This window comes from Pseudomonas sp. D1-1, assembly GCF_051132225.1.
Taxonomy (GTDB): domain Bacteria; phylum Pseudomonadota; class Gammaproteobacteria; order Pseudomonadales; family Pseudomonadaceae; genus Aquipseudomonas.
Genome location: NZ_CP071676.1, coordinates 4,722,246 through 5,175,822, shown reverse-complemented (window position 1 = coordinate 5,175,822; position 453,577 = coordinate 4,722,246). Strand labels below are relative to the sequence as shown.

412 protein-coding genes, 9 tRNA genes, 3 rRNA genes, 4 pseudogenes and 1 riboswitch (1 of these 429 running past the window's edge) are annotated in these 453,577 nt (G+C 61.1%); of the genes and pseudogenes, 232 read left to right on the top strand and 196 right to left on the bottom strand.

From position 1 onward, the window contains the following. Positions 1–78 precede the first annotated feature (78 nt). From J3P86_RS23340 to J3P86_RS23330, 3 genes are all read right to left on the bottom strand, one after another. On the bottom strand, positions 79–303 hold the full coding sequence (locus J3P86_RS23340; protein ID WP_434698963.1) for a hypothetical protein: 225 nt from the start codon (positions 301–303) through the stop codon (positions 79–81). 103 nt (positions 304–406) lie between these two features. Beyond that, positions 407–559, bottom strand: a complete 153-nt coding sequence (locus J3P86_RS23335; RefSeq protein ID WP_434700675.1) for a hypothetical protein — start codon at positions 557–559, stop codon at positions 407–409. A gap of 600 nt (positions 560–1,159) precedes the next feature. Further along, positions 1,160–6,010 (bottom strand): RHS repeat-associated core domain-containing protein, encoded by a 4,851-nt coding sequence (locus J3P86_RS23330; RefSeq protein ID WP_434698962.1) that lies wholly within the window; start codon positions 6,008–6,010, stop codon positions 1,160–1,162. A 507-nt stretch (positions 6,011–6,517) separates the two neighbouring features. On the opposite strand from J3P86_RS23330, the gene J3P86_RS23325 reads away from it, so the two are divergent. After that, complete coding sequence (locus tag J3P86_RS23325; protein ID WP_434627913.1) at positions 6,518–6,877, top strand: DUF6124 family protein; 360 nt, start codon at positions 6,518–6,520, stop codon at positions 6,875–6,877. A 176-nt stretch (positions 6,878–7,053) separates the two neighbouring features. Here the strand turns inward: J3P86_RS23325 and J3P86_RS23320 are convergent. From J3P86_RS23320 to exaC, 10 genes and pseudogenes are all read right to left on the bottom strand, one after another. Continuing rightward, positions 7,054–7,915, bottom strand: a pseudogene (locus J3P86_RS23320) (PDDEXK nuclease domain-containing protein). 598 nt (positions 7,916–8,513) lie between these two features. After that, positions 8,514–9,245, bottom strand: coding sequence for a LexA family transcriptional regulator (locus tag J3P86_RS23315; protein ID WP_434601930.1), 732 nt, complete (start codon positions 9,243–9,245; stop codon positions 8,514–8,516). A 205-nt stretch (positions 9,246–9,450) separates the two neighbouring features. After that, positions 9,451–9,978: an inorganic diphosphatase gene (ppa, locus tag J3P86_RS23310; RefSeq protein ID WP_024780093.1), complete on the bottom strand. Its 528-nt coding sequence runs from the start codon at positions 9,976–9,978 to the stop codon at positions 9,451–9,453. Between the two features lie 111 nt (positions 9,979–10,089). Then, on the bottom strand, positions 10,090–10,902 hold the full coding sequence (locus tag J3P86_RS23305; protein ID WP_434698961.1) for a zinc-dependent peptidase: 813 nt from the start codon (positions 10,900–10,902) through the stop codon (positions 10,090–10,092). A 6-nt stretch (positions 10,903–10,908) separates the two neighbouring features. Further along, positions 10,909–11,565 (bottom strand): DedA family protein, encoded by a 657-nt coding sequence (locus J3P86_RS23300; protein ID WP_305498554.1) that lies wholly within the window; start codon positions 11,563–11,565, stop codon positions 10,909–10,911. Between the two features lie 443 nt (positions 11,566–12,008). Then, the gene (locus J3P86_RS23295; RefSeq protein ID WP_186641436.1) at positions 12,009–12,470 is read right to left on the bottom strand and encodes a GNAT family N-acetyltransferase; all 462 of its coding nucleotides are present in this window, start codon (positions 12,468–12,470) and stop codon (positions 12,009–12,011) included. A gap of 106 nt (positions 12,471–12,576) precedes the next feature. After that, positions 12,577–13,401: an ethanolamine ammonia-lyase subunit EutC gene (eutC, locus tag J3P86_RS23290; protein ID WP_434696705.1), complete on the bottom strand. Its 825-nt coding sequence runs from the start codon at positions 13,399–13,401 to the stop codon at positions 12,577–12,579. 24 nt (positions 13,402–13,425) lie between these two features. After that, on the bottom strand, positions 13,426–14,820 hold the full coding sequence (locus J3P86_RS23285; RefSeq protein WP_434627924.1) for an ethanolamine ammonia-lyase subunit EutB: 1,395 nt from the start codon (positions 14,818–14,820) through the stop codon (positions 13,426–13,428). 57 nt (positions 14,821–14,877) lie between these two features. After that, entirely contained in the window at positions 14,878–16,326 is a 1,449-nt protein-coding gene (eat, locus tag J3P86_RS23280; protein ID WP_434698960.1) for an ethanolamine permease, read from the bottom strand. Between the two features lie 238 nt (positions 16,327–16,564). Then, a complete protein-coding gene (exaC, locus tag J3P86_RS23275; protein WP_305498559.1) occupies positions 16,565–18,085 on the bottom strand; it encodes an acetaldehyde dehydrogenase ExaC in 1,521 nt (506 codons plus the stop codon). Between the two features lie 470 nt (positions 18,086–18,555). Between exaC and J3P86_RS23270 the strand changes: the two genes are divergently transcribed. The 4 genes from J3P86_RS23270 to J3P86_RS23255 all read left to right on the top strand — a co-directional run bounded on the left by J3P86_RS23270 (position 18,556) and on the right by J3P86_RS23255 (position 22,962). Next, positions 18,556–20,460: a sigma-54-dependent Fis family transcriptional regulator gene (locus tag J3P86_RS23270; protein WP_434698959.1), complete on the top strand. Its 1,905-nt coding sequence runs from the start codon at positions 18,556–18,558 to the stop codon at positions 20,458–20,460. Between the two features lie 231 nt (positions 20,461–20,691). Further along, entirely contained in the window at positions 20,692–22,041 is a 1,350-nt protein-coding gene (gene mpl / locus J3P86_RS23265) for a UDP-N-acetylmuramate:L-alanyl-gamma-D-glutamyl-meso-diaminopimelate ligase (protein ID WP_434655415.1), read from the top strand. Next, positions 22,038–22,685 (top strand): flavin prenyltransferase UbiX, encoded by a 648-nt coding sequence (gene ubiX, locus J3P86_RS23260; RefSeq protein WP_305498563.1) that lies wholly within the window; start codon positions 22,038–22,040, stop codon positions 22,683–22,685. The genes mpl and ubiX overlap by 4 nt, the downstream gene beginning before the upstream one ends. Continuing rightward, positions 22,678–22,962 (top strand): YceK/YidQ family lipoprotein, encoded by a 285-nt coding sequence (locus J3P86_RS23255; RefSeq protein WP_434571586.1) that lies wholly within the window; start codon positions 22,678–22,680, stop codon positions 22,960–22,962. The genes ubiX and J3P86_RS23255 overlap by 8 nt, the downstream gene beginning before the upstream one ends. A gap of 208 nt (positions 22,963–23,170) precedes the next feature. Here J3P86_RS23255 and J3P86_RS23250 read toward each other — a convergent pair whose 3' ends face one another. The 3 genes from J3P86_RS23250 to J3P86_RS23240 all read right to left on the bottom strand — a co-directional run bounded on the left by J3P86_RS23250 (position 23,171) and on the right by J3P86_RS23240 (position 26,107). Beyond that, positions 23,171–23,812: an oxidoreductase gene (locus tag J3P86_RS23250; protein ID WP_305498565.1), complete on the bottom strand. Its 642-nt coding sequence runs from the start codon at positions 23,810–23,812 to the stop codon at positions 23,171–23,173. 27 nt (positions 23,813–23,839) lie between these two features. Next, entirely contained in the window at positions 23,840–25,558 is a 1,719-nt protein-coding gene (locus tag J3P86_RS23245) for a C13 family peptidase (RefSeq protein ID WP_434698958.1), read from the bottom strand. Positions 25,559–25,651: 93 nt separating this feature from the next. Further along, positions 25,652–26,107: a MaoC family dehydratase gene (locus tag J3P86_RS23240; RefSeq protein ID WP_305498567.1), complete on the bottom strand. Its 456-nt coding sequence runs from the start codon at positions 26,105–26,107 to the stop codon at positions 25,652–25,654. 189 nt (positions 26,108–26,296) lie between these two features. Between J3P86_RS23240 and J3P86_RS23235 the strand changes: the two genes are divergently transcribed. From J3P86_RS23235 to J3P86_RS23225, 3 genes are read left to right on the top strand one after another with little or no spacing between them, the layout of a single operon-like run. Next, positions 26,297–26,662 carry a CidA/LrgA family protein gene (locus J3P86_RS23235; RefSeq protein WP_434672891.1) on the top strand — a complete coding sequence of 122 codons (366 nt, stop codon included), beginning with the start codon at positions 26,297–26,299 and terminating at the stop codon, positions 26,660–26,662. Further along, positions 26,659–27,375 carry an LrgB family protein gene (locus tag J3P86_RS23230; RefSeq protein ID WP_305498569.1) on the top strand — a complete coding sequence of 239 codons (717 nt, stop codon included), beginning with the start codon at positions 26,659–26,661 and terminating at the stop codon, positions 27,373–27,375. Before J3P86_RS23235 ends, J3P86_RS23230 begins: the two co-directional genes overlap by 4 nt. Before the next feature lie 10 nt (positions 27,376–27,385). Then, positions 27,386–27,976: an LON peptidase substrate-binding domain-containing protein gene (locus J3P86_RS23225; protein ID WP_434571597.1), complete on the top strand. Its 591-nt coding sequence runs from the start codon at positions 27,386–27,388 to the stop codon at positions 27,974–27,976. 142 nt (positions 27,977–28,118) lie between these two features. Here the strand turns inward: J3P86_RS23225 and J3P86_RS23220 are convergent, their stop codons facing one another. After that, a complete protein-coding gene (locus J3P86_RS23220) occupies positions 28,119–29,435 on the bottom strand; it encodes a bifunctional DedA family/phosphatase PAP2 family protein (protein WP_434698957.1) in 1,317 nt (438 codons plus the stop codon). Positions 29,436–29,713: 278 nt separating this feature from the next. After that, complete coding sequence (locus J3P86_RS23215; protein ID WP_370871057.1) at positions 29,714–30,394, bottom strand: DNA-3-methyladenine glycosylase; 681 nt, start codon at positions 30,392–30,394, stop codon at positions 29,714–29,716. A gap of 198 nt (positions 30,395–30,592) precedes the next feature. On the opposite strand from J3P86_RS23215, the gene J3P86_RS23210 reads away from it, so the two are divergent. The 13 genes from J3P86_RS23210 (at position 30,593) to J3P86_RS23150 (ending at position 44,170) form a co-directional block, all read left to right on the top strand. After that, a complete protein-coding gene (locus tag J3P86_RS23210; RefSeq protein ID WP_434698956.1) occupies positions 30,593–31,864 on the top strand; it encodes a glutamate-5-semialdehyde dehydrogenase in 1,272 nt (423 codons plus the stop codon). 28 nt (positions 31,865–31,892) lie between these two features. Beyond that, complete coding sequence (gene nadD, locus J3P86_RS23205; RefSeq protein WP_434574088.1) at positions 31,893–32,564, top strand: nicotinate-nucleotide adenylyltransferase; 672 nt, start codon at positions 31,893–31,895, stop codon at positions 32,562–32,564. A gap of 72 nt (positions 32,565–32,636) precedes the next feature. Further along, positions 32,637–33,131 carry a ribosome silencing factor gene (gene rsfS / locus J3P86_RS23200; RefSeq protein WP_434571605.1) on the top strand — a complete coding sequence of 165 codons (495 nt, stop codon included), beginning with the start codon at positions 32,637–32,639 and terminating at the stop codon, positions 33,129–33,131. 9 nt (positions 33,132–33,140) lie between these two features. Continuing rightward, complete coding sequence (gene rlmH / locus J3P86_RS23195; protein ID WP_003185785.1) at positions 33,141–33,608, top strand: 23S rRNA (pseudouridine(1915)-N(3))-methyltransferase RlmH; 468 nt, start codon at positions 33,141–33,143, stop codon at positions 33,606–33,608. Between the two features lie 10 nt (positions 33,609–33,618). Next, positions 33,619–35,514, top strand: coding sequence for a penicillin-binding protein 2 (gene mrdA / locus J3P86_RS23190; protein ID WP_434698955.1), 1,896 nt, complete (start codon positions 33,619–33,621; stop codon positions 35,512–35,514). A gap of 31 nt (positions 35,515–35,545) precedes the next feature. Further along, entirely contained in the window at positions 35,546–36,649 is a 1,104-nt protein-coding gene (gene rodA, locus J3P86_RS23185) for a rod shape-determining protein RodA (protein WP_305501174.1), read from the top strand. Positions 36,650–36,666: 17 nt separating this feature from the next. Then, positions 36,667–37,677 (top strand): lytic murein transglycosylase B, encoded by a 1,011-nt coding sequence (mltB, locus tag J3P86_RS23180; RefSeq protein ID WP_434627960.1) that lies wholly within the window; start codon positions 36,667–36,669, stop codon positions 37,675–37,677. Next, positions 37,677–38,702 carry a septal ring lytic transglycosylase RlpA family protein gene (locus J3P86_RS23175; RefSeq protein ID WP_434698954.1) on the top strand — a complete coding sequence of 342 codons (1,026 nt, stop codon included), beginning with the start codon at positions 37,677–37,679 and terminating at the stop codon, positions 38,700–38,702. The genes mltB and J3P86_RS23175 overlap by 1 nt, the downstream gene beginning before the upstream one ends. A 310-nt stretch (positions 38,703–39,012) precedes the next feature. After that, positions 39,013–40,170 carry a D-alanyl-D-alanine carboxypeptidase family protein gene (locus J3P86_RS23170; protein ID WP_434571608.1) on the top strand — a complete coding sequence of 386 codons (1,158 nt, stop codon included), beginning with the start codon at positions 39,013–39,015 and terminating at the stop codon, positions 40,168–40,170. Between the two features lie 82 nt (positions 40,171–40,252). Then, the gene (locus J3P86_RS23165) at positions 40,253–40,528 is read left to right on the top strand and encodes a DUF493 domain-containing protein (protein WP_434627963.1); all 276 of its coding nucleotides are present in this window, start codon (positions 40,253–40,255) and stop codon (positions 40,526–40,528) included. Then, on the top strand, positions 40,528–41,175 hold the full coding sequence (gene lipB, locus J3P86_RS23160; protein ID WP_305498585.1) for a lipoyl(octanoyl) transferase LipB: 648 nt from the start codon (positions 40,528–40,530) through the stop codon (positions 41,173–41,175). Before J3P86_RS23165 ends, lipB begins: the two co-directional genes overlap by 1 nt. Position 41,176: 1 nt before the next feature. Next, positions 41,177–42,199, top strand: a complete 1,023-nt coding sequence (gene lipA, locus J3P86_RS23155) for a lipoyl synthase (protein ID WP_014340371.1) — start codon at positions 41,177–41,179, stop codon at positions 42,197–42,199. 1,032 nt (positions 42,200–43,231) lie between these two features. Continuing rightward, the gene (locus J3P86_RS23150) at positions 43,232–44,170 is read left to right on the top strand and encodes a S66 peptidase family protein (RefSeq protein WP_434627972.1); all 939 of its coding nucleotides are present in this window, start codon (positions 43,232–43,234) and stop codon (positions 44,168–44,170) included. A 112-nt stretch (positions 44,171–44,282) separates the two neighbouring features. Here J3P86_RS23150 and J3P86_RS23145 read toward each other — a convergent pair whose 3' ends face one another. The 5 genes from J3P86_RS23145 to leuS all read right to left on the bottom strand — a co-directional run bounded on the left by J3P86_RS23145 (position 44,283) and on the right by leuS (position 50,369). Beyond that, on the bottom strand, positions 44,283–45,605 hold the full coding sequence (locus J3P86_RS23145; RefSeq protein ID WP_434698953.1) for a lytic murein transglycosylase: 1,323 nt from the start codon (positions 45,603–45,605) through the stop codon (positions 44,283–44,285). A 72-nt stretch (positions 45,606–45,677) separates the two neighbouring features. After that, positions 45,678–45,842: an alternative ribosome rescue factor ArfA gene (gene arfA / locus J3P86_RS23140; protein WP_030140368.1), complete on the bottom strand. Its 165-nt coding sequence runs from the start codon at positions 45,840–45,842 to the stop codon at positions 45,678–45,680. 147 nt (positions 45,843–45,989) lie between these two features. Continuing rightward, the gene (gene holA, locus J3P86_RS23135; protein ID WP_434571617.1) at positions 45,990–47,027 is read right to left on the bottom strand and encodes a DNA polymerase III subunit delta; all 1,038 of its coding nucleotides are present in this window, start codon (positions 47,025–47,027) and stop codon (positions 45,990–45,992) included. 39 nt (positions 47,028–47,066) lie between these two features. Then, positions 47,067–47,672 (bottom strand): LPS assembly lipoprotein LptE, encoded by a 606-nt coding sequence (gene lptE / locus J3P86_RS23130; RefSeq protein ID WP_434627978.1) that lies wholly within the window; start codon positions 47,670–47,672, stop codon positions 47,067–47,069. Between the two features lie 90 nt (positions 47,673–47,762). After that, positions 47,763–50,369 (bottom strand): leucine--tRNA ligase, encoded by a 2,607-nt coding sequence (gene leuS, locus J3P86_RS23125; protein WP_434698952.1) that lies wholly within the window; start codon positions 50,367–50,369, stop codon positions 47,763–47,765. Positions 50,370–50,662: 293 nt separating this feature from the next. Between leuS and J3P86_RS23120 the strand changes: the two genes are divergently transcribed. Both J3P86_RS23120 and J3P86_RS23115 read left to right on the top strand, forming a co-directional pair. Further along, on the top strand, positions 50,663–50,983 hold the full coding sequence (locus J3P86_RS23120) for a hypothetical protein (RefSeq protein ID WP_434571622.1): 321 nt from the start codon (positions 50,663–50,665) through the stop codon (positions 50,981–50,983). A 103-nt stretch (positions 50,984–51,086) separates the two neighbouring features. Then, a complete protein-coding gene (locus J3P86_RS23115; RefSeq protein WP_434698951.1) occupies positions 51,087–51,848 on the top strand; it encodes a YdcF family protein in 762 nt (253 codons plus the stop codon). Positions 51,849–52,017: 169 nt separating this feature from the next. On the opposite strand, the gene lnt is transcribed toward J3P86_RS23115, so the two are convergent. From lnt to miaB, 5 genes are all read right to left on the bottom strand, one after another. After that, complete coding sequence (gene lnt / locus J3P86_RS23110; protein WP_434698950.1) at positions 52,018–53,541, bottom strand: apolipoprotein N-acyltransferase; 1,524 nt, start codon at positions 53,539–53,541, stop codon at positions 52,018–52,020. A 27-nt stretch (positions 53,542–53,568) separates the two neighbouring features. Further along, positions 53,569–54,408: an HlyC/CorC family transporter gene (locus J3P86_RS23105; RefSeq protein ID WP_186610826.1), complete on the bottom strand. Its 840-nt coding sequence runs from the start codon at positions 54,406–54,408 to the stop codon at positions 53,569–53,571. A 40-nt stretch (positions 54,409–54,448) separates the two neighbouring features. After that, complete coding sequence (gene ybeY / locus J3P86_RS23100; protein ID WP_434571627.1) at positions 54,449–54,907, bottom strand: rRNA maturation RNase YbeY; 459 nt, start codon at positions 54,905–54,907, stop codon at positions 54,449–54,451. Continuing rightward, complete coding sequence (locus J3P86_RS23095) at positions 54,900–55,907, bottom strand: PhoH family protein (RefSeq protein WP_434627991.1); 1,008 nt, start codon at positions 55,905–55,907, stop codon at positions 54,900–54,902. Before J3P86_RS23095 ends, ybeY begins: the two co-directional genes overlap by 8 nt. A gap of 215 nt (positions 55,908–56,122) precedes the next feature. Beyond that, the gene (gene miaB / locus J3P86_RS23090) at positions 56,123–57,451 is read right to left on the bottom strand and encodes a tRNA (N6-isopentenyl adenosine(37)-C2)-methylthiotransferase MiaB (protein ID WP_434672882.1); all 1,329 of its coding nucleotides are present in this window, start codon (positions 57,449–57,451) and stop codon (positions 56,123–56,125) included. A 133-nt stretch (positions 57,452–57,584) separates the two neighbouring features. Between miaB and J3P86_RS23085 the strand changes: the two genes are divergently transcribed. Then, complete coding sequence (locus J3P86_RS23085) at positions 57,585–57,914, top strand: DUF1820 family protein (protein ID WP_003185742.1); 330 nt, start codon at positions 57,585–57,587, stop codon at positions 57,912–57,914. A gap of 141 nt (positions 57,915–58,055) precedes the next feature. Here J3P86_RS23085 and J3P86_RS23080 read toward each other — a convergent pair whose 3' ends face one another. From J3P86_RS23080 to J3P86_RS23065, 4 genes are all read right to left on the bottom strand, one after another. Continuing rightward, positions 58,056–58,610, bottom strand: coding sequence for a tetratricopeptide repeat protein (locus tag J3P86_RS23080; protein ID WP_305498608.1), 555 nt, complete (start codon positions 58,608–58,610; stop codon positions 58,056–58,058). A 219-nt stretch (positions 58,611–58,829) separates the two neighbouring features. Then, complete coding sequence (gene hemL, locus J3P86_RS23075) at positions 58,830–60,113, bottom strand: glutamate-1-semialdehyde 2,1-aminomutase (RefSeq protein ID WP_434571634.1); 1,284 nt, start codon at positions 60,111–60,113, stop codon at positions 58,830–58,832. A 27-nt stretch (positions 60,114–60,140) separates the two neighbouring features. Further along, entirely contained in the window at positions 60,141–60,767 is a 627-nt protein-coding gene (thiE, locus tag J3P86_RS23070; protein WP_434571635.1) for a thiamine phosphate synthase, read from the bottom strand. Between the two features lie 15 nt (positions 60,768–60,782). After that, a complete protein-coding gene (locus J3P86_RS23065) occupies positions 60,783–61,580 on the bottom strand; it encodes a hydroxymethylpyrimidine/phosphomethylpyrimidine kinase (RefSeq protein ID WP_434698949.1) in 798 nt (265 codons plus the stop codon). A gap of 406 nt (positions 61,581–61,986) precedes the next feature. Here J3P86_RS23065 and J3P86_RS23060 point away from each other — a divergent pair, with 406 nt between their 5' ends. The 4 genes from J3P86_RS23060 to J3P86_RS23045 all read left to right on the top strand — a co-directional run bounded on the left by J3P86_RS23060 (position 61,987) and on the right by J3P86_RS23045 (position 68,871). Continuing rightward, the gene (locus J3P86_RS23060) at positions 61,987–64,371 is read left to right on the top strand and encodes a hybrid sensor histidine kinase/response regulator (RefSeq protein ID WP_434628006.1); all 2,385 of its coding nucleotides are present in this window, start codon (positions 61,987–61,989) and stop codon (positions 64,369–64,371) included. Between the two features lie 73 nt (positions 64,372–64,444). Beyond that, positions 64,445–66,094 carry an acyl-CoA dehydrogenase family protein gene (locus tag J3P86_RS23055; RefSeq protein WP_434698948.1) on the top strand — a complete coding sequence of 550 codons (1,650 nt, stop codon included), beginning with the start codon at positions 64,445–64,447 and terminating at the stop codon, positions 66,092–66,094. A gap of 565 nt (positions 66,095–66,659) precedes the next feature. After that, positions 66,660–68,159 (top strand): AMP nucleosidase, encoded by a 1,500-nt coding sequence (gene amn / locus J3P86_RS23050; protein WP_305501175.1) that lies wholly within the window; start codon positions 66,660–66,662, stop codon positions 68,157–68,159. 145 nt (positions 68,160–68,304) lie between these two features. Then, a complete protein-coding gene (locus tag J3P86_RS23045) occupies positions 68,305–68,871 on the top strand; it encodes a pseudouridine synthase (RefSeq protein WP_434631154.1) in 567 nt (188 codons plus the stop codon). Here J3P86_RS23045 and J3P86_RS23040 read toward each other — a convergent pair. Both J3P86_RS23040 and J3P86_RS23035 read right to left on the bottom strand, forming a co-directional pair. Beyond that, positions 68,866–69,075: a DUF2788 domain-containing protein gene (locus J3P86_RS23040; RefSeq protein WP_305498615.1), complete on the bottom strand. Its 210-nt coding sequence runs from the start codon at positions 69,073–69,075 to the stop codon at positions 68,866–68,868. The two genes, J3P86_RS23045 and J3P86_RS23040, sit on opposite strands and share 6 nt — an antisense overlap. A gap of 214 nt (positions 69,076–69,289) precedes the next feature. Continuing rightward, a complete protein-coding gene (locus tag J3P86_RS23035; protein ID WP_305498616.1) occupies positions 69,290–69,769 on the bottom strand; it encodes an Lrp/AsnC family transcriptional regulator in 480 nt (159 codons plus the stop codon). Positions 69,770–70,182: 413 nt separating this feature from the next. Between J3P86_RS23035 and J3P86_RS23030 the strand changes: the two genes are divergently transcribed. Continuing rightward, positions 70,183–71,163: a DUF6515 family protein gene (locus tag J3P86_RS23030; protein WP_434571643.1), complete on the top strand. Its 981-nt coding sequence runs from the start codon at positions 70,183–70,185 to the stop codon at positions 71,161–71,163. 145 nt (positions 71,164–71,308) lie between these two features. Here J3P86_RS23030 and J3P86_RS23025 read toward each other — a convergent pair whose 3' ends face one another. Together J3P86_RS23025 and J3P86_RS23020 are read right to left on the bottom strand one after the other, a co-directional pair. After that, positions 71,309–72,202, bottom strand: a complete 894-nt coding sequence (locus tag J3P86_RS23025) for a cation diffusion facilitator family transporter (protein WP_434698947.1) — start codon at positions 72,200–72,202, stop codon at positions 71,309–71,311. Between the two features lie 27 nt (positions 72,203–72,229). After that, on the bottom strand, positions 72,230–72,649 hold the full coding sequence (locus J3P86_RS23020) for a polyribonucleotide nucleotidyltransferase (protein WP_434698946.1): 420 nt from the start codon (positions 72,647–72,649) through the stop codon (positions 72,230–72,232). A 95-nt stretch (positions 72,650–72,744) separates the two neighbouring features. Between J3P86_RS23020 and hrpB the strand changes: the two genes are divergently transcribed. Then, complete coding sequence (hrpB, locus tag J3P86_RS23015) at positions 72,745–75,261, top strand: ATP-dependent helicase HrpB (RefSeq protein ID WP_434698945.1); 2,517 nt, start codon at positions 72,745–72,747, stop codon at positions 75,259–75,261. A 130-nt stretch (positions 75,262–75,391) separates the two neighbouring features. Here the strand turns inward: hrpB and J3P86_RS23010 are convergent, their stop codons facing one another. Together J3P86_RS23010 and J3P86_RS23005 are read right to left on the bottom strand one after the other, a co-directional pair. Next, positions 75,392–76,471, bottom strand: a complete 1,080-nt coding sequence (locus J3P86_RS23010) for an endonuclease/exonuclease/phosphatase family protein (RefSeq protein ID WP_434698944.1) — start codon at positions 76,469–76,471, stop codon at positions 75,392–75,394. Beyond that, positions 76,468–77,127 (bottom strand): YciC family protein, encoded by a 660-nt coding sequence (locus tag J3P86_RS23005; protein ID WP_434571649.1) that lies wholly within the window; start codon positions 77,125–77,127, stop codon positions 76,468–76,470. Before J3P86_RS23005 ends, J3P86_RS23010 begins: the two co-directional genes overlap by 4 nt. A gap of 176 nt (positions 77,128–77,303) precedes the next feature. On the opposite strand from J3P86_RS23005, the gene J3P86_RS23000 reads away from it, so the two are divergent. The 5 genes from J3P86_RS23000 (at position 77,304) to J3P86_RS22980 (ending at position 81,989) form a co-directional block, all read left to right on the top strand. Beyond that, entirely contained in the window at positions 77,304–78,074 is a 771-nt protein-coding gene (locus tag J3P86_RS23000) for a DUF2076 domain-containing protein (protein ID WP_434628024.1), read from the top strand. Between the two features lie 128 nt (positions 78,075–78,202). Further along, a complete protein-coding gene (locus J3P86_RS22995) occupies positions 78,203–78,682 on the top strand; it encodes an NYN domain-containing protein (protein WP_030140338.1) in 480 nt (159 codons plus the stop codon). Positions 78,683–78,703: 21 nt separating this feature from the next. After that, entirely contained in the window at positions 78,704–79,315 is a 612-nt protein-coding gene (locus J3P86_RS22990; protein ID WP_434571652.1) for a 3'-5' exonuclease, read from the top strand. A gap of 375 nt (positions 79,316–79,690) precedes the next feature. Next, on the top strand, positions 79,691–80,593 hold the full coding sequence (gene yedA, locus J3P86_RS22985; RefSeq protein ID WP_434628027.1) for a drug/metabolite exporter YedA: 903 nt from the start codon (positions 79,691–79,693) through the stop codon (positions 80,591–80,593). A gap of 58 nt (positions 80,594–80,651) precedes the next feature. Beyond that, a complete protein-coding gene (locus J3P86_RS22980; RefSeq protein ID WP_434571654.1) occupies positions 80,652–81,989 on the top strand; it encodes a DEAD/DEAH box helicase in 1,338 nt (445 codons plus the stop codon). Positions 81,990–82,124: 135 nt separating this feature from the next. Here the strand turns inward: J3P86_RS22980 and J3P86_RS22975 are convergent, their stop codons facing one another. After that, a complete protein-coding gene (locus J3P86_RS22975; protein ID WP_434698943.1) occupies positions 82,125–83,366 on the bottom strand; it encodes a TIGR03862 family flavoprotein in 1,242 nt (413 codons plus the stop codon). A 281-nt stretch (positions 83,367–83,647) separates the two neighbouring features. Further along, complete coding sequence (locus J3P86_RS22970) at positions 83,648–84,568, bottom strand: histone deacetylase family protein (protein WP_434571656.1); 921 nt, start codon at positions 84,566–84,568, stop codon at positions 83,648–83,650. 72 nt (positions 84,569–84,640) lie between these two features. Here J3P86_RS22970 and J3P86_RS22965 point away from each other — a divergent pair, with 72 nt between their 5' ends. The 3 genes from J3P86_RS22965 (at position 84,641) to J3P86_RS22955 (ending at position 86,774) form a co-directional block, all read left to right on the top strand. Next, positions 84,641–85,210 (top strand): GNAT family N-acetyltransferase, encoded by a 570-nt coding sequence (locus J3P86_RS22965; protein WP_434571658.1) that lies wholly within the window; start codon positions 84,641–84,643, stop codon positions 85,208–85,210. A 104-nt stretch (positions 85,211–85,314) separates the two neighbouring features. Then, positions 85,315–86,184: an acyl-CoA thioesterase II gene (gene tesB / locus J3P86_RS22960; RefSeq protein WP_072411434.1), complete on the top strand. Its 870-nt coding sequence runs from the start codon at positions 85,315–85,317 to the stop codon at positions 86,182–86,184. Continuing rightward, positions 86,181–86,774: an HAD family hydrolase gene (locus J3P86_RS22955; protein WP_434698942.1), complete on the top strand. Its 594-nt coding sequence runs from the start codon at positions 86,181–86,183 to the stop codon at positions 86,772–86,774. Before tesB ends, J3P86_RS22955 begins: the two co-directional genes overlap by 4 nt. A gap of 123 nt (positions 86,775–86,897) precedes the next feature. Here the strand turns inward: J3P86_RS22955 and J3P86_RS22950 are convergent, their stop codons facing one another. Continuing rightward, positions 86,898–87,845: an alpha/beta hydrolase gene (locus tag J3P86_RS22950; RefSeq protein WP_434698941.1), complete on the bottom strand. Its 948-nt coding sequence runs from the start codon at positions 87,843–87,845 to the stop codon at positions 86,898–86,900. Beyond that, the gene (gene ypfJ, locus J3P86_RS22945; protein ID WP_434628042.1) at positions 87,846–88,733 is read right to left on the bottom strand and encodes a KPN_02809 family neutral zinc metallopeptidase; all 888 of its coding nucleotides are present in this window, start codon (positions 88,731–88,733) and stop codon (positions 87,846–87,848) included. Positions 88,734–88,980: 247 nt separating this feature from the next. On the opposite strand from ypfJ, the gene J3P86_RS22940 reads away from it, so the two are divergent. Continuing rightward, the gene (locus J3P86_RS22940) at positions 88,981–89,859 is read left to right on the top strand and encodes a DMT family transporter (protein WP_434571664.1); all 879 of its coding nucleotides are present in this window, start codon (positions 88,981–88,983) and stop codon (positions 89,857–89,859) included. A 154-nt stretch (positions 89,860–90,013) separates the two neighbouring features. Here J3P86_RS22940 and J3P86_RS22935 read toward each other — a convergent pair whose 3' ends face one another. After that, positions 90,014–91,351, bottom strand: coding sequence for an MFS transporter (locus J3P86_RS22935; protein WP_434628046.1), 1,338 nt, complete (start codon positions 91,349–91,351; stop codon positions 90,014–90,016). Between the two features lie 269 nt (positions 91,352–91,620). Here J3P86_RS22935 and quiC point away from each other — a divergent pair, with 269 nt between their 5' ends. Together quiC and J3P86_RS22925 are read left to right on the top strand one after the other, a co-directional pair. Beyond that, positions 91,621–93,519, top strand: a complete 1,899-nt coding sequence (quiC, locus tag J3P86_RS22930; RefSeq protein WP_434698940.1) for a 3-dehydroshikimate dehydratase QuiC — start codon at positions 91,621–91,623, stop codon at positions 93,517–93,519. Between the two features lie 102 nt (positions 93,520–93,621). Next, entirely contained in the window at positions 93,622–94,299 is a 678-nt protein-coding gene (locus tag J3P86_RS22925; RefSeq protein WP_320389482.1) for a TetR/AcrR family transcriptional regulator, read from the top strand. A gap of 144 nt (positions 94,300–94,443) precedes the next feature. On the opposite strand, the gene J3P86_RS22920 is transcribed toward J3P86_RS22925, so the two are convergent. From J3P86_RS22920 to J3P86_RS22905, 4 genes are all read right to left on the bottom strand, one after another. After that, complete coding sequence (locus J3P86_RS22920) at positions 94,444–95,295, bottom strand: shikimate dehydrogenase (protein WP_434698939.1); 852 nt, start codon at positions 95,293–95,295, stop codon at positions 94,444–94,446. Between the two features lie 5 nt (positions 95,296–95,300). Further along, complete coding sequence (gene aroQ / locus J3P86_RS22915) at positions 95,301–95,741, bottom strand: type II 3-dehydroquinate dehydratase (protein WP_434628055.1); 441 nt, start codon at positions 95,739–95,741, stop codon at positions 95,301–95,303. A 290-nt stretch (positions 95,742–96,031) separates the two neighbouring features. Beyond that, entirely contained in the window at positions 96,032–97,111 is a 1,080-nt protein-coding gene (trmA, locus tag J3P86_RS22910) for a tRNA (uridine(54)-C5)-methyltransferase TrmA (RefSeq protein WP_434698938.1), read from the bottom strand. After that, positions 97,108–98,403 carry an NCS2 family permease gene (locus tag J3P86_RS22905; RefSeq protein ID WP_305498657.1) on the bottom strand — a complete coding sequence of 432 codons (1,296 nt, stop codon included), beginning with the start codon at positions 98,401–98,403 and terminating at the stop codon, positions 97,108–97,110. Before J3P86_RS22905 ends, trmA begins: the two co-directional genes overlap by 4 nt. A gap of 218 nt (positions 98,404–98,621) precedes the next feature. Between J3P86_RS22905 and J3P86_RS22900 the strand changes: the two genes are divergently transcribed. The 5 genes from J3P86_RS22900 to J3P86_RS22880 all read left to right on the top strand — a co-directional run bounded on the left by J3P86_RS22900 (position 98,622) and on the right by J3P86_RS22880 (position 103,596). Further along, positions 98,622–99,059, top strand: a complete 438-nt coding sequence (locus J3P86_RS22900) for a DUF4879 domain-containing protein (protein WP_434698937.1) — start codon at positions 98,622–98,624, stop codon at positions 99,057–99,059. A gap of 80 nt (positions 99,060–99,139) precedes the next feature. Next, positions 99,140–99,706, top strand: coding sequence for a DJ-1 family glyoxalase III (locus J3P86_RS22895; protein ID WP_434698936.1), 567 nt, complete (start codon positions 99,140–99,142; stop codon positions 99,704–99,706). A 178-nt stretch (positions 99,707–99,884) separates the two neighbouring features. Continuing rightward, a complete protein-coding gene (locus J3P86_RS22890; RefSeq protein WP_434571674.1) occupies positions 99,885–100,409 on the top strand; it encodes a (2Fe-2S)-binding protein in 525 nt (174 codons plus the stop codon). Next, the gene (locus J3P86_RS22885) at positions 100,406–101,398 is read left to right on the top strand and encodes an FAD binding domain-containing protein (protein ID WP_434698935.1); all 993 of its coding nucleotides are present in this window, start codon (positions 100,406–100,408) and stop codon (positions 101,396–101,398) included. Before J3P86_RS22890 ends, J3P86_RS22885 begins: the two co-directional genes overlap by 4 nt. After that, positions 101,395–103,596 (top strand): xanthine dehydrogenase family protein molybdopterin-binding subunit, encoded by a 2,202-nt coding sequence (locus J3P86_RS22880; protein WP_434698934.1) that lies wholly within the window; start codon positions 101,395–101,397, stop codon positions 103,594–103,596. The genes J3P86_RS22885 and J3P86_RS22880 overlap by 4 nt, the downstream gene beginning before the upstream one ends. A 165-nt stretch (positions 103,597–103,761) precedes the next feature. On the opposite strand, the gene J3P86_RS22875 is transcribed toward J3P86_RS22880, so the two are convergent. The 3 genes from J3P86_RS22875 to J3P86_RS22865 form a co-directional block, all read right to left on the bottom strand. Beyond that, the gene (locus J3P86_RS22875) at positions 103,762–104,571 is read right to left on the bottom strand and encodes a hypothetical protein (RefSeq protein ID WP_434698933.1); all 810 of its coding nucleotides are present in this window, start codon (positions 104,569–104,571) and stop codon (positions 103,762–103,764) included. 80 nt (positions 104,572–104,651) lie between these two features. Further along, entirely contained in the window at positions 104,652–105,098 is a 447-nt protein-coding gene (locus J3P86_RS22870) for a hypothetical protein (protein WP_434698932.1), read from the bottom strand. A 258-nt stretch (positions 105,099–105,356) separates the two neighbouring features. Next, on the bottom strand, positions 105,357–106,595 hold the full coding sequence (locus J3P86_RS22865; RefSeq protein ID WP_305498671.1) for an MFS transporter: 1,239 nt from the start codon (positions 106,593–106,595) through the stop codon (positions 105,357–105,359). A gap of 497 nt (positions 106,596–107,092) precedes the next feature. Here J3P86_RS22865 and J3P86_RS22860 point away from each other — a divergent pair, with 497 nt between their 5' ends. From J3P86_RS22860 to J3P86_RS22850, 3 genes are read left to right on the top strand one after another with little or no spacing between them, the layout of a single operon-like run. Further along, positions 107,093–108,532, top strand: a complete 1,440-nt coding sequence (locus J3P86_RS22860; protein ID WP_434698931.1) for a cytochrome ubiquinol oxidase subunit I — start codon at positions 107,093–107,095, stop codon at positions 108,530–108,532. Positions 108,533–108,535: 3 nt separating this feature from the next. Further along, entirely contained in the window at positions 108,536–109,543 is a 1,008-nt protein-coding gene (cydB, locus tag J3P86_RS22855) for a cytochrome d ubiquinol oxidase subunit II (protein WP_434571683.1), read from the top strand. Positions 109,544–109,564: 21 nt separating this feature from the next. Beyond that, on the top strand, positions 109,565–109,729 hold the full coding sequence (locus tag J3P86_RS22850; protein ID WP_434605841.1) for a DUF2474 domain-containing protein: 165 nt from the start codon (positions 109,565–109,567) through the stop codon (positions 109,727–109,729). A 23-nt stretch (positions 109,730–109,752) separates the two neighbouring features. Here the strand turns inward: J3P86_RS22850 and J3P86_RS22845 are convergent, their stop codons facing one another. Beyond that, positions 109,753–110,877, bottom strand: coding sequence for a methyltransferase (locus J3P86_RS22845; protein ID WP_434698929.1), 1,125 nt, complete (start codon positions 110,875–110,877; stop codon positions 109,753–109,755). Between the two features lie 181 nt (positions 110,878–111,058). After that, positions 111,059–111,772, bottom strand: a complete 714-nt coding sequence (locus tag J3P86_RS22840; protein ID WP_434698927.1) for an autoinducer binding domain-containing protein — start codon at positions 111,770–111,772, stop codon at positions 111,059–111,061. 285 nt (positions 111,773–112,057) lie between these two features. On the opposite strand from J3P86_RS22840, the gene J3P86_RS22835 reads away from it, so the two are divergent. Next, a complete protein-coding gene (locus tag J3P86_RS22835) occupies positions 112,058–112,834 on the top strand; it encodes a ferredoxin--NADP reductase (protein ID WP_434628102.1) in 777 nt (258 codons plus the stop codon). 44 nt (positions 112,835–112,878) lie between these two features. Here the strand turns inward: J3P86_RS22835 and mscL are convergent, their stop codons facing one another. Next, the gene (gene mscL / locus J3P86_RS22830) at positions 112,879–113,292 is read right to left on the bottom strand and encodes a large-conductance mechanosensitive channel protein MscL (protein ID WP_434571690.1); all 414 of its coding nucleotides are present in this window, start codon (positions 113,290–113,292) and stop codon (positions 112,879–112,881) included. 283 nt (positions 113,293–113,575) lie between these two features. Here mscL and katB point away from each other — a divergent pair, with 283 nt between their 5' ends. From katB to radA, 3 genes are all read left to right on the top strand, one after another. Next, entirely contained in the window at positions 113,576–115,117 is a 1,542-nt protein-coding gene (katB, locus tag J3P86_RS22825; RefSeq protein ID WP_434628105.1) for a catalase KatB, read from the top strand. A 109-nt stretch (positions 115,118–115,226) separates the two neighbouring features. Beyond that, complete coding sequence (locus tag J3P86_RS22820; RefSeq protein ID WP_434698925.1) at positions 115,227–115,775, top strand: ankyrin repeat domain-containing protein; 549 nt, start codon at positions 115,227–115,229, stop codon at positions 115,773–115,775. Positions 115,776–115,817: 42 nt separating this feature from the next. After that, entirely contained in the window at positions 115,818–117,185 is a 1,368-nt protein-coding gene (radA, locus tag J3P86_RS22815; protein WP_030140305.1) for a DNA repair protein RadA, read from the top strand. A gap of 64 nt (positions 117,186–117,249) precedes the next feature. Here radA and J3P86_RS22810 read toward each other — a convergent pair whose 3' ends face one another. Continuing rightward, positions 117,250–117,606, bottom strand: a complete 357-nt coding sequence (locus J3P86_RS22810) for a PilZ domain-containing protein (RefSeq protein WP_434628111.1) — start codon at positions 117,604–117,606, stop codon at positions 117,250–117,252. Positions 117,607–117,765: 159 nt separating this feature from the next. Here J3P86_RS22810 and J3P86_RS22805 point away from each other — a divergent pair, with 159 nt between their 5' ends. From J3P86_RS22805 to yjiA, 3 genes are all read left to right on the top strand, one after another. Next, complete coding sequence (locus tag J3P86_RS22805) at positions 117,766–119,832, top strand: carbon starvation CstA family protein (protein ID WP_434571699.1); 2,067 nt, start codon at positions 117,766–117,768, stop codon at positions 119,830–119,832. 15 nt (positions 119,833–119,847) lie between these two features. Beyond that, the gene (locus J3P86_RS22800) at positions 119,848–120,045 is read left to right on the top strand and encodes a YbdD/YjiX family protein (RefSeq protein WP_003201656.1); all 198 of its coding nucleotides are present in this window, start codon (positions 119,848–119,850) and stop codon (positions 120,043–120,045) included. A 340-nt stretch (positions 120,046–120,385) separates the two neighbouring features. Then, a complete protein-coding gene (yjiA, locus tag J3P86_RS22795) occupies positions 120,386–121,354 on the top strand; it encodes a GTPase (protein WP_434628115.1) in 969 nt (322 codons plus the stop codon). Positions 121,355–121,433: 79 nt separating this feature from the next. On the opposite strand, the gene glyA is transcribed toward yjiA, so the two are convergent. Further along, on the bottom strand, positions 121,434–122,687 hold the full coding sequence (gene glyA, locus J3P86_RS22790; protein ID WP_434628118.1) for a serine hydroxymethyltransferase: 1,254 nt from the start codon (positions 122,685–122,687) through the stop codon (positions 121,434–121,436). A gap of 220 nt (positions 122,688–122,907) precedes the next feature. Beyond that, the gene (locus tag J3P86_RS22785; RefSeq protein ID WP_434696755.1) at positions 122,908–126,756 is read right to left on the bottom strand and encodes a bifunctional diguanylate cyclase/phosphodiesterase; all 3,849 of its coding nucleotides are present in this window, start codon (positions 126,754–126,756) and stop codon (positions 122,908–122,910) included. 271 nt (positions 126,757–127,027) lie between these two features. On the opposite strand from J3P86_RS22785, the gene ettA reads away from it, so the two are divergent. After that, positions 127,028–128,692 carry an energy-dependent translational throttle protein EttA gene (gene ettA, locus J3P86_RS22780; RefSeq protein ID WP_434698923.1) on the top strand — a complete coding sequence of 555 codons (1,665 nt, stop codon included), beginning with the start codon at positions 127,028–127,030 and terminating at the stop codon, positions 128,690–128,692. A gap of 257 nt (positions 128,693–128,949) precedes the next feature. On the opposite strand, the gene J3P86_RS22775 is transcribed toward ettA, so the two are convergent. The 4 genes from J3P86_RS22775 to J3P86_RS22760 form a co-directional block, all read right to left on the bottom strand. Next, a complete protein-coding gene (locus J3P86_RS22775) occupies positions 128,950–129,441 on the bottom strand; it encodes a GreA/GreB family elongation factor (RefSeq protein ID WP_434628128.1) in 492 nt (163 codons plus the stop codon). A gap of 71 nt (positions 129,442–129,512) precedes the next feature. Continuing rightward, positions 129,513–129,869: a hypothetical protein gene (locus J3P86_RS22770; protein ID WP_434655546.1), complete on the bottom strand. Its 357-nt coding sequence runs from the start codon at positions 129,867–129,869 to the stop codon at positions 129,513–129,515. A gap of 89 nt (positions 129,870–129,958) precedes the next feature. Then, positions 129,959–131,812: an Lnb N-terminal periplasmic domain-containing protein gene (locus J3P86_RS22765; RefSeq protein ID WP_434571710.1), complete on the bottom strand. Its 1,854-nt coding sequence runs from the start codon at positions 131,810–131,812 to the stop codon at positions 129,959–129,961. Between the two features lie 90 nt (positions 131,813–131,902). Next, positions 131,903–132,391 (bottom strand): DUF3015 domain-containing protein, encoded by a 489-nt coding sequence (locus tag J3P86_RS22760; protein ID WP_030140293.1) that lies wholly within the window; start codon positions 132,389–132,391, stop codon positions 131,903–131,905. A 274-nt stretch (positions 132,392–132,665) separates the two neighbouring features. On the opposite strand from J3P86_RS22760, the gene J3P86_RS22755 reads away from it, so the two are divergent. The 4 genes from J3P86_RS22755 (at position 132,666) to J3P86_RS22740 (ending at position 137,102) form a co-directional block, all read left to right on the top strand. Beyond that, positions 132,666–135,104: a Lon protease family protein gene (locus J3P86_RS22755; RefSeq protein ID WP_434628136.1), complete on the top strand. Its 2,439-nt coding sequence runs from the start codon at positions 132,666–132,668 to the stop codon at positions 135,102–135,104. Between the two features lie 311 nt (positions 135,105–135,415). Next, on the top strand, positions 135,416–135,757 hold the full coding sequence (locus tag J3P86_RS22750; RefSeq protein ID WP_434628139.1) for a hypothetical protein: 342 nt from the start codon (positions 135,416–135,418) through the stop codon (positions 135,755–135,757). A 118-nt stretch (positions 135,758–135,875) separates the two neighbouring features. Then, positions 135,876–136,364: a TIGR00645 family protein gene (locus J3P86_RS22745; protein WP_047230159.1), complete on the top strand. Its 489-nt coding sequence runs from the start codon at positions 135,876–135,878 to the stop codon at positions 136,362–136,364. A gap of 120 nt (positions 136,365–136,484) precedes the next feature. Next, positions 136,485–137,102, top strand: a complete 618-nt coding sequence (locus tag J3P86_RS22740; protein ID WP_434628142.1) for an FKBP-type peptidyl-prolyl cis-trans isomerase — start codon at positions 136,485–136,487, stop codon at positions 137,100–137,102. A 114-nt stretch (positions 137,103–137,216) separates the two neighbouring features. Here the strand turns inward: J3P86_RS22740 and J3P86_RS22735 are convergent, their stop codons facing one another. From J3P86_RS22735 to J3P86_RS22725, 3 genes are all read right to left on the bottom strand, one after another. Next, the gene (locus J3P86_RS22735; protein WP_003205743.1) at positions 137,217–137,474 is read right to left on the bottom strand and encodes a PA4570 family protein; all 258 of its coding nucleotides are present in this window, start codon (positions 137,472–137,474) and stop codon (positions 137,217–137,219) included. Positions 137,475–137,666: 192 nt separating this feature from the next. After that, complete coding sequence (locus J3P86_RS22730) at positions 137,667–138,008, bottom strand: zinc ribbon domain-containing protein YjdM (protein ID WP_030140290.1); 342 nt, start codon at positions 138,006–138,008, stop codon at positions 137,667–137,669. A 238-nt stretch (positions 138,009–138,246) separates the two neighbouring features. Continuing rightward, positions 138,247–139,215, bottom strand: coding sequence for a polyprenyl synthetase family protein (locus tag J3P86_RS22725; protein ID WP_305498703.1), 969 nt, complete (start codon positions 139,213–139,215; stop codon positions 138,247–138,249). A 239-nt stretch (positions 139,216–139,454) separates the two neighbouring features. On the opposite strand from J3P86_RS22725, the gene rplU reads away from it, so the two are divergent. The 5 genes from rplU to J3P86_RS22700 all read left to right on the top strand — a co-directional run bounded on the left by rplU (position 139,455) and on the right by J3P86_RS22700 (position 143,377). Then, positions 139,455–139,769, top strand: a complete 315-nt coding sequence (rplU, locus tag J3P86_RS22720) for a 50S ribosomal protein L21 (protein ID WP_003176051.1) — start codon at positions 139,455–139,457, stop codon at positions 139,767–139,769. A 35-nt stretch (positions 139,770–139,804) separates the two neighbouring features. Next, a complete protein-coding gene (rpmA, locus tag J3P86_RS22715) occupies positions 139,805–140,062 on the top strand; it encodes a 50S ribosomal protein L27 (RefSeq protein WP_003205738.1) in 258 nt (85 codons plus the stop codon). A 190-nt stretch (positions 140,063–140,252) separates the two neighbouring features. Beyond that, on the top strand, positions 140,253–141,476 hold the full coding sequence (gene cgtA, locus J3P86_RS22710; RefSeq protein WP_434698921.1) for an Obg family GTPase CgtA: 1,224 nt from the start codon (positions 140,253–140,255) through the stop codon (positions 141,474–141,476). 308 nt (positions 141,477–141,784) lie between these two features. Beyond that, entirely contained in the window at positions 141,785–142,903 is a 1,119-nt protein-coding gene (gene proB / locus J3P86_RS22705; RefSeq protein ID WP_434698919.1) for a glutamate 5-kinase, read from the top strand. A 9-nt stretch (positions 142,904–142,912) separates the two neighbouring features. Beyond that, positions 142,913–143,377: a CreA family protein gene (locus J3P86_RS22700; protein WP_305498707.1), complete on the top strand. Its 465-nt coding sequence runs from the start codon at positions 142,913–142,915 to the stop codon at positions 143,375–143,377. 184 nt (positions 143,378–143,561) lie between these two features. On the opposite strand, the gene rpsT is transcribed toward J3P86_RS22700, so the two are convergent. Beyond that, the gene (gene rpsT, locus J3P86_RS22695; RefSeq protein WP_020798646.1) at positions 143,562–143,840 is read right to left on the bottom strand and encodes a 30S ribosomal protein S20; all 279 of its coding nucleotides are present in this window, start codon (positions 143,838–143,840) and stop codon (positions 143,562–143,564) included. Positions 143,841–144,094: 254 nt separating this feature from the next. Between rpsT and murJ the strand changes: the two genes are divergently transcribed. The 6 genes from murJ to ispH all read left to right on the top strand — a co-directional run bounded on the left by murJ (position 144,095) and on the right by ispH (position 151,576). Continuing rightward, positions 144,095–145,633: a murein biosynthesis integral membrane protein MurJ gene (gene murJ, locus J3P86_RS22690; RefSeq protein ID WP_434698917.1), complete on the top strand. Its 1,539-nt coding sequence runs from the start codon at positions 144,095–144,097 to the stop codon at positions 145,631–145,633. A gap of 129 nt (positions 145,634–145,762) precedes the next feature. Further along, entirely contained in the window at positions 145,763–146,701 is a 939-nt protein-coding gene (gene ribF / locus J3P86_RS22685; protein ID WP_039593898.1) for a bifunctional riboflavin kinase/FAD synthetase, read from the top strand. 13 nt (positions 146,702–146,714) lie between these two features. Next, on the top strand, positions 146,715–149,546 hold the full coding sequence (gene ileS, locus J3P86_RS22680) for an isoleucine--tRNA ligase (protein ID WP_434698915.1): 2,832 nt from the start codon (positions 146,715–146,717) through the stop codon (positions 149,544–149,546). Continuing rightward, entirely contained in the window at positions 149,539–150,063 is a 525-nt protein-coding gene (gene lspA / locus J3P86_RS22675; protein ID WP_434601878.1) for a signal peptidase II, read from the top strand. Before ileS ends, lspA begins: the two co-directional genes overlap by 8 nt. After that, a complete protein-coding gene (fkpB, locus tag J3P86_RS22670) occupies positions 150,056–150,493 on the top strand; it encodes an FKBP-type peptidyl-prolyl cis-trans isomerase (protein WP_434571725.1) in 438 nt (145 codons plus the stop codon). Before lspA ends, fkpB begins: the two co-directional genes overlap by 8 nt. 135 nt (positions 150,494–150,628) lie before the next feature. Continuing rightward, positions 150,629–151,576 carry a 4-hydroxy-3-methylbut-2-enyl diphosphate reductase gene (ispH, locus tag J3P86_RS22665; protein WP_434698914.1) on the top strand — a complete coding sequence of 316 codons (948 nt, stop codon included), beginning with the start codon at positions 150,629–150,631 and terminating at the stop codon, positions 151,574–151,576. Here the strand turns inward: ispH and J3P86_RS22660 are convergent. Next, complete coding sequence (locus tag J3P86_RS22660; RefSeq protein WP_434698912.1) at positions 151,530–152,069, bottom strand: GspH/FimT family pseudopilin; 540 nt, start codon at positions 152,067–152,069, stop codon at positions 151,530–151,532. The genes ispH and J3P86_RS22660 overlap by 47 nt on opposite strands. A 126-nt stretch (positions 152,070–152,195) precedes the next feature. On the opposite strand from J3P86_RS22660, the gene J3P86_RS22655 reads away from it, so the two are divergent. Genes J3P86_RS22655 through thiO form a run of 7 tightly spaced genes read left to right on the top strand, consistent with a single transcriptional unit; the run spans position 152,196 to position 158,992 of the window. Continuing rightward, positions 152,196–152,678: a GspH/FimT family pseudopilin gene (locus tag J3P86_RS22655; RefSeq protein ID WP_434698910.1), complete on the top strand. Its 483-nt coding sequence runs from the start codon at positions 152,196–152,198 to the stop codon at positions 152,676–152,678. Next, a complete protein-coding gene (pilV, locus tag J3P86_RS22650) occupies positions 152,675–153,136 on the top strand; it encodes a type IV pilus modification protein PilV (protein WP_305498723.1) in 462 nt (153 codons plus the stop codon). Before J3P86_RS22655 ends, pilV begins: the two co-directional genes overlap by 4 nt. Continuing rightward, a complete protein-coding gene (locus J3P86_RS22645) occupies positions 153,133–153,846 on the top strand; it encodes a PilW family protein (RefSeq protein WP_434698909.1) in 714 nt (237 codons plus the stop codon). The genes pilV and J3P86_RS22645 overlap by 4 nt, the downstream gene beginning before the upstream one ends. An 11-nt stretch (positions 153,847–153,857) precedes the next feature. Continuing rightward, positions 153,858–154,334, top strand: coding sequence for a pilus assembly PilX family protein (locus tag J3P86_RS22640; protein WP_434571733.1), 477 nt, complete (start codon positions 153,858–153,860; stop codon positions 154,332–154,334). Next, complete coding sequence (locus J3P86_RS22635; RefSeq protein WP_434698908.1) at positions 154,321–157,428, top strand: pilus assembly protein; 3,108 nt, start codon at positions 154,321–154,323, stop codon at positions 157,426–157,428. Before J3P86_RS22640 ends, J3P86_RS22635 begins: the two co-directional genes overlap by 14 nt. Before the next feature lie 8 nt (positions 157,429–157,436). Further along, positions 157,437–157,838, top strand: coding sequence for a type IV pilin protein (locus tag J3P86_RS22630; RefSeq protein WP_434628172.1), 402 nt, complete (start codon positions 157,437–157,439; stop codon positions 157,836–157,838). Between the two features lie 53 nt (positions 157,839–157,891). After that, positions 157,892–158,992 carry a glycine oxidase ThiO gene (thiO, locus tag J3P86_RS22625; protein ID WP_434628174.1) on the top strand — a complete coding sequence of 367 codons (1,101 nt, stop codon included), beginning with the start codon at positions 157,892–157,894 and terminating at the stop codon, positions 158,990–158,992. Between the two features lie 194 nt (positions 158,993–159,186). On the opposite strand, the gene J3P86_RS22620 is transcribed toward thiO, so the two are convergent. From J3P86_RS22620 to J3P86_RS22605, 4 genes are all read right to left on the bottom strand, one after another. Further along, a complete protein-coding gene (locus J3P86_RS22620) occupies positions 159,187–160,533 on the bottom strand; it encodes a sigma-54-dependent transcriptional regulator (RefSeq protein WP_434698907.1) in 1,347 nt (448 codons plus the stop codon). Further along, positions 160,530–162,119: a two-component system sensor histidine kinase NtrB gene (locus J3P86_RS22615; RefSeq protein WP_434698905.1), complete on the bottom strand. Its 1,590-nt coding sequence runs from the start codon at positions 162,117–162,119 to the stop codon at positions 160,530–160,532. The genes J3P86_RS22620 and J3P86_RS22615 overlap by 4 nt, the downstream gene beginning before the upstream one ends. Beyond that, positions 162,109–162,342 (bottom strand): PP0621 family protein, encoded by a 234-nt coding sequence (locus tag J3P86_RS22610; protein WP_434601868.1) that lies wholly within the window; start codon positions 162,340–162,342, stop codon positions 162,109–162,111. Before J3P86_RS22610 ends, J3P86_RS22615 begins: the two co-directional genes overlap by 11 nt. Before the next feature lie 124 nt (positions 162,343–162,466). Next, positions 162,467–163,483, bottom strand: a complete 1,017-nt coding sequence (locus J3P86_RS22605) for an outer membrane protein assembly factor BamD (protein WP_305498735.1) — start codon at positions 163,481–163,483, stop codon at positions 162,467–162,469. Between the two features lie 150 nt (positions 163,484–163,633). Here J3P86_RS22605 and rluD point away from each other — a divergent pair, with 150 nt between their 5' ends. The 8 genes from rluD (at position 163,634) to J3P86_RS22565 (ending at position 170,522) form a co-directional block, all read left to right on the top strand. Continuing rightward, the gene (rluD, locus tag J3P86_RS22600; protein ID WP_434571746.1) at positions 163,634–164,596 is read left to right on the top strand and encodes a 23S rRNA pseudouridine(1911/1915/1917) synthase RluD; all 963 of its coding nucleotides are present in this window, start codon (positions 163,634–163,636) and stop codon (positions 164,594–164,596) included. Next, entirely contained in the window at positions 164,593–165,318 is a 726-nt protein-coding gene (gene pgeF / locus J3P86_RS22595; protein WP_434698904.1) for a peptidoglycan editing factor PgeF, read from the top strand. The genes rluD and pgeF overlap by 4 nt, the downstream gene beginning before the upstream one ends. A 131-nt stretch (positions 165,319–165,449) precedes the next feature. Then, complete coding sequence (gene clpB / locus J3P86_RS22590) at positions 165,450–168,014, top strand: ATP-dependent chaperone ClpB (protein ID WP_181290028.1); 2,565 nt, start codon at positions 165,450–165,452, stop codon at positions 168,012–168,014. A gap of 315 nt (positions 168,015–168,329) precedes the next feature. Further along, positions 168,330–168,405: transfer RNA gene (locus tag J3P86_RS22585), tRNA-Asn, on the top strand. 7 nt (positions 168,406–168,412) lie between these two features. Beyond that, positions 168,413–168,489: transfer RNA gene (locus tag J3P86_RS22580), tRNA-Pro, on the top strand. Between the two features lie 5 nt (positions 168,490–168,494). Continuing rightward, positions 168,495–168,570, top strand: a tRNA-Lys gene (locus J3P86_RS22575). 94 nt (positions 168,571–168,664) lie between these two features. Then, positions 168,665–168,741, top strand: a tRNA-Pro gene (locus J3P86_RS22570). 155 nt (positions 168,742–168,896) lie between these two features. Beyond that, on the top strand, positions 168,897–170,522 hold the full coding sequence (locus J3P86_RS22565) for a methyl-accepting chemotaxis protein (RefSeq protein ID WP_434628188.1): 1,626 nt from the start codon (positions 168,897–168,899) through the stop codon (positions 170,520–170,522). 138 nt (positions 170,523–170,660) lie between these two features. Here J3P86_RS22565 and J3P86_RS22560 read toward each other — a convergent pair whose 3' ends face one another. From J3P86_RS22560 to J3P86_RS22545, 4 genes are read right to left on the bottom strand one after another with little or no spacing between them, the layout of a single operon-like run. Further along, positions 170,661–171,959, bottom strand: coding sequence for an NAD(P)/FAD-dependent oxidoreductase (locus J3P86_RS22560; protein ID WP_434698903.1), 1,299 nt, complete (start codon positions 171,957–171,959; stop codon positions 170,661–170,663). Positions 171,960–172,019: 60 nt separating this feature from the next. Beyond that, the gene (locus J3P86_RS22555) at positions 172,020–172,193 is read right to left on the bottom strand and encodes a DUF3094 family protein (RefSeq protein ID WP_076386361.1); all 174 of its coding nucleotides are present in this window, start codon (positions 172,191–172,193) and stop codon (positions 172,020–172,022) included. A 52-nt stretch (positions 172,194–172,245) separates the two neighbouring features. After that, positions 172,246–172,773, bottom strand: coding sequence for an MOSC domain-containing protein (locus tag J3P86_RS22550; RefSeq protein WP_434698902.1), 528 nt, complete (start codon positions 172,771–172,773; stop codon positions 172,246–172,248). After that, a complete protein-coding gene (locus J3P86_RS22545) occupies positions 172,770–173,396 on the bottom strand; it encodes a DUF1780 domain-containing protein (protein WP_030140261.1) in 627 nt (208 codons plus the stop codon). Before J3P86_RS22545 ends, J3P86_RS22550 begins: the two co-directional genes overlap by 4 nt. A 143-nt stretch (positions 173,397–173,539) precedes the next feature. Between J3P86_RS22545 and J3P86_RS22540 the strand changes: the two genes are divergently transcribed. After that, the gene (locus J3P86_RS22540; protein ID WP_434698901.1) at positions 173,540–174,226 is read left to right on the top strand and encodes an energy-coupling factor ABC transporter permease; all 687 of its coding nucleotides are present in this window, start codon (positions 173,540–173,542) and stop codon (positions 174,224–174,226) included. 46 nt (positions 174,227–174,272) lie between these two features. Here the strand turns inward: J3P86_RS22540 and yacG are convergent, their stop codons facing one another. Genes yacG through pilB form a run of 5 tightly spaced genes read right to left on the bottom strand, consistent with a single transcriptional unit; the run spans position 174,273 to position 178,890 of the window. After that, positions 174,273–174,479 (bottom strand): DNA gyrase inhibitor YacG, encoded by a 207-nt coding sequence (yacG, locus tag J3P86_RS22535; protein ID WP_434628201.1) that lies wholly within the window; start codon positions 174,477–174,479, stop codon positions 174,273–174,275. Beyond that, the gene (coaE, locus tag J3P86_RS22530; protein WP_434698900.1) at positions 174,476–175,099 is read right to left on the bottom strand and encodes a dephospho-CoA kinase; all 624 of its coding nucleotides are present in this window, start codon (positions 175,097–175,099) and stop codon (positions 174,476–174,478) included. Before coaE ends, yacG begins: the two co-directional genes overlap by 4 nt. Beyond that, positions 175,099–175,968, bottom strand: a complete 870-nt coding sequence (locus tag J3P86_RS22525; protein ID WP_434696774.1) for a prepilin peptidase — start codon at positions 175,966–175,968, stop codon at positions 175,099–175,101. Before J3P86_RS22525 ends, coaE begins: the two co-directional genes overlap by 1 nt. Before the next feature lies 1 nt (position 175,969). Further along, positions 175,970–177,187 carry a type II secretion system F family protein gene (locus J3P86_RS22520; protein ID WP_434655612.1) on the bottom strand — a complete coding sequence of 406 codons (1,218 nt, stop codon included), beginning with the start codon at positions 177,185–177,187 and terminating at the stop codon, positions 175,970–175,972. Positions 177,188–177,189: 2 nt separating this feature from the next. Then, positions 177,190–178,890: a type IV-A pilus assembly ATPase PilB gene (gene pilB, locus J3P86_RS22515; RefSeq protein WP_434628213.1), complete on the bottom strand. Its 1,701-nt coding sequence runs from the start codon at positions 178,888–178,890 to the stop codon at positions 177,190–177,192. 226 nt (positions 178,891–179,116) lie between these two features. Between pilB and J3P86_RS22510 the strand changes: the two genes are divergently transcribed. Both J3P86_RS22510 and J3P86_RS22505 read left to right on the top strand, forming a co-directional pair. Continuing rightward, positions 179,117–179,539, top strand: coding sequence for a pilin (locus tag J3P86_RS22510; protein WP_434628216.1), 423 nt, complete (start codon positions 179,117–179,119; stop codon positions 179,537–179,539). A 344-nt stretch (positions 179,540–179,883) separates the two neighbouring features. Continuing rightward, entirely contained in the window at positions 179,884–180,237 is a 354-nt protein-coding gene (locus J3P86_RS22505; protein WP_434628219.1) for a BON domain-containing protein, read from the top strand. A 318-nt stretch (positions 180,238–180,555) separates the two neighbouring features. On the opposite strand, the gene J3P86_RS22500 is transcribed toward J3P86_RS22505, so the two are convergent. The 15 genes from J3P86_RS22500 to dksA all read right to left on the bottom strand — a co-directional run bounded on the left by J3P86_RS22500 (position 180,556) and on the right by dksA (position 200,708). After that, positions 180,556–180,852: a DUF2845 domain-containing protein gene (locus J3P86_RS22500; RefSeq protein WP_434631157.1), complete on the bottom strand. Its 297-nt coding sequence runs from the start codon at positions 180,850–180,852 to the stop codon at positions 180,556–180,558. A gap of 2 nt (positions 180,853–180,854) precedes the next feature. Further along, entirely contained in the window at positions 180,855–183,788 is a 2,934-nt protein-coding gene (locus tag J3P86_RS22495; protein WP_434698899.1) for a DUF748 domain-containing protein, read from the bottom strand. Between the two features lie 116 nt (positions 183,789–183,904). Next, complete coding sequence (locus J3P86_RS22490) at positions 183,905–184,921, bottom strand: class I SAM-dependent rRNA methyltransferase (RefSeq protein WP_434698897.1); 1,017 nt, start codon at positions 184,919–184,921, stop codon at positions 183,905–183,907. A gap of 250 nt (positions 184,922–185,171) precedes the next feature. Further along, positions 185,172–187,109, bottom strand: coding sequence for an acetate--CoA ligase (gene acs / locus J3P86_RS22485; protein ID WP_434698895.1), 1,938 nt, complete (start codon positions 187,107–187,109; stop codon positions 185,172–185,174). Positions 187,110–187,314: 205 nt separating this feature from the next. Next, positions 187,315–188,979 (bottom strand): glucose-6-phosphate isomerase, encoded by a 1,665-nt coding sequence (pgi, locus tag J3P86_RS22480; protein WP_305498770.1) that lies wholly within the window; start codon positions 188,977–188,979, stop codon positions 187,315–187,317. A gap of 343 nt (positions 188,980–189,322) precedes the next feature. Then, a complete protein-coding gene (panD, locus tag J3P86_RS22475; RefSeq protein WP_003228271.1) occupies positions 189,323–189,703 on the bottom strand; it encodes an aspartate 1-decarboxylase in 381 nt (126 codons plus the stop codon). A gap of 214 nt (positions 189,704–189,917) precedes the next feature. Then, positions 189,918–190,778: a pantoate--beta-alanine ligase gene (gene panC, locus J3P86_RS22470; protein ID WP_434698894.1), complete on the bottom strand. Its 861-nt coding sequence runs from the start codon at positions 190,776–190,778 to the stop codon at positions 189,918–189,920. Continuing rightward, a complete protein-coding gene (panB, locus tag J3P86_RS22465) occupies positions 190,775–191,575 on the bottom strand; it encodes a 3-methyl-2-oxobutanoate hydroxymethyltransferase (RefSeq protein WP_434628235.1) in 801 nt (266 codons plus the stop codon). The genes panC and panB overlap by 4 nt, the downstream gene beginning before the upstream one ends. Before the next feature lie 327 nt (positions 191,576–191,902). Beyond that, positions 191,903–192,388 carry a 2-amino-4-hydroxy-6-hydroxymethyldihydropteridine diphosphokinase gene (folK, locus tag J3P86_RS22460; protein ID WP_434628238.1) on the bottom strand — a complete coding sequence of 162 codons (486 nt, stop codon included), beginning with the start codon at positions 192,386–192,388 and terminating at the stop codon, positions 191,903–191,905. A 3-nt stretch (positions 192,389–192,391) separates the two neighbouring features. After that, positions 192,392–193,789, bottom strand: a complete 1,398-nt coding sequence (locus tag J3P86_RS22455) for a polynucleotide adenylyltransferase PcnB (RefSeq protein WP_434601856.1) — start codon at positions 193,787–193,789, stop codon at positions 192,392–192,394. 714 nt (positions 193,790–194,503) lie between these two features. Then, positions 194,504–195,940, bottom strand: a complete 1,437-nt coding sequence (locus tag J3P86_RS22450) for a sigma-54-dependent transcriptional regulator (RefSeq protein ID WP_434628241.1) — start codon at positions 195,938–195,940, stop codon at positions 194,504–194,506. A 22-nt stretch (positions 195,941–195,962) separates the two neighbouring features. After that, positions 195,963–198,917 carry a sensor histidine kinase gene (locus tag J3P86_RS22445; RefSeq protein ID WP_434628244.1) on the bottom strand — a complete coding sequence of 985 codons (2,955 nt, stop codon included), beginning with the start codon at positions 198,915–198,917 and terminating at the stop codon, positions 195,963–195,965. Further along, positions 198,901–199,077, bottom strand: coding sequence for a hypothetical protein (locus tag J3P86_RS22440; RefSeq protein ID WP_003176118.1), 177 nt, complete (start codon positions 199,075–199,077; stop codon positions 198,901–198,903). The genes J3P86_RS22445 and J3P86_RS22440 overlap by 17 nt, the downstream gene beginning before the upstream one ends. Positions 199,078–199,155: 78 nt before the next feature. Beyond that, a complete protein-coding gene (gene gluQRS, locus J3P86_RS22435) occupies positions 199,156–200,037 on the bottom strand; it encodes a tRNA glutamyl-Q(34) synthetase GluQRS (protein ID WP_434698892.1) in 882 nt (293 codons plus the stop codon). Between the two features lie 227 nt (positions 200,038–200,264). Beyond that, a complete protein-coding gene (dksA, locus tag J3P86_RS22430; RefSeq protein WP_434628250.1) occupies positions 200,265–200,708 on the bottom strand; it encodes an RNA polymerase-binding protein DksA in 444 nt (147 codons plus the stop codon). Between the two features lie 337 nt (positions 200,709–201,045). On the opposite strand from dksA, the gene J3P86_RS22425 reads away from it, so the two are divergent. Further along, complete coding sequence (locus tag J3P86_RS22425; RefSeq protein WP_434628253.1) at positions 201,046–202,218, top strand: pyridoxal phosphate-dependent aminotransferase; 1,173 nt, start codon at positions 201,046–201,048, stop codon at positions 202,216–202,218. Further along, the gene (gene sfsA / locus J3P86_RS22420) at positions 202,218–202,976 is read left to right on the top strand and encodes a DNA/RNA nuclease SfsA (protein WP_434698891.1); all 759 of its coding nucleotides are present in this window, start codon (positions 202,218–202,220) and stop codon (positions 202,974–202,976) included. The genes J3P86_RS22425 and sfsA overlap by 1 nt, the downstream gene beginning before the upstream one ends. Here sfsA and J3P86_RS22415 read toward each other — a convergent pair. Continuing rightward, positions 202,932–203,249 carry a Rieske (2Fe-2S) protein gene (locus J3P86_RS22415; protein WP_434628259.1) on the bottom strand — a complete coding sequence of 106 codons (318 nt, stop codon included), beginning with the start codon at positions 203,247–203,249 and terminating at the stop codon, positions 202,932–202,934. The genes sfsA and J3P86_RS22415 overlap by 45 nt on opposite strands. Positions 203,250–203,496: 247 nt before the next feature. Between J3P86_RS22415 and J3P86_RS22410 the strand changes: the two genes are divergently transcribed. From J3P86_RS22410 to J3P86_RS22395, 4 genes are read left to right on the top strand one after another with little or no spacing between them, the layout of a single operon-like run. Beyond that, positions 203,497–204,366, top strand: a complete 870-nt coding sequence (locus tag J3P86_RS22410; RefSeq protein ID WP_434628261.1) for a heme/hemin ABC transporter substrate-binding protein — start codon at positions 203,497–203,499, stop codon at positions 204,364–204,366. Between the two features lie 50 nt (positions 204,367–204,416). Continuing rightward, positions 204,417–205,400 carry a FecCD family ABC transporter permease gene (locus J3P86_RS22405; protein WP_434631159.1) on the top strand — a complete coding sequence of 328 codons (984 nt, stop codon included), beginning with the start codon at positions 204,417–204,419 and terminating at the stop codon, positions 205,398–205,400. Continuing rightward, positions 205,400–206,167, top strand: a complete 768-nt coding sequence (locus tag J3P86_RS22400) for a heme ABC transporter ATP-binding protein (RefSeq protein ID WP_434628264.1) — start codon at positions 205,400–205,402, stop codon at positions 206,165–206,167. Before J3P86_RS22405 ends, J3P86_RS22400 begins: the two co-directional genes overlap by 1 nt. Positions 206,168–206,188: 21 nt before the next feature. Next, positions 206,189–207,037 (top strand): ChaN family lipoprotein, encoded by an 849-nt coding sequence (locus tag J3P86_RS22395; RefSeq protein ID WP_434628267.1) that lies wholly within the window; start codon positions 206,189–206,191, stop codon positions 207,035–207,037. A gap of 220 nt (positions 207,038–207,257) precedes the next feature. Here J3P86_RS22395 and J3P86_RS22390 read toward each other — a convergent pair whose 3' ends face one another. From J3P86_RS22390 to J3P86_RS22380, 3 genes are all read right to left on the bottom strand, one after another. After that, a complete protein-coding gene (locus J3P86_RS22390; RefSeq protein ID WP_039593847.1) occupies positions 207,258–207,530 on the bottom strand; it encodes a TfoX/Sxy family protein in 273 nt (90 codons plus the stop codon). Positions 207,531–207,742: 212 nt separating this feature from the next. After that, positions 207,743–208,084: a pentapeptide repeat-containing protein gene (locus J3P86_RS22385; protein ID WP_434628270.1), complete on the bottom strand. Its 342-nt coding sequence runs from the start codon at positions 208,082–208,084 to the stop codon at positions 207,743–207,745. A gap of 90 nt (positions 208,085–208,174) precedes the next feature. Further along, positions 208,175–209,731, bottom strand: coding sequence for an AAA family ATPase (locus J3P86_RS22380; protein ID WP_434628272.1), 1,557 nt, complete (start codon positions 209,729–209,731; stop codon positions 208,175–208,177). Between the two features lie 116 nt (positions 209,732–209,847). Here J3P86_RS22380 and mrcB point away from each other — a divergent pair, with 116 nt between their 5' ends. The 3 genes from mrcB to J3P86_RS22365 are packed head-to-tail and all read left to right on the top strand — an operon-like array spanning position 209,848 to position 213,234. After that, positions 209,848–212,166 (top strand): penicillin-binding protein 1B, encoded by a 2,319-nt coding sequence (gene mrcB, locus J3P86_RS22375; protein ID WP_434698889.1) that lies wholly within the window; start codon positions 209,848–209,850, stop codon positions 212,164–212,166. 16 nt (positions 212,167–212,182) lie between these two features. Next, the gene (locus J3P86_RS22370) at positions 212,183–212,905 is read left to right on the top strand and encodes a tetratricopeptide repeat protein (RefSeq protein WP_434571804.1); all 723 of its coding nucleotides are present in this window, start codon (positions 212,183–212,185) and stop codon (positions 212,903–212,905) included. Then, complete coding sequence (locus tag J3P86_RS22365; RefSeq protein ID WP_434628275.1) at positions 212,905–213,234, top strand: YqcC family protein; 330 nt, start codon at positions 212,905–212,907, stop codon at positions 213,232–213,234. The genes J3P86_RS22370 and J3P86_RS22365 overlap by 1 nt, the downstream gene beginning before the upstream one ends. A 6-nt stretch (positions 213,235–213,240) precedes the next feature. On the opposite strand, the gene J3P86_RS22360 is transcribed toward J3P86_RS22365, so the two are convergent. Further along, positions 213,241–213,663 (bottom strand): DUF4124 domain-containing protein, encoded by a 423-nt coding sequence (locus tag J3P86_RS22360; protein ID WP_434628278.1) that lies wholly within the window; start codon positions 213,661–213,663, stop codon positions 213,241–213,243. A gap of 400 nt (positions 213,664–214,063) precedes the next feature. Here J3P86_RS22360 and J3P86_RS22355 point away from each other — a divergent pair, with 400 nt between their 5' ends. The 14 genes from J3P86_RS22355 to J3P86_RS22290 all read left to right on the top strand — a co-directional run bounded on the left by J3P86_RS22355 (position 214,064) and on the right by J3P86_RS22290 (position 229,514). Further along, positions 214,064–215,788 (top strand): acetolactate synthase 3 large subunit, encoded by a 1,725-nt coding sequence (locus J3P86_RS22355; RefSeq protein ID WP_305498794.1) that lies wholly within the window; start codon positions 214,064–214,066, stop codon positions 215,786–215,788. Between the two features lie 2 nt (positions 215,789–215,790). After that, complete coding sequence (gene ilvN, locus J3P86_RS22350; protein ID WP_003176102.1) at positions 215,791–216,282, top strand: acetolactate synthase small subunit; 492 nt, start codon at positions 215,791–215,793, stop codon at positions 216,280–216,282. 45 nt (positions 216,283–216,327) lie between these two features. Continuing rightward, entirely contained in the window at positions 216,328–217,344 is a 1,017-nt protein-coding gene (gene ilvC / locus J3P86_RS22345) for a ketol-acid reductoisomerase (protein WP_003185459.1), read from the top strand. 143 nt (positions 217,345–217,487) lie between these two features. Continuing rightward, positions 217,488–218,333 (top strand): CDP-diacylglycerol--serine O-phosphatidyltransferase, encoded by an 846-nt coding sequence (pssA, locus tag J3P86_RS22340; RefSeq protein WP_434628281.1) that lies wholly within the window; start codon positions 217,488–217,490, stop codon positions 218,331–218,333. 75 nt (positions 218,334–218,408) lie between these two features. Continuing rightward, a complete protein-coding gene (gene msrP / locus J3P86_RS22335) occupies positions 218,409–219,422 on the top strand; it encodes a protein-methionine-sulfoxide reductase catalytic subunit MsrP (protein WP_434628284.1) in 1,014 nt (337 codons plus the stop codon). Further along, positions 219,422–220,042, top strand: coding sequence for a protein-methionine-sulfoxide reductase heme-binding subunit MsrQ (msrQ, locus tag J3P86_RS22330; protein WP_434628287.1), 621 nt, complete (start codon positions 219,422–219,424; stop codon positions 220,040–220,042). Before msrP ends, msrQ begins: the two co-directional genes overlap by 1 nt. A 552-nt stretch (positions 220,043–220,594) precedes the next feature. After that, positions 220,595–222,132: ribosomal RNA gene (locus J3P86_RS22325) — 16S ribosomal RNA — on the top strand. Between the two features lie 65 nt (positions 222,133–222,197). Continuing rightward, a tRNA-Ile gene (locus J3P86_RS22320) sits at positions 222,198–222,274 on the top strand. 27 nt (positions 222,275–222,301) lie between these two features. After that, positions 222,302–222,377, top strand: a tRNA-Ala gene (locus tag J3P86_RS22315). A 251-nt stretch (positions 222,378–222,628) separates the two neighbouring features. Continuing rightward, a 23S ribosomal RNA gene (locus J3P86_RS22310) occupies positions 222,629–225,520 on the top strand. Positions 225,521–225,684: 164 nt separating this feature from the next. Next, positions 225,685–225,800 (top strand): 5S ribosomal RNA (gene rrf, locus J3P86_RS22305). Together the 16S, 23S and 5S rRNA genes with 2 tRNA genes alongside form the textbook arrangement of a ribosomal RNA operon. 148 nt (positions 225,801–225,948) lie before the next feature. Beyond that, positions 225,949–226,608 (top strand): paraquat-inducible protein A, encoded by a 660-nt coding sequence (locus J3P86_RS22300; RefSeq protein WP_434571812.1) that lies wholly within the window; start codon positions 225,949–225,951, stop codon positions 226,606–226,608. Further along, positions 226,595–227,218 (top strand): paraquat-inducible protein A, encoded by a 624-nt coding sequence (locus tag J3P86_RS22295; RefSeq protein ID WP_434571814.1) that lies wholly within the window; start codon positions 226,595–226,597, stop codon positions 227,216–227,218. Before J3P86_RS22300 ends, J3P86_RS22295 begins: the two co-directional genes overlap by 14 nt. Further along, positions 227,211–229,514 carry an MlaD family protein gene (locus J3P86_RS22290; RefSeq protein ID WP_434628291.1) on the top strand — a complete coding sequence of 768 codons (2,304 nt, stop codon included), beginning with the start codon at positions 227,211–227,213 and terminating at the stop codon, positions 229,512–229,514. The genes J3P86_RS22295 and J3P86_RS22290 overlap by 8 nt, the downstream gene beginning before the upstream one ends. A 195-nt stretch (positions 229,515–229,709) precedes the next feature. Here J3P86_RS22290 and mksF read toward each other — a convergent pair whose 3' ends face one another. Genes mksF through mksB form a run of 3 tightly spaced genes read right to left on the bottom strand, consistent with a single transcriptional unit; the run spans position 229,710 to position 234,518 of the window. Further along, entirely contained in the window at positions 229,710–232,550 is a 2,841-nt protein-coding gene (gene mksF, locus J3P86_RS22285) for an Mks condensin complex protein MksF (protein ID WP_434628294.1), read from the bottom strand. Next, entirely contained in the window at positions 232,547–233,248 is a 702-nt protein-coding gene (gene mksE, locus J3P86_RS22280) for an Mks condensin complex protein MksE (RefSeq protein WP_434558641.1), read from the bottom strand. Before mksE ends, mksF begins: the two co-directional genes overlap by 4 nt. Continuing rightward, positions 233,238–234,518 (bottom strand): Mks condensin complex protein MksB, encoded by a 1,281-nt coding sequence (gene mksB / locus J3P86_RS22275; protein ID WP_305498806.1) that lies wholly within the window; start codon positions 234,516–234,518, stop codon positions 233,238–233,240. Before mksB ends, mksE begins: the two co-directional genes overlap by 11 nt. 181 nt (positions 234,519–234,699) lie before the next feature. Between mksB and J3P86_RS22270 the strand changes: the two genes are divergently transcribed. Beyond that, positions 234,700–235,485, top strand: coding sequence for an energy transducer TonB (locus tag J3P86_RS22270; protein WP_434628299.1), 786 nt, complete (start codon positions 234,700–234,702; stop codon positions 235,483–235,485). Next, the gene (rimI, locus tag J3P86_RS22265; RefSeq protein WP_003205585.1) at positions 235,478–235,930 is read left to right on the top strand and encodes a ribosomal protein S18-alanine N-acetyltransferase; all 453 of its coding nucleotides are present in this window, start codon (positions 235,478–235,480) and stop codon (positions 235,928–235,930) included. The genes J3P86_RS22270 and rimI overlap by 8 nt, the downstream gene beginning before the upstream one ends. A 257-nt stretch (positions 235,931–236,187) precedes the next feature. Here the strand turns inward: rimI and J3P86_RS22260 are convergent, their stop codons facing one another. Beyond that, complete coding sequence (locus J3P86_RS22260; protein ID WP_434628302.1) at positions 236,188–236,592, bottom strand: serine kinase/phosphatase; 405 nt, start codon at positions 236,590–236,592, stop codon at positions 236,188–236,190. Positions 236,593–236,725: 133 nt separating this feature from the next. Here J3P86_RS22260 and can point away from each other — a divergent pair, with 133 nt between their 5' ends. Beyond that, positions 236,726–237,370 (top strand): carbonate dehydratase, encoded by a 645-nt coding sequence (gene can, locus J3P86_RS22255; protein WP_305498811.1) that lies wholly within the window; start codon positions 236,726–236,728, stop codon positions 237,368–237,370. Positions 237,371–237,462: 92 nt separating this feature from the next. Here the strand turns inward: can and J3P86_RS22250 are convergent, their stop codons facing one another. Both J3P86_RS22250 and J3P86_RS22245 read right to left on the bottom strand, forming a co-directional pair. Continuing rightward, positions 237,463–238,623 (bottom strand): hypothetical protein, encoded by a 1,161-nt coding sequence (locus J3P86_RS22250; RefSeq protein ID WP_434628304.1) that lies wholly within the window; start codon positions 238,621–238,623, stop codon positions 237,463–237,465. Positions 238,624–238,734: 111 nt separating this feature from the next. Then, positions 238,735–240,153, bottom strand: a complete 1,419-nt coding sequence (locus J3P86_RS22245) for a short-chain fatty acid transporter (RefSeq protein ID WP_434601839.1) — start codon at positions 240,151–240,153, stop codon at positions 238,735–238,737. Between the two features lie 173 nt (positions 240,154–240,326). Between J3P86_RS22245 and J3P86_RS22240 the strand changes: the two are divergent. Both J3P86_RS22240 and J3P86_RS22235 read left to right on the top strand, forming a co-directional pair. Further along, positions 240,327–241,100 (top strand): annotated as a pseudogene (locus J3P86_RS22240) (PAS domain-containing protein); the annotation flags it as partial. Between the two features lie 156 nt (positions 241,101–241,256). After that, on the top strand, positions 241,257–241,688 hold the full coding sequence (locus tag J3P86_RS22235) for a methyl-accepting chemotaxis protein (RefSeq protein ID WP_434605209.1): 432 nt from the start codon (positions 241,257–241,259) through the stop codon (positions 241,686–241,688). 160 nt (positions 241,689–241,848) lie between these two features. Here the strand turns inward: J3P86_RS22235 and ggt are convergent, their stop codons facing one another. Together ggt and J3P86_RS22225 are read right to left on the bottom strand one after the other, a co-directional pair. Beyond that, the gene (ggt, locus tag J3P86_RS22230; protein ID WP_434698888.1) at positions 241,849–243,705 is read right to left on the bottom strand and encodes a gamma-glutamyltransferase; all 1,857 of its coding nucleotides are present in this window, start codon (positions 243,703–243,705) and stop codon (positions 241,849–241,851) included. A gap of 112 nt (positions 243,706–243,817) precedes the next feature. After that, the gene (locus tag J3P86_RS22225; RefSeq protein ID WP_305498821.1) at positions 243,818–244,618 is read right to left on the bottom strand and encodes a helix-turn-helix transcriptional regulator; all 801 of its coding nucleotides are present in this window, start codon (positions 244,616–244,618) and stop codon (positions 243,818–243,820) included. 124 nt (positions 244,619–244,742) lie between these two features. Between J3P86_RS22225 and J3P86_RS22220 the strand changes: the two genes are divergently transcribed. Next, on the top strand, positions 244,743–245,564 hold the full coding sequence (locus J3P86_RS22220) for a carbon-nitrogen hydrolase family protein (protein ID WP_434698886.1): 822 nt from the start codon (positions 244,743–244,745) through the stop codon (positions 245,562–245,564). A 222-nt stretch (positions 245,565–245,786) separates the two neighbouring features. After that, positions 245,787–247,112: an APC family permease gene (locus J3P86_RS22215; RefSeq protein WP_434698885.1), complete on the top strand. Its 1,326-nt coding sequence runs from the start codon at positions 245,787–245,789 to the stop codon at positions 247,110–247,112. A 705-nt stretch (positions 247,113–247,817) separates the two neighbouring features. Here the strand turns inward: J3P86_RS22215 and J3P86_RS22210 are convergent. The 4 genes from J3P86_RS22210 to J3P86_RS22195 all read right to left on the bottom strand — a co-directional run bounded on the left by J3P86_RS22210 (position 247,818) and on the right by J3P86_RS22195 (position 250,938). Next, a complete protein-coding gene (locus tag J3P86_RS22210; protein WP_434698884.1) occupies positions 247,818–248,516 on the bottom strand; it encodes an HIRAN domain-containing protein in 699 nt (232 codons plus the stop codon). Beyond that, a complete protein-coding gene (locus J3P86_RS22205) occupies positions 248,503–249,468 on the bottom strand; it encodes a hypothetical protein (RefSeq protein ID WP_434698882.1) in 966 nt (321 codons plus the stop codon). Before J3P86_RS22205 ends, J3P86_RS22210 begins: the two co-directional genes overlap by 14 nt. Before the next feature lie 267 nt (positions 249,469–249,735). Beyond that, on the bottom strand, positions 249,736–249,936 hold the full coding sequence (locus J3P86_RS22200) for a hypothetical protein (RefSeq protein WP_434698881.1): 201 nt from the start codon (positions 249,934–249,936) through the stop codon (positions 249,736–249,738). Positions 249,937–250,713: 777 nt separating this feature from the next. Then, positions 250,714–250,938 carry a hypothetical protein gene (locus tag J3P86_RS22195; protein WP_434698880.1) on the bottom strand — a complete coding sequence of 75 codons (225 nt, stop codon included), beginning with the start codon at positions 250,936–250,938 and terminating at the stop codon, positions 250,714–250,716. Positions 250,939–251,692: 754 nt separating this feature from the next. Here J3P86_RS22195 and J3P86_RS22190 point away from each other — a divergent pair. Both J3P86_RS22190 and J3P86_RS22185 read left to right on the top strand, forming a co-directional pair. Next, entirely contained in the window at positions 251,693–252,667 is a 975-nt protein-coding gene (locus J3P86_RS22190; protein WP_434698878.1) for a hypothetical protein, read from the top strand. Between the two features lie 571 nt (positions 252,668–253,238). Continuing rightward, positions 253,239–253,457, top strand: coding sequence for a hypothetical protein (locus J3P86_RS22185; RefSeq protein ID WP_434698877.1), 219 nt, complete (start codon positions 253,239–253,241; stop codon positions 253,455–253,457). Positions 253,458–253,530: 73 nt separating this feature from the next. On the opposite strand, the gene J3P86_RS22180 is transcribed toward J3P86_RS22185, so the two are convergent. The 22 genes from J3P86_RS22180 to J3P86_RS22075 all read right to left on the bottom strand — a co-directional run bounded on the left by J3P86_RS22180 (position 253,531) and on the right by J3P86_RS22075 (position 267,742). Further along, positions 253,531–253,830: a hypothetical protein gene (locus J3P86_RS22180; RefSeq protein ID WP_434698876.1), complete on the bottom strand. Its 300-nt coding sequence runs from the start codon at positions 253,828–253,830 to the stop codon at positions 253,531–253,533. Positions 253,831–253,953: 123 nt separating this feature from the next. Beyond that, on the bottom strand, positions 253,954–254,388 hold the full coding sequence (locus tag J3P86_RS22175; RefSeq protein WP_434698875.1) for a hypothetical protein: 435 nt from the start codon (positions 254,386–254,388) through the stop codon (positions 253,954–253,956). Between the two features lie 44 nt (positions 254,389–254,432). Beyond that, positions 254,433–255,017, bottom strand: coding sequence for a tail assembly protein (locus J3P86_RS22170; RefSeq protein ID WP_434698874.1), 585 nt, complete (start codon positions 255,015–255,017; stop codon positions 254,433–254,435). A 3-nt stretch (positions 255,018–255,020) separates the two neighbouring features. After that, entirely contained in the window at positions 255,021–255,371 is a 351-nt protein-coding gene (locus J3P86_RS22165; protein ID WP_434698873.1) for a hypothetical protein, read from the bottom strand. 110 nt (positions 255,372–255,481) lie between these two features. Beyond that, positions 255,482–256,087 (bottom strand): hypothetical protein, encoded by a 606-nt coding sequence (locus tag J3P86_RS22160; protein WP_434698872.1) that lies wholly within the window; start codon positions 256,085–256,087, stop codon positions 255,482–255,484. Then, positions 256,084–256,395: a hypothetical protein gene (locus tag J3P86_RS22155; protein ID WP_434698871.1), complete on the bottom strand. Its 312-nt coding sequence runs from the start codon at positions 256,393–256,395 to the stop codon at positions 256,084–256,086. The genes J3P86_RS22160 and J3P86_RS22155 overlap by 4 nt, the downstream gene beginning before the upstream one ends. A gap of 336 nt (positions 256,396–256,731) precedes the next feature. Continuing rightward, entirely contained in the window at positions 256,732–258,534 is a 1,803-nt protein-coding gene (locus tag J3P86_RS22150; protein WP_434698869.1) for a DUF927 domain-containing protein, read from the bottom strand. Then, positions 258,521–259,402 (bottom strand): toprim domain-containing protein, encoded by an 882-nt coding sequence (locus tag J3P86_RS22145; RefSeq protein WP_434698866.1) that lies wholly within the window; start codon positions 259,400–259,402, stop codon positions 258,521–258,523. The genes J3P86_RS22150 and J3P86_RS22145 overlap by 14 nt, the downstream gene beginning before the upstream one ends. Further along, positions 259,399–259,623, bottom strand: a complete 225-nt coding sequence (locus J3P86_RS22140; protein WP_434698865.1) for a hypothetical protein — start codon at positions 259,621–259,623, stop codon at positions 259,399–259,401. The genes J3P86_RS22145 and J3P86_RS22140 overlap by 4 nt, the downstream gene beginning before the upstream one ends. Beyond that, the gene (locus J3P86_RS22135) at positions 259,616–259,903 is read right to left on the bottom strand and encodes a hypothetical protein (RefSeq protein ID WP_434698863.1); all 288 of its coding nucleotides are present in this window, start codon (positions 259,901–259,903) and stop codon (positions 259,616–259,618) included. Before J3P86_RS22135 ends, J3P86_RS22140 begins: the two co-directional genes overlap by 8 nt. 4 nt (positions 259,904–259,907) lie before the next feature. Next, positions 259,908–260,198, bottom strand: a complete 291-nt coding sequence (locus J3P86_RS22130) for a hypothetical protein (protein WP_434698861.1) — start codon at positions 260,196–260,198, stop codon at positions 259,908–259,910. After that, positions 260,195–260,410: a hypothetical protein gene (locus J3P86_RS22125; protein ID WP_434698859.1), complete on the bottom strand. Its 216-nt coding sequence runs from the start codon at positions 260,408–260,410 to the stop codon at positions 260,195–260,197. Before J3P86_RS22125 ends, J3P86_RS22130 begins: the two co-directional genes overlap by 4 nt. Next, positions 260,407–260,667, bottom strand: a complete 261-nt coding sequence (locus J3P86_RS22120; RefSeq protein ID WP_434698857.1) for a hypothetical protein — start codon at positions 260,665–260,667, stop codon at positions 260,407–260,409. The genes J3P86_RS22125 and J3P86_RS22120 overlap by 4 nt, the downstream gene beginning before the upstream one ends. Beyond that, positions 260,664–260,978, bottom strand: a complete 315-nt coding sequence (locus J3P86_RS22115) for a hypothetical protein (RefSeq protein WP_434698856.1) — start codon at positions 260,976–260,978, stop codon at positions 260,664–260,666. The genes J3P86_RS22120 and J3P86_RS22115 overlap by 4 nt, the downstream gene beginning before the upstream one ends. Positions 260,979–261,129: 151 nt before the next feature. Continuing rightward, a complete protein-coding gene (locus J3P86_RS22110) occupies positions 261,130–261,681 on the bottom strand; it encodes a hypothetical protein (protein WP_434698854.1) in 552 nt (183 codons plus the stop codon). Next, complete coding sequence (locus J3P86_RS22105; RefSeq protein WP_434698853.1) at positions 261,678–262,358, bottom strand: KilA-N domain-containing protein; 681 nt, start codon at positions 262,356–262,358, stop codon at positions 261,678–261,680. Before J3P86_RS22105 ends, J3P86_RS22110 begins: the two co-directional genes overlap by 4 nt. After that, positions 262,355–262,654, bottom strand: coding sequence for a helix-turn-helix domain-containing protein (locus J3P86_RS22100; RefSeq protein ID WP_434698851.1), 300 nt, complete (start codon positions 262,652–262,654; stop codon positions 262,355–262,357). Before J3P86_RS22100 ends, J3P86_RS22105 begins: the two co-directional genes overlap by 4 nt. Further along, positions 262,654–262,923, bottom strand: a complete 270-nt coding sequence (locus J3P86_RS22095; protein ID WP_377706667.1) for a helix-turn-helix transcriptional regulator — start codon at positions 262,921–262,923, stop codon at positions 262,654–262,656. Before J3P86_RS22095 ends, J3P86_RS22100 begins: the two co-directional genes overlap by 1 nt. Positions 262,924–263,093: 170 nt before the next feature. Further along, positions 263,094–263,963, bottom strand: a complete 870-nt coding sequence (locus tag J3P86_RS22090; RefSeq protein ID WP_434698850.1) for a hypothetical protein — start codon at positions 263,961–263,963, stop codon at positions 263,094–263,096. Between the two features lie 129 nt (positions 263,964–264,092). Beyond that, positions 264,093–265,334 (bottom strand): tyrosine-type recombinase/integrase, encoded by a 1,242-nt coding sequence (locus J3P86_RS22085; RefSeq protein ID WP_434698849.1) that lies wholly within the window; start codon positions 265,332–265,334, stop codon positions 264,093–264,095. Positions 265,335–265,504: 170 nt separating this feature from the next. Further along, positions 265,505–265,581 (bottom strand) — tRNA-Met (locus J3P86_RS22080). Positions 265,582–265,684: 103 nt separating this feature from the next. Continuing rightward, positions 265,685–267,742 (bottom strand): methyl-accepting chemotaxis protein, encoded by a 2,058-nt coding sequence (locus J3P86_RS22075; RefSeq protein ID WP_434698848.1) that lies wholly within the window; start codon positions 267,740–267,742, stop codon positions 265,685–265,687. Positions 267,743–268,076: 334 nt separating this feature from the next. On the opposite strand from J3P86_RS22075, the gene J3P86_RS22070 reads away from it, so the two are divergent. From J3P86_RS22070 to J3P86_RS22055, 4 genes are all read left to right on the top strand, one after another. Next, positions 268,077–269,294: an MFS transporter gene (locus J3P86_RS22070; RefSeq protein ID WP_434698847.1), complete on the top strand. Its 1,218-nt coding sequence runs from the start codon at positions 268,077–268,079 to the stop codon at positions 269,292–269,294. A 163-nt stretch (positions 269,295–269,457) separates the two neighbouring features. Further along, a complete protein-coding gene (locus J3P86_RS22065; protein WP_434628319.1) occupies positions 269,458–269,901 on the top strand; it encodes a DUF3592 domain-containing protein in 444 nt (147 codons plus the stop codon). 4 nt (positions 269,902–269,905) lie between these two features. Then, positions 269,906–270,493 carry a hypothetical protein gene (locus J3P86_RS22060; RefSeq protein ID WP_434628322.1) on the top strand — a complete coding sequence of 196 codons (588 nt, stop codon included), beginning with the start codon at positions 269,906–269,908 and terminating at the stop codon, positions 270,491–270,493. 368 nt (positions 270,494–270,861) lie between these two features. After that, the gene (locus J3P86_RS22055) at positions 270,862–272,937 is read left to right on the top strand and encodes a calcium-binding protein (RefSeq protein WP_434698846.1); all 2,076 of its coding nucleotides are present in this window, start codon (positions 270,862–270,864) and stop codon (positions 272,935–272,937) included. A gap of 53 nt (positions 272,938–272,990) precedes the next feature. Here J3P86_RS22055 and ychF read toward each other — a convergent pair whose 3' ends face one another. The 8 genes from ychF to J3P86_RS22015 all read right to left on the bottom strand — a co-directional run bounded on the left by ychF (position 272,991) and on the right by J3P86_RS22015 (position 279,907). Further along, positions 272,991–274,091, bottom strand: coding sequence for a redox-regulated ATPase YchF (ychF, locus tag J3P86_RS22050; protein ID WP_060740647.1), 1,101 nt, complete (start codon positions 274,089–274,091; stop codon positions 272,991–272,993). A 22-nt stretch (positions 274,092–274,113) separates the two neighbouring features. Further along, on the bottom strand, positions 274,114–274,698 hold the full coding sequence (pth, locus tag J3P86_RS22045) for an aminoacyl-tRNA hydrolase (protein ID WP_047735973.1): 585 nt from the start codon (positions 274,696–274,698) through the stop codon (positions 274,114–274,116). A 164-nt stretch (positions 274,699–274,862) separates the two neighbouring features. Then, the gene (locus tag J3P86_RS22040) at positions 274,863–275,465 is read right to left on the bottom strand and encodes a 50S ribosomal protein L25/general stress protein Ctc (protein WP_186612429.1); all 603 of its coding nucleotides are present in this window, start codon (positions 275,463–275,465) and stop codon (positions 274,863–274,865) included. A 142-nt stretch (positions 275,466–275,607) separates the two neighbouring features. After that, positions 275,608–276,549 carry a ribose-phosphate pyrophosphokinase gene (locus J3P86_RS22035; RefSeq protein WP_003171603.1) on the bottom strand — a complete coding sequence of 314 codons (942 nt, stop codon included), beginning with the start codon at positions 276,547–276,549 and terminating at the stop codon, positions 275,608–275,610. A gap of 47 nt (positions 276,550–276,596) precedes the next feature. Then, positions 276,597–276,671, bottom strand: a tRNA-Gln gene (locus J3P86_RS22030). Between the two features lie 37 nt (positions 276,672–276,708). Further along, positions 276,709–277,560: a 4-(cytidine 5'-diphospho)-2-C-methyl-D-erythritol kinase gene (gene ispE / locus J3P86_RS22025; RefSeq protein WP_434698845.1), complete on the bottom strand. Its 852-nt coding sequence runs from the start codon at positions 277,558–277,560 to the stop codon at positions 276,709–276,711. A 1-nt stretch (position 277,561) separates the two neighbouring features. Further along, positions 277,562–278,179, bottom strand: a complete 618-nt coding sequence (lolB, locus tag J3P86_RS22020; RefSeq protein ID WP_434558626.1) for a lipoprotein insertase outer membrane protein LolB — start codon at positions 278,177–278,179, stop codon at positions 277,562–277,564. A gap of 3 nt (positions 278,180–278,182) precedes the next feature. Beyond that, positions 278,183–279,907: a tetratricopeptide repeat protein gene (locus tag J3P86_RS22015; protein WP_434628330.1), complete on the bottom strand. Its 1,725-nt coding sequence runs from the start codon at positions 279,905–279,907 to the stop codon at positions 278,183–278,185. A gap of 181 nt (positions 279,908–280,088) precedes the next feature. Here J3P86_RS22015 and hemA point away from each other — a divergent pair, with 181 nt between their 5' ends. From hemA to J3P86_RS21985, 6 genes are all read left to right on the top strand, one after another. Next, positions 280,089–281,375: a glutamyl-tRNA reductase gene (gene hemA / locus J3P86_RS22010; RefSeq protein WP_434571844.1), complete on the top strand. Its 1,287-nt coding sequence runs from the start codon at positions 280,089–280,091 to the stop codon at positions 281,373–281,375. Further along, positions 281,375–282,457, top strand: a complete 1,083-nt coding sequence (gene prfA / locus J3P86_RS22005) for a peptide chain release factor 1 (RefSeq protein WP_434628333.1) — start codon at positions 281,375–281,377, stop codon at positions 282,455–282,457. Before hemA ends, prfA begins: the two co-directional genes overlap by 1 nt. A 14-nt stretch (positions 282,458–282,471) precedes the next feature. Then, positions 282,472–283,302 carry a peptide chain release factor N(5)-glutamine methyltransferase gene (gene prmC / locus J3P86_RS22000; protein WP_434628336.1) on the top strand — a complete coding sequence of 277 codons (831 nt, stop codon included), beginning with the start codon at positions 282,472–282,474 and terminating at the stop codon, positions 283,300–283,302. Then, a complete protein-coding gene (locus J3P86_RS21995; RefSeq protein WP_434628339.1) occupies positions 283,296–284,051 on the top strand; it encodes a molybdopterin-synthase adenylyltransferase MoeB in 756 nt (251 codons plus the stop codon). Before prmC ends, J3P86_RS21995 begins: the two co-directional genes overlap by 7 nt. After that, a complete protein-coding gene (gene murI / locus J3P86_RS21990) occupies positions 284,044–284,835 on the top strand; it encodes a glutamate racemase (protein WP_434698843.1) in 792 nt (263 codons plus the stop codon). Before J3P86_RS21995 ends, murI begins: the two co-directional genes overlap by 8 nt. Positions 284,836–284,946: 111 nt before the next feature. Next, a complete protein-coding gene (locus J3P86_RS21985) occupies positions 284,947–285,465 on the top strand; it encodes an acyloxyacyl hydrolase (protein ID WP_434571851.1) in 519 nt (172 codons plus the stop codon). Positions 285,466–285,574: 109 nt separating this feature from the next. On the opposite strand, the gene J3P86_RS21980 is transcribed toward J3P86_RS21985, so the two are convergent. From J3P86_RS21980 to J3P86_RS21955, 6 genes are all read right to left on the bottom strand, one after another. After that, on the bottom strand, positions 285,575–285,880 hold the full coding sequence (locus J3P86_RS21980; protein WP_434655708.1) for a YkgJ family cysteine cluster protein: 306 nt from the start codon (positions 285,878–285,880) through the stop codon (positions 285,575–285,577). Between the two features lie 28 nt (positions 285,881–285,908). Then, complete coding sequence (locus J3P86_RS21975; RefSeq protein ID WP_434628348.1) at positions 285,909–286,673, bottom strand: SDR family NAD(P)-dependent oxidoreductase; 765 nt, start codon at positions 286,671–286,673, stop codon at positions 285,909–285,911. Positions 286,674–286,784: 111 nt separating this feature from the next. Further along, positions 286,785–288,218 (bottom strand): deoxyribodipyrimidine photo-lyase, encoded by a 1,434-nt coding sequence (phrB, locus tag J3P86_RS21970; RefSeq protein WP_434698842.1) that lies wholly within the window; start codon positions 288,216–288,218, stop codon positions 286,785–286,787. A gap of 12 nt (positions 288,219–288,230) precedes the next feature. Then, positions 288,231–289,169 carry a MerR family transcriptional regulator gene (locus tag J3P86_RS21965; RefSeq protein ID WP_434698841.1) on the bottom strand — a complete coding sequence of 313 codons (939 nt, stop codon included), beginning with the start codon at positions 289,167–289,169 and terminating at the stop codon, positions 288,231–288,233. After that, entirely contained in the window at positions 289,169–290,149 is a 981-nt protein-coding gene (locus J3P86_RS21960) for a YbgA family protein (RefSeq protein WP_434698840.1), read from the bottom strand. Before J3P86_RS21960 ends, J3P86_RS21965 begins: the two co-directional genes overlap by 1 nt. 172 nt (positions 290,150–290,321) lie before the next feature. After that, positions 290,322–291,308, bottom strand: coding sequence for an NAD(P)/FAD-dependent oxidoreductase (locus J3P86_RS21955; RefSeq protein ID WP_434698838.1), 987 nt, complete (start codon positions 291,306–291,308; stop codon positions 290,322–290,324). 196 nt (positions 291,309–291,504) lie between these two features. Between J3P86_RS21955 and J3P86_RS21950 the strand changes: the two genes are divergently transcribed. Continuing rightward, positions 291,505–292,404, top strand: coding sequence for a TIGR01777 family oxidoreductase (locus tag J3P86_RS21950; protein WP_434698837.1), 900 nt, complete (start codon positions 291,505–291,507; stop codon positions 292,402–292,404). A gap of 13 nt (positions 292,405–292,417) precedes the next feature. Continuing rightward, complete coding sequence (hemH, locus tag J3P86_RS21945) at positions 292,418–293,443, top strand: ferrochelatase (RefSeq protein WP_434672795.1); 1,026 nt, start codon at positions 292,418–292,420, stop codon at positions 293,441–293,443. Between the two features lie 126 nt (positions 293,444–293,569). Here hemH and J3P86_RS21940 read toward each other — a convergent pair whose 3' ends face one another. Both J3P86_RS21940 and upp read right to left on the bottom strand, forming a co-directional pair. Further along, entirely contained in the window at positions 293,570–294,844 is a 1,275-nt protein-coding gene (locus J3P86_RS21940) for a uracil-xanthine permease family protein (RefSeq protein ID WP_434628366.1), read from the bottom strand. A gap of 2 nt (positions 294,845–294,846) precedes the next feature. Continuing rightward, positions 294,847–295,485 carry a uracil phosphoribosyltransferase gene (gene upp, locus J3P86_RS21935; RefSeq protein WP_434571869.1) on the bottom strand — a complete coding sequence of 213 codons (639 nt, stop codon included), beginning with the start codon at positions 295,483–295,485 and terminating at the stop codon, positions 294,847–294,849. 163 nt (positions 295,486–295,648) lie between these two features. On the opposite strand from upp, the gene J3P86_RS21930 reads away from it, so the two are divergent. Further along, positions 295,649–296,206 carry a hypoxanthine-guanine phosphoribosyltransferase gene (locus tag J3P86_RS21930; protein ID WP_434696809.1) on the top strand — a complete coding sequence of 186 codons (558 nt, stop codon included), beginning with the start codon at positions 295,649–295,651 and terminating at the stop codon, positions 296,204–296,206. Positions 296,207–296,214: 8 nt separating this feature from the next. On the opposite strand, the gene dauA is transcribed toward J3P86_RS21930, so the two are convergent. Beyond that, positions 296,215–297,954, bottom strand: coding sequence for a C4-dicarboxylic acid transporter DauA (gene dauA / locus J3P86_RS21925; RefSeq protein WP_434698836.1), 1,740 nt, complete (start codon positions 297,952–297,954; stop codon positions 296,215–296,217). A gap of 296 nt (positions 297,955–298,250) precedes the next feature. Here dauA and J3P86_RS21920 point away from each other — a divergent pair, with 296 nt between their 5' ends. Together J3P86_RS21920 and J3P86_RS21915 are read left to right on the top strand one after the other, a co-directional pair. After that, positions 298,251–298,736 (top strand): hypothetical protein, encoded by a 486-nt coding sequence (locus J3P86_RS21920; RefSeq protein ID WP_434628374.1) that lies wholly within the window; start codon positions 298,251–298,253, stop codon positions 298,734–298,736. A gap of 61 nt (positions 298,737–298,797) precedes the next feature. Further along, entirely contained in the window at positions 298,798–299,085 is a 288-nt protein-coding gene (locus J3P86_RS21915; protein ID WP_434628377.1) for a PA4642 family protein, read from the top strand. A 112-nt stretch (positions 299,086–299,197) separates the two neighbouring features. Here J3P86_RS21915 and mqo read toward each other — a convergent pair whose 3' ends face one another. Both mqo and J3P86_RS21905 read right to left on the bottom strand, forming a co-directional pair. Then, on the bottom strand, positions 299,198–300,706 hold the full coding sequence (mqo, locus tag J3P86_RS21910) for a malate dehydrogenase (quinone) (protein WP_434628379.1): 1,509 nt from the start codon (positions 300,704–300,706) through the stop codon (positions 299,198–299,200). Positions 300,707–301,439: 733 nt separating this feature from the next. Further along, complete coding sequence (locus J3P86_RS21905; RefSeq protein ID WP_434628382.1) at positions 301,440–301,673, bottom strand: hypothetical protein; 234 nt, start codon at positions 301,671–301,673, stop codon at positions 301,440–301,442. 206 nt (positions 301,674–301,879) lie between these two features. On the opposite strand from J3P86_RS21905, the gene J3P86_RS21900 reads away from it, so the two are divergent. Next, on the top strand, positions 301,880–302,464 hold the full coding sequence (locus J3P86_RS21900) for a YajG family lipoprotein (protein ID WP_434698835.1): 585 nt from the start codon (positions 301,880–301,882) through the stop codon (positions 302,462–302,464). 128 nt (positions 302,465–302,592) lie between these two features. Here J3P86_RS21900 and J3P86_RS21895 read toward each other — a convergent pair whose 3' ends face one another. Beyond that, complete coding sequence (locus J3P86_RS21895; protein WP_047229420.1) at positions 302,593–302,799, bottom strand: hypothetical protein; 207 nt, start codon at positions 302,797–302,799, stop codon at positions 302,593–302,595. A gap of 221 nt (positions 302,800–303,020) precedes the next feature. On the opposite strand from J3P86_RS21895, the gene J3P86_RS21890 reads away from it, so the two are divergent. Then, the gene (locus J3P86_RS21890; protein ID WP_434571881.1) at positions 303,021–303,302 is read left to right on the top strand and encodes a hypothetical protein; all 282 of its coding nucleotides are present in this window, start codon (positions 303,021–303,023) and stop codon (positions 303,300–303,302) included. 181 nt (positions 303,303–303,483) lie between these two features. Here J3P86_RS21890 and J3P86_RS21885 read toward each other — a convergent pair whose 3' ends face one another. Then, entirely contained in the window at positions 303,484–304,650 is a 1,167-nt protein-coding gene (locus J3P86_RS21885; protein ID WP_434628385.1) for a 1-acyl-sn-glycerol-3-phosphate acyltransferase, read from the bottom strand. Between the two features lie 139 nt (positions 304,651–304,789). Between J3P86_RS21885 and J3P86_RS21880 the strand changes: the two genes are divergently transcribed. Genes J3P86_RS21880 through J3P86_RS21870 form a run of 3 tightly spaced genes read left to right on the top strand, consistent with a single transcriptional unit; the run spans position 304,790 to position 305,903 of the window. Next, entirely contained in the window at positions 304,790–304,972 is a 183-nt protein-coding gene (locus J3P86_RS21880; protein WP_186634586.1) for a CPXCG motif-containing cysteine-rich protein, read from the top strand. A 10-nt stretch (positions 304,973–304,982) separates the two neighbouring features. Next, positions 304,983–305,243: a putative signal transducing protein gene (locus tag J3P86_RS21875; protein WP_305498888.1), complete on the top strand. Its 261-nt coding sequence runs from the start codon at positions 304,983–304,985 to the stop codon at positions 305,241–305,243. A 36-nt stretch (positions 305,244–305,279) separates the two neighbouring features. After that, entirely contained in the window at positions 305,280–305,903 is a 624-nt protein-coding gene (locus tag J3P86_RS21870) for an SOS response-associated peptidase (RefSeq protein WP_305498889.1), read from the top strand. Positions 305,904–306,078: 175 nt separating this feature from the next. Here the strand turns inward: J3P86_RS21870 and J3P86_RS21865 are convergent, their stop codons facing one another. Both J3P86_RS21865 and J3P86_RS21860 read right to left on the bottom strand, forming a co-directional pair. Further along, positions 306,079–306,783, bottom strand: a complete 705-nt coding sequence (locus J3P86_RS21865) for a methyl-accepting chemotaxis protein (RefSeq protein ID WP_434700674.1) — start codon at positions 306,781–306,783, stop codon at positions 306,079–306,081. A gap of 201 nt (positions 306,784–306,984) precedes the next feature. Further along, a pseudogene (locus J3P86_RS21860) lies at positions 306,985–307,041 on the bottom strand (hypothetical protein); the annotation flags it as partial. Between the two features lie 1,393 nt (positions 307,042–308,434). Between J3P86_RS21860 and J3P86_RS21855 the strand changes: the two are divergent. Further along, a complete protein-coding gene (locus J3P86_RS21855; RefSeq protein WP_434571884.1) occupies positions 308,435–309,250 on the top strand; it encodes a M48 family metallopeptidase in 816 nt (271 codons plus the stop codon). A 114-nt stretch (positions 309,251–309,364) separates the two neighbouring features. Here the strand turns inward: J3P86_RS21855 and J3P86_RS21850 are convergent, their stop codons facing one another. The 3 genes from J3P86_RS21850 to J3P86_RS21840 all read right to left on the bottom strand — a co-directional run bounded on the left by J3P86_RS21850 (position 309,365) and on the right by J3P86_RS21840 (position 312,210). Then, positions 309,365–309,949 carry a TMEM165/GDT1 family protein gene (locus J3P86_RS21850; protein WP_305498893.1) on the bottom strand — a complete coding sequence of 195 codons (585 nt, stop codon included), beginning with the start codon at positions 309,947–309,949 and terminating at the stop codon, positions 309,365–309,367. Between the two features lie 90 nt (positions 309,950–310,039). After that, positions 310,040–310,162, bottom strand: a riboswitch (yybP-ykoY riboswitch). A gap of 50 nt (positions 310,163–310,212) precedes the next feature. Then, on the bottom strand, positions 310,213–311,211 hold the full coding sequence (locus J3P86_RS21845; RefSeq protein WP_434571887.1) for a methyltransferase: 999 nt from the start codon (positions 311,209–311,211) through the stop codon (positions 310,213–310,215). Between the two features lie 33 nt (positions 311,212–311,244). Then, on the bottom strand, positions 311,245–312,210 hold the full coding sequence (locus J3P86_RS21840) for a 2-hydroxyacid dehydrogenase (RefSeq protein WP_434628394.1): 966 nt from the start codon (positions 312,208–312,210) through the stop codon (positions 311,245–311,247). A gap of 128 nt (positions 312,211–312,338) precedes the next feature. Between J3P86_RS21840 and J3P86_RS21835 the strand changes: the two genes are divergently transcribed. From J3P86_RS21835 to J3P86_RS21810, 6 genes are all read left to right on the top strand, one after another. Continuing rightward, complete coding sequence (locus tag J3P86_RS21835; RefSeq protein ID WP_434698833.1) at positions 312,339–312,968, top strand: LysE family translocator; 630 nt, start codon at positions 312,339–312,341, stop codon at positions 312,966–312,968. A gap of 145 nt (positions 312,969–313,113) precedes the next feature. Beyond that, positions 313,114–314,796: a fatty acid--CoA ligase gene (locus J3P86_RS21830; protein ID WP_434571892.1), complete on the top strand. Its 1,683-nt coding sequence runs from the start codon at positions 313,114–313,116 to the stop codon at positions 314,794–314,796. A gap of 288 nt (positions 314,797–315,084) precedes the next feature. After that, positions 315,085–316,941, top strand: a complete 1,857-nt coding sequence (locus J3P86_RS21825; RefSeq protein ID WP_434628401.1) for a DUF1302 domain-containing protein — start codon at positions 315,085–315,087, stop codon at positions 316,939–316,941. A 25-nt stretch (positions 316,942–316,966) separates the two neighbouring features. After that, positions 316,967–318,331, top strand: coding sequence for a DUF1329 domain-containing protein (locus J3P86_RS21820; RefSeq protein WP_434571896.1), 1,365 nt, complete (start codon positions 316,967–316,969; stop codon positions 318,329–318,331). A 211-nt stretch (positions 318,332–318,542) separates the two neighbouring features. Further along, positions 318,543–321,278: a LuxR C-terminal-related transcriptional regulator gene (locus J3P86_RS21815; RefSeq protein ID WP_434698832.1), complete on the top strand. Its 2,736-nt coding sequence runs from the start codon at positions 318,543–318,545 to the stop codon at positions 321,276–321,278. A gap of 164 nt (positions 321,279–321,442) precedes the next feature. Next, positions 321,443–321,943 carry a methylated-DNA--[protein]-cysteine S-methyltransferase gene (locus J3P86_RS21810; protein WP_434698831.1) on the top strand — a complete coding sequence of 167 codons (501 nt, stop codon included), beginning with the start codon at positions 321,443–321,445 and terminating at the stop codon, positions 321,941–321,943. 54 nt (positions 321,944–321,997) lie between these two features. Here J3P86_RS21810 and J3P86_RS21805 read toward each other — a convergent pair whose 3' ends face one another. From J3P86_RS21805 to J3P86_RS21785, 5 genes are all read right to left on the bottom strand, one after another. After that, the gene (locus J3P86_RS21805) at positions 321,998–323,905 is read right to left on the bottom strand and encodes an alkaline phosphatase D family protein (protein ID WP_434698830.1); all 1,908 of its coding nucleotides are present in this window, start codon (positions 323,903–323,905) and stop codon (positions 321,998–322,000) included. Positions 323,906–324,036: 131 nt separating this feature from the next. Further along, complete coding sequence (gene dctM, locus J3P86_RS21800) at positions 324,037–325,320, bottom strand: C4-dicarboxylate TRAP transporter large permease protein DctM (RefSeq protein ID WP_434698829.1); 1,284 nt, start codon at positions 325,318–325,320, stop codon at positions 324,037–324,039. Beyond that, positions 325,317–325,949, bottom strand: coding sequence for a TRAP transporter small permease (locus tag J3P86_RS21795; RefSeq protein ID WP_305498904.1), 633 nt, complete (start codon positions 325,947–325,949; stop codon positions 325,317–325,319). The genes dctM and J3P86_RS21795 overlap by 4 nt, the downstream gene beginning before the upstream one ends. A gap of 66 nt (positions 325,950–326,015) precedes the next feature. Then, positions 326,016–327,011, bottom strand: coding sequence for a C4-dicarboxylate TRAP substrate-binding protein DctP (gene dctP / locus J3P86_RS21790; RefSeq protein ID WP_434571906.1), 996 nt, complete (start codon positions 327,009–327,011; stop codon positions 326,016–326,018). 125 nt (positions 327,012–327,136) lie between these two features. Beyond that, entirely contained in the window at positions 327,137–328,132 is a 996-nt protein-coding gene (locus J3P86_RS21785) for a TRAP transporter substrate-binding protein (protein WP_434628417.1), read from the bottom strand. A 198-nt stretch (positions 328,133–328,330) separates the two neighbouring features. On the opposite strand from J3P86_RS21785, the gene J3P86_RS21780 reads away from it, so the two are divergent. Continuing rightward, on the top strand, positions 328,331–328,702 hold the full coding sequence (locus tag J3P86_RS21780; protein ID WP_434628420.1) for a PH domain-containing protein: 372 nt from the start codon (positions 328,331–328,333) through the stop codon (positions 328,700–328,702). A gap of 42 nt (positions 328,703–328,744) precedes the next feature. Here J3P86_RS21780 and J3P86_RS21775 read toward each other — a convergent pair whose 3' ends face one another. Beyond that, positions 328,745–329,161 carry a VOC family protein gene (locus J3P86_RS21775; RefSeq protein WP_434628423.1) on the bottom strand — a complete coding sequence of 139 codons (417 nt, stop codon included), beginning with the start codon at positions 329,159–329,161 and terminating at the stop codon, positions 328,745–328,747. A 249-nt stretch (positions 329,162–329,410) separates the two neighbouring features. Between J3P86_RS21775 and J3P86_RS21770 the strand changes: the two genes are divergently transcribed. The 7 genes from J3P86_RS21770 (at position 329,411) to J3P86_RS21740 (ending at position 336,719) form a co-directional block, all read left to right on the top strand. Beyond that, a complete protein-coding gene (locus J3P86_RS21770; protein ID WP_434698828.1) occupies positions 329,411–330,565 on the top strand; it encodes a mandelate racemase family protein in 1,155 nt (384 codons plus the stop codon). A 69-nt stretch (positions 330,566–330,634) separates the two neighbouring features. Then, positions 330,635–332,257 (top strand): ABC transporter substrate-binding protein, encoded by a 1,623-nt coding sequence (locus J3P86_RS21765; protein ID WP_434696829.1) that lies wholly within the window; start codon positions 330,635–330,637, stop codon positions 332,255–332,257. Between the two features lie 35 nt (positions 332,258–332,292). Continuing rightward, on the top strand, positions 332,293–333,330 hold the full coding sequence (locus J3P86_RS21760) for an ABC transporter permease (RefSeq protein ID WP_434698827.1): 1,038 nt from the start codon (positions 332,293–332,295) through the stop codon (positions 333,328–333,330). Beyond that, the gene (locus tag J3P86_RS21755) at positions 333,330–334,238 is read left to right on the top strand and encodes an ABC transporter permease (RefSeq protein ID WP_434698826.1); all 909 of its coding nucleotides are present in this window, start codon (positions 333,330–333,332) and stop codon (positions 334,236–334,238) included. The genes J3P86_RS21760 and J3P86_RS21755 overlap by 1 nt, the downstream gene beginning before the upstream one ends. Before the next feature lie 10 nt (positions 334,239–334,248). Beyond that, on the top strand, positions 334,249–335,088 hold the full coding sequence (locus tag J3P86_RS21750; protein ID WP_434628434.1) for an ABC transporter ATP-binding protein: 840 nt from the start codon (positions 334,249–334,251) through the stop codon (positions 335,086–335,088). Between the two features lie 10 nt (positions 335,089–335,098). Next, on the top strand, positions 335,099–335,866 hold the full coding sequence (locus J3P86_RS21745) for an ABC transporter ATP-binding protein (protein WP_434698825.1): 768 nt from the start codon (positions 335,099–335,101) through the stop codon (positions 335,864–335,866). A gap of 130 nt (positions 335,867–335,996) precedes the next feature. Then, positions 335,997–336,719: an oligogalacturonate-specific porin KdgM family protein gene (locus J3P86_RS21740; RefSeq protein ID WP_434696830.1), complete on the top strand. Its 723-nt coding sequence runs from the start codon at positions 335,997–335,999 to the stop codon at positions 336,717–336,719. 258 nt (positions 336,720–336,977) lie between these two features. Here the strand turns inward: J3P86_RS21740 and J3P86_RS21735 are convergent, their stop codons facing one another. Next, positions 336,978–337,721 carry a FadR/GntR family transcriptional regulator gene (locus J3P86_RS21735; protein ID WP_434571929.1) on the bottom strand — a complete coding sequence of 248 codons (744 nt, stop codon included), beginning with the start codon at positions 337,719–337,721 and terminating at the stop codon, positions 336,978–336,980. Positions 337,722–337,817: 96 nt separating this feature from the next. Between J3P86_RS21735 and J3P86_RS21730 the strand changes: the two genes are divergently transcribed. Further along, entirely contained in the window at positions 337,818–338,531 is a 714-nt protein-coding gene (locus J3P86_RS21730) for a FadR/GntR family transcriptional regulator (protein ID WP_434698824.1), read from the top strand. Positions 338,532–338,599: 68 nt separating this feature from the next. Here J3P86_RS21730 and J3P86_RS21725 read toward each other — a convergent pair whose 3' ends face one another. Both J3P86_RS21725 and aceE read right to left on the bottom strand, forming a co-directional pair. Next, a complete protein-coding gene (locus J3P86_RS21725; protein ID WP_434698823.1) occupies positions 338,600–339,649 on the bottom strand; it encodes a hypothetical protein in 1,050 nt (349 codons plus the stop codon). A gap of 286 nt (positions 339,650–339,935) precedes the next feature. Continuing rightward, positions 339,936–342,605 carry a pyruvate dehydrogenase (acetyl-transferring), homodimeric type gene (gene aceE, locus J3P86_RS21720; RefSeq protein ID WP_434698822.1) on the bottom strand — a complete coding sequence of 890 codons (2,670 nt, stop codon included), beginning with the start codon at positions 342,603–342,605 and terminating at the stop codon, positions 339,936–339,938. Positions 342,606–342,779: 174 nt separating this feature from the next. Between aceE and J3P86_RS21715 the strand changes: the two genes are divergently transcribed. After that, positions 342,780–343,232, top strand: coding sequence for a MarR family winged helix-turn-helix transcriptional regulator (locus tag J3P86_RS21715; RefSeq protein ID WP_434628450.1), 453 nt, complete (start codon positions 342,780–342,782; stop codon positions 343,230–343,232). 35 nt (positions 343,233–343,267) lie between these two features. Further along, positions 343,268–343,987, top strand: coding sequence for a hypothetical protein (locus J3P86_RS21710; RefSeq protein WP_434698821.1), 720 nt, complete (start codon positions 343,268–343,270; stop codon positions 343,985–343,987). 185 nt (positions 343,988–344,172) lie between these two features. Here the strand turns inward: J3P86_RS21710 and J3P86_RS21705 are convergent, their stop codons facing one another. Beyond that, a complete protein-coding gene (locus J3P86_RS21705; protein WP_434698820.1) occupies positions 344,173–345,675 on the bottom strand; it encodes a hypothetical protein in 1,503 nt (500 codons plus the stop codon). Between the two features lie 207 nt (positions 345,676–345,882). Next, positions 345,883–346,287, bottom strand: coding sequence for a DUF488 domain-containing protein (locus J3P86_RS21700; protein WP_434698819.1), 405 nt, complete (start codon positions 346,285–346,287; stop codon positions 345,883–345,885). Positions 346,288–346,588: 301 nt separating this feature from the next. On the opposite strand from J3P86_RS21700, the gene J3P86_RS21695 reads away from it, so the two are divergent. From J3P86_RS21695 to J3P86_RS21675, 5 genes are all read left to right on the top strand, one after another. Then, positions 346,589–354,223, top strand: coding sequence for a filamentous hemagglutinin N-terminal domain-containing protein (locus J3P86_RS21695; protein ID WP_434698818.1), 7,635 nt, complete (start codon positions 346,589–346,591; stop codon positions 354,221–354,223). Positions 354,224–354,320: 97 nt separating this feature from the next. Further along, positions 354,321–355,985 carry a ShlB/FhaC/HecB family hemolysin secretion/activation protein gene (locus J3P86_RS21690; RefSeq protein ID WP_434698817.1) on the top strand — a complete coding sequence of 555 codons (1,665 nt, stop codon included), beginning with the start codon at positions 354,321–354,323 and terminating at the stop codon, positions 355,983–355,985. A gap of 1,101 nt (positions 355,986–357,086) precedes the next feature. Beyond that, entirely contained in the window at positions 357,087–357,923 is an 837-nt protein-coding gene (locus J3P86_RS21685; protein ID WP_434698816.1) for a response regulator transcription factor, read from the top strand. A gap of 35 nt (positions 357,924–357,958) precedes the next feature. Beyond that, on the top strand, positions 357,959–360,310 hold the full coding sequence (locus tag J3P86_RS21680; protein WP_434698815.1) for a 7TM-DISM domain-containing protein: 2,352 nt from the start codon (positions 357,959–357,961) through the stop codon (positions 360,308–360,310). Position 360,311: 1 nt separating this feature from the next. Further along, entirely contained in the window at positions 360,312–362,663 is a 2,352-nt protein-coding gene (locus J3P86_RS21675) for a TonB-dependent receptor (protein ID WP_434698814.1), read from the top strand. Here J3P86_RS21675 and J3P86_RS21670 read toward each other — a convergent pair. The 6 genes from J3P86_RS21670 to J3P86_RS21645 all read right to left on the bottom strand — a co-directional run bounded on the left by J3P86_RS21670 (position 362,647) and on the right by J3P86_RS21645 (position 367,413). After that, on the bottom strand, positions 362,647–363,732 hold the full coding sequence (locus J3P86_RS21670; protein WP_434698813.1) for a diguanylate cyclase domain-containing protein: 1,086 nt from the start codon (positions 363,730–363,732) through the stop codon (positions 362,647–362,649). The two genes, J3P86_RS21675 and J3P86_RS21670, sit on opposite strands and share 17 nt — an antisense overlap. Positions 363,733–364,262: 530 nt before the next feature. Beyond that, the gene (locus tag J3P86_RS21665; RefSeq protein ID WP_434628479.1) at positions 364,263–364,544 is read right to left on the bottom strand and encodes a Rho-binding antiterminator; all 282 of its coding nucleotides are present in this window, start codon (positions 364,542–364,544) and stop codon (positions 364,263–364,265) included. Positions 364,545–365,074: 530 nt separating this feature from the next. Beyond that, complete coding sequence (locus tag J3P86_RS21660; RefSeq protein ID WP_434698812.1) at positions 365,075–365,368, bottom strand: Rho-binding antiterminator; 294 nt, start codon at positions 365,366–365,368, stop codon at positions 365,075–365,077. Between the two features lies 1 nt (position 365,369). Next, a complete protein-coding gene (locus tag J3P86_RS21655; RefSeq protein WP_434698811.1) occupies positions 365,370–365,630 on the bottom strand; it encodes a DUF2024 family protein in 261 nt (86 codons plus the stop codon). A 93-nt stretch (positions 365,631–365,723) separates the two neighbouring features. Beyond that, complete coding sequence (locus J3P86_RS21650; protein ID WP_434698809.1) at positions 365,724–366,611, bottom strand: dihydrodipicolinate synthase family protein; 888 nt, start codon at positions 366,609–366,611, stop codon at positions 365,724–365,726. A gap of 19 nt (positions 366,612–366,630) precedes the next feature. Then, positions 366,631–367,413 carry an aldolase gene (locus J3P86_RS21645; RefSeq protein WP_434655851.1) on the bottom strand — a complete coding sequence of 261 codons (783 nt, stop codon included), beginning with the start codon at positions 367,411–367,413 and terminating at the stop codon, positions 366,631–366,633. Positions 367,414–367,541: 128 nt separating this feature from the next. Here J3P86_RS21645 and J3P86_RS21640 point away from each other — a divergent pair, with 128 nt between their 5' ends. After that, positions 367,542–368,093, top strand: coding sequence for a helix-turn-helix domain-containing protein (locus J3P86_RS21640; protein ID WP_434655853.1), 552 nt, complete (start codon positions 367,542–367,544; stop codon positions 368,091–368,093). 50 nt (positions 368,094–368,143) lie between these two features. Here J3P86_RS21640 and J3P86_RS21635 read toward each other — a convergent pair whose 3' ends face one another. Continuing rightward, positions 368,144–368,677: a carboxymuconolactone decarboxylase family protein gene (locus tag J3P86_RS21635; RefSeq protein WP_434655855.1), complete on the bottom strand. Its 534-nt coding sequence runs from the start codon at positions 368,675–368,677 to the stop codon at positions 368,144–368,146. 48 nt (positions 368,678–368,725) lie between these two features. Next, entirely contained in the window at positions 368,726–369,361 is a 636-nt protein-coding gene (locus J3P86_RS21630) for a hypothetical protein (RefSeq protein ID WP_434698808.1), read from the bottom strand. A gap of 216 nt (positions 369,362–369,577) precedes the next feature. Between J3P86_RS21630 and J3P86_RS21625 the strand changes: the two genes are divergently transcribed. The 9 genes and pseudogenes from J3P86_RS21625 to J3P86_RS21585 all read left to right on the top strand — a co-directional run bounded on the left by J3P86_RS21625 (position 369,578) and on the right by J3P86_RS21585 (position 377,025). Further along, positions 369,578–370,462, top strand: coding sequence for an AraC family transcriptional regulator (locus J3P86_RS21625; protein ID WP_434698807.1), 885 nt, complete (start codon positions 369,578–369,580; stop codon positions 370,460–370,462). A gap of 359 nt (positions 370,463–370,821) precedes the next feature. Continuing rightward, entirely contained in the window at positions 370,822–371,181 is a 360-nt protein-coding gene (locus tag J3P86_RS21620) for a DUF6124 family protein (protein WP_434698806.1), read from the top strand. 278 nt (positions 371,182–371,459) lie between these two features. Further along, positions 371,460–371,693, top strand: a complete 234-nt coding sequence (locus tag J3P86_RS21615; RefSeq protein ID WP_434698805.1) for a hypothetical protein — start codon at positions 371,460–371,462, stop codon at positions 371,691–371,693. 152 nt (positions 371,694–371,845) lie between these two features. After that, positions 371,846–372,541 carry a hypothetical protein gene (locus tag J3P86_RS21610; protein ID WP_434672761.1) on the top strand — a complete coding sequence of 232 codons (696 nt, stop codon included), beginning with the start codon at positions 371,846–371,848 and terminating at the stop codon, positions 372,539–372,541. Positions 372,542–372,945: 404 nt separating this feature from the next. Next, positions 372,946–373,305, top strand: coding sequence for a DUF6124 family protein (locus J3P86_RS21605; protein WP_434698804.1), 360 nt, complete (start codon positions 372,946–372,948; stop codon positions 373,303–373,305). A 229-nt stretch (positions 373,306–373,534) separates the two neighbouring features. Further along, positions 373,535–374,266 carry a DUF1353 domain-containing protein gene (locus J3P86_RS21600; RefSeq protein ID WP_434698803.1) on the top strand — a complete coding sequence of 244 codons (732 nt, stop codon included), beginning with the start codon at positions 373,535–373,537 and terminating at the stop codon, positions 374,264–374,266. A gap of 918 nt (positions 374,267–375,184) precedes the next feature. Beyond that, positions 375,185–375,890 (top strand): annotated as a pseudogene (gene tnpC, locus J3P86_RS21595) (IS66 family transposase); the annotation flags it as partial. Between the two features lie 172 nt (positions 375,891–376,062). Continuing rightward, positions 376,063–376,464 (top strand): GFA family protein, encoded by a 402-nt coding sequence (locus tag J3P86_RS21590; protein WP_434628515.1) that lies wholly within the window; start codon positions 376,063–376,065, stop codon positions 376,462–376,464. A gap of 123 nt (positions 376,465–376,587) precedes the next feature. Further along, complete coding sequence (locus J3P86_RS21585) at positions 376,588–377,025, top strand: GNAT family N-acetyltransferase (RefSeq protein ID WP_434698802.1); 438 nt, start codon at positions 376,588–376,590, stop codon at positions 377,023–377,025. A gap of 271 nt (positions 377,026–377,296) precedes the next feature. On the opposite strand, the gene J3P86_RS21580 is transcribed toward J3P86_RS21585, so the two are convergent. From J3P86_RS21580 to J3P86_RS21570, 3 genes are all read right to left on the bottom strand, one after another. Next, positions 377,297–377,566 carry a hypothetical protein gene (locus tag J3P86_RS21580; RefSeq protein WP_434698801.1) on the bottom strand — a complete coding sequence of 90 codons (270 nt, stop codon included), beginning with the start codon at positions 377,564–377,566 and terminating at the stop codon, positions 377,297–377,299. A 41-nt stretch (positions 377,567–377,607) separates the two neighbouring features. Beyond that, positions 377,608–377,937, bottom strand: coding sequence for a hypothetical protein (locus J3P86_RS21575; protein WP_434698800.1), 330 nt, complete (start codon positions 377,935–377,937; stop codon positions 377,608–377,610). 345 nt (positions 377,938–378,282) lie between these two features. After that, positions 378,283–378,367 (bottom strand) — tRNA-Leu (locus J3P86_RS21570). A gap of 108 nt (positions 378,368–378,475) precedes the next feature. On the opposite strand from J3P86_RS21570, the gene queA reads away from it, so the two are divergent. From queA to J3P86_RS21540, 6 genes are all read left to right on the top strand, one after another. After that, on the top strand, positions 378,476–379,525 hold the full coding sequence (gene queA / locus J3P86_RS21565) for a tRNA preQ1(34) S-adenosylmethionine ribosyltransferase-isomerase QueA (RefSeq protein WP_434698799.1): 1,050 nt from the start codon (positions 378,476–378,478) through the stop codon (positions 379,523–379,525). 14 nt (positions 379,526–379,539) lie between these two features. Further along, complete coding sequence (gene tgt, locus J3P86_RS21560) at positions 379,540–380,655, top strand: tRNA guanosine(34) transglycosylase Tgt (RefSeq protein ID WP_305501181.1); 1,116 nt, start codon at positions 379,540–379,542, stop codon at positions 380,653–380,655. A 43-nt stretch (positions 380,656–380,698) separates the two neighbouring features. Next, positions 380,699–381,037, top strand: coding sequence for a preprotein translocase subunit YajC (yajC, locus tag J3P86_RS21555; protein WP_305498975.1), 339 nt, complete (start codon positions 380,699–380,701; stop codon positions 381,035–381,037). 63 nt (positions 381,038–381,100) lie between these two features. Beyond that, complete coding sequence (gene secD, locus J3P86_RS21550; protein WP_434698798.1) at positions 381,101–382,969, top strand: protein translocase subunit SecD; 1,869 nt, start codon at positions 381,101–381,103, stop codon at positions 382,967–382,969. A gap of 9 nt (positions 382,970–382,978) precedes the next feature. Then, positions 382,979–383,893 carry a protein translocase subunit SecF gene (secF, locus tag J3P86_RS21545; RefSeq protein WP_434571964.1) on the top strand — a complete coding sequence of 305 codons (915 nt, stop codon included), beginning with the start codon at positions 382,979–382,981 and terminating at the stop codon, positions 383,891–383,893. Between the two features lie 117 nt (positions 383,894–384,010). Beyond that, a complete protein-coding gene (locus J3P86_RS21540) occupies positions 384,011–384,559 on the top strand; it encodes a glycine zipper 2TM domain-containing protein (protein WP_018607449.1) in 549 nt (182 codons plus the stop codon). Between the two features lie 448 nt (positions 384,560–385,007). Here J3P86_RS21540 and suhB read toward each other — a convergent pair whose 3' ends face one another. Beyond that, entirely contained in the window at positions 385,008–385,826 is an 819-nt protein-coding gene (suhB, locus tag J3P86_RS21535) for a type III secretion system regulator SuhB (protein ID WP_003185165.1), read from the bottom strand. 144 nt (positions 385,827–385,970) lie between these two features. On the opposite strand from suhB, the gene trmJ reads away from it, so the two are divergent. From trmJ to J3P86_RS21425, 22 genes are all read left to right on the top strand, one after another. Then, positions 385,971–386,741 (top strand): tRNA (cytosine(32)/uridine(32)-2'-O)-methyltransferase TrmJ, encoded by a 771-nt coding sequence (gene trmJ / locus J3P86_RS21530; protein WP_434696866.1) that lies wholly within the window; start codon positions 385,971–385,973, stop codon positions 386,739–386,741. 1 nt (position 386,742) lies between these two features. Next, positions 386,743–387,519 carry a serine O-acetyltransferase gene (gene cysE, locus J3P86_RS21525; RefSeq protein WP_434571967.1) on the top strand — a complete coding sequence of 259 codons (777 nt, stop codon included), beginning with the start codon at positions 386,743–386,745 and terminating at the stop codon, positions 387,517–387,519. A gap of 239 nt (positions 387,520–387,758) precedes the next feature. Next, complete coding sequence (gene iscR, locus J3P86_RS21520; RefSeq protein ID WP_030139599.1) at positions 387,759–388,250, top strand: Fe-S cluster assembly transcriptional regulator IscR; 492 nt, start codon at positions 387,759–387,761, stop codon at positions 388,248–388,250. A 50-nt stretch (positions 388,251–388,300) separates the two neighbouring features. Next, on the top strand, positions 388,301–389,515 hold the full coding sequence (locus tag J3P86_RS21515) for an IscS subfamily cysteine desulfurase (RefSeq protein WP_434571968.1): 1,215 nt from the start codon (positions 388,301–388,303) through the stop codon (positions 389,513–389,515). A 43-nt stretch (positions 389,516–389,558) separates the two neighbouring features. Beyond that, entirely contained in the window at positions 389,559–389,945 is a 387-nt protein-coding gene (gene iscU / locus J3P86_RS21510; protein WP_003185157.1) for a Fe-S cluster assembly scaffold IscU, read from the top strand. A 24-nt stretch (positions 389,946–389,969) separates the two neighbouring features. Further along, the gene (gene iscA / locus J3P86_RS21505) at positions 389,970–390,293 is read left to right on the top strand and encodes an iron-sulfur cluster assembly protein IscA (RefSeq protein ID WP_003185155.1); all 324 of its coding nucleotides are present in this window, start codon (positions 389,970–389,972) and stop codon (positions 390,291–390,293) included. A gap of 8 nt (positions 390,294–390,301) precedes the next feature. Further along, complete coding sequence (gene hscB / locus J3P86_RS21500; protein WP_305498984.1) at positions 390,302–390,823, top strand: co-chaperone HscB; 522 nt, start codon at positions 390,302–390,304, stop codon at positions 390,821–390,823. Positions 390,824–390,873: 50 nt separating this feature from the next. Beyond that, positions 390,874–392,736, top strand: coding sequence for a Fe-S protein assembly chaperone HscA (gene hscA, locus J3P86_RS21495; RefSeq protein ID WP_434698797.1), 1,863 nt, complete (start codon positions 390,874–390,876; stop codon positions 392,734–392,736). Positions 392,737–392,739: 3 nt separating this feature from the next. Then, positions 392,740–393,081, top strand: coding sequence for an ISC system 2Fe-2S type ferredoxin (gene fdx, locus J3P86_RS21490; RefSeq protein WP_434571971.1), 342 nt, complete (start codon positions 392,740–392,742; stop codon positions 393,079–393,081). Between the two features lie 13 nt (positions 393,082–393,094). Next, positions 393,095–393,295, top strand: coding sequence for a Fe-S cluster assembly protein IscX (iscX, locus tag J3P86_RS21485; RefSeq protein ID WP_047296339.1), 201 nt, complete (start codon positions 393,095–393,097; stop codon positions 393,293–393,295). 87 nt (positions 393,296–393,382) lie between these two features. Continuing rightward, positions 393,383–393,808 (top strand): nucleoside-diphosphate kinase, encoded by a 426-nt coding sequence (gene ndk / locus J3P86_RS21480; RefSeq protein ID WP_042727994.1) that lies wholly within the window; start codon positions 393,383–393,385, stop codon positions 393,806–393,808. A gap of 28 nt (positions 393,809–393,836) precedes the next feature. Beyond that, positions 393,837–394,985, top strand: coding sequence for a 23S rRNA (adenine(2503)-C(2))-methyltransferase RlmN (rlmN, locus tag J3P86_RS21475; RefSeq protein WP_053118626.1), 1,149 nt, complete (start codon positions 393,837–393,839; stop codon positions 394,983–394,985). A 12-nt stretch (positions 394,986–394,997) separates the two neighbouring features. After that, positions 394,998–395,756, top strand: coding sequence for a type IV pilus biogenesis/stability protein PilW (pilW, locus tag J3P86_RS21470; RefSeq protein ID WP_305498992.1), 759 nt, complete (start codon positions 394,998–395,000; stop codon positions 395,754–395,756). Then, positions 395,756–396,787 (top strand): RodZ domain-containing protein, encoded by a 1,032-nt coding sequence (locus J3P86_RS21465; RefSeq protein ID WP_434628545.1) that lies wholly within the window; start codon positions 395,756–395,758, stop codon positions 396,785–396,787. The genes pilW and J3P86_RS21465 overlap by 1 nt, the downstream gene beginning before the upstream one ends. A 3-nt stretch (positions 396,788–396,790) precedes the next feature. Then, positions 396,791–397,900, top strand: coding sequence for a flavodoxin-dependent (E)-4-hydroxy-3-methylbut-2-enyl-diphosphate synthase (gene ispG, locus J3P86_RS21460; RefSeq protein WP_305498996.1), 1,110 nt, complete (start codon positions 396,791–396,793; stop codon positions 397,898–397,900). Positions 397,901–397,922: 22 nt separating this feature from the next. Further along, positions 397,923–399,212 (top strand): histidine--tRNA ligase, encoded by a 1,290-nt coding sequence (gene hisS / locus J3P86_RS21455; RefSeq protein ID WP_305498998.1) that lies wholly within the window; start codon positions 397,923–397,925, stop codon positions 399,210–399,212. 40 nt (positions 399,213–399,252) lie between these two features. Then, positions 399,253–399,894: a YfgM family protein gene (locus J3P86_RS21450; protein WP_434571975.1), complete on the top strand. Its 642-nt coding sequence runs from the start codon at positions 399,253–399,255 to the stop codon at positions 399,892–399,894. Continuing rightward, positions 399,887–401,038 (top strand): outer membrane protein assembly factor BamB, encoded by a 1,152-nt coding sequence (bamB, locus tag J3P86_RS21445; protein ID WP_434571977.1) that lies wholly within the window; start codon positions 399,887–399,889, stop codon positions 401,036–401,038. Before J3P86_RS21450 ends, bamB begins: the two co-directional genes overlap by 8 nt. Before the next feature lie 200 nt (positions 401,039–401,238). Next, positions 401,239–402,711 (top strand): ribosome biogenesis GTPase Der, encoded by a 1,473-nt coding sequence (gene der, locus J3P86_RS21440; protein WP_434571979.1) that lies wholly within the window; start codon positions 401,239–401,241, stop codon positions 402,709–402,711. Between the two features lie 280 nt (positions 402,712–402,991). Next, positions 402,992–404,140 carry a pyridoxal phosphate-dependent aminotransferase gene (locus tag J3P86_RS21435; protein WP_434698796.1) on the top strand — a complete coding sequence of 383 codons (1,149 nt, stop codon included), beginning with the start codon at positions 402,992–402,994 and terminating at the stop codon, positions 404,138–404,140. Further along, a complete protein-coding gene (locus J3P86_RS21430; protein ID WP_434628556.1) occupies positions 404,128–404,922 on the top strand; it encodes an amidohydrolase in 795 nt (264 codons plus the stop codon). The genes J3P86_RS21435 and J3P86_RS21430 overlap by 13 nt, the downstream gene beginning before the upstream one ends. Positions 404,923–404,986: 64 nt before the next feature. Then, positions 404,987–405,409, top strand: coding sequence for a hypothetical protein (locus tag J3P86_RS21425; RefSeq protein ID WP_434698795.1), 423 nt, complete (start codon positions 404,987–404,989; stop codon positions 405,407–405,409). A 182-nt stretch (positions 405,410–405,591) separates the two neighbouring features. On the opposite strand, the gene leuA is transcribed toward J3P86_RS21425, so the two are convergent. From leuA to xseA, 3 genes are all read right to left on the bottom strand, one after another. Beyond that, positions 405,592–407,271, bottom strand: a complete 1,680-nt coding sequence (gene leuA / locus J3P86_RS21420; protein WP_305499003.1) for a 2-isopropylmalate synthase — start codon at positions 407,269–407,271, stop codon at positions 405,592–405,594. A gap of 446 nt (positions 407,272–407,717) precedes the next feature. Beyond that, positions 407,718–408,539 carry a peptidoglycan DD-metalloendopeptidase family protein gene (locus tag J3P86_RS21415; RefSeq protein ID WP_434698794.1) on the bottom strand — a complete coding sequence of 274 codons (822 nt, stop codon included), beginning with the start codon at positions 408,537–408,539 and terminating at the stop codon, positions 407,718–407,720. 3 nt (positions 408,540–408,542) lie between these two features. Then, the gene (gene xseA, locus J3P86_RS21410) at positions 408,543–409,922 is read right to left on the bottom strand and encodes an exodeoxyribonuclease VII large subunit (protein ID WP_434698793.1); all 1,380 of its coding nucleotides are present in this window, start codon (positions 409,920–409,922) and stop codon (positions 408,543–408,545) included. A gap of 207 nt (positions 409,923–410,129) precedes the next feature. Here xseA and J3P86_RS21405 point away from each other — a divergent pair, with 207 nt between their 5' ends. From J3P86_RS21405 to J3P86_RS21350, 12 genes are all read left to right on the top strand, one after another. Beyond that, a complete protein-coding gene (locus J3P86_RS21405) occupies positions 410,130–411,017 on the top strand; it encodes an MBL fold metallo-hydrolase (protein ID WP_434628565.1) in 888 nt (295 codons plus the stop codon). Between the two features lie 163 nt (positions 411,018–411,180). Next, entirely contained in the window at positions 411,181–411,423 is a 243-nt protein-coding gene (locus J3P86_RS21400) for a YdcH family protein (protein WP_434601768.1), read from the top strand. 13 nt (positions 411,424–411,436) lie between these two features. Further along, complete coding sequence (gene cyoA / locus J3P86_RS21395) at positions 411,437–412,369, top strand: ubiquinol oxidase subunit II (protein ID WP_434628568.1); 933 nt, start codon at positions 411,437–411,439, stop codon at positions 412,367–412,369. Between the two features lie 3 nt (positions 412,370–412,372). Beyond that, entirely contained in the window at positions 412,373–414,346 is a 1,974-nt protein-coding gene (gene cyoB, locus J3P86_RS21390; RefSeq protein ID WP_434698792.1) for a cytochrome o ubiquinol oxidase subunit I, read from the top strand. Between the two features lie 3 nt (positions 414,347–414,349). Beyond that, positions 414,350–414,964 (top strand): cytochrome o ubiquinol oxidase subunit III, encoded by a 615-nt coding sequence (gene cyoC / locus J3P86_RS21385; RefSeq protein WP_434571996.1) that lies wholly within the window; start codon positions 414,350–414,352, stop codon positions 414,962–414,964. Further along, a complete protein-coding gene (cyoD, locus tag J3P86_RS21380) occupies positions 414,965–415,294 on the top strand; it encodes a cytochrome o ubiquinol oxidase subunit IV (RefSeq protein WP_434628574.1) in 330 nt (109 codons plus the stop codon). A gap of 130 nt (positions 415,295–415,424) precedes the next feature. Further along, positions 415,425–416,192 (top strand): sulfite exporter TauE/SafE family protein, encoded by a 768-nt coding sequence (locus tag J3P86_RS21375; RefSeq protein WP_434698791.1) that lies wholly within the window; start codon positions 415,425–415,427, stop codon positions 416,190–416,192. Between the two features lie 69 nt (positions 416,193–416,261). Further along, positions 416,262–416,810 carry a sugar ABC transporter ATPase gene (locus tag J3P86_RS21370; protein WP_305499014.1) on the top strand — a complete coding sequence of 183 codons (549 nt, stop codon included), beginning with the start codon at positions 416,262–416,264 and terminating at the stop codon, positions 416,808–416,810. Between the two features lie 241 nt (positions 416,811–417,051). Further along, on the top strand, positions 417,052–418,521 hold the full coding sequence (gene guaB / locus J3P86_RS21365; RefSeq protein WP_305499015.1) for an IMP dehydrogenase: 1,470 nt from the start codon (positions 417,052–417,054) through the stop codon (positions 418,519–418,521). Between the two features lie 79 nt (positions 418,522–418,600). Then, positions 418,601–420,178: a glutamine-hydrolyzing GMP synthase gene (gene guaA, locus J3P86_RS21360; RefSeq protein ID WP_434698790.1), complete on the top strand. Its 1,578-nt coding sequence runs from the start codon at positions 418,601–418,603 to the stop codon at positions 420,176–420,178. 252 nt (positions 420,179–420,430) lie between these two features. Further along, positions 420,431–422,044, top strand: a complete 1,614-nt coding sequence (locus tag J3P86_RS21355; protein WP_434698789.1) for a Fic family protein — start codon at positions 420,431–420,433, stop codon at positions 422,042–422,044. Positions 422,045–422,665: 621 nt separating this feature from the next. After that, positions 422,666–422,737, top strand: coding sequence for a hypothetical protein (locus J3P86_RS21350; RefSeq protein WP_434700673.1), 72 nt, complete (start codon positions 422,666–422,668; stop codon positions 422,735–422,737). A gap of 54 nt (positions 422,738–422,791) precedes the next feature. Here the strand turns inward: J3P86_RS21350 and J3P86_RS21345 are convergent, their stop codons facing one another. Next, positions 422,792–423,526, bottom strand: a complete 735-nt coding sequence (locus J3P86_RS21345) for a hypothetical protein (protein WP_434601760.1) — start codon at positions 423,524–423,526, stop codon at positions 422,792–422,794. A gap of 240 nt (positions 423,527–423,766) precedes the next feature. On the opposite strand from J3P86_RS21345, the gene J3P86_RS21340 reads away from it, so the two are divergent. After that, positions 423,767–425,143, top strand: coding sequence for a multicopper oxidase family protein (locus J3P86_RS21340; protein WP_434698788.1), 1,377 nt, complete (start codon positions 423,767–423,769; stop codon positions 425,141–425,143). Continuing rightward, entirely contained in the window at positions 425,143–425,640 is a 498-nt protein-coding gene (tadA, locus tag J3P86_RS21335; RefSeq protein ID WP_434698787.1) for a tRNA adenosine(34) deaminase TadA, read from the top strand. Before J3P86_RS21340 ends, tadA begins: the two co-directional genes overlap by 1 nt. A gap of 129 nt (positions 425,641–425,769) precedes the next feature. Here the strand turns inward: tadA and cmoB are convergent, their stop codons facing one another. The 7 genes from cmoB to J3P86_RS21300 form a co-directional block, all read right to left on the bottom strand. Beyond that, positions 425,770–426,726, bottom strand: a complete 957-nt coding sequence (cmoB, locus tag J3P86_RS21330; RefSeq protein ID WP_434628594.1) for a tRNA 5-methoxyuridine(34)/uridine 5-oxyacetic acid(34) synthase CmoB — start codon at positions 426,724–426,726, stop codon at positions 425,770–425,772. Beyond that, a complete protein-coding gene (gene cmoA / locus J3P86_RS21325) occupies positions 426,723–427,466 on the bottom strand; it encodes a carboxy-S-adenosyl-L-methionine synthase CmoA (RefSeq protein ID WP_305499021.1) in 744 nt (247 codons plus the stop codon). Before cmoA ends, cmoB begins: the two co-directional genes overlap by 4 nt. Before the next feature lie 220 nt (positions 427,467–427,686). Beyond that, entirely contained in the window at positions 427,687–428,079 is a 393-nt protein-coding gene (locus tag J3P86_RS21320) for a protease inhibitor I42 family protein (protein WP_434572015.1), read from the bottom strand. A gap of 207 nt (positions 428,080–428,286) precedes the next feature. Next, positions 428,287–430,701, bottom strand: coding sequence for an endopeptidase La (gene lon, locus J3P86_RS21315; RefSeq protein ID WP_434601755.1), 2,415 nt, complete (start codon positions 430,699–430,701; stop codon positions 428,287–428,289). A gap of 148 nt (positions 430,702–430,849) precedes the next feature. Further along, entirely contained in the window at positions 430,850–432,163 is a 1,314-nt protein-coding gene (locus J3P86_RS21310) for an MFS transporter (RefSeq protein WP_434572018.1), read from the bottom strand. Positions 432,164–432,591: 428 nt separating this feature from the next. Beyond that, positions 432,592–433,830, bottom strand: a complete 1,239-nt coding sequence (locus tag J3P86_RS21305) for an HlyC/CorC family transporter (RefSeq protein ID WP_434698785.1) — start codon at positions 433,828–433,830, stop codon at positions 432,592–432,594. Positions 433,831–433,842: 12 nt separating this feature from the next. After that, positions 433,843–434,655 carry a cytochrome C assembly family protein gene (locus J3P86_RS21300; RefSeq protein ID WP_305499026.1) on the bottom strand — a complete coding sequence of 271 codons (813 nt, stop codon included), beginning with the start codon at positions 434,653–434,655 and terminating at the stop codon, positions 433,843–433,845. A 206-nt stretch (positions 434,656–434,861) separates the two neighbouring features. On the opposite strand from J3P86_RS21300, the gene ffh reads away from it, so the two are divergent. From ffh to J3P86_RS21245, 11 genes are all read left to right on the top strand, one after another. After that, the gene (ffh, locus tag J3P86_RS21295; protein WP_434698784.1) at positions 434,862–436,238 is read left to right on the top strand and encodes a signal recognition particle protein; all 1,377 of its coding nucleotides are present in this window, start codon (positions 434,862–434,864) and stop codon (positions 436,236–436,238) included. 250 nt (positions 436,239–436,488) lie between these two features. Next, positions 436,489–436,740: a 30S ribosomal protein S16 gene (rpsP, locus tag J3P86_RS21290; RefSeq protein WP_003185073.1), complete on the top strand. Its 252-nt coding sequence runs from the start codon at positions 436,489–436,491 to the stop codon at positions 436,738–436,740. Positions 436,741–436,745: 5 nt separating this feature from the next. Continuing rightward, the gene (rimM, locus tag J3P86_RS21285) at positions 436,746–437,282 is read left to right on the top strand and encodes a ribosome maturation factor RimM (protein ID WP_058544503.1); all 537 of its coding nucleotides are present in this window, start codon (positions 436,746–436,748) and stop codon (positions 437,280–437,282) included. Further along, entirely contained in the window at positions 437,264–438,037 is a 774-nt protein-coding gene (gene trmD / locus J3P86_RS21280; protein ID WP_434572025.1) for a tRNA (guanosine(37)-N1)-methyltransferase TrmD, read from the top strand. Before rimM ends, trmD begins: the two co-directional genes overlap by 19 nt. A gap of 45 nt (positions 438,038–438,082) precedes the next feature. Then, positions 438,083–438,433 (top strand): 50S ribosomal protein L19, encoded by a 351-nt coding sequence (rplS, locus tag J3P86_RS21275; protein WP_305499028.1) that lies wholly within the window; start codon positions 438,083–438,085, stop codon positions 438,431–438,433. 130 nt (positions 438,434–438,563) lie between these two features. Next, positions 438,564–439,460 carry a site-specific tyrosine recombinase XerD gene (gene xerD, locus J3P86_RS21270; RefSeq protein ID WP_434628607.1) on the top strand — a complete coding sequence of 299 codons (897 nt, stop codon included), beginning with the start codon at positions 438,564–438,566 and terminating at the stop codon, positions 439,458–439,460. 157 nt (positions 439,461–439,617) lie between these two features. Continuing rightward, positions 439,618–440,349, top strand: coding sequence for a DsbC family protein (locus J3P86_RS21265; protein WP_305499030.1), 732 nt, complete (start codon positions 439,618–439,620; stop codon positions 440,347–440,349). Positions 440,350–440,480: 131 nt separating this feature from the next. Beyond that, entirely contained in the window at positions 440,481–441,785 is a 1,305-nt protein-coding gene (locus J3P86_RS21260) for a homoserine dehydrogenase (protein ID WP_305499031.1), read from the top strand. A gap of 102 nt (positions 441,786–441,887) precedes the next feature. Next, on the top strand, positions 441,888–443,297 hold the full coding sequence (gene thrC, locus J3P86_RS21255; RefSeq protein ID WP_305499032.1) for a threonine synthase: 1,410 nt from the start codon (positions 441,888–441,890) through the stop codon (positions 443,295–443,297). Positions 443,298–443,416: 119 nt separating this feature from the next. Continuing rightward, positions 443,417–444,787: a transporter substrate-binding domain-containing protein gene (locus tag J3P86_RS21250; RefSeq protein ID WP_434700672.1), complete on the top strand. Its 1,371-nt coding sequence runs from the start codon at positions 443,417–443,419 to the stop codon at positions 444,785–444,787. A 165-nt stretch (positions 444,788–444,952) separates the two neighbouring features. Continuing rightward, positions 444,953–445,240, top strand: coding sequence for a DUF3509 domain-containing protein (locus tag J3P86_RS21245; protein WP_305499033.1), 288 nt, complete (start codon positions 444,953–444,955; stop codon positions 445,238–445,240). A 323-nt stretch (positions 445,241–445,563) separates the two neighbouring features. Here J3P86_RS21245 and J3P86_RS21240 read toward each other — a convergent pair whose 3' ends face one another. After that, the gene (locus J3P86_RS21240) at positions 445,564–446,763 is read right to left on the bottom strand and encodes a CaiB/BaiF CoA transferase family protein (protein WP_434628615.1); all 1,200 of its coding nucleotides are present in this window, start codon (positions 446,761–446,763) and stop codon (positions 445,564–445,566) included. 147 nt (positions 446,764–446,910) lie between these two features. On the opposite strand from J3P86_RS21240, the gene J3P86_RS21235 reads away from it, so the two are divergent. The 3 genes from J3P86_RS21235 (at position 446,911) to J3P86_RS21225 (ending at position 450,776) form a co-directional block, all read left to right on the top strand. Next, positions 446,911–447,453: a YaeQ family protein gene (locus J3P86_RS21235; protein WP_047227511.1), complete on the top strand. Its 543-nt coding sequence runs from the start codon at positions 446,911–446,913 to the stop codon at positions 447,451–447,453. Positions 447,454–447,596: 143 nt separating this feature from the next. Beyond that, positions 447,597–449,306 carry a single-stranded-DNA-specific exonuclease RecJ gene (gene recJ / locus J3P86_RS21230; RefSeq protein ID WP_434601749.1) on the top strand — a complete coding sequence of 570 codons (1,710 nt, stop codon included), beginning with the start codon at positions 447,597–447,599 and terminating at the stop codon, positions 449,304–449,306. A 363-nt stretch (positions 449,307–449,669) separates the two neighbouring features. Next, complete coding sequence (locus tag J3P86_RS21225) at positions 449,670–450,776, top strand: NADH:flavin oxidoreductase/NADH oxidase (RefSeq protein ID WP_434628620.1); 1,107 nt, start codon at positions 449,670–449,672, stop codon at positions 450,774–450,776. A gap of 194 nt (positions 450,777–450,970) precedes the next feature. On the opposite strand, the gene J3P86_RS21220 is transcribed toward J3P86_RS21225, so the two are convergent. After that, positions 450,971–452,596: a glucan biosynthesis protein D gene (locus tag J3P86_RS21220; RefSeq protein WP_434698783.1), complete on the bottom strand. Its 1,626-nt coding sequence runs from the start codon at positions 452,594–452,596 to the stop codon at positions 450,971–450,973. Positions 452,597–452,893: 297 nt separating this feature from the next. On the opposite strand from J3P86_RS21220, the gene J3P86_RS21215 reads away from it, so the two are divergent. Continuing rightward, positions 452,894–453,079, top strand: a complete 186-nt coding sequence (locus tag J3P86_RS21215) for a hypothetical protein (RefSeq protein ID WP_434628624.1) — start codon at positions 452,894–452,896, stop codon at positions 453,077–453,079. Positions 453,080–453,116: 37 nt separating this feature from the next. On the opposite strand, the gene J3P86_RS21210 is transcribed toward J3P86_RS21215, so the two are convergent. Both J3P86_RS21210 and J3P86_RS21205 read right to left on the bottom strand, forming a co-directional pair. Further along, a complete protein-coding gene (locus J3P86_RS21210; RefSeq protein WP_434628626.1) occupies positions 453,117–453,413 on the bottom strand; it encodes a type II toxin-antitoxin system RelE/ParE family toxin in 297 nt (98 codons plus the stop codon). After that, positions 453,376–453,577 carry the 3' portion of a CopG family ribbon-helix-helix protein gene (locus tag J3P86_RS21205; RefSeq protein WP_434628628.1) on the bottom strand. Its footprint extends 62 nt past the window's final position, so only the last 202 of its 264 coding nucleotides appear in the window; its start codon lies beyond the right edge, outside the window — the gene reads right to left on this strand; the stop codon is at positions 453,376–453,378. The genes J3P86_RS21210 and J3P86_RS21205 overlap by 38 nt, the downstream gene beginning before the upstream one ends.

Below are 453,577 nucleotides of genomic sequence, written 5' to 3'. Positions count from 1 at the left end.
AGTTGAGTCTGATCTTCGCTATTGCTAGCTTCTTTGAAATTAAGCTGCCAGTGGATTGAGAAACGTTTGTCAGTGATCTCAAAAAAAATCCGCGGCAACGGGGGCTGGGTATTTCTCGCAGTTATCGCGGCATATATATAGCCAAGGGCAGTTGTCCCAGAATTCTATGCCGTAGACGACATATTCTTTGCCTTTTTCCAAATTCAGTTCGCCATCGGCGCGAATGTAGCGTTTCAGGCGAGTGAGTGTTTTCGGCGAGAGGGCGCCGTCGTATAGGTTGTTGAGCGTGCATTTGGCTTTCATGTGGAACTATCAAGCTGATTGATCGTAATATCCAGTCTACTAGTGATATGAAGTAGCCAGTGCTCGCCGGTGTCCCATTCGTTCCAGTAACAGTAATAGCAGCTTAGCTCCTTAAAAGATATTCTCGCAAATTTGGCTCGTCTTTCTGATAGCTAAGCAATAAGTTTATTTCCTGCTGGACCAGTCTCAGGGTGTCAATATTAGAGTCAGCAAAAAAGGCGTTGATGATGTCTTCCGCGCTTTTATGTTCTGTCATCCAGTCTTGATAGAAGTAGGCTCCAAAGAAATCATGTAATTCTTCAAGTTTGTTTTTCACCCTTCTGAAAATTCTCTTCGTAATAATGCTGTGAGTTCTGGAAGTTATCAACATATTCGATGCCGCTAGAGCCGACTCGAAGAGGCCGCTGCGCACCGCCGATTTGCTATAGGCGTCATTGCATCAAGGTGTGTTATCAGTCCTTCGCCTGCCGTATGGACTCTGCCCAAAGAAAAAAATGGTCTTTCTGTAGTTGCGGGTCATTAATTATATCTTGATCCTCATAATCAAATATGTTGACGACGTCTGTAAGTGAGACGTGCTTGCCTAACGTATGTTCGTAAGCCGCTATGCCGGACGACATTTGTGAGGACATGCTTGATGGGCGCACGGTCCGTTTTGCACCTTTGCAAAGAAATTTTATATCGGAATGCTTTTTTATGATGTCGCCTAGGCAGTCATATATGTCCGCTCCAGAGTAGGTTTCTGGGTCGTTGTTCTTTAGTGTAAGTGTTATGCATCGCATTTCTCTGTCTATGTCCAGCAATGCCTCTTCCCTTTGATTGTTTCTAATAATGGGGATGACTTTTCTATTTTTCATTATTTGCTTCTATTGGGGTTGGGTAGAGAGTGTCCTACATAGGAGCCATCAGCTTTCAGCGGGGTAACTCCTATAATGTCCTCGGGTTTTATTCGATCAGGGATAGCGATTTCTTTCTCATAACTGTAGAGAACATCATTTGGGTGAAGCTCTTTGTTTATATCGTGCCCATGTATTTTTTTTAATGTGTAAAGATATCCCTTAGTGGTTTTGTAGTCCGTTCCAAAGTAGATCCCGACATCTCTGTCAGTTGTGGTACTTACGAAGTTGCTTGGTGGGTTTTTGTTATCCGCGACGTGAAGAGGTAAATCAGTACTCTTGCCCCGGCTCAAAAAACCTTCTGAAAAAATCACGTTTGGCCCCCTCAAGTCTCCTCGATAAAGATATGTCGGTTTTGGTGGGGGTACTTCACCTTCATCCACTCCAACCTTAGCCGTCGGATTTTGCTCGCCAACGGCCGGCTTTTTACACCCAGCACCCCCCGGGCAGTCCACCAACCCCAACGGATCCACCCACCCCGTCGGGTTCAGGGTGTACCGGTACCCATTGAGCCCACCCGCCAGCTTGCTCGGGTCAGGCGTGAGATACCGCCCCGTGTCCGGATTGTAGTAGCGATGCCGGTTGTAGTGCAGGCCGCTTTCCAGGTCGTGGTATTGGCCTTGGAAGCGCAACGGCTGGGTCAGTGGCTTGCCGGCGCCGTGGGCCAGCTTGGTGAGTTTGCCGTAGCCGGTGTAGCGCGCCGCCCAGACGACTTCGCCCTGGTGACTGGTCAGTTCCTGCGGTGTGCCGAGGTGGTCGTTGTGGTAGTAGAACGGCGTGGCGTTTTTTGGGCCTTGGCCTTCGAGCAGGGCGAGGGGGCGGAAGGTGCCGGGCTCGTAGACGTAGCTTTGGTAATGATGGTCGCTGCTTTCGGCGATGAGCTGGTCGCCTTGCCAGATGAATTCGGTGGTCTGGCCGTCCACGGTCTTTTCGATGCGTCGGCCGAAGGCGTCGTAGCGGTAGGACGTTTCGTTGCCTTCCGGGGTGGTGAGGCCGATAAGGCGGTGCTGGCTGTCGTAGCGGTATTCGGTGATCAGGCACTGGGTTTTACCGCGGCGCTCGCGGACCAGGTTGCCGTAGGCGTCGTAGTCGTAGTGGCGATCGCCCTCCATCAGCAGGCGGTTGCCCTTGAGGGTGGTCGGGCCGGGGCGGTCGTGCAGCAGCAGGTTGCCGGCCGGGTCGTGGGAAAAGTGCTCGGGGGGCTGGCTGTGGGCGTAGTCGATGCGCAGCAGGCGATCTTGCGGGTCGTAGTGGTAGGCGCGTCGGTTTCGGTTGTCGGACAGCGTGGCGAGGTTGCCGTTGGCGCTGTAGGAATAGTCGCGCCAGAACAATTGCTTCTGCTGGGTCTGCCATACGGTCTGGGCCTTGAGGCGGCCCTGTTCGTCGTAGTTGTAGTCGCTGAGCAGCAGGCCTTGCTGGCGCTGGCGTTCGCGGGTGCCGGTGAAGCGGTGTTCGGTCAGGCACTGGCCGTTGAGGTCGATGGCTAGCAGCGCGCCGCCATAGAGGTGGCGGTAATTGAGGGTGCTGCGGTCGGGCAGGCGGCAGTAGGTCAGCCGGCCGGCCTCGTCGTAGCGATAGTGCAGGGTGGCCCAGCCCTGGTGTTCGGCGACGAGGCGGTCCTGGTTGTCGTATTCGTAGGCCAGCGGCCAGTGGCCGTCGTCGACGCTGACCAGCCGGCCGAGGGCGTCGTAGCGGTACTCGACCGGTTTGCCGTCGGGCAAGGTCTTGCGCAACAGGCGGCCAGCGCTGTCGCGCTGATAAGCGGTGAGCCGCTGGCTGCCATCGGCACCGAACTCGGTCTTTTCCAGCAGGTGGCCGTTGAGGTCGTAGGCGTAGCCGGTGCGCTGGCCGTCGAAGCCGGTTTCCTGTCGGATCAATCCGTTGGGCGTGTAGGCCAACTGATATTTTTCGCCGGCCTCGTTCTCGATTTCGGTGAGCAGCAGCCGCGCCGAGTCGTAGCGATACTTCAGTTCGCTGCCATCGGGATTGAGCCGCCGGCTGATCAGGTGCAGATCGTCGGCGTATTCGTAGCGGGTGATGCGCCCCAGTTCGTCGCGTTCGGCGGTGACCTTGCCGTAGGCGTTGTAGCTCCAGGCGCGGGTGGCGCCGGTGGGCAGGGTGGTTTGCAGCAAGCGGCCGACGGCATCCCACTGGTAGTGGGTAATCGCGCCATGTTCGTCCTTGCGGGTCAGCAGCCGCCCCAACGTGTCGTAGGAAAAACTCCGCTGGCTGTCGTCGGGCAGGGTTTCTTCAGTCAGCTGGCCCTGGCTATTGCGGACAAAATGATGGGTGCCGCCGTCCGGATAGCGGATCGAGAGCAGTTGCCCCTGGGCGTCATAGGCGTATCGGGTGCTGTGACGATCCGGGTCGATGGCCTCGACCACATCGCCCTGGGCATTACGCCGGTAGGTCCACACGGCTTTGCCGCGCTGTCGGGCGTGCAGGAAACCGTTGCGGTATTCGTAGGACGTCGGCTCGCCTTCAGGCGGAATCAGCGCCACCAGCCGTCCGGCTTCGTCGTAGCGGTATTCGGTGACCGCGCCCAGCGGATCCTGCTCGGCGGTCAGCCGACCCTGCTCGTCATAGGCCTTGAGCTGTTCGCCACCAGCGGGATCGACCTGGCGCACCAGCCGCGCCCGGTCGTCGTGGACGTACACTTCCTGGCTGCCATCCTGATGCCGGACCGTGACGCTGCCGTCTTCGCCCCAGGCGTAGCGGCTGTCTATCTGCGCGAACGACGCCCAGTGCCGCACGCAGCGCGCCGCCGGGCCGAGGCCTTGCCATTCCCAGTAGAAACTCGCGCCGCCGGCCAGTTGCCGCTGGAGGATGACGTGCTGGTCGTCGTAGTCGTAGCGCTCGCTTTCGCCAGCGGCATTGGTCGCCTCGATGAGTCGGAAACGGCCGTCGTAGCGGTAGGTCACCAGCGTCTGTTCGGTGCGCCAGGCATCGTCCGGATGCTGTTTCGGGTCAAAACTCTGATAGTCGATGGCGACCAGGTGGCGATGCTCGTAGCGCAACCGCAGCCCGCGCCGGGCGCCGTTGTCCAGGCGGCTGATGTCGCCGTAGATGTTGCGCTGGACGGTCAGGCGGTTGTCGTACCGATCGCTCAGCGCTGTCAGATGCCCGTCGCGAAAGTGCAGGAAAGGGGCGTCTTCGCCGGGCTGGGCGATGATCAGTTCGTCCGGCTCGCAGCTCAGGTAGATCGCCGCGCGGGCCAGGCTGTTGTGGATCGCCGGGCGTTGCAGGTTGGGGCGAGGGAAGGTGGTGCGGCGGTTTTCCTGATCGATCCAGGTCACCTGTTCGCCCTCGATCACCAGGCGATGGGCCAGGCCATGGCTCCAGCCACGGCCGAGGCCGACGTCCAGCTCGGCGGCGCTGGTGCGGTAGAGGCGGGTGAAGACGAAGGGCAAGCGCCCGTCGAGGGTGCCGTCCTCCAGGGTCAGCAGTTCCTCGCCGGTGACCATCGACACCGGGCAGCCGTCGGTGCGGGTCTGGGCGGCGCTGTCGGCGGGGTCGCCGTTGGGGTTTTTCGATGGGGTCGGGGCGTCGTCGTGGGGTTCGTACTTGCTCAGTCGTGAAGCAGGCTGGGATTTTTCCCGCACGATCGGGACCGGACGTCTGACCGACAGCGGCACCGACCCCGTGGTGATCTGCAACGGCGTGACGGGCGCCGGCCCCACCGACGGCCCTCGGCCACCGATCACCAGCGGTTTCAGTACATCGGCGTGTTTGTCGAGGCTGCCGCCGCCGAGTTGGCCCAATCGCTGGCTGGATGCCTGCAACCACTCGCGGGCGCGTTCCGAGCGGACATGGCGCAACACTTTGCCGGTCAGGCGCAGACCCAGACCCAGGCCGCCGGTAAAACGCGCCAACAAAAAGTTGATCAGAATGGCGGCGCGTATTTCGCCCATGACTTCAGCCATGTACTGCGGCGGCAACATCCGCAGCCAACTGGTGAAGGCCGCCGTGTAGACCAAGAGCAACGGCTCGTCGCTCAAGATCATCAAGGCTTTCGCTATCGCCTCTGCCGGGGCTTTCAGCAGCTGCTCAAGCTCGACCTCGGTGAGGTACTCCAGCAATTTTTCGCTGTTGGCCCGCAGGTCCGCCAACAGATCGAAGACCTGCTTGATATCGTCCCATAGCCCATGCAGCGCGTGTTCAAAACCGCGCAACTGAGCCTGCTGCAATACGTCGACACGCTTTAGAAAAGCGCTTTCGGAAAACGCCTTCCACAGCGGTTGAAACTCGTTCCACTCGGCTTTCAGCCAACCTTCGAGCTCGACGATCAGCTGCTGGTAGGACGCGTACAGCGCCTTGACGTGAACGGTCGTCAGATCAGGAAAAAAGGTAATGCGGTACCGCCGGCCGCGGTCGCATTCAGGTATTTCCAAGATGCCGCTGGGGCCGATGTCGTGACGCACCGCCTCGCCAAACCTTTCCCTCCCCGGCTCGCCCCCCAGGATGGGCTCCAGCATCACCGGCGTGTTGCCGATCGGCACGAAACGCGAGGCCTGGAACATATGCACCAGCGTCAACGGGCCCTGTGCCGGACACCGCGCCACCAGAGAACTGACCTGCTTGCCGCCGGCTCTTGCAGGCGCCAGCGCGACCTCGTCGCCCACCTTGAACGCCTGCTTGATGTCCAGCGACCGGCCGGCCCAGAAATCTTCCGCCCAGGTGTCGTAGTCGCTCAGGCACTGGCGGAAATCCTTCAGCACCCGTTCGACATCGGGTTGGTCCGAGTCCATGGCCGCCATTACCAGCGAGCCAATGACGTTGCCCTGGGCAAGGATTTTCTCGTAGAAGGGCATGCAGGCATCTCGCGGCGCAGGGTAGACGCGAGACTTTGCCGGGGGCGGCAAAGGAAATAAGTCAGGAAAAGAAGCAGGGCGTGTAGGGCGTTTCTTTAATTGCCACTACGTTGTCGGGGGCAAGCCGAAGCGCTGAAATGGAGGCGACTCAGCCTAGGGTGTTTATCCGGCTCGTGGGATCTGGAAAGGGGCTGACGCTGTCTTGCGCCGTTGCCTACAACTACGCCAGAATCGGCCGGCTTGTGCGGCTTGGGGTTGGTCGGTAGCTTGGGTCCTGTCACTGCTCATCAGTGATCGGGTTTCGCAGCCCGGACTCTATAGACGCACAATGTCACCTTCGAAAGCAGATAGCCCATGTCTGTACTTTCGTCAGAGGTGGCTGTGCGTGGGAGACCCTCGGGTCTGCCGGTCCCTAGAGTCCCGGTCTGCGAACCCGCGTACAGCTGCCACCCATAATTCGTTTCGCAGCGAACGGTGGCAGCTCCAACCGACTCTAGGAGCTTTTCCATGGCCAAAATTACACCGAACCCCCCAGCTATAGATGGACATGAGCCTCGCGCTCAGTCTGCTCGCAACAAAAAAGTCGATGATGCTACCAACCGGGCTTTCGATTCCGATCTCAAGCCTACCCCTGAAAACGAAACGTCTAACAAGCCCGACGCCTTGTTTACCGTCGCGCCTGATGTGGACATGGAGTGCCTGCTCGCGAACCTGAGCGAAAGCCTGGCTTCTGCCAATGCGATGATCAATGATCTGGCATTCGATCTGGAAGGCTCGCGACGGCATGTCGCGTTGGGGATCTTGCAGTTGATTGAGCTAAGTGAGTTGTTGGCGAACCGGGCTTTGGATATTGTTGAGATGAGGTAGGGCGGGGGGTTGGCTGCCCGCCAGGCGTAAAAAAGGTCTTGCTTGGCAAGGCCTTTTTACATCCGAATACCACGAAACGACGAGCGCTCAGAGCGTGAAACAACCTGTTGAGCTGAATGACCTGCCGTTGACGGTTGAGGCCTGGAGGGGTTGAGGGATTGAAGGGAGCAACTTCATTACGAATCGTCTTCCATGGACTTGCCGCTTGCCAGCTCTCGCTCGATCTGTTCAATGCTAGGCAGGCTGGTTTGTAGTTCCGCGGGCAGAGACTCCACCAATTGGTATTCAGCTACACCGATGGGACGTGCGCTATCACGCAGCGCATATTCAGCCACTACCTTATTCTTGCTTTTGCACAGCAGAAGACCAATGGTCGGGCCGTCCTGAGGGTGTTTGAGCTGGGCATCCACTGCGGTGAGGTAAAAACTTAGCTGCCCCAGATGTTCGGGTTTGAACTTGCCTGCCTTGAGTTCGATCACCACGTAGCAGCGTAGCTTGAGGTGATAGAACAACAGGTCGATGAAGAACTCGCCGCCTACATCCAGCAACACCTGTTGACCGACGAAGGCAAAGCCTGCGCCTAGTTCCAGCAGGAAATCGGTGACATGTTTGACCCCAGTTGTGCTTGATGGCTTCGGCGGCATACCAGCAGCGCGTTTCAGGGTTTGGCAGTTTGTCCAGCAGCGCCAATTGGTGGTACCAAGGCAATTGTGCAAGCACCCCTTGCACAAACACTGCGTCAGGCCACGCCTCAGCAAAGGCACGCATGTACTTGAGGTTACGTGGGGAGAAGCCTTTCATATCGGGAAAGGCTGTACGCAAGTCTCGAGACAACCGGTCGATTACCTTGGCTCCCCAACCCTGTTGTGTTTGCCGGATCAAAATATCCTGACCGATCTGCCAATAGAGCAAAACCAGTTCGCGATTCACTGCCAATGAGGCGCGCTGCTGCGCATTGTGAATACGGCTCTTGAGGTCAGCCAGCCAGTCGCCATAACCTTCCGGGGGCATGCTTAGGCTAACAGGGTGTTCGCTCATGCTTTTCTCTCATGGTTCAGGGGGCGACAGGCAGAAATCATAAGCGTCATGCAGATGAAGACGTTCGTTGTCCAGTCAGTGGCGGGCTATAAGGTCTAATCATTTTGTTGGCAGTGACGATCGAAGACTAAGCTGCGCATTTATGAGGCGCAAGCGGGTTGCGTCCTTTCGGAAATTTCACTCAGTAAAAAATGAAAATGCTTACTTTGGGTCTTTATTACTCATCGACAGAGAAAGTGTCAGCATCGCGAACACTGTGTATGAATTTCCACCAGACATTAAAAAGCCGGCTTATGGCCGGCTTCTCGTTGACTGATTCAGTTCGTTTTTGACAAACCTTACCAGCCTTCAAAACGTACATCCGGCTCTTGCGGCCGGCTGTGGGACTTGGTCAGAAAGTGATCTGCCTTGTCAGTGCGAGGCGTGGGCTCGCAAATGTGGGGCGCAGGATACGCGGGTTTGCTTCGGAATCCCAGTGGTAAGTGGTGTGGAATCATTGGGTTAGCGGAATGCAGGTAAAAAGCAGGGGCTGCTGCGCAGCCCAGCGGGAGCAAGCTCCTTCGCCACGGGGGAGCTGTGTTGGTAGGAGCCGCATGAATCAATCGAACACCTGCGGTCGTTTTTTCGAGAGGGTGGACCACCAGAAGACCCAGCCGATCACGCGGATGTGCTGGGCTTCGATCTGTTCGGCGCTGAAGACTTCGTCGGGGTAGGCGGCGCTGTTCTGGCTGCGCAGGCGCAGTCGGTTGCCGGGGATGCGGTGCAGGTATTTGATGCGGAGCATGCCGTCGTGTTCGAGGGCGTAGATCTGGCCGTCGACGACTTGGGTCAGGCCGCGGTCGATGGCGACTGTGGAACCGTCTTCGATGCGTTCGGCCATGCTGTCGCCGACCATGGTGATGCAAATGACGTCGTTGGGGTTGATGTCGAGGGATTCGAGGTGGCTGCGGGGCAGACGGATGGACTGGTCGGGGTCTTCGATGATGTGCGTTGTGGTTTCGCCGGGGGCGATGGGCGCTTCCTTGTGGAAGGGCAGTTCGATGTCGAGGGTTTCCGGCACGCTGTAGACGCCCTGGGTTTCCGCGGCGTCGTAGGTGATGCCCGGGCCGAGCCCCAACGGGGTTTGCGGGCCTTCACCGCTGGCGAGCCATTCAGGGCTGACGGTCAGCATGCGGGCAATGTTGTGGATGCGCCCCGGCGGGATGCCGCGGTTGAACCAGTTGTTTACGTGCTGCGACTTCACGCCGTAAAGCCTGGCGAAGTCGACAGATCGGATGTTGGCTTCTTTGAGAAGGGCTCTGAAGCGATCGCCGCTGGATATGATTTTCATAAACGGAAAGTTTAGGACCGACTGTGTTTTCAGCAATAAACATGTCGTTCCGATTTATAAGATGATCTTTCCGTTTGCCTGAATGTAACTAGGCAAGTTAAACATAAATAAACAATTGGGTGGCCATGTTAATACTTTCACGTATTAAGCGGCATTAAGGCATAAAAAAACCCCGGTGCATACCGGGGTTCTTTTACTTGCAGTTTCAGCCCTTGTAGGCGGCAACCGACTTGGTGATCGCTTCGCGGGCGGCGTCGGCGCCGGCCCAGCCTTCGATCTTGACCCACTTGCCTTTTTCGAGGTCTTTGTAGTTCTCGAAGAAGTGTTCGATCTGCTGGATCAGCAGGGCTGGCAGGTCGGTGTATTCCTTCACGTCGACATACAGTTGCGACAGTTTGTCGTGTGGTACTGCGATGACTTTGGCATCGCCGCCGCCGTCGTCGGTCATGTTCAGGATGCCGACAGGACGGGCGCGGATGACCGAGCCTGGCGCAACCGGGTAAGGGGTCACGACCAGTACGTCGAGGGGGTCGCCGTCGTCGGCCAGGGTGTTGGGGATGTAACCGTAGTTGGCCGGGTAGAACATCGGGGTGGCCATGAAACGGTCAACGAACAGGCAATCGCTGTCTTTGTCGATTTCGTATTTGATCGGGGCGTGGTTGGCCGGGATTTCGATTGCGACGTAGATGTCGTTCGGCAGGTCTTTGCCAGCCGGAATCTTGCTGTAGCTCATTGGGCGGTGCCCCCGTTAGTTGACCAGATGACTGGTCGGATTGACCAAAAAGTGGCGGCGATTATAGGCATATTCGGCCGCTGATGCCACGTTACCAGGGTCTTAGAGACCTTAGTATGACGCCTGATAGACCGGATCTTCGGCCTGAAGTTGCCGCAGCCGGGCCAACGGGTCCTGGCGGTAGAACGCCTTGAGCTGTTCGTACACCTTTGGGTAGGCCTGATGCAGCAGGTCCGGGGCGCTGAAGAAGTACTCGCTGGTGACGGCGAAGAACTCCGCCGGGTTTTCCGCCGCGTAGGGATCGATGACGGTTTCTGCGTCGGGGTTCAGGTCCAGTTGGCGGTTGAGGTCGTCGAAGGCCTCTTGCATGGCTTGCGCCCAGTCGCTGACGCGCATGTCGGCGTGCAGCGGCGGCAGGCCGTTGGCGTCGCCGTTGAGCATGTCGAGTTTGTGCGCCAGTTCGTGGATCACCAGGTTGTAGCCTTCCCAGCCGCCGCTCGCCATCACGCCGTCCCAGGCCAGGATGATCGGGCCCTGGGGCCAGGCTTCGCCGCTGTGTTCGCCGTCCCACTCGTGTTCGATGCCGCTGGCGTCGCGGTAGCGCTGGGGGCTGAGGAAGTCGTCCGGGTAGAGAACGATTTCGTGGAAGCCCTGGTACCAGTTCAACTCGCCGAGGTGCATCAGCGGCAGTTGCGCCTGGGCGGCAAGCAACAGGCGTTGTTCCTGGTGCAGTTCGACGCCCGGCAGGGCGGTGAGGTGTTTGTCGTGCAGGAACAGCACGCTGGCGTCACGCAGCCATCGGTCTTCCTCGGCACTGATACCGTCGAGAAAGCTCAGTTGATGGCGCACCCGCTGCCAGGTTTCGTCGGCAACGGGGTGTTTGGCCAGGGTGCGGCGGCGACGCCAGGTGCTGAGAGACCACATGGCCGATCAGCGCGTCTCGGCTTTCGAGCCGCGCTGGCTCATTTTGCTGCGTACCAGGCCGATGATCATCGGCAGCAGCGACAGCAGGATGATCCCCACTACCAGCAGCGACAGGTTCTGCTTGATGAAGGGCACGTTGCCGAAGAAGTAGCCGAGGGTCACCAGGCCACCGACCCAGAGCACAGTGCCGAGGACGCTGAAGCCGAAGAAACGCGGGTAGGGCATTCTGCCGACGCCGGCGACGAAGGGCGCGAAGGTGCGGATGATCGGCAGGAAGCGCGCCAGGGTCACGGTCTTGCCGCCGTGTTTGTCGTAGAAGTCGTGGGTCTGTTGCAAGTAGTCGCGGCGGAAGATTTTCGAGTTCGGGTTGCTGAACAGCTTCTCGCCGGCGGTGCGACCAATGAGGTAGTTGGTGCTGTCGCCGAGGATCGCCGCGAGCATCAACAGCCCTCCTAGCAGCAGCGGGTCCATGGCGCCACCGGCTGCCACCGCGCCGGCGATGAACAACAGGGAATCGCCTGGCAGGAACGGCATCACCACCAGGCCGGTTTCACAGAAGATCACCAGGAACAGGATGGCGTAGATCCACGTCCCGTAGTTGGTCACCAGCATGTCGAGGTAGACGTCGAGATGCAGAATGAGGTCGAGTGGGTTGAAGTCCATGAATGACACCTTGGTGGCGGCCCGGCTCTGCGGGCTGGTGGGGCTGGCTTGGAGTAAGACTACAGCGTGTGCAGCTTTTTCTTACAAGCCGGGAAGATCGGAATTATACGGGGTGGAGGGTGATGAGCGGGGGGAGTTTGTAGCTGGGGATTTCGAGACTGGCGAACAGCTTGTGACGAGATTGAGTACCTGTGGCGAGGGGATTTATCCCCGCTGGGTTGCGCAGCAGCCCTAAAACCTGAGCACGCGGTCACCAGGTTAACCGAGTTGCCTGCTGTCGGGACCGCTTCGCGCTCCAGCGGGGATAAATCCCCTCGCCACAGGACGGGCGTGCTGTGTCAGTTGGATTGGGGCTGCTGCGCAGCCCAGCGGGAGCAAGCTCCCTCGCCACGGGGGGCTGAGTCAGGCCTCAGGCCAGGGTTGTTGCGGGCAGCCCAGAGGGATCAAAGCCCTTCGCTGATCGGCAACACGTAGTTCTTGAACTCGGTGTCTTCCTTGAAGCCGATCGATTCGTAGGTTTTCTGCGCCACGTCGTTGTTGCTGCTGGTGGAGACGCGCATGCGCACGGCGTTGGTTTCCTTGGCCATTTTTTTTGCGGTGCGGATCAGGTTGTCGGCGACGAGCTGGCGGCGGGCGTCTTCGGCGACGTAGATGTCGTTGAGGATCCATACGCGCTTGAGCGACAGCGACGAGTAGCTTGGGTAGAGCTGGCAGAACCCCAGCAACCGGCTGTCGTCGTCATCCGGCAGGGCCAGGTAGATCACCGATTCCTTGCGGCGCAGGCGTTTTTCCAGGAACGCCCGGGACGAGTCCGGATAGGGCAGCGAGCCATAGAACTCCCGGTATTTGACGAACAATGGGGTCAGCAGGTCCAGGTGTTCCAGCGTCGCTTGGATAATCCGCATGGTAGGTCTCGTCTGCAAGGGTCGACATGGCGTCCGACAACAACGGCGGACTACCGTGCCAAGATGCTGCCTGAAAGCGGATCAAAAACGCAATTGGCTAAACGGATCAGCTTGGGGGCGGCGCCAGTAGGAAATTACCTTTCATATCGGCACCGTTTTCCGCCTCTAGAGTGTGAACCTGGGCTTCGTCCTTCAGATTGACCCCCGAAAGCTGCCGGCGACAGGCCTCGCGCATCAGGTAGATCAGGCGATGCGCCGCCATGCCGTAGCTCAGGCCTTCGAGGCGGACATTGGAGATGCAGTTGCGATAGGCGTCGTTCAGGCCAACTTTGGGGGCGTAGGTGAAATAAAGTCCCAGGCTATCGGGGGAGCTGAGGCCGGGGCGTTCGCCGATCAGGATCACCGACATCTTCGCGCCGAGCCGTTCGGCCACTTCATCAGCCACGGCCACCCGGCCTTGTTCCACCAAAACGATTGGCGACACAGACCAGCCTTCAGCGGTGATCTGTTCTTCCAGTCGCGCCAGGAACGGCAGCGTATGGCGATGCACCGCCAGCGCCGACAGGCCGTCAGCCACCACGATAGCCAAATCCACGCCGCCCGGGTGGGCCGCCGCGTAGTCCTGCAGGATCTGTACGGAAGCATCGTCGAGCCGTCGGCCCAGGTCCGGACGCTGCAGATAGCTGTTTCGATCTGCCGCCGCGCTGTGAAGCAGCAGGCTTTCGTGGCCGCGCTCCGTGAGTTGTGCACGGATGCCCTGGTGATCGAACGCCAGGTGCACGGCGTCGCGGGCCTGGGCGTGGGCGAACTGGAAATCCAGTTGCGCCGAGGTCGGCAGGCTGGTGCCGGTGCGGCCCAGGGCGATGCGTGCCGGGGTCAGGTTGCGCAGATTCAGCCAGGGGTTTTGTGGATCGACAGGTTTTTTATCCATGGGCAACTCACTCATAAATGCAGCTCATCCCAAATGCGCCAAGGCGTGACGAAACGCCGGCGGCAGGTTGTCACCGAACCGCACCCGACCATCGGCCTGGGTGAAGATGCCCATGTTCGCCAGCCATTGCTCGAATTCCGGCGCCGGTTTCAGGCCCAGGGTCTGGCGGGCGTAGAGGGCGTCGTGGAACGAGGTGGTCTGGTAGTTGAGCATGATGTCGTCGGAGCCGGGGATGCCCATGATGAAGTTGATCCCGGCCACGCCCAGCAGGGTCAGCAGGGTGTCCATGTCGTCCTGGTCGGCTTCGGCGTGGTTGGTGTAGCAGATGTCACAACCCATCGGCACGCCCAGGAGCTTGCCGCAGAAATGGTCTTCGAGGCCGGCGCGGATGATCTGTTTGCCGTTGTACAGGTATTCCGGGCCGATGAAGCCGACCACCGTGTTCACCAGGAACGGGTTGAAATGGCGCGCCACGGCGTAGGCTCGGGTCTCGCAGGTCTGTTGATCGACACCGTGGTGGGCGTTGGCCGACAGCGCGCTGCCCTGGCCGGTTTCGAAATACATCAGGTTGTTGCCGAGGGTGCCACGCTTCAGGCTGAGCCCGGCGTCGTAGCCTTCTTTTAACAGGCTCAGGCTGATGCCGAAACTGGCGTTGGCCGCTTCGGTGCCGGCGATGGACTGGAACACCAGATCCAGCGGCACGCCGCGGTTTGCCGCCTCGATGGAGGTGGTGACGTGGGTCAGCACGCAGCCTTGGGTCGGGATGTCGTAGCGCTGGATGATGGCGTCGAGCATTTCCAGCATCGCGCAGATCGAGGCCGTGCTGTCGGTGGCCGGGTTGATGCCGATCATGGCGTCGCCATTGCCGAAGAGCAGGCCGTCGAGGATGCTTGCGGCGATGCCGGCGGGTTCGTCGGTCGGATGGTTCGGTTGCAGGCGAGTGGACAGGCGCCCGCGCAGGCCAAGGGTGCCGCGGAACTTGGTGACCACGCGGATTTTCTGTGCAACCAGTACCAGGTCCTGCACGCGCATGATCTTCGAGACGGCGGCGACCATTTCCGGCGTCAGCCCGGGAGCCAGCGCCCGCAGGCTGTGTTCGTCGGCGGCGTCGCTAAGGAGCCAGTCGCGAAAGCCGCCGACCGTGAGGTGGCTGACGGCGGCGAAGGCTTGTTTGTCATGGGTGTCGACGATCAGCCGGGTGACCTCGTCGGCCTCGTAGGGAATCAGCATTTCCTGCAGGAAATGACTAAGTGGCAAGTCGGCCAAGGCCATTTGCGCGGCCACCCTCTCGCCATCGTTGAGCGCGGCGATCTCGGCCAGGAAATCCCCGGAACGCGCCGGGCTGGCCTTGGCCATCAGGTCTTTGAGGCTGTCGAAGCGGTAGGTCTGGGCGCCGACCGTGTGTGCAAAGCTGGCCATACAGGTTCTCCGTGACGGCGCCGCTGGGCGGCGCCGTGGTTTTCGGCACGTTACGGCTTAGTGCAGGGCTTCTTCGGCTTTTTGAATGGCCGCGAATTCCTCTTCGGGCGTGCCTGCTACCAAGTGATGCCGACTGTAGAAAGCAAAGTAAGCAATTAACACTCCATAGATGATCGCGGCGCCGATCACCACTCGTGGGTCCACCAGGAAGCCCGCCACTACGGCGATGCAAGCCAATACCAGCGCCACGCCCGAGGTGAAGATCCCGCCCGGCGTGCGGTACGGCCGGTCCATTTTGGGGCGGCGGATGCGCAGGGTGATGTGCGCGGCCATCATCAGCACGTAGGAAATGGTCGCGCCGAACACCGCCACCAGAATCAGCAGGTCGCCCTGGCCAGTCAGGGACAGGCCGAAACCGATGATGCCGGGAATCACCAGCGCCAACACCGGTGCCTTGCTTTTATTGGTTTCCGAGAGTTTGCGCGGCAGGTAGCCGGCGCGGGACAAGGCGAAGATCTGCCGCGAGTAGGCGTAAATGATCGAGAAGAAACTGGCGATCAGACCGGCCAGGCCGACGAGGTTGACGAAGCTGCCCATCCAGGTCGAGCCGCCATAGGCCTTGGCCAGGGCTTCCACCAGTGGGTTGCCGGACGCCATCAGCGCGTTGGAGCCTGCGCCGCCGGGGCCGATCACCAGGATCAGCAGGGCGAACGCCACCAGCACCAGCATGGCGCCAATCAGGCCACGTGGCAGGTCGCGCTTGGGGTTCTTGGTTTCTTCAGCGGCCAGTGGCACGCCCTCGACGGCGAGGAAAAACCAGATCGCGTAAGGAATCGCCGCCCAGACGCCGACGTAGCCGAAGGGCAAGAACGGGCTGGCGCCCTTGGCCTCGGTGACCGGGATGTCCAGCAGGTTGGCGACGTTGAAGTGCGGCACCATCGCCACCAGAAAAACCCCCAGCGCCAAGGCGGCGACAGCAGTGATGATGAACATCAGCTTGAGGGCTTCGCCGACCCCGAATATGTGGATGGCGATGAAGATGATGTAGAACGCCAGGTAGATCATCCAGCCGCCAATCCCGAACAGCGATTGGCAATAAGCACCGATGAACACGGCAATCGCCGCCGGGGCGATGGCGTATTCGATGAGAATCGCCGTGCCGGTGAGAAATCCGCCCCAAGGCCCGAATGCGCTGCGGGCAAAGCCGTAGCCGCCGCCAGCGGTGGGGATCATCGAGGACAGTTCGGCGAGGGAAAAACACATGCACAGGTACATCGCGGCCATCAGCAGCGTGGCGAGGAACATCCCGCCCCAACCGCCCTGGGCCAGGCCGAAGTTCCAGCCGGCGTAGTCGCCGGAGATGACATACGCCACCCCCAGCCCCACCAGCAGGACCCAGCCTGCCGCGCCTTTTTTCAGCTCGCGTTGTTGGAAATATTCGGAGCCGACTTTTTCAAAGTCGACCGAGGACGTTGCCGGTTGCGGGTTTGCATGATCGCTTGGCATAAGGGTTTACCTGTTTTTATTGTTTTTTGGCCCTGTTGGAGCGGGGCTGCTCTTGGAACCGGTGTGTTGCATGCAGCATGGATGCAAGCTGGACCGCCGACTTCGCGAGCAGGCTCGCTCCCACAGTGGATCTATGCCAACCCAAAAAAGAGTTATCCACAGATCCCTGTGGGAGCGAGCCTGCTCGCGAAAGCAATCCAGAGGGCGAAGCAGGAAAGCCTGTCTCGCCCTCTCTGGCTTAGAAGAACCCCAACGGATTGATGTCGTAGCTCACCAGCAGGTTCTTGGTTTGCTGGTAATGGTCGAGCATCATCTTGTGCGTCTCACGCCCCACGCCGGACTTCTTGTAGCCGCCAAACGCGGCATGCGCCGGGTACAGGTGGTAGCAGTTGGTCCAGACGCGACCCGCCTTGATCGCCCGGCCCATGCGGTAGGCGCGGTTGATGTCGCGGGTCCAGAGGCCGGCGCCGAGGCCGAACTCGGTGTCGTTGGCGATCGCCAGGGCTTCGGCTTCGTCCTTGAAGGTGGTGATGCTCACCACCGGGCCGAAGATTTCTTCCTGGAACACGCGCATCTTGTTGGTGCCCTTGAGCAGGGTCGGCTGGATGTAATAACCACTGGCCAGGTTGCCTTCGAGTTTTTCCACCTTGCCGCCGGTCAGCAGCTCGGCGCCTTCGCCCCGGGCGATTTCCAGGTAAGACAGGATCTTGTCGAATTGCTGCTCGGACGCCTGGGCGCCGACCATGGTGTCGGTGTCCAGCGGGTCGCCGCGCTTGATCTGCTGGATTTTCTTCATCACCACTTGCATGAATTCGTCGTAGATCGACTCTTGCACCAGCGCCCGGGATGGGCAGGTGCAGACTTCACCCTGGTTGAAGAACGCCAGCACCAGGCCCTCGGCGGCTTTTTCGATGAAGCTCGGCTCGGCCTGCATGATGTCTTCGAAGAAGATGTTCGGCGACTTGCCGCCCAGTTCCACGGTGGACGGGATGATGTTTTCGGCGGCGCATTTCATGATGTGCGAGCCGACCGGTGTCGAGCCGGTGAAGGCAATCTTGGCGATGCGTTTGCTGGTGGCGAGGGCTTCGCCGGCTTCCTTGCCGAAACCTTGCACAACGTTCAGCACGCCCGGCGGCAGCAGGTCGCCGATCAGCTCCATGAGCACGCAGATGCCCAGCGGGGTCTGTTCGGCGGGCTTGAGCACCACGCAGTTGCCGGCGGCCAGGGCTGGCGCGAGCTTCCAGGCGGCCATCAACAGCGGGAAGTTCCACGGGATGATCTGCCCGACCACGCCCAGCGGTTCATGGATGTGATAGGCCACGGTGTTGCCGTCGATCTCGGCGGCGGCGCCTTCCTGGGCCCGCAGGCAACCGGCGAAGTAGCGGAAGTGGTCGGCGGCCAGGGGGATGTCGGCGTTGAGGGTTTCACGCACGGCCTTGCCGTTGTCCCAGGATTCGGTGATCGCCAGGGTTTCGAGGTTCTGTTCGATGCGGTCGGCGATTTTCAGCAGGATCAGCGAACGCGCCTGGACCGACGTGGCGCCCCAGGCATCAGCGGCCGCGTGGGCAGCGTCGAGGGCTTTGTCGATGTCTTCGGCGGTGGAACGCGGAAATTCTGCAATGGGCTGGCCATTGACCGGGGAAGTGTTGGTGAAGTACTGACCTTTGACAGGCGCGACGAACTCGCCGCCGATGTAGTTACCGTATTTGGCCTTGAACGAAACGATAGCGCCTTCAGTACCGGGGTGAGCGTAACGCATGATGAGTTCTCCTTGGCTTTTGTGCTTATTAGGGAGCCGCGCAAAAAACGCGCTGGTACTCAAGCCTAGAGCAAAGGTCGGGCCATTGCCTTGTGGGGCCCGGAAATCAAGACTTTGGGAGGAGCTGGTCGGACAAACGGAGGGGCTGTGTCACGGTTGCGATACGGCGGGTGTGACAGTTTGTGCCATCGGCGAGACAGTCTGTGACTGGCAGGTCGCGCCAGCATTGCAAAGGTGGTTGGGCTGGAGGATGCTGGCGTTGAAGCCAAGTCTATGGACGGACCGCTTTTCGTGGCGAGGGAGCTTGCTCCCGCTGGACCGCGAAGCAGTCCCCCCAAAGCCAACTCGGTCAGCCTGATGCACCGCGTGCTCAGGTTTTGGGTCTGCTGCGCAGCCCAGCGGGAGCAAACTCCCTCGCCACGGGTAAGGTGTTGGCAGGTCCAAAGGGTCCTTCGGGAGAACAATAAGAAATGCACAGCAACCATTTGAGTCGCCATGCCCGGCAAGTCCTCACGGTCACCCAGGGCAAGGCCCATTTGCAGGGGCCTGGCAGCGATCCGTCGATTGCCCGTTCCTGGCTGCGCTGCCTCGAGGACTATCACCTCGACCCGGCGCAGAACCTGGCGCCGACCGTGCTCGAGCATGGCCGGTTGCTGGAAAGTCGCGAGCGCCTGCAGCAGGTTCTGCATATCGCCGGTACCGAGATGACCAGCTTGCACCAGCAATTGTCCGGCGCCGGCCATGCGGTGCTGTTGACCGATGCCCGGGGCGTGATCCTCAATTGCGTCACCGCCCCCAGCGAACGGAAGATTTTCGAACGGGCCGGCCTCTGGCTCGGCGCCGACTGGAGCGAAGCCTGTGAAGGCACCAACGGGATCGGTACCTGCCTGGTGGAACGCCAGGCCCTGACCATCCACCAGGAAGAACATTTTCGCGGCCGCCACACCGGCCTGACCTGCTCGGCGAGCCCGGTGTTCGACCCTCATGGCGAGCTGCTGGCGGTGCTCGACGTGTCTTCGGCGCGGCCGGACGTATCGCGCCAGAGCCAGTTTCACACCATGGCCCTGGTCAATCTCTCGGCGAAGATGATCGAGAGCTGTTATTTCCTTCGTTGTTTCGATAATCAATGGCTGCTGCGCTTTCATCTGCAGGCCGAGTCCGTGGGGTTGTTCAGCGAAGGGCTTATGGCGTTCGACGGCGAAGGACGCATCTGTGCAGTCAACCAGAGCGCGCTGAACCTGCTCGGGCACTTTCGCGGTGGCTTGCTCGGCCAGCGGGTCGAGGACTTCTTCGACTGTTCGCTGGATGAGTTACTGGGCCGGGCCAGCGCCCAGGCCAGTGCCAGTTGGCCGCTGCGCACCCGTGACGGTCGGCACTTGTACGCGGTCCTGCGTGGGCAAGCTCGTAGCGTGCCGGCTGCGGTCGCGCCTGCGCTCAAGGCTGTCGAACCCGCCCGTCTGCCGGGCATCTGCCTGGGGGACGCGGCGTTGCAGGAACATTTTCGCAAGGCTTTGCGGGTGTTCGAGCGCGATGTGCCGCTGCTGATCCAGGGCGAAACCGGTTCCGGCAAGGAGGCGTTTGCCAAGGCCGTGCACCACGCCAGCCAGCGCGCCGGGAAAAACTTCGTCGCGCTCAATTGCGCCGCGATTCCGGAAAGCCTGATCGAGAGCGAGTTGTTTGGTTATCGCGGCGGCAGTTTCACCGGCGCGCGCAAGGAAGGCATGCGCGGCAAGCTGCAACAGGCCGACGGCGGCACGCTGTTTCTCGATGAAATCGGTGATATGCCCCTGGCCTTGCAGACCCGTTTGCTACGGGTGCTGGAGGATCGTCAGGTAGTACCCATCGGCGGCGAACCCGAGGCGGTGAACGTGCGCATCATCAGCGCCACTCACCGGCAATTACTCGACCGCGTGGCCGACGGCAGTTTTCGCGAGGATTTGTACTACCGCCTCAACGGCCTGGAAATCCCGCTTCCGGCATTGCGCGAGCGCAGCGACAAATCCCAGTTGCTGGATTTCCTTCTGGCCGAGGAGAGCGGCGCCGAGACCGTGTCCATCGACGAACCGGCGCGCCAGGCGCTGCTGGCGTTCGACTGGCCGGGCAACGTGCGGCAGTTGCGCAATGTGCTGCGGACTCTTGCGGCGTTGTGCGACGGCGGGCGGATTGGGCTGGAGGATCTGCCGGCGATGATTCGCCAGCGCCCGGTTGCGGTGACCGAAACCCCGACCGAGCATCCGTTGGAAGATGCCGAGCGCCTGGCGTTGCTCGATGCGCTGGAACGTCAGCGTTGGCACATGACCCACACCGCCGAGCAATTAGGCATCAGCCGCAATACCCTTTACCGAAAGCTGCGCAAACACGCGATTGCCCGCTGAACCGCGTTCATCTTGGAGAAATGCGGTCAACTGTGGGAGCGAGCTTGCTCGCGATGACGGCAGCACATTCAACATTGTTGGAGGCTGATAGACCGCTATCGTCGGATCGCCGCCCGGAGCAAGCTCGCTCCCACAGGGGATTTGTGGTGTTCAGGTGGCGTGAAGTTTAAACACAAGGTGCGATTTCCCCCTCCCTACGCTAACCTGCGGCCATGTTTTACGAGGTCGACTATGCACATCCATATTCTCGGTATTTGCGGCACTTTCATGGGTTCGATGGCGGTCCTGGCCAAGGAGCTGGGCCATCATGTGACCGGTTCCGACGCCAACGTTTACCCGCCGATGAGCACCCAGCTGGAGGCTCAGGGCATTGAGCTGACCCAAGGTTACGACCCGGCGCAACTGGACCCGGCGCCGGACCTGGTGGTCATCGGCAACGCCATGTCCCGTGGCAACCCGGCGGTGGAATACGTGCTCAACAAAGGCTTGCCGTACGTGTCGGGGCCGCAGTGGCTGGCCGATCATGTGCTGCAGGGCCGTTGGGTCCTGGCCGTCGCCGGTACTCACGGCAAGACCACCACCAGCAGTATGCTCGCCTGGGTGCTGGAGCACGCGGGCATGAGCCCGGGTTTCCTGATCGGTGGCGTGCCGCAGAATTTTTCGGTGTCGGCGCGCCTCGGTGGCACGCCATTCTTCGTGATCGAGGCCGATGAATACGACAGCGCGTTTTTCGATAAACGCTCGAAATTCGTCCACTACCGTCCGCGCACGGCGATCCTCAACAATCTTGAGTTCGACCACGCTGACATCTTCCCTGATCTGCCGGCCATCGAGCGCCAATTCCACCATTTGGTGCGGACCATCCCAAGTGAAGGCCTGGTCATCCATCCGACCACCGAGCCGGCCTTGCAGCGGGTCATTGAAATGGGCTGCTGGACCCCGGTGCAGACCACCGGTGCGGGCGGTCAGTGGCAGGTCAAGCTACTCAAGGATGACGGTTCGGCGTTCGAAGTCATGTTCGAAGGACAGTCCCAAGGCGTGGTCGAATGGGACATGACCGGCCAGCACAACGTCGCCAACGCCTTGGCGACGCTGGCGGCGGCCCGGCACGTCGGGGTGGTGCCGCCCATGGGCATCGCCGCGTTGAGTGCGTTCAAGAGTGTGAAACGGCGGATGGAGAAAGTTGCCGAGGTGAACGGCATCACCATTTATGACGACTTCGCCCACCATCCGACCGCTATTGCCACCACCCTCGACGGTCTGCGCAAGCGCATCGGCGATGCGCCGCTGATTGCGATCATCGAGCCGCGCTCCAATTCCATGAAACTCGGCGCTCACCGCGACGGCCTGCCGGAAAGCGTGGTCGATGCCGACCAGGTGATCTGGTACGCGCCGGCCAACCTCGGCTGGGACCTCGGCGCCACGGCTGCGCTGTGCACGGTGCCGTCGATTGTCAGCGATTCCCTGGAGGGCATCATCGAGCGCGTGAAGAGCCAGGCCCAGCCCGGCACCCATGTGGTGATCATGAGCAACGGCGGCTTCGGCGGCCTGCACGGCAAACTCGCCGAGGCACTGAAATGAATACTCGCTTGGAGAGCAACGGTCCCGAACGCATCACGCTGGCAATGACCGGCGCTTCCGGCGCCCAGTACGGCTTGCGCCTGCTCGATTGCCTGGTGCGTGAGGATCGCGAGGTGCACTTCCTTATCTCCAAGGCCGCGCAGTTGGTGATGGCCACCGAGACCGACGTGACGTTGCCACCCAAGACGCAGATGATGCAGGCCTTTCTCACCGAGTATACCGGTGCGGCGGCAGGGCAGATTCGTGTGTATGGCAAGGAAGACTGGATGTCACCGGTGGCTTCGGGCTCCGGCGCGCCGGCGGCGATGGTCGTGGTGCCGTGTTCCACCGGTACGCTGTCGGCGATCGCCACCGGGGCCTGCAACAACCTGATCGAGCGGGCGGCGGACGTCACGCTCAAAGAGCGCCGCCAGTTGATCCTGGTGCCGCGGGAAGCGCCGTATTCGAGCATTCACCTGGAGCACATGCTCAAGCTGTCGAACATGGGCGTGACCATCCTGCCGGCCTCGCCGGGCTTCTACCATCAGCCGCAGACCATCGACGACCTGATCGATTTTGTGGTCGCGCGGATCCTCAACTTGCTGAACCTGCCGCAAGACATGCTGCCACGTTGGGGCGAGCATCATCCGGGCAGCGATGAATAAGCTGCTGGCGGTGTTGCTGGTCCTGCAGCTGACTGGCTGTGCCACCGCGCGCACCCTTGACGCCGCCAAGCCGGGAGCGCCGGTGGTGTATGCGGGGACGCGGCTGGACATGTACGCCCTTAACGGTGGCTGCTGCGCCAAGGACCGTTTTGGCGCCGAGGCGCCGAGCTATCCGGGTCTCGATTTGCCGGGGAGTGCGCTGCTGGATACGTTGTTGTTGCCGTTGTCGTTGCTGACGGTGATTGGCGTGGGGTTTCAAGCGACCGGTGGGATGTAGCACCCACCGTGGCTTGAGAAAATCTAACTGTGCTGAGGGATTTATCTGTGGCGAGGGGATTTATCCCCGCTGGACTGCGAAGCAGTCCCAAGAGGTAGGGGTATTCCCCTGGCAACTGCATGACATTTTCGGTTGCCCGGGGGCCGCTCCGCGGCCCAGCGGGGATAAATCCCCTCGCCACACTGATCGCGCTGCCCCTGGCGTCAGATCATTTGCCCAGCTTGCGCAACTCATCCGACTCCACTACCCGCACCCCATCCTGCTCCTCCAGCGCAAGTCGCCACATGGCCCGGGCCAGTTGGCAGGCTTCGATGCCGTGGTATTTGCCGGGGATCAGCTTGGACAACGGGCCGGCCAGTTGCTCGGCCAGGCGTGGTTCAACCCGGTCGCCCAACAGCAACGAAGGTCGGCAGATGGTCAGTTGCGGCCAATCCTGTGCGCGGAGCGCAGCTTCCATTTCACCCTTGACCCGGTTGTAGAAAATCGACGATTTCGGGTCGGCCCCGAGGGCGCTGATCACCACCAGGTGCCGTGCGCCCAATTCCCGCGCGCGTTTGGCGAAGGCCACCACCAGGTCCAGGTCCACCGCGCGAAAGGCCGATTCGGAGCCGGCTTTCTTGATGGTCGTGCCGAGGCAGCAGAAGGCGATGTCGACCTGGCCGCCAAGCCGTGGCAGCAGTTCGGCCGGTTCCCCAACCGGGTTTTCCAGATGCGGGTGTTCGGCCAATGGCCGGCGGGAAGGCGCCAGTACCCGCGTGATGGTCGGCTCGTTCAGCAGCCGGTCCAGTAGATGTTCCCCGGTCAATCCGGTCGCGCCGGCGAGCAAAACATGCTGAGGCGTCAAGTACATAGTGTTTCCCCCTTGATACGGTTCAGCTTAGTTGCTCTTTTTAGCCTCGTCGTTCAACGCAGCACTTTGCAATGCTTTTCGCGCCTGTTGCTTGCGCAACAGCTGCCAATGAGAAAGCACGGTCCGGGGCGCCCACATCTGTGGTTCGGACGCTTCGAAATTGTCCGCCTGCTCCCGTTCGGCAACGATGCCCTTGGCCCGCTTGAAGGCTTGTTCCAGATCGTCGGTCTGGTTCAGCGCCTGGGCGAACAAGGCATCGCCGAAATAGGTGAAGTTGGCCTCCTCGGAGCAGCCGAAAGACACTCGGTCGGCCCGGGAGGCGGTCATGATCAGGGTCCGTTCGTCCTTGAGCGCGGGGATGAAACCGCCGGAATAACAGGCCGAGATCACAATGATCTTGTCGCGATTCTTCAGCGGCGCCAGCACCGCGGCCAACTCGTCGGCGGGCAGGTCGGCCAGCTCCATGCGCGGCTGGTCGAGTACCAGTTCATGTTCGCTGCTGCCGTGGCTGGTCAGGTAGATGAACACCAGGTCTTCCGGGCCGCTGCGTTCGGCCAGCGTGGCAGCGGCACGGCGCAGGTTTTCGCGAGTGGCCATGGGCCGGTCGCCGAGGTGATCGCGATGGTTCACCAGGCGAATCTGGCCGAATGCGCCAAAACGGCTGGCGAGCATGTTGGCGACATAGTCGGACTCACGCAGGAACACGCTTTGCTTGCCATCGCCGCCCAGGGTCAGACTGTACAGTTCCACCGCCGACGTCGAGGCCGGGATGTTGGCGAGGGCCTCGTCCAGCAGGCGACCCTGGGCCAGCAGGCCGAGTTCGAGCACATCGGGCAACAGCTTGCCGTCGGCGTCACGGATTCGTTGGCCGTTGGCCCAGGTGCCGCTCTGTACGGTGCCGTCGGTCAGCACCAGCGTGCCGCGCCCGTGGTAGCTGTCGCCTTCGAACTGGCCGATGTAGAAGCTGCCGTCGGGCAGGTTCAGGCGACCTTCGCCGGTGAAGCGCCAGTCATTGAAGCGCCCGCGGTAGTGGCTGCCATCGGCTCCGATCAGTTCACCCTTGCCGGTCAGCGCACCGTCCTTGAACTGGCCAATCCAGACATCGCCATCGGCGTTTTCGTAGCGACCGCGGCCGTTGAGCTGGTTATTCCTGAAGCCGCCGATGTAGACGTCGCCTTCGGCGCTGTTGAACGTGCCCTTGCCCTGGAGCTGGCCGTCGACGAAATGGCCGGTGAACTGGTTGCCGCTGGCGTCGAAGCGCTGGCCTTCGCCGTTGGGCTTGCCGTTGACGAACGGGCCTTGGTACTGGCTGCCGTCGTCGAGTTCCAGGCGGCCGAGACCGGAGTAGCGGTCGGCCTTGAACTCGCCCCGGTAGGTCACGCCGTTTTCCTTGAGCGTGCCTTCACCGTCCCGCCGGCCCAACTTGAAACCGCCGGTGTAGCTGCTGGTCGGTGTGGTCAGGCTGCCCTGGCCGTGGAACAGGCCATGCTGGAACTGGCCGCGATAGACCTCGCCATTGCTGCCATGCCATTCCCCGGTGCCGTGCCACTGGCCCTTGTCGAACTGCCCGGCGTACCAGCTGCCGTTGGGATAGTCGATGCGTCCCTGGCCCTGCAACAGCCCGTCTACCAGATCGCCGCGATAGCGTCCGCCGTCGGGCAGGCGTGCGTCTGGGGGCAGCGGTGATTCGCCGTTTCCGCAGGCGGTGAGCAGGAGGGTCAGGGTCAGGGGTACAAGTGCGCGCATAACGGGATCCAGGTAATCAGGCGACGAGTATGCCGCAGCTATGCGCGTTGAAGCGATGCGAAACTGCATGAGCGGTTTCGCGATCGCAAGGGCCTATACGAAGCAGAGTGACAGCGGCTCGGCGATATAGGCTGGTTTTTCCGAGCCTTCGATTTCCAGGGTGGCGGTGGCCTTGAGCAGCCATTGGCCAGGTTTTTTCTCGGTAACGTCCACCAGGTCGACCTTGAGCCGGACCTTGGAATCGACTTTCACTGGCTGGATGAAGCGCACGCTGTCCAGCCCGTAGTTGATCACCATCTTCACCCCCTCAGGAAGGAGCAGGATGTCTTCCATCAGCTTGGGCATCAGCGACAGCGACAGGAACCCGTGGGCGATCGTGCTGCCGAACGGGGTCTGCGCGGCCTTGACCGGATCGACGTGGATGAACTGGAAGTCGCCGGTGGCTTCGGCGAACAGGTTGATGCGCTCCTGGTCGATGGTCAGCCAGTCGGAGTATCCAAGTTCCTTGCCGACATAATCCTTGAGCTCTGCAACGGGAACGTAGGGCATTGAGACTCTCCTGGGGTCATCTGTTCTATTTTTTCTGGAACGGGGATCTGTGTCCCCGCAAACCACTGTAGATCAACATGACCGGCGGGGCCGGTCATCGACCATGCTTTTTACGAATGCCGACCCATAGCGCGGGCGTGTTTATAATGCGCGCGCATGCTTGAACACGTGTTACAGGGGAGAGAACGGATGTTGCTACGGGGCCTGACCTGGCTGGTGCTGTTCCAATTGCTGGGCACCGCCATCAATCATTTGTTCCTGCCGATCCTGCCGGGGCCGATCATTGGGCTGCTGTTGTTGCTGGGCTATCTGATCGTCCGTGGCGAAGTCAGCGAGCCGTTGAACCTTGCCGCCGGCAGCCTGCTGCGTTATCTGCCGTTGCTGCTGGTGCCGCCGGCGGTGGGCGTGATGGTCTATGCCCGGGCGATCGCTGCCGACTTCTGGGCCATCGTTGGCGCGCTGGTGTTGTCGCTGGTGCTCTCCGTGGCGCTGACGGGCGTGCTGATGCAACGTTTGGCCCGGCGCCATATCGTCGAGCCGGAGGATGCCCGATGATGTTCGATTGGCAGGGGGCCTGGACGTCGGTGATTCACCATCCACTGTTCGGCATCGGCATTACCCTGGGCGCCTACCAGTTGGTGTTGGCGGCGTATGAAAAGACCCGTTGGGTGTTCCTGCAGCCGGTATTGATGTCGATGGTGCTGTTGATCGTCGTGCTGGTCGGCTGCGGCATCAGCTACGCGGAATATCGCAAAAGCACCGAAATCCTCAGCATTTTGCTGGGCCCCGCGACCGTGGCGTTGGCGGTGCCGTTGTACCTGAACCTGCGGCGAATCCGCCAATTGTTCTGGCCGATTTTTACTACGCTGGTGATAGGCGGGGTGTTTGCCACCGGCTCAGCGGTGGTGCTGGGCTGGGCTTTTGGCGCCGAACACATGATTCTGATGACCATGGCGCCCAAGTCGGTCACCTCGCCGATCGCCATGTTGGTGGCCGAGCAGATCGGTGGCGTGGCGGCGATGGCGGCGGTGTTCGTGCTGATCACCGGGGTGCTTGGCGCGATCCTCGGCCCGAGCATTCTGACCCGGCTCGGTGTCCATAGCCCTGAGGCCCGGGGCATAGCCTTGGGGCTGACTGCCCATGCGGTGGGTACGTCGGTGGCCTTGCAGGAAAGCGAGGAGTCCGGTGCCTTCGCGGCGCTGGCGATGAGTCTGATGGGCGTGGCCACGGCGGTGCTGCTGCCGCTGGTGGTGTCGATGACGGTCTAAGGAACAGGTTATGAGCTTGCCGCTTTTCCCATTGAACACCGTGCTGTTTCCCGGTTGCATCCTCGACCTGCAGATTTTCGAGGCACGTTACCTCGATATGATCGGGCGCTGCATGAAAAAAGGCGAAGGCTTCGGGGTGGTCTGCATCCTTGACGGCGAAGAGGTCGGTATCGCGCCCGACGGTTATGCCCGGGTGGGCTGCGAGGCGCTGATTACCGACTTCTCCCAGCAGGACAACGGCCTGCTGGGCATTCGTGTGCAGGGCGGCCGGCGCTTCATCGTGCATGCCAGCAGTGTCCAGCCGGATCAACTGACTGTCGCTGAAATCGAGTGGCTGGAAGACGAGCCGGAGCAACCGCTGCAGGACGAGGATGCCGACCTGGTGGCGCTGCTCAGGGCCCTGGCGGAACACCCGATGGTCGAGGCGCTGAACATGGGCACCGAGGCTACCGGTCAGCAGTCATTGGCCAATCAACTGGCCTATCTGCTGCCATTCAACGAACTGGACAAGATCGACCTGCTGCAGCTCGACGACCCGCAGCAGCGCCTGGATGCGATCCAGGCCTTGCTGGATGAGTTGCAGGGTGAGCTGTTTGCCTGACCTCATTTCTACCGAACACCGCTGGACCCTGTGGGAGCGAGCTTGCTCGCGATAGCGGTGGATCAGCTTGCATTAATATCGAATGTGCAGCCGTCATCGCGAGCAAGCTCGCTCCCACAGGATGGCTTACAGTGTCTCGGCATCAATAGGCATACCGCAACATCGCATGCGGAAGATGCCGCAGGGCGAAGAAGCTGAACGCCGCCGCCAGCGCCGGCAGGACCAGCCACCAGACTTTCGGCGACATGGCGCGCAGCGGTTCCTGGCGCTGGCTTAGCCAGAGGACAGCGGCGCAGACCGTGGCGGCGAGCACGGCACCGGCGACAATGTCGCTCGGCCAGTGGGCGCCCAGGTACACCCGCGACAAGGCAATCGCCAGCGCAGGTAACGAGCCGAGCAGCAGCCAGGTCAGGCGCAGGCGCGGTGGTTGGCCGCGGCCGGCCAGTATCGCCAGGCTCAGGAACAGGGCGAAAGCGCCGGAGGCGTGGCCGCTGGGCATGCTGTAGCTGGTCAAGGGTTCGCTGAGGATCTCAGGGCGCACGCGGGCGAAAAACAGTTTCAATCCAGTGTTGGCCAGGGCCGTGAGCAGCATCGTGCCGCCGGCAAAGATTGCCTGCCGCCATTGTCGTGCAAACAGCAGCAACACGGTCACCAGGCTGCAGACGATCAACATGTAGCGGAATTCACCGATCAGCGTGAACGTCACGGCAATCTCGTCCAGGGTCGCGCTGCGATGCTCCTGCACCAGGGTCATCAGGCCCTGGTCGAAGGCTGTGAGGTAACGAAAGCCGACAAACAGGCCGATCAGGATCGCCAGACCGACACTTGCGATGATCGCTGAGGCATGGCGATGACGCCGCAGGCTGCTGTTGACACTCAGCCCGAGCATCACGGCGATGCTGCCGATGACCACGCCGGCCTGCGGCCAGAAACCTTCGGGCAACGGCAGGCGGAACGCCGCGCCGGTGGCCCAGCCCGGCAGCAGGTAGGCTATGGTCCAGCCCGCCGCGGCGAGCACGCTGACGGCGGCGAAGCGTGGGAACGGCATGTCGCACATCCCGGCTACCATCGGCAGCATCGGCCTCAACGGTCCGATAAACCGCCCCACCAGCAGGCTGGCGATTCCATAGCGCTGGAAGTAGCTCTCGGCCGCGCTCATCCATTCCGGATGTTGCCGCAGCCCCGGCAGGCGCCGGATGTTCTGGTGGAAATGCCGGCCGAGGAAATAGGACACCAGGTCCCCCAGCAGCCCTCCCAGAAGGCCCAGCAACAACGTCTCGCCCAGGGACAAAGCGCCGCTGCCGGCCAGCACCGCGATCGCAAATAGCAAAACAGTGCCCGGCACGATCAACCCGGCGATGGCCAGGCATTCAATACAAGCAACGACAAACACCGCCACCGCCAGCCATTGCGGGTTGACGGTCAGCCAGCCGGTAATGCTATCGAGCCAAGGGCCCATAAGGACAACTCCATTTATTGTTCAAACCGCATGTTTTTACTGTGGGAGCGAGCCTGCTCGCGAAAGCGGTGTGTCAGCCAGCCTTCACTTCACAAACCTGACGCCATCGCGAGCAAGCTCGCTCCCACAGGGTAATTCCGGGTGTAGCAAAATCCGCGTCCACTGAAGATCCGGTGTGGGAGCGAGCTTGCTCGCGATGGCGGAGTATCAGTCAACATCAATGGTGCAGGAGTGTCCTCTTCGCGAGCAGGCTCGCTCCCACAGGGCAAATTGTCGATTCAAGAAAGCAGAAAATAATCCCGCCCCTCGACCTGCCCCCGTCGCAACGGGTTGCGGGTGCACCATGGCGCATAGGCGGCGTCGACGAAGCGGTAAAGCAGGTGCTCATCTCGTCCCAGCGGGATGCCCAGGCGAGTGGTCTGGATCACATTGACCGTCGGCACACCCACATCCTCCACCAGCAGCCGTTCAGGGTCGAAGCGTCTGGCGTCCCAGTCCGGCACTTTCAGGCCCAGCGCCTTGCACAGCAAGGTCTGTCCGGCACAAAGTTTTTGCGGTGTACGTGGCCGGCCTTGCGCATCGGGGTTGTTCAACAGCATCTGCGCCAGGCTTGCCGGGCCGCTGATGGCGTCCACCCAGGGATACGCCGATTTGATCAATACGGCATTGCCCGGGCCTTGGGCGCTGAAATTCAGCGAATCGCCGCCCCGCGCGTAGTACATATAGATGTGGCCGCCATCCAGAAACAAAGCCTTACGCTTTTCCGTGTAGCCCAACGAGGCGTGGCTGCCCTTTTCGGCGAAGTAATACGCTTCGGTCTCGATGATCCTCGCGCTCAGCCACAGGTCGCCAACCTTGTGGCGAATCACCTTGCCCAGCAGATCCTTGGCAAGCTCCTGGGCGTCGCGGTCAAAAAAAGCGTGTGGCAAAGCAGTGGGCATCGGAGGCGAATCGGTCATGGTCATGGACGGAACAGGGCCAAAAGTAGCGAGATGATAACAATGGAAAGCTTAATTACCGCTGAACATTCACGGAAACACTAGCGATTCATGCCGGTTTTGCTTCTCCGCCGGTCACCGCTGTCAGTCCATGCTGTTAGTCGCGGGTTACGACAGCTATAATCTGCCGCTTTCCTCTTTGCCAAGACCACACAGACCATGACTGAGTCCGTTCTTGACTACATGACCCGCCTGGGTCGCGCCGCCCGCGAAGCGTCGCGCATCATCGGTCGTGCCAGCACCGCGCAGAAAAATCGCGCCCTGCAGGCCGCCGCCAATGCGCTGGACGCTGCGCGCGCCGAGCTGTCCGCCGCCAACGAGCTGGACCTGGCCGCCGGCCGGGCCAATGGGCTCGAGCCGGCCATGCTTGAGCGCCTGGCGCTGACTCCGGCACGCATCGACGGCATGATCGTCGGTCTGCGTCAGGTGGCGGCTCTGCCGGACCCGGTCGGGGCGATTCGCGACATGAGCTATCGGCCATCGGGTATCCAGGTCGGCAAGATGCGCGTGCCGCTGGGTGTGGTCGGGATCATCTACGAGTCGCGGCCGAACGTGACCATCGACGCCGCGAGCCTGTGCCTGAAGTCGGGTAACGCGACCATCCTGCGCGGCGGTTCCGAGGCGATCCATTCGAACCGTGCGATTGCCGCCTGCATCCAGCGCGGGCTGGCCGAAGCCAACCTGCCGGCGGCGGTCGTGCAAGTGGTGGAGACCACCGACCGCGCCGCGGTCGGCGCGTTGATCACCATGCCCGAGTTCGTCGACGTTATCGTCCCGCGTGGCGGCAAGGGCCTGATCGAACGGGTCAGCCGCGACGCCCGCGTACCGGTGATCAAGCACCTGGACGGCATCTGTCATGTCTACGTCAGCGCCCACGCCGAATTGCCCAAGGCCCAGCGCATCGCTTTCAATGCCAAGACCTACCGTTATGGCATCTGCGGCGCGATGGAAACCCTGCTGGTGGACCAGACCGTTGCTGGGGATTTCCTGCCGTCGATGGCGGCCCAGTTCCGCGAAAAAGGCGTCGAGCTGCGTGGCTGCGAGCGCACCCGGGCGATCATCGAGGCCGCAGTCGCCACGCCAGAGGACTGGGACACCGAATACCTCGCGCCAATCCTGTCGATCCGCGTGGTGGACGGGCTGGACCAGGCCATCGAGCACATCAATCGCCACGGATCCCACCACACCGATTCCATCGTCAGCGAGCACCAGGGCGAAACCCGGCGCTTCGTGGCTGAAGTGGATTCGGCGTCGGTGATGATCAACACCCCGACCTGTTTTGCCGACGGCTTCGAATACGGATTGGGTGCCGAGATCGGCATTTCTACTGATAAGCTGCACGCCCGGGGCCCGGTGGGCCTGGAAGGCCTGACCTGCGAGAAGTACATCGTGGTCGGCGACGGCCAGTTGCGCGGACAGGAGCCAGCCTGACTTGGGCGACCTCGACCCACTGGCCTCCATGACTACGCCCGCTGTGACGGCGACCGCGCCAAAGCGCATCGGTATCCTGGGCGGTACGTTCGACCCGGTGCACATCGGCCATTTGCGCGGTGCGCTGGAAGTCGCCGATGCCCTGGCCCTCGATGAGCTGCGCCTGACGCCCAGCGCTCGGCCACCTCATCGGGATACACCGCAGGTGTCGGCGCAGGATCGCCTGGCGATGGTCGAGTGCGCGGTGGCCGGTGTGGCGCCGTTGGTGGTGGACGCCCGCGAATTGCAGCGGGACAAACCGTCCTACACCATTGATACCCTGGAGCTGATGCGCGCCGAGTTGGCCGCCGATGCCCAGGTTTTCCTGCTTCTGGGCTGGGACGCATTTTGCGGCCTGCCCACTTGGCACCGCTGGGAAGAGTTGCTCCAGCATTGCCACATCCTGGTGCTGCAACGCCCGGATGCCGACAGCGAACCGCCGGATGCCTTGCGCAACCTGCTGGCGGCGCGCTCGGTGAGCGACCCGCTGGCCCTCAAGGGGCCGAGCGGACAGATTGCATTCGTCTGGCAGACGCCGCTCGCGGTATCCGCCACCCAGATCCGTCAACTGCTGGCCAGCGGTAAGTCGGTACGTTTCCTGGTGCCCGACGCGGTCCTGGCCTACATCGATGCGCACGGTCTGTACCGTGCGTCGAACTGAACAAGGCGTGCTCCGCCGACACGAATCAACGTGTACCGAAGCGCCCGAACATACGAGCAAAACGAGTTTTATATGACTGACAAAGACCTGAACAAAGTAAAGCGCAAGGGCACTTTCAAGAGCGCCCCGCTGCCGGTAGAAGCGCCAACCGGCGTGGCGCTGGTCGGTGAAGAACTGGTCAAGGTGGCCGTGGCGGCCCTGGAAGACGTCAAGGCCCAGGACATCCAGGTGATCGACGTTCGCGAAAAGCAGAGCATCACCGACTACATGATCATCGCCACCGGTACCTCGAACCGCCAGATCGGCGCGATGCTCGACAAGGTCCGCGAAGCGGTGAAGGCCCAGGGCGTCAAGCCGTTGGGCGAAGAAGGCAAGGGCGACAGCGACTGGGTCCTGCTGGACATGGACGACGTCATCGTGCACATGATGACCGCCTCGGCGCGCCAGTTCTATGACCTGGAGCGCCTGTGGGCCGGTGCCGAGCAGAGCCGTTCGGCCAGCGCCGCGCACCACAGCCCGGAAAACACCCATGAGCACTTCACCAAGCTCAACAAAGACCAGCAATAAGGGATCGCTGTGCGACTGCGCCTGATCGCCGTCGGTTCTCGCATGCCCAAGTGGGTGGAAGAAGGCTGGCATGAATATGCCAAGCGTCTTCCGTCCGAGCTGGCTTTGGAACTGGTGGAAATTCCGCTCAATACCCGCGGCAAGAACGCCGACGTGGCGCGCTTTATCCGCCAGGAAGGTGAAGCCATGCTGGCCAAGGTCGGGCCGAACGAGCGCATCGTCACACTCGAAGTTCATGGCAAACCCTGGAGTACCGAGCAACTGGCGGTGGAGCTCGATCGCTGGCGGCTGGATTCGCGCACGGTCAATTTCATGGTCGGCGGTCCGGAAGGGCTGGCGCCGGAAGTCTGCGCCCGGGCCGATCAACGCTGGTCGTTGTCGCCCCTGACGTTGCCGCACCCGCTGGTGCGGATCCTGATCGGTGAACAGTTGTATCGTGCCTGGACAGTCCTGTCCGGGCACCCTTATCACAAGTAATCCTGCCCCCATGCCTCAGCCGATCCGCATCAAGGACCACGAAAAAGACGCCCGCCTGGTGCGGGGCCGCGTCGTGTTCGGCGCCATTACGGTGGTCACGCTGATCGGCGTGCTGATCGCGCGGCTGTATTTCCTCCAGGTGATCCAGTACGAGTACCACTCGACCCTGTCGGAAAGTAACCGCGTCCACGTGCAGCCGATCCCGCCGACCCGCGGGCTGATTTTCGACCGCAATGGCGTGGTGGTGGCCGATAACCGGCCGAGCTTCAGCCTGAGCATGACACGCGAGCGGTCCGGTGACTGGCAGAAAGTCCTCGACGTGATCGTCGAAGTGCTGCAACTGACCCCCGAGGACCGGGCGATCTTCGAGAAGCGCATGCGCCAGGGCCGGCGCCCCTTCGAGCCGGTGCCGATCATGTTCGAGCTGACCGAAGAACAGATCGCCCTGATCGCGGTTAACCAGTTCCGCCTGCCGGGCGTCGAGGTGGTGGCGCAGCTGGTGCGGCATTATCCCCAGGGGCCGCACTTCGCCCACTCGGTCGGCTACATGGGGCGGATCAACGAAAAAGAGCTCAAGACCCTCGATCCGGTCAACTACAGCGGCACCCACCATATCGGCAAGACCGGCATCGAGCGCTTCTACGAGGCCGAGCTGCACGGCCAGGTCGGCTACGAGGAGGTCGAGACCAACGCTCGCGGCCGCGTACTGCGCGTGCTCAAGCGTACCGACCCGATTCCAGGCAAGGACATCGTCCTGAGCCTCGACATCAAGTTGCAGGAAGCCGCCGAAGCGGCGCTGGGTGGACGACGTGGCGCGGTGGTTGCGCTGGACCCGAACACCGGCGAAGTCCTGGCGATGGTCAGCCAGCCGAGTTTCGACCCGAACCTGTTCGTCACCGGCATCAGCTTCAAGGCCTACGCCGAGCTGCGCGATTCCATCGACCGGCCGTTGTTCAACCGCGTGCTGCGTGGCCTTTATCCGCCGGGTTCGACCATCAAGCCGGCCGTGGCGATTGCCGGGCTGGATGCCGGAGTGGTGACCGCGTCGAGCCGGGTCTATGACCCGGGTTATTACCAATTGCCCAACTACGACCACAAGTACCGTAACTGGAACCGCACCGGTGACGGCTACGTGGACCTGGAAGCGGCGATCATGCGGTCCAACGACACCTACTTCTATGACTTGGCCCACAAGCTGGGGATTGATCGGCTGTCGTCCTACATGAACAAGTTCGGCCTTGGTCAGAAAGTCTCCCTGGACATGTTCGAAGAGTCTCCGGGCCTGATGCCGTCCCGGGAATGGAAGCGGGCGACTCGCCGCCAGGCCTGGTTCCCCGGCGAAACCCTGATCCTGGGGATCGGCCAGGGCTACATGCAGGCCACGCCGCTGCAACTGGCCCAGGCCACGGCGCTGGTGGCGAGCAAAGGCAAATGGTATCGGCCGCACCTGGCGAAGACCATCGAAGGCCAGAAACCGGTGGACCCGGACCCGATGCCGGACATCATCCTGCGCAACCCGTCGGACTGGCAGAAGGTCAACAACGGCATGCAGCAGGTCATGCACGGCGCCCGGGGTACCGCGCGCAAGGCGGCCATCGGCGCGCAATACCGCATTGCCGGCAAGAGCGGTACCGCCCAGGTGGTAGCGATCAAGCAGGGCGAGAAGTACGACCGCTCCAAGGTCCAGGAACGCCATCGCGACCACGCCTTGTTCGTTGGCTTCGCGCCCGCCGAGAACTCGAAGATCGTCGTGTCGGTGATGGTCGAGAACGGTGAATCCGGCTCCGGCGTCGCCGCGCCGGTGGTGCGCCAGATCATGGACGCCTGGCTGCTGGATGAGCACGGCCAGCTCAAGCCCGAATTCGCAAGCCCCATCAGCGCGGAGGCTACGGCCCGTGAAGAATAATTTCGACCGTATCCTCTCCAGCGAAGATGTGATGCGCCGTCGCGCCACCTTGCTGCAGCGCATGCACATCGACGGTCCGTTGCTGATCCTGTTGCTGACGCTGGCCGCCGGCAGCCTGTTCGTGCTGTATTCGGCCAGTGGCAAGAGCTGGGACCTGCTGGCCAAGCAGGCCACCTCGTTCGGCATCGGCCTGGTGTCGATGATCGTCATCGCCCAGCTCGAACCACGGTTCATGGCGCGCTGGGTGCCGCTGGCCTACGTGGTCGGCGTGGGTTTGCTGGTAGTGGTCGACATCATGGGCCACAACGCCATGGGCGCCACCCGCTGGATCAACATCCCCGGGGTGATCCGCTTCCAGCCTTCGGAATTTCTCAAGATCATCATGCCCGCGACCATTGCCTGGTACTTGTCCAAGCGGTCCTTGCCGCCGCAGCTCAAGCATGTGTGTATCAGTCTGTTGCTGATCGGCATTCCGTTCATTCTCATCGTCCGCCAGCCGGACCTCGGCACCTCGCTGCTGATCCTCGCCGGGGGTGCGTTCGTGCTGTTCATGGGCGGGTTGCGCTGGCGCTGGATCCTCAGCGTGATCGCCGCCGCCGTGCCGGTGTCGGTGGCCATGTGGTATTTCGTGATGCACGACTACCAGAAGCAGCGGGTACTGACTTTCCTCGACCCGGAAAGCGATCCGCTGGGCACCGGCTGGAACATTATCCAGTCCAAGGCCGCCATCGGTTCCGGCGGGGTGTTCGGCAAAGGCTGGCTGATGGGCACCCAGTCGCACCTGGACTTTTTGCCGGAAAGCCACACCGACTTCATCATCGCCGTGATGGGCGAGGAGTTCGGCCTGGTGGGCATTTGCGTGCTGTTGCTGATCTATCTGCTGTTGATCGGGCGCGGGTTGGTGATCACCGCCCAGGCCCAGACGCTGTTCGGCAAGTTGCTGGCGGGCAGCCTGACCATGACGTTTTTTGTTTATGTTTTCGTCAACATCGGTATGGTCAGTGGCCTGCTGCCGGTGGTGGGGGTGCCGTTGCCGTTCATTAGCTACGGAGGAACTTCGCTGGTGACGCTACTGTCAGCGTTTGGGGTTTTGATGTCGATCCATACGCATCGCAAGTGGATCGCGCAGGTTTGAATAAGGTGAAGAGTTCAATGCAAGCAATGCGTGGCTGGTCGACGCGATATGCGCCGTGGGTCGGCCTGGTCGGCTTCCTGGGCTGTGCGCCGCAGGCCCTGGCCGGCGAATACGAAGGCTCGCCGCAGGTGGCCGAATTCGTCGGTGAGATGACTCGCGACTACGGTTTTGCCGGCGAACAGCTGATGGGGGTGTTTCGCGAGGCCGAGCGCAAGCAGTCGATCCTCGACGCGATTTCCCGGCCCGCCGAGCGGGTCAAGCAGTGGAGCGAGTACCGGCCGATGTTCATCACCGAGGCGCGTATCGCCCGGGGTGTGGACTTCTGGCGCCAGCACGAAGCCGCCCTGGCCCGCGCCGAGCAGGAATATGGCGTACCGGCCCAGGTCATCGTATCGATTATCGGCGTCGAGACCTTCTTCGGCCGCAACACCGGGAATTTCCGGGTGATCGACGCCTTGTCGACCCTGGGCTTCGATTACCCGCCGCGCGCCGAGTTCTTCCGCAAGGAACTACGCGAATTCCTCCTGCTGGCCCGTGAAGAGCAGGTCGATCCGCTGACCCTCAAGGGCTCCTACGCCGGGGCCATGGGCTTGCCACAATTTATGCCCAGCAGTTTCCGCGCCTATGCGGTGGACTTCGACGGCGACGGCCACATCAATATCTGGACCAACCCGACCGATGCCATCGGCAGTGTTGCCAGTTATTTCAAACGGCATGGCTGGGAGGCCGGCGAGCCTGTGGTCAGCCTTGCGGACGTGCTTGGCGACCAGGTGGACCAAGGCCTGACCACGGGCATCGAGCCGACAAAAACCGTCGGGGAGTTGCGAGCGCTGGGCTGGTCGAGTCATGATGCGCTGCGTGACGACATGCCGGTCACCGCGATGCGCCTGGAAGGCGAGCAGGGCCCCGAATACTGGATGGGCCTGAAGAATTTCTACGCGATTACGCGTTATAACCGCAGCGTGATGTACGCCATGGCCGTATATCAACTGTCTGAAGAGCTGGTCAAAGCACGGGGCGTCAAATAATGCGGGCAATGCCTACCTATCAACCCCTGAAAGCCAGGCCCCTCAAGCTGGTGGCATTGGCGGCGCTGTCTTTGCTGGTCGTGAGCTGTTCGACCAGTCGCGCACCGACCCAGAAAAGTCCCAACGTCGTGCGGGCCACACCGGGCCTGGACATCAACCGGGCCCACAAGGATGGCGCGCCGTGGTGGGATGTCGATGTCTCGCGCATTCCCGACGCGACACCGACCCTGCACACCGGCCCCTACAAGGCCAACCCGTATACGGTGCTGGGCAAGACCTATTTCCCGATGGCCGAATCCAAGCGCTATGTCGCCTCGGGCACGGCTTCCTGGTATGGCACCAAGTTCCACGGCCAGAACACCGCCAATGGCGAGGTCTACGACCTGTATGGCATGAGCGCCGCGCACAAGACCCTGCCGCTGCCCAGTTATGTGCGGGTGACCAACCTGGACAACAACAAGAGCGTGATCCTGCGGGTCAACGACCGTGGGCCGTTCTATTCCGACCGCATCATCGACTTGTCGTATGCAGCGGCGAAAAAGCTCGGTTACGCTGAAACCGGCACCGCCCGGGTCAAGGTCGAAGGCATCGATCCGCAGGAATGGTGGGCCCAGCGTGGCCGTCCGGCGCCTTTGATGCTCAACGAACCAAAAGTGGCGCAAAATGCCGCGCCGACCGTGACGGCCTCCACCGGCACGGTCGAGCAATGGACGCCGCCGCCGCAGCAACACGCCGCGGCCGTGGTGCCGGTGCAGATCGATGCAAAAAAAAACGCTTCTGCAACAGCCTCTGGCCAGTATCTGCAAGTGGGCGCGTTCGCCAACCCGGACGCTGCAGAACTGTTGAGGTCGAAGCTGAGCTCGATGGTCAGCGCGCCGGTGTTCATCAGCTCGATCGTGCGCAACCAGCAGACCCTGCATCGAGTGCGCCTGGGGCCGATCGGTTCTCCGGGTGAGGTCCAGCAGGTACAGAATAGCGTGCGCCTGGCCAATCTCGGTTCGCCGAGCCTGGTCACGTCCGAATGATTGATTGAGGGCCCGCTCGTGGTTTGGGCGGGTCAGGTTGTTGGCTCCACGAATAACAAAAGCCCGGCAGGGGTGTGAGTGAGCAACTTAAATACGCGGCAGCTCGAGGGTTTGTATGAGAAGTCGCCGAGCGGCGATCAGGCAAGGCGAAAACAGGCGAGGAAGCGGAGTTGACTGGTTGTCAATGAGCATTCCGAGCCTGTTTTCAACGCAGCATGATCGTCGCGCAGGCACTTTTCATACAAAGCCTAGAAAGCTGCCTGTTTAGTTTTTGCCTACGGGCAGTCCCATTAGCGATTTCGAGAGACGGATGAACATCACCACCTTTGCCAAACGCCTTTGCCTGCTAGTCCCGCTGCTTCTCTCTCCGGCCGCGTTCGCGGTCGAGATGATGCCTTCGCCTCCGCAACTGGCGGCCAAAGCCTATGTCCTCATGGATGCCAGCAGCGGCAATGTGCTGGTAGAGAACAATGGTGACCAGCGCCTGCCACCGGCCAGCCTGACCAAGCTGATGACCGCGTACATCGCCACGCTGGAGATCCGTCGCGGCCAGATCGGTGAGAACGATCCGGTGACCGTCAGCGAAAACGCCTGGCGCACCGGCGGTTCGCGGATGTTCATCAAGGTCGGTTCGCAAGTGACTGTCAGCGACCTGCTGCACGGCATCATCATCCAGTCCGGCAACGACGCCAGCGTCGCCCTGGCCGAGCACATCGCCGGCAGCGAAGACGCGTTCGCCGACATGATGAACAAGACGGTCGCCGACCTGGGCATGACCAACAGCCATTTCATGAACCCGACCGGCCTGCCGAACCCCGAGCATTATTCCTCGGCTCACGACATGGCGATCCTGGCCCGGGCAATCATCCACGAAGACCCTGCGCATTACGCGATCTACTCCCAGAAGGAATTCTTCTGGAACGGCATCAAGCAGCCTAACCGCAACCTGTTGCTGTGGCGCGACAAGACCGTCGATGGCCTGAAGACCGGCCACACCGAGGAGGCTGGCTACTGCATGGTGTCTTCGGCGGTTCGTGACGGCATGCGCCTGATCGCCGTGGTGTTCGGCACCAACAGCGAAGTGGCCCGCGCCGCCGAGACCCAGAAGCTGCTGACCTACGGTTTCCGCTTCTTCGAAACCCAGACCTTCTACCAGAAGGGCACCGAACTGGCCCAGGCCCAGGTGTGGAAAGGCACCAGCAACCAGGTGAAAGCCGGCCTGGCGCAGGACCTGACCATGACCTTGCCTAAAGGCCAGCTCAAGAAGCTTGCCGCCAGCATGACCATGAACCCTCAGCTGACCGCGCCTATCGCCAAGGGTGACGTGATCGGCAAGGTCGAAGTCAAACTGGACGACAAGGTGGTGCACAGCGCCGACCTGATCGCGCTGGACGCGGTCGAGGAAGGTGGTATTTTCCGCCGCATGTGGGATAGCATCCGTCTATTCTTCTACGGCTTGTTCAACTGATTTCGAGTGTTGACCTGCATGGCCCCGTTCCTTTCCGGTGCGGGGCCATGTTCGTTATCACGGCTTGCGAGGCCGTTACGCCATGACAGACTCCGAAGTAAAAGCGCCAAAGATCGAATTTCCCTGCGCGGATTATCCGATCAAGGTAATCGGCGATACCGGTGTGGGCTTCAAGGACAAGATCATCGCGATCCTTGAAAAACACGCCACCGTTGACCACAACACCCTGGCCGAGCGCCAGAGTACCAACGGCAAATACACGACCATCCAGTTGCACATCATTGCCACCGGCCAGGAACAGCTCTACGACATCAACAGCGAGCTGCGAGCGACCGGTTTCGTGCATATGGTGTTGTGATGCCGGGCACGCTGGGCTTTCGCGAGCTGGGCAGCATGGCTTACGAGCCGGTCTGGCACGCCATGCAGCGCTTCACGAACGAACGTGGCACCAGCGCCGACGACGAAGTCTGGCTGGTGGAACACCCGCCGGTGTTCACCCAGGGCCAGGCCGGCAAGGCCGAGCACTTGCTGCTGCCGGGCGATATCCCGGTGGTGAAGGTCGACCGGGGCGGGCAGGTGACTTACCATGGCCCCGGCCAACTGGTTGCCTACCTGTTGCTGGATGTGCGCAAGCTGGGGTTCGGCGTGCGCGAGCTGGTCACCCGCATGGAGACGTGCCTGATCGAGCTGCTCGCCAGCTACGGTGTGACCGCGGCTGCCAAGCCGGATGCACCGGGCGTCTACGTCGACGGGGCGAAGATCGCCTCGCTCGGCTTGCGCATCCGCCATGGCTGTTCGTTCCATGGCCTGGCGTTGAACGTGGACATGAATCTTGAACCGTTTAGACGGATTAATCCCTGTGGCTATGCAGGGCTGGCAATGACCCAGCTGCGCGATCACACAGGATCGATTGAATTTGCCGAGGTAAGTGCCCGGCTGCGCGCGCAGCTCGTCAAACACCTCGACTATGCTGAGCAGACGACCCTCACGGGCGGAATCGACTGATATGACTACTGATGCAGTGCAAACCATGATCCCGACGCTGGACGTCACCGAACGTCCGGCCCCGCGTGCCAAGGTAGAGGCCGGCGTCAAGCTGCGCGGCGCCGAGAAGGTTGCACGCATTCCGGTCAAGATCATCCCGACCACCGAACTGCCGAAGAAACCCGACTGGATCCGCGTGCGCATCCCGGTCTCTCCGGAAGTCGACCGGATCAAGGCCCTGCTGCGCAAGCACAAGCTGCACAGCGTCTGCGAAGAAGCCTCCTGCCCGAACCTGGGCGAGTGCTTCTCCGGCGGCACCGCGACGTTCATGATCATGGGCGACATCTGCACCCGTCGTTGCCCGTTCTGCGACGTCGGCCATGGCCGTCCGAAGCCATTGGATACCAACGAGCCGGAAAGCCTGGCCATCGCCATCGCCGACCTGAAGCTGAAATACGTGGTCATCACCTCGGTGGACCGTGACGACCTGCGTGACGGCGGTGCCCAGCACTTCGCCGACTGCATCCGCGAGATTCGCAAGCTGTCGCCGAACGTGCAGCTGGAAACCCTGGTGCCTGATTACCGTGGCCGCATGGACATTGCCCTGGAAATCACCGCCGCCGAGCCGCCGGATGTGTTCAACCACAACCTGGAAACCGTGCCACGCCTGTACAAGGCTGCGCGTCCTGGTTCGGACTACCAGTGGTCGTTGACCCTGCTGCAGCGTTTCAAGCAGATGATGCCGCATATTCCGACCAAGTCTGGCTTGATGCTGGGCCTGGGTGAGACTGATGAGGAAGTCATCGAGGTCATGAAGCGCATGCGTGAGCACGACATCGACATGCTGACCCTGGGCCAATACCTGCAGCCCTCCCGTAGCCATTTGCCGGTGCAGCGTTTTGTGCATCCGGATACCTTTGCCTGGTTTGCGGAGGAGGGGTACAAGATGGGCTTCAAGAACGTTGCTTCGGGGCCGTTGGTGCGGTCTTCTTATCATGCGGATGAGCAGGCTAAGTTGGTCAAGGCTGAGCTTTTGGGTTCCTGAGTTTTTTGGGGGTATATCCGTTTTTTGCGTAATGGCGGCTGACGGTTCCGCTCTTACAGCGGGTCACTTTTATAAAGCGCAAAAGTAACCAAAACGCTTTTGCCCCACCACTCGGTGCCTCGCCTAGGCTCGGCATGCCTGAACGCAGGCATTGCTCCGTGGGCCGCCGCGAAGGGCCATCCCTGGCCCAGCGCGGCTACCTCGGCATCCATGCCGAGGTGCCCACTACGCAACACCTCCGTTCAGCCAGCGTGGTTAACGGGGCGCCGAAATCAACGTCCACCGCGAGGCGGCCTTAGGGCCGACCTGGTTTGTCGGGATTGCGTTTCTTCTGTGGGAGCGAGCCTGCTCGCGAAGGCAGTGTGCCAGCCAATGAAGATGTTGGATGTGACGGCCCCTTCGCGGGCAAGCCCGCTCCCACAAGGGGCTGCGTTGTACGCAAATTTTGTGGTTGCTGAAGATCAATTGTGGGAGCGGGCTTGCTCGCGAAAGCGGATTGTCAGTCGATGAAAATGTTGGATGTGCTGGCCTCTTCGCGAGCAGGCTCGCTCCCACAGTGATTCTCTGTACGTCGTGAAATCTGCGTCAGCCGAAGATCGAATGTGGGAGCGAGCTTGCTCGCGATGGCGGTGGTTCAGCTAAATAGTTACTGGCACATGTCTCGCTCTTGCTCTTGCTCTTGCTCTTGCTCTTGCTCTTGCTCTTGCTCTTGCTCTTGCTCTTGCTCTGCTTTTGACTCTGATCTCAGCGCCCCGTTAAACCACGCTGGCCGAACGCAGGCATTGCGTAGTGGGCATCCCGGCATGGATGCCGGGATAGCCGCGCTGGGCCATGGATGGCCCTTCGCGGCGGGCCCACGGAGCAATGCCGGAGTGAGGGCACACCGAGCCTAGGCGAGGTGCCGAGTGGTGGGGCAAAGCGCTTTTGGTTACTTTTGGCGCTTTACCAAAAGTGACCCGCTGTAAGAGCGGAACCCTAAGCAGCCATTACCGCAGAAACGGATATTCACACGATCAAAAAACCGGAAAACCCATGGCCCACACCCTAATCCCACACCACCCCGTCCCGGCCCTCCTTCAAGAAGGCCTGATCGGAGTGATCGCCCCCGCCGGCCCAGCCCCATTGGACACCGAAAAAGCCATCCAATGGATGCGCGCCAGGGGCCATGATCTGCGAATTTTCCCCGGCGTCTACGAAAAAGACGGCTACCTGGCCGGCAGCGACGATACACGACTGAACGACCTGCACGCCGCCTTCGCCGACCCAGAGGTAAACGCGATCATCTGCCTGCGCGGAGGCTACGGCACCCCCCGCCTGCTCGATCGCATCGACTTCGAGCTTATTAAACGAAACCCCAAGCCCTTCGTCGGCTACAGCGACATCACCGCCCTGCATCTGGCAATCAGCCGTTACGCCGGCTTCGTGACCTTTCACGGACCGTTGCTCAACGCCGACCTGCTGGGCGATAAGGAGCCCCCGACCGTCACGTCCTTTTTCAGCCTGCTGCGCGGCCAATTGAAAGCGGGCGACGTACTGAGCCATCCCGCAGCCTATCCATTGACTACCGTGGAACCCGGCATTGCCCAAGGGCGCCTGTTGGGCGGCAATCTGTCGATGATCGCCGCAACCATGGGCACGCCCTACGAAATTGATGCCGAAGGCGTGATCCTGCTGGTCGAGGACGTCAATGAGCCGCTATATCGCATCGACCGTCTGCTGACCCAATTGCGGCTGGCAGGCACCCTGGCGAAGCTGCGAGGCGTGCTATTGGGGGATGTCGCCGGTGTGGATGGCGAGGCGCTGAACCGCTTGTTCAAGCAGACCTTCGAACCACTGCGTATTCCGGTGTTGTCCGGCTGGCGCAGCGGGCATTGTGATCCGAACCTGACGTTGCCGATGGGCGCGCTGGTGACGCTGGATGCGGGGGAGAAGAGGTTGGTGCTGGAGCAGGATGTGGTGGTCAGCCGCTAATTTTCTGTTGCCTGATAGTCAGTCATCGCGAGCAGGCTCGCTCCCACAGGGAATACATGAGCACCTGTGGGAGCGAGCCTGCTCGCGAAAGCGTCAGCCGCCGTACGGCAATTCAGCGACTACGCAACGCCTCCAGCAACTTGTGCGTCGGATACCCATCCGCCGGCCAGCCAAACGACTGCTGGGCGCCGCGGATCGCCTTGCGGGTGTTGGCGCCGATAATGCCGTCGGGCGTGCCCGCATCGTAGTTGTGCTTGCCCAGCAGGGTCTGCAGTTCGATACGTTCGCTGCGGCTCAGGGGAAGGTCTTCCTTTGGCCACTGGCCGTAGACCAGGCCTGCGCCGGCGAAGCGCTGTGACAACAGCCCAACCGCCAAGGCGTAGGACGATGAGTTGTTGTACTTGAGGATGGCTCGGAAGTTGTCGAATATCAGGAATGCCGGGCCGCGATGGCCTGCCGGCAGGAGAAGGGAAGCCGAGAGCTGTTTCTCATCCGGGGCAATCGGCAAACCGCCATATTCGGAAACGCCCAGGCGCTCCCATTCGGAGACGGCTTTGCGAATCGTGCCATCGGCCAGGGTGTAGTCGAAGCCTTCACCGAGCGAGACCTCGAATCCCCATGGTTGGCCGCGCTGCCAGCCGGAGCTTTGCAGGTAGTGCGCGGTCGAGGCCAGGGCGTCGGTGGCGCTGCCCCAGATATCACGACGCCCATCGCCATCGAAATCGACTGCATGGGTGTTGTAGGTGGTTGGAATGAACTGGGTCTGGCCCATGGCGCCGGCCCAGGAGCCGAGCATCTTTTCCGGGGTGATATCGCCCTGTTGCAGAATTTGCAGCGCGGCAATCAGTTGTGCGTGGGCAAAGCCCGGACGCCGTCCTTCGTAGGCGAGGGTGGCCAGGGAGTTGATCACTGACTTGGTCCCCTGGAACTGGCCGAAATTGCTCTCCATGCCCCACACCGCTACCAGCGCCTGGCGATCAACGCCGTAGCGCTGTTCGATGCTTTGCAGGATGTCGGCGTGCTGCTGGAGCAAGGCCTGGCCTTTGCGCACCCGCAAAGGTGACAAGGCGCCATCGAGGTATTCCCATACCGGCCGGCTGAATTCAGGTTGGCTGCGATCCGCCTTGATCACGCTCATGTCCGGGCTGACGCCGATGAAGGCACGGTCGAACAGGTCGGCCCGGATCCCGGCGGCCAGTGCTTCCTTGCGAAACCCGGCTTGCCATTCGGCGAAGGTCTGGGTCGGCGCAATATCCAGGTTCTCCCCGGTCGGCACTACGGGCGGCACGATGGCCGGTGCGGTCACGGCAGGCAGGGTCTTGAGCGGTTGGGCATCGGCGGCGGTGGGTTTTTCAGCGCAGGCGACCAATAACGCAACGCTTGCGGCAGCTATCAATTGGCGCAGTGGCCAACGACGGGAAAGGCGGAGGGGCATGCACGGGTCCAGATAAACGAATCAAGTGCTGACCTTAACATGGGCAGGGGCTGTAGAGCTTGTTCGAGTGTTTCAGGCTGCCAGAAAGCAAGAAGCCTCCCAGTTGTCAGACTGGAAGGCTTCGCGGCGGTAGCTGCCTTTGCCCTTGGCGGGTCGTTCCTGGCGGCTGCGGAACAGGGGCTGGGCGACGATGGACTTGGCCTTGTTGGGGCCATGCCTGGATGGCTTTTTGCTCATGACGGATCTCTCTTGGGGATGGTTTTTCGCGAGGCAATCATGGGACAGAGCTGGGTTTTTGTCCAGTCCCTGGACCGTGCTGGTTATGTCGTCTGGATGGAGAGATTTTGTCGCGAGGGAGCAAGCCCCCTCGCCACAGGTACCGGTTTATTCAGCGGGTAATGACAGCCGTTGGCCGGCCATCAACAGCGACAACCGGCTCAGGCTCATCCACGGCGAGCCTGCGGCCTGGCCCTTGATCTGTGCGTCGATGCGCTGGGCTTCGAGCAGCAATTGCGCCCAGCGTGATGCCGAGTAACGTTGCAGCGCCTTGCTCATCAACGGTTTGCGTTTGTCCCATACCGGCGGCCGGGCCTGGCTGAAGGCTTTGTCCAGCGGCACGCCCTGACTGTATTGCAACGACAGGTTCGCGAGCAGGCGCAACTCCCGGGCCAGCGCCCAGAGAATCACCGGCGGTTCGACGCCTTCGCCCCGCAGGCCTTCAAGCATGCGCAAGGCGTGGGCGGCTTCACCGTTGAGGATCGCGTCGGTCAGCCCGAAGACATCGAAGCGTGCGCTGTCGGCCACGGCCGCCTGGACCGTTTCCACTGTGATCTGGCCACCCTCGGCCATCAGCTTGAGTTTTTCGATTTCCTGGGCGGCGGCCAACAGGTTGCCTTCGACCCGGGCGGCAATCAGCTCAACCGCGTCCTGGCTGGCCGACAGGCCGGCCTGGGACAGGCGCTGGCGGATCCAGCTGGGCAACTGACTGACATCCACCGGCCAGATCTGCACGAACTGAGTCTGCTGGCCTTCGACCAGCGCCTTGCCCCACTTGGTTTTCTGCGCGCTGCCGTCGAGTTTCGGCAGGCTGATCAGCAGTACCGTGTCCTCGGCGGGCCGCGAGCAGTATTCGATCAGCGCGGCGGCGCCCTTGTCACCGGGTTTACCGGAGGGCAAGCGTAGTTCCAGCAGGCGTTTCTCGGCGAACAGCGACATGCTTGCCCCGGCCTGCAGTAACGTACCCCAATCGAAGCTGGCGTCGGCGGCGAACACCTGGCGTTCGTCGAAACCTTGCTGGCGGGCGGCAGAGCGGATGGCGTCGGCGGCTTCCTGGCACAGCAGCGGGTCATCGCCGCTGATGATATAGACGGGCGCGAGCGCGCCTTGCAGGTGTTTGCCGAGTTGAGCGGGAGCGAGTTTCATAGGCGCAGGCGAGCGGGGCGCCGGAGCGCCCCGCAAGGCTTATTGAGCCGGGATCTGCAACGGCGACTGTTGCGGGGTTTCCGCCTCAGCCTTGCGTGCCGCTTCCAGCGCTTCGGCTTCGGCCTTGGCGCGAGCGTCGGCGGTCTGTTGCAACTGGTCCAGTTGAGCGGGGCTCAGCTGTTGCAGGCGCAGCATCATGCGCTGGACCAGTTCACGACGCATTTCGCCGCGTACTTCGACGGACTCCTGATCGGAACCGGTGATGTTGTTGCCGTCGTGCAGGTAGACCTTCTGCACCTGCAGCTTGTCATCCAGCAGCGACAGACCATTCTGGCCGCGGATTTCGTAGTTCAACACGTTGGTCAGCTCGTACTCGGCCGAACGACCGGCGCCGGCATAGCTGAGGCTGCGCTGGCTTTGCTGTTCGCTTGCCAATACCAGCTTGTACGGTGCGCCGCTGTAGACTTTCACACCGCTGTTTTCCAGGGTCTGACGCAGCATTTTCACGGTATCGCCATAAGCGTCCCGCGCGCTGAGGTCCAGTTCCTTGATGGCCAGCTCGGTGGTGCCAGTGCCGCGCAGCTGGAAGCCGCAGGCGCTCAGCAGGACCGCCAGGCCCATAACCAGCAGATTACGTTTGATCATCTTGTTGCTCCCCTTGAAACCCATGGGCCGACTGTGCGGCCCCGCAGGTCATATTCGGCGTCCGGCCGGTGGCCTGGACGCCCGATCCAATTAGCTTGCGACGATATTGACCAGTTTGCCGGGCACGACGATCACTTTGCGGATCGTCAGGCCATCGACGAAGCGCAGTACGTTTTCGTTGGCGCGTGCGGCGGCTTCGACTTCTTCGCGAGTGGCGGCGGCCGGCATGTCGATCTGGCCGCGCAGCTTGCCGTTGACCTGGATGACCAGGGTCAGGCTGTCTTGTACCAGCGCTGTTTCGTCCACCACCGGCCAACCGGCGTCGATCACCGGGTCGGCGTGACCCAGTTGATTCCACAGTTCATGGCTGATGTGCGGGGTGATTGGCGCGAGCAGCAGCGTCACCGCTTCCAGGCCTTCATGAACCAGCGCGCGATCCTGTTCGGTGTCTTGCGCGGCTTTTTCCAGCACATTCATCAGCGTCATTACTTGGGCGATGGCCGTGTTGAATTTGTGGTTCTGGCCGACGTCATGGCTGGCCTGCTTGATCGCCAGGTGAATCGAGCGACGAATGGCTTTCTGCTCGTCGTTCAGGCCGGCGAGGTCCAGCTTGCCTGGCAGACCCTGGCTGACGTGAGCCTGGGCCAGGCGCCAGACGCGCTTGAGGAAGCGGTGCGAGCCTTCGACGCCGGAGTCGGACCATTCGGCGCTCATGTCGGGTGGCGACGCGAACATCATGAACAGGCGGCAGGTGTCCGCGCCGAACTGATCAATCATCGACTGTGGGTCGACGCCGTTGTTCTTCGACTTGGCCATCTTCTCGGTGCCGCCGATTTCCACCGGCAGGCCATCGGCGATCAGCTTGGCGCTGATGACCTTGGCTTTGCTGTCGCGTTCGAGCTCGACGTCGCTCGGGTTGAACCAGGTATAGGCACCATTGGCTTCGCGACGATAGTAAGTCTCGGCGATCACCATGCCTTGGGTCAGCAGGTTCTTGAACGGCTCGTTGGAGCTCACCAGGCCTTCGTCGCGCATCAGCTTGTGGAAGAAGCGCGCGTAGAGCAGGTGCAGGATGGCGTGTTCGATGCCGCCGATGTACTGGTCCACCGGCAACCAGTGGTCGGCCGCGGATTTTTCCACCAGGCCGCCTTCATAATGCGGCGAGGCGTAGCGGGCGTAATACCACGAGGACTCGACGAAGGTGTCCATGGTGTCGGTTTCACGCTTGGCCGGTGCGCCGCATTTCGGGCAACTGCATTCGTAGAACTCGGGCATGCGCGCCAGGGGCGAGCCGGCGCCGTCGGGTACGACGTCTTCCGGCAGGACCACTGGCAACTGGTCTTCCGGTACCGGTACATCGCCGCAGGTGTCGCAATGCACGATCGGGATCGGGCAGCCCCAGTAGCGCTGGCGGCTGATGCCCCAGTCACGCAGGCGGAACTGGGTGCGCGAGGCACCAAGGTTCTTCTTGATCAGGGCGACTTCGATGGCGTCGAACGCACCGGCGAAATCCAGGCCGTTGAACTCGCCGGAATTGATCAGCTCACCGTGCTCGCCATAGGCATCCTGCCATGGCGCCGGGGTCTGGTCACCGGCGCTGGTGCGCACGACCGGTTTGACTGGCAGGTTGTACTTGTGGGCGAACTCGAAGTCGCGTTCGTCGTGAGCCGGCACGGCCATCACGGCGCCGTCGCCATAGTGCATCAGCACGTAGTTGGCGACCCACACCGGAAGTTTCTCGCCGGTGAGCGGGTGTTCGACGAACAGCGAGGTCGGCAGGCCTTTCTTTTCCTGGGTGGCGACATCGGCTTCGGCGACGCTGCCGCCCTTGCATTCGGCGATGAACGCCTGCAGCTCGGGGTTGTTCTGCGCTGCGAGGGTCGCCAGCGGATGTTCGGCGGCCACGGCTACGTAGGTGGCGCCCATCAGGGTATCCGGACGGGTGGTGAAGACTTTCAGGGTGCCGGCCTCGCCAATGGAGGCGACGTCGTACGGGAACTGCACTTCCATGCCCCGGGACTTGCCGATCCAGTTGCGCTGCATGGTCTTGACCTGCTCGGGCCAGCCGGTCAGCTCGTCGAGACTCTCCAGGAGTTCATCCGCGTACGCGGTGATCTTGAAGTAGTACATCGGGATCTCGCGCTTTTCGATCAGCGCGCCGGAGCGCCAGCCGCGACCGTCGATGACCTGCTCGTTGGCCAGTACGGTCTGGTCCACCGGGTCCCAGTTCACGGTGCCGTTCTTGCGGTAGATCACGCCTTTTTCGAAGAGGCGGGTGAACAGCCACTGCTCCCAGCGGTAGTACTCGGGCTTGCAGGTGGTGACCTCGCGGGACCAGTCCACCGCAAGGCCCAGGCTGCGCAGCTGGGTCTTCATGTAGGCGATGTTTTCGTAGGTCCACTTGGCAGGGGCCACGTTGTTTTTCATCGCGGCGTTTTCCGCCGGCATGCCGAAGGCGTCCCAACCCATCGGTTGCAGGACATTCTTGCCCTGCATGCGTTGGTAGCGGGAGATCACGTCGCCGATGGTGTAGTTGCGCACGTGCCCCATGTGCAGCTTGCCGCTGGGGTAAGGGAACATCGACAGGCAGTAGTACGTCTCCTTGCCTGGCTGTTCACTGACTTCAAAGGACTTTTGCTCATCCCAGAACGACTGGGCGGCGGCTTCGATTTCACGGGGCTGGTAGTGTTCGTGCATGGCTACTTTTGTACTGAATGGGGTGGCCCAATCCTCTTCGTGGCCATGCTGGACGCAGACGACGCCGAATGCGGCGTTTTCGATGCCCAGCCAAGCTGGAAGTGGAGTTACAGGAAGCGCCGTAGCATACATGACCGCGCTCTGCCGAGGGAAACCTTGATTGCGTGTCCAGGCGTTGCCGACCATTGCCGACGGCCGGCGTTCAGGGCCGTTGGTCGCGGCGTCCTGCCGGTTTGCCCAGCGAAGCTAAGCTTCTCAATGGGGAGTGAGTCTTATCTTCAATGAGGTGAGGGATGGTTGAATCACAACGAAAAGTCGCTACACCTGAGCTGTACGAAAAACTGATCGATCGTCTCGGGGTGGCCCTGGACGCGGCAAGAACCGCCGGTCGCTTGCGTGATGAACGCCCGGCAGAGCTGGAACTACGCGGCTTGAGCCCCGCAGAGTTCGAAGTCGTCAAGGCTTACCTTGAGCAGGTCGGGCACCAGGCCTCCTCCAGTGGTGTCCAGGCAAACAAGCGTCTCGATGCGCCCCGTCCGGCCAAGGTTGTCTGGCTCAAGGACCGGACGCCCGACAAGGATGCTGTAAAGGTCCGCTCGCTGCAGTTCAAGTGAAGCCGGATCCACGCGTGTCGCTTTTTTTTGATTCGGCTTTTTTCGAATCTGTTGTCGCATTGCGTCAACCCACCTAGGCTTCGGGCATCTTTGGAGATGCCCGATGCCGTTTCGTTATTTCATCAAACAACTTCTATTGCCGCCCGGCATTCTTTTACTGCTGCTGGCGCTTGCCTGGTGGTGGCGCGACTCCCGGCCGCGCCTGGCTCGCCTGTGTTTTGCGGCGGGCCTGGGTGGTTTCTGGCTGATGAGCCTGCCGGTGGTAGTGCAGTGGAGCGCCGGGGCATTGGAGCGTGAGCCGCCACTGCCGCGCAGTGAATGGGCGACCCTGGCTCAGCGTGCCGACGCCATCGTGGTGCTGGGGTCCGGTCGTGAGCGTGGCGACCTGGCCTGGGGCACTGACCAGCCCACCGGTATCGGTCTGGAGCGCCAGCGCTATGCGGCGCGCCTGGCGAAGGCGTCCGGCCTGCCTGTGCTGACTACTGGTGGCTTGCACTATGGCACTCCGCCCAGCGAAGCGAAGCTGATGGCCGACGCGATGCGCGATGATCACGGGGTGACCGTACGCTGGCTGGAAGAGCGCAGCCGCACGACTTGGGAAAATGCCCAGATGAGCGCGCAGATTCTGTTGCCTGAAGGCGTCAAGCGCGTGGTCGTTGTGACCCAGGCCTGGCATATGCCGCGCGCGGTCTGGAGCTTCCAGCGTGCGGGCTTCGAGGTGGTACCGGCGCCGATGGGGTTTCTCGGCCAGGATAACGCCCGGCCATTGGGCGGCTGGATGCCGGAATTCAAGTCGATCTGGCAGTCGGGACAGTTGATGAATGAAGCGGTGGGGTTGGTGGGGTATTGGTTGTTCTACCGCTGACTTATCAAGGTGAACGCTATTGTGGCGAGGGAGCTTGCTCCCGCTGGCCTGCGAAGCAGGCCCCAGCAGTGCTCCAGGTAAACCGCACTGTCCGGTTTTGCGACTGCTGCGCAGCCGAGCGGGAGCAAGCTCCCTCGCCACAGAGATATCCAGCCCTACAAGAGGTGTGTCAAACGGTCTTGGCCATCCGTCCGGCCATCAACGCCCAGCCCAGCAGCAACACGCACAGGATGATCAACGGCCACGAACGCCATTGCAGGTAGGGCGTCAGGTCGTGCATCGGCACCACTTCGCCGTAGAGGATGCCGCGCTCGAATTGCGGGATGCTGACGGTGATCTGGCCGAAGGGGTTGATCAGGCCGGTCACGCCGTTGTTGGTGGCACGAATCATCCAGCGGCCGGCTTCCAGCGCGCGCATCTGCGCCATTTGCAGGTGCTGCAAGGGGCCGATCGAGGTGCCGAACCAGGTGTCGTTGCTGATGGTCAGCAGCAGGTCGCTGCGCGCCGAAAGGCTGGCGGCGAATTCCGGGTAGACCACTTCGTAACAAATGAATGGAGCGATCTGGTAACCCTTGGCTTGCAGCAGTGGCTGGTCGGCCGGGCCCCGGGCGAAATCCGACATGGGCAAGTCGAAGAATGCGATCAGCCCGCGCAGCAGGTCCTGCAACGGCACGTACTCGCCGAAGGGCACGAGTTTCTGCTTGAGGTAGGTGCCATCGCCTTCTCCGGTCACGGTGATGCCGTTGAAGTAGCGTCTCTCGTGGCGCACCAGTTGGCGAATCGGCACGCCGGTGATCAGCGCCGAATGCCGCTCGGCGGCGAAGCTGCCCATCATGTCCAGGTAACCCTGGGCAGACTCCTTGAGCACCGGCACCGCGGTTTCCGGCCAGACCAGCAGGTCGACGCGCTTGGAACTGAGGCTCATGTCGCGGTACAGCGCCAACTGCGCGTTGAGCTGTTCGGGGTCCCACTTCATGCTTTGTTCGATATTGCCCTGGATCGCCGCCACGCTCAGCGGGTCGCCCGAAGGACTGGTCCAGGCGTGGCCCTTGAGCGTCATGCCGGCGACCCACGGACCGACCAGCAGCACCAGGCCCGCAGCGATGAAGCCCTTGCGCCCGGCGCGCAGCAGCCGGGGCACGTTGTACAGCAGCGCGGCGGTCAGGGCGAGGGTGAAGGATATCAGCCACATCCCGCCCAGCGGCGCGAGCCCCGCCAGCGGGCCATCGAGCTGGCTATAGCCGGAATAAAGCCACGGGAAACCGGTCAGGAACCAGCCGCGGAAAGCTTCCTGGCCCAACCACAGCGCGGCGAAGGCCAGTGCGTCGGCCAGGGGCGCCTCGTTGCGCCGCAGCCAGCGCGCCCACAGCCAGGCGGGCAGGGCGAAAAACCAGGCGATGGAGGCGATGAACAACAGCATCAACAGACCGGCGAGCAGCACCGAGGCGCCGCCGAAGTTGTGAATGCTGACGTAGATCCAGCTGGTGCCGGCGCCAAACAGGCCGAAACCGAAACACCAACCACGGCCCAGGGCCTGGCGGGGCGAGAGTTCGCGCAAGCCGGCGTAGAACAACCCGACCGCGAGCAATGCCAGCGGCCAGATGTCGAAGGGTGCCAACGCCAGGGTGGTGATCGCGCCGGCCGCCACGGCCAGCAGGTTACCGGGCCAGCCGGGGCGGGTTATCCAGCGCATGTGTTTCCTTAGCGGGTCTCGCAGGGGTTAACGGGCAATGGGTGACAGGCGCAGCAGATGGATCCGGCGACTGTCGGCATTGAGGATGCGGAAGCGCCAGGAGCCGATCTCGGTGGTTTCGTTACGCTTGGGCAGGTGGCCGAAAGCGCTCATGACCAAGCCGCCGACGGTATCGAACTCATCGTCGGAAAACTCGCTGTCGAAGAACTCGTTGAAGTTCTCGATGGGCGTCAGGGCCTTGATCAGGAAGTCACCGCTGGGCAGTGGCTTGATGTAGCTGTCTTCCTCGACATCGTGTTCGTCCTCGATGTCGCCGACGATCTGCTCAAGCACGTCTTCGATGGTAACCAGTCCGGCCACGCCACCGTATTCGTCGATGACGATGGCCATATGATTGTGATTGGCGCGGAACTCGCGCAGCAGCACGTTAAGGCGCTTGGACTCGGGCACGAAGGTGGCCGGACGCAGCAAGTCCTTGATGTTGAAGCTGTCGCCGTTCTCCTGGAGGATCAGCGGCAGCAGGTCCTTGGCCAGCAGCACGCCCATGACGTCGTCATGGCTCTCGCCGACGACCGGGTAGCGCGAGTGAGCGGAATCGACCACGGCCGGAAGGAATTCGCGGGGAGTCTGGGTCGCCTTGATGCTGACCATCTGCGAGCGCGGGACCATGATGTCCCGCACTTGCAGGTCAGCGACCTGGATGGCGCCTTCGACGATGGCCAGCGCTTCGCTGTCCAACAGTTTGTTCTGGTGTGCATCGCGCAGCAGCTCCAGCAGCTCCTGGCGGTTTTTCGGCTCATGGGCAAAAGCCTGGGTGAGCTTGCCCAGCCATGACTTCTGCCCGTTGGTCGATCGATCTTCGCTCATAGCGATTACTCTGAATCCTTTGTCGTTACAGGTTGATGTATCAGTGTTCGTCGCCGGCATAAGGGTCGGGATGACCCAGCTCGGCAAGCAACGTTCGTTCCAGTGCTTCCATTTCCTCGGCTTCGTCATCTTCCATATGGTCGTAACCGAGCAAATGCAAGCAGCCGTGAATCACCAGGTGAGCCCAGTGGGCCTCAGGGGTCTTGTGTTGTTCCGCCGCTTCACGCTCCACCACGGGGACGCAAATCACCAGGTCGCCCAATAGCGGGATATCGAGCAGCTCGTCGGGCACGTCGGCGGGGAAGGACAGCACGTTGGTGGCGTAGTCCTTCTGCCGCCAGGTGTGGTTCAACTCGCGACCTTCGGCTTCGTCCACCAGGCGGATGGTCAGTTCCGAGTCGGCGCTACGCTGACGCAGGGCCAGTTCGCACCATTGACGGAACTGGGCCTCGCCGGGGGCTGCATGTTCGCTGGCCAGTTGCAGGTCGAGTTCAAGCATCGTGGCTGTTGCCCTTGGCGGCGGGCGCGTCTTCCTGGCGATTCTCGAAGCGTTCATAGGCTTCGACGATGCGCTGCACCAGCGGATGGCGCACGACGTCCTTGGGCATGAAATGCGTGAAGCTGATGCCCGGAACATCCTTGAGCACCTGGATCACATGGTTCAGCCCGGACTTGGTGCCACGGGGCAGGTCGACCTGGGTGATGTCCCCGGTGATGACGGCGGTGGAGCCGAAGCCGATCCGGGTCAGGAACATCTTCATCTGTTCGACGGTGGTGTTCTGGCTTTCGTCGAGGATGATGAAGCTGTTGTTCAGGGTGCGGCCACGCATGTAGGCCAGTGGCGCAACCTCGATGACCTGGCGTTCGATCAGCTTGGCGACGTATTCGAAACCGAGCATTTCGTACAGCGCATCGTAGAGCGGGCGCAGGTACGGGTCGATTTTCTGGGAAAGGTCGCCGGGCAGGAAGCCGAGCTTTTCCCCGGCTTCGACCGCCGGGCGCACCAGCAGGATGCGTCGCACCTGTTCGCGCTCCAGCGCATCGACCGCACAGGCCACGGCCAGGTACGTCTTGCCGGTGCCGGCCGGGCCGATACCGAAATTGATATCGTTGGCGAGGATTTCCTTCACGTAGCGCTGCTGATTCAGGCCGCGCGGGCGAATCATGCCTTTTTTCGTGCGTAGGGCCACCGCAGGTTCCGCAGGGGCTGGGTTGTCGAGTTCCTCGACAGCCGATTCCTGCAGGAACAGATGGACCAGATCCGGCGACAGCTCGCTTGCCTTGGTTTCCCGATAGAGGCGGCGCAGCAGGTTTTCCGCGGAGGAGGTGTGCTTGGGTTCGCCGATCAGTTCGAACTGGTTTCCGCGGTTGCGGATCTCGATGGCCAGGCGCTGTTCGATCAAGCGCAGATGCTCGTCGAATTGCCCGCACAGATTGGCGAAGCGGCGAGCCTCGAAGGGCTCGAGAATGAAACGATGTGGTTCGATGGGTGCGTTCAAGGTCGTTTTTAGCCGCCCAGGGGCAATTAAGATGAAATCAAGGATAACGCCAGTAGGCTGGGTGCGAAAGCTCTTAAGCGGCGCAATCTGACAACAGGCTCGCCACGACCAGTGTGGGAGCGAGCCTGCTCGCGAAAGCGCTGTCACATCCAACCTCGATATTGACCGTAATAGCGCATTCGCGAGCAGGCTCGCTCCCACATGGAGTGGTGTTGTTACTGGACCAGCGAACCGCGCAGGGAGTGCGGTTGCGCGGCGTCGATGTGCACGTCGGCGAACTGGCCGATCAATGCCGGAGTGTCGCAGCGGAAGTTGACGATACGGTTATTCTCGGTGCGCCCCTGCAATTCGCCCGGGTCTTTTTTCGAGTAATCGGTCACCAGGATCCGCTGGATGGAGCCGACCATTTGTCGGCTGATCTCGAAACCTTGCTGGTTAAGGCGGTGCTGCAAGGCATTGAGTCGCTCCTTCTTCACTTCCTCGGGCGTCTCGTCCACCAGGTCCGCCGCTGGCGTGCCGGGGCGCTGGCTGTAGACAAAGGAATAGGAGAAATCGAAGCCCACATCCTCGATCAGCTTCATGGTCTGTTGGAAATCCTTCTCGGTTTCGCCGGGGAAACCGACGATGAAATCCGAACTGATGCAGATCCCCGGGACCGCCGCGCGCAACTTGCGCAGCTTGGATTTGTATTCGAGCGCCGTGTGGTTGCGCTTCATGGCCGCGAGGATCCGGTCGGAACCCGATTGCACCGGCAGGTGCAGGTGCTTGACCAGTTCGGGGACCTCGGCGTGGGCCTGGATCAGGCTGTCGGAAAACTCCAGCGGGTGTGAGGTGGTGTAACGGATGCGGTCAATGCCGTCCACCGCCGCCACGACGCGGATCAGTTCGGCAAGGTCCGCCAGGCGACCGTCATGGGTCAGCCCTCGGTAGCCGTTGACGTTCTGCCCCAGCAGGGTCACTTCGCGCACGCCGTTTTCCGCCAGGTGGATGATCTCGGCAATCACGTCGTCGAAGGGGCGGCTGACTTCTTCGCCGCGGGTATACGGCACCACGCAGAAGGTGCAGTACTTGCTGCAGCCTTCCATCACCGATACGTAGGCACTTGGGCCGTCGATACGCGGTTCGGGCAGGTGATCGAATTTTTCGATTTCCGGGAACGAGACGTCTACTTGCGGCAGCTTGGTAATGCGTGCGGCGTCGATCATCTCCGGCAGGCGGTGCAGGGTCTGTGGGCCAAAGACCACGTCCACGTAGGGCGCGCGGTCACGAATGGCCGCGCCTTCCTGGCTGGCGACACAGCCGCCAACGGCAATGACCATATCCGGGTTGGCCAGCTTCAGTTCGCGCCAGCGGCCCAACTGGGAATACACCCGGTCCTGGGCGCGTTCGCGGATCGAGCAGGTGTTGAGCAGGATCACGTCCGCGTCTTCCGCGCGAGCGGTGACTTCCAGGGCCTGGTGTTCACCCAGCAGATCGACCATGCGCGAGCTGTCGTACTCGTTCATCTGGCAACCGTGGGTTTCGATGTAAAGCTTCTTGGCCATGGACGGGTTCATCACGTGATTCAAAGAACCGCGCATTATAGAGAAATAGTGGCCTGTGTGGCTAATTCGCGCGAGCAGTGGCTATGCTATAGTTCGCGCCCTCATTTTTACCCGCCGATGTGTTTCGCCAGCCATGACCAAACGTGAAGCTCCAATCTACAAGGTGATTTTCCTCAACCAGGGCCAGGTGTTCGAAATGTACGCCAAACAGATCTATCAGAGTGATCTGTGGGGCTTCCTGGAGGTCGAGGAATTCGTCTTTGGCGAGCGCACGCAAGTGGTCGTCGACCCGAGCGAAGAAAAGCTCAAGGCGCAGTTCGAAGGCGTGGTGCGCAGCTTCGTGCCGATGCACTCGATCGTGCGCATCGACGAGGTCGAGCGCCTGGGCACGCCGAAAATCAGCGAAGCCCGTGGCGCGGTCGGCAATGTCATGCCGTTTCCGATGCCGATGCCTGAGAAGTAAGGCTCAACACCGAGTTGCTCCCAATCGCGAGCAGGCTCGCTCCCACAATGGATTGCTGGTGTACACAAATTTTGTGTCTACAGGGATCCAACTGTGGGAGCGAGCCTGCTCGCGATGAGGCCATCCAGGCTGAAGCAATAATCAGGGCAGCGGCGAGAACGGCGTACGCCCGTCGGCGTTCTGCAATTCCATCAGGTATTTGCGAAAGATCTGGCCCAGCACCTGGGTCGCCACTTCCAGCTCGTCGCGGGGCATCTGCTCGGCGACTTCATCGGCGGTGTCCAGTGCCTCCTCGGCGCCGTTGACCGCCGCCATCTTCAATACGATGTAAGCCTGGACGTTGTTGGCCGGCACACCTTCGCCATGGAAGAACATGCCGCCAAGCTTGAATTGCGCCTGGGCGTGGCCTTGCAGCGAGGCTTTTTCGAAATAGTCGAGGGCTTGCTTGAGGTCGCGGGGCGCGGCCTTGCCGTCATAGTAGAACTCGCCCAGCTCATATTGCGCTTGGGCATCGCCCTCGTCGGCGGCTTTTCGACAGGCGTCGAGTGCCGGTGCCAGATCTTGTGGCTGGGTGTTGAGCGTGCAACGGCCCATCGCCGGGATCAACAACGAGTTGCCGCCTGCCTGTGCGTTGGCGAGCAGGGGCTGAAGGAGCAACAGGCAGCCCAAGGCAAGGGTGCGGCCGGTGCGGTTCATGGGAATCGACTTACCTCTGAGGGGCGCGTGGACCCTCCGGGGGATCCAATAAGCGCGCATTATGAAATAAGCAGGGCCATCCTTACAAAGTCTTTACTCGTTTTTCTGCTGCGAGGGAACGATAGCGGCCACTTGTTGGGCAAATACCTGGAAAAAGGTATCCCGGGGCAATGGCCAATCACTGACGCTGGTGTCAGCCAGCGTCAGTCGTCCACACGTTTACTTCAGTGCAGCAAAGGCCCGCTCGGCCGCGTCGAGGGTGATCTTCAACTCCGCCTCGCCATGGGCGATGGAGGTGAAGCCGGCTTCGAACGCGCTTGGCGCCAGGTATACGCCACCCTCGAGCATCAGGTGGAAGAAGCGCTTGAAGCGGTCGGCGTCGCTGGCCATCACGTCGTCGAAGGTCACGATGTCATCGGCGCCACTGAAGTACAGGCCGAACATGCCGCCGGCCTGGGTGGTCACGAACGGGATGCCCGCCGCATCGGCGCGTACTTGCAAGCCGTCGAGCAGGCGAGTGGTGAAGTCGCTCAGCTCGGCGTGGAAACCCGGACGGCTGATCAGGCGCAGGGTGGTCAGGCCGGCAGCCATGGCCAGCGGATTGCCCGACAAGGTACCGGCCTGGTAGACCGGCCCCAGCGGGGCGATGCATTCCATGATCGCGCGCTTGCCGCCGAAGCAGCCTACCGGCATGCCGCCGCCGATGATCTTGCCGAAGGTGCTCAGGTCCGGCGTTACGCCGTAATGAGCCTGGGCACCGCCGAGGGCGACGCGGAAGCCGGTCATCACTTCGTCGAAAATCAGTACCACGCCGTGCTGGTCGCACAGGCTGCGCAGGCCTTCGAGGAAACCCGGCGCTGGCGGCACGCAGTTCATGTTGCCGGCCACCGGCTCGACGATGATGCAGGCCACTTCCTGGCCGACTTCCCCGAGCATTTTCTCGACTTCTTCGAGGTCGTTGAACGGCAGGGTCAGCGTGTGTTTGGCAAATGCCGCCGGTACGCCCGCCGAGCTGGGCACGCCTTGGGTCAGCGCACCGGAGCCGGCCTTGACCAGCAGGCTGTCGGAGTGACCGTGGTAGCAGCCTTCGAATTTGATGATGCTGTCGCGCCCGGTGTAGCCGCGCGCCAGGCGGATCGCGCTCATGGTCGCCTCGGTGCCGGAACTGACCATGCGCACCATTTCCATCGATGGCACGATGGAGCAGACCAGATCGGCCATTTCGGTTTCCATCGCGGTCGGCGCGCCATAGGACAAGCCGTGCTCCAATTGCTTGCGCACCGCGTCCAACACGTCCGGATGGCTGTGGCCGAGGATCATCGGGCCCCACGAACCCACGTAGTCGACGTAGCGCTTGTCGTCTTCGTCGGTGACATACGCGCCCTCGGCGTGCTTGAAGAACAGCGGGGTGCCGCCGACGCTCTTGAACGCACGAACGGGTGAATTCACGCCGCCGGGGATGTGTTTCTGAGCGTTGGCAAACAGGGTTTCGGAACGGGACATGGTAGGGCTCTCGAAATCGGGAAATGACTATTTGGTTTGCAGCAGGTCGTTGAAGGCGCGGGCGCGGCGCGTCACCTCAGCCGTGCTGTCGGCGCCGAACAGGCCATGGACCACCGCGAGCAGGTCGACGCCATGGGCCACCAGCGGGGCGGCGTTTTCCAGAGTGATGCCGCCGATGGCGCACACCGGTATATGCAGTTTGATACGGGTCTGTTCGAGCAGTTCAAGGTTTGCGGCGGGCGCCCCGGGCTTGGTATTGGAATTGAAGAAGCGCCCGAACGCGACGTAGCTGGCGCCTTCCCGGACGGCCTGTTCGGCCAGTTCCAGGCTGGCGTGGCAAGTGGCGCCGACGATTGCCTTGTGCCCCAGCAACGCCCGCACCGGCGCCAGCGGGCCATCGGTCTGGCCCAGGTGGACGCCGACGCCGAGGCGTGCGGCCAGTTCGGCGTCATCGTTGATAATCAGTTGGGTCTTGTAGCGCTCGCACAGGTTGCGCAGCGCCTCGGCCTCGCGCAGGCGCCGGGCCTCGTCGCTGCTTTTGTCGCGGTATTGCAGCAGGGTCACGCCACCTTCCAGCGCGGCTTCCACGTAGGCGAGGAACTTGCCGGCCAGCAACTGGCTGTCGGTGACGGCATAAAGGCCACGTAATTTCATTCCACGGCTCCTTTGCTACGAGCAGAAATCCAGCGGCAGGCGACGCGGTACGAACTGGCCTTTGCCCAATTGTTCGGCATCGCGCAGGGTGCGCCAGGTGTAATCCAGCGCGGTCTTCACCGCGCTGGCGAGCTGTTCACCCAGGGCCAGCCGGCCGGCCAGGGCGCTGGCCAGGGTGCAGCCGGAACCGTGATAGCTGCCGGGCAAGCGCTGGCAGGTGAAGGTCTCGCGGTGTCCGTCGCGGCTGTACAGGCGATTGTGGACTTCATGTTCATCGCCGTGACCGCCGGTAATCAGCAGGTGCTTGACGAAGGGCAGCAGTTTTTCGGCGCATTCATCGGCGCTGCCTTCCGGCAGTTCGGCGAGAATGCGTGCTTCAGGAAGGTTGGGCGTGGCGATGATTGCCAGCGGCAGCAGGCGCTCGCGCATGGCGTAGCCGACTTCATCCTTGCCCAGCCGTCCGCCACCACCGGCGCGCAGCACCGGGTCGCAGACCATCGGCAGGTGTGGATGCGCCTGGAGCAGCTCGACCACTGTGTCGACCATTTCCAGCGAACCTAGCATCCCCAGCTTGACCGCCGCGACGGGCGAATCGTTGAGCACGGCATTGGCCTGGGCCATTACCCACTCGCGATCGAGTACGCGGAAATCGCTGACATTGACCGTGTCTTGCACGGTCAACGCGGTAACGGCCGGGGCGGCATGACAACCCTGGGCGAGCAGGGCTTCGATATCTGCCTGCAAGCCGGCGCCACCACTGGGGTCGTGGCCGGAGAGACAGAGGACAACGGGGCGGGAGTTGTAGATATTCATGGTGCGCGAGCTTATCACCAAACCCCATTTATCGGTGATCGGGCTCTGAGGGATTTACGCGACGTTTCCTGCTGGCGACTGCTTTTGTGGCGAGGGAGCTTGCTCCCGCTGGGGCGCGAAGCGGCCCCGAGATCTTGCGGTCGCTACGCAACCGAGCGGGAGCAAGCTCCCTCGCCACGAATGGCCCTCCAGTACCAACCTGACCAAAGCAACAGCTCTATCTCAACGCTTGGCGCTGAGACGCCCGTGCTAGAGCCTTTTGTCGGAAAAATTTCAATGGTGCAAATTGGCCATCAACGGCTATGCTACGGATGGATCCAACCAATAACAGGTAATGCCGGTTTTACGTCTACTCAGGGAATGGGGGGCTTCCTGACTCAACCGGACAGGCCACGCTGGGGCTTTAATGCGCTATTTGCTGATGTTGCTGCTGTGCTTGTCCCCCTTGGCAAGCGCCCTTGAATTCGATGAATCTACCCGAAGCCTGCCCTTGGGCCATGCCTTGCAGGTGTTCGAGGATGCCAGCGGCACGGCCACGCTCGAGGACGTCCTGGCCCAGGCCGCGGTTGGGCGCTTCAAACCCCACGACCAAGCCACGCTGAACGCAGGGTATTCGCGCTCGGCGTTCTGGCTGAAGATCGACTTGCACTACCGCCCGGGCAATCCCGGCGCCCAGCGCACCTGGCTGCTGGAGCTGGCGTATCCGCCGCTGGACCGCCTGGACCTGTATCTGGCCGATGCGCAAGGTGCCTATCGCCTGGTTCGCCAGACCGGCGATGCCTTGCCGTTCGCCAGTCGCGAGGTCCGCCAGAACAACTACCTGTTCAGCCTGGATTTCCAACCCGATCAACGCCAGACCGTGTATCTGCGCCTGCAAAGCCAGGGCTCGATCCAGGCTCCGTTGACGCTCTGGTCGAGCACCGCCTACCTGGAACAGCAGCCGGTGCGCCTGTATGTGCTGGGCATCATCTATGGCGTACTGCTGGGGATGCTGGTCTACAACCTGTTCATCTACCTGAGCGTGCGCGACACCAGTTACCTCTATTACATCTTCTATATCGCCTCGTTCGGCCTCTATCAATTGTCGGTCAACGGCGCGGCGGTTGAGTATTTCTGGCCGGACAACCCTTGGTGGGCCAACGCGGCGACGCCATTTTTCATTGGTTGCGCGGGGGTGTTTGGCAGTCAGTTCGCCCGCAGTTTCCTGCAAACCGCCCAGCACAGCCGCTGGCTCGACCGATTGCTGCTCGCGCTGATTGCCTACGGCGCGGTGGTGGTGGGCCTGTCGTTGATGACCAGCTATGCGCTGGCGCTGCGCCTGGCGACGGCGCTGGCCCTGGTGTTCACCGTGGTGATTTTCGCCGCCGGCTTGTTCGCCTGGTGGCGGGGGCTGCGGGTGGCGCGTTACTTCATTATTGCCTGGTCGGCGTTTCTGCTGGGGGGCGTCGTCAATACGATGATGGTGTTGGGTTACCTGCCGAACATCTTCCTGACCATGTATGCCAGCCAGATCGGCTCTGCCATCGAGGTGGCGCTGTTGTCCCTGGCCCTGGCGGACCGCATCAACGCCATGCGCGAACAGCAGGCGCAGACGCTGTTCGACGCCGGGCAGAAACTCGAAGTGCTGAACCAGCAGTTGGCCCAAGGCAACAAGCTCAAGGACGAATTTCTCGCCACGTTGACCCATGAGTTGCGCACGCCGATGAATGGTGTGATCGGTTGCCTGGAACTGATGGAAACCGTCGAGATGGACGAGGAACTCAGCCAGTATCAGCAGACCGCAGCCGGTTCGGCGCGGGACATGATGCGCATGGTCAACGGCATGCTCACCCTCACCGAGTTGCAGGCCGGCAAGCTCAAGGTGTATCCGGCGCCGTTCAGCCTGCGCAGCGTGATAGAGGCCCTGCAGGTGCAGTTCGGCGCCAACGCGGCGGCCAAGGGCCTGGATTTCAAGGTCGACGTAGCGCCTGGCCTGGCGGACCGCTTGCTAGGTGACAGCGGTAAATTGGCCCAGTGCCTGGAATGCCTGCTGGACAATGCCATCAAGTTCACCCGCGTCGGTGGCATCGCGCTGCGGGTCAGTGGCCGGACGTCGGAGCTCGATCGCCTGGTGCTGTCTTTTGCCGTGATCGATACCGGCATCGGCTTTACCGATCTGGGGGAGGCGACCCTGTACCAGCGTTTCTTCCAGCTCGACGGCTCGATGACCCGCGAATACGGCGGCCTCGGCGTCGGCCTGGCGATTTGTCGGCAACTGGTCGAATTGCTCGGCGGACGCCTGACCCATACCTCGGAGCCGGGGCGCGGTAGCCGCTTCCAGCTGGACGTGGAATTTGACATCGCATTGCCTGTGGCCGTCCCGGCAACGTTTCCTGGCGGCGCACGCCGGGCTGCGCGCTTGCCCCAGGAGTGCACGGTGCTGCTGGCCGACGACAACAACATCGACCAACTGGTGATGCGCGGCATGTTGCTCAAGCTTGGCTACCGAGTACGCACCGCCGACAGTGGCCGCGCGGCGCTGGAGCTGCTGCAGGGCGACAGTTTTGACGCGGTGCTGCTCGATTGTCAGTCGACACCATCGGATGGGGTGTCGGTCTGCTGTCAGATCCGCGCGATGTCAGGTTGCGAGGACTTACCCGTGCTGGTGGTCAGCCCGAACGTGGACCAGGCGCATTGCCCTGCGGGTAGCCTGATCGATTACCTGAGCAAACCGGTGAAATTCGAAGCACTGCAGGCGATTCTGCAACGACGGGTACTTTGTCCGAAGCAGGGTGAAAGCGCCGGCATTTAGGCGGATATGCCACTTTGATCGGCCAGGAGGCGGTGCTTAACTGACCTCTGCTGGCCGACCAAGGAGCCCCGTCATGAACCTGCACCAGTTCGCCGAAACCCACGACGTCACCAATCAGCCTCCGTCCCTGGATGGCGCCAACCTGTACCGTATCGACCTGCCGCTGCAAGAGTGGTCGCGGCGTTTCGGCGCAGGGTGGGCACAGGCGCGGATTGACGCCTATGGTGCCCTGGCCGGCGGGCCGTTGATGGAGGCGGGGTTCCTGGCCAACCAGAACAAGCCGATATTTTCCAGCCACGACCGTTACGGCCATCGTATCGACCTGGTGGAATTTCATCCTGCCTATCACGAGCTGATGCGCACCGCCATCGAACATGGCCTGCCCAGCCTGCCGTGGGCCCATCCGCAACCTGGCGCGCATGTCGCCCGCGCCTCGATGACGTACCTGCACAGCCAGGCCGAAGCCGGCACCGGTTGTCCGTTGACCATGACCTTTGCCAGTGTGCCGGCCCTGCGCCTGCAACCGGACCTGGCCGAGCGCTGGGTGCCGAAAGTAATCGCCACCGAATACGATCCACGTAACGTCGGCATGGCCCACAAGGCCGGGGTCACTCTCGGTATGGCGATGACCGAGAAGCAGGGCGGCACCGATGTGCGCGCCAACACCACCAAGGCGTATCCGGTAGGCGCCAGTGGCCCGGGCCAGGCCTATGAGCTGGTGGGTCACAAGTGGTTCTGTTCGGCGCCGATGTGCGATGCCTTCCTGACCCTGGCCCAGACCGACAAGGGCCTGACCTGCTTTTTGCTGCCGCGCCACCGCCCGGACGACACCCGCAACCAGTTCTACATCCAGCGTTTGAAAAACAAACTCGGCAATTGCTCCAACGCCTCCAGCGAGGTGGAGTTCCGTGGTGCGCTGGCCTGGATGGTCGGCGAAGAGGGCCGAGGCGTGCCGACGATCATCGAAATGGTCGCCATGACCCGCTTCGATTGCATGGTCGGCTCCAGCGCCCTTATGCGCCAGGCCCTGACCCAGGCCAGTCACCATTGCGCGCACCGCAAGGTCGGCGGCAAGTTGTTGAGTGAGCAGCCCCTGATGCAGAACGTACTCGCCGACCTGGCCCTGGAAAGCGAAGCTGCGTTGGCGCTGAGCTTGCGCATGGGCCGGGCGCTGGATCATCTGAACGATGAGCATGAAGCCAAATTCGCCCGGCTGGTGACGGCAGTAGGCAAATACTGGATCTGCAAACGCGCCCCGGCAATGATCAACGAGGCGGCCGAATGCATGGGCGGTGCCGGCTATGTCGAGGACAGCATCCTGCCGCGCCTGTACCGCGAGGCACCGGTCAATTCGACCTGGGAAGGCTCCGGCAATGTGCAGTGCCTTGACGTCTTGCGCGCTCTGTCCAAAGAGCCGGGCGTGTTGGAAGTGCTGTTCGACGAACTGGGCGACGGCCATGGGGACAATCGCCTGGCGGCCCATATCGACCGGTTGCACGCAGCGTTCAAGGACACCGATGACATCCAGTATCGTGCCCGGCAATTGACCGAAGACATCGCCGTCGGCCTGCAAGCCAGGCTGTTGCTGGAAGCGGGGAACAGCGATGTCAGCGATGCCTTCATCGCCAGCCGGCTGGGTTCCACTGGCCGGGTCTACGGCGCGTTGCCCCGCGGCCTGAATGTCGAAGCCATCGTCGCCCGCTCGACCCCGCACGGCTTCTAAACAACCCATACCCCTGTGGGAGCGAGCCTGCTCGCGAAGGCGTCGGTACATTCAGCATCGATGTTGCCTGGCACACCGCTTTCGCGAGCAGGCTCGCTCCCACAGTGGACCTGTGCTGCACGCAACATCTGAGTAAACATCAAACCCTGTGGGAGCGGGCTTGCCCGCGAAGGCGTCGGTACATTCAGCATCGATGTTGCCTGGCACACCGCTTTCGCGAGCAGGCTCGCTCCCACAGTGGACCTGTGCTGCACGCAACATCTGAGTAAACATCAAACCCTGTGGGAGCGGGCTTGCCCGCGAAGGCGTCGGTACATTCAGCATCGATGTTGCCTGGCACACCGCTATCGCGAGCAGGCTCGCTCCCACAGTGGAACTGTGCTGCACGCAACATCTGAGTAAACATCAAACCCTGTGGGAGCGGGCTTGCCCGCGAAGGCGTCGGTACATTCAGCATCGATGTTGCCTGAGACACCGCTATCGCGAGCAAGCCCGCTCCCACAAAAGGCTCCGCGCAAGGACAACTAATACGCCACTGTTCCCGTCGGCCTACGATGCAGGCAAGATGAAGGCCTGCAAGTCAGAACACAGGAAGCTGATCGTGACCGAAGCGTTTATTGTCGTTCAAACCGCCGAGCAAGCCGTGGACCGGCTGGCGGCCCTGCACGAGCGTGCGACCACTGCGCTGAACCAGGCGCTCAAGCGTTATCTCAAGGACCGCATCGAGCCGGATGCCGAGCAACGCGCATTGTTCCGCTATCCGGCCCTGCGCCTGACCTACCATTGCCATGGCGAAGTCCCGCAGACCACCCGCGCCTACGCCAAGGTCCAGCTGCCGGGCACCTACAGCGTCACCGTCACCCACCCGGCGGCATTTCGAAAATACCTGCTCGAACAGCTTGTCCCGCTGATGCACGACTTCACCGTCACCGTCGAGGTGGGCGTCAGTGAGCAGAACATTCCGTACCCGTATGTGGTGGAGCAGGGCGATGAACTGGCCGGTTCCGGTGTGACGGCGGCAGTGCTGGCGCGGGTGTTCCCCAGCACCGACCTGTCGGCCGCCACCGATGGCATCGCCGATGGCCTCTACGATTGGGAAAACACCGACCCGCTGCCCCTGGCACTGTTCGACGCCGCGCGGGTGGATTTCTCCCTGCGCCGGCTCGTGCATTACACCGGCAGCGATTGGCGCCATGTGCAGCCGTGGATTCTTCTGACCAACTATCACCGCTATGTCGACCAATTCATCGTCCACGGGCTGGAGCAGTTGCGCAGCGATCCGCGTTTCGTGCGCATGGTGCTGCCGGGCAACGTGATCATCGACAAGAACATGGATCACGGTGAAGCCTCGGCCATCGCCGCTGGCGTGGTCTGGCATCGCTACCAGATGCCGGCCTATCACTTGCAAGCCAGCGACGGCCACGGCGTGACCCTGGTGAACATCGGCGTTGGTCCGTCCAATGCCAAGAACATCACCGATCACCTGGCCGTGCTGCGTCCGCATTGCTGGCTGATGATCGGCCACTGCGGCGGCCTGCGTCAGTCCCAGACAATCGGCGATTACGTCCTGGCGCACGCCTATATGCGCCGCGATGGCATCCTCGACCGCGTGGTGCCGCCGAATATCCCAATCCCGGCCCTGGCCGAAGTGCAGCTGGCACTGCAGCAGGCGGCGGCGAACATCACCGGCGAAAAAGGCGACGAGCTGAAAAAACGCCTGCGCACCGGCACCGTGCTGACTTACGACGACCGCAACTGGGAATTGCGCTGGGCCCAGGAGCGTCCGTTGATCAACCTGTCCCGCGCCGTGGCGGTGGACATGGAAAGCGGCACCATCGCTGCCCAGGGTTACCGCTTGCGGGTGCCATACGGCACGTTGCTGTGCGTCTCGGACAAGCCGCTGCACAGCGAGATCAAACTGCCGGGTTCGGCCAACGCGTTTTATGAGCGGGCGGTCAACCAGCACCTCAAGATCGGGATCGCGGCGCTGGACCTGCTGCGCAACGAACTCAACTCGTTGCACTCGCGCAAACTGCGCAGCTTCGACGAGCCGCCGTTCCGCTGATACCGTCCTGAACGGTGGTTATTTAACGGTCGGGCCACTAGCATGTCGGCCTCGACCGTTGGATATTGTTGCCGCCATGCCCCGTCCTCCACGCCCCGCTTCCCGCCGCCCTGGCGCGAAGCCTCCCGCTTCCACCCCGCGCCGTGTGGCCAAGGCGCCGCCGGCCGAAGCGAAACTGATCCTGTTCAACAAGCCTTTTGACGTGCTGACGCAATTCAGCGACGGCGAAGGGCGCGCCACGCTCAAGGATTTCATCGACGTACCGGGCATCTACCCGGCCGGTCGGCTGGACCGCGACAGCGAAGGATTGCTGTTGCTGACCAATGACGGCCAGTTGCAGGCGCGCATCGCCGATCCCAAGCACAAGCTGGCCAAGACGTACTGGGTACAAGTCGAGGGTGAGCCGAGCGACGAGCAACTGCAGCGTTTGCGTGATGGGGTCGAGTTGAACGACGGTATGACGCTGCCGGCCGAGACCCGTCAGCTGGACGAACCGCAATTATGGCCGCGCAATCCACCGGTGCGCTTTCGCAAAAGCGTGCCGACGAGTTGGCTGGAACTGGTGATACGTGAAGGGCGCAACCGCCAGGTGCGGCGCATGACCGCCGCGGTGGGTCTGCCGACCCTACGCCTGGTGCGGGTCAGGATCGGTGACTGGACGATCGAAGGGCTCGATCAGGGCCAATGGAAAGAGGTACCGGCGCGTTTATAACGAGCCGGATTCGATCAGACCGATGACCACGCTCTTGATGATGAACGCCGCCACGCCCAGGCCGAGCACGAAAAACAGGATGAACGAGCCGAAACGCCCGGCCTTGGATTTCTTCGCCAGGTCCCAGACGATGAACCCCATGAAAATGATCAGGATGCTGACCAGTCCGGTCATCATCCACTCTTCGAAAACAGCAGGATCCATCGGCGCACTCCGGCGTGGGCGGGGTTGAAAAGGCAGGGGCGAGTATACGGCATGGCGGCGGGGCGCAGGATCGGGCTGCGGCGGTGTGTCGCAGCCGTGCAGCGCCCGGGCTGCCGCTTTCGCGAGCAGGCTCGCTCCCACAGGGGGATCAGCTGTTTCGCAAATGTGCGTCCACCTGGTCAATGTGGGAGCGAGCCTGCTCGCGATGACGCTCTCAGCTGCGCAGGTGAGTCAGCGGCAGCTCGGTACTGTTGAGCACCTGGTTCAGCACAAAACTCGAACGCACGCTGGTGACGCCTTCGATCCGGGTCAGGTGGCCCAGCAGCAGCTTCTGGTAATGATCCATATCCGGCACCACCACCTTCAGTTGGTAATCCGCGTCGATGCCGGTCACCAGGCTGCATTCAAGCACTTGCGGCAGGTTGCGGATCGCGGCTTCGAAGGTCTCGAAGCGGTCGGGGGTGTGGCGGTCCATGCCAATCAGCACATAGGCCGTCAGGCTCAGGCCGAGCATCTTGCGATCGAGCAGGGCAACCTGGCGGGTGATGTAGCCATCGTCTTCCAATTGCTTGACCCGCCGCGAGCAGGGGGAGGGCGACAGGCCGATGCGCTCGGCCAATTCCTGGTTCGAGATGCGCGCGTCGCGCTGCAATTCCGCCAGGATGCTCAGGTCGTAACGGTCGAGTTTGCTCATTGAGCGGGCCTTTATTCGGTTAATTGCGGAAGATTATCCATCCAAGGGTAAAAATTGCGCAAGTAGTGTTTATTCAAGCAATCTTAGCAATCATCTGCCGGCGCCTCGGGCCTATGCTTACCACCAAGATCACTGCTCGGACAAACAGTCCAGTGCAGCCCGCCCAATCAGGCCGGCTGCGGTCGCAGTACCCATCGGTACTGGCAGACCCCCGAGCTGCACACTGTCCAGAAGACGGCGTGAGGTGAGCCGATGCCACAAGCGTCGCGCACGGACTAGATTCTCAAGGGGAGGCCGACGGGCCTCCCTTTTTTATGCCTGCGAAATAAACCTCGCGCCTGATAACCTGTCGCAGAACCGGCCTGGGCTTTTCCAGTCTTATTTTCAGGCCCCGAACCGCTGTGAGGAATTTCATGAAGTCGCGCATCTGGCGTTTGGCAGGTGTTGGTCTGTTGTGGGCAAGTGTCAGTGCGCAGGGAATGGCGGATGATCAGCAGAACCGTGGCGGCCCAAACGGTAATGGCCCGGGTTATTCAGGCCAGCCCCGGCCGCAAAGCAACGAGATCATTCGTGGCGATAACAGCCGACAGTTCGAGGTCCAGCCGCAATCTCCAGGTGGGCAACACTACGAGCGTCCACCGCAGGACCCCAACGTACACAACCGCCCGCCGCAACAGCAACCGGGCAACAATCTGCCGATCCAGGGCCGGCCCGACAGCGTGACCCAGACCCAGGAGCCGCGACCGGGCTACTACCGCGACATTCCACGGCGCAACGACGGCTATCCGAACGGCGGGCCGCGTCCAGGCCACGACAACCGGCCCGATCAGCACTGGCCCGGTCGGCCGGACGGCCATGGCAACGGTTGGGGGCAGGGGCCGCAATATCGGCCAGGGTATGTGATCGATCGTTTCCCGGATCGTAATTACCGTGTGCCTTATCGCGGCCAGGATTATTTCTACTCGGGTGGCTACTGGTATCGTCCGCAAGGGCCGCGTTATGTCGTAGTGCAGCCGCCTCGGGGCATTCGTACCCGCTATCTGCCCGATTATGCCCGTGAGGTCTGGATCGGCAGCTCGCTGTTTTTCCTCGCCGCCGGTGCCTATTACATTTATGAAGCCAACACCCGGGACTACGTCGTGGTCGAGGCGCCGGTCGCCAATCCGCAGCCGCAGCCCCAGGGCAACAGCTTCGACGTGGTGGCTTATCCGGCCAACGGCCAGTCGCCCGAGCAGGTCAACCAGGACGGCTACGATTGCTATCGCTGGGCGGTGCAGCAGAGTGGTTTCGACCCGCGCACCTATACCTACCCACCGGCGCCGGAAGTGGTGCAAACCTACCGCCGGGCCCAGGGCGATTGCTTGAGCAGTCGTGGGTATCAGGTGACGTACTGATTACTCGAAATAGAAAAAACAGCTCCCTGTGGCGAGGGAGCTTGCTCCCGCTGGGCTGCGCAGCGGCCCTAAGATCTTGCGGTCGCTGCGCAACCGAGCGGGAGCAAGCTCCCTCGCCACAGGTTGTGTGTTCAAATCTTGAGTATCAAGCGTTGGCGCGCTTCACCACTTCTGTCGGATCGGCATGCACCAGCACCTCGGCCTTCGGATAAGCGCGATGGATCGCATCGGCGGCCTGGTCGCTGATGCCGTGGGCCACTGACAGGGTCAGTTCTCCCGGCAGTTCCAGGTGCAACTGCACGAACCAGTGGTTGCCGGAGATTCGTGTGCGCAGGTCATGGGCGCCGACCACGCCGGGCACCGCGCAGGCCAGTTCGAGCATGTGCTGGCTGACGTCTGGCGGCAGTTCTTCATCCATCAGCACGGCGAAACTTTCCCGGGCAATCTGCACTGCGCTCCAGAGGATGTACGCGGCGATGCCCAGGCCGAACCAGGCGTCGAGCTGGTACCAGCCGAACCCGGCCAGGACCAGGGCCACCAGAATGCTACCGTTGAGCAACAGGTCCGAGCGGTAGTGCAGCGAGTCGGCGCGCACGGCGTTGGAGCCGGTGGCGCGCACGACCCGATGCTGCAACGCCAGCAGCGCCAGGGTCAGTGCCAGGGAAAACACGATCACGCCGACGCTGAGCCAGGGCGCCTCGACCGGCAGCGGCTGCTTGAGTCGTTCGTATGCCTGCAATGCGATCAGCACCGCGCTGCCGCCAATAAAGAGTGCCTGGGCCATGCCGGCCAGTGATTCAGCCTTGCCGTGCCCGTAGCGATGATCGTCATCAGCCGGTCGCAGGGCGTAATGCACCGCCAGCAGATTGAGCAACGAGGTGACGCCGTCCAGCGCCGAGTCGGTCAGGCCGGCAAGCATGCTTACCGAGCCGCTGAGCCACCAGGCCAGCGCCTTGGCAACGATCAGAATGCACGCCACGGCCACCGATGCGCGGGTGGCCAGGCGTAGCAGGCGAGCATGTTCGGCGCTGGTGGTCATGGCGCGGTCTTCCTTGGGCTGCGCCTCTTACGCGGCGGGTACGAGACCGAGCGTGGCCAGTTGTTGCACGTTGCCCTTGTGCTGGATCAGGCGCGGGTCGTTCAGCGGGAAGCTGCGGCCCAGCTCGCGCTCCAGGATGGCTTGCAGCTTCTGGTTATTGACCGTGCCGTCGGCGTTGATGGCCGGCTTGAGTTTCTCCGGTTCGATCTGCACGCTTCTGCCCGGCTCGAAATAGATCGCGCCGGTGGCAAAATCCACGGCAAAGGCGATCAGGCCGGGGATGATGTAGAACAGCAGGCCGACGGCGTCGAGCGCGGCGATGGCCGGGTCGATCTTGCCCTCGATCTGGCCGCGACGGTCGGGGTAGAAGATCGAGCCACAGGCGCTGATCTGGGTCAGCAGGCTGGCGACCAGCACGCCGCCGATCACGCGAAAGGGAATACGCATAACAATCTCCTGAGCAGGTAAGGGCGTTGCTGGTTGGAGTCCAGACCACGCTAAACAGTTCGCCGTTATACTCGGCCCTCTGTTTTGGAGCCAGCATGATTTCTTTGCCGATTGATGAAGTTTTACCGGCCCTGCGCCAAGCCTTGGCGTCGCGCCACGAAGCGGTGCTCGAAGCGCCCCCCGGTGCTGGTAAGACGACCCGTGTTCCCTTGGCCCTCTTGAACGAGCCGTGGCTGGCCGGGCAGACCATTCTGATGCTCGAACCCCGGCGCCTGGCGGCACGGGCGGCGGCCGAGCGCCTGGCCAGCGAGCTGGGGGAAAAGGTCGGCGAAACCGTGGGCTACCGGATTCGCCTCGACAGCAAGGTCGGGCCGAAAACCCGCATCGAAGTGGTCACTGAAGGCATCCTCACCCGTCGCTTACAGGATGACCCGGCACTGGATGGCGTGGGGCTGTTGATTTTCGATGAATTCCACGAGCGCAGCCTCGACGCCGACCTTGCCTTGGCCTTGAGCCTCAATGGCCGTGAGCTGTTTCGCGAAGACCAACCGCTGAAAATCCTGCTGATGTCCGCGACCCTGGAAGGCGAACGCCTGGCCGGGTTGCTGGACGATGCGCCGATCCTGCGCAGCGAAGGACGCATGTTCCCGGTGGCGGTGCGCTGGGGCCGGCCATTCCAGCCCGGCGAATTCATCGAACCGCGACTGGTGCAGACCCTTCTCGAAGCGCTGCACGACGAAACCGGCAGCGTGCTGGTGTTCCTGCCGGGGCAGGCGGAGATTCGCCGCGTTCATCAACAATTGGCCGAAGCCTTGGGCGAGGGCGGCAACGTGTTGCTCTGTCCACTGCATGGCGAACTGGACCTGGCCGCCCAACGCGCCGCCATCGATCCGGCACCGCCCGGCCAGCGCAAAGTGGTGCTCGCCACCAACATCGCCGAGACCAGCCTGACCATCAACGGTGTGCGGGTGGTGGTCGATGCCGGGCTCGCCCGCGTACCGCGCTTCGACCCGGGCAGTGGCATGACCCGCCTCGACACCCAGCGTATCTCCCGCGCCAGCGCCACCCAACGGGCCGGCCGGGCCGGGCGACTGGAGCCGGGGGTGTGTTACCGGCTGTGGTCCGAAGACCAGCATGAACAGCTGGCGGCCTACGGCAGCGCCGAGATTCTCTCGGCGGACCTGGCCGGTCTGGCGTTGCAGTTGGGCCGCTGGGGCGTGACGCCGCAGCAGTTGACGTGGCTCGACGTCCCGCCGACCGCCGCGTATGCCCAGGCGCGGGATTTATTGCAGCGCCTGGGTGCGCTGGACGGTGGACAACTGACTCGGCACGGCCAGGCCATGGCCGAGCTGCCGGCCCATCCGCGCATCGCGCACTTGCTGCTGCGGGGCCAGGCGCTGGGGCTGGCGGACATGGCCTGCAATGTCGCGGCGCTGTTGGGCGAACGTGACATTCTTCGAGGCGCCGGCGCGGATTTGCACAGTCGCCTGGCGTTACTGTCCGGCGAGGAACGAGCGGCACGCGGCGCTCAGGGCGGTGTGCAGCGGGCGCGGCAATTGGCCCGGCAATATCGTGGCTACTTGCGCGGCAAGGCCGAGGAAGCTGTCGCCGATCCCGAGCATCCGCGTTGGCTCGGCGTGCTGTTGGCGCTGGCCTATCCGGATCGCGTCGCGCAACAGCGGCGACCCGGCGGCGCGGAATATCGCCTGGCGAATGGGCGCGCGGCGCTGTTTGCCGAGGCCGATAGCTTGATGAAGCAACCGTGGTTGGTGATTGCCGAACTGGGCAGTCGCCAAGGCCAGCGGGAAGAACGGATCTATCTGGCGACGGATTTCGATCCGGTGCTGTTCGATTCGGTGCTGGCAGAGCAAGTACGTACCGAAGACCAACTGGATTGGGACGAGCGCGAAGGCGTGCTGCGGGCCGAGCGCCAGCGCAAGGTCGGTGAACTGGTGCTCAGCCGCGAGCCATTGACCGGCCTGGATGAATCTGCCCGCAGCCGGGCGCTGGTCAACCTGGCACGGCGCAAGGGGTTGGAATTGTTGCCGTGGACGCCGGAGCTGCGTCAGTGGCAGGCGCGGGTGGCGCTGTTGCGTCGGCTCGACCTGGATACCAAGGGCGACAGCGAGTGGCCGGACGTCAGCGATGCGGCGTTGCTGCTCAGTCTTGAAGACTGGTTGATGCCATATCTGGGCCGGGTGTCGCGCCTTAGTCATTTTGCCAACCTGGACCTGTCGAGCATCGTCCGTAACCTGTTGCCCTGGCCTCTGCCGCAAAGGCTGGACGAACTCGCGCCGCAGCACGTGAGCGTGCCTTCCGGTTCATCGATTCGCCTGGATTACAGCGAACACCCACCTATTCTGGCGGTGCGCTTGCAGGAGCTTTTCGGCCTGGCCGACACCCCGCGTATCGCCGGTGGTCGGCAGGTGGTCAAGCTGCACCTGCTATCGCCCGCGCGCCGACCAGTGCAAGTGACCCAGGACCTGGCGAACTTCTGGCGTAGTACTTACGCCGAGGTGAAGAAGGATCTCAAGGGACGGTATCCCAAGCACTACTGGCCGGACGACCCGCTGGTGGCGGAGGCGACGGCGCGGGCCAAGCCGCGTAAGTGAGGCCCAACACAAACCTCCTGTGGGAGCGAGCCTGCTCGCGAAGAGGTCGCACATTCAGCATCTCCGTCGACCGTGACACCGTCTTCGCGAGCAGGCTCGCTCCCACAGGAGTGCGGCGCGTTTGTCTGGATCAAGGGGTGGCCGGCAACAGAAACCGCGCGATCACCGGCAAATGATCGGAAATGCGCAACGTATCGTCCTGCCGGACCTGGGCTTCGACCCGTTTGAGGCGGGGGCTGTAGAACAGGTAATCGACGGTCCGATCGGGGCCGTTGAGGCCGGGATCGTTGGGGTAATGGGTCAGCCAGTTTGCGCGGTCGATGCCGCTGGCCTCGTTGTTGGTGGGGATCATCGGGTATTTGTCCCACAGCAGATGCAATTCGCTGTCGGCGGAGTAGGGCGAGCGTTGCTCGGTGGGCAGGCGTCGGTATTGGCCCAGGGGTAACAGGTTGAAGTCTCCCCCGGTCAGCCAGGGAGTGCCGGCGGATTCAAGCTTGTCCAAGGCCTTGGCTATCGCGCTGACTTGCGCGCGCGCAGTGTCGTCCGGCTGGGTGGCCCGCTCCAGATGTGTATTGAGTACCGCCAGTTGGCCGCCGCCGCTCAGGGGCAGGTAACTCACAAGCAAGGCATTTTTCGGCTGGAACTGGCGGGTGATGAAGTTCGCCTCGGCCACGGGCAATTGCACCCGCTCGGCGTGGTCGATGCGATAGCGGCTCAGCGTCGCCAACTGGCGACCAACGCTGCCGAAGATATGTGGGCTGGGAATGAAATCGGCTTTCCAGTCAAAAGCGCTGGTGCCGCAGGGATAGAGGTCGGCCAGCCGTTCCTGCAAGAGCTTGAGCTGGTTCTGGTAGTCGCTGGCCTTGGCGCCGTTGTCGAGTTCCTGCAATAGCACCACGTCCGGCTGTTCGTCGCGAATGACCCGTGCCACTTCGTCGAGGCTGAAGGCCATGTCTTCCGGGGTCGGGCTTTCATCGTCGCCCTCGGCCAGGTCGTGCCAGAACACGTAGCGCTTGCCAGCCAGGAACTGGACGTTCCAGGTCATCACCTTCAGGGCTTGGCCGGGCACCAGCGGTGGGGCCTTCGCGGAGCAGCTGACGGGCATCGCTTCCCGGGCCTGTGGGCGCCAGGTCGGGCCATAGATGGAAAAGGCCGCAATGCCGACGAGCAACAACAGGCCCAGCAAGGTGTATCGCAGCAGACGGGTCATGGCTCGGGTTTTTCTGCAATCAACATGAACATTCGGAACAGCACCACGGTGGTGAACAGTTGCAAGAAACTGTGAACGCTGTCGATCAGCAAACTGATGAAGGGGTTCTGCGGCGGCGGATACACCGAGACGCTGGCGCCCTTGAGCAGCCACAACGGGACCATTACGGCGAGGATGCATAACAGGATTCGCCAGAAATTGCCTCGACTCAGGCGCGCGCTTTCCTTCATGGCCGCCAAGGGCGCCATGCCCCGCAAAACCAACAGGTATTCACCGAAGGCGAGGACGACCATCAGCCACAGCCCCGGCAGGAAGTACAAGGAAATGCCGATCAGGATCAGCAACGTGTTAAGGGCGGTCAGCAAGGCGAAGCGCGGCCACTGGAGGAGGGCTGCCGCGAGCAGGTCACGGGCACGCGGGGCTTCGCCGCGACTGCGGGCATCGAGAAACAGGATCAACGCCGCGGTATACAGCGGGTACACGAGGAGACCGACGATCACGCTGTAGCCGGAGAAACCGTCGGCGCCGATGGCGCTGTCCACCCCTTGTTGCAGGACCGCCTCAAGTATTACCAGCGGCAGGCACAGCTGGGCGATCCGGCCCAGGTTGCGCTTGAAAAAATACAAGGAGTCACGCAGTACTTCTAACGGATTCATGAGTCGGTATCGCAGTTCGAAAAAGCGGTCCGACACTTTAACCGATCAAGCGACCGCACAAGCAAACGTAAACATCAGGTAAAGACCATTGAAAGCTTCCTGCGCAGCCCCATTACTGAATCGCACCGGTCTTTGCGACCGGCCTGGTTTTAATCCGGCAATCTGATGAGGTCGCCATGAACAGCGAAGAACAAACCCTGATCGATGGACTGTTTTCCCGGCTGCAACAGGCCGAAAAGGATTCAGCCCCGCGCGACGCCCAGGCAGAGGCGCGGATCAAGGAACACTTGGCCAACCAGCCTGCCGCGGGCTATTTCATGGCCCAGGCGATCCTGGTGCAAGAGGCGGCGATCAAGCGCCTGGACGAGCAGAACAGACAGCTCGCCCAACAGGTCGAGCAATTGCAGGGCGAATTGCAGCAGGCCCGCAGCCAGACTTCGGCGCCAAGCGGCGGCGGTGGTTTCCTTTCGAGTATCTTCGGTGGCAGCAACCGCGATTCACGGCCAGCAAGCGCACCGGCATCCAGCGGTGGCGGCTGGCGCGAACCTGCGCGGCCTTCCTTCAACGCACCGGCCCAGCCAGGCTTTGGCGCTGCGCCCGGCAACTATGCCGCGCCGCAACAGCAGGCCCCAGCGGCGGGCAGCTTTCTCGGTGGCGCCTTGAAAACCGCGGCGGGCGTGGCCGGTGGTGTGATGCTCGCCCAGGGCATCAGTAGCCTGTTCCACAGCAATCAACCCGAGGAGATCGTCGAGGTCCTCAAGGAAGAGCCGGCCCAGCCGGTCAATGACACCGCCAACAACGGTGACAGCGGTTGGGGCGATGATCAGCGCGTGGCCGACAGCGATAGCGACGGCAACAATAGCTATGGCAACGACCAGGGCGGTTTCAGCGACGCCGACTACAGCGACGATTCGTCCTTGTTCGGCGACGACGACTCTTTCGTCTGATCCGCCGTTCGTCCGGGGCGCCCTGGCGCCTCGGGCCGATTATTCGCGGAACGCTCCTCGAGACTGGCATACTGGGCGACTTTTCGGCCCGGGTGGCCTGCGCGCGTGTGCATTCAAGAGGAAACGCGGTGAAAAAAATCGCAGTGTTCGCCGATGTCCAGAACCTCTACTACACCGTGCGCCAAGCCTATGGCTGCCATTTCAACTACGCGGCGCTGTGGGCTGATGTGAGCAAGCAGGGGCAGATCGTCGAGGCCTATGCCTACGCGATCGATCGCGGTGACAGCAAGCAACAGCAGTTCCAGCAGATCCTGCGCAACCTGGGGTTCACCGTGAAACTCAAGCCCTATATCCAGCGCAGCGACGGCTCGGCCAAGGGCGACTGGGACGTGGGCATCACCCTGGACATCATGGACGCCGCCGACCATGTCGACGAGGTGGTCCTGGCCTCCGGTGATGGCGATTTCGACATGTTGCTCGAACGCATCATCAGCAAACACGGCGTGCAGGCTGTGGCCTATGGAGTACCTGGGCTGACCGCCAACTCGCTGATCCGCGCCGCCAGCCGCTACGTGCCGATCGAAGGCGCGTTGCTGCTCAAGAATTGATTTTCAAGGAGCCCCACCGGTTTGGAACGCATCGCAGTCATCGACTTTGAAACCACCGGCATCACCCCGAGCAGCGGTTGCCGGGCCACCGAAATCGCCGTGGTGATCCTTGAGCAAGGCCGGATAGTCGACCGTTACCAGAGCCTGATGAACGCCGGCGTGCGCGTGCCGGCCTTCATCGAGCAACTGACCGGTATCAGCAATGCCATGCTGCGCAGCGCACCGCCAGCGGAAAAGGTCATGAACGAGGTCAACGAGTTCGTCGGCATCACGCCGCTGCTGGCTCACAATGCCGCGTTCGACCAGAAGTTCTGGGACTTCGAACTGGGACGAATCAAGCGCACCCGCCTGCAGAATTTTGCCTGTTCACTGCTGTTGGCCCGACGCCTGATGCCAGCGGCGCCGAACCACAAGCTCGGCACGCTCAACGCTTTCGCCGGCCTGCCCCACACCGGCCAGGCTCACCGGGCCATGGCCGACGCCGAAATGGCCGCCAACCTCACCGCGCACCTGGCCTCGGAGCTGCGGCAAAAGCATGGGTTGCGGGAGCTGTCCCATGATCTGCTGTGCAGCTTGCAGAAGGTGCCGGCAGCGAAGATCAACGAGCATCTCAAGCGCCATCGCGGGTTCTGAACACTGCACAACTCTCCTGTGGGAGCGAGCCTGCTCGCGAAAGCAGTGTGTCAGCCACCACAGATGTTGGCAGGGCGGACGCCTTCGCGAGCAAGCTCGCTCCCACAGGGTTCGATGGCTACTCAGATGATGCGTACAGCACAAGCTCCATTGTGGGAGCGAGCTTGCTCGCGAAGGCGGTGTGTCAGTCGGCATCGATGTTGGCTGGTCTGTAGCTTTCGCGAGCAGGCTCGCTCCCACAGGGTGGGTTGTGTTGATCTGAGATCTGCCGTGTCTTGAAAAGTGTATGGCTCGGATAAACAGATTTTGTAACTTAATTTCTGTCGATTGCCTTTTTAGAATGACAGGTTTCATCGTCCTGACTTCGAGCTGAACATGCCTGGCCCACGCCGTTTTCCGTTGCCATTGATCGCTGCCTTCTTCGCCTTGTACGTCATCTGGGGATCGACCTATCTGGTGATTCGCATCGGCGTCGAGCATTGGCCGCCCTTGCTGCTGGCCGGGATTCGTTTTGTGATCGCCGGGTCGTTGATGTACGGCTTCTTGCGCTGGAAGGGCGCGCCGGCGCCGACCTGGGCGCAATGGAAGGCCGGGGCGCTCATTGGCGTGTTGCTGCTGACCTTCGGCAATGGTGCGGTGAGTATCGCCGAGCATACAGGCGTAGCTTCGGGCGTGGCGGCGCTGGCCGTGGCGACGGTGCCGTTGTTCACCTTGCTCTGCGGGTATTTCTGGGGTGCACGCAATACCCGTCTCGAGTGGGCGGGGATTGTGTTGGGGTTGATCGGCATTGCCATGCTCAACCTGGGTTCCAACCTGCAGTCGAGCCCGTTGGGGGCGGCTTTGCTGGTGTTCGCCGCCGCCTCGTGGGCCTTCGGTTCGGTGTTGAGTAAACATGTGCAACTACCCGCAGGCGCCATGGCCAGCGCCGTGGAGATGCTGGTGGCCGGCGTGGTGCTGTTGATCGGCAGCTTCGCCAGTGGCGAGCGCCTGGAAAGCATGCCGCCGCTGGAAGGCTGGTTCGCGCTGGTCTATCTGATCGGTTTCGGTTCGATCATCGCCTTCAACGCCTACATGTACTTGCTCAAGCATGTGCGTCCGGCCGCAGCCACCAGCTACGCCTATGTCAACCCGGCGGTAGCGGTGTTGCTGGGGATCGTCTTCGCCGGGGAAACCATCGGTATCGAAGAGGCCTTGGCGATGCTGGTGATTATCAGCGCCGTGGTCCTGATCGGGTTGCCGCAGTGGCGCAAGCCCAAGCCCCCACCGGCCGAATCATGATTTAGGGTAAACTGCCGCGCATTGCACACCTTGCGCTGATTTTTCCTACGGTATCTCCATGACTTTCGCCACTCTTGGCCTGATCGAACCCCTGCTGCGCGCCCTCGAGACGCTCGGCTACCAGACGCCGACCCCGGTCCAGGCCCAAGCCATGCCGGCGGTGCTCGCCGGTCGCGACCTGATGGCAGCAGCCCAGACCGGCACCGGCAAGACCGCCGGTTTCGCCGTGCCGCTGTTGCAGTTGTTGACCACCGAAGGACCGAAAGTTGCCGCCAACTCGGTGCGCGCGCTGATCCTGGTACCGACCCGCGAGCTGGCCGAGCAGGTCCATGAAAGCGTGCGCCAGTACGCGCAGAACCTGCCGCTGAGCACCTACGCGGTGTACGGCGGTGTCAGCATCAACCCGCAAATGATGAAGCTGCGCAAAGGCGTCGATCTGTTGGTGGCCACGCCGGGCCGCTTGCTCGACCTGTTCCGCCAGAACGCGCTGAAGTTCAACCAGTTGCAGACCCTGGTGCTGGACGAGGCCGACCGCATGCTCGACCTGGGCTTCTCCGAAGAACTGGCGAACATCTACAAGGCCCTGCCGAAGAAGCGCCAGACCTTGCTGTTCTCGGCGACCTTCTCCGATGCGATCCGCCTGCTGGCCGGGCAGATGCTCAACGACCCGCTGAGCATCGAAGTGAGCCCGCGCAACGTGGCCGCCAACACCGTCAAGCAATGGGTGGTGACGGTGGACAAGAAGCGCAAGCCGGAACTGTTCATCCACCTGATGCGCAAGCACAAGTGGAAGCAGGTGCTGGTATTTGCCAAGACCCGCAACGGCGTCGATGCACTGGTGGAAAAACTCCAGGGCCTGGGCGTCAACGCCGATGGCATCCACGGCGACAAACCCCAGGCGACCCGCCAGCGTGCGCTGGATCGTTTCAAGGCCAGCGAAGTGCAGATCCTGGTGGCCACCGACGTCGCGGCCCGTGGCTTGGACATCGAGGACTTGCCGCTGGTGGTGAACTTCGATTTGCCGATCGTCGCCGAGGACTACATCCACCGTATCGGTCGTACGGGCCGTGCGGGTGCCACCGGGCAGGCGATTTCCCTGGTCTGCGCCGATGAAGTGAATCTGCTGTCGGCCATCGAAACCCTGACCCGCCAGGCATTGCCCCGGCAGATGGAACATGATTTCGAACCTGAGCATCGCGTGCCGGAAACCGATGCCAGCGGCCAGGTGATCAAGAAACCGAAAAAACCAAAAAAGCCGAAAGCTTCCGGTGGTGGCGGCAAGCGCAACCTTGGCAAGTGGGTGGACAGTGGCGACTCGGGGCCGGTGGAGCCTTCGGTGAAACCTGTGCGAAAAGTGCCGGTGTTCAATACCGGACCGCGCAAGCGTAAGCCTTGATGATTTGCTGCGTCGGATAGATTGCTTTCGCGAGCAGGCTCGCTCCCACGAGGGCTTCGTGGTGTTCACCGCTCTGGTGTCCAGCGCCCGATCCCTGTGGGAGCGAGCCTGCTCGCGAAGGCGACAACAAAGATTTCAAGCCTGGCGCTGCAGCCACTCCACCATCCCCAACCCCGCCGCACGACCGCTGGCAAAGCATGCCGTAAGCAAGTACCCGCCGGTCGGCGCTTCCCAATCGAGCATCTCTCCCGCGCAGAAAACGCCGGGCATTTGCTTGAGCATCAGTCGCTCATCGAGTGCCTCGAAGGTCACGCCGCCGGCACTGCTGATGGCTTCGTCCAGCGGACGGGTTTTCACCAGCGTGACCGGCAACGCCTTGATCGCCTGGGCCAGCCGCGCCATGTCGGCAAAACAATCGGCTGAAGTCAGTTCCCGTAACAACGCCGCCTTCACCCCGTCGAGCCCCAACTGGCTGTGCAGATGCTTAGCCATCGAGCGAGAACCGCGAGGCTTGCTTAATGCCAGGAGAATCTTGTCCACAGGCCGGCCCGGCAGCAGGTCCAGATGAATGGTCGCGCTGCCGTGTTGGTTGATAGCCTCACGAATCCGCGCCGACAGCGCATAGATCAGGCTGCCCTCGATGCCGGTGACGGTGATGACGCATTCGCCGAGGCGTGGCACGTCATCGTCGAGGCCGATGGCAATGTTCTTCAGTGGGGTGCCGGCAAATTTGGCGATCAGCAGATCGCTCCAGCCCGGCACATCGAACCCGCAGTTGCTTGGCTGCAAGGGCGCGAGGACCACGCCGCGCTGTTCCAGCGGCAACATCCAGGCACCGTCGGAGCCCAGGCGTGACCAACTGCCGCCTCCCAGCGCCAATAAGGTCGCGTCGGGCTGTAGGGCCTTTTCCCCGTCCGGGCTGGCAATGCGCAGGCTGCCGTCGGCATTCCAGCCAAGCCAGCGGTGGCGCGTATGAATCACCACGCCGGCATCGCGCAGGCGCTTGAGCCAGGCGCGCAGCAGCGGGGCGGCCTTCATATCGGTAGGAAATACCCGCCCGGAGCTGCCGACAAAGGTGTCGATGCCCAGGCCATGAATCCATTCGCACAACTCATCGGCGCCGAATGCCCGCAGCAGCGGGGCGATATTCGGCGCGCGTTCGCCGTAGCGGGAGAGGAACGCCGGGAAAGCTTCCGAGTGAGTGATATTCATGCCGCCGACACCGGCCAGCAGAAATTTCCTGCCCACCGATGGCATGCCGTCGTACAGGTCGACCTGGAAGCCGGCCTTGCTCAACACCTCGGCCGCCATTAGGCCGGCCGGGCCGCCGCCGATAATGGCGATGTTTGGGGTGGAAGGCTTGGTGGTCGAGGTCATGATCGGGCTGTGGGGGCAAGAGTAGGCGGGGCATTCTACCAGCTCGAATCCCTGTGGGAGCGAGCCTGCTCGCGAATGCGGTGTGTCAGTTACATGACTATCAACTGGCGCACCGTATTCGCGAGCGGGCTCGCTCCCACAGGGGGGATACAGGATGCGTGGAAAGTCTGGTTAAAAAACAGCCAAGCTCTTGCGAGCTATAGACGGCATAGGTTGCAGGCCCTTTCGCTCAGGTTATCCACAGGCCGCTCCACAGGCATTGTGGGTAACGCACCCAGGCTTCAATGACAACCTGATGACGTCCAGACCTTCTGTGCGCTGTGGTGCAGGATTCCGTGCCGGCGGGCCAGGGCCTTGCGGTCCTTGCTGTAGCCGCCGCCGATCACGCCGACCACCGGAATGTCCCGGCCCAGGCAATGGCGCATGACGCTCTCGTCCCGGGCGGCGAGGCCTTCGTCGGTCAGCTTCAGGTAACCGAGGGCATCGTCCTTGTGCACATCGACGCCGGCGTCATAGAGCACCAGATCGGGCTGATAGAGCGGCAGCAGGTAATTGAGCGCGTCATCGACGACTTTCAGGTAGGCGGCGTCCTCCATGCCCATCGGTAGGGGAATATCCCAGTCGCTTTGCGCCTTGCGTGCAGGAAAATTCTTTTCGCAGTGCAAGGAAACTGTCACGGCGTCGGGAGTGTCATGGAGTATTCGAGCCGTACCGTCGCCCTGGTGCACGTCGCAGTCGAAAATCAGCACTCGCGAGACCTGACCGCTGGCGAGGAAATAGCGGCTGATCACCGCCAGGTCATTGAAGATGCAAAATCCGGCCGGGTGGTCGTAGTGGGCGTGGTGGGTACCGCCGGCCAGGTGACAGGCCAGCCCGTGTTCGAGGGCCTGCTCGGCGGCCAGCAGTGATCCGCCGACGGCGCGTACCGTTCGGCGAGCCAAGGCTTCGCTCCAGGGCAGGCCGAGGCGCCGTTGGTCTTCGCGGGACAACTCGCCGCCCATGTAGCGTTCGATATAGGCGCGATCATGGGCCAAGGCGAGGATGTCCGGCGGGCATAGGGCCGGACGCAGCAGGTCCGCGTCCCGGGCCAGGCCGCTGTCCACCAGGTGATCGCGCAGCAGGCGGAACTTGTCCATGGGGAAACGGTGCTCCGCAGGGAATTCGGGGCTGTAGTCTTCGTGGTAGATCAGCGGTAGCGGCATGGTGTTTTCAGTGGCGGGTGAGTGACGGATCCTACCAGCGATGTAGACTCTGGGCATGGAAAGGGAGTGAAGATGGAGCCGATACTGGAAGTGGAAAGCGCACGGCTGATTCTGCGGCAGTGGCGCGATGAAGATCTGCCGGCGTTTGCGGCGATGTCTGCCGATCCGCAAGTGATGCGTTATTTTCCGGCCCCCCTGAGTCGTCTGGAAAGCGCTGCGTTGATCGGCCGGGTGCGCGGGCATTTTGCCGAGCATGGTTTTGGTTTGTGGGCATTGGAGCGCAAGGACACCGGTGCCTTCATCGGTTTTACCGGGCTGGGCGTGGTCGGGTTCGATGCGCATTTCACCCCGGCGGTGGAAATCGGCTGGCGCCTGGCGCGCGAACACTGGGGGCTGGGGTATGCCAGCGAAGCCGCGTGGACCGCGTTGCGTTGCGCCTTCGACCGCCTGGGCCTGGATGAAGTGGTGGCGTTTACCGCTGTGGATAACTTGCCTTCGCAGAAGGTCATGCAGGCCATCGGCATGCAGCACGATCCGGACGATGATTTCGAACACCCAAAGCTCGCGGTCGGTCATCCATTGCGTCACCATGTGCTCTATCGCATCAATCGTGAGCAATGGTTGCAGACCCTTCACGGTTAACCGACACGGACGTTTACAATGCCCGCCAAAATGGCCCGGGCCAATTATCGATCCGCCGCCGCAGCACAGCCTGCGCGGTTTTGTGCTGTGTGAGGAAAATCTGAATGAGCCACGTGTTGGAAGATCTGGTCGACCTGCTGACCCTGGAACCGATCGAAGAGAACCTGTTTCGCGGTCGCAGCCAGGACCTGGGCTTTCGCCAGCTGTTCGGCGGCCAGGTGCTGGGCCAGTCGCTGTCGGCGGCCAGCCAGACCGTGGAAGAGGCGCGCCATGTGCATTCGATGCATGGCTACTTCCTGCGTCCGGGCGATGCGGCGTTGCCGGTGGTCTACCAGGTGGATCGCGTGCGTGATGGCGGCAGCTTCAGCACCCGACGGGTCACGGCGATCCAGAAGGGCAACCCGATCTTCACCTGCAGCGCGTCGTTCCAGTACGACGAACAGGGCTTCGAGCACCAGAGCACCATGCCGCAGGTCGTCGGGCCGGAAAACCTGCCCTCGGAGCTGGAACTGACCCAGCAGCGCGCGCACCTGTTGCCTGAGCACATGCGCGAAAAACTGCTGTGCCCCAAGCCGATCGAGGTGCGCCCGGTCACCGAAAAGGACCCGTACAACCCGCAACCGGCCGATCCGGTCAAGTACGTGTGGTTTCGTGCCGATGGCGCCTTGGCTGACTCCCCGGCCCTGCATAAATACCTGCTGGCCTACGCGTCGGATTTCGGCCTGCTGACCACCTCGTTGCTGCCTCATGGCAAATCGGTCTGGCACAAGGACATGCAGGTCGCCAGCCTCGACCACGCGTTGTGGTTCCATGCCGACCTGCGCGCCGATGACTGGTTGCTCTACGCCATGGACAGCCCCTGGGCCGGCAATTCCCGTGGTTTCTCCCGTGGCAGTGTGTTCAATCGCGCCGGGCAACTGGTGGCCTCGGTGACCCAGGAAGGCCTGATTCGCCATCGCAAGGACTGGGCATGAGCCTGGCCGATGTGCGGCACTGGGTGTTCGACATGGACGGCACGCTGACCGTCGCCGTGCACGATTTCGCCGCGATCCGCGTGGCCCTGGCGATTCCGGCCGAAGACGACATCCTCACGCATCTGGCGGGATTGCCCGCTGAAGAAGCCGCGGCCAAACATGCCTGGTTGCTGGAACACGAGCGGGACCTGGCGCTGGGCTCCAGGCCCGCGCCGGGGGCGGTGGAGCTGGTCCGCGAGTTGGCCGGGCGTGGTTATCGCCTGGGCATCCTGACGCGCAATGCCCGCGAGCTCGCCCACGTGACGCTTGACGCGATCGGCCTGGCCGATTGTTTTGCCGTGGAGGACGTTCTCGGCCGTGATGAAGCGCCGCCCAAACCTCATCCCGGTGGCCTGTTGAAACTGGCCGAGGCCTGGAACGTGGCGCCCGAGACCATGGTGATGGTGGGCGACTACCGCTTTGACCTCGACTGCGGCCGCGCGGCGGGCGCGCGGACGGTGCTGGTGAATCTGCCGGACAATCCCTGGCCTGAGTTGACGGACTGGCATGCGCGTGATTGCGCCGAGTTGCGGCGGATGCTTTCGGCTTGATTCGGGTGGTGCCTGACTTGCCGCTTTCGCGAGCAGGCTCGCTCCCACAGCGATTCAGGACCAGCGCAGATCCCCTGTGGGAGCGAGCCTGCTCGCGAACGGGTTTCCCGGTCGACACAACGCTCACTGCCCAAACAACACCTTCAACCCCTCCGGCGAATTGAACATCCCATCCCCATCATGCCCAACCCCGGGCACTTCAATCAGTCGCTGATTCAACCCTTGCGGGTGACGCCGGGTCAGGTAGTCAAAGAAGAAATGCCCCCGTAGCAGCCGATACGCCCCTTGTGTCTGCGCTTCACAACCTTTATCCAGCGCCGGATGTTCCGGGTCGATGTCCTGTTGCCCCAGCAGATAGACGATGTCGCGCCTGATGTAGCGATCCTCGAGCTGGGCGGGCGTTTGCCCTGTAGCGTAGGCGGGCAGGTTTTCCAGGCCGTATTTCCAGCGATTGAAGCCTGGGCAACTGACCGGGTCGAACGCCATGGGCCGCTGTGCGTCCAGGTAGACATAGGACGAAGGGTTGGCGATCACGAACCGTGGGCTGATGCGATAAGTACCATGGGCAAGCAGGGCATAGCGCTGCACCACTTGGGCGCCGCCGGAGTGGCCGGCGATGATGATGTCTTTCACTGCGGGAAACTGCTGGCGGTCGCTGACCCGCGCAACGATGTCGTCCAGCACCTGGAATGAACTGAGCGGTTTCGGTCCCGTGGACAGGCCTCCCGCCATCCAGTCGTTGCCCTGCCAGCGCAGGATTTCGGCAGGCAACTGATGGCGCGCTACGTCATGTTCGTTGAGAAATTGTGGGGCAATGATCAACGTCGTCGCCGACTGACCGGCCTGTGCCGCGGCTTTTTCAGCGCTGTGCAAGTAAGTATCGGCATTGCGTAGCCGACCATGGAGGATGATCAGCACCCGCTCGATCGAGGCCGGTGGCGGGCTGACACCGACGGCCATGGCGCCGCCCCTGATCTGCAAGCGTCCCTCGGCGATCACCTTGACGCCGTGTTCCTCGGCCTGGGCTACGGCGCAGCACAGCACCAGCCCGATCAATGCCCGCCACTTCATCTACAGGGTTTTCGCCGCGAAGGTGTCGCACTGGCTGACCTGGCCTTGAGAAAAACCGGTCTTGAACCAGCGCACCCGTTGTGCCGAGGTGCCGTGAGTAAACGAGTCCGGCACCACGCGGCCCTGGCCTTGTTGCTGCAGGCGATCGTCGCCAATGGCATTGGCGGCGGTCAAGGCCTCTTCGATATCGCCCGGTTCAAGCCAGTTCAGGCGTTTTTGCGCGTGGTTGGCCCAGACGCCCGCCAGGCAGTCGGCCTGCAATTCCTGACGCACCAGCAAACCACCGTCGCCTTCCATTTGCCGGCCTTGCTGGCGCGCTTCCTGGATTTTCGCCGACACGCCGAGCAGCGTCTGCACGTGGTGGCCCACTTCATGGGCGATGACGTAGGCTTGGGCAAAGTCTCCGGCGGCGGAAAAGCGCTGGGACATTTCCTTGAAGAAACTCATGTCCAGGTAAACCTGCCGGTCCGCCGGACAGTAGAAGGGGCCGGTCGCCGAGGAAGCCAGGCCGCACGCCGAGTTGACCCGACCGCTGAACAGCACCAGCTTCGGTTGCTGGTACTGGCGCCCGGCCTGTTGGAAAACCTGGCCCCAGGTGTCTTCGGTATCGCCCAGGATGGAGCGCACGAATTCAGCCTGTTCGTCGTTGGCCGGTGGTGCCTGGCGCGTTTGCGAAGAGGCGGGCGCGGAAGCCTGGTCCATCTGCCCGGTCAGTTGCCCGAGAATCTGCATGGGGTCCTGGCCGGTGATCCAGCCGATGCCGACGATCAGGATAATGGCCGTCAGGCTCAAGCCCTTGCCGCCACCAAAACGCATCCCGCCGCCGCCCCCACCGTCACCGCGGGCGTCCACCACGTTGTCACTGCGGCGACCTTTTTTCCATAGCATGTGGGGAATCCTCTGGATGACGTGCGAAGAATGGCAGCTGTGGCGAAGAGTCTAGCTTTCAGGAGCGCAAGGTGCGCGCATGCTTGAGCTTTCAGGCAACTGACAGGGATTTTGGTTCATCGGTGCGCCGGTCCTGCCCGAGAGTGGAATTTTCATTACACTTCGGATCAGAACTATCGGAATCCTCGCTGGCCCAACAAGTGCATCAAGGATCACGGCCTTTCATCAAGCAACGCAGGTTTCCCTCATGACCGTCAGCACTCCGCTCTCCGGCGTCAACCAGGCTTTCAAGGGCATCGTGCTTATTCTGGTCGCAACGTTCCTGTTCTCCAGTCACGACGCATTGTCCAAATATCTCTCGGGTTTTTATCCGATCATCATGGTGGTCTGGGCCCGTTACGTGGTGCACACGTTGTTGATGGCGGGCATTTTCCTGCCGCGCTCGGGGCTGCGGGTGCTGCGGACCAAGCGTCCGTTGTGGCAACTGGCCCGGGCGTTGTGCCTGTTGGGCACCAGTCTGTTTTTCACCACGGCGCTGATGTACATCCCCTTGGCCGAGGCGACCGCGGTCAACTTCCTCGCCCCCGTGCTGGTCACCGCGCTGTCAGTGCCGTTGCTGGGCGAACACGTGACGCGCGGTCAGTGGATCGCGGTGATCTTCGGTTTCATCGGGGTGCTGATCATCGTTCACCCCGGTGGTGATCTGTTCACGCCGGCGGTGCTGTTGCCGTTCTGTTCGGCGCTGTTTTTCTGCTTCTACCAATTGCTCACGCGCAAGCTCAGCGAGATCGACAGCCCGACCACCAGCAACTTTTTCGCAGGACTTTGCAATACCCTGGTGATGAGCGCGCTGGTGCCGTTTTTTTGGCAAGTGCCCAGCGTGACCCACGGCTTGATGATGCTCGCATTGGGTGCCTGCGGGATGACCGCGCACCTGATGCTGACCCAGGCCTTCCGCTTCGCCGCCCCGGCGTTGCTGGCGCCATTCGGGTATTGCCAGATTATTTTCGCCGGGCTGCTCGGCTGGCTGTTGTTCAGCCATACGCCGACGCTGACCACGGTAGTGGGTATCGTCCTGATCTGCTTGAGTGGATTGGCAGCGGCGTGGCAGCAGCGGCGCAAGTAAAGCTCAAGCCTTTTATGGCTGGCACAGGCTTTTGTGGCGAGGGAGCTCGCTCCCGCTGGGCTGCGAAGCGGCCCTCGCTTTTTTGCGATTGCTGCGCAATCGAGCGGGAGCAAGCTCCCTCGCCACGGGTAAATCGCTGTCCGTTAGTTCACGGTCAGTTTTCCAGGGTCGGAACCTTGCGCGGCGCCATGAAGTACATCCAGATCAGCGCAATGAAATACATCGCCGGAATCAGGGTGAACAGCACCGTGTAGTTGTTATTGGTGACGGTCAGGATGTGCCCCACCAACTGGGTCATGAACATCCCGCCGACGGCGGCGCACATGCCGCCGAAGCCGAACACCGTGCTCATCATGTGCTTGGGCGTGTAATCCATCACCAGGCTCCAGATATTTGCCGTCCAGGCCTGGTGCGCGCCGATGGCCAGGGAGATGGCAAACACCGCCACCCACAGGCTGCTGGAGCCGGCGGCCATGATCACCCCAACGATGCAGCAGGCGAACAGCAGCATGGAGACCAGTCGCGCCTTGATCGGGTTGACCCCGCGACCGATCAGGAACGAGGACAGGATCCCGCCGCCGACGCTGCCGAAGTCGGCGGTCAGGTAGATGATGATCAGCGGGATGCCCATCTGGGTCACGTTGATGCCCAGGTTGTATTGCTGGTTGAGAAACGGCGGCAGCCAGTAGAGGTAGAACCAGAACACCGGCGCGGTAATCGAGTAGGCCAGGGCGAAGGCCCAGGTGCCGCGCATGCGCAGGATACGGGAGAACGGTACGCGGACCTGGTCCGGTTCTTCCTGGGCCTGGATGTAGTCCAGTTCCGACTGTTTGACGCTGGGGTGATCTTCCGGGTTGAAATATTTCAGGCCCCAGAACAGCAACCAGATCCCGCCCAGCGCGGCCATGCACAGGAACGCGGCCTGCCAGCCCCACACGTGCAGGATCAGCGGCAGCAGCATCGGCGTGAACATCGCGCCAACGTTGGTGCCGGCATTGAAGATGCCGGTGGCCACGGCCCGTTCGCCGGCCGGGAACCACAGCCGCGTGGTCTTGACGCAGGCCGGGTAATTGGCGGCTTCGGTCAGGCCGAGGATGAAGCGGCAGACCATGAAGCCCACCGCCGAAGTGGCCAGGCCATGGGCGCCGGTTGCCAGGCTCCAGAGCAGCACGGCGCAGAAGAACACGCGCTTGACGCCGATCCGGTCGATCAGGCGACCTTGCAGCAGGAAGCCGACCGCATAACCGACCTGGAACCAGAAGTTGATATTGGCGTAGTCCATCGCCGTCCAGCTCATCTCCTTGGCCAGGATCGGCTGCATGACCCCAAGGGCGGCGCGGTCGATGTAGTTCAGGGTGGTGGCGAAAAACACCAGGGCAAGCATGCCCCAACGGGTCTTGCCCACGGCCATGGCGCCACGGATCTTGTCGCCGATGCCGTCTTGGGCGGCACTCAGGCCGGGGGCCAGGCGGGAACTCTGGGAAGGAATCATAGGTGCACCCGTTCTTGAAATTCTTATGGTGTGGTCTGGGTCTGCATTGAGGCTCGCGCCGCAACCCGGCGTCAATGTGGGGTCGATGGTGCGCAGTGGACAAAAAATCGTCAATTCGCTGATCGGGCATTGTGTTCGATAATCGCCCAAAAAACTAACCGGATGGTACATATTAAATTGCCCAAAAAAACCGACCGCTCAATAATCGGCTGACTCTTTCAAAAGCGGCGCACCTTGTGTAGCCGATGCCTGTCCCGGGAGCCGAAGTCATGCAGCGTTCCATTGCCACTGTTTCCTTGAGCGGTACCCTGCCGGAAAAACTCGAAGCGATTGCCGCCGCTGGTTTCGACGGCGTGGAAATTTTCGAGAACGACCTCCTGTATTACGACGGCAGCCCTCGGGAAATCAGGCAAATGTGCGCCGACCTGGGTATCGCCATCACTTTGTTCCAGCCATTTCGGGATTTCGAAGGCTGCCGCCGGGATCGTCTGGCGCGCAACCTTGACCGCGCCGAGCGCAAATTCGACCTGATGCAAGAGCTGGGCACCGATCTGGTGCTGGTGTGCAGCAATGCCTCGGCCGACAGCGTCGGCGACGAGCAGGTCCTGATTGATGACCTCAGGCTGCTGGCCGAGCGCGCCGGTGCGCGGGGCCTGCGCATCGGCTATGAGGCGTTGGCCTGGGGCCGCCACGTGAATACTTATCAACAGGTCTGGAACATCGTGCGCCAGGCCGATCACCCCAGCTTGGGCGTGCTGCTCGACAGCTTCCACACCTTGTCCCTCAAGGGCGACCCGAGCGCCATCGCCGAGATTCCCGGGGACAAGATTTTTTTCGTGCAGATGGCCGACGCACCGATCCTGGCGATGGACGTCCTGGAGTGGAGCCGGCATTTCCGCTGTTTCCCGGGCCAGGGCGAATTCGACCTGCCGGGTTTCCTCGCGCCGATCATCCAGAGCGGTTACACCGGGCCGCTGTCGCTGGAGATCTTCAACGACGGGTTTCGCGCCGCGCCGCCCAGGGCCAACGCCGCCGACGGTTTGCGTTCGCTGCTGTACCTGGAAGAGAAAACCCGTGAGCGCCTGGCCGCGCAAGCGCCTGCGCAGAACAGCGATATCCTCTTCGCGACAGCGCCGGCCAGCGAATACAACGGCGTTGAATTCCTGGAGTTCGCCGTGGATGACAACCTCGGCGCCAAGCTCTCCCACTGGCTGGAGCGGCTGGGGTTCGTCAAGGCCGGCCAGCATCGCTCCAAGAACGTCAGCCTGTTGCGCCAGGGCGATATCAACCTGATCCTCAATTGCGAGCCGTATTCCTTCGCCCACAGCTTTTTTGAAGCCCATGGCCCATCGTTGTGCGCCACCGCCGTGCGGGTCAAGGACAGCGCCAGCGCTCTCAAGCGGGCGGTGGCCTACAAGGGCCAGCCTTATCGTGGCCTGGTCGGGCCCAACGAGCTGGAGCTGGCGGCGGTGCGAGCGCCGGACGGCAGCCTGATCTACCTGGTGGACCAGGACGCCGATGTCTATGGCACCGATTTCAACTTGCAACCCGGTGCGGTCATCGGCGCCGGGCTCAAGCGCATCGACCACATGGCGATGGCGCTGCCGGCCGACAGCCTCGACAGTTGGGTGCTGTTCTACAAGAGCCTGCTGGATTTCGAAGCTGACGATGAAGTGGTGTTGCCCGACCCCTATGGCCTGGTGAAAAGCCGTGCGTTGCGCAGCCGTTGCAGTTCGATTCGTTTGCCGCTGAACATTTCCGAGAACCGCAACACCGCGATCTCACATGCACTGTCGAGTTATCGCGGTTCCGGCGTGCACCATATCGCCTTTGACTGCGACGATATCTTCGCCCAGGTCAGCCGTGCCAAGGAGGCCGGGGTGCCGTTGCTGGACATTCCGCTCAACTACTACGATGACCTGGCGGCACGTTTCGATTTCGATGATGAGTTTCTCAGCGAGCTGGCCTATTTCAACGTGTTGTACGACCGTGACGCTCAGGGCGGCGAGTTGTTTCACGTCTATACCGAACCGTTCGAAGGGCGCTTTTTCTTCGAAATCATCCAGCGCAAGAACGGTTATGCCGGCTACGGCGCGGCCAACGTCGCGGTGCGGCTGGCGGCCATGGCCAAGTCTCGTAGCGGTGGCTTGCGGCACGCCAAGTTGTAGGGAAATCGTAAGCGCGGCGGTAAAGGGCAACGCCGTGGCTTCCTTCACTGTGCGGTGCGGCCCATAATCGCCAACCTGTGCAGTGATGGCCGTGAGCCCGTAATGACTATGAATCCAGAGCTTTCCGCAGCCCTCGACGAACCTGTCGCCGCGCCGCGCAAGAGTCGCAAGAACAACCCGGAAAAGACCCGGGAAAACATTCTTCAGGAAGCTATCGTCGAGTTCGTCCAGCAGGGCCTGGCCGGCGCGCGGGTCGACGCCATCGCCGAGCGCATCCACACCTCCAAGCGGATGATCTATTACTACTTCGGCAGCAAGGAGCAGCTGTACGTCGAGGTGCTGGAAAAACTCTACGGCGATATCCGCACCACCGAAAGCCGCCTGCACCTGGCGGAGCTGGCGCCGGTCGACGCGATCCGGCGCCTGGTGGAGTTCACCTTCGACCACCATGACCGCAACGTCGATTTCGTGCGTATCGTCTGCATCGAGAACATCCACAACGCCGAATACGTGAAGCAATCCGGCGCGATCAAGGCGATGACCAACACCATCCTCGATTCCCTTGGCGTGATATTGCGCCGAGGCGCCGAGGAGGGCGTATTTCGCGCCGGCCTCGAGCCGCTGGATGTGCATCTGCTGATCAGTTCGTTCTGCTTCTATCGGGTGTCCAACCGCCAGACGTTCGGTGAGATCTTTCAGATCGATCTGTCGGACGAAGCGGTCAAGCAGCGCCATCGGCAGATGGTCTGTGAATCGGTATTGCGGTACTTGCAGGCCTGACACCGAACCTTATGTGGACGCGAGCCTGTGTGGGAGCGAGCTTGCTCGCGATAGCGGCCGATCAGCCAGCACCAGTGGTGACTGGAACACCGCCATCGCGAGCAAGCTCGCTCCCACAAGGTAAGCAGGGATTGTGATCAGGCTTCAGTGATCCATACGCTGAAAATGCGCCAGCATCCGCCCCGCATCGGGCGCCACGCCGCTGAACAGTTCGAACGCCTTCACCGCCTGGAACACCGCCATGGTGCCGCCATCCAGCGTGCGGCAGCCGAGGGCGCGGGCGTTGCGCAGCAGTTCGGTTTCCAACGGGAAATAGACGATTTCCGCGACCCACAGATCGCCTCGCAACAGCTCCACCGGTACCGGCATCCCCGGCAGTTTCGCCATGCCCATGGGCGTGGTGTTCACCAGCCCGTCGGCCTCGGCCATGGCGGTGGGCAGGTCATGCCCGGCGCGAGCACGGCTGGCGCCGAACTGTTGGTTCAGGTTATTCGCCAGCGCCTCGGCACGGCTGGTCTCGACATCAAAGATGCTCAGCGTCTCCACGCCTTCGGCGAGTAGCGCGTGGGCAACGGCAGCCCCGGCACCCCCTGCGCCCATCTGGACGACATGGCGACGGGAAACATCGCCCAAGCCTCGACGAAAGCCTTCGGCGAACCCGAGGCAGTCGGTGTTGTGGCCGATGCGTTTGCCATTCTTGAGCACCACGGTATTTACCGCACCGATGCCGCGCGCTTCGGGCGACAACTCGTCCAGCAGCGGGATGACCGCCTGTTTACAGGGAAACGTGATATTCAACCCGGTAAAACTCATGCGTTCGGCAGCCACCAGCAAATCGCCCAGGGCGCCGCTGTCGAGTTTCAGCGCATCCAGATCAATCAGCCGATACAGGTAACGCATGCCTTGGGCATCGCCTTCGTGTTCGTGGAGCGCCGGCGTGCGAGAGGCCTGGATGCCCGCGCCGATCAGGCCGGCCAGTACAGTGACGTTGGACATATTCATCAACCCTTCAACCGCTGACTGAAATGTTCCAGGGCCAGGCGATAACCATGGCTGCCGAACCCGCACATCACGCCGATGGCGACTGACGAGACAAAGGAGTGGTGGCGAAAGGTTTCGCGGGCGTGGACGTTGGACAGGTGGACTTCGATCACCGGGACTTCACTGGCCACCAGCGCGTCGCGGATCGCAACCGAAGTGTGGGTCCAGGCCGCCGGGTTGATGATGATCCCGGCACACCGGCCACGGGCGCTGTGGATCCAGTCGAGCAATTCGCCTTCCTGGTTGGTCTGGCGGAACTCCACGGCCAGGCCGAACTCCTCGGCGGCGCAGCCGCACAGCGCGGAAATATCAGCCAGGGTTTCGTGGCCATAGGTGGCCGGCTCGCGGGTGCCGAGCAGGTTCAGGTTCGGGCCGTTGAGCACCAGAACGATCGGAGGCATCGCAATTTCTCCACATTTTTATTGTTGGTGTGGGCTGTAGTTCAGCCTGTGGGGATAAATTGTACTAGATGGTTAATTTGGTCAAATAAAGCAGCGGTCATCGGACAATAACTGTTCGATGATCGGACGTTGCCTTGCTCGGGAGGTAGTAAAAGTAATGTGGCGAGGGGATTTATCCCCGCTGGGCTGCGTAGCAGCCCCCAGAACAGTTTGCGAGCGCTACGCACTCGAGCGGGGATAAATCCCCTCGCCACAAATAGCCCCTTTTACATAAGGGTTGTTGCGATGACTCAACGCCGAGTCAGCAACACGCCGGATTCCATGTGATGAGTCCACGGAAACTGATCGAACAACGCGCAGCGCGTGATGCGGTGGGTGTCGCTCAACTGCGCGATGTTCGCGGCGAGGGTTTCCGGGTTGCAGGAGATGTAGAGGATGTTGTCGAAGCGTCGGGTCAGTTCGCAGGTGTCCGGGTCCATGCCGGCGCGAGGTGGGTCGACGAAGACGCTGCCGAATTCGTAGCTTTTCAGGTCGATACCCTGCAAGCGGCGGAATGGGCGGACTTCGTTCAAGGCTTCGGTCAGTTCCTCGGCGGACAGCCGTACCAACGTGACGTTATCCACAGCGTTTTCGCTGAGGTTGCTCAGCGCTGCGTTGACCGATGTCTTGCTGATTTCAGTGGCGAGCACGTTGCGCGCGCGGGTGGCCAGGGGCAACGTGAAGTTGCCGTTGCCGCAGTAAAGCTCCAGAAGATCGTCGCTGCGATCGCCCAAGGCTTCATAAGCCCAGTTGAGCATCTTCTGGTTTACCGTGCCGTTGGGCTGGGTGAAGGCACCTTCGGGCTGGCGATAGCTGAAGGCACGGCCGCCCACCTCAAGTTTTTCCACCACATAATCGTGGCCGATCACTTCCCGTTTGCCTTTGGAGCGCCCGATGATACTGACGCCCAGGTCGGTCGCGAGCTTCGACGCCGCGGCGTGCCAGTGTTCATCCAGCGGGCGGTGATAACACAGGGTGATCATCGCGTCGCCGGCCAGGGTGGTCAGGAATTCCACCTGGAACAGCTTGTGGCTCAAGGGCGCGCTGGCCTGCCAGGCGGCCTTGAGCTGCGGCATCAACTGGTTGATGCGCAAGCTGGCGATGGGGAACTCTTCGATCAGGATCGGCGTGCGCTTGTCGTCCTGGGAGAACATCGCATAGTGGCGTTCGCCGGCTTCGCGCCACAGGCGGAATTCGGCGCGCAGGCGGAAGTTCTGCAAGGGCGAGTCGAATACCTCGGGCTCGGGTGCATTGAACGGAGCCAGCAAGTCACGCAAGCGCGTGACCTTGTCCTGCAACTGGGCGGCGTAGGCCTGGGAATCAAAAGTCATGCGTTGAACCAACCCAACTTGATAACGAACAGGATCGACAGGATGACCAGCGCCGGGTTCAGCTCACGGCCACGGCCGGACACCAGTTTGATGGCGGTCCAGGCGATGAAGCCGAAGGCGATGCCATTGGCGATGGAGTAGGTGAACGGCATTGCCAGCGCCGTGATCACCACCGGGGCGGCGACGGTGATGTCGTCCCAGTCGATCTCGGCCAGGCCGGAGGTCATCAACACGGCCACAAACAACAGGGCCGGCGCGGTGGCGAAGGCCGGGACGCTGGCGGCCAGTGGCGAGAAGAACAGCGCCAGCAGGAACAGGATCGCCACGACGATGGCGGTCAGGCCGGTGCGTCCGCCGGCGCTGACGCCTGCCGCCGACTCGATGTAGCTGGTGGTCGTCGAGGTGCCCAGCAGCGAACCGGCCATGGCGGCGGTGCTGTCGGCGATCAGCGCGCGGCCCATCTTCGGCATGTGGCCATCCTTGCCCATCAGCCCGGCGCGCTTGGCGACGCCGATCAGGGTGCCGGAGTTGTCGAACAGGTCGACGAAGAGAAAGGCGAAGATCACGCTCACCAGACCGATGTCCAGGGCGCCCTTGATGTCCAGTTGCAAAAACGTCGGGGCGAGGGAGGGCGGCGCGGAAATGATCCCGCCAAACGGCGTGAAGCCCATTACGATCGAGACAACGGTGACCGCCAGGATGCCGATCAGCACGGCGCCGCGCACTTTCAGTGCTTCCAGGGCGACGATGAGGACGAAGCCCAGGGTCGCCAGGATTGGTGCCGGTTGCTTCAGGTCGCCGAGACCGACCATGGTCGCCGGGTTTTTCACTACGATGCCAGCGTTGTTCAAGGCGATCAGCGCCAGGAACAGGCCGATACCGGCGGCGATGGCCGAGCGCAGTGGCAGCGGGATGCTGTTGATGATCCATTCGCGAATACGAAAGATCGACAGCAGGAAAAACAATACGGCGGAGACGAACACCGCACCCAGCGCCACTTGCCAGGTATGGCCCATGTGCAAGACCACGGTGTAGGTGAAGAAGGCATTCAGGCCCATGCCCGGTGCAAGGGCGATCGGGTAGTTGGCGATCAGGCCCATGACCGTCGAACCAATGGCCGCCGCCAGGCAGGTGGCGACGAATACGGCACCCTTGTCCATGCCGGTTTCGCCGAGAATGCTCGGGTTGACGAACAGAATGTAGGCCATGGCCAGGAAGGTCGTGACGCCCGCCAGGATCTCGGTCCGCACGTTGGTGTTGTGTGCCTTGAGTTGAAACAGCCTTTCCAGCATGTCTGCTCCCCGTGGCGCGCGCGGCGCCGTGAATGTATCGACCTCAACAGCAAAGCACACTGCGCCAGGGGCGCCCGGGATTTTCTGCGGGTCGGAAAAAGCCGCGCATCATAGCAGCGCGGCGATGAGGCTGCGATCCTCGGTGTGCGTCGCAAAGTGTGCAGACGCAAAAGTTGGGCCATACTGCGCGCGATTCCGGGGAGGTCGGTATGTATCGCATGAAAAAATTCGCATGGGCCTGCGCGTTGAACCTGGCGCTGCTCGGACCGGCGGCGCACGCCGCCTCAGCGCCGCCGCTGAGCGAGGTCAAGGTGCTCAAGGTCGAATCGCCGACCTGTGGGTTTGAGAATATCGCGGCGGGGCAGACGCAGACCCGTTGCGATCATAGCGGGCCGAATATCAAGGTCTACGTGCTGGAGGTCGGTTATGGCCGCCAACCTCATGTCACGCTGGACGGCTTCGAAGTCGACGGCACCCGCTCGCCAGGGTGTGCGTTCAGCAATGGCAATCTCAACGACTGTTCGACAAGCACCAAGGTGGTCGGCTACCTGTATATCTTCGATCTGAAGGGCAAGCAGGAAGGCACTTTCAGCTTCAGCAATGTGTCAATCAACGCGCCGGGGAACCGGATGGCGACCGAGCTCTACATCAAATGACCACATCACGGGCTGTCTTCACCTGACACGGCTCGGCAAAGCTGGCTAGTCTTGAGAGAGTCACCCAGCGGAGAGCGCCCATGATTCCTGGAACCAAGATCCCCCGAGCCCTGATTGCCGTGGCTGAAGGCGTCGACGATTTGCAGACGGTGACGCTGATCGATGTGTTGCGTCGTGCGCAGCTCGAAGTGGTGGTGGCGAGTATCGAGGGCCGACGCATGCTCACCTGTGCACGCGGCACGCGCCTGACCGCCGACGGCATGCTGGTGGACATGCTGGTCCAGGATTTCGACCTGATCGTCCTGCCGGGCGGCATCATTGGCGCGCAGCATCTGGCCGCCCACCAGCCGTTGCAGCAGTTGGTCAGGGACCAGGCCGCCGCCGGGCGATCTTTTGCCGCCATCGCCGAAGCGCCGGCGCTGGTACTCCAGGCGTTCGGCGTGCTACGCCAGCGCCGCATGACGTGCCTGCCCGCCGTGAGCCAGCAGCTGTCCGGATGCAGCTTCGTCGACCAGCCGGTGGTGGTGGATGGCAATTGCATCACCGCCCAAGGCTCGGCCGCCGCCCTGATATTTGCCCTGACGCTGGTGGAGCAACTCGCCGGCAAGGGTGTGAGGAGCGTGGTGGCGGCGGAGTTGCTGGCCTGATCTTTCCTTTAATCGAGAGTAGCCCTGTGGCGAGGGAGCTTGCTCCCGCTCGGCTGCGCAGCGGCCGCTGGCGTTTCGTCGCCCAATTGCCTTGAACGCTCACCCCACCTCGAAGTCGTACCCCTTATGACGGCGGTTTCCCAAAACGCCGCGAGTACGACCAACCGTGAGGTGTTCCATGAGCGCGACCTTGTCCGAAGCGACGCAGGCGTCCTTCGTCCGTCATCCGATACGTCTGACACTCAATGGCGCCGTGCGTGAGTTGCAGGTGCTGCCCTGGACCACGCTGCTGGACCTGCTGCGCGAGCAACTGGACCTGGTAGGCAGCAAGAAAGGCTGTGATCACGGCCAATGCGGCGCCTGCACGGTGTTGCGTGATGGCAAGCGTATCAACGCCTGCCTGACCCTGGCGGTGATGTGCGACGGCGCCGAGTTGACCACCGTCGAGGGCTTGGCCAATGGCGATGAGCTGCACCCCATGCAACGGGCGTTCATCAAGCATGACGCGTTCCAGTGCGGCTACTGCACGCCGGGGCAGATCTGTTCGGCGGTGGGGCTGGCCAACGAGGGCCGGGCGCAGACCAGCGCCGAAATCAGCGAACTGATGAGCGGCAACCTCTGCCGATGCGGCGCCTACAACAATATTCGCGACGCCATCGAGGAAGCGCTTCCGCTCTGCCAGCCAACGGAGGGCGAGCGATGAATCCCTTTAGCTACAGCAAGCCCGACACCGTGCAGGCGGCCGTCGAGTTGTCCAGTGCGAACTCGCGCTTCATCGCCGGCGGCACCAACCTGCTGGACCTGATGAAGGAAAACCTCAGCCGCCCCCAGCACTTGATCGATATCACCGGTCTGCCTTTGACGGACCTCAGCGAGACCCCGTCGGGCGGGGTGATGATTGGCGCATTGGTGAGCAATGCCGATCTGGCCTGGCATCCGTGGGTTCAGCGGCGCTATCCGCTGCTCGCCCAAGCCATCCTGGCGGGCGCCTCGCCGCAGTTGCGCAATATGGCCAGCACCGGTGGCAACCTGTTGCAACGCACGCGCTGCTATTACTTTTATGACGCCTCCGTGCCGTGCAACAAGCGGCGCCCAGGCAGCGGTTGCCCGGCCCGAAGCGGCCTGAACCGGATCCACGCGATTTTCGGCGCCAGTGATCAGTGCGTGGCGACTCATCCGTCGGACATGTGCGTGGCCCTGGCGGCGCTTGAGGCGGTTGTTCATGTGCTGGGACGGGGCGGCGCGCGGACCATCGAGTTCGCGGATTTTCACCGTCTGCCCGGTGACGCACCGGATCGGGACAACCAATTGGCCGATGACGAGCTGATCACCTACATCGAGTTGCCCCCAGCGGGTTTTGCTGAACATAGCCACTACCTGAAGATCCGTGACCGGGCCTCCTACGCCTTTGCGCTGGTTTCGGTGGCGGCGGCGCTGGAGCTTGATGGGCCGGTGATTCGCCAGGCTCGGCTGGCCCTCGGCGGTGTAGCCCACAAACCGTGGCGCGACAAGGCCGTGGAAAACTGGCTGGTCGGCCAGGCCGTCAGCCGCGAAACCTTTACGGCGGCTGCCGATGCGTTAATGCAGAACGCCGAGCCGCTGGAGCACAACGGCTTCAAAGTCAAACTGGCACGCCGGGCAATTATCCGCGCCTTGAGCGATGCCGCGCTGGTGGGGGGAACCACCCGATGAATGCATTGAGCAAAACCATAGGCAAGCCGCTTGACCGGACCGATGGCCTGCTCAAGGTCACTGGTCGGGCCCGATACGCCGGGGAGTATCCCGAAGATGGCCTGCTGCACGGCAGCGTCGTCTCCAGCGGTATCGCCCGTGGCCGGGTCGTGCGCATCGATGCTTCCCGAGCCCTGGCGCTGCCGGGCGTCGTCGCGGTGATCGACCATACCAACCGCCCGAAGATCGCCAGTTACGACGAGCCCTACCAGGATGCCGATGCCGCGGAGGGTTCGCCGTTCCGGCCGTTGTTCAACGACCAGGTCCTCTACAGCGGCCAGCCGCTCGCCCTGGTGGTTGCGGAAAATCTCGAGTTGGCGCGTTATGCCGGCTCGCTCGTTGAAATCGACTACGAGACCCAGGACCATCAGACCGATCTGACGATCCTGCAAAACGAAGCGCATCCGGCGCCCGCCGAATTACCCAAGCCCCGTGGGAATTTTCAGGGCGAGTACGCCAGCTCGGCACTCAGCGTGGATGTGTCCTACAGCACGCCGATCGAACATCACAACCCGATGGAGCCCCACGCCTCGACCGTTCTGTACCAACCCGACGGCAGCTTGCACATTCACGACAAGACCCAGGGCACGCAGAATTGCCAGGCCTATGTGCAAGAGGTGTTCGGGCTGGAAAAAGAACAGGTGCGGGTGTTTGCCGCCTACGTTGGCGGTGCTTTCGGTTCCGGGCTGCGCCCGCAGTACCAATTGCCGCTGGCAGTAATGGCCGCGCTGACGCTCAAGCGCTCGGTGCGGGTCAGCCTGACCCGTCAGCAAATGTTTACCTTCGGCTACCGGCCCCGGACCTTCCAGTGTGTGCAACTGGGAGCTGCGGCCAACGGACGTTTGCTCGCGGTGGCCCATAGCGCCGTCGGCCAGACGTCGCGCTTCGAGGACTTCACCGAGCATGTGGTGGAGTGGAGCGGCATGCTCTATCACTGCGATAACGTCGAATTGAGCTACAAGCTGGTGCCCCTGGACGTCTACACGCCGCTGGACATGCGTGCCCCCGGCGCCGCCCTTGGACTGATCGGTCTGGAGTGCGCCATGGACGAGTTGGCCTGCGCCCTGGCCATCGACCCGGTCCAGCTGCGCTTGATCAACTATGCCGAACGTAACGAGAACGAAGGCAAGCCGTATTCGAGCAAGGAGTTGCGCGAATGTTACGCCCAGGGTGCCGACCGTTTCGGTTGGAGCAAGCGCAATCCGGAGCCGCGCAGCATGCGCGCAGGGCGGCAACTGGTAGGTTGGGGCATGGCCGGCGGTGTCTGGGAGGCCATGCAGCAGAAGGCCAGCGCCCGAGCGTCGCTGGATCCCAGCGGCAAGCTGACCGTGAGCAGCGCGACCACTGACATCGGCACCGGCACCTATACCGTCATGACCCAGATTGCCGCCGAGACGTCCGGCGTTCCCCTGGAAAATGTCACCTTTGTGCTTGGCGATTCGTCGCTGCCGACCGCACCGCTGCAGGGCGGTTCGTTTACCGTCTCGTCCGTCGGCACCGCAGTGCAGCAAGCCTGTGAGGCGCTGCGGGAAAAACTGCTCGCAGTGGCTCGGCAAACTTGCCCGGCCTTCAGCGGCGCAACCCTTGAGCAAGTGACGTTTGTCGACGGTGAACTGCGCATGGGGGAGGCCAGTGTCACCCTGGCGCAGCTGGCTCGGAACAGCGGCGAGACGCCGTTGCAGGCACAAGTCACGGCCCAGCCGGATGAGAAACGCCAGGCCTATGCCACTGCTACGCACTCGGCGGTGTTCGTCGAGGTGCTGGTCGACGAAGACCTGGGCACGGTGAAGGTCAACCGCGTGGTCAGCGCCATCGCGGCCGGGCGGGTAATCAACCCGAAAACCGCCCGCAGCCAGATTCTCGGTGGCGTGGTCTGGGGCGTTGGCATGGCCTTGCATGAAGAGACCCTGACCGACCACGCCCTGGGCCGGCACATGAACCACAACCTGGCCGAATACCACGTGCCGGTCAACGCCGACATCGGTGACATCGACGTGGTGTTCGTCGATGAACAGGACGACATCGTCAATGCGCTGGGGTCCAAGGGCGTCGGTGAAATCGGCATCGTGGGCGTGGCGGCGGCGGTGGCTAATGCCATTTACCATGCGACCGGCAAGCGGGTGCGGGACTTTCCAGTCACGCTGGACAAGTTGCTCTGAGGGAGTGGTGAATAACAGTGAGCCTGTGGGACTTCGGTTCCACAGGCTGGAGAGCAGTGGTTCAAACGCCTGCTGAGTTCAAAGCAGAGCCTCCGGTTGTCCTGCGTCCCGCTCGGGTAGAGGGGGCTCGTCGAACAGCGGGTTGTCGCTCTCGGATAATCTGTTTCAAGGCTCCTTTATATCGGTGTTGACCGCTACTTTCTCCTCGGTGGAGGCGGTGGGCTTGCCGGCCAGTGAGGTATCGCCCTTGAACAGTTCGTTCCAGAAGCTTTCACTATCGATATCAGGTACTTCGGTGCTGAGGTCCATTGCTATATCAAGTAGCAGCCTGGCTTCGTAATCGGCTGGATACTGCGATTGTTCAATGGCGGGCAAGCCACGGTAATGCTCGAGCACGTTCTTGTAGAAATCGGTCATTTTTCCTGTGTTGCTGTATTCCATCGTCCCCTTGGCGATGACTACCTGCCGCCATGCCTGTTCCTGTTGGGCTACTTCATGTTGCGCAGAGCGCCGCTCATTGACGGTAAAAGCGCCGCTGTCATCATAAATGATCAAATTCAGCTGATCTCTTGGCATCCCGGAGAAAGGATTTTTGCCGCGGCCGTCTGTGACGACTCCATTGATGTACTCAGTGGCCTGTTTAGCTCGTGCCAAGAGTTCGGGGTCATCGGTCTGGGGAACTTCCGCGTCATATCTGGCTTTGGTTGCTATATAATCCCCGCCTATTTTTTCCTTGATACTCCAGGCCAGATCGGAAAGCTCTTTTCGGCTTAAGCTGGCATCACGTGCCTCTGCGCGGGAAGCGGCCTCGCTCAATTGACGTGAGAGCGCAGAAACTGTGCTGTTGTCATCTCCTCCGGTATTTACAGGGTCTTGAACGATATCTTGGTTATTACTAACGGTGGCTCTGGTTCCGGTTGCTTTATTCAGGGTAGGAGTGCTGTGGGTCATGAGGCTGATGTCGGAAAGTACCATGCTGATCACCTATTCCTGGCGAGGTGTTTGGACATTCATTGGCTGAGTCAGGGCTGAAAAGATTCCGGACTTGGAAGTTCTTATTTCATGGTGATTTGCACTGCCCATTCATAAGTCCGGTAGTCTCTGGACTGGACAGTGATAGTGCAGATAGCGCCGCCACCCGGAGTAGCAGATTCCTTCCACTTTGGAATCTTGGAGCCTCCTGGGCCTGCAGTCGCGACGAAAGTGGTTGAATAAACACATTCCTTGCTGCCTATCTTGTAGCGTAAAGCTGCATAGTTGGCATGTGGGGATATCAAGCTTTGCACCTTGTAGAAATTTGGTTTGTTTGGTTCTACCAGTGATGTCGGAGTGGGTTTTGAATTGTTTCTGGTAGTTGTTTCGTTGCTGTTGGTCACGGTATAGACGGCGTTCTGTGCGCCAAGATTTGTGAAAGTGATATTCACAGCTGGTCCGGCTATAGCCGAACTCATGATCGTCGTTGTTAAAATGAAAACAGTTATTTTCCAGTGTGATGCGGTCATGCTTATATGTCCTGTATTGATTTTTATACAGCGTTGCTGGTATTGCTTCGCGGAAGGGGGCATGGTGGAGCGCTAATTGGACTTTTGCAATGGCACTAAGGCTGCTTATGTTAATAAAGGAAAGGTGCGTAAGAAATTTTACTTCGGCGCGTAGTAAGTAAGTTATTTATATGAACAAACCAGATTAGCCCTTAAGACTCTTCCCACAGGCCATGACCCACAGGCAAAAAAGCTCAGCGATTCCCGAAGCAATACGTCTCAGGCTTTCGTTTCTGCAACCGGTTCGTGCATGCGGTCGCGGTTGGCCAGGGTCGGGAACAGTTTGATCCAGGCCCCGGTCACCAGCAGCGTGCCGACGCCGCCCATGACCACCGCTGGCACCGTGCCGAACCAGTGGGCGGTCAGGCCGGATTCGAATTCGCCCAGCTGGTTCGAGGCGCCGATGAACAGGCCGTTCACGGCGCTGACCCGGCCACGCATTTCGTCCGGCGTTTCCAATTGCACGAAAGAGGCGCGGATGACCATGCTGATCATGTCCGCCGCGCCCAGCACCACCAGTACCGCCAAGGAAAACCAGAACGAAGTGGAGAGGCCGAAGGCGATCGTGGCGACGCCGAACACGCCCACCGCCGTGAACATCACCCGGCCAACCTTGCGCTCGACGGCAAACCGCGCCAGCCACAACGACATCAGCAAGGCACCGACCGCCGGTGCCGAGCGCAACAGGCCCAGGCCCCAGGGGCCGGTGAGCAGGATGTCCTTGGCGAATACCGGCAGCAGCGCCGTTGCGCCCCCCAGCAATACCGCGAACAGGTCCAGGGAAATCGCCCCGAGAATATCCTGCCGGCTGCGGATGAAGCGGATACCCGCCAGCAGCGAATCCAGGGTCGCCTTGCCTTTGTTCAACGGCGTCTGCCGCGCGGGCAGGTTGAGCATCAGGCCGCAGGCGATGAGGTAGAGCAGCACGGTTGGCCCGTAGACCCAGACGCTGCCGAAGGCGTACAGCAAACCGCCCAGCGCGGGTGCGACGATGGTCGCCGATTGCTGTGCCGACTGCGCAGCGGCCACGGCGCGGGGAAACAGCGCGGAAGGCACGATGCTCGGCAGCAGCGCCTGGGTCGTCGGCATTTCGAAGGAGCGGGCCGCGCCCAGCAGGAACGCCAGGATGAAGATCATCTCGCGCGTAACATTATCGGTGGCGCTGCCGATCACCAGCGCCACGGCAATCGTCGCCTGCAGGGATTGGCAGATGGCCGCGACCTTGCGCCGGTCATACCGATCGGCCACATGCCCGGTGTGCAGCATGAACAGCACCCGCGGTGCGAACTCGACCAGCCCTACGAGACCCAGGTCCAAGACGTTGCCGGTCAGTTGATAGAGGTTCCAGCCAATGGCCACGGTGAGCATCTGGAAGCCGCTCGCCGTGAAGATCCGGGCCAGCCAGAAGGCGATGAAAGGTCGGTGGTGACGGAGCAGCAAGGGCGCTTGGCTGGGCATCTATGACGGGTCCGGTGACGTGAAGAGCGAGATTATCACCGAGCTGTAACTGGAAGTTGCGGCGGCTGGAAAAATAGTTAGCCAGACATCAATTCAAATTGATGCGGGCTATTGTGGCGAGGGAGCTTGCTCCCGCTCGGTTGCGCAGCGACCGCAAAATCTCGGTGCCGCTGCGCAGCCCAGCGGTAGCAAGCTCCCTCGCAACGGGGACAGCATGTGTTTGGAAGCGATGCCGTGGGGCAGCTTTGCGGCCCTGAGACAACCTGTCACGCGACAAAAGACCACGCCATCCATCGGCAAATATGGGTCTACTCTTTGAACATTGCTTGACCCAGATCAATGCCTGCAAAGGCGTTGCGCTGGGGCCACCCGGCCAGAATCCTGCGTTGTGACGGTTCTAAAAAAAGAACGATTTGAAAAGCATCACACTCCATATCCCCAGGGAGCTGTGATGCAAGCCCCGCCCGCAGCCGGTTTTACCTGACAGAGGAAGACTTATGTTCGGTTTGGAGGCGCTCGATCTCGCCCGAATCCAGTTCGCATTCACCATCTCGTTCCACATCCTGTTCCCGGCCATCACCATTGGCCTGGCGAGTTACCTGGCGGTGCTCGAAGGGCTGTGGCTGAAGACGCGTGACGACACCTACCGCGACCTGTACCACTTCTGGTCGAAGATATTTGCCGTCAACTTCGGCATGGGCGTGGTGTCCGGGCTGGTCATGGCCTATCAGTTCGGCACCAACTGGAGCCGCTTTTCGGACTTTGCCGGTGCGGTCACCGGGCCGTTGCTGACCTATGAGGTGCTCACCGCATTCTTCCTCGAGGCGGGTTTCCTCGGGGTCATGTTGTTCGGCTGGAACCGCGTCGGCAGGGGACTGCACTTCTTCTCCACGGCCATGGTGGCGATCGGCACCCTGATCTCGACTTTCTGGATTCTTTCCTCCAACAGCTGGATGCAGACTCCGCAGGGCTACGAAATCATCGATGGCCGGGTCATCCCGGTGGACTGGCTGGCGGTGGTGTTCAATCCCTCGTTCCCTTACCGCCTGTTGCACATGTCGGTTGCGGCATTTGTTGCCACGGCGTTCTTCGTCGGGTCGTCGGCGGCCTGGCATTTGCTCCGTGGTCGCGACAATCCGGCCATTCGCCGGATGCTGTCCATGGCGATGTGGATGGCCCTGCTGGTGGCGCCGGTGCAAGCGGTCATCGGCGACTTCCACGGGCTCAACACGCTCAAGCACCAGCCGGCAAAAATCGCCGCGATCGAGGGGCACTGGGAAAACGTCGGCGACGAGCCCACGCCCCTGATTCTGTTCGGTTGGCCGGACATGGAAGCCGAGGAAACCAGATTTGCCGTGGAGATCCCTTATCTGGGCAGCCTGATCCTGACGCACTCGCTGACCGATCAAGTGCCGGCCCTGAAGGAGTTTCCGCCGGAGGACCGGCCGAATTCGACCATCGTGTTCTGGTCGTTCCGGGTCATGGTGGGCCTGGGGCTGCTGATGATTTTCACCGGCCTGTGCAGCCTCTGGCTGCGGCGTGGTGAACGGCTCTACCAATCCCGGCCGTTTTTGCACCTGGTGCTGTGGATGGGACCGTCGGGCTTGATTGCGATTCTCGCGGGCTGGTTCACCACTGAAATCGGCCGCCAACCCTGGGTGGTCTACGGCCTGATGCGCACGGCGGATGCCTCGTCCGGCCACAGCTTTGCGCAAATGAGCTTCACCCTGATCATGTTCGTGGTGGTGTATTTCGCGCTGTTCGGTGCGGGCCTGAGCTACATGCTGCGCCTGGTGCGCAAGGGCCCAGTGGCTCACGAAGCCGAGCCGAGCGATGGCGGTCCGGGCCAGAAACGCACCCCGGCCCGTCCATTGTCGGCCGCCAACGAAGGCGACGACGAAGTGGACCACAACGACAGCTCGCACAAGGGGAATTGAGTCATGGGTATTGATCTTCCGCTGATCTGGGCCGTGGTCATCATCTTCGGCATCATGATGTACGTGATCATGGACGGCTTCGACCTGGGGATCGGCATTCTTTTCCCCTTCGTCAAGGGCGAACGCGACCGCGACGTGATGATGAATACCGTCGCGCCAGTCTGGGACGGTAACGAAACCTGGCTGGTGCTGGGCGGCGCCGGGCTGTTCGGGGCGTTTCCACTGGCCTATTCGGTGGTGCTCTCGGCGCTGTACCTGCCGCTGATCCTGATGCTCGTCGGCCTGATCTTCCGGGGCGTGGCATTCGAGTTCCGCTTCAAGGCCAAGGCCGAGAAGCGGCATTTGTGGGACAAGGCGTTCATCGGTGGTTCGCTGACGGCGACCTTTTTCCAGGGCGTGGCGCTGGGGGCATTCATCGACGGTTTCGAGGTGGTCAATCGCCAGTTTGCCGGTGGCTCCCTGGATTGGTTCACGCCATTTACGGTGTTCTGCGGCCTGGCGTTGATCGCCGCCTACGCTTTGCTCGGCTGTACCTGGCTGATCATGAAGACCGAAGGCAAGCTGCAAGAGCAGATGCACGACCTGGCCAGACCACTGGCATTCGTGGTGCTCGCCGTGATCGGCATCGTCAGCATCTGGACGCCGCTGGCTCACGCCGACATCGCGGCACGCTGGTTCACCCTGCCGAACCTGTTCTGGTTCCTGCCGGTGCCGATCCTGGTGCTCGTCACCATGTACGGCTTGTTCCGCGCCGTGGCCCGCAACGCCAACTACACGCCGTTCATCCTGACGCTGGTGTTGATCTTTCTTGGCTACAGTGGCCTCGGCATCAGCTTGTGGCCAAACATCGTGCCGCCATCCATTTCGATCTGGGACGCCGCGTCACCGCCTCAGAGCCAGGGCTTCATGCTGGTCGGCACGCTGTTCATCATTCCGTTGATCCTGGTGTACACCTTCTGGAGCTACTACGTGTTCCGCGGCAAGGTCACCCATGACGATGGCTACCATTGACCGACCTGCGAGGTGCCGAGAATGGCCAAGCCTGACTTGAAAGACATCGAAGCCGCTGAGAAAAAACCGTTGTGGCAGCGGCTCGGCTGGCTGGTGGCGATCTGGGCCGGGAGTGTGCTGGCGCTGTTCATCGTCGCCAGCCTGATGCGGATGTTCATGAACGCCGCCGGGCTGACGACTCATTGAGCGGACCGCACTGAATGCCAGGGCTACTTGCGGGCCTTGAGAATCACGAATTTTGGCGTGGCGGCGACCTGCTCGACTCCCCGGAACAACCGAGCCAGCTTGCTGTGGTAGCCCAGGTGCCGGTTGCCGACGATGTACAGCGCGCCGCCAACCACCAATGCCTCGCGGGCTTGCTGGAACATCCGCCAGGCGAGGAAATCGCCGACCACTTGCTGCTGATGGAAGGGTGGATTGCACAGCACCACATCCAAAGATTGCGGCGCTTGTCCGGCGAGTCCATCGCCGGCCCGCAGGGTCACCTCACGCTCGCCCAGGGCCGCTCGCCAGTTTTCAGCGGCCGATTGGACCGCCATATATGACTCATCCACCAACGTGTACTGGGCCTGCGGGTTGTGCAGGGCGCTGGTGATAGCCAGTACACCGTTGCCGCACCCCAGGTCCGCCACCCGCGCCGTGCCGAGGTTTTTTGGCAGGTGTGGCAAAAAGGCGCGCGTGCCGATATCCAGCCCTTCGCGACAGAATACGTTGGCGTGATTGAGTAACTCGATTTTCGGCTCATCCAGCCAATAGCGAGTGGGGTAGGGAGAGGCGGTGGTGGTCCTGGTTTGTGGCGTGGCAATCAACAGGCGGGCCTTCTTCACCGCCAACGAGGCCTGTACCGGGCCGATATAGCGCTCCAGCAGATCGCCAGCGGCCCGTGGCAGATGCTTGACCATCGCGGCGGCTATGACCTGAGCGCCTGGAGCCAGTTGCTCTTGCAGCCGGATCAATTGCTCTTCCAGCAGGGCCAGGGTCTTGGGTACTTTGATCAGGACACGGTCGAACGGCCCTGTCAGCGGTTCGCTGGCGGGCACGATCGGTACCGCATCGAAGGGCAAACCGTTGCGCGCCAGGTTTTTCTCCAATGCCTGTAGGGCAAGGAACGAGTCGCCGCTACTGGTGACCTTCACCTTGCCGGCCAAGCTCGCCGCCAGGGCCCCGAAGCCGTCATTGAGTACCAGAACCCGGATATCCACTCCCGGCTGCTGTTCGGCCAGGTACGCAAGCAGATATTCATCGGCTGCGTCGAATGCCTGCAGTGGTTCGTTCTGCTGTTCGGGTTGGCGGATCAGGTCAAGTTGGGCGAAGGGACTGTCTAGCAAGGGCATGGCGGGAACTCTGGCAAATCAACGAATGTCCCGCTGCCTGGGGGCAGGTGTCTCAGCGGGACCGCCTGAATGAACTGCGTTGCGTGCCTGGCACGTCATCATTCAAGTGGGACCGTAAATGGTACGTTTTTTTGCCGGGTAATACTCGTGGGTTTTTCAGCGGGCTGTTCTGCCTTGCTGATCAGATCACATGGATATGGGCCGCCTTGGCAACCGCCGAGATTTTGTTGGCCACGTTCAGTTTCCGCATGCAGCTGTTGACATGGAAATTCACGGTGCGCTCGGAAAGACAGAGGATCCTGCCGACTTCCGATGCCGTCTTGCCTTCGGCGGACCACCTCAATACTTCAATTTCCCTTGGCGACAAATGGACTGTCTGTGACGAAGGCTCGGCGTCGGACATTCGCCGGCCTGCCAGCGCATGCAACCGTTGGCTGGCGAAAATGGCATAGCCCAGGTTGCCATAATGCTCCTCGGGGTCGATGGGGCGTTGCATCCTGGCGAGACTGAACAGACTGTAATAGGTGCCCCGTTCCTCATGGACGGCTTGTGTCCAGCCATGGCTTAGCCCTTGGTGTTCAAGTGCTTGCCATAATTCGGGGACCTCGCAAAAAATATCTTCGCTCCAGAGAATTGGCAGCGATGATTGATTGCAGTGTGCCAGTATCGGGTCGTTCGCCGCATAACCGTTTTGTTTGTATAGCCTGTTCCATCCATAAGGGTAGTTGTTGATATTGATCCGATGCCTGTGTCTGTCCGCAAAAGTCGGGTAGGCGGCGAAGGCGCAGTATTCAAATCCTTGATAATTAAAGAAATTTTGTACGAGGCGATAGGCTTTTTGCAGGTCCTGCTCGCACGACAATTTCCTTAGTTGTAAATCCTTCCATGCATCCATGGCGTTCTCCTGGGTATCGTCCAGTGATGTGGATCCAATTGATGCTGCGAAAATTAGTGTAGGGTATTTCCTACGCTTCAGGCATTTTTTTATCGGCGTTAGTTGCTATTGAATTGACGATTTTCTATTACGGTTTTCGATACGTTAATTTGTTTTTGTATAACTTTGATGAAGGAATCCGCTGGGAAGATGTGTGATGTACGACCTAAGTATCATTACTGATCGTAAGTGGTTAACGTGCTTGGTTTACGGGACAATACGGTCCTCGTCCCATTGGAGAGGCTCATGACCGACAGCGCAGAAAAGTTTACCCGCCAAACCCTGATCGATGTGCAGCCCCTGACGCCTCACCTGTTTACCCTGCGTACCACCCGGGATCGCGGCTTTCGTTTCCGCGCCGGTCAGTTTGCCCGGCTGGGGGTGGTCAAGGCGGACGGCACGGCCGTCTGGCGGGCTTATTCCATGGTTTCTTCGCCGTTCGACGAGTTTCTCGAGTTTTTTTCCATCGTCGTGCCGGACGGTGAATTCACCAGCGAGCTCAGCCGCTTGAAGCCGGGTGACAGCTTGTTGGTCGAGCGCCAGGCCTTTGGTTACCTGACGCTGGACCGTTTCGTTGACGGTCGCGATTTGTGGCTGTTGTCCACCGGGACAGGGGTCGCCCCGTTTCTTTCTATCCTGCAGGACTTCGAGGTCTGGGAAAAATTCGAGCGGATCATCCTCGTTTACAGCGTCCGCGAGTCACCGGAATTGGCCTACCAGGCCTTGATCGACGCGTTGCCCCGGCGAGACTACCTCGTCGAATACGCCCATAAGTTTCGCTTCATTGCGACGGTTACCCGTGAACAACACCCTGGCGCCCTCAACGGACGCATCACCACACTGATCGAAAATGGCGAGCTGGAACAGGCCGCCGGTGTCGCGCTGACGCCAGAGCATTCGCGGGTCATGTTGTGCGGCAACCCGCAGATGATTGACGACACGCGCAAGTTGCTCAAGGCCAGGGGCTTGCAACTGAGCCTCACGCGGCGGCCCGGCCAGGTGGCGGTGGAAAATTACTGGTGAAAAAAATGGCGTCCGTGGGACGCCATTTTTGGGCCGGCGAATCCTCAAGGCCTCTCGTTCTGAGCCTTGAGCAGGTCGCGGATCTCGCTGAGCAATTGTTCTTCCTTGGTAGGAACAGGCGGCGCGCTCGGAGCGACGGCCTCCTCGCGCTTCAGGCGGTTGATGGCTTTGACGCCCATGAAAATGGCGAAAGCCACGATGATGAAATCCACTGTCGTCTGGATGAATTTGCCATAGGCGAGCACCACCGCTGGCGTATTTCCTTCGGCCGCCTTGAGCGTGATCGCCAGGTCACTGAAATCCACTCCGCCGATCAGCAGGCCGAGCGGCGGCATGACCACGTCGCCAACGAATGACGAAACGATTTTGCCAAAAGCAGCACCAATGATGATCCCAACGGCCATGTCGACGACATTGCCTTTGACCGCGAAGGCCTTGAACTCGCTTAGCACGCCCATGAGTTGTTCCTTGTGACAGATGAGGTTTATAGCCGCAGTGTAAGTCAGCTAAACGGGTCTTGCCTGACATGCATGCTTACAAAGCTTGCCAGTTATCGACCCAGGGCCTCGCAAAAAGTTTACAAAGTGCCACCAATCGCGCGTGATACGCGGTTCAGGGCCGATTCCCCATATTGTTTTTTCTATCAGGTCGGTACGGCATTTCTATTTAGGTTTCGGTTTGTCGAGCACTAGCCTCTGAAAGGCGCACATGGATGCGCTCTATAAATCAGAGGAAACTCACATGAACACTTCCCTTGGCCTTGGTGCTTTTTCCAACCGCCATACCCTTGTTGTGCTGACCGCCAGCCTGTTTTCCCTGTCCGTCAATGCCGCCACCCTGACCCGGGATAATGGCGCGGCAGTGGGCGACAACCAGAACTCCCAGACCGCCGGCCCCAACGGCCCGACCCTGCTGCAGGATGTGCAACTGATCCAGAAGCTCCAGCGTTTTGACCGTGAACGGATCCCCGAGCGTGTGGTGCATGCCCGTGGTACCGGTGCGCATGGCGAGTTTACGGTATCCAATGACCTGAGCGACCTGACCAAGGCCAAGGTATTCGCCGCCGGACAGGTCACGCCGGTGTTCGTCCGTTTTTCCGCCGTGGTGCATGGCAATCATTCGCCTGAGACGCTGCGTGATCCTCGAGGCTTCGCCACCAAGTTCTACACGGCCGATGGTAACTGGGACCTGGTCGGGAATAATTTCCCGACGTTCTTCATCCGTGATGCAATCAAGTTTCCCGACATGGTCCATGCGTTCAAGCCCGACCCGCGGACCAACCTGGACGATGATTCGCGTCGTTTCGATTTCTTTTCCCACGTACCGGAAGCCACCCGCACGCTGACCGAGCTGTATTCCAACTCCGGCACCCCGGCCAGTTATCGCGAAATGGACGGCAATGGCGTGCACGCTTACAAACTGATCAACGCCAAGGGCGATATCAGTTACGTGAAGTTTCATTGGAAAAGTTTGCAGGGGCTGAAAAACCTCGATCCAAAAGAAGTAGTGAAAGTGCAAGGGCAGGATTACAGCCATATGACGAATGATTTGGTCAGTCATATCAACAAGGGTGACTTTCCAAAGTGGGATCTGTACGTTCAGGTGCTCAAGCCGCAAGAGTTGTCGAAGTTCGATTTCGATCCGCTGGACGCCACCAAGATCTGGCCGGATGTGCCTGAGCGAAAAGTTGGGCAGATGGTGTTGAATCGTAATCCGGCGAATGTTTTCCAGGAAACCGAACAAGTCGCGATGGCCCCGGCCAATCTGGTCCCGGGTATCGAGCCTTCCGAGGATCGCCTGTTGCAGGGTCGGGTCTTCTCTTATGCCGATACGCAAATGTACCGGGTCGGGCCGAACGCGTTGCAGTTGCCCATCAACGCGCCCAAGGTCGCGGTAAACAATGGCAACCAGGACGGTGCGATGAATTTCGGCAGCACCAGCACTGGCGTGAACTACCAGCCGAGTCGCTTGATGCCGCGCGAAGAGCAACCTGCGGCGCGCTATAGCCAGGCAGCGCTGACCGGCAGCACCCAGCAAGCGAAAATCCAGCGCGAGCAGAACTTCAAGCAGGCGGGTGATCTGTACCGCTCGTTCAATCAGAAGGAGCGCAATGACTTGATCGAAAGCTTCGGTGGGTCATTGGCAACGACTGATGATGAGAGCAAGCACATCATCCTGTCGTATCTCTACAAGGCTGACCCCGAATACGGCACCGGCGTGGCTCGTGTCGCCAAAGGCGACCTGGCGCGGGTCAAGGCGCTGGCCGAGAAGCTGAGCGACTGATCGACCTGTAGGGAGCAAGTTTGCTCGCGATGCGGTGCCCAGGCAGGCCGCGTTGCCTGGATCGCGAGCAGGCTCGCTCCCACAGGCCTGCGTCATAAGGAGAAGCCTGATGCGAAATGTTCTTCTATCGGTACTCGTGGCCTGGTCGGTGGGCGTGTTGGCCGAGCAACCTGTACCCGCCGATCCGGCTGCGGTGCGGGAGCAACTGCAAGACTATTATTTCGACGCTGCACGCCGGGGCGATGTGCCGATGCTCGATACCTTCATCAAGGCCGGTTATTCGCTCGACACCCGGGATGAAAAGGGCTACACGGCGCTGATCCTGGCGGCTTATCACGGCCACGCGCCCGCGGTAGAGCGGCTGCTGGCCGCTGGCGCCGATGCTTGCGCCCAGGACAAACGCGGCAATACTGCGTTGATGGGCGCCATCTTCAAGGGTGAAGTCCAGATCGCCCGCCGTTTGTTGTCCACCGAGTGCAGTCCGGACCAACGCAACGGTGCCGGACAGACCGCTGCGATGTATGCGGGCCTGTTCAAGCGTGACGAATTGCTCGATGCCTTGAAGGCCAGGGGCGCCGACCTGGAGGCCAGGGATCCGCTGGGCAATAGCGCGGCGGATCTGGCGAAGGGTGAAATCAGAATGCCGGCCCCGCAGTAAAGCCTGGCTAGGCTATCATCGCGGTTTTTACCCGGAGTTCAGATGGCCAAGGCAAAGCGCATGTACGGCTGCACCGAGTGCGGCTCGACCTTTCCCAAATGGGCTGGCCAATGCAGTGAGTGCGGGGCCTGGAATACCCTGACCGAAACCATGGTGGAAAGCGGCGGGGCGGCGGCACCCACCGGGCGCACGGGTTGGGCTGGGCAACAAGCCCAGATCAAGACCCTGGCCGAGGTCAGCGTCGAAGAAATCCCGCGCTTTTCCACGGCGTCTGGCGAACTGGATCGCGTGCTGGGCGGCGGTCTGGTGGATGGTTCGGTGGTACTGATCGGCGGAGATCCGGGCATCGGCAAATCCACCATCCTGCTGCAAACCCTGTGCAATCTCGCCACTCGCATGCCGGCGCTGTATGTCACTGGCGAAGAATCCCAGCAACAGGTCGCAATGCGCGCACGACGGCTGGGGTTGCCCCAGGATCAGTTGCGCGTCATGACCGAGACTTGCATCGAAACCATCATCGCCACGGCGCGCCTGGAAAAACCCAAGGTGATGGTGATCGACTCGATCCAGACGATTTTCACCGAACAGCTGCAATCGGCACCGGGTGGCGTGTCCCAGGTGCGCGAAAGCGCGGCGTTGCTGGTGCGTTATGCCAAGCAGAGCGGCACGGCGATCTTCCTGGTCGGCCACGTCACCAAGGAGGGCGCGTTGGCGGGCCCTCGGGTGCTGGAACACATGGTCGATACGGTGTTGTATTTTGAAGGCGAATCGGACGGTCGCCTGCGTTTGTTGCGAGCGGTGAAGAACCGTTTTGGCGCCGTCAACGAATTGGGCGTGTTCGGCATGACTGACCGGGGCCTGAAGGAAGTCTCCAACCCATCGGCGATTTTTCTCACGCGTGCCCAGGAAGAAGTCCCGGGTAGCGTGGTCATGGCGACGTGGGAAGGCACTCGGCCGATGCTGGTGGAAGTCCAGGCGCTGGTGGATGACAGCCACCTGGCGAACCCGCGCCGGGTCACCCTGGGCCTGGATCAGAACCGGCTCGCCATGCTGTTGGCTGTCTTGCACCGACACGGCGGCATTCCTACCCACGATCAGGATGTGTTCCTCAACGTGGTGGGCGGGGTGAAGGTATTGGAGACCGCCTCCGACCTGGCGTTGATGGCGGCCGTGATGTCCAGTCTGCGCAATCGGCCGCTGCCGCACGATTTGCTGGTGTTTGGTGAGGTCGGGCTTTCGGGTGAAGTGCGGCCGGTGCCCAGCGGGCAGGAGCGGCTCAAGGAAGCGGCCAAACATGGTTTCAAGCGCGCCATCGTGCCCAAGGGGAACGCGCCGAAGGAAGCGCCGGCGGGGTTGCAGATCATTGCGGTGACGCGGTTGGAGCAGGCGTTGGATGCTTTGTTTGAATAGCGGCTTGTGCAGGCCTTTTGTGGCCAGGGAGCAAGCTCCCTCGCCACAGGGGAGCTCGGTGCCGTCAGATATGGATCAGCGCCGCCAGTTCCCGCTCCAGCTCGTCATGGTCGGCCAGATTCAGTTCTACCAGCCGACGTAGATGCGCAACGGAATCCAGGTCGATGTGTTCACAGACAAAGCCCAAGTGACCATGGTCGTCGTGAGTCAGCCGGACTTCCATCTTGACCTCGGCCTCAGAGCTCAAATGAATATCAGCCATGAAGGACTTTTCGGGGTCACCAATCCAGGGTTCGGGCTTTTCGATCAGCAGCCCCTTGAGGGATAGATCCAGCAGCTTTACCGGCCAGATGAACGGCCCTTGGCTCAGTTCGGTCTCGGCATGGAACTCAATTCGTACGAAGCGGCGACGTTCGCTCATTTACGCAATCCCTCTGGAGATTTACTGACTATAGACCCTGCTGGCGCAGCATCGTGCCCGTTTGGCCATTGGCAGACGAATGTCGGGTATGGCCTTTACGCCGGTAAGCGCTAAACTCGGGTGGCTGTCTTTCTTGTCCACCCTGGCTGGAATAAAAAAATGAAAAACAATAATAGCCTGCTACGCCATCTGCCCTGGCTACTGCTGGCCGTCGTAGGCGCGTGCGCCCTTGGCGTCGTGGCCCTGCGCCGCGGAGAGCCGATCAACGCCCTCTGGATCGTCGTCGCGGCTGTGGCCATCTACCTGGTCGCCTACCGCTACTACAGCCTCTTCATCGCCAACAACGTGATGCAACTCGATGCGCGCCGGGCCACGCCCGCCGTGCTCAACAACGATGGCCTGGACTACGTCCCGACCAACAAACACATCCTTTTCGGCCACCACTTCGCGGCCATTGCCGGCGCGGGGCCGCTGGTCGGGCCGGTGCTGGCGGCGCAGATGGGCTATCTGCCCGGCACGCTCTGGCTGATCGCCGGCGTGGTGCTGGCCGGTGCGGTGCAGGACTTCATGGTCCTGTTCCTGTCGACCCGCCGCAACGGTCGCTCGCTGGGCGACATGGTGCGCGAGGAAATGGGCCGCATCCCCGGCACCATCGCGCTGTTCGGCTGCTTCCTGATCATGATCATCATCCTCGCGGTGCTGGCGCTGATCGTGGTCAAGGCCCTGGCCGAGAGCCCGTGGGGCATCTTCACGGTGATGGCGACCATCCCGATCGCGATGTTCATGGGCATCTACATGCGCTACATCCGCCCGGGCCGCATCGGTGAAATCTCGCTCATCGGCGTGCTGTTGCTGCTCGGTTCGATCTGGCTGGGCGGGCAGATCGCCGCCGACCCGGTCTGGGCCAAGGCCTTCACCTTCACCGGGATCCAGATCACCTGGATGCTGATCGGCTACGGCTTTGTCGCCGCGGTGCTGCCGGTGTGGCTGATCCTGGCGCCACGGGACTACCTGTCGACCTTCCTCAAGATCGGCACCATTATCGCCCTGGCGATCGGCATCCTGGTGACCATGCCCGAGCTGAAAATGCCGGCGCTGACCCAGTTCACCGACGGCACCGGACCGGTGTGGAAGGGCGGTCTGTTCCCGTTCCTGTTCATCACCATCGCCTGCGGCGCGGTCTCGGGTTTCCACGCGCTGATCTCCTCAGGCACCACGCCCAAGCTGCTGGATAACGAAACCAACGCCCGCTACATCGGTTACGGCGGCATGCTGATGGAGTCGTTCGTGGCGATCATGGCGATGGTCGCGGCCTCGGTGATCGAGCCGGGCGTGTACTTCGCCATGAACAGCCCGGCGGCGATCGTCGGCACCGACGTGGTGGCCGTGGCCCAGACCGTCAGCAGTTGGGGTTTTGCAATCACCCCCGACGCGCTGCAAGCGGTGGCCAAGGACATCGGCGAGACCACCATCCTGGCCCGTGCCGGCGGTGCGCCGACCCTGGCGGTGGGTATCGCGCAGATCCTCCACTCGGTGCTGCCGGGTGAGAACACCATGGCGTTCTGGTACCACTTCGCGATCCTGTTCGAAGCGCTGTTCATCCTCACCGCGGTAGACGCCGGCACCCGTGCCGGGCGGTTCATGCTGCAAGACCTGCTCGGCTCGTTCGTCCCGGCCCTCAAGCGCACCGAATCGTGGACCGCGAACCTGATCGCCACCGCCGGCTGCGTCGCGCTGTGGGGCTACCTGCTGTATCAGGGCGTGATCGATCCGCTGGGCGGCATCAACACCTTGTGGCCGCTGTTCGGCATCTCCAACCAGATGCTGGCCGGTATCGCGCTGATGCTCGCCACCGTGGTGCTGATCAAGATGAAGCGCCAGCGCTACGTCTGGGTCACGCTGCTGCCGGCCAGCTGGCTGCTGATCTGCACCACCACCGCGGGCCTGATCAAGCTGTTCGACGCCAACCCGGCGATCGGCTTCCTGGCCCTGGCGCGCAAATACAACGATGCCCTGGCCGCCGGCCAGATCCTGGCCCCAGCCAAGAGCATCGAGCAGATGCAGCACGTGGTGTTCAACGCCTACACCAACGCAACGCTGACGGTGTTGTTCCTGTTCGTGGTCTTCAGCATCCTGTTCTACGCGCTCAAGGTCGGCATCGCCGCCTGGGGCACGAAAGAACGCACGGACAAGGAAGCGCCATTCCAGGCGCTGCCGGACGCTTGATAGGGGATTGCAACGATGTTCAATGACTTGAGTCGCCTCGGTAAATACCTCGGTCAGGCCGCCCGCCTGATGGTCGGCATGCCCGACTACGACAACTACGTCGAGCACATGCAAACCAAGCACCCCGACAAGCCGCTGATGGACTACGAGGCGTTCTTCCGAGAACGCCAGGAAGCCCGTTACGGTGGCAAGGGTGGCCCCAAATGCTGTTGAACTGAAGTAATCCCCTGTGGGAGCGAGCCTGCTCGCGAAAGCGGAGTGTCAGTCGATGAAGATGTCGACTGACCTGACGCCTTCGCGAGCAAGCTCGCTCCCACAGTTGTTTTGGGTTGGACCCAGGATTTGCATGCGCCACAGATGCCCTTGTGGGAGCGAGCCTGCTCGCGAAAGCGGAGTGTCAGTCGATGAAGATGTCGACTGAGCGGACGCCTTCGCGAGCAGGCTCGCTCCCACAGTTGTTTTTGGGGCAGACTCAGGATTCGCATGCGCTACAAAGGCTCGCTCCCACAGGAGTTTGCTTGCCTTACTCTAATTTCGAAACAGGAGATCCAGTGTGTCCTCTCCCATCCCGGTCACGATCCTCAGCGGCTTTCTCGGTGCTGGCAAGACCACGTTGTTGCGTCATCTGCTCAAGGCCGAGCACGGCCTGAAAATCGCCGTGATCGAGAACGAATTCAGCGATGCCGGCATCGATACCCAGTTACTGGGCGACGATCCGGTGCAAGTCATGACCCTGGCCAATGGCTGCGTGTGCTGCACCATCCACACCGACCTGACCAAGGCCCTGTACCTGTTGCTCGAGCGGCTGGACAGCGGTGAGATCGCCTTCGACCGCCTGGTGATCGAATGCACCGGCCTGGCCGATCCAGCCCCAGTGGCCCAGACCTTCTTCATCGATGAAGACCTGCGCGAACGCTACATTCTTGACGGCATCCTGACCCTGGTGGACGCCGCCCACGCCGAGGTCCACCTGACCCAGGCCATCGCTCAGGCACAGGTCGGGTTTGCCGATAGGCTGCTCCTTAGCAAGACCGACCTGGTGGATGCAGCCCATGCCGAGGCGCTTGCCGAGCGCCTTACCCGGATTAACCGACGGGCGCCGATCCGAGTGGTCGAGCACGGCAAGATTGATCTGGCCGAGTTACTCGACATTCGCGGCTTCAATCTCAACGCGGACCTGGGCGGCGGGCTCAGCCTTCGCCCGGTCGCCAAGGCCACCACGGCCGATCGCATCAGCAGCCTCGTGCTGCGCACCGACAAGCCGCTGGATATCGACAAGCTCAGTGCGTTCATGAACCAGCTGCTGGAAGAACACGGCAAGCAATTGCTGCGCTATAAAGGTGTGCTGAACATTGCCGGCGAACCCCGCCGACTGGTATTCCAGGGCGTACTCAAGCTGTACGGTTTCGATTGGGACACCGAATGGGCCGAGGGTGAAGCTCGGGAAAGCGTGATCGTATTTATTGCTGACGAATTGCCTGAAGAGAAGATCCGCGAAGGGTTCGACGCCGCGCTCCTCTGACCATCCGCGCCTGCGCCTGGGTTTTCATACCGCCAAAAAAAACCGGCCGCAGGGGCCGGTTTTTTTGTTGCTACTGCTGTTAAGCGCCGTACACCGGCAGCTTCTTGCAGATGGCCTTGACCTTCTCGCGAACGGCATCGATCACCGCTTCGTTGTTCAGGTCCGCCAGGATGTCGCAGATCCAGCCGGCCAGTTCCTTGCACTCGGCTTCCTTGAAGCCGCGAGTGGTCACGGCCGGGGTGCCGAAGCGCAGGCCCGAGGTGACGAATGGGGAGCGTGGGTCGTTCGGCACCGAGTTCTTGTTCACGGTGATGAACGCCTTGCCCAATGCGGCGTCAGCGTCTTTGCCGGAGATGTCCTGCTTGATCAACGACAGCAGGAACAGGTGGTTTTCAGTACCGCCGGAGACCACGTCGAAGCCGCGTTCGATGAACACGCCGGCCATGGCCTTGGCATTCTTCACCACTTGCTGCTGGTAGGCCTTGAACTCAGGTTGCAGAGCTTCCTTGAAGCAGATCGCCTTGGCCGCGATCACGTGCTCCAGCGGGCCACCCTGGGCGCCTGGGAATACGGCCGAGTTCAGCTTCTTCTCGATGTCGGTGTTGGCGCGTGCCAGGATCAGGCCGCCACGTGGGCCACGCAGGGTCTTGTGGGTCGTGGTGGTGACCACGTCGGCGAACGGCACCGGGTTCGGGTAGACGCCAGCGGCGACCAGGCCCGCAACGTGAGCCATGTCGACGAACAGGTAGGCACCGACCTTATCGGCGATTTCGCGGAAGCGCGGGAAGTCGAGGATCTGCGAGTAGGCGGAGAAGCCGGCCACGATCATTTTCGGCTTGTGCTCGACCGCCAGGCGCTCGACTTCGTCGTAGTCGATCAGGCCGTTGCCATCGATGCCGTACTGGATGGCGTTATACAGTTTGCCCGAGGACGAGACGCTGGCGCCGTGGGTCAGGTGACCGCCGTGGGCCAGGCTCATGCCCAGGATGGTGTCGCCGGCCGACAGCAGCGCCAGGTAGACGGCGGCGTTGGCTTGCGAGCCTGCGTGCGGCTGGACGTTGGCGTAATCGGCGCCGAACAGTTGCTTGGCGCGGTCGATGGCCAGTTGCTCGACCACATCGACGTACTCGCAACCGCCGTAGTAGCGCTTGCCCGGGTAGCCTTCGGCGTACTTGTTGGTCAGTACCGAGCCTTGAGCTTCCATCACCGCGGGGCTGGTGTAGTTTTCCGAAGCGATCAGCTCAATGTGCTCTTCCTGGCGCTGAGCTTCTTGCTCCATGGCGGCAAAGAGATCGGCGTCGTACTTGGCAATAGTCAAATCACGGCTGAACATGGCGGTCCTCAAGGATCGGGGCAGAAAAGGGGGGCATTCTAACCCAACCGGTTTTGGAAGGCATATGAAAGGACGTCATGTCCTGGACGAATGGGTTTCATGCGCCCCAAGTGGTGTCCTGGCCGGGCCTTTCGCGAGCAGGCTCGCTCCCACACTTGAAATGCATTCCTCTGTGGGAGCGAGCCCGCTCGCGAAGGGGCCCGCCCAGACGATGTAAATCTCAGTCGAGCATGAACAGCGCATCATTGCTGAACTGCGCTTCAAACCGGTTGGCCGGCATCGGGCGGCCGAACAGGTAGCCCTGGACTTCGTCGCAGCCATGTTCACGGAGGAAATCCAGTTGCTCATGGGTCTCGACACCCTCGGCGATGACCGCCAGGTTGAGACTATGGGCCATGGCGATGATTGCCCGGGCGATCTGTGCATCCTGCTCGCCGGACGGCAGGCCGTCGACGAAAGTACGGTCGATCTTCAGCACGTCGATGGGGAATTGCTTGAGGTAGTTGAGCGATGAATAACCAGTGCCGAAGTCATCGACCGCGATGCTCAGGCCCAGATTCTTCAAGCCGGCCAGGATCTGCATCGCCTCGCTGACTTCGCGCATCAGAATGCTCTCCGTCAGCTCCAGTTCCAGGCAAGCCGGCGGCAGGCCGGTGCTGCGCAGGATATTGGCGATTCGCGTGCCGAGTTGGCCGTCGGAGAACTGCCGGGCGGAAATGTTGACCGAGACCTTCGGCACCCGGACCTTGGCCTGGTGCCAGGTCTTGAGCTGGCGACAGGCCTCGCTGATGACCCAGTCGCCGACGTCCACCACCAGCCCGAGTTCTTCGAGCACCGGGATGAAGTCCCCTGGCGGCACCAGCCCGCGTCGCGGATGGCGCCAGCGCAGCAAGGCCTCGGTCCCGGTCAGGCGCTTGCCGTCGCCGCTGAACTGTGGCTGGTAATACAGGACGAACTCGTTCTGTTCCAGCGCATGGCGCAGGTCGCTTTCCAGCTCCAGGCGCTCCAGGGCGCTGGCGTTCATGTCGGCCTGGTAGAACTGGAAGTTGTTCTTGCCGCGCTCTTTGGCGTGGTACATGGCGGTGTCGGCGTTTTTCATCAGTTGGCTCAGCTCGTTGCCGTCCTGTGGGCTCAGGGCGATACCGATACTGGCGGTGACGAAGAACTCCCGGCCTTCGAGCACAAACGGCCGGACCAGGCTGGCAAGGATCTGCTCGGCCACGGTAATCGCCCGGTTGAGCGCCATTTCGCGGCTTGCGCGCGGTTGCAGCAACAGGGTGAACTCGTCGCCGCCCATGCGCGCCACCGTGTCGTCATCGGCCACGCAGCCGAGCAGTCGCGTGGCCATTTCCTTGAGCATCCGGTCGCCGGCGGCGTGGCCGAGGGAATCGTTGATCGGCTTGAAGCGGTCCAGGTCGAGGAACATCAGCACCACCCAGCTCTTCTGCCGTTCCGCCGATTGCAGCGCGGTATGCAGGCGGTCCTGGAACAGCGTGCGGTTGGGCAGGTGGGTCAGGGCGTCGTAGTAAGCCAGGCGATGGATGCGCTGCTCGCTGGCCTTGCGCTCGCTGATGTCGCTGAAGAAGCACACATAACTGGCGAGGTCGCCTTCGTCGTCGAGCACCGCGGTAATGCCGACCCAGGCCGGATAGTGCTCGCCGTTGCGGCGCTTGAGCCAGACTTCGCCTTCCCAGGTGCTGTGCTGTTGCAGCTGCTTGAGCACGTAGCGCAAGTGGGCTTCCTGCTGCTCATCTACGGTCAGCATGTTGGGCAACTGGTCCAGCACCTGCGACACCGCATAACCGCTGACCCGGCTGAAGGCTTCGTTGGCTTGGACAATGTAGCCGGCCGGGTCGGTGATCAGAATCGCCGAGGTCGAATGCTCGAACACCGTCGCGGCCATGCGCAGGTCTTTTTCGGCGCGACGCTGCTGGCTGATGTCGCGGCCGACGCCCAATACCCCCTCGAACGCGCCGTTGTCGTCCCACACCAGCACCAGCCGCAGCTCGATGGGGATCTTGCGCCCGTCGGCACGCAGGCAGTCGAACAGGAACAGTTGGGTCTGCAGCTGGTTGCGCAGCTCGGCCAACTGGTCGGGCTGGTCGAGGGCCTTGCTGACCCGGTCCATCAGGCTGTAGATGCCGGTCAGTTGTTGCGGATTGGCGATGGTCGACTGCCAGCCATGCTGGAAGATCCAGTCGGCGGTGTAGCCCAGCACTGCCTGGACCGACGGGCTGACATAGTTGAGCGAGAGTTTGCTGTCGGTGGAGAAAATCACGTCGCTGATGCTTTCGGCGAGCATCCGGTAGCGCTGCTCGCTGTCGCGCAACGATTCGCTGGCCTCGATCTGCTCGGTGATGTCCTTGGCCACGCCGATGATCCGCGTGACCTGATTATGGCGGTCCCGGGCCAGAGCCTGTTCGCGGACCTCGAAACGTCGCCATTTGCCGTTGCGATGGCGAAAGCGTAACTGGCATTGCAGCAGTTGCGTGTAACCGCCGCGGCGCTGTTCCTGGCGCAGGTGGTGGTAATGATCGGCATCGTCGCTGTGAAGCAGGATTTCCCAGAAATACTCGCCCATCTGGTGCAATTCAGTACGGTCGTAGCCGAGCGTCTGGCCCAGGTGGTGGTTGCTGAAGATCATCCGCTGGCTGATGACGTCCTGTACGTAAAGATGATCCGGGACGGTGCGCACCACGTCGGACCAGAAGCCTTCGCGCTCAAGCAGCGACAGTTCGATGAGCTTGCGGCTGGTGATATCGCTGATGCTCAGGATGACGGCGTTATAGTCATCCTGCGTTTCCGGCAGGCGCAACACCAGCCACAAATGCTGGTCACGACCATGGGCGTCCTGGAGCCTGATTTCCAGTTCCAGTTGTTTGTGCTGGTCGAGCAGCGCTTCGAGCAGTTTCGAGCCAACCGGGTTGTTGTCTTTTGCCGCGTTGCCCACCAGCAGTTGCCAGGCCTGTTCGCAGGAGTCGACATTGAGCAGCTTCAAGGCCATCTGGTTGACTTCGGTGACGTGCACTTGCTGCTGTAACTGCTCGAGCTGCTGGGAGACCTGCAGCCAGGCGCGCAACTGCTCGCCATCATGCAGGCCGGCCCTGGCAAAAAAGGCCTTGAGCCCGGACAGGTCAAGTACACAGAGGGCTACGCCGGTGCCCTCGAAAATGTCCTGGTAGCGGCGGCGCCCCTCATGCAACTGACGCTGGCGGCGACGCATGTTCAGCAGCGCGATCACCGGCAGCAGCGAAAACGCCAGGCCCAGCAGGCATTTGCCGATGAACGCGGGCAGCAATTGTTCGAGCACCTGGCTGCGATCGAACAACCCGCGCAGCTGCCAGTCACTGCTGCTCAGGGGCACGGTCAACACGGTGTTGCTCAGGTCTTGCTCGGTCAATCGGGTCGGGTTGAGCGCGGGCGGGGCCTCGTCACGGCTGACGATTTGCTGGTTGAGCCGGTTCTCCACCAGCCACAGCGGGCGCAGCCCGGTATCGGCCTGTTTGGTCAATGTCGCAAAAAAACTCGGGGTCAGGCGCAACGCCCAATAACCGCGAGTACTGCCGCTGGCCTGATGCAATAGCAGGTGCACCACGGAACCGTCCTCGGCATTGCTGAAATAATGCGCCTGGGCATGACTGCGCCGTACCAGTTCGGCCAGGTAGCCGGCATCCTCGCTGGTAGCGTCGCTGTCGCTGAGCACCCGGCCGGAAGGGCTCAGCAGTGCCAGGCTGCGTAATTCGGGCAACGATTGCTGGAGTTTGCGCAGCAGCGCCTGTTGTTCGTCGGCGCTTTGCGGTTGTTCGACGATCGGTAGCAGATTGAGTGCAATCTGCGCATTCAACGCCATGTTCAGGCTGACTTGCGCGGCCAGGTCGGCGGTGTAGTCGATGGTGTATTGGCGCTGTTGCTGCTGGGTTTCGCGCAGTTGGTCGAGCAATTGCCAGAAAAGCAGGCCCAGCAGCAACAGCACCAGCGAGGCCAGCGCGCCCTTCAATGTCCCGCGCAGGGGCACGCCAGGCACAGCAGGGGCGGCGCGCGGGGACGGGGACGGAGTGACGTTGGACAAGCTGTAATCCTGCAGTTTGCTGGACTGGCGCGACGTGCACTATAAGCCGGACGCCCGAAGGGCGGCTAGCATGCCTTGACTTGTGGCAAAGTGCCAGCCCTGGGCGGCTGGACCTTGACCGGCGGTTGAGGTAGCTTTGCCGGTCAAACAAGAGCGCTCCGGCTCCAGATTCCCAGGCTCAATCGGCCCGCAGGCATTGATCAACATCAAGTGCCCGCGCCGCGCATGGCCTGGCTCGTTCTTTTCACCTGTCACTGACGCTAGGTTCACCATGGCTCAATACGTCTTCACCATGCATCGGCTGAGCAAAGTTGTTCCGCCGAAGCGGGAAATCCTGAAAAACATTTCGCTGTCATTTTTCCCCGGCGCCAAGATCGGCGTGCTGGGCCTCAACGGTTCGGGTAAGTCCACGCTGCTGAAAATCATGGCTGGCGTCGACAACGAATTCGACGGCGAAGCCTGTCCGATGCCTGACCTGAACATCGGCTACCTGCCGCAGGAGCCTCAGCTGGATCCGACCAAGACCGTTCGCGAAGTGGTCGAGGAAGCGGTCAGCGTGATCAAGGACGCCCAGGCGCGCCTGGACGAGGTCTACGCCGCCTACGCCGATCCGGACGCCGATTTCGACAAGCTGGCCGCCGAGCAGGCCAAGCTCGAAGCGATCCTGCAGGCCAGCGATGGCCACAACCTGGACCGTCAGCTGGAAGTCGCCGCCGATGCACTGCGCCTGCCAGCCTGGGACGCCAAGGTCGAGCACCTGTCCGGCGGTGAAAAGCGCCGCGTGGCGCTGTGCCGCTTGCTGCTGTCCGCCCCGGACATGCTGCTGCTCGACGAACCGACCAACCACCTGGACGCCGATTCCGTCGCCTGGCTCGAACACTTCCTGCACGATTTCCCTGGCACCGTGGTTGCGATCACGCACGACCGGTACTTCCTGGACAACGTTGCCGGCTGGATCCTGGAGCTCGACCGTGGCGCAGGCATTCCATACGAAGGCAACTATTCGGGCTGGCTGGAGGCCAAATCCGATCGTCTGGCCCAGGAGTCCAAGCAGCAATCGGCGCATGAAAAAGCCATGAAGGAAGAACTGGAGTGGGTGCGCAAAGGCGCCAAGGCTCGTCAGTCCAAATCCAAGGCGCGTCTGCAACGCTTCGAGGAAATGCAGTCCCAGGAATTCCAGAAGCGCAGCGAAACCAACGAGATCTACATCCCGGCCGGCCCACGCCTGGGTGACAAGGTCATCGAGTTCAAGAACGTCACCAAGGGCTACGGCGACCGCGTGTTGATCGACAACCTGTCGTTCTCCATGCCCAAGGGCGCCATCGTCGGCGTGATCGGTGGTAACGGCGCCGGTAAATCCACGCTGTTCCGCATGCTGATGGGCAAGGAAACGCCGGATTCGGGCACCATCGAAATCGGTGAAACCGTGCAGCTGGCCTGCGTCGACCAGAGCCGCGACGACCTGGACGGCAGCAAGACGGTGTTCCAGCAGATTTCCGACGGCTCCGACCAGATCCGCATCGGCAGCTACGAAATCCCGTCGCGTACCTACGTGGGGCGCTTCAACTTCAAGGGTGGCGATCAGCAGAAATTCGTCAAGGATCTGTCCGGTGGTGAGCGTGGTCGCTTGCACCTGGCGCTGACCTTGAAGGAGGGTGGCAACGTCCTGCTGCTCGACGAACCGTCCAACGACCTCGACGTCGAAACCCTGCGTTCCCTGGAAGAGGCCCTGCTGGACTTCCCGGGCGCGGCCATTGTGATCTCCCACGACCGGTGGTTCCTTGACCGCGTCGCGACGCACATCCTGGCGTACGAAGACGACTCGCAAGCGGTGTTCTTCGAAGGCAACTACACCGAGTACGAAGCCGATCGCAAGAAGCGCCTCGGCGAAGCCGCTGCCCAGCCGCATCGTGTACGGCACAAGAAGCTGGCTTGATTCGCCCGGCTAAGCAGTAACCCTGTGGGAGCGAGCCCGCTCGCGAAGGCGTCAGATCAGTTGAAAGATAATTGACTGACCCACCGCCATCGCGAGCCGGCTCGCTCCCACATTGGTTTTGGGTGGCCGCAAGATACCTGGCTGACATCGAACCCTGTGGGAGCGAGCCCGCTCGCGAAGGCGTCAGATCAGTTGAACGATAATGACTGACCCACCGCCATCGCGAGCAAGCTCGCTCCCACATGAGGCCAGCAACATCACCCGAGCTCTATTTCCAGCACCTCGATCGCCACATCCCCCACCGGCCGCTTCCACACCACCTCATCCCCGATCTTCGCCCCCAGCAAGGCCCGCCCCAGCGGCGAACCCCAATTGATCAATCCATTGGCGGCATCGGCCTGGTCTTCACCCACCAGTTGCACTCGTTGCGCCTGGTCGTGCTCATCGGCGAATGTCACCCAATGTCCGATTCGCACCTGATCACATTTGCTCAAGGTGACGACTTGCGCGCTCTGCAGCCGCTGATTGAAATACCGCAGGTCCCGTTCGAGGTCGGCGATACGCTGCTTGTCCGCCTGCTCGCCCTGGGCTGTCTGTTGGCTGTGCAGTGCTTGCAACTCGGCGACACGCGCCTGTAGCTGGGCAAGCCCGGCGGGTGTGACGTAGTTGGGTTGCGTGCTGACCTGACGCTCGACCGGTTGATCGGCCTGGGCGGCGGCGTTGTCTTCGTTGACGAAGGCGCGACTCATGATGATCTCCTTGTAGTGGAGTTTGGGCCATGGTCGCAGGGTTTTGGTTTCGACGAATGTCTGTACGCGACTCACGGCGAGCGATAAGCCCGGGCGGCGTCCCGATCTTTCTCCTGTTGCCAGGCCCGTTCGCGGTCGTCCCAATGGCGCTCGCGGTAGGCGTCACGCTCTTGGCTCTCGCGCATGGCCTGGCACTGCCGAAAGCCATCGCTCCAGCCTTCGGCGTAGTGGGCGTCCTTGAGATAACGCGGCACGTCTTTCCGGAATTGGCCAGTGATTGCGCCGGCGGCTTGCCGGCCACTGCTGCAACCGTCATCGAAGCCATCGGCGAAGGCCGGTGGATAACCTCGGGCGATCAGATCCTCGTGGGTGGTTTCGCAGCCACCGAGCAACATCAACACACCCAGTACCACTGCCGCGCGCCTCATGTCTGCCTGCCTGCCGGATCCACTTGTAAGGCAAGTCTAGAAGCGGATTCGTCAGAAAGGCGTGAAAGCGCGGTGATCATTCCGTTCGTTCAGTAGTGGTACCACTTCACTTCGAGCATCACCTCGGTTTCCGGCGAAGCCAATTGGCTGAATTCGCGCTGGGCGCTCAGGCGCAGACCGAGGTTGCGCGACAATTCCCACTGCTGATTCAGGCTCAGGCTACGGCGCACTTCGCCGTTGACGAAGTAATCGCCCTTTGCTTCGAGGCTCAGGTTGCCCAGTGGGTTTTTCCACAGCACGCCGCTGTTGAAGCCGGCGGCCGGGGCGATGAACTGGGCGAAGTCGTTATTGTGCTCGACCCGCACCGTGCCCAGGGCAAAGCCCAGCACATCCTCACCCAAGGCCCAGGTACCACCGGCGCCGCCGTTGACGTGGCTGACCAGGGTTTCATCGTCGTGTTTGCCAGGCACCCGCTCCAGGCCACCGGTAACCTGCCAGGACAGCGGCTGCAGCAACTCATTGCGCGGGGTCAGCGAGCGAATGGTCGCCAGGTCCAGTTGTTGTAGCTGCCAATCGTTGCCTTCGTACTGGCGCAGCTTCAATTGCAGGATCTCGATCTGTGCGCCGAGCGGGAAACTCTCGGCGTTGTCGTTGAGGTCGTGATAGGCCATGCGCAGGCCGTATTCACCGAACGCACGATCGCCTCGCGTACCCAGGCCAGCCTGCCAGGTGCGCGACTCATGACCATCCTCGGGCAGGCCGGGTTGCGGGATGTCCAGTTCCGGCGCGGGATTGCGGTTGATCGCCCGCAGCAGTTCGAAGCTGCGCTGGGCCCGCTGTGGGTCACGTTCCTGGCCGTTGGCGCGATAGCGCTCCAGGCGATAGGCGGCATCGATGATCAGGGCCTGGCGTTGACGCGGCAGCGCCTTGAATGCCGGCGCTTGCAGTTGCTGCTGGTCGGCGCTGACTTTCTGTACCCATTGCTGCTCGTCGTCGCTGAGCGGCTCGGCGCGGCTGAGCAGCTCTCGCTCGCGGGACGGCCGGTACTGGATGCTTTCCACCAGTCCGGCTTCTTTCACCGCCTTGACAGTGTCGGTGGGGATCGCCGTCAGCGGGAACTGCTCGGTCAGGCGCAGGCTCGGACGCGCCACCTGCAGCAGTTCGAGAAGGCGATAGGAGCAGTTTTCATCGAAGAAGAAATAGTCGAACTGGATCTGCTTGAGTTCCCACACATGCTCGACCATGCGTTCGGTTTCCGCCTGGCTCAGGTTGAGACGGTATTCCCACAGGTCGCGGTTCTCCAGGCTACGGTACTCGGAGAGTTTTTCCTGGTACGGCACCAGGGCGAACAGTCCTGGGTAGCCGCCCATCAAGCCCTTCCAGGCGTAGAGCAGGCTGTTGTCGGAGCCCTCGATGTAGGCGCCGAAGTTGATTGCGTAGCTGAGCAGGGCGGTCTTGTCGCTTTGCACGTCGGCCTGGTCGATGCGTAGCAAGGTATGGCCGAACATCGAGGAAGGGCTGTTCAGGTACGCGGCGGGGAAAATCATCACCGCGCTGTGGGGCGATACGTCCTTGAACCACTGAGTGAATTCGCTGCAATTGACCGCCGGCAGGTCCGTCAGGTTGAGCTGCGCCTTGAGCCAGCGCGTTCGCGCCGGGTACACGCACTGGGCATGTTGCTGGCCGGCACTGGCCGGGCCGTACAAGGCTTGCAGCGTGGCGGTCAGCTCACGGTCGGGATGTTCATTGCCGTCGGGTGCGAGGAAAAACTTGCGATCGCTGACATAGCTGCGCCAGCCACCGAGCTTGGCCGTTTCGTAGTGACCCAGGGAAATCCAGAAGCGGTCATTGGCCAGTTGCTGCAAACGTTGAGGATCGACATGAGGCGCGGCGGACAGCGGGGCGCACACACAGAGCGCCAGCCAGGCAAGGCGTTTGAGCATAGTCGGCTACTTGGAAAGTCGAAAAATAAAGACCGAAGGGGCCCCAAAAAGAAAAAACCCGCTCCCCGAAAGGAGCGAGTGATATCGAGCTTAAGCTTGAGTAGCGTACTTGGCCAGGCGAGGGTCGTTTTTCAGCACGGCCAGGGTGTTGGTATGCACGTCTTCGGCGGTCACGTCAGCCTTGCTGAAGATCTGCTGGAAGTGCTCGTGGGTCACAGCGGAGAAGTGCGCGCGGTCTTCCGGCGCCACGCCCAGTACCACGGCGTAGGTGGTCAGTGCTTCACCCTGACCCTTGGCCATGTCTTCGGACAGCTCGTTCATCATGCCATTCATGGCCAGCCAGGACTTGCCACCGTAGGTCAGTGCCGCGTTGGTCGAGCAGCCGTTGGTGCCGGAGGTCATGCCGAAGGTGGCGTTGCCGGAGGTGCCGTTGGTGGTGGATGCGAGGAAATGCGCCGGGGTGCCACGCTGGCCTTCGAACAGCATGTTGCCCCAACCGCAATCCGGGCCGCCCGGGGCCTGAGCCATGGCGTTGATGGATACAGCGGTGAAGAGAGTACCGAGAAGAATCCGTTTCATAGCTATGTTCTCTTTATGTGCATACCAATGGACAGGGTCTGGCCCCTACAGCAGCCAGTGGGCCGGTTATTGTTCCAGCCGCGCAGTTTGGAGTTTAGGCACGTTCCGAGGGTTCCGTGACATTTTGCAAAAACATTATTTGAAATCACCTGTTTACGGGCTTCTGCCGGTGGTGGGGCCGTCGACTATGCTTCGGCCTGAGGCGCTCCTTGCCAGTCAGGCATGGGCAGCGCCAGAATGCCGCTATCTGCCCCGCCTGATGTAAGGAAGCCCGATGCCTGATCCTGTTGCTGCCAGCTTGCGTCTAGCGCCCGAAGCGCTGACCCGTCCGTTTTCCGCTGAACAGTTCAGCTTCTCTACCACCAATGATCTGGAGCCCTTTCGCGGTGTGCTTGGCCAGGAACGCGCGGTCGAAGCCTTGCAGTTCGGTGTGGCGATGCCACGCCCCGGTTACAACGTCTTTGTCATGGGCGAGCCCGGCACCGGTCGGTTCTCGTTCGTCAAACGCTACCTCAAGGCCGAGGGCAAGCGCATGCAGACCCCGGCGGACTGGGTCTATGTCAATAACTTCGACGAGCCTCGCGAGCCGCGTGCCCTGGAATTGCCGTCGGGCACGGCCGGGGCATTCATCGCCGACATCAATGGCCTGATCGACAATCTGCTGGCGACTTTTCCGGCGGTGTTCGAGCATCCGTCCTACCAACAGAAAAAAAGCGCGATCGACCGCGCCTTCAATCAGCGCTACGACCGCGCCCTCGATGTGATCGAGCGCCTGGCTTTGGAAAAGGATGTCGCGCTGTACCGTGACAGCAGCAACATCGCCTTTACGCCGATGAGCGAAGGCAAGGCCCTGGATGAAGCGGAGTTCGCCCAGTTGCCAGAGGCCGATCGCGAGCGCTTCCATGAGGACATTTCCAATCTGGAGGAGCGTCTGAACGAAGAGCTCGCCAGCCTGCCGCAGTGGAAACGCGAATCCAACAACCAACTGCGCCAGCTCAACGAAGAAACCATCACCCTGGCCTTGCAGCCGTTGCTCGCGCCGCTCTCGGAAAAATACGCCGAGAATGCCGCCGTCTGCGGCTACCTGCAGGCCATGCAGGTCTACCTGCTCAAGACCGTGGTCGAGCAATTGGTCGACGACAGCAAGACCGACGCCGTCGCCCGCAAATTGCTCGAGGAGCAATACGCGCCGAGCCTGGTGGTGGGGCATCCGGCGAGCGGTGGCGCGCCGGTGGTGTTCGAACCGCACCCGACCTACGACAACCTGTTCGGGCGCATCGAGTACAGCACCGATCAGGGCGCGCTCTACACCACGTATCGGCAGTTGCGCCCGGGTGCCTTGCACCGGGCCAACGGCGGGTTCCTGATTCTTGAGGCGGAAAAGATGCTCGGCGAGCCGTTCGTGTGGGATGCGCTCAAGCGCGCCCTGCAATCGCGCAAGCTGAAGATGGAGTCGCCGTTGGGTGAGCTGGGGCGGCTGGCGACGGTCACCCTGACGCCGCAACATATTCCGTTGCAGGTCAAGGTGGTGATCATCGGCGCCCGCCAGCTGTACTACGCGTTGCAGGACCTGGATTCGGACTTCCAGGAAATGTTTCGCGTGCTGGTGGACTTCGACGAAGACATCCCGATGGGCGACGAGAGCCTGGAGCAGTTTGCCCAGTTGCTCAAGACCCGAACCTCGGAGGAGGGCATGGCCCCGCTTACCGCCGATGCGGTGGCGCGCCTGGCCACTTACAGCGCGCGCCTGGCGGAGCATCAGGGGCGCCTGTCGGCGCGGATCGGTGATCTGTTCCAATTGGTCAGCGAAGCGGACTTCATCCGGCAGTTGGCCGGCGATGACATGACCGATGCCGGCCACATCGAGCGCGCCCTCAAGGCCAAGGCGACTCGCACCGGACGGGTTTCGGCGCGGATCCTCGACGACATGCTGGCCGGGATCATCCTGATCGATACCGACGGCGCGGCCGTGGGCAAGTGCAACGGGCTGACCGTGCTGGAAGTGGGGGATTCGGCGTTTGGCGTGCCGGCGCGGATTTCCGCCACGGTGTACCCGGGCGGCAGCGGTATCGTCGACATCGAGCGTGAGGTCAACCTCGGCCAGCCGATCCACTCCAAGGGTGTGATGATCCTCACCGGGTACCTGGGCAGCCGTTATGCCCAGGAATTCCCCCTGGCGATTTCGGCCAGCATCGCCCTGGAGCAATCCTACGGTTATGTGGACGGTGACAGCGCCTCCCTGGGCGAGGCTTGCACGTTGATCTCGGCCCTGTCGAAGACGCCGTTGAAGCAGTGCTTCGCCATCACCGGTTCGATCAACCAGTTCGGCGAAGTGCAGGCGGTCGGTGGGGTCAACGAGAAGATCGAAGGGTTCTTCCGCCTCTGCGAAGCCCGCGGGCTGACGGGAGAGCAGGGTGCGATCATCCCGCAGGCCAACGTTGCGACCCTGATGCTCGACGAGAAGGTGCTGGCCGCGGTGCGAGCGGGGCAGTTCCACGTCTATGCCGTGCGCCAGGCCGACGAGGCATTGAGCCTGCTGGTGGGCGAACCTGCCGGTGAGCCGGATGAAAACGGCGAGTTCCCGGAGGGCAGCGTCAACGCTCGCGTGGTGGAGCGGCTACGGGTGATCGCGGAAATGATCAGCGAAGACGACATCAAGGAAGCGGAAAAGGAAATGGCCCAGCAGGCCCTGGCGGAGGCGAAGCCTGCGTAACGCTTTCCTGACCGCCGCAAGACCCTGTGGGAGCGAGCTTGCTCGCGATAGCGGAGTTTCAGTCACAGTTTTTTGACTGTCAAACCGCTATCGCGACCAAGCTCGCTCCCACATTGTTTCGTGGGTTATTTCGACTGTGCGTCACCAGTTTGGCGTCAATATTCACACTATGACCGCTCGGCGCATTCTGGTCTCGAAATCCCTTGCGGCCGGAACTTTTCTCCTATCCTCAGTTCAAGGATAACGAGAGCCATCATTGGATCGAAACAGCCTTCCCGGGCTGAATACCGGATCTACCGAGGGGCGCCGCCATGTCGCGCAACCTTTGTCTTACTCGCCACTGCCTGGGTCTGGTGACCCGTATCGAATGCGCCGTTCGTCCGCTCGCTGGCAACACCGGCATGTGGACTGTACTGTTCGCCGCCGGAATGGCCGGCGAGCAACCTACCGCGATCAAGGCCCAAGGGCCGTTCCCTGGCCCGACTGCCGCTGAAACCCTCCTCGACACCATCGTCCAGAACCTGACATTGCACGGTTATGAGCTGGCTGATGATCCGCAGATCTGGTCGCTGCACATGCAGGCACAGCTACGGGAAATCAACGGAGGCCGTTGTCGCAACGTCGGCGGCGTCGAATATCGCCCGCTGCATTGAGCCTTCAGCGCGGTAAAGTCTTGACACAAGCGTCGGGCCCCAGGAAGGGGGCGGCGTTTGTGGGGCGGGTCGTGGCTGATATACTCGCCGCGATTTTTCAGCCCAGGTGTGAGACTCAATGGAACGCTTTATCGAAAATGCAATGTATGCCTCCCGTTGGCTACTGGCGCCGATCTACTTCGGGTTGTCCCTGGGCTTGCTGGCCCTGGCACTGAAATTCTTCCAGGAAGTCTTTCATATCATTCCCAACGTATTTGCCATGGCCGAGTCCGAGCTGATCCTGGTGCTGTTGTCGCTGATCGACATGGCGCTGGTAGGCGGCCTGCTGGTGATGGTGATGATTTCCGGCTACGAGAACTTCGTCTCGCAACTGGACATCGACTCCGACAAGGAAAAGCTCAACTGGCTGGGCACCATGGATTCCTCGTCGCTGAAGATGAAAGTCGCGGCGTCGATCGTTGCCATTTCGTCCATCCACTTGCTGCGTATTTTCATGGACGCCAAGAACGTCGATCCCGAGCACCTGATGTGGTACGTGATCATCCACATGACCTTCGTGGTCTCGGCATTCGCCATGGGCTATCTGGACAAACTGACCAAGCATTGAGGTTCGTCACGGGCGGCGGCATCTGTGCTAGTCTGCTCGCCCTTTTGGTTCCGGGCGCTCCGGGAGGCGCTGTGTCACGCACGGCACGTTCCCGAGCCGTCCGCACAGCGGAGCAGCAGCATGTCCGAAGTTAACCTGTCCACCGACGAAACCCGCGTCAGCTACGGCATCGGCCGTCAGTTGGGCGACCAACTGCGCGACAACCCGCCGCCGGGCGTCAGCCTGGACGCGATCCTCGCCGGCCTGACCGACGCTTTCGCCGGCAAGCCGAGCCGCGTGGGCCAGGACGAGATGTCCGCAAGCTTCAAGGTGATCCGCGAAATCATGCAGGCCGAAGCCGCCGCCAAGGCTGAAGCCGCTGCTGGCGAAGGCCGTGCATTCCTGGTCGAAAACGCCAAGCGCGAAGGCATCACCACCCTGGCGTCCGGCCTGCAGTTCGAAGTGCTGACCCAGGGCGAAGGCGCCAAGCCGACTCGCGAAGACCAGGTGCGTACCCACTACCATGGCACCCTGATCGACGGCACTGTGTTCGACAGCTCCTACGATCGTGGCCAGCCAGCCGAATTCCCGGTAGGTGGCGTGATCCCGGGCTGGACCGAAGCGCTGCAACTGATGAACGCCGGCAGCAAATGGCGCCTGTACGTGCCGAGCGAACTGGCCTACGGCGCCCAGGGCGTTGGCAGCATTCCACCGCACAGCGTGCTGGTGTTTGACGTCGAGCTGTTGGACGTTCTGTAAGGCAATTGCCTTTTGGGGGAGCGAGCCTGTTCGCGAAGCGGTGTGTCATCGAACATTGATATCGACTGACCTACCGTCTTCGCGAGCAGGCTCGCTCCCACAGGGTTTGCTGCTTCATCCATGGAACCTGCCACTGAAATCACCCGTCGGGCGCAACGCCCGGGCGTAGCAGAACAGGAACAGGTTACGCACCAGCTCCTTGAGCACCAGCGGCTCACTGGAATTGAGGCTGTTGAGGTCCAGGTCGCCTTGGTCCTGCAGCTCGTTCAAGGCTTCTTCTTCGAGCACCGCACAGACTTCGCCGGTTTCCCGATGCAGGATTCTGAGGTAGGGATGTGGGCGGTCCAGCCAGGCATCGATCAAATAAGTCATGGTTCTCATCTCCTTGATGGGGTTCGATGAGAATAATTCTTATTCGCTAAATAGCAAGTCTCTATTGGCGCAACGCGGGTTTTTCTGACGATGGGTTGGGATGGCTCAGGTCATCCGCAACTGGCGGGCCTGGCGAAACGATGGGGGCGAAGCAGCATCCCGCGCGTGACGCGGGATGCACGTGTGACAGGTTCAGACCTTTCTGACGAACTCGGATTTGAGCTTCATCGGGCCGATGCCGTCGATCTTGCAGTCGATGTCGTGGTCGCCATCGCACAGGCGGATATTCTTCACCTTGGTGCCGACCTTGACCACCAGCGAAGTGCCCTTGACCTTGAGGTCCTTGATCACGGTGATGGTATCGCCGTCCTGCAGGACGTTGCCGACCGAATCTTTTTTCACCGTATCGTCGGACGGCGCTTCAGCTTCGCCGCTGGCGGACCATTCGTGGGCACACTCCGGGCAGACCAGTTGAGTACCGTCTTCGTAGGTGTATTCGGAATTGCATTTCGGGCAGGGAGGCAACGTGCTCACTAAGGTTCCTTGGGTATCAGGAGATCAAAAGGGCGCACATTGTATAGGGTTTTGTTGCGAAAGAGGGATGGTACTGCGTTCGGAGAACCTGTGGCGAGGGGATTTATCCCCGCTGGGCTGCGCAGCAGCCCCAAGAGAGCTCAAACCAATCTACCTGGAACACCGGAATATAGCTTTTAGGGCTGCTTCGCAGCCCAGCGGGGATAAATCCCCTCGCCACAAAAAAGCTCCTTGGGTGTCAGTGCGTACGCGCCACCGCAAATTCGCTCAGTTCCACCAGCGCGTCGCGGTATTCGCTGGCCGGCAGGGCGTCGAGGCACTTGATCGCACGGGCAACGTAGTCCCGGGCCAGGGTTGCGGTGTAGTCCAGCGAACCGGAAGCTTCAACCGCCGCACGGATGCTTTCCAGATCCTCAATCCCGCCTTTCTGGATCGCCTGGCGGACCAGCGCGGCCTGTTCCGGCGTGCCTTCGCGCATGGTGTAGATCAGCGGCAGGGTTGGCTTGCCTTCGGCCAGGTCGTCACCGACATTCTTGCCCAGGGTGTCGGCGTCGCCCTTGTAGTCCAGCAGGTCGTCTACCAGTTGGAACGCCACGCCCAAGTGATCGCCGAAGGTGCGCAGGGCTTCGCTCTGCTCGGCGGTGGCGCCGGCCAGGGCGGCGGCGCTGTGAGTCGAGGCTTCGAAGAGCATCGCGGTCTTGCCGCGGATGACTTCCATGTAGGTTTCTTCGGTGGTGCTGGCGTCGCGGACCTTGGACAACTGCAACACTTCGCCTTCGGCGATGATGCGCGTGGCCTGGGACAGAATCTTCATCACCGGCATCGAGCCCAGTTCGACCATCATTTCGAACGAGCGCGAATACAGGAAGTCGCCCACCAGCACGCTTGGGGCGTTGCCCCACATCGCGTTGGCGGTCGAGCGGCCACGGCGCATGCCGGACATGTCGACCACGTCGTCATGCAGCAGCGTCGCGGTGTGCAAAAATTCGATGGTGGCGGCCAGCAGGCGCATGTCGTCGCCTTCGCGACCCAGGGCCTTGCCGCACAAAAGCACCAATAGAGGACGCAGGCGCTTGCCCCCGGCCGAAGTGATGTAGTCGCCGATTTTCGATACCAGCGGCACTCGGGAAGTCAGCTGCTTCTTGATGATACCGTCGACGGCGCTAAAATCGTCCGCCACAGCGCGGTAGAAAGCTTGGGGTTGCATCAGCGACAGGCGCTCCAGAAGGGTTGCGCGGCATGCTAGGACCCACGTCCGCAGGTGTCAAGGCGCGATAGACGGCCACTTGCAAGGCTCTGCCGGCTTGCGTACAATCGCGCACCCTGAACTTCCTGGGCAGCACCTGCCTTACGCAATTGCATCCGGGCCTTCCAGCCCATGCAGCCATGCCAGCCAATACCTCTTCTTATAAAGCGCTGGGTGAGCAGGATTATCGGAGAAATACCATGTCGTACGCAGTAATTGTTACTGGTGGCAAGCAATACAAGGTCGCCCCAGGTGAATACCTGAAGATCGAAAAACTGGAAATCGCTACCGGCGAATCCGTGACTTTTGATCGCGTTCTGTTGGTCGCCAATGGCGACGACGTGAATATCGGCGCTCCAGTCGTTGCTGGCGCTACCGTTGTGGCTGAAGTGATCTCCCAAGGTCGTCACGATAAAGTCCGCATCATCAAGTTCCGTCGTCGTAAGCACCACATGAAGCGTATGGGCCACCGCCAGTGGTACACCGAGATCAAAATCACCGGTATTCAGGCTTAATTCCAGCCTAATTCCTCACTAGGAGAATTGAACTCATGGCACACAAAAAAGCTGGTGGTAGTACCCGTAACGGTCGCGACTCAGAAGCCAAACGCCTTGGCGTGAAGATGTATGGCGGCCAGGCTATCAAAGCGGGCAACATCATCGTGCGTCAGCGCGGCACCCAATTCCACGCTGGCTACGGCGTTGGCATGGGCAAGGATCACACCCTCTTCGCTAAAGTCGAAGGCGTGATCAAGTTCGAAGTAAAAGGCGCCTTCGGTCGTCGTTACGTAAGCGTTATCGCAGCTTAATTGCGAGACCGCTGGAAAAGCCCTGTCTTGCGACGGGGCTTTTTCGTTTGTGGGGTGAGTCTCTTGCAAAACTGTTTGTATGGGCTGTCGGCGCTGCGGTTGGGGCGTGTTTTCAGGTCGCTGCGCTCATTTTTGCAAGAGTCTTATGTCTTGTTTTTTTGGCTCGTCCGTACGGCGAGAGGCGTGTGTCATGAAGTTTGTTGATGAAGTATCGATTCGAGTAAAGGCTGGCGACGGCGGCAATGGTTGCATGAGTTTCCGTCGGGAAAAATTCATTGAAAACGGTGGTCCGAACGGTGGTGACGGGGGCGATGGCGGCTCGATCTACATGCTCGCCGATGAAAACCTCAACACCTTGGTGGATTACCGTTACACCCGGCATTTCGATGCCGAGCGTGGTTCCAACGGCGGCAGCACCGACTGCACCGGCAAGAAGGGCGAAGACCTGATCCTGCGTGTGCCGGTCGGTACCACAGTAATCGACTCCGCCACCCAGGAGGTCATCGGCGACCTGACCAAGGCTGGTCAGCGCCTGCTGGTGGCTCATGGCGGCTGGCACGGTCTGGGTAACACCCGCTTCAAATCCAGTACCAACCGCGCGCCGCGCCAGACTACGCCGGGCAAGCCAGGCGAGCAGCGTGACCTGAAGCTGGAAATGAAAGTGCTGGCCGACGTCGGTCTGCTGGGCCTGCCGAACGCAGGTAAGAGTACGTTCATTCGCTCGGTGTCGGCGGCCAAGCCGAAAGTCGCCGATTACCCGTTCACCACCCTGGTGCCGAACCTGGGCGTGGTCAGTGTCGATCGCTGGAAAAGCTTCGTGATCGCCGACATTCCGGGGTTGATCGAAGGTGCCTCCGAAGGTGCTGGCCTGGGGATTCGTTTCCTCAAGCATTTGTCCCGCACCCGTCTGTTGCTGCACCTCGTCGACATGGCGCCGCTGGATGAAACCGATGCCGCCGATGCCGCCGAGGTTATCGTCAACGAGCTGACCAAATTCAGCCCGGCCCTGGCCGAGCGCGACCGTTGGCTGGTGCTCAACAAGTGCGACCAGATCCTCGAAGAAGAGCACGAAGAGCGGGTCAAGGAAATCGTTGATCGCCTGGAGTGGGAAGGTCCGGTCTACATGATCTCGGCCATTGCCAAAGAAGGCACCGAGCGCCTTTGCCACGACATCATGCGTTACCTGGAAGATCGTGCTGATCGCCTGGCCAATGATCCGGCCTACAAGGAAGAACTGGCCGAGCTCGACCAGCGCATCGAAGACGAGGCGCGCGCCCAGTTGCAGGCGCTGGATGACCAGCGTGCCCTGCGCCGCAGCGGCGTCAAGTCGGTCCATGACATCGGTGATGACGATTGGGACGAAGAGGATGTGGATGACGAAGACGGTCCGGAAATCATCTACGTTCGCGACTGATCTGGTGCTGATGCAGGCCGCTTGAGATCAGAACCTGTGGGAGCGAGCCTGCTCGCGAAGGCGGTGTGTCAGTTAGCATCCATGCTGCTCACCCTATGCCATCGCGAGCAGGCTCGCTCCCACAAGGTTTCTCGGGTGTCTGGCATGGGGAGCAGGTTCAAGTGTTTCGGCGCGGTGTTATCATCGCAGTCGGCCGGTTTTCAAGGCGCCGCTCATTCGAGCGGCGTTTTGGTATCTGAAAAACGCAAATACGAATAATCCCATGAGTGGCGCTGGGTCGCGCTGTTCGCTGGCAAAGGTTGAAGAAAATGCGGAGCAAGGTGACGGGTGCGCAACGCTGGGTCGTGAAGATCGGCAGCGCACTGCTGACGGCGGATGGCAAGGGCCTGGATCGCCAGGCGATGGCGGTGTGGGTCGAGCAGATGGTGGCCCTGCATGAGGCGGGCGTCGAGCTGGTACTGGTCTCCTCGGGTGCCGTGGCGGCCGGCATGAGCCGTTTGGGCTGGACGTCGCGACCCAGCGCGATGCACGAACTGCAGGCCGCTGCCGCCATTGGCCAGATGGGCCTGGTGCAGGCGTGGGAGTCGAGCTTTGCCGAGCATGATCGCCACACGGCGCAGATCCTGCTGACCCACGACGACCTGTCGGACCGCAAGCGTTATCTCAATGCCCGTAGTACGCTGCGAGCGTTGGTGGAGCTGAAAGTCATCCCGGTGATCAACGAGAACGACACGGTGGTCACCGACGAAATCCGTTTCGGCGACAACGACACGCTCGCGGCGCTGGTAGCCAACCTCGTGGAAGCCGACCTGCTGGTGATTCTCACGGATCGCGACGGCATGTTCGACGCCGATCCGCGCAATAACCCTGATGCCAGGCTGATCTACGAAGCCCGAGCCGACGATCCCGCGCTGGATGCGGTGGCGGGTGGCACTGGCGGAGCCCTGGGGCGCGGCGGCATGCAGACCAAGCTGCGTGCGGCGCGTCTGGCGGCGCGCTCTGGCGCCCATACCATCATCGTTGGCGGTCGGTTGGAGCGGGTGCTGGATCGCCTCAAGGCCGGGGAGCGCATCGGTACGCTGCTGTCGCCTGAGCGCGGCATGCTGGCGGCGCGCAAACAGTGGCTGGCCGGGCATCTGCAAACCCGGGGCACGCTGGTGCTGGACGCCGGTGCCGTGTCGGCGCTGTCCCAAGGTAATAAAAGCCTGCTGCCGGTAGGCGTGAAGCTGGTCCAGGGCAGCTTCCGCCGCGGCGAAATGGTCGTTTGCGTAGCGCCGGATGGTCGAGAGATTGCCCGGGGCCTGGCCAACTACAGCGCGCTGGAAGCACAGAAAATCATCGGCCAATCGTCTGATGCGATTGTTGGTCTGCTGGGTTACATGGCTGAGCCTGAGCTGGTTCACCGTGACAACCTGATCCTCGTCTAAGGAAAAATCATGGGTTTGGCAAAAGGATTGATCGGCTTGCTGGTGGCGCTGCCGCTATTGGCCTCTGCCGAGGAAATCGGGCAGGTGTCCACGGTGTTCAAGTTTGTCGGGCCAAACGACCGGATCGTGGTCGAGGCGTTCGATGATCCCAGGGTCGATGGCGTGACCTGCTATCTGTCGCGGGCCAAGACCGGCGGCGTAAAAGGTGGCCTGGGGCTGGCCGAAGATCGCGCCGAGGCGTCCATCGCCTGCCGCCAGGTCGGGCCGATCAGCTTCAAGGGCGAGCTCAAGGATGGCGAGGAGGTCTTCAGGGAGCGCACCTCGCTGGTCTTCAAGACCATGCAGGTGGTGCGTTTTCTCGACAAGAAGCGCAATACGTTGGTGTACCTGGTCTACAGCGACCGTGTGATCGAGGGTAGCCCGCAGAATGCGGTGACGGCGATTCCGATCCTGCCTTGGGCCAAGGCTCAATAACCACGCAAAAACCACTGTGGGAGCGAGCCTGCTCGCGAATGCGGTCTGCCAGTGACATTGATGCTGTCTGGCACACCGTATTCGCGAGCAGGCTCGCTCCCACATTTCTTGCTTGTGGTGCGCCTGACAAATCCCAGGCAATAAAAAACCGACCCTGGGGTCGGTTTTTTAACGAGCGCGTCGCTTAGGCAGCAGCAGCAACGTTCAAGGCCTTTACGTGGCCATTCAGGCGGCTCTTATGGCGAGCAGCCTTGTTCTTGTGGATGATGCCTTTATCGGCCATGCGGTCGATAACTGGCACAGCCAGAACGTAAGCAGCTTGTGCTTTTTCAGCGTCTTTTGCGTCGATGGCCTTGACTACGTTTTTGATGTAGGTACGGACCATGGAACGCAGGCTGGCGTTGTGGCTGCGACGCTTCTCAGCCTGTTTTGCACGTTTTTTGGCGGAAGGTGAGTTGGCCACCGTCGAGCTCCTCGAAAGACTTTTTAGGAAATAGCAAACAAAATAGGCCGCGAATCATGCCGATGAGTTGACGTGTTGTCAAGGGCGGGTGACACGTTCCGCTGAATGGCAGGTGCGGCGCACCGAATGATTTCTTTCCGGCGTGCGACCTGTAAACTCGCGGGCTTTGGCGCTGTGCTGTTTAGCGGCGCGAAGTATCGCACAAGTGGGCGCGTTGTTCGCCTGCTGTTTATCGACAGGCACAAACTCTTTTCATGAATCTGCTCAAATCGTTGGCTGCCGTCAGCTCTATCACGATGCTTTCCCGGGTTCTGGGATTCGTTCGCGATACGCTGATCGCGCGGATATTCGGTGCCGGAATGGCCACCGACGCCTTCTTCATCGCCTTCAAGCTGCCAAACCTGCTGCGGCGGATCTTCGCCGAAGGGGCCTTTTCCCAGGCCTTCGTGCCGATCCTGGCTGAATACAAAAGCCAGAAGGGCGACGAGGCGACCCGCACTTTCATCGCTTATGTGACCGGTTTGCTCACGCTGGTGCTGGCGCTGGTCACCGCGGCCGGCATGCTCGCCGCGCCTTGGGTGATCTGGGCCACCGCGCCAGGTTTCACCGACACGCCGGAAAAATTCCAGCTCACCTCCGACCTGTTGCGGGTGACCTTTCCTTATATATTGCTGATTTCCCTGTCATCGCTGGCCGGGGCGATCCTCAATACCTGGAACCGTTTCTCGGTGCCGGCCTTCGTGCCGACGCTGCTCAATGTCAGCATGATCGTCTTCGCACTGTTCCTGACGCCGTACTTCGATCCGCCGGTGATGGCCCTGGGTTGGGCGGTGCTGGTCGGCGGCCTGGCGCAATTGCTCTATCAACTGCCCCACCTGAAAAAGATCGGCATGCTGGTACTGCCGCGCCTGAACTTGCGCGACAGTGGCGTGTGGCGCGTCATGAAGCAGATGCTGCCGGCCATTCTCGGGGTGTCGGTGAGCCAGATTTCCCTGATCATCAACACTATTTTCGCCTCGTTCCTGGTGGCCGGCTCGGTCTCGTGGATGTACTACGCCGACCGCTTGATGGAGCTGCCTTCCGGCGTACTGGGCGTGGCGCTGGGCACGATTCTGCTGCCTACCCTGGCCAAGACCTACGCCAGCCAGGACCGTCATGAATACTCGCGCATCCTCGACTGGGGCCTGCGCCTGTGCTTCGTGCTGGTCCTGCCTTGTGCGCTGGCGCTGGGGATCCTTGCCGAGCCGCTGACGGTTTCGCTGTTCCAGTATGGCCAGTTCAATGCGTTTGATGCCTTGATGACCCAGCGCGCGCTGATCGCCTATTCGGCGGGCTTGCTTGGAATCATTGTGATCAAGGTCCTGGCGCCGGGTTTCTACGCCCAGCAGAACATTCGCACGCCGGTGAAGATCGCCATCTTTACCTTGGTGATGACCCAGCTGTTCAACCTGCTGCTCATCGGACCCCTGGCCCATGCCGGCCTGGCCTTGGCGATCAGCGCCGGTGCCTGCCTCAACGCCGGGCTGCTGTTCTACCAGTTGCGCAAACAGAAGATGTATCAGCCGCAGCCCGGCTGGGTCAGGTTCGGCCTCAAGCTGCTGGTCGCCGTAGCGGTGATGTCGGCGGTGTTGCTGGCGGGGATGCATTTCATGCCGGCTTGGGGTGAAGGGCAGATGTTCGAGCGCTTCCTGCGCCTGGGCGTGCTGGTCGTGGCCGGCGTGGTGGCTTATTTCGGCATGTTGCTGCTAATGGGATTCCGTCTGCGCGACTTCAATCGCAAGGCCTTGAGCTGAACGGTTGCCTTCGATAATCCCGGGCCGGACGGCGGTTTTGTCGGTTCGATCACTTTGGGTTACGGTGTTGCCTGTCGCCGACCGCCGGGTGTGGTTATAATCGGCCACTTTATGAGCAAGAAGCGCGTTATGCAGCTGGTTCGAGGCCTCCACAACCTGCGTCCCCGGCATCGGGGCTGTGTCGCCACTATTGGCAACTTCGACGGTGTTCACCGTGGCCACCAGGCTATCCTGGCGCGGCTGCGCGAGCGTGCGCTGGAGTTGGGCCTGCCCAGCTGCGTGGTGATCTTCGAGCCGCAGCCCCGGGAGTTCTTTGCTCCGGACACCGCTCCGGCGCGTCTGGCCCGGTTGCGTGACAAACTGCAACTGCTGGCCGCCGAAGGCGTCGATCGGGTCCTCTGCCTGGCCTTCAACCAGCGCCTGAGCCAGCTCAGCGCCGCCGAGTTTGTCGATACCATCCTGGTGGACGGTCTCGACGTGAAGCATCTGGAAGTCGGCGACGATTTCCGTTTCGGCTGCGACCGGGCAGGGGATTTCGATTACCTGCAACAGGCCGGCATCGCCCAGGGCTTCACCGTCGAAGCGGCACAGACCGTCGAAATGGACGGTTTGCGCGTCAGCAGCACCCAGGTCCGCAATGCCCTGGCGGCGGCGGACTTCGAATTGGCCGAGCGCTTGCTCGGCCGGCCGTACCGGATTGCCGGGCGGATCCTGCACGGGCAGAAACTGGCGCGCCAATTGGGCACGCCGACGGCCAACGTGCAACTCAAGCGCCGTCGTGTGCCGTTGACTGGGGTGTTCCTGGTGAGTGTCGACATCGACGGCAAGACCTGGCCCGGCGTCGCCAATATCGGCGTACGCCCCACGGTGCAGGGGGATGGCAAGGCCCATCTCGAAGTACACATTCTGGATTTTGCCGGCGATCTGTATGACCGGCGTTTGACGGTGGTTTTCCACCAGAAGCTGCGTGAAGAGCAGCGTTTTGCCTCTCTGGAGGCGCTCAAGACGGCGATCCATGCAGATATCGCCGCCGCCCGTGCCCTTGTCGCAACCAGCGCCAATCGCTAATGAAGAGCCTTAAATGACCGACTATAAAGCCACGCTAAACCTTCCGGACACCGCCTTCCCAATGAAGGCCGGCCTGCCTCAGCGCGAACCACAGATTCTGCAGCGTTGGGACAGCATTGGCCTGTACGGAAAGTTGCGCGAAATTGGCAAGGATCGTCCGAAGTTCGTCTTGCACGACGGCCCTCCGTACGCCAACGGCACCATCCACATCGGTCACGCGCTGAACAAGATTCTCAAGGACATGATCATCCGCTCCAAGACCCTGTCGGGTTTTGACGCGCCGTATGTCCCGGGCTGGGACTGCCACGGCCTGCCGATCGAGCACAAGGTCGAAGTGACCCACGGCAAGAACCTGGGCGCCGACAAGACCCGCGAGCTGTGCCGTGCCTACGCCACTGAGCAGATCGAAGGGCAGAAGTCCGAATTCATCCGTCTCGGCGTGCTGGGCGACTTCGCCAATCCGTACAAGACCATGGACTTTGCGAACGAAGCCGGTGAAATCCGCGCCCTGGCGAAAATCGTCGAGGGCGGCTTCGTGTTCAAGGGCCTGAAACCGGTCAACTGGTGCTTCGACTGTGGTTCGGCCCTGGCCGAGGCGGAAGTCGAGTACGAGAACAAGAAGTCCTCGACCATCGATGTCGCGTTCCCGATCGCCGATGAAGACAAGCTTGCCGCCGCTTTCGGCCTGGGCAAGCTGGCCAAGCCGGCCGCCATCGTGATCTGGACCACCACCCCATGGACCATCCCGGCCAACCAGGCGCTGAACGTCCATCCGGAATTCAACTACGCCCTGGTCGACGTCGGCGACAGACTGCTGGTGCTGGCCGAAGAGCTGGTCGAATCCTGCCTGGCCCGCTACAGCCTGGAAGGTTCGGTGATTGCCACCGCGCCAGGCTCGGCGCTGGAGCTGATCAACTTCCGTCATCCGTTCTATGACCGCCTGTCGCCAGTGTATCTGGCCGACTACGTGGAACTGGGCGCCGGCACTGGCGTGGTTCACTCCGCGCCGGCCTATGGCGTCGACGACTTCGTGACCTGCAAGAAATACGGCATGGTCAACGATGACATCCTCAATCCGGTGCAGAGCAATGGCGTCTACGTGCCGTCGCTGGAATTCTTTGGCGGCCAGTTCATCTGGAAAGCCAACCCGGCCATCGTCGACAAGCTGACCGAAGTCGGCGCGCTGCTGCACACCACCGTCATCGAACACAGCTACATGCACTGCTGGCGCCACAAGACCCCGCTGATCTACCGCGCGACCGCGCAGTGGTTCATCGGCATGGACAAGCAGCCAACCAGCGGCGACACCCTGCGCCAGCGTTCGCTCAAGGCCATCGAAGAGACCCAATTCGTTCCGGCCTGGGGCCAGGCGCGCCTGCACTCGATGATCGCCAACCGTCCGGACTGGTGCATCTCCCGCCAGCGCAACTGGGGCGTGCCGATCCCGTTCTTCCTGAACAAGGAAAGCGGCGAGCTGCACCCGCGCACCGTCGAACTGATGGAAGAAGTGGCCAAGCGCGTTGAAGCCGAAGGCATCGAAGCCTGGTTCAAGCTCGATGCCGCCGAGCTGCTCGGCGACGAAGCGCCGCTGTACGACAAGATCAGCGATACCCTCGACGTCTGGTTCGATTCCGGCACCACTCATTGGCACGTGTTGCGCGGCTCGCATCCGATGGGCCACGAGAACGGCCCGCGCGCCGACCTGTACCTGGAAGGTTCGGACCAGCACCGTGGCTGGTTCCACTCGTCCTTGCTGACCGGTTGCGCCATCGACAATCACGCGCCTTACCGCGAGCTGCTGACCCACGGTTTCACCGTCGACGAGGCCGGCCGCAAGATGTCCAAGTCCCTGGGCAACGTGATCGCGCCGCAGAAAGTCAACGACACCCTCGGCGCCGACATCATGCGCCTGTGGGTCGCGTCCACCGACTATTCCGGCGAGATGGCCGTTTCCGAGCAGATCCTGCAGCGCAGCGCGGACGCCTACCGGCGGATCCGCAACACCGCGCGCTTCCTGCTTTCGAACCTGACCGGTTTCAATCCGGCCACCGACCTGCTGCCGGCCGAAGACATGCTTGCGCTGGACCGCTGGGCCGTGGACCGCACCCTGTTGCTGCAGCGCGAATTGCAGGAGCACTACGGTGAATACCGTTTCTGGAACGTCTACTCGAAGATCCACAACTTCTGCGTGCAGGAGCTTGGCGGTTTCTACCTCGACATCATCAAGGACCGCCAGTACACCACCGGCGCCAACAGCAAGGCACGTCGTTCGTGCCAGACCGCGCTGTTCCACATCAGCGAGGCGCTGGTGCGCTGGATCGCGCCGATCCTGGCGTTCACCGCCGATGAGCTGTGGGAATACCTGCCGGGCGAGCGCAACGAATCGGTGATGCTCAACACCTGGTACGAAGGCCTGACCGAACTGCCGCAAGGCTTCGAGCTGGACCGTGCGTATTGGGACCGGATCATGGCGGTCAAGGCGGCGGTCAACAAGGAAATGGAAATCCAGCGGGCGGCCAAGGCTGTCGGCGGCAACCTGCAGGCTGAAGTGACCCTTTACGCCGAAGAGGCGCTGGGTGCCGATCTGGCCAAGCTGGGCAACGAGCTGCGCTTCGTGCTGATTACCTCGACCGCCAGCGTCGCGCCGCTGGTGCAGGCGCCGGCCGATGCGGTGGTCACCGAGGTAAGCGGCCTGAAGCTCAAGGTGGTCAAGTCGAGCTTCGTCAAGTGCGCCCGTTGCTGGCACTGCCGCGAAGACGTCGGTGTGAACCCGGAGCATCCGGAAATCTGTGGTCGTTGCGTCGACAACATCAGCGGTACGGGCGAGGTTCGCCACTATGCCTGATCTGGCGCCCAACGCAGCAGGCCGTTTCGGACGGCTGGGCTGGCTCTGGTTGAGTGTGCTGGTACTGGTCATCGACCAGGCCAGCAAGTACTACTTCGAGAGTTCGTTGACCATGTACCAGCAGATCGTGGTCATCCCCGACTACTTCAGCTGGACGCTGGCCTACAACACCGGCGCGGCATTCAGCTTCCTGGCCGACAGTTCGGGCTGGCAGCGTTGGCTGTTCGCCCTGATCGCCGTCGTGGTCAGCGCCGTGCTGGTGGTCTGGCTCAAGCGCCTGGGGCGTGACGAGACCTGGCTGGCCGTGGCGCTGGCGCTGGTCCTGGGTGGCGCGCTGGGCAACCTGTACGACCGGATTGCCTTGGGCCATGTGATCGATTTCATCCTGGTGCATTGGCAGAACCGCTGGTACTTCCCGGCGTTCAACATTGCCGACAGTGCCATCAGCGTGGGCGCCGTAATGCTCGCCCTGGATATGTTCAAGAGCAAGAAAACCGGAGAAGCCGTCCATGACTGAGCAGCGTATCGCTCAAAACACCGAAGTGAAGCTTCACTTCGCCCTGCACCTGGAAAACGGCGACACCGTCGACAGCACGTTCGACAAGGCGCCGGCGGTGTTCAAGGTCGGCGACGGCAACCTGCTGCCGGGTTTTGAAGCGGCGATCTTCGGTTTCAAGGCCGGCGACAAGCGCACCGTGGTGGTTCCTCCGGAAAATGCCTTTGGTCAGCCCAACCCGCAAAACGTGCAGACCATGCCACGCTCGCAGTTCCAGGACATGGAGCTGTCCGAGGGCCTGCTGGTGATCTTCAACGACGCGGCCAACGCCGAGCTGCCGGGTGTGGTGAAAGCTTTTGACGATGCCGAGGTGACCGTGGACTTCAACCACCCACTGGCGGGCAAGACCTTGAGCTTCGAGGTGGAAATCCTTGAAGTGAAGGCGGTTTAACGTTTAACAGCAATTACCGCACCCACAATACCTGTGGGAGCGAGCCTGCTCGCGAAGGCTGCGTCACAGTCGCCACCGAGTTGACTGAACCACCGCATCGCGAGCAGGCTCGCTCCCACAGACACGAGGCACAGCATGCAAATCAAACTCGCCAACCCCCGTGGCTTCTGCGCTGGCGTGGACCGGGCGATCGAAATCGTCAACCGCGCCCTGGAAGTCTTCGGACCGCCGATCTATGTGCGCCATGAAGTGGTCCACAACAAGTTCGTCGTCGAGGACCTGCGCAGCCGTGGGGCCATCTTCGTCGAAGAACTGGACCAGGTGCCGGACGACGTCATCGTGATCTTCAGCGCCCACGGCGTTTCCCAGGCGGTGCGTACCGAAGCTGCCGGCCGTGGCTTGAAAGTGTTCGATGCTACGTGCCCGTTGGTTACCAAGGTCCACATCGAGGTGGCGCGCTACAGCCGTGATGGTCGCGAATGCATCCTGATCGGCCATGAAGGCCACCCGGAAGTTGAAGGCACCATGGGCCAGTACGACGCCAGCAATGGCGGCGCGATCTACCTGGTCGAAGACGAAGAAGACGTGGCGGCCTTGCAGGTTCGCAACCCGGAAAAGCTGGCTTTCGTTACGCAGACTACCTTGTCCATGGACGACACCAGCCGGGTGATCGACGCCCTGCGCACGCGCTTCCCGGCCATCGGCGGGCCGCGCAAGGATGACATTTGCTACGCAACCCAGAATCGTCAGGACGCGGTCAAGCAACTGGCCAACGAGTGCGATGTGGTCCTGGTGGTCGGCAGCCCGAACAGCTCCAACTCCAACCGCTTGCGCGAGCTGGCCGAACGCATGTCGACCCCGGCCTATCTGATCGACGGTGCCGAGGACATGCAGCGCAGCTGGTTCGACGGTGTCGAGCGGATCGGTATCACCGCCGGTGCCTCCGCGCCGGAAGTCCTCGTACGCGGGGTGATCGAGCAGTTGCAGGCCTGGGGCGCAACGGGTGCCAACGAGCTGGCGGGGCGCGAGGAAAACATTACGTTCTCGATGCCGAAAGAGCTGCGGGTCCGTTCCCTGCTTTGAGTCCTTTTTCACACAGGGCCTGCTCGGCTTTGACACTTTCCAGGCGGACGCGGCCGGAGGGCGCCAGGATCACCTGGTGATGGCTGACCGGCCCGCGTCTGGCGCAGACATGCAGCGTGCCTGCCTGGAACGCGCCGTCGGGGTGCAGGGCTTCTCCCTGGCCGCCGAACCTCACCCGGTGTTTTACTGGCGAGTTGCCAACCACCCGAGCATGACCGCTGCGCTCCCTCAGCAAGGTTTGCTCCTTGTTGTCCAGCGTGATCCGCCAGCCCCTGCCCCAATCATTGTCGATTCCCTGGATCAAGATGCGGCGGTTGCGCGTGATGGCTTCGCTGCGGGCAAAACGCAACCCGCTGATCAGCAACCGGGCGGTATCCTCGCGTTCGATGGACTCGATCAGCTCTTTGTAGCTTGCACCGGCCCACGGCAGAACAATTGCGGCAATCGCCAGTCCCATGAGCAGTTCAATCAGGCTGAAGCCCTGTTGATGCATGACGTCTCCTCCCTGGAGAGCGTGAAGCGGATTTAAGGCTTATGAATCGTTGTGGCACTTCGCATACGGCGACGGTTTGTTCTAGCGTGTAGAAGCAGGTATAGCCGACGGCAACGGAGGGCATCGATGGATCTTCGTACAAAAGGTTTCACGCTGATCGAGGTGTTGGTGGCCCTCGGCGTGCTGCTGATCCTGATCACCATGGCGGTGCCGTCATTCACCGGCTCGCTGCAAAGTACCAAGGCCGATACCGAGATCGACGACCTGCGCCGAGCCTTGAATTTCGCGCGAATGGAAGCGATCAACCGTGGCATCACCACGCGAATTCGTCCCACCACGCAGGGCGGTGCCTGGAGCGGCGAATTGATGGTGTATGACAACACGGGCAACCCGGCCAATCCGACCAATGTATTGCGGGTTGTTCCAGCAATGGGCGGCGGCGTGACTCTGACGCTAACCTCAGAAGTGACCAACATTGATTTCAACAACCTGGGCGGGTTATCGGCACCGACCACGCCGGTGGGCTTCAATTACGTGAGAGGGACGCAGAGCAGGACGCTCAATGTCTGCCTCAATGGACGAATCGTATTGGGTGGAAATTGCGGATGAAGGATTGCAGTAAAACGGCGCAGGAGGGCATGACGCTCATCGAGGTGCTGGTGGCGATGCTGATTCTCGGCGTGGGTTTGCTGGGGGCGGCGATGGTCCAGCTCAATGCCCTCAAATACACCGACAGCTCGCGCATGACCAGCCAGGCCAGCTTCATCGCCTACGACTTGTTGGACCGCATCCGGGCCAATTCCGGTGCCGACTACACCATCACGCCGCCGAGCTCGCCGAACCTCAACGTGGCCCGGGACCAGGACCTTTATGACTTCAAGACCAACATCGTCGCTTTCGGCGGCGCCACGGCCACCGGTACGGTTGCGCTGAACCAGCGGGTCTACACCATCACCATTTCCTGGGACGACGCCCGGGCTGCCAACACGACCAACGCGGCCGAGGCGCGACGCAGCTTTGTGCTGACCAGCCGGGTCGCTGTCGATCCATTGGCGACGACGCCATGAACCGGCATAGCCGGGGTTTCGGGCTGATCGAACTGATGATCGCGCTGGTCATCAGCCTGATCGTCGTGCTGGGCGTCGTGCAGATTTTCATCGCCGCGAAAAATACTTACGTAAGCCAGAGTGCCGCCGCGGTGATGCAGGAGGATGCACGGTTTGCCTTGAGCAAAATGGTTCAGGAAATTCGCATGGTGGGCATGTTCGGCTGCCTGGCGACGGTCACCGATGCGTCTTCGAACAATGATTTCGCCGCCAGCCAGATCACCCCGATTCGCTGGGACAACGCCACCCGCAGGTTGACCCTGGTCACGGCGGATATCGGCAATAGCGGCAGTGCGCCGACCTGGACCATCGTTTCCGATTGCCGCAATACGGCCGCCGCCTACACCGGAACGCGAGCACCCGCGAGCGGGCAGATGGCCTTTCCGATCCGGCGGCTGATTTATGGTTTCAACAACAATCAGTTATTGCTGGGGAGCGGCGCTGGCAACCCGACCATGGCGGTGCTGGTGGATAACGTGCGGGCATTCGACGTGACCTTCGGCGTGGCCGGCAGCGCGACGGACATCGCAGCCACCAGCTACAGCGGCAACCCGAGCGACCCGGCGCTGATCCGCAGCGTGCGCCTGACGCTGACGCTGTACGACCCGAAAAATACCGTGCGCGAGCAGACCTTCAACGTGGTTGCTGCCTTGCGCAACCGGCTGCTATGAGGGGGCGACTGATGAGGTCGACAGGTTTCGGGTATCGCCAGCGTGGCATGGCCTTGCTGGTCAGCCTGGTCTTTTTGCTGCTGCTGACACTGATTGGTTTGTCATCGATGCAGAGCGCCACGCTCCAGGAAAAGATGACCAGCAGCGTCATGCAGCGCAACCAGTCGTTCCAGATGGCCGAGGCGGCGCTGAGGATCGGGGAAAGCGCGGTGCAGGCAGAAAGTTATTCGTTGCCGGTTTGTACCGCGGCCCAATGCGCGCCACCGCCTGAGTCGGCAACAGTGACGGTGGCGGGGCGTTATTCCTCGTCGGGGGTGCTCTGGGTGGCCGCCGCCGGTGGGTTTTACGGCGTGCAGAATATCGGCACAACCCTTACGGCAGTCAACGTGCCGCTCAATACCTCGGCGACGCTGTACCGGATCACGGCGGTGGCGGTGGTGGGCAACAACCAGCGCAGCGTGGTGGAGAGCATCTATGCGAAATATTAGAGTGCTTCGGGGCTGGCGCCAGGCGTTGTGGGGGATGTTGCTCAGCCTTTACCTGACGGCCCCGGTCTATGGCTTCACACCGTCGGAATCACCGCTGTTGAGTGCGGCGGCGGTGACGCCCAACGTGATGCTGCTGATCGATGATTCGGGGAGCATGAACAACATTATCTGGGCGGCGGGGTTTGATCCGGCGGCAACGCAACCACCGATTTCTATATGCACTGACGACAGAAGTTGTAGCAGCAGCAATAGGGCGCTGCTTGCGGCAAACGACGGGAACGTCTTGCTTGCGAGTCTGTTCCGCGGCGATTGTTTAAATGGCTGGTATGGCTTCTACCGAACTGGCTTTGGTCAGGTTTGCCTGCGGTTACCCGATCCGGTTGGCGGCGAGAATACTCGCTACACAGCTAAGTACTTATCTTATCTAGTCACCCTTGCCAACGGTTCAAGCCGGGACTTCACCAACGGCTCAATCCCGAGAGACTATCGAATAAACGTAGCAAGGAATGTTTCGACTGATCTGGTCGGCAACAATCGCTCCCTGCGCATCGGCCTTGCCACTTTCAATTCGCCCAACAGCTTCAACTCCGGCCCTGGCGGCTATATTGCTCGTGCGATCAGCGATCTGTCGCCGGTAAGTGGCAGTGTCACCCAGACGCAGGCGAATACTAACTACAGCGCCTTGATCAGCGCCATAAACGCGCTAGGCGCCGTCGCCAATACGCCGCTGGCTGAGAGTTACTACGAAGTCACTCGTTATTTCAGAGGTATGGCGCCTTATTACAACAACACCCCAAGTACCTATACCAGCCCGATTCAGTACCGATGCCAGAAAAATTTTGGCGTGGTGATCACTGATGGTTTGCCCACTTTTGACCGAACGTTTCCTACCGATGATCCGTCCGGGGGGAGCCGCTTGCCAAACTGGGATGGCATCAGCGCCAACGATGGCGCCGATCCCAAGGGGGACGGAGAGGGCGACACGCTGTACCTGGACGACATTGCCAAATTCGCCTTCGACATCGACATGCGTTCCACCGGCACCGACGTCACCGGGAAAAGCTGGGATGGAGCCGAATTCCGCCGACAGTACCTCAATACCTACACCGTCGGTTTTGCTGTCACCAACCAGATGCTTTCCGACGCTGCTCGTTACGGTGCGGGCAAATATTATCCGGCCACCGACAGTGAAGGCCTGAACTCGGCCCTGTCGTCGGCCCTGAGCGACATCACCTCCAAGGCCGGTTCGGGAGGCGGCGGCACCAGCAATGGCGCGACGCTCTCCAGCACTTCCAGTTTTTACCAGACCACCTACGACCCCAGGGACTGGCGCGGCACCATCAAGGCATTCGGCTTCAATTCCGCTGGAACGGTGAACACCGCAGCAGCGCAGTGGACCACTGACACCGCTATCGTTCCCGGTGCCACACCGCCGCTCTACCAGTCCTGGAACACCGCGACCAACGTGCCGGTGACCCTGGCCTACGGCAACTTTTCGCCGGCCCAGCAAACCAGCCTGAGCCAGGGCCTGCCCACGGGGATCACCGGCAGCGATCTGGTGGAATGGAGCAAGGGCGTCAACAAGACCGGGCTCAAGGTGCGCAGCGTCCTGCTGGGGGACATCATCAATTCGCCGCTGGCCCTGGCCTCGCCCAATGACCAGACCGCCTCGGACCTGCTGAACGACACCAGTTACAGCAATTACCTGACGACCAAGGCGGCAAACATGAGCAGCAGCCTGGTGGTGAATGGCAATGATGGTTTCTTCAGTGTCATCAACAGCGCCAACGGAGCCCGCCGTTACGCATATATGCCGTCGACCGTGCTGCCTTCATTGCAGCTCATCGCTGATCCCGGCTACATCAATGGCGTGAGTCATAAATTCCTGGTGGACGGGCAGGTTGCAGTATTCGATGCGCAACTGGGCAGCGTCTGGAAAACGCTGGCCCTGGGTGGCACCGGCGCGGGCGGCCGGGCGTTTTACGCGGTGCAACTGTTCGACGCAGCGGCAGGCAATGCGATCCGGGCCTTGTGGGAGATCAGCGCGCCGACCCTCGCCAACGCAGCCAATGTCTTCAATGACCTGGGCTACGCCTATGCGCGCCCTGAAGTCGCGCGCCTTGCGGACGGTCGTTGGGCGGCGTTCATCGCCAATGGTTATGGCAGTAATACCGGCGTGGCGGCGCTGTATGTGGTGGACGTTCGCGACGGCTCGCTGATTCGCAAGATTGTCGTCAACAGCCCCGACACCAATAACGGCCTTTCGTCGGTCAAGCTGCGGGTCAACGCCCAGAATGTTGTGCAGGCGGCCTATGGCGGGGACCTGAAAGGACGGATGTGGAAGTTCGACCTCAGCGCGACTTCGCCGAACACCTGGGGTCTGGCGTTTGCCGGCCAGCCGTTGTTCACCGCTCCAGGTGGGGCGACACAGCCGATCACCGCGCAACCGTTGCTGGCGGAGAACCCCCAGGGCGGCATCCAGGTATTTTTCGGCACGGGCAAGTTCAACGAGTCGGCGGACAAGCTCAACAAGGACCTGCAAGGTTTCTATTCGATCTGGGACGCTAGCGGCGGCGCCGGGCAGATTACCGTGGCAAGCCTGCAGGCCCAGTCGATCACCAGCATTTTTTCCGGTACTACCGGGCAATTCGTGACCACCAGCCAGAATAACGTGGCCTATCCCACGCAAAAAGGCTGGTATCTGCCGCTGATATACAACAACGCGTTGACCGGCGAACGGGTAATCAACCCGGCCAGCCTGGTACTTGGGCGTGTTGTCTTCACCACCGCCGCCGTTGATACCACTGACCCATGCGCGAGCTTCGGTACCGGCAAGCTGATCGAAGTGGATGCGTTCAACGGTAAGATGCTCAACTACGCGGTGCTCGATACCAACAACGATGGTTCGATCAATACCCTCGACACGATTTCCGCTGGCGTGGTGTTCACGGGGGGGATCCCGACCTTGAGTGCCGTCGTCAGCGCCAATGGAGCAACCAATATGGTCGTGAATGACTCCGGTGGTGGAATCACCGACCTGCTGACCAAGTCCGTCGGTGGCAGCCGTCGTATCATGTGGCGGCAAATACAGTGAGGTAAGGCATGCGCAAATCCAACCGGGGTTTCACCTTGATCGAAATCATGATCGTCATCGCGATCATCGGTATCGTGATCACCATCGGCTATCCGAGCCTGACCGAATACATGAAGAAGGGGCGCCGGGCCGAAATCGCCGGACTGCTGTCGGAACAGGCGCAGATTCTCGAACGTCACTATTCGAAGACCAACGTCTATACCAACGCGACTGGCCTGAGCGGTGGCAACGATTTCTACACTATTAACCTGACGCCGACGGAGCAGAGCTTTACCCTGACCGCACTACGCAGAAGTGGCTCGTCCATGGCGACGGACAAGTGCGGTGATTTTACGATCGACAACACGGGCAAGCGGGGCAATATCAACTCCGCTGCCGGCGTGACCACCAAGGATTGCTGGGGTCGTTGAGTTTTTATCCGGGTGCGGACGAGCGCCCTCTGTCTTGTGAGTCGAAACAGAACATGACCAGGCAACAGCAAGTGGTGATAGTCGGCGGCGGAGTCATCGGCCTGTTGACGGCATTCAATCTCGCCTCCGAAGGCCAGCGGGTGGTGCTGCTGGACCGCTCCGGGCTTGGCCAGGAATCTTCCTGGGCCGGCGGCGGTATTGTTTCGCCGCTGTACCCGTGGCGCTATAGCCCGGCGGTCACCGCGCTGGCCCACTGGTCGCAGGATTTTTATCCACAGCTGGGTGATTCCTTGTTCGCAACGACCGGGATCGATCCGCAAGTGCATGTCACCGGCCTGTATTGGCTGGACCTCGACGACCAGGCTGAAGCACTGGCCTGGGCCGAGCGGGAAGGGCGTCCGCTGCGAACTGTGGATATCTCCGCGGTCCACGATGCGGTTCCGGTAGTGGGCTCGGGTTTCTCCCGGGCGATCTACATGGCCGATGTGGCGAATGTGCGTAACCCGCGGCTGGTGAAGTCCCTCAAGGCTGCGTTGCAGGCGATGCCGGGTGTCACGCTTCATGAGCATTGCGAAGTCAGCGGGTTCATTCGCGACGGTGAGCGTGTCATTGGCGTGAAGAGCTCAGCGGGTGAGATACGCGGTGATCAAATCGTACTCGCCGCGGGTGCCTGGAGCGGCGAGTTGCTGGGAACGCTGGGACTGGAGTTGCCGGTCGAGCCGGTGAAGGGCCAGATGATTTTGTACAAGTGCGCGTCCGATTTTCTCTCGAGCATAGTCCTGGCCAAGGGCCGTTATGCGATTCCGCGTCGTGACGGGCACATTTTGATCGGCAGTACGCTGGAGCATGAAGGCTTCGACAAGACGCCGACCGATGCGGCGCTGGAAAGCCTCAAGGCTTCGGCTCTGGAGTTGATCCCGGCGTTGGCCGACGCCGAGTTGGTGGGGCATTGGGCCGGGTTACGGCCAGGATCGCCGGAGGGTATTCCCTACATTGGCGAAGTGCCGGGGTTTGCGGGGTTGTGGTTGAACTGCGGCCATTACCGCAACGGCCTGGTGCTGGCGCCGGCTTCGTGCCGGTTGTTCGTCGACGTGATGCTGGGGCGTGAGCCGGTGATTGATCCTGCGCCGTATGCCCCGGCGGGGCGGCTGTAGGTTCGGCTTTCCCTGTGGGAGCGCAGCTGCGGCAGCAACCAAAAATCCCGTGGCGAGGGAGCTTGCTCCCGCTGGGCTGCGCAGCAGACCCAAAATCATTCAGCAAGGTGCATCTGGGAAACAGCAGGATGTTTTTACGACTGCTGCGCAGCCGAGCGGGAGCAAGCTCCCTCGCCACGGGATGAGCGCTGCCTTCAATCCAACCCCAACTTCTTCAACCGATACCGCATCGACCGAAACGACAACTTCAATCTCTGCGCCGCTGCGGTGCGGTTCCAGCGGGTTTCTTCCAAGGCCTGCAGGATGACCTTGCGTTCGACGTCCTCCAGATAATCTTCCAGATTGTCGACCTGCATCAGATCCGGATTGCCCGCCTCGCCAGCCCCGCTGTGTTCGGCGAGACGCAAGTCATCGGCCTCGATCTGCTGGTGTTCGCACAGGGTGTAGGCCCGTTCGAGCATGTTCTCCAGTTCTCGCACGTTGCCCGGGAAGCGGTAGTTCTGCAGCGCTTTGAGGGCTTGCGGATGGAGCGTCGCCACTGGGCTGCCGGCGTTGGTGGCCAGGCGCTGGAGCATGTGGTTGGCCAGCAGCTCGATGTCTTCCCGGCGTTCACGCAAGGGCGGGACGCGCAGTTCGATCACATTCAGCCGGTAATACAAGTCCTGGCGAAAGCGACCGGCGGCGACTTCTGCGCCGAGGTCCTTGTGGGTGGCGCAGAGGATTCGTACATCCACCACTTCTTCCTGTTGCCCGCCCACCGCGCGCACGGCTTTTTCCTGGATGGCACGCAACAGCTTGACCTGCATCGCCAGCGGCAGGTCGGCGACTTCATCGAGGAACAGGGTCCCGCCGTGAGCCGCCTGGAACAGGCCGGGCTTGTCTTCGATGGCGCCGGTGAAGCTGCCTTTTCGATGGCCGAAAAACTCGCTTTCCATCAACTCCGTTGGAATGGCCCCACAATTGACGGGCACAAACCCCTGGCTGTAGCGAGGGCCTTGTTCATGAATCAGGCGCGCCACCAGTTCCTTGCCGCAGCCTGATTCGCCGCTGATGTAGACCGGCGCCTGGCTGCGGGCGAGTTTTTCAATCTGTCGCCGCACGCTGCGCATGGGTGGCGAGTCGCCCAACAGGCAGCGCTCGACGGTCGTACTCGGCGCAGCACCCGGCGACAGGCGCAAGGCGCTGCCAATCAGCTCCCGCAGCCGCCCCAGGTCGACCGGTTTGGTCAGGAAGTCGAAGGCGCCGGCCTTGAGCGCGTCGATAGCGACTTCCAGGCTGCCATAGGCGGTGATCATCGCCACCGGCAGTTGAGGAACGCGTTGCTGGATGTGTTGCACCAGTTCCAGGCCGGTACCATCGGGCAGGCGCATGTCGGTCAGGCACAGGTCGAAGGTTTCACCTGCCAGCAGGGCTTGGGCCTCGGCGAGGTTCTTGGCGCTGCGGGTGTCGAGTTTCATCCTTCCCAGGGTGATTTCCAGGAGTTCGCGGATGTCCGTTTCGTCATCGACGATCAGGATTCGTTGCCGTGAGCGTGTATTCAAATCTGTTTCCGTCCGTGAGCAAAGGTGATGCGAAAGCAACCGCCGCCTTGGCGTGATTTGAAGTCTAGGCGGGCCTGGTTGCTTTCGCACAGCTCACGGGACAGATAGAGCCCGAGGCCGGTGCCCTGGCTGCTGGTGGTGAAGAAGGGTTCGAACAAGTGCGCCTGCTGCTCCGGCGTTACGCCAGGGCCGTTGTCGATGATGTCCAGCGTGGCCAGTTGACTGTGCGGGTCGACAAACAGCTTCAACCAGGCCTCGGCCTGTTCATGGGCCATTGCGCTATGACGCCAGGCGTTGCGCAGCAGATTGTCGAGCACCTGGGCCAGTTGGTCGGGGTCCATGAGTGTGATGTAGTCGCCCGGGTCGATGCTCAGGTGCAATCGCTGGGGTTCGGCCGCGTTTTCCCGGGTCCGCAGGGCGAATTGCTCCAGCCATGTGCGTAAATCCAGGCGTTGCGGCGCGGTTTGCTGGCGGCGGGACAGCTGCAGGACGTTTTCGATGACGCGATTCATTCGTAGGGAGTGGTCTTGAATAATCTGCGTCAGACGTCGGTCGGCGTTGTTCAGTTCCTCGGATTCACCGAGCAATTGCGCGGCGTGGCTGATGGCGCCCAGAGGGTTGCGGATTTCATGGGAAATACCCGCGGTGAGGCGCCCGAGGGAGGCGAGTTTCAGTTGCTGGGCATGTTGGGCCACTTGGGCCAGGTCTTCGAGAAATACCAGGATCTGCTGCTGATCCTGAGGGCCGAGGGCGATGAAGCTGGGTTGCAGCGTCAGGCCGGTGCCGCTGATGGTCAGGCTTTGCGCGCGCAGGCTGGGGTTGTTCCGCCACGATTGCAGCCGTTCGACCAGGGCGCTGGAATAATCGTCTATATGCTGGCCGACCAGGTCGTGCATGCCCAGCAGGTTCAAGGCGCTTTCGTTGGCCAGTCGCACCCGGTGCTGGTGATCAAGCACCAGGATGCCGGTGCGCATGCGTTGCAGGATCAAGGCGTTGAGCGCTTCGAGGCTGAGCACTTCGCTGGCCCGTTGCTCGGCCAGGGTTTCGCTGGCTTCCAGGCGTCGGGTCAGGCCTTGCACCAGCAAAGCGGCGGCGAAACACAAGGCGCCCAGGGTGCCTGCCTGTAGATAGCTGCTGGGGCGGCTCGCGTCGCTGAGGCCGAGGACAAATGTCGAGCCGACGATGCCAAGGGTGGCGACGGCAGCGATCAGCAGGCCGATGCGCCCCTTCAGCAAGGTGTTGCCGATGGCTACCGAGACAATGATCAGGTTGCCGATGGCGCTGGGGGCGCCACCCGCGACGAAGAACAGCCACGACAGCAGCAATACGTCGGTGAGCGCCAGCCCGAACAGCCGGGCTGGGCGACGCGTATTTTCAAGGAACACCACCAGCAGGATGTTCAGCACCAGATACAACCAGCTGCCGCTGCGCAGCAGGTCGTCGTTGGCGAACTCCAGCAGCCGGTTGTCCATGTTGCTGGTGATCAGCAGCACCAGGGTGATGCCGATGCTCAGGCGGTACAGGTGATAGAGGCGCAGCAGACGCTGCGCCTGTTTGACGCGGGGACGCGAGGCCTCAGCGATCACGAGTACCCGGGCCTTGCTCGAGGTGAGCCTGGCTGCAATACCATTGTTGGTCGAGGGCCAGCGCCCGGTCGCGCGGCAGGTGCACCCCGCACTGGGCGCAACGCACCATCGGGCGCGCGTCATGGTCACGCGAGGTGTTCGATGTGGCGGAGGTTGCCTTGAACTTGCGCCACAACCATATCGCGGCGGCAATCAGGGCGATCCAGAACAGTAAACGAAGCATGATGGGCGGCTTTTTGGCTAGAGATCAGGCAGTTTAGCCAAGGACAGGAACGGCGCACAGCGCAATAAAATGCAGGCATGAAAAAGGGAGACCCAGGGTCTCCCTTTTTATGGTGCCTTGGCTTTCAGTCGAACATGCCGAAGGTCATGTAGCTGAACCAGGAGCGATCGCTGGATTCGCTTTCCGGCTCTTCTTCTTCGATCACGTCGCCATTTTCGTCCTTGGGCTTGAGCTCGTTCGGAATGGCTTCCTTGGCGTCCTGGAACTGGCGCTGGACGTCCTGGTTGGCGCGGGTTTCGCCCGGCGGCAGCGGCGGACGGGATTCGATCAGGCCGAGGGTCGCCTTGCTCAGCCACGAACGGTTGTCGGCTTCATCGACCCGCGGGGTGAACTGGCCATCGACCAGCGATGGGTGATCGGGGTAGTTCAGCTTCAGCGTTTCCAGGCTGGTGGCCGCGAGGTCATCCAGGTGCAGGCGCTGGTAGGCTTCGGTCATGACAGCCAGGCCGTCGCCAACCGATGGGGTTTCCTGGAAGTTTTCCACCACGTAGCGGCCACGGTTGGCGGCGGCGACGTAGGCCTGGCGGGTCAGATAGTAGTCAGCCACGTGGATTTCGTAGGACGCCAGCAGGTTGCGCAGGTAGATCATGCGCTGCTTGGCATCAGGCGAATAGCGGCTGTTGGGGAAGCGGCTGGTCAGCTGGGCGAACTCGTTGTAGGAGTCGCGCGCGGCGCCCGGGTCACGCTTGGTCATGTCCAGCGGCAGGAAGCGCGCCAGCAGGCCGACGTCCTGGTCGAAGGAGGTCAGGCCCTTGAGGTAGTAAGCGTAATCGACGTTCGGGTGCTGCGGGTGCAGACGAATGAAACGCTCGGCGGCGGACTTGGCAGCTTCCGGCTCGGCGTTCTTGTAGTTGGCGTAGATCAGTTCCAGCTGCGCCTGGTCGGCGTAGCGACCGAACGGATACCGCGACTCCAACGCCTTGAGCTTGGCGGTGGCGCTGGTATAGCTGTTGTTATCCAGGTCGTTCTGCGCCTGTTGGTACAGTTCGACTTCGCTCAGGTTTTCGTCTACGACTTCCTTCGACGAGCAAGCAGCAGTCAATGCGAGGATGGCGATCAGCAGCAGGTGTTTCACTTGCATGGCGGCTTGCGTCCCTATGACGGCCGCTGTCTTGGGCGGGGCCGTCCTGTTATGATGAGCGCCCCGTTGAAAGCCTCGGGGCAAAAGACGCCGTATTTAACCACAAGCGCGCAGCCGAAACCAAAGGCTGTGCCGACGCCCAGTCCGAGCATGTCCGATAAAATAGAACTTCGCGCAGAGGTGCCGTCCGAATTGGGCGGCCAACGCCTCGATCAAGTCGCCGCCCAACTCTTCGCCGAGCACTCGCGCTCGCGCCTTTCCGCCTGGATCAAGGACGGTCGCCTGACAGTGGACGGGGCGGTGATCCGTCCGCGCGACATCGTCCATGGCGGCGCCATCCTCGAACTGACCGCCGAGCAGGAGGCCCAGGGAGAATGGGTCGCCCAGGATATTGCCCTGGACATCGTCTACGAAGACGACGACATCCTGGTGATCAACAAGCCCGCGGGCCTGGTGGTCCACCCGGCGGCCGGTCACGCCGATGGCACCCTGCTCAACGCCTTGCTGCACCATGTGCCGGACATCATCAATGTGCCCCGCGCCGGGATCGTGCACCGCCTGGACAAGGACACCACCGGCCTGATGGTGGTCGCCAAGACCATCCAGGCGCAGACACAGCTGGTCACACAGCTGCAAAGCCGCAGCGTCAGCCGCATCTATGAATGCATCGTGATCGGCGTGGTCACCGCCGGTGGCAAGATCAACGCACCGATCGGCCGTCACGGCCAGCAGCGCCAGCGCATGGCGGTGATGGAGGGTGGCAAGCAGGCGGTCAGCCATTACCGCGTGCTGGAGCGTTTTCGTTCGCACACGCATGTGCGGGTCAAGCTGGAAACCGGCCGGACCCACCAGATTCGCGTGCATATGTCCCATATCAACTTCCCACTGGTGGGCGACCCGGCCTATGGCGGTCGTTTCCGCATTCCGCCGGCCGCGAGCCAGACCATGGTCGAATCGTTGAAAAACTTCCCGCGCCAGGCGCTGCACGCGCGCTTCCTGGAGCTGGACCACCCGACGACCGGTAAGCGCATGAGCTGGGAATCGCCGTTGCCGGATGACTTCGTCTGGCTGCTGACGCTGCTCAAGCAGGATCGCGAGGCGTTCATCGGATGAGTGACTGGCTGATACCCGACTGGCCCGCGCCGGCCCGGGTCAAGGCCTGTGTCACCACCCGCGAGGGCGGCGTCAGCCTGGCGCCGTTCGACAGCCTCAACCTCGGCGACCATGTGGGCGATGAGCCTGCGGCCGTCGCCGAAAACCGTCGTCGCCTCACCGATCGTTTCGCCATGCGTCCGGCCTGGTTGCAGCAGGTCCACGGTATCGAGGTGGTCGAAGCTGACCCGGTCGAGGTGGCTGTCGCCGATGCCTGCTGGACCGCCACGCCGGGTATCGCCTGCGCGGCAATGACGGCCGATTGCCTGCCTGTATTGTTCTGTAACCACGCCGGCACCCATGTCGCGGCAGCCCATGCCGGTTGGCGCGGGCTGGCCAACGGAGTCCTGGAAGCCACCCTTGATCGTCTGCAAGTACCGGCCGAAGAAATCCTCGCCTGGCTCGGCCCGGCCATCGGCCCGCAAGCGTTCGAAGTGGGGCCTGAGGTGCGTGAGGTTTTTGTTGCGCAACTGCCCGAGTCGCAACAAGCCTTCATGCCCAGCCACAATGCCGGGAAGTACCTGGCGGATATCTATGCGCTGGCGCGCCTGCGTCTCGCGGCTCGCGGCGTCACCGCCGTGTACGGTGGCGGCCTGTGCACCGTGACCGATCCGCGCTTCTTTTCCTACCGTCGCAACGCCCGCACCGGTCGCTTCGCTTCCCTGATCTGGCTTGAACGCTAGACTCTGCTGATCTGCATCAACAGCGCACTGCTTGAATCTTCCAGAATCGGCCACATCTATAGCGGTATCTGGCAGGTTTCTTCATTCAGGATGTTTTTTCAGGTCCGGCCTGCTCATTAGGAAGGTGACCCATGCGTATTGATCGTTTAACCAGCAAACTGCAATTGGCCTTGTCCGATGCCCAATCCCTGGCCGTCGGCCTGGACCATCCCGGCATCGAACCGGCGCACTTGATGCAGGCCATGCTCGAACAGCAAGGCGGTTCCATCAAGCCACTGCTGATGCAGGTGGGCTTTGACGTCAACAGCCTGCGCAAAGAGTTGGCCAAAGAACTCGACCAACTGCCCAAGATCCAGAATCCGACCGGTGACGTGAACATGTCCCAGGATCTGGCGCGGCTGCTCAACCAGGCCGATCGCCTGGCCCAACAGAAGGGCGACCAGTTCATTTCCAGCGAACTGGTGCTGCTCGCCGCGATGGACGAGAACAGCAAGCTGGGCAAGTTGCTGCTCGGCCAGGGCGTGAGCAAGAAAGCCCTGGAAAATGCCATCAACAACCTGCGTGGTGGCGATGCGGTCAACGACCCCAACCACGAGGAAGCGCGCCAGGCGCTGGACAAGTACACCGTCGACCTGACCAAGCGCGCAGAGGAAGGCAAGCTTGACCCGGTGATCGGCCGTGACGATGAAATTCGCCGCACTATCCAGGTCCTGCAGCGCCGTACCAAGAACAACCCGGTGCTGATCGGTGAACCTGGCGTGGGCAAGACCGCCATCGCCGAGGGCCTGGCCCAGCGCATCATCAATGGCGAAGTGCCTGACGGCCTGCGGGGCAAGCGCTTGCTGTCCCTCGACATGGGGGCGCTGATCGCTGGCGCCAAGTACCGCGGCGAATTCGAGGAACGGCTCAAGGCCTTGCTCAATGAACTGTCGAAGCAGGAAGGGCAGATCATTCTGTTCATCGACGAATTGCACACCATGGTCGGGGCCGGCAAGGGCGAGGGCTCGATGGACGCCGGCAATATGCTCAAGCCTGCGCTGGCCCGTGGTGAGTTGCATTGCGTTGGCGCGACCACGCTCAACGAATACCGCCAGTACATCGAGAAAGACGCGGCCCTGGAACGGCGCTTCCAGAAGGTGCTGGTGGAGGAGCCGAGCGAAGAAGACACCATCGCGATCTTGCGCGGCCTGAAGGAGCGCTACGAGGTTCACCACAAGGTGGCGATCACCGACGGCGCGATCATCGCGGCAGCGAAGCTCAGCCACCGCTATATCACTGACCGGCAATTGCCGGACAAGGCCATCGACCTGATTGACGAGGCCGCCAGCCGCATCCGCATGGAAATCGATTCCAAGCCTGAGGTACTGGATCGTCTGGAGCGGCGCTTGATTCAGCTCAAGGTCGAGTCCCAGGCCCTGAAAAAAGAGAGTGACGAGGCCGCGAAGAAACGCCTGGAAAGGTTGCAGGAAGAAATCGTCCGGCACGAGCGCGAGTATTCCGATCTCGAAGAAATCTGGAATTCGGAGAAAGCCGAAGTCCAGGGCTCGGCGCAGATCCAGCAGAAGATCGAGCAGTCTCGCCAGGAACTCGAAGCGGCCCGCCGCAAGGGCGATCTGAACCGCATGGCCGAGCTGCAATACGGGGTGATCCCGGACCTTGAGCGCAGCCTGCAGATGGTCGACCAGCACGGCAAGAGCGAAAACCAGCTGCTACGTAGCAAGGTCACCGAAGAGGAAATCGCCGAGGTGGTTTCCAAGTGGACCGGCATTCCCGTGTCGAAAATGCTCGAAGGCGAGCGCGACAAGCTGCTGAAGATGGAAAGCCTGTTGCACCAGCGCGTGATCGGCCAGGAAGAAGCCGTGGTGGCGGTCTCCAACGCCGTGCGTCGGTCCCGTGCCGGGTTGTCGGACCCTAACCGTCCGAGCGGCTCGTTCATGTTCCTCGGCCCGACCGGCGTGGGCAAGACCGAGCTGTGCAAGGCGCTGGCCGAATTCCTCTTCGACACCGAAGAGGCCATGGTGCGCATCGACATGTCCGAGTTCATGGAGAAACACTCCGTGGCCCGCTTGATCGGTGCGCCGCCAGGCTATGTCGGCTACGAAGAGGGCGGCTACCTGACCGAGGCCGTGCGGCGTAAACCCTACTCGGTGATCCTGCTCGATGAGGTCGAGAAGGCCCACCCGGATGTGTTCAACATCCTCTTGCAGGTCCTTGAGGACGGTCGCCTGACTGACAGCCACGGCCGTACGGTGGATTTTCGCAACACGGTGATCGTGATGACCTCCAACCTGGGCTCGACGCAGATCCAGGAACTGGTCGGCGATCGCGAGGCGCAACGCGCTGCGGTGATGGACGCGATTTCCACGCACTTCCGTCCCGAGTTCATCAACCGGGTGGATGAAGTGGTGATCTTCGAGCCGCTGGCCCGTGATCAGATCGCCGGTATTACCGAGATCCAGCTGGGTCGCCTGCGCAGCCGTCTCACCGAGCGTGAGTTGAAGCTGCAACTGAGCGACGAGGCGTTGGACAAGCTGATCGCGGTGGGTTACGACCCGGTCTATGGCGCACGGCCGCTGAAACGGGCCATCCAGCGCTGGATCGAAAACCCGTTGGCGCAGTTGATTCTGTCCGGCCGCTTCATGCCCGGCGAAACCGTGACCGGCACCGTGGAAAACGACGAGATCGTCTTCAACTGAAAGCCGCAACAGCCAGTGATTGAAATGGCCTCGCCTGGCGAGGCCATTTTTTTCATCAGGCCGTTGAACTCAAAGGAAAAGGCTTGTAAAGTGCGCCCCGCAGTACGTCACCCCAAGGGCGACTTCTCACTGAGAAGGAATCCAAAATAAGTTGCAAATCATTGTCTTGAAAGCAATTTAAGGGGTTGACAGAGGTGTTGAAGATTGTAGAATAGCGCGCCTCAGACACACGAACGCAGCGATGCAAACGGGTCGAAGAGGTTGCAGCAAGCTTCAACGCTGTAGCGGTAAATAGCAGTAACTTGAAATATCAGTTCCGTGATAGCTCAGTCGGTAGAGCAAATGACTGTTAATCATTGGGTCCCAGGTTCGAGTCCTGGTCACGGAGCCATTTCAATCGGGGTATAGCGCAGTCCGGTAGCGCGCCTGCTTTGGGAGCAGGATGTCAGGAGTTCGAATCCCCTTACCCCGACCATATTTGGGTCGTTAGCTCAGTTGGTAGAGCAGTTGGCTTTTAACCAATTGGTCGTAGGTTCGAATCCCACACGACCCACCATTTTTGAAACCAGTTCGCTGGAATCGAATCTTAAGATCAGAGGCCAAAAGCGCTGATCGAGGAAGGCGACTTGCGAAGGTCGCCTTTTTTTTACCGGGGTATAGCGCAGTCCGGTAGCGCGCCTGCTTTGGGAGCAGGATGTCAGGAGTTCGAATCCCCTTACCCCGACCATATTAAAAATCCTCGTATCGAAAGATACGGGGATTTTTTTTGCCCGCCGGAAAGCCTCTTCCCTTCAAGTCATCATACAACTTGCCGATAACCCGCCGACAGGGGCATGAACGATCGCCCTCTCTTCAGGCCGATAACAAGAAAAGGCGCCCGTTATGTTTCTTCGTCAGTTGAATATCGCCCCCCGTGCCGCGCTGGGTTTCGCCTTGATCGCCGTGCTGGTGGCGCTGCTCGGCGTATTTGCGCTGGGGCAGATGTCGAGTATTCGCGACAGCGAGGTCGCGGTGGAAACCCAATGGCTGCCGAGCATCCGGGGCGGCGACGAGATCCGCGAATTGATGTTGCGCATCCGCACCATTTCCCTGCGCATGGCCCTGGATGAAGACCCGAAGAACATCCCGGTGTATCGCGGACAGATGGATACCCGCGACAAGGAACTGAGCGAGAAAATTGCCAGTTACGACAAGCTTGTGGTGACACCGGAAGGCAAGGCGCTCTACGAGCAGTTCAAGCAGACCTTCACCGCCTACCGCGCGGGGATCGCCCAGTCATTCACCCTGGCGGAGCAGGGGCGGCGGGATGAATTGATCAAGTTGTTGCTGGTGGACATGAAAACCGTGGTGGATGGCTCGGGCAAGCAGCTCAACGACCTTGCGCAACTGTTTTCCAAACAGGTGTCCATCGAGAGCCAGAAATCCCAGGAGCACTACGTCAACTCGCGGATGATCGTCAGTCTGTTCGTGGTGCTGGCGGCTCTGGCCACGGTGGTCCTGGCAATGTTGCTGACCCGCAGTATCGTCAAGCCGCTGGGCGAGGCGCTGACTGCCGCGGAGAGTGTGGCCCGCGGTGACCTGACCCGGCCGATCGAGACCCATGGCAATGATGAAGTGAGTCGCCTGCTCAAGGCGTTGGCCACCATGCAGCAGAACCTTCGGCAAACCCTGCTGGGCATCAGCGGCTCGGCGACGCAACTGGCGACCGCTGCCGATGAATTGAACGCCGTCACGCTCGACAGTACTCAAAGCCTGCAACAGCAGAACAACGAAATCGAGCAGGCCGCCACTGCGGTCACCGAAATGACTACCGCCGTGGAAGAGGTCGCGCGCAACGCGGTGTCCACCTCCGATGCGACACGCCAATCCAGCGAGTCGGCGATGTTGGGCCAGGAACGGGTCAGCGATACCGTCAACGCGATCAGCGCCCTCGCCAGCGATGTGCAAATCACCGGCGGTCTGGTGCAATCCCTGGCCAGCCAGTCCCAGGACATCGGCAAGGTGCTGGATGTGATCCGGGCTATTGCCGAGCAGACCAACCTGTTGGCGCTCAACGCGGCCATCGAAGCGGCGCGGGCGGGAGAGAGCGGCCGTGGTTTTGCCGTCGTCGCCGACGAAGTCCGGGCATTGGCCTATCGCACGCAGCAATCGACCCAGGAAATCGAGCAGATGGTCCAAGGCATGCGCAGCGGTGCCACCCAGGCCCTGGATTCCATGCAGGCCAGCTCCAGCCGTGCGGCCAGTACCCTGGCAATGGCCGAGCGCGCGGGGGAGGCGCTGCAAACCATTACGGCGTCGGTGCATCAGATCCACGAGCGCAACCTGGTGATCGCCAGCGCCGCCGAAGAGCAGGCGCAGGTGGCCCGCGAGGTGGATCGCAACCTGGTCAATATTCGTGATTTGTCCGTGCGCTCGGCCACTGGGGCCGACCAGACCAGCGCGTCCAGCCATGAACTTTCGCAGTTGGCGAACTCGCTGCGCACGATGGTGCAGCGGTTTCAGGTTTGATCGGTCGCCGCTTGGATCGGGTTTGGCTGCACTGCCGTCTTCGCGAGCAGGCTCGCTCCCACAGGATTGACCATGATCAACTGTGGGAGCGAGCCTGCTCGCGATAGCGGTGGATCATTCAACCTCGGTTCCGCTGGCTCAATGCAACTTCAACCGAGGCTCGGTCCCACGCCCTATCTTGCTGCCCAGCATCAGCATCGCCGTGCGGAACATGCCGTAAAGCGCCATCTGATGCATGCGGTACAGCGACACGTAGAACATCCGCGCCAGCCAGCCCTCAAGCATCACGCTGCCGGTGAGGTTGCCCATCAGGTTGCCGACTGCCGAGAAGCGCGACAGTGAGATCAGCGAGCCGTAGTCGGTGTATTTGTAGTCAGGCAAGGCCTTGCCTTCGATCCGCAGCTTCAGCGATTTCGCCAACAGCGAGGCCTGCTGGTGCGCGGCCTGGGCGCGGGGCGGAACGTTGCGGTCGCTGTCCGGTTGCGGGCAGGCGGCGCAGTCGCCAAAGGCGAAGATATTCTCGTCGCGGGTGGTCTGGAGTGTAGGCAGCACCTGCAACTGATTGATCCGGTTGGTCTCCAGGCCGTCGATGTCCTTGAGGAACTCCGGCGCGCGAATCCCGGCGGCCCAGACTTTCAGGCTCGCGTCGATGACTTTGCCATCCGCAGTGATCAGGCTGTCGGCGGTCACTTGGCTGACGGCCGCGTTGGTCATGACCTTGACCCCGAGTTTTTCCAGGGTCCTGTGCACCGGCCCGCCGATCCGCTCCGGCAGCGCCGGCAAGACCCGCGGACCGGCCTCGATCAGAGTGATGTGCATGTTTTCCGGTTTGATCCGGTCGAGGCCATAAGCGTGCAACTCGTGGGCGGCGTTATGCAGCTCGGCTGCCAGTTCGACACCGGTGGCGCCCGCGCCGACAATCGCGACGCTGATGCGCTCGACCACGTCAGTCTGCCCGGCATGGGCGCGCAGATAGTGGTGCAGCAACTGCTGATGGAAGCGCTCGGCCTGTTTGCGAGTGTCGAGGAACAGGCAATGCTGCGCCGCGCCGTCGGTGCCAAAATCATTGGTGGTGCTACCGACCGCGATCACCAGCGTGTCGTAGCCCAGCTCGCGGGCCGGCAACAACTCCAGGCCTGCTTCGTCGTAGGTGGCGGCCAACTGGATGCGCTTGCGCTCACGGTCCAGGCCGCTCATGCGCCCGAGCTGGAACTCGAAGTGGTTCCATTTCGCCTGGGCGACATAGTTGAGTTCGTCTTCGGAAGAATTCAGGGAACCGGCGGCCACTTCGTGCAGCAAGGGTTTCCAGATGTGGGTCAGGTTCGCGTCGACCAGCATCACACTGGCCGTGCCACGCTTGCCCAGAGTCTTACCCAGACGGGTAGCCAACTCCAGACCGCCGGCGCCGCCGCCAACGATGACAATACGATGAGTCATAGGGATATCTCGCAAGGCTAAAGGAATTCGGTGCCGTTACCCGCGCGAGCATCAATCGGCTCATAGCGTCAGGTAACTGATCAATCGGCTCAACAGGCCCAGGCCAATCGTGATGGCCAGCACCACCACCAGGAGCATCCACGGCCGGAAAGGCCGGCGCTCGACTCGGTGCTGGGACAGTTGCAGGTACTCTTCGACATGCTTCTGGTCTTCTGGGTTCAGGCGACTGGTCATAAAGGCCTCGTCAGGTAGACGTTGCGAAAGGTGCAGACGTTACAGCGTCCGGCTATCCGGCATTAAAAGCAGCGTAGCCGGTTGCCGGGACGGGCTCGACGATCAGGCTGTCGTCCAGGCGAACGATTCCACTTTTTAACACCCGGGCGGTGATTCCGCCATGGCCGCGTACGGCCTGGAACGTGCCTTCGCCAAGATTTCGCTCAAGTCGCGCGCAGGGTTGGCACCAGCCGGTGGTTTCGAAGATCGCCTGGCCGATGCGAAAACGCCGGCCCTTGAGGCTGAACAGGTTGATGCCGCTGACCACAATGTTGCGGCGCAGCTCCTCGGGACGCACCGGTTGTTCCTCGGGACGGCCCATCAGCGAGCTGATCACGGCCAGGTGTTCCCATTGGATCAACGTCACTTGCCGCGCATTACGCACGCCTGGGCGAGCGTGATCGCCGGTCAGGCCGGCTTCCAGTCGTGCCTCGACGGCGTCCAGCTCGATCATCGGTGCATGCCCTGCGGGGCGCACGCCGATCCAGCGTACCCGGCCCCGCTGCGGCACGGCGGCGATCAGTTCCTGTAACGGGCTCAAAGGCTGATCCCCACATCGAAGACGATGCTGCGGCCCAGGTTGCCCCGCAGGAAGTCGGGTGCATCGGGATGGGCGAACAGCACGCGGGCAAAGGTCGGGCCCACCAGCGACAACGAGCGCCACCCTTGGCGCAGGTACTCGGTAGGCGGCGGGAAATGGCTGTTGAGGTCGAGGACTTCGCGCTTGAGGCTGGCGAAAGCAATGATATCCAGCTCCCCCAGGTCCATGCCGCGCTCGGTGTAGTTATGGGCTTTCTTGCGCAGGGTCGGGGCCAGTCTCATCAGGAACTCGTTGGCCGGAATCCGTCTTGGCTTGGCCTCGCGACGCACCAGTTGGCTTAGGGAAAAGGCGCTACGGCGGCGTTGCAGTTCGTCGCGCCATTCATCATTGAGACGACGGCCTTCATCGAGGACAAAAAACACTTCGAAATTGGCGTCGCGAAACAACACGTCCGGCGGCTCCCCGGCGGGCGCGAACTCATCGGCTCGATAGGGCACGTTGAGCCCTTGCAGCAGGCGCTGGCAGACCCAACGCTCACGCTCCCATTTGCGGGCATTGGAGAGAAAGGCGTTGGCTTGCTCGGCCGCGATGGTCAACAAGCGTAAATAATCGGAATCATCCATGAGCCCAAGCTTAGCGTCCAATTACGACAAGCCGAAAGCGTTGCGTTGATTAATCGCGGTCGGGCGGGGGTGTAGACTGCCGGCTTGAATCTCAGGGCGATCATGGAGTCTCTGATGCAGGGGCACGCCAAAGGAGTACGTCGATGATCGGTGCCGAGTTGCTCTCCTCGCAGACCCTGGCGGTTGGCTGGCTGATCTACGTGCCGGTGTTGGCCTGGGCGGTGGCGAAGGCACCGTGGGTCGAGCTGTTTACCGACATTCGCCGCCAGCACCTGCTGTTCGGCACGGTATTCGCGCTGTTCATGTTGTGGATGGTGCGACGGGATTTCGATACGGGGGTCTCGTACCACTTCATTGGCCTGACCGCCGTCACCTTGTTGCTGGACTGGCCGCTGGCGATCCTTGGCGGGTTATTTGCCCAGCTTGCGCTGGTGCTGTTGGGGCGCCAGGACATGATGGCCGTCGGGGTCAATGGCGCGCTGCTGGTTCTCCTGCCGGTACTGGTCACGGAATGCTGCGCGATACTGGTGGAGCGTGCCCAGCCGCGCAATCTGTTCGTGTATATCTTCTGTTCGGGATTCCTCGCCGCCGCCCTGTCGGCGCTGGCGTGCCTGCTGGTGGGGCTTGGCCTGCTGTGGCATGACGGCATTTTCGCGATGCCTTATTGGCTGGAGGATTTCATCGGCTATCTCTGGCTGATGATCTTTCCCGAGGCCTTCATCAACGGCATGGTGGTCAGCGCGCTGGTGGTGTTCAGCCCCGAATGGCTGGAAACCTTCAACCGTACGCGCTACCTGTCGGCCCCCTGGAACGATGACGACAAGCCTTGATTCACTTCAAGGCTGCACCGCCTTCAGGCCCTCATGCTATGGAAACCTAGTGATGGGAGCGAGGGTTGAAGTCTTCGCTGAACAATTCATCCTCGGCATCCGGTGCGACCGGGATCTTGTGTTCCTCCGACGCCCAGGCGCCCAGGTCGATCAGCTTGCAGCGATCGGAGCAGAACGGCCGGAATTTGCTTTCCGAGGTCCATTCGACAGGGGCGCCGCAGGTTGGGCAATCAACGGTTGGGGTTTGGCTCATGGTTGGCCTCCACGCAAAGTAAGGTAGAAGTGATGCAGGCGTTCGACCTCGCTGTGCAGCCAGGCGAGGTCGCGGTCGTTGACCACCACATCGTCGGCATTGCTCAGACGGTCCTGGCGACTGGATTGGGCTTTGAGGATCGCCTGGACTTGCTGTTCGCTGGTCTGGTCGCGCTGCAAGGTGCGTTCGATCTGCAATTGTTCCGGAGCGTCGATCACCAGGATCCGCTGGGTCATCGCGTACTGCCCGGATTCGATCAGCAGTGGCGATACCAGAATCGCGTACGGCGATTGCGCCTGGCCCAGGTGATGGACGATTTCTTCGGCGATCAGCGGATGCAGCAATGCCTCCAGCCAGCGGCGTTCCTCGGCATTTTCGAAGATGAGCCTGCGCAGTGCTGCCCGATCGAGCGTACCGTCTGCCTGCAATACACCAGGGCCGAAGTGTTCGCTGATCTTTTCCAGCGCCGGGCGCCCGGGCTCAACGACCCAGCGCGCCGCATGGTCGGCGTCGATGACGTGCACACCCAGGTCGATGAAGTGCTCGGCCGCCGCACTCTTGCCGCTGCCGATGCCACCGGTCAGGCCGAGGATCCAGGGTTTTTTCGCAGAGCTGTTCATTAGAAACCGACTGACTGCCAATAGAAGTCGGTTATTTGACCACCCCAGAGCAAGGCAATCCAGCCGGCAATCGCCAGATAAGGTCCGAACGGGATCTGGGTCGACGTCGGCGCGCCGCGCGTGCGCAGCACAATGACGCCGATAATGGCGCCCACCAGCGACGACAGTAGCAGCGTCAGCGGCAGGATCTGCCAGCCGCCCCAGGCACCGAGCATCGCCAGCAGCTTGAAGTCGCCGTAGCCCATGCCTTCTTTCCCGGTCAGCAGCTTGAAGACCCAGAACACCGACCACAGCGCCAGATAGCCGGCCACCGCCCCCCACAATGCCTGGTTCAGCGAGACGAACAGCCCGAAGCTGTTGACAATCAAGCCCAGCCATAACAATGGCAGCACCAGGGAATCGGGCAGCAACTGGTGCTCGGCGTCGATCAGGCTCATGGACAGCAGGCCCCAGCTCAGCAGCATCGCCATGGCGGCCTGCCAGCCGAAGCCGAAATGCCAGGCAATGAATGCCGACAGGACGCCACAGGCCAGTTCGGTCAGCGGGTAGCGCTTGCCGATGGGCACGGCGCAGCTGGAACAGCGGCCGCGCAACATCAGGTAGCTCAACAGCGGAATATTTTCCCAGGCGCGGATGCGATGGCCACAATGGGGACACTGGGAGTGGGGCAGCATCAGGTTGTAGACCGGACCGGGGGCGTCGGCCTGCAGGCCGAGCAAGTCCTGGGCTTGCAGGCGCCATTCGCGATCGAGCATCTTCGGCAGGCGCCACACCAGCACGTTGAGAAAGCTGCCAATGATCAACCCGAGCAGCAGCGCTGTCAGTACGAAGGCCAGCGGGTAAAGCACGAAAAATTCGCTCAGGGGCATGTCAGATCGCAGAGCCGAGTTGGAAGATGGGCATGTACATGGCAACCACCAGGCCGCCGACGACCACCCCCAGGATCACCATGATGAAGGGTTCCATCAGGCTGGTGAGGTTGTCCACCAGATTATCCACTTCGGCCTCATAAAAACTCGCCACTTTGTCGAGCATGTCATCCAGCGCACCGGACTCTTCGCCAATGGCGGTCATCTGGATCGCCAGGTTCGGAAAAATGCCTGAGGTGCGCATGGAGAAGTTCAACTGCATGCCGGTCGAGACGTCCTGCTTGATCCGCTGCACGGCACGCTTGAATACCACGTTACCGGTGGCGCCCGAGACGGAGTCAAGGGCTTCGACCAGCGGCACGCCGGCGGCGAACGTGGTCGAGAGCGTGCGCGCATAACGCGCCACGGCGGACTTGTACATCAAGGTCCCGACCAAGGGCAGCTTGAGCAGCCACTTGTCTCGCCAGTCACGAAACGCCTGGGAGCGCTTGAGGGCATATTTCACCCCGAAAAATCCGCCCACCACTCCGCCAAGCAGCACCCACCACCAGTCTTGCAGGAACTCCGACAAGCCGATGACCATCAGCGTGAAGGCCGGCAATTTTGCGCCAAATCCGGAAAATACCGACTCGAACTGCGGCACGACCTTGATCAGCAGGATGCTGGTGACCACCGCCGCGACGGCGATTACCGCGGCAGGGTAGGTCATGGCTTTCTTGATCTTGGCCTTCAGGGCTTCGCTCTTTTCCTTGTAGGTCGCGACTCGGTCGAGCAGCGTGTCCAGGGCACCGGCCTGCTCACCGGCATCCACCAGGTTGCAGTACAACTCGTCGAAATACTGCGGGCATTTGCGCAGCGAGGCGGCGAAGCTGTTGCCCGCGGCGACTTCCTGCTTCACCTCGTCCACCAGCTTGCGCATGTTGGGGTTGTCGAAGCCTTCGCCGATGATGTCGAATGCCTGCAGCAGAGGAACGCCGGCCTTGAGCATCGTCGCCATCTGGCGGGTGAAGAGCGCGATATCCAGCGGCTTGATGCGTTTGCCCTTGCTGAATATCGAGGTGGATTTCTTGCGTACCTTGCCCGGATTGATCCCTTGCTTACGCAGCTGTGCCTTGACCAATGCCGGGCTCTGGCCGGTCAGTTCGCCGGACATTTTTGTGCCTTTGCGGTCCTTGCCTTCCCACGTGTAGACGTCGGTTTTTGCTGCCTTGACCGCCATGCTCAATCCTTGGTGACCCGGTTGATTTCTTCGAGACTGGTGACGCCTTGCATCACCTTGACCAGCCCCGAGGTGCGCAAGTCATTGAAGCCGTCCTTGCGCATTTGCAGGTCGATTTCCAGGGAGTTGCCTTCGGCCATGATCAGCCGCTGCAGCTCCGGCGTGTTCTTGACCACTTCGTAGACCCCCACGCGACCCTTGTAGCCGTTGTTGCACTGTTCGCAACCGACCGGCTCATAGATCGTGAATGAGCCGATGCGTTCCCGCGGGAAGCCCTCCTTGAGCAGGGTTTCCTCGGGAATCTCGATGGCTCTGCGGCAGTGCATGCACAACTTGCGCGCCAGGCGCTGGGCGATGATCAGGTGCACTGCCGTGGCGATGTTGAAACCGGGGATGCCCATGTTCTGTAGCCGGATCAGGGTTTCGGCAGCGCTGTTGGTGTGCAGCGTGGACAGCACCAGGTGCCCGGTCTGGGCCGCCTTGATGGCGATCTCGGCGGTTTCCAGGTCGCGGATCTCGCCGACCATGATCACGTCCGGGTCCTGGCGCAGGAACGAGCGCAGTGCATGGGCGAAATCCAGCCCCTGGCGCGGATTCACGTTGACCTGGTTGATGCCTTCCATGTTGATTTCCACCGGGTCCTCGGCGGTGGAAATATTGATGTCCACGGTGTTGAGGATGTTCAAGCCGGTATACAGCGACACGGTCTTGCCCGAGCCGGTCGGCCCGGTTACCAGAATCAGCCCCTGGGGTTGCTTGAGGGCCGCCATGTACAGGTCTTTCTGTTCCGGTTCGTAGCCCAGGGCGTCGATGCCCATTTGCGCGCTTGAGGGGTCGAGGATCCGGATCACCACTTTTTCTCCCCAAAGCGTGGGGAGGGTGTTGACCCGGAAATCGATGGACTTGGTCTTTGACAGGCGCATCTTCAGCCGTCCGTCCTGGGGCTTGCGCCGTTCGGAAATGTCCAGGCTCGCCATCACCTTGAGGCGCGCGGCAATGCGGTTGGCCAGTTGGATGGGCGGCTTTGCGACTTCCCGCAGCATACCGTCGGTGCGCACGCGTACCCGATAGGTCTTTTCATAGGGTTCGAAGTGCAGGTCGGAAGAGCCGCCCTTGATCGCATCCAGCAACATCTTGTTGACGAAGCGCACCACCGGCGCATCGTCGCCGTCCTGGCCGGCGATGGCATCCTGCTTGCGGTCGTCGATCGACTCGATGTCGAGGCCGTCGAGGTCGACGTCGGCCATGCCTTCCAGGCCCGTGCTGCTGGACTCGAAGAACTTCTCGATGGCATCGCTGAGCTTGTCGTCCTCCACCAGTATGGCTTCGGTGGTCAGGCCGGTGCTGAACTGTATGTCGTTGATGGCCTGGTGATTGGTCGGATCGGAAATGCCCACGTACAGCTTGTTGCCACGCCGCCACAGGGGCAGGGCGTGATGCTGGCGCACGAGTTTCTCGCTGACCAGGCCAGCGGGCTGGTTGTCCTTGTCGAGGCTGTTGAGGTCCAGCAGGGCGATACCAAAATGCTCCGAGGCGATTTCCGCCACCTGGCGGCTCTGGACGAGTTTGTTCTGCACCAGATAGCTGACCAGGGGCGTGCGATTGCGCTGCGCCTGTTGATAGGCCTGCTGTGCGCTTTGTTCAGTGATCAGTTCGGCCAGCACCAGTTGCTTGGCCAGGCCGCTGAGGGCAATGTCATTCATGGGAATACCGGTGGCGGACTGTTCATGATTTATAGCCTAGTCAAGCATATGCGGCTGACCAGCGAGCAGAGGTGACAAAAAGCGTCAGATAGTGCGGTTGTCGGGGTAGGACGTTGGTCGTTTGCGGCGGGGAAGGCCTTGGGTGGCTGGGCTTTCCAGGGTTGGCATGTGCCCTGCAACGGCCGTTTCAGGTCATGAGATTCCGACTCATGCATGGGAGATGTCTGTGAACAAGCAAAAGGGTTTTACGCTGATCGAGCTGCTGATCGTGGTGGCGATCATTGGTATTTTGGCGACGTTTGCGTTGCCGCAATATTCAAAGTATCAGGCGCGGGCGAAGGTGACGGTAGGGCTGGCGGAGGCTTCTTCGTTGAAGGTGCCGGTTGAAGACCTTCTGAATAAAGGTACAACGCCAACCGCTGCCAACACGGGCGTACCGGCATCAAGCAATAATTGCACAATGGCTGTCGCAGGTGATGCTGCTGCCGGGACCGCCACCGTCACTTGCACCATCAAGGAAGCGCCTTCTTCCATTGTTGGTAAAACGATCACTCTCAGTCGTGCCGGGACGGGGGCCTGGACCTGTGCTTCTAATGTTGCTGAAGAGTTCTTGCCAGCGGGCGGTTGTACAGTCGCGGCTGCCCCGTAAATACCTCATTCACCTGAGGCTCAAGTCCGTCACCATGGCGCAAGATTGCTTGCGCCGTCTGGCTTACATAAAGGGCTGCTACGAAGCCCAGCGGGAGCAAGCTCCCTCGCTACGGAAAATCTTGTTAATTCATAACGTTAGCGAACGGCTTAAACCCGCAAGTTGCATGTACCAAAATCCCCGGTCATGCAATTTGCATGATTCTGAAAACAGCCGCTTCGCTTAACTATTTGATTTATAGAGAAATTCCTTTTGTTTCAAAACTGGCACAGCCTTCGCACTACTCCTGACAACCTGCCGCGATGCACTTTCGGCAGTTTCTGAGAAAAACAGGAGTTACTCGTATGAAGAAGTTCGCTATCACTGCCGCTGCTGCCACTGCACTGACCCTGACCATGGCTAACGCATTTGCCGAAACCACTCAAGCGACTCAGGCACCGATGATGCTGGCTGCTGGCGAAGTGACAGAGGCTAAGGAAGACGTTTCCGACACCTGGATCACCACCAAGGTCAAAGCTGACCTGGTCACCGAGAAAGGCATTCCAGGCTCCGACATCAAGGTTGAAACCAACAAGGGCGTTGTGTCCCTGTCTTCTATGACCAAAGTCACTGACGCACAAAAAGACACCGCTGTGGCAATCACCAAGAAAATCAAAGGCGTCAAAGCCGTATCGGCTGACGGCCTGAAAGCCGAGTAAGGCTAGGCTTCTCGCCTGAACGGGAGAAGGCACGGCACGCGGGCTGAGATATACGTATGCCGTTGCTTTGGAGTTCATGCGAAAGGCCACAGGGACGTGGCCATTACAGGCCCCCGGCATTCGTGCCGGGGGCCTGTTCTATTCTGGGGAGGAAAAACCTGGTGTACGGCCTGGAAACCGGGTTGTTCTTTTCGCGAGCAGGCTCGCTCCCACACTGGACCGAGTTTCTTCAGGCAGAAATGCAGTCAAATGTGGGAGCGAGCCTGCTCGCGAAGGCGTCGGCGCTATGCATGGGAAATGCCCGTCACAGAGGCACGATCACCGCCCACGCTTGCTGGTGATCTCCACCAGCCGATTCCCCACGAAGCGCAAGTATTGGTACATGCCGTTGTTGGGCCCGTAGGTCCATTCCTCCACCGGGTACTCATTCCGGCGATTGGCGCTGCGTTGGTAGCCCAGGTCATCGCGCGCCGTGGGCTCGCCACACTTCTGCAGCACCTCGCTGGAGCGATCACCGACGCTGATCAATTGGCTGCCGCAGCGCAGGGTCTCGGCGGCTGATGCATGGCCGCTCGCAAGCAGCAGGACCAGGCCGATTCCAGACAGACACTTCATTTTCATTCGGCATCCAGATGCATAGGAGTAATGACGCTACCGTCGCTTTCGGCCTGACCGAGGCTGGCGTCGATGAAGTACACGCGGTCATCGGCCAGCTTGCCCTTGTCCACCAGGAAGTCCTTGATGCTGCTGGCCCGTTCCTGTCCCAGTTCGCGCAACAGCAGATCACTGCCGCTCCAGAACTTGATGACCCCTTCACGGAGTTTTTCGATGCGGGCCTGTTTATCCAGTTGCGTCCATTCGGCCGGTGGTTGAGTCTTCAGGCGGGTGCGATAGATGCCTTCAAGCAGCGGGGCTTTTTCGTCTTCCGGTACTTCCAGCAACGAAGCTTTCGCCGGGACCTTGTCGCCCCTGCGCTGCAGCATCTTGTAGTAGTTGTACTGGTATTCGCGTTCCAAGCGCTGGGCGGCGAGCAGCGGGCCGTCGCTGCTTTCGGCGGCGGTGCCTTCGATCTCCAGCTTCAGCTCTGGCCGTTTGCCCAGGGCTTCGGACAACTTGAGCAGAGCATTTTCGTTTTCCTTGCTGAGGTCACTGGAGCCCGGTGCGAACGCCACGCTGCCCAGGTCTTCCGAGCCGCCGCCGGCCACCAGCCCGCCGATCAGCTTGAACGGCGCTTGTGCCGCGCGGACCACCAGGTTGCGCAAGGTTTGCCAGACAATCGGCATGACGCTGAACTGCGGGTCGTTGAGGTTGCCGGAAACCGGCAGCTCGATGGAGATCCTGCCCTCGGAATCTTTCAGCAGGGCGACGGCGAGCTTGAGCGGCAGGCTCACGGCGTCCGGGCTGTCGACCTTTTCCCCTAGTTGCAACTGTTCGACCACGACTTTGTTGTCGGCCTGGAGCTGGCCCTTGGTGATCCGGTAATGCAGGTCGAGATTGAGCCGGCCCTTGCGGATGCGATAGCCGGCGAACTTGCCGGAGTACGGCGTCAGGGTGGTCAGCTCGACCCGTTTGAAACTGGTGGCGATATCGAGGCTGGCCATCGGGTCGAAAGGGTTGACCGCGCCCTTGATCGTGACAGGCGCGTAGCGATCGACCTTGCCTTTCACATCGACGGTGGCGGGCTTGGCCTGGCGGCTGTCGATGGTGCCGATCTCGCCGTTGAGCTGCTGGACGGCTGTGGCGAAGTTCGGCGTCAGGCTGAAGTCGGCGAAATTGGCCGAACCGTCGTTGATGGCGATTCCGCCGACATGAATCCCCAGCGGTTTTTCCTTGGGTGCCGGTTTGGCCGCGGTGTTTCTGGCCGGGGCGTCGGCAGGTTGTGGAATCAGCAGGTCGTCGACGTTAGTGGTGCGATCGTCGTTGATCATGAAGCGTGCATAGGGCTGGAACAGGTTGACCTTGTCGATCGACAGGCTGTCGCCATGCTGGTAATTGAGGCCTTGGAGTTCCAGGCGCTGCCATTTGAGGAAGTCACGGGTCTTGAGTGTGTCGAGGGTATGCAACTGATCGACCTGGGCGCGGCCGGTCACGGCGAACGCCAGCGGTTCGGTACTTTTCAGGTCTACCGCCAGATCGCTGCCGAGCATCCCGGAGCGTAGCTCCAGGCGGATGAACGGGTTGATGTAGGCCTGGGCGACCCGCAGGTCGATGTCCTGGGTCTTGACGTTGAGCTTCGCGGTAACCGGGTTCAGATTGACCTCGCCATCGGCGAGCAGCTTGCCTTGTTTGCCCAGCCCGGTGTCCAGCTTGAGTTTGAAGGGCGAGCCGTTGAGTGTGTCGTAGTTCTGCAGGTCGAGATTCAGCGGGCCGAGGTCCAGGGCCACGGCCGGCTGCGCCTGGCGGTCGGCCAGGTGTATCTGGTAATCGCGCAGTTGCACGTCCTTCAGCATCACCTGCCAAGGCTTGCTCGGTGTTGTCGGCTCAGGCTTGGGCGAGTCGGCGGCTGCCGGGGCCGAGGCCGGTTCGGCCTTGACCTTGGGTTTGGCTGCCTGGCTGGCGAAGAGCTTCTGCCAGTCCAACTGCCCGTCGGCTTCCCGAGCGGCCCAGGTCTCGAGTTTGTGGCTGCGGATCTTGCCCACGATGACCTGCTGCTTGCCCAGGTCCAGCGAGGTTTCGCTGACCTCCAGGCGCTCCAGCCTTGCCAGCGGACGGCCGTCGGGCGCCTTGATGGCGAAGGGCGCGACGCTGACCGACGCGTTGTTGAGCAGCAGCTCCGTGCCCTTGGCGAGGTTGAGCTTGTACTCGGTGCTGAGGTTCAGCACGCCGTTTTCCAGAACGAGCGGCACTGCGTCTCGCACGTAGGGCCACCAGGCTTTCATCTGGCCCCCGGTCACCTTGAGCGTGCCCTCGGAGGCGATCGGCGCGAGGCTGAAGTTACCGGTCCAGTCGATCTGCCCACCCTCGGGACCGACGGCCACCAGGGTCATGTCGGCGCTGTCGTCGGGCAGGGTGCTGAGGTTCTTCAGCTCGAAGTCGAGGGTGTCATACAGGAACTCGATGGGTTCGCTGGGGCGCAGGTCCTGGAAGTGCACGTAGCCGCTGGCCAGTTTGATCCGCTCGATTCGCAAGGGAAACGGCTTGGCGTCGGGATCCGCCGGAGTCGGTTCGCTGGGCGGCAGCTTGAACAGGCCCAGCAGATTCAGCTGGCCGTCCTTGGCGAACGCGATCTCGGTCCTGGGCTTGTCCAGCTCGACGTCGGCCAGGTGCAGGGCGCCGGACCACAGACTGTCGAGTTGCAGGTTGGCATAGAGCCGTTCGAAACCGACCTGTTCCTTGCCAGGTTCGCCGACCACCAGTCCCCACAAGGTCACTTCAAGGCTGAAAGGATTGAGCTCGATGCGCTGGATCTGGGCCGGCACCGTCGCATGGGCGGCCAGTTGCTGATTGGCGATCCGCAGGGCAATGCCCGGCAGTATCAGAAAACCCAACAGACTGTAGAGGGCCAGTGCGGTCAACAGGGCGCCGAAAGCGCGAATCAATCCTTTGGGCATGTGTGGCTTCATCTGGTGTGAATCGGAGTGCCTTGGAGTATGGCATGTGATTACGGTTCCGAAGCCACTGTGTTTTATGAGAATTGTCCGTTTTATTCGTGGGAATTCATGGGGGCTCAGAGCTGGAGGATCAACGTCTTGAGCGGCGGCTGTTGATCCTGCGAGGGAAAATCGCTGCCAGGTGTCAGCACGCTCCACTCGCGAACCGGGCGGCCGGCTTTTTCCGCACAGCGCAATACCTGCTCGCGCCAGTCGTCCATGGACACCTTCGCCAGGTTGTTGCAGCAGATCAGCACGCCATTTTCGGCGGTGGTGAGCAGTGCCGGCTTAAGCAGGCTTTGGTAATCGCGCAGCAGGTCGACTGTGCCGAAAGCGCTCTTGGCCCAGGCCGGCGGGTCGAGCAGCACCACGTCATATTGGCGTTGCTCCAGGCGCACGTAAGCGGGCAGTTTCTGTCCGCGGCGTTGACTGATCGGCAGGCCGGCGAGTTGGCGAATCGCCGGGAAATAATCCGACTGGACGAATTCCATCGTCGGCAGGTCGGGATTGAGCAGGCCGTTCTCGCGGCCCACCGCCAGGTTGCCCTCGGCGAAGTCCAGGTTGCACACCTCGCGCGCTCCGCCCGCCGCGGCGCTCAGGCCGACGCCGCAGGTATAGGCGAACAGGTTCAGCACGCTTTTGTTCCGGCTGTGGTCCTTGACCCAGCCCCGGGCGTTGCGCAGATCGAGAAACAGCAACGGATCCTGCCCGGCGTGACGTCCGCGAACCCGGTAGTTCAACCCCCACTCATGGCCAACCAGGTCTTGCAAGGCAGCCTCGTCAGGCTGATAGATGCTGTCCTGGCGGTCGATGCGCGAGTTGCCCCGGGCGCGGTCGTTGTAGACCAGCAGGGTATCCAGGCCCAAGTGTTGATTGACGATGCCGTGCAGTTGCAACAGGGCCTCGCGCTCCAGTGACTGATGAAAACTCTGCACCAGCAGCTGCGGGCCGTAGCGGTCGACCGTCAGGCCGGGAGCGCCTTCCTGGCTGCCGTGGAACAGGCGATAGCAATCGGTGCCCTGCTGATGCAGTTGGCCAAGCAGGTCCTGACGCTGGTCGAGGGCGGCGCGCAGCGCCAGATTCAAGGAAGACATGCCGGGCGCGCCTTAAGGAAATGAGGCGCGGGAGTTTAGCAGTTATAGGCTAGAGACCCACTGTTCAGACTGGCACCGATCATCTGTGGCGAGGGGATTTATCCCCGCTGGACTGCGCAGCAGTCCCCATAGAGAGAGCGAGGTCTGACCGACACTCCGAATGGTCAGGTTTCAGGGCTGCTGTGCAGCCCAACGGGGATAAATCCCCTCGCCACAAGAAATGGGTGCTTCAGGATATTGGGCGTCTGTCTCAGCGGTTCAGGCGTGTGTCGATCAAACCCTCCACCACGCTCGGATCAGCCAGGGTCGAGGTGTCGCCCAGGCTGTCGAGCTCGTTGCAGGCGATCTTGCGCAGGATCCGCCGCATGATCTTCCCCGAGCGGGTCTTCGGCAGGGCCGGCGCCCACTGGATCAGTTCCGGCTTGGCAAAACTGCCGATTTCCTTGCTGACATGGGCCAGCAGCTCCTTCTTCAACTCGTCGTTGGCTTCGACCCCGTTCATCGGCGTGACAAAGGCGTATATGCCCTGGCCCTTCAAGTCATGGGGATAACCCACGACTGCTGCCTCGGCAATGTTGTCGTGCAACACCAGCGCACTCTCTATCTCCGCGGTGCCGATACGGTGGCCCGATACATTGATCACATCGTCGATACGCCCGGTGATCCAATAGTCGCCATCTTCGTCGCGACGGGCGCCGTCGCCGGTGAAGTAGTACCCGGGGTAAGGCTTGAAGTAGGTGTCGACCATTCGTTGGTGGTCGCCGTAGACGCTGCGAATCTGCCCCGGCCAACTGGATTTTATCGCCAGTACGCCGCTGCCCGCGCCGCTGATCTCCTTGCCGACTTCATCCAGCAGCACCGGCTGCACGCCGAACATCGGCCGGGTGGCGCAGCCCGGCTTGAGCCGTGGCGCGCTCACCAGCGGGCTGAGCATGATGCCGCCGGTTTCGGTCTGCCACCAGGTATCGACAATCGGGCAGCGTTGTTCGCCTACGACGTTGAAATACCATTCCCACGCTTCCGGGTTGATCGGCTCACCGACACTTCCGAGCAAGCGCAGGCTCTTGCGCGAAGTGTCCTGCAACGGACCGGCGCCCTCGCGCATCAGCGCGCGCAGGGCGGTCGGGGCGGTGTAGAAGATGTTGACCTGATGTTTGTCGATTACCTGCCAGAACCGCGAACTGCTCGGATGGCTTGGCACGCCCTCGAAGATCAGCGTGGTGGCGCCGTTCGCCAGTGGCCCGTAGACGATATAGCTATGGCCGGTGACCCAGCCGACATCGGCGGTGCACCAGAACACTTCGTTGTCGCGGTAATCCAGCACGTACTTGAAGGTCATCGCCGCCTGCAACAGATAGCCGCCGGTGGTGTGCAGCACGCCCTTGGGTTTGCCGGTGCTGCCGGAGGTGTAGAGGATGAACAGCGGGTCCTCGGCGTCCATCGGTTCGGGGGGGCAGTCGTCGCTCATGTCGTGCATGGCCTGGTGGTACCAGACGTCGCGCCCTTCGACCCACTCCACCTCGCCCTGGGTGCGCTCCACCACCAGCACGGTGCTGACGTCCGGGCAGCTTTCCAGCGCCTTGTCGACGTTGCGCTTGAGCGGTATGAACCGTCCGCCGCGCACGCCTTCGTCGGCGGTGATGACGGTGCGGCAATCGGCATCGAGAATCCGGTCGCGCAGCGAGTCCGGCGAGAACCCGCCGAACACCACCGAATGCACCGCGCCGATGCGGGTGCAGGCGAGCATGGCGTAGGCCGCTTCCGGGATCATCGGCATGTAGATGCAGACCCGATCGCCTTTTTTCACGCCACGGCTTTTCAGCACGTTGGCCAGGCGGCACACATGATGGTGAAGTTTCTTGTAGGTGATCTGTGCCGATTCGGCGGGATTGTCGCCTTCCCAGATGATCGCGATCTGGTCGCCGCGCGTGTCCAGGTGACGGTCGATGCAGTTGGCGCTGACGTTCAGCTTGCCACCGGCGAACCAGCTCGCTTCGCCGCTCTTCAAGTCGTAGCGCTGGACGGTCTGCCAGGGCGTCATCCAGTCAAGAAAACGCGTGGCCTGCTCGGCCCAGAAGGCGCTGGGGTGTTCAATGGATTCTTTATAGAGCCGCTTGTACTCTTCCTGACTCAATTGCGCAGCCCGGCGGACGGCATCGGCGTGGGGGTACTGGCTGATATCGAACATGACGGTTCCTTATTCTTGTTTTGCGACAAGACATAAAGATGCGCCGAGTAAAAATCGAGTTCAAGTCGTACATGGAGCCAATGTGGGAGCGAGCTTGCTCGCGATAACGATTTAACATCCAACAAAGGAGTTGTCTGTTAGACCGCTATCGCGAGCAAGCTCGCTCCCACAGGGATCAGCGGTGAGCTGTAGGAGCGGGGGACGATCAGCCGCGATGACGTCCGCGGAAGTAGCTGATCAGGCCTTGGGTCGAAGCATCTTCGGCCGGGCTTTCTTCGCTGCCCACCAGGCGGTTGTAGACGCCTTTGCCCAGTTCCTTGCCAAGTTCCACGCCCCATTGGTCGAAGGCATTGATGCCCCAGACCACGCTTTGCACGAATACCTTGTGCTCATACAGCGCAACCAGTGCACCGAGGCGGCGCGGGCTGATGCGTTCGACCACCAGGGTGTTGCTCGGGCGGTTGCCCGGGATCACCTTGTGGGGGGCGAGCTTCTGCACTTCTTCTTCACTGGCGCCTTTATCGCGCAACTCGGCCTCGGCCTCGCTGCGAGTCTTGCCGAGCATCAGCGCCTGGCTCTGGGACAGGCAGTTGGCGTACAGCCACTGATGATGGTCGGCAACCGGGTTGAAGCTGACGATCGGCACGATGAAATCGGCCGGGATCAGTTGGGTGCCCTGATGCAGCAATTGATGGTAGGCGTGCTGACCGTTGGCGCCGACGCCACCCCAGATCACTGGCCCCGTATCGGTGGACACCGGCGTGCCATCCTGGCGGACGCTCTTGCCGTTGGATTCCATGTCCAGTTGCTGGAGATGCTTGGTGATGTTGCGCAGATAGTGGTCGTACGGCAGGATCGCGTGGCTTTGCGCGCCCCAGAAATTGCCGTACCACACGCCAAGCAGCGCCAGCAGCACCGGCATGTTCTGGTCGAACGGCGCGCTCTGGAAATGCTGGTCCATGGAGTAGGCGCCGGACAGCAGCTCCTTGAAGTTCGACATGCCGATGGCCAGGGCGATTGGCAGACCGATGGCCGACCACAGCGAGTAACGGCCGCCGACCCAGTCCCACATCGGGAAGATGTTTTCTTCACGGATGCCGAAGGCCACCGCGGCGGCGTTGTTGCTCGATACCGCGATGAAGTGGCGATAGAGCTCCGCTTCCGAGCCACCCTGGGCCAGGTACCAGGCACGAGCGGCCTCGGCATTCTTCAAGGTTTCGAGGGTATTGAAGGATTTCGACGAGACAATGAACAACGTGGTCTCGGCGCGCAGCTTCTGGGCCAGCTCGTGGAACTCACTGCCGTCGATGTTCGCCAGGTAGTGACAGCGCACGCCTTTATGCGTGTAGGACAACAGCGCTTCGGACACCAGCTGCGGGCCGAGGAAGGAGCCACCGATGCCGATGTTCACCACGTCGGTGATCGGTTTTTCGGTGTAGCCGCGCCACAGACCATCGTGAATGCGACCGACCAGATCGGTAATCTGGTTCAGCACTTTGTGCACATCGGGCATCACGTTGACGCCATTGACCAGCAATTTGTCGCCGACCGGGCGACGCAGCGCGGTGTGCAGGGCCGGGCGGTTCTCCGAGGCGTTGACGATTTCGCCTTCAAACAGCGCCTCGATCGCGCCCTTGAGGTCGACTTCGTTGGCCAGGTTTACCAACAGGTCGCGGGTCTGGGCGTTGATCAGGTTCTTCGAATAGTCGAGAAACAGGCCGCAGCTCGACAGGGTGAATTGATTGAAACGCTGCGGATCGGCATTGAACGCTTCGCGCATGCTGAAATCCTGCATGGCTTTGCGGTGGTCATTCAGCGCTTGCCAGGCGGGCAGAGCGGTCACGTCATGAGGAGTTCGGTAATACGCCATCGCTGCGGGTTTCCTTTTACTTTGAACGGCCTTTTTAACACTGAAAAATTCCGGCGCGGCCCGAGAAGGGCGTCCGGACAACTGCGTCGACACGATCGCCGGACACAGGGCGACTACAGTAAACCTCGCGTTGCGATCTGTCTTGACTTTGTCTGACAGTTTCCCGGTACTTTTTTATACAACAACGGGTGATCGGGTCCGACAGGCGGAACGCAGATTCCACCTGTGGGAGCGAGCCTGCTCGCGAAAGCGCTCTGGCCGATACATTGAGAGTGACTGACACACCGCCTTCGCGAGCAGGCTCGCTCCCACAGAAGAGGGGCGTGGGAGCCGTTGGATTCGGTCAGGCCACCTGGACCGGAATGGCGTTGCTGGTGTGGCTCAGTTCGTTGCCCGGCGCCATGTAGAGCATGCGCGGCTTGAAGTTGAGCAGTTCGGCTTCGCTGTAATGGGCATAGGCGCAGATGATGACGCGGTCTCCGACCTTGGCCTTGTGCGCCGCAGCGCCGTTGACCGAGATCATCCGCGAGCCTTCTTCGCCACGGATGGCGTAGGTGGTGAAGCGCTCGCCGTTGTCGACGTTGTAGATCTGGATCTGTTCGTATTCGCGGATGCCCGACAGGTCCAGCCACTCACCGTCAATGGCGCAGGAGCCTTCGTAGTCGAGCACGGCGTGAGTGACTTCGGCGCGGTGCAGCTTGGCCTTGAGCATGATGGCGTGCATGAGTGTTTCCTCTGGTCGGGTCCAAACGGCGGGCAGTTTGCCCGAAGGCTTGGGGGGCGGCAATACGCGTGGGATCTGCAAATACAGTCTGTCAGGCACCCCATACTCCTGTGGGAGCGAGCCTGCTCGCGAAGGCGATGTATCAGTCGACGCTTGCGCCAACTGACCTGCCGTTTTCGCGAGCAAGCCCGCTCCCACAGGAGCGCTGAGGTGTTCAGGCGGGCGTGTCGAGTTCCAGATGCAGGTTGTCGATCAGGCGCGTGGTGCCCAGGAAGGCGGCAACCAGAATCACCAGGTCGCGATCCTCGCTCACAGCTGGGCGCAAGGTCCTGGCGTCACGGATTTCCAGGTAATCGGGACGCAGGCCGGCGGATTCGAGCTGTTTGAGCTGTTCGCCAATCAGCGCCGGGAAGTCCCGTCGCCCCTGCCTGATCGCTTCGGCGATCTGGCTCAGGGCACGGTAGACCACGGGCGCCACGGCGCGTTGCTCGGGGCTGAGAAAACCGTTGCGCGAAGACAGCGCCAGGCCGTCATCGGCGCGCACGGTCGGCTCGCCGATGATCTGGATCGGCATGTTCAGGTCATGCACCAGCGCGCGGATCACCGCCAGTTGTTGGAAATCCTTCTGGCCGAACACCGCCAGATCCGGCTGGACCATGTTGAAGAGCTTGCTGACCACCGTCGCCACGCCTTCGAAATGCCCCGGACGGCTGGCGCCACACAGGCCTTCGGACAACTGCGGGACGCTGACGCGGGTCTGCCCGGCCATGCCATCGGGATACATCTCCTCCACGCTGGGCGCGAACAGCAGATGGCAGCCGGCCTGGAGCAGTTTCTCCTGGTCGGCCGCGAGGGTGCGCGGATATTTGTCGAGGTCTTCGCCAGCGCCGAATTGCAGCGGATTGACGAAAATACTCGCCACGACAAAATCGGCCCGCTGCGCCGCCTTGGTCACCAGCGCCATGTGCCCGCTGTGCAGGTTGCCCATGGTCGGGACAAAGGCGACGCGTTTGCCTTCGCCCCGGGCGCGGGCCACGGCGGCGCGGAGTTCGCGTACGGTCTTGACGGTGTTCATGCGGAAAATCCGTGCTCGGCGCCAGGGAAGGTCGTCGCCTTCACTTCAGTGACATAGGCGGACAAGGCTGCCTGGATAGTGGTTTGCCCGGCCATGAAATTCTTCACGAACTTGGGTACGCGGCCGGTAATCGACAGCCCAAGCATGTCGTGGAGCACCAGTACCTGGCCGTCGGTGGCGTTACCGGCGCCGATGCCGATCACCGGGATTTTTACCGCTTGAGTGATTTCCTGCGCCAGCTCGCTGGGTACGCATTCGAGCAGCAACATGGCGGCACCGGCCTGTTCCAGCGCAATCGCATCGGCACGCATCTGCCGCGCCTGGTTTTCGTTGCGGCCCTGGACCTTGTAGCCACCGAGGATATTCACCGCCTGGGGCGTCAGGCCCAGGTGTGCGCACACCGGGATACCGCGCTCGGCCAGCAGGCGGATCGAGTCGGCCAGCCACAACGCGCCTTCGACCTTGACCATGTGGGCACCGGCCTGCATGAGCATGGCGCTGTTGGTCATGGTTTGTTCGAGGGTGGCGTAGGCCATGAACGGCAGGTCGGCGAGGATCAGCGCGTCGGTGTTACCGCGTTTGACGGCGGCTACATGGTAGGCCATTTCGGCGGTGGTCACCGGCAGCGTGCTGTCGTGCCCTTGCAGCACCATGCCGAGGGAATCGCCCACCAGCAGCACTTCGACACCGGCCTCGTTGCAGGCATGGGCGAAGGTTGCGTCATAGCAGGTCAGCATGGTGATTTTTTCACCTTTCTGCTTGAGACCTTGCAGCGTGGTCAGGGTAATAGCTGGCATGAAAAAGTCCTCTTTAGGCGCTCGAATACAGGCGCACCTTCTATGCGTGGTGCTTGTAAGGCCTGGATTACGCCCATTAGCGCCGCGTTGGCGGCGACGGGACGCCTATAGTCGTGAGGAGCAACCGGGAAGTCAATTGGATGTGTTACCGGTGGGTGTTACCGAGGTTACTGATGCGTTTCAGCGTGGAGGCGTGTTTAAAAACTGACTGCCTGGTCGCGGGTTTTTTGTGGGAGCGAGCCTGCTCGCGAAGGCGGTTTACCAGTCCGGCAAATGAGGCTGACGCAAAGCTTTCGCGAGCAGGCTCGCTCCCACAGGGGATTTGTGTCAGCTCGGGAGCAAGCGTTCCAGGCCGACGAAGGGGCACGCCGCGAGGAGGTCCTTGAGCAAGCGCCCATCGGCCAGGCGCAGGTCGGCGGGCGCGAGCTCGGCCAGCGGATACAGGACAAAGGCTCGGGCGTGCATATGGTAATGAGGGACTTTGAGGCGCGGCTCGTCGATCAGGTGATCACCGAACAACAGAATATCCAGGTCCAGGGTGCGCGGGCCCCAGCGCTCGAGGCGCTCGCGACCCTGGCCGGTTTCGATGGCCTGTAGTGCATCGAGCAAGTCCAGCGGCGCGAGATTGCTGTCCAGCGCCGCAACGGCATTGGTATAGCGCGGCTGGCCGGGGAGCAGGGAGTCGCTTTGATAGAACGCTGAAACGCCCGCCAATCGCGTCTCGGGCAGTCGCGCCAGCGCCTCGACGGCGCTGCGCAATTGTTCGGCGGGCTCGGCCAGGTTGCTGCCCATGCCGATGTAGATGCGTTCCATCGATCACTCGCCCGAGGCGCTTGGCGCACCGGCACGTTTGCGCTTGGCGCCACTGCTGCGGCGACGTTTGCGCGGGCCGCTGGCGCCGTCATCCTTGCCGCTCAGTTCGCGAATCATGTCGCGGCGCTCGCTGTCGTTGGCGTCCTGGTAATCGGTCCACCATTCGCCCAGGCCATCGGTCTGTTCGCCGGCGCTTTCGCGCAGCAGCAGGAAGTCGTAACCGGCGCGGAAACGCGGGTTGTCCAGCAGCAGATCGGCGCGTTTGCCGCTGCGCCGCGGCAGGCGTTCTTGCATATCCCAGATCTCGCGGATCGGCATCGTGAAGCGTTTTGGAATGGCGATGCGCTGGCATTGCTCTGCGATCAGCTCATGGGCGGCTTCCTGCATCGCCGGAATCGGCGGCATGCCGCGTTCCTGCAAACGCAGGACCCGGGCGGGCAGGGCGGGCCAGAGCAAGGCGGCGAACAGGAACGCCGGGGTCACCGGTTTGTTCTGCTTGATGCGCAGGTCAGTGTTGATCAACGCTTCGCTGATCAAGGTGTGGGTGTAGGTCGGGTTGTATTCCAGCGCCTCGGCACTGGCGGGGAACAGCGGGTCGAACAGCTGAAGGTCGACGAGCATTTCGAAGGTGTCTGCGGCGTGACCCGACAGGAACAACTTGAGCACTTCTTCGAACAGCCGCGCCGACGGGATTTCCCTCAGCATCGGCGCCAGTTCGCGAATCGGCAGGGCGCTGTGCTTTTCAATGCCAAAATCCAGCTTGGCGGCGAAACGCACGGCCCGCAGCATCCGCACCGGGTCTTCCTGGTAACGCTGCCTGGGATCGCCAATCAGGCGGATAAGTCGGTTGCGGATGTCGTGAACGCCGTTGGCGTAATCGAGGATGCGTTCGCTGACCGGGTCGTAATACAGCGCGTTGATGGTGAAGTCGCGGCGCTGCGCGTCTTCTTCCAATGTGCCGTAGACGTTATCGCGCAGGATGCGCCCGCTCTCGTTGCGCGAAGACTGGTTGCTGTCTTCTTCTTCGTCGTTTTGCGGGTGGTTGGCGCGGAACGTCGCGACCTCGATGATTTCGCGGCCGAAGTGGATGTGCACCAGCTTGAAGCGCCGCCCGATGATCCGCGCATTGCGGAACTCGGCTCGTATCTGCTCAGGCGTGGCACTGGTGGCGACGTCGAAATCCTTGGGCGTGATATTGAGCAGCATGTCGCGCACGCAACCACCGACCAGGTAAGCCTGGTAGCCGGCGTTCTGCAGGCGTTCGACGATGTTCACCGCGTAACGGCTGAATTGGGCCTTTTGCAACGAATGCTGGCCGCTGTTGAGCACTTCAGGCGTGCTGCGGATGTGTTGCGTACGACGCAAGGGAGAACGGAATGACTGGAACAGCTTCTTCAGCATGGGATGCACTGTTTGAAGGAATATTCGGCCAAAAACGAGGAATGACCGCATGATGGGCGGGGATTCTAGCATTTAGTCGAGGGATGGTGTAGGACACAGGAGTTTTGAGCTGCAAGCTTTAGGCGACGAGCTTGTAGGCTGCGGGGAAGGCGGAATGACAGAAACCACAAGGGGAGCCGAAGCTCCCCCAGAATTAGTTGCGTGCTCTGTTTTTATTATTGGTTTCGGGCTTTTTGTTTTTGTTGAGTGCCCGCGCCACGAGGTTTCCTTTCGTGACCCTCCCAATCGGGAGCCAAGAGCAAACGGATTGCTTTGGTCGCTGTGTTGCAGTGATCAATCGATCCAACCAGTTCAGGCACCTGTCTTGAGACAGTTTTATTGTTCTCGGCCTGGTTGTGGGGCAAGCCCCAAATACAACGCCTCTCCAAAAGAATCAGTTAGCTGCGCCTCTCGCCGTCTTGTTTTTATTGTGCGTGAGTCGATTCGTCTTATTTTTATTGTCTTGTGCATTGCTTGTTATTGTTCTTGTACCAAAGCTATAGCAGGGTGCGTGCCAACTTTTGGCAGGCCCAGCGAAACCGGGGGTTCTATGGTTATAGCGGTTTTTTCGAGGCGAAAAAAAGCCGGGGTTTCGTTACCGTAAACCCCGGCATCTGTTACGTGAAAAAGCTGAGGTAACAGTTTTTTCACATCCTGCAGTGTTACCTGCGTGTTTCAGCTCTCGCTGGCAACGCCCGTCTTGCGTCGTGGGATACCCAGGCGCTGGCGGCGCTCCCACAGGCACTTGCGGCTCACGCCCAGCTTGCGCGCCAGTTCCGTCTCGGTCATGTGGTCCTGGTGCTCCAGGACGAAGTGCTGGAAGTAGTCCTCCAGCGACAGGTCTTCGGTGGGCTCGTGGCTGGTGTTGTTGGCGCCGCCGCCCTGTTGAGGGGCCAGGCCGATGAATTCTTCATCGTCCAGGTCACTCAATTCGATGTCGATCCCCAGCAGGTCGGCGGAAATTTCCGGGCTCTCGCACAGGATCACCGCGCGCTCCACGGCGTTTTCCAGCTCACGGACGTTACCCGGCCAGGCGTAATGACGAATGGCTTGTTCGGCGTCGGGGGCAAACTTCAGGTCGGTGCGGTTGACCCGCGCGCTCTGGCGGGCGAGGAAGGCATTGGCAATCTCGTTGACGTCCGCGCCGCGCTCGCGCAGTGGCGGCAGCTTCAGGGCAATCACGTGCAGCCGGTAATACAGGTCTTCACGGAACTGACCGATTTTCGCCAGGCTCTTGAGGTCGCGGTGCGTCGCGGCGATCAGGCGCACATCGACCTTTTGCGACTGGACCGAACCGACTCGACGAATCTCGCCTTCCTGGAGAACGCGCAACAGCCGCGCCTGGGCTTCCAGGGGCAGTTCGCCGATTTCGTCAAGAAACAGCGTGCCTCCGTCCGCCGCCTCGACCAGGCCGGCACGCCCTGCGCTGGCACCGGTGAAGGCGCCTTTCTCATGGCCGAACAGCTCGGACTCGATCAGGCTTTCCGGGATGGCCGCACAGTTCACCGAAATCATTGGCGCCTTGGCTCGGCGCGACAGGTTATGCAGCGCCCTGGCCACCAGCTCCTTGCCGGTGCCGGACTCGCCCTGGATCAGGACGTTGGAATCGGTCGGCGCCACTTTGCGGATCTTGCTGTAGAGGTCCTGCATGGGTGGGCAGGAGCCGATGATGCCGATTTCGCCGTTGCTGTTGCTGGCGCCCGCCTTGCCTGGAGCCGCGGCCTTGCCGTTCGTCGGTTCCGAAGGCTGGCTGCTCGCCGTTTGTCGGTCACGCAGGATTCGAGCGACGGCCTGAAGCATTTCGTCGTGGTCGAACGGCTTGGCAATGTAGTCGACCGCACCCATTTTCATGGAGTCGACCGCCGAGCGCAGGCTGGCATAACTGGTCATGATCAGCACAGGCGTGCCCTGGCCGAGTTTGATCAACTCGGTCCCCGGGGCACCAGGCAAGCGCAGGTCACTGACGATCAGGTCAAACGTTGGAATGCTGAAACGCTCTTGTGCTTCCTGCACGGAACCGGCTTCGCTGACCTGGTACTGGTTGCGTTCCAGCAGGCGGCGCAAGGCGGAGCGGATAATTGTTTCGTCTTCGACGATCAAAATGTGCGGCATTGATTCGATTCTCTCGACGGTCTCAGTTCACAGCGGACGTCGCTTCGACATGACGCGGCAAGGTCACCCGGATACGGGTGCCGCGTTGGCTCTGAACATCGGCCGGGCTGTCGATGGTGATTTGTCCATAATGCTCTTCAACGATGGAATAGACCAGTGCGAGGCCCAGACCGGTGCCTTCGCCAGGGTCCTTGGTGGTAAAGAAAGGTTCGAACAATCGATCCATGATGTTCTGTGGAATACCGCTGCCTTCGTCTTCGACGATCAGGTCGACCGTGTGTTCAAAGGCTTCGCTCTTGACCCGTACCGCGCTGCCGGCCGGGGAGGCGTCGCGCGCGTTGGAAAGCAGGTTGATCAGCACCTGGGCGAGCCGCTGAGGATCGCCATCGACCCAATGATCGGGGTCGCACAGGTTGAAGAACTGCACTTCGAAATTGCGCCGGTTGAGTGCCAGCAGGCCAATGGCGTCCTGGGCGACTTCGGCCAGGCACACCGGCTCGTCGTTGTGCTGGTGGCCGCCGGCGTGGGCGAAACTCATCAGGGACTGGACAATGCGCGACACGCGCTTGGTCTGTTCGAGAATCTGCCCGCTGATTTCCGTCAGTTCACCGTCGTCCTCGCGTTCTTCGCGCAGGTTCTGCGCCAGGCAGGCAATGCCGGTGATCGGGTTGCCAATTTCGTGGGCCACGCCGGCGGCCAGTCGACCGATGCTGGCCAGGCGCTCGGAATGGACCAGCTTGTCTTCGAGCATCTGGGTGTCGGTCAGGTCTTCCACCAGCAGCACCAGGCCGCTGTTGCCCGGCGCCAACGGCTCGTCGATCGCCGCCTTGTGCAGGTTCAGCCACCGGGTCTGGCCGTCGAGAGCCAAGTGCTGTTTGTGCAGGTGTTCGTCCGGCAGGTCGATGAAGCCTTGCAGCAAACCTTTCCACGGCTCGCCCAGGGTACTCAGGCGCGAGCCGACCACGCGCTGGGCGGCTATGCCGGTCAGCTCTTCCATGGCCTTGTTCCACATGAGGATTTCCTGGTCCTTGGCCAGCGAACAGACGCCCATCGGCAGTTCCTGCAGGGTCTGGCGGTGGTAGCGGCGCAAGGCATCCAGCTCGGCGGCGAGGCCAGTGAGGCGCGAATGGTAGTCCTCGAGGCGGCTTTCAATGAAGTGGATGTCTTCGGTCACGTAGTTTTCGCCGCCCGCCTTATAAGGCAGGAAGGTTTCGACCATGTCCTGGGCCACGCTGGGGCCCATCAGGCCGGACAGGTTGGCTTCGATCCGGTCGCGCAAGCGACGCAACGCGTACGGGCGACGCTCATCGAACGGCAGGTAAAGATCGCGCAGGGCCTGTTCGACTTCCTTTTGTGCGGCCTTGGCTCCCAGCGGCTTGGCCAGTTGCGTGGCGAATTCCTGGGGCGAGGCGGCGTGCAGTTCACGGCGTTGCGGGCGACGCACGTTATCCACAGCGCAGGCTTCGGCGGCGCTGGCTTCTTCACTGCTGGCGTTGGTGAACAGCGAGATCAGGGTGAACATCAGCACGTTCGCCGCCAGCGAGGCGATGGCTGCCATGTGCCAGCTGGTGTCGTCGAGCACGTAGATCATGTTCAGCAGCGGGATGTAGAACCCCTGCAGGTTGCCCAGTAGCGGCAACAGCATGGCGACCAGCCAGACCAGGATCCCCGCCATCAGGCCGGCGATAAAGCCGCGGCGGTTGGCGGTTGGCCAATACAGGACCGACAGCACGCCGGGCAGGAACTGCAGGGTGGCGACGAACGCGACGATGCCCAGGTTGGCCAGGTCCTGCCCGTCGCCCAGCATCAGGTAGAAACCATAACCGGCCATGATGATCGCAACGATCAGCGCGCGGCGGGTCCATTTCAACCAGCGGTAGATGTTTCCTTCCGCCGGCGGCTGGTAGAGCGGCAGCACCAGATGATTGAGGGCCATGCCCGACAACGCCAAAGTGGTGACGATGATCAGGCCGCTGGCCGCCGACAGCCCGCCGATATAGGCCAGCAATGCCAGGGCCTTGCTGTTGGCGGCAATGCCGATGCCGAGGGTGAAGTATTCCGGATTGGTGCTGGCGCCGAGTTTCAGGCCTGCCCACAGAATCAGTGGCACCGCCAGGCTCATCAACAGCAGGAACAGTGGCAGGCCCCAGCTCGCGCTGACCAGTGAGCGCGGGTTGAGGTTTTCGGTGAAGGTCATGTGGTACATGTGCGGCATCACGATTGCCGAGGCGAAGAACACCAGCAACAGCGTGCGCCACGGGCCTTCCTGCAAAGGCGTATGCAGGGCGGCGAGGGCGGTCTGGTTCTGCAACAGCCAAAGCTCGAGCTGTTGCGGGCCATCGAACACGCCGTACAGCGCGTAGAGGCCGACGCCACCGATGGCGATCAGCTTGATCACCGATTCAAAGGCAATGGCGAAAACCAGGCCTTCGTGTTTTTCCCGGGTGGCGATGTGCCGGGAGCCGAAAAAAATCGTGAACAGAATGATCAGCGCGCAGAAGCTCAGCGCTACTCGATGTTGCACCGGTTCGCGGGTCAGGATGCTGATGGAATCGGCCACGGCCTGGATTTGCAGAGCGAGCAGCGGTAACACGCCGACCAGCATGAAGATCGTGGTCAGCGCGCCGGCCCAGGTGCTGCGAAAGCGGAAGGCGAACAGGTCGGCCAGCGATGACAGTTGGTAGGTACGGGTGATCTTCAGGATTGGATAGAGCAACACCGGCGCCAGCAGGAAGGCCCCGGACACCCCGAGGTAGCTGGACAGGAAACCATAGCCATACTGATAGGCCAGCCCGACCGTGCCATAAAACGCCCATGCGCTGGCGTAGACCCCCAGCGACAAGGTGTAGGTCAGCGGGTGGCGGATGATCGCCCGGGGGATCATGCCTCGTTCGCTGATCCAGGCCACGCCGAACAGCACCGCCAGGTAGGCGGCGCTGATCAGGATCATCTGGGTCAGGCTAAAGCTCATCGGCATCTTTTTGGCTCTGCAGGATGAAGGTCACGACGATCAGGATCAGCCAGAGCAGATACGGCCGATACCAGGCACCCGTGGCATCGATCCACCAATCCATGATGGCCGGGGAGAACAGGTAGATCCCGACTACCAAAAGCAGGACCAAGCGATAGATGTACATCCCGGCCTCTCTTTGTTTATGCGCGTGCCCGAAAACGTGCGGCGATGGTAACGGATAGGCGGCAGGCTGCAAGGGCCGTCATGGTATTTGCGCTTCGGGCAGGGTGAGGACGCGCGGGATCTTGCTCGCATCCCAGTGCCGAATGCCCCAGGCCAGCAGTTCGCGGGGGCTGGCATCGCAGAGTTCCGGGCCCGGTTGCTGGCCCAGTGCGCGCAATGCCCGCAACAGCAGCGGCGTAGCCTGGTCCGCTGTCAGCGGCGGTGAACGATAGGATTTGCCGAGCTTGTGCCCGTCGGGCTGGGTGATCAGCGGCACATGCAGGTAACGCGGTTGTGGCAGCCCGAGGAGTTCCTGCAGGTAGAGCTGGCGTGGCGTGGAGTCCAGCAGATCAGCGCCGCGAACGATATGGGTGACGCCTTGCCAGGCGTCGTCCAGCACCACCGCCAGCTGATAGGCGTAGAGCCCGTCACGACGACGGATCACGAAATCACCGGCCTCACGGCCCAAGTGTTGGCGGAATTCGCCCTGGACCCGGTCGGTGAAATGATATTCAAGCTCGGGGACACGCAGGCGGATGGCGGCGTCCTCGGTGTCGTGGCCGGCGTTGCGGCATAGCCCTGGGTAAATACCCTGATACGGTTCCAGTTGCTTGCGCGAACAGGTGCAGGCGTAGGCCAGGCCTTGGCTGAACAAGCGATCAATGACCAGTTGATAGGCTTCATGGCGGTCGCTCTGGCGGACCATTTCGCCATCCCATTCAAAACCATAGGTTTGCAGCGCATTCAGGATCGCCGCTTGCGCGCCGGGCTCTTCCCGCGGTGGGTCGAGGTCTTCCATGCGCAACAACCAGCGCCCGCCCGCGGCCCGGGCGTCGAGGTACGATGCCAGGGCGGCGACCAGCGAGCCGAAGTGCAGGTGGCCGCTGGGGGTGGGGGCGAAGCGTCCGATGTAGGCAGTCATAAGGCGAATATCATTGGGGTCAGGGCGGTAGGCAATCTCGACAACAAAACATATCCCCTGTGGGAGCGAGCCTGCTCGCGAAAACTGTGTATCTGTCACGTCAGGGCTGGCTGACCCACCGCTTTCGCGAGCAGGCTCGCTCCCACAGAGGGATAATCAGCCTGGAGAAATATTGGAAATAAAAAACGGAGCGTATGAACGCTCCGTTTCGGTTACAGCCCCGGCGATTACTTGCCGACCTGTTTTTCCTTGATTTCCGCCAGGGTCTTGCAGTCGACGCACATGTCTGCGGTTGGACGTGCTTCCAGTCGCTTGACGCCGATCTCGACGCCGCAGGACTCGCACCAGCCGTATTCTTCGTCTTCGATCAGTTGCAGCGTCTTGTCGATTTTCTTGATCAGCTTGCGTTCCCGGTCACGGGCGCGCAGTTCGAGGGCGAACTCTTCTTCCTGGCTGGCACGGTCGGCCGGGTCGGGGAAGTTGGCAGCGTCGTCCTTCATATGGTCCACGGTGCGGTCGACTTCCAGCATCAAGTCCTGTTTCCACTTGTTCAGGATCTTGGTGAAGTGTGCGCGCATCGGGGCGCCCATGTACTCTTCGCCCGCTTGTGGGATGTACGGCTCAAACCCGCTGAGCGACTGATTTTGATTCTGCTTTGCTTGGGTGGGCATGAATGGACCGCCTCTACTCTTGTAATCCACTACGCAGGATTGCTCCATCACCGACACCTGCCGGCCCTGCGGCTGCAAGCGGGCGAACTTACCAGATCAAATCGGGCCGCGCTACTCCCGGTTGTCGAGCCTGCGGCGGCCGGGGCCTGTAAAACGTGGCCGGGTTCGCTTCGGTGGGGATGCAATCCTGCTCAATGCTTGATTCTAGTCAAGCCTGGGCCAATCGCCGGAACCATTTCCAGCGATCTACGGTAGGACCATCGGGTATTCGCGCTCGTTCCCGCACCGCTGCCCGAGTTGGGTAGAATCGGTTCTTTTTTCGTGAAGGATGGCCCCAATGGCCCAGCCCTACAGCGCACGCAGCCGTGCCATCGAACCGTTCCATGTCATGGCGCTGCTGGCACGCGCCAACGAATTGCAGGCTGCCGGGCACGACGTCATCCATCTGGAGATCGGCGAGCCGGACTTCACCACCGCCGAGCCGATCATCCAGGCCGGCCAGGCCGCCCTGGCGGCCGGCAAGACCCGTTACACCGCAGCCCGCGGCATTCCCGAGTTGCGCGAGGCCATCGCCGGCTTTTATGCGCAGCGCCACGGCGTTGACATCGATCCGCGGCGCATCCTGGTCACGCCGGGTGGGTCTGGTGCCTTGTTGCTGACCAGTGCCCTGCTCGTCGACCCGGGCAAGCATTGGTTGCTGGCCGATCCTGGCTACCCCTGCAACCGCCATTTCCTGCGTCTGATCGAAGGTGCGGCGCAATTGGTGCCAGTAGGGCCGGACGTGCGTTACCAACTGACCCCGGACCTGGTGGATCGCCATTGGGACCACGACAGCGTGGGGGCATTGGTGGCATCGCCGGCCAACCCGACCGGGACGATTCTCTCTCGGGACGAGTTGGCCGGGTTGTCCAGGGCAATCAAGGGCCACAATGGCCACTTGGTCGTCGATGAGATCTATCACGGCCTGACCTACGGCACCGACGCCGCCAGTGTGCTGGAAGTCGACGACGATGCTTTTGTCCTAAACAGTTTTTCCAAGTATTTCGGCATGACCGGTTGGCGGCTCGGTTGGCTGGTGGCTCCTTCGGCGGCGGTCAGCGAGCTGGAGAAACTTGCGCAGAATCTTTACATCAGTGCGCCGAGCATGGCCCAGTACGCGGCCCTGGCCTGTTTCGAACCCGCGACCATCGAGATTTTCGAGCAGCGTCGTGCCGAGTTCGCGCGGCGTCGCGACTTCCTGCTGCCGGCGTTGCGTGAGTTGGGATTCGGCATCGCGGTGGAGCCCGAAGGTGCGTTCTATCTTTACGCCGATATCAACGCGTTTGGCGGCGATGCCTTTGCGTTCTGCCAGCATTTCCTGGAAACCGAACACGTGGCGTTCACGCCGGGGCTGGATTTCGGTCGGCACCAGGCCGGTCATCATGTGCGTTTTGCCTACACCCAAAGCCTGCCTCGGCTACAGGAAGCGGTGACGCGAATCGAACGTGGGCTGCGGAGCTGGCGAGGCTGATGCGTTTTTCTCCTGCACTGGAAGAAGGTCGGCTGATTCGACGTTACAAGCGTTTTCTCGCCGATATCGAGACCGTTGACGGCGAACTGCTCACTATCCACTGCCCGAACACCGGCTCGATGCTCAATTGCATGGCCGAGGGCGCGCGTGTCTGGTTCAGCCGCTCCAGCGACCCCAAGCGCAAGCTGCCAGGGACCTGGGAAATAGGCGAAACCCCTCAGGGCCGGTTGGCCTGCATCAACACCGCGCGAGCCAACCCCCTGGTTGAAGAGGCGCTGCGCGCGGGTGTCATCAAGGAGCTGAACGGTTTTGTCGGGCTGAAGCGAGAAGTCGCCTACGGCGTGGAGAACAGCCGTATCGATTTTCGACTCGACTATGCCGACCAGACCTCGGCCTGGGTCGAGGTCAAAAATGTCACGCTGGGTTTCGATGCAACAAATGTGGCGGCATTTCCCGATGCGGTGACGCTGCGTGGCGCCAAACATCTGCGGGAACTGGCTTGTCTGGCCCGCGACGGCGTACGGGCGGTGCAGCTGTATTGCGTAAACCTGAGTGGCATCGACGCGGTGCGCCCGGCGCAGGAAATCGACCCGGTGTACGCGGCGGCGTTGCGTGAGGCGGTGGCCGCCGGGGTGGAAGTGTTGGCCTACGGGGTCACCTTGACGCCGGAGCAGATATGGGTGGATCGCCCGCTTCCGGTATTGCTTGAACCGCTACAGGTCGACCCAGATGCCCTGATCATCCTCCCGGCTGTCTAGCGCGGCCAGGAACTGCCCGGCGCAAGGGCCGGCGACGCATTCACCGCTTTCAATCAGGAATAGCGCGCCATGGGTCGCGCACTGGATCAGGCTGGCGCTGGGGTCGAGGAACTGGTCGGGTTGCCACTCCAGCGGCACACCGCGATGCGGGCAGCGGTTGAGGTAGACGTAGGCCTGGCCCGCGCGCCGCACGGCCAGGACCTTGCGCCCCTTGATGTCGAAGCCGCGACTGTTGTTGTCCGGTAACTCAGCGGCGCTGCAAAGAAATTTCATTTCTGTCCTCGATGAACCCTGTGGGAGCGGGCTTGCTCGCGAAAGCGTCGGTCCATCCTGCATTTATGTTGCCTGGCACAACGCCTTCGCGAGCAAGCCCGCTCCCACAAGGTTCTCGCGTTTTTCTGGACGATCCAAGCTTGACGGTCAAATGAAAACAATTATCAAATGGCGCCTCCTTCACAGGTGACCGAGGATACGTCGCCAGGCTCGGCCCTGTGAAAAATTTCTCTGAGGAAGCTGTCCGATGCGCTTGAATTTCCGCGTTGCTGCGCTCTGTGTCGTCCTTTTGGCCAGCCAGGGAGCGCTGGCGGCCGATCTGCCGCAACGCTGGGTGAGCGCTGGGGGTGCCTTGTCGGAATGGGTCAGTGCGCTCGGCGGTGAGTCGAAGCTGGTGGGCGTGGACACCACCAGCCAGCATCCCGAGTCGTTGCGAGCGCTGCCCAGCATCGGTTATCAGCGACAGCTGTCGGCGGAGGGCGTGCTGAGCTTGCGGCCGCAAATTCTGGTGGGTACCGAAGAAATGGGACCGCCGCCGGTGCTCGCGCAAATTCGTGCGGCCGGGGTGCCGGTCGAGTTGTTCTCGGCGGCACCGAGCCTGGAGGCGCTTCAGACCAATCTGCGTCACCTGGGGCAGCTCTTGGGGGCCGAGACCAAGGCTGCGGAGTTGTTCGATGACTATCAACAACGGCTTTCCCAGCACGCGGTCCGCGTAAACGCAGCCCGGCTCAAGCAGAAGGCGCCTGGCGTATTGCTGCTGGTGGGCAATGCTGGCGGCAAATCGCTGATCGCCGGTAAAGGCACCGCCGCCGACTGGTTGCTGGAGCAAGCCGGTGGTCACAACCTGGCGACCCACAGCGGCTACAAACCGTTTTCCGTGGAAACCCTTGCCAGCTTGAATCCTGAAGTGCTGGTCTTTGCCGATCGAGCCTTGACCGGCGAAGAAGCGCGCGCCGCGCTGTTCAAGGAAAATCCGATCTTGTCCTCGACCCGGGCCGCCAAGAGTGGGCGTGTCATGGAACTGGACCCGACGCTGCTGGTGGGCGGATTGGGTCCGCGCCTGCCGCAAAACCTGGTGAAGCTCACCGACGGTTTTTATCCGGTCAAGACCCCATGACTGCGCTGGTCAAGCCACGCACTTTATTCATTGGGTTGGGCCTGCTATGCCTGCTGGCGATCTGGTTGTCCCTGGCCTTGGGGCCGGTGAGCTTGCCGCTGTTCGATACCCTGCGCGCCGCCATGCGCCTGTCGGGCTTGCCGGTGGCTGCCGATGGCCTGGAGCAGGCCGAACTGATCCTTGGCCAGATCCGCCTGCCGCGCACCTTGCTGGGGCTGGCGGTGGGCGGGGTATTGGCGTTATCCGGCGTGGCGATGCAGGGGCTGTTTCGCAACCCGCTGGCGGACCCGGGGCTGGTCGGGGTTTCCAGTGGTGCGGCGCTGGGGGCAGCGTTTGCCATCGTCGGCGGTTCGATGCTGGGCGGGCTGCCCGGAGCGCTGGGACCTTATCTATTGTCACTGTGTGCGTTCCTCGGCGGGCTCGGGGTTACGGCGCTGGTCTATCGCCTCGGCCGGCGCAACGGTCAGACTCACGTCGCGACCATGCTTCTGGCCGGGATCGCCCTGACCGCGCTGTCCGGCTCGGCGGTCGGCTTGTTCACTTACCTGGCGGATGACGCGACCCTGCGCACCCTGACGTTCTGGAACCTGGGCAGCCTGAACGGCGCCACCTACGCGCGCTTGTGGCCCCTGCTGCTGGTCAGCATCGGCGTGGCGATCTGGTTGCCGCGTCGGGCCCGTGCGCTCAACGCCTTGTTGCTCGGCGAGTCCGAGGCCGCGCACCTGGGCATTGACGTCGAACGGCTCAAGCGTGAGCTGGTGTTCTGCACGGCGCTGGGCGTTGGGGCCGCGGTGGCGGCTGCGGGCATGATCGGTTTTGTCGGGCTGGTGGTGCCGCATCTGGTAAGGCTGATGGCGGGCCCCGACCATCGCGTCCTGCTACCGGCTTCAATCCTGGCCGGGGCGAGCTTGCTGCTGTTCGCCGATCTGGTGGCGCGCCTCGCGCTGGCCCCGGCGGAATTGCCCATCGGCATTGTCACGGCATTCATCGGCGCACCGTTCTTCCTGTATCTGTTGCTGCGGGGGCGTGCCTGATGCTGCGAGCACATGACCTGCATATTCTCCGGGGACGCAAAACCGTACTGGCGGACATCGACTTTCAGCTCAATCCCGGCGAAGTGCTCGGTGTGCTCGGGCCCAACGGTGCGGGGAAAAGTACGCTGCTGGCAGGCTTGTGTGGCGAGTTGCGTCCGGCCCGGGGCCAGGTCTGGCTCGACGACAGGCCCCTCGCCCAGTGGGGCGGCGCCGAGCGCGCCCGTCGTCTGGCGGTGTTGCCACAATCATCGACCCTGGATTTTGCATTCCGCGTGGAAGAGGTGGTGGGCATGGGGCGCCTGCCCCACCGGAGCGGCCAGGTGCGGGACGCGCAGATCGTTGAATCGGCATTACAGGCCGCGGATGCCACGCATCTGTATGGCCGCAACTACCTGACCCTGTCCGGTGGCGAACGCCAGCGGGTGCACTTGGCGCGGGTGCTGGCGCAACTGTGGCCGGGCGAGGTGGGGCAGACGCTGTTGTTGGACGAGCCGACTTCGATGCTCGATCCGTTGCACCAGCACACCATCCTGCAAGCGGTGCGTGAATTCGCCGGTCGCGGCGCCGCCGTGCTGGTGATCCTGCATGACCTGAACCTGGCGGCGCGTTACTGTGACCGCCTGTTGCTACTCGCGTCCGGCCGGCCGGTGGCCCTGGACACGCCCCGGCAAGTGCTGCGCCCGGAGCCGCTCAAGGCGGTATTCGGCCTGGAAGTGCTGGTGCAGTCCCATCCGGAACGCGGGCATCCGTTGATCATCGCCCGCTGAGGCAATCTGGAGGATGCAGATGTGCGCCTGTTCCTGATCCTGGCTTTGAGCGTGTTGACGGCTTGCCAAAGTATCGCGCCGCCTCCGGTCAACGGACGGATCCTTGACCTGCAAAATGGCCAGGCCCTCTCGTCGCCTACGTTGGTCGAGCGCTTGGCGAAGGCCTCGCGTGTCGTGGTCGGAGAGCAGCACGACAACCGCGACCATCATGTGTTGCAACGCTGGTTGCTCCAGGCCTTGGCCGGACAGCGAGCCCAAGGCAGCTTGCTCTTGGAGATGCTGACGCCACAGCAGCAGCCGAAGGTCGACGCGGTTCGCCGGTTGCCAGCCTTGCCCAAGGATTTGCCCGGCGCGCTGGACTGGTCGCCGGGTTGGGATTGGAACCTGTACGGACCCGTGGTGGAGTTCGCCTTGCCTCAGCCTTACCCGGTGCTGGCGGCCAATCTTGACCGTACGGAGATCCAGCGCGTTTATCGTCAAATGCCCTTGGTGGAGGGTGAGCGCTCCAATTCGTCCGTGGTGAAGGAAAAGCTGCTGGGACAGATCCGCGAGTCCCACTGCGGCCTGCTGCCGGAGTCGCAGATGCCGGCGATGCTGGCGGTCCAGCAGCAGCGAGACCGGCGGATGGCGGAGCAGTTGCTCAAGGCGCCGACGCCTGCATTGTTGTTTGCCGGTGCCTGGCATGGGCGAAAAGACGTCGGCGTGCCGCTGCATGTGCGGGACTTGGGCGCCAACGAAGCGCCGGTTGTGCTGATGCTGGCCGAGGAGGGGAGCAACGTTACGTCGGCCATGGCTGATTATGTGTGGTACACCCCGGCCACCCCGCCTCAGGATTACTGCGCGCGGATGCGTGAACAACAAGGCAAGTGATATTCCGGGCAAAAAAAGACCCGGCAAAAGCCGGGTCAAATAACCGTGATTAGCCTGATGAGGAGATATCTGAGAGTCCGAACCAAGGGCTTTTCAAATATCGACCAGTCTCGCGACCGGATGTGGTAATCATAGCGATTCTCATTTCCAAGTCAAACAAAGTTTTTCGATTCGCCAAAAATAATGGGGCGGCGCGATGGGGGGCGGCGAAAACCGTGCGTCAGGCTTTGTGGCGAGCCGAAATGGCATCCAGCTGTTTATTGAGGGCTTCCTTGCGTTCAGCGGGAATATCGTTCCAATGCATGTCCATCAATGCGCCTTCGATGGCATACAGCAATACCTTTGATGCCCGGAACCCGCGGGTGCGAACGGCGCGGTAGGCGTCCACCGCGCCGAGGCGGCGAAGATCCGAGGCGCTGTGGATGCCCACGGCATGCAGCCACTGGGCTGACGTCTTGCCCAGATTTTTCAGGTGTTGCAGTTCATCATTCATCGAGCCTCCTTGCGACGGCCGACTGGTGCAGTGGGCAAGCTTCTCAGGAGTGTAGCGGTCAGTAGGAAAAGCGTGATTGTTTGGTCGGAATCGACGCAAAACCTTCTAATGCATTACGCACGATAGGTGGAAAACGACAAAAACGGCACGTCGTCCAGCGCAGGCGGGGGCGCTGGAGGTCTGTTCGATGCCGGGCCTCGGTTGCTTCAGGCTTAGCGGGTGCGGTAGCGCAGGCGTGTGCCGAAATTCATTGACATCAGGATCTCATCGGCCGACAGCTCGGGCGGAAAGTAGGCACCGGAAATCTGCGCGTGGGCGAGGCTCGCGCCTTCCAGCGACGAGTTACGAAAATCGACGCCGCGCAAATCGGCGGAACGGAAATAGGCATCGGTGAAATCGACGTTGTCCGCGTTCAGTTCCCGCAGGTCAAGACCACGGAAATCGCCGCCGCGCATGTCGATCGGCCCTTGAGGCCGTTCGTTGTTGAAGCCGGCAATATCGTCGTTGCGCAACAAGGCATAAAGCGGGGTGTCGAGAAGCTTGGGGTGGCTCATTTCATATCACCTGCTGGTTTTATGACGCCAGTATAGTGCCACTATTTGACGGCCGTGAAGCCGGGCGTCGCTTCACGGCCGAAATAATTCCTACAGTCCCGGCAGGCGCTGACGGATCTGCGCGACCACAACATCCAGCGTGCCGCTTTCGTTGGTCTGAACCCGTTTGCTGCAAAGGATTTCCGCCGGGGTCAACGCTTCGCGGCCGGCCTGTTGGGCGGCGATGACGGCCAGGTTCGCGTCGGACGGGTCCTTCTGGTCCGCCTGGCGCTGGGCGAGCCGGCTTTCGATCACCGCCTGCGGCGCGTCGCAGTCGAGGATCAGGAACGGCGCCCCCGTGCCTTCGGCGATCCCGGCGGCGGCGTCACGCTGCTCACGCTTGAGGTAGGTGGCGTCGATTACCACCGGGAAACCTGCATGCAGGATCGCGTCGGCAATTTCATGCAGGCGGGCGTAGGTGGTGCTGCTGGCGTCGCTGCTATAAATGCCGGCCTGGGGGTCGTTCGATACTTGCTGTTCGCCGAACAGGCGCTTGCGCTCCACGTCCGAGCGCAGGCGAATCGCGCCCAGGGCCTCTACCAGGCGCATCGCGACGTGACTTTTGCCTACGGCGGAAACACCGTGGGTAATCGCCAGGAAGCGCGACGGGATGGTGCTGTAGCTTTCGGCCAGGTTGGCATAGTTGCGGTACTGGCGCAGAGTCGTGGCACGCTGCACCGGATCGGCTTCGGCGGGCATGCTGAACAGCGCGACCTTGGCGCGGACCAGGGCGCGGTAGGCCTTGTAGAAATTCAACAGCTCCAGGCCCTGGTAATCGCCCGTCAGCTCCAGGTACTGGCTGACGAACCGCCGCGCCAGTGACTTGAGGCCGCGGTCTTCAAGGTCCATCGCCAGGAACGCGGTGTCGGCGTAGACGTCGGTGAAACGGAACGGCTCGTTAAACTCGATGCAGTCGAAAATCACTACCTGGCCATCGATCACGGTGGCATTGCCCAGGTGGATGTCGCCGTGGCATTCGCGGGTGAAGCCTTCGGTCTTGCGCTGGGCCAGCAGCGGCTTGAGGCGTTCGAAGCTGCTTTCGGCCCAGGCTTGCAGGGCTTCGAGTTGCAGCAGGTCAGCCTTGTCGCTGAGGAACGGACGGATCTGTTCGAAATTCTGCCGCACCGGCGCCATGACGCTGTCCGGCGTGCCTGCCGCGTTGTCGGCGGGCACCTTGGGCGTCGAAAGATGGAACTGGGCGATCTGCGCGGCCATTTCATCAATGTGCGCGGTGGTCAGTTCGCCGTTGGCCTGGAGCGTGCTGAGCAGTTGGCTCTGGGGAAATTGGCGCATCTTCAGGGCATATTCGATGGCCGGACCATCACCGCCGAGGCTTGGCGCTTCGGTGCTGCCGGTAATCGGCAGGACTTCCAGGTAGAGGTCCTGGGTCAGGCGCTGGTTCAGGCGCAGTTCTTCAGCGCAAAAATGCTTGCGCGCGTCGAGGCTGGTGAAGTCGAGGAAACCGAAATTGACCGGTTTCTTGAATTTGTAGGCGTAGGGCCCGGTGAGCAATACCCAGGAAATATGGGTTTCGATGACCTGGAACCCTTCGACGGGATGCGGGTAAAGGGCCGGGTTTTGCAGGGCAGCGATCAGTGATTGGCTCACGGGCGATCCTTCAGAGGCGGGAAAATTCAAGGCGCTCATTATGGCGGCAAGCGAGGCTAACGCAAACCTTGGCGGACGCATGTTGAACCACGCCAAAGTGCGTATAATCCGCCGCCATGACTCGTACCCGATCCCCCCGTACCCCCAAGAAACCTCCCGCCAGCCGCCTGCGGCCCTGGCTGGGCTGGGCCCTTAAACTGAGCCTGGTGGGCCTTGTCGTGCTCGCCGGTTTTGCCGTCTACCTCGATGCCGTGGTCCAGGAGAAATTCTCCGGCAAGCGCTGGACCATTCCGGCCAAGGTCTACGCGCGGCCGCTGGAGCTGTTCGTCGGACAAAAGCTCAGCAAGGAGGATTTCCTGACCGAGCTCGATGCCTTGGGTTATCGCCGCGAAAGCGTGGCCAATGGCCCGGGTGCAGCTTCGGTCAATGGCAACACCATCGACATCAATACTCGCGGCTTCCAGTTCTATGAAGGCATGGAGCAGGCGCAGCCGGTGCGGGTGCGTTTCTCCGGTGACTATGTGGCCGCGCTGACGGGCGCCAACAATGCGAGCCTGTCGGTGGTGCGCCTCGAGCCGCTGCTGATTGGTGGGTTGTACCCGAAAAATCTCGAAGACCGGATCCTGATCAAGATCGACCAGGTGCCGCCGTTCCTGCTTGAAACCCTGATCGCCGTCGAAGACCGTGATTTCTACCATCACTTCGGCGTCTCGCCCAAGTCGATTGCCCGGGCTGTCTGGGTCAATACCTCGTCGGGACACATGCGCCAGGGCGGCAGTACCCTGACCCAGCAGTTGGTCAAGAACTTCTACCTGACCAACGAACGCAGCCTGACCCGCAAGCTCACCGAAGCGATGATGGCGTTGTTGCTGGAGTTGCATTACAGCAAGCAGGAAATTCTCGAGGCCTACCTCAACGAGGTCTTTGTCGGCCAGGACGGCCAGCGAGCGGTGCACGGTTTCGGCCTGGCCAGCCAGTTCTTCTTCAGCCAGCCGCTGTCCGAGCTCAAGTTGCACCAGGTGGCGTTGCTGGTCGGCATGGTCAAGGGGCCGTCTTCCTACAACCCGCGTCGCAATCCGGAGCGCGCCCTCGAGCGGCGCAACCTGGTCTTGGACTTGTTGCAGCAACAAGGCGTGGCCACGGCCGAGCAGGTGGAAGCGGCGAAAAAGATGCCGCTGGGCGTGACCAAGCGCGGCAGCCTGGCGGACAGTTCGTTCCCGGGCTTCATGGACCTGGTCAAGCGTCAGCTGCGCGAAGACTATCGCGACGAAGACTTGACCGAAGAGGGCTTGCGCATCTTCACCAGCTTCGATCCGATCCTGCAGATGAAAGCCGAGGCCTCGGTCAATGACACCTTCAAGCGCCTGGCGGGGCGCAAGGGCTCTGACGAAGTCGAAGCGGCCATGGTCGTGACCAACCCGGAAACCGGCGAAGTCCAGGCGATGATCGGCAGCCGTCAGGCCAGCTATGCCGGTTTCAACCGGGCGCTGGATGCGGTGCGCCCGATCGGCTCGCTGATCAAGCCGGCGGTGTACCTCACCGCTCTGGAAAAACCGAGCCAGTACACGCTGACCAGTTGGCTCTCCGACGAGTCATTCTCGGTCAAGGGCGCGGACGGCCAGGTCTGGACGCCGCAAAACTATGATCGTCGTCCCCACGGCACGGTATTCCTTTATCAGGGCCTGGCGCATTCCTACAACCTCTCAACGGCTCGCCTCGGGCTGGAAGTCGGCGTGCCGAATGTGCTCAAGACCTTGGCGCGCCTGGGGGTGAACCGCGAGTTCCCGGCTTTCCCGTCGATGCTGTTGGGCGCCGGTGGCCTGACCCCGATCGAAGTGGCCGCGATGTACCAGACCCTGGCCAACGGTGGTTTCAATACGCCGATGCGTGGCATCCGCAGTGTGCTGACCGCCGACGGCGAGCCGCTCAAGCGTTATCCGTTCCAGATCCAGCAGCGTTTCGATCCGGCTTCCATTTATCTGATCCAGAGCGCCATGCAGCGGGTCATGCGTGAAGGTACCGGCAGCTCGGTCTATAACGTGCTTCCGCGGACGCTGACCCTGGCGGGCAAGACCGGCACCAGTAACGATTCGCGCGACAGTTGGTTCGCCGGGTTCAGCCAGGACTTGCTGGCGGTGGTCTGGCTGGGGCGTGACGACAACGGCAAGACGCCGTTCACCGGCGCCACCGGCGCATTGCAGGTCTGGACCAGTTTCATGCGCAAGGCCGACCCGTTGCCGCTGGACATGCCGCAACCGGACAACATCGTCCAGGCCTGGGTCGATTCACGCACCGGGCAGGGCTCCGACGCGAATTGCCCGGGCGCGGTTCAGATGCCGTATATTCGCGGCAGCGAACCGCCGCCAGGTGCGGAGTGTGGCGGCCAGAACCCAGCCGAATCGGTGATGGATTGGGTCAAGGACTGGGTGAATTAAGCAAAGAGGGTTTCAAGTGAACAAGTGGTTGATTCCAGCGGTAACCGCCGTGGCTTTGCTCAGCGGCTGCTCTACCGTACAGCGCGGCTCGATTCCGGTTGTCGACTCCGGTACCGCCGTTTCCAACAGCGAGCGGGTCTCGGCCAATGGCGGTTTCCGTCAGACGACCGTAAAGCGGCCGGTGCAGGGTGCTCAGACCCAGGCGATTCCCCAGGGTGATACGGGCGTCGTGGTGATGGTGCCCGGTGGTGGCGCTGCCACGTCGGCACCCATCAGCAGCACGCCGATCACACCGGGGCCGATCACGCCGGGTCCTATCGAGACCTCGCCGATCGACCAGGGCAGCTACAGCATGCCATCGACGCCGAGCAGCATCCCGTCGGCGAGCTCCGGTGGCTTGTCCGCCGATGAGCAACTGGATGGTCCGGTGTTGGCGCTGCTGACTACGGCCCAACAGCAGCAGGCCGGTGGTGACCTCAACGGCGCGTCTTCCAGCCTCGAGCGCGCCCAGCGTGTCGCGCCGCGCGAGCCTCAGGTTCTTTATCGACTGGCCCAGGTACGCATGGCCCAGGGCGATGCGCCGCAAGCCGAGCAACTGGCGCGCCGCGGCCTGACATTCTCCAGCGGCCGGCCGGCACTCCAGGCAAGCCTGTGGGAACTGATTGCCCAGGCCCGCGAGAAACAAGGCGACTCCGCTGGCGCCGCACTGGCCCGTCAGAAAGCCAAGGTTTCACTCTGATGGATGTTCGTTTTCCCCAGATCGCCGATCAGTTGCTGCTGATCGAGCGCGAACTGCGCGTCCAGGGTTGGTGGAGCAGCGTTTCGCCTTCGGTCGAGGCGCTGGCGAGTGTCGAGCCGTTCGCGGTCGATACCCTGGATTTCGAACAGTGGCTGCAATGGATCTTCCTGCCGCGAATGAAGGCGATCCTGGAAAACGACCTGCCACTGCCTAACGCTTCGGGCATTCTGGCCATGGCCGAAATGGTCTATGCCCAGCGGCCAGGGCAGGGCGCCGAGTTGCAGCGGTTGCTGGCGCAGTTCGACCAGTTGATCAGCGACGCCCGCTGACTTCCCTCACTGGCAGTGTTCTTCGATCTGCTTGCGGGTCTCATCGATGCGCTGGCGCCGCTCTTCATCCGTGAGCCGGCGCATTTCGCCTTCCACGTCTTCCCTGACCCTGGGATTGTTCTGCAGTTGCGCCAGGTTGGTCCTGGCCTGCTCGCAGAACGCCTTGAGTTGGGCTTCCTGCTCGGCAACCTGCTGCTTTACTTGTTGATCGATGGCTTTTTGATCGCCGACGACATCGCCGGTAACAGGTGCTGCCTGCTTGGGAGCGGGCGGTGCGGATCTGCCCACGGTTGTCGCCTCTACGCCTTGCGGCGGCTGGGCGCCGAAGTGGGTCACGCCCTGGGCGTCCACCCATTTGTAAATCTGGCCGGCCATGCTCATCGGGCTCAGGCCCGCCAGCAGGCAGGCCGTCAATAACATCGTTCGCATGCTGTTTCCTTGTCCTGGGTTGCGCAATTGAAGCTAACAGAGTAGCCGTTTAAAGGTTTTTTCTTGCGTTCTCATGTGCTTACTTCAATAAAGCACATTGACGACTTGACTTGCAGAGGGCGAAACAGAAGAATCCAAAGTCCGCTGTAGAGGGACTGCCAGAAGCAGACCCACTCGGCAGATCATGAGGCGCACATCCGCGCCGACCTGTTACACCCGCAACGCGTTACCTCGCGCTGGGTGGGAAAGGCCCGCAACACTTGGGACGATCCCAATACTTGCTCAGTCAGTGCTGACGTAGTCGGCGACCACCGTCGCTCATGCTCTGCCGAGAAGTAAACCTATTAAGACCCGTCCCCTTTTCGTGGGTCGGTATTCTGGCGTTTTAGAGGTGAACAACGTGGAGCTTTTATCTGGCGGTGAGATGCTCGTCCGCTTCTTGCGTGACGAAGGCGTCAAATATATCTACGGGTACCCCGGCGGTGCTCTCCTTCATGTCTATGATGCCCTGTTCAAAGAACCGGAAGTGACCCACATCCTGGTTCGCCACGAACAAGCGGCCACCCACATGGCGGACGGCTATGCCCGCGCCACCGGCAAGGCCGGCGTGGTTCTGGTGACATCCGGCCCTGGCGCCACGAACGCCATCACCGGTATCGCCACGGCCTACATGGACTCGATCCCGATGGTGATCATCTCTGGCCAGGTGCCCAGCACCATGGTCGGTACCGATGCGTTCCAGGAAACCGACATGATCGGTATCTCCCGGCCGATCGTGAAGCACAGCTTTATGATCAAGCACGCCTCGGAAATCCCGGAGGTCATGAAAAAAGCCTTTTACCTGGCTGAGTCCGGTCGTCCAGGCCCGGTCGTGGTCGACGTGCCGAAAGACATGACCAACCCGGCCGAGAAATTCGAGTACATCTATCCGAAAAAAGCCAAGCTGCGCTCTTACAGCCCGGCCGTACGCGGTCACTCGGGACAAATCCGCAAGGCCGCCGAAATGCTGCTCGCGGCCAAGCGCCCGGTCCTGTACTCGGGTGGTGGGGTCATCCTCGGTGGTGGCTCCGCGCCGCTGACCGAATTGGCCAAGATGCTCAACCTGCCGGTTACCAATACCTTGATGGGGCTTGGCGCCTACCCGGGCACCGACCGCCAGTTTATCGGCATGCTCGGCATGCACGGCAGCTACACCGCCAACCTGGCGATGCACCATGCCGATGTCATCCTGGCCGTGGGCGCGCGTTTCGACGACCGGGTCATCAACGGCCCGGCGAAATTCTGCCCGAACGCCAAGATCATCCACATCGACATCGACCCGGCGTCCATCTCCAAGACCATCAAGGCAGACGTGCCGATTGTCGGTCCGGTCGAGAGCGTGCTGACCGAGATGGTCGCCATCCTCAAGGAAATCGGCGAGGCTCCGAACAAGGAGTCCGTGGCCGCCTGGTGGAAACAGGTCGATGAATGGCGCGGTGATCGTGGCCTGTTCCCGTACGACAAGGGCGACGGCAGCGTGATCAAGCCGCAGACCGTCATCGAGACCCTGTGCGAAGTGACCAAGGGCGATGCCTTCGTGACTTCCGACGTTGGCCAGCACCAGATGTTCGCGGCGCAATACTACCGGTTCAACAAGCCTAACCGCTGGATCAACTCCGGTGGCCTGGGCACCATGGGCTTCGGCTTCCCGGCGGCCATGGGCGTCAAGTTGAGCTTCCCGGACAACGACGTCGCCTGCGTCACCGGCGAAGGCAGTATCCAGATGAACATCCAGGAGCTGTCGACCTGCCTGCAGTACGGTTTGCCGGTGAAGATCGTCAACCTGAACAACGGTGTACTGGGCATGGTTCGCCAGTGGCAGGACATGAGCTACGGCAGCCGTCATTCGCATTCCTACATGGAGTCGCTGCCGGACTTCGTCAAGCTGGTCGAGGCCTACGGTCACGTGGGCATCCGCATCACCGACCTGAAGGACTTGAAGTCCGGGCTTGAAGAAGCCTTCGCCATGAAGGACCGCCTGGTGTTCCTCGATATCCAGGTCGATACCAGCGAGCACGTCTACCCGATGCAGATCAAAGACGGCTCCATGCGCGATATGTGGCTGAGCAAGACGGAGCGTACCTAATCATGCGACATATTATTTCCTTGCTTCTGGAAAACGAGCCGGGTGCTCTGTCTCGTGTAGTGGGCCTGTTCTCGCAGCGCAACTACAACATCGAAAGCCTGACCGTGGCGCCAACCGAGGACCCGACCCTGTCGCGTCTGACGCTGACCACCGTGGGCCACGATGAAGTCATCGAGCAGATCACCAAGAACCTGAACAAGCTGATCGAGGTGGTCAAGCTGGTGGACCTGTCGGAGAGCGCTCATATCGAACGCGAGCTGATGCTGGTCAAGGTCAAGGCCACCGGCGCCCAGCGCGCCGAGATCAAACGCACTACCGATATTTATCGTGGGCAGATCGTCGATGTCAGCGCCAGCGTCTATACCGTTCAGTTGACCGGTACCAGCGACAAGCTCGACAGCTTCATCCAATCGATCGGCACTGCCTCGATCCTGGAAACCGTACGCAGTGGTGTCACCGGGATTGCCCGTGGCGACAAAGTACTGAGCATCTAAACCAAATTAGCGAATGGCCGGAATGGCCGGATATAGGGGAAATTCATGAAAGTTTTCTACGATAAAGATTGCGACCTGTCGATCATCCAGGGCAAAAAAGTCGCCATCATCGGCTACGGCTCCCAAGGTCACGCACAGGCGTGCAACCTCAAGGATTCCGGCGTTGACGTAACTGTCGGCCTGCGCAAAGGCTCGGCCACTGTCGCCAAGGCTGAGGCCCACGGCTTGAAAGTCACCGACGTGGCTTCCGCCGTTGCCGCTGCCGACCTGGTCATGATCCTGACCCCGGACGAATTCCAGTCTGCCCTGTACAAGAACGAAATCGAGCCGAACATCAAGAAAGGCGCCACCCTGGCCTTCTCCCATGGCTTCGCGATCCATTACAACCAGGTTGTGCCGCGCGCCGACCTCGACGTGATCATGATCGCGCCGAAGGCCCCGGGCCACACCGTCCGTTCCGAGTTCGTCAAGGGCGGCGGTATCCCTGACCTGATCGCGATCTACCAGGATGCGTCCGGCAATGCCAAGAACGTTGCGCTGTCCTACGCCGCCGGCGTGGGTGGCGGTCGTACCGGCATCATCGAAACCACCTTCAAGGACGAGACCGAAACCGACCTGTTCGGTGAGCAAGCCGTTCTGTGCGGCGGCACCGTCGAGCTGGTCAAAGCCGGTTTCGAAACCCTGGTTGAAGCTGGCTACGCGCCGGAAATGGCCTACTTCGAGTGCCTGCACGAACTGAAGCTGATCGTTGACCTCATGTACGAAGGCGGTATCGCCAACATGAACTACTCGATCTCCAACAACGCCGAGTACGGCGAGTACGTGACCGGTCCGGAAGTCATCAACGCCGAATCTCGCCAGGCCATGCGCAATGCCCTGAAACGTATTCAGGACGGTGAATACGCCAAGATGTTCATCAGCGAAGGTGCCACCGGCTATCCTTCGATGACCGCCAAGCGCCGCAACAACGCCGCTCACGGTATCGAAATCATCGGCGAGCAACTGCGCTCCATGATGCCGTGGATCGGTGCCAACAAGATCGTCGACAAAGCCAAGAACTGAGTCGCGACTTGATCGAAAAACGCGGCCCTGGCCGCGTTTTTTCGTTTGGGCATTGGCTTCTGGTATAAAGCTGCATCGTTTGCGGCCGAACCGTCGTCCCAGACGCCTGTCGAATTTTTTCACACCGTTGCAAGGTACTGTCCATGAGCGAACGTCCCGACGAGCCGAACCAGGCTCCTGACGCCGAAAGCCTGTTGCCCATCGATGAACACGTCGAAGAGGGCCATGACGCTGAAGGCCGTAAGGTCCGGCATCGTGGCATCTATCTGCTGCCGAACCTGTTCACCACCGCGAACCTGTTTGCCGGCTTCTATTCCATCATCAGCTCCATGAGCGCCCAGGCGGCGCTCAGTGCCGGTGATAATTCCGGGGCAAGCCGCTATTTCGCCCTGGCTGCCATTGCGATATTCGTCGCCATGGTGCTCGATGGTCTTGACGGGCGCGTGGCCCGCATGACCAATACCCAGAGCGCATTCGGCGCCGAATACGACTCACTGTCCGACATGGTCGCGTTCGGTGTTGCCCCCGCGTTACTGGCGTTCGGCTGGGCGCTGGGCGACATGGGCAAGGTCGGCTGGATGGTGGCTTTCATCTATGTGGCCGGTGCCGCGTTGCGCCTGGCACGTTTTAACACCCAGGTCGGCACTGCCGACAAACGCTACTTCATCGGTCTCGCGAGCCCTGCAGCCGCGGGCGTGGTGGCCGGCGTGGTCTGGGCATTCAGCGACTACGGCATTCAGGGCTCGAAAATGTCGTTCCTGGTGGCGTTGCTGGTTGCGGCGGCCGGGATGCTGATGGTCAGCAACATCAAATACAACAGCTTCAAGGAACTGGATCTGAAAGGTCGCGTGCCGTTTGTCGCGATCCTGGCTGTGGTTCTGGTGTTCGCCGTGGTCTTCAGCGATCCGCCGCGTGTCCTGCTGCTGGTATTTCTCGCCTATGCTGCGTCGGGTCCGGTGCAATATTTGTTGCGTCTTCGCCGACGCTAAACGTTGCCTTAATCTAATTTCCCCCATACTCCGCAGTCTATTGGTGCATCTGCCCTCCAACACTGCGGAGTCGTCATGCTGATCAAGATCCCCAAATCGTCCGACAGTCGTGAATCGGACGTCACGCCTGAATCCTTCTATCTATCCCGTCGCAAGTTGCTAGGGGCATCCGTGGCTGGCCTCGCCGTGGGTAGCTTGCCGCGATGGGCCGGCGCCGCGGATGTAGCGCGTTATCCCAATGTCGAGCCAGGCAAGGCGCCGGCCTGGTTGGCTGAGAAGGTTGCAGCTACCCAATGGGGCGCGGTGACGGCTGGAAATGAGTCGATCACCCCATTCAAGGACGCCACCCACTACAACAACTTCTATGAGTTCGGAACCGATAAGGGTGATCCGGCGGCCAATGCAGGGTCGTTGAAAACCGAGCCCTGGAGCGTAGTCGTGGAGGGTGAGGTGGGTAAGCCGGGCCGCTATGGTCTGGAAGACTTCATGAGGCCTTATCAGCTGGAGGAGCGGATTTATCGATTGCGCTGTGTCGAGGCCTGGTCGATGGTCATTCCGTGGATCGGCTTTCCCATCTCCGCACTACTCAAGCAGGTCGAGCCGACCTCCAAGGCCAAGTATATTCGTTTCGAGACGCTGCAGGATCCCAAGACCATGCCGGGCCAGCGTTCAGGCTTTGCCCTGATTGACTGGCCGTATGTGGAAGGTTTGCGGTTGGATGAGGCGATGAACCCGCTGGCAATCCTCGCGGTTGGGATGTACGGGCGGGAGTTGCCGAACCAGAACGGCGCGCCGTTGCGGTTGGTGGTGCCATGGAAGTATGGCTTCAAGAGCGTGAAATCCATCGTGCGGATCAGTCTGGTCAGCGAGCAGCCCAAGACAACCTGGCAAAGCATTGCGGCTGATGAGTACGGCTTTTATGCCAACGTCAATCCCACCGTTGACCATCCGCGCTGGACCCAGGCGCGGGAGCGTCGTTTGCCGAGCGGGCTGCTCAGCCCCAACGTTCGCGATACGTTGATGTTCAACGGCTATCAGGATGAAGTGGCTTCTTTATATGCGGGGATGGACCTGAGGAAGGATTATTGATGCGTTTTCTGGCGTGGCGGATCGGCGTATTCATCGCGGCGGCGATCTGGCCAATGCTTTGGCTTTATGAGGCATTGGCGAATTTCCTGGGGCCGGACCCGGGCAAGGTCCTGGTGGATCGGTTGGGGTTGGGGACGCTGATCCTGTTGCTGGTTACCTTGTGCATGACGCCGCTGCAGAAACTGACGGGGTGGGCGGGGTGGGTAGCCGTCCGGCGTCAGTTGGGTTTGTGGTGCTTCACTTATGTCGTACTGCATTTGAGCGGGTATCTGGCGTTCATCCTGGGGTTCGATTGGTCTCAGCTGGGTGTGGAGCTGGGCAAGCGGCCTTACATCATCGTCGGAGCGCTCGGTTTTCTGGGATTGCTGGCGCTGGCAGTGACGTCCAACCGCTACAGCCAGCGGCGACTGGGCGGGCGATGGAAGAAACTGCATCGCCTGGTCTATCCGATATTGGGGCTTGGGTTGCTGCATATGTTGTGGATCGCGCGGGCCGATCTGAAGGAGTGGGCGATATATGCCTTTATAGGTGCGGTACTGTTGGTGCTCAGGGTGCCTGCGGTGATGCGGCGTATCCCGCGTCTGATGGGGCGAAAGGAGTCTTCTGCAACAAAAACGTAATTAATGGTTGACGGCAAATTCTGGATGTCTATAATTCGCCCCACTTCCGGCGCAGTCGAAACGGAAAACTCCTTGAGTTTCAATGAGTTAAGTAGGTTTCGAAAGTGTGCGGCTTCAGGTCATCGAAGCGCGGAAGGAGTGGGCAGGCCGGCTTGATGGGCGCTGTCGACGGTTCGATCCTCTCGATCGAAAGCGGTAAAAAAGAGGTGTTGACAGCAGCGACTAACGCTGTAGAATTCGCCTCCCGCTAACGAGAGATCGGAAGCGCAAGTGGTTGAAGTTGTTAAGGATTTCCAAGCGAAACTTTGAAAACTTCTTAAAATAACCGCTTGACAGATACACGGGGCGCTGTAGAATGCGCGCCTCGGTTGAGACGAAAGGCTCAACCCACCGCTCTTTAACAACTGAATCAAGCAATTCGTGTGGGTGCTTGTGGAGTCAGACTGCTAGTCAACAGATTATCAGCATCACAAGTTACTCCGCGAGAAATCAAAGATGTAACCAACGATTGCTGAGCCAAGTTTAGGGTTTTCTCAAAACCCAAAGATGTTTGAACTGAAGAGTTTGATCATGGCTCAGATTGAACGCTGGCGGCAGGCCTAACACATGCAAGTCGAGCGGCAGCACGGGTCTTGTACCTGGTGGCGAGCGGCGGACGGGTGAGTAATGCCTAGGAATCTGCCTGGTAGTGGGGGATAACGCTCGGAAACGGACGCTAATACCGCATACGTCCTACGGGAGAAAGCAGGGGACCTTCGGGCCTTGCGCTATCAGATGAGCCTAGGTCGGATTAGCTAGTTGGTGAGGTAATGGCTCACCAAGGCGACGATCCGTAACTGGTCTGAGAGGATGATCAGTCACACTGGAACTGAGACACGGTCCAGACTCCTACGGGAGGCAGCAGTGGGGAATATTGGACAATGGGCGAAAGCCTGATCCAGCCATGCCGCGTGTGTGAAGAAGGTCTTCGGATTGTAAAGCACTTTAAGTTGGGAGGAAGGGCAGTTACCTAATACGTAATTGTTTTGACGTTACCGACAGAATAAGCACCGGCTAACTCTGTGCCAGCAGCCGCGGTAATACAGAGGGTGCAAGCGTTAATCGGAATTACTGGGCGTAAAGCGCGCGTAGGTGGTTCGTTAAGTTGGATGTGAAATCCCCGGGCTCAACCTGGGAACTGCATTCAAAACTGTCGAGCTAGAGTATGGTAGAGGGTGGTGGAATTTCCTGTGTAGCGGTGAAATGCGTAGATATAGGAAGGAACACCAGTGGCGAAGGCGACCACCTGGACTGATACTGACACTGAGGTGCGAAAGCGTGGGGAGCAAACAGGATTAGATACCCTGGTAGTCCACGCCGTAAACGATGTCAACTAGCCGTTGGGAGCCTTGAGCTCTTAGTGGCGCAGCTAACGCATTAAGTTGACCGCCTGGGGAGTACGGCCGCAAGGTTAAAACTCAAATGAATTGACGGGGGCCCGCACAAGCGGTGGAGCATGTGGTTTAATTCGAAGCAACGCGAAGAACCTTACCAGGCCTTGACATCCAATGAACTTTCCAGAGATGGATTGGTGCCTTCGGGAACATTGAGACAGGTGCTGCATGGCTGTCGTCAGCTCGTGTCGTGAGATGTTGGGTTAAGTCCCGTAACGAGCGCAACCCTTGTCCTTAGTTACCAGCACGTTATGGTGGGCACTCTAAGGAGACTGCCGGTGACAAACCGGAGGAAGGTGGGGATGACGTCAAGTCATCATGGCCCTTACGGCCTGGGCTACACACGTGCTACAATGGTCGGTACAGAGGGTTGCCAAGCCGCGAGGTGGAGCTAATCCCACAAAACCGATCGTAGTCCGGATCGCAGTCTGCAACTCGACTGCGTGAAGTCGGAATCGCTAGTAATCGCGAATCAGAATGTCGCGGTGAATACGTTCCCGGGCCTTGTACACACCGCCCGTCACACCATGGGAGTGGGTTGCACCAGAAGTAGCTAGTCTAACCTTCGGGAGGACGGTTACCACGGTGTGATTCATGACTGGGGTGAAGTCGTAACAAGGTAGCCGTAGGGGAACCTGCGGCTGGATCACCTCCTTAATCGACGACCGCAGCGGCTCCATGAGCTCCCACACGAATTGCTTGATTCATTGAAGAAGACGATTGGGTCTGTAGCTCAGTTGGTTAGAGCGCACCCCTGATAAGGGTGAGGTCGGCAGTTCGAATCTGCCCAGACCCACCAATTTCATGGTGTCCCCTGTAGCGATACGGGGCCATAGCTCAGCTGGGAGAGCGCCTGCCTTGCACGCAGGAGGTCAGCGGTTCGATCCCGCTTGGCTCCACCATTACAGATTGGTACCAACGTTTAAAGCTTAGAAATGAGCATTCCACCGTACGGTGCCTGAATGTTGATTTCTAGTCTTTTGATTAGATCGTTCTTTAAAAATTTGGGTATGTGATAGAAAGATAGACTGGACGTTACTTTCACTGGTAACGGCTCAGGCTAAGGTAAAATTTGTGAGTTCTCTTAGTTGAGAAATTCGAATTTTCGGCGAATGTCGTCTTCACAGTATAACCAGATTGCTTGGGGTTATATGGTCAAGTGAAGAAGCGCATACGGTGGATGCCTTGGCAGTCAGAGGCGATGAAAGACGTGGTAGCCTGCGAAAAGCTTCGGGGAGTCGGCAAACAGACTGTGATCCGGAGATGTCTGAATGGGGGAACCCAGCCATCATAAGATGGTTATCTTGTACTGAATACATAGGTGCAAGAGGCGAACCAGGGGAACTGAAACATCTAAGTACCCTGAGGAAAAGAAATCAACCGAGATTCCCTTAGTAGTGGCGAGCGAACGGGGACTAGCCCTTAAGCTTCTTTGATTTTAGCGGAACGCTCTGGAAAGTGCGGCCATAGTGGGTGATAGCCCTGTACGCGAAAGGATCTTAGAAGTGAAATCGAGTAGGACGGAGCACGAGAAACTTTGTCTGAATATGGGGGGACCATCCTCCAAGGCTAAATACTACTGACTGACCGATAGTGAACTAGTACCGTGAGGGAAAGGCGAAAAGAACCCCGGAGAGGGGAGTGAAATAGATCCTGAAACCGTATGCGTACAAGCAGTGGGAGCCCACTTTGTTGGGTGACTGCGTACCTTTTGTATAATGGGTCAGCGACTTATTTTCAGTGGCGAGCTTAACCGAATAGGGGAGGCGTAGCGAAAGCGAGTCTTAATAGGGCGTCTAGTCGCTGGGAATAGACCCGAAACCGGGCGATCTATCCATGGGCAGGTTGAAGGTTAGGTAACACTGACTGGAGGACCGAACCGACTACCGTTGAAAAGTTAGCGGATGACCTGTGGATCGGAGTGAAAGGCTAATCAAGCTCGGAGATAGCTGGTTCTCCTCGAAAGCTATTTAGGTAGCGCCTCATGTATCACTGTAGGGGGTAGAGCACTGTTTCGGCTAGGGGGTCATCCCGACTTACCAAACCGATGCAAACTCCGAATACCTACAAGTGCCGAGCATGGGAGACACACGGCGGGTGCTAACGTCCGTCGTGAAAAGGGAAACAACCCAGACCGTCAGCTAAGGTCCCAAAGTTATGGTTAAGTGGGAAACGATGTGGGAAGGCTTAGACAGCTAGGAGGTTGGCTTAGAAGCAGCCACCCTTTAAAGAAAGCGTAATAGCTCACTAGTCGAGTCGGCCTGCGCGGAAGATGTAACGGGGCTCAAACCATACACCGAAGCTACGGGTATCACGCAAGTGATGCGGTAGAGGAGCGTTCTGTAAGCCTGTGAAGGTGAGTTGAGAAGCTTGCTGGAGGTATCAGAAGTGCGAATGCTGACATGAGTAACGACAATGGGTGTGAAAAACACCCACGCCGAAAGACCAAGGTTTCCTGCGCAACGTTAATCGACGCAGGGTTAGTCGGTCCCTAAGGCGAGGCTGAAAAGCGTAGTCGATGGAAAACAGGTTAATATTCCTGTACTTCTGGTTATTGCGATGGAGGGACGGAGAAGGCTAGGCCAGCTTGGCGTTGGTTGTCCAAGTTTAAGGTGGTAGGCTGAGATCTTAGGTAAATCCGGGATCTTAAGGCCGAGAGCTGATGACGAGTTACCCTTTGGGTGACGAAGTGGTTGATGCCATGCTTCCAAGAAAAGCTTCTAAGCTTCAGGTAACCAGGAACCGTACCCCAAACCGACACAGGTGGTTGGGTAGAGAATACCAAGGCGCTTGAGAGAACTCGGGTGAAGGAACTAGGCAAAATGGCACCGTAACTTCGGGAGAAGGTGCGCCGGTGAGGGTGAAGCACTTGCTGCGTAAGCCCACGCCGGTCGAAGATACCAGGCCGCTGCGACTGTTTATTAAAAACACAGCACTCTGCAAACACGAAAGTGGACGTATAGGGTGTGACGCCTGCCCGGTGCCGGAAGGTTAATTGATGGGGTTAGCTAACGCGAAGCTCTTGATCGAAGCCCCGGTAAACGGCGGCCGTAACTATAACGGTCCTAAGGTAGCGAAATTCCTTGTCGGGTAAGTTCCGACCTGCACGAATGGCGTAACGATGGCGGCGCTGTCTCCACCCGAGACTCAGTGAAATTGAAATCGCTGTGAAGATGCAGTGTATCCGCGGCTAGACGGAAAGACCCCGTGAACCTTTACTATAGCTTTGCACTGGACTTTGAATTTGCTTGTGTAGGATAGGTGGGAGGCTTTGAAGCGTGGACGCCAGTCTGCGTGGAGCCATCCTTGAAATACCACCCTGGCAACTTTGAGGTTCTAACTCAGGTCCGTTATCCGGATCGAGGACAGTGTATGGTGGGTAGTTTGACTGGGGCGGTCTCCTCCTAAAGAGTAACGGAGGAGTACGAAGGTGCGCTCAGACCGGTCGGAAATCGGTCGTAGAGTATAAAGGCAAAAGCGCGCTTGACTGCGAGACAGACACGTCGAGCAGGTACGAAAGTAGGTCTTAGTGATCCGGTGGTTCTGTATGGAAGGGCCATCGCTCAACGGATAAAAGGTACTCCGGGGATAACAGGCTGATACCGCCCAAGAGTTCATATCGACGGCGGTGTTTGGCACCTCGATGTCGGCTCATCACATCCTGGGGCTGAAGCCGGTCCCAAGGGTATGGCTGTTCGCCATTTAAAGTGGTACGCGAGCTGGGTTTAGAACGTCGTGAGACAGTTCGGTCCCTATCTGCCGTGGACGTTTGAGATTTGAGAGGGGCTGCTCCTAGTACGAGAGGACCGGAGTGGACGAACCTCTGGTGTTCCGGTTGTCACGCCAGTGGCATTGCCGGGTAGCTATGTTCGGAAAAGATAACCGCTGAAAGCATCTAAGCGGGAAACTTGCCTCAAGATGAGATCTCACTGGGACCTTGAGTCCCCTGAAGGGCCGTCGAAGACTACGACGTTGATAGGCAGGGTGTGTAAGCGCTGTGAGGCGTTGAGCTAACCTGTACTAATTGCCCGTGAGGCTTGACCATATAACACCCAAGCAATTTGCTGATCCTGCTCTGGAAACGGAGAAAGGCGCCAGATTGCGGTGTGTGAAGACGAGATGAACCGAAAGTTCGAGTCAAAACCCACAAACTATCGCATACCCATTCGCTGGAACGTGACCGCAAGGCACGCACTGGCTACCGAATTTCTTGACGACCATAGAGCATTGGAACCACCTGATCCCATCCCGAACTCAGAAGTGAAACGATGCATCGCCGATGGTAGTGTGGGGTTTCCCCATGTGAGAGTAGGTCATCGTCAAGATTAAATTCCGAAACCCCTATCTGCTGACGCAGGTAGGGGTTTTGTTTTTATCTGTAATAAAACCGGCCGAAGCTCGTGGTAAATTTGCGCAGTTATTTTCGAGCTGGAGCACTAGAATAGCCCCACCTTAGTTGAGCCAGAGCGCTATATGCCCGATCCGTCAGACATCGATAGGTTGTCAGATCTACCCTTGGACGGTCTGGTGGCGTGTCATGAATGCGACTTGTTGATGCGCAAGCCACAGCTGGCCCACGGCGAAAAAGCCGAATGCCCCCGCTGTGGATACGAACTTTATGCCCACCGACATAACGTGGTCGAACGTAGCCTCGCCCTGGTAGTTGCCGCTTTGCTGTTGTTTGTGCCGGCGAACTTTTTACCCATCATGCAGCTCAATCTGCTCGGACAGTCGTCCCAGGACACCGTCTGGAGTGGCGTGGTCGGGCTGTTCAATACCGGTATGCACGGTGTATCGGTGGTGGTGTTCCTGTGCAGCATGGGGATTCCGCTGCTCAAGTTGCTCTGTCAGCTGATTGTGCTGCTGACCATTCGCTGGAACGTCGGGCGAAGTTACGGCTTGTTGTTGTACCGCACTTACCATCACTTAAGGGATTGGGGGATGCTCGAGGTCTATTTCATGGGCGTGCTGGTTGCCATCGTCAAACTTGCCGACATGGCGGCTATTACCGTGGGCCTGGGCCTGGTGTGTTTTGTCAGCTTGTTGCTGGTTCAGGTCTGGCTGGAAGTGGTGATGTCACCGCATCAGATCTGGCAGGCGCTGTCAGGAGAGGATTCTCATGCGGGCGATTGATGCGGGCATTCTGATCTGCGTCGAATGTCACGAGTTGAATCGGCAGGATGCAGGCGCTGACAAACAGACCTGCTCCCGTTGTGGCGCACGCATCCATCCCCGTCGTCCGAACAGCCTCATGCGGACCTGGGCATTATTGATCACGGCCGCGATTCTCTATATTCCGGCCAATATGCTGCCGATCATGACCATCAATTCGCTGGGCCAGGGATCGCCCAGCACCATAATGGCCGGCGTCATCGAGCTGGTTCAGCACGGCATGATCCCTATTGCCGCGGTGGTGTTTGTTGCCAGTATCGTCGTGCCCACTTTCAAGCTGGTGGGGCTCGCCTTGTTGTTGTTTTCGGTGCAACGGCACCAGCCAATGTCCGCGCGTCAGCGCATCCTCATGTATCGCTTCATTGAGTTCATCGGCCGCTGGTCGATGCTGGACATTTTCGTAATCGCAATTCTGGTGGCGGTGGTCAATTTCGGGCGGCTTGCCAGTGTTGAAGCCGGTCTCGGTGCCATCGCCTTTGCCAGCGTAGTGATTTTGACAATGATTGCCGCAGTTACCTTCGATCCCCGACTGATTTGGGATAACACGGAGTCGGATGACGACCATGACTGATTTGCCTACTGCTAAAACCCGACCGGCTTCGAACTGGTCGGCCATCTGGGTCTTGCCGTTGATTGCCTTGATCATTGGCGGTTGGCTCGGCTGGCGGGCTTATAACGAGACCGGGATCGAGATCAGCGTACGTTTTGAAAGCGGTGAGGGCATTCAGGTCAACAAGACCGAGATCGTCTATAAAGGCATGACGGTGGGCAAGGTAAAGGACCTTACGCTTGATGACGAGGGTAGCTCGAAAGGCGTTATCGCGACCGTCGAAATGAACAAGGACGTCGAGCAATACCTCAAGACCGGCACACGTTTCTGGCTGGTCAAGCCGAGTGTGAGCCTGGCCGGGATCACCGGACTGGAGACGCTGGTATCAGGCAATTACGTGGCCATAAGCCCGGGGGAAGGCGAGTCGACACGCAAGTTCAAGGCCTTGGCCGAAGAGCCGCCGCTATCGGACGCCAAACCAGGTTTGCACCTGACGATCAAGGCTGAGCGCCTGGGTTCCCTGGACCGTGGCAGCCCGGTTTTCTACAAACAGATTCAAGTTGGCCAAGTGAAAAGTTATTCCCTGTCCGAAGATCAGCGCACAGTCGAGGTCAAGGTCTTCATCGAGCCGACCTACGCCAGCCTGGTTCGCAAACACACACGATTCTGGAACGCCAGCGGCATCAGCATCGATGCCAACCTATCGGGCGTCAAAGTACGCAGTGAATCACTGGCCAGTATCGTGGCCGGCGGTATCGCGTTCGCCACGCCGGAAAACCGCAAGGACAGCCCGCCCACGGACCCAAGCCTGCCGTTTCGTCTGTACGAAGACTTCGATGCAGCCGCCGCCGGGATCCGGGTAAAGGTCAAGCTCAGCGATTTCGAAGGGTTACAGGCGGGGCGCACGCCGGTCATGTACAAAGGTATCCAGGTTGGTAGCCTGAAGACGTTGAAGGTCGACCCCGACTTGTCCAGCGCCAGCGCCGAGCTGACCCTTGATCCTTTGGCCGAGGACTACCTGGTGACCGGCACTCAGTTCTGGGTCGTCAAGCCATCGATTTCCCTCGCGGGTATCACCGGCCTCGAAGCGCTGGTCAAGGGTAACTACATCGCCGTGCGCCCGGGCGACAAGGGCGCGGCGCCGCAGCGCGAATTCGAAGCCAGGGCGAAGGCTCCGCCATTGGACCTGCGTTCCCCTGGCCTGCACCTGGTGCTGCTGACTGAGAATCTGGGATCGCTGGAAGTCGGCAGTCCGATTCTCTACAAGCAGGTCAAGGTCGGCTCGGTGCAGAGCTACCAATTCTCCCGCAAGAAAAAACAGTTGATCATCGGTGTGCACATCGAGAAGGAATACGAAGGGCTGGTGAACGGTTCGACGCGATTCTGGAACGCCAGCGGCGTCACCCTCACGGGCGGTCTGACTGGCGGAATACAGGTCAAGAGCGAGTCCCTGCAGAGCCTGATGGCCGGCGGGATCGCCTTCGAGACGCCGGAGCCGAATGTACCGTTGAAAAGACGCATCCCTCGGTTTCGCCTGCATGAAGACCGCGAAGCGGCACAGCAGAACGGCACGGTCGTGACGATCAAGGTCGATCGCGCCGACGGCTTGCGCAGCGGTACGCCGATCCGTTTCAAGGGGCTGGATGTGGGCAAGATCGAGAACGTCGATCTCAGCGCCGACATGCAGTCGGTGCTGGTCACCGCGCGTATCACCGAAGTGCCGGAGCGTATCGCCCGCGTCGGGACCCAGTTCTGGGTGGTCAAGCCAGAGCTGGGGTTGATGAAGACGTCGAACCTGGAAACCCTGGTGACCGGTCAATACATTGAAGTGCAGCCCGCTGTGAAAAGCCAGGGTCCACAGAAAAGCTTTGTTGCGTTGGCCGAACCACCCGAAAGCGCGGTTCCGGAGGCTGGTTTGAGCCTGGTATTGAGTGCGGCGCGCCGTGGTTCGTTGAAGATTGGCGTGCCGGTGACCTATCGCGAGGTGACGGTGGGTAAAGTCACGGGATATGAATTGGGCCAGACGGCGGACCGGGTGCTGGTCCATATCCTGATCGAGCCCAAGTATGCGCCGTTGGTGCGCAGTGGTACTCGCTTCTGGAACAGCAGCGGTTTTGGCCTGGACTTCGGCCTGTTCAAGGGCGCGACGGTGCGGACCGAGTCGTTGGAGACACTGATCCAGGGCGGTATCGCTTTTGCGACACCGGACGGCGAGCGGATGGGCAACCCGGCGCGACCGCAGCAGACGTTCCCGCTGTTCGACAAGTTTGAAGATGAGTGGCTGACCTGGGCGCCGAAGATCGCGCTCGGCAAGTGAGCTTATAGGATGTGACACCTGTGGCGAGGGAGCTTGCTCCCGCTGGGCCGGTCCGACGCTTCGGGCGTAGCGGCCCCAAAGCCTGCGACCGCTGCGCAGTCGAGCGGGAGCAAGCTCCCTCGCCACGGAGTATGCGATAACAAAAAAGGCCGCGATCCAATGGATCGCGGCCTTTTTCATACCCGGCTATTCACCTCAGACCGGATCCAGCTCCGGCTCATCGGCCTGGACGTTCACCGTGGCTTTCACCGCATCGTGACGACGTATGTACTTCCAGTCCGCCTCGTCGATGTAGATGCCGTTCGGGCCGCTGCCGCCTTCCAGGTCGATGGCGACACTGGCGCAGACCTGCGGCTTCACACTGGCGAGGATCGGCACGAAGCCCAGTTGCAAGCTGGTTTCCAGCAGCGCTGCCTGGTTCTTTTCGTCGATGTCCGCCGCTTCGTCCAGGTAGTACGGCAGGCGCACGCGACCAGCCTGTTCGCGGTCCATCAGGTGCAGCAACAAGTACATGTTGGTCAGCGCCTTGATGGTCATGGTGGTGCCGTTGGACGCCGCGCCGTCGATGTCGGTGTGGATCACCGGCTGGCCGTTGACCTTGGTGATCTCGAACGCCAGTTCGAACAGGTCCTTGAGGCCGAGCTGGTTGTGGTTTGCCGCCACCAGCCGCGCCAGGTATTCCTTGGCTTCTTCGTTCTTGTTGTCCTGCTCGGCGCTCTGGCTCAGGTCGAACACCGACAGCGTCTCGCCTTCCTCGTACTGGCCGGCGCTGTGGATGATCTGGTCGATGTGCTTGAGCGCTTCCTTGTTCGGCGCCAGGACGATGCGGAAGCTTTGCAGGTTGGACACCTGGCGCTTGTTGATCTCGCGGTTGAACAGCGCCAACTGGTGTTCGAGGCTGTCGTAGTCGCTGCGGATGTTGCGCAAGGTCCGGGCGATGTCGGTGACGGCCGCACGACGCGCCTTGCCCAGGGTCAGGGCTTCATCGGTGCGGTGGGCATAGGCGTTGATCAGCAGTTGCAGACGGCGCTCCATGTCGTCTTCGCTGTCGAACTTGGCCACGCCCTTGAGGCGCACCTGGGCGTACAGCGCTTCGATCTGGCCATCGACCCGTAACAGGCCCTGCCAACTGTCCTGATAATCGTTGAGCAGCGGTAACAGGTTGTCCATGGAGTCGTCGACCGGGTCCATGAACGGCGTGCCGAATGGCAGGTCCGCCGGCAGCAACTGGCGACGGCGCAGGGCATCGTCGAGGGTGCGTTGCTTGGCTTCCATGTCGGCGATCTGCCGGCCCACCAGTTGCAACTTGGCGGACAATTGCTGGACCCGCTCGGTGAAGGCATCGCTGGAGCGCTTGAGTTCGTCCTGGGCGGCTTCCATCTGCGCCAGTTGCTCGAGTTTCTCGCCTTCCTCGGCGCTCAAGGTCTGGGTGCGGCGGAAGTCTTCCAGGGCTTTCTGTGCATCCAGGACCTGCTGGTACAGCGCTTCGGTCTGGGTCTTGCTCGCGGCACGGTCGGCGGCCACGGCTTGTTGGGTCTTGAGCTGCTTGAGCTCTTTTTCCAGACGCTCTTTCTGATCGCGCAGCGCGGCGCGGTCGGCAAGCGCTTGCAGGGCCGGCGGTTCGATGTGGGACAGGTCGATGGACAGGCCGGGCACTTCGAAGCGCTCGCCCCTGAAGCCGTCGAGAATCAGCTCCATGGATTTGACCCACTCGCCATTCTCGTCCAGCGCGATCCCGTGTTCGCCCAGCGGCAGGCTGAACAAAGCGCTGTTGAACAGGCGCATCAGGCGCTCGACGTCCTGCTGGGAGAACTCTTCGCGCAGGCGGGCGTAGCTGTTGTTGTCGGCGTGATCGAGTTGCTGCTTGACCGACTTCAGGCGTTTTTCCAGATCCCGCAGGCGCTCTTCCAGGTCTTCGGCGCTGAACTGCCGGGACTGAGCCAGAGCGCCGGCCAGTTCGTCGTGGGCGTCTTTGGCGGCGAGAAGCTGCTGCTCCAGGACCTTGACGTCGTCCACCAGGGCAAAGCGATGCTTGAGCACCGACAGTTCGCCGAGCCAGCGCTGGATGCCGCTGATTTCACGCTCCAGGCGCATCAGCTCCTGGGTGCCGCCGCGCTGGTCGTTCTGCAGCGAATCCTGCTCGTTGCGGTAGTGCTCGGCCTGGATGGTCAGCTCTTCCTTGCGCGCACTCGCATAGTCCGACCAGGTGCCCAGCAGCGAGTCGAGCAATGGCGACAGGCGATGCAGTTTGCCGCGCAGGATATCGCGCTGCTTCACGCCGTTGGCCAAGGCTTCCACCAACGGGCCGGCCGCCACCAGGGAGTTGTAGTCCTGTTCCATGCGTCGCACGTCGCGGAAGGCTTCTTCGCACGCGGCTATGTAGTCCACGCTGCCGGAGCGCAGGCTGTGCTCGAAGGCATCGAGGAACAGTTGCTTGAGCTTGGCGGCGGTGATTTCGCGCATGTGCAGCAGGTTGATGAACAACGCGCGGAAGGTCTTGAGGCTTTGCTCGCTGGTGGAGCGCAGCGGGATCAGCGTCAGGTCCAGGGGGATCGAGGTGTGTCCGCCGACCAGCAGACGACGCAGTTCATCCGGCTTGAGTTCGTAGGCCTTCAGGCCTTCGCGCTCCAGGTTGGTGAACAGCTCTTTCTGGCGCAGGCAGGTGTCATCTTTCTGATAGTGGGCCAGGTCCAGTTTGCCGGCGTAGGCAAAGAACTGATGGCCGAAACCGCCGCCAGGGCCGCGACCGACCACGCCAATCACGTGCGGGCCGTGGGGCAGGGCAACTTCCACGAGGATGTAGCTGGTGTCCGAGGCGAAGTAGAAACGCCGGGATTGCTCCAGGCTGTACTTGCCAAAGCTCATGTCCGACATGCGCGCCAGGATCGGGAACTGCAGGGCGTTGATCGAGGCGGATTTACCCAGGTTGTTCGCGCCGTAAACCGATAACGGTTCTTCCAGCGGGAACAGGCCGAGGCTATAGCCGGCGGTGTTCAAAAGGGCAAAGCGGCGGATGCCGTAGCGTTCCTTGCTCATGCGTCGGTCTCCTGTTCTTCGGCAATGGCACGGGCCAGTGCGTCTTCTTCACTTTCACCGTCGAATTCACTGAGGTCCAGCGGGTCATCGGTCTGCAGCAGTTTTTCGTCGCTGTCTTCGTCGATCAGTACCGGCGCCGGCAACGGCAGCACGCTGTGCAGGCTGGCGGCCAGGTCGCGGTCCTGCTGGACCGACAGGCAGACGTCGAGAAAACGATGCATCGGTGGCAGGAAGCGGTACACGCCGTTTTCTTCGCTGGCAAAACCCAGCTGGGTCATGCGGCGCATGATTTTTTCTTCCAGCTCTTCCTGGGTCTGTACTTCGGCCTGGATGAACAGGTCGCGGTATTTTTCCAGCAACGACGGCAACTCATCGCGGCCGAGGCTGCCACCGTCGAGCACGGCGATCGGGTCGCGACCCTGATCGGCCAGGTGTTCGACGAGGATGAAGGTGAACAGGGCCAGGCGCTGGGCGGTCTTGTTCACCGCGGCGGCGGCCAGGTCGGGTACGAAGTAATAGAAGCCGCGGGTATCGCACACCAGTTCGAAGCCCAGGGCCTTGAACAGCGTGCGGTACTGGTCCTGGAAGTTCGACAGTTGCGCGTAAAGCTCCGGGTCGCGGCGGCTGACGTGGTAACCCTTGAACAGCTCGCGAAAGATCGGCGCCAGCTGGGACAGTTCGGATAGATCAAGATGCATGGGGGATGCTCGCAGAATCCTCGGCGGCGGTGTCGCCGGCCGAGAGCAGGGCGAAGGAGCGCAGGCTGACCTGATGCTCGTGGGTGTGATAATCGCGGCGTTCCAGACGCTCGCGCTTGAATCGTTTTTCCCGCGACAGGCGCGAGAACCAGTACAGCAATTCGTCGGTGGCGCCGTCCGGTTCCTGCTCCAGCAGCCAGCTCATCAGGTCCGGCATCGGCAGGGCGTCTTCGCAACGCTCGACCATCTCGCGTACGGTGCGCGGCGCCCGTGGTGCCTCACCGCCCTTGTGGGTCTTGTGGGACTTGGGAAAGCGCGCCGGTTTGGGCTCGAAACGGGCCAGGGCATAGACATAGGCTTCGACCTGGCTGGCACTGCCCAAAAACGTACTTTGCGGCCGGGTGAACAGCGGCATGGCGGCTTGCGGCACGGCATCGATGCCCTTGCGGCGAATGGCCGCCAGGGCCAGCGCCGCGCCACGGGTCACGGCGTTATGCCGGCGGGCCTCTTCACGCAGCGGCAGGAGCAGTTCCCGGGCGTGGCGCAGGGTCAATTGGGCGCTGGTCTGCATTTCGAGGATGCGTGCGTGGGTACGCAGCAGCATGTCGTCGTCGACGAGGTGGCCGAGGCGCTGTTGTTCGGTGAGCATGCGCAACAGCACGTTCTCGACCTTGCGCACGCCTTGCTCGAAGGCGCCGTCGGCGTTCACCAGCTGGATCATCGGTTCGACGTATTCGTCCCAGGTCGCCAGTACTTCGGCGTAGCGCTGGCGCAGCGGAATTTGTCGATCGCTGGTCTTGGCCCGTTCGGCCACGGCCACCAGTGCCTGCTCATCGTTGGCGAGCTTCTTCAGGACGTCGCGCACGCGCATGTCCAGCAAGCGCAACTGGCGGGCCAGGTCGTTGCCGTCGCGCACCTCGAAAGCGTCCTGGATGTAACCGGCCAGGCGCTCGAGGTGGCGCAGGTAGGCTTCGATTTCCAGGCACAGGCCCAGGCGGTGTTCGCGGCGAAGGTAGGCGAGGAAGTCGTGGATCTGGGCGTTGAGCTCGAAACGGTTGGGGCTTTTCGCCACCGGCACGAGGATGTCCAGGCGGATCCATACGTCCAGCAGGTGGGTAATGTCCTGGGGCGTGCTGTCCAGTTGTTGGGCGGCCAGTTGTGAACGCAGTTCGTTGAGGCTCAGGGTGCCCTGGTCGAAGTGCTCGCACAAAGGTTCCAGCAATGCCCAGTGTTCAGCAAGGGCGCGCAAGACGCGCTTGGGTTCGATCATCGCAATGGCCGTCGGGTTGGCAATTAAAAGCGGCGATTGTACTGCATCGCGCCGGTTGCTATTCACCCCCGAGACGGACTGTCGTCGCGTATCGCTCAACTATCGGCTCAACAGGGAAGCGATCCGCGCCGAAGGGCGGTAGAATCCTCCCTACTTTCAGTTATCCACAAGTGGCCGACCCTTGCTTATCGAGTCCCGCCGCCGCGCCTATCTGACCGCCATGCAGGTGGTCAACTGGCTGCCGCGTACCGAATTGCCATTTGCCGCCCCGTCGCGGCCCGAGCTGCTGGAAGCGCCTGAGCCGATGGAGGTCGCGCCGCCCCAGGCCGCGCCCGTCGCCAAGACCGTTGCCGAACCGTTGGCGCCCGCTGTCGAACGGCCGAAAGTCGAAGTCCCGCGTCCGAGCCTGGCCTCGACCCGGACCAACGCCAAACCGGTGGAAGAGGTCGACGAAGCGCCGGCCCCGGTGAAGGTTGCACAGGTGCCGCCGCCACGTTTCGCCCTGCAACTGCTGCGAGCCGGGCGTTGCCTGCTGCTGGTGGAGTTACCCACCGGCGAACCCTTCCAGAGCCGCGATCCAGCCTATTTGCTGCTCAAGGACATGCTGCGTGCCGCCGGCCTGCCGGACAGCCCGCAAATCATCGGCGAGCCGGTGCGCTGGCCATTGTTGTCGCGCGGCACGATGGACCAGGGGCCGGAGGCGGCGCGGGATTTTGTCCAGGGATTTGTTTCGGCGCGTCTGGAAGATGAACCGTGCGTGTGTCTGTGGCTGATCGGCCTGCCGGCAGTGAGGTTCGCCGGCGAGGCGGATGCCGAAGCGTTCAACCGTGAATTGCAGGTCGAAGGCCTGGGCTCGGCGTGGGCGTTGCCTGGACTGGAATCGTTAATGGAAACGCCACGGCACAAGGCTGACGTCTGGCAAGCCATGCGCCGGCTGATGGCGCGCTGGAAAGAATCGAATGAGTGACGCTGTATCGTTCCGCCCGATGACCGAGGCGGACCTCGACGCTGTACTGAAGATCGAATACGCGGCCTACAGCCATCCCTGGACCCGCGGGATATTTCTCGACGGGCTGGGCAAATACCAGATCTGGCTGATGTTCGAAGGCCAGCAGCAAGTCGGCCATGGCGTGGTGCAGATCATCCTCGATGAAGCGCACCTGCTCAATATCACCGTCAAGCCGGAAAATCAGGGGCGCGGCCTGGGTTTGCGGCTCTTGGAACACTTGATGTCGATTGCCTACAAGGCGGAGGCACGCGAATGCTTCCTGGAAGTGCGCGACAGCAATCGCACGGCGTTCCGGTTGTATGAGCGTTACGGTTTCAACGAGATTGGCCGGCGGCGGGATTACTACCCGGCGGTGGGCGGGCGTGAAGATGCGGTGGTCATGGCCTGTACCTTGGTGGACTGAACTGCCACGACCCATGTGGGAGCGAGCTTGCTCGCGAAGACGGCGGTACATTCCACATATATGCAAACTGATCCGCCGCCATCGCGAGCAAGCTCGCTCCCACAGGGGACTGGCGGCGTACATCAAATCCTGGCCAGACACAGAACCCATGTGGGAGCGAGCCTGCTCGCGAAGACGGCAGTACATTCAGCATCAATGCAAGCTGACCCAGCGCTTTCGCGAGCAGGCTCGCTCCCACAAGGGACTGGCGAGTTTGTTCAGCGCTTGCCATCCAACGGGTCGATATCAGCCATTTCCGCTTCGTCCAGGCCGTCGCCGCCGCCGATATCATTTTCATCCACGACGCTCAGGTCCCAATCGGCCTGTTCACCTTCACCGGCCTCCAGGGCGTCCCTGGCGCCATCATCACGGATCAGGGTCTCGGGGCTCAGATCATCGTCGGTCGGCTGACGGTCATCCATCGAGGCCCCCGTCATGCCTGCTTCACGCACACGTTCGTCCGGTATCAGTTGTTCGCGTTCGTTTTCGGGCAGCTCGTCGCCGATCCTGGCCTCGTATTCATCGTCATCGAATTCCAGCTCACGCATCGAGCCCATGCGGTCTTCGTTGTCGTCGATGGGTTCCGGTTGCACCGCATCGTAGGGACGTCGTGAATCATTCATGGCAATTCCTCATACTGTGGGCCTTACTATGAGTCGACCGGCTGCGGTGCCAGGAATTCCAACGCGCTGCCGACGTGACCTCGACCGGCGGTCGTCTGTCACAGTTGCGCACTCTCTATCGAGGCTGGACAGCATGAATGAATTACAAGATCTGATTGATAACAACGCGCGCTGGGCCGATGCGATCAAGCAGGAGGATCCTGACTTCTTCGCCAAGCTGGCTCGTCAGCAAACCCCCGAATACCTGTGGATCGGCTGCTCCGACGCGCGAGTGCCGGCCAACGAAATCGTCGGCATGTTGCCAGGTGATCTGTTTGTGCACCGTAACGTGGCCAACGTGGTGTTGCACACCGACCTGAACTGCCTTTCGGTGATCCAGTACGCGGTGGACGTGCTCAAGGTCAAGCACATCCTGGTCACCGGCCATTACGGCTGCGGCGGCGTGCGTGCCTCGATGCAGGACCGCCAGCTCGGCCTGATCGACGGCTGGCTGCGCTCGATTCGCGACTTGTACTACGAGCACCGCGAAGCGTTGGCCAAATTGCCGACCGAAGAGGAACGGGTCGACCGCCTGTGTGAACTCAACGTGATCCAGCAGGTGGCGAACGTCGGTCACACCAGCATCGTCCAGAATGCCTGGCACCGCGGGCAGAAACTGTCCATTCATGGTTGCATCTATGGGATCAAGGACGGGCGCTGGAAAAGCCTGGACACCACGATCAGCGGTTTCGAGCAGTTGCCACCGCAGTATCGCTTGCGTCCTGTAGACGCGCCCTGAGCGTAGACGTCAGTGATCAGCATCGTCGCTGATTGACGGCAGCGGCGCTTTCCCGCGTCAGCCAAGGCTCACGCGGGAAGGCTCCGTCAGGTTCAGACTGATTCAGCTGGCAGCGGCATAGGCACCTTCAATTGCTGAAGTTGCGACTTGATCGCCGGCGCCGCGCATTTTGTCGCCGCTTCGGCCGGCGTCAGTTTGCGAATCGAGGTATAGAACAACTCGCAGGTCTTCTCTTTCTGGGTAACCTGCCAGGTCTGCGTGCATTGGCTCAGTTGCTGGGTCGGATCGGTATCGGGCTTGCTGCCCATCCCGGCTTGCCAGCATGCGGCGCTCAGGTCCTGTCCCATGACTTTCAAGCCCGCGGCATCTGCCTTGGCCTGGTCACCGTCATAGCTTTCAGGGTCGGCGGCGTACCAGATATAGCTGGGGTGATTGGAGCCGAGTACCGGAACCTTGACGCCTTCTGTCGGTGTGATGGTCGCCAGGCCGAGCACATTCACGGTCGGGCCGTATTGGGTCTTGATCCAGTTCCGAACCGGAGCGCCGAAGGCCACCATCGGCAGTGCATTGCCGCTTGCGTTCTGGCTGACCTGCTTGACCATGGTGGTCTGGTAGTCGTTAAAATAATCGTAGACGCCTTCCAGTGCCTGGCCGGCGTTGGACGGGGCGGCGATCGGCGCGATGTCGATGATCGTCTGGTAGGCCGGCGTCTGGTCGGCGGCAATGCCATTGGCGGTCAGCAGCGTGGCCCAGCGGTCGGTAGTGGCCGATTCGAGGTAATCCTGGGCCTGGGTCAGCGAGTAATCCGGCGGGAAGTGCAGCAACTCGACGCTCTTGCGGTTTTCCAGGGCCATGCCCAAGGGCAGGAACAGGTACCAGTTGTAGGCCCACTTTTTGTCATTGTTGAGTTTCGTCGCGCCGTTGTACGCCAGGTCTCCGGCGTTGAGCAGCGCGGCCAGCGGTTGGCCGTAGCTTTTCGGCACCCCGCTGATGTTCGCGTAGACGATGTCGTTATCGCGTTTGACGCTGACCTTGGCCGCGCCGTAGCCGTCGCGCTGTACGCTTTGGGTCAGGTAATGCTCGACGGTCTGCTCCAGCGTCCAGTTGCGAAAACAGATGACGTTGCAGTTGTTAGGGTAGGCGAAGAGACGGGTGACACGTTCGGTACTGCCCAGTTGTACATCGATGTCGGCGGCATGGGCGGCGGCACTGAAGGCCAGGGCGGCGAGAGAGAATACGGCGAGTTTGGACATGCTCAGATCCTTTTCAGCGTGTGAGCCCTTTGAACAGGGTGTATCCATACTGAAACAGACGGAGCCGAAGAAGAAGTGGGCCGATGTAAATATCGGCCCTTTTTTATGGCTTTATGGCATCACGGGCGGCAAATAGGTCAGCGTGGTCCCCAGCGCCCAGAGCAGTACCAGCACCAGAGGGGTGTGCACCAGCAACTGTACAAACGAAAAACCGATCAGATCCCTGGCCTTCAGCCCCAGGACACCCAGCAGCGGCAGCATGTAGAACGGATTGATCAGGTTCGGCAGCGCCTCGGCGGCGTTATAGATCTGCACCGCCCAGCCCAGGTGATAGTTCAGGTCATTGGCCACCTGCATGACGTAGGGCGCTTCGATGATCCACTTGCCCCCGCCCGAGGGAATGAAGAAGCCCAGCACCGCCGAATAGACGCCCATCAACAAGGCGTAGGTGTCATGCGACGCGATCTGTACGAAAAAGGTCGAGATATGGTGGGCCAGCGTCTGCGCGTCGCTGCCCTTGACCGTGGTCAGCAGCGCGGCGATCGAACCGTACAGCGGAAACTGGATCAACACCCCGGTTGTGGTCGGCACCGCGCGGGCCACGGCGTCGAGGAAGCTGCGCGGGCGCCAGTGCAACAATGCGCCGAGCATGATGAACAGGAAGTTGTAGGTGTTCAGCCCGGAAATGGCACTGATCGCAGGCTTGGTCGAAAACTCGTGGAACAGCCAGCCGGCAGCCAGCAGCACCAGGGCGATGGTCAACAGCGGGCTGTGTTCCAGCCATTCTCCCGGACGGGTGCGAGGCTGCAATGCCGGCATGCTGAAGCTCGGATCGATCCCGCAGGCGGCGGCATCACGGGCGCTGTTGGGCCCTGGAGCGGTGGCGTAGGCGACGATCAGCGAAATCACGATCAGCGCCAGCAACATCACCCCGGACTGCCAGAGGAAAATGGTCTGGGTGAACGGAATGACGCCCGTGATGGACAGGATCGATGGCGGCAGGCTGGCCGGGTTGGCCTGCAGTTGCGCGGCCGACGAAGACAATCCCAGCGCCCACACCGCGCCCAGGCCCAGATAGGCGGCGGCACCGGCGGCGCGATAATCCATTTTCAAGTCGCTGCGCCGGGCGAGTGCCCGCACCAGCAGGCCGCCGAACACCAGCGACAGGCCCCAGTTGAGCAGCGATGCGACCATGGAAATCAAGGCCACCCAAGCTACCGCACTGCGGCCGTTTTTTGGAATCCGTGCCAGGCGATCGATCAGCTTGACGGCGGGCGGCGAACTGGCGACCACGTAACCGCCAATCACCACGAAGGCCATTTGCATCGTGAACGGAATCAGGCTCCAGAAGCCATCGCCAAACGCCATCGCCGCTGCCGTGGGCGTAGCGCCGATGAACTGCGTGGCGATTGCGACCACCAGCACCGCCAGCGCGGCGAAGACCCAGGAGTCGGGAAACCAGCGCTCGGCGAAACTGGAGCAGCGCAATGCGAAGCGGGCGGAGCGGCTGTCTTCAATGTCAGTGGTCACGGCAATCACCTCGGTTTTTATGGTTATGGGTATCTGGTGCGACGAAGCATCAGCGGTCGGACGCCAACGGTGGAACATTCCAATGACCGTGGGAGACGGACCGGCGTTCGAGCACCACTGGATTATTTTTCAGGCCGACCAGCGGCACTCTTCAGAAACAAATCGCCAAGCCGATGGCATGGGAACACAACAGATTCTCTGCCTGCCGGAGCATGCCCATGTTCAACACCCGCCTCAAGCAGGAGCTGCTGGCTCTTCGCCAAGAACTCTCGAGCATCATGCAAGTCAAGGAAAGCCTGGATCGAGAGATGCTGGCGCTGACCCTCGATGCCGAAGGACGGGTGCAATCGGTCAATCAGAACTTTCTCGATGAGATGCACTACAAGAGCCAAGACTTGATTGGCCGCGCTGTCGAGGACCTGGTGCCGGCCTACCTGAGGTCCAACGAATTCCAGATTCGTTTCAAGACCGCGCTGACCCGCGGTGAGCACTTCTCCGGTGCCGTTCGCCTGGTACGAGGCAACGGCGACGAGGCCTGGCTACGCTCGATCCTCCAGCCGGTACGGGATGCCAATGGGCGAATCCGCTATTTCTCGATGTACTCCAGTGACCTGACCCGCACCATCGAAAATTCCCGCGAGCATGAAAACCTGATCGGCGCCCTGGTGCGTTCGACAGCGGTGATCGAGTTCGACCTGGGCGGCCACGTCCTGACAGCGAACGATCGTTTTCTCAATGCCATGGGCTACAACCTTGCGCAGATCAAGGGCAAGCACCACCGCACGTTTTGCGAGCCCGAGGAGTACAACAGCGCGGCCTACCAGAACTTCTGGAAACGCCTGAACAACGGGGAGTTCGTCGCCGGCCGCTTCAAGCGCCTCGACAGCAATGGCCGTGAGGTGTGGCTGGAGGCTTCCTACAATCCGGTACTTGACGCCAACGAGCGCCTTTACAAAGTGGTCAAGTTCGCGACCAATATCACCGATCAGGTCAACCAGGAAAAAGCCGTCGCCGAAGCCGCCAGCATCGCCTACAGCACGTCATTGCAGACCGATAGCAGCGCCCAGCGCGGAACCACCGTCGTGACCCAGGCGGTGGACGTGATGCGTGACCTGGCCCGACACATGCAAACCGCCGGTCAAGGTATCGAGGCCCTGAACGAGCAATCCCTGGTCATCGGGACCATCGTCAAGACCATCAGCGGCATCGCCGAACAGACCAACCTGCTGGCGCTCAACGCGGCCATCGAGGCTGCTCGGGCCGGTGAGCAGGGACGCGGTTTCGCAGTGGTCGCCGATGAGGTCCGGCAACTGGCTTCGCGAACCAGCCAGGCGACCGACGAGATCATTGGCGTGGTCCGCCAGAACCAGGACATGGCCCGCAATGCCGTGGCGCTGATGACCGATGGCCAGCATCAGGCTGAACAGGGCCTGGCCCTGGCAGCCGAGGCGGGAACGGTCATCGTCGAGATCCAGGACGGGGCGAAAAAGGTGGTGGATGCGGTGAGCCAGTTCGCCAATCAGCTGTCGACTTGAGAACTTGCTGAGTGAGCCGCCTTCGCGAGCAGGTTCGCTCCCACGGTTGATCGGGGTTGTCACAGGTATCACGCAGATCCATTGTGGGAGCGAGCCTGCTCGCGAAGGCGTCAACCCATCCACCATCAAAGCAAGCGGGCCTCACCTGATCCCCGCGCGCTCAATCCCCCAGCGCCTCTCCCTCACGCCGCGGATCCGCCCCGCCAGCCAGTGAAGCCTTGCCTTGCGCATTGCGCACCCGAACGATGGCCTGGGTGCCGCTGGTCATGTCGATCTCGCTCACCGTGTGGCCCTGGTCTTTCAGCGCCTGGATCAGCGTCGGGCTGAACTGGCCCTGCTCCAGTTCGGTGGCGCCGTTGCGGCTGCCGAAGTTGGGCAGGTTGATGGCGGCTTGCGGGTCCAGGTTCCAGTCCAGCAGGCCGATCACCGACTTGGCGACGTATTCGATGATCTGCGATCCGCCCGGCGAACCAATTGCGGCGAGGAATTCGCCACTCTGGCGATCGAAGATCAGCGTTGGCGCCATGGACGATCGCGGACGTTTGCCGGGTTCGACGCGGTTGGCGACTTTCTGTCCGTTCTCTTCGGGTATGAACGAGAAATCGGTCATCTGGTTGTTGAGCATGAAGCCCTGCACCATCAAGTGCGAACCGAAGGCCGACTCCACCGTGGTGGTCATCGACACGGCGCCACCCTGGTCATCCACCGCCACCACTTGCGAGGTGGAAATGCGCAGGGGCGAGCGGTCCGGTGCGTAGGCCACCTGGATACCCGGCGGTGTGCCGGGCTTGGCAATACCCATGCTGCGTGGGCCGATCAGGTTCGCGCGACTGGCCAGATAAGCCGGATCGACCAGGCCCTTGAGCGGCACCGGGACAAAGTCCGCATCGGCGACATACTGGGCGCGGTCGGCGTAGGCCAGGCGTTCAGCCTCGGAAATCAGGTGCACCGCTTGCGGCGCCGGCTCGAGACCCGCGGGCTTGTCTGACGGTAGCGGTTTCAACGGCGCGAGGGCCGAGCGGCTGTCGCGATGTTCCAGGGCCTGCAATGTCCCGAGGATCTGCGCGACGGCGATCCCGCCGGACGACGGTGGCGCCATGCCACAGACTTGCCAGCGCTTGTAGTCGGTGCACAACGGCGCGCGTTCCCGGGCGGCGTAACCCTTGAGGTCGCTCAGCGAAAGGCTGCCGGGATTGCCATGGCCTTGCACCTTGGCGACGATCTCCGCAGCCACCGGCCCTTCATACAACGCGCTGGGACCTTCGTGGGCAATACGCGAAAGTACGCCGGCCAAGGCAGGATTTTTCAGCAGCGTGCCCACCGCTTTCGGGCTGCCATCGGCGTTGAGGAAATAGGCGGCCATCTCGGGCGAGCTGGGCAAGGCTGTATCGGCGGCGATCATCGAGTGCAGCCGGGGGGAAATCCTGAAGCCCTGTTCCGCCAGTTTGATGGCCGGCTCGAACAGCGTCGACCATTCCAGGCGACCGTGTTTGCGATGAGCCAGTTCCAGCGCGCGCAACACGCCAGGCGTGCCTACCGAACGGCCGCCAATCTGCGCGGCGGTGAACGGCATGGGTTTGCCGTCGGCCTGGATGAAGAGTTTTTCGCTGGCGCCGGCCGGTGCCGTTTCGCGACCGTCGTAGGTGCGCACCGCCTTGCCGTCCCACAGCACAATGAACGCGCCACCACCGATGCCGGAAGACTGCGGTTCCACCAGCGTCAGCACTGCCTGCATCGCAATCGCCGCGTCGATGGCCGAGCCTCCACGCCGGAGCATTTCCCGTCCGGCCTCGGCCGCCAGAGGATTGGCCGCAGCGGCCATGTGCCGGTCGGCGTGGCGAGTCTGCAGGTCGGTGCGGTAGCCGGAAGCGATTTCCGGAGCGGTGGGCAATTGCGGGGCAGTCGTGGAGGCGGGCGGCGTCTTACAGGCAACAAGTGTCAGGGCGACGGCCAGCAGCGAAACGGCTGACAGGCGATGAAGATTCGGTTTGAGGTCTGAAAGCACGTGTCGCTCCATCCATGGGCCAGGGATATTGAGGCCGACTGTAGCGATACGGGACGTGGGGCGCAAATCAGCAAGGGCGTGCTTCTTTCAATAAGCGCTTCTCTGCGTCGCTCCGATAGACACGTCAGGCATTCTGCGCCTGGAGAAAAATGGAAAACAGCTCGGACTGGGACTTGATCCCCAGTTTGCTGTACATGTGCTTCTTATGGACTTTCACGGTCTCGACAGAAATTTCCAGCTTGCGGGCGACTTCCTTGCTGGAGCAGCCACTGAGCATCAAGCGCCCGACATCCAATTCCCGCGCCGTCAATTGCGCGCCTTTGAGCTGCTGCACTGACGCTTCCAGCTGCACTCGCCAGTCGACTTGCGACGGTGCTGGCGCGAGGGCCACGACCTCATTGATTTCATAAGGCAGACGCTGGCGCAACAGGCCGAGTACCCAGGGCTGGATCAGTGACAGCAGCGCAATCTGCTCGCCACTGAAGCGCTGCTTGCTGCCCAACGACAGGCACAGCGTGCGGTCGCCTTCGAGCTGGCAATTGAACTGGATTTCATCGGATACCACGTTCAGCCGAAAGTAGCGTTGGTAATACTCGGTCAGCTCGAAATGTTCCGGTGCGACTTCCGAGAGGCGATACAGCCCGGTGCGCGACTGCTCGCGACAGGCGATGTAGAACGGATCGAGCAGATACAAACCGCGCAGGTAATCCTGGAACAACTGATCGGGGCTGCCGTCCGCGCCCGGGCACTCGGCGAACACTTGTGGGCGCTGGTCGGCACTGAAAAGCAGCGCCACCCAACTGTCAAAGGGCACGTACTGATCCAGCAGCCGTACCAGCTGCGTCCAGAAATTGGGCTTGTCCAAGGCGTCGATCAGTTGCCCGACCGAGCGGTGCCACGCGATGTCATCCAGCGAAAGTGTCATGCCTCTACCCCTATCGGGTTACCCCAGCGGCGTGATTTCCCGGCCGCGGGCTTGCTGCGCATACTGGCGCACAGACACCGAGCGGGCAATCTTTCTACCCGCCGATCAAGAACAAGGAATACCCATGAAAGTTGAACTTGCCCAGTTGGCGGGTCGTGATAACGCCACGGCCTACAACCTCGAACGCGCGCTCAAGGCGATTGTCGCGTGTGCCGCCGATACGCAGATGATCGTGTTCCCCGAAACCCACCTGATGGGTTTTCCGTCGCTTGAGACGGTGGCAGAAACCGCCGAACCGCTGGACGGACCGACCGTCAGCGCGGTGCTCGCTGCGGCTCGGGAACATGACGTTGCCGTGGTGATCGGCGTGGCCGAGAACGACCGCGGCCGCTTTTACAACACCACGCTGCTGGTCACGCCACAAGGCATTGCGCTGAGATATCGCAAGACACACCTGTGGGCGTCGGATCGCGGGGTGTTCGAGGCCGGCGACCGTTACGCCACGTGTGAATGGAAGGGTGTGCGGGTCGGCCTGCTGATTTGCTACGACATCGAATTCCCGGAAACCGCCCGGGCCCTGGCGCAACTGGGGACCGAACTGCTGATCGTCACCAACGGCAACATGGATCCCTACGGCCCGACCCACCGCACCGCGATCATGGCCCGCGCCCAGGAAAACCAGGCGTTTGCGCTGATGGTCAATCGGGTGGAGGAGGGCGACGGCGGGTTGGTGTTTGCAGGCGGCAGTGCGTTGGTGGACCCGCTGGGCAAATTGTTGTTCGAGGCCGGGCGGGAGGAAGGGCAGTTTGTGGTGGAGCTGGACCTGAACCAGCTGGCGGCGGCGCGGCATGATTATCGGTATCTGGATGATCAGCGCCTGAAGTTGCCGGGGGAAATTGTCGAGCATGCCTGTGGGTTGCGCGAGCTGCTGATTCCTGCGCGTTGATCCTGATCCTGTGTGGGTAGGGCTGACGCCTTCGCGGGCAGGCCCGCTCCCACACTGGATGTGTGAACGCCAGAGATCAACTGTGGGAGCGGGCCCGCGCGCGAAGAGGCCCTGGGCAGCAACATCTCTTTGCTGAAGAAAAACCAGAACAACAACGTAACACCCGAAAACTTGCGCCGAACTCGGCTCTGCCATAAATCCAATAATTCGGAGTAGTCGCTCATGGCTCGTTTACAACGCACCCTGTCATTGGGGTCGGTGGTGCTGTTCGGCATCGCTTATATGACACCGATCATTGTCCTCGGTACCTTCGGCATCCTCGCTCAATCCACCGCCGGCATGGTCCCCGCCGCTTATCTTGCGGCACTGGTGGCGATGTTTTTCACCGCGATGAGCTACGGCCGCATGGCCGCAGCGTTTCCCGTCGCCGGTTCGGCCTACAGCTACGTGCGCAAGGCGATCAGCCCGAAACTCGGGTTCATCGCCGGTTGGGGGGTGCTGCTCGATTATCTGTTCCTGCCCATGGCGATCTGGCTGATCGGCGCGGCCTACCTCCATTCCGCATTCCCGGCGGTGCCGCAGTGGATCTGGGTGCTGCTGTTCATCGGCATAACCAGTGCGATCAATATCGTCGGTCTGAAACTGGCCAACGGTATCAACGCGTTATTGATGCTGGTGCAGTTCCTGGTACTGATCGCCTTCGTTGCGCTGTGCTTCCATTACATCGGCGGTGATGCGAGCACACCGTTGTGGTCGGTCAAGCCGTTCTTCAACGGTGACATGCAGATGCCGCTGATCATGAGCGGTGCGGCCATTGCCTGTTATTCATTCCTCGGGTTCGACGCGGTCAGCACCTTGACCGAAGAAACCCGCGACCCACGCCGGACCATTCCGCGCGCGATCATGCTGATCACCCTGATTGGCGGATTGATCTTCGTCAGCGTGTCGTATTTCGTGCAGGTCGCGCATCCGTCCTTCCAGTTCGACAGCGTCGATGCGGCGGCCTATGAAATTGCCCGCAATATCGGTGGCGACCTGTTCGTGTCGATCTTCCTGATCGGCCTGATCGTTGGCCAGTTCGCGTCGGGTCTGTCGGCTCAGGCCAGCGGCTCGCGCCTGCTATTCGCCATGGGCCGTGACGGTGTGCTGCCAAAATCCTTCTTCGGTACCTTGCATGAGCGTTTCGGGACGCCGATCAACAGCATCCTGTTGTGCGCAGTGGTCGCGTTGCTGGCGCTGAAACTGGACGTCACCACCTCCACCTCGTTCATCAACTTCGGCGCGTTCCTGGCGTTCAGCCTGGTGAACCTGTCAGTGATCTTTCACTACTGGATCGGCGCAGAAAAGAAGGGCCCGCGTGAATTCGTATTGTTCCTGCTGTTCCCGTTCATAGGGCTGGCAGCGGATGTGTGGCTGATGGTCAGCCTCGATCACCTGGCAATCTATCTTGGCCTGAGTTGGCTGGCGATCGGCGTGGTGTACCTGGCGGTGCTGACGGGCGGCTTCCAGCGCCAGCCACCGGAGATGGATTTCCAGGAGACTGCATAACCGCACTGCAACCTGGAGGGATATACGAAGGAGGGGAGAAGGAGATACAGCCAGAAACAAGAAAGCCCGCACTAGGCGGGCTTCTTGTTGTTCAAAGGCATTCGAGAACATCTTTGAACAAGACTTGGTGGCTACACAGACATTTGAACTGGTATCGTAAGTTACTGCTTTGATTGGGTATTTATTTTTTGGTGTTTCTAAGGGATACACCAGGGGATACACGGCGCTGTCTGCTGGGGTGTTTTTGGCCCGTTTCACGCGGGCTGAAAAAAGCCGTCGAGGTTCATTGCTCCATCCCCGACGAACGGTTACGTCATCGTGATAAACCCGTCGCCGGTGCAAAGGTGTGATCGTCACCACCACTCCTTTGATGGATCAGTCCATAAGTGGCCCGATTGTCTCGTTCCTCACTTTTGAGGAGCCATCGCCACACTTTCGCGGCGATGGTACTGACGTCGTGCGGCAGTTCCACCACAGCGAAGTGTTGATGTCATTCCCCCGCGCCAACACCACCCCGAACCAGGGTAGTGGTCATCCATGGAGTGTTTCGCGAACGGGTGGTGTACGAGATTTTCCCGTTTTAACCTGGGCTCCCGTTTTGGTAGGTCAGATAGCAACTCTCACAAGTTTCGATTTACCTGGCGCTGAGCCGCACGAAAGGAGTGAATTAGAGAAACTAAAAGCCCGGCATTTAGCGGGGCTTCGTTAAAGGTATCGGACTAAAATCAATAGCCGCGACTTTCCTTTTCGCTCTGTGAACCGAAGAACGCTTCCTTCGACAGTTCCCGTTTCAAGTAACCGATGAAAGCTTATCGATAAAGCTTTATTCACAAAGCCGACAACGACGCCTTTATGAATGATCTTTATCGCTTTACTGTCGTGAGGGTTTTGAGGGTCTGGCTCAAAAAAAACCTCATCATCCTCAGAAAATATATTTTCTGCGGTAGTGTGATACTGCGTTCCGGACGCTTCAATAACGAAATCCAGTGGAGCCTTGGCATCACTCAAATCCGGGCACAGCTCAAAGGTATCGCTTGCCAACCTCGCACCGGTGTATCCCAGCAACGAAAATGTTGAACCGGAAAAATTGGCTGGCAAGGCGTATTGAGCAAGATACTCACGGAAGTCTTCCCGCTTGCGTGGAGGTAGACGGCGCATGAACACGTCTAACGCGCCTGATTGGCGCTCACTGCTTACGTTGTCAGCAAATGCAGGAAATTCGTAAAAACCCTCCTCCAGTGCTGCCTGGAAGTCATCTGTGTCCTTGAGGTATCGAAAGGATGCATCTTCTCCCTGACGAACCAATTCCCCCACCACTCTGCGATGGCGAGGAGCACCAGGCTGTGAGTGATGCCACACTAGTAGCAACCTGGATGGCTCAAAAATGTTCTCAATTGTGCTCATTTAAGGTTTCCATGGCTAGCTGAGCACGACGGTGCGTCAGCCGGAGAATAAAATCTGCTCGATCCTTGGTGAGATTACCACCTGGGGGAGCGGGTAGGTCAACAAGCCTGTGGAGCACGACTGCAAGCGCCTTTAGATCAAACTCTTTGAGACGCTTCAGCAGCAGGGCTCTCACACCGGCGTGGCTCTTTATGAAACTCAGTGAAGCTATGTGGCCCATACGCTCAAGGTTCGTCCTTGAGTACCTCATGTGGTGCCTGCCCCGCAGGATGTACCGGTCCAGCGTAGCGTCGTTCCACTGTGTGAACTTTTCATTTAGAAGCTCGTGTCCCAGGCTAGTTCCATTATCGAACCAAGGAGCGAAACGCCACTTCACATCAAAGGGCTCACCTCTACGACGAGCAACACTCTTACTGACACGAACGGCTTTGAGTAGGTGTCCCCAGTTGTCTTGATGACGATCGGTATTTCCTAGGAGCACGTCAAAAAGCATCATGCTCCAAAACTCATAAATCTGATTTTTGCCAAGCACTTTGTTGTTGAACTCGTCTGAATCCACAATATTGTGTTGCGTTCCTTTTTCTCTATCAAATGTCTTGATAAGCTTGTGGAAGAAATTACCGGCGGAATAGAAAGACTCTTCTCCCTCTTTATAAAACCACGCACTAAGAGCACCGCATTGGCCTGTGGCAGGATCAAAGGCGGCATAACATGGTGGCGCCGGCACTTTGAGTAACACAGATATTTCGTAAGCGATAATTTCTGCCCAAAATTGTTCAGGATATCTGGCTGCTGAGCGCTTAAACATATGCCGCCAATCCGGCTCGATAAAGGGCTGTGTCGGATTCGTGGGCGAGAAAAGGGTGCGTTTAGGCCTTGCGCCTTCGGGATAGGCAGAAGAAAACTCATCGTCGTCTGGCCAATCGCTGATATTTATGAATTCTGTTTGCATCGTTCAGCTTGGCTCCTTCCTGACAAAATTCCTGTTTGCGATCGCAGTTCTGGTCTCTGCCGCCTACCTTTCTGTTACCAGTAACTTCGTAGTCAGCTCCGGTGAGGATATCAAACACATCCATAAGGTGCTGGTCATACATTGGTAGCATTTTGCCCTGCTCCCGTCCTCCATGCATTTGGATGCCTGCAACCCTATAGGAATAGGAACTCACACTTAATAGTCAAGGCGTTTGAAAATCGAGATATAGGAATTTCCTTTTCCCGCTTATAAGCGCATTTCCCTGATGACTCGTCTTGGCTCAGCTCCCCGCGAAAGGGCGCGCCGGGCGTCCTTGGTGAGCTGGTTGAGCGCTTGCTCCTCGAATGCTGCCGCCATTGCGCTGGCCTTCCTGACGATCAGCAGCGCGAGCTCCGGCGGAAACACCACCTTGTCGGTGGGCAGATAATCACAGTCAATAACGGACACGGCTCTATCCTCGGTGCGCGGTTGATGCTGGCGCCGGAATGAAGCGGGGCCAGCAGATGACCTGCAGATGTTACCAGCGGAACATGAGCAACTACCTGGAAACCGGGGGTTGGCCAGGCTGGCAAGTCGACCGGCTTCCGCTCCAGGGTGAACAACTCGTTCGCCACCTGCTCCGACCTGCTGTCAGGTCGCTGGAAGCCCCGGAAAATACTTGACGAGCATCAAGCACCAGCACGCCAACTTTAACGCTGGAAGCGGCGCATTGCTTGGGCTGCGTGCAACTTGCCCGTGTTCTGTCGTTGGGAATCCGTCTAGTGCCTGTCTAGTATTGCCTGGCGCGCTAAGCATTTTTCTGGACCGGTATTTCACCACCCCATCCCGCCAGCGAAGGCCTGATATTGATTGCACAGCAGCCTTGACGGCCACCTCTTAAATTCTTGACGAGGCTGGTGCTGGCTAAGCTGCGAGAACGCCCGCGAAGCCTTGCCCGGCTTGGCTTTAAGCGATTCAGTTGCTGGCGGTGGCAGATAAATCCGTCAAGACCTGTCAAGAATTTCGTCAAGGCTGGTCAAGGATAGCGGTCGCGTTTGCCCGGTTCGACCGTGTGCTACTTGTCCCGCAAGTGACTATCTCGGCTAGTCCCTTTTTCTGGACGAGGTATCTATCCGGCCGCATGCCCGATCAGCCGCAAGCCTTCGCTGACTTAGGCCCATAAGCCGAGTTGGATAAGCTGCGGCCTCTCCAGCCGTCCAGAACTGTCCAGAATTATTTGCCTCCTCACGATTGGCCCAGACTGCCCGCGACGGCCAACTCAGCAATGCCCTGGCGAATGAACACCAGGTTCTCGTCTAGCGTTTCCAGCGCGCCGCGCGCGTTGTTGGCAATGTCTGCTGATCCGCGCTGCTCGACCCAGTTGGAAAGCTCCTCCACTGCGGCGCCCAATGCGAGCTGGTTTTGATTGAAGCGGTCGAACAGGCTGGCAATCAGTTTGGTGTCCGTCATGGTGGCTCTCCGTCTTTCGAGAGAGCGTAGCACCGGCACCGTGAATGCCTGGAATCACCTTTACGTTGTCTGCGTCCGCCGGCGGCAAAGTGTCCTGGCGATGTGATACGGAATTTCCCCGCATCTAAAGCGTGAGCCCCGCCCGCAGGGGCCGCCGCGGGTTCTCAGACGGTCATCCTCGCCGAATCCGTCTCATGCCTGTCTCACATTCGCCAGCGATTCGGTAAAAGCCAGGTAAAAGTAGGCGGGCCGAAATCGCCGCATCCGTCTGGGGTCTGTCAGGGGTATCAGCGGCGCACGGTGCGCTTGTTTGACGGGCTGGCCACGCGATAAGCCTCAGACGCCTGTCCGCCGAGGTTTTGGTCTAATGCCTGTCTCCCATTCCGTCAAAGTGTGGTCAAAGTAAATGCCGGCGCCAGCGTGTGAGATCTACATGGTGAGTTAAATTCAATGCTGGCGCGCATCATGCGTGCCGGCCAGTCGACCCCGCGCCGTGGGTTTGGTCTGGGTCTGGCCAGGTTGCCAGTGGAAAGCACTGCCAAACCCCGGAAACCTCAGTGGAAATTAGCTAATGACATCTTAAGGATTCTCAGAATGTAACTACCGCCAGATGGCTACAGCAAGCGGCATTACGAACCGAAAGTGCGCCCTGGACATGATATGGATGCGCACCAACGTATCTGGCATGAACTAGAATCTGGCTACATTGAACGAGGACGAAGCAGGGGGTCAGAGAATGGACATTGAGGCTCGCATGATCCAATTTCTGGATACACAGAGTCATGTGCGGCCGCTAGATGGTCATGTAGATCAACCACCAAACGTGAAGATGGCGGACTACTTGTTTTTCAATGGCCGGGCCGTAACCGAGCTCAAGACCCTCGAAATTGATCCGAAGGAAAAAATTTTCAGCCTGGCCAAACCGGCAATGGATTCGGAAGATTTCCCCCTGATCTATGGCAAGTATGACTTGGAAGCCGCGATCAAGACGATGCCCGGTGGTGAGGCAATCATGAGCAAAATCTTCGCGAATGCTACTAGGATGGTGGAGGGTGTATGCCGGCAGGCTCGTGATCAGATCAAGTCAACGAAAGACCACCTTAAACTCGATCCAGAAACCCCCGGGATTCTGCTCGTGCTGAATGAAACCGTTGAGAGCATCCCGGTTAGTCAACTGGTCGATAGATTCAGTTACTGGCTTGAGGGCGGTAGCGCAAAGCAATTGAGCCGCTTTTCGCAGATCGATTTTGTAGTACTAATCCAGACTACCTATCGCGTCAAAGCCCAACAGGGCCAGATGGTGCCGGCTTTCATTATCTACAACGAATGCAATGCCCACCGCCATCACTTAGTGGAAAAGGACATACACGCCTTTCTTGAATCATGGGCTCGGTCGCAAGGGCACCATTATGAAACTACTGGAAATGTTCAGGGCTTGAAGTTCGAGGCGGACGTGCCTACGCCCCCGCCGCCACAAACCAGACAAGAATACGTTGAGCATCATTATCGGCTAAATCGGTATCTCCAAAAGCTCACGGACGAAGAGCTCATACAGCATGGCTGCAAAGTTATTGACCAGGTTACTTCAATTGTTTTGATCGGCGCCCCGAGGATTTCCGAGGCGACGGAGATGCTATACATGGCCCATTTTACTGAGTTACTCGAAGAGTGCCGGCTGAGAAGCTTTGATCTTAAAAGGGTAACCAGCAGGATGCGAGCACAGAGGTAAAAGACCCTCGTGCCTGGAAGCTAGGTTCTAGCCATGGGGGTTGCGAACCTTGCGTGCGAACCACTGTGCGAACCTGCTGGTGGCTGTCAGTGCTAGGTGCGTATCGGGCTGCGTACCCGCCCAGGGAAGTTCGCTCCCACAGGTATTTCGCGCGTCTCAGGGTGCGTGACGATCGTGTGTGAAGCCGTTCGCGTGGTCATTCATGGGGTGTTTTCGCTAATAGGCCATCTGACCTCGTTCAGCCTCATTCATGGGGGTGTTTTCGCAATCAGCGTTGGATGCGTCGGTGACCGGCGGGAGTGGTCACTATTGATGGTCTCCGCGACTGGTCACTGGCTGGATACGTGGCTCGATGCTGCCCTGAGATCGATGCTGCGCGTACTAACTTTTGCTAACAGATGGTGGATACCAGCATGGATACCGGTCGGCCTGAGTCGCCCGGCGACTTGACAAAACTTGACATCAATCAGCCACAGAACCTGACAAAACCTGACATTGCCGCGACGCTTGTTCGATAAGTCGTGCAATCGAATCGATAGGCGCCCATGGTGGAATGTCAGAGGACTTCACCATGACGGCAAGTCAGAGGTTGCACGACAGGGTCTTGTTGTACGCCTGCAAAGAGATTCACAACATTTTGTTCGGGGGAGCTTCGTACGCTGCTCAGTATCCACGACTGCTGCAGATGGTGTGCGGCTGTATCGACAGCGGCATCATCACGCAGGACGAGGGAGATATGATTCGAGGAGAGGCCAAGATGGCGCTCGACAATGCTTTTCGGGCCTGCTGACAGGCGAGCATCGAGCTTTGCGCTGTAGGGGGAAGGGATTCCCTAATGGGTTGCTCGGATGCCTGTGCAGAATTCAAGGTTGGCCGGCCGGCGGCTTGCTGCTCGATTTAGATTTCACCTCGATCAGGTCAAAGAGTGATCCGTCCTTCAGCGTCAGCACCAGACCTTCGACATAACCCGCGATGTGCTCCGGGAAGGTTGGCCGACCGTCGTCCTTGCTCTCGAAATAACGGAAGGCGCCATCATCGTCGATCTGCCCGACGAGATTATTGCCTTCGTAGAATCGTCCGTTGTAGAAGTGTCCTTCGATGAAGGCGTCATTCCCGCGTTGCAGAGCTCGGTAATATCGCTTGGGGTTCATGGTGTGAGCCATAGAGTGTCCTCGGACAGAGGGTGGAGGAATGGTTACCAACGGTGGTTACCACGCTTGGTTACCAACTTGATGAAGGGGCGGTGGGCGACTCAATCCTTGGAGCCGCCCGATTCTGCAATTGGGTCAGAAGGAGCTGGGACGAATATCGGTACCGTTTTGCGTACCGGACACCCTGAACTTCTGAACATCCCCGGCGCCGACCTGTGTGGCCGTCTCCTTCACCGGCTGGCCGATCTGTAGCGCGCATACGCCGTTACCGTCGTCGTCACCCGCTATACCGATGATGTGGCGACCAGGCTTGACCTGAAACGCCACGATCTCGCCTGTGTCGATACGCGCGGCTTTCCTGCCATCGACCAACACCGTTGCATAGCATCCACCGGACGCCCAAAAGCCACTATCTCGACTCACCACCAGCTTGGCGCCGCCCGGAACGTCTGACTGAAACGCAAACGTTCTGGCTGCTGGCACTTTCTTCGCCGACGCTTGGTCGACCGGTGTACTGGAGCAGGCGGCCAGCACGCCGGCGGCGATGAACGCGAGAAAAATCCTGTGCATTTGGTTCGTCCTCAAAAGTGAATTGTGACTTTACAACACCACGCCTACATTTTGTCTTCGGCGTAGATCGAGGCAGAGATGATCATCCCGCCCCACCGACGTTCTCCGATGCAGATCGGTACCGGGTTGCCGCTCGCCGTGGTGTTCTTCGCGCTGCCGAAGGCGTAGGACGGGGCGTTTTCTGGTCCGGCGCTCTGCCTTAGGCCTGAGGCCTGCGGGCTGAGCATCTGGATCACGCCGCCGGCGGCGAGCGCTATGCCCGGCGCGAGTGTGGCGCCGTTCGTGAACGGACTGAGCACGATCAGCACCGCCCCCAACACTGTCTGCAATAGTCCCGCCCGCTTACTCCCATGAATGACTGGGACGATGCGGATCTCGTTTGCTCGCCCCATCCCGAGCTCCTTCTCGCCGATATTGCGCCGGTTTCGAAAAATGGCGAACTCCAGGCCGCGGGCCTTTGCGTTGGCAAGGTATTTGGCAAATCCCGGGTGATTCACGTCTACCGCCTTAACCGCCTCGCGGACATCCCCCGTTGATAGTTCGTAGAGGTGTTTGCGGCCAAAGAGCTTGCCAGCGCTGCCGCCCAGTAGGATCAAGGTTTTGTTGCCGTAGTCGGTTGCCATTGCCATTTCTTACTCCTGGGCGCCTTGGGCGCTGTGTTTGGGAATTTCCATGCCGAGCTGTCCGGCAAGAAGCATTCGAGCGGCCATAGCGTCGTTTCGAATCGCGATCTCGCGTTTCACGTCGGGATTCCAGGCTGAGCAATGAGTCGATTGGTAGGCTCGGGCTCCTCGGTACTCGATGCGCATCAGTTCGGCGGAGATCCTGGCCTCTTCCTCAGTGAAGAACGGCCCTTCAATTTCAACCCGCTGTCCGTCTCGCACATGCTGTACGGTCCAGACGATGTAGCCGCCGATAGTGCCGGGGTCAGTTGTGAAGTCAGTGGCCTTGCACGCTTCGGCGAAGTGTATGTGATGTGACATGTGTTGCCTCCTGCGGCGCCTGGGCGCCATTGATGGGCTGCTGCCCGGTTTGTTGCATCGTGTCGCGACACGATTTGATGATTCGCAAATCGTGTCGCGGAATTGGTGGCCTACTTGCCAACGATGCTCAGGGTGGGCGGAAGCTTTGGGCCAAACGGTGCGCCAGGCGCGAACGGATCGGGGAGCAAGTGCTCGGGGCAGTCCCTGATGAAGTTGGCGGTCGCGATCTGACAGGCGTTGAACAAAGGCGCGTCGTTCCATTCCTGCCCGCGACGTGCGGCGCTGTCCTCCAGGGAACAGGCGAACACCAGCTCCGCCAAACCGTTCACGCCGTCTTTCCTCGCCGCTTCACGCTCCACGGTGTTCACCGCCAGCAGATCGCACACCCGGTCGAATCCCAGGCCATCCATCAGGCCTTCGGTATCCAGCATCAGCGATCGGCCAAAGGCGCCGAGCACCTTGCGTAAGTCGTCCCACTCGGCCCTCCGATGCTCCATGGCCTGCTGCTGGAGTTCGTCGATCCTGCTGGTGGTGAAGGGTAGGAAGGCGCGAAGTTTCCCGGCCTCCCGCCGTATATCCCGGCGCTCGCTTCGGATGGTGTCCGCCCTCTGTCCGAAGATTCGGCAGATCCGGCGAGTAGTGATCAGGCTCGTACTCATGCTGGCGCCCGGCTGCTGTGCAATATCCAGCAGGGCGATAACGACATTGGTCTTCATGGCTGTGTCTCCATGGGCGTGCGGTCATAACTGGCGCGCAAGCCGGCGCCGACGCTGCAATAGCGGGCGGTGGGCGCGTAGCAGGACCGGCAGGCCATGATGTGGTTGAGGTATGCGTCGCGGGCCAGCCGCCACTCGGGCGTTGCCGTGGCGGCGCTTGCATGAGGCGCAGTCACAAACTGGGGGTGGCGTTCTGCTTGTGCGACCAGCGCCAGCGATGGACGAGGCGCAGGTCGGCGGGAGGTCTCCGCGGTGATGCCAGCGATGATCGGCGGCATGTGATCGAGCAGGCCGGAAAGGAGACTCATCGCATCACCTCGCCCGAATTGCACCACTGCCCAAATGTGTCTGTGAAAAAAAAACGGGGGAACGGGGGAACAGTGGGAACACCCAATGATTCCGGGGCTTTCAGAGGGGGATTCTGTACCCCACGTTTTTCTGTGGGGAACAGTGATAACCAAACGTCAGGAAGGCGGCGGTCGCTTATATTCAAAAACATGTTTGTGTTCCCCCTGTTCCCCAACCATTCAACAAGGGGGAACGGCTACAGGCCACGTATTTGCTGGCTGTTCCCCCGTTCCCCCTGTTCCCCACGTTTGTAGGTTCCTGTGAACTCGGGCATTCGTTTCTGGTGTTGGTGGAGGTCATGCGGCACCGCCTTCGCTGTCCAGGGCTTCCGGGTCGATGACGTACAGCCGTGCCGATCCGCCGGCGGGGATGCGGTACTTTTTGGTTTTGCGGCTTTCCCGGTCGGTGTCGCGCTTGGCCAGGGCTCCGCCAACCTCCAGCGCCTTGATGACGCGGGTGAGGCCGAACCCGTGCGCGGCTTCGATGAGCGCGGACTTGTTGAACAGGAACAGTCGCTTGTTGGCGACCACCTCCCAGTACCCGGCGCGGTTGAACACCTTGGCGTCCGCCTCGGGTGCGTCCACGTCCGAGAAACGGCTGCTGCCGTGCTTGTCGATAAAGTCGATGATGCCGGCCAGGATCTGGCGGTCCTCGGCATTCCCTCCGCCGACACGGGAAAGCCATTCGCCGTAAAGCAGGCGGCAGTCGGCGAGGGCGGTACCGGGCTCCCACGGGAGCAGTCCGTAGGCGATGGCCATCTCGCCCGCCAGCGCAATCACGGCGAACCGGTCAGCCACACGACCGGCCTGGGCGTTGTCCTCGACGAACTGAGCGCGGATGCCGTCAAAGTCACTGAGCAAGCCGGGCTTGTCGTCGTCCGCGACCAGGCGCTCGACGAAGGCCGGCCCCAGGTGGCCATGGTGGGCGCCCACCGCGACGGTGAGCTGCCGGTGAAAGTCCGCGCCCTCCAGGCCGTGCAATTCGTCAAAGGCCCGATGGGTACGGGTACCAGCATTCACGTCGACCATGCGCAGCTCGGCGCCAGCGTGGGCGGCATTACCGGATATGGCGGCGTGCTCGGAGAGGGAGCGCTCGCCACTGGAGAGAGTGAGCAGGCGCCAGCTCAGTTTGCCCCGGGCCTCGCGCTCGCGGGTCATGGTGCCTTTGCCCTGGCCATTGGCGAGGGAGTAGGCCATTTCCTGTACCCGCTTGGGATCGGCGCGTTTGATTTCGTCCAGCGGCAGGATGGTGTCGTTACGGCTCGATGCCTCGATCTCAAGGCCGCCCTTGGTCATGTCCCAACTGGCGGCGAACACTCCAGGATCGCCCCACACCGACGAGCCGATCAGTTGAGCCAGCGACTTGCCGCTTGAGCTGTCGCCCACCAGGTGGACGCCGCCGCCCAGCACGCCGACCAGACTCAGCAGCGGCCCGGCGAGGGAGCAGCCGATCGCTAACGTCAGCACCGGATTACCCGCGCATTTGGCTGCCACCTCGGCCTGCCACCGCGCCAGCTCGCCGCGCTGACTGAACAGGACTTGCGCCTTGTTGCTGGCCTGATACCGCACGTTGGCCGTGCCGATCGTCCGCCCGGGCAGCACGAACGCTCCCGACTCATGCCAGCCCGGCCGGCTGGTGGTGGCGAATACCTCGGCGGGGTGCTGGTCGAGCAGATACTCCATGAACGTGCCGCGCTTCTTGAGCGCGATGATGACGCCCATGCCAAACAATGCCCGCCGGGCATCCTCGCCGCTGCCACCGAACACCTCCATGGCGATGATCCATTCCTTGATGCCACCCTCGGTGGCCAGGCGGAGCAGCCGCCCCTCGCTGCCGTCATCGCTGTTGGTGGTGCGCGCCACGACCGTGACGGGGCTGGAGATCCATTCGTCGGTGATTGGGCGGTCGGCGGCGTCATTCTCCGCGTCGTCCTGATCGGCGGCGGTGCGCTTGAAGCTGTGCCAGTACACGCCCGGGCGCAGCTTTCGACCGTTCTCGTTGGTAACCCAGTGCTCGTACACCGCCCAGCACGGCCGATCAGGGGCAATGGTGGCGGCTTCGGGCCGAAGGTTGATCACGTTGGTGTCAGGCTTGGCCATTGGCGAGCTCCCAATTTGCGAGGTCGTTGAAGTCGGTGAGGTCGTCGGGCGCGCCTTCCGGCCACTCAGGGAAAGCTACCTGGCCACCCACTGCCGCCGCGGCTGCGTTCGCCGCTGCGCGACCTGGGTTGCCATCGGTGAGTCGGTCGTCGTCGCCGGCAATGACGATGGGCTGGCCCGGGTAGCGAGCGCGGAGGCCCATCGCTGCCGGGATCAGGTTGCCCGCGTTCATGGCTGCCGCAACGACATAGCCGCCGTGCTGGTGGAGGCTGGCGGCCGTCGCCCATCCTTCGCAGATGCACAGCACGGAACCGGGCTCGATGATGCCCAGCGGCGAATACGTGCCCTTCACGCGGCCACCGGGTAGGAAGCGCTTGGCTCCGTCCGGGCTGATTTTCTGCAGGTTGACCATGCGACCATCGAGGTAGAGCGGGACGAGAAGATCAGCCCCACGCTGGCGCAAGCTGTGGGAGCGAACGCCCTTGGCTGCGAGGTAGGGATGATCAGGCGCGGCACGGCGCGCATTGCGCCACCAGTGGTTGGCCTTCTCGGCGGCCTGCTGCTGGCGCCGGCGCTGTTCGGCTTCGCGCTGGCGCCGGGCCTGGTCAACCCGCTCGCGGATCTGCGCAGCTTCGCGGGCGTCCACTGGTTCGCGGCTACACCAGGTGCTGGCGCCGCCGGCTTTCCAACTGCCGAACGCGCCGGACGCGATGCCATCTAGATACAGCACATACCAGCCGTTGAGGGAGCCCGGTTTGTCCTCCGGTACCCGGAACCGATGGATGAGGCCGTCAGGTTCTGGCATCCAGTCGAGCGGGCCATAGACGGCCTGGAGCGCGTCACGGAAAAGGACCGTAGCGTCAGTCATGCGGCCCCCTGTGGCGGCTCAAACCGCGCCAGCACTGCGTTGAGCTTGGTGGTCGTCTTGCGCATCAGTGCGGCGCGGTCACGGTTTGGCTCGTTGTCACGAAATGCCGTCAGGTCGTTGAAGACGCCGACCAGCAAGGCGAAGCTGTACGGGTCGATGTGAGGCGCCTCATCGTCACGCATGATGCTGGTGAGTGGGTCGAACGGAATCACATCACCCACGGCTCACCTCCTGGCGATCAGCGCCAGCGAAGACCCGGCAAACACGGCCGTTGTTTACGGCGTGCCAGTGCGTGATGTCGTCGATGGAGTCGACCAGGCAGGCCGTGACCTGGGCGTCGGCGCTGCGCATAACCACGCGCCCGCACTCGGCGTCGGCTTTGCTCAGGAACGGGCCCAGCAGCGCTTTAGGCGCCTTTTGGTGGGTCACGTAAAACAGCTCGTTGGCTTTCTTCGGGCAAGCCGATCCCCTCGACGCAAATGCGCCGTTTTGAATTTTCATGTCGTTAAGCCTGTTCGGTTATTTGTTTGGCAGAGCCAGTTTCATAACGAGACTTCGTTTTTTCTCTGAGCTTCGCCCGCGCCTTCTCCTGGTCAACGAGTAGCCACGGAGCGTCATCCGCTTGTCGTCCGCAGATGATCGCCAGCTCCCGCCCGGGGAGGATTGTTTGAAGCGCGACCATGGCGTCCTCAGCTTCGTGAGCATCCATGAACGGTCCGCAAATGCCGTATGGGAACCGGTTGCCTTGCGGGTAGCCAGGCAACGGCAGACAAACGCTGTAATAGGGCACGGTCATACATCACCCCCTTGTTCAGCAATTGCATCATCCAGAAGTTCGGCCCAGGCCATGGCGGTGTGCTGCGCGAACACAGCCAACACGCGGGCCACAAGAACGTGGGTAGAGGGCGAGGCGATCAGCGCCAGCGACATCGCCAACAGCACCAGGATCTCTTGCGCATCGCGCAGATCGTCGACGACGCCTGTATTGCTTGGGAGTGCGCTGGTCATGCCTCACCTCCGAGGCTCGACAGGTTGGCATTGAGGACCTCAAGGGTCTGCTCGGACACTTCGAGGTGGCTCTCGGACAGATAAACGCCAAGGGCAGCCAGACCGGTGGCGTTCAGGCCGCCCGAGTGTTTGTGGTCGTCACGGATGGCCGTCATCAGCGAAAACATCCAGTTGCCGAACTCGTTTCCGCACTCCAGTTGGAATACGGCCTCGTCGGCGATTTCTTTGTAATCTGCGGCTTGCGGCTTGGTATTCATCGCGCACCCCCTTCGCCCATTTCGGCGCGGTTACCCACCACGCCGTGCGAGGCCCCCAAGTGGCGATGGCGCCAGCAGAAATTGCCGCTGAAAATCCGGATCTGCTCAAGGTGGCGAGCGACATCGCTAGCCGGCCCGCTCTCCTGCTGGCACAGCAGCGGCTCGATCAGCGGCCACAGAATCCGCTCAAGCTTGTTGAATTCTTCACGGGCGAAATTCATGGAGCACATGTCCCGAGCATCAATGACAGCCTCGCCCAGGACTTGCCCCTCGATTGGATCGGCGCCGACGATTCGCAGCTCGCGGTTCATTGCGCACCCCCGGCGTTTTCCAGTTTGCGGGCGATTTCGGAGTGATGGTTGTAACGCTTCAAGCGCACGGAAAGGGAGGAGTTTGCCCGGAGGGCGCTCAGGGCCATACGGCGGTGGGCCAAAGCGCGGATTGCGTTAGGGAACATGGCGGTCATACGTCACCCCCTTTGAGCCAGAAGCGACGGTAGACGTCATAGGTCGCGTCATTCAGGCCAGGGACAAAGCGGTTGGCCAAAATCCTGGCCACCTCTATCTCAATGGCGGTGGTGATGCGACTGAGCTCTGGTTGGCTTGAATAACGGAGCAGGGTTTTGAGCAGCTCGACGCAGTAGGCTTTTTGAAGCTCTACAGAGAGCACAGACGGATTGAGGGCGTGTTGCATGGTTGGAGCTCCCGAATCATGAGAGCCACCACGGCCTGCCGCCAAGCAGAGAAGGGTGGCGAGTTGCACAGGATTGGCGGACCGGAGATTCAGGAACCCGGCGCACCCGAGGGTGCTCCTGCGCAACCCGCCATAAAACGAGATCGCGGACACAAAAAAAGCGCCTGCAATCGTAATGGGGGCGCTGTTGCGCCTGAAATCGTTCGACCCGCCAAGGTCGGTCACTGAATTTGCAGTGACGTGTAGACCATACCGGCGGGCGTGATTGCTGGCAAGGACACTTATCGACCGTTCATCGTTGAACATGAGGGTGGCTGTCATGCGGCGTCACTCCGAAGGTGCTTGGCCGTCAGGCTTTGGACGTAGCGGAGTAGGGACGCTTTCCGGGCTGCGAAGTCTTTGCCCTGGCCGATCAGCAACACGTCGCGGATCTCGATCAGCGTGACCAACAACAACTCATGCGCGTTGAGTTCATCGCGATTGCGGCCGGCAAACTGACCAGTGATTACCTGGTTGATTAGCTTGGCTTCGTTGATGAAGTGGTGGCGCTGAGGAGCCGTGCCGCGCTCCTCGTGGGCGATTGCCAGCGCTTCACACAAGCCGCGGTAGCCGATAGCCGACTGGTGACGAGCCTGCTGCCAGTCCTGACTCCCGTGAATGAGCGCCTCGATCTGCATGTCACACCAGACAGAGAATTTGGCATCGCACCAACGGGCGAACGCTACCGCCAATTTGGGATGTAACCAGGTGCCCCCGGCGTTACCGCGGCGGGATTTCAAATACCCGGATTTCCGGGTATTCACGATTTTGGATGGCCCCGCTGTGGGATGCTGAATCTCATCCAGTGCGCGGAGGTACTCGAGTGTCTCGGCGTTATCGAGCCAATGGTCCAGTCGCTTGCCGAAGCGTTCAGCGATCACTGTGGCGTGGAGCCAACCCTCGGCATTAAAGCTGACGGCCTGGCCCTGGTAGTCGAAGGGGATGATGCGGGCGCTCATGCCTTCACCTCCGCTGGTGGGTTGGTGCTGAGGTAGTAGAGCGCCATGCCTTGGTGAGTGCGGCCTTGATCGTCGGTCAAGGTAAGGCGTTGGGTCAGGATCTTATGGCCCAGGCTGCGCAGTTCATTGATGCGGGCACCAGGGCGGACGATGTTCAGTTCGCGGATAGCGGTGAAGGTGTCAATCGGGCCAGCGTGCAGGCGCTCCAAAAGGCGAGCGCGTTGTGCCGTTCCGCTGGTATTCTCGACGCGAGTATTTTCGTGGCTGGCCTGTTGGTCGGCCTTTTTTTTGTTCATTAGGCGGCCACCTCGCGCAGGGCGATGCGCTGGCGCACCCAAGCCTGGACCTCGGCCAGCACGAAGCCCACCGGCGAACCACGCGACTTGCTGTTGCTCAGCGGCACCGGGCGGGGAAACGTCGGATCATCTTTGAGGCGTTTGTACACCGTGGGGCGGGCGAGGCCGGTGATGGCCTCCAGATCCGGCATGCGAATCAGGGTGATCGCCGGGTCGAAGTTCTGCGCGGCGGCAGCAGAGGGGTGGTGCGGTGTGTGGATGGTGTGCATTTTGCGCTTCCCGTAATAGCTGGAGATGACGGGAGACACATTGTCAAAAGTAAGGCCAAAGCAGGACGACGAAGACAGGCTGTATTGGGCGATGTTTAGGTGACAGAAAGCGAGAGAAAGTCGGACTACATCAAGGGACAAAAGATTGAGTTTCGAGCACGTTTTTTTGACTAGCAGATAATCTCTCTGCCAAAAATGCTCAGTTTTGACGAGCCCAATTTTTCTGTTCGAGCCTTTTCCAATGTAACAAGCCGCTCGATGGTCTTCATCTCGATTGGTCTGTCAATAAAGGGAAGTCCCATTAGGTGATATATCGAGTTTTTATGGGGTGCAGAGAACAGTTTGAGGTGAAGGCGAATCAATTCAGAGGCCATCAGACGCGTGGCAAGATCCTTATCATCTCTCTTGGTCGTAGAGAAAAGGTGCTCTAGCGACCCTTCCATATTGGATTTGGCCATCTCCCAAAAACGGCCGCCGATGCTGACCGGGCGGCCTAAAAAATCGGTATTTTTCCGAATCTCTTCAATCTCTTCCATCAGATCGAGCATTCGTTGAATCGCTTTCGGCCCCTCAAGCGCAGCTTTTCTACGTTCACCTGTGATGAAACCGCTCGACGCTTTTGCAACCCCACCCATATAAATTACATGCAATGTAGCGTGCCGAAGAGCGCTGTCCTTTATAAATTGGGACCGCCACTTTGTCCGTGTGCGTTGGCGTTCTTCAATGATTTTTTCGTAAGGGTTTTTATCGCCCGAGGCAGTGAAACCGAGCTTATGCAGAGCGATTTGAAAGGATGGTTCGCTATTGAGCCAAGCATATGCGACCTCATTTTCATCATCGAAGCATGACTGAAAAGCTTCAAATCTCGCTGTTTTGAGGTTTTCGGCAAGTTCGGAAATCATTGGCTCCGTCAGGCGAAAGCCTGGCTCGTTGCTAATGTCCTTCGTTATCTCGCCGAACCTTTTATCTAGCAGGCCAACAAACTCATCGACTGCTCTTTCCAGGGCATCGAACTGTGTTGACGTTGGGATGATTCTCACAGCGTGACCTCCGGTCCTTTCGCTGAGCGATTGCTGTGAGGGCAATCACGACTATCGATGATGACTGTTCATCCGAACAGTAGTGCATATCAGTCTATATCTGTATATGGGCGGGATGGAAGCCAGCAATTAGGCACGCTTGCCGAAATTACCCTGGATAATGACGCCGCCCGCCAAGCCGTCGAGATAATTCGCATACCATTGCATCATCACCGTGCGCTGCGGCAGATACTTCGCCTTGTTGTACACGCCAGCGACTCCAGGCTTCTTGTGCGAAAGCTGGGCCTCGATGTGGTTCTCGTCGAACCCGTTTTCATTGAGGACCGTCGACGCGATGTGTCGGAACCCGTGCCCGGTTTGGCGTCCCTCATACCCCATCCGACGCAGCGCCATAAGGAATACGGTGTCGCTGCGGGGCTTCGTGCGGTCACTGCGCCCTGGGAAGAGCAGGGGATTGCCACCGGTGTAATGGCGCAACTCTTCCAGCGCCTCAATCGCCTGAGTGGAGAGGGGCACCAGATGTTCCAGCCCTTTTTTCCGGCCCTTGCGATCAACCGGCACCGTCCAGATATTCTTATCGAAGTCGAACTCTGACCACTGGGCCTCGCGCAGCTCACTGGGGCGCACGGCGAACAGGCTCAGCAGGCGCAGGCCGAGGCGAACGTCGTGGGCGTGAGGATATGCCGCGATGGCGCGGATCAGGCCGGGGAGTTCTTCCTGGGGGACATGGGCATAGTTCTCTACCTTTCCTGACTTGAGATACTTTTGCAGGCCTTCCAGCGGATTGTGCGTCGCCCGGCCGGTAACCCGGGCCAAGTCGTACACGTCGCGGCAGTAGGAGCGCACCCGGCTCATCTGCTCGAGGATTCCCTGCTGCTCCATGCTGCGGAGGAACTCCATCCATTCAAGTGGAGTGATGTCGACGAACTGGCGCTTGCCGAAAACCGGGAAAACATGACGCTCCAGGGCGCCGATGATCCGCTTCGCCGTGCCTGCGTCCCAGTTGGCCAGGCGTGACGCGTACCACTCCCGCGCCAATGGCTCGAATGTCTCGCCAGCGGTGTCCCGCTCAGCCTTCTTGCGCGCCTGCTTCGTGACGATAGGGTTTTTGCCATCGGCGGCATCGTTTCGCAATTCGGATGCTTTCTGCCTGGCCATTGACCCGCTCACTTCTGGGTAGCCACCAAGCCCAAGCCAGGACCATTTACCGTCCGGCTTCTTGTAGCGGTACTGCCACGACTTTTGGCCATCGGGCTTCACACGGAAATAAAGGCCGCTGCCATCCAGTTCGCGATACTCCTTGGCATCAGGCTCGAGGCCAGCCAGTGCGGTATCGGAAAGGGGGCGGCGCTTTATCTCGGATCGCTTCATTTGGGCTTGTATCCCCTCGGTTCAATTATTTGTCGAGGATACACAGCGGGATACACGAAGGGAAGGTATAGGGGGATACAGAGGGAGATAGCCAGAAACAAGAAAGCCCGCACTAGGCGGGCTTCTTGAGGTTGTTTAGAGACTCATGGAGACATCTGTAAACAGGTACTTGGTGGCTACACAGGGACTTGAACCCCGGACCCCAGCATTATGAATGCTATGCTCTAACCAACTGAGCTATGTAGCCAAGTGGCGCGCATTATTCGCTGGTAACGAAGATGTGTCAAGCGTGAATCAAAAATATTTCTCTGCGCTTTCAACCGCTTATCCATCCCCGCCGCCAGCGCTCGTCAGCCGAGTTGAAATCTCCCCGTGTTCGCGCTCAAGGCCTGGCTGCCTTGGCTCAATGTGTCCGCCGCCAGGTTCACGGCGCGGGCACCTTCCAGCAAGCGCATGGCGGCCTGATCCACCTGTTGGATATTGCCGCTGACTTCGTCGGCGGTGCTGGCCTGTTCGTCAACCGCGGTGGCGATTTGCGCCAGGGTATCGGTGACGCTTTGCACGGCGCTGGCGATTTCGCCCAGTCGTTCGCCAAGCCCGGTGACGGCCTGGGCGTCGGTCTGGGCCTGGCCGCAGGCGGCTTCCATCAGGCTGACGGCCTCGTTGACCGTGGCGCGCAGGCTGTCGACGGTGCCGGCAATCTGCTGTGTCGAGGACTGGGTGCGCTGCGACAGGCTGCGCACTTCATCGGCAACCACGGCAAACCCGCGGCCTTGTTCGCCGGCGCGGGCGGCCTCGATGGCGGCGTTGAGCGCCAGCAGGTTGGTCTGCTCGGCCACGCCACGAATGGTGTCGACCACCAATTGGATCTGCTGGCCCTGCTCGCTGACCCGGCCCAGCGCCGCGGCGGTTTCGTTGAGACGCTGGTTGAGTTGCTGGATGCTCGCCGTGGTGCGTTGACTGTCGCGACTGCTGTCGGCGGCGATCTGGCGGGTCTGTTGGGCGCTGTCGGAGGCCTGTTCACAACTTCTCGCGACGCCTTGGGACGTTGCCGCCAGTTGCGTAGCGGCAGCGGCGATCTGGCTGATCTGTATCTGTTGTGCCTCGACCTCGCCCAAGGCTCCGCTGGAATGGGTGTTGAGGGTGCGCACGGCATCGCTCAGTTGCAGGGTCTCGTGGTCGACGCCCAGCAGGCTGTTGCGCAATTGGACCACGGCGACGTTGAGAGCGGTGCTGATCGCCGCCAGTTCGTCGCGGCCCTGCACCGGCACTTGCACGCTCAGGTTCCCGTCACGCAGGGCTTCGGCCAGCACGGTGATGCCGCTGGCGCTGCGCCGGATCGAGGTCTGCAGGCAGATGAACAGATACAGCGCGGCCAGCAGCAGGCAGCCCAGCACGGTGGCCACGAAGGTGAATTGGCGGATCGCCGAGCTGTGATAGTGCTCCAGCCGGTTATCCAGAGCGGTCAATGATTGTTGGCGCAGGGTCGCCAGATCGAGGAGGAGGGCATCCATCTGTTTCTCGAAGCCTTCCGGCTTGAGATTGATGGCGCCGCCGAACACGCCGTCATCGAGGATTTTCAAACCGCCGTCGAGGTTTTTCAGGCTGCCCTGGAACTGGCCGGCCCAGGTTTGCAGCTCGCTGGGCAGGCGCGTTTCCAGCAGCGCACCGGTCTTGACCAACTGGTCCCGGGCATCGCCGATGCGGCTGCGCAAGTCGCGCAGTTGCAGGCGGCTCTGCAAAGTGAACTGGCCTGATACCACCGAGGCCTGGCCAACGCTGGCCAGGCGGCCGACACGTTCGATCAGGTCGGGTGTCTGCTGGGTCGAGATCTGGGTCAGCAAATAGGTTTCCAGCCAGGAGGCGAGCGTCAGGCGATTGTCCATGACGATCTGTTCACGCAACGCTTGCAGCGCGCCGAGGGCCGCGGTGAAACGATCATAGCCGTCCGGCCACCAACCGACCGTGCCGAGGCTTTTGGAATCCAGGCCGTTGAGGCTGGTTTGCAATGTCTGATAGCGGGCGAGGGTGTCGGCCTCCGCGCCTTCGGCTTGCAGGGTCGCGCCGAGGTCGCCGGCGGCCTGGTTGAGCGCCGGTTGCACGGCATCGAACGCGGCCATGGCGGCCAGTGTCGCCGGGGTCGGTTGGCGGTTGGTTTCCGTTGCTCTCCAGCGCGCCGCGCGATTGCGCTGGGCGGCGAGCAGGTTGTCCAGGTTGTCCAGCGCCAGCAACTGACGCACCCCGGCACGTTCCCCGGAAATCAGGTTGAGCTTGTCCCGGTAATCCTGGCCGATCAGCCACAGGCTGCCCATGAGCGGCAGGATGAACAACAGGAACAACAATTGGAATTTACGGGCGAAACCAAAATGCCCGAGCAACCGGATGCCCGGTGATAAAAAAGCCTGCATGCCCATACTCCCCTGGACACCCTTTGCACTGTTTTTGTGCGTTTCGACACGCTTGTCGAAACAGGTGCCCTTTTAAAAGGCCTCGAAAGTTTGTCCAGGCTGGCTCTGTGGGCCTGCTCTGTAGCGAAACTTCCCATTCTCGGTCCCCTTTGTAAGGAGCCGCGTCGTAGAGCATAAACAAGGCAAGATTCAGACCATGGCGTTGCGCTATCACCTTGTTCGGCGACTATTTTTTATAGGTAGATAGCAAGCTAAGGGGATAGCCTTGCCGCACCGAAAAATGGCACATTGACGCACCTGCCCGTGTGCACCCATCCGCCGTATGGAAACTCCCATGGCTATCAGCAATACCCAGGCCGACACGACGTCGCCAGCCGCTACGCCTCAAAGCAGCCCGTTAGTCATGCGCATCATTGGTGCGGTGGCGCTTGCCCATCTGATCAATGACCTGATCCAGGCCGTGCTGCCGTCAATCTATCCGATGCTCAAGGAAAGCTACGGCCTGACGTTTACCCAGGTCGGCCTGATCACGCTGACCTTCCAGCTCACGGCCTCGCTGCTGCAGCCCTGGGTGGGTTACCACACTGATCGACACCCCAAGCCCTGGCTTTTGCCGTCAGGAACAATCTGCACCTTGGTCGGTATCGTGATGATGTCGATGGTCGGCAGTTTTGCCTTGATCCTGCTGGCGGCCGGGTTGATCGGGATCGGCTCCTCGACCTTCCACCCCGAGGCGTCGCGCGTGGCACGCCTGGCCTCCGGCGGCCGCTACGGCCTGGCGCAATCGACGTTCCAGGTGGGCGGCAACGCCGGCTCCGCCTTCGGGCCGTTGCTGGCGGCGGCGATCATCATTCCCTACGGGCAGGGCAACGTGGCCTGGTTTGGCTTGTTCGCGCTGTTCGCCTTGTTCGTGCTGTACCGCATCAGCCGCTGGTACGCCAATCACCTGAACCTGTTCAAGCTCAAGCAAGGCCAGGCGGCGACCCACGGCTTATCCAGGGGCCGGGTCTTGAGCGCCTTGGTGGTGCTGGGGTTGCTGGTGTTTTCCAAGTATTTCTACATGGCCAGTTTTACCAGCTACTTCACTTTCTACCTGATCGAGAAATTCGACCTGTCGGTGGCGTCTTCCCAGTTGCACCTGTTCCTCTTTCTTGGCGCGGTAGCGGCCGGAACGTTTTTTGGCGGACCGATCGGTGACCGGATCGGACGCAAGGCGGTGATCTGGTTCTCGATCCTCGGCGTGGCGCCATTCACGCTGATCCTGCCTCACGTTGATCTGCTGTGGACCAGTATCCTCAGCGTGGTGATCGGCTTCATCCTGGCCTCGGCATTCTCCGCCATCGTGGTGTATGCCCAGGAACTGGTGCCGGGAAATGTCGGGATGATTGCCGGCGTGTTCTTCGGCCTGATGTTCGGTTTCGGCGGGATTGGTGCCGCGCTGCTGGGGCACCTGGCAGACATCCGGGGCATCGAATATGTGTACTGGTTGTGTTCGTTCCTGCCGCTGCTTGGGGTGCTGGCGATTTTCCTGCCGAGGACCAAAAAGGCCTGAGTCGGGCGCAATGCTCCTTCCTGATATTCGTTTCTGACCGTGGCGAGTGAGCAAGCGTCCCCGCTACGGTCCTCAGACACTCGCGATAATCTGGCACGGATGCGGACGGTGAGGCTTCTTTGTTACTCTGAGCCTTCTATCATGGACGGATATTGGACACGCTATGGCTGGACACGCCCCTTCACGCCTTGGACAAACACTGCTGGGCCTGCTCTTCGCCCTGATTGGCATTGTTTTGTTGGGCGGCACCGTTCTTCTCATCCTTGAACGCCACGAATTTCTCGCCCGAGCGCAGATCGCCGATGGCATCGTCAGTCGGTTGAATGCCGGTGGTTCTCACCCCGAAGTCGCGTTCACTACCGGCAAAGGTGAAAAAATTTCCTACCCCCAGGGTGGCTTCATCTTCGGCTATGAGCCGGGGCAGCCGGTGCGAGTGTATTACTTGCCCGAGCAGCCGGCCGACAACCCCCTCATCGTTGATCGAGGCGCCCTGTGGGGGACGCCTGTGATGCTGGGGGCAATGGGGCTGTTCTTCACGCTGGTCGGCTCGCTGAAAGCCATCCGCCAGCGCGGTCGCGGTGCGGTTCATTCACTTAAAGGACTTTGAACGTATGAGCTATAACATCCCGATCCCGGTCAACAAAAGTCGCTGGACATATCAGACCGCCAGCGGTGGCGGTCTGACCGTGGTCATGGTGGCGGGCAGTGGCGGTTCGATCATCCTGCGTTCGCCCCAGGGCGAGGACATCAGTTACCGCTATGGCGGCGTCGGTGTAGGTGCGGGAATTGGCGCGCGATTGCCGCGCTTTGGCAAGATCAATATCCAGATCAAGGGCAAGAGCGTATCGGGTGCGGGTGCGGCGGAGTCTTTTTTCAGCATTGGCCGGGTGTTTGTCAGCGACGCCCTGGCCGATCGCGACCTCACCAGCGACGATATCACGGGGCCTTGCATGTATACCGAGGCGGGCTTCGGCTTGGTGGGAGGCGTTTCGGGCACTGCTCTGCTGTTCGGGCTCGATCCGAAGCTGTTGGCATTGTCGGTGGCCCTGAGCTCCAACCCGGCGACCTCGCTCATTGCGTCCGCCACCGTCAGCCGCCGATTGGCCATGTCAGCCAAGGGAGCGCTGCTCATGGGGGGCTTGAACGCTGGCCTGCAGGCCGGTGGTGGCGCTGCGATCTATATGGGCTATCTTTTTTAGCCACGGCGGGGTTGATCGCACAAGGCGCTTTCCATCCACTGTCATTGATCCGTAGCCGTTGCCAGGTTCGAATAGACGAATCACCCTTCACCTGACTGAGACGTTGGCTCGCTCCATGTACGGGAGCGAGTCGATGATGCTGGTCACCAACACTCCCCGACGCCAGATCAGCGTCCTTTGGTCGTCTTCCTCCAGTCGCAAGTGAACTTGCCGCTCGTTTGATATCTCCGAAAAAAGCGATCGTCTCGATCGCTCCGACGAGGCCAGTGGCCACCAAAACCACTGGTCTTGCTCATGCTTGGGCGGCGTGCAAACCCTGATCGCTTTACTAGAGTGACGAATCCAGCACCCATTTAAAGGATTAAACCATGGCAACTACCGATAGCACGGGAACCAGTTCCCATATCGTGAGAACGGGCCCGGGCACTGTCCAGGTCGACCTCACCGGCCATTCCGATGACAACCAGAGCATCATTATCCAGTCGGACGGCAAGATACTGATTGGCGGTTATACCGAATACCTGGCATGGGGTTACCCCGGCGCGCCAGGCGAGGAAAGCTACGGCTACGAACAGAACCATTCGGTTGTCCGCCTGAACGCGGATGGCAGCCTGGACACCGGCTTCCACGACGGCGGCGTCGACATTGTTCCTGCCACGATAGCCCCGTCGTCCCGCTACGAGCTGACGGCGGTGCAGGCCGATGGCAAGGTACTTGTCGCTGTCGCGCTGAACACCGGCATACAGGTGGAGCGCTTCAACAGCGACGGGACACGCGATGCAGCCTTTGGTCAGAACGGCGCCGTGACGGTCGCCATTAGCCATGACTTCAAGGACATCGACCTGACAGCCAACACGGACGGCACCTTCCAGGTCAGCGCGCGCGGGTTCGACCAGGCCACTATCACCAAGGTCGGCGATGACGGCACCTTCGTCGACGGCTTTGGCAGCGAGGGCGTGCTGACCGTCAACATTGCCGAAGACCTGTATTTCAACGGAGCAATCTCTACTGCGGTGCAGGCCGATGGAGGTGTCGTGGTCGGGGCTGCCTACAATGCCGCCGGGGCGGGTGATCCGACGTTCGCGTTACAGCGCTACAACCCCGACGGTCAATTGGACACCCGTTTTGGTGACAACGGTGTCCTGCACTTGAGCGCTGCGATGGGTTTTGGCGAAGACTCGACGGTCACTATTCAGGCTGACGGCAAGATCGTTGTCATGGGCCACGCTCAGGGCGGTACCTTGGCCACCATCGCGCGGCTTAACGCTGACGGGTCCTTCGACAGCCACTTTGGCGATAACGGCAGGGTGACCTTCGAGGCCGACACGCCAGTGGCATTGACGGTACAGGCAGATGGCAGGATCCTGGCCGCCGGCACGAGCAACGGCGATTTCAATGTCATCCGCTTGAACGCCGATGGCAGTCTGGACAGCAGTTTCGGCAGCCAGGATGGCAAGCTCCATGTGGATGGGTACGCCGGTGAGGAAATCCTGCGGGGGACCGCTGCCGCCGAAATCATCCACGGCCTGGCCGGCGACGATGTGCTCCAGGGCAATGGCGGGCGTGACGTTCTGCAAGGTGGCGCTGGCGCGGACATCTTCCGCTTTACCGAACTGGGCGACAGTTTCCGCACGGCTGCGCTGAACAATAGCGACCGGGTCCGGGACTTCGATGTCTCACAGGACCGCATCGACCTGATTGGCCTGGGCTTCACCGGGATTGGCGACGGCCATGACGGCACCTTGGCCATCCAGGCCAGCGCGGACGGCACCCGCACGTACCTCAAGAGCTACGACGCCGATGCCGCCGGGCAACGCTTTGAACTGTCCCTGGACGGCAATCTGGTAGGGCAACTGAACAGCACCAATCTGGTGTTTACCGCGCCCACCGTCGAAGGTACGTCTGCCAACGATACGATCACCGGTTCGGCCTTGTCAGAGATCATCCGTGGCCTGGACGGCAATGACCGTATCAACGGCGGCGCCGGAGCAGACGTCATCATCGGTGGCGCGGGCGCCGACCGTCTCAACGGCGGAGACAGGACCGACATTTCGTTGTGGACGGACAATCGGGAAAACGCCGACGTATTCCGCTATCTCTCCACCGAAGACAGCTACCGTACCGACAGCCAGAGCTTTGCCGACCTTATCGAAGGCTTTACCGTTGACGACAAGATCGATGTATCGGCACTGGGCTATACCGGCTTCGGAGAGGGGACGGACACGACGCTGAAGTTGGTTTACAACGAGGCATTGGACCGCACTTACCTGAAGGATGCGGAAGCGGACGCGCAAGGCCATGCGTTCCAGATTGCGCTGGCTGGGGACTGGCGGGAAAGCCTTGGCGAAGACAACATGGTCTTTGCTCCCGCTGCGGCTCCCGACGCCGAATTAGGCCTGATCGGGGTGGTGCCAGACGTCGATCAATGGCATTTGTTGAGTTGACGCCCATAAAAAAACACCGCGTGACAGTTGCTGCCACGCGGTGTTTTTTTATTTCAAACGTTGAAGCGGAAGTGCATCACGTCGCCATCCTTGACGATGTATTCCTTGCCTTCCAGACGCCATTTGCCGGCTTCCTTGGCACCGGCTTCGCCCTTGTACTGGATGAAATCCGAGTAGGCGATGACTTCGGCGCGGATGAAGCCTTTTTCGAAGTCGGTGTGGATCACGCCGGCGGCTTGCGGGGCGGTCGCGCCAACACGAACGGTCCAGGCGCGGACTTCTTCGACACCGGCGGTGAAGTAGGTCTGCAGGTGAAGCATTTCGTAGCCGGCGCGGATCACGCGGTTCAGGCCAGGCTCTTCCAGGCCCAGGGCCTCGAGGAACATATCCTTCTCTTCACCGTCGTCCAGCTCGGCGATTTCCGCTTCGATCTTGTTGCAGACCGGAACGACCATGGCACCTTCTTCTTCCGCGATGGCCTTGACCACGTCCAGATGCGGGTTGTTCTCGAAACCGTCTTCAGCGACGTTGGCGATGTACATGACCGGCTTTGTGGTCAGCAGGTGGAAGCCCTTGATTACCAGTTTTTCATCGGTGCTCATGTTCTTCATCAGGCTGCGGGCAGGTTTGCCTTCAGTGAAGTGGGCGATCAACTGCTCAAGCAGGCCCTTCTGGACTACTGCGTCCTTGTCGCCACCCTTGGCGTTGCGAGCGACTTTCTGCAGTTGTTTTTCGCAACTGTCGAGGTCGGCAAAGATCAGTTCCAGGTCGATGATTTCGATGTCGCGTTTCGGGTCGACGCTGTTGGAAACGTGAATCACGTTTTCGTCTTCAAAGCAGCGCACCACGTGGGCGATTGCATCGGTTTCACGGATGTTCGCCAGGAACTTGTTGCCCAGGCCTTCACCTTTCGAGGCGCCCGCCACCAGGCCGGCGATATCGACGAATTCCATGGTGGTCGGCAGGATGCGCTTGGGGTTGACGATGGCTGCCAGAGCTTCCAGGCGCGGGTCGGGCATCGGCACGATGCCGCTGTTCGGCTCGATGGTGCAGAAGGGGAAGTTCTCGGCCGCGATCCCGGATTTGGTCAGGGCGTTGAACAGGGTGGACTTGCCGACGTTAGGCAGGCCGACGATGCCGCAATTGAATCCCATGGTGTTTCCCCTCGGATAAGTGTCAAGCCTTCTGGCTGTGCAGGTTTTTCATCGCACGGTTCCATTCACCGGCGAGGATATCCGGCAGCACGCCGAGGGCAAAATCGATGCTGGCATCGAGTTTTTCCTGTTCGGCGCGAGGCGCGCGACCCAGGACAAAGTTTGAAACCATACTGGCAACGCCCGGGTGGCCGATGCCGAGCCGCAGGCGGTAGAACGTATTCTGATTGCCCAGTTGCGCGATGATGTCGCGCAACCCGTTGTGACCGCCATGGCCGCCGCCCTGCTTGAGCTTGGCAACGCCCGGAGGCAGATCGAGTTCGTCGTGGGCCACCAGGATTTCTTCAGGCTTGATGCGAAAGAAACCGGCCAATGCCGCCACGGCCTGACCGCTGCGGTTCATGTAGGTGGTGGGAATCAACAGGCGAACATCCTGACCTTGATGCGAGAAGCGCCCGGTCAGGCCGAAATATTTGCGATCGGCAGCCAGGCTGACGCCTTGGGCGTGCGCGATGCGCTCAACAAAAAGGGCCCCTGCGTTATGCCGGGTCTGTTCGTATTCAGCGCCTGGATTTCCCAGGCCAACGATCAGTTTGATGGCAGTCACGATAGGGGCCCTTCCTGGAGTGTGGATAACATGTCGCGGTCAGGTGTATGGCGACAACGAACGAAAATTGCGGATCTACCGTTAAGTAAACTTCGCGTTCTTGCCCGTTGTCTCGCTACGTTCCAGTCCGCGATGTTTCCGGTCACCCCGGCGACAGAGTGAAATTACTCTGCAGCGCCTTCTTCAGTAGCTTCTGGAGCAACACGTGGAGCGTGGACGTTGGCAACAGCCTTGTCATCACCGTGAGCCAGGGCAACAAACTCAACGCCTTTAGGGGCCTTGAGGTCGGACAGGTGAATGATCGTGCCGATTTCGGCGTCAGCCAGGTCGACTTCGATGAATTCAGGCAGGTCTTTCGGCAGGCAGGAAACTTCCAGCTCGGAAGTCACGTGCGAGATCTCGCCGCCTTTCTTGACCGGAGCAGCTTCGTTGATGAAGTGCACTGGAACAACAGCAGTCAGCTTCTGACCGGCAACAACGCGGACGAAGTCAGCGTGCATCACGTGGCCTTTGGCCGGGTGACGCTGCAGGGCTTTGATCACGACGTTTTGCTTGGTGCCACCAACGTTCAGCTCGATGATGTGGCTGTAGGCCGCTTCGTTTTCGAGCAGTTTGGCAACTTCTTTGGCCAGCATGCTGATGGACTCAGGGGCTTTGTCGCCACCGTAGACTACAGCTGGAACCAGGCTTGCGAGACGACGCAGGCGGCGGCTCGCACCTTTCCCCAGGTCGGAACGCACTTCAGCATTCAGAGTAAAATCGTTCATGTTGTATCTCCAAAATAGCCATGACCGAGTGGCGTTTGCGACCAGCGCCAGGCACGGTATGGGCAAAAAAGCCCCGCCCCGACAGGTGATGCCGGGGCGGGGCGCTTTTCGTCAACGAGACATCCTGGAAAGGGCAGGGCCCTTAACGGAACATCGCACTGATCGATTCTTCATTGCTGATGCGGCGAACCGCCTCGGCAACTACCGGCGCGATATCCAGTTGACGGATACGCGCACAGGCTTGTGCTGCGGCGGACAGCGGGATGGTATTGGTTACCACCAGCTCGTCCAGCACGGAATTTTCAATATTTTCGATCGCTCGACCCGACAGCACAGGGTGTGTGCAGTAGGCAAAGACCTTGGCAGCGCCATGCTCTTTCAGGGCCTTGGCCGCGTGGCACAGGGTGCCGGCGGTATCGACCATGTCATCGACCAGAATACAGGTGCGCCCTTCGACGTCGCCGATGATGTGCATCACTTCGGAGTGATTGGCCTTCTCACGGCGTTTGTCGATGATACCCAGATCCACGCCCAGGGATTTGGCAACAGCCCGTGCACGCACGACGCCGCCGATATCCGGGGACACGATCATAAGGTTTTCGAAGCGCTGATCTTCAATGTCATCCACCAGGACCGGGGAGCCGTAGATGTTGTCCACGGGAATATCGAAGAAGCCCTGGATCTGGTCAGCATGCAGATCGACCGTGAGTACACGATCGATGCCGACCACGGTGAGCATATCGGCGACGACTTTCGCGCTGATAGCCACACGTGCGGAACGCGGACGGCGATCCTGACGGGCATAACCAAAGTAAGGAATAACAGCAGTAATACGAGTAGCCGAGGAGCGGCGGAAGGCATCAGCCATCACGACGAGTTCCATCAGGTTATCGTTGGTCGGAGCGCAAGTCGGCTGAATAATGAAGACGTCTTTACCGCGAACGTTTTCATTGATCTCGGCAGTGATTTCGCCGTCGGAGAACTTACCGACAGAAATGTCACCGAGAGGGATATGCAGCTGACGTACTACACGCCGAGCCAGATCGGGGTTAGCGTTCCCCGTAAAGACCATCATCTTGGACACGCGCAGTACCTGAAGGCTGAGGGTATACCTGGATGAGTATAGGAAAATGGCAGGGGCGGCTGGATTCGAACCAACGCATGGCAGGATCAAAACCTGCTGCCTTACCGCTTGGCGACGCCCCTGTATCTGTTGCTGCGAGTGCCCAGCACTCGATTCCTTTTAGAGCAGACTTTGCAGCTTGCGATGCAACATCGAAACGTTGCTTCCCTTTGCTACAAACCCTGTAAGGGTCTCTGTCAGAAGGGCCGAGACTTTATCAGCTTCAGCTTTGCTTGGGAAGCCCCCAAACACACAACTTCCAGTTCCGGTGAGTTTTGCTTCGGTAAATTTACCTAACAAATTCAAAGCGTTACGAACATCTGGATAACGCCTTGCTACCACCGGTAAGCAGTCATTTCGACTGTTTCCCTTGGGAACGGGGCGCACTTTAATGGGCTCCGAGTTACGTGTCAACAGCGGATCTGAAAAAATTTCTGCTGTACTTACAGATACTTGCGGCACCAGTACCAGATACCAGGGTTCTTCGGGTTCCACCGGGGTGAGTTTTTCCCCGACGCCCTCGGCAAAAGCCGCGTGGCCACGCACGAAAACCGGTACGTCGGCGCCCAGTGTCAGGCCCAGCGCTGCCAGGCGATCCAGGTCCCAGCCAAGCTGCCACAAATGGTTTAGGCCCAGCAGAGTCGTCGCCGCATTCGAACTGCCGCCACCGATACCGCCGCCCATGGGCAGGATTTTTTCGATCCAGATGTCGATGCCCAGCGAACAACCGGATTGCTCCTGGAGTTTTTTCGCGGCCTTGACGATCAGGTTGCTGTCATGGGGTACGCCGTCGAACTCGGTGTGAAGATGGATCACGCCGTCATCGCGTACGGCAAAGGTGATCTCGTCGCCGTAGTCGAGGAACTGAAAAATCGTCTGCAATTCGTGGTAACCGTCCGGACGCCGGCCAACGATATGCAGCATCAGGTTGAGCTTGGCCGGGGAGGGCAGCGTCAGGCGTGTTGCGCTCATGTCATTGCCCCAGCTTGCGCGGCTGCCATTGCTTGATGACCAGCGTGACGTCGAGGTTGCTGCCGTGCAGCTTGATGCGCTCGGGCAACCAGTAACCGTTCTGCTGGGCATAGCTGAGGTATTCGATCTGCCAGTCGTCCTGTTCCAGATTGGACAGGCGACTGTCGGCATCCAGGGTCAGGCGGCTTTTGCTGTCCGGCGCCGGAAGGCCGCGGACCCACCAGGTAAGGTGCGATACCGGCAGTTTCCAGCCCAGCTGTTCTTCCAGCAACGCCTCGGGGCTGGGCGCCTCGTAGCGTCCCTGGTTGGCGACTTCCAGCGAAACCTGGCCTGGCCTGCCGGTCAGCCGTGCCGCGCCACGACCCAGCGGGCCGGAAAGGCGAATGTCGTAGTAATCCTGGCGCTGCAACCAGAACAAGGTGCCGCTGCCCGAGTCTTTAGGCGCGCGAATGCCGATCTTGCCGTCGATCTGCCAGCCGTCGAGGCCGCTCAGTTGTTCCTTGTGCACGCGCCACTGGGCCTGGTTGCCTTGGCCCTGGACGGATTCACGGGCGCCGAAGCCCGCGCAACCGGCGAGCAGGGCGATAAAGCTGAAGACGATGAAGTGGCGCAAAAACATGGCTTAAAGAGTCTCTGATCCGGTCAGGCGTTTGATGGTGCTGCGCAGAATCGGGCTGTCGGGCTGTTCCTTGAGGAATTTGCTCCAGATCTGCCGGGCCTCGCGCTGTTTGCCGTTGGCCCACAGGACTTCACCCAGGTGAGCGGCTACTTCCTGGTCGGGGAAGCGCTCCAGGGCCTGGCGCAACAGGCGTTCGGCTTCGTCGAGATTGCCCAGGCGGAAATTCACCCAGCCAAGGCTGTCGAGCACGGCAGGGTCTTCCGGATTGATCTGATGGGCTTTCTCGATCAGCACCTTGGCTTCATCGTAGCGGGTGGTGCGATCCGACAAGGTGTAGCCGAGGGCGTTGAGCGCCATGGCGTTGTCGGGATCACGCTGGATGATCAGACGCAGGTCCTTTTCCATCTGGGCCAGGTCATTGCGTTTTTCCGCCAGCATGGATCGGGTATACAACAGGTTCAGGTCGTCCGGGTATTGCTTCAAGGCTTGTTGCAGCACGGCCCAGGCCTTGTCGCTCTGGTTGTTCGCCGCCAGGGTCTCGGCCTCGATCAGGTAGAGCTGGATGCCGTAGTCCGGCTGGGTGTCGCGCTGGATGGCCAGGCGACTCTGGGCCTCGGCCGCCCGACCATTGCCGATCAGGATGTCGGCCTGGCGCAACTGCGCGGGCAGGTAGTCGTTGCCCGGGCCGACCTGGGCGTACTCGATCAGCGCGCTTTCGGGGTCGTTGCGTTCTTCGGCGATGCGCCCCAGGTTCAGGTGGGCCGAATCGACGTGGCTTTCGCGGGCGATCAGGTCTTCCAGATAGCCCTTGGCTTCTTCCCAGGCCTTGGCTTCCAGGCAGACCAACGCCAGGGAATAGCGCAGGTCGTCGTCTTCAGGGTACTGCTGGACCAGGCTGGAGAACTCGACCTTGGCGTCGTCCATGCGGTTGTTTTCCACCAGCATGCGTGCATAGGTGAGGCGCAGGCGTTTGTCGTCCGGGTATTTCTTGATGCTTTTTTCCATCAGCGGCAGGGCTTCATCGCCGCGATTCATGCTTTGCAAGAGGCGGGCGCGCAGCAGGATAGGCGCCACTTCGCCGGGTTCCGGCGGGTTGTCTTCCAGCAGCGTGAGGGCGCCTTGGGAGTCGCCGTTCTGTTGCAAGAGCAAGGCCTTGCCAAAAATCAGCTGCCCGTTGTTTGGGTGACGCTGCAGCAGACGGTCGAAACTCTTCATCAGGCCGTCGCGGGTTTCCTGGTCGGTATCGGCCGCAGACAGCGCGAGGAAATCGAAATGGGTATCGCCCTTGCCCAGCAGGACTTTCTCCATATACATCATGGAGTCGTCGTAACGGCCGGCGCGCGCCAGTTGCACGGCGGCGGCGCGTTGCGCTTCGAGATCGTCGGGTGCGTTCCTGGCCCAGATCAGCGCCGTATCCAGCGCGGGCTGGTCGGCCCCCAGGTATTCGGCGATGCGAAAGGCCCGCTCGGAGATGCCCGGGTCCTGGGTGTTGACGGCCTGGGTCACGTAGTTGTCCAGGGCAATATCGAAGCGATTGCGCTGGCCGGCGAGTTCGGCGCTCAACAGGCTGAAGATGGTTTCTTCGCTGAACGATCCGTAGACCTTGGGCTTTTCGGGGGCCGGGGTGCTGTCTTCGACCGGTGGCGTACCGTCCGTCGAGACGGGGGCCATGGACTGGCAGCCGCCGAGGAAGGCAAAAGCGAGGAGCAACGCGAAAGATCTATTCATATAGGAAGAGGGCGACTAACCTGCGGTCGGATCATCATGACACAAGCCATCGGCCAAACATAACCGAGTCTCGGTGGATGCCTCATAGGCACAGGTAATTGTGACAATAGTCGGTGGTGGTTGTTCTGAATCTGACGAAGTAGGACAATTGCCGGCTTCACGTCACCACCAGCGACCTTGAATGGCCTTCCTTGCACTTGGTATCAACCACAAGACTGCTTCAGTAGACGTCCGCGAGCGCGTGGCCTTTACGCCTGAGCAGCTGGTGGAGGCCCTGCAGCAACTCTGCCGACTCACCGACAGCCGAGAAGCCGCGATTCTCTCCACCTGCAATCGCAGTGAGCTTTATATAGAGCAGGATCACGTTTCGGCCGATTCGGTGCTGCGCTGGCTGGCCCAATACCATGATCTGAGCCTTGAAGAGCTGCGCGCCAGTGCCTATGTGCATGAGGACGATGCGGCAGTTCGTCACATGATGCGCGTCGCCTCCGGGCTCGATTCGCTGGTGCTGGGCGAACCGCAGATTCTCGGCCAGATGAAATCGGCCTACGCCGTGGCCCGCGAGGCCGGGACAGTTGGCCCGCTGCTGGGGCGTCTGTTCCAGGCCACCTTCAATGCCGCCAAGCAAGTACGCACCGACACTGCCATTGGCGAAAACCCGGTGTCCGTGGCGTTCGCCGCCGTCAGCCTGGCGAAACAGATTTTCAGTGATTTGCAACGCAGCCAGGCGCTGTTGATCGGCGCGGGCGAGACCATCACCCTGGTCGCCCGGCACCTGCACGACCTCGGCGTGAAGCGCATCGTGGTCGCCAACCGTACGCTGGAACGCGCCAGCACCCTGGCCGAGCAGTTCGGCGCTCATGCAGTGCTGCTCTCGGACATTCCCGCCGAGCTGGTGCACAGCGACATCGTCATCAGTTCCACCGCCAGCCAACTGCCGATCCTCGGCAAGGGCGCGGTGGAAAGCGCCCTGAAGCTGCGCAAGCACAAGCCGATCTTCATGGTCGATATCGCCGTTCCCCGTGACATCGAACCGGAAGTGGGCGAACTCGACGACGTTTACCTCTACAGTGTCGATGACCTGCACGAAGTCGTCGCCGAGAACCTCAAGAGCCGGCAAGGCGCGGCCCAGGCGGCGGAGGAAATGATCACCGTCGGCGCCGAGGACTTCATGGTGCGCCTGCGCGAGCTGGCGGCGGTGGATGTGCTCAAGGCGTATCGTCAGCAAAGCGAGCGGCTACGCGACGAAGAATTGCAAAAGGCCCAGCGCCTGCTGGCCAATGGCGGCAGCGCCGAAGAGGTGTTGGTGCAACTGGCGCGTGGCCTGACCAACAAATTGCTTCACGCGCCCAGTGTCCAGCTCAAGAAGCTGACCGCCGAAGGCCGCCTCGATGCGCTGGCCATGGCCCAGGAACTTTTCGCCCTCGGTGAAGCTTCACCGGATGGCTTATCGGATAAGAAACCGTAATGAAAGCGTCACTGCTCAATAAGCTGGATATTCTCCAGGACCGTTTCGAGGAACTGACCGCCTTGCTGGGCGATGGCGAAGTCATTTCCGACCAGAACAAATTTCGCACCTACTCCAAGGAGTACGCGGAAGTCGAGCCGATCGTTGCGACCTACAAGCAGTTGCTCAAGGTGCAGAGCGACCTTGAGGGCGCCCAGGCGCTGCTCAAGGACAGCGACCCGGACCTGCGCGAGATGGCCGTGGAAGAAGTTCGCGAAGCCAAGGAGCAACTGGTCGAGCTGGAAAGCGACCTGCAACGCATGCTGTTGCCCAAGGACCCGAACGACGGGCGCAACGTGTTCCTCGAAATCCGCGCCGGCACTGGCGGCGACGAGGCGGCGATCTTTTCCGGTGACCTGTTCCGCATGTATTCGCGCTACGCCGAGCGTCGCGGCTGGCGGGTCGAGATCCTCTCGGAAAACGAAGGCGAACACGGCGGCTATAAAGAAGTCATCGCCCGGGTCGAGGGCGATAACGTCTATGGCAAGTTGAAGTTCGAGTCCGGCGCCCACCGCGTACAACGCGTGCCGGCCACCGAATCTCAGGGGCGCATCCATACGTCCGCCTGCACCGTGGCGGTCTTGCCCGAGCCGGACGAACAGGAGGCCATCGAGATCAACCCGGCGGACCTGCGCGTCGACACCTACCGGTCCTCCGGCGCGGGCGGCCAGCACGTGAACAAGACCGACTCGGCGATCCGCATCACTCACTTGCCTTCGGGCATCGTGGTGGAGTGCCAGGAAGAGCGCTCCCAGCACAAGAACCGCGCGCGGGCGATGGCCTGGTTGTCGGCCAAGCTCAACGACCAGCAGACCAGCGCCGCCGCCAATGCCATCGCCAGCGAACGCAAGTTGCTGGTGGGCTCGGGCGACCGTTCCGAGCGGATCCGTACCTACAACTTTGCCCAGGGCCGGGTCACCGACCACCGTGTCAACCTGACCCTGTATTCCCTCGACGAAATTCTTGCAGGTGGTGTCGACGCCGTCATCGAGCCCTTGCTCGCTGAATACCAGGCTGACCAGCTGGCCGCGATTGGCGAGTAAGCAGAGGTAAACCCATGACCATCATCGCCAGCTTGCTTCGCGCCGCGCAATTGCCGGATTCGCCCAGCCCACGACTGGACGCCGAGCTGTTGCTGGCCGCCGCCCTGGGCAAGTCCCGCAGCTTCCTGCACACCTGGCCCGAGCGAATCGTGCCGAGCGAGGCGGCGCTGTTGTTTTCCGAATACTTGCGTCGCCGTCGCTCCGGCGAGCCGGTGGCTTATATTCTCGGGCAGCAGGGTTTCTGGAAACTCGATCTGGAAGTCGCGCCCCATACGCTGATCCCGCGGCCCGACACCGAACTGTTGGTCGAGACCGCACTGGCATTGTTGCCAGCCACGCCCGCCCGGGTCCTCGACCTTGGCACCGGCAGCGGCGCGATTGCCCTGGCGCTGGCCAGCGAGCGTCCGGCCTGGAATGTCACGGCGGTCGACCGGGTGCTGGAAGCCGTGGCCCTGGCCGAGCGCAATCGCCAGCGCCTGGGCCTGCGCAATGTCACGGTGCTCAGCAGTCACTGGTTCAGCGCCCTGGAAGGCGAGCGTTTCGACCTGATCATCAGCAACCCGCCTTATATAGCCGCCAGCGATCCGCACCTGGCCGAGGGCGATGTGCGCTTCGAGCCGGCCAGTGCGCTGGTGGCGGGGCCGGACGGTCTCGACGACTTGCGTGCAATCATCGCCCAGGCCCCCGATCATCTCGGGGCAGGCGGCTGGCTGATGCTGGAGCACGGTTATGACCAGGCCGAGGCGGTGCGTGGTCTGTTGCAAAAGCAAGGGTTTGCCGAAGTCCACAGTCGCAAGGATCTGGGTAATCACGAACGCATCAGCCTGGGACGCCTGCCGTGCTGAATGATCAAGAACTGCTGCGCTACAGTCGCCAGATTCTGTTGCAGCACATCGACATCGATGGGCAGCTGCGCCTCAAGCAGGGCCGCGTATTGATCATCGGCCTCGGTGGCCTGGGCGCCCCGGTGGCGTTGTACCTGGCCGCCGCCGGCGTCGGCGAGTTGCACCTGGCGGATTTCGACACGGTCGACCTGACCAACCTTCAGCGACAGATCATTCACGACACCGACAGCGTCGGCCTGAGCAAGGTCGATTCGGCGGTGCGTCGCCTGGCCGCCATCAATCCCGAGGTTCGCCTGGTTTCCCATTCGACCGCCATGGATGAAGACTCCCTGGCCGGCGCGGTGGCGGCGGTGGATGTGGTGCTCGACTGTTCCGACAACTTTGCTACCCGCGAAGCGGTGAATGCGGCGTGTGTCACCGCCGCCAAGCCCCTGGTCAGCGGCGCAGCGATTCGCCTGGAAGGGCAACTGTCGGTATTCGACCCACGTCGCCCCGAAAGTCCTTGTTACCACTGCCTTTACGGGCATGGCAGCGAAGCCGAGCTGACCTGCAGCGAAGCCGGTGTGCTTGGGCCGCTGGTGGGTTTGGTAGGCAGTCTCCAGGCGCTGGAAGCCTTGAAGTTGCTGGCGGGTTTCGGTGAGCCCCTGGTGGGGCGCCTGCTGCTGATCGATGCCCTGGGCACGCGTTTTCGCGAACTACGCGTCAAGCGCGATCCGCGCTGCGGTGTCTGCGGTAACCGGCATGCGTGAGGCGCCGGTCGGTGTGTTCGACTCGGGTGTCGGCGGGCTGTCGGTGCTGGGGGAAATCCGTCGGCTGTTGCCCAATGAGTCGCTGCTGTACGTTGGCGACTGCGGGCATATTCCGTATGGCGAAAAAAGCCCGGAATTCATCCGGCAGCGCTGCGCGGTCATTGCCGACTTTTTCCAGCGCGAGGGCTCCAAGGCGCTCGTGGTGGCCTGCAACACCGCGACAGTCGCCGGGGTGGCTGACCTGCGTCGCGACTACCCCGATTGGCCCATCGTTGGTATGGAGCCGGCGGTCAAGCCGGCTGCCGCCGCGACGCGAAGCGGCATCGTTGGCGTGCTGGCAACGACTGGCACCTTGCAGAGCGCCAAATTTGCCGCGTTGCTCGACCGCTTCGCCACGGATGTCCGCGTGATCACGCAGCCCTGTCCGGGACTGGTGGAATTGATCGAGGCGGGCGACCTGCACAGTTCGGCCTTGCACCAACTGCTACAAGGCTACGTCAACCCGTTGCTGGCGGCTGGCTGCGACACACTGATCCTTGGCTGTACGCACTATCCATTCCTCAAGCCGTTGCTCAAACAGATGATTCCGGCCCATATCAGTCTGATCGATACGGGCGCCGCCGTGGCCCGGCAACTCCAGCGCTTGTTGGCGGAGCGGGCGCTACTGGCTGACGGGCCTGCCAGCGAAACTCAATTCTGGAGTAGCGCTGATCCGATACATTTAAGAAATATCCTACCGATGCTATGGAATTCGTCTGGCATTGTGCGAAGCTTCGTTCTGTAAAAAACGTGAAAATTATGTGAATCGTGCTGAACTTCTGATTTGGCGCGGATTTCTATAGCTGTGTCTTCTGTAAGAAAAACTAACTAAGGCTGTCGGAAAAGGATGTTTCTAATGAAGCGTTTATTCTGCTTTGCCGCATTTGCGGCTGCGTTGCTGGGGCACACTTACACCGCACAGGCGGCGGGCGTGGAATTCGGGGTTGGCCAGACCGGCGACTCGACCATGACCTATCGCCTGGGCATGCAGTTCGATTGGGACAAGAGCTGGCTGCAGAGCGACGTGGGTCGCCTGACCGGTTACTGGAGCGGTGCCTATACGTACTGGGAGGGGGACGAAACTTCGAGCAACCACAGCCTGTCGTTCTCGCCAGTCCTGGTGTATGAGTTTGCCGGTCAGAACGTGAAGCCTTACATCGAGGCAGGCGTCGGTGTTGCGCTGTTTGAAAACACTGAAATCGAAAGCAACAAGCTCGGCACAGCGTTCCAGTTCGAAGACCGCATCGGCTTTGGCCTGCGCTTCAATGGCGGGCATGAAGTCGGCATCCGTGCCACTCACTATTCCAACGCCGGGATCAAGTCGACCAACGACGGTGTGGAAAGCTACGCATTGCATTACACAATGCCGCTGTAACTGAGAAACTGTGGGAGCGAGCTTGCTCGCGATAGCGGTAGGTCAGTCGGTCAAGTATCGCCTGGACCACCGCTATCGCGAGCAAGCTCGCTCCCACAATAAGCTTGTCCTATCTATATGCCGTTGCAATGCCCTGGCGCTCTTCCAGGCACTCCGGCGCACCCATCTCGAACTCCCGGCAGATGAGCGGACGCCTTTCGTAGATCGTGCACCGCATGGTGTCGCGATCCAGCGCCGCGCACCAGCCGTCGTCAAGACGCAGCATCACTTCTCCACCCCAGTCATCCGTGTCGATGAAACGCTCGGGCACGCCGGTGTCGGTGATCAACATGACTTCCAGTTGGCAGCAGCACGCCGCACACGTTGAACACGTGACGGCCGGGGCGGGGATTTCGTGCAGCGGGATGGTCTTCATGGCGCGCAGTGTAAGGCAAGCGCGCTATTCAGGGGTGTCCCTTGATCGGGCACTGGTAACTGTCCGAACGTGAATGCGCGCCCGCCAGCACCGTGTCGGTCGATGGCAGTGGCCAAAGCAGGTTCATGGTCATGGCGGGCAGGATCACTTCAAGGGGACGTTCGATCAGTTGGGTCAGGATGTGCTGGGCCGCCGTTTCAGCAGACCAGCGAATCGAAGGAGGCAAGCCATCGTCGATGGCCGGCGATGAGTTATCGAACCCTGGGTGCACGATGGTCACGTCGATGCCATCGCGGGCCAGTTTGCCGCGAGCCGATTCGAATAAAAAGCGCATCCCTTGGTCCCCGGCCTCGAATTGCGAGGGCGGCAGATAGGTCAGCGGACTGGCGATGCCCACCAGATGGGTCCCGTTGCCGGCGCGCAGCAATGGCGCGGCCGCCTCGATACACAGGCTGGCGGCCAGCAGGTTGCTGCGCACGATGTGTTCGATGATCGATGGGTTGACGGGTTGTCCGCTGATGTATTCGGCGGTTCCGGCGTTGATGATCACGGTATCCAGGGAGCCCCATTCCTGGGCGATTCGCTCGCCCACCTCGCGTACGGCCTGGCTGTCGGTCAGATTGCCGGCCACGATCAGGACCTGTCCTGGATATCTTGCCAAAAGCGCATCGCACGGCAAGCGTGAGCTGACAGCCAGATGGGCGCCGGTACGCAGTATCGATTCGGCCAAAGAGGCGCCAATTCCGTTACCGGCGCCGGTCAGCCAGTATCGCCGTGGCGGTGTCGAACCCATTCCTCACTCCTTGTCTACCGGACGATGCGCCTTTTTTAACGACTATATCGTCATACTATTGAGAATGGCAGCCCGCATCGGCCGACCCCTGTTCGTTCACCGCACAAATCCTCAACCGGCGTCCTGCCGTGACGGCAGGTTTCTGAACGCTGCCAGGGCGCGGGCCCTGGACTGGCTGAGGTCGACGATCGGAGCGGGGTAGTCCACCGCGCCAAACAAATCGCCACGGGTATTCGGGTTATGGACATCCGGCTTATCGAGATCGTTCAGTTCGGGTAGCCAGCGTTTGATGAACAAGCCCTCGCGGTCGAATTTTTCCGATTGGCTCAACGGGTTGAAAATCCGGAACCAGGGCGCCGAGTCCGTGCCGGTCGAGGCGCTCCACTGCCAGCCGCCATTGTTTGCCGCCAGGTCACCGTCGATCAGGTGCTGCATGAAAAAGCGTTCGCCCTCTCGCCAATCGATCAACAGGTTCTTGGTCAGGAACATCGCCACCACCATCCGTAGGCGGTTATGCATCCAGCCGGTCTCAAGCAATTGGCGCATGGCCGCGTCAATGATCGGCAAGCCGGTACGGGCTTCTTTCCACGCCGCCAGTGCCTGGTGGTCGTTGCGCCAGGCCAGGGCCTCGGTTTCCGGGCGGAACGCGCGGTGGCGCGATACGCGGGGGAATCCCACCAGAACGTGTTTATAAAACTCGCGCCAGAGCAGTTCGTTAATCCAGGTCACGGTTCCGACGTTTCCGCTTTCGAACTCGCCCTGATTGGCCTGTAGCGCGGCGTGCAGGCACTGGCGCGGTGAAACCACGCCGGCCACCAGATAGGCCGACAGCTGGCTGGTCCCGGGTCTGGCCGGAAAATCCCGTTCGCTCTGGTAGTAATCGATGTGTTGCTCGACGAACGACTCGAGCCGGCGCCGGGCTTCGCTTTCGCCGGCGGGCCAGAGATCGCGCAGCGCCGCATTTGGCGGATTGAACCCTTCGATCTGCGTCGGCAGCGGATCGCTGGCGATGGCGGTAGGCGCCTGCCGGACAGGCGCGGGCACCAGGCTCGGTAACGAAAAATGCAGACGGCTATAGCAGACCTTGCGAAATTGGCTGAACACCTTGAAATAACTGCCGGTCTTGGTCAGGACGCTGCCGGGCTTGAACAGGAGCTGGTCGAGATGGCTGTGAAATTCCACGCCCTCAACCTTTAGCGCCCGGGCGACGTCGGCGTCGCGCCGGGTTTCATTCAGGCCGTATTCCTCGTTGACGTGTACGGCACCGATGCCCAGCTCGCGACATAAAGTGACCAGCACTTGCGGGGCCTGATTCCAATACTCCGTGTTGCGGATCAGCAATGGGATGTTCAGTTCCGCCAGGGCAGTGCTCAATGCCGCGAGGTTGCGCAACCAGAAATCGATCTTGCAGGGTGCATCGTCATGGGCCGCCCATTGCTTCGGGCTCGGCAGGTAGACCGCTACGCAGGGCCCCCGGGCAGCGGCGGCCGCCAGGGCGGTGTTGTCGTGCAGGCGCAAGTCGCTGCGCAGCCAGATCATTTGCATGGATTTTTCCAACTAAAGAAGTTCTCTGCGGCTCAGTTCGCGATAAGCCGATAGCGGGTCTTCGGCCCAGCTGACGTTGCTCATTGCCGCGCTTGCGGACAGCTTGGCCTGGTGAATCGAGGCGGCGGGGCCGGCGATGATGATCGGGCAGTCGAGCCCGCTCAGCAGCCTGGGCAATTGCGACAGATTCAGTGCCTGGCTCGAATACAGCAGCACGCCGCGGGCCTTGAGCCGTTCGACCGCCAACGCCAGCTCACCGGCCGGGAGCGGCCCGTCGAACACCTCCACGGGACAGTCGGCGCTGCTTGCCAGCCAGGCGGTGAGCCACAACTGGGGCTCCTGCGGCACCTCGGACTGGTTGATCATCAACAGCGGTGCGCCGCGCAACTGGCGGTTGTTGTGGTAGATCCGGCTGCCGAATTTGCTGCGCAGCCAGGAGTACAGGAAGACCTTTTCCAGCTGCGCGCCGAACTGGCTCTGCCAGCGCAATTGCAACTCGCCCAGCAAGGGCAGGAGCAACTGTTCACAAACAGTCCAAGGCGGATACAGCGCCATGGCCTGGTTCACCGACTCATCGACCTGACGCTCGGCCAGTTGCGTCACCGCCAGCATCAGGGCATGGCGCTGACGTTGCCAGTCGTCTTCCAACGGTTCGCCTGACGGCTGCGGTGTGTCGAGCAACGGTTTTATCTTGCTCACTGCCACGCCACGATCGATCCAGGTGAGGATGCTCAGGATCCGCTGCACATGTTCGCGATTGAACAAGCGATGGCCCTTGGGCGTACGGTGCGGCACGATCAACCCGTAGCGCCGCTCCCAGGCTCGCAGCGTGACGGCATTGACGCCGGTTTGCCGGGCGACTTCGCGGATGGGCAGCCAGCCCTGCGCGAGGGCCTTGGCGAAATCGGCGCCCAGGTCTTCGCTGGCGCTGGAGTCGAGCTCGTTCTTCATCAAATGGCGTTTCGCAAGCTGAGGTTCTCTGGGTGCGGTTGCAGGTAGACCTGTTGGGCGAGATAGGGGTCGGGGTGCTGACGCAGATGATGCTTGAGCAACGTCAGCGGCACCACCAGTGGCACGATACCAAGACGGTACTGCCCGATCAGGTGCTGCACCTCCTGCTTGTCATCGGCATCGATGGCGCGCTTGAGGTAACCGCTGAGGTGCTGCAGGACGTTGGTGTGCGTGCGTCGGGTGGCGCATTTCTTCAAGGCCGCCATCAGCGCGCTGAAATAACGCTGGCCCAGTTCGGCCGGATCAGCCTTGCCCATGTTGCCCATGTTGCCCATGTTGCCCAACATGTTGCCCAACGCCTTGTATTGCTCAGGGTTGTGGGCCATCAACAGGTACTTGTAGCGTGAGTGAAATTCAATCAGGTCGCGTCGGGTCAGCCCCCGGCGGCGCAGCGGTTGCCAGGCGGCATAGGCGAATACACGGGTCAGAAAGTTCTCCCGCAGTACCGGATCGTTGAGGCGGCCGTCTTCTTCCACCGGCAGATCGGGGTGACGCTCGCAAAAGGCCTGGGCGTAGACACCACGTCCGCCGCCGTCCTGCGGGACACCGTTGTGGTCGTAGACCTTGACCCGCTCCAGCCCGCAGGACGGCGACTTCTGCATGAAGATATAGCCGCAGATGTCATCCAGCTCAGCGGCCATTTGTTGTCCGTAATCGACCAATGGCTGGGTCACGTCGAGGTCTCGCTTCACCGTGCCGACCGCGTCGGGGCGCGCGGGATTGCCAACCAGCCGGATCGGCTCGCGCGGGACGCCCAGGCCAATGGCAACTTCCGGACACACCGGCACGAAATCAAAGTACTCGACCAGCGTGCGGCTGCACAACGGCGATTGCTTGTGACCACCATTGAAGCGCACTTCGGCACCCATCAGGCAGGCGCTGATGGCAATTTTCGGTTTGGCGATAGCTTCGTTGGGCATGGGCGACCTCTGCTGGGTAAATCTTGTACATGTACTATTGTTTGTACAATATTTTCATCATAGGTCGGTACGCGAACAAGTCAACCGATTGTTCCAGGCCGAAGGGCGGCGTCGTGACCTGGCCGCCGGCTGCTGCCTTTCGCGACAGCAGCGGATGGCTTGGGGAATGCGCTCACTGAAGGCTGGCGTGCAAGCGACGGGCGGCATCCTGGCCACTGAGCCATGCTCCTTCGACCCGGCCGGACAGGCACCAGTCTCCGCACACATACAAGCCCAGGTCGGCATCGGCCAGGGCGCCCCATTCGTGGCTGCCGGCGGGACGGGCGTAGAGCCAGCGATGGGCCACGCTGAAGCTCGGCGCGGGCATCGCGCTGTGCAGCAGTTCTGCGAAGGCGCCGTGCAAATGCTCGATCACCGCTTCCTTGGGCATGTCGATGTGCTGGCGGCTCCAGTCGCTGGTTGCATGCAGCACCCAGGTGTCGAGCTTGGCATCGCGCCCTGGTTTACTGCGGTTGCGGGCCAGCCAGTCGAGGGGGCTGTCCTGGACGAAGCAGCCCTCCATGGGCGTATCCAGGGGTTGTTCAAAGGCCAGCGCCACTGCCCAGGTGGGGTCCATCTTCACCCCGGCGGCGACGCCGGCCAGTTTCGGCACGGCGGCGAGCAATGCCGTGGCCTGAGGCGCGGGCGTGGCAATCACGACCTGGCCGAACGGGCCGTGGGTAACCCCTTCGGCGTCCTGCAGGTGCCAGTGTTCCTGGCCACGAAAGACCTCGGTGATGCGGCAGGAGAACTGCACCTGCAGCTCGCCGAGCAGGGCGCGGGTAATCGCGCTCATGCGCGGGGTACCGACCCAGCGGGTCTGCTCGTCCGGCGAGGGGCTCATCTGCCCGTCCTGGAAGTGATAGAGCTGCGGGTTCCATTCCGCCGCCCAGCCGTTGGCTTGCCAGCGCTGGACTTCCGTGACGAAGCGCCGATCCCGGGCGGTGAAATATTGTGCGCCCATGTCCAGCGCGCCAGCGTCGCTGCGCTTGCTCGACATGCGGCCGCCGCTGCCATGGCTTTTATCGAAGAGTTGAACGACATGCCCGGCCTCCGTCAGGGCCTGGGCGGCTGAAAGTCCGGCGATGCCGGTGCCGATGATTGCGATGGGTACAGTCATGAGGGCCTCGTTTACCTTTCTGTACAGACTACGCCGTCGTTTAATCCTGTACAATTCTGGTTTTTGGTATAAGTTTTACCGTTCGCGTTTTAGCGGGTTGTCCTATTGTTAGGTACAGACCCTGTCCGATATGAAAAATGCCTACTTATAAAAATAGACTAATGGGCCAGGTAAAACGCGAGCCGAGGAACATCTCATGCACATATTGCTGACCGGCGGTACTGGTTTGATCGGACGTCAACTCTGCCGGCACTGGCTGGAGCAGGGACATCGCCTGACGGTCTGGAGTCGTCGGCCCGAACAGGTGGCGAAAATCTGTGGCGCGCAGGTGCGCGGTGTCGCCAGCCTCGATGAGCTTGGCGAGCCGGTGGACGCGGTCGTCAACCTTGCCGGCGCGCCTATTGGCGACCGGCCCTGGAGCCATAAACGCAAGATGCTGCTGTGGAGCAGCCGCGTCACGCTGACCGAGGATCTGCTGGCCTGGCTGGAGCGTTGCGAACAGAAACCGCGGGTGCTGATTTCCGGCTCTGCGGTGGGCTGGTATGGCGACGGCGGCGAGCGGGAGTTGACCGAAGAATCCGGGCCGGTCAGCGAAGACTTCGCCAGCCAGTTGTGCATCGCCTGGGAAGAAACCGCGCAACGTGCAGAAGCCCTGGGCATACGCGTGGTGCTGGTTCGCACCGGCCTGGTCCTGTCTGCCGAGGGCGGCTTTTTGTCGCGGCTGTTGCTGCCGTTCAAACTGGCAATGGGCGGGCGTATCGGCAGCGGGCGGCAGTGGATGCCCTGGATCCATATCGACGATCAAATCGCCCTGATTGATTTTCTTCTGCACCGCAGCGATGCCAGCGGTCCTTATAATGCCTGCGCACCGAACCCGGTGCGCAACCGCGATTTCGCCAAGGCCCTGGGGCACGTGCTGCATCGCCCGGCCGTGGTGCCGATGCCGGAGCTTGCGTTGAAAATCGCATTGGGGGAGTTGTCATTGCTGTTGCTGGGAGGCCAGCGCGCCACGCCCACCCGATTGCAGGCGGCGGGGTTTTCATTCCGGTTCACTGAGTTGTCTGCGGCCCTGGAAGATTTGTCGGGTCGCCTTTGAAATAGGACGTTGCATGACCGATCACGCGTTGCTTCTGGTGAATCTGGGTTCGCCTGCCTCCACCTCGGTGGCCGATGTACGCCGCTACCTCAACCAATTTCTGATGGACCCCTACGTCATCGACCTGCCATGGCCGGTGCGGCGGCTGCTGGTGTCGCTGATCCTGGTCAAGCGCCCCGAGCAATCGGCCCACGCCTATGCCTCGATCTGGTGGGAAGAGGGCTCGCCACTGGTGGTCCTCAGTCGCCGCCTGCAACAGGCCATGAAAGCGCAATGGACCCAGGGCCCGGTGGAGCTGGCAATGCGTTATGGCGAGCCATCGATCGAATCGACCCTGGTGCGCCTGGCAAGCCAGGGGCACACGAAAATCACCCTGGCGCCGCTGTATCCGCAGTTCGCCGACAGCACCGTGACCACGGTCATCGAAGAAGCAAAGCGGGTAGTGCGTGAGAAAAAGCTCAAGGTGCAGTTCTCGATTCTCCAGCCCTTCTATGACCAGCCGGAATATATCGATGCCTTGGTTGCCAGCGCCAAGCCGTACCTGATGCAGGATTACGATCATCTGTTGCTGAGTTTCCATGGCCTGCCGGAACGGCACCTGACCAAGCTCGACCCTACGGGCTATCACTGCTTCAAGGACGCCGATTGCTGCCGGAACGCGCCGCCGGAAGTCATGGCCACGTGTTACCGCGCCCAGTGTATTCGTACCGCCGAGCTGTTCGCCCGGCAGATGGGGCTGGCGGATGGCAAATGGTCGGTGTCGTTCCAGTCGCGACTGGGACGGGCCAAGTGGATCGAACCTTATACCGAGGCGCGCCTGGACGAACTGGCCAAAAGCGGGGTGAAGAAAGTACTGGTGATGTGCCCGGCATTCGTTGCCGATTGCATCGAGACGCTGGAAGAAATCGGCGACCGCGGGCGCGAGCAGTTTCGCGAAGCGGGAGGGGAGGAGTTGGTACTGGTGCCGTGTCTCAATGACGATCCGCAGTGGGCGAAGGTGTTGAGCACCCTTTGCGAGCGGGCGCCGCTGGCGTTGTAGACCTCAGCGGCCCCTTCGCGAGCAGGCTCGCTCCCACAGGGAAAGCGTGTGGTCACAAAGTTTGTGTTCACAACATCCCCTGTGGGAGCGAGCCCGCTCGCGAAGCTTCTGACTGACGACGAAAACTCAAATCAGTGGCTCATCCGCCTTTTTCTGCTTCCAGCCATCGTTGCCCGGCAAGATCAGGTTCAACGCGATCGCCACCACGGCGCACAGCGCGATGCCCTTGAGGCCGAAGTCGTCCGGGCCGGTACCGGTGCCGACCAGTACGCCGCCGATGCCGAACACCAGCGTCACCGAAACGATCACCAGGTTGCGTGCTTCGCCCAGGTCGATCTTGTGGCGGATCAGTGTGTTCATGCCCACCGCCGCGATCGAACCGAACAACAGGCACAGGATCCCGCCCATCACCGGCACCGGAATGCTTTGCAGCAGTGCGCCGAACTTGCCGACGAACGCCAGGCTGATGGCGAAGATCGAGGCCCAGGTCATGATCTTCGGGTTGTAGTTCTTGGTCAGCATCACCGCGCCAGTCACTTCGGCATAGGTGGTGTTGGGTGGGCCGCCAAACAGGCCGGCTGCGGTGGTGGCGATGCCGTCACCGAACAAGGTGCGGTGCAGGCCGGGTTTTTTCAGGTAGTCGCGACCGGTCACGCTACCCACGGCAATTACCCCGCCGATGTGTTCGATCGCTGGCGCCAGGGCTACGGGCACGATGAACAGGATCGCTTGCCAGTTGAACTCCGGCGCGGTGAAGGCCGGCAGGGCGAACCAGGGGGCGGCGGCGATTTTTGCGGTGTCGACGACGCCGAAGAAGAAGGCCATGGCAAAACCCACCAATACGCCGGAGATGATCGGCACCAGGCGGAAAATGCCTTTGCCGAACACGGCGACGATCAGGGTAGTGAGCAACGCCGGCATCGAGATCAGCATCGCCGTCTGATAGTGAATCAGCTCGGTGCCGTCGCCGGCCTTGCCCATCGCCATGTTGGCGGCGATTGGCGCCATTGCCAGGCCGATGGAAATGATCACCGGGCCGATCACCACCGGTGGCAGCAGCCGGTCAATGAAGCCGGTGCCCTTGATCTTCACCGCCAGGCCCAGGAACGTATAGACGAAACCGGCCGCCATCACGCCGCCCATGGTCGCCGCCAGGCCGAACTGGCCTTTGGCAAGAATGATCGGCGTGATGAAGGCAAAACTCGACGCCAGGAACACCGGCACCTGACGCCCGGTAACGATCTGGAACAGGATCGTCCCCAGGCCCGCGGTGAACAGCGCCACGTTCGGGTCCAGGCCGGTGATCAGCGGCATCAGCACCAGCGCGCCGAAGGCGACGAACAGCATCTGCGCGCCGGACAGCACCTGACGCCAGAGCGGATCGTTGAATTCGTCCTGCATGCTCAGGCGTCCTTCTGCTTGGTGCCGAAGATCTTGTCGCCGGCATCGCCCAGGCCCGGAATGATGTAGCCGTGTTCGTTGAGTTTCTGGTCAATGGAGGCGGTGTAGATGGTCACGTCGGGGTGGGCATCTTCCACGGCCTGGATGCCTTCGGGCGCGGCGACCAGGACCATGGCGCGGATGTCCCGGCAACCGGCTTTTTTCAGCAGGTCGATGGTGGCAACCATGGAGCTGCCGGTGGCGAGCATCGGGTCGATGATCATCGCCAGGCGCTCGTCGATCTCCGGCACCAGTTTTTCCAGGTAGGTATGGGCCTGCAGGGTTTCCTCGTTGCGGGCCACGCCGACGGCGCTGACCTTGGCACCCGGAATCAGGCTCAGGACGCCTTCGAGCATGCCGATACCGGCACGCAGGATCGGCACCACGGTAATCTTCTTGCCGGCGATTTTTTCCACCTGCACCGTGCCCGCCCAACCGGCGATCTCGTAGGACTCCAGCGGCAGGTCCTTGGTGGCTTCGTAGGTGAGCAGGGCACCGACTTCCTGGGCGAGCTCGCGGAAGTTCTTCGTGCTGATGTCGGCGCGGCGCATCAGGCCGAGTTTATGTCTGATCAGCGGGTGGCGGATCTCGAGGATGGGCATGGGGAAGGCTCCGGCGGCGGGCAAAAAAACCGGCCTAGATTAATCTATCCGAGGGTGTTGTCCTATAGACAATACAGAACGTTAGTCCACAAACGCTTGATCTGGCCGGGCGGGATGCGTACCTTTGCCCGCTTTTCCGCAAACGCCACCCTTGGAGAGCGCCATGTCCGCTGATCTCGAGCATATCCGTCAAGTCATGCGAGAGGCTGACTGCCTGTACACCGAAGCTGAAGTCGAAGCGGCCATTGTCCGTGTCGGTGCGCAAATCAACGATCAGTTGGCTGACCGCAACCCGGTGGTGTTCTGCGTGATGAACGGCGGGCTGATTTTCTCCGGCAAGCTGCTGACCTGCCTGAACTTCCCGTTGGAAGCTTCCTACCTGCACGCCACCCGCTATCGCAACGAAACCAGCGGCGGCGACCTGTTCTGGAAAGCCAAGCCGGAAGTCTCGTTCATCGACCGCGACGTGCTGATCATCGACGATATCCTCGATGAAGGTCACACCCTGGGCGCGATCATCGACTTCTGCAAACACGCTGGCGCCCGTGCCGTACATACCGCCGTGCTGATCGACAAGGACCACGACCGCAAGGCCCGTCCCGACCTGAAGGCCGACTTCGTCGGTTTGCCGTGCATCGATCGCTACATCTTTGGCTACGGCATGGACTACAAAGGCTACTGGCGTAACGCCAATGGTATTTTTGCCGTCAAGGGGATGTAACCACACGATCAAACCAGCCTTGAGTGCGCTACGCTCGCGGCCAGCCAGCGCTCACTTTTGCTCCGCGCCTGTTCCAGCGTCTGCACATACGCCAACTGCCGCTGCTCGCGATGGACCCCGGCGCGGCGCAGTTTCAGGCGTACCCTCGGTGCGGTCGCGACCAGGATCAGGCCGATGCCCTGCTTTCGATAGTCCCTGAGGATATTTTCCAGCGCGGCCAGGGCCGTCATGTCCAGCATCGGCACGGCGCTCATGTCCACGACCACCACCCGGACACCCGGGTCGAACCGGCGCAATACATCCAGGGCCTTCTCCGCCGCACCGAAGAACAGCGGCCCGCGAATGGCATAGCAGCGAACATGCTCGGGCATGTCCAGCAAGGCCTGGTGGGAATGGCGTGGCAGTTCAGCGCTGTCGGTCAGTTCGCTCATGCGCTTGATGAACAGCCCGGCGGCCAGCAACAGGCCGACGGCGACGGCCAGGACCATGTCGAACAGCACCGTCAGGCCCAGGCAGCTCAGCAGCACCAGCACATCGCTGCGCGGGGCGATGCGCAGGGTATGCAGCACATGCCCGGCCTCGCTCATGTTCCAGGCGACCATCACCAGCAACGCCGCCAGCGCCGCCATCGGCAAGTAACTGAACAGCGGCGCGAGCAACACAATCGCCACCAGCACCACCAGGCTGTGAATGATCGCCGCCAGGGGCGATGACGCGCCGCTGCGCACGTTGGTCGCGCTGCGGGCAATTGCGGCGGTGGCGGTGATGCCGCCGAACGACGGCGCCACGAGGTTGCCCAGGCCCTGGCCGATCAATTCGGCGTTGGGGTCGTGCCTGCTCCCGGTCATGCCATCCGCCACCACCGCGCAGAGCAATGACTCGATGGCGCCGAGCATGGCGATGGCGAAGGCTGGGCCCAGTAATTGGCGGAACAGGTCATAGGAAAGTATCAACGCACCGCCCTGGCCATTCGGCAGGTTCCAGGGCCAGTCGAAGCGCGGCAGGAAAGGCGGGATGCCAGGGTAGACAATGCCATCGACGACGTAGCTGAAGCGTTCGCCCAGCGTTGCGACCGGCAGCCCGGCGCGCTCGATGGCCAGCCCCAGCAACGCGCCGATCAGCAGCGCGACCAGATGGCCCGGGACGCGTGGCACCCAGCGCGGCCAGGCAATCAATACGGCCAGGCATGCCCCGCCGATAATGGCGTCGCCAAGCCGTGCGCCGGGCAGCGCCACGATCAATTCGCCCAGCTGTTCGATGTAATGCGTGGCCTGGCCCGCAGTGCTCAGGCCCAACAGGTCCTTCAATTGCAGCGTCGCGATCACCACGCCGATCCCGGCGGTGAAACCGAGGATCACCGGATAAGGGATGAACTGGATCAAGCGCCCGGCGCGCATCAGCCCCAGGGCAATCAGGATCAGGCCGGCAAGCATTGTGCACAGCAGCAGGCCGCCCAGGCCGTATTGCTGAGTGATGGGCAGCAGGATGACAACGAATGCGGCCGTCGGCCCGCTCACGTTGAATCGCGAGCCGCCGGTCAGGGCAATCAAGGGGGCGGCCACCAGCACGGTGTAAAGACCGTGTTGTGGCGGCACGCCAACGGCGATTGCCAGGGCCATGGCCAGCGGGATGGCGATGATGCCGACCGTAAGCCCGGCTACCAGGTCGCCGCGCAGGCGCTCAAGGGTGTAACCGGCACGCCAGGCTTGGCGCCAGGCGGCGAACAGCGGTGGGGCGGAGAAGGCCATGATGCTCCTCGCATAGACTGGACAATAAACCCGTGGCGAGGGAGCTTGCTCCCGCTGGGCTGCGCAGCAGACCCAAGATGGGCCATTGAAATCTTTCAGACGGAGTGCGCTAGCCGATTTACGACGGCTGCGCCGCCGAGCGGGAGCAAGCTCCCTCGCCACAACGGCATATGCCAGCGGGCCGACACCGATGGCCTCACGGAGTATGCCGCGCCGCAAGCCCCGCTGTATTGACCCTGGTCGCATATTTTTTCAAGGAGTGCTAGCGTGCCCAGCCATGCCTTCCGGAGCCTGTCATGCGTGTATCGATCCGCCGCTGCGCCACTTTGCTGCTGCTATCCAGCCTGCCGTTGCTGGCGGTGGCCGCGCCGATGCACAGCCAGTTCCTGCCCCCCGATGACCTGGTGGCGCGTCAGGAACAGCCCGAACAGCAGCAGTTGCTGCAAGTCACCGAGTATTCGGTGGTGCTGGGCAACCAGCGCCCATCCAACCAGCAGCCGATCCCGGTCACTTCGCCGCTGATGGTGCGGCTCAAGGGCAAGCCCCTGAACAAGGGAGCCATCATCAGCCAGGTGATCCTCAATTTTGATGGCGAAAGCAAAAGCCTGAAGAAACCGGTATTCGATGAGGCGAGCAAGACCCTGACGCTGTCTTATCCACAGGCCCAGTACCGGGTGGTGATCGATCTGTTGCGCAACGACACGGTCTACGTGCAGTTCCTCAGCTACGCCAACGGCCATATCTGGGCCGACCTGCACACTGGCGCCGCACGCCCGCGTTGAGCCCCGAGGCCCGCCGGGGGTAAACTGCCCGCCCCGTGAACTGTGCGAGCTGGAGCCGGCAATGCGTAAAGACAAGAAACAAGTGATTGGTGACGAGATTGGCGACGAACAGATCAAGCTGTTCCTCAATTTCGAGCCCGTCGATGCCACTTCGCCGTCGCTGCACAAACTGATCAAGGCCTACCGTGGGCTGCGTGTCGACGATTTCGAGCGCTTCCTGGGGTTTTTCGTCGAGGCGGGTTACGACCTGAATGGCAAGGACGAACAGGGTAACGATTTCGTTGCGTTGATCCATGATCAGCGCAATGCAGAGGAATATATTGAGTTGATCAAGAAAGCTCGCGGTTGATTGATCAGGCCTGCTGCGCAGGCCAGCGGGAGTAAGCTCCCTCGCCACGAAAAGCTGCAAAAAAAAACGCCCCGTTCTCATGGAGAACGGGGCGTTTTTTTATCCGGGCGGATCAAGCGTAGCTTTGGGTTTCGCTGCTTGCTTCAACCAGTTCCAGCGCGATGTTGTTCTGCGCGTTGACCTTGCGATACAGCGCCGCATCGGTTTCCAGCACCTTCTCCCGGGCCGGGAAGATTTCCGCGAGCTTGGCGGCCCACTCTCCCTTGGCTTTTTCCGGGAAGCAGCGCTCGATCAGTTCGAGCATGATCGACACGGTGACCGAAGCGCCTGGTGAAGCGCCGAGCAAGGCGGCGAGAGTGCCGTCCTTGGCCGCCACCAATTCGGTACCGAATTGCAGGATGCCGCCTTTCTTCGGGTCTTTCTTGATGATCTGCACGCGCTGGCCAGCCACTTCCAGGCGCCAGTCCTCGGCTTTCGCCTCGGGGTAGAAGCGCCGCAGGGATTCCAGGCGCTGCTCCATGGACTGCATCACTTCGCTGATCAGGTACCTGGTCAGGTCCATGTTGTCCCGGGCCACGGCCAGCATCGGGCCGATGTTGCCGGCGCGTACCGACAACGGCAGGTCCATCAGCGAGCCGTGCTTGAGGAACTTGGTGGTGAAGCCGGCGTATGGCCCGAACAGCAGGGATTTCTTGCCATCGACCACGCGAGTATCGAGGTGCGGCACCGACATCGGCGGCGAGCCCACCGCGGCCTGGCTGTAGACCTTGGCCTGGTGATGCTTGACCACTTCCGGGTTGTCGCAACGCAGCCACTGGCCGCTGACCGGGAAACCGCCGAAGCCCTTGCTCTCTTCAATGCCCGAAGCTTGCAGCAGCGGCAACGCGGCGCCGCCGGCACCGAGGAAGACGAATTTGGCGTCGACTTCACGGGTGCTGCCGGAGTTGACGTCTTTGATGCTCACGGTCCAGCCATCGCCCTTGCGCTTGAGGCCGGTGACGCGCTTGCAATATTTGATCTGGGTGTCCGGCGCGCTGCCCAGGTGCTTGAGCAACTGGTTGGTCAGGGCGCCGAAGTTGACGTCGGTACCGTTCATGACGCGGGTCGCGGCGATGACTTCGTCAGCCGGGCGGCCTGGCATCATCAGCGGCATCCACTCGGCCATCTGGTCGCGGTCTTCGGTGTATTCCATGTCGGCGAACGCGTGGTGCTGGCGCATCAGCTCGAAGCGCTTCCTGAGGAATTCCACGCCTTTCTCGCCTTGCACGAAGCTCAGGTGCGGCACCGGGGCGATGAAGGATTTCGACGAGCCGAACGTGCCTTTTTTGGTCAGGTACGTCCAGAACTGCTTCGACACCTCGAACTGGGTGTTGATGTGCACGGCTTTCTTGATGTCGACACTGCCATCGGCGGCCTGGGGTGTGTAGTTCAGCTCACACAGCCCGGCGTGGCCGGTACCGGCGTTGTTCCAGGGATTGGAACTCTCCGCGGCACCCGAATCCATCAGCTCGACGACTTCCAGCGAAATCGCCGGGTCGAGCTCCTTGAGCAGCACGGCCAGGGTGGCACTCATGATGCCGGCCCCTACCAGAACTACGTCGACTGCTTCGTTATGCGCCATTTAACGCGTCTCCAAAATCTGCAGCACCAAATTGTCGGCATAGCGGCCAGGAAGCGGGGCAGATAAGTTGCGCCCCAGGTATCCATGGCCAGGATCGCCATGTCCGAATCTTCGCAATTTTTCGCAACACTGCGGATGCATGCAGCCTGGCCTCAAGAGTCCCATGAACTCATTTAAGCGCCGGGCGGGCAATTCGACTTATGGCCGAGACATCCGTTCGTGCAACCAAATCCGTAGCGGACAGGCTTCAGGCGCCGGTTCTTGAGCGATATCCGGTCCTGTCTCGTTGGGCTGTTCCAGACGCCAATGGTGCTTGTTCAGACGCAAAACTCTTCATTTGCTCGCCACACTCTTGTGAAGTTGTGAAAACCCGTTTTTTCACGCTCTTTTGAAGACGTGAACCTCAAAAAGGGCTGTCCCAGCCTGGCACCGCGCCCGATCTGGATGCCCCTCATGTAATACATGACAGGCAAAACGGGCAGACAGCTCAGTGACCGAGCGTAATGACAGCTCTGCAGATTCGCGAAAAGCAGTGATTTGCCAGGGAAACAGCAAGCGCGCCAGCTTCACTCGATCTGTGTGGGCGGCTCTCTGTGGGCGGTGCGGGGTGCCAATACAAGCGCATCAGCGGCGTTGCGGGCCCGATCAGGAGACGTCCTTATAATCGGGGGGAGATTGTAGCGAAGAAACGCGCGGAAATGGTCGTGTTTTATGACTTTTATTAGCCTTACGGTCAGACGGCCAACAACTGGCGGCTGCGTGCACGAGCGCGGGGCGCCTGTACCAGGGCGCTGGCGGGCAACGGCTGATGCAGCCAATTGAGACGGATCTCTTCGATTTCGACCCAGCCATCGCCCATGGGCTGCAGGCTGCATTGCTTGAATGCCTGGCAACGACCAGTGCGGTCGAGCAGGGCGAAGCAGCGGTGATGCGGGCGCGGGGTAAACAGGGAGATGAGAAAACGCATGGTCGGATACCGTGTCCGGGGAACTTGGGACCAGTCTGACAGCCCGGCATGACACCCCGGTGTAAGGACAATGACAACACGGTGACAGGAACCGGCCACCGCGGCCCCTGTCAGACATTTCAGTATTCATGCGGCGACGCTAGTTCGCCGCGATGGCGCACCGCTATACTGCCGGCCTGTTTGTGCCCGATTCTGGAGAGAAGAGCATGTTGCAACGCCTGTTGTTCGGTTTGATCGCCGTGACCAGTCTGACCCTTGTCGGCTGTGCCCACAGCCCGCAACAACTTAACCCGGAGCCCAAGCTCAACGCCCAGCTGGCGCCGGTGGGTCGCGGCCAGCCGGTGGTGGTGCGGGTCGTGGACGGCCGCCCGTCGCCAACCCTCGGCACGCGTGGTGGTCTGTACCCTGAAACCAGCGTGATCACGGTGCAGGGCGCACAGGTCCTGCCAAAATTGCAGGCCCAGGCTGAAGCGGCCGTGCGTCTGCTGGGCTTCACCCCGACGCAGAACGCAATGAACGCCCCGCAACTGACCTTGACCCTGGCCGAACTGAAATACCAGTCGCCCAAGGAAGGCATGTACGTGACCGAAGCCACCATCGGCGCGACGTTCCGTTCCGACGTGCAGAACGCCAACCGCCGCTACAGCGGTCGTTACGGTGCGTCGCTGGATCAACGCTTCGGCATGGCGCCCAACCAGGACACCAACACCAAGCTGGTCAGCGACGTGTTGAGCGATGCCCTGACCCGTCTGTTCAAGGACCCGACCATTGGTCAGGTGTTGGCGGAGTAAGCAGCAAGTCTGATATCCCTGTGGGAGCGAGCTTGCTCGCGATAGCGGCATTTCAGCCAACTCAATGTTGACTGATCCACCGTCATCGCGAGCAAGCTCGCTCCCACAGGGTTTTTTATGGGCGTGATTCACGCAGCCTGGGAATAGAGCTCCAGCACGCTGATCCCGGTCAGCAGGTCTGTCTCCGGGAGGTCCGCATGTTGATGGCCGCCGAGGGCGCAGTACACCAGCCAATGACGATCCTGGACATTGAAGGACAGACTGCCGACAAGGTTCTGTTGTTCATCGCTCGGGCTGATCAGGTAGAGACGATCCTGGTTTTCGGCGTGCAGCATGACGGATTCCGTACGGTTTTGGAGGGCGACAGGGTGGCCTATCCATATGACGAAACCGTGACGCTAGGAATTAGAAAGTTGTATCGCCAATAAAGCATTCAGTATTGAGCGGGATCGTTACCGGTCGGAAAAAGCCGCGCAAGGCGACTGGCTTTCGGTAGAATCCGCGCCCTGTTCGTAGGCTCCGGGCGCAGCGCGTCCGTTTTCGCTTGAGGTTTGTGATGTCGTTGCAACTGTTCTCGCTGTTCGCTGCCCACCCCGCCAAACTGATCAACCTGCTCGCGCTGCTGTTTGCCTGTCCGGGTGGCTGGGTGCTGCACGCGACGCGACGCCGCGAACTGCGCGCGCGGGCCTGTCTTGCGGAACGCAGCAGCGAAGGCAATGAACGATTCGAAGCGCTGCTGGACCTGGCGACGCAACGCATGAACCGGTTTTTCTACCGTTTCGGCTTCGCTTGCCTGGGGTTGGCGCTGCTGATGTCGTGGATCAGCACGCAGTTCTGACAAAAAACAATCGGTCGCGGCTTTTGTGGCGAGGGGATTTATCCCCGTTGGGCTGCGCAGCGGCCCCCAGCCAGACAACCCGGTGTACCAGTACGATCGGGGTCGTTGCTTTTGGGGCTGCTGCGCAGCCCAGCGGGGATAAATCCCCTCGCCACAGGTCACTCGCGCTCAGGGCTGTCGCTTAAAGCGCCAGCCCCGCCCTGACCCGATACTGGTTACGCACCGGTGTCGCGTATTGCAGCACCAGAAACGGTCGGTGTTCCTCCGGGCAGGCTTCCAGCCGGCGCTGCCATTCTTCTTCAGCCTTGGCCAGTTCTTCGGCACCGAACACCTCGGCCGCCGTCGGAACCTGCAACTGCGGGTCGGCATCGGCCCATTGCGCGTAGGCCAGGTAATGCACCGGGAACAGGCGATAGCCGCCGAGTATCTGCCGGTCCATCTCCATGGCCAGTTGTTTGGTGTCCTCGAACAGTTCGGTGATCGGCGCGGCAAAGTTCACGTGGACCCGGCCCTTGTAACCGGTGATGCCTTTGGCAATGCTGACGTCGTCCTCGCCCGGCGCCTTCGTGTACGTGCCGGTGGTGGCGCGGATGTACAGCTCGCGGGCCTTGGCCTGGTCGCACGGGTCATATTCGTAGCTGATCGACACCGGCGTCAGGTTCAACGAGCGGATGACCTCGCCGAACGGCTCGTCCTTGCGGCTCATGTGGAACATCTTCAGGATCGCCGACTCGGTCCGGTCATCACCGTCCTTCGCCCGGCCCTCGGCCTGGGCAATCCAGATCGAGGCGCAATCGTTGCGGATCGAGTGGTTGATGTAGGCCGACAGCAACTGGTACGCCGCCATTTTTTCCCGGCGTCCGGTGATGGAGCGGTGCACGATGAAGCTCTTGTTCAGGCGCATCAGGTCGCTGACGAAGGGCTTTTGCAGCAGGTTGTCGCCAATCGCGATGCGCGGCGTCGGCAGGCCGGCGTGGTACACGGCATAGTTGACGAAGGCCGGGTCCATCACGATGTCGCGGTGGTTGGCGAGGAACAGGTAGGCATTGCCGGACTTGAATTGCTCGACCCCGGTGTAGGTCACGCCATCGGTGGCACGCTCGATGGTGTGGTCGACGTAGAACTCGACTTTGTCCTGCAACGTGGCAACGGAGGTCACACCGGCGAACTCTCGACGCAACTTCTGCGCTATAAGAGGTTTGAGCATCCAGCCGAAAGCGCCGGCCAGGCGCGGGAAGCGGAAGTGGGTGAGGATATCTAGAAACGCCTTGTCGCTGAGCAGCCGTGCCAGCACCGCTGGGACTTCGCTGTCGTTGTAAGGTCGGATGGCATCGAATTCGCCCATCATGCTCTCTTGTTGGAAACGGCTAGGGTAAGTAAAGGTTCGATCGAAAAACCGACGGGGCACGGCCTGGAAGATAGTCCAGGCAAAAATAGCCCTGCAAATAGACCGGCGATTATACGCACAAGTCACTTGGGAGACCGCGATGCTGGAAGCTGCTCTTTATGAATGTCCGTATTGTGGGGAGGAGGTAGAGACTTCCGTGGATTTGTCCGGCGGCGACCAGACCTACATCGAAGACTGCCAGGTCTGTTGCCGACCGATTACTTTCGTCCTGCAGGTCCACGAAGACGAATGGCACCTCGAGGTCTTCAGCGAAAACGAATGATGGGGCGGCCATGCAGCGAATCTACGAGCTGGAAAACCTGATGGAAGGCGAATTGCTCCAGGGCATGCTCGCCAGCGAAGGCATCACGGCGCACCTGGTGGGCCGCGATCTGGTGGGCGGCGCGGGTGAGCTGCCAATGTACGGCCTGCTGGGGCTGGCGGTGGAGGACGAACAGGCGCAGTACGCCCGGGAGCTGATCGCCGCCTACAATGCCGCGATGCCGGTGCCGGGCGATGAGCCTGACAGTTACCCCGGTACGCTGGTCTGTTAGGCTGGCGGCCGTTTGATACAAGAGTCGTGTTGCCCCATGTGTGGACGTTATGCCCTGTTTCGCTGGAACCCCGCTTTCGCGGCCTTGCCCGGCTTCCCCGCCGACCAGAAGGCCCAATGGAATATCTCGCCCAATGACTCGGTCCTGATGCTGCGCGCCGGCGCCGATGGACAGCGCGAACTGGCACGGGCGCGTTGGGGCCTGACGCCGCCGTGGCTGACCGATCTGTCCCGCACCCCGGCGCACGCCCGCGCCGAAACCGTGGCCGAGCAACCGATGTTCCGCGAAGCCCTGCGTTTGCGTCGTTGCCTGCTGCCCGCCAATGGTTTTTACGAGTGGCGCGGCGGCACGCGCAAGCGCCCGTACTGGCTGACGCCGGGGGAGGGCTCATCGCTGTTCTTTGCGGCGATCTGGGAAGCGTACCCGGTGCAGGAACAAGTGTGGCTGAGCACGGCGGTCATCACCCAGCCGGCGGCCGGTCAGCGCCGACCGTTGATTCTGGATGAAGAGGGCCAGCGCCTGTGGCTCGACCCCGAGACGCCCTTGCATGCCTTGCAAGGGTTGCTGGCGAGCGAGCCAGGGCAACTGCGCGAGCGGGTTCTGGCGAACATGGTCAACGACCCGAAACTCAATGGGCCGGAATGTCTGACCCCGGCCTGAGTTCTTTGGCGACAGCACTGGCCCCTTCGCGAGCAGGCTCGCTCCCACAAAAAATTTGTGGCAACCCACAATCCTCCTGTGGGAGCGAGCCTGCTCGCGAATGCGGTACATCAGGCAAAGTGAAGTTGCCTGACACGACGCCTTCGCGAGCAAGCTCGCTCCCACAGGGTTCGGCTCAAACCCTGAACTGATTGATCAACCGCCGCTGCTGCTCCGCCAGCCTGGTCAGCCCGGCACTGGCCGCGCTGGATTCGTCGGCGCCGCTTGCCACTTCGTTTGCCACCTGGCCGATGTTGATCACGTTACGGTTGATGTCATCGGCCACCGCGCTTTGTTCCTCGGCAGCGCTGGCGATCTGGGTGTTCATGTCGCTGATCACCGACACGGCCTGGGTGATCGTCTCCAGGGCCTGAGCCGCTTTTGCCGCGTGTTGCACACTTTCATCGGTACGCTGCCGGCTGTCTTCCATCACACGCACCACGTCCCGCGTACCCTGCTGCAGCTGCTGGATCATCGACTGGATTTCTTCGGTGGCCTGCTGGGTCTTCTGCGCCAGGTTGCGCACTTCATCGGCGACCACGGCAAAACCGCGACCCTGCTCACCGGCCCGTGCAGCCTCGATGGCCGCGTTGAGCGCCAGCAGGTTGGTCTGCTCGGCGATCCCGCGGATGGCGGTGAGAATCGCGTTGATGTTTTCGCTGTCCTTGGCCAACGTCTGCACCACGCCCACGGCCTTGCCGATCTCCACCGCCAAGGCACCGATGGACGTGGAGGTGTCGCGGACAATCTGCATGCCCTGGCTGGCGGCCTGGTCGGCGTGGCTGGCGGCTTGGGCTGCCTGGCTCGCATTCCGCGCCACGTCCTGGGCGGTGGCGGTCATCTCGTGCACGGCGGTGGCAACCTGATCGATTTCCGACATCTGCTTGTGTACGCCCTGGTTGGTGCGGATCGCGATGTCGGCGGTGTGCTCCGACGAATCGCTGACGCTCTGCACCGAGGTCACTACCTGGGTAATCATCCCCTGCAATTTGCTCAGGAACGTGTTGAAGCCCTTGGCGATGGCCCCCAACTCATCGGCGCGGTCGCTGGTCAGCCGGCGGGTCAGGTCGCCTTCGCCCTGGGCAATGTCGTCGAGCATCGCCACCATTTGCTTGAGCGGCCGGGCGATACCGTGGCCCACCAGCCAGATCACCAGCAGGCCGATCGCGGCAATCGCCAGGCCGACCATGGCCATGCCGAAGATGTCGGTTTCGCGCTGGTCATCGAGGTCTTTCTGCAAGGCTTGCAGATCCGCCATCACGGCATTCAGCGGCAATTGCAACATCAACGTCCAGCGCGCCTCGGTCTGGCCGATACCGAAAGGCATGTACACCTCGATGTGGCCGTGTTCTTCATCGATGTCGTAACGCACTTCACCAATGCCGAGCCTAGTCAGGTTATCCAGTTCGTTGGCGTCCAGCAGGTCGCTGGCTTTCTCGCCGAGCTTGCCTGGGTCCTTGGTGAAGGCCACCAGCCGGTTGTTGCTGGCGAGCAGGGCCATTTCCCCGGCGCCGTCGTACAGCTTGGCGTCGGCGGCGACGAGCATGTCCTGGATGAAATTCACCGACAGGTCGGCGCCGACGATGCCCTGGAACTTGCCATCGATCAGGATCGGCTCGATGAACGAGGCGAGCATGGTCATGGTGTCGCCGACGCGATACGGCGCGGGATCGATCACGCAGGCTTTTTTGCTGTCCTGGGAGCACAGGTAATATTCACTGGCCCGAATGCCGGTGGACAGCAGTTTCTGGTCCGTCACGTCGGCGAGTTTTTCCAGGCCCAGGGTGCCGTCCTGATTGCGAAACCACCACGGCAGGAAGCGCCCGTTGGTTTCCATGCCCAGCACCTGGCTGTCTACATAGCGGGCGTCGTCGTGGTCGATGGCGTTCGGTTCCCAGGCGATGTAGGCACCGAGAATCTTCGGGTTGCGCACCACGGTTTCACGCAGCAGGCTGATCATCTGCTCGCGCGGGATGTTCAGTTGCGGGTTGCCGTCCGTTCCGTTCATGCCCATCAAGGCGTTGCTGGTGGCCAGCCCACGAGCGAGCAGCAGCGGCGCTTCGAGTTCGCGCTGGATCAGGCTGGCCTGGGTGCGGGCCAGCGCACTGAGGCGTTGCTCGATGAGTTGTTCGAACTGCGCCTTGGTCCGCTGTTGCACCATGTCCTGGGTGCGGGCGCCGGCGAACAATGCGTACAGCACCAGGGCGCCGACCACGCTGAGCACGATGGCACCAGCCAGGGCGGCAACGGAAAACTGGATCGATCTGAATTTCATAAAGGCTCCGGACGCGGAAGTGACGTCTGGACTTTTTATCGGCGTTTCCGGGGCATGGCATGAGGCACTGTTCGTCGGATGACTGTTTTGGCTAGACCGGTGTCGCAATCGGGCCAAGGGGGACTTGTCCGAAAATCGGTAATCCCTCGCTTCGTATCTGGCGCCGATACCAATCAGGGCCTAGGATACGCCCACGATTCCATGGAGCTTCTTTTGTATGAACAAGACTTTGATGGTGAGCGCTCTGGGCGCGGCTCTGCTGCTCGCCGGTTGCCAATCGGTCAATACCACCAGCGGCGGAGCCGTGGGGGTGGAACGCAAGCAGTACATGTTCAGCATGCTGTCGACCGCTGAGGTCAACCAGATGTATGCGCAGTCCTATCAGAAGACGTTGGGTGAGGCGAGCTCCCAAGGTGCCCTGGACAAGACCAGCAGCGATGCCAAGCGCTTGCAGGTCATTGCCGACCGTCTGATTGCCCAGGCGCCTGTGTTCCGCCCGGACTCGGCGCAATGGAACTGGGAGGTGAACCTGATCAAGAGTGATGAGCTCAACGCCAACTGCGGTCCTGGCGGCAAGATCATGTTCTATACCGGCCTGATCGATCAGTTGAAGCTGACCGACGCTGAGATCGCCGCGATCATGGGCCATGAAATCGCCCACGCCTTGCGCGAGCACGGCCGTGAAGCGATGTCCAAGGCCTATGGCATCGAAATGGCCAAGCAGGGCGCCGGTGCCATATTCGGCCTGGGCCAGGACAGCCTGGCGCTGGCCGACACCGTGGCCAACTACGGCATGACCTTGCCCAACAGCCGTGGCAACGAGAACGAAGCCGACCTGATCGGCCTCGAGCTGGCCGCCCGGGCCGGCTACGACCCGAACGCGGCGATCACCCTGTGGAACAAGATGGCCAAGGCTTCGGAAGGGGCACCACCGGAATTCATGAGCACCCACCCCTCGTCGACCAGCCGGATCGCCTCGTTGCAGGCGGCAATTCCGAAGGTGATGCCGCTTTACCAGCAGGCCAGGAAGTAAGGGCGAACCTGCCGGCCTCTTCGCGAGCAGGCTCGCTCCCACAAAGACAAAGCGGTCATCTGTGGGAGCGAGCCTGCTCGCGAAGAACGATAACGCGGTAGCTCTGGAATCGGATCAAACCCACCCACTACTCTGCATTGCCTTGTACACCGCGACGATCGCCAGGATGAAAAACGCCGAGGCGGCCAGGCGGCGGATGAGGGCGAGCGGCAGTTTCTCGGCGGCGAAATTGCCCGCCAGTACCACCGGCACGTTAGCGATCAACATACCCACGGTGGTGCCGATGATCACCAGCCACAACTCTGGGTACTGCGCGGCAAGCATCACCGTGGCGATCTGGGTCTTGTCACCGATTTCCGCCAGGAAAAACGCGATCAGCGTGGTCAGGAAAGGTCCGAACCTGCGAGCCGTATTGGCTTCCTCGTCGTCCAGCTTGTCCGGCACCAGGGTCCACAGCGCGGTGGCGGCAAAGCTCGCCGCGAGGATCCAGTGCAACACCGAGTCGGAGAAGAACCCGCTGACCCAGGCACCTACCGCGCCGGCCGCCGCATGGTTGGCCAGGGTTGCGGCGACGATGCCGGCAATGATCGGCCAGGGTTTGCGAAAGCGTGCGGCGAGGATGAGCGCGAGCAATTGCGTCTTGTCGCCGATTTCGGCCAGCGCAACGATGGCGGTGGGTACCAGGAAAGAGTCCAGCATCAGGTGGTTCCTAAGAGGGGCGGGTCGACACGGCTATGACACGTACAGCCTTCCCGCCCCGGGTAAGGTGTGCGTGTCATAGGTCTTGTCAAACCCAGCGACCATCTGCGTGGACGCTTGGGCCGCATACGCCATGGTCTGCTGACCAAGTATGTTGACGTATGCCGGGCGAGCATGGCGCTCGCGGGAGACTACTCCCCTAGGACGGAGCGGATTCTGCCTAGGCAAATCCGTTTGGGCAAGCGCTGTTTTTCAAAAACGCCTTAGCCACGCTTGGCTCGGTAGATGCGAAAACCCTGGCCTTCGGCCTTGATCGTGCATGTGCCCAGATGCTCCTCGATCAGCGGCTGGTACTTGAGGAAACTGTTCGCGACCAAGCGCAGTTCGCCGCCGTTTTTCAGATGTTTGGCCGCTTTTCGCAGCAGGTTTTCCGTGGCGTGATAATCGGTGTGCACGCCGACATGGAAGGGTGGATTGCTCAGGATTGCGTTCAGGCCCATGGGCGCGGCATCGATTCCATCACCGGTCAACACTTCGGCTTCGAGCCCGTTGGCGGCCAGGGTCAGGCGACTGCTGGCGGCGGCAAAGGCATCCACGTCCAGCAGGGTGACGGTATTGTGCGGGTAGCGGCGCTTGACCGCCGCGCCCAGTACACCGGCACCACAACCGAAATCCAGCAGATGGCCGCTGGGCAGCTTGTCCAGGTGCTCCAACAGCAACGCGCTGCCGCGATCCAGCCGACCATGGCTGAACACTCCCGGCAGGCTGATCACTTTCAACGGGCCTTCGGCCAGGGGCAGCTCGTAGGTCTGCGCCAGGCTTTCCAGCGGCTTGGCCTGCGGGGCGTTGGCGACGGTGACTTGCCACAGTTGGCAATGCCGCGCGCTGTCGAGCTTGCGTGGCTTGCCGAACGGGTTGAGCTGCTTGGAAGCACCTTCGATGCCGCTGCGCTTTTCCCCCACCAGGTACACCTCGCGACCGGCCAGGCGCGCGGCCACGGCGTTGAGAATGTAGTCGGTGAGGTCCTTGGCCTTGGGCAGGAACACCACGGCCGTTTCGAATTCCCGCTCGGGTACGTTCACGCCAAAGTGGCTACGTTGCGCAAAGCGCGCATCCAGCGCGGCCTGGTCGCCGGCATGCCAGCACCAGCCGTGGGCCTCGGGCAAACGGCCGAGCAGATCGTCGGCGGGCAGGCCGGCCAGCAGGACCGGGCCCTGGAACAATTCGGGCTGACGAAGCAGTACTTCACTGCGCGGATCCATGGTCTGCTCCTTGTAAAAAAGTGCGGCAGTTTATCAACTGACGACCCGGCGCGCTGTACCGCTGAAATAGCCTTGGGCGTTTTCCGTCAGTTGGCCGACGATCCGCTGCCGCGCCTCGCGGCTGCCCCAGGCGTTGTGCGGGGTGATGATCAGCCGCGGAATGTCGCCGGCCAGCAAGGGATTGCCTTGGGTCGGCGGCTCCACGCTCAGCACGTCGCTGGCCGCGCCGCCCAGGTGACCGCTGCGCAAGGCGTCGGCCAGGGCCTGTTCGTCAATCAGGCCGCCACGGGCGGTGTTGACCACGAACGTGCCGGGCTTGAGCAGCGCCAGTTCGCGCGCGCCGATGAAGTGGCGGGTGTGCTCGTTGAGCGGGCAGTGCAGGGTCAGGGCATCGATCTGCGGTAACAGCTCATCCAGCGGCAAGCGATCCGGCCGTGCCGGACGCCCGGGAATCTGCCCCAGCAGCACATGCATGCCAAAGGCTTGCGCCAGCCGGGCGACGGCGCCGCCCAGTTCGCCATGGCCGAGCAAACCCAGGGTCTTGCCTTGCAGCTCGACAATCGGATAATCCAGCAGGCAGAACTGCGAAGCCTGTTGCCAGCGACCTTCAGCCACGGCTTTCTGGTAGTCGGCGAGGCGCGTCGCCAGGTTCAGCAACAGCATGATCGTGTGCTGGGCCACCGACGGCGTGCCGTAGCCTTGGCAATTGCACACGGTGATGCCGTGGTGGCGGGCAGCGGCGAGGTCGACGTTATTGGTGCCGGTAGCGCTGATCAGGATCAGCTTCAATTCAGGGCTGGCGGCCATGGCTGCCGCGTCGATCACTACCTTGTTGGTGATCGCCACCGTCGCCCCCTTGAGTCGCTCGGTCACCTCGTCCTGGCGGGTCCCGGCGAACAATTGCAGTTCGCCGAAGCAATCGCGCAACGGGCCCAGGTCCAGGTCGCCGAGGTCCAGGGAAGGGTGGTCGAGAAAAACGGCGCGGGCGGTGTTCGTCATCAGCTGTACCTGTCATGTAAAGAGCCGAAGGCGTAATGTGGCGAGCCTATCAGATGAATCGTGGCGAGGGGGCAAGCTCCCTGGCCCACGGGATTTCATTCACCAAGAGATGTCGCAAGGAGCCCACCATGTACCTCACCGAATTCCTCACCGTCGCCCTGATCCACCTGCTGGCGGTCGCCAGCCCCGGTCCGGACTTTGCCGTGGTGGTGCGCGAAAGCGTAACCCATGGCCGACGTGCCGGGACCTGGACGGCGCTGGGCGTAGGCACGGCGATTTTCCTGCATGTGGGGTATTCGTTGCTGGGCATCGGCCTGATCGTGTCGCAATCGATCGTGCTGTTCAACGCGCTGAAGTGGGCCGCGGCCGCGTACCTGCTGTACATCGGCTTCAAGGCCCTGCGTGCGCAACCGGCCAAGGCTTCCGGAGAAAACCTGCACAAGGAGGCTGGCGAGCGTACCGCTCGCGGTGCGTTCACCGCAGGTTTTGTCACTAATGGCCTGAACCCCAAGGCAACGCTGTTCTTCCTGTCGCTGTTCACCGTGGTGATCAATCCCCATACGCCGGTGGCGATCCAGGCCGGCTACGGCGTGTACCTGGCGATCGCCACGGCGGCGTGGTTCTGCATGGTGGCGATGCTGTTCAGCCAGGCGCGGGTGCGTGCCGGTTTCGCCCGCATGGGCCACTGGTTCGACCGGACCATGGGCGCCGTGCTGGTGGCCATTGGCGTGAAACTGGCCTTCACCGAGGCGCACTGACCGCGCCTGAACATGTCCCTGAGATGGCTCAAGGCTAGTATTTGCGGGCGGATCAAATCATTCCTTCGGCTGATTTGATCCGCGGGCAGGCACTTTAGAGTGCTTACCTTCCAGCCAAGACCGTGCAGTCAGAAAAGGGACCCTTATGTTGCAGACTCGCGTTATCCCTCCAGCCGAAGGCGCCTACCAATACCCGTTGCTGATCAAACGGCTGCTGATGTCCGGTGCGCGTTACGAGAAAACCCGCGAGATCGTCTACCGCGACCAGTTGCGCTACAGCTATCCGACGCTGATCGAGCGCGTCGCGCGGCTGGCCAACGTGCTGACCGAGGCCGGAGTGAAGGCCGGTGACACCGTTGCGGTGATGGACTGGGACAGCCATCGCTACCTGGAATGCATGTTCGCGATCCCGATGATCGGCGCGGTGATCCACACCATCAATGTGCGCCTGTCACCGGAGCAGATCCTCTACACCATGAACCACGCCGAGGACCGCTTCGTGCTGGTCAACAGCGAGTTCGTCGGCCTCTACCAGGCGATCGCCGGCCAGCTGACCACGGTAAAGAAGACGCTGCTGCTGACCGACCTGGCGGACAAGACCGCTGACCTGCCGGACCTCGTGGGCGAGTACGAGCAACTGCTGGCCGCCGCCAGCCCGACTCATGATTTCCAGGATTTCGACGAGAACTCCGTCGCCACCACGTTCTACACCACCGGCACCACGGGCAATCCCAAGGGCGTGTACTTCACCCATCGGCAACTGGTGCTGCACACCCTGGGCGTGTCGACCATCATGGGCTCCATCGACAGCGTGCGGCTGTTGGGCACCAACGATGTGTACATGCCGATCACGCCGATGTTTCACGTACATGCCTGGGGCCTGCCGTACGTGGCGACCATGCTCGGGCTCAAGCAGGTCTACCCCGGGCGTTACGATCCAGAGTTCCTGGTCGAGCTGTGGCGCAAGGAAAAGGTCACCTTTTCCCATTGCGTGCCGACCATCCTGCAGATGGTCCTCAACGCCAAGGGCGCCCAGCAAACCGATTTCGGCGGCTGGAAAATCGTCATTGGCGGCAGCGCCCTCAACCGCAGCCTGTACGAGGCGGCCAAGGCCAAGGGCATCCAGCTCACCGCCGCCTACGGCATGTCCGAAACCGGGCCGCTGGTATCCTGCGCGCACCTCAACGACGAGCTGATGGCCGGCGGTGAAGACGAACGCATCACCTACCGGATCAAGGCCGGCGTGCCGGGGCCGCTGGTGGAAGCAGCGATCGTCGACGGCGAGGGCTGTTTCCTGCCCGCGGACGGCGAGACCCAAGGCGAACTGGTGCTGCGCGCGCCGTGGCTCACCGAAGGTTATTTCAACGAACCGCAGAAAGGCGCCGAGCTCTGGAAGGGCGGCTGGCTGCACACCGGCGACGTCGCCACGCTCGACGGCATGGGCTTCATCGATATCCGCGACCGGATCAAGGACGTGATCAAGACCGGCGGCGAATGGATCTCGTCCCTGGACCTGGAAGACCTCATCAGCCGTCATGCGGCGGTACGCGAAGTAGCAGTGGTCGGCATCCCCGATCCGCAGTGGGGCGAGCGCCCGTTCGCCTTGCTGGTCATTCGCGAAGGGCACCAGCTCGGGGCTCGCGAGCTCAAGGAACACCTCAAGCCATTTGTCGAGCTGGGGCACCTGAGCAAGTGGGCGATCCCGAGCCAGATCGCCCTTGTTACGGAAATTCCCAAGACCAGCGTTGGCAAGCTCGACAAGAAGCGCATCCGCGTCGACATCAGCGAATGGCAGAGCAACAACAGCACCTTCCTCTCGACGCTCTGAGCGTACCCGCCGTGCCTGAAAAGGGCACGGCAGGCCCACCCGGCAAGCGCTTGTCTTGTCAAACCGGAAATTTCAGCCATCCTTGCCGTGCCGACATCCGTCGGCCTGGCGAAGGACTGTTCCAGAGTGGTCGAAGGCTGCAAATCACACTTTAGAGGGATCAAGCCGTACTACCTGCTGGCTATAGTCCGCTCAAGGATTTTCGGAATGGGACGCGCGTGCCAGCACGGCGAAGGGTTTCCGGAAAATGCCCACTGCCATAACAATAAAACACATGGAGTTGCGTCGATGACCTCAGCAAACACTTTCTGGCGCCGGGCAAAACTGCCTCTGGCCGTCAGTCTTGCCTCTTCGCTCGCCGGCCCGGCATTCGGCGTCAGCTTCAACATCGGTGAAATCGAAGGCCAGTTCGACTCGGCCCTGTCGGTCGGCGCAAGCTGGTCCACGGCCAAGGCCAACCGCGACCTGATCGGCGTCAACAACGGTGGCAAGGGCCTGTCCCAGACCTCCGACGACGGTCACTTGAACTTCAAGCGCGGGGAGACCTTCTCGAAGATCTTCAAGGGTATCCATGACCTGGAGCTGAAGTACGGCGACACCGGTGTGTTTGTACGTGGCAAGTACTGGTACGACTTCGAACTCAAGGACGAAAACCGCCTGTACAAGGACATCAGCGACAGCAACCGCAAGGAAGGCGCCAAGTCCTCCGGCGGGCAGATTCTCGATGCGTTCGTCTACCACAACTACGATATCGCCGATCAGCCGGGCTCGGTCCGCCTCGGCAAGCAAGTGGTCAGCTGGGGTGAAAGTACCTTTATCCAGGGCGGTATCAACGCCATCAACCCGGTCGACGTGTCCGCGTTCCGTCGCCCCGGTGCCGAGGTCAAGGAAGGGTTGATCCCGGTCAACATGTTCTACGTGTCCCAGAGCCTGACCGACAACCTGTCGGCCGAAGCGTTCTACCAACTGGAATGGGACCAGACTGTCGTCGACAACTGCGGCACGTTCTTCTCGCAACCGGACGTCATCGCCGACGGTTGTGACGACAATCTGCGCGTCTTGAACAAACGTTCGCGGATTCCGGGCGCAGCCTTGCCGACCCTGACGGCGTTGGGCGTCAATGTGAACGAGGAGGGCGTGCTGGTTCGCCGTGGTCCCGACCGTGATGCCCGTGACAGCGGCCAATGGGGCCTGTCGTTCAAATACAATTTCGAGCCGCTGGACACCGAGTTCGGCGCCTACTTCATGAACTACCACAGCCGGGCGCCAATCTTCAGCGCCACGGGCGCCGCGTCACGTTTCTATACCCAGCCGCTGGGGCCGTTGGCCGCATTGCGTCCGGTGATCGTGGCGGGTAACTCGAACTACTTCGTCGAGTACCCGGAAGACATCCGGCTCTATGGCCTGAGCTTTTCCACCACGCTGCCCACCGGCACCGCGTGGAGTGGTGAGCTGAGCTATCGGCCGAACGCTCCGGTACAACTGAGCACCACCGACATCCTGTTCGCCGGTGTCACGCCAATTCCGGGCTTTGGTAACGCCTCCGTACTGGACGGCGCGCCGGGCCAGGACCTGCATGGCTATCGCCGCAAGGAAATCACCCAGTTCCAGACCACCTTCACGCACTTTCTCGACCAGGTCATGGGCGCCAGCCGCCTGACCCTCGTCGGTGAGTTGGGCGTGACCCACGTTGGCGGCCTGGAAAGCCGCTCCGAAGCGCGCTACGGCCGTGATCCGGTGTTCGGCCCGGGCGAACTGCCCAACGGCTTCTGCAATACCCTCAACACCTCGACTGCGGCAGGTGGCGGCCAGACCATCAGCGGGGTGAACAGCAACTGCAACAACGACGGCTTCACCACGTCGACCTCGTGGGGCTACCGCGCTCGCGCCATCTGGGAATACCCGGATGTCTTCGCCGGTGTGAACCTCAAGCCCAACGTGGCCTGGTCCCATGACGTCAAGGGTTACTCGCCAGGTCCTGGCGCCAACTTCGAGGAAGGCCGCAAAGCCGTCAGCCTCGGGCTGGATGCCGAGTACCAGAACACTTACAACGCGAGCCTGGCCTACACCAACTTCTTTGGTGGCGACTTCAGCACCGTGGATGATCGCGACTTCCTGGCGCTCAGCGTCGGCGTGAACTTCTAAGCACCGTATTTCAGGACGACACACTATGAAAATAACCAAGAATCTGTTGCAAGTCGGTGTGCTGGGGCTGTCGCTATTGGCGGCCAGCGTCATGGCCGCCGTGCCTGCCGCCGAAGCCGACAAACTGGGCAAGAGCCTGACGCCGATGGGCGCCGAAATGGCCGGCAACGCCGATGGTTCGATTTCCGCCTGGAAACCCATGGCCAAGAACGCCGGCAGCGTCGACGGCAAAGGCTTCCTCTCCGACCCGTACGCCAGTGAGAAGCCGCTGTTCACCATCACCGCGCAGAACGTCGAGCAGTACAAGGCCAAGCTTGCGCCCGGCCAGTACGCGATGTTCAAGCGTTACCCCGAAACCTTCAAAATGCCGGTCTACCCGACCCATCGCGGCGCTACCGTGCCGGACGAAGTGTTTGCTTCCATCAAGAAAAACGCGGTCAACACCAAACTGGTCTCCGGCGGCAACGGTCTGGAGAATTTCGAGACGGCTGTGCCGTTCCCGATTCCCCAGAGCGGCGTCGAGGTGATCTGGAACCACATCACCCGCTATCGCGGCGGCAGCGTGACGCGCCTGGTGACCCAGGCCACGCCGCAGCCCAACGGCTCCTACAGCCTGGTGTACTTCCGTGACCAGTTCGTGTTCCGCGACAAGATGAAGGATTTCGATCCGGCCAACCCTGGCAACATCCTGTTCTACTTCAAGCAGCAAGTGACCGCTCCGGCGCGTCTGGCTGGCGGCGTGTTGCTCGTCCACGAAACCCTCGACCAGGTGAAGGAACCGCGTTCGGCGTGGGTCTACAACGCCGGCCAGCGCCGTGTGCGTCGCGCCCCGCAAGTGTCCTATGACGGCCCGGGTACCGCCGCCGATGGCTTGCGTACCTCCGACAACCTGGACATGTACAACGGTGCGCCGGACCGCTACGACTGGAAGCTTGAAGGCAAAAAAGAGCTGTACATCGCCTCCAACAGCCACAAGATCGATTCGCCGCAGCTCAAGTACGCGGACATCATCAAGGCCGGCCACATCAACCAGGACCTGACGCGCTACGAGCTGCGTCGTGTCTGGCACGTGACCGCGACCCTGAAGGAAGGCCAGCGCCACATCTACGCCAAGCGTGACTTCTACATCGACGAAGACACCTGGCAAGCCGCGGTCATCGACCACTACGACGGCCGTGGCCAACTGTGGCGCGTAGCCGAGGCCCATGCCGAGAACTACTACGACAAGCAAGTGCCGTGGTATGCCCTGGAAACCATCTACGACCTGCAGTCCGGTCGCTACCTGGCCCTGGGCATGAAGAACGAAGAAAAATCGGCCTATGACTTCGGCTTCACCGCCAGCACCGCCGACTTCACGCCTAACGCCCTGCGTCAGGACGGCATTCGCTAAACGCTCCACCCGAGGCCGCATCCTCGAAAAAACGCCCCGGCTGGTTCGGGGCGTTTTTTTTGCCTGAAAAAAAGCTTCCTGGCCACAATAGTTGCCAACCGCTTGTAGCCTTTTTGTAGCCATTTGTAGCACTCCCTTCAATACCTCCTCGTTTACCGCTAGTCTGCGGACATCTGCAACGCCGCCACCCGCATTCCAACAAGAGCCGGCCATGACTGATTTGTCTTCACCTGCGGATTCTGCCCGCGCAGCCATCGCGGTACAGGACGGGCGTTTCTACCGCCCGCCCTTGCCCGACGGCCACGTCCCGCGGCCGCGGTTGTGCGAGCGTCTGAGCGCTGGGCTCGGCGGTCGCTTGCTGCTGGTGAGTGCACCGGCGGGGTTTGGCAAAAGCTCCCTGGCGGTGGAGTTCTGCCAGAGCCTGCCGGCCCATTGGCGGAGTCTCTGGTTGGGGCTCAGTGCCCGGGACAACGATCCGGGCCGCTTTCTGGAGCGGCTGCTCGAAGGGCTCCAGGCCTTTTATGCGCAGTTGGGCGGACGGGCGTTGGGCCTGCTGAAGATGCGCCAGCGGCACCAGCCCTTTGCTTTCGAGGAGTGGCTCGACGGCTTGCTGGATGAACTGTCCAGCCACCTCTCCTCCCGCGCCCCGCTATTGCTGGTACTCGACGATTACCACCTGGCCCAGAGCCCGGTGCTGGATCGTTGCCTGCAGTTTTTCCTCAATCACTTGCCCGAAGGGTTGCTGGTGCTGGTCACCAGCCGCCAGCGTCCGGACTGGCACCTGGCGCGCCTGCGCCTGTCGCGGCAATTGCTCGAACTCAACGAGCAGGACCTGCGCCTGACCCATGACGAAGCGTTGACCTTGCTCCAGCACCACAGCAGCTCGCTGCGTGGCGAGGCACTGGAGAGCCTGATCCAGCGCAGCGAAGGCTGGGTCGCCGGGCTGCGTTTCTGGCTGCTGGCCGCTTCCGAGGCCGGTAGCGAAGGCCGGCTGCCCCAGGCCCTGCATGGCGGTGAAGGGCTGATTCGCGATTATCTGCTCGAAGAAGTCATCGATTGCCTGCCGCCCGAGGTGCAGGCGTTTCTCTACGACACCGCGCCACAGGAGCGCTTTTGCAGCGAACTGTGCGATGCGGTGCGCGACGCCCATGACAGTCACGAAATTCTTCAGTACCTGGCCGCCCACCAGGTTTTTCTGGTGCCGCTGGACGAGCATGGCCACTGGTATCGCTACCACCACCTGTTTTCCGACCTGTTGCGCAGCCGCCCCAGCGCGCCGGCCATGGTGCCGGCCGCGACTCTGCACTTGCGCGCCTGTCGCTGGTTCAATGCCCAGGGTCTCATCGACGAAGCCGTGGAGCAGGCGTTGCGTGCCGGGCACCTGGACGTGGCGGCGAACCTGGTGCAGAACCTTTCGGAAGAACAACTGCTGGCCGAGCAGAACGTCGGCATGTTGCTGCGCTGGAAAATGGACCTGCCTGATAGCCTGCTCATCAGCACCCCACGGCTGATCGTGCTCTACAGCTGGGCGTTGGGCCTGGCCAGCCAACTGGATGCCGCCGAGGAACTAGCCGCCCACTTGAGTCGCTTCCTGCCGGCGCCGTCGGCCACCGCGCAAAAATCCATGCTCGCCCAGTGGCTGGCCCTGAGCGGCATCGTCGCCCGCGGGCGTGGCGACCGAGAGGCCACGCTGCGCTATTGCACCGAAGCCCTGGAAAGCCTGCCGCAGAAACGCTATGGCCAGCGCCTGATGTGCTTGTCCACCCTGTCGAACCTGGCGATTGCCGACGGTGACCTGTGGCGCGCCCGCGCACTGAACCGCGACTCCCTCGAACTGGCGCAGCGGGTCGGCAATCCGTTGTTCGAGGCGCTGGCCCATTACGACCGTGCGCGGGTGTTGCAGGCGCGAGGGGAGATCCTGCGCGCACTCGATGAAGTGAAGCAGGGGCTGCAGCGGCTGCATGGATTGTCGCCGCAACGGCTGTATGCGGTGCGCGCGCGATTGGTGCTGTACGAAGGTTTCCTGTTGACGCTGCGCATGCAGTCCCAGGCCGGATTGACACGGTTGCAGGCCGGCCTGACCGAAGCCCGGGCTTGTCGCGATATCAGTGTGTTGATCGGCCACTGCGTGATTGCCCGGGTCGAAGGCTATAACGGCGAATTCGCCCGGGCCTTCGCCGAGCTGGCCGAGGCCGAGCGCCTGATGCACATCTGGGATGTACCACCGGTTTACTACCTGGCGATGATCACCCTGGTCAAATGCGAGCTCTGGCTGGCCCAGGGCCGTACCGAGCTGGCCGAAGCCTGGCTGGCGCGGCTGGGCCAGACCTACACCGGCGAACGGGCCGCCGCGCCGCCGGAGTTCCACCCGCAGTTGCCGTTGCATGTCGAGCTGCAGCAGGCATTGCTGGAATCCATAAAGGGCCAACCGATGCAGGCCGAGGGGCGCCTCGATGCCTTGCTTGAGCACGCACAGCAAACCGGGCGGCAGATGCTCAGTGTGATGGTGCTCAACCAGAAGGTGGCCTTGCTGCTGCGCCTGGGCCGCGAGCCCGAGGCCCGCAGCACCCTGGCCCAGGCGTTCGATGCCGCCATCGGCGGCGTGTTGCAGCCTTTCGAATGGTTGTTGCGAGAGCATCGTGAATGGCTGCGCGAACAGTTGCTGCACGCGCCGCCCAGTGACGTGCGCCAGCACTTGCTCGAATGCTTGCCGTCGACCGCGACGCCAGCGATCGAACCCTCGGTCCCGGTCGAAACCCTCAGCAGCCGCGAGAGGGCAGTGCTGCAACTGATCGCCCAGGGATGTTCCAATCAGGAAATCAGCGAGCAGTTGTTCATCTCGCTGCACACGGTAAAAACCCATGCCAGCCACATCAACAGCAAACTCGGCGTCGAACGCCGCACCCAGGCCGTGGCGCGGGCGAAGGCCTTGGGGTTGTTGGGCTGAGTTCTTTACTCAGCCCGTGGCGAGGGAGCTTGCTCCCGCTGGGTTGCGAAGCGACCCTAAGATCTGACAGCGCGGTGTGGCAAGCTATGAGTTGCTCTGCAACTCAGCGGGGATAAATCCCCTCGCCATAAAAGCCAATGAGCGTGAGCCAAGGAACCATTTGAATGCCGCCCCTGTACCAAACCATCCAATCCCCCGTAGGCGAGTTGATCCTTGTCGCCCGCGGCACGAAGCTGGCGGCCATCCTGTGGGAGAACGAGCGGCTCAATCGGGTGCGCCTGGGACCGTTGGAGCAGGACAGTGATCATCCGACCCTCAAGGAAACCGAGCGTCAACTGCTGGAATATTTTTCTGGCCAACGCCGCCGTTTCGAGCTTGAACTGGATTTTGTCGGCACCGATTTTCAAGTGCGGGTCTGGCAGGCTCTGCTGACTATCCCGTTCGGCGAAACCCGCAGCTATCGCGACATAGCCATCCAGATCGGCCAACCGACCGCGACGCGCGCGGTCGGCGCCGCCAACGGACGCAACCCGATCTCGATCATCGCGCCCTGCCATCGGGTCATCGGCACCTCCGGCAGCCTCACCGGTTTCGCCGGCGGCCTTGCCGCCAAACAGTTCCTGCTGAGCCTCGAAGGCCAACAGAGCCTGCAACTGGCGTTCTGAATCCTGACCCTGCCCAATCCCTGTGGGAGCGAGCCTGCTCGCGAAAGTAGCCGTTCAGCTCAAGGGCGACTTCGGCGCCAGCATGCGCGTGGGCGGCTTGCCGTTGGCGTTGTGCTGATAGATCTGCGCCGGTTGCCCCTGTTCGTTGAAAAACACCTGGCCGATCCCCGCCGAGTTCCACAGCCGTTCCCCGGCTTCGGCATGTTCCGGGACATGGGGGACGATGCGCATGCTGCGGCGCTTGGTGAACCAGTTCAAGGGCGAGCGTGGAGAATAGAGCCAGCGGTTCAGCCGATCGAACCATTCCAGCAGCGCCGGCGGGAACTCGTTCTTGATACCGCTGCTGGTGATCTGCCAGACACGTGGGCCGCCCTTGCGGTGTGGGATCAGCACCTCGTAGACGAAGGAATAATGCACATCGCCGGACAACACCACGTAGCTTCCCGGCGTGCGCGAGTGGCGGAAAATATTCAGGATCACCTGGGCCGCGCCACGGTGGGCCATCCAGTTCTCCGCATCCACCAACAGCGGGTAGCCGCACCAGCTGAACAGCCGCTGCACGGTCTCGATCAGCTTGACGCCAAAGATCGGCGCCGGCGAGACGATGATCGCCGAGGGATGGTCCAGCAGTTCCTGCTGCAGTTCGCTCAGGGCTTCCCAGTCCAGCAGGCCCGACGGCTGCTTGAGGCTATTCTCGCTGCGCCAGCGGCGGGTGCGGGTGTCGAGCACCACCAGCGCCGGCGTGCTCGGCAACACGTAGTGCCATTGCTGGAAACCGAGCAGGGTGTCGATCAACGCATCCTGGGGCCCGCTGTCGATGTAGCGGTCCCGGGCGGTGTCGCTCAAGGCCACGGTCTGCTCGATCACTTCACCAAAGGCATCCGGGTTGTTGCCCCAGCCCTGGCAGAGCAGATAGGCGATCAACGCGTTGCCAATGATGCGTTTGGAGAAGGGATGGCCGTAGGCCGTTTCCTCCCATTGCGCGGACAGGTTCCAGTCATCGGTGATGTCGTGATCATCGAAAATCATCAGGCACGACAGATGGGCGAACACCCGTGCCACGCCATCCAGCCCGGTCTTGAATGCCTCGATGCGCTGTTGTTCGAGGTCGTAGCGCTGGCGCCGTTCGGCGGTCAATTCAGGCGGTTGCGGATCGATCAGGGTCCACGGTACGGGCGACCACACCAGCAGATACATCGCCATGACCTCGGCGAAGGTCACCAGATGGTTGTCGGCGCTGCTGCTGGTGAAGATCGGCTTGCGCGCCCCGCCGAAAAAACGTTCGCGCAGGGTTTCGTTGCTCTCAAGCGCCGGTAACAGATCCGCGCGGTGATAGTAACTGGCCGGGTGTTGGTAGAGTCTGGCGCTGTCCTCCACCACCGCACCTTCCAGACACTCCTCGAACAGGCCCAGGCGCTCGATCAGGGCATGAATCGCCCGCAACATCGGCCCGGCGACATCGTCGGCGTACACCTGGTCGCCGCTCATCATCAGCAATGCCGGACGCTGCTCCGCAGACTCCGCCAACAAGCGGTCGACACAGAGCAGACCATCATTGGCCGGGAAATGGGGTTTACGACAAGAGCCGTGGACCAGCTGTTCTATGCGCGAATGCAGCATGAAGTTCGGACGCTTTGCGTCGCCGTACAACAGATACGGCGCCCATTCGGCAATGGGGACGCCGTCCACCAGCAGGTCGTAGTCAATCGCCACGTCCTGGGGCAAGGGCGTATCGAGTGTCACATCAATCAAATGCACAAACGCTCGTTGCCCCACCGGCACCACGGTGCAGCGCGACGCATCCAGCGCCAGGTCGCCGACGCCGTCGATACTCAGCGTCAACGCCAACGCTCGCGTCCCCACCAGCCACATCACCAGCCGCGTCGGCTCCAGTCGTCGCAAGAGCGGGCCGACAAGGACGGGGGGGAGGGGGATCGGGGTATCGGAAGGGGCCGGCAACATGCGTGGGAAAAGCTCTGCTTCAGAATAAAGCAGGGATCATAACGCATGCGTACGCTGGGAGGGGGCACGCGCACCTGCGGCAATGGAGCATTGCTCCCTCACCACAGGGCGGTATGTTCAGCTCGGAATAATCAGCTCATCCCCAACCAGTTAGGCAGCGCGAGCGAGATCCACGGTACATAGGTAATCAGCACCAGGAACGCCAGCAGAATCATCAGCCACGGCATGGCCGCGCGGATGGTCGCCGTCAGCGACATGCCGGTCACCGCCGAGGTGACGAACAGATTCAAGCCCACCGGCGGCGTGATCAGGCCGATCTCCAGGTTCACCACCATGATGATGCCCAAGTGGATCGGGTCGATGCCCAGCTTCATGGCGATAGGGAACAGGATCGGCGCCAGAATCAGGATGATCGCCGACGGTTCCATGAACGCACCGGCAATCAGCAGCACGATGTTGACCACCAGCAGGAAGGTTACTGGCGTCAGCCCGGCCTCGATCACCCACGCAGTGATCTGCTGCGGCAGTTGCTCGGTGGTCAGCACGTGGGCGAAGAGCATGGCGTTGGCGATGATGAACATCAGCATGATGCTCAGCTTGGCCGACTCCAGCAGCACCTTGGGGGTTTCGCGGAACGTCAGGTCCTTGTAGACGAACAACGCGATAAACGCCGAATACACTGCCGCCACCGCCGCTGCTTCTGTCGGGGTGAACATCCCGGAATAGATCCCGCCGAGGATGATGACCATCAGCAGCAAGCCCCAAATGGCTTTGCGGGCCGTGGTCAGCCATTCGCGAAACGTGGCTCGGGGCATTGCCGGCAGGTTTTTCTTCACGGCGACGATGTAGATCGCCACCATCAACGCTGTGCCGAGCAACAGGCCTGGTATCACACCGGCCATGAACAGTTTGCCTACCGAGGTTTCGGTCGCGGCGGCATAGACCACCATGACGATCGACGGCGGAATCAGGATGCCCAGGGTCCCGGCGTTGCAGACGATACCGGCACCAAACGCCTGGGGATAACCTGAGCGCACCATGCCGGCGATGGCAATCGAACCCACCGCTGCCACCGTCGCGGGACTGGAACCGGACAGTGCGGCAAACAGCATGCACGCCAGCACTGCCGCAATCGCCAGGCCACCGCGGATGTGTCCGACGCAGGCGTTGGCAAAGTCGATCAACCGTCGCGCCACGCCACCCGTGGTCATGAACGCACCGGCCAGCAGGAAGAACGGAATCGCCAGTAGGGTGTAGTGTTCGGATGTCTCGAACAGCTTGATTGCCAGGGAGCGTACGGAGTCGGGGCTGAAGAAAATGATCGTCAGCGAACCGGCCAGCCCGAGGGAAATGGCGATAGGCACGCCGATGAACATCAGCACGAACAGCGCGATGAACAGGAAGGCAATGGTCATGGCTTGTCTTCCTCGATCTCGGTCAGTTTGATCGCTTCGGCCGCTTCATCGGCAAGACCCAGGCCCGTCTGACGGTTCATCAGGATGCGCACCAGGATTTCCGCGAAACGGATAAACACCAGGGCGAATCCTACCGGCACGATCAGCCCTACGTGCCATTGCATGATGCCGAAATGGCCGAGGTCTTCCGCGCCGATCTGGGCAATCATCAAGGTATTGATCCATTCGTAACTCGCCACGGCCAGCAACCCGGCGTAGGCCAGGCAGCACAGGCAGGCGATCACGCCGATAATGCGCTGCAGCGGTTTGCTCGCCAGTTTCACCAACGCGTCGACGCCGATGTGGCCGGCCGTGCGCACGCCATACGACAGGCCAAAGAAAATCAGCCAGCCAAACAGCGCCTTGGTCAGCGCACTGCTCCAGGTCATGGCCTGGGCCATGCCCATGATGCCGTCGCCAATGGCGAACATCGGTTCGCTGGCGGCTGGCCAGTTGTCGCCAAGGCTGTAGAACACTGCATAAAGGTTGTTGAGGACCACGTAGACGAAAGTGACCAACGTCATGGCGGCCAGAAGGAAGGCAATGAAACCTTCCTCGAAATGTTCCCAGGTGCGCCGAAGGGCGTTCATGGATGGCATCTCCTGCAGGGAGGACGACAGGCCGGCGCTGCCACGGCGGCAGCGCCGACCAACCCATTACTGAGCCTTGTTGGAGGCTTCGGCGGCTTGGATCAGGTCAGCGCCGATGTCACCTTCGAACTTCTTCCAGACCGGTTTCATCTTGTCGCGCCATGCGTTGCGTTCTTCAGGCGTGAGGGTAATGATCTCGGTGGTCTTGGCGTCGAGGATGCGCTGCTTGTCGTTCTGGTTCAGTTGCGCCGCTTCCTTGTTCACATGGGCGGTGACTTCCACAAGGATCTTGTCCAGTTCGCTGCGTACGTCCGGCTGCAGGCCATTCCAGAACTTGGTGTTGGTGATCAGCATGTAGTCGAGCAAGCCATGGTTGGACTCGGTGATGTACTTCTGCACTTCATGCATTTTCTGGCTGTAGATGTTCGAGTAGGGGTTTTCCGCACCGTTGACCACGCCGGTCTGCAGGCCTTGGTACACCTCGGCGAAACTCATCTTGCGCGGGTTGGCATTGACGGCCTTGAACTGTTCTTCGAGCACGGCAGACGCCTGCACGCGGAACTTCAAGCCACGGGCATCCTTGGGTTCGCGCAGTGGTTTGTTGGCAGAGAGTTGCTTCATGCCGTTGTGCCAATAGGCCAGGCCGGTGATGTTCTTGCTTTCCATTGACTTGAGCAGTTTCTGACCTTCAGGGCTCAGTTGGAAACGGTCCACGGCAGAGATGTCATCAAACAGGAACGGCAGGTCGAACAACTGCACCGTCTTGGTGTATTGCTCGAACTTGGCGAGCGATGGCGCGATCATTTGCACGTCACCCAGGAGCAGGGCTTCCATTTCCTTGCCATCGCCGAATAACGACGAGTTGGGGTACACCTCGACCTTAACCTTGCCCGGCAATCGCTCTTCCACCAACTTTTTGAAGAGCAACGCGCCTTGGCCTTTGGGGGTTTGTTCGGCCACCACGTGCGAGAACTTGATAACCACCGGATCGGCCGCCATGGCGCTGCTCAACGCGCTGAGGGCCAGTGTGCAGACGAGTGCTTTCCACATAGGTTTAAACATAGGGGTTCCTTTTATTTTTAGTTTTTCACGTGCGGGCTCATTCAAAACACGACGCACGGTGGGACACTTGCAAGTCTAGGCAGAAAAACAGCTTGCCGGGGCATTTTGACATCAAGTTCGGGGCTTTACTGCGTCTTGTTGGACGCTTCGGCGGCTTTGATCAGCTCCGGGCCGATATCCTTTTCGAACTTCGCCCATACCGGTTTCATTTTCTCTCGCCAGGCATCTCGCTCTTGCGGCGTGAGGGTCATGATCTCGGTGGTCTTGGCGTCCAGGACGTGCTGTTTGTCCTGCTGGTTGAATCGCTCCGCTTCCTTGTTGGCATGAGCGGTGGATTCGACCACGATCTTTTCCAGCTCACCGCGGATATCCGGCGGCAGGCCGTTCCAGAAATCCGATGTGGTGATCAGCATGTAGTCGAGGATGCCGTGGTTGGACTCGGTAACGTATTTCTGTACCTCATGCAGTTTCTGGTTGTAAAAATTTGAATAGGTATTTTCCGTGCCGTTGACCAGGCCCGTACGCAAGCCCTGATACACCACCGAGAAAATCATCGGTTGGCCTTTGGCACTCACCGCCTTGAACTGCTCCTCCAGCACCGCGGAAGTTTGCACACGGAAGACCAGGCCGCGCGCATCTTCGGGCGTGCGCAGGGGTTTGTTCGCCGAAAGCTGCTTCATGCCGTTGTGCCAATAGGCCAGGCCGGTGATGTTCTTGCTCTCCATGGACTTGAGCAGTTGCTGGCCCTCGGGGCTCTGTTGGAAACGGTCCACCGCGGCAATGTCATCGAACAGGAACGGCAAGTCGAACAACTGCACCTTGCGGGTGTACTGCTCGAACTTGGCCAGTGACCGCGCGATGATCTGCACGTCTCCCAGCAGCAACGCTTCCATTTCCTTGTCGTCGCCATACAGTGTGGAGTTGGGATACACCTCCACAGTTACCTTGCCCGGCAACCGCTCCTCCACCAGCTTCTTGAACATCAGGGCGCCCTGGCCCTTGGGCGTCTGTTCGCCCACCACATGGGAAAACCTGATCACGAGGGGGTCGGCTGCGTAGGCGCTGCCCAGTGCGCTGAAAACCAGAGTGCAGATGAGCGCTTTCCATAAAGGTTCGAGCATGGCGTATCCCTTCGATTATGTTTATTGTACGAGCTCATTCCAGCCCCGACGAACTGCAAACACTGGCAAGTCTAGGAGCAAAAAATGCGGGCTGCCGGAAAGTTGCGGATCCTGGAGGAGAACCAGCCGCGCCTGTCAGGCTTGGCCTCCGGGATCACTGGACAGGACGTTTCAAAAAACTCAACAAGGGACTCAACGATGATCGATTTCAACAACAAAGGCTTCTTCAAGCTCAAGCAAAACAATGAATACGCCGAACGCGTCTCGGATCTGTTGCTGGACGGTGAACAGGTGATCGACGCCTACAAGTCGATGCGTGATGGCGTGGTGTTCACCAACAAACGCATCATCGCGGTAAACGTGCAGGGCATTACCGGCAGCAAGAAGGATTTCACCTCGCTGCCCTACAAGAATATCGTTGCGTACTCGGTGGAAACCTCCGGCACCTTCGACCTGGATTCCGAACTGGAGATTTATTTTTCGTCCCTGGGCAAGGTGAAGTTTGAGTTCTCCGGCAAGACCGGCATCGTCGAAATCTCCAAGGTCATTTCCAGGCACCTTTTGGTCTGAGTCGATACAAGCGCACCCCGGCAGCGTAAGTTTCGCTGGAGCTCAAGGCTCCAGCGCCGGTCCCTTCAACTCGATCTGGTTGCCATCCGGGTCGAAGCAATAGATTGACCAGCCTTGCCCCTCCGCGCCATAGCGCATCTGTGCCTTCTCGACCTCCAGCCCGGCAGCGCCCAGATGAGCGAGCAGGGCTTGTTCGTCAAACGGTTCGACGCGCAGGCAGAAGTGATCGACGTTGTGCCCCTGCCTGCCCGACGCCGCGCCACCCTGACGGCCGAGCGGTCCTTCGACATCCACCAGATCGATCATCGACGCCCCGGCGCCGAGGTGGACCAATCCCAGATCGTCCCGCCGCTTCTTCAGTTCGCAACCGAGCACCGAGGTGTAGAAGGTCAGGCTGCGCTCGATGTTCGTCACGCGCAGTACGACGTGGTCGATGCGCTCGATGGTGAAATTTTTCATACCGGTCTCCACAAGGCGGGCACAAATGGGCACGTCACTGTAGCCAGAATTTCCCAAGGGAAACGAGCTTATCATCAGGGCGTGGTATGACGACATTTCAAGTCGTCATCTTTCCAAAAATAGAGCCTGCCCGAAAAACCTCATATTTAGCTGATGCACAGGCTTGACAGCTCAGAGTAAACGTACAAATAATCCGCCATGTTGTATGACGACATACAAATAAAAATAACCACACGGTGGCTCCTTCTTATGAGAATCACAGGCGTTCACGTCGAAATCTTTTCCACCCCGTCGCGTCGCGCCCAGGACAGCGCCGGTCACGCCCATCCAGGCGACGAAGTCATGATCAAGATGGCCCTGCTGCGCATCAGCTGCGACGATGGCTCGGAGGGTTACGCCTTCGGTACGCCCGAGTTGATTCGTCCACACATCATCGAATCGTTCGTGCGCAAGGTGCTGATCGGCCGCGACCCGATGGACCGTGAGAGCATCTGGCAGGACCTGGCGCACTGGCAGCGCGGCAGCGCCGGCCAGTTCACCGACCGCGCGCTGGCGCTGGTTGAGCAAGCCTTGTGGGATCTGGCCGGGCGCAAGCTGAAGTTGCCGGTGCACAAGCTCATCGGCGGTTACCGTGACAAAGTCCTGGCCTACGGCTCGACCATGTGCGGCGATGATTTGCCGGGCGGTCTGTCGACGCCGGATGAGTACGGCCAGTTCGCCGAAAAGCTCGTCAAGCGCGGCTACAAGGCAATCAAGCTGCACACCTGGATGCCGCCGATTTCCTTCGCGCCGAATCCGCAAATGGACATCCAGGCCTGCGCGGCAGTGCGCGAGGCGGTCGGTCCGGACATCGCCCTGATGCTCGATGGCTACCACTGGTACAGCCGTATGGATGCGCTGACCATTGGCAAGGCCCTGGAAAAACTCAATTTCGCCTGGTTCGAAGAACCGATGATGGAAGACTCCGCCGAGTCATACGCCTGGCTGGCCGCCAATCTGGACATCCCGGTGCTGGGCCCGGAAAGCATTGCCGGAAAATTCCACAGCCGCGCCAGTTGGGTGACGCAGAAGTCCTGTGACATCCTGCGCGCCGGCGTGGCTGGCGTCGGCGGTATCGGCCCTTGCCTCAAAGTGGCGCACCTGGCCGAGTCGTTCGGCATGGATTGCGAGGTCCACGGCAACGGCGCGGCGAACCTGGCGGTGGTGGGCGCGATCAGCAACTGCCGGTGGTACGAGCGCGGCCTGCTGCACCCGTTCCTCGATTACGAGGAAGTGCCGGCGCACCTCAACAGTATTATCGACCCGATGGATGCCGACGGTTACGTGCATCTGTCTGATCGGCCGGGGTTGGGCGAGGACATCAACTTCGCGTATATCGAAGCCAACACCTTGTCTCGACACTGATGGCGCACCACGTCCGAGGCTGAGCGGCCCGGGCGACAAGTCTTTATAAATATAAGAAAGGACTGAACCATGAAACTCTGGCCCAAGCGCCTGACCAGGCTGCTGTGTGTCATCGTGGCCCTGTGCGCAGTGCAGGTGCCCGTCAGCCTGGCCCAAGGCGAAACGCCCGCCGACCAATTGGTGGTGGGCATGAGCATGATCAACCTGCTGTCGCTGGACCCGGCGGCCGCGACCGGCCTGGAAGTTGCCGAGGTCAACGCCAATGTCTACGACATGCTCCTGGAGCAGGACGCGGCGCAGCCGGACACGCTGGTGCCGGCCCTGGCGAAAAGCTGGGAAGTCAGCCCGGACCGCATGCGTCTCACCTTCCAGTTGCGTGACGACGTCCGTTTTCACTCCGGTGCGCCGCTTACTGCGCAAGATGTCGCCTGGTCCTTGCAACGTGTGGTCACCCTCAACCGCGCCCTGGCGTCCACCTGGAAAGCCTACGGTTTCAGCGCCGACAACGTCGCCCGGCTGATGCGCGCCGAAGGGCCCCACACCTTCGTCATGGAGCTGCCACGCGTCACCGACCCGCTGTTGGTGCTCAACACCCTGGCCACCTCGCCGAGTGCGTTCATCATCGACCGCTCGGTGGCCTTGCAGCATCAGGTCGGTGACGACCAGGGCGCGGCCTGGCTGGCGACGCACACCGCCGGGTCCGGTGCGTTCAAGCTGGATATCTGGCGCGCCAACGACGTGATCCTGATGAGCCGCAACGAGGACTACTGGCGCGGCGCGCCGAAGTTGCGCCGGGTGATCATGCGCAACATGACCGAGTCCCAGGCCCTGCGCCTGATGGTCGAGCGCGGTGACCTGGATGTCGCCCGCGGCATGGCGGCGACCGACATCAAGGCGCTGGGCAAGGTGGATGCGGTGCGCATCCAGAGCATCGCCCGCGGCACGCTGTACTACGTGGCGATGAGCATGCAGCAGCCGCTGTTCCAAGACATCCGGGTGCGCCAGGCGATCCGTCTGCTGATCGACTACCAAGGCATCAACGACGTGGTGATGCCGCACTACGGCGTGATCAACCAGCGCCCGATGCAGCTGGGCTTGCCGGCACGCCTGGACGATCCGGGTTATCGCCTGGACGTGGCCGAGGCTCGCCGCCTGCTGGCAGAAGCCGGTCACGCCGAGGGCTTCAAGGTGAGCATCCGTTCGCTGACCGACCCGCCCTTCATCAACATCGCCACCAGCCTGCAAGCGACGCTGGCCCAGGCGGGCATCCAGGCGACGATCATCACCGGCACCGGCAACCAGATCTACGGGGCGATGCGCGACCGCCAGTTCGACATCCTCGTGGGGCGTGGCGGTGGTGGGGCGGAGCGCCATCCGCATTCGAGCCTGCGGGCCCTGGTGTACAACCCGGACAACCGCAGCGAAGCCAAATTGAGCAACTTCCAGGGCTGGCGCACCTCGTTCTTCAACCCGCAGCTCAATCAGTTGATCGAACAGGCCGAGCGCGAGCGCGACCCCGAACGGCAGCGGCAGATGTATGCCCAGATCCAGACCCTCTACGACCAACAGGCCGGGGCAATCATGCCGGTCTCGCAAATGGTGGACGAGGTGGTGATTCACGCCGACGTACGCAACTACATCGGCCACACCGCCGCCACCACGCGTCTTCGCGACGTCTACAAGCAGCGCTGAAATCGACGGCCTCAAGGCCAAGGCAGGAAATGAACATGTCGACTGCATCCTTTTCAATCTGGACAACCCGGGCCGCTTCGGCGACCCGGCGCGGCGGTTCGGTGGCGGTGACGCTGCTGGGGTTGCTGCTGCTGACCTTTTTTATCGGCCGGGTGATGCCGCTGGACCCGGTGCTGGCAATCGTTGGCCCGGACGCCGACGCCTCGGCCTACGCCCAGGTCTATCAGGAGCTGGGCCTGGACAAACCACTGTGGAGCCAGTTCGCGATTTACCTCGGCGACCTGCTCCACGGCGACTTCGGCATGGCCTTGCTGACCGGAAACCCGGTCATCAGCGACATCGCCCGGGTGTTTCCGGCCACCTTGGAACTGGCGACCCTGGCCATTCTGTTCGGCGTGCTGGCGGGCCTGCCGCTGGGTGTCTACGCGGCGACTCATCAGGGCCGCGCCGGTGACCACGTCGCGCGGTTGATCACGCTGTTCGGCTATTCCACGCCAATCTTCTGGATCGGCATGATGGCCTTCCTGGTGTTCTACGCCTGGTTGGGCTGGGCCGGTGGCGTCGGGCGAATCGGCCTGGCCTACGACGGGCTGATTCCGACGCACACCGGGCTGCTGTTGATCGACACCGCCTGGTCCGGCGATTGGGAAGCCTTTCGCAGTGCGCTGCGGCACATCCTGCTGCCGGCGGTGATCCTCAGTTTCAACTCGGTCGCCTACATCAGCCGCATGACTCGCAGCTTCATGCTCGAGCAACTGTCCCAGGAGTACATCATCACTGCCCGGGTCAAGGGTCTGTCCCAACGCAAGATTGTCTGGGGTCACGCCTTCGGCAACATCCGCGTGCAGCTGTTGACCATCGTCGCGCTGGCCTACGGCGGGCTGCTGGAGGGCGCGGTGCTGATCGAAACCGTGTTCGCCTGGCCGGGTTTCGGCCAGTACCTGACCAGCAGTCTGTTGCTCGGCGACATGAACGCAGTGATGGCCTGCGTGCTGCTGATCGGCCTCATCTTCGTGACGCTGAACCTGATCAGCGATGCGCTGTACAAGCTCTTCGACCCGAGGACTCGCTAATGAGTCTGCCCCTTGCTTCGAGCGCAGCCGGCGATACCACGCTGCCCGCTTCGAGTACGGCAGCGCTGGTCGCCAGCGCCGCCCGGCTGCTGCGCTTTCTGCTGCGCAACCCGATGACGTTCGCCGGCCTGGTTGTCGTCGCGACCTTGATGGTGGTCGCGGCGTTCGCGCCATGGATCGCCGGTCACGACCCGTTGCTGCAGAACCTCGCCGGTGCGTTGCAAGCGCCCAGCAGCGCGCACTGGTTCGGCACCGATGAATACGGTCGCGATGTGTTCGCCCGGTTGGTGTACGGCTCGCGCATCACCTTGTACATCGTCTTGCTGGTGACGGTGATTGTCGGTCCCATTGGCCTGTTGGTCGGGACCATCTCCGGTTACTTCGGCGGCTGGGTCGACAGCCTGTTCATGCGCATCACCGACATCTTCATCTCGTTTCCGAGCCTGGTGCTGGCGCTGGCCTTCATCGCGGCGCTTGGCCCGGGCCTGGAGCACGCGGTGATTGCCATCGCGCTGACGGCCTGGCCGCCGATCGCCCGATTGGCTCGCGCAGAAACCCTGCCGCTGCGCAACGTCGACTTTGTCGTCGCGGTGCAGCTCCAAGGCGCGTCGAGTGCCCGGATCATCCTGCGTCATATCATCCCGATGTGCCTGTCGTCGGTGATCATCCGCCTGACCATGAACATGGCAAGCATCATCCTCACCGCCGCCGCCCTGGGCTTTCTCGGCCTCGGCGCCCAGGCACCGCTGCCGGAGTGGGGCGCGATGATCTCCACCGGCCGGCGCTACATGCTCGAAAGCTGGTGGCTGGTGGCGGCGCCGGGTGCGGCGATCATGCTGGTCAGCCTGGCCTTCAACCTGTTGGGCGACGGCTTGCGCGACGTCCTCGACCCCCGCAGCCAATCCTGAGGAAAGTCCCATGACTGAGATAAAACTGGCCGTGCAGGATTTGTGCGTGGAGTTTCGCAACGCCGGCAAAACCTCCCTGGCGGTGCGTGATGTGTCGTTCACCCTGGGGCGGGAAAAACTCGCCATCGTCGGTGAATCCGGCTCGGGCAAATCCACCGTCGGCCGCAGCCTGTTGCGCTTGCATCCGCCGACGGCGCGGGTCACCGCCAAGACCCTGCGTTTTGCCGACATCGATTTGCTGAAGGCCAGCGAAAAGCAGATCCAGGCGATTCGTGGCGCGCGCATGTCGATGATCATGCAGGATCCGAAATACTCGTTGAACCCGGTGGTGCGAGTCGGCGAGCAAATCGCCGAAGCCTATCTCGCCCATCACAAGGTGCCCCATCGCGAAGCCCGCGAGCGGGCGCTGGACATGCTCGGCAAGGTGCACATCCGTGATCCTCGAAGGGTCTATGACCTGTACCCCCATGAAGTCTCGGGTGGCATGGGCCAGCGGATCATGATCGCCATGATGGTGATTACCGATCCTCAGGTGATCATCGCCGACGAGCCGACCTCGGCGCTGGACGTGTCGGTGCGCCGGCAGGTGCTCAACGTATTGGAGGAGTTGGTCAGCGAGCGTGACCTGGGACTGATCTTCATCAGCCATGACCTGAACCTGGTGCGGCATTTCTGTGATCGCGTGCTGGTGATGTATGCCGGCCGGGTGGTCGAGTCGATTGCCGCCGCTGACCTGGATAACGCCACCCATCCCTACACCCGAGGCCTGTTGGCCGCGTTGCCAAGCCTGGATCACCCGCGCGCCACGCTGCCGGTGCTGCAGCGCGACCCACGTTGGTTGAACGCTTGAGGAGCCTGTCATGAACATGATCGAAATCGCCGGCCTGAACCTCAGTTTCGGCACCGGTGCGGCACTGAACGCGGTGTTGCACGACGTCGACCTGAGCGTTGGCGAAGGCGAGGCATTCGGCCTGGTGGGGGAGTCCGGTTCGGGCAAGACCACCGTGCTGCGTTGCCTGGCCGGACAGTACCAGCACTGGACGGGACGGTTGCAAATCGCCGGGAGGGCGGTGACGCGCAAGCTGCCGCTGGACCACTACCGCACCGTGCAGATGGTTTTCCAGGATCCCTACGCTTCATTGCATCCGCGCTACACCATCGACGCCGCGTTGCAGGAACCGCTGCGCATCCACGGCATCGACGGGCGCGGGCAAAAGGTCAGCGAGATCCTGCGCAAGGTCGGCTTGAACGACAGCTTCCGCTTTCGTTATCCGCATCAATTGTCCGGCGGCCAGCGCCAGCGCGTGGCGATTGCCCGGGCGCTGATCCTGCGGCCGCGGGTATTGCTGCTGGACGAGCCAACCTCGGCACTGGACGTCTCGGTGCAGGCGGAAATTCTCAATCTGCTGGCTGATCTGCGTCGTCAGGAAGGTCTGACCTACCTGATGGTGACCCACGACCTCGCCGTCGTTGCGCACTTGTGTGATCGGCTGGCGGTGATGCAACAGGGCCGGGTGGTGGAAACCCTCGACAGCCAGCTGCTGGCGAGCGATGGCGCCGCCCACGAGTACACCCGTTTGCTGGTGCAAGCCAGTCGCGACATACAGCGAATACCCATCGCCGTATGAAGTAACCAAGCCGCTGTAACTGTTTTAAACCGCAGCACACGTTGAACCGCAAGTTTCAATGCGCGCACGCGCTCGCCTGCGATTTGACGTTCACCCCAACTATTGATTTCAACCAACAAGAATAAAAAACATGAAAAAGATATTCACCGTTTTGTCGATCGCTTCATTGTTCACTTCGTTTGTCGTTCAGGCCGATACCGGTTACATAAACGTTCGCCATCAATACGCCGAAAAGACCCGCATGCACGCCGACCGCGCCAAGTTCGGCATCAGGCTGGATAACGGTGTGGGCCTGGAAGGCGAACTCAAATACAAGACCGCCGGGGATCGGGAAGATGTCGCCTTCGACAACACTGTCGGCAGCGGCCATGAGTTCACCGTCAACTACCAGCACAAGATCGACGACCGCTGGACGCTGACGCCTTCGTTCGCCATGGAAAGCGACGAGGAGTCCACCACCTACAAGATGGGCTTGCGCCTGGGCTACAAGATCACCAAGGAACTGAGCATCGCCGGGCGTTACCGTTACGACGCCAGCAAACTGGACCGCGACAAGGTGGATCACGACGTGCCGGACAATGGCCAGGACGACCAGACGATCCATCGCTACGACGTCTACATCAACTATGCGAACCAGGGGCCGTGGGCCTATGAATACCAACTGACTTACTTCGATGCCGATTACATTCGTTACAACGGCGGTACTGACGACTATGAGCAGAATGCCGTGGTCAAGTACAAGTGGGATAAGCGTTGGGCACCGTTCTTTGAGGTCGGTGACATCAAGGTCAATTCGGTGGACAGCGATCGGCAGTTGCGCTTGCGGGTGGGTATTCAATACAACTTTTTCTGAGTCGCGAGATCACCGGGATCAACTTGTGGGAGCGAGCTTGCTCGCGATAGCGGTCTGTCTGGGGCGGTGATGTTGGATGTGCTGCCGCCTTCGCGAGCAAGCTCGCTCCCACAGGGGCTTTGTTGTGTATGTAAATGCAATGAACACTGGAGATCAGGGTGGGAGCGAGCCTGCTCGCGAAAGCGGTGGGCCCGCTTGCATCAGCATTGAATGTGCCACCGTCTTCGCGAGCAGGCTCGCTCCCACAGGGAACAAAGGTTATTCGTTGTAGAACGCCTGGCGTTGTTGGGTTTCACACAGGCGCATGCGGCTGTTGCTCAAGTGCAGGTACATGGCCGCCCGCGCCGCGTCGGCATTGCGGCTGGCGATGGCATCGAAAATTTGCTGGTGTTCGGCGTTGATCCCCTGCAGGTAGGCGCTGCGATCACTTTGCCCGGAGTAGGCGGAGTTCATCCGGGTGCGCGGGATCAGCTTTGTACCCAGGTGCTTCATGATGTCGATCAGGTAGTAATTGCCGGCCGCCTTGGCGATTTTCAGATGGAACTGGAAATCGGCGTTGATCGTGGTGCCGGATTTTTCCGGCCCTTGCAGCAACGCCTCCAGCGCCTGGGCCAGTTCGGCCAGGGCTTCGGGCGTGGCGCGTTCGGCGGCCATGCCGGCGGCCTGCACTTCCAGGCTCAGGCGAAACTCCAGCAAATTGAGTACGTCCGACAACGTCGCAATCGTCGCCGGCCCGAGGGTGAACCCCTCCGGTGCCGGCATATCCAGGACAAACGTACCGACGCCATGGCGGGTCTCGACCAACCCCGCCGCCTGCAGGCGCGACAGCGCCTCGCGCACCACCGAACGGCTGACGCCCTCGGCTTCCATGATGTGCACTTCGGTGGGGAGCTTTTCGCCGCATTTCAGAATGCCGTCGCGCATGCGCTGGGCAAAACGGTCGACCAGTGTTTCGGCGAGGCGGCGCGGCTTGTTCAATGGAGATAACGCTTGGTCCGTCATCGGCGTGCTCTAGTGTGATCAGCGGGCATTATAGTGAGTTTTGGCCCAAGGTCGCGGCTATAATGCCGCGATCGTCTGGCTTGATGGATAGGTGCAATGGAGCGTGTCACAACCGATCGACGCCTGAGCATGACTCAGCAACTGGTGGTCGACCTGACGCAGCAGATACTCGCAGGCGAGCTGCCGGCGGGCAGCAAACTACCGACCGAACAGGTGATCATCAAAGAGCGTGGCGTCAGTCGGACCGTGGTCCGCGAAGCCATGTCGCGGCTCCAGGCCGAAGGCTTGGTCGAGACGCGCCATGGCATCGGCACCTTCGTCGTCGACACCGCGCGCCCGGGTGATTTCCAGGGCGGCAAGCACATCAAGGGCGGCGCCCATGACGCGCTGGCCGTCATCGAACTGCGCCTGAGCCTGGAAGTGGAAGCGGCCGGCATCGCTGCGCAACGCGCCACGCCGGAGCAGTTGCTGGCAATGCGCGAAGCGCTGGATGCGGCGAATGCCGTCGACGCAACGGACGACAACAGCGCCCGGACGGATTTCGAATTTCATCGGCAGATTGCCCAATGCACCGGCAACAACTTTTTTATCGACGCGATGGCGCACGTCGGCAATACCCTGATCGCCGTGGTCCAGCAGGCGGTGCCAGCGATGGCAACTGAAAATCGAGCATTGGTGGTGCGTGAACGCGAGCAGATCTACGCGGCATTGGCGCGACGGGACGGCGAAGCGGCGCGGGCGTCGATGCGGTTGCATCTGATCAACATGCAGCAGCGGGTCCGAGGCGCGGTAGAACTGGCGAAGCAATAATTCGCACCACAGACCCTGCGGGGGCGGGCGGGCGGGCTTGCTCGCGAAGGCGGCGGCCCATCCTCTTGCTAATTGCGCTTCCAGCACTCCGCAAACCGCGCACATACCCCGTAATGCTCGTCCATCTGCGCCATCCTTTCCAGGTGACGAGTTACCGCTTCGACCGTCACCCCATTCCCGATCCGGAAGTACTCCACCATCATCGCAACGTCCAGGTCGATCTCGGCTTTCTCCGGCTTGGCATTGGCGGTTTTGGGTAACGCCCATTGCTCCAACTGCTCGTCCTTCAGCTGTCGTAGACGCGTCTGGTATTCCTCCTTGAAACGTTCCATCGAGTGCGTCTTGTTCTGCGCCATGTCATCGCCAAACGTCTTCAGATTTTCCCGGTACAGCGTCCAGTAGTCAGCTGGCAGGTCGAAACCGAGCTTGGCCTTGCGTTCGCTGATCAGGGTGTCCAGTTTCTCTGGCGGATAACTTTCGACTTTTTCCTTGGCCGGATCCGTCTTCACCGTGACGACCAGGCTTTTATCGATGACCCGGCTCATCAATTCCAGGCGATGGGGTGTGTCCGGGTAGGTCTTGGGGAACAGCGCATTGCGGCCGGAGCAGGCGGGAAAGTCTTTTTTCAGGATCGGGATCGGTGTGCGCACGTCCTTGCCGTCGACCCTTTGCAAACGTTGCAACTGAGTCAGGCAGAAGTTCTTCTCGGACTTGAACGTCACCTCGTACTCGGCATTGGCCTCGGGTGTAAAGTTGAAGCCCTTGCCACACACGGCATAACCGCTGTTCATGTTGGTGCGCAGGTGAATCTGCTCACCGGGCTTGAGCTTGACCTCCAGATAACCCCTGGCATCCTTGGGCGCCGGAACGCTCATCCCCACCCGCCGCGCGGTATCGCTCAACAGCATATTGTTGAGGATGCCCGTGGTTTGTCCGTCGCAATGGGCCGCGTCGAAATAGTCCAGCGTGGCGTTGCTGGTATTGGCGACGAACCTCAACTTGGCGGCGTCCGGTTCGATGGCATCGGGGTAACTGCCATTGACGCTGCAACCGCCGAGCAATACAAACAACGCGGACAATGCTAGCAACGGGGTAGGACAGCGAGGCAGGGCGAGCATAGGTCATCCTTGAAGGATCGATAAAGTGGCGAATGCTACTAAAATGCCACTATTGCGTCCATCACCTGCCGCTGGACTGCAGGCAATACCCTCTTCTTTTCCGCAATTGAAACAACACTCCAGCATGCCATCAGTATCGCTGATATGCGTTCATCATGGTCATCCTCGAGGCTCAGGAATCTACCGTTCCGTTGGAGAGCACGCTGCGGGGTGGTTCATAATTCCAAAACTGAATGCAGCAAACCGTGGAGCGAGCAAGCTCGCTCCCGCAGGTCTCTCGTGGAGATCAAACCTTCGCAGGGTTCTGCTTCTGCGGATCAATACCATAGAGCCTGATCGCCTCGGTTACTTTTTCCCTTGGGATTTTCCCGTCATCGGCCAAGGCCTTCAACGCCGCCAGTGCGATGAAGTGACGATCCACTTCGAAAAACCTGCGCAATGACTCACGGGTATCCGATTGGCCGAAACCGTCGGTGCCGAGGGCTACGAAGCGTCGATTGGGTGCGAACGGGCGGATCTGGTCGGCGAATATCTTCATATAGTCAGTCGCGACCACCACCGGCCCCTGTTTGTCCTGCAGGCAACTTTCCACATAACCGATACGCGGCGCGTGCTCGGGATGCAGCAGGTTCCAGCGTTCGGCTTCCTGGCCGTCGCGACGCAGTTCGGTCAGGCTGGTTACGCTCCAGACTTCGCTGCTGACGCCAAAGTCCTGTTCCAGCAACTGCGCCGCCGCGACCACTTCCTGAAGAATCGAACCGCAGCCCATCAGTTGGACATGCTTGCCTTCGACAGGCTTTTCAGGCGCCGAGAGCCGGTACATGCCCTTGAGAATGCCTTGCTCGACACCTTCGGGCATTGCAGGGTGGGCGTAGTTTTCGTTGAGTACGGTGATGTAATAGAAGATGTCTTCGTTTTCGGCATACATCCGCCGCATGCCGTCCTGGATGATCACGGCCAATTCATAGGCGTAGGTCGGGTCGTAGGACACGCAGCAGGGGATGGTCGAGGACAGCACATGGCTGTGGCCGTCGTCATGTTGCAGGCCTTCGCCCATCAGCGTGGTCCTGCCGGAGGTGGCGCCGAGCAGGAAGCCGCGAGCCCGGGCGTCACCGGCGGCCCAGGCGAGGTCGCCGACGCGCTGGAAGCCGAACATCGAATAAAAGATGTAGAAGGGCACCGTCATCACGCCGTGGGTGCTGTAGGACGTACTCGCGGCGATCCATGAAGAAATCCCGCCGGACTCGTTCAGCCCCTCCTGCATGATCTGGCCGTCTCGGGCTTCCTTGTAATAGCTCAACTGGCCGGCGTCTTGCGGCGTATACAGCTGGCCGACATGGGAATGGATACCGATCTGGCGGAACAGGCTTTCCATGCCGAAGGTCCGTGATTCGTCCGGGACAATGGGCACGATCAGCTTGCCGATATTCGGATCCTTGAGCAGTGTGCCGAGGATGCGCACGAACGCCATGGTGGTAGAGATCGCCCGTTCGCCAGTGCCCTTGAGTTGTGTATCCAGCGCCGACAAGGGCGGGACCTGTAATGGCGCCACGGCATTAAAACGGGCCGGGATATAGCCGCCCAACTGGCTGCGCCTGGCTTGCAGGTACATCGCCTCGACGCTGTCCGCGGCCGGCTTGAGGTAAGGCATGTCGCCCAGCTGGTCATCGCTGAGTTCCAGACCGAACCGATCACGGAACGCCTTGACCGCGTTGTCACCCATTTTCTTGAGCTGGTGGTTGATGTTCTGGCCTTCACCGGCTTCGCCCATGCCGAAACCCTTCACGGTCTTGGCCAGGATCACGGTCGGCCCGCCGGTGTGACGCATGGCAGCGGCATAGGCGTTGTGGACTTTTTCCGGGTCGTGGCCGCCGCGAGACAGCTTCCAGATATCGTCGTCGCTCAGGTCGCTGACCAGCTCCAGCAGCTCTGGATACTTGCCGAAGAAGTGCTCGCGCACATAGGCGCCGTTCTGGGATTTGTAGTTCTGATAATCGCCGTCCACGCACTCCATCATCCGCTGGCGCAGCAGGCCGCTCTTGTCCTTCTCGAGCAGGGCATCCCAGCCGCTGCCCCAGATCACCTTGATCACATTCCAGCCGGCCGCCCGGTACAGGCTTTCGAATTCCTGGATCACCTTGCTGTTGCCACGCACCGGGCCGTCCAGGCGTTGCAGGTTGCAGTTGACGACAAAGATGATGTTGTCGAGCTTCTCCCGGCCCGCCAGGGAAATCGCCGCCAGGGATTCCGGCTGGTCCATTTCACCATCGCCGAGAAACGCCCAGACCTTGCGGCCCTGGTGCTCCTTCAGGCCGCGATCTTCCAGGTAGCGCATGAACCGGGCCTGATACGCGGCCGTAATAGGGCCCAGCCCCATGGACACCGTCGGGAACTGCCAGAAGTCAGGCATCAGCCGTGGATGCGGATAGGACGAAACGCCGTCGCGGTCGGTCTCGCGGCGAAAGTTATCCAACTGTTCTTCGCTCAGGCGTCCTTCCAGATAGGCGCGTGCATAGATGCCCGGTGACGAATGGCCCTGGATGTACACCATGTCACCGGCGAACTGCTCGGTGCGACCACGGAAAAAATGCTCGAAGCCAACGTCATACAAAACCGCCGCCGACGCGTAGGAGGCGATGTGCCCGCCGACGTTCGAATGTTTGCCGGCGCGCAGCACCATGGCCAGCGCGTTCCAGCGGATATAGGCATTGATCCGGCGCTCCACGGCCAGGTCGCCGGGGTAGGGCTGCTGGCGGTCGGCCGGGATGGTATTGACGTAGGGCGTCGTCACGCGCCCGTAGAAATCACCGTGGCGGTTGGCGTCGAAATCAAGCATCTGATCGATCAGGTAGTGGGCACGAGAGCGCCCTTCGACACTCGCCACCGATTCAATGGATTCGAGCCATTCGCGAGTCTCTTGTGGATCCTCGTCGAGAAACATGGATTGTTGTGCCATCGTTGTCGTCTCCTGGACAGTGCAGCAGCACCGAGTCGTTTGGTGCCTGACTAAGGGGCGTGGGTCGACGCCAACCTTCGAGAATTTTGTAGTTGCACTTGCAACTACGTGCGAGAACTTAGCCTGCCGCGCGCTACAATTGCAACTAAATCGATTTCTTGAGAAAGGTGCTGCATGTCATCCAGCGAGCCGGATACCTGGTTCAGATTCGTCAGGGCCCACCGTTGCCTGATCCGCGAAATCGAGCGTCGGCTGGCGTCCGCCGGGCTGCCGGCCTACGCCTGGTACGACGCGTTATGGGGCCTTGAAAGCGGCCCCGACGGCGCCCGGCGGATGAGCGAACTGGCCGATGTCATGGCCATCGAGCGCTACAACCTCACCCGCCTGGTGGACCGCCTGGAGGCGGAAGGCCTGGTCACCCGCAGCCGCGCCAGTGATGACGGCCGAGGTGCGTACGCCGCCATCACCGAGAGCGGGAAAGTGCTGCGCAAGAAAATGTGGAAAATCTACGAAGAGGCGGTGGACGAATTGTTCCTGGCGCAGTTCGACGACGACCAGCAGCGAGTCTTCAGCGAAGCGTTGGAGCGCGCGGCCACAGCGGCGCGCAGCAGTGGTCGAGGGAAATAGTCGATGGACTCCACTCAGTGCCGGATAAGCCACCCATGATCAAATGGTTCAAGACCCTCACCCGAACGGATGTCATTGCAACACTCGCCTTGGTCGTCTCCATCGCGTCCGCCTACTTCAGCTACCAGCAATACCAGGACGGCATCGCCAGTCGCAAGACACCGATCATTGTCCGTGTCGGTGCTGAACACGACAAAATCTCGTTCTTCAAGCCCCACGCCGACTTCCCGGTACTCTTCAAACAGCGTTACAAGATCATCCTCACCAACAACAGCTTCAATCCGGAAAGCGTCATTGACTGGCGAATATGGGAGCGCCGGGAGGAGGGCGGCGGGCAGTACATCGGCATGAAATCCAAGCTGCTCGATTCCACGGGAATGCCGATGACCTTGCCATTCCTGATCGCTGCGAAAGAGAGCAAAGTGCTCTTCCTCGACGTTGGCCAGAAAGTCACGCCAGAGGCGTGGGCGGCGGTGGGACCCGCGGTGAGTCTCGGAAAAGAACTGGACTGGTTCGACGCAGACAGGATTTTTGCCGACGCGGGTTATCCACAGTTCGGCCAGCTTGCGCCGGGAGAAAGCTCCCGGTATCAGGACCTGCAAGTCAACCGCTGGACCAAGGGCCCCGCGTACCAGGAATTCCAGTTGAACTTCACCAAGGCCGATGGCTACGAAGTGGCTGCGCAGTTATCGCTAAATGTCAGTGATGTTTATCCACAGGGGGGAGGCGGTGCGGTAGTGGTGGGCAAAAGCTGATCCGGCATGATTACCGTTACCCGTGGCGAGGGAGCTTGCTCCCGCTGGGGTGCGCAGCAGCCCCCTGGCGGTGTTTCAGAAAAAAAAAGTTGGCAGGTTTGCGACTGCTGCGCAGCCGAGCGGGAGCAAGCTCCCTCGCCACGGGAATAGAGTGGTTCAACGGATCGCGGTGCGGCTGCGGTGGCTCACTCGAAGCTCAACACTTCGCAACCCTTGGCCTCGACCATGTCGCTGAATACCGGCAAGCGCGCCACAAACTCCGTCTCGAACGCCAGATACCGATCCTGCGCCGGCACATAACGAATCTCCGGCTTGATCCGCGGCAGGTCCTTGGACGTCAGCTTCAGCACCTGGTTGCTCCGTTGGTTCCAGAACCACGCCAGCGTGTGTGTGCCGAAAGTGTTGGCGCGGTAGCTCCACACCCACCAGTCGCCATGCCCACGCGCGACGTGAAGTTGGCCATGAAACGTGCGCAACGTGATCACCTGCTTGGGCTGGGTGACCAGCAGGCGGGTGTCCTGGCGCAGCTCACTTCCGAAGCCGTCCAGCGTCGCCTGGGTCTTGGCGCCGGTGATGAAGTTGAAGCGCCACGCCAGCAACACTGTCTCCTGATACCCCGCGTGCTCGAGGTTCTGCCGCGCGCCTTCGCTGAACAGCAAAATCTCGTCACCGCCCAGATACGCCGTGGCTGGCCGCAGCTTGTAGGCTTCGGCTGGCATCGGTTTGGCGGGGACGGCCCGGTGCGGCGGGTCCAGGTTCCAGACCCAGCAGCGCTTGCCGTTGTGCTGCATGAACAGCAAGCGACGGGGGCCGATGGGCAGGATTGTCAGCTCCTCCGAATCCTCGAAGATCACCTCGCTGCTGTCCGCCGTGATCCGCCAGATTCGCGTCAGATGCTCGGGCTGGTAAATGCGCTGACGTTCGAAAATCTCCTCGTCCACCACGACACAAGGCTCTTCGAATGCTTGCCATTGCATTCCGGCAGGGCCGAACTCTTCGATGACGTCGCCCCGGAGGACCTCGTATTTGAACCGATCATCCGCACTGTAATCGCCGTGTTTGACCTGGCGCCTCCACAGGCTGCGCTGGGCGTTGGCGTCGATCAGCCGCAGATCGGCGCCGTCCACGCCGTCAGCGCGCTGTTCGAGCATCTCCTGTTCGGCAGGCGGCCATTGGTTGTAGTCGATCAGAAAGCACAGCCAACGGTCTTCGTCCTGCTCGGTAATCGCGGCCCAGCCGTTGCGGTAGTTGTATTCATGCACATAGGTGGGGCCTGGATAGTCATGGACTTCCTGCAACCACTTGACTTTGCCGCGCTTGGGTTTGGCCGGTTTGCGCGCTTTTACCGCAGGTGGCTCGATCAACGTCGCCGTGAAGCTGGGCTCCCCGCGAGGGCTTTGCCAATGCTGGGCAAACGTCTCACGCTGATCGGAAGGAAAAATCACCGGCCGATAGTCGTCGCCACCGGCATCCAGGTTCCACAAGTCATAACCCTGACCCGCCAACACCGGTGCCAACGCCTCGAAGCAGACCTCGGGCATCTCGTTGGACAGCTCATCCAACAACGCCTCGAATTCCGGGCCGGCAAACACACCGACGTCGGGATAGTAATGCTGCAACAGCCCGAGCAAGTCGCTGCCCGGTGTTTTCCAATCGATATGAACCAATGGATCAAAACGAGCTGCCATCACGCCTGTTTCCTTGTGGTTTCTCTGCGTATCCCAGCTGCACACCACCAACCTCAAGCAAACCAATAAGCCGATTTTGATTGATTGGTCGGGTACAGACTACTGTGGGAGCGAGCCTGCTCGCGAAAGCGGTGTGTCAGCTTGCAAAGGTGTTGGATGTACCACCGCCTTCGCGAGCAGGCTCGCTCCCACAGGTAGTTCAGTGACTCAAAGCTCCGGAAACTCCCCCAGATAACAAACCGGCGAACTCGAATCCGCCCGCTTCTCCATCTCGTCCTCCAGCCACCGCGCCAACACCACTGCATTATTCTCAACCGGCGACTTGGCCGCATAGATCAACGTCAGCTTCCCGTCCCTCGCGATATCCACCAACTTCCACCAATGTTCCGGCCGGGCCGCCAGCTCTTGTCGATACGCCACATCGAACTCGGCAAACGAAACCGCCCCCGCCTTGAACGCCTTGCGCAACTCATGAGAAGGCCCAACTTCTGGCAGCCATGTATCGATCGCCAGCGCATCCTTGCGGCAATTACGCGGCCACAGGCGATCAACCAGAACCCGCACGCCGTCCTCGGCACTGGCGGTTTCGTAGGCGCGCTTGCATCGGATCATCAACGTCTGCCTGTCGAAGTGGGACCGCGTCAGCATAGGTCGCCCACGACGAGGCGACCAGCCTCCTTCCACCGCACTTTACCCATCCTTTATGAAAAAAAGTTCACTCGATCCCTTCAATCAAAAGCCGCGGGCGCTCAAGCAAAGGTGCGCTCCGCAGGCGGCAGAGATGATGGCGCGGAGCACTGTGGGGATTTTCGAGCCGTCGTCCGTCCGGAGGCGGTTTTCCATTTGATTTGTCGACAGCGAACCGCCTGGTCGTCATGGCACGGCCCGCCGTATTAAGGATGAGTGAACAAAAATGAACAGAGTTTACCGAGTCGTCTGGAATGCCGTGATGGGCGCATGGCAGGTGGCATCCGAGTTGGTCAAGAGCCACGGCAAGGACAAAAGCCGTACCTCGCTCAGCCTCGTCATCGGCGTGGGCGGCGGACTTTTCGCCTCGGTAGCGGCGGCGGGAGCGTTACCCACCGGAGGGAACATTGTCGCGGGTAACGGCAACATTCAGCAGAATGGCAACAACATGGCCATTCATCAGGGCAGCGACAAGCTCGCGATCGACTGGCAGGGCTTTTCCATCGGCAAAGGCAACACCGTCGAATTCGTCCAGCCTGGCAAGGCGTCGGTCGCCTTGAACCGTGTGCTGGGCTCGGATGTATCGGTAATCCAGGGCGCGCTGAAAGCCAACGGCCAGGTGTTCCTGGTCAACCCCAACGGCGTACTGTTTACCCCCGGCGCACAGGTTGATGTGGGCGGCCTGGTGGCCTCCACGCTCAACTTGAGCACCGAAGATTTTCTCGCAGGCAACTACCGTTTCAGTGGCAAAAGCGCCGCGTCGGTGGTCAACCAGGGCAACATCAATGCAGCGCAGGGCGGCACCATTGCCTTGATCGCCGCAAAAATCGTCAACGAAGGCAATATCACCGCGCACAAGGGCAATGTCCTGCTCGGCGCCGGCAGTGTCGTGACGCTCGACCTGGGCGGGCCGGTGCAACTGGAAGTGAAAGAAGGCGCGCTTCAAGCGTTGATCGAAAACGGCGGCGCCATTCGTGCCGATGCCGGCCGCATCCTGCTGACCGCCCGTGCGGCGGAAACCCTCGCAAGCACCGTCATCAACAACACCGGGTTGATCGAAGCACGCTCCCTGGACATCGGTGAAAACGGCCTGGTCACGCTGATGGGGGACCATGGCGATGTGCAAGTCGCTGGGCGTATCGATGTGTCCTCCGACACCGCCAAGGGCGGCAAGATCGTCGTGACTGGCGAGCGCGTGGCGATCAAGGCAGGCGCCGTGCTCGACGCCACCGGCGCCAAGGGTGGCGGCGAAATCAATGTGGGCGGCAGTTGGCAAGGCAAGGACCCGTCGATCAAACAGGCCAGCCAGACCACCATCGCCGCAGGTGCCGTGCTTGACGCATCGGCCACCGACAACGGCAAGGGCGGTACCGTGGTGGCCTGGTCGGATGTCAAGAAAGCGGGCAGCGTGACCCGCGTGGACGGCACCCTGAAAGCCACCGGCGGCGCCAAGGGCGGCGACGGCGGCAAGATCGAGACCAGCGGTGCGAAGCTGGCGGTGAGCAAGGCGGCCGATGCTTCGGCTAAAAACGGCAAGGGCGGCTTGTGGTTGCTCGACCCGGACAGCGTCACGGTGGGGCCGGGTAACGGAGGGTTGACCGGCGGCGCCAACGGGACAGAAGCCACGGTTGGCTTCAACGCGATCGATACGGCCCTGGCCGGTGGCACCGACGTGGCGATCAAGGCCGACAACAGCATCCACTGGAATGGCGACTACACCCCGTCGAGCATCAGCGGTGAGCGGACGCTGACCTTGCAGTCCGGACACAACGACGGCGGAACCGGCCGCTACGTCTTCGGCAATATTTTCCTCAACGGTGATATCGACGCCAGTGGCGCCGGCAATGGCAACAGCCTCGCGTTGATCCTCAACGGCAAGATCGCGCTCAACACCGATGTGAGCTTGAAGAGCAACGGCGGCAATGTCGTGTTTGCCGGCGTGGTGGACTCCGACGCGGTGGCCAACAACCGCCAACTGCGTGTCGATGCCGGTTCAGGTTCGATCATCTTCAGTGACATGGTCGGCGGTAACAGCGCGTTGGGCTCGCTGTACGCGACCACCAGCGGCGCCGGCAAAACCTATATCAACGGCGCGAAAGTCTTCACCAGCGGCGAGCAGGTCTACACCGGCGCCGTCGAGCTGGGCACTTCGCAGTTCCTGAACGCCGACTTCGAAAACGGCCTGGTCGGCTGGCAGACGTCCATCGCCCAGTTCTTCACCGGCGTCACCGTGGTCGACGGCGTGGTATCGCCAGATGACCCGACGCTCCCGACCACCTCGCCAACCAACGGCAATGCGCCGAGTGTTTCGCCTGGCGACCAGGGCGACATGAACTACAAACCGCTCACCCCGGTTGCCGCCGCTGGCCAGGGCAAGGACGGCGGCGCTGCGCTGCTGCTGGGTACCGAGAACAATTCCAACTGCCTCAACGCGCCCGCCGGTTGCATCATGCGCGGCCCTTCGGTCGTGAGCGAGGGCACGGTTTCGCTGGCGGCAGGGGAAGCGGTCAGTTTTGATTACAAACCGGTCGCTGGCGGTGACACCTACGATGTCTTCGGCTATCTGTTGAACGTCAACACCGGCGAATACCAGATCATCCTGAACGAAACGGGTAACGGTACCGGCGCGGTGAATTGGCAAACCCGCACGGCAACGGCTGATAGGGCCGGCACATACAAGTTCGTCTTCGTTTCCGGCAGCTTCGACCAGACCGCCGGCAAGCAGGTCGGTGGCTCGCTGTACGTCGACAACATCAAGACCAACACCTCGGGCAGCAAGGGCCTGCAGGGCAGTTCGATCACGTTCAACGGCAGCCTCAACAGCACCGATAACAACCTGGCCATCAAGGCGGACGATATCAACTTCAACGGTGGGGTTGGCAGCGTCACCGGCAACGGCAGCATCACCCTTGAAACCAACACCCCGAACAAGAACATTGCCGTGGGCGGCAGCACCGGCGATGCCCCCGGAGCGTTGGAGCTGACCGGCACCGACATCGGCGCGCTGAGCGACGGGTTCACTTCCGTCAAGATCGGTGGCGCGGACATGACCGGTGACATCAACGTCATCGAGCAAACCCGCTTCAACGACAGCCTGATCCTCGATGCCGGTACCGGCAATATCCACATCAATGACCAACTGACCGTGGCGGATGCACCGGGCACCGGTAACGACGACAGCAAACCGGCTCCGGTCCTGGCGTTGCAAAGCAATGGCGGCAAGATCGACCAGACCGCTGGCGGCGCCATTATTGCCGATGGCCTGGTGCTGTTGGGTAACAGTGCCGTGCATGACCTGGACAACGCCGGCAACGACGTCAATACCATCGCCAGCAACACCGGCACGGTCAGCTTTGCCGATGTCGATGACCTGACCGTTGGCGTTGTGACCATTCCCGACAGCCAGACTCCGGCAAACCCGCAAGGCGTAACGGTTGCCGGCATGACCCAGACCGGTGACCTGAACCTTGTCTCCGACACCCTCACCGTCGGCCAGGCCTTGGTCACCCAGGGCGATACGAGCCTGACCGCCGACGAAATCGATCTCGCCGCGAGCGTCGCCGGTGGCGGCAGCCTCACCCTGCAGCAGAAGACCGATGGGTTGGATATCCACCTGGGCGGCAGCGACGATCCTGAAGTCACCGGGCCTAACGATCCGCTGGTGCTGTCTGACGCCGACCTGGCCAATATCCAGGATGGCTTCGACAAGGTCGTCATCGGTAACGACAAGACGCGCAACATCACCGTCGACGATGAAGGCGCGACCTTCAAGGACGACCTGGCCCTGGTCGCCAACGGCGTCCTGGACCTGCTGGGCAATCTGGCGCTCAAGGACCCCGAAGGCAACGATGAAGACGGCGCCACCGGCAAGGGCCTGACCCTTAGCGTCGACGCGGGCAAAGGCGCGACCCAGGCAACTGGCGCGACCATCACTGCGGACGAACTGGCCTTGCGCGGCGAAGGTGACTTCAACCTGGGCAAGGGCGGGCATGACGTGAGCGTCATCGCCGCCGATGTCGGCAGCCTGAAATTCGCCGGCAACGGCGACCTGACGGTGGGCGTCGTGGACGGTACCGTGGGGATTACCTCCGATGAGGCGGTCACCCTGAAAACCGATCACGACCTGACGCTGGCCAAAGGCATCACCATCGAAAACGGCCCACGGGATGACGCCAACAATGGCGAAACCCGTGCCGACGACATCATCACTCTGGAAGTAGGGGGCAACACCACCCAGTCCAGCGACGTCGGGGCCAAGCTGGATGCCAGTGGCCTGGTGCTGCTGGGCGGCAACTACGCGTTGAACAATTCGGGCAACCTGATCGGCGATATCGCCAGCGAGGCGGGCAAAGTCCGCTTCAACAACAGCGGCGACCTCAAGGTGGGCACGCTGACCGCGACCCATGCCGACGGCACGCAAACCAGCCTCACCGGCGTGAACAACACGGGTGATGTCAGCATCGGCACCCAAGGCAATCTGGCAATCAACGAAGTGCTCGCCACCAGCGGCAACGTGTTCCTCAACGTCGACGGAAAGACCACGCAGGACAGCAACGGCAACATCAGTGCCGACGGCCTCGCCCTCAACGGCGGCGACTTCGAGTTGCGCAACAACGGCAACGTAGTGGGCGATATCGCCAGCGAGGCGGGCAAGGTCGCCTTCAACAACACCGGCAACCTGAAGGTCGGCACGCTGACTGAAACCGACGGCAGCGGCAACGTGGTCAAGACCACGACTGGCGTGAACAACACTGGCGATGTGAGCATCGGTACCCAAGGTGATCTGGCGATCAATGAAGGGCTGGTGACCAGCGGCAATGTGTTCCTGAACATCGGCGGCAAGACCACCCAGGATGCCAACGGCAACATCACCGCCGACGGTCTCGCGCTTAACGGCGGCGATTTCGAGTTGCGCAACAACGGCAACGTGGTCGGTGATATCGCCAGTGAGGCGGGCAAGGTTGCGTTTAACAACACCGGCAGCCTGAAGGTCGGCACGCTGACTGAAACCGATGGCAATGGCAACCTGGTCAAGACCACCACCGGCGTGAACAACACTGGCGACGTGAGCATCGGTACCCAAGGTGATCTGGCGATCAATGAAGGGCTGGCCACCAGCGGCAATGTGTTCCTGAACATCGGCGGCAAGACCACCCAGGACGGCAACGGCAATATCACTGCCGATGGCCTGGCGCTTAACGGCGGCGATTTCGAGTTGCGCAACAACGGCAACGTAGTGGGTGATATCGCCAGCGAGGCGGGCAAGGTTGCGTTCAACAACACCGGCAACCTGAAGGTCGGCACGCTGACTGAAACCGACGGCAACGGCAACGTGGTCAAGACCACGACTGGCGTGAACAACACTGGCGACGTGAGCATCGGTACCCAAGGCGATCTGGCGATCAACGAAGGGCTCGCCACCAGCGGCAATGTGTTCCTCAACGTCGCTGGCAAGACCACACAGGATGCCAACGGCAACATCACCGCCGACGGTCTCGCGCTTAACGATGGCGATTTTGAGTTGCGCAACAACGGCAACGTGGTCGGTGATATCGCCAGTGAGGCGGGCAAGGTTGCGTTCAACAACACCGGCAACCTGAAGGTCGGCACGCTGACTGAAACCGACGGCAACGGCAACGTAATCAAGACCACCACCGGCGTGGACAACAGCGGCGACGTCAGCATCGGCACCGACGGCAACCTGGCGATCAACGAAGGGCTGGCGACCAGCGGCAACGTGTTCCTCAACGTCGACGGCAAGACCACTCAGGATGCCAACGGCAATATCACCGCTGGTGGCCTGGCCCTCAACGGCGGCGACTTCGAGTTGCGCAACAACGGCAACGTGGTCGGTGATATCGCCAGTGAGGCGGGCAAGGTTGCGTTCAACAACACCGGCAACCTGAAGGTCGGCACGCTGACTGAAACCGACGGCAACGGCAACGTGGTCAAGACCACGACTGGCGTGAACAACACTGGCGATGTGAGCATCGGTACCCAAGGTGATCTGGCGATTAACGAAGGGCTGGTGACCAGCGGCAACGTGTTCCTGAATGTCGATGGCAAAACCACTCAGGACAGCAACGGCAACATCACCGCTGACGGCTTGGCCCTTAACGGCGGCGACTTCGAGTTGCGCAACAACGGCAACGTAGTGGGTGATATCGCCAGCGAGGCGGGCAAGGTTGCGTTCAACAACACCGGCAACCTGAAGGTCGGCACGCTGACTGAAACCGATGGCGGCGGCAACGTGGTCAAGACCACGACTGGCGTGAACAACACTGGCGACGTGAGCATCGGTACCCAAGGTGATCTGGCGATCAATGAAGGGCTGGTGACCAGCGGCAATGTGTTCCTGAACATCGGCGGCAAGACCACCCAGGACGGCAACGGCAATATCACTGCCGATGGCCTGGCGCTTAACGGCGGCGACTTCGAGTTGCGCAACAACGGCAACATCGTGGGCGACATCGCCAGCGAGGCGGGCAAGGTCGCCTTCAACAACACCGGCAACCTGAAGGTCGGCACGCTGACCGAAACCGATGGCAACGGCAACGTGGTCAAGACCACCACCGGCGTGAATAACACCGGCGACGTCAGCATCGGCACCGACGGCGATCTGGCGATCAACGAGGAGCTCGCCACCAGCGGCAACGTGTTCCTCAACATCGGCGGCAAGACCACCCAGGACGGCAACGGCAACATCACCGCCGACGGCCTGGCCCTCAAGGGTGGTGATTTCGACCTGCGCAATGCCAGCAACTGGGTCGGCGATATCGCCAGCCGAGCGAAGGACGTCAACTTCGTCAACCGCAGCGACGTCACCGTCGGCAGGTTGACCGAGACGGCACTGGACGGCACCCAGCTGGACCAGATCGTCGGCATCGGCAACACCGGCAAGGTCCAGGTCGTAACGACGACCGGCAACATCACCCTGGCCGAGAACGTCAGCACCACCAGTAACGCTTCCGATGCGATCGTGCTCAACGCCGGTCAATCGGCTTCGGCGGGCGTGGCCGCGGGCGGTGATGTGAAGGCTAATGCCGGCGTGACCGTGTCCACCGGCGTTGGTGGTCGGGCGGTGATCTACACCGGCAGCCTGGCCGGTAGCACCCGGATGGTCGATGTGCTCGGCAGTGGCAGCGGCAATTTCCGCTACAACAGCGACGAGCAGCAGAGCAACTTCGGCAGGGCGTTGGGCAACAGCGGCGTGCATGCCGTGTACCGCGAGCAACCGACCCTGGTGGTTTCCACCAACGGTACGACCACCCAGACCAAGGTGTTCGACGGCAGCACCACCTTCGACGGCGGCGGTATCGGCGGTTATGACGCCAACGGTCTGTGGAACGGCGACACCAAGCAGATGCTCGGCAACCCGCTGTACTCGGTGTGGACTTCCGGCCCAGGCTCGCACCTGATCAACATCGGTGGGCTGGCAGACCTGGGTTACCTGATCGTCAGCAATCCGGCCAACGCCAACCTCACCGTGACCTCGTCCATTGACTATGAGGCCGTCCGGCAGAGCGTCGCCGATGCAACCCGCGTTGGCGCGCAGCAGAATTCGCCGCATGCCCCGGAGCTCGATCCGGCCCAGCCGAAACCGGCTGACTGGTCTGACTACGGCGTTGAGGACGGCGGTCTCCTGCTGGTGGACCAGGGCGACACTCGGGCGAACGGCAATGCGGGCGACAGCGATTCGGCCGCCCAGGCCGAGGACACCGCCAGCGAGCGGGAACTGGCCGGGAACGTCTGCTCCGACGGCGGGGTATCCGCCGGCGGCGCGTGTGCGGCCTATCCGCCGCAGACCGTGTTCGTCGTGCGTGGCGGTGTGCGCTTGCCAAGCCTGGCCATGCGTCCCTGAACCCTGACATCCACCTTTTCATTTGAAGGAGCCCCCTGGCCACGTCCGCGGACGTGGTCATGGGCTCAGGCAAGCCGAATTTTTCGAGATTGATCCAATGCATAACAAACTGATGTCCTGCGCCGCCGGTCTGGCGTTGTTGTCCACTTCCCCGGCCTGGGCGGCGACCCTGCCGGCACGCCCGATCCCCGACGCCGGTCGCATCCTGCAGGAACTGCCGATTCCGCAGCAGGAGCTGCCGCAAAGCATTCGCCTGGATGTCGAGGCACCACAGCCGACACAGGAAAAAGTCGGCGGCGCCAAAGTCCAGCTCAACGCCGTGCGCTTCACCGACAACACCCGCATCGACGAGGCCAGACTGCAACGCGTCGTCGCCCCGGCCATCGGTCAGGCCCTTGATCTGGACGCGCTGCGCGAAGTGGCCCGGCAGGTCACGCTTTACTACCGCGAGCAAGGCTACCCCTTCGCCCGCGCCTACCTGCCGGCACAACGCATGGAAAAAGGCGAGCTGACCATCGCCGTGATCGAGGGCCGCTATGGCAAAGTCACCGCCGTCAACGACGATGCAAAACTGGCCACCCAGGCGCAGCCGTTCCTGGATGACTTGCAGCCGGGCGACGTGATCGAGCGTGAGCGCCTGGAGCGCAGCATATTGGTGCTCTCCGACTTGCCGGGCGTGGCAGTTCGTCCGGTCATCCGTCCGGGTGAAGCACTTGGCACCGGTGACCTCAATGCCCAGGTGAGCAAAACCGAGGCCTTCGAGGGCAAGGCCACGCTGGACAACCACGGCAACCGTTATTCGGGGCGCAATCGCCTGACGGTACAAGGCGACTGGAACAGCCCGCTGATGTTGGGCGATCGCCTCAGCGCCGCAGTGATGGCCACCGATGAAGACCTGTATTTCGGCAGCCTCGGCTACTCGATGCCACTGGGCACCTCTGGCCTGCGTGGCAACGTCGGTTACGCCCAGAGCTCTTATGACCTGGGCGCCGAATTCGCCGACCTGGGGGCGACCGGTACCGCCGAAGTCAGCAGCATCGGCCTGAGCTATCCACTGCTGCGCAGCAACCAGGCGAACCTCATGCTGGCCGGGCAGTACCAGCACAAGGACCTTGAAGACAAATACGAAGTGCTCGGCCTGAGCTTTGAAAAAAGCAGCAACTCGCTGCCCATCAGCCTGCAGTTTGACGTCAGGGACAGCTTGCTCGGCGGCGGCATCACCTACGGCGGCGCGACGCTGACCTACGGTGACCTGAAGCTGGATTCGGCCCTGCGCGAAGGCGACCGTCAGACCGCCCAGACCGAGGGCGACTTCAGCAAAGTGAATGTCGACCTCGCCCGCCTGCAAGCGCTGCCGGCCAACTTCACGCTCTTCGCCCGTTTCCTTGGCCAGTGGAGCAACGACAACCTCGACTCCTCCGAAGATTTCAGCCTCGGCGGCATCGATGGCGTACGTGCTTATCCACAAAGCGAAGGCTCGGGCGACGAAGGCATGCTGACCCAGATCGAGCTTCGCTACCCGATCGACAAGCTCACGCCTTACCTGTTCTGGGACGCCGGCAAGGTGCGCATCAACCACAACGAGTGGGCCGATGAGGAAAACAACCGCAGCATCTCCGGCGGCGGTGTCGGTTTGCGCGCTCAATACGGCCAGCTGTCGTTCGACGCAACGGTCGCATGGCGCCACTCCGGCGGCGAAGCGCAAAGCGATACACGCCAGGAAAACCCGCAACTGCTCGCTCAGATCGGCTACTCGTTCTGATTGCATAAAGCCCCCGTGGCGAGGGAGCTTGCTCCCGCTGGGCTGCGAAGCGGCCCTATAAAAAACAGTTCGGCAATTTGAGCGCTTTTCCTTTGTGGCGAGGGGATTTATCCCCGTTGGGCTGCGAAGCAGCCCCCTGAACCAGGCACCTCGGTGTGCCAGGAAGATCGGGTGTGTTGCTTTGGGGCTGCTGTGCAGCCCAACGGGGATAAATTCCCTCGCCACAAGGGGGCGTCGTTCGCTATCAGAACTCGCCTGGGCTGATGTCCAGGCGCAGCCAGTCGTGCTTGCCATCCCTCCACCGGATCTGAAATAGAAACCGAATCCCTGTGGGAGCGGGCCTGCCCGCGAATCGGCGGTGGCAACACTGTTCATTCAAAGATTCACACTAACCCCGTGGCGAGGGAGCTTGCTCCCGCTGGGCTGCGAAGCGGCCCTATAAAAAACAGTTCGGCAATTTGAGCGCTTTTCCTTTGTGGCGAGGGGATTTATCCCCGTTGGGCTGCGAAGCAGCCCCCTGAACCAGGCACCTCGGTGTGCCAGGAAGATCGGGTGTGTTGCTTTGGGGCTGCTGTGCAGCCCAGCGGGGATAAATCCCCTCGCCACAAGGGGGCGTCGTTCGCTATCAGAACTCGCCTGGGCTGATGTCCAGGCGCAGCCAGTCGTGCTTGCCATCCCTCCACCGGATCTGAAATAGAAACCGAATCCCTGTGGGAGCGGGCCTGCCCGCGAATCGGCGGTGGCAACACTGTTCATTCAAAGATTCACACTAACCCCGTGGCGAGGGAGCTTGCTCCCGTTGGGCTGTGAGCGGCCCCTGAACCGGGCACCTCGGTGTGTCAGGAAAATTGGGTTTGCTGCTTTGGGCTGCTGTGCAGCCCAGCGGGAGCAAGCTCCCTCGTCACAGGGTTTAGCGAACGGCATCCCCGCGCATCAGTGAACGCCCCAAATCGTACGACCGTTTATCGTCCCTCAAAAATTTGATAGCTTCAGTTCTCGCTTTACCTGCCGCTATATCGATTTGTTGCCGGCCCGGTACATAATTCCTCGCTTGGCAATTCGCGACAGTGACCTGGCTGAACACAACAAGAGACCTGGCGAATGGACAACGGACGATACGAAAGGCCGGCAGCGGCGGCGGGGGGCTCGGCGGCGTCCGACGCGTTGCCGCATATCCTGCTGATCGACGATGTCCCTGAAGACATCCGCGCCACGCTCATCCTGTTGAAGACCCAGCCCTGGCGCATCTCCCTGGCCAGCGATGCCTATCAAGGCTATCAACGGGCACTCGCCCTGCGCCCGGACCTGATCGTGCTGGATGTGCACATGCCGCAAATGGATGGCTTCAGCCTGTGCCGGCTGTTGCGCGAGGCACCGGCCACACGGCAGACGCCGATCCTGTTCCTGTCATCGGCGAATACTTCATTGGAGCGCCTCGAAGGGCTGACGGTCGGCGCGGTCGATTACATCCCCAAATCCTGTGCCCCCGAAGAAGTGCTGGCGCGGATCAAGATCCACCTGCAACTGACCTGGCGCGCGCCACCGGCACTCCACCAAAGGCCGGCCGATCCGGAACCGCAAGGCGATGAAATCGTGCTGCGCGCGGCGATGCGCCTGATCGAAAACCAATTGGACGACATGCCGTCCCTCGGCATCCTCGCGCAAAAAGTCGGCACCCATGAAAAACGCCTCTCGGCGATTTTTCGCGAACACCTGGGGATGACCGTGTTCGCCTACATCCGCGACGCCCGCTTGCGGCGTGGCCAGGATCTGCTCGCCGAAAGCGCCATGAGCGTGCAAGACGTCGCCGAACTGGTGGGTTTTCGCAACGCCTGCAATTTCACCACGGCGTTCCGCCAGCGAATCGGCATGACGCCTAGTCAGTTTCGCCAGCAGACCCTGGGCACCAGCGAAATCGAGTCGGCCGGGCGCGCCTGATGCGGCTACTACAGTTTTTCTTGCTGACGATAACGATGTTATCCACAGGCCTGCTGCGCGCGGCGCCTGTGGATATCTGCCGGGCTGACCAACTGGACCTGATGCCCTCGGCGCAGATTTTCGAAGACGCCCAGGCCAATCTGAGCCTGGAACGCGTCGCTCAACTGCCCGAAAACGATTTCAAAGCTGCAACCGCGCACTGGCCGACCCAGGGCTATAGCCGGTCCGCGTTCTGGTTGAAATGGCAGTTCACCAATTCGAGCGCTGAGGCGTGCTCGCGCATGCTGGTCGTCGGGGCGCCGCGCCTGGAAGACATTCGCGTCTATCAGCCGGGGCATGACGCCCATGCCGGCGGCGCCTATCCCTTGGCCGAATGGCCGCAGCCAGCGGCGCGTCAGCCGGCATTCCCGGTAACGTTGGCGGCAGGGCAGAGCACCACGGTGTTGGTCCGGGTGACGAGCAACTTCCAGATGCTGCTTCAGCCGGAACTGTGGTCCGAACCGGCGCTGCTGCGCAGTCAGCAACAGACGTACCTGAGCGACGGGCTCACCCTCGGCATCGTCCTGCTGGTCGTCCCGTTCGGCCTGATCGTCGGCTGGATCCTCCGTTCGCGACTGCTCAGCGTGAACGCCGGCGCGGTCCTCAGCTACATCCTGCTGACATGCATCCTCAACGGCTACCTGATCTACTGGCCGAGCGCGCTGGGTTGGACGCGTGAGCTGCTGACCTGCGCCAGCGCGATCTCTTTCGTCCTGTTCCTGGCCTACTTCCGCGTGCTGCTGCAGGTATCCCAACTGCCCAGGATCATCGCTTGGAGCTATTGGGTGCCGCTGTTGGGCTGCATCTTCGGCCGGCTCTGGTGGCTCAAGGTCGATCCGGTCCAGGGCGCGCTGTTAGTCCAGATAGCCCTGTTCAGTTTTTATGGCGTGCTGCTCGTCACGCTGTTCATGGCCTGGCGCGCACGCCTGAGCTACACCTGGATGGCCTGGCTGGTGCCGGCGCTATTGCTTGGGCAACTGCTGATGCGGATCTTTTTCCCTCAGGAACAATTGCCCTGGCAGTCGCCGCAAAGCAAGTACAGCTTGTCGTCGACCCTGGCCGGCGTGGTCCTGCTGGTGTGTACGTTGCTCATGGAAGTCGCCCGTAGCCGCAACCGCGAGAAGCACGCCCTGTCCACCCTCGAACAACAACGCCAGGCCGAACACGAACGGCTGGAAAGCACCGTGGCGCTGCGCACCTCGCAACTGCGTGAATCGCTGGCGGCCCGCAGCGCGTTGATGGCACGGATCAGCCACGACCTGCGTTCGCCGCTGGTGCGCATCATCGATTACGCACGCCTGCTGCACGCCGGGCCCAACCGCGACTATCAAGCGACGATCGAGCGCAACGCCCGCCAGCAACTGGAGCTGATCGACGAAATGCTCGAGTTTTCCCGTGGCGAGCTGGAGCAGATGCAACTGACCCTCGCACCGGGCTACCTGTACGGCTTTCTCCACGAAATCGCAGATGAGGCGGGTTTCCTCGCCGCGCGCCAGGGCAATACTTTCGAGGCGAACTTGGCCGATGACCTGCCGCCGCTGGTGGAAGCCGACTTCAAACGCCTTCGGCAGGTATTGATGAACCTGCTGGCGAACGCGGCGAAATTCACCCGCGATGGCCAGATCCGCTTCGAAGTGAGCGCAGGTCCAGGCGCCAGCGCCGGCACCGTGGAACTGCACTTCAACGTGATCGACAGCGGCATCGGCATCGACCCGCAGGAGTTCGAACAACTGCTGCAACCGTTCCGCCGCGGCCGCAATGCGCAGCGCTACGAAGGCAGCGGGCTCGGCCTGTCCATCGTCACGCAATTGCTCGAACGCATGGACAGTCGCCTCGAACCCCAGGCCACCGGGCAGGGCAGCCACTTCAGTTTTCGCCTGCAACTCAAATGCGCCGAGGAACACGACCTCGAAAACGGCATCGTCGACAACAACGCCGCGCCGTTTGATGGCCAGGGCAAGCACGTGCTGCTGGTGGATGACATCGAGCAGAACAGCGAGTGGCTCTACGATCTGCTGGCCGGCTACGGCTTTGACGTGAGCATCGCGACCAACGGCGAAGCGGCCTTGGCCTGCCTGGCGGAACAACCGGTCGACCTGCTGATCAGCGACCAGATGATGCCCGGCATGGACGGTTGGGAACTGCTGCGACAAGTGCGCAAGCGCTGGCGCCATCTGCCCGTGATGCTTTATTCGGCGGTGCCGCCACGCAGGCCGCAAGGTTATCCAGAGGATCTGAAGTTCAATGCGGTATTGCTCAAACCCGCCGACAGCCGCGAACTGCTGGCGTGGGTCAAGGCACTGGCCTGCCCGGACACGGCGCGGCGCGCGTTGGCTCGGGAGTTCTAGGATGCCGGGTTTGAGTTACCGGTTGCTCCTGATCGGCAGTCTTTCGGCATGGCCCTGGGCATCGGTGACTGCCGACGAAGAGTCGCCCAGCGCCCTCACGCTCGACGAAACCACGGTGACCGCCCGACGCCGCGAAGAAGACCTGCAAGACGTGCCCATCCCGATCAACGTCCTCTACGGCGAGCAACTCGACGAAGCCGGCCTGCACTCGCTTCGAGACATTCAACAGCGCGTGCCCGGCCTGATCGTCTCCGGCCATGACGCCCGCTACGCCGGTTTCGGCCTGCGCGGCTTCGGCGCTACCGCCTACAACGATGGCCTGGAAGGCAGCGTCGGCACCTATGTCGATGGCGTCTACCAGGCGCGCCAGGGCATGGCCTTCACCGAGCTGATGGACATCGAGCGCATCGAAGTCCTGCGCGGGCCGCAAGGCACTTTGTTCGGCAAGAACACCACCGCCGGCGCCCTGAACATCATCACCCGCCAGCCGACCTTCCAGCCCGAAGCCAACCTGGAAGCCAGCTATGGCGAGCGCGGTTTGCGTGAGTTTCGCGGGACGATTTCCGGGCCGCTGCAGGACGACGTGCTGGCCGGCCGACTCAACGTTTTCGACAGCGCCACCGAGGGCAGCGTCGAAAACCTGCAAGACGGCAGCCGCCTCGGCGATGCCGACAGCCAAGGCCTGCGCGGCCAACTGTTGTGGACGCCGAACACCGATTTCAGTGCTCGCCTGATCGCCGACTACGCCGAGCAAAACGAAGCCGGCAACGTCCTGTTGGCCAATCACTACAGCCAGCAAACCCGCAAGCGCGCCCAGTTCGTCGGTTATCCGCTGGCGGAGCCCGACCCTTACAAACGCGAGACCCGCATCGACGCGCCGGGCCGTCCGCGAACCCTGCAGAACGGCGTGTCACTGGAATTGAATTGGGACCTCGACGAGGCGATGCGCTTCACCAGCATCACCGCTTATCGCGACTGGGACTACCGCGCGACCCGCGACGGCGACAGCACCGCGCTGGCGGTGGCCCAGTCCGAAACCGAGCTCGGCCATCGGCAGTTCAGCCAGGAATGGCGCCTGTCCGGCACGGCCGGTTCGTCCGTCGACTATGTCGCCGGCCTCTACTATCTGCGCCAGCAGCTTGACCGTGAGATCGATGCCGAATTCGGCAAGGACGCCGCGCCCTGGTTCGTTGGCGATCAACTCGACCAACTGAAAAAACTCTTCGGCATCAATTTCACCGATCCGAGGCAGGTGCCTTCGATGCTGCTCAATGGCGCCCGACAACATTTCGACGGCGAGCAGAAGGGCGACAGCCGAGCGATTTTCGGCCAGCTCTCCTGGCGCCCGATCGACCCGCTGGAACTCACCGGCGGCCTGCGCTACAGCCATGAGCGCAAGGACGGCTGGATCTCCCGCGACGTCAGCAACCTCGCCCCGCTGACCGGCTTGCCGCCGGTGTTCCAGGCTGGTGGACAATTGCTGCGCGACATCGCCCTCGGCCGTGGTTATTACCGCGAGGACTCGATCGAAGAACACAACGTCTCCAGCCTCGCCAGCGCCAGCTACCGTTTCAGCGAAGCGGTGATGGGCTACGTCAGCTGGTCGCGGGGCTACAAGGCCGGCGGCATCAACTTCGACGTGGTCGGCCCGTTCACCGCGCCGACCTTCGAGCCGGAGCGGGCCACGTCCCTGGAACTGGGCGTGAAAACGCGCTTCTGGAACGAGCGCGCGTTGCTCGACCTTGCCGTCTACCAGACCGACGTCGACAACTACCAGGCGCTCACCTACAGCCCGCCGACCTCGCTGTTCGCGCCGCCGCTGCGGGACAACCTGATCAACGTCGGCAAAGTCCGCCTGCGCGGCATCGAACTGGATTCCGCCTGGCAACTCACCTCGCAACTCACCGGGCGCCTCGGCCTGGCCTGGAGCGATGCGCGCTACCGCAGCTTCCCCAACGCGCCGTGCCCGCCGGCCTCGGGCCAATGGACCTGCGACCTCAGCGGCGACCGCCTCTACAACGCGCCGGAATGGAACCTCAGCAGCGGCCTCGACCACAGCCATCCGCTGCCCTATGGATTGGAAGCTTTCAGCGGCATCGACTACAGCTTTCGCACCGGCTACTACGGCACCCTCGAAGGTGGCGAAGGCAGCTATCAACCGAGCTACGGCCTGACCAACCTGCGCCTCGGCCTGCGCAGCCAGGACCGCGCCTGGGAAGTGGAAGGCTGGATGCGCAACGTCTTCGACCGTAACTACATCACCGCCGTGTATTCACTGCTCGGCGCCGGTGACTACGGCGTCATGACCGGCAGCGAACGCACCCTCGGCACCACCGTCAGACTTCGCTATTGACCGAAATGAACCGCGTCGGGCAGAACGCCAGACGATTGCCGCCGGCCTTCTTCGACAGGTACATCGCCTGATCCGCCTTGCTGATCAGCGCATCGACCTCCAGCCCATGCTCAGGGTAAAACGCCACGCCGATACTCGCGGCAATCTCCACCGTCTGCGCACCAATCAGGATCGGCGCATTCGCCGCCGCCAGCATCCGCTTGAGCAACGGCTCGCTGTCCTCCACCTCCCGCAAGCCCACCAGCCCGGCGACAAACTCATCACCGCCGAGGCGCGCCAACGTGTCGCCTTCACGCAGCGTCGCGTTGATCCGCGCCGCGACAATCTGCAACACCCGATCGCCCCAGTCATGGCCATAACTGTCGTTCAGTGCCTTGAACCCATCCAGGTCGATAAACGCGATCGCCACCTTCTGCTGATGCAGGCGCGCCTTGCCCAGCGCCTGACGCATCCGCTCGGCCAGCAACAAGCGATTGGGTAACTGCGTGAGCGCGTCATACCGCGCATCCCGCTCCAGCAACTGCAAGCGCTGCTTCATCTGCGTCATGTCGCTGCACAGCGCCACGTAGTGCTGAACGTTGCCGTGACGGTCATGCACCGCACTGATACTGATCCGCGACGTCATCTCCCGGCCATCCTTGTGGCTGCTTTGAATCTCACCGGACCAATGCCCGTGGAAATCCAGCGCATTTTTCATCGGCGCATAAAACGCCGCGAGCCGCCGCACCATGCGATGAGAATTCAACTCCCGCCCCAGCACCTCGTCCTGCCCATAACCGGTAAGCCGCGTAAATGCCTCGTTCACGCCGATGATCCGACCGAACGCATCGACCATGATCACCCCGTCGCGGGCATGGCTGAACACCGTCGCGGCCAGCTCCGGGCAAACGTCGCTGAGGTAACGGTCCAGCGCGCCTTCGTCACGGGGCGCGGGCCAAGTCCTGGAATCAAAACCCTGCTGCGCCAGATAGGCGGCCAGGGAAGAAAGGGATTTATGCAGGCGGGTCAGCGCATTCGTAGCGAGCCTGGAGTTGAGGCAATAGCTGCGAATGAAAGTGCGTAGGTTCATGGGAGGTACACGGTGCTCGGGTTGCAGCGGTTGGGGGTGAGTGGATGTGGGCATTATCGGGGTGGGGGAGTGGCGGGGCGTTTGCTGGAGGGGATGGGGGCTTTGCGAGAGGGGAAAGGTTGGGAAGATTTTTTGTGTGGGTTGTATCAGCGCCAGTCGGCGCCCCTCAGCTAGTCGAGTGCCTTCCTTTGTGGCGAGGGGATTTATCCCCGTTGGGCTGCGAAGTAGCCCTCAAACCAGACAACTCAGTGTGTCAGGGAGACTGGCTTCATTTTTAGGGCAGCTGCGCAGCCCAACGGGGATAAATCCCCTCGCCACAGGGCCCGGTTCGGTGCGCGATAGCCCAGTGGCTCGGACGCGGTGGATACTCCCCCGTCACAGGTAACTGGAAGTCTACTGAGTCCCAGGCACGACACTCACCCCTTTGTGGGAGCGAGCTTGCTCGCGATAGCGGTGCTTCAGTCAACGAATATTCAAGCGGGTCCGGCCTTCCAGGACGCAACCCGCCCTGTGGGACCTAATGCACCACTTCAAAGGGCGGCGTGACCACCCGCCGCCAGCACTACCCGGCCAAACCTGGCGTGCTTATCCAGCGGTGTGATCGCCAACAAGTGATCGAGGCGAATCTCATGGCGACCGTCAGCGGTTTCGACTTCGAGAAATTCCTCCCGTGTGCTGGCGGTTCGTGTGGTGATCGCGCGGGCCGTCAGGTGCTGGCCGTCGATCAGCTCGATATCCAGCATGTAGCCGCACAGGCAAGCGATTTCCAGATAGTCATGCAGGTCGCAGTGCAGCGGTTTATAGGTATCCATTTCACGCCTCCCAGCCTCGCAGTTTCAGGATGAAAAAGCCCTGCCTGCCGACACGCGCGCAGAATTGGGCGAAGTCCAAGTCGTGGCAGTCAATCAGCACGCCGAAGTGTAAGCATCACCCCTTCTGAACGCATACACATATGCCAACCGATCACACCACCATTCCCCAAGAGAAACCACTGTCTTCAAGAAGAACACCAGCCCCGTGGCGAGGGAGCTTGCTCCCGCTGGGCTGCGCAGCAGCCCTAGTCGTGAGCGCCTCGCACCGAAGCTGGAGCCGTCTCAGTAACGACTGACAGACGCTAGCAACAAAGCCTCGCCAGCCCACAGCGCCTTGCGCCGCTGCCTACAACTACGCCGACTTGTGCGCCTTGGGTGATGTCGGTAGCTTGGGACCTGTCACCGCGCATCAGTGATCGGGTTTAGTCGCCCGACGTTTTTTCGAAAGCGGAAGACTTTGCATCGGCGTTTAACGAGGCCTATCCCATCTCTTGACGGCGAAAGGAAACAATACGGGCTGCCTTACGTACTTATCCATCATACGAACGACTTTCCTGTCCACCCACCGCCAGCACAACTCGGCCGAACCTGGCGTTGCTGTTCAGCGGCGTAATCGCCAGCAAGCGATCGAGGCGGATCTCCTGACGGACATCAACAGTTTCAACTTCGAGAAACTCCTCCCCCGTGCAGGCGGTCCGCGTGGTGATCGCGCGGGCGGTCAGGCATTGGCCGTCAGTCAGCTCGATGTCCAGCGTGTAGCCGCACAGGCAGGCGATTTCCAGGTAGTCATGCAGGTCGCAGTGCAGCGGTTTGTAGGTATCCATTTCACGCCTCGCAGCCTTGCAGCTTGAGAATGAAAAAGCCCTGCCGGTTGATGGCCTCGACTATCTCGGGGTTGCTCGGCTCGACGTGGCAGAAACGGCAGTCGTTCAAGGTAACGTCCTGATCTTCGATGCCCTGTTCGGCCAGGAAACGTCGCGCGCAGGATTGGGCAAAATCCAGGTCGTTGCGGTCGATCAGCACGTCAAAATGCAGGTATCGCCCGCTTTGGGTGCGGACATGTGTGTCATAGACTTTGATGGTCATGAGGTTCTCTCCGTCGCGAGGGTATCAAGGCAGCTTGCCGGAGCGACCGAGCAGGTCACGTTGATCCGCTCGGGTCGCAAGGGCAAGAAGAAATCAGCGCAGCTGGTTCAGCATCGCGTTCAATCGGCTGTTGCCCGCATCGTCGAGCGCGAAGACCGGCAAGCGCGGGTCGCCGACTTCCAGGCCGAGGGTGCGCAAACCGGCCTTGATGGTGGCGGGCAAGCCTCCTTTGAGAATGAAGTCCAGCAGTGGCAATTGTCGGTAGAACAGCGCCCGGGCTTTGTTCAGGTCGTTGGCCAGCACGGCTTCGTACAGGTCGAGGTTGAGCTGCGGGATGAGGTTCGGCGCAGCGGTGCACCAGCCTCTGGCGCCAGCCGCGAAGGCTTCCAGCGCCAGTGGATTGCAGCCGTTGTAGAACGGTACATGGCCTTCGCCCAGCAGATGCAGCTGGTGCATGCGCTGGATATCGCCGGTGCTCTCCTTGACCATGGTGACGTTATCCACCGCGTTGAAAATCCGCAGGATCAGCTCCACGGACATGTCGATGCCGCTGGTGGCCGGGTTGTTGTAGAGCATGATGGGCACGTCGATGCTGGCGCCGATGGTCTGATAATGCGTGAGGATCTGCGCCTCACTCAATTTCCAGTAAGAGGCTGGCAAAACCATCACCACATCGGCGCCGTGATCCTGGGCAAAACGCGCGCGGCGCACTGCTTTGGCGGTGGTCAGGTCAGATACGCTGACCACGGTCGGCACTCGGCCGGCGACGTGGGCGATGCTGAACTCGCTGACCTGGTCCCATTCCGCATCGCTGAGGTAGGCCCCTTCGCCGGTGCTGCCCAAGGGTGCGATAGCATGCACGCCGCTTTCGATCAGGCGGTCGATGGACCTGCCCAAGGCGTCCAGGTCCAAGCCCTGGCCGTCGGCAGAGAAAGGGGTGATGGTGTAACCGATGATGCCGTGGATGTTCGGGGTAGACATGGCTTCGCTCCTAGTGGGATCAGTTCAGGCAATCGGCGTGTTGGCGCAAGTTCTGCCGGGCGTAGTAGTTGAAGGCGGCGGCGTGACGCTTGGGGCGGGCGATCCAGTCGTGGGCTTCGCGACCCAGGTGCGGCAGGATCGGTTTCACCTCGCCGGCGGCCATGGCGAGCAGTTGCAGTTTCGCCGCGCGCTCGATCAGTTGGGCGATGTTGCAGGCTTCTTCCACGGTCTCGCCGGTCGACAACTGGCCATGGTGGGAAAGCAGGATGGCGCGTTTGTCGCCCAGGGCGCCGGCGATCAAGTCGCCTTCCTCGTTACCCACCGGCACGCCCGGCCAGCCTTCCAGGAACGCACAGTCTTCGTACAGCGGGCAGAGGTCCATGTGGGAAATCTGCAACGGGACCTCCAACATCGACAGCGCGGCGATGTGGGTCGGGTGGGTGTGGATGATGCAATTCACATCCGGCCGGGCGCGGTAGACCCAGCTGTGGAAGCGGTTCGCCGGGTTGGGTATGCCATGGCCTTCCAGCACCTCCAGGTCCTCGTTGATCAACAGCAAGTTGCCGGCGGTAATCTCGTCGAATCCCAAACCCAATTGTTGGGTGTAGTAAGTGCCGGGTTGCGGCCCGCGCGCGGTGATCTGCCCGGCGAGGCCTGAGTCGTGGCCGTTCTCGAACAGGATGCGGCAGGTCAGAGCCAGCTTTTGTCGTACAGTCCACGTATTATCCGGCAGTGATTTCTGCATCTGGTTAACAGCATGCTGGACCAATTGGTCCTTTGGTGTCGCCAGGGTCTTGCTCATATCCGTTCTCCTGATTCGCGTCACTGAAGCTTGGGGATGGCTGTTCTAATGACACTAAATAGACTATATGACACAAAGTGTCATTAGCAATCACCGATTGTCCGCTTCCATGGAAATGATGGTTATCTATGTCCATTCGCTTGAAACTGCTCAGAAAAAAACTCGGCGTGACGCTGGACGTCCTGGCCGAAAAAACCGGGATGACCAAGAGCTACCTGTCCAAGGTGGAACGGGGTCTGAGCACGCCCTCCATCGCCACGGCGCTCAAGCTGTCCAAGGCGTTGAACGTGAAAGTCGAGGAATTGTTTTCCGAGGAAAACGTCCCGCTCGACAGCTACAGCCTGGTGCGGTGTGAAGATCGCCAATCGCTTGCGGCGAACCCTGGCAGCTCTGAATACGCGGTGTTGGCCCATCAGGTTTCCGAGCGAACCTTGCTGCCCTTCATCCTCTATCCCCCGGCCGAATTCGCGGCGCATCATGCGTTCAAGGAACACACGGGTGAGGAGTTCCTGTTTGTTCACGAAGGCCAGGTGGAAGTGGACTTCATGAACGAGCGCGTGCTGCTGAATCGCGGTGACGCCTTGCATTTCAATGCCCAGAAACCCCATCGCCTGCGTTCGGTTGGCGACGTCCAGGCCCAATTGCTGGTTGTTGTGCACAGTGCCGAAGCGGCGGAGTAGGACCACGGCCAAGGTGAGCCCGCCCAATACCGGGCGGGACTCGGTCAGGCTTATTTCAGGGCGACCTTGGGAAAGTCGACAGGAATGTCCAACGCGACGTTGATGTAGTTGGTGAACAGGTTCAACGCGACATGAGCGATGATCTCGACAATCTGTTCATCGCCAAAACCGTTGTCCCGCAGGCGCTGCACGTCGGCGTCAGTCACCTGTGCGCGCTGCTCGACCACTATCAGGGCGAACGCCAGGGCCGCTGCCGTCTTGGGGTCGCTGGATTCTCCGCGCTGGGCGGCGGCCATGTCGGTCGCAGACACACCGGCCTTTTGGCCCAGGGCCGTGTGCGCGGCAAGGCAGTATTCACAGCGGTTGCGGTTGGCCACGGCTACCGCAATCTGCTCGCCAAGCCGGGCACCCAACGTGCCTTGGCCCAGGGCGCCGAAGGCCGCCCACATGCTTTGCAGCGCGGCCGGAGAATTGGCTACGCCCTTGAACATGTTGGGCGTTGCGCCAAAGGCCTGTTGAATCTGGGCCAGCATTGGTTGGCTGGCGGCGGGCGCTTGTTGTGGCTGAATGTTGATACGAGTCATGTGTTTCTCCAGTGATGGGACGGGGGCAAACAGGGAGGCGAGGCGGCATCAGTGCTTGACCTTGCCGGGCAGGGACAGGTCGCCCGAGGCCACCTTGAACACGTCGGCGACACACAGCAGCGGGTTGTGCACGCTCGCGTTCACGCGCAGGGCGGCCGTGACGCCATCGAACGCGCCGGCCTCGACCGGGCCGATGTCGTCAAACGGCACGCGCACCTCGACGGTTTTCTGATTGATCGTCGGGGTCCACCCCGGGCTGTCGATCAGGATCGGCAACCCTGGCCAGGTCTTGGGCACGCGAGGCTTGGCCCCTGCGGGAATGTCGACGACTTTCAGCGCATCTTTCCCACAGGCCGGGTCGGGCTGCAGCACCACCCAATGCGAATGCCAAAGATCACCATCGTTATCCAGGCGCCCGTCGCGGTTCTCGTCGAACAGCGGGGTATCGTCGAAGTCGGGGTGTGACGTGACGGCGAAGGCCAGGATTCCGGACTTCGGCTCGAAACCGATCACCGAAGGGTCCAGGCTGGTTGGCCAGACATACGAGAACACGCTGCTGCCGGCCAGCTTGCCCCTGGCGGCAGGGCGTACGGTGCCGGCCTTGCCGGAAACGGCCATGTGGAAAATCGCCACATTCCCTTCAGTGGTGATGCTCGTGTGGACGATATCGAAAGGCGCCTTCACAGCCTTCGCCGGTTTGCTGGTTATGCCGTCTTGATGTGCGGCCTCGTGCGCGCTGACGCTGGCGCTCAAGCCAAGCAACAACGAAGCGCAAAAGAGGGGAGATCGAGAGAGTTTCATGGTGAGCCCTTCTGCCAAGTGAGGTGGTGCTGGCAGTATAAGGAGCGGGTCTGTACTATTTGGCTCTTAACGTACGCCTAACGTAGCTATTCGTTCAGAATGCAAACACTTCCAACCCTGGACCGGCTCTCCGGCATCCTCGACCACTTCCGCGTGCAAGCGCAGTTGCACCACACCGGCGCCCTGTGTGGTGTAAATCGCTTTGATGCCGGCGAGGGGTTCGGCTACCTGCACGTGCTTCGTCGCGGTCAGCTGAAAGTCAGCCACCCCGGTGGGCAAGGCTTGCCCTCGATGAGCTTCGAAGAACCGTCGCTGCTGTTTTATCCCTGCCCGATCACCCATCAATTCCATAACTCCCCGGCGGAAGGCTCCGACTTCACCTGTGCGCGACTGATGTTCGAGGGCGGCGCACGCAACCCCCTGGCGCGGGCACTGCCGCCCTTGATCGCGTTGCCGCTGGCCCAGGTACCGGGCCTGCACGCCGCGCTGGAGCTGCTGTTCGCCGAGACCGACCACGTGCGCTGCGGCCAGCGAATGCTCGCCGACCGATTGTTCGAAGTCGTGGTGCTGCAACTGCTGCGCTGGCTGCTTGATCACCAGCAGGAAGCCGGTATCCGCCCGGGTCTCATCGCCGGGCTGTCAAACCCGCGACTGGCGCGAGTGCTCGTCGCCATTCACGAAGACCCGGGCGCCGCGTGGACGCTGGAGCGCATGGCCGAACAGGCCTGCCTGTCGCGCACCGCATTCGCCAACACGTTCCGCGACATCGTCGGCCAAACCCCCGCCGACTACCTCACCACCTGGCGCATCGCCCTGGCCCAGAGCCGCTTGCGCCAAGGCGAATCCATCAAGAGCCTGACCGAAGAGCTTGGCTACACCACCCCATCGGCACTTTCACGGGCGTTCACAGCCAAGGTCGGAGTGTCCCCTCGGGATTGGTTGGCGCAGATAGCCACAGGCCAGAAAGCTGGTTCTGGCTTATGAGGCAGGTCGCGTCAGTAAAGGCCTACAGACGCTGACGACCCGCGTTCGCAAGGCCACGTCGCCTTGCGCCTTTGCCTACAACTACGCCAGAATCCGCCGACTTGTGCGCCTTGGGTGGTGTCGGTAGCTTGGGTCCTGTCACTGCTCATCAGTGATCGGGTTTAGTCGCCCGACGTTGCTAAGTCGCTCAAGCGTCCATCAGTCAGGTATCCCCATCCCTGCACTCGATGGTGGCTGTGCGCAGGGCGCCTCCGGGCGCGCCGATTTCTTAGCTCGTCGGTCGACTAACCTGCGTACAGCTGCCTCCCAATCGTTTAGTCGCGAACGGGTCGTAGCCTCAACCAGAGAGAGCTAAGACCATGGTCAAAATTACACCGAACCCTCCAGCGCCAGACGATTCCGTATCCCGCGCTCAATCCGCCCGCAACAAAAAACTCGAAGACGCCACCAACCGCGCGTTGAATTTCTACCTGAAACCCAAGCCCGAGGGTGAAGCGCCCGACAACGCCAGCACGCTGTTTCGTATTGATCCTGATGTTGATAGCGAGTGCTTGCTCGCGAACCTGAGCGAAAGCCTCGCTTCGGCGAATGCGATGATCAGTGATTTGGCATTTGATCTGGAAGGTTCCCGGCGGCATGTTGCGTTGGGGATTTTGCAATTGATTGAGTTGAGCGAGCTGTTGGCGAATCGCGCGTTGGATATTGTTGAGGCGCGGTAGTTAATCGGGGCAGGAAGGGTCTTGCACAGCGGGACCTTTCTTGTTCGACACAGGCTGAAATTGTCAGCGCTTAGCTGCTTATTATTTGCCAACGCCTATCAGCTAATAGAAACTCCCGGCCTCACCAGACTCGATAAGGATGCGAGCATTGAAGTTTGAAAACGGTCCCTATCACGCCGGTGATGTCATCATCAGTCTGGATGTGCAAGTCAGCGGGGGAATAGGGCCGCAACACTCCGGGTCCTCCATGATTATCAAGACTCGGGGAGGCTAGTGCGATGAACAAATATGGCCTATATGCACTGGCGTACGCAGTGTTCCTGTTGTTGTTTTTCTATATGAAAGCTTACGGCCTCAGGAAATGGCTAGGCATTGCTCTAATCGTTCTAGGGTTTGCGAGTATTTTTGCGCTGCCGTCTCTGATCTCCGGTATTGACCTCGGAATTGTCTCTACCAGTGCAATTGGCGTCGGAGCGGCACTGTTTTTCAGCAGGGCCAGGTATACGGTGTGAACCACGGAAAGTGCTGGCTAGCAATGCCTCCACCTCAACCCGTGGCGAAAGCGATAGCTCCGACTGGTTGCGCAACCGTCCAACCCCATTGAAGACCGGTAGGTCTTGCAACCCAAGGCTTTCATTCATCCATGTAATCGGTTTTCCCTCCCATGAAAAAGCTGTTTCTCGCGTTACTTTCGGTCGCCCTGCTTTCCGGATGTGTCACCAAGTCGTTGAGTGTCGAAGACCGCCATCAGATCAAAACCATCAAGATCCTTCCGGTGTACTTTGCGGTGCAGAACTTCAAGTACACCAGCATGACCCAGGCCTGGGGAGCAGGCTTGGGTGCCGGAGCAGGTGCCGCAACCGGAATGGCGGCCGGAGCATCCAGCTCCGCCACCAGCGCATTGACCGGCGCCGGCTCGGTCGCGGGCACCAAGGCGGCAGACGGCGCGACGGTGGATATTTCCCAAGCGATTCTGAACAACATGCAGGCCCACGGTATCGATGTGGGCAAGCTGGTGCGTGAAAGCTTTGAAAGGCGCATCAAGCAAGAAGGGCTGTTCACCCTTGTCGCCGAAGGCGAGAAAGCGGACGCCGACGTTGAGATCATGGTCATGCAGTGGGGGCTGAGCCTGAAAAACTACAGCACCGTGCTTTACCCGGTCATCGGCGTGAACGGATTAATGAAGCGCGGCGGTACATCGGTTTGGCGCAACTTCAATACCATATCGCCCTTCAATGAAAGCAATACCCTCGCCTACACCCCTGAACAGTACGCCACCGATCCCGAAGTACTGCGCGCGGCATTTTCCCGGGTGTCCGATCTGGCAGTCGGCAAGCTGATTGAAGACTTGAAACAATAACTGCCCAGGCGAACCGGAGTGCTGCCTCATGGTTCAGGCGCGATGGATGGCCGTTGCGTCAGCCGGGGCTGTCAGACACCGGACGCCTCCCGCCCGTAAGCCCACATCACCTTGCGCCTTTACCTACAACTACGCCAGAATCCGCCGGCTTGTGCGCCCCGGGCCGCGTCGGTAGTTTGAGTCCTGTCACTGCTCATCAGTGATCGGGTTTAGCAGCTCGTGGTGAAACAGGTTGTGCAAGGCGTCATCCAGTCGGGATTCCATCCTGCACTCGATGGTGGCTGTGCGCAGGGCGTCCCCGGACGCGCCGGTTTCTTGTTTCCCCGGTCTGCTAACCTGCGTACAGCTGCCTCCCATCGTTTAGCAGCGAGCGGGTGATGGCTCCAAATACAGGAAGCAAGACGATGGCAAAAGTCACCCCAAACCCACCTGCGGCAGACGAATCCGTATCCCGCGCCGAATCCGCCCGCAACAAGAAACTCGAAGACGCCACCAACCGTGCGTTGAATTTCTACCTGAAACCCAAGCCTGAGGGCGAAACGTCCGAGAATTCCAGCACGCTGTTTCGTATTGATCCTGATGTGGATACGGAGTGTTTGCTTGCGAATCTGAGCGAGAGCCTGGCTTCGGCGAATGCGATGATCAGTGATTTGGCTTTTGATCTGGAAGGGTCAAGGCGGCATGTTGCGTTGGGGATTTTGCAGGTGATCGAGTTGAGTGAGCTGTTGGCGAATCGGGCTTTGGATATTGTTGAGGGGAGATAAATCCAAAGATAATTTTCTAGCGTGAGAGTCTCTAAAGACTCGGTATGAATGTGGAAGCAGCATCGAGTTGGATGCTGCTTCTAGCAAGCGCGACATCCCGTTCCTGTTCCTCCCCCTCGCTTACAAAATACCAAGCGTGCCTTGCCAATACGCATCCCTGAACTAATATCATTTCGCTTTCACGAGGAATAGATTGCCAGCACGTCAGTTGCAGCTAAATGGAGCAGTTATGAGAACAGTTCTGATGCTGATCGGTTTGGTGTTTGCTACTCAGACGGTTGCAGACGATTGGGGAAGCTTCTCTGACCCGTTGGAGGTCGAGTTTTTACCGACCAAGCATGACGCTAGGTTACTGCGAGATTTCACCTACACTGGGCCAAGCCCCCAGAGACGCTTTTGGATCGCACCCAAAAATACAGTTTCAGATGGGGCTTCGATTCCCAAAGTTGCTTGGTCCGTTATTGGCGGCCCATTTGATGGCCAATATCGTAAGGCTGCGATAATTCATGACGTGGCTTGCGTTGAAAAGACACGAAGCTGGAAGGAAACGCATCTGGCCTTTTACACTGCGATGAGAGCAGCCGGCGTAGATGCTACGACCGCGAAAATTATGTATGCGGCGGTTTACCACTTTGGCCCTCGCTGGGCAGAGCCAAAGCGAGTTCTATTGCCACGCACCAATCTAAAGCTAGTTTCGTATTCCCTTGATGAGATCAATGCTGGTCTTCCGCCAGGAAAGCAAGCTGTGCTTCTGGATGAGGGGCGCGTGATCGATAGAACAATATCAACTGGTCTGTTTGAAACGGAACAGCGTCAGGAGGTTGTTGGCGCAGTAATAGAGGTGCGTGAGCTACAGCCTGATCTATCCGTAGAGGCTTTCGAACAGATGTCACGCAAGATAAAAGAAAAGGATCTGAGTTTGTCGGAAATTGAGATGCTGTCAGCAACGACGGAAAAGTGATCGGAATCGGATTGTGAGTAAAGGCAATAGGAGAGTTACGCCATGGCTAGATGTACAGCACCGGTACGTGGACATAGTTCGGCGGCGGCCGCTGCCTGCCCTGTAGGCAGTTACCGCACTAGTTACCGTTATGAAAGTCGCGGGCTTTCTTTAAGATGGTGCCCGAGGGAGACTCGAGCATGCCATATAAGCCGTGCCTTGTAGACTTTTTTTACGTTTAGGGATACAGGTAGGGATACACGCTGACGTGCGCTGGCTAACTTTCTATCCCTTTGCGAGTTTACGAAAGTGCTCGAATAACCGAAACCCCACATAGTCTTGCCTGTGCCTATACAGGTGTCGGTAGTAGCAATCCCAGTAACTGATCATCCGATCCTGTAGGGCTTTGAAGTACTCTGGGTTGCCCCTGATGAACGCTCCGTACAGGTCCGGATCGAGCGCTTGCAGGTGAGCGTCGCAGGTATCGAGTATTTCGATTACGTACTCGCCGGTTAGCTGCACCACGAACGGGACAACCCAAGGCTCAGGCACAGAGAGAATTTGCCGTAGCTGACGTTGTCGGACATGACCATCGTAATGCCTAGTCAGGATGCAGGAGTACATGACGCTTTGAAGCCCATTCAGCTGTGAACATCCACGCTCATTGCCCTCGTGATGGATTCGATAGGGAATGACTAAATCCTCGTCACCTACTCTGACTTCAATGCCTGGATGTGTGGCTTGGCTGGTGTTCCCTAATATTGGGCGTAGGCCCTCAGCTCTGAACGTAAGATCAGACGGGAAAGCGGTTGTGATTGAGCCTGTACGAAATGCAAGGTTTGATGCTGGGCTGGGTGGCATGTTCAGTCTCGGCAGCCAGGGACGATGTGCTGTGCATCTATCCTGACAGAAAGCGACGCGGTGCATTAGGTTGAAGGGACCACGCCGTTTTCGGCACTCAAGGCTGTGCTTTATGACTTCAGTCCCAGCCGTGCAGGGGAGCATGCGCGCAACTTTCTTGGGCAGTGGAACGGCAAGCTGGTATGCGACGATTTCGCTGGCTACAAGGCCGGTTTCGAGAAAGGCATCACCGAAATTAGCTGCGTGGCTCACGCCCGTCGCAAGTTTTTCGATCTGCACGTGGCGAACAAAAGCCAGCTGGCTGAACAAGCGCTGTACTCGATTGGCGGCTTGTACGAAGTCGAACGCCAAACTCGAGACATGAGCGATGAGGATCGTTGGCGAATACGCCAGGAAAAGGCAGCCCCGATCATCAAAACGCAGCATAACTGGATGCTGACCCAACGCGATCTCGTGCCCAATGGATCAGCAACGGCCAAAGCTCTGGTACAGCCTTAAACGCTGGGTAGCGTTGACGCGCTACTTGGAAGACGGGGCCGTGACCATCGACAATAATCAAGTCGAGAACCAAATCCGACCATGGGCACTTGGGCGCTCCAACTGGCTGTTCGCCGGGTCGCTTCGCAGTGGCAAACGGGCGGCGGCGATCATGAGTCTGATCCAGTTGGCACGCATGAACGGGCATGATCCGTACGCCTATCTGAAAGATGTGCTGACACGGCTGCCGACACAGCGGGCGAGCGAGATTGGTCGATTGTTACCCGATCACTGGCGACCGACGTAGTGGCGCCAAAAGGTGTGTCACTACAGGTGGGATAATGCACTCCTCTTGACCAAGCATTTGCGTTGCACTTGCCCATCTGTTCGTATCTTCAACCAAATCGGCCAGTAGCGGTCGGTCGACTGATTGGACTGGGGCGGTTACGCTGGCGTTATTCACCTGCACGGAACAGCCTATGACACAGGTATACCAAGGAAGCTGCTTATGCGCTGCCGTCAGTTACGAGCTACTCGTCTCACCAAAAGCAGTGAGTCATTGTCATTGCAACCAGTGTCGCAAAGGTCACGGAGCAGCATTCGCTTCGTACGGCAGCATTCCGCGTAGCGCGCTTCGAATACTTCGCGGTTCCACCAGCATCAAAACCTATGCTTCGTCAGAGACGGTATTACGCGAGTTCTGCATGGACTGCGGTTCGACTCTGTTCTGGTCACGATCTGAAGGTAAGTTTGCCGACTGGGTCTCGATAGCGTTGGGCACGCTTGATACGCCCTTCCTGCCTCAAAAGCAGAAGCATGTTCATATCGACTCCGCAGTCCTCTGGTTCAAATCATCTAACCTATGCCCTCAGGTCGAATGACGGCTTTGGGTCGCTTTCTGCCGGTCTCAGTCACCAAGTGTGCTGGTCAAGTCCGATGCAAACGACAGATCATGTCGAATACAAATGGTGGGCAAGCCTGTGCAATACCCAGTTGAGAACAATATGAAAGTTCGAAAAGCCTTACTAACCGATGCAGAATCGGTGTCCAAACTCCTAGGCCAGTTAGGCTACGAAGCCTCGCCAAAGCTAATCCGAGATAAGCTTGAGGCTTTAGAACTTAGCGCTCGCGATACCGTGCTGCTGGCACAAGACGGTAAAAATATTATCGGCGTCATAAGCTTGCACGTACTTGAACTGTTTCATCAGCCGGGTAGGCTCGGACGCATTACCTCCCTTGTCATTGATGATGACTTCCGAGGACAAGGAGTAGGGGCAATGCTAGTTTCCGCTGCTGACGCGTTTTTTACAGAGCAACTTTGCGTCCGGGCTGAGGTGACTAGCAGTGACCACCGAATACCGGCTCACACTTTTTATCAGCAGCAAGGTTACGCGGTCGACGAGCGTAGGTTTGTCAAACGGTATGATTTTTCCGGGGCATAGCAAGTTTAAATTCGGCGAGCACATCACCTTGATCAAATATAAAACTGGTGAGCAGCGAGTATTGCCCGAACGCTTACGCTACGCTGTAGGCCTAAGGTGGGGAGCTAATATAGAAGTCACTCAGATGTGGTGCGCCGCGCTGGCCCGAATTTGTCGGAACTCATCCCGCCATTCAGATCAATCTCTGCTAGCTATGGGCGGGCCGTCTCAGGCCATGACGGTTATGAGCTATAGCGTTCTGTCTAATAGTGCCCTCTTCGCTACAGTGCTTTTAAGCTTTGCTTTCAGAAAGAGCGACTGTTACCGATCCCATTAGTCGAGTAAGGGTTGAAATTGCGAGATGTAGGTCGTCCTGAGTTTCCCCGTCCCACTCCTCAACTATCTCCAATTCCGCACGTAGCTTGAGGATACGTTCTTGAATCTCTGCTAGCTCAGCGGCGCCACATTGCGTGGCAATTGCTTGCCAGCCTGCATCGGAGATGTTCTCTTGAACCGATAAGCCTGATCTGGCTTTTTCAATCAACTCTTGAAGTTTGCTCATATGATATTCATGCCAAGGTTGGGAGATGGGAATCTGACCGCTCACTGAATATTCTTCAAATAGTCTCTAAGCGCGACAAGCGACGTATCCAATTGTGCCACCGTTGGCACGGTTTGGAGATTTTCAGCCAGACGATTCAACTCCCGCCCCAACGCCGTACCCACCCCACCAACCGCTCCTAGCGCTAAATCCAGGCATCGACTGATTTCGGCCTGAATCCCAACCAAATCCCCCCGCCTCACCAACAACCCAAATACCTCCCGATCACAACCCCCCATCAACGGATCATCCCGCAAAATCGGGCTGTGACCCTCCGTCTCATAAGCCAGCTTGAGCGAGTAAAGAGCGACCGTTTCCAGCAGCAATTCCATGGGGTGAGATCCTTGGTGACCAGGTGAAGAGGGTGGGGTGGTGGTTTATGCCTTGGCGGTGGCAGTTCGGAGTATCGGTATGAGCAGTGACTCTTTTGTGAGCGCTTTGCGCTCAAGCGGGAGCAAGCTCCCTCGCCACGGGGCTTTCCCTACCACCCGTTCTTCCTTGCCACAGATCTTTTCACATTAGGGGTTGGGTATTTGGGGCTGCTTTGCAGCCCAGCGGGGATAAATCCCCTCGCTACAACAGCGGGCGCCCTGGGGTGGGATTTGCGTTGCTCGCGGCAAAGCCACTTTCCTGCAGACGAAAAAAAAGACCTTGAATTTCAAGGTCTTTTTTTAAGATGGTGCCCCGAGGGAGACTCGAACTCCCACTCCTTTCGAAAACGGATTTTGAATCCGCCGCGTCTACCAATTCCGCCATCAGGGCTCAATGGCGGCGAAGTATAGAGAGGTGCCTACCGTTGGTCAATCACGTTTCATGGTGAATTTTTGATAATTCCGCTAGACTTTCCGGCCCTGCTAGACGAACCCCATCATGCGTGTTGCTGACTTTACCTTCGAACTCCCGGATTCGCTGATCGCTCGCCACCCTCTGGCCGAGCGTCGCGCCAGTCGACTGTTGACCTTGGACGGGGTCAGCGGTGCCATGGCTCACCGTCAATTCACTGATTTGCTTGAGCATTTGCGCCCGGGCGATTTGATGGTGTTCAACAATACCCGAGTCATTCCGGCGCGGTTGTTTGGCCAGAAGGCCTCCGGCGGCAAGCTGGAGATTCTGGTGGAGCGGGTGCTGGACGGGCATCGGGTGCTGGCCCATGTGCGGTCGAGCAAGTCGCCCAAGCCGGGCTCGTCGATTTTGATCGACGGCGGCGGTCAGGCGCGGATGGTGGCGCGGCATGATGCGTTGTTCGAGCTGGAGTTTGCCGAAGAAGTGTTGCCGCTGCTCGACCGTGTCGGGCACATGCCGTTGCCTCCTTATATAGACCGCCCGGACGAAGGTTCGGACCGCGAGCGTTATCAGACCGTGTACGCCGAGCGCCTGGGGGCGGTGGCGGCGCCGACGGCGGGGCTGCATTTTGATCAGCCGTTGCTGGAGGCGATTGCCGCCAAGGGCGTGGAGACGGCGTTCGTGACGCTGCACGTCGGCGCCGGCACGTTCCAGCCGGTGCGCGTGGAGCGCATCGAAGACCACCACATGCACAACGAATGGCTGGAAGTCAGCCAGGAAGTGGTCGATGCCGTGGCGGCATGCCGCGCCCGCGGTGGGCGGGTGGTGGCGGTGGGGACCACCAGCGTGCGTTCCCTGGAAAGCGCCGCGCGCGATGGCGTGCTCAAGCCGTTCAGTGGCGACACCGATATTTTTATCTACCCGGGCCGGCCGTTTCATGTGGTCGATGCCCTGGTGACCAACTTTCATTTGCCCGAATCCACGCTGTTGATGCTGGTTTCGGCGTTCGCCGGTTATCCCGAGACCATGGCCGCCTACAAGGCCGCCGTCGAGCATGGATACCGCTTTTTCAGCTACGGTGATGCGATGTTCATCACCCGTAACCCCGCGCCACGCGGGCCCGAGGAAACCGTATGAGTCGCACCTGTCGCATGTCCTTCGAGTTGCTTGCTACCGATGGCAAGGCTCGTCGCGGTCGTCTGACCTTCCCCCGCGGTACGGTGGAAACCCCCGCGTTCATGCCGGTGGGCACCTACGGCACGGTCAAGGGCATGCTGCCGCGTGACATCGTTGCCACGGGCGCGGAGATCATTCTCGGCAACACCTTCCACCTGTGGCTGCGTCCGGGCATGGAAGTGATCAAGGCCCACGGCGACCTGCACGATTTCATGCAGTGGAAAGGCCCGATTCTGACCGACTCCGGCGGTTTCCAGGTGTTCAGCCTCGGCGCCATGCGCAAGATCAAGGAGGAGGGCGTGACCTTCGCCTCGCCGGTCGACGGCTCCAAGGTGTTCATGGGCCCGGAAGAGTCGATGCAGGTGCAGCGCGACCTGGGCTCGGACATCGTGATGATCTTCGACGAATGCACGCCGTACCCGGCCGATGAAGACGTGGCGCGGGTGTCGATGGAGCTGTCGTTGCGCTGGGCCCAGCGCTCGAAGAATGCCCACGGCGAAAACACGGCGGCGCTGTTCGGCATCGTGCAGGGCGGCATGCACCAGGATTTGCGCATGCGCTCGCTGGAAGGCCTCGACAAGATCGGCTTCGACGGCCTGGCGATTGGCGGCCTGTCGGTGGGCGAACCGAAGCACGAGATGATCAAGGTGCTCGATTACCTGCCAGGCCAGATGCCCGCTGACAAACCTCGTTACCTTATGGGCGTTGGCAAACCGGAAGATCTGGTTGAGGGTGTGCGCCGCGGGGTGGACATGTTCGATTGCGTGATGCCAACCCGTAATGCCCGCAATGGGCATCTGTTCATCGACACTGGTGTGCTGAAGATCCGTAACGCGTTCCATCGCCATGATGATTCGCCGCTCGATCCGACGTGCGATTGCTATACCTGCCAGAACTTCTCCCGCGCTTATCTGCATCATTTGGACAAGTGCGGCGAAATGCTCGGCAGCATGCTCAATACCATCCACAATTTGCGCCATTATCAGGTGCTTATGGCTGGTTTGCGCGAGGCTATCCAACAGGGTACATTGGCCGCCTTTGTCGAGGCCTTCTATGCCAAGCGCGGGTTGCCTGTTCCGCCTTTGGACTGAGTTTTCCGATCCCTAGATTCAATATTTGCAACTGGAGTGCTAAATGAGCTTTTTTATCTCTAATGCCATGGCTGACGCGGCTGCACCTGCTGCTGCCAGCCCTATGGGTGGCGGTTTCGAGTGGATTTTCCTGGTCGGCTTCCTGGTCATCTTCTACCTGATGATCTGGCGTCCACAGGCCAAGCGCGCCAAAGAGCAGAAGAACCTGCTCGGCAGCTTGCAGAAAGGTGATGAAGTGGTCACCACCGGCGGCATCGCCGGCAAGATCACCAAAGTGGCGGATGACTTCGTGGTTCTGGAAGTGTCCGACACTGTTGAAATGAAGTTTCAGAAGGGCGCCATCGCGGCCACGCTGCCAAAAGGCACGCTGAAAGCGATCTAAGTAACAACTTCTCTTCAATCGACGGGGCGCGCAAGGCGCCCCGCGTCATAAGCGGGCGGCGTGATGCTGAACAAATACCCTCTGTGGAAATACCTACTGATCCTGGCGGTGCTGGCGGTCGGTGTGATTTATTCCGCTCCCAATCTCTACCCGGATGACCCGGCCATTCAGGTCAGCGGCGCCAGCACGGCGCTGCAGGTCACCCAGGCCGATCTGGACCGCGCGAGCGCTGCGCTCAAGGCGTCCAATATCGAGGTCAAGGCTGCGTCCATCGCCGAAAACGGCAAGGGCGGCCTGTTGCGCCTGGTCAAGTCTGAAGACCAGTTGCCGGCCAAGGATGTGGTACGCAAGGCGTTGGGCGACGATTACGTTGTGGCCCTGAACCTGGCCCAGACCACCCCGCAGTGGCTGCGCAATCTTGGCGCCCACCCGATGAAGCTGGGCCTGGACTTGTCCGGCGGTGTGCACTTCCTGCTGGAAGTGGACATGGAAAAAGCCCTCGATGCGCGACTGAAAGTCTACGAAGGCGACGTCAAGAGCCTGCTGCGTAAAGAGCGCGTTCGCTATCGCAGCCTGCCGCAGTTCGAAGGTGCCATTCAGCTGGGCTTCAGCGATGAAGATGCCCGCGAACAGGCCCGTGCCCTGATCCGCAAGAATTTCAACGATTTCGACATTGTGCCGGCCGATCTCAATGGTCAGGCGGTGCTGCGTCTGGCGATGACCCCGGCCAAGCTGGCGGAAATCCGCGAATACTCCATCAAGCAGAACTTGACCACGGTGCGTAACCGCGTCAACGAGCTGGGTGTGGCCGAGCCGATCGTCCAGCGCCAGGGCGCCAACCGTATCGTGGTTGAGCTCCCGGGTGTGCAGGACACTGCCGAAGCCAAGCGTATCCTCGGCAAGACCGCCAACCTGGAGTTCCGCCTGGCCGCTGAGCCGGGTGCTTCCAAGGCGACTTCCGAGAGCTTCGAGTTCCGCGAAGGCGGTCGTCCGGTGGCGCAGATCGAGCGCGGCCTGATCATCACCGGTGACCAGGTCACCGACGCCCAGGCGGGCTTCGACGAGCAAGGTCGTCCACAGGTGAACATCCGTCTCGACGGCCACGGCGGCGAACTGATGAGCCGCGCCACGCGCAGCAACGTCGGGCGCAGCATGGCGGTGATCTTCATCGAGCAGAAGCCGACCACCACCTACACCAAACAGGTGGTCAACGGCGTCGAGAAAGACGTACCGGTCCAGACCTTCAAGGAAGAGAAGAAGATCATCAGCCTGGCGACCATCCAGTCGCCACTGGGCAGCCAGTTCCGCATCACCGGCCTGAACGGCCAGGGCGAATCCTCGGAGCTGGCCCTGCTGCTGCGTGCCGGTGGCCTGGCCGCGCCGATGTACTTCGCTGAAGAACGCACCATCGGCCCGAGCCTGGGTGCCGACAACATCACCAAGGGCGTCGATGCCTCCCTGTGGGGCATGCTGTTCGTGTCGCTGTTCATCATCGCCATCTACCGCTTCTTCGGCCTGATCGCCACGGTTGCGCTGGCGGTGAACATGGTGCTGTTGCTGGCCCTGATGTCGTTGCTGGGCGCCACGCTGACCCTGCCGGGTATCGCCGGTATCGTCTTGACGATGGGTATGGCGGTGGACGCCAACGTGCTGATCTTCTCGCGGATACGTGAAGAGATTGCCGCGGGCATGTCGATCCAACGGGCAATCAACGAAGGCTTCGGCCGGGCATTCACCGCGATTCTCGACTCCAACCTGACCACGTTGCTGGTCGGCGGGATTCTCTTTGCCATGGGCACCGGCCCGGTCAAGGGCTTCGCAGTGACCATGTCCCTCGGGATCTTTACCTCGATGTTCACAGCCATCATGGTGACCCGCGCAATGGTCAACCTGATCTTTGGCGGTCGTGACTTCAAGAAGTTGTGGATTTAAGGGGCTGCCATGTTACGTACAATCAACTTCATGGGCGTTCGCAACATTGCGTTCGGCGTCACATTGTTCCTCACGGCACTGGCGTTGTTCAGCTGGGCCACCAAGGGCCTGAACTACGGCCTGGACTTCACCGGCGGTACGCTCATCGAGCTGACCTACGAGCGTCCGGCCGACGTCACCAAGGTGCGTGAGCAACTGGCGAGCTCGGGCTACAGCGATGCCGTGGTGCAGAGCTTTGGCGCCACCACCGATTTGCTGGTGCGTATGCCGGGTGAAGACCCGCAACTGGGCCACCAGGTCGCCGAGGCCTTGCAGAAGGCCGGTGGCGATAACCCGGCCCAGGTCAAGCGCGTCGAGTTCGTCGGCCCGCAGGTGGGTGAGGAGCTGCGCGACCAGGGCGGCCTCGGCATGCTGTTGGCGCTGGGCGGCGTGATGCTCTACCTGGCTTTCCGCTTCCAGTGGAAGTTCGCGGTCGGCGCGATTGTCTCGCTGATCCACGACGTGATCGTGACCGTGGGTATCCTGTCGTTCTTCCAGATCACCTTCGACCTGACGGTGCTGGCGGCGGTGCTGGCGATCATCGGTTACTCGCTCAACGACACCATCGTGGTGTTCGACCGGGTGCGCGAAAACTTCCGTGTGCTGCGCAAGGCCTCGTTGATCGAGAACATCAACATCTCGACCACCCAGACCCTGCTGCGGACCATGGCGACGTCGATCTCCACCTTGCTGGCGATTGTCGCGCTGCTGGTGTTTGGCGGCGACAACCTGTTCGGCTTCTCCATCGCGCTGTTCATCGGTGTGATGGCGGGTACCTACTCGTCGATCTATATCGCCAACGTGGTGCTGATCTGGCTGAACCTCAGCTCCGAGGATCTGATTCCTCCGGCGGCCACCGAGACCGAGGTGGACGACCGCCCGTAAGGCTCGGTTCTCCGTCCGTCACCGTTCAAAAGGCGCGAGTTGAACTCGCGCCTTTTTTTGTGCTCCAAGGCTGGGAGAAGCGCGGATTAATCCGCTTGTAATGGCCTGGAGGTTCAAGTGAACAAATCGATGCTGGTTGGTGCGGTATTGGGTGCTGTCGGTGTAACAGCCGGTGGTGCGGTCGCCACCTACAGCTTGGTAAAAAGTGGCCCTGAGTATGCGCAAGTACTGGCCGTGGAACCGGTCAAGACCCAAATCAAGACCCCGCGTGAAGTGTGCAAGGACGTGACAGTGACCCGGCAGAAGCCGGTTCAGGATCAACATCAGATCGCCGGCACCGTGCTCGGCGCCGTGGCCGGTGGCCTGTTGGGTAACCAGATCGGCGGCGGCAACGGCAAGAAGATTGCCACCGTGGCGGGTGCGGCCGGCGGCGGTTATGCCGGTAACAAGATTCAGGAAGGCATGCAGGAACGCGACACGTACACCACTACCCAGACTCGCTGCAACACCGTCAATGACATCAGCGACAAGGTTGTAGGCTACGACGTTCGCTACATGCTCGACGGCAAGGAAGGCAAAGTCCGTATGGACCGCGACCCGGGCAACCAGATTCCGGTCAGCAAGGAAGGCCAACTGATCCTGGGCCAGAACGAACCGGCCCAGTAATCCACCGCTATGAAAAAGCACCCTCCGGGGTGCTTTTTTTTGTGCCCGTATTTTCTGTCCCACGCCCACCCCGTATTCCCTGTGGGAGCGAGCCTGCTCGCGAAGGCGGTGGGTCAGCTAGCATCAATGTTGAATGTGCTAGCCCCTTCGCGAGCAGGCTCGCTCCCACGCTGGAGCTCCAGTGGACATAAAACCCGTGCCCGGCCCCAACTCCTCTGTGGGAGCGAGCCTGCTCGCGAAGGCGGTGGCTCAGTCTGCTTTATATTCAAGGTGTAACCCATCGTGGCGAGGGAGCTTGCTCCCGCTGGGCTGCGCAGCAGACCCGAGATTTTGCGGTCGCTGCGCAACCGAGCGGGAGCAAGCTCCCTCGCCACGGATTACCTGTATCCGGGTAAAATGACAGGCAAAAAAAAGCACCCCGAAGGGTGCTTCTCTTGAGCCGAGCGGCTTAGCGCTTCAGCGAGGCCGGCAGGTGCGGCTGGATCGCCGTCAGCACAGCCTTGAAGCATTTGGTGTTGCCGGCAACGATGTGGCCTTTTTCAAGGAAATCGTGGCCGCCGGTGAAGTCGCTCACCAAGCCACCCGCTTCCTGGATCAACAGGGCGCCTGCCGCCATGTCCCACTCGGACAGGCCCGATTCCCAGAACGCATCGAAACGACCGGCAGCTACATAGGCCAGGTCCAGGCTCGCGGCGCCGGCGCGGCGGATGCCGGCGGTCTGGCCGACCAGGGCGCGGAACATGCCCAGGTAATTGTCGAGGTTGTCCATCTGGTCATCACGGAACGGGAAACCGGTGCCCAGCAGGGCGCCGTCCAGGCTGGTGCGGCCGCTGACGCGCAGGCGGCGACCGTTCAGTTGGGCGCCACGGCCACGGCTGGCGGTGAATTCTTCCTGGCGAACCGGGTCCAGCACGACGGCGTGTTCCAGGCGGCCACGGTATTTGCAGGCGATGCTGACAGCGAAGTGAGGAATGCCGCGCAGGAAGTTGGTGGTACCGTCCAGCGGATCGATGATCCACAGGTACTCTTCGCCTTCGATGCCGGTACCGGCGTGCATGCCGGTTTCTTCACCGAGGATGGAGTGGTTCGGGTAAGCCTTGCGCAGGGCGTCGACGATTTTCTGTTCGGCGGCGCGATCAACCTCGGACACGTAGTCCTTGGCGTCTTTTTCATCGACCTTGATGGTATCCAGGCGCTCGATGGAGCGGAAGATCAGTTCACTGGCGCTGCGGGCGGCGCGCAGCGCGATATTCAGCATGGGCTGCATGGATGTGTCACCTAAGGTTGTTAAAGAAAGCCGCGCATTCTATCAGAAAGTTTTCTCAGGAGAAGGTTGGTGTTCGCTTTCATAGCTTAACGGTAGGTGCTTAGGTAAGATTTGCTCCCTTTTATATGTTCGAGAGCGCCTCCCTTGTTGCAGAACATTCGTGTCGTCCTGGTCAATACCAGCCATCCGGGTAACATCGGCGGAGCTGCGCGGGCCATGAAGAACATGGGCCTGTCGCGGCTGGTGCTGGTTGAGCCGCGCTCGTTTCCCCATCACGAAGCCGACGCGCGGGCATCCGGCGCCGGTGACATTCTCGCCAATGCCCAGGTTGTCGCCACCCTGGAAGACGCCTTGGTGGGTTGCAACCTGGTGCTCGGCACCAGCGCCCGCGACCGCCGTATCCCCTGGCCGCTGCTCGATCCTCGCGAATGCGGCACCAAGGTGGTCGAGGAAGCGGGGCAGGGCGCGGAAATCGCCTTGGTGTTCGGCCGTGAAGATTCCGGCCTCACCAATGAAGAGCTGCAGCGATGTCATTTTCACGTGCATATCCCCTCCGACCCCGGCTTCAGCTCGCTGAACCTCGGGGCGGCGGTGCAGGTGTTGAGCTATGAAGTGCGCATGGCCTGGCTGCACGCCGAAGGCCAGCCCAGCAAGGTGGAAAAATTCGAGGCGACGTCGCCGCGCAGTGAGACACTGGCGACCATGGACGAGCTGGAGCGATTCTATGAACACCTGGAGCAGACCCTGGTGGACATCGAATTCCTTGACCCGGACAAGCCTCGGCACTTGATGGCGCGCCTGCGTCGGTTGTACGGACGAAGCTCGGTGAGCCGGGCGGAAATGAATATATTGCGCGGCATCCTCACGGAAACCCAGAAAGCGGCCCGTGGCGAGCTGATTAAGCGGAAGGAATAAAATGTTCGAACGTTTGCGTGAAGATATCCAGAGCGTCTTCCATCGTGACCCGGCGGCGCGCAATGCCTTTGAAGTGCTGACCTGCTATCCCGGCATGCACGCCATCTGGATCCATCGCCTGTCCGGCGCCTTGTGGAGCATGGGTTGGAAATGGCTGGCGCGGCTGGTCTCGAACTTCGGCCGCTGGTTGACCGGCATCGAGATCCATCCGGGCGCCAAGGTCGGCCGGCGGTTCTTCATCGATCACGGCATGGGCATCGTCATCGGCGAGACCGCCGAGATCGGCGACGACGTCACGCTCTATCAGGGCGTGACCCTCGGCGGCACCAGCTGGAACAAAGGCAAGCGCCACCCGACCCTGGAAAACGGCGTTGTCGTCGGTGCTGGCGCCAAGGTGCTCGGCCCGTTCACCGTGGGCGCGGGAGCGAAAGTCGGCTCCAACGCCGTGGTCACCAAGGCCGTGCCGCCCGGCGCGACCGTGGTGGGTATTCCGGGGCGGATCATCGTCAAGTCGGACGAAGAGCAGGACGCCCGGCGCAAGGCCATGGCCGAGAAGATCGGCTTCGACGCCTACGGTGTCGGCGAAGACATGCCCGACCCGGTGGCGCGCGCCATCAACCAGTTGCTCGATCACCTGCAAGCGGTGGACGGGCGCCTGGAGGGGATGTGCGGCGCACTGAAGGAGCTGGGGAGTGATTATTGTGCCAAGGATCTGCCGGAACTGCGCGAGGAAGACTTTGCGTGCGTGAAGGACAAGGACCAAAGCCAGGCTAGCTGAAACCCGGCAGGCCTCTTCGCGAGCAGGCTCGCTCCCGCACTGGGCCGCCAGCCCCTGTGGGAGCGAGCCTGCTCGCGAAGAACGATAACGCGGTACAGCTGGTCGTTAGCCGCCTACGTTTGCTATCATTCGCGCGCTCTTTTGCGGGTAAACCCGAGTAAAGCACTAGGTCTTATACTTGACTTAAATACTCGGGAATTGCATACTCGCCCCCATTCCGAACTTCGTGGTAATTGTCCATGCGACTGACTACAAAAGGCCGATACGCCGTGACCGCAATGCTGGATCTGGCATTGCATGCGCAGCACGGGCCGGTGTCCCTGGCCGATATCTCCGAACGCCAGGGCATCTCCCTGTCCTACCTCGAACAGCTGTTCGCCAAGCTGCGCCGCAGCAACCTGGTCTCCAGCGTTCGTGGCCCCGGTGGCGGCTACCAGCTGTCGCGCGAGATGCAAGGCATCCAGGTCGCCCAGGTGATCGATGCCGTGAACGAATCGGTCGATGCGACCAAATGCCAAGGGTTGGGCGACTGCCACGGCGGCGATACTTGCCTGACCCATCATCTGTGGTGCGATTTGAGCCTGCAGATTCACGAATTTCTGAGTGGTATCAGCTTGGCCGACCTTGTGACTCGCCGTGAGGTGCAAGAAGTAGCCCAGCGTCAGGACCAGCGCCGTTGCAATGGCAAGGCGCCGCACCTGGACAAGATTGAAGCGTCCGCCGTCGAATGACTGCCGCAGAGCACGCGGAACGCCAGCCAGCCTGATTTAGGAGAGAGTCCATGAAATTGCCGATTTACCTTGATTACTCTGCGACCACCCCGGTTGATCCGCGTGTCGCGCAAAAGATGAGTGAATGCCTGCTGGTCGACGGAAACTTCGGCAACCCGGCCTCGCGTTCCCACGTGTTCGGCTGGAAAGCCGAAGAGTCGGTCGAAAACGCCCGTCGCCAGGTCGCCGACCTGGTCAATGCCGACCCCCGCGAGATCGTCTGGACCTCCGGTGCCACCGAGTCCGACAATCTGGCAATCAAGGGTGTCGCGCATTTCTACCACACCAAGGGCAAGCACCTGATCACCTCCAAGATCGAGCACAAGGCTGTCCTGGACACCATGCGCCAACTGGAGCGTGAAGGCTTCGAAGTCACCTACATCGAGCCCGGTGAAGACGGCATCATCACCCCGGCCATGGTCGAGGCCGTACTGCGCGACGACACCATTCTGGTTTCGATCATGCATGTGAACAACGAAATCGGCACCGTCAACGACATCGCGGCCATCGGCGAACTGACCCGTTCCAAGGGCGTCCTGTTCCACGTCGATGGCGCGCAGTCCACCGGCAAGGTCGACATCGACCTGTCCAAGCTGAAAGTCGACCTGATGTCCTTCTCGGCCCACAAGACTTATGGCCCTAAAGGCATCGGCGCCCTGTACGTCAGCCGCAAGCCGCGTGTTCGCCTCGAAGCGACCATGCACGGCGGCGGTCACGAGCGTGGCATGCGTTCCGGTACCCTGGCGACCCACCAGATCGTTGGCATGGGCGAAGCCTTCCGCGTGGCCAAGGAAGACATGGCCGCCGAGAACGTGCGCATCAAGGCCTTGAGCGACCGTTTCTTCAAGCAGGTCGAGCACCTCGAAGAGCTCTACGTCAACGGCAGCATGACCGCCCGCGTTCCACACAACCTGAACCTGAGCTTCAACTACGTTGAAGGCGAGTCGCTGATCATGGCGCTCAAGGATCTGGCCGTGTCGTCCGGTTCGGCGTGCACCTCGGCGTCGCTGGAGCCTTCCTACGTACTGCGTGCCCTGGGCCGCAACGACGAACTGGCTCACAGCTCGATCCGCTTCACCTTCGGCCGCTTCACCACCGAAGAAGAAATCGATTACGCCGCGCAGAAAGTCTGCGAGGCCGTTACCAAGCTGCGTGCTCTTTCGCCGCTGTGGGACATGTACAAAGACGGCGTCGACATTTCGAAAATCGAATGGGCGGCGCACTGAGAAGTCGCCACCAGAGCGGCTCCACTGATGAGGATTGAAGCAAATGGCATATAGCGAAAAGGTCATCGACCACTACGAGAACCCGCGCAACGTCGGCAAGATGGACGCGCAGGATCCTGACGTCGGCACCGGCATGGTCGGCGCCCCGGCGTGCGGCGACGTGATGCGTCTGCAGATCAAGGTCAACGAACAAGGCATCATCGAAGATGCCAAGTTCAAGACCTACGGCTGCGGCTCCGCCATCGCGTCCAGCTCCCTGGCCACCGAGTGGATGAAGGGCAAGACTCTCGACGAAGCCGAAACCATCAAGAACACTCAGTTGGCCGAAGAACTGGCCTTGCCGCCAGTGAAAATCCACTGCTCGGTACTCGCTGAAGACGCCATCAAGGCCGCCGTTCGCGACTACAAGCAGAAGAAAGGCTTGATCTGATCCGCGTTACGGTAAGGAGTTTCCATGGCTATCCAGATGACAGAAGCGGCAGCTAACCATATCCAGCGCTCACTTGCGGGGCGCGGCAAGGGCGAGGGTATCCGCCTGGGTGTTCGCACCACGGGTTGTTCCGGCCTCGCCTATGTACTGGAATTCGTCGACGAAGTCGGTGAAGACGATCAGGTGTTCGAGAGTCATGGTCAGAAAGTGATCATCGACCCCAAGAGCTTGACGTACCTGGACGGCACCGAGCTGGATTTCGTCAAGGAAGGGTTGAACGAAGGCTTCAAGTTCAACAACCCCAACGTGCGCGGTGAATGTGGCTGCGGCGAAAGCTTCAACATCTGAGGCTGCTCGTGGGTACTCCTTGTCATTTTGCGTTGTTCCAGTTGCAGCCTGCTTTCCAGCTGGACCTCGATCAGTTGTCCGCGCGTTATCTGGAACTGGCCCGTGGTGTCCACCCCGACCGCTTTGCCGATGCCTCCGAGGCTGAGCAGCGGCGGGCGCTCGAGCAGTCGGCGAACCTCAACGAGGCCTACCAGACGCTCAAGAGTCCGGCCAAGCGCGCGCGGTACCTGCTCGCCATCAGCGGTCATGAGCTGCCCCTGGAAGTCACGGTGCACGACCCCGAGTTCCTGTTGCAGCAGATGCAATGGCGCGAGGAGCTCGAAGACCTGCAGGACAGTGCCGACCTGGCGGGTGTCGCGGTCTTCAAGCGTCGCCTGAAAGACGCCCAGCAAGAACTCAACGAGAGCTTCGCCGCCTGTTGGAACGACGCTGCGCAACGCGAACAGGCCGAACGCCTGATGCGGCGCATGCAGTTCCTCGACAAGCTGACCTACGAAGTGCGCCAGCTGGAAGAGCGCCTCGACGATTAACCCAGTGCCGCTCCGGTCGCACGCCTGATTACAGATAAGTCCTGATTACGATGGCCCTACTGCAGATCGCCGAACCCGGCCAAAGTCCACAACCGCACCAGCGTCGCCTGGCTGTCGGGATCGACTTGGGTACCACCAATTCCCTGGTCGCTGCTTTGCGCAGCGGTCTTTCCGAGCCGCTGGCCGACGAGCAGGGGCGGGTGATCCTGCCGTCTGCCGTGCGCTACCACGCCGATCGCGTCGAAGTTGGCGAGTCGGCGAAGCTGGCCGCCGCCACCGATCCACTCAATACCGTCGTGTCGGTCAAGCGCTTGATGGGTCGTGGTCTGTCCGACGTCAAGCAATTGGGCGATCAACTGCCGTACCGTTTCGTCGGCGGCGAATCCCACATGCCGTTCATCGAGACCGTGCAGGGCCCGAAAAGCCCGGTAGAAGTTTCCGCCGATATCCTCAGGGTCCTGCGTCAGCGCGCCGAAGCCGCGTTGGGCGGTGAACTGGTGGGCGCGGTGATCACCGTTCCGGCCTATTTCGATGATGCCCAGCGCCAAGCCACCAAGGACGCGGCCAAGCTCGCCGGTCTCAACGTGCTGCGTCTGCTCAACGAGCCGACGGCGGCTGCGGTGGCGTACGGGCTGGACCAGCATGCCGAGGGCCTCGTCGCCATTTACGACCTGGGCGGCGGCACGTTTGATATTTCGATCCTGCGCCTGACCGGCGGGGTCTTCGAAGTCCTCGCCACCGGTGGCGACAGCGCCCTGGGCGGCGACGATTTCGATCACGCTATTGCCGGCTGGATCATCGAGCAGGCGGGGTTGTCCGCCGATCTCGATCCGGGGACCCAGCGCCATCTGCTGCAAACCGCCTGCGCCGCCAAGGAAGCCTTGACCGACGCCGCCAGCGTTGAAGTCGCTTACGGCGAATGGACAGCCACGCTGACCCGCGAAGCCTTCAATGCCCTGATCGAACCCATGGTCGCCCGCAGCCTCAAGGCCTGCCGCCGTGCCGTGCGTGATTCCGGCATCGAGCTGGAAGATGTCAAGGCCGTGGTCATGGTCGGTGGTTCGACCCGCGTGCCTCGGGTTCGCGAAGCCGTTGCCGAAGCCTTTGGCCGCCAGCCGCTGACTGAAATCGACCCGGACCAGGTGGTCGCCATCGGTGCCGCGATCCAGGCCGATACCCTGGCTGGCAACAAGCGCGAGGGCGGCGAATTGCTGCTGCTCGACGTGATTCCGTTGTCCCTGGGCCTGGAAACCATGGGCGGCCTGATGGAGAAGGTGATCCCGCGCAACACCACCATCCCCGTCGCTCGCGCCCAGGATTTCACTACTTATAAAGACGGCCAGTCGGCCATGATGATTCATGTGCTGCAAGGCGAGCGTGAATTGATCAGCGACTGCCGCTCCCTCGCGCGTTTCGAATTGCGCGGCATCCCGGCGATGGTTGCCGGCGCGGCGAAGATTCGCGTGACCTTCCAGGTCGACGCCGATGGCCTGCTCAATGTCTCCGCCCGCGAACTCGGTTCGGGCGTCGAGGCAAGCATCCAGGTCAAGCCGTCCTACGGCCTGACCGACGGCGAAATCGCCAAGATGCTCAAGGATTCGTTCCAGCACGCCAGCGACGACAAAGTCGCCCGTGTGCTGCGCGAGCAGCAGGTCGATGCCCAGCGCCTGGTCGAAGCCGTGCAAGCCGCCCTCGAAGCCGACGGCGAGCGCTTGCTCGACGCCGAGGAGCGCATGGTCATCGAAATGCAGATGCAAGAACTCTCCGAATTGATCAAGGGCACGGATGGTTATGCCATCGAGCAGCAGACCAAGCGTCTGTCGCAAGTCACCGATGCCTTTGCTGCCCGCCGCCTGGACTCGACGGTGAAAGCCGCCCTGGCGGGGCGCAACCTGAATGAAATCGAGGAATAACTGATGCCGCAGGTGATTTTTCTGCCCCACGAGAAGTTCTGCCCGGACGGCATGGTCGTGGAAGCCGAGCCCGGAACGTCCATTCTTGACCTGGCCCACGAACACCACATCGAGATGGAAAGCGCCTGTGGCGGCGTTTGCGCTTGCACGACCTGCCACTGCATCATTCGTGAAGGTTTCGAGTCGCTGGAAGAGGCGGACGAGCTGGAAGAAGACTTTCTTGACCGCGCCTGGGGGCTTGAGCCGCAGTCGCGTCTGGGGTGCCAGGCTATCGTCGGCACTGAAGACCTGACCGTCGAAATCCCGAGATACTCACTTAACCATGCGGCCGAAGCGCCGCACTGATGGTGGCACTGTCATGAGCTATGGTTGGAATGATGTACAACGCATCGCGGAAGAATTGGCCGAAGCCCACGAGGGTCTCGATCCGTACTCTGTAGGTTTCGTCCGTCTGCAGCAGATGATCCTTGAGCTGCCTGACTTCGATTCCACCTCTGGCCGAGTCGGCGAGAAGGTGTTGGAAGCGGTTCAGGAGCTCTGGGCCGCAGAATTGGACTGATCGCCTCGCAGGTTAGGCAATACCCAAGAACCCGCGTATAATTCGCGGGTTTAATTTTTCGTAAATTACCGTTTCTGGAGTTACACCATGGCTGTTCAACGTACTTTCTCCATCATCAAGCCTGACGCCGTTGCTAAAAACGTGATCGGCAAGATCGTTACCCGCTTCGAAGACGCTGGCCTGCGCGTTGTAGCTTCGAAAATGAAGCAACTGTCCAAAGCCGAAGCCGAAGGCTTCTACGCCGAGCACAGCGAGCGCGGTTTCTTCGGTGAACTGGTTGCCTTTATGACTTCCGGTCCGGTTGTCGTTCAGGTGCTGGAAGGCGAAAATGCCATCGCTCGCAACCGTGAGCTGATGGGCGCTACCAACCCTAAAGAAGCTGCTGCCGGCACCATCCGTGCTGACTTCGCTGAATCCATCGACGCCAACGCCGTCCACGGTTCGGACTCCGAAGCCGCCGCTGCTCGCGAAATCGCTTACTTTTTCTCCGCTACTGAAGTAACCACTCGCTAAGCCCAGGCTTTTGAGTGAAGGTGAATCCATGACTACATCGAACGGCAAAACCAACCTGTTGGGCCTGACCCAGCCGGAAATGGAGAAATTCTTCGACTCGATCGGGGAGAAGCGTTTCCGTGCCGGTCAGGTGATGAAATGGATTCACCACTTTGGCGTCGACGATTTCGACGCCATGACGAATGTCGGCAAGGCCCTGCGCGAAAAGCTCAAGGCCGTTGCCGAGATTCGCGGCCCCGAAGTGGTCAGCCAGGACATTTCCAGCGACGGCACCCGCAAGTGGGTGGTGCGCGTGGCGTCCGGCAGCTGCGTCGAGACCGTCTACATTCCCCAGGGCAAGCGCGGCACCTTGTGCGTTTCGTCCCAGGCAGGCTGTGCCCTGGATTGCAGTTTCTGCTCCACCGGCAAGCAAGGCTTCAACAGCAACCTCACCGCCGCCGAAGTGATCGGCCAGGTGTGGATTGCCAACAAATCCTTTGGCAGCGTCCCGGCAACCGTCGACCGTGCCATCACCAACGTGGTGATGATGGGCATGGGGGAGCCGCTGCTGAACTTCGACAACGTCGTCTCCGCCATGCACCTGATGATGGACGACCTGGGCTACGGCATCTCCAAGCGCCGCGTGACCCTGTCCACCTCCGGCGTGGTGCCGATGATCGATGAGCTGGCCAAGCACATCGACGTCTCCCTGGCGTTGTCGCTGCACGCACCGAATGACGCATTGCGTAACCAATTGGTGCCGATCAACAAGAAATATCCGCTTAAGATGCTGCTCGAGTCGTGCCAGCGCTACATGTCGTCCCTGGGCGAAAAACGCGTGCTGACCATCGAGTACACCTTGCTCAAGGACGTGAATGACAAGGTTGAACACGCGGTCGAGATGATCGAGCTGCTCAAGAACATCCCGTGCAAGATCAACCTGATCCCGTTCAACCCGTTCCCGCATTCCGGCTACGAGCGTCCGAGCAACAATGCGATTCGTCGGTTCCAGGATCAGCTTCACCACGCTGGCTTCAACGTCACCGTGCGCACCACCCGTGGCGAAGACATCGATGCCGCGTGTGGCCAATTGGTAGGACAGGTGCTGGATCGCACCCGTCGCAGCGAACGCTACATTGCCGTGCGCGAATTGAACGCCGCGGACGATGCAGTACAGAACGCTGCGAACAGTCACTAAGAGAGGAACTCTATGTCCCTGCGCTTTGCGCTGCTGTTGCTGCTGGCCGGTCTTTGTTCCGGTTGTGTTCTGTCGGGCGACTATAACCCGATGAAAACCAGCAAGGGCCGTGACGAAGCGCGCGAGGCCTATGTGCAGCTGGGCATCGGCTATTTGCAACAGGGCATGACCGAACGGGCCAAGGTGCCGCTCAAGAAGGCCCTTGAGCTGGACAGCTCGGACGCCGATGCCAATGCGGCGCTGGCCCTGGTGTTCCAGGCCGAGATGGAGCCGGAACTGGCCGACGAACACTTTCGCAAGGCGTTGTCCGCTCGCCCGCAAGACGCCCGGATCCTCAACAACTACGGCAGCTTCCTCTACGAGCAGGCACGCTACAAGGAAGCCTACGAGCGCTTCGAGCAAGCGGCCGCCGATACCCTTTACCCTGAGCGTTCGCGGGTGTTCGAGAACCTCGGCATGACCGCCGCGAAACTCGGCCAGCGTGACCTGGCCCGCCAGCAGCTCGAAAAGGCGCTGCGGCTCAACCGCCAGCAACCGCGCGCGTTGCTGGAAATGGCTGAGTTGTCTTACGAAGACAGGCATTATGTGCCCGCTCGCGACTATTACGAGCGGTTTAGCCTGCTCAGCGAGCAAAATGCACGTAGTCTATTGCTCGGCGTTCGGCTGGCGCATGTGTTTGAAGATCGTGACAAGGCCGCCAGTTATGGCCTGCAACTCAAAAGACTCTATCCCGGTACGCCGGAATATCAGCAATACCTGTCGGAGCAATGATGAAAGCGGCGCATCCCGAAGTTGTAGCAGCGACTCGCGTAAATCCCGGTGAGACCCTGCGTCAAGCCCGCGAAAGCAATGGTTGGTCGCTGGCCGAAGTGGCCCTCAAGCTCAATCTCACCGTGACTTCCCTGAGCAACCTGGAAGCCGGCGCGTTCGACAAATTGCCTGGGCATACTTTCGCCCGGGGCTACATCCGCGCCTATGCCAAGTTGCTTGGCATGGACCAGACCGTGCTGGTCCAGCAATTCGATCAATACACCGGTTCCGACGCCCAGGGCAGCAGTGTGCACAGCCTGGGCCGTATCGAGGAGCCAGTGCGCGTTTCCCATACCATTTTGCGTATCGTCAGCCTGTTGCTGCTGATCGCGGTGATCGGTGGCGGTTTCGTCTGGTGGCAGGATCAGGCTTCCTTGCGCAGCAAGGAGCCGGTTGCGATGAACCCTGAGCATGTCGAAGTCGAAGGCGCCGACGGCACCACCCAGATTCATCCGCTGGATGAACCGGAAGACCAGGCTGTTGTCGAGGGGCAGACTGAGGGTGAAACCGCCCTGGCATTGCCTCAAGGCCAAGATAACGGCGAGACTGATGCCGCCGCGGGTGCCGAGCCTGTCGTGCCATCCGTTCCCGCGCCAGCCCCAACACCTGCCGCCCCCACGGCTCCGGCCCATTCCGGCAGCGCGCCGACCACCCCGGCGGCTCCTGCTCCTGTCACGCCAGCGCCAACCGTGGCCGCTCCGGCCGTGCCAGCAGCGCCAGCAACCCCGGCGGCCCCGGCTCCTGCGCCCGGCGATGGCCAGGTACAGATCCAGTTCACCGCCGATTGCTGGACGCAGATTACCGACGGCAACGGCAAGGTCCTGTTCAGCGGCCTCAAGCGCAAGGGCGACAGCACGTCCGTCAACGGCCGGCCGCCGTTTGCCGTACGCCTGGGCTATGCCCGTGGCGCGCAGGTCAGCTACAACGGCCAGCCGGTCGATGTGGCTCCGTTCACCAGTGGCGAGACCGCTCGCCTGAAGTTGGGTCAATAAGTCATGCACGGCGAATCTCCTATCAAGCGTCGCGAATCCCGGAAGATCTGGGTCGGTAACGTGCCCGTGGGCGGCGATGCGCCAATCGCTGTGCAGAGCATGACCAACAGCGACACCAATGACGTGGCCGCCACGGTCGCGCAAATCAATCGTCTTGAAGCCGCCGGCGTCGATATCGTCCGCGTATCCGTGCCGGACATGGACGCCGCCGAGGCGTTCGGCAAGATCAAGCAGCTGGTCAAGGTGCCGTTGGTGGCCGACATTCACTTCGACTACCGCATTGCCTTGCGCGTGGCCGAGCTGGGCGTCGACTGCCTGCGTATCAACCCGGGCAACATCGGTCGCGAAGATCGCGTGCGCGCGGTGGTGGATGCCGCCCGTGATCGCGGCATTCCGATCCGTATCGGCGTCAATGCCGGTTCCCTGGAAAAAGACCTGCAGAAGAAGTACGGCGAACCGACTCCGGCCGCGCTGGTGGAATCGGCGCTGCGCCATGTCGAGCACCTTGAACGCCTGAATTTCCCGGACTTCAAGGTCAGCGTGAAGGCCTCCGACGTGTTCATGGCCGTCGAAGCCTACCGCCTGCTGGCCAAGGAAATCGTCCAGCCGTTGCACCTGGGCATCACCGAAGCCGGTGGGTTGCGCTCGGGTACGGTGAAATCTGCCGTCGGCCTCGGTATGCTGCTCGCCGAAGGGATTGGCGATACCATCCGCATCTCGTTGGCGGCGGACCCGGTCGAGGAAGTGAAAGTCGGCTACGACATCCTCAAGTCCCTGCACTTGCGTTCCCGTGGGATCAACTTCATCGCCTGCCCGAGCTGCTCGCGGCAGAACTTCGATGTGGTCAAGACCATGAACGAGCTGGAAGGGCGCCTTGAAGACCTGCTGGTGCCGCTGGATGTCGCGGTGATCGGTTGCGTGGTCAACGGGCCCGGCGAAGCCAAGGAGGCCCATATCGGCCTGACGGGCGGCACGCCGAACCTGATTTACATCGACGGCAAGCCGTCGCAGAAACTGACGAATGACAATCTGGTGGATGAGCTGGAAAAGCTGATCCGCCAGAAAGCGGCCGAAAAGGTCGAAGCCGACGCAGCGGTCATCGCGCGCGGTTAAGTCGCAAGATTAAGGAATACACGTGAGCAAGTCTCTGCAAGCCATTCGTGGCATGAACGACATCCTGCCCGAGCAGACGCCCCTGTGGCGCTATTTCGAGGGCACCGTCGCGCGCCTGCTGGATAACTACGGTTACCGGCAGATCCGCATGCCCATCGTCGAGTTCACCGAGCTGTTCAAGCGCTCCATCGGTGAAGTGACCGACATCGTCGAAAAAGAGATGTACACCTTCGACGACCGCAACGGCGATTCCCTGACCCTGCGCCCCGAAGGCACGGCAGCATGCGTGCGTGCAGTGCTTGAGCACGGCATCACCGGCGGCGGCCAGGTGCAGAAACTCTGGTACATCGGCCCGATGTTCCGCCACGAGCGTCCGCAGAAAGGTCGTTATCGCCAGTTTCACCAGATCGGCCTCGAAGTATTCAACCTTGAAGGTCCGGACATCGATGCCGAGCTGATTGTGATGACCTGGCGCCTGTGGGGCGAGCTGGGCCTGCGCGATGCGGTCAAGCTTGAGCTCAACAGCCTGGGCACCAGCGAATCCCGTGGCCGCTACCGCGAGGCGTTGGTGGAGTTTCTGTCCGCCCATGTCGACAAGCTCGACGAAGACAGCCAGCGCCGCCTGAAGACCAACCCGCTGCGCGTGCTTGATACCAAGCACCCGGAGACCCAGGCGATCCTGGTGGACGCGCCGAAAATGGCCGACTACCTCGACGACGAATCCCGCGCGCATTTCGAAGGGCTGAAGGCACGTCTGGACGCCGTCGGCATCCCTTACGTGATCAACCCCAAGTTGGTCCGTGGCCTGGATTACTACAGCAAGACCGTCTTCGAGTGGGTCACCGACAAGCTCGGCGCCCAAGGCACCGTGTGCGCCGGTGGCCGCTACGACGGGCTGGTGGAGCAGATGGGCGGCAAGCCGACCCCGGGCGTGGGTTTTGCCATGGGCATCGAGCGTCTGGTGCTGATGCTTGAAGCGCTGGACAAGGTGCCGGAAGAGCTGGCCCGCCAGGTCGATGTGTACCTCTGCGCCTTTGGCGAGGCCGCCGAACTGGCCGCCCTGGCCCTGAGCGAGCGAGTGCGCGATCAGTTGCCCAACCTGCGCCTGCAGATCAACGCCGGCGCCGGCAGCTTCAAGAGCCAATTCAAGAAGGCCGACAAGAGCGGTGCACTGTACGCACTGATTCTTGGTGACGACGAACTGGCCCAACAAGTGGTAGGTTTCAAACCCCTGCGTGGCCAGGGCGAACAACAAAGCATTGCCTGGGATGCGCTTGCTGCACACCTGGCCACCTGCGTCGTGCAGGGTTGAAGCTGTCAAACAGCCGATTTAGCGATTAAGGAGTATTGGGGTGTCGAGTACCGAAGATGAACAGCTGGCGGATTTGAAGGACTGGTGGACGCGCAACGGCAAGCCGCTGGTCACTGGCGGCCTGTTGGCGCTGGTCATCGTGTTCGGCTGGCAGGCCTACCAGAAATACCAGAGCAACCAGTCGCAAGGTGCCTCGGTGCTTTACCAGCAACTGCTGGAAACCACCCTGACCCCCGACGGCAAGCCTGACGCGGCGCGCGTGGCCGACCTGGCCGGCAAGCTCAACAAAGAGTTCGGCGGCACCGCCTATGCCCAGTACGGCAGCCTGTTCGTGGCCAAGGTCGCGGTCGACAGCGGCAAGCTGGACGACGCGGTCACCGAGCTGAAAGCCATCGTCGACAAACCGGCCAACCCGACCCTGGGCGAAGTCGCGCGTCAGCGCCTGGCGCAGGTGCTGGCAGCACAGAACAAGGCCGAAGACGCGCTGAAGCTGCTCGACGGCGACGCCGACAAGGCGTTCCTGGCGACCCGCGAAGAACTCAAGGGCGACCTGCTGGTACAGCTGGGCCGTGCCAATGAGGCCCATGCGGCCTACCAAAAAGCCAAGGCTGCGCTGTCGGATGAAGCCGCAGTCGGTGGCCTGCAAATCAAGCTGGACGACCTGGCCAAAGGGGATGCGTGACGTGATCCGTTGGAAACATGCAGCATTGCTGGCCCTGGCCATTCTGGCCGCGGGTTGCAGCAGCAACAGCAAGAAAGAACTGCCTCCGGCCGAACTGACCGATTTCAAAGAAGAAGTCGTGCTGCAGAAGCAATGGAGCCGCTCCATCGGTGACGGCCAGGGTGAAACCTACAACATGCTGGTGCCGGCCATCGACGGCGACACCCTCTATGCCGGCGACGTGACTGGCGTCGTCATGGCCATGGATCGCATGAGCGGCGACGTCAAATGGGAAAAGGATCTTGAGCTGCCTGTGTCCGGCGCCGTTGGCGTGGGTTACGGGCTGGTCATGATCGGCACGCTCAAGGGCGAGATCGTCGCCCTGGACGCGAGCAGCGGTGAAGAGAGATGGCGCGCCCGCGTGACCAGCGAAGTGCTCGCGCCGCCCGCTACCAACGGTGACGTGGTGGTGGTGCAGACCCAGGACGACCGCCTGATTGGCCTGGATGCCGCCACCGGCAACCAGCGCTGGTTGTACGACAGCACTCCGGCGGTACTGACCCTGCGTGGCACCAGTGCGCCGATCGTCACCAACCGCCTCGCGGTGGCTGGCTTGTCGACCGGTAAAGTCGTGGCCCTGGATATTTCCAACGGCGTACCGGTCTGGGAACAGCGCGTAGCGATCCCGCAAGGTCGTTCGGAGCTGGAGCGTGTGGTCGACATCGACGGCGGCCTGCTGCTGTCCGGCGGTACGCTGTACGTCGCCAGTTACCAGGGCCGCGTTGCGGCGCTGGACCTGGAAAGCGGCCGTCCGTTGTGGCAGCGCGATGCGTCGAGCTACGCCGGTGTCGCCCAAGGTTTCGGTAGCGTCTACGTGAGCCTGTCCTCGGGCACCGTCGAAGGTGTTGACGAGCGTTCCACCACCGCATTGTGGAGCAACGACTCCCTGGCCCGTCGCCAACTGTCGGCCCCGGAAGTGTTCTCCAGCTACGTTGCAGTGGGTGACCTGGAAGGTTACCTGCACCTGCTCAGCCAGGTTGACGGTCGTTTCGTCGGTCGCGAGCGCATCGACAGCGACGGCCTGCGTGCCCGTCCGCTGGTGGTGGGAAACATGATCTATGTGTATGGCAACAGCGGCAAACTGGAAGCCCTGACCATCAAGTAAGACTATGCTTGGGTTAATTCCCAAGCGGCTTCACCTTTGTAGGAGCGAGCCTGCTCGCGAATGCGCTGGTCCAGCGGCCTGTATGTCGACTGACCCACTGCTTTCGCGAGCAGGCTCGCTCCCACAAGGTGGCCCCCGAGCACCAGCCGCTGCCTCGCAGCGGCTTTTGTATTTTCTGAAATAACGAAGTGGAGAGCCGCATGGTTCCCGTAATCGCCCTGGTGGGCCGACCGAACGTCGGCAAGTCCACCTTGTTCAACCGCCTGACCAGGACTCGCGACGCTATCGTCGGCGACTTGTCCGGTCTGACCCGTGATCGCCAATACGGTGAGGCCAAGTGGCAAGGGCGTACCTATATTCTGGTCGACACCGGTGGCATCTCCGGTGATGAACACGGCATGGACGAAAAAATGGCCGAGCAGTCGCTGCTCGCCATCGAAGAAGCCGATGTGGTGCTGTTCCTGGTAGACGCCAAGGCCGGTTTTACCGCCGCCGACCAGATGATCGCCGAGCATTTGCGCAAACGTAACAAGCGTTCCTATGTGGTCGCCAACAAGGTCGACAATATCGACCCGGACATGGCTCGCGCCGAGTTCGCACCTTTGGGCATGGGCCAGGCGATTCCGATCGCCGGTGCCCACGGTCGCGGCATCACCCAGATGCTGGAAATCGCCCTGGCTGATTTCCCCAAGGACGATGAAGACGAGCCGGAAGAGGGCGAGGAAGAAGTCGTTGCCGAGGGCGAGGAAGCCAAGCGCATTCCGGGTCCGAGCGAAAAGGACGGCATCAAGATCGCTATCATCGGCCGCCCGAACGTCGGCAAGTCGACGCTGGTCAACCGCATGCTCGGTGAAGACCGGGTCATCGTCTACGACCAGCCCGGCACCACCCGTGACAGCATCTACATTCCCTTCGAGCGTAACGAAGAGAAGTACACGCTGATTGACACGGCCGGTGTGCGCAAGCGCGGCAAGATCCACGAAGAAGTCGAAAAATTCTCCGTGGTCAAAACGCTGCAGGCGATCAAAGACGCCAACGTGGTCATCTTCGTGATGGACGCCCGCGAAGGCGTGGTCGATCACGACTTGAACCTGCTGGGCTTCGCCCTGGAAGCCGGTCGTGCACTGGTCATCGCGATCAACAAGTGGGACGGCATGACGCCGAGCGAGCGCGATTACGTCAAGGTCGAACTGCAGCGTCGGCTGTTCTTCGTCGACTTTGCCGACATCCACTTCATCTCGGCCCTGCACGGTACCGGCGTGGGCAACCTCTACGCCTCGGTGCAGAACTCGTTCAAGTCGGCGGTTACCCGCTGGCCGACCAACCGCCTGACCCAGATTCTCGAAGACGCGGTCGGCGAGCATGCGCCACCGATGGTCAACAACCGCCGGATCAAGCTGCGCTACGCCCACTTGGGCGGTGCCAACCCACCGATCATCGTGATCCACGGTAACCAGATCGAGAAGGTGCCCAAGTCCTACGTTCGTTATCTGGAAAACACTTACCGTCGCGTCCTGAAGCTGGTCGGCACGCCGATCCGCATCGAGTTCAAGGGCGGCGAGAACCCGTACGAAGGCAACAAGAACACGCTCACCGACCGCCAGGTCAACAAGAAGCGCCGCTTGATGTCGCACCACAAGAAGGCCGACAAGAAGCGCCGCGACAAGCGCTGATTGGCGATGCAGCACGCAAAACCCTGTGGCGAGGGGATTTATCCCCGCTGGGCTGCGCAGCAGCCCCAGGACAGGCAACTCGATACGCCTGATACACCGAGTTGTTGGGTTTAGGGTTGCTGCGCAACCCACCGGGGATAAATCCCCTCGCCACTGGTTCTGTGACGAGATGCATTGAAGAGGGTGCCCACGGGGCACCCTTTTTCATGCCCGGCGATTGGGCTATCCTCGACCTCTCCCGCGCCGCGCCAGAGCCGGGTGCAGACCCAGGGAACCCTCGATGATCACCAGCAAGTTGCCGAATGTCGGCATCACCATTTTTACCCAGATGTCCCAGCTTGCCGCGCAGACCGGTGCGCTGAACCTGTCCCAGGGCTTTCCCGATTTCGATGGCCCGCAGGCCCTGCGCGATGCAGTGGGCCGGCATATCGCCCAAGGCCACAATCAATATTCGCCGATGACCGGCCTGCCAGCCCTGCGCCAGCAGATCGCGGCAAAGATCGCCCGCAGCTATGGCGCCAGCGTCGACGCCGATCAGGAAGTCACCGTGACCCCCGGCGCGACCCAGGCGATTTTCTGCGCCATCGCGGCGGTGGTACACAGCGGCGACGAAGTGATCGTCTTCGACCCAGCGTACGACAGCTACGAACCTGCCGTGCAACTGGCCGGCGGGCGTTGCGTACATGTGCAACTGGGCCTGGATGATTTTGCCATCGACTTCCAGAAGCTTGGCGAAGCCCTGAGTCCGCGCACGCGAATGATCATCCTCAACACGCCGCACAACCCCAGCGGCGCATTGATCAGCCGCGCCGAGCTGGACCAGTTGGCGGCGTTGATTCGCGACCGCGACATCTACCTGATCAGCGATGAGGTTTATGAGCATCTGGTATTCGACGACGTGCCCCATGTCAGCGTCCTTGCCCACGAAGAGCTTTATCGCCGTGCCTTCGTCGTCAGTTCGTTCGGCAAGACCTACCACGTCACGGGCTGGAAAACCGGCTACGTCGTCGCGCCAGCGGCCCTGACGGCGGAGCTGCGCAAGGTGCACCAGTACGTCAGTTTCTGCGGGGTGACACCGTTGCAATACGCGTTGGCCGACTACATGGCCGAGCATCCGGAGCATGTCGATGAACTGCCGGATTTCTATCAGGCCAAGCGCGACCTGTTCTGCGATCTGCTGGCGCCGTCGCGCTTCACTTTCCAGCGTGTCGCCGGCACGTATTTCCAGTTGGTGGATTATTCGCAGATCCGCCCGGACCTCAATGACGTCGACATGGCGCTCTGGATGACCCGCGAACACGGCGTGGCGACCATTCCGATCTCGGTGTTCTACCAGAACCCGCCGCAGGGCCAGCGCCTGGTGCGCCTGTGTTTTGCCAAACGCGAGGAGACGCTGCGCGAAGCGGCGGAAAAACTATGCGTGATCTGAGCGCGTTGCCCAATCTGAACATTGCCTTGATCCAGACTACGCTGGCCTGGCATGACCGCGGGGCCAACCTGGAACATTTTGACGCGCTGCTCGAACAGGCGCGCGGGGCGGACCTGATCATCCTGCCGGAAATGTTCACCACCGGTTTTTCCATGGAGTCCGAGGCCCTGGCCGAGCCGGAGAACGGCCCCGCCAGCCAGTGGCTCAAGGCCCAGGCGGCAAAGCTGGACGCCGTGATCACCGGCAGCGTGATCATCCAGGCCGCCGACGGCAGCCATCGCAATCGCTTGCTGTGGGCGCGTCCGGATGGCGAGGTGCTGCATTACGACAAGCGTCATCTGTTTCGCATGGCCGGCGAGCACAACCATTACACACCGGGTGACCAGCAGGTGTTGTTCGAGCTCAAGGGCTGGCGGATTCGGCCGCTGATCTGCTACGACCTGCGCTTCCCGGCTTGGAGTCGCGATGCCGAGGACACCGACCTGTTGCTATACACCGCCAACTGGCCGGGCGCCCGGCGTCAGCACTGGAACCGGCTGCTGCCGGCACGGGCCATCGAAAATCTCTGCTATGTGGCGGCGGTGAACCGGATCGGCACCGACGGCAAGGGCTTCGCTTATACCGGAGACAGTCAGGTGCTGGACTTTCAGGGCGAGACGCTGCTCAGTGCCGGCGACGCCGACGGCGTGTTCACGGTGTGCCTGAGCGCGGCGGACCTGGCGGCGTATCGCACACGCTTTCCGGCGAACCTGGACGCTGATCGCTTCGAATTCATCTATTGAAACGATTCAGCCCTCAAGGAATGGTATTGCACGCCGATAACAGGTCAGCCAAGGAGGAGTCCCCATGACCAGTATCAGCGCAACGACCGTAAACCCTTATCCGCTGTCGGCCCCCAAAGTCTCCATCAGGGGCGCCGAGGAAGAGAAAGCCGTCAGTCCGGTGGTATCGCCTGACACCGGCGAAGAGAAGGACAAGGACAAAGAACTGAAAGTCGACACCAGCGGCGCAAATATCGCCGGTGTTGGCGGCAGCAACGGCAGCAATATCATCGAGCAGCTGAAGAAGCAGATCGAGCGGACCGAAAAGTTGCTGGCCGACCAGCAGGCCCAATTGGCCCGCGTGCAGAAAAGCCGAGCCAATGAGGAGCAGAAAGCCCAGCAGGCCATGGCGATCCAGACCCAGATCATGGGGACCCAGGCGACTTTGCAGACTTTGCAGGCCGCGCTGCTGCAGGCGATGACGGTTTCGATCGATACCCATGCCTGATATTTGTGTTGCCTGTTAGGCCGCTATCGCGAGCAAGCTCGCTCCCACATTGTTTTGCATAACGCCGACTATTGTGGGAGCGAGCTTGCTCGCGATGAGGCCCTGACAGACAGCACAAACCACCAGCCAAACAAAAGGCCCCGAGATTCACACCCCGGGGCCTTTTGTTTTTCAGCGACCGATCAAGCCGCCTTGGCTTCCGGCTGGCTCAGCGAGCGGTTCAGTGCGCTGAACAGCGCCTTGAAGCTCGCCGTGGTGATGTTTTCATCGATGCCCACGCCATGCACCGCACGTTCGCCGTTGACGCGCAGTTCGATGTACGCCGCAGCCTTGGCGTTGGTGCCGGCGCCGATGGCGTGTTCGTTGTAGTCCATGATTTCCACCGGAATCGGCAGCCCGGCCACCAGCGCTTCCAGCGCGCCGTTGCCTCGGCCACGCCAGTGCAGGTTGGTCTCGCCCTGGCCCTTGCTGGCGACTTCCACTTCCACGGCGCTGTTGCCGTTCTCTTCCTGCAGGCGATGGCTGACCAGCGCGTACGGAGTGTTGGCTTGCAGATATTCGCGCTGAAGCAGGGCGTGGATCTGCTGGGCAGTCATTTCCAGGCCCAGGCGATCGGTTTCACGCTGTACCACCTGGCTGAACTCGATCTGCATGCGGCGCGGCAGGCTGATGCCGTATTCCTGCTCCAGGAGGTAGGCGATGCCGCCCTTGCCCGACTGGCTGTTCACGCGGATCACCGCTTCGTAGCTGCGGCCGATGTCGGCCGGGTCGATCGGCAGGTACGGTACTTCCCACAGGGTATCCGGTTTCTGCTGGGCGAAGCCCTTGCGGATTGCGTCCTGGTGCGAGCCGGAGAACGCGGTGTGGACCAGGTCGCCGACATACGGGTGACGTGGGTGGACCGGGATCTGGTTGCATTCCTCGACGACCTTGCGCACGCCGTCGATGTCGGAGAAGTCCAGCTCAGGGTCGATGCCCTGGGTGTAGAGGTTCAGCGCCACGGTCACCAGGTCGACGTTGCCGGTGCGCTCGCCGTTGCCGAACAGGCAGCCTTCGACACGGTCGGCGCCGGCCATCAGGCCCAGCTCGGTGGCGGCCACGCCGGTGCCACGGTCGTTGTGGGTGTGCAGGCTGATGAGCACGCTGTCACGCCGGGTGATGTTGCGGTGGAACCACTCGATCTGGTCGGCGTAGATGTTCGGAGTGGCGACTTCGACGGTGGCCGGCAGGTTGAGGATCACCTTGCGCTCAGGCGTCGGGTTCCACACTTCGATCACCGCATCGCAGACTTCCTTGGCGAACTCCAGCTCGGTCGCGCTGAAGGTTTCTGGCGAGTACTCGAACTGCCATTGGGTTTCCGGCTGCTGGGCGGCGTATTTGACGAACAGCTTGGCCGCGTTCACGGCGATTTCCTTCACGCCTTCCTTGTCCTGGTTGAACACGATGCGGCGGAACGACGGGCAGGTGGCGTTATACAGGTGGACGATGGCTTTCTTCGCGCCACGCAGGGACTCGAAGGTGCGAGCGATCAGGTCTTCACGGGCCTGGGTCAGCACCTGGATGGTGGTGTCGTCCGGGATGTGGCCTTCTTCGATGAGGGTGCGCACAAAGTCGAAGTCAGTCTGCGAAGCGGCCGGGAACGATGCTTCGATTTCCTTCACGCCCACTGCAACGAGGGTTTTCCAGAAGCGCAGCTTCTTGGCCGCATCCATCGGCTCGATCAGCGACTGGTTGCCGTCACGCAGGTCGGAACTGCACCAGATCGGCGCGGCGGTGATGGTCTTCGACGGCCAGGTGCGATCCGGCAGGTTGATGGTCGGGAAGGCGCGGTACTTCGAAGACGGGTCTTTGAGCATGCTCATGGGGAAATCCTTATTGTCGTGGCCGGAAAGAGGCGGCCTGCCGGTGGTTCGAACGGGTTGGCTTCACGCCTGGACGAGGTGCCGCGATTCAGCCCGGCAGTCGTGCGCTGACGAGGCACAGGCTGCGGTGCTGGCGAAGCTGAATGAGGGTGTGAGAGGTTTTCATGCCCTCAACCCTAACCGCGTGGCCGGGGGGTTGCAAGCAGTCGGGAAAAATTGGGAGAAGTTCTGTTTTTGGGTGGGTTTGCGAGATTTTATCGCTGGTTTCTCGATTAAATATTATGGAAATTGCGTTGATGTTTTGAGCTTGGCAATTTCTGAGGTGGGGGCGATACGACTGCCGTCTTCGCGAGCAGGCTCGCTCCCACATCAGGTCCGTAGCGCGACGCGGATCCCTGTGGGAGCGAGCCTGCCCGCGAAGAGGCCAGTAGCCGCACCGCAATTACTCAGGGCTGAAACGCCCCGATAAAGATCGCCGGATCCACCCGCGCATCATTCAGGCTGATGTTCCAGTGCATGTGCGGCCCGGTTGCGCGGCCGGTGGCGCCAACCTTGCCGACCACGGTGCCGCGCGCCAGTTGCTGGCCGACCTTCACGTCGATCTTCGACATGTGGCAGAACATGCTGATGAAGCCTTGGCCATGGTCGACGAACACGGTGTTGCCATTGAAAAAGTAGTTGCCGGTGAGGATCACCTTGCCGGCGGCCGGGGTCTTGATCGGCGTGCCGGCGGGCACGGCGAAGTCCAGGCCGGAATGAGGGTTGCGCTCTTCGCCGTTGAAAAAGCGGCGCACCCCGAACTTGCTCGACAGCGGGCCGTTCACCGGTTTGTCCAGCAGCAGGTTGCTGGGGATGTTGGGGCTGAAGCTGCGGTAGGCCTTCAACTGCACCGCAAGCTCGCCCTCGATGCGCTTCAGATCCGCAGGGTCCGGATTGACCTGGCGCTTGTTTTTCAGGGTGATGTGCTGCTCGGGGTATTTCTTGTAGCCAACCACGAAGGGCTGGGTGGCGCCACCACTGCTGATCTGCTGGGTGCCGGGTTGGACGGTCAGCGGAATGCCGACAATTGCCAGCCAGTTCTGCTGTTCCTTGACCACCAGCACCGGTTTGCCCTGGTACGTGGCTTTCGGCGCCTGGGCCGCGCTGCCCAGATCCACCACGGCCACGCCGCCGGGCACCGGCTTGTTCAGCAGGCGAGTGATGTAGCTGTCAGCCTGGGCGTTGGCGGCGATGCACAGCAAGAGCAGTGGAGCGAGAAATCGCGGCATGAATCAATCCAGTAGAGAAAGGGTGACCGGTGTCAGGTGATTGTCTTCGACCCGCACCAGCAGTTCCCCTTCGCCGAGCCTGGCGGTCAGGCGCTGGCCGGTGCGGGTTTGTCCGGCGTTGCGGATCGCATGGCCGCGTTCGTCGAGCAGGATGCTGTAGCCACGGCCAAGGGTCGCCAGTGGGCTGACGATGTGCAGCGTCTGCATCTGGTTGTGCAACTGTACGCGGCGGGTTTTCAGGCCTTCGCGCATGGCTCGGGGCAGGCGTTCGGCGAGGCTGTCGAGGCGATGGCGCAACATGGCCAGCTGACGGCCCGGATGTTGCCCGGCCAGGCGGGTTTCCAGGCGAATCAGGCGTTCGCGGCGGGTATTGAGGCTGCGTTCGAAGGCCCGGCGCATGCGCATGTCCAGGTCGTCGAGGCGCTGGGCTTGCTGGCGCAGGCGTTCACCGGGGTGACGCAGGCGGCGAATGAGGCCTTCGAGGCGCAACTGGTCGCGCATCAGGCGGTCGCGCATGCGCATCACCAGGCGCCGGTGCAGGCTTTCGACCCGGCGCACCAGGTCGCCGGCGTCCGGTGCGAGCAGTTCGGCGGCGGCGGACGGAGTCGGGGCGCGCACATCGGCGACGAAATCGCTGATGGAGACGTCGGTCTCATGGCCTACCGCGCTGACGATGGGCGTGACGCAGGCGTCTACCGCACGAGCCACGGCTTCTTCGTTGAAGCACCACAGGTCTTCCAGCGAACCGCCGCCCCGGGCCAGGATCAGCGCATCGAAGCCTCGGGCATCGGCCAGTTTCAGCGCGCGGACGATCTGTGCGGTGGCTTCACGGCCCTGCACGGCTGTCGGAATCAAGGTCAGGGAAATCTGCGGCGCGCGGCGACGGAACACGCTGATGATGTCGCGGATCACCGCGCCGGTGGGCGAACTGATGATGCCGATGCGTTGCGGATGGGCCGGCAGCGGTACCTTGCGCTCGGCACTGAAAAGGCCTTCGGCGCTGAGCTTTTCCTTCAGGGCGTCGAACGCCAGGCGCAGGGCACCATCGCCGGCCGGCTCCACGGTGTCGAGGATCAGTTGATAGTCGCCACGGCCCTCGAACAGCGAGACCTTGCCGCGTACCTTCACCGCCAGCCCGTCTTTCAATGCCTGGCGCACCCGAGCGGCGTTCTGTCGGAACAGCGCGCAACGCACCTGGGCGCCGCTGTCCTTGAGCGTGAAATACACGTGGCCGGAGGCGGGGCGGGCGAGGTTGGAAATCTCGCCCTCGACCCAGATGTTGCTGAACACGTCTTCGAGCAACACCCGCGCACGGCCGTTGAGCTGGCTGACAGTCAGGACCTCGCGGTCCAGGCCCAGTCGGGCAAAGGGATCTTTAATCATGGGCGGCATGATAAGGGGATTCGCTTGCGAATCTCCATGTATGTAGAAATTTCCTCCTGCGTACCTCCAGTCAAGCGGAGTCGCCTGCTTCGAGCGAGCCCGTTTCCACCGCTTATGTGTTGCGCCGCCCGTCGCCTGCGCGGAATTCACCGCGCCTGCTTCCAGTCGATTTCAAGAGACAAATATCCCCGCGAAAGGAGGCCATCCATGCGTATCCATCACCTGAACTGCGGATGCATGTGCCCGGTAGGCGGGGCGCTATTCGATGGTTACAGCCGGGGGCTGACGGCGTGCCTGGTGTGTCATTGCCTGCTGGTTGAAACCGACACCAACGGCCTGGTCCTGGTGGACACCGGGTTTGGCCAGCGGGATGTGCAGACGCCGCAACGGCTGAGCCGATTCTTTCGAGTGTTCAACAACATCCAGTTCGAGCATCGCCTCACGGCTTTGGAGCAGGTGCGGCGATTGGGTTTCGAGGCCAACGATGTACGGCACATCCTGCTGACGCACCTGGATTTCGATCACGCCGGCGGGCTCCAGGATTTTCCCCAGGCCCGGGTGCATGTAATGCGCGACGAGATGGCGACGGCCCGCAGCGCCGACACCTGGATAAGTCGACGACGGTTCCAGGCGCGGCAGTGGCAGGGCGTCGATAGCTGGGAGTTCTATGCCCCCGAAGGCGATACCTGGTTCGGCTTCGATTCGGTGCGCGCACTGATCGGCGCCGAGGAAGAGGACATTTTCCTGGTGCCGCTTCAGGGACACACCGCCGGACATGCCGGGATCGCGCTGCGCACTCCGGACGGTTGGCTGCTGCACGCCGGTGATGCCTATTTTTTCCATGACGAGGTCCATCAACCCGAGCGCCATTGCCCACCGGGGCTGAGGTTCTACCAATACATGATGGACACCTACCGTTCGGCACGGATGCGCAACCAGGATCGCCTTCGCGAGTTGGCGCAAGTCCAGAACGGGCACGTCGAGATTTTCTGCAGTCACGATGCCAGGGAATGGGAGCGGGCCGTAAACCAGGCGCACACGGTGCGGGTGGATTCCACCGCCATGTCGCCGGCCGCCGGCAGACAATCTTCCTGAGCCGCCCAGGCGAAAAAACAGCTTTCCCTTTTGCCCACGTCTCGTGGGCTTTTTTTTTGTCGGCAGTGCCGTTCGTCACCGTTTCCGGATGTTTCTCTCAACTTAGCCGGAGGGGGCAATTCTAAAAATCGTGTACCCAACAACACTGCTAAAGGAGAAGGCCATGCCTGCTTCTCATGATCTCTACCAAGATTTGAATTGCAGCAAAGAGACGGTCCAACAGCGTCGCCAGCAAGACCCGGAACTTGCTCGGCTGCTGGACGAATACACGGACGTGGATAACCAGGTCCTGGCCGCCGAATCGATATCGGCGGGCAACGTCGAGGATGATGACATCCGCAGACTCAAGGAACAGCGTCTGTCGATAAAAGACAAGATCGCTCAGCAACTGACAGCCACTCAATAAGCGAAGCGTAGACATGCGAACTCGACTGCCTTGGCATTTATCAAGGTTGTTGCTGGTCGGCGGGATGCTGTTGCTCGGCGGTTGCGACATGGTGTTGTTCAATCCCAAGGGACAGGTCGGCGTTGACCAACGCAACTTGATCATTCTCTCGACGCTGTTGATGTTGCTGGTGGTGGTGCCGGTCATCGTCATGGCGTTGGTCTTTTCCGTGAAGTACCGCGCCTCCAACACCAAGGCCAAGTACACGCCGGAGTGGGCCCATTCACGCAAGATCGAAACGGTGGTCTGGGGCGTCCCGTTGGTGATCATCATCATTCTCGGCGTGGTTACCTGGAAGTCGACCCATGCGCTGGATCCGTACCGACCGCTGGATTCGGACGTCAAGCCGCTGGTGGTGCAGGTCATCGCGACCGACTGGAAATGGCTGTTCATCTATCCGGAGCTGGGCATTGCCTCGGTCAACGAACTGGCCATGCCACTGGACACACCGGTGAATTTTCGCGTGACCTCGGACGGCGCCATGACCTCGTTTTTCATTCCGGCGCTGGGCGGGCAGATCTATGCCATGGCCGGCATGCAGACCCAACTGCACCTGATCGCCAACGAGGCCGGGGAGTACCGGGGCATCGCCGCCAACTACAACGGCCCGGGTTTCTCCGACATGCATTTCCGGACCCTCGCCACCGATGCGGCGGGCTTCGACAAGTGGGTCGCCGACGTGCGGGCGGGGCAAGGACGGTTGGACAAGGACAGTTATGCCCGACTTGCCAAGCCGACGTTCAAGCACCCGGTTGAACATTACGCATCGGTCCAGCCGGACTTGTTCCAGAGCATCATCGACAAATACGAAGGCATGAATCGTTCCCGTGAAGTCGAGCATCGCATGCACGACATGCAGGGCAGCATCGGGTCTCCCGTCGGGACTCAAAGATCAGCGCAGGAGTAGGACATGTTTGGAAAACTGACGCTTGAGGCGATCCCGACGGATGAGCCGATCATCATGTGGACGCTGGCGGTGGTGGGACTGGTCGTCTTGGCCGGCATGGGTGCCATCACCTACTACCGCAAATGGACCTATCTGTGGAAAGAGTGGTTTACCTCGGTGGACCACAAACGCATCGGCGTGATGTACATCGTCGTGGCGCTGGTGATGCTGCTGCGCGGTTTCTCCGACGCGATCATGATGCGCACGCAACAGGCCATGGCGTCCGACGGCTCGCCCGGTTACCTGCCGCCGGAACACTACGACCAGATATTCACTGCCCACGGCGTGATCATGATTTTTTTCATGGCGATGCCGCTGGTGGTGGGCTTGATGAACATCGTCGTGCCGTTGCAGATTGGCGCCCGGGACGTGGCGTTCCCGTTCCTCAACGCGTTGAGTTTCTGGCTGTTCGTGGCCGGCGCGATGCTGGTGAATGTTTCCCTGGCGGTCGGCGAGTTTGCGCGCACCGGTTGGGTCGCCTATCCGCCGTTATCCGGGTTGTCCTATAGCCCCGGGGTCGGGGTGGACTACTACATATGGTCATTGCAGATATCCGGCGTCGGGACGTTGCTCACCGGGGTAAATTTCTTCGTCACCATCCTGAAAATGCGTACGCCGGGCATGACCCTCTTCCGCATGCCGGTGTTTACCTGGACGGTACTGTGCACGGCTGTGCTGATCCTGGCGTCATTCCCGATCCTCACCGCGACGCTGTTCATGCTCAGCCTCGACCGCTATCTGGACATGCACTTTTTCACCAACGAGCTGGGCGGCAACCCGATGATGTACGTCAACCTCATCTGGGCCTGGGGCCATCCGGAGGTGTACATCCTGATCCTGCCGGCGTTCGGTATTTTCTCCGAGGTAGCTTCCACATTCAGCCGCAAGCGCCTGTTCGGTTATCACTCGCTGGTGTGGGCGACGATTGTCATCACCATCCTGTCCTTCATCGTCTGGGTGCACCACTTCTTCACCATGGGTTCGGGGGCGAGCGTCAACGCGTTCTTCGGCATCATGACCATGATCATCGCCGTGCCCACCGGGGTGAAGATATTCACCTGGCTGTTCACTATGTATCGGGGGCGCGTGCGCTTCGAAACGCCGATGCTGTGGACCGTCGGCTTCATCGTCACTTTCAGCATCGGCGGCATGACCGGGGTGCTGCTGGCGGTGCCCGGGGCGGATTTCCTGCTGCACAACAGCCTGTTTCTGATCGCGCACTTTCATAACGTGATCATCGGCGGCGCCGTGTTCGGCTACCTGTGTGGACTGACTTACTGGTTCCCCAAGGCGTTCGGCTTCAAGCTTCACGATCGCCTGGGCCGGGCGGCGTTCTGGTGCTGGATCATCGGCTTCTACTTCGCCTTCATGCCGTCCTACTTCCTTGGCTTCATGGGCATGACCCGGCGCCTCAACCATTTCGACGTACCCGAATGGCGGCCCTGGCTGGAGCTGGAGTTGCTCGGCGTCGGCATCATCCTCTGCGGCGTGGTCTGCCAGATCCTGCAGTTCTATTTCAGCATTCGCCAGCGTCACCAGAACCGTGACCTGACAGGCGATCCGTGGGACGGTCGCACCCTGGAATGGTCCACCGCCTCGCCGCCGCCGCTCTACAACTTCGCCCAACAACCGGTGGTGGAGGGCATCGACGCCTACTGGGGCATGAAGGAACGCGGCCAGAAGACCGCCGTCGAAGCCGATTTCCAAGCCATCCACATGCCGCGCAACACCGCGATGGGCCTGGTCATCAGCCTGTTCAGCCTGATCATGTGCTTCGCCCTGGTCTGGCATATCTGGTGGCTGGCCATCGTCGGGCTGGTTGCGACCATTGGTGGGGTGATCTGGCGCAGCGCCGATGACGACATCGATTACTACGTGCCCGCCGAAGAGGTAGCGCGCATCGAAAACCAACGTATCAAGGCACTGGCGGAGGCTTGATCCATGTCCAATCTCGTTCAGCCACACGCCACCGCGCCGGAATCCGAACACGGTCACTCGGACGCAAGCTCCATGACCCTGTTCGGGTTCTGGATCTACCTGATGACCGACTGCATTCTGTTCGCGACGTTATTCGCGACCTATGCGGTACTCGGCCAGAGCGTCGCCGGCGGGCCCGGCGCCGCCGATATCTTCGAATTGCCCTACGTCCTCACGGAAACTTTCATCCTGCTGTTCAGCAGCATCACCTACGGCTTCGCCATGCTCGCGCTGAGCGCCGGGAACAAGCAGAAGGTATTGGCCTGGCTCGGCCTGACCTTCGTCCTCGGGTTGGCGTTCATCGGCATGGAAATCCATGAGTTCCAGAAACTCATCGCCGAAGGCTACGGCCCCAACCGCAGCGCCTTTCTCACCGGCTTCTTCACGCTGGTGGGCACTCACGGCCTGCACGTCGCCACGGGGCTGCTGTGGATGGCCGTGCTGATGTTCCAGGTGCAACGCAATGGCCTGACCACCGTCAACGCCACCCGCCTGGGCTGCCTGAGCCTGTTCTGGCACTTCCTCGACGTGGTCTGGATCTGTGTGTTTACCGTGGTCTATCTGTTTGGAGTGATGTAAATGAGCAGTCATCAGAGCAGCGTCGATGCCAGCCACGGCAGCGCAAAATCCTACCTCACCGGGTTCGTTCTGTCGGTCATCCTCACCGTTATCCCGTTCGCCCTGGTGATGTATCCCACATTGCCCAAGCCCTTGACGGCCGGGATCGTGGCGATTTTTGCGGTGATCCAGATCGTTGTGCACCTGATCTATTTCCTGCACCTGAACTTCTCACCGCAACAACGCTGGAACCTGACGGCCCTGGTGTTCTCGACCGTGGTGATTGCGCTGTTGGTGGGGCTGTCGCTGTGGATCATGTACAGCGTGCATCACAACATGTTGGCGCATTGAGCGCAGGGGGCATCTAGCACGCGGGCGCCTGCGGCAAGCCATGTGGTCGCGATGGCGCACTACGGTAGTAGTGGATATGCCGCAATAAATCTGGCTAAAGTCGCCGGTGCTCTCGACAAGGACGTGCCGGATGGATCTTTTCTCGTGGTTGGGTGAATGGGCTTTCGCCCCCACGCAATGGCTGGTGATCGGGCTGGCCATTACCCTGGCCTACATCGTGTTCGGCATCGCCGGGTTCGGCACGGCGCTGGTGGCCGCGCCGATCCTGCTGCTGTACATGCCACTGGCGAAAATCATCCCGCTGCTGGTGCTGCTGGATTTTGTCGCGGCATTCGGCAACTTGTTGCCATCGCGTCGGGACGTCGCCCGGCCCGAGTTGCTGCGATTGTTGCCATGCATGGCGGTGGGTTGCACCCTCGGGGTGATTTTCCTGCTCAACCTCAAATCCGACCTGTTGCTGTTGTTGATGGGCCTGTTCATCAGCGCCTATGCGATCTACAGCCTGTGGATAAAGACCCGACCGACGCAGCTGTCGGTGCTGTGGGCGCTGCCGATGGGCACGGTCGGCGGAATGTTCGGCGCGCTGTTTGGCAGCGGCGGCTTTTTATATGCCATTTATTTGAATAGCCGGTTATCCAAGGAGGCGGCCCGGGCGACCCAGAGTGCGCTGATCAGTTGCAGCACGGTGGTGCGCTTGAGTCTGTTCATCGTCGCCGGGGTGTATGCCGAGCTACCCTTGCTGGTACTGGCGCTGTGTTTGTTGCCGGCCATGGCGCTAGGGCTGTGGGTTGGGCGCCGCTTGACCATGAAGATGTCGCGAGAGGCGTTTGTACGACTGGTCACCTGGCTGGTGCTCGCCAGCGGCCTGGCATTGATCGGGCGCTATCTGAGTGCTTGACCTGGCCGGGCCAGGGATTAAGCTGCCGGCCTTTTATAAGACCCGCCAGGGAAACAGCCAGGCCTCGCCATGAATTCGCAAAGCATCATCGTCCCGAAAATTTCCACCTTGCCGGTTCACGAGCCCCGGGCTCGGGCGATCGTGCGCTGGCTGGTGCGCAAGAACATCGTCGAAGAGCAATTGACCACTTGCGGTCGCACTGGCAATCGCATGGCCCACGCCATCGCCCCCGGCGCCCGCCAGGTGGTCCTGCATCCCGACGCGTTGCCGTTCGGCGAGCCGGTCAACGGCCTGGAGATCATCACCAAGCGCTGCATCTACACGCCGGCCAAGGGCTTTCTTGAAGAGGCCGGCTGCGCCGAGTGCCGCAAGGAAATTGGCGAAGCGCTGTTCGAAAGCCTGGAGGAGTGGATGCCGGGTCGCACCGACAACTTCACCTGCCCTGAGTGCGGGCATGAGGATGACATCAACGGGTTCCTGTTCCTGCAACCCTGCGCCTTCTCCAACCTGGGTTTCATCTTCAACAACTGGCTGGAGGCGGGGTTCAGGCAGGAGTTCATCGATGAGTTCGCCGATTGGCTGGACCAGCCGGTGAGTTGGGTGAGGGTGGAGTTGTAAGGGCAAACGCAGTAACCCATGTGGGAGCGAGCCTGCTCGCGAAGGCGGCACATTCAATAGTGAGTTGGCTGATCCACCGCTATCGCGAGCAAGCTCGCTCCCACAGGGAATGTGTTGATGATCAGGCCGTGTTTCAGCCCCTCAATCACCCCGCCAATAATAGACAGAGTTTTACATTGAGCCAGACGGGGTCCATGAGTATAATGGCGCGCTTCCATTTTCCCGCTCGGGAGCCCCCGCGATGCTGCGTATCAGCCAAGAAGCTCTGACCTTCGACGACATTCTCCTAGTGCCCGGTTATTCCGAGGTACTGCCTAACGAAGTCAGTCTCAAAACCCGTCTCACCCGTGGCATCGAACTGAATATCCCGCTGGTTTCCGCCGCCATGGACACCGTGACCGAAGCCCGTCTGGCCATTGCCATGGCCCAGGAAGGCGGTATCGGTATCATTCACAAGAACATGACCATCGAACAGCAGGCCGCCGAAGTGCGCAAGGTCAAGCGGTTCGAGGCTGGCGTGGTCAAGGATCCGATCACCATCGAGGCTGACGCCACGGTCCGGGATCTGTTCGAACTGACCCGCATGCACAACATCTCCGGCGTTCCGGTGCTGCACGATGGCGACCTGGTCGGCATCGTCACCTCCCGTGACGTGCGTTTCGAGAATCGCCTGGACGCCAGCGTTCGCCAGGTGATGACTCCGAAAGAGCGTCTGGTCACGGTCAAGGAAGGCACCAGCAAGGACGAAGTCCGCGAATTGCTGCACAAGCACCGCATCGAGCGCGTGCTGATCGTCGACGACAAGTTCGCCCTCAAAGGCATGATGACCGTCAACGATATCGAAAAAGCCAAGGCTTATCCGCTGGCGAGCAAGGACGACCAGGGTCGTCTGCGCGTTGGCGCGGCGGTCGGCACCGGCAAGGACACCGGCGATCGCGTCGCCGCCCTGGTCAATGCCGGCGTTGACGTGGTGGTGGTCGACACTGCCCACGGTCATTCCAAAGGCGTGATCGACCGCGTTCGCTGGGTCAAGCAGAACTTCCCTGACGTCCAGGTGATCGGCGGCAACATCGCCACCGGCGAAGCCGCCAAGGCCCTGGCCGAAGCTGGCGCCGACGCGGTCAAGGTCGGTATCGGCCCTGGCTCGATCTGCACCACCCGCATCGTTGCCGGTGTCGGCGTGCCGCAGATCAGCGCCATCGCCAACGTCGCCGCCGCCCTTGAAGGCACTGGCGTGCCGCTGATCGCCGACGGCGGTATCCGCTTCTCCGGTGACCTGTCCAAGGCCATCGTCGCCGGTGCCTACTGCGTGATGATGGGTTCGATGTTCGCCGGTACCGAAGAGGCGCCGGGCGAGATCGAACTGTTCCAGGGCCGTAGCTACAAGGCTTATCGCGGCATGGGGTCGCTGGGCGCCATGTCCCAGGCCCAGGGCTCTTCCGACCGTTACTTCCAGGACTCCTCCGCGGGTGCCGAGAAGCTGGTGCCGGAAGGCATCGAAGGTCGCGTGCCGTACAAGGGCACCCTGAGCGCGATCATCCATCAACTGATGGGCGGCCTGCGTTCTTCCATGGGCTACACCGGCAGCGCGGACATCGAAGAGATGCGCACCAAGCCGGAATTCGTGCGCATCACCGGCGCCGGCATGGCCGAGTCCCATGTCCACGACGTACAGATCACCAAGGAAGCGCCGAACTACCGTGTAGGTTAAGGCTTCCAGCAAAACGTTAATCACCGGGGCTGTTCATTCAGCCCCGAGTTGTTTCTGATTCACTACATGAGAATGAGTCATGGCCCTCGACATTCACGCTCACCGCATCCTGATCCTCGACTTCGGTTCCCAGTACACCCAGCTGATCGCCCGCCGCGTGCGTGAGATCGGCGTGTACTGCGAGCTGCATCCGTTCGACATGGATGAAGAAGCGATTCGCGAGTTCGCTCCCAAAGGCGTCATCCTCGCCGGCGGCCCCGAGTCCGTGCACGAAGCCGACAGCCCGCGCTGCCCGCAAGCGGTGTTCGACCTCGGCGTACCGGTCTTCGGCATCTGCTACGGCATGCAGACCATGGCTGAGCAACTGGGCGGCAAGGTCGAAGGTTCCGACCTGCGTGAGTTCGGTTATGCCCGTGTCGACGTGGTCGGCAAGAGCCGCCTGCTGGACGGCATCGAAGACCACATCGACGCCGACGGCCTGTTCGGCCTCGACGTGTGGATGAGCCACGGTGACAAGGTCACGAAGATGCCGGAAGACTTCCACATCCTCGCCAGCACCCCGAGCTGCCCGATCGCCGGCATGTTCAACGACGATCGCCGCTACTACGGCGTACAGTTCCACCCGGAAGTGACCCACACCAAGCAGGGCGGCCGCATCCTGTCGCGCTTCATCCTCGACATCTGCGAATGCGAAGCCCTGTGGACGCCTTCCAAGATCGCTGAAGATGCCATCGCCCAGGTTCGCGCCCAGGTCGGCACCGACAACGTATTGCTCGGCCTGTCCGGCGGTGTCGATTCCTCGGTGGTTGCCGCGCTGCTGCACAAGGCCATCGGCGACCAGCTGACCTGCGTCTTTGTCGACAACGGTCTGCTGCGCCTGCACGAAGGCGAGCAAGTGATGGCCATGTTCGCCGAGAACATGGGCGTCAAGGTGATCCGCGCCAACGCCGAAGAGCAGTTCCTGAACAACCTGGCCGGCGAGTCCGACCCGGAGAAGAAGCGCAAGATCATCGGTCGCACCTTCATCGACGTGTTCGATGCCGAATCCTGCAAGCTGGACAACATCAAGTACCTGGCCCAGGGCACCATCTACCCCGACGTGATCGAGTCGGCCGGCGCCAAGAGCGGCAAGGCCCACGTGATCAAGTCCCACCACAACGTCGGTGGCCTGCCGGAAGAGATGAACCTGAAACTGGTCGAGCCGCTGCGCGAACTGTTCAAGGACGAAGTGCGTCGCCTCGGCCTGGAACTGGGCCTGCCCTACGACATGGTCTACCGTCACCCATTCCCCGGCCCGGGCCTGGGCGTGCGGATCCTCGGCGAAGTGAAGAAGGAATACGCCGACCTGCTGCGTCGCGCCGACCACATCTTCATCGAAGAACTGCGCAAGGCCGACTGGTACCACAAGGTCAGCCAGGCATTCGTGGTATTCCAGCCGGTGAAATCGGTCGGCGTGGTCGGCGATGGCCGTCGCTACGCCTGGGTCGTGGCCCTGCGTGCCGTGGAAACCATCGACTTCATGACCGCTCGCTGGGCACACCTGCCGTACGAACTGCTGGAAACCGTGTCCGGGCGGATCATCAACGAAATCGAAGACATCTCCCGCGTCACGTATGACGTGTCGAGCAAGCCGCCGGCGACGATCGAGTGGGAATAACCGAACCTCAACAGGGGTAACCCCCCTGTTGTCCTGAAATCGATGCAACGTCGATTTTGTGATCGGAGGGAGAAAGGGGCGGGTTCAGCCTCTTTCTTAGCTCTGACGAGCCGGTTGTTGAAATAATCGTTTTTGCGCACAGCTCTTGTTATCTAATCGTTTTTATCCCATCTTAATCGTTAGCTGACCAGATCAGGCGGCACGACATCATTTTTTAGCCCCTAAAACTCAACTTGTCCGCGGAGGCCCTATATGACCGGTTTGCCCGCAGACGCGATAGGCGCCGCCTGGCTGGCCCAAATCTATGATGTGCAGCCTTTGGGGCGATTGCCAGTGATGAGTCAAGTAGGCGGGCGACGCGCAACTCAAGTCACCGATGGCTTTCGTCTGGAGACCTACACCGAGGCGATGCGCCCGGATGCGGAGATTGCTGCACATCTGCAGTTCCATCTGCGCCATGAAGTCCCGCATCTGGAGTTCCTTGCCCGTCTGTTCGAGAAGACCGGGCCTGTTTTCGTCCAGGACTGGGTTACGGTCGAGCCTACTGGGCAGTACGCGCGTCGTGCTGCGTTTCTATATGAATGGCTGACCGGAGACGCTCTGGTCGTGCCCGAGCGCTTAGGCGGCAATTATGTCGATGCCATTGACGAGGCCAAGCTGGTGTCGGCATCCCGCGACCGAGTGGTCAAGGTGCAGCGCTGGCGGGTAAATGACAACCTGCCCGGCACGCGCAAATTCTGTCCTTGCGTGGTCAAGACCGAGGCGGTAATGCGTGCGGTCGAACTGGACGTTCCACGCCTGTTCGGTGAATTGACAGATGAGTTCGGCGAGGATCTGTTGTTGCGGTCGGCGGTCTGGATGACGCTACGCGAGAGCAAGGCCAGCTTCGCCATCGAAGGCGAGGCCGACCGGGTAGGGCGGGTGCAACGCTTTGCCGACGTAATGGCGCGTCGTACAGGGCAAGGTGCGGTCCCATTGAGCAATGCCGCGCTGGCAGAGTTGCAGCAGGAAATTCTCGGTGATCGGACGACGATCACCCACTTCGGCGTGCGTCAGTCTCCGGTTTTCGTCGGCGAAACGGTGCGCTACGAGGAGGTCGTTCATTACGTCGCCCCGGCGGCCGATGAAATCGACGCGATGCTTGAAGGGCTGGGAGTGTTCCTCGAGAGGACGCAGGGCCAGTCGCCGGTAATGCGCAGCGCAATCGCAGCCTTTGGTTTCGTCTATATACACCCGCTCGCTGACGGCAACGGTCGTATGCACCGGTTTTTGGTCAACGACGTACTGCGACGCGACGGCGCGATTCCGGATCCGGTAATTCTGCCGATCTCAGCGGTCATTACAGATGACGTGGGCGAGCGCCGCAGCTACGACCGGGTGCTGGACCAGGTGTCCAAGCCGCTCATGCAGGCTGTACGCGAGCGAGTAGTCTTCGAGCCCATGCAGGCCACCTATCCAGATGGTGTGGTGTCGAACTTCTCTTTTCAGGGCGCTGACCAGGCCCGACCGCTGTGGCGTTATCCGGATCTCGGACCTCATACCGTGTTTCTGGCCAATATCATTGGCCGGACGTTGACTGAGCAGATGCGCGAAGAGTCTCGTTATCTGCGCAGCCACGCGCGGGCGCGGGCGGTGCTGAAGGAGGTGGTCGAGATGCCCGATCACCAGGCGGATCGAGTGCTGCGCTCAATCGAGCAGAATCGCGGCGAGTTGAGCAATGTGCTTGCCAAGGAAATGCCTGTCCTGCAACAGGTCGGGGTGTGGGCTGAAATCGTTGACGCCGTCTCGCGGGCGTTTGCGGAGGACGGCGGAGCGGGGGGTGCTATGATTGACCGATATCGTCCGGGGAAGCCCGTCGACCGCTGAAGCCCTTCATGCGAAGTTCGTTACGCCTGGATTGGATGGCAACGGCTGGCTTAGCTATTAGAGAAATTGTGATCGAATCAAGTCCGTATCGAACGGAGTTACCCCTTGATGAGGCGCAAATACCGCCTGTGCCTGTTGTGGCGAAGCCACCCGTTCTCCTCGGGCTCGTGCATGTAAATCGAACAGCGTCTCCAAATCCGGACGTGGTGTATGCACCAAAGCCCGCAGCATCAACGATATCCCACTCAGGTTGTTCTGAACGTTGTTCCACCGCGGCGATGACGTGAGCCCCAGATCGGCCCAAATCACGCGCCTCTCCTGTATGTCCATCACGAATGGCAGACATATCCCGGTGTCGGATGCGATATCGAGACGGTCGATCACGGATCGCGGAAAGGAGCCCGCCATTTTTTGACATTCAAGGAGTCGCCCTCTGCGCATCGTGTTGATCGGCTGCAGGCCAGAGGCAACTGTCCGCCTACCGGGAACATATTGGATGTGGCCTAGGTGGCGTTGCAGGTCAGCGTGGCGAAAGAAGGCCGGTGAATGCCTGGCATGGCTTTCAAAGAACTGGAGGCTTTGGTTGGGAGACAGTCCTGAACTCGTCAACGAATCGAAGGCGTGTCTCGCGTGAGATACGACGTGTCGAGCAAGCCGCCGACGACGATTGACTGGGAATGTTTTGAGCGGTAGTCGCTAGCAAAAAAGCAAAGGCCCGGGTGATGCGGGCCTTTTGCATTTGAGGGGTCAGATGTTCGGTTTGGCCGCCTTGGATTTTTCTTCCTCCAGTTTCCTGGCCTGTTCCGCCTTTGCTTGCGTCTCTTTGGCATTCAACTGGTCATACATGCTTTTGACATCGGTTACGCTCAGAGAGAACTCACGCACCATCTTGTCCTGATCAGGTTGTGAATAAGCCATGATCAGAAGGCTGCACTCGGATGGGAAGTTTTGTGGTGCAGGGAAGGAAACGCCAGGAATGTGCATATTGCTAAAGTGCACCTGCGCGCAAGGACCAATGCCACGGTCGTTAAAGACTTGGTCTACACCCTTATACAGCTTGCCGTTTCGGTCAAACTCCCAGTACATGACTTCTCCCATCTGGGAATTGCGGAACGAGGTCGGGCCGAATTTTTCGGTCAGCGATGCCACCAGATTGTCGAGTGGGATACGCGACCCTTCTTCGTAGTGCTTCATATGCCCGACAAACCATACCTTGCCAGCATCGTCTTGAAGCGCGGCAAACTGGTCGGCTTGGGCAAGAGTCTTGTTGGTCACGGCTGTCACGCCGGCCTCGGTGCCATCGACAGTTTTCAGCGGGCTGATCGTATAGGCCTGGTTGGCTTTCATGATCGCATCTTTGGCTTCTTCCAGAGTCGAGCCAAGGGCGACACCCGAAATATCGGTGGGAACCGCCGCGAAAGCTGTGGATACGGCAAATGCCAGGGTTGCAGACAGAGTGATGCAAGCGCCAATTTTGCTCATGAATAAATCCCTTTGTATGAAAGATACCGTGCGGTCCCGCTTAGACCGGTATCCGAACATTTTCCGGTGGGACGAAGCAACACAAATCCATTGCCTGGACATCAAGTTTGAAAAAGGGGTTCATCGCCCGAGCGCGCCCCGCGACAATCCTTCACTTAATATTTCTCAATTGCAGGTGTATCGTATTCGCCTTTTCCGGGCCCCACCGGCCCGTCCCAGATTCAAGAGGTAGTCGCGTTCATGTCCTTTACCCGTCGCCAAATACTCGGTGGCCTGGCCGGTCTTGTTGTCGTTGGCGTAGGTGCGGGAGGCGCGTCGCGGTATTGGTTGGGCAAGATGGCCGATGCCGAGGCCGGTCACGACTATGAACTGATCGCGGCGCCGCTGGATGTGGAACTGGTGGCCGGGCACAAGACCCAGGCCTGGGCCTTTGGTCCGTCAGCGCCGGGCACCGAATTGCGGGTGCGCCAGGGCGAGTGGTTGCGGGTGCGATTCATCAACCATTTGCCGGTCGCGACGACCATTCACTGGCACGGCATCCGCTTGCCACTGGAGATGGACGGCGTACCGTATGTCTCGCAACTGCCGGTGTTGCCAGGCGAGTACTTCGATTACAAATTCCGCGTGCCGGACGCCGGCAGCTATTGGTATCACCCGCACGTCAACAGCAGCGAGGAGCTCGGACGCGGGCTGGTGGGGCCGCTGATCATCGAAGAGCGTGAGCCTACCGGCTTCAAATACGAGCAGACGTTGAGCCTCAAGAGTTGGCATGTGGACGAGCAGGGCGAGTTCGTCGCGTTCAGCATCCCTCGCGAGGCGGCGCGTGGCGGCACCGCCGGGCGGCTGTCGACGATCAACGGCTTGCCCCAGGCGGTGATTGATTTGCCGGCCGGGCAGATTACCCGGGTGCGGTTGCTCAACCTCGACAACACGCTGACTTACCGCATCAATATCCCCGGCGTCGAGGCGCAGATCTATGCGCTCGACGGCAATCCCGTCGCGCCGCGCCCGTTGGGCAAGGAGTACTGGCTGGGCCCGGGTATGCGCATCTGCCTGGCGATCAAGGCGCCGCCGGCCGGTGAAGAGTTGTCGTTGCGCAATGGCCCGGTGCGCCTGGGGACGCTGCGTTCGGTGCCCAACAATGACGCACCGACCCAGTGGCCGCCGGCGCTGCCGCCTAACCCGGTGGCCGAGCCGGACCTGGCCAATGCGCAGAAACTCAACTTCAATTTCGAATGGGTCGGTTCGGTCTCGGTCAATGTCGACAATGGCAAGCCGCCGAGCCTGTGGCAAATCAATGGCAAGGCCTGGGATATCACCGACAAGACCTGCGCCGATCGGCCGATTGCCACGCTGAAGAAAGGCCAGAGCTATATATTCGAATTGAAGAACATGACCCAGTACCAGCACCCGATCCATCTGCACGGCATGAGCTTCAAGGTCATTGCGTCGAACCGGCACAAGGTCATTCCGTATTTCACCGATACCTACCTGCTGGGCAAGAACGAGCGGGCACAGGTGGCGCTGGTGGCGGATAACCCCGGCGTGTGGATGTTCCACTGCCATGTGATCGATCACATGGAAACCGGCCTGATGGCCGCCATCGAGGTGGCGTGATGCGCCAGATTCGTCCCGCGCGGATCATCGACCGCAGCCGCGACCAGGATTTCATGCGTGAAGCCCTGGCTCTCGCCGCCCAAGGCGCCACGCTGGGCGAAGTCCCGGTGGGCGCGGTGCTGGTGCAGGATGGTGAGATCATTGGGCGTGGCTTCAACTGCCCGATCAGTGGCCACGACCCCAGCGCCCACGCGGAGATGGTCGCCATCCGCGCCGCTGCCCAGGCGGTGAGCAACTATCGCCTGCCTGGCAGCACGCTGTATGTGACGCTGGAACCGTGCAGCATGTGCGCCGGCCTCATCGTCCACTCACGCATCGCCCGGGTCGTCTACGGGGCGCTGGAACCCAAGGCTGGGATCGTGCAGAGCCAAGGGCAGTTTTTCAGCCAAGGCTTTTTGAATCATCGGGTGATGTTCGAGGGCGGGGTGTTGGCTGAGGAATGCAGCGCGGTGTTGAGCGAGTTTTTCAAGGCCAGGCGAGCAAAGCCTTCAGACTGAACACTGCCCCCTGTGGGAGCGAGCTTGCTCGCGATGGCGCTGGGTCAGCTTGCACTCATGTTGGATGTGCCGCCGTCATCGCGAGCAAGCTCGCTCCCACGAGGACTTCCGGTGTTTGAAAGATTTGGGTTACTTACGCGCCACAATCACCGCCCGCATCGGCGCCGGCAGTCCCTCAATGGTTTTACTGTGGTCCGCAGGATCGAGGAAATCACTCAGTGACTGGTACTTCATCCACTCGGTGCTGCGCTGTTCCTCCACGGTCGTCAGGCTGACGTCCACGCAGCGCACATCGCTGAACCCGGCGCGGCGCAGCCAGCGTTCCAGGGCCGGGACCGACGGCAGGAACCAGACGTTGCGCATCTGCGCGTAGCGGTCCTCGGGCACCAGCACCTGGTGTTCGTCGCCTTCGATCACCAGGGTTTCGAGCACCAGCTCACCGCCTTTTACCAGGCAGTCCTTCAAGGCCAACAGATGCTCGATCGGCGAGCGGCGGTGGTAGAAGACGCCCATGGAGAAGACCGTGTCAAAACCTTCCAGCTCCGGCGGCAGGGCTTCGAATGGGAAAGGCAGGTGCCAGGCGTTGGGCTGTGACAGGTAGCGCTGCACCGCCTGGAACTGGCAGAAGAACAGCCAGTTCGGGTCGACGCCAATCACCGTGTCCGCGCCGGCACCGAGCATCCGCCACATGTAGTAGCCGTTGCCGCAGCCGACATCGAGGATGCGCTTGCCCTTGAGGTCTAGATGCGGGGCGACGCGTGACCATTTCCAGTCCGAGCGCCATTCGGTGTCCACGTGCACGCCAAACAGATCGAACGGGCCCTTGCGCCACGGAGAAAGACCCATCAGCGCGGTACGCATCTGGGCGCGGGTTTCGTCAGAGCAATCTGCGTCCAGCGTCAGCTCGTTCAGCAGATCCACGGTGGTGGGCTGCAAGGCCGGCAGCGCATCGAGGGCGCTTTGCCAACGCTCCAGGTCGCCGTGGCCCTTTTCCATTTTGATATCGAGCTGCGTTTGCAGTGTCGCGGCCCAGTCGGCCAGGGGCGTGCCGGCCAGATGGCGGGCGAGGGGGGACAGATCAATCATGGCAAGGCAATCAACGAGGCGAAGTTAAGACACTGGAACCACGGCACGACTTTCGAGAAGCCGGCCGCCAGCAGGCGCTCGCGGTGTTCTTCGAGGCTGTCGGGCTTCATGACGTTTTCGATGGCGCTGCGTTTCTGAGCAATTTCCAGCTCGCTGTAGCCGTTGGCGCGCTTGAACGCCACGTGCAGGTCGGTCAGCAGGGCATGTTCCTCGGCATCGTTGAAGCGCAGTTTTTCCGAGAGGATCAAGGCGCCGCCGGGCAGCAAGGACTGACGGATACGGGTCAGCAACGCGGTACGTTGTTCGGGTGCGATGAATTGCAGCGTGAAGTTCAACGCCACCACCGAGGCCGGCTGGAACGCCAGCGCAAGGATGTCGCCTTCGATCACTTCCACCGGCAACAACTCCTGGAACATCGAGTCCTGGCCGTTGAGGTATTCGCGGCAGCGCTCGACCATGGCCGCCGAGTTATCCACCGCGATCACCCGGCAACCGTCGGTGCGCACATGACGGCGCAGCGCCTGGGTCACCGCGCCCAGGGACGAACCGAGGTCATACAGCACGCTATTGGGCTGGGCGAACTGCGCGGCGAGCACGCCGAGGTTCTCGACGATGGTCGGGTAGCCTGGCACCGAGCGCTTGATCATGTCCGGGAACACTCGAACCACGTCTTCATTGAAGGCGAAGTCGGGCACCTGGGCCAAGGGCTGGGCGAATAGGCGATCGGGTTCTTTGCTCACGACGGTTCCGGCGGCAGGGATAGTGAAAAGGCCGGCATTTTAACCAAAAAACCTGTGGGAGCGAGCTTGCTCGCGATGGCGATGGTTCAGCCAGTCGTTCGGTTGGCTGACAGATTGCTATCGCGAGCAGGCTCGCTCGCACATTTAATCTCTGTTTAGTGATGTTTTTGGTGGAGAAAGGTGGCCGCACCCATCAGCACGAGTATCAGCCAACCCACGTTCAATTCACCGAAATGGCGCAGTCGAAGGTTTCCACGGGGGGGACCTCAGGCGCCCAGGGTTGTTGATACGTCAGGCGCAAGCGCCCGGTGCCGGCGTTGAATGCCTGGAAGCGCCAGGTTGACACCCCGGCGGCGCCGACGATGCCGGCGTCTTCCGGGTTGCGGTAGACCTCCGGGCCCAACGCCTTCAACACGCCGCCGGCTGAATCCTGAACCGTCCATCGGTAGCCGGTGCTTGGGTTGGTCGGCAGGCTCAGGATCAGGTTCTGGCCGTTATTGAGCTGCACCGGGCATTGGCTAAGCTTCTCGACCGTCACGTTGTGTTTCGGTTGCATGGCACAGGCGCTCAACAAGGCGAGGCTGACGGGTACGAGCAGGCGGGTGAGAGACATAAGGGCTCCGGCGTTCACGACGAACGGCGAGCATAACCGAAGATGCTACTTAGTGTGTCAGGTGAGGATGTGTTGATGCCGGAGGCCCTTCGCGAGCAGGCTCGCTCCCACAGGGTTCGGTGTGGATCACAAACGCTGTGAACGACACTTATCCAATGTGGGAGCGAGCCTGCTCGCGAAGGCGCCAGCACAGGCGCTACAGGACCGTCAGAACAACACCTTCGCCACATCCGCAAACCGCTTGGCAAAGTGCACCGTGACACCTTCCTTGAGGTAGTCCGGCAGTTCCTCGAAATTGCCCCGGTTGGCGTCCGGCAGGATCAACTCATTGATCTTCTGCCGACGCGCCGCGATGACTTTTTCGCGCACGCCGCCAATCGGCAGGACATGCCCGGTAAGGGTCAGTTCACCGGTCATGGCCACGCCTTTTTTCGGCGGCTGGTTACGCGCCAGGGACAGCAGGGCGCTGGCCATGGTCACGCCGGCACTCGGGCCGTCCTTGGGCGTGGCGCCTTCCGGTACGTGCAGGTGAACAAAAGCCTCATCGAAAAACTTTGGATCACCGCCGAATTGCTTCAGGTGCGAACTGACGTAGCTGTGGGCAATTTCAGCCGATTCCTTCATGACTTCGCCCAGTTGCCCGGTGAGCTTGAAGCCGCGATTGAGCGTGTGGATACGCGTTGCCTCGATCGGCAGGGTCGCGCCGCCCATGCTGGTCCAGGCCAGTCCGGTGATCACACCCACGCCGGACAGCACCTGCTCATTGCGAAATACCGGTTTGCCCAGGGACGCCTCGAGATCCTTCGGCCCGAGTTTGATCACGGCTTTCGGCTCGTCGATCAGCTTCATGACCGCCTTGCGCACCAGTTTGCCCAGCTGTTTTTCCAACTGACGGACGCCGGCCTCCCGGGCATAACCGTCGATCAGTGCCTTGAGAGCGCTGTCGTTGATGCTCAGGCTGCCCTTGGAAACGCCGGCCTTGGCGAGTTGCTTGGGCCATAAGTGGCGCTTGGCGATGGCGACTTTTTCTTCGGTGATATAGCCCGACAGGCGAATCACTTCCATGCGGTCCAGCAGCGGGCCGGGAATCGAGTCCAAAGTGTTCGCTGTGCACACAAAGAGCACTTTCGAGAGGTCCAGGCGCATGTCCAGGTAGTGGTCGAGGAATTCGACGTTCTGCTCCGGGTCGAGGGTTTCGAGCAGCGCGGAAGCCGGGTCGCCCTGGTAGCTCTGGCCCATCTTGTCGATTTCGTCGAGCATGATCACCGGGTTCATCACTTCGACGTCCTTGAGCGCCTGCACCAGCTTGCCCGGCTGGGCGCCGATGTAGGTGCGCCGGTGGCCCTTGATTTCGGCTTCGTCGCGCATGCCGCCGACACTGAAACGATAGAACGGCCGCCCGAGGGATTCGGCAATGGACTTGCCGACGCTGGTCTTGCCCACACCCGGAGGGCCAACCAGCAAGACGATCGAACCGCTGATCTCGCCTTTGTAGGCGCCCACCGCGAGGAATTCCAGGATGCGGTCCTTGATGTCGTCCAGGCCGGCGTGGTGCTGGTCGAGAATCTTGCGGGCGTGCTTGAGGTCAAGCTTGTCCTGGCCATACACGCCCCACGGCACCGATGTTGCCCAATCGAGGTAGTTACGCGTGACGGCGTATTCCGGCGAGCCGGTTTCCAGGATCGAGAGCTTGTTCATTTCCTCTTCGATGCGTTTCTGTGCCTGGGCCGGCAGCACCTTGCCCTCCAGGCGCTGTTCGAATTGTTCCAGGTCGGCGCTGCGGTCGTCCTTGGTCAAGCCCAGCTCCTGCTGGATGACCTTTAGTTGTTCCTTTAGAAAGAACTGGCGCTGATGTTCGCCGATCTTGCTGTTGACCTCGGCGGAAATCTCTTTCTGCAGCCGCGCCACTTCGACTTCCTTGCGCAGCATCGGCAGGACTTTTTCCATGCGCTTGAGCATCGGCACGCAATCGAGCACTTCCTGCAATTCACTGCCGGTGGCGGAGGTGAGCGCGGCGGCGAAGTCGGTCAGCGGCGAAGGGTCGTTGGGGCTGAAGCGGTTGAGGTAGTTCTTCAGCTCTTCGCTGTACAGCGGGTTGAGCGGCAGCAGTTCCTTGATCGCATTGATCAGCGCCATGCCGTAGGCCTTGACCTCGTCGGTCGGCTCGCTTGGCTGATGCGGGTATTCGACTTCCACCAGGTATGGCGGGCGATGATGCTTGAGCCAGGTGCGAATGCGCACGCGGGTCAGGCCCTGGGCAACGAACTGCAATTTGCCGGCCTCACGGCTGGCGTGGTGGACCTTCACCAGTGTGCCGTACAGCGGCAGTTTCGAGGTGTCGAAGTGGCGCGGGTCTTCCTGGGGCGTGTCCATGAAGAACAACGCCAGGGAATGGTGATCGGACTTGGCCACCAGCTCCAGGGTCTCGGCCCACGGTTCTTCGTTGACGATGACCGGCAGTACCTGGGCCGGGAAGAACGGACGATTGTGGATCGGGATGATGTAGACCTTGTCCGGCAGGCTCTGGCCGGGCAGGGCCAAGCCCGTACCGGAAACGGTGTGTTCGATCTGTTCGGCGTCTGCGTATTCGTCGTTTGCTTCAGTCGAGTGCTGGTCGCTCATGGGGCACCTGCGCAATGGAGTATGGGTCTTAGATGGGGCAGGTGAGGGGTTGTTTCAATGCTGGATAATTGTCAGGGGTTATTTCAATGGTCTGCGTTCAGGCTGGCGACAGGTTGATGTGGCGAGGGAATGATCCCTCGCCTCCGCTTCAACCGATGCGATTCAAGTCGTTATGGCGGGTTTCCTTCAGACACAGCACCGCGATAACGCTGAGCACCGCCGCTGCGGAAACGTATCCGCCGACGTAGCTCAGGCCGCCCATCGCCACCAGTTTCTGGGCGAAGAACGGTGCCGCCGACGCACCGACGATGCCGCCCAGGTTGTAGGCCGCCGACGCGCCGGTGTAGCGCACGTGTGTGGGAAACAGCTCCGGCAGCAACGCACCCATGGGGGCAAAAGTCACGCCCATCAGGAACAGTTCGATGCACAGGAACAATGCCACGCCGGCGGTAGAACCGTGGGTCAGCAACGGTTCCATGAGGAAACCCGAGGCAATCGCCAGGACGCCGCCGATAACCAGTACCGGCTTGCGCCCGTAGCGATCGCTGGCCCAGGCCGATAGCGGCGTGGCGGCGGCCATGAACAGCACGGCAAAGCACAGCAGGCCGAGGAAGGTCTCGCGGCTGTAACCGAGGGTGGACACGCCATAGCTCAGGGAAAATACCGTCGAGATGTAGAACAGGGCGTAACACACCACCATCGCGGCCGCGCCGAGCAATGTTGGCGCCCAATACTGGCTGAACAGCTCGACCAAGGGGATTTTCACCCGTTCCTGACGGGCCACCGCGTTGGCGAAGACCGGCGTTTCATGGAGCTTGAGACGCACATAAAGGCCAACGATGACCAGGGCGGCGCTCAGCAGGAACGGAATCCGCCAGCCCCAGGAGCGGAACTGCTCGTCGTCGAGGGTCATGGCCAGGGTCAGGAACAATCCGTTGGCCGCCAGGAAGCCGATGGAGGGGCCCAGTTGGGGGAACATGCCAAACCAGGCGCGCTTGCCTTTCGGGGCGTTCTCGGTGGCGAGCAACGCCGCGCCGCCCCATTCACCGCCCAGCCCCAGGCCCTGGCCGAAACGCAGCAGGCACAGGAGAATCGGCGCCCACGCGCCAATGCTGGCGTAGCCGGGCAGCACGCCGATGAGGGTGGTGCACACGCCCATCAGCAGCAGCGACGCCACCAGGGTGGACTTGCGCCCGATCCGGTCGCCGAAATGGCCGAACAGCGCCGAGCCCAGCGGCCGGGCGAGGAAGGCGATGCCGAACGTCAGGAAGGACGACAGCATCTGTGCCGTGCCCGAGGTTTGCGGAAAGAATACCGGCCCGATCACCAGGGCGGCAGCGGTCGCGTAGACGTAGAAATCGTAGAACTCGATGGCGGTGCCGATGAAACTCGCGGTTGCCACGCGGGTGGCCGAGTTGGTCGGTTGGTTTGCCACGGCGTCATTGCAAGTGGTGGTGGTCATGCGGTTATCCCTGACAGTCATGTGCTCCGTTGGAGCGAATTATTATGGTCGAACACCCAGGGATGTGGGTTGGGGCGCTGTCGCTGTTTCGGGTAGGAACAGTCGCAGGGTTACAGCGGATATTGCCGGTGGGCTGCCCGGAACGGTCTGAGTGCCGGGTAAGCACTGGGTTCGGGCGGGGCTGGGTAAGCGGGTTGAGTATAGGAAGGGGGCTAACGAATCGACAAGAGAGCCTGCGCACAATATCGGGCCTACGATGAGCTTTTTGTGGCGAGGGGATTTATCCCCGTTGGGCTGCGAAGCAGCCCCAAATACAGTCAACTCAATTTGCTTGGTGTACCGGGTTGTCGGGTTTGGGGGCTGCTGCGCAGCCCGGCGGGGATAAATCCCCTCGCCACAACGATGTTTTACCTTGAGCCTGTTGGGTATCAGGAAACAGCGGGCACCGAGCTGTTATGCCACACCAGCACCTGGCTGACGCGGTTGTCGACGGTCTCGATGATCTCCAGCCGGTAGCGGCCGATCTTCAGGCAGACCGGACTTTCGGGGATGGTTTCCAGGGCCTCGGTGACTAGGCCGTTGAGCGTCTTGGGGCCATCGCAAGGCAGGTGCCAGCCGAGGGTCTTGTTCAACTCGCGGATCGACGCCGCGCCCTCGATCATCAGGCGGCCATCGGGCTGGGGATGGACATGGGGATTGTCGAGGCTGTGCTCGCTTTCGAACTCGCCGACGATTTCCTCGAGGATGTCTTCCAGGGTCACGATGCCCAGCACTTCGCCGTATTCATCCACCACCATGCCCAGGCGTCGCTGCTGCTTGTGGAAGTTGAGCAACTGCAGCTGCAGCGGCGTGCTCTCGGGGACGAAGTAAGGCTCGTGGCAGGCGGCCAGCAGCGCTTCCTTGGTCAGGCTCGCGTCCGCCAGCAGGTGGCGGATCTGGCGGGTGTTGAGCACCGCTTCGACCTGGTTGATATCGCTGTGGAACACCGGCAGGCGGGTCCGACGGTTCAGGCGCAGCTGTTCGATGATTTCGCCGATAGGGTCGTCGAGGTTGATCCCGTCCACCTCGCTGCGGGGCACGAGGATGTCGTTGACGGTGATGTTGTCCAGCGCGTGGATGCCGGATACCGGATGGACCCGGCCGCTGTGTTCCTGTTCATGCTCAGCGCGTGGCGGTGCGGGCATCTCATCGTCGCTGTGCTGGACAGCGCCGGTCTTGCGGGCAAACGGGCGCAGCAGCAACTGACTGAAACCGTTGAGCAGCCAGGCGGCCGGATAGACAATTTTCAGCGGCAGGGCAAGCAAGCTGTTGCCCAGGCCCAGCACCGCGTCGGGGTAGCGGGTCGCCAGGGTGCGAGGCAGGTAATCGGCAAAAACCAGCAAGGCCGCGCTGGTGCCGAGCCAGGCCAGCCACGGGCCGTTTTCCAGCCAGGCAAAAATCGCCAGCCAGGTGCCGATTACCACGGCCAGCGCACGACAGAGGGTGTTGCCCAGGATCAGGCTGGCGATAGGGAAGTTCAGCTTCGCCAGTGGCTTGTCGCCAGAGCGCGACGCTTTGCGTTGCGCGAGCAGATACTGTTGGGCCGCTTCGATGGCCGTGAACAGCGCCGACCAGAGGATCAGCACGACCATTACCGCAAACAATGGCCCCAAGGGCAGCCTATCCATCAGTGTCGTCCGTCAGACATGCAGGATGTATTCGCGGACCAGCTTGCTGCCGAAGTAGGCGAGCATCAGCAGGCAGAATCCGGCCAGGGTCCAGCGAATTGCCTTGTGGCCCCGCCAGCCGAGACGATTACGGCCCCACAGCAGCACGCTGAACACGATCCACGCCAGGCACGCCAACAATGTCTTGTGCACCAGGTGTTGGGCGAACAGGTTTTCGACGAACAGCCAGCCGGAAATCAGCGACAGCGACAGCAGCGTCCAGCCGGCCCAGAGGAAACCGAACAGCAGGCTTTCCATGGTTTGCAGCGGCGGAAAGTTGCGGATCAGCCCGGACGGGTGCTTGTGCTTGAGCTGATGGTCCTGCACCAGCAGCAGCAATGCCTGGAATACCGCGATGGTGAACAGGCCGTAGGCGAGGATCGACAACAGGATATGGGCGAGAATGCCTGGCTCTTCGTCGATGATCTGCACGGTGCCCGAGGGCGCGAACTGCGCCAGCAGCACCGTGGCCAGTCCCAGCGGGAACAGCAGCACCAGCAGGTTTTCCACGGGGATGCGCGAGCAGGCCAGCAGCGTCAGGGCAATCACGGCCACGGCAATCAGGCTGGCGGCATTGAAGAAGTCCAGGCCCAGGCCGATCGGCGTCATCAGGTGGGTGACAAGACTGGCCGCGTGGACAAGCACCGCCAGCACGCCGAGCGTGACCAGCAGGCGCTTGTTCGCCTTGGCGCCGGAGGCCAGGCGGGTGCCCTGATAGAAGGTCGCAGCGGCATAAAGACAAGCGGCGGCGAGGGAAGCAAGCAAGCTGGGTGACAAGGGGAGCATAAATCCTGTTAGGCAAGCCCGAAAGGCGCTGAGTTTGGCATAGAACCCCCACCGCACGAAAGACCACCGCAACCGACGGCGAGGTGTACGTCGCACGCTTCTTCGCTATAATCCGCGACCTGCCCACGCCGCAGGCTCGCCGAGCACATATTTCACGGTCTGGGCCGCCATTATCCCGGTCTTATCTGGGCCTGAAAGGATCGCGCATGTTTGAAAACCTAACCGACCGTCTCTCGCAGACGCTGCGCCATGTCACCGGCAAGGCGAAACTGACCGAAGACAACATCAAAGACACCCTGCGCGAAGTGCGCATGGCGTTGCTCGAAGCCGACGTCGCCCTGCCGGTGGTCAAGGACTTCGTCAATTCGGTGAAGGAACGCGCCGTCGGCACCGAAGTGTCGCGCAGCCTGACACCGGGCCAGGCCTTCGTGAAGATTGTCCAGGCCGAACTCGAAAGCCTGATGGGCGCCGCCAACGAAGACCTGAACCTGAGCGCCGTGCCTCCGGCGGTCGTGCTGATGGCCGGCCTGCAGGGCGCGGGCAAGACCACCACTGCCGGCAAGCTGGCGCGCTTCCTTAAAGAGCGCAAGAAGAAGTCGGTGATGGTGGTGTCCGCGGACATCTATCGCCCGGCGGCGATCAAGCAGCTGGAAACCCTGGCCAACGACATCGGCGTGACGTTCTTTCCGTCCGACTTGAGCCAGAAGCCGGTGGACATCGCCCAGGCTGCTATAAAGGAAGCGAAGCTCAAGTTCATCGACGTGGTTATCGTCGACACCGCCGGTCGCCTGCACATCGATGAAGAGATGATGGGCGAGATCAAGGCACTGCACGCCGCGATCAACCCGGTGGAAACCCTGTTTGTGGTCGACGCCATGACCGGCCAGGACGCGGCCAACACGGCCAAGGCCTTCGGCGACGCACTGTCGCTGACCGGCGTGATCCTGACCAAGGTCGACGGCGACGCCCGTGGCGGTGCCGCGCTGTCGGTCCGCGCGATTACCGGCAAGCCGATCAAGTTCATCGGTATGGGCGAGAAGAGCGAGGCGCTCGAGCCGTTCCACCCCGAGCGTATCGCCTCGCGTATCCTCGGCATGGGCGACGTGCTCAGCCTGATCGAGCAGGCCGAACAGACCCTCGACAAGGACAAGGCCGACAAACTGGCCAAGAAGCTGAAGAAGGGCAAGGGCTTCGACCTCGAAGACTTCCGCGACCAGTTGCAACAGATGAAGAACATGGGCGGCCTCGGCGGCCTCATGGACAAACTGCCGAACATTGGTGGCGTGAACCTGGCGCAAATGGGCAATGCACAGGGCGCGGCCGAGAAGCAGTTCAAGCAGATGGAAGCCATCATCAACTCCATGACCCCGGCCGAGCGCCGCGACCCTGACCTGATCAGCGGTTCGCGCAAACGCCGTATCGCCATGGGTTCCGGCACGCAGGTGCAGGACATCGGCCGCTTGATCAAGCAACACAAGCAGATGCAGAAGATGATGAAGAAGTTCTCCGCCAAGGGCGGGATGGCCAAGATGATGCGCGGCATGGGCGGTATGTTGCCCGGCGGCGGTATGCCGAAAATGTAAAGAATCTGCGCCGGCTGTCATGTCGGCGTTGCCCCGCACGGATGCGGGGATCTCCAGCAAACCCGTGCTATGCGGGAGCTACCTGCCGTTTTTCATGACGGCTCTACGGCAAATCTTGATCGCACAGCGCCATGCGCCGGAAAAAGTCATTTGCAAAAGTCCGGATATTCCTTAGAATATGCGGCCTTTCGGGCACCTATGCCCGCTGTGCATTTAGATTTGCAGCACCGACTACAGGAACGATGTTCACATGCTAACAATCCGTCTTGCCCTTGGCGGCTCCAAAAAGCGCCCGTTTTACCACCTGACCGTAACCGACAGCCGCAATCCGCGTGACGGTTCGCACAAGGAACAGGTTGGTTTCTTCAACCCTGTTGCCCGTGGTCAGGAAATCCGTCTGTCCGTGAACCAAGAGCGCGTAGCCTACTGGCTGAGCGTTGGTGCACAGCCTTCTGAGCGTGTTGCTCAGTTGTTGAAGGAATCGGCTAAGGCTGCGGCCTGAGCAATATGAACGCGACGCCAAAAGATGCTGATGATCTGATCGTTGTCGGCAAGATCTATTCTGTTCATGGCGTTCGCGGCGAAGTGAAGGTTTACTCCTTTACTGATCCGATCAAAAACCTGTTGGACTACAAAACCTGGACGCTCAAGCGCGAAGGTAGCGTGAAACAGGTTGAGCTGGTCAGCGGACGTGGGAACGACAAGTTCCTGGTCGCAAAGCTCAAGGGTCTCGATGATCGTGAAGAAGCGCGTCTTCTGGCCGGTTATGAGATCTGCGTGCCGCGCAACCTGTTCCCTGAACTGACCGACGGCGAGTACTACTGGTACCAGCTGGTGGGTCTGAAGGTCATCGACCACCTCGGGCAACTGCTCGGGAAGATCGATCACCTGCTCGAGACCGGTTCGAACGATGTCATGGTGGTAAAGCCTTGCGTCGGCAGCCTGGATGATCGCGAACGCCTGTTGCCCTATACCGAGCAATGCGTGTTGGCCGTTGACCTGGCAGCAGGCGAGATGAAGGTGGAATGGGATGCGGATTTCTAGACGTGGCTAATCTGCGCGTTGAAGTCATCACGTTGTTTCCCGAGATGTTTTCCGCCATCAGCGAGTACGGCATAACCAGCCGCGCGGTGAAACAGGAGCTGTTGCAGCTCACTTGTTGGAATCCGCGGGACTACACCACGGATCGACATCACACTGTGGACGATCGCCCGTTTGGCGGTGGTCCGGGCATGGTGATGAAGATCAAGCCCCTGGAAGATGCGCTGGTTCAGGCCAGGACGGCAGCCGGGGAGGGTGCGAAGGTGATCTACCTGTCGCCCCAAGGCCGTCAGCTGACTCAGTCGGCGGTACGCGAGCTGGCGAAATCGGATGCATTGATCCTGATTGCCGGCCGTTACGAAGGCATTGACGAGCGTTTCATTGAAGCTCATGTCGATGAAGAGTGGTCGATTGGCGACTATGTACTGTCTGGCGGCGAGCTGCCGGCGATGGTCCTGATCGATGCGGTTACACGACTGCTGCCTGGAGCTTTAGGGCATGCGGATTCCGCCGAGGAAGATTCCTTTACGGATGGTCTGCTGGATTGCCCGCACTACACCCGACCGGAGGTGTATGCGGATCAGCGTGTTCCCGACGTGTTGCTAAGTGGCAACCACGCGCACATCCGGCGTTGGCGTTTACAGCAGTCCCTTGGTCGGACCTATGAACGACGCGCCGATCTTCTGGAAAGCCGCTCGCTTTCTGGAGAAGAGAAGAAGCTGCTCGAGGAATACATCCGCGAGCGGGACGATAGTTAACAACGTATCGATGGTAAGTCCGATGACTTGCCTTAGGAGCACAGCATGACTAACAAAATCATCCTTGCACTCGAAGCAGAGCAGATGACCAAAGAAATCCCTCCCTTTGCCCCGGGCGACACCATTGTCGTTCAGGTGAAAGTGAAGGAAGGCGACCGTGCACGTCTGCAAGCGTTCGAAGGCGTTGTTATCGCCAAGCGTAACCGCGGCGTAAACAGTGCATTCACCGTTCGTAAAATCTCCAACGGTGTTGGCGTAGAGCGTACTTTCCAGACCTACAGCCCGCAAATCGACAGCATGGCTGTGAAGCGTCGCGGTGACGTGCGTAAAGCCAAGCTGTACTACCTGCGTGACCTGTCCGGTAAAGCAGCTCGCATCAAGGAAAAACTGGCTTAAGTCCAGCTTCCGATGCAAAAAAAAGCAGCCTGCGGGCTGCTTTTTTGTTGCCTGCGATTTGGTCTTTGCGCACCCTGCATGGCTTCATTCCCGTTGAATCCGTGTACGCCCGTATCTTTCAAGAGTCTTTATGCCTGCCATCGATCACCCGCTGATAGACCAGTTTCTCGATGCCCTGTGGCTGGAGAAGGGGTTGTCCGATAACACCCGCGGTGCCTATCGCAGCGACCTCGCCCTGTTCAACGGCTGGCTCCAGGAAAACAACCTGGAGCTGGCCAATGCCGGGCGGGAGTTGATCCTCGATCATCTGGCGTGGCGCCTGGAGCAGAACTACAAGCCGCGCTCTACTGCCCGGTTTCTCTCTGGCTTGCGTGGGTTCTATCGTTATTTGTTGCGGGAAAAGCTGATCGCGGTGGACCCGACCTTGCGCGTGGAAATGCCGCAACTGGGGCGTCCGCTGCCCAAATCCCTTTCGGAAGCGGACGTCGAGGCGCTGCTGGCGGCACCGGACCTCAGCGACCCCATCGGTCAGCGCGACCGGGCCATGCTGGAAGTGTTGTACGCCTGTGGCCTGCGGGTCACTGAACTGATCAGCCTGACGCTGGAACAAGTGAACCTGCGCCAGGGCGTGTTGCGGGTGATGGGCAAGGGCAGCAAGGAGCGCCTGGTTCCGATGGGCGAAGAAGCGATCGTCTGGGTCGAGCGCTACATGCGCGATGGCCGTCATGACTTGCTGGGCGGGCGTCCCAGCGACGTGCTGTTTCCCAGCCTGCGCGGCGAGCAGATGACCCGCCAGACTTTCTGGCACCGCATCAAGCACCAGGCCAAGGTGGCCGGGATCAACAAATCGCTCTCGCCCCACACGCTGCGCCATGCCTTCGCCACGCACTTGCTCAATCACGGCGCCGACCTGCGGGTGGTGCAGATGCTGCTGGGGCATAGCGACCTGTCCACCACCCAGATCTACACCCACGTCGCCCGGGCGCGGTTGCAGGAGTTGCATGCCAGGCACCATCCGCGCGGCTGAATGAAGAACCCACAGGAAGTCGGTCGCCAACCTTGCATCACCGGCATTCGGCCATACGGGGCTTATGTGGTAGGCTTTCCCGGTTTGCACAGTGGGCGGCTGGAACCCGAATCTCTGCCTCGGTGTCCCCGCCTATTTGTTTGCCTCAGGAGTCCTCATGCGTTTGATCCAGATGTTCACCGCCGCCGCCATTGCGTTGGCCAGTACCTTTGCCATCGCCGATGACGCGGCCGACCAGGCGATCCGCAAAAGCCTCGCCAACCTCGAGCTTGAAGTGCCGATCGAGGCCATCTCCGCCAGCCCGATGTCCGGCCTGTATGAGGTCAAGCTGCAGGGCAGCCGTGTGCTGTATGCCAGCGCCGACGGTCAGTACATCGTCCAGGGCAACCTGTTCGCGCTCAAGGACGGCAAGCCGGTGAATCTCACCGAGATCACCGAGCGCCAAGGCATCTCCAAATTGATCAACGGTATCCCGGTCGCCGAAACCGTGGTCTACCCGGCGGTGGGCGAAACCAAGTCGCACATTACCGTGTTCACCGACACCACTTGCCCGTACTGCCACAAACTGCACGCCGAAGTGCCAGAGCTGAACAAGCGTGGCATCGAGGTGCGCTACGTGGCGTTCCCGCGTCAGGGCCTCGGCTCGCCGGGCGATGAGCAATTGCAGGCAGTCTGGTGCTCCAAGGACAAGAAAGCGGCCATGGACAAAATGGTCGACGGCAAGGAAATCAAAGCCGCCAAGTGCGAGAACCCGGTCTCCAAGCAATTCGCCCTCGGCCAGTCCATTGGTGTGAACGGCACGCCGGCCATCGTTTTGGCCGATGGCCAGGTGATTCCGGGCTACCAGCCGGCGCCGCAAGTCGCCAAACTGGCCCTTGGGGCGAAATGATCGTGGCCAATGCGCTGCAGAAGATCACGGCCTGGCGAAAATCTTCGCCGGGCCGTTAAACACAAAGTCGCGTTGCTGCGCGGCTGTATTCACGGCCGACCTTGTGTCGGCCGTTTCATGGGGAGTCAAGAGTGAATCCGGTCAAAGTAGGCATCTGTGGGTTAGGTACCGTCGGTGGCGGCACCTTCAACGTACTTCAGCGCAACGCCGAGGAAATTGCTCGTCGTGCCGGGCGTGGGATCGAAGTGGCACAAATTGCCATGCGCACGCCAAAGCCTCAGTTCCAGACGACCGGTATTGCGATTACCAACGATGTCTTCGAAGTGGCCACGAACCCTGAGATCGACATCGTGATAGAGCTGATGGGCGGCTATACCGTTGCCCGCGAGCTGGTACTCAAGGCCATCGAGAATGGCAAGCATGTGGTCACCGCGAACAAGGCGCTTATCGCCGTTCACGGCAATGAAATTTTCGCCAAGGCCCGCGAGAAGGGCGTGATCGTGGCTTTCGAGGCCGCCGTAGCCGGTGGTATCCCGGTGATCAAGGCGATTCGCGAAGGGCTGTCGGCCAACCGGATCAACTGGGTGGCCGGGATCATCAACGGCACCGGCAACTTCATCCTCACCGAGATGCGCGAGAAGGGCCGCACTTTTGAAGACGTGCTGGCCGAAGCCCAGGCGCTGGGCTACGCCGAGGCGGACCCGACGTTCGACGTCGAAGGCATTGATGCGGCGCACAAGCTGACGATCCTGGCGTCAATCGCCTTCGGTATTCCGCTGCAGTTCGACAAGGCCTACACCGAAGGCATCACCAAGCTGACCACCGCCGACGTGAACTACGCCGAGGCCCTGGGCTATCGCATCAAGCACCTGGGCGTGGCGCGCAGCACCGCCAGCGGCATCGAGTTGCGTGTGCATCCGACGCTGATCCCCGCCGATCGCCTGATCGCCAACGTCAACGGCGTGATGAACGCGGTAATGGTCAACGGCGACGCCGCCGGCTCGACCTTGTTCTATGGCGCTGGCGCTGGCATGGAGCCGACCGCTTCTTCGGTGGTTGCCGACCTGGTGGACGTGGTTCGCGCCATGACATCCGACCCGGAAAATCGCGTGCCGCACCTGGCGTTCCAGCCGGACTCGCTGTCGGACCACCCGATTCTTCCGATCGAAGCGTGCGAAAGTGCCTACTACCTGCGTATCCAGGCGAAGGACCATCCAGGGGTGTTGGCCCAGGTTGCCAGCATTCTTTCGGAACGCGGCATCAACATCGAGTCGATCATGCAGAAGGAAGTCGAGGAGCACGACGGCCTGGTGCCGATGATCCTGCTGACCCACCGCGTGGTCGAGCAACGCATCAACGATGCGATCGCAGCGTTGGAGGCGCTTCAGGGAGTCGTTGGCCCGGTGGTCCGTATCCGCGTCGAGCATTTGAACTAAGCAGCTACAAGCTTCAAGCTGCAAGCTCCAAGTAAAAGCAGATCCGCTTTTACTTGGAGCTTGTAGCTTACAGCTCGCAGCTCAAACCGAAGGTTTGCCCCTATGCGCTATATCAGTACCCGCGGCCAGGCACCGGCCCTGAATTTCGAAGATGTCCTGCTGGCCGGCCTGGCCACGGACGGCGGCCTCTATGTGCCGGAGAACCTGCCGCGCTTCACCCAGGAAGAAATCGCTTCCTGGGCCGGCCTGCCGTATCACGAGCTGGCCTTCCGGGTGATGCGCCCGTTCGTCACCGGCAGCATTCCGGACGCTGATTTCAAGAAGATCCTGGAAGAGACCTACGGCGTCTTTTCCCACAACGCCATCGCGCCGTTGCGTCAGCTCAACGGTAACGAATGGGTGATGGAGCTGTTCCACGGCCCGACCCTGGCCTTCAAGGATTTCGCCCTGCAATTGCTCGGCCGCCTGCTGGACTATGTGCTGCAAAAGCGTGGCGAGCGCGTGGTGATTGTCGGTGCCACCTCCGGCGACACCGGCTCGGCCGCCATCGAAGGTTGCAAGCATTGCGAGAACGTCGATATTTTCATCCTGCACCCGCACAACCGCGTCTCGGAAGTGCAGCGTCGGCAGATGACGACGATTTTCGGCGATAACATCCATAACATCGCCATCGAAGGCAACTTCGATGACTGCCAGGAAATGGTCAAGGCCAGCTTCGCCGACCAGAGCTTCCTCAAGGGCACCCGGCTGGTGGCGGTGAACTCGATCAACTGGGCGCGGATCATGGCCCAGATCGTCTATTACTTCCACGCGGCCCTGCAGTTGGGCGGCCCGGCCCGCTCGGTGGCGTTCTCGGTACCCACCGGCAATTTCGGCGATATCTTCGCCGGTTACCTGGCACGCAACATGGGGCTGCCGATCAACCAGCTGATCGTCGCCACCAACCGCAACGACATCCTGCACCGCTTCATGAGCGGTAACCAGTACGTCAAGGAAACCCTGCACGCCACGTTGTCGCCGTCGATGGACATCATGGTGTCGTCGAACTTCGAGCGTTTGCTGTTCGACCTGCACGGTCGTAATGGCGCGGCGATTGCGGGCCTGATGGACAGCTTCCGTCAGGGCGGTGGTTTCAGCGTCGAGGCCGAACGCTGGACCGAAGCCCGCAAGCTGTTCGACTCCCTGGCGGTGGATGACGCGCAGACCTGCGAAACCATCGCCGAGGTGTTCGAGCAGAGCGGTGAGTTGCTCGATCCGCACACCGCCATCGGGGTGCGAGCGGCGCGCGAGTGCCGCCGGAGCCTGGATATCCCGATGGTCATCCTGGGCACCGCTCACCCGGTGAAGTTTCCGGAAGCCGTAGAGAAAGCTGGCGTAGGAAAAGCGCTCGAGCTGCCTGCACATCTTTCTGATTTGTTTGAACGAGATGAGCGTTGCACCGTATTGCCCAATGACTTGAAGGCCGTGCAGGCCTTTGTCAGTCAGCATGGCAACCGCGGCAAGCCGCTCTGATCGCTGGAAGCTGTCACATCTTGAAGCCCGTCTCCTGACGGGCTTCTTTGTTTCTGCATGCCAAACTGGTCGGGTTTCGCCCAAGGAAGGACGGGCGAGTGAACTCGAAGGAAGTGCAGATGCTGTTCGTTAACCGATGCAAACCGGCGTTGAGCTGGATGATGGGCCTCGCCCTGATGTACTGGGGCCAATGGGGCGGCGCTGACCCGTCGACGCCTCCCGGGCAGTCACCGCTCGAAGCGGGCGAGAGACTGGTGCTCGACGCCCGGGAGCTGGACTGGATCAGGCAGAACCCGCGTGTCGTTGTGGCGTCGATGCAAATCCCGCTGTACCTGTTCAAGAATGCACAGGGAGAATGGAGCGGCCTGAACGCTGACATGCTCCATGCCATTGAGCGAATGACCGGACTTGAATTCATCCATCGGGAGTCGTTCTCTGCCGATCAATTGATAGAGATGCTGGAAAACGGCGAAGCCGACATGTCTAGTGTCCTGGCGATGAATGACGAGCGCCGGGCTGTGCTGAATTTCAGCCATGCGTTCGGCGGTTTCGACTGGGTATTCGTTGGCCGTGAGGGGGAGCCTGCGCTTCGTTCGCTGGATCAGTTGGCGGGCAAGGTGCTGGCGTTGCCGGCACGGCATGCCCTGGAAGCGGAAATCCGCCGCGAGCATCCAACCATAGCGCTGCGCACGGTGATGACCCCTGCCGAGGCAAGGGCGTTGGTGGAAAATCGCGAAGCCCATGCCACCATCGAAAGCGAAACCGCCGTGCACCTCTATCCTTCAGGGCAACTGCAGGTGGGGGGCAGTCTCGAAGGCATGTGGGAGCCAGACTATCTCGCTGTACGGCAGGATTCCCAAACATTGCTGGATGTCCTCAACAAGGCGCTGGAAGCGTTTCCCGCCGAAGACATGCGCGCGCTACGTTTCAAGTGGTTCGCCGAGAAAACACCTGATCAAGAACCGTCGTTCTGGTCGCGCATCCCCCTGCAGGGCTATTGGTGTGTGATCGCAGCAGGGGTGTTCGGCCTGTTGTCGCTGCTCTGGAACCGCCGCTTGCAGGGCCAGATCGGACAGCGCCTCAAGGCCGAGACCGTACTCAACGACCAATTGACGTTCCAGCGCGCCTTGATGGATGCCATTCCCGATCCGATCTTTATTCGAGATCTCGAAGGGCGGCTGATCATGTGCAACAAAAGTTATGAGGAGCGGTTCGCGACTCGCTTCGAGAAGCTGCGAGGCACGTGTCTGACGGAGTCTGCGGCAATGCCGGCGGCAACCGCCGAACTGTTGCACGGGGAGCTGATGGAGCAGCTGCGAACCCGTCAGCCCCGGTTTGTCGACCGCCAGCTGATGTTGCGCAGTGGATTGCAGGACATCTATCACTGGTCGGTGCCCTTTTATGCCGCCGATGGCCGGTTGCGCGGTGTCCTGGGCGGTTGGATCGAGGTTGGACGCCGGAGGGATCGTTCCAAGCGGCTGCCGGCTTGATCGATTGCATCCGCTGAGGCTGATATCCAGCTGTCATATTGAACGCGCATGCTCGGTTGAACAGGCCGCCGTTGTGCCGGTTCGTCGCGCTGGCGAACTTTCCGCCGGGCCGCGGGGTCACTTAATGTGCAGTTGTTTTTTTTCGGACTATTGAAGGGTGATCGAATGGAAAGTATCAGCCTGTTGCTCAATGAAGCCTTGAGCCCGTATCAGGTCACGCTCACGCCCTCCGGTACCAAAGGCGAATGCCTGGTAACGCTGAAGAATTCCTCGGGGGCCATCATGGTCGAGCGGCTGTTCAACCAGGCCCAACTGACCGACAAGCGCCAACTGACCGACGTGGTCGACGGCCTGCATCGCGATGTGCTGATTGCCGAGGGGCGGCTGGAGCCGTGTGTCATCGCGGCGTTACGTAACGTGGCGCGCGACAAGGTCATGCTTGCTGCCAATTGAGTGACATCCCGCGGGAACCTTCCTACGTTCTAGCGAGTCAGACTTTTTACCAACAAGAGCAAGCATTGTGCTCCGGTGCTTGTCGCTTGTTGTACGGACCTTTAAGGGTCACGTTTAACCCCGAGTTGTCTCCCCACTTCTCGGGGTTTCTTTTTGCCTGGTGTTTATGGCCACGGTGCTCTGCATCAGGCAAAACAGACCCCTTGTGGGAGCGAGCCTGCTCGCGAAAGCGGTTTGTCAGTCAATAGCATGTTGACTCGTCCGATGCCTTCGCGAGCAGGCTCGCTCCCACTGTGGATCTTCAGCTATCCGAAGAATTTGCCTCAGACGGCGCCGTCGGTGCGCAGCCTGGCGACCTGCTGCGCATCGTAGCCAAGCTCACCGAGCACCTCTGCCGTGTGCTCGCCCAATGCTGGCCCGACCCATTCGGCTGTTCCCGGTGTGTCGGAAAGCTTCGGTACGATCCCAGGCATCTTGAACGCCTTGCCATCCGGCAGCCTGGCTTGCAGGAACATCTCGCGGGCGAGAAATTGCGGGTCGCTGAACATGTCCTCGGCACTGAAGATCCGGCTTGCCGGCACGCCGGCCTGGTTCAACTGGTCGATGACGGCATCCAACGGCAGCGAGTTGACCCAGCGATCAATGACCCCATACAACTCGTCGCGGCGTTCGTCACGGCCATCATTGCTGGCCAGCTGCGGGTCGTTCGCCAAGTCGTCCCTGCCAATGACCTGCATGAAACGCTTGAAGATGGCGTCACCGTTGGCGCCGATCTGTACATGCTTGCCGTCGGCGCTGGTGTGGATGGACGACGGCGTGATGCCGGGCATGATGTTGCCGGTGCGTTCGCGGATGAAACCGAACACGTCGAACTCCGGCACCATGCTTTCCATCATGGCGAAAATCGCTTCGTATAGCGCCACGTCCACCACCTGGCCGGTCCCACCGTTGACCTCCCGGTGACGCAAGGCCATCAGCGCGCCGATCACCCCCCAGAGCGCGGCGATCGAGTCGCCGATGGAGATACCGGTGCGCACCGGTGGGCGATCCTCGAAGCCGGTGATGTAGCGCAGGCCTCCCATCGACTCACCGACGGCGCCGAACCCGGGCTGATCCTTCATCGGCCCGGTCTGGCCGAAGCCTGATAGCCGGACCATGACCAGCTTCGGATTCAGTGCGTGCAACACGTCCCAGCCCAGGCCGAGCTTTTCCAGCACGCCGGGGCGAAAGTTCTCGATCAGGATGTCGGCTTCGCCAAGCAGTTTTTTCAGGATCGCCAGGCCTTCGGGGTGCTTGAGGTTCAGCGTCACGGACTTTTTGTTGCGTGCCTGGACGAACCACCACAAGGACGTACCTTCATACAATTTGCGCCACTTGCGCAGCGGATCGCCGCCGTCCGGCGATTCGACCTTGATGACCTCGGCACCGAATTCACCGCAGATACGCGAGGCAAAAGGGCCGGCGATCAGCGTGCCGAGTTCGATGACCTTGACGCCGGCAAGAGGTTTGGCAGTAAGCGACATGACGGATCCTGTAGGACAAAGGCAGAACGAATAGAGCGTTTTATCATAGGCCGACCATCGTGGCCGCACGTTGATGGTCGGCAATTCGTGGATTAGCCGTCGCATCGGTTAGACTTGCCGCCTTTCCTCGTATCAAGAAGCCCGTTCATGGCCCAGCCGTCCACGACCTACAAGTTTGAACTGAACCTCACTGACCTCGACCGCAGCGTGTACGAGAATGTGAAGCAGACCATTGCCCGCCATCCTTCGGAAACCGAAGAGCGCATGACCGTGCGCCTCTTGGCCTACGCGTTCTGGTACAACGAGCTGCTGGCGTTTGGTCGTGGGCTGTCGGATGTCGACGAACCCGCGTTGTGGGAAAAAAGTCTGGATGACCGTGTGCTGCACTGGATCGAAGTAGGCCAGCCGGATGCCGATCGCCTGACCTGGTGCTCGCGCCGCACCGAGCGCACCAGCCTGCTGGCCTACGGCAGCCTGCGGGTGTGGGAAGGCAAGGTGATCCCCGCGGTGAAGAATCTGAAGAACGTGAACATCGCCGCCGTCCCCCAGGAAGTGCTTGAAACCCTGGCCAAGGACATGCCACGGGTGATCAAGTGGGACGTGATGATCAGCGAAGGGACGATTTTCGTGACCGACGACCGTGGCCAGCATGAGGTTCAGTTGCAATGGTTGCTGGGCGAGCGTGGCTGAGCCGTTGTGGGAGCGAGCCTGCTCGCGAAGAGGGCAGATCAGCTTGCATCTGGAAAAAAATGATTCACCGCTTCGCGAGCAGGCTCGCTCCCACACAAAATCTTTCCATTTTTCATGATTGATAGAGAAAACACCGTTACCCCATGCGCATAGAACCCCGCCAGTTACCCGCCACCCTGCCGTTTCTCGGTGACCTGCCGCCGTTGTTGACCCGTCTTTACGCAGCACGTGGCGTGCAGTCCGAAGCGGAGCTGGACAAGAGCCTGGCGCGCCTGATTCCTTATCAGCAACTCAAGGGGATCGATGCCGCGGTGGACCTGCTGGTGGTGGCGCTGGAGCAGCGTCAGCGCATCCTCATCGTCGGCGATTTTGATGCCGATGGCGCGACCGCCAGTACCGTGGGCATGCTTGGTCTGCGCCTGCTCGGTGCGGCCCATGTCGACTACCTGGTGCCCAATCGCTTTGAATATGGCTATGGCCTCACGCCGGAAATCGTCGAAGTCGCCCTGACACGCGCGCCGCAATTGTTGGTCACCGTGGACAACGGCATCTCCAGCGTGGAAGGCGTGGCAGCGGCGAAAGCGGCCGGCCTCAAGGTGCTGGTCACCGACCACCACTTGCCGGGGCTCGAATTGCCGGCGGCCGATGCCATCGTCAACCCGAACCAGCCCGGTTGTGAGTTCCCGAGCAAGGCACTGGCGGGTGTCGGGGTGATCTTTTATGTGCTGATGGCCCTGCGGGCCCGTCTGCGCAGCCTCGGTTGGTATGCCAGCAAGCCGCAGCCGAACATCGGCGAACTGCTCGACCTGGTGGCGCTGGGCAGCGTCGCCGACGTGGTGCCGCTGGATGCCAACAACCGGATCCTGGTGCACCAGGGCCTGGAGCGTATTCGCGCCGGACGCGCCCGGCCCGGCATCAAGGCCATCCTCGAAGTAGCCAAGCGCGATCACTCGCGCATCACTTCCACCGACCTCGGTTTCATCCTCGGACCGCGCCTGAATGCGGCGGGGCGGCTGGATGACATGAGCCTGGGTATCGAATGCCTGCTTACCGATGACCCGGCGCTGGCGCGGGACATGGCGGCGCAGCTTGATGGCATGAACCAGGACCGCAAATCCATCGAACAGGGCATGCAACGTGAAGCCATGGCCCAGCTCAAGGATCTGCCGGTGGAGTCGATGCCGTTCGGCTTGTGCCTGTTCGATCCGCAATGGCACCAGGGCGTCATCGGGATCCTGGCGTCACGCATGAAAGAGCGCTATTTCCGTCCGACCATTGCTTTCGCCGATGCCGGGGACGGCCTGCTCAAAGGGTCGGGCCGCTCGGTGCCGGGATTTCATATCCGCGATGCGTTGAGCGTTGTCGCGGCGCAGCATCCGACCCTGATCAGCAAATACGGCGGTCACGCCATGGCGGCGGGGCTGACGTTGCCGGAGGCGAACTTTGCCTTGTTTGCCGAGGCTTTTGACGCGGAGGTGCGCCGGCAACTACGTGAAGAAGACCTGACGGGGCGGCTGTTGTCGGATGGCTCTCTGGCGGTGGAAGAGTTCCACCTGGAACTGGCCCGGGCACTGCGCCATGCCGGGCCGTGGGGACAGCATTTTCCGGAGCCGGTGTTCCACGGCGTGTTCCAGCTGGTCGAGCAGCGAGTGGTGGGTGAACGGCACCTGAAGGTCATTCTCAAGACTGAGTGCGGTTCGGTGAAACTCGATGGCATAGCCTTCGGCATTGATCGGGAAATCTGGCCCAACCCCACCGTGCGCTGGGTAGAGCTGGCCTATAAGCTTGACCTCAACGAGTTCCGTGGCCAGGAAACGGTGCAGTTGATGATTGCTCATATCGAACCGCGGTAGCCGAACATAGGCCGCAATGCTCAGGCTCCATTTTGGCAAGGGGATTTATTGTGGTGAGGGGATTTATCCCCGTTGGGCTGCCTAGCAGCCCCCCAAATCCCATTGACTGGGATCACGACTGCTTCGCAGCCGAACGGGGATAAATCCCCTCGCCACAAACAGGTCTCGAAGCAAGCAGGGCGGTTTTTGACTTCTGAACCCTTCCTCCTCCCCGGTTGTCGACTAGTCTCTAAGCACTGCTTGATAGGCCTTGTGACGTCTTGTCGATTGTTTTGCCCGCGGGGGCGGGTGTTGCACCGTTTGTCACTCGTCGACTTTTCAAACAGAACCCTGGAGCCTGCCCACTGATTCGAGAGGTGCCCCATGAGTCTGCTGCTGGAACCTTATACCCTTCGTCAACTGACCCTGCCCAATCGCATCGCGGTTTCGCCGATGTGCCAGTATTCGAGCGCCGATGGCCTGGCCAACGACTGGCATCTGGTGCACCTCGGCAGTCGTGCCGTGGGCGGTGCCGGCCTGGTGTTCACCGAAGCCACCGCCGTCACGGCCGATGGCCGGATTACCGCCGAGGACCTCGGGTTGTGGAACGATGAACAGATCGAGCCTTTGCAACGCATCACCCGGTTCATAACCGCCCAAGGCGCCGTGCCTGGCATCCAGCTGGCCCACGCCGGGCGCAAGGCAAGCACCTGGCGGCCCTGGCTGGGCAAGCACGGCAGCGTCAAGCCGGAAGAGGGCGGCTGGGTTCCGGTCGGCCCTTCGCCGATTGCCTTCGACCCCCAGCACACCCAACCGAAGCAGCTCGATGAAGCACAGATCGCCGACGTCATCCAGGCGTTCGTCGACGCGGCCAAACGCGCCCTGACGGCAGGTTTCAAGGTCGTCGAGGTGCATGCTGCCCATGGCTACCTGCTGCACCAGTTCCTGTCGCCGTTGAGCAATCAGCGGCGGGATCAATACGGTGGGTCGTTTGAAAATCGTATCCGCCTGGTACTGCAAGTGACCGAAGCGGTCCGGGCCGTATGGCCGGAGGAGCTGCCGGTTTTTGTTCGGGTATCCGCCACCGACTGGGTCGAAGACGGCTGGAACCCCGATGAAACGGTGGAACTGGCGCGGCGATTCCGGGCGCTGGGGGTGGACTTGATCGATGTGTCGTCGGGCGGTACCGCCGCCAACGCCGAGATTCCCACCGGCCCTGGCTACCAGACGCGCTTCGCCGAGCGGGTGCGCAAGGAGTCGGAAATCGCCACTGGCACGGTCGGGATGATCACCGAGCCGGCCCAGGCCGAACACATCCTGCGCACCTGCCAGGCCGATATTATCTTCCTCGCTCGCGAGCTGTTGCGCGATCCGTACTGGGCGCTGCATGCCGACGACGACCTGGGCGGACGCAAGGCCACCTGGCCGGCGCAGTACCAGCGGGCGACGCATCGGGATCAGCCGATCCATGAGTCGGATTTGCGCGACTGAGCGGCCGCTGAAACAAAAAGCCCCGGTCTCATTGGCCGGGGCTTTTTGTTTATCAGGTGAGTTATTCGGTGGATGTACCGCCCTCATCGTCGGATCGCCGCCCGGAGCAAGCTCGCTCCCACAAATGAATCACAGGGCATTCCACTGTGGGAGCGAGCCTGCTCGCGAAGGCGTCATTTCTGACGCAGCAGGGCTCAGGGGTACTTACGCTTATCCGGCGCCGGCGGGAAGTACTGGTACAACCAGGTCTCGCTCAGCGTCCGGTCCTTGGAGCGAATGAACAGGCGCATCTCCACCGGGTCCACGCGGTCGTCGATCGGGTACCAGTCGAAGGTGATGCGATAACCCTTGATCGCGTCCAGCACCAGCACGTTGAAATCCTTGACCTCGCCGTGGGAGCAGGTCACCACCGGCTCGATGCCGGTGCCCGGTGGCAACTGATCGAGACCGCCACCGGTGAAGTCCACCGCGAAGCGCCGTGCCCAGACGGTGGGGTAGTGTTCGCCGGGAGCCCAGCCTTCGATGAAGCCGCCCATGCCGGAACGGGTGGCGTCGACGCGGGCCAGGTCCGTGCTGACCGGCGGCAGGGCGCTCCAGTAGAGTTTGTAGCCATAGTTCAACGAATCGCCGGCAGCGACCGGTTTTTTCGGCGTCCAGAACGCAACGATGTTATCCAGGGTCTCGCCGGTGGTAGGAATTTCCAGCAGGTCGACCGAGCCTTCGCCCCAAGCGGTCGTAGGTTCGACCCACAGGCTTGGCCGTTTGCTGTACCAGTCCACGGTGTCCTGGTAACTCTCGAAGTCGTGGTCGGTCTGCACCAGGCCGAAACCTTTCGGGTTGTTGTCGGCGAAAGCATTGAACTGCAGGGTGGCGGGGTTGTTCAGCGGGCGGCAGACCCACTCGCCGTTGCCGCGCCACATGGCCAGGCGGTCGGAGTCGTGGATCTGCGGGTGAATGGTGTCGCACATGCGTCGCTCGACGGTGCCGCAACTGAACATGCTGGTCATCGGCGCGATGCCCAACTGCTCGATGGCGGTACGCGCGTTGACGTGCGCGTCGACTTCCATCACCACCCGGGTAGGCTGGCAATCGATGTCAAAGCGGTAGGCACCGGTGGCGCTCGGTGAGTCGAGCAGGGCATAGACCACGAAGCGGGTGCTGTTCTTGTCCGGCGTTTCGAACCAGAACTTGGTGAAGTCCGGGAATTCCTCGCGTTTTTTCGCATACGTGTCGATGGCCAGGCCGCGGGCAGACAAGCCGTACTGGCCGGTGGCGTCCACCGCGCGGAAATAACTGGCGCCGAGAAACGAAACAATGTCGTGCCGGTCCAGCTCCGGTGCCTTGAACACCCGGAACCCTGCGAACCCGAGGTCGCCGGTGAGCTGCGAGGTATTGACCGTGGTCTTCTCGTAGTTGAACAGTTCCGGGCGAAAGTGTACTTCACGCGCCATGCGGGTCTTCGGGTCGACACTGTACATGCGCACCGGCTGCTTGAAGCCCATGCCGACATGGAAAAACTGCACGTCCAGCTTGCCGTCCAGTTCATTCCACAGCGAATGATTGGCGTCGTACTGGATGGCATTGAACTGCAAGGGGGACATCTGCGCCAGCGTCGGCGGCAGGACTTGCTTGGTGTCGACGTAGCGGCTTGCGGCCAGTCGCAGGGCCTGGTCTTTCAATTGGTTGAAATCGAAGGGACGGGCTTCGCCGTCGGCGGTCTGATCGGCAGCCCAGGCACGCGCGGCCATGAGCCCGGAGGCCGACAGTCCGGTGTAGGCGGCGAAGGCCATGGAGGCCTTGAGCAGATTCCTGCGGTGCATAAATACAACCTTATCTGAAGACAATCCCGAGCCGATCCTGGCAACAGAGACTGGTAAAGGAGTTCGGACATGCCTTTGGCCAAACGCGACGAACGTTAGAACAGATGCCTGAGAGCTGGATCGGTTCACCGAAACGCAAAATCATAGGGGAAATGCCCGCTTGGAGAGATGGGAAAGCGTGGCTTGGTTAAAAATTCTTACAGTTATTTCTGTTTTTGTGAGGATTCGGGAATTTTTTGATCAATTACTTTAAGACTGTCTTTCTACGCTTTGAATCGACGTAACGAAGGACAACCCATGACCAAAGTACAGAGCATTACCGAAATGCTGGGGATCTTTCCTGGCCTGACCAGAATACGGAGCAAACGCCCGCTCAGCCTGGAGGAAGCGAGGCTGGTCGAACGTTATCGAGAGTTGTCGGAAAGCGACCGGATCGCCATGCGTTATCTGATGGATGCGATGGGCCGTGCTTCGCGGTTTTGAAAGTCGTCGCAACGGGGCTAGCAGCCGGCCGCCCTTATTATGCTGACCAGTCCTGAGAACGTTCGCTGCGTTGATGCAGTATCCGCAAGACCTGTAATTGTCCGTCCTTGAGCCGATAGGGGGCAACGAACGGGTAGCGCGTCAGCACCAGCTCCCGAATATCGGGGACCACTGAAGGACGCCCCGAGCCGGGAAAACGTTGCAGTTGGCGCAGCGATTCCAGAATCGTGGCGATGACATCGTCAGCGCCTTCTGCGCCGAGTGCGCTTTGGTAATGTTCGTGGATCGAGTCGAGGTCACTTTGTGCTTTGTTGGTCAGTACGATGCTCGGCACGCTTTGCCCACTTAGCCTTCACGGCATCCAGATCGGTCAGATTCCCGGCGTCGGCATCCGCTATGCCTTCGCTGATCGCTTGCAGGTGCCAGGACTCGGCCTCTACGTATCGAACCAATGCACGCTTCAGGTGATATTGACGGTCGCGGTCGGTGGCGGCAGCC

Bases quoted from the DNA above. Each gene is read 5' to 3' on its own strand.
- J3P86_RS21710 (WP_434698821.1), top strand. From the start codon at position 343,268: ATGATCAAATGGTTCAAGACCCTCACCCGAACGGATGTCATTGCAACA.
- J3P86_RS22900 (WP_434698937.1), top strand. From the start codon at position 98,622: ATGAAAAAATTCGCATGGGCCTGCGCGTTGAACCTGGCGCTGCTCGGA.
- J3P86_RS23060 (WP_434628006.1), top strand. From the start codon at position 61,987: ATGCGCTATTTGCTGATGTTGCTGCTGTGCTTGTCCCCCTTGGCAAGC.
- J3P86_RS22165 (WP_434698873.1), bottom strand. From the start codon at position 255,371: ATGTCACATCACATACACTTCGCCGAAGCGTGCAAGGCCACTGACTTC.
- yajC (WP_305498975.1), top strand. From the start codon at position 380,699: ATGAGCTTTTTTATCTCTAATGCCATGGCTGACGCGGCTGCACCTGCT.
- J3P86_RS23340 (WP_434698963.1), bottom strand. From the start codon at position 303: ATGAAAGCCAAATGCACGCTCAACAACCTATACGACGGCGCCCTCTCG.
- J3P86_RS21950 (WP_434698837.1), top strand. From the start codon at position 291,505: ATGCACATATTGCTGACCGGCGGTACTGGTTTGATCGGACGTCAACTC.
- J3P86_RS21665 (WP_434628479.1), bottom strand. From the start codon at position 364,544: ATGGATACCTATAAACCGCTGCACTGCGACCTGCATGACTATCTGGAA.
- ybeY (WP_434571627.1), bottom strand. From the start codon at position 54,907: ATGCTTGAACTCGACCTGCAACTGGCCAGCGAACATGCAGCCCCCGGC.
- aceE (WP_434698822.1), bottom strand. From the start codon at position 342,605: ATGGCACAACAATCCATGTTTCTCGACGAGGATCCACAAGAGACTCGC.
- J3P86_RS22495 (WP_434698899.1), bottom strand. From the start codon at position 183,788: ATGCCCAAAGGATTGATTCGCGCTTTCGGCGCCCTGTTGACCGCACTG.
- pilB (WP_434628213.1), bottom strand. From the start codon at position 178,890: ATGAATGACATTGCCCTCAGCGGCCTGGCCAAGCAACTGGTGCTGGCC.
- J3P86_RS21835 (WP_434698833.1), top strand. From the start codon at position 312,339: ATGTACCTCACCGAATTCCTCACCGTCGCCCTGATCCACCTGCTGGCG.
- J3P86_RS21235 (WP_047227511.1), top strand. From the start codon at position 446,911: ATGGCCCAGCCGTCCACGACCTACAAGTTTGAACTGAACCTCACTGAC.
- J3P86_RS22965 (WP_434571658.1), top strand. From the start codon at position 84,641: ATGGAGCCGATACTGGAAGTGGAAAGCGCACGGCTGATTCTGCGGCAG.
- J3P86_RS23105 (WP_186610826.1), bottom strand. From the start codon at position 54,408: ATGAGCGAAGATCGATCGACCAACGGGCAGAAGTCATGGCTGGGCAAG.
- guaB (WP_305499015.1), top strand. From the start codon at position 417,052: ATGCTGCGTATCAGCCAAGAAGCTCTGACCTTCGACGACATTCTCCTA.
- mrdA (WP_434698955.1), top strand. From the start codon at position 33,619: ATGCCTCAGCCGATCCGCATCAAGGACCACGAAAAAGACGCCCGCCTG.
- J3P86_RS21920 (WP_434628374.1), top strand. From the start codon at position 298,251: ATGCGTGTATCGATCCGCCGCTGCGCCACTTTGCTGCTGCTATCCAGC.
- panC (WP_434698894.1), bottom strand. From the start codon at position 190,778: ATGAACACCGTCAAGACCGTACGCGAACTCCGCGCCGCCGTGGCCCGC.
- gluQRS (WP_434698892.1), bottom strand. From the start codon at position 200,037: ATGACTGCCTACATCGGACGCTTCGCCCCCACCCCCAGCGGCCACCTG.
- J3P86_RS23120 (WP_434571622.1), top strand. From the start codon at position 50,663: ATGGTTGAATCACAACGAAAAGTCGCTACACCTGAGCTGTACGAAAAA.
- J3P86_RS21865 (WP_434700674.1), bottom strand. From the start codon at position 306,783: ATGACCGCCACCGCCCAGGACGTGGCGCGGAATGCGAGCCAGGCAGCC.
- J3P86_RS21225 (WP_434628620.1), top strand. From the start codon at position 449,670: ATGAGTCTGCTGCTGGAACCTTATACCCTTCGTCAACTGACCCTGCCC.
- J3P86_RS22890 (WP_434571674.1), top strand. From the start codon at position 99,885: ATGAGCGCGACCTTGTCCGAAGCGACGCAGGCGTCCTTCGTCCGTCAT.
- secF (WP_434571964.1), top strand. From the start codon at position 382,979: ATGTTACGTACAATCAACTTCATGGGCGTTCGCAACATTGCGTTCGGC.
- ubiX (WP_305498563.1), top strand. From the start codon at position 22,038: ATGAATACTCGCTTGGAGAGCAACGGTCCCGAACGCATCACGCTGGCA.
- J3P86_RS22895 (WP_434698936.1), top strand. From the start codon at position 99,140: ATGATTCCTGGAACCAAGATCCCCCGAGCCCTGATTGCCGTGGCTGAA.
- thiE (WP_434571635.1), bottom strand. From the start codon at position 60,767: ATGAAATTACGTGGCCTTTATGCCGTCACCGACAGCCAGTTGCTGGCC.
- rplS (WP_305499028.1), top strand. From the start codon at position 438,083: ATGACTAACAAAATCATCCTTGCACTCGAAGCAGAGCAGATGACCAAA.
- J3P86_RS21400 (WP_434601768.1), top strand. From the start codon at position 411,181: ATGCCTGCTTCTCATGATCTCTACCAAGATTTGAATTGCAGCAAAGAG.
- J3P86_RS22755 (WP_434628136.1), top strand. From the start codon at position 132,666: ATGCCTGATCCTGTTGCTGCCAGCTTGCGTCTAGCGCCCGAAGCGCTG.
- J3P86_RS22880 (WP_434698934.1), top strand. From the start codon at position 101,395: ATGAATGCATTGAGCAAAACCATAGGCAAGCCGCTTGACCGGACCGAT.
- J3P86_RS22065 (WP_434628319.1), top strand. From the start codon at position 269,458: ATGGCTGGACACGCCCCTTCACGCCTTGGACAAACACTGCTGGGCCTG.
- ileS (WP_434698915.1), top strand. From the start codon at position 146,715: ATGACCGACTATAAAGCCACGCTAAACCTTCCGGACACCGCCTTCCCA.
- J3P86_RS21700 (WP_434698819.1), bottom strand. From the start codon at position 346,287: ATGATCCGATGCAAGCGCGCCTACGAAACCGCCAGTGCCGAGGACGGC.
- J3P86_RS22905 (WP_305498657.1), bottom strand. From the start codon at position 98,403: ATGCTGGAAAGGCTGTTTCAACTCAAGGCACACAACACCAACGTGCGG.
- J3P86_RS22115 (WP_434698856.1), bottom strand. From the start codon at position 260,978: ATGAACCGCGAGCTGCGAATCGTCGGCGCCGATCCAATCGAGGGGCAA.
- J3P86_RS21795 (WP_305498904.1), bottom strand. From the start codon at position 325,949: ATGAACGCCCTTCGGCGCACCTGGGAACATTTCGAGGAAGGTTTCATT.
- J3P86_RS21615 (WP_434698805.1), top strand. From the start codon at position 371,460: ATGAACAAATATGGCCTATATGCACTGGCGTACGCAGTGTTCCTGTTG.
- iscA (WP_003185155.1), top strand. From the start codon at position 389,970: ATGGCTATCCAGATGACAGAAGCGGCAGCTAACCATATCCAGCGCTCA.
- J3P86_RS22555 (WP_076386361.1), bottom strand. From the start codon at position 172,193: ATGACCAGTCGCCTGAACCCAGAAGACCAGAAGCATGTCGAAGAGTAC.
- J3P86_RS21905 (WP_434628382.1), bottom strand. From the start codon at position 301,673: ATGCGTTTTCTCATCTCCCTGTTTACCCCGCGCCCGCATCACCGCTGC.
- J3P86_RS21370 (WP_305499014.1), top strand. From the start codon at position 416,262: ATGAATTCGCAAAGCATCATCGTCCCGAAAATTTCCACCTTGCCGGTT.
- J3P86_RS21955 (WP_434698838.1), bottom strand. From the start codon at position 291,308: ATGACTGTACCCATCGCAATCATCGGCACCGGCATCGCCGGACTTTCA.
- J3P86_RS22195 (WP_434698880.1), bottom strand. From the start codon at position 250,938: ATGACGGACACCAAACTGATTGCCAGCCTGTTCGACCGCTTCAATCAA.
- trmD (WP_434572025.1), top strand. From the start codon at position 437,264: ATGGGATGCGGATTTCTAGACGTGGCTAATCTGCGCGTTGAAGTCATC.
- prmC (WP_434628336.1), top strand. From the start codon at position 282,472: ATGACCATCATCGCCAGCTTGCTTCGCGCCGCGCAATTGCCGGATTCG.
- acs (WP_434698895.1), bottom strand. From the start codon at position 187,109: ATGTTCGATATCAGCCAGTACCCCCACGCCGATGCCGTCCGCCGGGCT.
- cydB (WP_434571683.1), top strand. From the start codon at position 108,536: ATGGGTATTGATCTTCCGCTGATCTGGGCCGTGGTCATCATCTTCGGC.
- dksA (WP_434628250.1), bottom strand. From the start codon at position 200,708: ATGCCCACCCAAGCAAAGCAGAATCAAAATCAGTCGCTCAGCGGGTTT.
- J3P86_RS21585 (WP_434698802.1), top strand. From the start codon at position 376,588: ATGAAAGTTCGAAAAGCCTTACTAACCGATGCAGAATCGGTGTCCAAA.
- J3P86_RS22935 (WP_434628046.1), bottom strand. From the start codon at position 91,351: ATGATTCCTTCCCAGAGTTCCCGCCTGGCCCCCGGCCTGAGTGCCGCC.
- J3P86_RS22520 (WP_434655612.1), bottom strand. From the start codon at position 177,187: ATGGCGGTCAAGGCAGCAAAAACCGACGTCTACACGTGGGAAGGCAAG.
- mqo (WP_434628379.1), bottom strand. From the start codon at position 300,706: ATGGCGCATAACGAAGCAGTCGACGTAGTTCTGGTAGGGGCCGGCATC.
- J3P86_RS22100 (WP_434698851.1), bottom strand. From the start codon at position 262,654: ATGAACAAAAAAAAGGCCGACCAACAGGCCAGCCACGAAAATACTCGC.
- hemL (WP_434571634.1), bottom strand. From the start codon at position 60,113: ATGTCCCGTTCCGAAACCCTGTTTGCCAACGCTCAGAAACACATCCCC.
- ribF (WP_039593898.1), top strand. From the start codon at position 145,763: ATGCAGCTGGTTCGAGGCCTCCACAACCTGCGTCCCCGGCATCGGGGC.
- J3P86_RS21650 (WP_434698809.1), bottom strand. From the start codon at position 366,611: ATGTCTACCCCGAACATCCACGGCATCATCGGTTACACCATCACCCCT.
- J3P86_RS22155 (WP_434698871.1), bottom strand. From the start codon at position 256,395: ATGAGTCTCCTTTCCGGCCTGCTCGATCACATGCCGCCGATCATCGCT.
- J3P86_RS22425 (WP_434628253.1), top strand. From the start codon at position 201,046: ATGGCCCAGCCCTACAGCGCACGCAGCCGTGCCATCGAACCGTTCCAT.
- iscU (WP_003185157.1), top strand. From the start codon at position 389,559: ATGGCATATAGCGAAAAGGTCATCGACCACTACGAGAACCCGCGCAAC.
- J3P86_RS22760 (WP_030140293.1), bottom strand. From the start codon at position 132,391: ATGAAACGGATTCTTCTCGGTACTCTCTTCACCGCTGTATCCATCAAC.
- guaA (WP_434698790.1), top strand. From the start codon at position 418,601: ATGGCCCTCGACATTCACGCTCACCGCATCCTGATCCTCGACTTCGGT.
- J3P86_RS22805 (WP_434571699.1), top strand. From the start codon at position 117,766: ATGAAAAACAATAATAGCCTGCTACGCCATCTGCCCTGGCTACTGCTG.
- dctP (WP_434571906.1), bottom strand. From the start codon at position 327,011: ATGTTTAAACCTATGTGGAAAGCACTCGTCTGCACACTGGCCCTCAGC.
- upp (WP_434571869.1), bottom strand. From the start codon at position 295,485: ATGCCCATCCTCGAGATCCGCCACCCGCTGATCAGACATAAACTCGGC.
- J3P86_RS22205 (WP_434698882.1), bottom strand. From the start codon at position 249,468: ATGCAAACAGAATTCATAAATATCAGCGATTGGCCAGACGACGATGAG.
- J3P86_RS21975 (WP_434628348.1), bottom strand. From the start codon at position 286,673: ATGGGTTCGACACCGCCACGGCGATACTGGCTGACCGGCGCCGGTAAC.
- J3P86_RS22630 (WP_434628172.1), top strand. From the start codon at position 157,437: ATGCGCAAATCCAACCGGGGTTTCACCTTGATCGAAATCATGATCGTC.
- J3P86_RS21620 (WP_434698806.1), top strand. From the start codon at position 370,822: ATGGTCAAAATTACACCGAACCCTCCAGCGCCAGACGATTCCGTATCC.
- lnt (WP_434698950.1), bottom strand. From the start codon at position 53,541: ATGCGCTGGATAACCCGCCCCGGCTGGCCCGGTAACCTGCTGGCCGTG.
- J3P86_RS21310 (WP_434572018.1), bottom strand. From the start codon at position 432,163: ATGACCACCACCACTTGCAATGACGCCGTGGCAAACCAACCGACCAAC.
- J3P86_RS22970 (WP_434571656.1), bottom strand. From the start codon at position 84,568: ATGCCGCTACCGCTGATCTACCACGAAGACTACAGCCCCGAATTCCCT.
- J3P86_RS22360 (WP_434628278.1), bottom strand. From the start codon at position 213,663: ATGCGAACGATGTTATTGACGGCCTGCCTGCTGGCGGGCCTGAGCCCG.
- J3P86_RS22145 (WP_434698866.1), bottom strand. From the start codon at position 259,402: ATGACTGACGCTACGGTCCTTTTCCGTGACGCGCTCCAGGCCGTCTAT.
- J3P86_RS23230 (WP_305498569.1), top strand. From the start codon at position 26,659: ATGATGTTCGATTGGCAGGGGGCCTGGACGTCGGTGATTCACCATCCA.
- J3P86_RS21605 (WP_434698804.1), top strand. From the start codon at position 372,946: ATGGCAAAAGTCACCCCAAACCCACCTGCGGCAGACGAATCCGTATCC.
- J3P86_RS21265 (WP_305499030.1), top strand. From the start codon at position 439,618: ATGCGTTTGATCCAGATGTTCACCGCCGCCGCCATTGCGTTGGCCAGT.
- J3P86_RS21515 (WP_434571968.1), top strand. From the start codon at position 388,301: ATGAAATTGCCGATTTACCTTGATTACTCTGCGACCACCCCGGTTGAT.
- eat (WP_434698960.1), bottom strand. From the start codon at position 16,326: ATGCCAAGCGATCATGCAAACCCGCAACCGGCAACGTCCTCGGTCGAC.
- ggt (WP_434698888.1), bottom strand. From the start codon at position 243,705: ATGGAGCGACACGTGCTTTCAGACCTCAAACCGAATCTTCATCGCCTG.
- J3P86_RS22210 (WP_434698884.1), bottom strand. From the start codon at position 248,516: ATGAGCACAATTGAGAACATTTTTGAGCCATCCAGGTTGCTACTAGTG.
- J3P86_RS22095 (WP_377706667.1), bottom strand. From the start codon at position 262,923: ATGCACACCATCCACACACCGCACCACCCCTCTGCTGCCGCCGCGCAG.
- J3P86_RS22975 (WP_434698943.1), bottom strand. From the start codon at position 83,366: ATGACCTCGACCACCAAGCCTTCCACCCCAAACATCGCCATTATCGGC.
- J3P86_RS21250 (WP_434700672.1), top strand. From the start codon at position 443,417: ATGCTGTTCGTTAACCGATGCAAACCGGCGTTGAGCTGGATGATGGGC.
- J3P86_RS21770 (WP_434698828.1), top strand. From the start codon at position 329,411: ATGAGAATCACAGGCGTTCACGTCGAAATCTTTTCCACCCCGTCGCGT.
- J3P86_RS22725 (WP_305498703.1), bottom strand. From the start codon at position 139,215: ATGCAACCCCAAGCTTTCTACCGCGCTGTGGCGGACGATTTTAGCGCC.
- cyoD (WP_434628574.1), top strand. From the start codon at position 414,965: ATGAGCAGTCATCAGAGCAGCGTCGATGCCAGCCACGGCAGCGCAAAA.
- J3P86_RS22955 (WP_434698942.1), top strand. From the start codon at position 86,181: ATGAGCCTGGCCGATGTGCGGCACTGGGTGTTCGACATGGACGGCACG.
- J3P86_RS21735 (WP_434571929.1), bottom strand. From the start codon at position 337,721: ATGACGGACCAAGCGTTATCTCCATTGAACAAGCCGCGCCGCCTCGCC.
- nadD (WP_434574088.1), top strand. From the start codon at position 31,893: ATGACTACGCCCGCTGTGACGGCGACCGCGCCAAAGCGCATCGGTATC.
- J3P86_RS21640 (WP_434655853.1), top strand. From the start codon at position 367,542: ATGTCCATTCGCTTGAAACTGCTCAGAAAAAAACTCGGCGTGACGCTG.
- J3P86_RS22980 (WP_434571654.1), top strand. From the start codon at position 80,652: ATGACTTTCGCCACTCTTGGCCTGATCGAACCCCTGCTGCGCGCCCTC.
- J3P86_RS22215 (WP_434698885.1), top strand. From the start codon at position 245,787: ATGGCTCGTTTACAACGCACCCTGTCATTGGGGTCGGTGGTGCTGTTC.
- J3P86_RS21960 (WP_434698840.1), bottom strand. From the start codon at position 290,149: ATGCCCAACGAAGCTATCGCCAAACCGAAAATTGCCATCAGCGCCTGC.
- J3P86_RS22445 (WP_434628244.1), bottom strand. From the start codon at position 198,917: ATGCCGATGAGCTTTAGCCTGACCCAGATGATCCTGATCAGCGCCGCC.
- J3P86_RS22925 (WP_320389482.1), top strand. From the start codon at position 93,622: ATGACTATGAATCCAGAGCTTTCCGCAGCCCTCGACGAACCTGTCGCC.
- J3P86_RS22540 (WP_434698901.1), top strand. From the start codon at position 173,540: ATGATCGGTGCCGAGTTGCTCTCCTCGCAGACCCTGGCGGTTGGCTGG.
- J3P86_RS22385 (WP_434628270.1), bottom strand. From the start codon at position 208,084: ATGAGCCACCCCAAGCTTCTCGACACCCCGCTTTATGCCTTGTTGCGC.
- tesB (WP_072411434.1), top strand. From the start codon at position 85,315: ATGAGCCACGTGTTGGAAGATCTGGTCGACCTGCTGACCCTGGAACCG.
- rsfS (WP_434571605.1), top strand. From the start codon at position 32,637: ATGACTGACAAAGACCTGAACAAAGTAAAGCGCAAGGGCACTTTCAAG.
- J3P86_RS22390 (WP_039593847.1), bottom strand. From the start codon at position 207,530: ATGAATGATGAACTGCAACACCTGAAAAATCTGGGCAAGACGTCAGCC.
- J3P86_RS23170 (WP_434571608.1), top strand. From the start codon at position 39,013: ATGAACATCACCACCTTTGCCAAACGCCTTTGCCTGCTAGTCCCGCTG.
- rodA (WP_305501174.1), top strand. From the start codon at position 35,546: ATGCGCCGTCGCGCCACCTTGCTGCAGCGCATGCACATCGACGGTCCG.
- J3P86_RS21215 (WP_434628624.1), top strand. From the start codon at position 452,894: ATGACCAAAGTACAGAGCATTACCGAAATGCTGGGGATCTTTCCTGGC.
- J3P86_RS23295 (WP_186641436.1), bottom strand. From the start codon at position 12,470: ATGCGGATTATCCAAGCGACGCTGGAACACCTGGACCTGCTGACCCCA.
- J3P86_RS22490 (WP_434698897.1), bottom strand. From the start codon at position 184,921: ATGTCTTCCTTGAATCTGGCGCTGCGCGCCGCCCTCGACCAGCGTCAG.
- J3P86_RS22820 (WP_434698925.1), top strand. From the start codon at position 115,227: ATGCGAAATGTTCTTCTATCGGTACTCGTGGCCTGGTCGGTGGGCGTG.
- J3P86_RS22920 (WP_434698939.1), bottom strand. From the start codon at position 95,295: ATGTCCAACGTCACTGTACTGGCCGGCCTGATCGGCGCGGGCATCCAG.
- arfA (WP_030140368.1), bottom strand. From the start codon at position 45,842: ATGAGCAAAAAGCCATCCAGGCATGGCCCCAACAAGGCCAAGTCCATC.
- J3P86_RS22655 (WP_434698910.1), top strand. From the start codon at position 152,196: ATGGATCTTCGTACAAAAGGTTTCACGCTGATCGAGGTGTTGGTGGCC.
- iscX (WP_047296339.1), top strand. From the start codon at position 393,095: ATGAGCTATGGTTGGAATGATGTACAACGCATCGCGGAAGAATTGGCC.
- J3P86_RS21900 (WP_434698835.1), top strand. From the start codon at position 301,880: ATGTTGCAACGCCTGTTGTTCGGTTTGATCGCCGTGACCAGTCTGACC.
- murI (WP_434698843.1), top strand. From the start codon at position 284,044: ATGCGTGAGGCGCCGGTCGGTGTGTTCGACTCGGGTGTCGGCGGGCTG.
- J3P86_RS23000 (WP_434628024.1), top strand. From the start codon at position 77,304: ATGAACAGCGAAGAACAAACCCTGATCGATGGACTGTTTTCCCGGCTG.
- J3P86_RS22170 (WP_434698874.1), bottom strand. From the start codon at position 255,017: ATGGCAATGGCAACCGACTACGGCAACAAAACCTTGATCCTACTGGGC.
- phrB (WP_434698842.1), bottom strand. From the start codon at position 288,218: ATGCAAATGATCTGGCTGCGCAGCGACTTGCGCCTGCACGACAACACC.
- J3P86_RS23300 (WP_305498554.1), bottom strand. From the start codon at position 11,565: ATGGACTTCAACCCACTCGACCTCATTCTGCATCTCGACGTCTACCTC.
- J3P86_RS21805 (WP_434698830.1), bottom strand. From the start codon at position 323,905: ATGTTGCCGGCCCCTTCCGATACCCCGATCCCCCTCCCCCCCGTCCTT.
- J3P86_RS21580 (WP_434698801.1), bottom strand. From the start codon at position 377,566: ATGAGCAAACTTCAAGAGTTGATTGAAAAAGCCAGATCAGGCTTATCG.
- J3P86_RS21930 (WP_434696809.1), top strand. From the start codon at position 295,649: ATGTCCGCTGATCTCGAGCATATCCGTCAAGTCATGCGAGAGGCTGAC.
- J3P86_RS21610 (WP_434672761.1), top strand. From the start codon at position 371,846: ATGAAAAAGCTGTTTCTCGCGTTACTTTCGGTCGCCCTGCTTTCCGGA.
- thrC (WP_305499032.1), top strand. From the start codon at position 441,888: ATGCGCTATATCAGTACCCGCGGCCAGGCACCGGCCCTGAATTTCGAA.
- radA (WP_030140305.1), top strand. From the start codon at position 115,818: ATGGCCAAGGCAAAGCGCATGTACGGCTGCACCGAGTGCGGCTCGACC.
- J3P86_RS22735 (WP_003205743.1), bottom strand. From the start codon at position 137,474: ATGACTTATTTGATCGATGCCTGGCTGGACCGCCCACATCCCTACCTC.
- J3P86_RS21305 (WP_434698785.1), bottom strand. From the start codon at position 433,830: ATGGATAGGCTGCCCTTGGGGCCATTGTTTGCGGTAATGGTCGTGCTG.
- dctM (WP_434698829.1), bottom strand. From the start codon at position 325,320: ATGACCATTGCCTTCCTGTTCATCGCGCTGTTCGTGCTGATGTTCATC.
- J3P86_RS22060 (WP_434628322.1), top strand. From the start codon at position 269,906: ATGAGCTATAACATCCCGATCCCGGTCAACAAAAGTCGCTGGACATAT.
- J3P86_RS22640 (WP_434571733.1), top strand. From the start codon at position 153,858: ATGAGGTCGACAGGTTTCGGGTATCGCCAGCGTGGCATGGCCTTGCTG.
- thiO (WP_434628174.1), top strand. From the start codon at position 157,892: ATGACCAGGCAACAGCAAGTGGTGATAGTCGGCGGCGGAGTCATCGGC.
- J3P86_RS22870 (WP_434698932.1), bottom strand. From the start codon at position 105,098: ATGACCGCATCACACTGGAAAATAACTGTTTTCATTTTAACAACGACG.
- ilvC (WP_003185459.1), top strand. From the start codon at position 216,328: ATGAAAGTTTTCTACGATAAAGATTGCGACCTGTCGATCATCCAGGGC.
- J3P86_RS22605 (WP_305498735.1), bottom strand. From the start codon at position 163,483: ATGCAAGTGAAACACCTGCTGCTGATCGCCATCCTCGCATTGACTGCT.
- J3P86_RS21340 (WP_434698788.1), top strand. From the start codon at position 423,767: ATGTCCTTTACCCGTCGCCAAATACTCGGTGGCCTGGCCGGTCTTGTT.
- J3P86_RS21915 (WP_434628377.1), top strand. From the start codon at position 298,798: ATGCGTAAAGACAAGAAACAAGTGATTGGTGACGAGATTGGCGACGAA.
- J3P86_RS21840 (WP_434628394.1), bottom strand. From the start codon at position 312,210: ATGACGAACACCGCCCGCGCCGTTTTTCTCGACCACCCTTCCCTGGAC.
- J3P86_RS22180 (WP_434698876.1), bottom strand. From the start codon at position 253,830: ATGGCTCACACCATGAACCCCAAGCGATATTACCGAGCTCTGCAACGC.
- J3P86_RS21660 (WP_434698812.1), bottom strand. From the start codon at position 365,368: ATGGATACCTACAAACCGCTGCACTGCGACCTGCATGACTACCTGGAA.
- J3P86_RS22840 (WP_434698927.1), bottom strand. From the start codon at position 111,772: ATGGATGCATGGAAGGATTTACAACTAAGGAAATTGTCGTGCGAGCAG.
- suhB (WP_003185165.1), bottom strand. From the start codon at position 385,826: ATGCAGCCCATGCTGAATATCGCGCTGCGCGCCGCCCGCAGCGCCAGT.
- ilvN (WP_003176102.1), top strand. From the start codon at position 215,791: ATGCGACATATTATTTCCTTGCTTCTGGAAAACGAGCCGGGTGCTCTG.
- J3P86_RS21715 (WP_434628450.1), top strand. From the start codon at position 342,780: ATGTCATCCAGCGAGCCGGATACCTGGTTCAGATTCGTCAGGGCCCAC.
- J3P86_RS23305 (WP_434698961.1), bottom strand. From the start codon at position 10,902: ATGTGGTCTCTCAGCACCTGGCGTCGCCGCCGCACCCTGGCCAAACAC.
- recJ (WP_434601749.1), top strand. From the start codon at position 447,597: ATGCGCATAGAACCCCGCCAGTTACCCGCCACCCTGCCGTTTCTCGGT.
- J3P86_RS22130 (WP_434698861.1), bottom strand. From the start codon at position 260,198: ATGACCGTGCCCTATTACAGCGTTTGTCTGCCGTTGCCTGGCTACCCG.
- J3P86_RS21725 (WP_434698823.1), bottom strand. From the start codon at position 339,649: ATGCTCGCCCTGCCTCGCTGTCCTACCCCGTTGCTAGCATTGTCCGCG.
- J3P86_RS22160 (WP_434698872.1), bottom strand. From the start codon at position 256,087: ATGAAGACCAATGTCGTTATCGCCCTGCTGGATATTGCACAGCAGCCG.
- ndk (WP_042727994.1), top strand. From the start codon at position 393,383: ATGGCTGTTCAACGTACTTTCTCCATCATCAAGCCTGACGCCGTTGCT.
- mksB (WP_305498806.1), bottom strand. From the start codon at position 234,518: ATGATCGAACCCAAGCGCGTCTTGCGCGCCCTTGCTGAACACTGGGCA.
- J3P86_RS21425 (WP_434698795.1), top strand. From the start codon at position 404,987: ATGACCAGTATCAGCGCAACGACCGTAAACCCTTATCCGCTGTCGGCC.
- J3P86_RS22505 (WP_434628219.1), top strand. From the start codon at position 179,884: ATGAAGAAGTTCGCTATCACTGCCGCTGCTGCCACTGCACTGACCCTG.
- pilW (WP_305498992.1), top strand. From the start codon at position 394,998: ATGTCCCTGCGCTTTGCGCTGCTGTTGCTGCTGGCCGGTCTTTGTTCC.
- J3P86_RS21895 (WP_047229420.1), bottom strand. From the start codon at position 302,799: ATGCTGCACGCCGAAAACCAGGATCGTCTCTACCTGATCAGCCCGAGC.
- J3P86_RS21965 (WP_434698841.1), bottom strand. From the start codon at position 289,169: ATGAAGAACGAGCTCGACTCCAGCGCCAGCGAAGACCTGGGCGCCGAT.
- rimI (WP_003205585.1), top strand. From the start codon at position 235,478: ATGAGTGACGCTGTATCGTTCCGCCCGATGACCGAGGCGGACCTCGAC.
- ypfJ (WP_434628042.1), bottom strand. From the start codon at position 88,733: ATGCTATGGAAAAAAGGTCGCCGCAGTGACAACGTGGTGGACGCCCGC.
- J3P86_RS22290 (WP_434628291.1), top strand. From the start codon at position 227,211: ATGACTGATTTGCCTACTGCTAAAACCCGACCGGCTTCGAACTGGTCG.
- mpl (WP_434655415.1), top strand. From the start codon at position 20,692: ATGCACATCCATATTCTCGGTATTTGCGGCACTTTCATGGGTTCGATG.
- J3P86_RS21625 (WP_434698807.1), top strand. From the start codon at position 369,578: ATGCAAACACTTCCAACCCTGGACCGGCTCTCCGGCATCCTCGACCAC.
- J3P86_RS22260 (WP_434628302.1), bottom strand. From the start codon at position 236,592: ATGAATGATTCACGACGTCCCTACGATGCGGTGCAACCGGAACCCATC.
- J3P86_RS22810 (WP_434628111.1), bottom strand. From the start codon at position 117,606: ATGAGCGAACGTCGCCGCTTCGTACGAATTGAGTTCCATGCCGAGACC.
- J3P86_RS22055 (WP_434698846.1), top strand. From the start codon at position 270,862: ATGGCAACTACCGATAGCACGGGAACCAGTTCCCATATCGTGAGAACG.
- ispG (WP_305498996.1), top strand. From the start codon at position 396,791: ATGCACGGCGAATCTCCTATCAAGCGTCGCGAATCCCGGAAGATCTGG.
- J3P86_RS21435 (WP_434698796.1), top strand. From the start codon at position 402,992: ATGATCACCAGCAAGTTGCCGAATGTCGGCATCACCATTTTTACCCAG.
- J3P86_RS21750 (WP_434628434.1), top strand. From the start codon at position 334,249: ATGACTGAGATAAAACTGGCCGTGCAGGATTTGTGCGTGGAGTTTCGC.
- hscA (WP_434698797.1), top strand. From the start codon at position 390,874: ATGGCCCTACTGCAGATCGCCGAACCCGGCCAAAGTCCACAACCGCAC.
- lptE (WP_434627978.1), bottom strand. From the start codon at position 47,672: ATGATCAAACGTAATCTGCTGGTTATGGGCCTGGCGGTCCTGCTGAGC.
- J3P86_RS22940 (WP_434571664.1), top strand. From the start codon at position 88,981: ATGACCGTCAGCACTCCGCTCTCCGGCGTCAACCAGGCTTTCAAGGGC.
- pgi (WP_305498770.1), bottom strand. From the start codon at position 188,979: ATGGCGTATTACCGAACTCCTCATGACGTGACCGCTCTGCCCGCCTGG.
- J3P86_RS22950 (WP_434698941.1), bottom strand. From the start codon at position 87,845: ATGAAGTGGCGGGCATTGATCGGGCTGGTGCTGTGCTGCGCCGTAGCC.
- J3P86_RS22845 (WP_434698929.1), bottom strand. From the start codon at position 110,877: ATGCCCTTGCTAGACAGTCCCTTCGCCCAACTTGACCTGATCCGCCAA.
- iscR (WP_030139599.1), top strand. From the start codon at position 387,759: ATGCGACTGACTACAAAAGGCCGATACGCCGTGACCGCAATGCTGGAT.
- eutC (WP_434696705.1), bottom strand. From the start codon at position 13,401: ATGGATAAAAAACCTGTCGATCCACAAAACCCCTGGCTGAATCTGCGC.
- queA (WP_434698799.1), top strand. From the start codon at position 378,476: ATGCGTGTTGCTGACTTTACCTTCGAACTCCCGGATTCGCTGATCGCT.
- J3P86_RS22150 (WP_434698869.1), bottom strand. From the start codon at position 258,534: ATGGCCAAGCCTGACACCAACGTGATCAACCTTCGGCCCGAAGCCGCC.
- proB (WP_434698919.1), top strand. From the start codon at position 141,785: ATGCGGAGCAAGGTGACGGGTGCGCAACGCTGGGTCGTGAAGATCGGC.
- J3P86_RS23270 (WP_434698959.1), top strand. From the start codon at position 18,556: ATGCACAGCAACCATTTGAGTCGCCATGCCCGGCAAGTCCTCACGGTC.
- msrQ (WP_434628287.1), top strand. From the start codon at position 219,422: ATGCGTTTTCTGGCGTGGCGGATCGGCGTATTCATCGCGGCGGCGATC.
- ispH (WP_434698914.1), top strand. From the start codon at position 150,629: ATGCAAATCAAACTCGCCAACCCCCGTGGCTTCTGCGCTGGCGTGGAC.
- J3P86_RS21825 (WP_434628401.1), top strand. From the start codon at position 315,085: ATGACCTCAGCAAACACTTTCTGGCGCCGGGCAAAACTGCCTCTGGCC.
- J3P86_RS21830 (WP_434571892.1), top strand. From the start codon at position 313,114: ATGTTGCAGACTCGCGTTATCCCTCCAGCCGAAGGCGCCTACCAATAC.
- trmA (WP_434698938.1), bottom strand. From the start codon at position 97,111: ATGACTTTTGATTCCCAGGCCTACGCCGCCCAGTTGCAGGACAAGGTC.
- mksE (WP_434558641.1), bottom strand. From the start codon at position 233,248: ATGCATCTTGATCTATCCGAACTGTCCCAGCTGGCGCCGATCTTTCGC.
- J3P86_RS22750 (WP_434628139.1), top strand. From the start codon at position 135,416: ATGTCGCGCAACCTTTGTCTTACTCGCCACTGCCTGGGTCTGGTGACC.
- J3P86_RS22775 (WP_434628128.1), bottom strand. From the start codon at position 129,441: ATGAGTCGCGCCTTCGTCAACGAAGACAACGCCGCCGCCCAGGCCGAT.
- rpmA (WP_003205738.1), top strand. From the start codon at position 139,805: ATGGCACACAAAAAAGCTGGTGGTAGTACCCGTAACGGTCGCGACTCA.
- J3P86_RS22120 (WP_434698857.1), bottom strand. From the start codon at position 260,667: ATGAATACCAAGCCGCAAGCCGCAGATTACAAAGAAATCGCCGACGAG.
- J3P86_RS22415 (WP_434628259.1), bottom strand. From the start codon at position 203,249: ATGAAATTTCTTTGCAGCGCCGCTGAGTTACCGGACAACAACAGTCGC.
- J3P86_RS22085 (WP_434698849.1), bottom strand. From the start codon at position 265,334: ATGAAGCGATCCGAGATAAAGCGCCGCCCCCTTTCCGATACCGCACTG.
- J3P86_RS23030 (WP_434571643.1), top strand. From the start codon at position 70,183: ATGAAGTCGCGCATCTGGCGTTTGGCAGGTGTTGGTCTGTTGTGGGCA.
- J3P86_RS21320 (WP_434572015.1), bottom strand. From the start codon at position 428,079: ATGTCTCTCACCCGCCTGCTCGTACCCGTCAGCCTCGCCTTGTTGAGC.
- J3P86_RS21755 (WP_434698826.1), top strand. From the start codon at position 333,330: ATGAGTCTGCCCCTTGCTTCGAGCGCAGCCGGCGATACCACGCTGCCC.
- rimM (WP_058544503.1), top strand. From the start codon at position 436,746: ATGAACGCGACGCCAAAAGATGCTGATGATCTGATCGTTGTCGGCAAG.
- J3P86_RS22410 (WP_434628261.1), top strand. From the start codon at position 203,497: ATGCGCTTGAATTTCCGCGTTGCTGCGCTCTGTGTCGTCCTTTTGGCC.
- msrP (WP_434628284.1), top strand. From the start codon at position 218,409: ATGCTGATCAAGATCCCCAAATCGTCCGACAGTCGTGAATCGGACGTC.
- J3P86_RS21875 (WP_305498888.1), top strand. From the start codon at position 304,983: ATGCAGCGAATCTACGAGCTGGAAAACCTGATGGAAGGCGAATTGCTC.
- J3P86_RS22015 (WP_434628330.1), bottom strand. From the start codon at position 279,907: ATGAATAGATCTTTCGCGTTGCTCCTCGCTTTTGCCTTCCTCGGCGGC.
- J3P86_RS23325 (WP_434627913.1), top strand. From the start codon at position 6,518: ATGGCCAAAATTACACCGAACCCCCCAGCTATAGATGGACATGAGCCT.
- J3P86_RS23335 (WP_434700675.1), bottom strand. From the start codon at position 559: ATGACAGAACATAAAAGCGCGGAAGACATCATCAACGCCTTTTTTGCT.
- der (WP_434571979.1), top strand. From the start codon at position 401,239: ATGGTTCCCGTAATCGCCCTGGTGGGCCGACCGAACGTCGGCAAGTCC.
- pgeF (WP_434698904.1), top strand. From the start codon at position 164,593: ATGAGTGACTGGCTGATACCCGACTGGCCCGCGCCGGCCCGGGTCAAG.
- rluD (WP_434571746.1), top strand. From the start codon at position 163,634: ATGTCCGATAAAATAGAACTTCGCGCAGAGGTGCCGTCCGAATTGGGC.
- mksF (WP_434628294.1), bottom strand. From the start codon at position 232,550: ATGAGCAAGGAACGCTACGGCATCCGCCGCTTTGCCCTTTTGAACACC.
- J3P86_RS21815 (WP_434698832.1), top strand. From the start codon at position 318,543: ATGACTGATTTGTCTTCACCTGCGGATTCTGCCCGCGCAGCCATCGCG.
- cysE (WP_434571967.1), top strand. From the start codon at position 386,743: ATGTTCGAACGTTTGCGTGAAGATATCCAGAGCGTCTTCCATCGTGAC.
- J3P86_RS21465 (WP_434628545.1), top strand. From the start codon at position 395,756: ATGAAAGCGGCGCATCCCGAAGTTGTAGCAGCGACTCGCGTAAATCCC.
- mscL (WP_434571690.1), bottom strand. From the start codon at position 113,292: ATGGGCGTGCTAAGCGAGTTCAAGGCCTTCGCGGTCAAAGGCAATGTC.
- J3P86_RS21600 (WP_434698803.1), top strand. From the start codon at position 373,535: ATGAGAACAGTTCTGATGCTGATCGGTTTGGTGTTTGCTACTCAGACG.
- J3P86_RS22190 (WP_434698878.1), top strand. From the start codon at position 251,693: ATGATCCAATTTCTGGATACACAGAGTCATGTGCGGCCGCTAGATGGT.
- J3P86_RS23285 (WP_434627924.1), bottom strand. From the start codon at position 14,820: ATGGCCAGCTTTGCACACACGGTCGGCGCCCAGACCTACCGCTTCGAC.
- lipB (WP_305498585.1), top strand. From the start codon at position 40,528: ATGCCGGGCACGCTGGGCTTTCGCGAGCTGGGCAGCATGGCTTACGAG.
- J3P86_RS22740 (WP_434628142.1), top strand. From the start codon at position 136,485: ATGTCCGAAGTTAACCTGTCCACCGACGAAACCCGCGTCAGCTACGGC.
- J3P86_RS23255 (WP_434571586.1), top strand. From the start codon at position 22,678: ATGAATAAGCTGCTGGCGGTGTTGCTGGTCCTGCAGCTGACTGGCTGT.
- J3P86_RS21240 (WP_434628615.1), bottom strand. From the start codon at position 446,763: ATGTCGCTTACTGCCAAACCTCTTGCCGGCGTCAAGGTCATCGAACTC.
- J3P86_RS23225 (WP_434571597.1), top strand. From the start codon at position 27,386: ATGAGCTTGCCGCTTTTCCCATTGAACACCGTGCTGTTTCCCGGTTGC.
- J3P86_RS22835 (WP_434628102.1), top strand. From the start codon at position 112,058: ATGACCGACAGCGCAGAAAAGTTTACCCGCCAAACCCTGATCGATGTG.
- lolB (WP_434558626.1), bottom strand. From the start codon at position 278,179: ATGTTTTTGCGCCACTTCATCGTCTTCAGCTTTATCGCCCTGCTCGCC.
- yedA (WP_434628027.1), top strand. From the start codon at position 79,691: ATGCCTGGCCCACGCCGTTTTCCGTTGCCATTGATCGCTGCCTTCTTC.
- bamB (WP_434571977.1), top strand. From the start codon at position 399,887: ATGCGTGACGTGATCCGTTGGAAACATGCAGCATTGCTGGCCCTGGCC.
- J3P86_RS21685 (WP_434698816.1), top strand. From the start codon at position 357,087: ATGGACAACGGACGATACGAAAGGCCGGCAGCGGCGGCGGGGGGCTCG.
- J3P86_RS21220 (WP_434698783.1), bottom strand. From the start codon at position 452,596: ATGCACCGCAGGAATCTGCTCAAGGCCTCCATGGCCTTCGCCGCCTAC.
- J3P86_RS22075 (WP_434698848.1), bottom strand. From the start codon at position 267,742: ATGCAGGCTTTTTTATCACCGGGCATCCGGTTGCTCGGGCATTTTGGT.
- prfA (WP_434628333.1), top strand. From the start codon at position 281,375: ATGAAAGCGTCACTGCTCAATAAGCTGGATATTCTCCAGGACCGTTTC.
- sfsA (WP_434698891.1), top strand. From the start codon at position 202,218: ATGCGTTTTTCTCCTGCACTGGAAGAAGGTCGGCTGATTCGACGTTAC.
- katB (WP_434628105.1), top strand. From the start codon at position 113,576: ATGAACACTTCCCTTGGCCTTGGTGCTTTTTCCAACCGCCATACCCTT.
- J3P86_RS22565 (WP_434628188.1), top strand. From the start codon at position 168,897: ATGTTTCTTCGTCAGTTGAATATCGCCCCCCGTGCCGCGCTGGGTTTC.
- J3P86_RS23240 (WP_305498567.1), bottom strand. From the start codon at position 26,107: ATGCCCTACGTTCCCGTTGCAGAGCTCAAGGATTATGTCGGCAAGGAA.
- J3P86_RS21705 (WP_434698820.1), bottom strand. From the start codon at position 345,675: ATGGCAGCTCGTTTTGATCCATTGGTTCATATCGATTGGAAAACACCG.
- J3P86_RS23235 (WP_434672891.1), top strand. From the start codon at position 26,297: ATGTTGCTACGGGGCCTGACCTGGCTGGTGCTGTTCCAATTGCTGGGC.
- J3P86_RS21675 (WP_434698814.1), top strand. From the start codon at position 360,312: ATGCCGGGTTTGAGTTACCGGTTGCTCCTGATCGGCAGTCTTTCGGCA.
- J3P86_RS22770 (WP_434655546.1), bottom strand. From the start codon at position 129,869: ATGAGGCGCGCGGCAGTGGTACTGGGTGTGTTGATGTTGCTCGGTGGC.
- J3P86_RS21245 (WP_305499033.1), top strand. From the start codon at position 444,953: ATGGAAAGTATCAGCCTGTTGCTCAATGAAGCCTTGAGCCCGTATCAG.
- fkpB (WP_434571725.1), top strand. From the start codon at position 150,056: ATGACTGAGCAGCGTATCGCTCAAAACACCGAAGTGAAGCTTCACTTC.
- rpsP (WP_003185073.1), top strand. From the start codon at position 436,489: ATGCTAACAATCCGTCTTGCCCTTGGCGGCTCCAAAAAGCGCCCGTTT.
- J3P86_RS22875 (WP_434698933.1), bottom strand. From the start codon at position 104,571: ATGGTACTTTCCGACATCAGCCTCATGACCCACAGCACTCCTACCCTG.
- J3P86_RS21765 (WP_434696829.1), top strand. From the start codon at position 330,635: ATGAAACTCTGGCCCAAGCGCCTGACCAGGCTGCTGTGTGTCATCGTG.
- tadA (WP_434698787.1), top strand. From the start codon at position 425,143: ATGCGCCAGATTCGTCCCGCGCGGATCATCGACCGCAGCCGCGACCAG.
- J3P86_RS21985 (WP_434571851.1), top strand. From the start codon at position 284,947: ATGAAGCGTTTATTCTGCTTTGCCGCATTTGCGGCTGCGTTGCTGGGG.
- J3P86_RS21300 (WP_305499026.1), bottom strand. From the start codon at position 434,655: ATGCTCCCCTTGTCACCCAGCTTGCTTGCTTCCCTCGCCGCCGCTTGT.
- rlmN (WP_053118626.1), top strand. From the start codon at position 393,837: ATGACTACATCGAACGGCAAAACCAACCTGTTGGGCCTGACCCAGCCG.
- xseA (WP_434698793.1), bottom strand. From the start codon at position 409,922: ATGATTAAAGATCCCTTTGCCCGACTGGGCCTGGACCGCGAGGTCCTG.
- J3P86_RS23250 (WP_305498565.1), bottom strand. From the start codon at position 23,812: ATGTACTTGACGCCTCAGCATGTTTTGCTCGCCGGCGCGACCGGATTG.
- J3P86_RS22635 (WP_434698908.1), top strand. From the start codon at position 154,321: ATGCGAAATATTAGAGTGCTTCGGGGCTGGCGCCAGGCGTTGTGGGGG.
- J3P86_RS22560 (WP_434698903.1), bottom strand. From the start codon at position 171,959: ATGACTCATCGTATTGTCATCGTTGGCGGCGGCGCCGGCGGTCTGGAG.
- ppa (WP_024780093.1), bottom strand. From the start codon at position 9,978: ATGAGCTACAGCAAGATTCCGGCTGGCAAAGACCTGCCGAACGACATC.
- J3P86_RS21940 (WP_434628366.1), bottom strand. From the start codon at position 294,844: ATGCAGGACGAATTCAACGATCCGCTCTGGCGTCAGGTGCTGTCCGGC.
- J3P86_RS22400 (WP_434628264.1), top strand. From the start codon at position 205,400: ATGCTGCGAGCACATGACCTGCATATTCTCCGGGGACGCAAAACCGTA.
- tgt (WP_305501181.1), top strand. From the start codon at position 379,540: ATGTCCTTCGAGTTGCTTGCTACCGATGGCAAGGCTCGTCGCGGTCGT.
- J3P86_RS21590 (WP_434628515.1), top strand. From the start codon at position 376,063: ATGACACAGGTATACCAAGGAAGCTGCTTATGCGCTGCCGTCAGTTAC.
- J3P86_RS22365 (WP_434628275.1), top strand. From the start codon at position 212,905: ATGGATGTTCGTTTTCCCCAGATCGCCGATCAGTTGCTGCTGATCGAG.
- J3P86_RS23040 (WP_305498615.1), bottom strand. From the start codon at position 69,075: ATGGATCCTGCTGTTTTCGAAGAGTGGATGATGACCGGACTGGTCAGC.
- J3P86_RS22220 (WP_434698886.1), top strand. From the start codon at position 244,743: ATGAAAGTTGAACTTGCCCAGTTGGCGGGTCGTGATAACGCCACGGCC.
- murJ (WP_434698917.1), top strand. From the start codon at position 144,095: ATGAATCTGCTCAAATCGTTGGCTGCCGTCAGCTCTATCACGATGCTT.
- J3P86_RS23145 (WP_434698953.1), bottom strand. From the start codon at position 45,605: ATGCCCCTCCGCCTTTCCCGTCGTTGGCCACTGCGCCAATTGATAGCT.
- J3P86_RS22645 (WP_434698909.1), top strand. From the start codon at position 153,133: ATGAACCGGCATAGCCGGGGTTTCGGGCTGATCGAACTGATGATCGCG.
- hemH (WP_434672795.1), top strand. From the start codon at position 292,418: ATGACCGATCACGCGTTGCTTCTGGTGAATCTGGGTTCGCCTGCCTCC.
- J3P86_RS23080 (WP_305498608.1), bottom strand. From the start codon at position 58,610: ATGAACCGCACCGGCCGCACCCTTGCCTTGGGCTGCCTGTTGCTCCTT.
- J3P86_RS21890 (WP_434571881.1), top strand. From the start codon at position 303,021: ATGTCGTTGCAACTGTTCTCGCTGTTCGCTGCCCACCCCGCCAAACTG.
- J3P86_RS21810 (WP_434698831.1), top strand. From the start codon at position 321,443: ATGCCGCCCCTGTACCAAACCATCCAATCCCCCGTAGGCGAGTTGATC.
- J3P86_RS21870 (WP_305498889.1), top strand. From the start codon at position 305,280: ATGTGTGGACGTTATGCCCTGTTTCGCTGGAACCCCGCTTTCGCGGCC.
- holA (WP_434571617.1), bottom strand. From the start codon at position 47,027: ATGAAACTCGCTCCCGCTCAACTCGGCAAACACCTGCAAGGCGCGCTC.
- J3P86_RS22610 (WP_434601868.1), bottom strand. From the start codon at position 162,342: ATGCTTCGTTTACTGTTCTGGATCGCCCTGATTGCCGCCGCGATATGG.
- J3P86_RS22175 (WP_434698875.1), bottom strand. From the start codon at position 254,388: ATGCACAGGATTTTTCTCGCGTTCATCGCCGCCGGCGTGCTGGCCGCC.
- aroQ (WP_434628055.1), bottom strand. From the start codon at position 95,741: ATGCCTCCGATCGTTCTGGTGCTCAACGGCCCGAACCTGAACCTGCTC.
- J3P86_RS21885 (WP_434628385.1), bottom strand. From the start codon at position 304,650: ATGATGGGCGAATTCGATGCCATCCGACCTTACAACGACAGCGAAGTC.
- J3P86_RS21575 (WP_434698800.1), bottom strand. From the start codon at position 377,937: ATGGAATTGCTGCTGGAAACGGTCGCTCTTTACTCGCTCAAGCTGGCT.
- J3P86_RS23035 (WP_305498616.1), bottom strand. From the start codon at position 69,769: ATGAGCAAACTCGACCGTTACGACCTGAGCATCCTGGCGGAATTGCAG.
- J3P86_RS21855 (WP_434571884.1), top strand. From the start codon at position 308,435: ATGAACAAGACTTTGATGGTGAGCGCTCTGGGCGCGGCTCTGCTGCTC.
- mltB (WP_434627960.1), top strand. From the start codon at position 36,667: ATGCAAGCAATGCGTGGCTGGTCGACGCGATATGCGCCGTGGGTCGGC.
- J3P86_RS22865 (WP_305498671.1), bottom strand. From the start codon at position 106,595: ATGCCCAGCCAAGCGCCCTTGCTGCTCCGTCACCACCGACCTTTCATC.
- J3P86_RS21355 (WP_434698789.1), top strand. From the start codon at position 420,431: ATGACCGGTTTGCCCGCAGACGCGATAGGCGCCGCCTGGCTGGCCCAA.
- J3P86_RS23175 (WP_434698954.1), top strand. From the start codon at position 37,677: ATGCGGGCAATGCCTACCTATCAACCCCTGAAAGCCAGGCCCCTCAAG.
- J3P86_RS23150 (WP_434627972.1), top strand. From the start codon at position 43,232: ATGGCCCACACCCTAATCCCACACCACCCCGTCCCGGCCCTCCTTCAA.
- J3P86_RS21820 (WP_434571896.1), top strand. From the start codon at position 316,967: ATGAAAATAACCAAGAATCTGTTGCAAGTCGGTGTGCTGGGGCTGTCG.
- J3P86_RS23020 (WP_434698946.1), bottom strand. From the start codon at position 72,649: ATGCGTATTCCCTTTCGCGTGATCGGCGGCGTGCTGGTCGCCAGCCTG.
- J3P86_RS21430 (WP_434628556.1), top strand. From the start codon at position 404,128: ATGCGTGATCTGAGCGCGTTGCCCAATCTGAACATTGCCTTGATCCAG.
- J3P86_RS22860 (WP_434698931.1), top strand. From the start codon at position 107,093: ATGTTCGGTTTGGAGGCGCTCGATCTCGCCCGAATCCAGTTCGCATTC.
- J3P86_RS23065 (WP_434698949.1), bottom strand. From the start codon at position 61,580: ATGAATATCTACAACTCCCGCCCCGTTGTCCTCTGTCTCTCCGGCCAC.
- J3P86_RS23085 (WP_003185742.1), top strand. From the start codon at position 57,585: ATGACCAAACGTGAAGCTCCAATCTACAAGGTGATTTTCCTCAACCAG.
- J3P86_RS22850 (WP_434605841.1), top strand. From the start codon at position 109,565: ATGGCCAAGCCTGACTTGAAAGACATCGAAGCCGCTGAGAAAAAACCG.
- glyA (WP_434628118.1), bottom strand. From the start codon at position 122,687: ATGTTCAGCCGTGATTTGACTATTGCCAAGTACGACGCCGATCTCTTT.
- dauA (WP_434698836.1), bottom strand. From the start codon at position 297,954: ATGGCCTTCTCCGCCCCACCGCTGTTCGCCGCCTGGCGCCAAGCCTGG.
- J3P86_RS21375 (WP_434698791.1), top strand. From the start codon at position 415,425: ATGGATCTTTTCTCGTGGTTGGGTGAATGGGCTTTCGCCCCCACGCAA.
- J3P86_RS22070 (WP_434698847.1), top strand. From the start codon at position 268,077: ATGGCTATCAGCAATACCCAGGCCGACACGACGTCGCCAGCCGCTACG.
- quiC (WP_434698940.1), top strand. From the start codon at position 91,621: ATGCAGCGTTCCATTGCCACTGTTTCCTTGAGCGGTACCCTGCCGGAA.
- cyoB (WP_434698792.1), top strand. From the start codon at position 412,373: ATGTTTGGAAAACTGACGCTTGAGGCGATCCCGACGGATGAGCCGATC.
- pilV (WP_305498723.1), top strand. From the start codon at position 152,675: ATGAAGGATTGCAGTAAAACGGCGCAGGAGGGCATGACGCTCATCGAG.
- J3P86_RS22110 (WP_434698854.1), bottom strand. From the start codon at position 261,681: ATGACAGCCACCCTCATGTTCAACGATGAACGGTCGATAAGTGTCCTT.
- J3P86_RS22300 (WP_434571812.1), top strand. From the start codon at position 225,949: ATGCCCGATCCGTCAGACATCGATAGGTTGTCAGATCTACCCTTGGAC.
- J3P86_RS23010 (WP_434698944.1), bottom strand. From the start codon at position 76,471: ATGACCCGTCTGCTGCGATACACCTTGCTGGGCCTGTTGTTGCTCGTC.
- J3P86_RS23215 (WP_370871057.1), bottom strand. From the start codon at position 30,394: ATGACCGATTCGCCTCCGATGCCCACTGCTTTGCCACACGCTTTTTTT.
- fdx (WP_434571971.1), top strand. From the start codon at position 392,740: ATGCCGCAGGTGATTTTTCTGCCCCACGAGAAGTTCTGCCCGGACGGC.
- J3P86_RS21880 (WP_186634586.1), top strand. From the start codon at position 304,790: ATGCTGGAAGCTGCTCTTTATGAATGTCCGTATTGTGGGGAGGAGGTA.
- J3P86_RS22455 (WP_434601856.1), bottom strand. From the start codon at position 193,789: ATGCTGAAGAAGCTGTTCCAGTCATTCCGTTCTCCCTTGCGTCGTACG.
- panD (WP_003228271.1), bottom strand. From the start codon at position 189,703: ATGCACGCCATCATGCTCAAGGCCAAGCTGCACCGCGCCGAAGTCACT.
- ychF (WP_060740647.1), bottom strand. From the start codon at position 274,091: ATGGGATTCAATTGCGGCATCGTCGGCCTGCCTAACGTCGGCAAGTCC.
- J3P86_RS22765 (WP_434571710.1), bottom strand. From the start codon at position 131,812: ATGCTCAAACGCCTTGCCTGGCTGGCGCTCTGTGTGTGCGCCCCGCTG.
- hemA (WP_434571844.1), top strand. From the start codon at position 280,089: ATGGCCTTCCTTGCACTTGGTATCAACCACAAGACTGCTTCAGTAGAC.
- cmoB (WP_434628594.1), bottom strand. From the start codon at position 426,726: ATGATTGATCTGTCCCCCCTCGCCCGCCATCTGGCCGGCACGCCCCTG.
- J3P86_RS22040 (WP_186612429.1), bottom strand. From the start codon at position 275,465: ATGAACGATTTTACTCTGAATGCTGAAGTGCGTTCCGACCTGGGGAAA.
- miaB (WP_434672882.1), bottom strand. From the start codon at position 57,451: ATGGCCAAGAAGCTTTACATCGAAACCCACGGTTGCCAGATGAACGAG.
- J3P86_RS22105 (WP_434698853.1), bottom strand. From the start codon at position 262,358: ATGAGCGCCCGCATCATCCCCTTCGACTACCAGGGCCAGGCCGTCAGC.
- J3P86_RS21780 (WP_434628420.1), top strand. From the start codon at position 328,331: ATGATCGATTTCAACAACAAAGGCTTCTTCAAGCTCAAGCAAAACAAT.
- J3P86_RS21680 (WP_434698815.1), top strand. From the start codon at position 357,959: ATGTTATCCACAGGCCTGCTGCGCGCGGCGCCTGTGGATATCTGCCGG.
- J3P86_RS21645 (WP_434655851.1), bottom strand. From the start codon at position 367,413: ATGAGCAAGACCCTGGCGACACCAAAGGACCAATTGGTCCAGCATGCT.
- hrpB (WP_434698945.1), top strand. From the start codon at position 72,745: ATGATTTCTTTGCCGATTGATGAAGTTTTACCGGCCCTGCGCCAAGCC.
- secD (WP_434698798.1), top strand. From the start codon at position 381,101: ATGCTGAACAAATACCCTCTGTGGAAATACCTACTGATCCTGGCGGTG.
- J3P86_RS22500 (WP_434631157.1), bottom strand. From the start codon at position 180,852: ATGAAGTGTCTGTCTGGAATCGGCCTGGTCCTGCTGCTTGCGAGCGGC.
- clpB (WP_181290028.1), top strand. From the start codon at position 165,450: ATGCGTATTGATCGTTTAACCAGCAAACTGCAATTGGCCTTGTCCGAT.
- J3P86_RS21655 (WP_434698811.1), bottom strand. From the start codon at position 365,630: ATGACCATCAAAGTCTATGACACACATGTCCGCACCCAAAGCGGGCGA.
- J3P86_RS21760 (WP_434698827.1), top strand. From the start codon at position 332,293: ATGTCGACTGCATCCTTTTCAATCTGGACAACCCGGGCCGCTTCGGCG.
- J3P86_RS22745 (WP_047230159.1), top strand. From the start codon at position 135,876: ATGGAACGCTTTATCGAAAATGCAATGTATGCCTCCCGTTGGCTACTG.
- ffh (WP_434698784.1), top strand. From the start codon at position 434,862: ATGTTTGAAAACCTAACCGACCGTCTCTCGCAGACGCTGCGCCATGTC.
- rplU (WP_003176051.1), top strand. From the start codon at position 139,455: ATGTCGTACGCAGTAATTGTTACTGGTGGCAAGCAATACAAGGTCGCC.
- folK (WP_434628238.1), bottom strand. From the start codon at position 192,388: ATGGAACGCATCTACATCGGCATGGGCAGCAACCTGGCCGAGCCCGCC.
- J3P86_RS21635 (WP_434655855.1), bottom strand. From the start codon at position 368,677: ATGACTCGTATCAACATTCAGCCACAACAAGCGCCCGCCGCCAGCCAA.
- J3P86_RS21740 (WP_434696830.1), top strand. From the start codon at position 335,997: ATGAAAAAGATATTCACCGTTTTGTCGATCGCTTCATTGTTCACTTCG.
- J3P86_RS23245 (WP_434698958.1), bottom strand. From the start codon at position 25,558: ATGCGCGCACTTGTACCCCTGACCCTGACCCTCCTGCTCACCGCCTGC.
- cyoC (WP_434571996.1), top strand. From the start codon at position 414,350: ATGTCCAATCTCGTTCAGCCACACGCCACCGCGCCGGAATCCGAACAC.
- J3P86_RS21405 (WP_434628565.1), top strand. From the start codon at position 410,130: ATGCGTATCCATCACCTGAACTGCGGATGCATGTGCCCGGTAGGCGGG.
- J3P86_RS21845 (WP_434571887.1), bottom strand. From the start codon at position 311,211: ATGGATCCGCGCAGTGAAGTACTGCTTCGTCAGCCCGAATTGTTCCAG.
- J3P86_RS22135 (WP_434698863.1), bottom strand. From the start codon at position 259,903: ATGAAAATTCAAAACGGCGCATTTGCGTCGAGGGGATCGGCTTGCCCG.
- J3P86_RS22440 (WP_003176118.1), bottom strand. From the start codon at position 199,077: ATGTACATCTATCGCTTGGTCCTGCTTTTGGTAGTCGGGATCTACCTG.
- pssA (WP_434628281.1), top strand. From the start codon at position 217,488: ATGAGCGAACGTCCCGACGAGCCGAACCAGGCTCCTGACGCCGAAAGC.
- J3P86_RS22700 (WP_305498707.1), top strand. From the start codon at position 142,913: ATGGGTTTGGCAAAAGGATTGATCGGCTTGCTGGTGGCGCTGCCGCTA.
- ispE (WP_434698845.1), bottom strand. From the start codon at position 277,560: ATGAGCGCAACACGCCTGACGCTGCCCTCCCCGGCCAAGCTCAACCTG.
- J3P86_RS22660 (WP_434698912.1), bottom strand. From the start codon at position 152,069: ATGCATCAACAGGGCTTCAGCCTGATTGAACTGCTCATGGGACTGGCG.
- yacG (WP_434628201.1), bottom strand. From the start codon at position 174,479: ATGAGCCAAACCCCAACCGTTGATTGCCCAACCTGCGGCGCCCCTGTC.
- mrcB (WP_434698889.1), top strand. From the start codon at position 209,848: ATGACTCGTACCCGATCCCCCCGTACCCCCAAGAAACCTCCCGCCAGC.
- J3P86_RS23165 (WP_434627963.1), top strand. From the start codon at position 40,253: ATGACAGACTCCGAAGTAAAAGCGCCAAAGATCGAATTTCCCTGCGCG.
- leuS (WP_434698952.1), bottom strand. From the start codon at position 50,369: ATGCACGAACACTACCAGCCCCGTGAAATCGAAGCCGCCGCCCAGTCG.
- J3P86_RS23055 (WP_434698948.1), top strand. From the start codon at position 64,445: ATGAACCTGCACCAGTTCGCCGAAACCCACGACGTCACCAATCAGCCT.
- J3P86_RS23330 (WP_434698962.1), bottom strand. From the start codon at position 6,010: ATGCCCTTCTACGAGAAAATCCTTGCCCAGGGCAACGTCATTGGCTCG.
- cyoA (WP_434628568.1), top strand. From the start codon at position 411,437: ATGCGAACTCGACTGCCTTGGCATTTATCAAGGTTGTTGCTGGTCGGC.
- J3P86_RS21775 (WP_434628423.1), bottom strand. From the start codon at position 329,161: ATGAAAAATTTCACCATCGAGCGCATCGACCACGTCGTACTGCGCGTG.
- J3P86_RS23115 (WP_434698951.1), top strand. From the start codon at position 51,087: ATGCCGTTTCGTTATTTCATCAAACAACTTCTATTGCCGCCCGGCATT.
- J3P86_RS22800 (WP_003201656.1), top strand. From the start codon at position 119,848: ATGTTCAATGACTTGAGTCGCCTCGGTAAATACCTCGGTCAGGCCGCC.
- J3P86_RS21345 (WP_434601760.1), bottom strand. From the start codon at position 423,526: ATGAGCAAAATTGGCGCTTGCATCACTCTGTCTGCAACCCTGGCATTT.
- J3P86_RS21730 (WP_434698824.1), top strand. From the start codon at position 337,818: ATGGAGCGTGTCACAACCGATCGACGCCTGAGCATGACTCAGCAACTG.
- J3P86_RS21745 (WP_434698825.1), top strand. From the start codon at position 335,099: ATGAACATGATCGAAATCGCCGGCCTGAACCTCAGTTTCGGCACCGGT.
- J3P86_RS22885 (WP_434698935.1), top strand. From the start codon at position 100,406: ATGAATCCCTTTAGCTACAGCAAGCCCGACACCGTGCAGGCGGCCGTC.
- J3P86_RS23025 (WP_434698947.1), bottom strand. From the start codon at position 72,202: ATGACCACCAGCGCCGAACATGCTCGCCTGCTACGCCTGGCCACCCGC.
- J3P86_RS23315 (WP_434601930.1), bottom strand. From the start codon at position 9,245: ATGAAAATCATATCCAGCGGCGATCGCTTCAGAGCCCTTCTCAAAGAA.
- J3P86_RS21850 (WP_305498893.1), bottom strand. From the start codon at position 309,949: ATGCTGGACTCTTTCCTGGTACCCACCGCCATCGTTGCGCTGGCCGAA.
- coaE (WP_434698900.1), bottom strand. From the start codon at position 175,099: ATGAACAGCTCTGCGAAAAAACCCTGGATCCTCGGCCTGACCGGTGGC.
- amn (WP_305501175.1), top strand. From the start codon at position 66,660: ATGAAGGCCTGCAAGTCAGAACACAGGAAGCTGATCGTGACCGAAGCG.
- lspA (WP_434601878.1), top strand. From the start codon at position 149,539: ATGCCTGATCTGGCGCCCAACGCAGCAGGCCGTTTCGGACGGCTGGGC.
- J3P86_RS22250 (WP_434628304.1), bottom strand. From the start codon at position 238,623: ATGTCCAAACTCGCCGTATTCTCTCTCGCCGCCCTGGCCTTCAGTGCC.
- cgtA (WP_434698921.1), top strand. From the start codon at position 140,253: ATGAAGTTTGTTGATGAAGTATCGATTCGAGTAAAGGCTGGCGACGGC.
- J3P86_RS22525 (WP_434696774.1), bottom strand. From the start codon at position 175,968: ATGCCCCTGAGCGAATTTTTCGTGCTTTACCCGCTGGCCTTCGTACTG.
- J3P86_RS23220 (WP_434698957.1), bottom strand. From the start codon at position 29,435: ATGGGCCCTTGGCTCGATAGCATTACCGGCTGGCTGACCGTCAACCCG.
- J3P86_RS22450 (WP_434628241.1), bottom strand. From the start codon at position 195,940: ATGCCGCACATTTTGATCGTCGAAGACGAAACAATTATCCGCTCCGCC.
- J3P86_RS21415 (WP_434698794.1), bottom strand. From the start codon at position 408,539: ATGCCGCGATTTCTCGCTCCACTGCTCTTGCTGTGCATCGCCGCCAAC.
- J3P86_RS22225 (WP_305498821.1), bottom strand. From the start codon at position 244,618: ATGACACTTTCGCTGGATGACATCGCGTGGCACCGCTCGGTCGGGCAA.
- J3P86_RS22125 (WP_434698859.1), bottom strand. From the start codon at position 260,410: ATGACCAGCGCACTCCCAAGCAATACAGGCGTCGTCGACGATCTGCGC.
- exaC (WP_305498559.1), bottom strand. From the start codon at position 18,085: ATGCGTTACGCTCACCCCGGTACTGAAGGCGCTATCGTTTCGTTCAAG.
- can (WP_305498811.1), top strand. From the start codon at position 236,726: ATGAATGAATTACAAGATCTGATTGATAACAACGCGCGCTGGGCCGAT.
- J3P86_RS21980 (WP_434655708.1), bottom strand. From the start codon at position 285,880: ATGAAGACCATCCCGCTGCACGAAATCCCCGCCCCGGCCGTCACGTGT.
- panB (WP_434628235.1), bottom strand. From the start codon at position 191,575: ATGCCAGCTATTACCCTGACCACGCTGCAAGGTCTCAAGCAGAAAGGT.
- J3P86_RS21670 (WP_434698813.1), bottom strand. From the start codon at position 363,732: ATGAACCTACGCACTTTCATTCGCAGCTATTGCCTCAACTCCAGGCTC.
- J3P86_RS23210 (WP_434698956.1), top strand. From the start codon at position 30,593: ATGACTGAGTCCGTTCTTGACTACATGACCCGCCTGGGTCGCGCCGCC.
- J3P86_RS22235 (WP_434605209.1), top strand. From the start codon at position 241,257: ATGCGTGACCTGGCCCGACACATGCAAACCGCCGGTCAAGGTATCGAG.
- xerD (WP_434628607.1), top strand. From the start codon at position 438,564: ATGCCTGCCATCGATCACCCGCTGATAGACCAGTTTCTCGATGCCCTG.
- J3P86_RS22185 (WP_434698877.1), top strand. From the start codon at position 253,239: ATGACGGCAAGTCAGAGGTTGCACGACAGGGTCTTGTTGTACGCCTGC.
- J3P86_RS21785 (WP_434628417.1), bottom strand. From the start codon at position 328,132: ATGCTCGAACCTTTATGGAAAGCGCTCATCTGCACTCTGGTTTTCAGC.
- lipA (WP_014340371.1), top strand. From the start codon at position 41,177: ATGACTACTGATGCAGTGCAAACCATGATCCCGACGCTGGACGTCACC.
- lon (WP_434601755.1), bottom strand. From the start codon at position 430,701: ATGAGCGACCAGCACTCGACTGAAGCAAACGACGAATACGCAGACGCC.
- J3P86_RS22545 (WP_030140261.1), bottom strand. From the start codon at position 173,396: ATGGATGATTCCGATTATTTACGCTTGTTGACCATCGCGGCCGAGCAA.
- J3P86_RS21695 (WP_434698818.1), top strand. From the start codon at position 346,589: ATGAACAGAGTTTACCGAGTCGTCTGGAATGCCGTGATGGGCGCATGG.
- J3P86_RS21690 (WP_434698817.1), top strand. From the start codon at position 354,321: ATGCATAACAAACTGATGTCCTGCGCCGCCGGTCTGGCGTTGTTGTCC.
- ettA (WP_434698923.1), top strand. From the start codon at position 127,028: ATGGCTCAATACGTCTTCACCATGCATCGGCTGAGCAAAGTTGTTCCG.
- J3P86_RS23005 (WP_434571649.1), bottom strand. From the start codon at position 77,127: ATGAATCCGTTAGAAGTACTGCGTGACTCCTTGTATTTTTTCAAGCGC.
- J3P86_RS22295 (WP_434571814.1), top strand. From the start codon at position 226,595: ATGCGGGCGATTGATGCGGGCATTCTGATCTGCGTCGAATGTCACGAG.
- leuA (WP_305499003.1), bottom strand. From the start codon at position 407,271: ATGAGCATGCTCAAAGACCCGTCTTCGAAGTACCGCGCCTTCCCGACC.